The sequence below is a fragment of the Mesorhizobium sp. 131-3-5 genome (assembly GCF_016756575.1).
Classification (GTDB): Bacteria; Pseudomonadota; Alphaproteobacteria; order Rhizobiales; family Rhizobiaceae; genus Mesorhizobium; species Mesorhizobium jarvisii.
Genome location: NZ_AP023254.1, coordinates 4,254,739 through 4,699,667 on the forward strand (window position 1 = coordinate 4,254,739; position 444,929 = coordinate 4,699,667).

The window sequence follows — 444,929 nt, forward strand, 5'->3', positions numbered from 1 at the left end:
GTCGCCAACGCACCGGCGCCCACACATTGGCAATTGGCTGGTTGCATCAAGGAGAAGAGACATGAATGCGTTGAAGCACGTGACGTTCGCGGCAGGCATGGCGCTGGCGCCGATCGATGCCGGCGGGGCGGAACCCTCCGGCTGGCAGGCACTTGCGGACGAACGCGCGGTCATCCGGATCGCCGACGCCATCGACCGCGCCGTCGACGCGCAGGACTGGAAACTGGCGCGCAGTTATTTCGCGGATCGGGTTACCGCCGATTTCAGCAGCCTGTCCGGGCAGCAGGCGGCCAACATCGCCTCCGACGACCTGATCGGCGCCTGGGCCGGCAACCTCAAGGGCGGCAAGACAAGCCTGCATCTGCGCACAAATCATCAGGTCGTTCTCGAGGCGAACACGGCGACGGTCCGCTCGAACGGCTATGCCTGGAACCGGATGGAGGGCAATGGCGACCCGCTTTGGGAAGTCTGGGGCACCTATGAGCATCACCTGACGCGCTCCACCGCCGGCTGGAAGGTCGACGGCTTCGCGTTCCACATGACGCATGAGCGCGGCAACGTTTGGGTCAAGGCAACGCCGGGCAATGACACGGCGGGCCAGTGACACCGCGGCATTCACCAGCAAGCATTGGAAGACGATCATGACCATGACCTATTACACGCTCGGCAACAGCGGCCTCAGGGTCAGCCGGCTCGCTCTGGGCACGATGACTTTCGGCAAGGAATGGGGGTGGGGAGCCGACAGGAACACAGCCCGGGCGATGTTCGACGCCTATGTCGAGGCGGGCGGCAATTTCTTCGACACGGCGGACCTCTACACCGGCGGCACGGCCGAAGCCTGGCTTGGGGAATTCATCGCCGAGCAGGGCTTGCGTGACACCGCGGTGATCGCCAGCAAGTTCACCATGAACATGCAGCCGGGCAATCCGAATGCCGGCGGCAACGGCCGCAAGAACATCATGCGGGCGGTCGATGCCTCGCTGAACCGGCTGGGCACCGACTATATCGATCTCTATCTCATGCATGTGTGGGACAGGCTGACGCCGGCCGAAGAGGTCATGCGTACGCTGGATGACCTGGTGCGGATGGGCAAGGTGCGCCATGTCGGCCTGTCCGATGTGCCGGCCTGGTATGCGGGGCGCGCGCAGGCGATCGCCGAACTGCGCGGGTATGAGCCGGTTTCGGCCCTGCAACTCGAATACTCCCTGGCCGAACGCGCGATCGAGAACGAGTTCGTGCCTTTCGGCACGCGCCATGGCGCCGGCATCATGGTCTGGAGCCCGCTGGCCAGCGGGCTGCTCAGCGGCAAGTATCGGCCGGCCCAGGCCGGAAATGTGGGCCGGCTCGACGGGTTCCGCAATTCGACGCATCCGGGCTTCCAGAAATTCACGGAGCGCAACTGGGCCATCGTGACCGAACTCGAGAAGGTTGCATCCGAGCTCGGCCGCAGCATGCCACAGGTCGCGCTCAACTGGGTGGCGACGCAGCCGGGGATCGCAACAGTCATCCTCGGTGCGACCACGCTGGCCCAGATACAGGACAATCTTGGCGCGCTGGACTTCGAGATTCCGGCAGCGCTTCGCGACCGGCTGGATTCGGTCAGCAGAACGCCGACGCCGTTCCCCTATTCCTATTTTGGGCCGCAGATACAGGCGCGCGTCACAGGCGGCGCTGCGACCGGCGACAAGCCCTCCGGCTACGCATTGCCGGTGCTTGTCGAGGGCGAGCCAGCCAGCGTGTCCGCCGGCTGATCGATCCGGCAGGCTGCCACCAATTTGCCGGTCGGGCGCCGCGTGACATCGCGGCGCCCTTCGTGTATCGGAACTCGGCATCGTGCCAATGTTCGGGGCGCGACGCCTGCGCGAGGGCGGCCAGCCCAGGCGTGACCACATACAAAAATGACGAGGACCAGATGACGGTGAAGCCCCTCTACCGACGTGTCTTGCTGAAAGCGTCGGGCGAAGCGTTGATGGGCGAACAGCATTTCGGCATCGATGTCTCCGTCGTGGATCGCATCGCCGCCGACATCGCCGAGGCCCGCGCTCTGGGCATCGAGGTCGGCGTCGTCATCGGCGGCGGCAATATCTTTCGCGGCGTGGCCGTCGCCTCCAAGGGCGGGGACCGGGTCACCGGCGACCACATGGGCATGCTTGCCACGGTCATCAATTCGCTGGCGTTGCGCACCTCGCTGAACAAGATCGGCGTCGACGCCGTGGTGCTGTCCGCGATCGCCATGCCGGAGTTGTGCGAAAGCTTTTCACAGCGCCAGGCCACCGCCTACATGAACCAGGGCAAGGTGGTGATCTTTGCCGGCGGCACCGGCAATCCGTTCTTCACCACTGATTCGGCGGCGGCACTGCGCGCGGCCGAAATCGGCGCCGATGCGTTGTTCAAGGGCACGCAGGTCGACGGCGTCTATTCTGCCGACCCGAAAAAGGATCCGAAAGCGACGCGTTTCGAGCGCATCAGCCATGCCGAAGTCATAAATCGAGGCCTTTCCATCATGGATACGGCTGCGATTGCACTTGCGCGCGAAAACAACATTCCGATAATCGTCTATTCGATCCACGAAAAAGGTGGTTTCGGCGATATTCTGAGGGGCGGCGGCCGCTGCACGGTCGTCGCGGACGATTGATCCCGGGCCTGATCCCGACAAAGGGGAAACCGGCTTTTCGAAAATCAGGCTCGAACGGGGCCTTGCCCCGAAGCAGTGAACCCGCAGCAGACGGGTCGAGGAGACTAGGATGAGTGGTGAGTACGACGATCTCAAGCGGCGCATGGATGGGGCAATCGCCGCGTTCAAGCATGACCTGGCTTCGCTACGGACCGGCCGCGCCTCCAGCAATCTGCTCGATGCCATCCAGGTGCAAGCCTACGGCACCACCATGCCGATCAACCAGGTCGCCAACGTCACGGTGCCGGAGCCGCGCATGATCTCGGTGTCGATCTGGGACAAGTCGATGGTCGGCGCCGTCGATCGCGCCATCCGCGAATCCAACCTGGGTTTCAACCCCATCGTCGACGGCACCAATCTGAGGATTCCGCTGCCGGAGCTCAACGAGCAGCGCCGCAAGGAACTGGTCAAGATCTCGCACGGCTATGCCGAGAATGCCCGTGTCGCCGCGCGCCATGTGCGCCGCGACGGCATGGACTTCCTGAAGAAGGCCGAGAAGGACGGCGTTATCAGCGAGGATGATCAGCGTAAACGTTCGGATCAGGTCCAGAAGCTTACAGACGAAACGATCAGCACCATCGATCATCTGCTTTCCGACAAGGAAGCTGAAATCATGCAGGTTTAGGGTTGGCGGCCGGCTGACCCGAAAGCGAGATCATGACAACGCCCGCGCACGTCGCGATCATCATGGATGGAAATGGACGCTGGGCCAAGGCGCGCGGCATGCCTCGGCTCGCCGGTCATCGCGCAGGCGTCGAGGCACTGCGCAAGACGGTGCGTGCGGCGCCCGATCTCGGCATCTCGTTCCTGACCGTCTATGCGTTCTCGTCGGAGAACTGGTCGCGGCCGAAGGCCGAGGTCAGCGACCTGATGGGGCTATTGAAGCTGTTCATCCGCCGTGATCTCGCCGAACTGCACCAGAGCGGCGTACGGGTCAGGATCATCGGAGACAGGGCAGGGCTGCAGGCCGACATCCGAGGGTTGCTCGAAGAGGCCGAATCGCTCACCGCCCGTAACGAGTCCCTGACGCTGGTGATCGCCTTCAACTATGGCGGGCGCGACGAGATCGTTCGCACGGCGCGCAAGCTTGCCTCGGCCGCGGCGCGCGGCGAAATCGACGCCGAATCGATCACCGCAGAGAGCTTTGCCGGCTGTCTCGACACCCAAGGCATTCCCGATCCGGAACTGGTCATACGCACCAGCGGCGAGCTTCGCCTGTCCAACTTCCTCTTGTGGCAGGCCGCCTACAGCGAACTCGTCTTCCTGCCTTGCTATTGGCCTGACTTCAGCCGCGAACACCTTGCCGAGGCGTTGCGCGAATTTGCCGGCCGCGAGCGCCGTTTCGGCGGATTGGGCCCGCAAGACGTCGCTTCGCGACCGGCCGCGGGATGAGCAACCTTCAGCTCCGCGTCATTTCAGCGGTCGTGCTTGCCGTCATCGCCCTTGGCCTGACCTGGCTTGGCGGCCTGCCATTCCGACTGCTGTGCGCGGCCATGTCGGCGATGATCTTCTACGAGTGGACACGCATGTCGCGGCCCGCCGCGGCCAATGGGCTAGGCTTCCTGCCCGAGGCGCTGGTCGTCGTTTTCATCGGCGCCTTGATTGTCGGGCTTGCCGCACCGTGGCTGCTGCTGCTTGTCGTGATTCTGATCGCCGTTACGGCGATTGCCGCCCTGGTTCGCAAGGCCGGGCAGTGGGAGGCAAGCGGTCTTGCCTATGCCAGCGTGTCCGGCCTGTCGCTTGGGTTGTTGCGCGATGGCGACCATCCGGGCCTCGTCGCCATCCTGTTCCTGTTCGCGGTGGTCTGGGCGACCGACATTTTTGCCTATTTCGTCGGGCGCGCCGTCGGTGGTCCCAAACTGGCGCCGTCGATTTCGCCCGGCAAGACGCGCAGCGGCGCGGTCGGCGGCGCTGTCGGTGGCGTTGTCGCCGGGGTCATGCTGGCAGCAGTCGCCGGTGCCGGCAACCTGGCGCTGCTTGGCTTCGTGGCGCTTGTGCTTTCGATTATCGCCCAGGCTGGAGACCTGTTCGAATCCTGGGTCAAACGGCGGCATGGCCGCAAGGATTCGGGCGTGCTCATTCCAGGCCATGGCGGCGTCATGGACCGTGTCGACGGGCTTGTCGCGGCGGCTCTTGCTCTATACGTCATTGGCTGGATTTCGGCGGGCGCCGATCATCCGGCGCAGGGGCTGTTTCCGATTTGAACGGTGTCGTTTCACGATCTGGTGCGGGCGTGCCTTGGATTCGCCTGGATTGATGTCACAGTCACCGCGACAGCGGAAGAATTTGAGGGCATGAGTTGAACGGGATTCTTCACGCGTTTTTCAGCACCGAAGGCTTTTTTCTCGGCACGCTCGTGCCGTTTCTCTTCGTGCTGACCGTGGTGGTGTTCGTCCACGAGATGGGCCACTACCTCGTCGGCCGCTGGTGCGGCATCGGGGTCAAGGCCTTCTCGATCGGCTTCGGTCCCGAACTCATCGGCTTCAACGACCGGCATGGCACGCGCTGGAAGCTTTGCGCCATTCCACTTGGCGGCTATGTCAAATTTGTCGGCGACATGAACGCCACCTCCAGCCAGCCCACCTCGGAAGATCTCGAAACGCTGACCGACGAGGAGCGCAAGGTTGCCTTCCACACACAGGCCATCTGGAAGCGAGCGGCGACCGTGGTGGCCGGGCCCCTGTTCAATTTCCTGCTGGCGATCGTCGTCTTTTCCGTGCTGTTTGCCTCCTATGGGCGTTATGTCGCAGAGCCCATGGTGGCGGAAGTCACAGCGGACAGTCCGGCGGCAAAGGCCGGCATCCAGCCTGGCGATCGATTCGTCAGTGTTGACGGCAGCAAGGTCGAAACCTTTGGCGATGTGCAGCGGCTGGTCTCGGGCCGCGCCGGCGATACCATCACCTTTGTCATGCTGCGCGACGGCAAGGAAGTCACGGTGACCGCGACGCCGCAGTTGATGGAGCAGCAAGACGCGCTCGGCAACAAGGTCAAGGTCGCGGTGATCGGCGTCGTCAACAACAAGGAACTCGGTCAGCCGCGTCTCATCACCTACACACCGGTCGGGGCGGTTGCGGCGGCAGTTGAGGAAACAGGCCACGTCATCGAGCGCACCGGCCAGTTCTTGCAGCGTTTCGCCGTCGGGCGCGAGGACAAGTGCCAGTTGGGCGGTCCCGTCAAGATCGCGGACATGGCCGGCAAGGCGGCGAAACTCGGTTTCGAATGGCTCGTGCAGCTCGTCGCACTGCTCTCTATTGGCATAGGTTTTCTAAACCTTTTGCCGATTCCCCCCCTCGACGGCGGCCATCTGTTGTTCTACGGGGTGGAGGCCGTCATTCGCCGGCCGGTGTCGGAACGGATGATGGAAATGGCCTATCGGGCCGGTCTGCTCCTGGTCTTGTGCTTCATGGGTTTCGTGTTCTGGAACGATCTGTTTGGATGCTGAAATCATGAAGAAATTTGGCTTTGGCATGGTCGATGTTGAGACGCCGTTTACCATGCGCGGGGATATGAGTGACGCGAAAGCCACGCACCAGGGTTAAGTAAATACAAATTAACCAGAAGCCTTGCGTGTAGGGAAAATCCGGTTAATACGGTAGGGGAAATTACCGCACGTCCGGTTTTCTCGCCGTGGGGACTACGAGAAAAGGTTATTAAGCCCGATGAAGGCAGCATCCAAGTTTCTGAGCGCCGCGTCAGCGGCGGCACTGTCCGCCGCTCTGGTCGTGCCAGGTGCGCTCGCAGTACAATTCGTTGCCACATCGGCGGCTGAAGCCGCTGTCGTCAGCAGGGTGGAGGTGAGCGGCAACCAGCGTGTCGACGCCGATACCATCCGCAATTACATCACCATCAAGCCGGGCAAGGCCTTCTCCAGTTCCGATGTGGATGCGGCCGTCAAGGCGCTGTTCGGCACTGGCCTGTTCTCGGACGTCCAGATCAATCAGGTCGGCTCGACGCTGGTGGTCAAGGTTGCCGAGTACAAGGTCGTCAACCAGGTGTTGTTCCAGGGCAACAAGAAGCTCAAGGACAATGCGCTTGAGGCGGCGGTTCAGCTGAAGCCGCGCGGCACATTCTCGCAAGCGACGCTCGATTCCGACGTCGAGGCCGTGAAGGCCGCCTACAGGCGCATCGGCCGCGATGATGCCGGCGTGACCACGCAGATCATGGAACTCGGCGACAACCGCGTGAACGTGGTGTTCCACATCACCGAAGGCGACCGCACGCAGATCGCGGCGATCAATTTCGTCGGCAACAGTGCCTATTCGAGCCGTCGTTTGTCGGACGTGATCAACACCAAACGCTCATCCTGGGTGTCGTTCATCCTGCGCGACGACGTCTATGACGAGGACAAGCTGCGCGCCGACCAGGAGCTGCTGCGCCGCTTCTACTACAATCACGGCTACGCCGATTTCCAGGTCGTGTCGGCCGTCGGCGAACTCGACAATGCGACGAACAAATACACGGTCACCATCACCGTCCAGGAAGGCGAACGCTATAATTTCGGCGATATCAGCGTCGAAAGCACGATCCCGGAAGTCGACTCCAAGTCGCTGGAATCGGTGGTCGAGACCCACAAGGGCGATGTCTACAACGCCAAGGATGTCGAGGACTCCATCATCGCTCTCACCGAGAAGGTGGCCGGTTCAGGCTATGCCTTCGCGCAGGTGACGCCGCGCGGCGACCGCAATTTCGAGAACCATACGATTTCGGTGGTCTATACGGTCGACCAGGGTACCAAGGCCTATATCGAGCGCATCGAGATCCGCGGCAACGACCGTACGCGTGACTATGTCATCCGTCGCGAATTCGATGTCAGCGAAGGCGATGCGTTCAACCAGGTGCTCATCCAACGCGCGAAGAAGCGCCTGGAAGACCTGAATTATTTTGACAAAGTCGAAATCTCGAGTGTGCCCGGCTCGCAGCCCGATCAGGTGGTGCTTGTGGTCGACGTGGTCGAGAAATCGACGGGTGAATTCTCCGTTGGCGCCGGCTATTCGACCGGCGGTGACACGGCAGGCCCGTCCGTCGAAGGCTCGATCACCGAGCGCAACTTCCTCGGCCGAGGCCAGTTCATCAAGCTGTCGGCGGGCGGCGGCAAAAATTCACGCGACTACGCCGTATCGTTCACCGAGCCGTATTTCCTCGGTCGACGCATCGCCGCCGGCTTCGACATCTACAAGTCGACGAGGCAGTACAACAGCAACTACGACAGCGATACCACGGGTGCGACGGTGCGCTTCGGGCTGCCGATCACCAACAGCATCACGACACAACTGGCGTACAATATCTCTCAGGAGAAGTATAAGGTCGACGACAGTTGCAGTCCCACGGATGCCATACCGCAAGGTAACTGCAACATTTCCGCAGCCATCCTGGATGCGATAGAACACCAAAGTCCGTGGATCAAGTCGTCGGTCAGCCTGGGGTTGGTCTACAACACCATCGACGACATGAAGAACCCGCATGAGGGTATCTACGCCAACACGACGGTGGAAGTTGCCGGTCTAGGTGGTGATGCTAAGTTCGTGAAGGTCACTGGGCGGGGCAGCATCTACCAGACGCTGTCGGAACAGCTTGATCTGGTAGGGCTGATTTCAGGTGGCGCTGGTCACGTCCAAGGTTATGGTAGTGACGGCGACCTGCGCGTGTTCGATCACTTCCAGAGCACCGACCGCATGATCCGCGGCTTTGCTTACGGTGGTATCGGTCCGGTCGCTTCCGGTACAAGCGGTGACCATCTCGGGGGTACGACCTACTTCAACGCGTCGGCCGAAGCGCAGTTCCCGTTGCCGGTTGTTCCGGAGAGCTTCGGCCTGCGTGGCGCGGTGTTCGCAGATGCGGCGACGCTATATGGCAGCAAGCTTTCCAGTGGGCTGGTCAATCCAGATTCTACCGGCATGAAATTGCGCGCCTCGGTCGGTCTCGGCCTGATGTGGGCTTCGCCGTTCGGTCCGATCCGTATCGACTATGCGATCCCGGTCAGGAAGGAAGCGAGCGACGACGTGCAGGAATTCAACTTCGGCATATCGACCCGCTTCTGATCGGCGGCAAACGATGTTCCTGGATTTTTTGGATCCGGGAGAAATGTTCCGACCTAGCTGGATATAGCTTCTGGAATGACCGATCCGGTGTTCTTCGCGCCATCACGCCGGTATACGGCGGCCGAAGTCGCGAATCTGACCGGCTCGGTGCTAGTCGATTCCGGCCAATCCGACGTTTCGATCGAGGCACTGGCGCCGGCCCACGAGGGCGGTGCCAATGCGCTCGTCTTCGTCGACGGCAGGCGTAATTCCGCGCTGATGCCGTCATTGCGGGCAGCCGCGGTGCTGTGTCCGGCGGAATTCGCCAACAAGGCGCCGTCCAGCGTCGCCGTTTTGGTCCATCCGCGTCCGCAACAGGCATTCGCCCTGGTCGGCCGACTGCTGTTTCCGACAGCTGCCACGCCGGGTCCAATGACCAGTGAGACCGGTATTTCACCGCATGCCCATATCGATCCGACCGCGCATATCGAAGCCGGCGCCATTATCGAGGCAGGTGTGGTCATCGGGCCAGGCGTCTCGATCGGCAAGGGCACCGTCATCGCGCCAAACGCGGTTATTGGACAATCCTGCCAGATCGGCCGTGACGGCTATGTCGGCCCGGGCGCCAGCATCCAGTATGCGCTGATCGGCAATCGGGTCATCATCCACGGCGGCGCCAGGATCGGCCAGGACGGCTTCGGCTTTGTCGGCGGTGCCAAGGGTCCAGAACGCGTTCCCCAGATCGGACGGGTCGTCATCCAGGACGATGTCGAGATCGGTTCCAATTCCACCGTCGATCGCGGCGCCATGTCCGATACGATCATCGGTCAGGGCACCAAGATCGACAATCTCGTGCAGATCGCCCATAACGTCCGCATCGGCCGCAATTGCATAGTGGCCGGGCTTTCAGGTATTTCCGGTTCCGTGGTCGTGGGTGACAACGTTACGATGGGCGGCGGCGTCGGGCTCGCGGATCACTTGACCATCGGCTCAGGAGCCAAGCTTGCCGCCAGAAGTGGATTTATGAGCAATGTTCCCGCCGGCGAGATCTGGGGCGGTTATCCGGCACAGCCGATGGCGGAAGCCATGCGGGAGATAGCCATGTTGCGCACGATGGCCAGGGCACGCAAGCAGGGCAAGGACAATGGCTGATATGGTGGCGGCGACGACGCTGGAAGCGGTCGACATACTGGGGCTGATGAAGCTCCTGCCGCACCGCTATCCCTTCCTGATGATCGACCGCATCGTCGACATCGATGGCGACGATTCCGCCGTCGGCATCAAGAACGTCACCATCAACGAGCCGCATTTTCAGGGGCATTTCCCGGAGCAGCCGGTGATGCCGGGCGTGCTGATCGTCGAGGCCATGGCGCAGACGGCAGGCGCCATCTGCATCCGCAGCCTTGGGGCGTCGAAGCCGTCGCTGGTCTATTTCCTGACCATCGACAATGCCAAATTCCGCAAACCGGTCGTTCCCGGCGACCAGTTGAAGATTCACGTCAAGAAAATCAAGAAGCGCGGCAACCTGCTCAAATTCGCCTGCGAAGCCCTGGTCGATGGCACCAAGGCGGCCGAGGCCGAGATTTCAGCCATGATGGTCACCGGCGACTGACGATCGAGTGCTTATGAAAATCAAGACTTCAATCCATCCTTCCTCCGTCGTGGAAGAGGGCGCTCAAATCGGTCAGGGTGTGCGCATAGGGCCGTTCTGCCATATCAGCGCCGATGCCGTGATCGGCGATGGTGTCGAACTGGTCAGCCATGTCTCCGTCATGGGCGCGACCACCATCGGCGCCTCGACCAAGGTCTATCCGATGGCGACATTGGGCGCACCGCCGCAGAACACCAAACACAAGGGCGGCCGCACGACGCTGGTCATCGGCGCCAACTGCACCATCCGGGAAGGCGTCACGATGCATGTCGGGACCGACACCAGCCGCGGCGAAACGACAGTGGGCGACAATGGCAATTTCCTTGCCTACGCCCACATTGCCCATGATTGCGTTGTCGGCAAGAACGCCACCTTCGCCAATGGCGCGACGCTGGGCGGCCACTGCGAGATTGGCGACAACGTCTATATAGGCGGCCTCAGTGCCGTTCATCAATTCGTGCGTGTCGGCGACAATGCCTTTCTTGGCGGGTGCTCGGCCTTCGTTGGTGACGTCATTCCCTATGCCATTGCCGTCGGCAACCGCGCCAGCTTGCGCGGTTTGAACATCATCGGCCTCAAGCGCGCCGGTCTGCCGCGTTCCGAAATCTATCTGTTGCGCAAAGCCTACAGGACGATTTTCGACCGCTCTCGCACCGTTGGCGAGAACATCGAATTCGCCAAGGCCGAGTTCGCCTCTTCGCCGACCGCCATGAAGATCGTCGACTTCATCAGCAGTCGCGGCAAGCGGCACTATGCAGTGCCATCGCTAAAAGGCAGCGATGGCGACGATACCGACGATGAAGACTGAGGCCGCTTCCGCCGGTCTTGATCTCCCGCCAGACGCCAGGGTCGGCATCATCGCAGGCGGCGGCAGTCTTCCGGTCGAAGTCGCGGCGGGCTCGGCCGGGCAAGGTTATCCGCCCTTCATCGTCCTCATGGAGGGCGAAGCCGACCGTCTGCCGGAATTGTGCCGGTACGAGCATGAGACCCTTGCGCTGGAGGCGATCGGCTCGCTTATTCCTTTGCTCAAACGCCACCGGATTACCCATCTGGTGCTTGCCGGCGAGATCAAGCGCCGGCCAAGGCTGACGCATCTGCGCCCAAGCCTTAGCCTGCTGGCGGTGATACCAATTGTCGTCATGGCGCTGGCGCGTGGCGACGATGGCCTGTTGAAGGTGGTGGCGCGCGGTCTCGAGGCCCGAGGGATAAAGGTCATGGGCGCCCACGAAATCGTGCCGAGCCTGGTCGCCGCCGAAGGGGTCTTGACCAAAGCGGTGCCGCAGAAATCGGATTGGCGCGACATCGAGGCAGGCTTTGCCGCGGCGAAGGCCATTGGGGCGCTGGATATCGGCCAGGCGGCGATCGCGGTCGGCGGCCGGGCCATTGCGCTCGAGGGCATCGAGGGTACGGCCGGATTGCTCGACCGCGCCAAACTGCTGCGTGGCCACGGCCGCATCGCCGGCAAGACCCGCGGTGTCCTGGTCAAATGTGCCAAGCCTGGCCAGGAACTGCGCGCGGACCTTCCATCCATCGGGCCGCAGACGGTCGAAGCGGCACATGCGGCCGGGCTTGCCGGCATTGCCGTCGAAGCGGGGCGCTCACTGATCCTCGAAGGCCCCGCAACCCTGTCGCGCGCCAATGAACTTGGTCTGTTCATCGTCGGCCTGGCCGCAGCGGAGCCTGCACATGGCTGACAGGGCGTTGAAGATCGCGATCGTCGCCGGCGAGGAATCGGGTGACCTGCTCGGCGCCGACATCGTGCGTTCGCTCCGTCAGATAACAGGTCGCGAGGTGCGGCTCGTCGGCCTCGGCGGCCGGCATCTCGGCGAATTGGGCCTGGTGTCGCCCTTCGATGCCGGTGAGATCGCGCTGATGGGTTTCAGCGCCGTCCTGCGCGACCTGCCGCGCCTCATCAGGCGGATCGGCCAACTGGCCAAAACCATCGCCGAAGAAAAGCCGGACTGCCTGGTCACCATCGACAGTCCGGACTTTTCCTTGCGCGTCGCCAGGAAGGTGCGGGCAGCCAATCCGTCGATACCGATCATCCATTATGTCTGCCCGAGCGTCTGGGCCTGGCGGCCGGGCAGGGCGGTGGCGATGAAGCCCTATGTCGACCATATCCTCTGCATCCTGCCGTTCGAGGTGAAGGAACTCGACCGGCTGGGCGGCCCGCCGGGCACCTATGTCGGGCATCGCCTGACGCATGATGCGGGCGTGCTTGCCGCCCAGAAGGCGCAGGCCTTGCCGCGCGATCTTGCCCAGGACCGGATCAAGACATTGCTCGTCCTGCCGGGCTCGCGGCGCGGCGAGGTACGGCGACTGATCGAACCATTCGGCGACACCGTGTCGATGCTGCGCGCGCGCGGGCAGCGGCTGCGACTGCTGCTGCCGACGGTTCCGCATGTCGCCGATCTCGTCAAATCCTCGGTCAATCGTTGGGACGAAAAACCCGAAATCATCGTTGATCCGCAACGCAAATGGCAGGCTTTCGGCAAGGCCGATGCCGCGCTGATCGCATCGGGGACCGTGTCGCTGGAACTGGCTTTGGCTGGTGTGCCGATGGTGTCGTCCTACAGGCTCGATCCGGTCGCCCGTGCCGTTGCGCCGTATCTTGTTTCGGTCTGGTCGGCGCTGCTGCCCAATCTCATCTCGGATCGCGCGCTCATCCCAGAGTTCTACAACGAGTACGTCAAGCCGAACAATCTGGCTCGCCAACTGGAAGCGTTGTTTGCCGACAGCGGCATGCGCGCCTGGCAGAAGGACGGCTTTGCGGAGATTGCGCGGCGCATGGCGACAGACAAGCCGTCGGGTGAGATCGCGGCGGGCGTTGTGCTGCGCCATATAAAAAAGGCGCCCTGAGAGGCGCCTTTCTTTAATCACGGGAGCTTCGGTCAGCGCTTGGCGATCGGCACGTAGTCGCGCTCCGGCGCACCGGTGTAGAGCTGGCGCGGGCGGCCGATCTTCTGGCGCGGATCCTCGATCATCTCCTTCCACTGCGCGATCCAGCCGACGGTGCGTGCGACCGCAAACAGCACGGTGAACATGGTGGTGGGGAAGCCCAGCGCCTTCAGCGTGATGCCGGAATAGAAATCGACATTCGGGTAGAGCTTCTTCTCGATGAAATAGGGGTCGGTCAGCGCGATCTTTTCCAGTTCCATCGCGATGTCGAGCAGCGGATCGTCCTTGATGCCGAGTTCGCCCAGCACCTCGTGCGCCGTTTTCTGCATGATTTTCGCGCGAGGATCGTAGTTCTTGTAAACGCGGTGACCAAAGCCCATCAGCCGGAACGGGTCGTTTTTGTCCTTGGCGCGGGCGATGAATTCCGGGATGTGATCGACATGGCCGATCTCGCCCAGCATGTTGAGCGCCGCTTCATTGGCGCCGCCATGGGCCGGGCCCCACAGGCAAGCGATGCCGGCGGCGATGCAGGCGAACGGGTTGGCGCCCGACGAGCCGGCGAGGCGAACCGTCGAGGTGGAGGCATTCTGCTCGTGATCGGCGTGCAGGATGAAGATGCGCTCCATGGCGCGCGCCAGCACCGGGTTGATCTTGTACTCCTCGCATGGCACCGCAAAGCACATATGCAGGAAGTTTGCCGCGAAACCGAGATCGTTCTTCGGGTAAATGAAGGGCTGGCCGATGTGGTACTTGTAGGCCATGGCCGCGATCGTCGGCATCTTGGCGATCAGGCGCATCGACGCCACCATGCGCTGGTAGGGGTCGGAGATGTCGGTGGAGTCGTGATAGAAGGCCGACAGCGCGCCCACCACGCCGCACATCACCGCCATCGGGTGCGCGTCGCGGCGGAAGCCGGTGAAGAAGCGCGACATTTGCTCGTGCACCATGGTGTGGCGCGTCACGCGGTAGTCGAAATCGTCCTTCTGCGCCTTGGTCGGCAGTTCGCCGTAGAGCAGGAGATAGCAGACTTCGAGGAAGTCGCCGTGTTCGGCCAGCTGGTCGATCGGATAGCCGCGGTGGAGGAGAATACCGGCGTCGCCGTCGATGAAGGTGATCTCGGACTCACAGCTTGCCGTCGAAGTGAAGCCGGGGTCGTAGGTGAAGGCGCCGGTCGTGCTGTAGAGCGAGGCGATGTCGATGACGTCGGGTCCGACGGAGCCGCTTCGCACCTTGAATTCATGGGTCTTGCCGGCGAATTGAAGCGTTGCGGTAGCCTCTTGGTTCGCGCCGCCCACATCCAGTTTTTTCGCAGCTTCGGTCATTGCAAACTCCTTGTTGTTTCCTCATGCCGGCAAAGGCAAATTCTGCAGAGCGACACGTCGAAATCACCGCAATGCGCGTATTCGCCACCGCATTTTAGGAGGTGCGTGCCAGATTGGGCCAAGGCCTAATGTTGCACTGCGAAACGCGCCTTTCAATGCCAATCTTCTTGGGCCAGTTTGCTCCTAATCGATTTGATCCGCTATGCGCGCCAGGCTTTCCTCGCGCCCAAGCACGGCAAGCACGTCGAACACGCCAGGCGAGGTGCTTTTGCCGGTCAGCGCGGCCCGCAACGGTTGGGCCACGGCGCCAAGCTTGTGGCCACCGGCCAGCGCATAGTCGCGGATCACGGCTTCCGCCGCGGCTGCAGTCCAGTCGCCGGAAAACGCATTCAAAGCTTCGTGAGCGCCGCGCAGGATCTTGCGGGCGTCGTCGTTGAGCAGGAGGGCCGCCTTCTCGTCGACCGGCAGCGGTCGCGTGGCGAACAGATAGGCCGCGCCATCGACGAGCTCGACCAGCGTCTTGGCGCGCTCCTTCAGGCCCGGAAGGGCCGCCAGCAACTGCGCCTTGTTGTGTTCGTTGAGGCGCGCGGCCATCGCCGGGCCACCCTCGAGATAGGGCAGAGTGGCGATGAAGATGTCCAACAGCTTCGCGTCGGCCATGCGCCGCATATGCGCGCCGTTGATCGCTTCCAGCTTGGCGAAATCGAAGCGGGCAGCGCCCTTGTTGACGTCGCCGATATCGAACCAGGAGATCATGTCCTTGATCGACATGATCTCGTCATCGCCATGACTCCAGCCCAGGCGCGCCAGGTAGTTGAGCAGTGCCTCCGGCAGGTAGCCCATGGCCCGATAGGCTTCGACGCCGAGCGCGCCATGGCGCTTCGACAGCTTGGCGCCGTCGGCGCCATGGATCAGCGGGATGTGCGACATAGACGGCACGTCCCAGCCCATGGCGTTGTAGATCACGGTCTGGCGGGCCGCATTGGTCAGATGGTCGTCGCCGCGGATGATGTGGGTGACACCCATGTCGTGGTCGTCGACGACGACGGCATGCATGTACGTCGGGTTGCCGTCCGAACGCAGGATGATGAAATCGTCGAGATCCTTGTTGGGGAAGCGCACCGCGCCCTGGACGCGGTCATGGACGATCGTCTCGCCTTCGGTCTGCGCCTTGATGCGGATGGCGCCCTTGACGCCCGCAGGCGCCTCAGAGGGGGCGCGGTCGCGCCACTGGCCGTTGTAGCGCGGCGGCAGGCCCTTAGCCCGTGCTGCCTCGCGCATCGCCTCCAGCTCGGCCGGCGTCTCGTAGCTGTAATAGGCCTTGCCCAGACGCACGAGTTCCTCCGCGACCTCGCGGTGGCGCGGCGCGCGCTCGAACTGCGAGACCGCGTCGCCGTCCCAGGTCAAGCCGAGCCAGGAGAGGCCGTCGAGGATGGCAGCTGTCGCGGCCGCGGTCGAACGCTCGCGATCGGTGTCCTCGATGCGCAGCAGCATCGTGCCGCCGGTGTGTTTGGCATAGAGCCAGTTGAACAGAGCCGTGCGCGCGCCGCCGATGTGCAGATAGCCGGTGGGCGAGGGGGCAAAACGGGTGACGACCTTGTCGGACATGAAACTCTCGGAAACCATCTGAAGCGGGGTGCGGCCGCGCGGACTTTCGCGCGTCGCGCGTTCATGTAGCATAGGGCGTCAGGCGTGCAAGGGGCAGGACCCGATGGCTGGACGAGGCTGGGGCTCGGATCAGGGCGAGGACGCTGGTGTTGGCGTCAGCGAACGGTCGATGTTTGCATCTCCCCTTGCGAACCCACTGCCATCGCCCCTTATGCCTGCACCCGGCAGCCAGCCGCCGCAGGCGGATATGCCGGCGACACTTCCGCCGCCTGCTTCAGGCCGGATTGTGCGTGTCCGGCGGCGACTCGCCCGGGTTTCCTGGCCTCGCCTACGCCATAGTGCGGCGACGGCAGCGGAGCTCGAGCTTGACCGGGGCATCGCCTTCCTGCTGGTGCCGGTTTGTCTGGCCGCTGGAGCCATCGGCTATTATTCGCTCGCGACGGAGCCTGATTTTGCAAAGCCTGTCGCGGTCGTCGTGCTGATGGCGGTCTGTGCGCTTGTTTCGCGCTCCTGGCCCAAAACCCATCTGGGCTTCACGGCGGCATTGTTGTGCGCGCTTGGCCTGCTTGTCGCCAAGGTCGAGACATGGCGGGCGGGCACCCAGATGCTGGGTTCGGAAATCTCGACGCAAGTCACCGGCCGTGTCGTTTCGCTCGACCGGATGGAGACCGGCCGCATCCGGCTGACCATCGACGTGACGTCGACCGCCCGGCCGAAACTGCGCTATGCGCCGGAAAGGGTCAGGCTTTCGGCGCGAGATATCCCGGCGGAAATGACCGCCGGCTCCCTGGTCACCGGCTATGCTAAACTGTTGCCGCCGACCGGTCCGGTGCGGCCGGACAGTTACGATTTCTCCTTCGACAGCTATTTTGCCGGCATTGGCGGCAGCGGATTCTTTCTCGGCAACCCAAAGCTTGTCTCAGCCACGGACGACGAGGTGCCGCTCACGGCCCGCCTTTTCTCGGGGATAGAAAATGCCCGTGAAGCCATTGCCGACCACATCAGGGCCACGGTTGGCGGTGCCGAGGGTGAGATCGCGGCGGCGCTGATCGTCGGCGTGCGGGCCGGCATTCCCGATGAAATCAACGAGGCGATGCGACGCACCGGCATCTATCACATCATCTCCATTTCCGGACTGCATATGGCGCTCGTCGCCGGTACCATCATGGGGCTGCTGCGCGGCGCCTTCGCGCTGTTTCCGGACTTTTCCGCGCGTCGGCCGGTGAAGAAATATGCGGCCGCCGCGGCCCTTTTCTCGATCGCCGCCTATCTCGTCATTTCCGGCGTCGTCGTCGCGGCCGAACGCAGCTTCATCATGCTGGCGGTGATGCTGATTGCCGTGCTGTTCGATCGCGCGGCGCTGACCATGCGCAATCTTGCGATCTCGGCGATCGCCGTCATTGTGGTGTCGCCGCATGAGGTAGTCGGCCCAAGCTTCCAGATGTCGTTCGCCGCGACCGCGGCGCTGGTCGGGGCTTATGCCGGCTGGGCGGATCACCATGCGGGAAAGGCAAGACCGCCACCGCCAAAGCGATCCCTGCCGGGTTTTCTCACGCGAAAATTCCTGCTGGCGACGGGTGGGTTGGCGATGACATCCATCATCGCCGGCTGCGCCACGGCGCTGTTTGCCATCTGGCATTTCCAGCGTGTGTCGCCGCTCAGCCTGTTCGCCAATCTGGCCGTCATGCCGATCGTGTCACTGATTGTCATGCCTTTCGCTGTTCTCAGTTCGCTTGCGATGCCCTTTGGTGCCGACGGTCCCTTCCTTTACGTGATGGGCAAGGGCCTGACCGCAATGATCGCCATATCGGCGTGGATATCGGAGCGCTCCCCGGTCGATGCGGTCGGGCTGATTTCGCAGCAATCCGTGCTGCTGGTGACCATCGCCCTGATCATCGCGACGATGGCGACGACCTGGCTGCGGCTCGCGGCAGTGCCATTCGCGCTTGCCGGCCTGCTGACAGTATCGGATACGCGCGCCCCGGATGTGCTGATTTCCGAAGATGCGCGTTTGGTGGCGCTGCCGATCGGCGGTGGAGAACTCGCGGTCAGCCGGGCTCGCCCGAACGAGTTCACCGTCGACAATTGGAAACGCGCGCTGGTGTCCGAAACCATCGTCGTGCCGGAGATGTTCGACAAGGCGGACTGGCAATTCGACATTGCCGATGCCGCCAATCTGCCGCCGGGAGCGCCGTTTTATTGCACGGATGGCGTCTGTCTTGCCCGGCATCCGTCAGGGGCGATCATCGCGCATGTCGAAGACCGCAAGGACACCTGGAAGGCTTGCGGCTTCGCCGATTTGATCGTCGTCAATGACGCAACCGGCTATGATTCCTGCCACAATCCGCTGGTTGTTGTCGTCACCAAACGGCAACTTGCCCGCAAGGGCAGTGCCGCCGTCTTCTTCGACCGCCAATCGGCGACAGGTCCGCCAATCATCAGCTTCGCGGTGGACGGGCCATATCGGCCCTGGCACGAGCAGCGAAAATTTTCGCGCGAGGCGAGGGGGCTGCCGCCCTATCAAAAACCCGAAAAGCCGGCCGTTCCTGCTCAGTAGCGCCGGATCAACCCGACAAGCTTGCCTTGCACCTTGACCCTGTCTGGCCCGAAAATGCGCGTCTCGTAGGCCGGGTTGGCGGCTTCAAGGGCGATCGAGGCGCCCTTGCGGCGGAACCGTTTCAGGGTTGCTTCCTCCTCGTCGACCAACGCCACGACGATCTCGCCCGGGCTCGCCGTGTCGGCGTTGCGGATGATGACCGTGTCGCCGTCGAAGATGCCGGCGTCGATCATCGAGTCGCCCTTGACCTCAAGTGCATAATGCTCGCCACCCATGATCATGTCCGGCGGTACCGAGATCGAATGTGTCTGATGCTGGATGGCATCGATCGGCACACCAGCGGCGATGCGACCCATCACCGGGATCGACACGGCGGAAACCGCATCGTCATTATTGCCGGCCGCGGGCAAGCGCGATGCCGCCGGCTTGATCTGGCGGCCAAGACCACCCTGGCCGAGGCTGCCCTGGATGACGCTTGGCGAGAATTTCTTTGCCGCGTTGAGGCCGGGTGCGATCGAATCCGGCAGCCGCAGCACTTCCAGCGCCCGCGCCCGGTTGGGCAGCCGGCGAATGAAGCCGCGTTCCTCCAGTGCCGTGATCAGGCGATGAATGCCTGACTTGGAGGCAAGATCGAGCGCTTCCTTCATCTCGTCGAAGGAAGGCGGAATGCCGCTTTCCTTGAGCCGTTCATGAATGAACATCAGCAGTTCATGTTGCTTGCGTGTCAGCATGGCGGCCCCCAAGGCATTGAACGACGGGTGTGAATCAGAATCGAAAAACAAACCCAGAACAAACACTATCTGTTCCAGTTGTGTTCCGCAACTGTTTAAAGTTTAATGAATTTGTTAACGCGTCTGAAATTATTTGGCCCCGGCAGCGGGCCGCGCTCGACCGCTTCCGCTCCCCCGCAGGTTCATTGAAATCATTTTGGTTAATGGCCTGTGGCCTACCCCTGGATGCGGTTTGGCATCAGGCGTTTGAGAGGCGTCCACAGAGCGGATTTGTACGGTGTATCGATCCATTTCCGGCGGAACGAAACGAAATCAAAATGCCAACGGTCGCGGGTTCAGGCCGGCCACGGCCGCGTGGATCTGGACGCCGCGGCGACGTCATCCGGAAACCGCTTTCAGGCTGCCGGCGCGCGCGGTGTAGGTGTTGGCGCCGTTGTCTTCGCTGTGGACATAGACATGCAGCGTGTAGCCGATATGCGCCGTCATCAGCGCCTTTGCCCGCTCGACGTCGCGATCGAGCGCCGCTTCCATGATTGCGGTGTGATGCTCGATGGCGATCGCTTCGCGCAGCGCGTCCATAGCCTCGCCATAGCCGTCCTTGAGGCCGGCCGCCGCCCGCAATGTCGGCGCCAGGCCGAGAAACCGATGATGCCGACACAGCTGATCGGCGATCGTCGAGCGAAAGCGCAACAGCCAGTTCGACGTCGCCGCGCTCAGCAACGCCGCATGGAAGGCCTCGTGGCTCTCGTCCCATTTGTCGACGGCCGCATCGGAAGGGTCTTCGACCGCGGTCTTGCAGCGGGAGAGCCGGTAATGAGCGGTGACGACCGCGTCCTCCCATTCCCTGCCGCCGTTCGCGATCGATTCCAGGAACAGCGGCATTTCGACAACCATCCTTGCGCGCGCCAGGTCCTCGAGCTCGGCGCGCGACACGGGAGCGACGGCAAAGCCGCGATTGCTGATGGCGGTGACCAGGCGCTCGGCTTCAAGTCGGGACAAGGCTTCACGCAGCGGCGTCCAGCCGACGCCGTATGTGCTGCGCAGCGCGCTCAGCTTGAGCGGCGCGCCCGGCATGAGGCGGGTGGTCAGGATATCGCGCCGCAGCAGCTGATAGGCCGCCTCGGTCTTCGTGGAATTGTTCTGATCCTGCATCGCCATCCGTCCGTCATCGGCTTGCGAAAATTATATATGAAGCGGAGGTATGGCAAGAATTATATATAATGTTTGACACACGGCGGGCGACTGACCATGATCGCCGCAGTTGCCGTCCTGTGGGCGGCGCTGATCAAATCTGGGAGGAAATGATGTTGAAGTCGAAGTCCGCTTGGCTGTCGGGATTGGCCCTGGCAGGCGCATTAATGGTCAGCGCAGGCAGCGCCGCGGCCGATCAGATACGCATCGGCATCGCTAATTTCGGCGAGCATCCGCAGCTCAATGCCGCCATAGCCGGCTTCAAGAAGGCATTGACGGACAACGGTTTTGTCGAGGGCAAGGACGTCGTCTACACCGAAAGCCATACCAACTTCGATGCATCGCTGGTGCCGCAGATGATTGCCAAGCTGCAGGCGGAGCAGCCCAAGCTGATCTACACCATCACCACGCCGGTATCGCAGATCGCCAAGAAGGCGCTCGCCGGTTCCGGCATTCCGATCGTCTTTGCCGCTGTCACCGATCCGGTGGCGGCCAAGCTGGTGCCGTCGTGGGACGCCGGAGACGAAGGCATGACCGGCGCCAGCGATCTGCAGGATGTCGCCGCGGTGATGGCCTTCACCAAGAAGCTGCTGCCGAACGCCAAGCGCTTCGGGGTGCCTTACAATCCAGGCGAGGCCAATGACGTTGCCCTGATAGAAAAGATCAAGGCGGCGGCGCCGGCGGCCGGTTTCGAGGTCGTGGAAGTCGGCATCGACAACGTCAATGACATCCAGCAACGCATCGCTTCGCTCGCCGGCAAGGCTGACGTGATCTACGGTCCGGCCTCGAACCTGATCCAGCCTGCAATCGCCGCTGTCTCCGCGGCCGCACGCCAGGCCGGTATCCCGGTCGTCAACTCTGATGACAGCGCGGTCCGCAACGGCACCGTGCCGGCGAGCTTCGCGGTCAATTACACGCAGGTCGGCATGAACGCCGGCAACATCGCCGCCGAAATCCTCAAGGGCAAGGATCCCAAGACGATCGCGCCGTCGCGCCCGGCCTACAAGGATCACATGGCAACGATTTCCCGCAAGGCGATGGCCGCGTTCGGCATCGAGATACCGGCTTCGATGGCCGATTGCGGCTGCATCGTCGACTGATATCGGGCTGCAAGGGGCGATGGCGTTGGCGCCGTCGCCCTTCCGGCCAGGGAGGAACGATGCTCGATATCCGATCCGCGCGCAAAGTATTCTACAAGGGGCAGGCCGACGAGAAGGTCGCGCTCGACGGCCTCAGCCTGTCATTGGCCACCGGCGAGTTCGGCATCGTCATCGGCTCCAACGGGGCCGGCAAGAGCAGCATGCTCAACGCTATTTCCGGAGCCCTCGTCCTGGATTCCGGCAAGATCCTGATCAACGGCGCCGACGTGACAGCCATGCCGGTGCACAAGCGCGCCACACGATTGGCGCGCGTCTTCCAGGATCCGATGCGTGGCACCGCCGCCAGCATGACCGTGGCGGAGAACATGCTGCTGGCCGATCTGCGCAGCCAAAAACGCACGCTGCGGCAAGGGCTAAACGCCACGCGGCTCGCGTCCTACAAGGAGCGCCTGTCGATATTGGGCCTCGGCCTCGAAAATCGTCTCGACACCCGTGTCGACCTGCTCTCGGGCGGGCAGCGGCAGTCGCTGTCGCTGATCATGGCAGTCGGCGGATCGCCGGACCTGCTGCTGCTCGACGAGCATACCGCGGCACTCGACCCGCGCACGGCCGAGATCGTCATGCAGGCGACGGTGCGTGCCGTCAACGCGCTGAAGCTGACCACGCTGATGGTGACCCACAACATGCAGCACGCCGTCGACTATGGCAGCCGGGTGATCATGCTCGACGCGGGCCGGGTCCTGCTGGAGGTCTCCGGCGAGGAGAAGGCGAGGGTCACGGTTATCGATCTGATCGGCCATTTTTCCATCAAGACCGACCGCATGTTGCTGGCGAGCTGATCACCATGGGCTTTATTCCGGACGTTCTGACGAGCTTTGTCGCGATCATGCCGGTGACCCTGGCGCAGAGCCTGATCCTGGCCTTTGTCGTGCTCGGCATCATGATCCCGTTCCGCATGCTGAACTTTCCCGATCTCACTAGCGAAGGCGCCTTTCCGCTGGGCGGCTGCGTCTGCGGCGTGCTGCTGGCTGCCGGGGTATCGCCGCTGACCTGCATCGTCGTCGCATTTGTGGCGGGCTTCGCGGCGGGTTGCTGCACCGCCTTCATCCATCTGCGCTTCCGCATCCACACGCTGCTGGCGGGCATCCTGATGATGACGATGCTCTACAGCATCAACCTGCGCATCATGGGCAAGTCTAACCTTTCGGTTTTCGGCTCGCCCACCGTGTTCGACTGGGTGCCGTTCGCGCGGCCGGGTTTTCCGGCCAGCAAGATCGTCGTCGCCGGCCTTCTCGCGCTCATCGCCTTTGCGGCGCTCTACATGTTCTTCAGAACCGAGAAGGGGACCGCCGTGCGCGCCGTCGGCGCCAATCCCGACATGGCCGAGGCGCAGGGCATCAATGTCTGGGCGGCGACCATAGGCGGTGTCGGGCTGGCAAGCGCGTTTTCGGCCTCGAGCGGCGCGTTGATGGTGCAGTCGCAGGGATTTGCCGACGTCAATATGGGGCTGGGCATCCTCATCAACGGCCTTGCCGCGCTGATGATCGGCGAGGCGGTCGTTGGCAAGCAGACGGTCTCGCGCCAGCTGCTGGCGCCCTTTGCCGGCGCGATCATCTACTACCAGCTGGTGTCGTTCTGCCTTGCCGCCGGCATGCCGCCTCCCGACCTGAAGCTTGCCACGGGCCTGTTCGTGCTCGCCATGCTTGCTCTGCCGAGCCTCAAGCGCAGCCGGGGACCAGCGCCCGCGCGCGAAGCGATCCGTGAATAACCAGGGAATGTCACACATCATGCGTGCAACGATCGATCTCGCCGCAGTCGAAGCCATGGATGCGGCGGATCCGCTGCGTGCCATGCGCGACCGCTTCATTTTGCCGGAAGGTGTGATCTACCTCGACGGCAACTCGCTGGGTGCCGCGGCGCCCGCCGTCTTCAACGAGCTGCAAAAGGCGGCGACGCAGGAATGGGCGCAGGATCTCATCCGCGCCTGGAACACCGCCGGCTGGTTCGACATGCCGGTCGCGCTCGGCGACCAACTCGGACGTCTGATCGGCGCCGAGGCCGGCCAGACGGTGGTCTGCGACACGACCTCGATCAACATCTACAAGGTGCTGCATGCAGCCCTTGGCATTCGGCCGAACCGCTCGGTCATCGTCGCTGAGGGCGACAGTTTCCCGACCGATCTCTACATGGCCGAAGGCGTGGCCTCGACGCGGCCGGGCACGGTGCTGCGGCTCGAAGGCGTCGACGCGCCCACCATCGAGGAGCTGATCGATGAGCGCGTCGCGGTCATCCTGGTCAACCACGTCAATTACAAAACCGGACAATTGCGCGACATGGCCGCGCTGACGTGCAAGGCCCATCAGGTCGGTGCGCTGATCGTCTGGGATCTCTGCCATACGGCCGGCGCGTTGCCGGTCGAACTCGATGCTGCGAACGCCGATTTCGCCATTGGCTGCACCTACAAATATCTCAATGGCGGTCCGGGTGCGCCGGCGTTCATCTATGCAGCGAAGCGCCACCACGACGACGTCCATCAGCCGCTGAGCGGTTGGTGGGGCCATGCACGGCCCTTCGCTTTTGAACAAAGTTATGCGGCCGGCAGCGGCATCCGCCGGTTCCTGTGCGGCACGCAGCCGGTGCTGTCGATGCGGGCGCTGAAAGGGGCGCTCGATATCTGGGACGATGTCGACATGGCGGCGGTGCGCAAGAAGAGCATCGCGCTCACCGACCTGTTCATCCAGCTCGTCGAGGCCAGATGCGGCGCCTACGGCCTCGAACTCGAAGGTCCGCGCGACGGCAATGCGCGCGGCAGCCAGGTGTCGTTCCTCCACCCGCATGGCTACCAGGTGATGCGGGCCTTGATCGAGCGCGGTGTGATCGGCGATTTCCGCGCGCCGTCGACCATCCGCTTCGGCTTCACGCCGCTCTATGTCGGCTACAAGGACGTCTGGCAGGCGGTCGAGGTGCTCGAGGACATCCTGCGCACCGGCGCCTGGCAGGAAGCGCGTTTCGCGGTCAAGACGGCGGTGACTTGAGACCTCAGAGCCGCGTGCGGACCGTCCACAGTTCCGGAAACAGCACGACCTCGAGCATCTTCTTGAGATAGGACGCACCTGAGGTGCCGCCGGTGCCGCGCTTCAGGCCGATGATGCGCTCGACCGTGGTGACATGGTTGAAGCGCCAGCGGCGGAAATAGTCCTCGAAATCGACCAGCTTCTCGGCCAGCTCATAGAACATCCAGTAGCGCTGCGGATCGCGGTAGACGGTCTGCCAGGCGACCATGACCTCTTCGTTCTCGGTGCGGGTCTCACGCCAGTCGGTGCGCTTGGCATCGGCGCCGATGTCGAACCCGTTGCGCGCCAGAAGCAGCAGCGCTTCGTCGTAAAGCGATGGCTCGGCCAGGATGGCCTCCAGCTTGCCGGTGAGGTCCGGCCGGTGCTTGTGAGGTCCGAGCATTGCTAGGTTGCGGTTGCCAGCCATGAACTCGATGGCGCGGTATTGCCAGGACTGGAAGCCAGAGGATTGGCCGAGCGCGTCGCGGAACTCGGTGTATTCGCTTGGAGTCATCGTGCGCAGCACGTCCCAGGCGTTGTTCAACTGCTCGAAAATCCGGGCGACGCGCGACAGCATCTTGAAGCTCGGCTCGAGGCGGTCGGCGCGAATGGAGCGTATGGCGGCGCCAATCTCGTGCAAAGCAAGTTTCATCCAGAGCTCCGAGGTCTGGTGCTGGATGATGAACAGCATCTCGTCATGCGCCGACGACAGCGGCGTCTGTGCGTCGAGCACTTTTTCCAGATGCAGATAGTCGCTGTAGGACATGCGCTCCTTGAACGACATCTGCGCGCCTTCGGAGGCCGGATCGTAGGGCTCGCTCAATTGATTTTCTCCGTACGCAGCCGGAAGCGCTGGATCTTGCCGGTCTGGGTCTTGGGCAGGGCGGCGATGAATTTGACCGAGCGCGGATATTTGTAGGGCGCTATCGTTGCCTTGACGTGGTCCTGCAGGCGCTTGACGGTCAACGCATCGGGCGCCACGCCTTGCACCAGCACGACATGCGCCTCGACGATCTGACCGCGTTCGCCGTCATCGGCGCCTATGACCGCGCATTCGGCGACATCGGGATGCGACAGCAGTGCCGCTTCGACCTCTGGTCCGGCGATATTGTAGCCGGCGCTGACGATCATATCGTCGGAACGCGCGGCGAAGTGGAAGAAACCGTCCTCGTCCTGGGAAAAGGTGTCGCCGGTGAGGTTCCAGCCGTCGCGCACATACTCCTTCTGCCTGTCGTCGGCCATGTAGCGGCAGCCGGTTGGTCCGCGCACCGCCAGCCGTCCGGTCTCGCCGCGTGGCACCTCTTGCATCGCGTCGTCGACGATACGCGCTTCATAGCCGCCCACCGGCTTGCCGGTGGATGCAGGCTTCATGTCGCCAAAACGGTTGGAGATGAAGATGTGCAGCATTTCGGTGGCGCCGATGCCGTCGAGGATCGGCTTGCCGGTCTTCTCGGTCCATTCCTCGAAGACCGGAGCCGGCAAGGTCTCGCCGGCCGATACGGCGACACGCAGCGATGACAAATCGGCACCTTCATCCATGGCCTTCAGCATGGCGCGGTAGGCGGTAGGCGCCGTGAAGGAAATGGTCGCTTTGTAGGTCTCGATGATGTGGATCATGTTGGGCGGCGTCGCCTGTTCCAGCAGCGTCGCCGCCGCTCCAAAGCGCAGAGGGAAGATGGCAAGGCCGCCAAGGCCGAAGGTGAAGGCGAGCGGCGGCGAGCCGACAAAGATGTCGTCCGGCGTGACCTGGAGGATTTCGCGCGCATAGGCATCAGCGATGATCAGGAGATCGCGGTGGAAGTGCATCGTGGCCTTCGGCACGCCCGTCGTGCCGGAAGTGAAGCCGAGCAGGGCGACATCGTCGCGGCCGGTGTTGACGGCGGTGAAGGTGACCGGCTTGTCGAGCGCGGCGCGGTCGAGCTCGGCATCGTGGTTGGCGGTGCCGTCGAAACCGATCACCTGCTTCAGGAAGGCGCTGTCCTTGGCGCAGGCGGTCATCTCGTCCATCAGCCTGGTGTCGCAAAGCGCGGTGGTGATCTCCGCCTTGTCGACGATCTTGGTAAGTTCGCCGGCGCGCAGCATCGGCATGGTGTTGACGACCACCGCGCCGACCTTGGTGGCGGCCAGCCAGCAAGCAACCATTGCGGGGTTGTTGGCGGAGCGGATCAGCACCCGGTTGCCCGGCTTGACGCCATAATTCTCGACCAGCGCGTGGGCCAGCCTGTTCGTCCAGTCAGACAGTTCCTTGTAGGTGCGGCGGCGGCCATTGCCGATCAGGGCGGTGTGATCGCCAAGACCCTTCTCGACCAGCCTGTCGGTCAATTCGACGCCGGCGTTAAGGCGTTCGGGATAGTCGAAGCCGTCGAGCAGGAAGTCCGGCCACTGATCCGGCGGCGGCAGATGTTCGCGCGTGAACGTGTCGATATGCGCTGAAGGCCCAAGCATGTCGCCGCCATCCCATTTGCTGCCTGGCCAGTGCGCGAAGCATCTGTCCGAGGTCGTGGATCTGAAGTTCCCGTCTTTTCGCGAGAGGCTTTGTGTCGCCAGTTACACCTGTTTCGGCGACGCCACCGGAAGGGTGGACATTCGCAGGTTTGGACAGCACAGCGGACCTCCCATTGTCGACTGTTCTCGGGGCAGGATCGCACCAGTCGAAATTTGTTTCAAGCCTAAAATGTTTTTGCCCTGAAGCATTGACGCATGGCATGGTGGCGGCCATTGCTAGCGTCAAACGCATGCGTTTTTGGGGGAGGGTGCCGATGCCTAGACATCGCATTGCCGATTGGAACAACGCCTACGCCAATGGCGCGAACATCGCCGGCAGCGACCGTTGGCCGGCAGCGTGGGCGGAACCGGCGCAAGCCTTCCGGAACGCGCTGGCGGCAGAAGGCCGGGCACGGCTGGACATCGCCTATGGCGAGCGGCCGCGAAATCGCTTCGATCTTTTCCTTCCCGAGGCCGCGCCCCAGGGGCTCATCGTGTTCATCCATGGCGGTTATTGGCTGGAGTCCGACAAGAGCGACTGGTCGCATCTGGCCAAGGGCGCGGTCAGCAGCGGCTTTGCCGTGGCGATGCCGTCCTACACGCAGTGCCCGGACATACGCATCGCGGGCATCGTCCGTGAAGTCGGCGCGGCGATCGAAAAAGTGGCGGCAATGGTCGACGGACCGTTGATGCTGACCGGACATTCGGCCGGCGGACATCTCGCCAGCCGAATGGTGACCACATCGACGCCTCTGGCGGCCGATGTGGCAAAGCGCATCCGCCATGTCGTTTCGATCTCGGGCCTGCACGACCTTCGTCCGCTCATGCGCACCGGCATGAATGGCGCTTTGGCAATCGACGAAGCCGAAGCGCAGGCCGAGAGCCCCGCCCTGTTGCGGCCCTTGGATGGCACCCGCATCACCTGCTGGGCCGGCGGTGGCGAGCGTTCCGAGTTCCTGCGCCAGAATGCGCTGCTGGCCAATATCTGGACCGGTCTTGGCGCCACCACCATCTGCGTGGTCGAGCCCGACCGGCATCACTACGACATTGTCGATGGCCTCGCCGATCCGGCGCATGCGCTGACGCGAACCTTGATCTCGGAATAGGGGAGATCGTTTTTGTCCTGTTATCAGTTAATTATGGGATAATCCTTCAGCGCAGCATCAGCACGCTGCAAGAATCCCCGGCAGCGGATGCAGGGGCAAATGGCGCCCGCACGATCAGTCCATTGGCGTCGGCCAGCATCCTCAGCATGGACGAGTCCTGGATGCTGAACGGCGTCGCCACGAGCCCGCCATCGTCCTCCCTGACCACCGACCGCACATAGTCTTGGCGCAGGTCATTGGCCGGCATTGCGGCGCCCAGTCGGGCCGAACGGATGTCCTGACGATGATCACGGCCGCCTAGCCTCGCCAGAAGCGGCTTGAGGAACAATTGCGAGCAGACCAGGCTTGCCACCGGATTGCCGGGCAGGCCGATGCACCTGATGTCGCCGAGGCGTCCGAACATCAGCGGCTTGCCGGGGCGCATGGCGATCTTCCAGAATCCGAGCGTCATGCCTTCGCCGGTCAGCACGTCATGGATCAGGTCATGGTCGCCAACCGAGGCGCCGCCAAGCGTGACGATGACATCCGCACCGGCCGCGACCGCCTTTTTGACCAACGCTGCGATGGCATCCTTGCGGTCGGCGGCAATGCCGAGATCGAGCGCGCGGGCGCCGACCGATTGCGCGGCAGCCGCGACGCCATAGGCGTTGGAAGAGATGATCTGGTCCGGCCCGAGATCGCTGCCGGGCGGCACCAGCTCGTCGCCTGTGGCGATGATGGCGACCATCGGCCGCCTTACCAAACTCACTTTGGGATGGTTGGCCGATGCCGCCAGCGAGAGTGCCGCCGCATCGAGCAAACGACCTTTTTCCAGCAGGACGTCGCCCTTGGAAAAGTCGAGGCCGATGCGGCGTATGTTGCGCCATTCCGCAGTGGGCTCGATCACTTCGATCTCACCGCCGCCGAGATCCCTCACGTTTTCCTGGATGACGATGGTGTCGGCACCTTCAGGCAGCGGCGCACCGGTGAAGATACGCACGGCCTGGCGCTCGCCGACGGTGCCCTCAAAACCGCGCCCGGCCGGTGCCATGCCGATCACCGAAAGTTTCGATGGCACGGACGCCACTTCGGCCGCGCGCACCGCGTAACCATCCATGGCCGAAGCGTTGAAGGGCGGCTGAGTGCGAAGTGCCGCGACCTGTTCCGCCAGCACCCGATCGACCGCGTCGAACAGAGAAACGCTTTCGCTGGCCAGGGGGGCTGCACCATCCAGCAGGCGCTCAAGCGCCTCGGCCACCGGAACCAGCGCCATCAGGCGCCAGCCTTGTAGTCGCCGGACTTGCCGCCGGTCTTTTCCACCAGCTTGATGCCGGAAATGACCATGGCGCGGTCCACGGCCTTTGCCATGTCGTAGATGGTCAGGCAGGCGACCGATGCGGCGGTCAGCGCTTCCATCTCGACGCCGGTCTTGCCGGTGACACGCGCCAGCGCGGTGACTTTCAGGCCGGGCAGCGCGTGGTCGGGCTCGATGTCGACGGAAACCTTGGTCAGGAGCAGTGGATGGCAGAGGGGGATCAGCTCATGCGTCTTCTTCGCCGCCATGATGCCGGCGATGCGGGCGGTGCCCAGCACATCGCCCTTCTTGGCGTTGCCGGCGAGGATGGTCTTAAGCGTCGCGGGCTGCATCGAGACGAACCCTTCGGCGATCGCCGTGCGCGTCGTTTCTTCCTTGTCGCCGACATCGACCATATTGGCCTCGCCCTGTGCGCCGAGATGGGTGAGGGCCGATGTCATCGTCAGACGGCCATAGAGCGACGTGCGTCCATTCGGACGCACAAAGTACGCTCTATCACTTTGAATCTATGCATCGTGCTCTCCGAAAATCGATTCCGATTTTCGGGCCGATGCATCCAGCGCCTTGCCCGTCAGCAGAAGGCGGGTGGCGGCGGTGACGTCCTGTTGCCGCATCAGGCTCTCGCCGACAAGGAAGGTGCCGATGTCCTTCTTCTGCAGCCGGAGGCAATCGTCATGTGTGAAGATACCGCTCTCACTGACCAGCAAGCGGTCGGTCGGCACCATCGTTGCCAGCCGCTCGGAGGTTTCGAGGCTGGTCTCGAACGTTCTCAGATTGCGGTTGTTTATGCCGATCAGCCGCGACGACAGTTTTAGCGCGCGCATCGTCTCGGCTTCATCATGCACCTCGATCAGCGCATCCATGCCGAGTTCGAATGCGGCCGCTTCCAATTCGCTCGCCAAGGCATCGTCGACGCTGGCCATGATGATCAGGATGGCATCCGCGCCCCAGGCGCGTGCTTCATAAACCTGGTAGGGGTCGAACAGGAAATCCTTGCGCAGAGCGGGCAGGGCGACAGCTGCCCGCGCCTTGGTGAGGAATTCCGGCGCGCCCTGGAAGGACGGTGCATCGGTCAACACCGAAAGACAGGCGGCGCCGCCCTTCTCATAGGCCTGCGCCAGTGCCGGCGGATCGAAATCGGCACGAATCAGCCCTTTGGAAGGGCTCGCCTTCTTGATTTCGGCGATCAGGGCGAAGCGACCCGATCCGCGCTTCGCCTCAAGTGCTGCAAGAAAGCCGCGTGGTGCGTCGGCGTCCTTCGCCCGCGCCTTGATCTCGGCCAGCGGTTTCAGTGCCTTGGCGGCGGCGATCTCGTCGCGCTTGTAGGCCTCGATCTTGCGCAAAATGTCAGACACGGTTCACCCGTTCGAAATTTCGACCAAACGATCGAGCACCTGCAGCGCCCGGCCGCTGTCGATGGCTTGTGCCGCGAGCGCGATGCCGTCGGCGAGCGTCGTCGCCTTGCCCGCGATTACCAGCCCGGCGCCGGCATTCATCAGCACGGTGTCACGATAGGCGCCGGCAGCACCACCCAGCATGTCGCGCAAGGCCTTGGCATTGTAGGCGGCGTCACCGCCGCGCAGCTCGTCCTTGGTGTGGCGCTTCAGTCCAACCTCTTCCGGGGTCAGTGTGAAGCTGTGGATCTCACCGCCGATCAGTTCCGCCACCTGCGTCTCGCCGGTGGTGGTGATTTCGTCATAGCCGTCGCCATGAACGACCCAGGCATGCTCGGTGCCCAGCGCCTTCAATGTCTCGGCCACCGGCATGATCCATTCCGGCAGGAACACACCGACCATCTGCCTGACGACGCCAGCCGGATTGGAGAGGGGGCCGAGCAGGTTGAAGATGGTACGGGTGCCGAGCTCGACGCGGGTCGGGCCGACATGCTTCATGGCCGGGTGGTGCGCGGGCGCGAACATGAAGCCGACGCCAGCTTCATGGATGCAACGGCCGATCGTCTCCGGCGGAATGTCTATCTTGACCCCAAGCGCGATCAGGACATCGGCCGCGCCGGTCAGCGAGGACAGGCCGCGATTGCCGTGTTTGGCGACCGGCACGCCGGCGGCGGCGATAACGAAGGCCGAGCCCGTCGAAATGTTGACGCTGTGGGAATTGTCGCCGCCCGTGCCGACGATATCGATGGCACCCACGGGCGCCTCGACGCGCAGCATCTTGGCCCGCATCGTGGCGACAGCGCCCGAAATCTCGCTGACCGTCTCACCGCGTACGCGCAGCGCCATCAGGAAGCCGCCGATCTGCCCGGGGGTCGCGTCGCCTGACATGATGATGTCGAAGGCCTCGCGCGCTTCCTCAAAGGAAAGCGCGGTGCCGGCCGCCACCTTGGCGATATGGGTTTTCAGCGCGCTCATCTTGTCGAGGCTTGGGCAACGGCGGCCTGGTCGATGCGGACGTCATACTGCGTCTGCAACTGCGCCACCAACTGGTCGAGCAGATCGTCCGACATGCCGGAAGTGAAGGATTTTTGCGCATCCTCCGGCACCGAGCTGGCATCGGCTCCGGCGGGCTCGAACACTTCGGCGACCTTGAACAGGATCTGCCCGTCGCCGGTGGGCGAGGGGATCAAGCCGGTGCCGCCTTCGCCGACGCCGAACATCACGGCAGCGCCTTCCTTGCCGAAATCGGCATCGTCGGCTTCGCGCCTCAGGCCGCGCTTGGTCTGCTTCTCCAGTTTGAGATCGCCGGCGATGACATCGAGCGTGGCACCAGCCTTGAGCCGCTTGTCGAGCTCGCTCGCCTTGGCGGCAAGGCGCTTGGTGGTCTCGGCTGCCGTCCAGTCGGCGACGACTTTCTGGCGGACCTCGTCAAGTGTGCGGTCGCGAGCCGGCGTGATCGAGGCGACTTCATAGAAGATGAAGCCGTTGTCGGCCGTGGTCAGCGCTTCGTTTTCGGTTTTGGGTTCGGCATCAAAGACCGCCTTGATCAGTGCAGGAGATTCCGGCAGGTCCTTGACGATGGAGCCGTCCGGCCTGAGGCCGCTGCGATCGATGGCATCGATGGTGACGTCCTTCAGCTTCAGCTTGGCGGCCGCGTCGGCCAGCGAACTGCCGGAGGCGCGGGTATCTTCGTAATTGTCGTGCACATCCAAAAGGATGCGGCTTGCCTCGCCCAGCGCCAGGTCCTTGCGGATCTGGTCGGACACTTCGGCGAGCGGCTTCACCACCTCGGGCTTGATCTCGGTGACGCGCAGCAGCACCGGACCGAAAGCGCCCTGAACGACCTGGCTGACTTCGTTGGCGTTGAGCGCGAAGGCGGCATCTGCAACCGCCTTGTCGGCGATCTTGTCCTTGGCCAACGTGCCAAGCAGCGTGTCGGCCGGGGTCTTGCCTTCGGCTGTCACCAGCTTTTCGAACGTGGCGCCGGCCTTGAGCGAATCGAGCGCGGCTTTGGCTGCGTCCGGTGTCTTGAACACAAGCTGCTCGATCGTGCGCATTTCGGGCGTCGTGTAGCGCGCCTTGTTCTTGTTGTAATCGTCATTGACCTGCTGGTCGGTGACGGCAGTCGGATCCATGATGTCCACCGGCTCGAGGCGGACATAGGAGAATTTGCGGTACTCAGGTGCGGCGTAGGTCTTCTTGTTGGCCTCGAAATAGGCCTGAAGCACGCTGTCGCTCGGTGCCTCGATGGGCTCGACGAGCTTCTTCGGCAACACCAGATAGTCAACGGTGCGGTCCTCGCCGCGATAGAGCGCGACGGCCTTGAAGAAAGCGTCCGGTGCCTTGAGGCCGTCCGAGACCGCCTCGACGATCTGCTGGCGCACCGCCACCTGGGCGCGATTCTTCAGATAATCCTCTGGCCGCATGCCGACCTGGCGCAGCATGTACTCGAATGTTCTCCTGTCGAACTCGCCGCCTGGACCCTTGAACGCCGGATCCTCGCGCGTCAGCTCGGCCAGCCGGTCCTTGGACAGGCCAAGGCCAAGCTTGCGGGCCTGTTCGTCGAGAACGGCGCCGGAGACAAGCTGAGCCAGGACCTGGTTGTCGATGCCGAGCGCCTTTGCCTGTTCGTGGGTGAGGCGCTGACCGAATTGCTGCGACATGACGGCGAGCTGGCGATCATAGGCGAGGCGGTATTCGTTGATCGATACCTTGGTGCCACCCGCTATTATCACCGAATCGTGGCCGGCAAAGCCGCCCATCAGCCGCCCGGAGATGCCCCAGGCGGCGAAACTGACCACCAGCAGCGAAAGCAATGTCTTCGCGACCCATGTACCCGCCGCGCTTCTCAATACACCAAGCATCGTTACTTCCGATTTATGCGCATTTTCGCATGCGCCGAGTCTGAAACAAGCGCAATAGCGCCCTTCCGGGCCACTGTCGATTGCTTTGTGGCCTGATTTTGGTAGTGAGGGCCAGAGCTTGATATCGCCCGGAGAAGCAGACCATGACGCCAGGAATTCGCCCGCTTGTCGCCGGCAACTGGAAAATGAACGGAACCAGCGCTTCGCTGAACGAGCTCAGGATGATCGGCAACGGTTTCATGAGCGGGCTCGACGCGGAGACCGAGGCCCTGGTCTGCGTTCCCGCGACGCTGCTCTCCCATGCCGCGGAGATTCTGTCGCGCACGCCGGTCCATGCCGGCGGCGAGGATTGCCACACCAAGGAAAGCGGCGCCTACACCGGCTGCATCTCGGCGGAGATGCTGAAGGACGCCGGCGCGAGCCATGTCATAGTCGGCCATTCCGAATGCCGCGAACAACGCGGCGAGGACGATGCGACGGTCCAGGCCAAGGCCGCCGCCGCATGGCGTGCCGGGCTCGTGGCCATCATTTGCATCGGCGAGACGCAGCAACAGCGTGAAGCGGGCGCCACGCTCGACGTGCTGTCGCGCCAGGTCGCCGGCTCGGTGCCGCCGAGTGCCACGCCATCCAACACCGTCATTGCCTATGAGCCGGTGTGGGCGATCGGCACGGGCCTGACGCCGACCGCGGCCGATGTGACCGAAGCGCATGCGCATATCCGCGAAAAGCTCTCGGAGAAACTTGGCGCCGCTGCCGCCAAGATGCGCATTCTCTACGGCGGCTCGGTCAAGCCGTCCAATGCGGTTGAACTGCTCGGCGTCAGGAATGTCGATGGCGCGCTGGTCGGCGGCGCCAGCCTGAAGGCGGCCGATTTTCTGGGTATCGCCGAGGCCTATCGCAGCATTTCAGGCTAAGTTTCACGACGAAGGATGGGGCTCATCCCGTCCAAATTCGTTGCAAAGGGCGCGTTGCTTCCCATATTCCGGCCACGGGCTTGGAAATGCCGTGAAAGCATTGTATTGAGCCGCCTCCAATTCACCGGTCGTGTCCGCGGCCGGGCAAGGCCTTGCCAGGATAAACTATGCAAACCGTACTGATCGTCATCCATCTCATGGTCGTGCTCGCCCTCGTCGGCGTGGTGCTGCTGCAACGCTCCGAAGGCGGCGGCCTTGGCATTGGAGGCGGATCGGGCTTCATGACGGCGCGCGGCGCCGCCAACGCGTTGACCCGGGCAACGGCCATCCTGGCGGCGGCTTTCTTCGTCACGTCGCTGACCCTGTCGATCATTGCCCGCTACGGCGAAAAGCCGATCGACATTCTCGATCGCGTCCCAGCGACCTCGGACGGCGCCGGCAAGGGCGTGCTCAACCAGTTGCCTGGCACGACGACCCCGGCACCGGCCGGCAGCACCACCCCGACGCCGCCGTCGGGCAATGGCGCGGCGACGACGCCTGCGCCGGCAGCTCCGGCCACCGCGCCCGCCTCTGGTGCAACGCCGCCGGCAAGCAACGGCACCACCAACACGGCGCCCGCGGCACCGCAGGTCCCGAACCAGTAACCTCATCTGGTCCAAACCGCGACCTGTGATCGTTTGAACACAGTCGCGGCAAATGCTGCGCGATCACGAAGATTCAACGGGCAGCAGCGTGGTCTCACGCTTGAGGCATCGGCGCTTATTCGACTATAGATTGCACGCGGCATTTTCGGTGTCCTTGGGGGACGCCGGGCGACGCCGTGGGCAACAAGCATTGAACGATCGGATCTTCGCCATGCAGCTTCGCAGCTTCATTTTCCTGGGACTTTGCGCCGTACTCGGCCTGAGTTCCCCGGCTTTCGCCGGCGTGCCGGCCAATTTGGCCGCCAATCAGTCGGTCGACAAAACCGACGCCATCAACGTCGCAGTCAAGAGCGATGCGGCGCAGTTGAAGGCTCTCAAGAAGAAGAAAAGCCCGACACCGGACGATCTCGCCCAGATCAAGAAAATCGAGGCCAAGATCGCCGCCGACAAGGAAGACGCCAAGACCAAGGCGCTCGAAGCCAGGAAGCTGGCGTTGCGCGAGGCGGCCAAGGCCAAGGCCGACGCCGAACGGCAGGCCTTCCTGGCTAAGAAGGGAAAGAGCGCTTCTACAACGGCCGAAGTGGCTGACGCCAAGCCGGCCAAGAAGACCACAAAGGTCATCGAGCCGATCGAACCGATCACACCAATCCAGTCAGCCGAGCCGCTTCCGGCAGAAGCGATGAATGTCGCTCTGACCGGCAACAATGGTGAGCTTCGTAGCGAGGTCATCGGCCAGAAGCAGCCGAGCCGCGGCCTGTTCGCCGGCCTGTTCGGCGGCACCTCTTCCGGCTCGTCGATCAGCTATCTGCCCGAGACGCGGGCTCTCGACCGGGCTCTCGCCCAGAAGGACGCCAAGAAGCCGTTCAAGGTGAAGCCGGAATTCGTGCCGCAGGACGTGGAATTCACCGGCTATGAGCCGGGCACCATCGTCATCGACACCAGCGCGCGCCGGCTCTATCTCGTCGAATCGTTTTCGACCGCGCGTCGCTACGCGATCGCGGTCGGCCGTGAAGGCCTGCAGTTCAAGGGTACGGTCGCGGTGGGCGACAAGCAGGAATGGCCGCGCTGGATCCCGACGCTCGACATGCAGAAGCGCGAGCCCAAGCACTACGGGCAGTACAAGGACGGCATGCCCGGCGGCGGCCAAAACCCGCTCGGCGCCCGCGCCATCTACCTCTATGACGGCAAGAAGGACACGCATCTGCGCATCCACGGCACCATCGCGCCGCAGTCAATCGGAACCAGCGCTTCCAATGGCTGCTTCCGCATGATCAACGAGCACGTCATGGATCTCTACAGCCGCGTCAGGGTCGGCACCAAAGTCGTCATCATCTGACGTTTCCGCCATCCTGCCGAAAGGGCCGGCTCAGCCGGCCCTTTTGTTTTGCCTCGCTCACGACAAGCCTGTCCGGTCGTGATCCCCGGACAAACGAAAACCGTTTGTTCGAGAAAACCGGGTTCCACACTTCGGGATCATGGTCCGACGCCTTCTTGGGAAAAAACCTTCGCGGTGGTTTTTTCTCTGGCGGAATCAATCCAGCCGCGTTAAGCGATGACTCCCATGGCGCGATATGTATTCATCACAGGCGGCGTGGTTTCCTCACTTGGAAAAGGCATAGCCGCAGCGGCCCTTGGGGCTCTCCTGCAGGCGCGAGGCTATCGCGCACGCATCAAAAAACTCGACCCGTATCTCAATGTCGATCCCGGCACGATGTCGCCGTACCAGCATGGCGAGGTGTTCGTCACCGATGACGGTGCGGAGACCGATCTTGACCTTGGTCACTACGAGCGCTTCACCGGCCGCTCGGCCAATCAGCAGGACAACATCACCACCGGCCGCATCTACAAGAACATCATCGAGCGCGAGCGGCGCGGCGACTATCTCGGTGCCACCGTGCAGGTCATTCCGCACGTCACCGACGAGATCAAGAATTTCGTCCTCAACGGCAATGACGACTATGATTTCGTGCTGTGCGAGATCGGCGGCACGGTCGGCGACATCGAGGCGATGCCGTTCCTCGAGGCGATCCGTCAGCTCGGCAACGACCTGCCGCGCAACAATGCCGTCTACGTGCATCTGACCTTGATGCCCTACATTCCGACGGCGGGTGAGCTGAAGACCAAGCCGACCCAGCATTCGGTCAAGGAACTGCGCGGCATCGGCATCGCGCCCGACATCCTTCTGGTTCGCGCCGACCGCCCCATTCCCAAGGAAGAGCGCAGAAAGCTGTCGCTGTTCTGCAATGTCCGGGAAAGTGCCGTCATCCAGGCGCTCGACGTGCCGCACATCTACGACGTGCCGATGGCCTACCACAAGGAAGGGCTCGATTCGGAAGTGCTGGCCGCCTTTGGCATCGACCCTGCGCCGAAGCCGCGCATGGAGCCTTGGCAGAAGGTGTCGGACCGCATCCACAGCCCGGAAGGCGAGGTGACCATCGCCATCGTCGGGAAATACACTGGCCTCAAGGACGCCTACAAATCGCTGATCGAAGCGCTTTCGCATGGCGGCCTGGCCAATCACGTCAAGGTCAAGCTCGACTGGATCGAATCGGAGATCTTCGAGAAGGAGGATCCGACGCCTTGGCTGGAAAAGGTGCATGGCATCCTGGTTCCCGGCGGCTTTGGCGAACGCGGCTCCGAAGGCAAGATCCTGGCGGCGAAATTCGCGCGCGAGCGCAAGGTGCCGTATTTCGGCATCTGCTTCGGCATGCAGATGGCCTGCATCGAGGCGGCGCGGTCGCTGGCGGGCGTCGAGCATGCCTCCTCGACCGAGTTCGGCCCGACCAACGAGCCCGTCGTCGGCCTGATGACCGAATGGCTGAAGGGCAACATGCTTGAGAAGCGGCGGGAAACCGGCGATCTCGGCGGCACGATGCGTCTCGGCGCCTATCAGGCCGACCTCGCCAAGGGCTCCAAGATCGCCGAGATCTATGGTGACACGCAGATTTCCGAACGCCACCGCCACCGCTACGAGGTCAATATCGACTACAAGGAGCGGCTGGAGGATTGCGGCCTGGTGTTTGCCGGCATGTCGCCAGACGGCGTGCTGCCGGAGACGGTCGAATATCCCGACCATCCCTGGTTCATCGGCGTCCAGTATCACCCTGAGCTGAAGAGCCGGCCGCTCGATCCGCATCCGCTGTTCGCCAGCTTCATCGAGGCTGCCGTGGAACAGTCTCGCCTAGTGTAGGCACCCGCCAGGCGGAGCCTCTCATGCAGACCTATGTCGCGCTCCTCTACAGCATCATCCTGGGGGAGGGGCGCCGGGTCGTCATGGCGGACCTCAAGGCGATGGCGGAAGGCCTCGGCTTGAGGAATGTTCGCACGCTGGTGGCGACGGGAAATCTGGTCTTCGAGGCTGAGAGGACCGCGACTGCCGCGCTTGAGAAGCGGCTGGAGGCCGCCTTCGAAACGGCCTTTGACCGCCACGTCGACATCATTGTCCGTGGCGCTGGAGATTGGCAGAAACTCGCGTCGCGCAATCCATTCCCAACCGAATCGGAGGAAGCCGGGGATCAGGTCGCGGTGCGTGTGATGCGCAAGCCTGTGGCCGAAGATGTCCTGTCGGGGCTTCAGGCCTATGCCGCCGAGGACGAGAAGGTGCTCCTGATCGGCGGCGACATATGGCTTGTGTTTTCGCGCGAACGGCCAAGCTCGCGGCTGCTTGCGGCCGCCAATCACAAGCGCCTGGGCATAGGCACGTCGCGCAACTGGAACACGGTGCGCAAATTGGCGGAGATGGTTGGCAGTAGGGAATAGGGAATCTGTTTGTGTATTCCCTAGCCCCTACTGCCTACTGCATCACTTTCAGGCTTTCGCTATCTTGGCGCCCGCACCCACGGCGGCGGTGCGCAGCACGTAATAGATGATGCCGGCAATCGCCACGCCGAAGAACCAGCCATAGACGCCCCACCAGGACGGCAGCCAGTTGGTGAAGTTCGGCAATATCGACGAGAAGACGGCCCCGATGCCAGCCGCGATGAAGGCATTGACGTGCCAGCCGCCCTGGAAGCGGAACTCGCCGTCCTCGCGATACAGCGCCTCGACGTCGACCTCGCCTTTGCGGATCAGGTAATAGTCGACCATCATGACACCGAAGATCGGCCCCATCGTCGCGCCGATGATGCCGACGAAATGCGCCGCACTGCCTTCCCACGGCGCGAAGGGATAGAGCACAAGTGCGATGAGTGCTGCGATGTAGCCGCCCTTCTTGAAGTCGATCTGACGCGGGAAGACGTTGGAGAAGTCGAAGGCTGGCGAGACGAAGTTGGCGACGACGTTGATGCCAAGCGTGGCAACCGCGAAGGTCAGGGCCGCGAGCGCCGCCAGGAACCAGCTGTCGAACTTGGCCGAGATCTGGTCGGGATGCAGCAGCACTTCGTGGTAGACGTCATAGGCGGCAATGGTGGTGACGCCGGCGACCAGCGAGAACAGGATGAGGTTGACCGGAAGGCCCCAGATGTTGCCTTTGCGCAGCGCCGCCTTGTCCGGCGCGTAGCGGGCGAAGTCGCAGAAATTGAGATAGAGCGCCGAGAAATAGGTCACCCAGATCGCCGCGACCCCGAAGAGCGTCGTCCACGATCCGGGATCGCCCGGAATGCCGGCATCGGCGGTCTTTTCGCGCAGCACGTCCATCGGAATATCGCTGGTAAAGGCGAAGCCCCCTGATTTGACGCAAAGATAGATGGCCAGGAGCAGCATCATCACCCAGACGGCAGGCCCCGCCCAATCCTGGAAGCGGCGCACTGTTTCCATGCCCTTCTGGATGATCAGCAGTTGCAGCGCCCAGATGATGACGAAGCAGATCACTTCCAGCGTGGAATGGCCGAGAAGATGCGAGGTCTTGTTGAATTCGTCGAACCATTGCAGGCGAGTGAGCAATGCCACGATGGCGCCGGAGGCGGCGGCCGTTTGCGCGCCGTACCAGAAGCAGGCGACGATGGCGCGCACCAAGGCCGGTATGTTGGCACCCCAGATGCCGAAGGAGGCGCGGGCGAGCACGGGGTAGGGCACGCCAGTCTTGACGCCGGCATAACCGACCATGTTCATCAGCGCGTAGATGATCAGCGAGCCGATGCCGATAGCAATGATGAAATTGACGAAGCCGCCGCAGAACAGGAACAGGCTGGCGGCGAGATAATAGCCCCACAGGCTGTGAACGTCCGAGGTCCAGACGTTGAAGATCGAGAATGGTCCCCAGTTTCGAACTTTGGCCGGAGCGAGATCCTCGTTGTACAGGTCAGGCGATGCGCCTTGTATGGTCACTGCAATGTCCTCCCCTTGATTGGCCACGCGCCTCCACGCGATAGCCGTGCAGGTTAAGCCTGACGCTGGGGAACCGACAAGCAATCCATTTGCCGGCTTTGGCCTTAAAGATATTCAATGCGAACGGCGATTATCGAGGGGTCGCAATGGTGGGCCGCTGTTGGATACCAACAGTTCTGGTGATTCGAATTCGGGTGCCGCTTCTCGCCTAGGCGATGGCCATGACCCGCTTGTGGTCCTCGACTTCCGACAACAGCCAGTCCTGAAACAGGCCGGTGCCCGGCTTGTTGCCGATGCTGCGGCGCTGATGCAGGTAGATGCCGGCCGGATAGGTATGGCGGGCCTGAAACGGCGCGACAAGTTTGCCTTGCTGCAGCAGATCCTGCGCCATCATCGTATCGGCGAGCGCAATTCCGGCGCCATTGATTGCCTCGCGCATGATGAGCGTACAGTCATCCAGCGTCGTGCTGGATTTCGGCGTCGTGTCCAAAACGCCTTCCTGCTCCAGCCAACGCTTCCATCTCATGCTCTCGCATTCGTGGATAAGATGATGGTTGACCAGATCGGCGGGCGATCGCAGCGGCACGGGCCCATCGAGCAATGAGGGCGCACAGACCGGCGTCAGAACCAGCGGGATCAAAAGCGTCAGGGCCGGGCCGGCCTTGTAGACGAACTCGTCGACAATGGCCAAATCGAAGTTGGCGCGCTTGCCTGACGTCGAGATCTCCAGCTCCACGGTCGGATGCAGCTTGCGAAAGTTCGGCAACCGGTCCGCCAGCCAAAGGTTCAGGACCGCCGGGACGCACAAGACCCGGACGCGTTGGGTCCTGCCGTGGCTTGGGCCATCGGCGAGGCTGACGTCGTCGGTGGCGCGCCAGATGGCCTCGAACGCTTCGGAGAGGCTACGCGCATAGTAGGAGCCCCTGATGGTCGGTGTTATCTGGCGAAAGCCGCGTTCGAACAGATCCTGGCCGAGATTTCTTTCGAGTGCACGGATATGGCGGCTGATGGCCGAGGGTGTCAGGTGCAGCTCTTCGGCTGCATCCTTGATGCTGCCGAGACGTGCGGCGGCCTCGAAAGCGCGCATGCCATTGAGTGAAGGTAGGGCCATTGGCCGATCATGAATTGTCAGTTGAGTTTTTGTCAATCGACTTGGGCGAAATTGGCGTTTGATCGCCTGGCCTGTTCGGCGCTACCCAAAAGGCAAGAGCGACTAAGTCGCCATCAGAAAACGATTTTTTGGGGCCTCCGGCACCATTCCACCAAGGGCAGAGACCGGCAACAGGTTTAGCCATTGGCGGGCGAAGCGATGCACGCTGAGCCGAGGCCGGAGTCGTCAGCAAATGGGAGAATGCCAGTCTATGCCTCAATCGCCAGTGCCGGTCTTTGAAACGGCGGACGGGATTTCCTCGGAAACCGCTGTCGTCGTGATCTTGCGAACTGCCCAGACAGGCTTTGGCCCGCGGGCAGCGGCACTGGACGCTGATGTGAGCGGGATCCTGTCGCGTGCCTGCTCCGACCCGGCCACCTTGGCCGAATCCGGCACGTGCATCGATCTTATTGCCCCCCAGGGCGTGTCGGCCCGGCGCGTGATCGTCCTGGCCCTTGGCAAGGCCGAGGCCGTAACCGCCCTGTCACTGGCGCGCGCCGGCGGTTTGCTTGCCGCGCATCTGGAAGGCAAGTGCGAGTGCGCCGCGACGCTTGTCCTCGACCCCATTGACGGCATTGACCTGCCCGCAGCCGAGATCCTGGCGCGCGTCGCGCTGGGCATGCGGCTGCGGCGCTATCGTTTCGACATGCGCAACCGGCGCCAGGGGGCGGGAGCGGACCGGACCTTGCGGGTACAGCTGGTCGGAGCAAGCCGCGCGGATCTGACCCCGGCACTGGCGCGGATCAATGCCATCGCGGACGGTGTCGAATATGCGCGCACGCTGGTCAATCTGCCGCCGAACCATCTCCACCCCGACAATTTCCACGATCATCTGGAGCCGCTGCGCGAAGCCGGCATCGACGTCGAGATACTCGATCCATCGCGGCTGAAGGAGCTCGGCATGAACGCGATCCTGGCCGTGGGTTCCGGGTCGGTGCGGCCGCCGCGCGTCGCGGTGCTGCGCTATCGCGGCAAGGGCGCTCCTTCCCAACCGATGGCTTTCGTCGGCAAGGGCGTGTGTTTTGACTCCGGCGGCCTCTGCATCAAGCGCGGCGAGCAGATGTTCGACATGAAGGCCGATATGGGCGGCGCGGCCGCCGTGGTCGGCCTGCTGATCGCGCTTGCCCGGCAAGGCAGCCCGGTGCATGCCGTCGGCGTTCTCGGCATTGCCGAGAACATGCCGTCCGGCACCGCGCTCAAGCCGCGCGACATCGTCACCACGGCGTCAGGACAGACGGTCGAGGTGTTCGACACGGACGCGGAAGGGCGCCTGATCCTGGCCGATTGTCTCTATTATGCCGCCTCGCGCTTCAACCCGTCGGTGATCGTCGATCTGGCGACGCTGACCTATTCGGTGATGCGCGGCCTGGGATCGATCTTTGCAGGTCTTTTCAGCACCGACGATGCTATCGCGTCGCAGATGATCGCTGCGGGGGAAACGGTTGGCGAGCGGTTCTGGCAACTGCCGCTCGACAAGGCCTATGACGAGGGCCTGCAATCGCCCTTCGCTGACATCCGGCACCACGCCAAGGACATGGAAGACGGTGACGCGCCTTACGCGGCGGCGTTCCTGCGCCATTTCACCGAGGATCGTCCCTGGGTGCATCTCGACATCGCCGGCAAGGAAATGGCCGACGCGGACCGTCCGCTCGGCCGCGAAGGCGCCACGGCGTTCGGCGTGCAGATGCTGGAAGAGTGGGTGCAGACCAGGCTGAACTAGGCGCCTGCTGTCGGGGACAGAAACGAAATGCGTTCAAACGTGATGGGAACCGGGATGTCGTCAGAGGTCGCTAGCAAAGAGGGACGAGCCGCGTTCGGCAGTTACGAGACCTGGTATCGTATTTCTGGCGATCTCGATGCCGACAAGCCCCCGGTGGTGATCCTGCATGGCGGGCCGGGCGCCGCCCACAACTACGTCGATGCCTACAAGCATCTCGCCCGACGGGACCGCGCCGTCATCCACTACGACCAGTTGGGTTGCGGCAATTCCACTTTGCTGCCGGAGAAAGGCGCCGATTTCTGGACGCCACGGCTTTTCATCGACGAGCTGGAAAATCTCGTCGATCATCTCGGCATCCGCGCAGGCTTCCATGTGTTAGGTCAGAGCTGGGGCGGCATGCTGGGCGCCGAGTATGGGGTAACGCGGCCGAATGGCCTGAAGTCGCTGACCATCGCCAACTCGCCGGCTTCGATGAAGCTTTGGGTCGAAGAGGCCAACCGGTTGCGCGCCGACCTCCCCGGGGACGTGCAGGAGACACTGACCCGGCACGAGCAGGCCGGCACGACGGAAGATCCGGCCTACCAGGCAGCGACGATGGTGTTCTACGAGCGGCATGTCTGCCGGGTCGTGCCTTTTCCACCGGAGGTGACGGAGACCTTCGACCAGGTCGTGCGCAACCCCACTGTCTATCATCTGATGAACGGGCCGAACGAGTTCCATGTCATCGGAACGCTGAAGAACTGGAGTATCATCGATCGGCTGCAGGCCGTCGATGTTCCGACACTGATCATCTCCGGACGCTACGACGAGGCGACGCCCGCGACCGTGCAGCCCTTCAAGGACGGCATCAAGGGATCGCGCTGGGAGATATTCGAGCATTCCAGCCACATGCCGCATGTCGAAGAGCAGGACGCGTGCATGCGGGTGGTGGGCGACTTCCTGGACGACAACGACAACTGAGAAAAGGGGAACCAAGACATGAAGAAACTGCTTTTGGCCGCATCAGCCGCGGCACTGCTGGCCGGCACGTGGCTCGCTCCGGCACAGGCTGAATATCTCAAGGAGCACCGAGGTGGCACCATCCGCCTTCTGGCCCGCTCCGCGGCGGGAACGCTCGATCCGCACATCAACTATACCGACCAGGGCTGGCAGATGTACCAGCCGATCTATGACGGCCTGGTGGCCTTCCGCAAGGCCGAGGGCATGGACGGCTTCACCATCGTCCCCGATCTGGCCGAGGCGCTGCCGCAGGTCAGCAATGACGGCAAGACCTTCACCTTCAAGCTGCGCAAGGGCATCAAGTTCTCCAACGGCCAGGATATGGGCGTCAAGGACGTCGTCGCCTCCTTCCAGCGCATCTTCAAGGTTTCCGGGCCGACTTCCGGCACCTTCTATGCCGGCATTGTCGGCGCCGACAAATGCCTGGCCGATACCAAGAACTGCACGCTGGACGGCGGTGTCGTCGGCGATGAAGCGGCCGGTACTATCACCCTCAATCTCACCAAGCCCGACGCAGAGATACTCTACAAGCTTGCCTTGCCGCATGCCGTGGTGTTGCCGGCGGATACGCCCGCCGAAGACATGGGCTCCAAGCCCATTCCCAGCACCGGCGCCTACATGATCTCCGCCTTCGACCCCAACAAGGGCATGACGGTGTCGCGCAACCCGAACTTCAAGCAGTGGAGCGAGGAAGCGCAACCTGACGGCTACCCGGATGTCGTCCAGTATGATTTCGGCCTGTCCGAGGAAGCGGCCGTGACGGCGATCCAGAACGGCGAAGCGGACTGGATGTTCGATGCGCTGCCGAGCGACCGCCTGGGCGAACTTGGCAGCAAGTCCATGGACCAGCTGCACATCTCGCCGCTTTCGGCGTGGTGGTATGCACCCCTGAACAACCGTCTCGCGCCGTTCGACAATGAAAAGGCGCGCCAGGCCGTTGCCTATGCGATCGATCGCAACACGCTGGTCAAGCTGTTCGGTGGCAAGGTGCTGGCCTCGCCGGTCTGTCAGATCCTGCCGCCGGACTTCCCCGGCCATGAGGACTATTGCCCCTTCACCAAGAACCCAGGTGCCAAATGGTCGGCGCCGGATCTCGACAAGGCAAAGCAACTCGTTGAGGAATCGGGCACCAAGGGCCAGAAGGTGACCATTATCGTCGAGGACACCGCCATTTCGCGGTCGATCGGCGTCTATCTGCAGAGCGTGCTGACCACCATCGGCTATGTCGCCGACGTCAAGCCGATCTCGTCCAACATCCAGTTCACCTACATCCAGAACACCAACAACAAGGTGCAGATGTCGGTCACCCAATGGTACAAGGACTATCCTGCGGCTTCCGACTTCCTGAACATCCTGTTCAGCTGCGCCTCCTTCCGTGAAGGTTCGGATGCCTCGATCAACATCGCCGGCTTCTGCGACAAGGACATCGACGCCAAGATGCAAAAGGCGCTGGATCTCGGCGTGACCGACCAGAAGGCCGCAGACAAAATGTGGGCCGAAATCGACAAGCAGGTCACGGACAAGGCGCCGGCAGTCGGTCTCTTCACGCCGAAGCGGCTTGACTTCGTCAGCAAACGGGTTGGCAATTTCAAGTTCAACCGGCAGTTCAACTGGATGATCACCCAGTCCTGGGTGCAGTAACGAACTGCGGAGGGCACGTCCGTGTCGAACCAAGCCGTCGCCATGCCGCGCAAGACGCGAGGGCCCTGGGCCGTCGCGTTTGCGAAGCTGGCAAGGGACAGGGCTGCCATGGCATCCCTGGCCGTGTTCCTCCTCATCGTGCTGGCCTGCCTCAGCGCGCCTCTCTACGCGAAGTGGGCCGGCGTGGACCCCTTCGCCTCGACGCTCGACGCCGTCATCCAGATCGACGGTGCCGACGTTCCGGTGATGGAACAATCGACCGAGGGGCTGGGGCTCGGCTACACGCCGCTCGGTCCGACCTGGCGGCTCGGCAACTATTTCCTCGGCGCCGACAGCCAGGGGCGCGATGTCATGGCCCGAATGCTCTATGGCGGGCTGAGCTCGCTGCTGATCTCCGGTGCGGCCACCATCTTCACCCTGATCATCGGCACGGCGGCGGGATTGATCGCAGGCTATTTCGGCGGCATCACAGATACGGTGCTGTCGCGCCTGCTGGATGTCCTGTGGGCCTTCCCGATCTATCTGCTGGCGATTTCGCTTTCCATCGTCACCATCGCGCAAGGCATCAGGATCGGGCCGATCGATATCGAGTCCGGCAGCCTATGGTTGCCGGTCATCATCATCGGCATCGTCTATGTGCCCTATGTGGCGCGTCCGATACGCGGGCAGGTGCTGTCACTGCGCCACAGCGAATTTGTGCTGGCCGCGATCAATCTCGGCGTGCCGGGATGGCGCATCCTGTGGCGCGATATCCTGCCCAACATCACCACCACGCTCATCGTCTTCGTACCGTTGATGATGGCGCTGAACATGCTGACGGAATCCGCACTTTCCTTCCTGTCGATCGGCGTGCAGCCGCCCGCCGCGAGTTGGGGCACCATCATCCAGGACGGGCAGGCGCTGCTCTACACCAGGCCGCTGGTGGCGCTGGTGCCGGGTCTGGCCATCGCGGTGTCCGTCATGGCGCTCAATGTCTTCGGCGACGGCCTGCGCGACGCGCTCGACCCGCGCTCCAAGGTTCGGTTGGGGCGCGACTGATGATCTATGCCATCCTGCGCCGTTTCGGTCAGATGCTGTTCGTGATGTTCGGTATCTCGGTCATCGTCTTCCTGATCTTCTTCGCGACGCCGGGCGCCGACCCGGCGGCGCGCATCGCCGGGCGCAATGCAACAGCCGAAGTGCTGGAAGCGGTGCGCCACAATTTCGGCTTCGACCGGCCGCTCTACGTGCAATATGTGAAGATGATGGAGAAGATCTTCGTCACCGGCGACCTGACCTCCTTCGTCAATCGCGGCTGGAAGGTGGTGCCGGCGGTGATGGATTCGATCCCCGTCACGCTCTCGCTGGTGTTCGGGGCGGCGATCCTTTGGGTGGTTGTCTCCATCATCATCGGCATCGTTGCCGCCGCCACCCGCGACAGCTGGCTGGACAAGCTGCTGATGGCTTTGGGCCTGCTCGGCATCTCCATGCCGGTCTACTGGCTGGGCGAGGTGATGAACCTGATCACTCAGAGCCGCTACCACGACAGCTGGGCATTCTCATGGGTCCCGCCGCTTGGCTACAAGAATTTCTCCGACGATCCCAAAGGCTGGTTCCTGACGCTAGTCATACCCTGGATCACGTTGGCCATTCTCTACATCGGCATTTACGGGCGCGTGCTGCGCGCCGCCATCATCGAATCCTTGCAGGAGGACTTTATCCGCACGGCCCGGGCCAAGGGCCTGTCGGAGACGCGCATCCTGCTGCGCCACGCCTTGCGCACATCGCTCATCGCGTTCGTCACCTTGTTCGGCCTGGACTTCGGCGCGCTGGTGGGCGGCTCGGCGCTGCTGACCGAGGTGGTGTTTGGGCTGCACGGCATCGGCAAGCTCACTTATGACGCGCTGCAGAATCTCGACCTGCCGATGATCATGGCAACGGTGATGTATGCGTCCATGTTCGTGGTCATCGCCAATGCGGTCGTCGATTTCGTCTACATCCTTCTCGATCCGCGCCTGAGGACATCATGATACTGTCGGTGCGCGACCTCAAAGTATCCTTCCGCACCAATGACGGTCTGGTGCGGGCGATCGATGGCGTTTCCTTCGATCTCGAGGAAAGCGAGATCCTCGGCGTCGTCGGCGAATCCGGGTCCGGCAAGACGGTGTCGCTGCTGGCGGTGATGGGCCTCATCACCGATCCGAACGCCAGCATCGAAGGCTCGATCCGCTACAAGGGCCGTGAATTGGTGGGGCTGCCGGCGCGGGAGCTGAGGCGGCTGCGCGGCAACGAGATCGCGATGATCTTCCAGGATCCGATGACGGCGCTGACGCCGGTCTACACGATCGGCTGGCAGATCGCCGAACAGATCCGCGCGCACCGAAATATCAGCAAAGCCAAGGCGATGGTGCGCGTCGAAGAACTGCTGGCCGAGGTGAATTTTCCCAATCCGCACGAGGCGATGTCGCGCTACCCGCACCAGCTTTCCGGCGGCATGCGGCAGCGCGCGGTGATCGCGATGGCCTTGTCCTGCAATCCGGCGCTGCTGGTGGCGGACGAGCCGACCACGGCGCTCGACGTCACGGTGCAGGCCGGTATTCTCGACCTCGTGCGCAAGCTGCGCGCGACGCACAAATCGGCTGTGGTCTTCATCACGCACGACATGGGCGTGGTCTCCGAACTCGCCGACCGGGTGATGGTCATGTATGCCGGCCGCGTGGTGGAACGTGGCAGCCGCATGGAACTATTTTCCGACCCACGACATCCCTATACGCGTGCGCTGCTGGGTTCGATCCCGCCGCTGACCGGTGAAAAGCCGCGCCGCCTGCCGGCCATTCCCGGTTCGCCGCCATCGCTGCTCCGATTGCCGCAGGGCTGCGCCTTCGGCCCGCGATGCCCGGTGCACTACGAGCCCTGCGTGACCGACAGGCCAGAGCTTGGCATCGGCACTCACGCCGCGGCGTGCTTCCGGGTGGCGCAGGCATGAGCGGACCGATGACCGACAGCCCAATCCTCGAAACGCGTTCACTCGGCAAGCGCTTCTCGATCGGCACCCGTTTCTCCGCCGCAGGCAAGCGAACCGTCCATGCGGTCGACAATGTTTCGCTGACCGTGCGGCGCGGCGAGACGGTCGGCCTGGTCGGCGAATCCGGCTGCGGCAAGTCCACGCTGGCGCGCTGCCTGGTGAGGCTCTACGACATATCCGACGGAGAGCTGCTGTTCGAAGGCGAGGACATCACCTCGAAATCGCTGTCTGAACTGAGGCCGCTGCGCCGCCGCCTGCAAATGGTCTTCCAGGACCCGTCAGCCTCGCTCAATCCGCGCCGGCGCGTCGGTGATCTGGTGGCCGAGCCGCTGCGCATCCACGGCAAACTTTCCTCGCGCGAGATCACCGCGCGTGTCGCGGAATTGTTCGAACTCGTCGGCCTGCTGCCGGACCATGTCATGCGCTATCCCCACGAATTCTCCGGCGGCCAGCGCCAGCGGGTCGGCATCGCGCGGGCCATCGCGCTCAATCCCGATCTGGTCGTGCTGGATGAACCGGTCTCCGCACTCGACGTCTCGGTGCAGGCGCAGATCGTCAACCTGCTTGCCGATCTGCAGGAGAAGCTGAACCTCACCTACATCTTCATCGCCCACGACCTGTCGGTGGTGCGCCAGGTGTCGACCCGCATCGCTGTCATGTATCTCGGCTCGATCGTCGAGGAAGGGCCGGCCGAGGAGGTGTTCGCGACATCAGCCCATCCCTACAGCCAGGCGCTGATCTCGGCGGTTCCGGTCGTTGAGACCACGCCCAGCGGGACGCGCAAGCGCATCATCCTCACTGGCGACGTGCCGAGCCCGCTCAAGCCGCCATCCGGCTGCCGTTTCCACCCAAGATGCCCGATCGCGGTCGAGCGATGCCGCACGGAACGGCCGGAGCTGAGGGAGTATCGACCCGGCCGCAAAGTGGCCTGCCACTTCCCCGCGGTTTAGCTGGCGACCATCGACCAAAAGATTTTTTAAAGGTTCTGTTTTCTGTATGGAACCAACCGCAAGACTGTGCGTTTCATAAGGTTCGATCGGGCGGCATCGCGATCGACCGGGAGGAAACGATGGACTACCTGCATTTCTTTGCGCCCGTGCGGATCTCGCGCGGGCAGGGACACCCTGTAGAAGAAGTGGATAGTGTCGCCGAGGCGATGGTTTTCTTGCGTAAATGGCCGACGGGACGACGTGGGCCAGTGTATCAGTGCGCGCTGAATTGCTGCTCGGCAGCTTTGTCGGGGCAGATGTCGGCGGAGGAGGCCAGGAAGGCATTCACCGGCTTTGCCCGGATCACGCGGCTTCTGGACGACGACATGGCGCTGCCCGTCCCCGGCGAAACCATGGCGGACGTATACGCGCTGCGGCGGTAGCCGCACCCGGATTGCCGAACGCAAGGACTGCGGCCATGACGGCCGCAGTGTGTTGACGCGCCCGTGGTGACGTGGCCGGCCGGTTTTCCCGGAAGGCCTAATCCCAAGCGACGGAATAGCGGTCGATCACCCAAAGCCAGGAGCCGTCGGCCTGCCGCCGGGCAACCTCGCTGGTGACGTCGCCGTCGGGAAGTCGGGTCGAGGTGAGGGCAAGGTCGCCGCAAATGAGCGCCGGCCGCTGTTCTCCGACCGCAAACTTCCGTCCGGACGTAACGATCTCGGCATAGTAGTCACGAATGGCTTCATGGCCGCGCAGAAAACGTCCGCCGCCGCAGTCGATCACGGCATCCGCCTCGAACAGCGCGACCATGCCATCGACGTCGCCCGCATGCTGTCTCGCTATCAGCATGGGCTCCAGCTGCTGAGGGTCGTAGGCGCGCTTTCCCGCACTCGGATCGTTCATTGAGCGCGCCTATGAAGGAAGTTGGGATGCGTCGATCCGCCGTGGTGCAAACTTACTGAACCACTCCCGCGTCGAAACCAGCATATGGCTCATGGCGCTGGCGTGCCCGCAGCCCCCAGTTCGTCGGCGGCTTCACTGATCCCATGCGCAGCCGCGCGTTCGAGCCAAAGGCGAGCGGCAACCGGGTCGCACTCCCCGGCGAGGCCTTTCAAGAGATAACGTCCGAGCATGAATTGGGCTTGGCTATGCCCGCGTCCAGCAGCGGCGGCGTACCATTTCTGCGCTGCCGCCTGATCGGCCGGCAGGCCGTGGCCGGCTCCGTACAGCGCGCCAATCGCAAACATCGCCCCGGCGTGACCGTCGGCGGCGGCCTGCTCAAACAGCTGCATTGCAGCCTCGGGCTCGGGCATGCCGCCGCGCCCATTGAGCAGCATCTCTGCGAGCGCCACACGTGCGTCGAGCACGCCGGCGTCGGCCGCCCGCGCAAACCACACGCGGGCCTGAGTTGGGTCGGCCGCCACGCCGCGTCCATCCTGGAGGAGGCGGGCATACATATATTGCGCCTCGGCGACGCCTTCGGCCGCGCGCCGCAGCCAGTGTGCCGCTTGCCCCTCGTCCTGGCGAACGCCGACGCCCTTGGCGAAGCAGAGCCCAAGGTTGAATGCCGCGATGAGGTCGCCCGATGATGCGGCCGCCTCGAACCATCCGGCAACGCTTGCACCGTCATCCGGGTCGCCGGCTCCTCCGAGGATAAGATTGGCGAGGTCTGTCTGTGCCTGCTGATTGCCGCCATTTGCGGAAGAGCGCAGCCAGCGCGCTCCTTCCTCGACATCCTCAGCCACACCATTTCCCGTCAAATAGAGCGAGGCCAAAGCGCGGGCAGCGGCTTGGTGGCCCGCTTCGGCCGCCCGCCGGTACCAATTCGCGGCTTCTGCAAAGTCCGGCCGCTGCGTCTTGGCATAGCGATCGCCCAACATATAGGCTGCCTCGATATTGCCGGCCAAGGCAGCACGCCGCATCCATGCCTCCCCGGCAGCGACATCTTGGCCGACGAGTGCACCGTCGATCAGTGCCAGTCCCAACCGGAACTGGGCGGAGGGCAGGCCCTTCTCTGCAGCAGCCCGATACAGTTGAGCGGCTGCTGCCATGTCGCTTGCTACGCCGAGCCCGTGCTCGGTAAGGACCGCAAGAAGATAGGTCGCGGTCGGCAGGCCGGCGTCGGCCGCACGCCTTACCTCTTCCGCAATCCGAACTCTGTTTTCGCGTTTGCCGCGGCGGGCCAGCGACAGGGCAAAGCCAAGGCACCCTTCGGCGCAGCCGGCAGCAGCCGACTTCTCGTACCAGCGGTGTGCGGCATCGACATCGCGCATCGATGCGGGGCCGCTGGTAAGGATATAACCGAGGATCGCCTGTCCCGTGGCCGAGCCTGCCTCGGCCGCCTTGGTGGCAAAGTCGAAAGCGGCCGTGAAGTCTGGTTTTCCCGGGGAATCAGGCTTGAACAAGTGCTCCGAGGGTCCCTTGCCGTCGGCTTCCGCCGTCACCAGCCCGGTGACGTAGAGCGCGGCGAGAAGCGCCTGCGCATCCGCGCTCCCGTGGTTCGCCGCCCGCAGCAGCCATCGCGCGCCTTCCATACGGCTCGGTGGCACACCGGCGCCTTCCAGATAGCAACGCGCGACCCGGTACTCGGCGTCAACGATCCCCGCGCGCGCCGCTTTCGCCATAAGCGGAAAGGCTTCAGCGGCCTTGCCGCTGTCAGCAAGCTGGATCGCCCGACGCAACACCGCCGACGGGAAGGCCAGACCAGTCAGCCGATCCAGGATTGTCATCGATCCGAGCCTCTGATTCCTCCAGTACTCTAAGGCTCCCGCATCGCCTCCTGGCCGATCGGGAGCATGACGCCGAGAAGGTACTTGAGTATCGTGCGCCGGCCGACCTTTACGTCGGCGGTCACCGGCATGCCGGGGCTGACGGCGAAACCGGCGGGAACGCCGTGGAGGGCGACCTGGTCGATGGAGATCCGCGTGCGATAGAATGGCTCGGCGTCGGAAGGCAACATGGCCAGGGAACTGTTCGGATCGCGCGCTTGCTCCTGTGCCGAGAAGGAATCTGGGCTGAGTGCCCGCACAGTTCCATGGGCGAGGCCGTATTGCGAATAGGGGAAGGTGTCGAACTTGATGACCACCGGGTCGCCGACATGCACAAAACCGCTGCTCCTGCCAACGATGTTTGTCTCGATCTCGAGGGGCGCGTCGGCCGGCACCAGCGTGATAAAGCGCTCCCCTGACTGCATGACCGAGCCGACGGAGACTTTTGCCACCGATTGAACGATGGCGTCTGATTGGCTCTTCAACTCGACCAACTGGTTTCGAAGCTTTGCCTTGTTGAGAAGTTCGCGGGCGTCGGAGATCCGCGTGCTTGCCTCCGACAGGCTCTGCGAGACTTCAGCGCGCCAGCCCTGAATGTAGCCGTCGCGCTCGGCGGCCACCGCTGCCTGTTGGCGTTTGGCGGCTTCCGCGGTCTGCTCGGCATTGCCGAGCGCCCGGGACATTTCCGCGCGGTTGTCCTCGGCCAGGAGCGTGTTGAGGCGGCTCCCCACCTGCCTTGCCTCGAGCTGCCTGCGCATCTGTTCGATCGAGTCGGCGACCGTCAGCCGCTGCCGGTAGCCGTCGGCATCGGATTGCGATCGCGAAATCACCGAGCTGAGTTCGTCGCGCTGGCGTTCGAAATTCTCCACCTTGGCGTCGTAGACCGCCTTGCGTTGCTCGAATATCGACACCTGCAGGGTCCAACTCGGGTCGAGGCCGTTGTAGGTGAACGCCTGGCCGCTGGCCTCCGCCTTCAACCGCGCCACCTCGGCTTCAAGTGTCGAGACCTGCATCGCCAGTGCCGCCTGGTCGGCCGAGGAAAAGGTCGCATCGAGGCGGGCAAGCAATTGGCCGGCCTGGACGCGCTGTCCTTCCCGCACCTCGATCGAGCGGACAATCGCTGTCTCCAGCGGTTGCACGACGATGTTGGGGGATTGCGAGACCACCAGCCCTCTGGTCGTCACCACCTGATCGACCGGTATCAGACCCGCCAGGGCGATCAGCGCGATGACCAGGCTGGAAACGATCCAGACGATGCCGCGCGCCGCCCGCGGAATAGGCGCATTGGCGACAGCCGTCGACGGCCACTGGAACTCGAGTATGGCCGGCGTAGTCGGATCTCTCGTTTCCATCCGGTGCCACCGAGCGGGAAGGGCGGTGAGAGAGGTGCTGCTCATGGGTTACCGGACCTGATGCGAATATGAGGCGCGCGACATGATCAAACCAGCCGCGGCGGGACGGCGACGGGGCGGCCGTGGCGGCCATCGAGGTGCCGGTTCTGCTGCGACCACAACTGGCGATAGAGCGCGCATCGTTCGAGCAAGGTCGCATGCGGCGCGACGTCGAGGACCTTACCCTGATCCATGACGAGGATGTTGTCGCACTCGGTCAGCGAGGCGAGCCGGTGCGAAACGATGATCATCGTGCGCCCGCTGGCGATGCGCATGAGGTTGGCGCTGACAACCGCCTCGCTCTCCGGGTCGAGTGCGCTGGTCGCCTCGTCGAGGATGAGAATGGTCGGATCGTGGATGAGCGCGCGCGCGATCGCCAGCCGCTGCTTTTGACCGCCTGATAGATTGGGCGAACCTTCCTCGATGTAGGTGTCGTAGCCATTCGGCATCCGCTCGATGAATTCCTGGGCGCCGGCGAGGTGCGCGGCGCGCATGGCGTCGGAAAGGGTCAGGCCCGGGCGCCCGGCGATGATGTTGTCGCGGATCGATCCGCGGAACAGAAAGTTGTCCTGCAGCACCACGCCAAGCCCTTGGCGCAAATGGCGCAGGTTGATTTCCTTGAGGTCGACGCCATCAAGCTTGAGGAACCCACTGTAGTCGCGGTTGATCCCTTGCAGGAGGCGGGCGACCGTCGATTTTCCCGACCCGCTGCGCCCAACAATGCCAAACATGCTGCCGGCGGGAATATGGAAGCTGACCCGGTCGAGCGCCGGTGTCTTGGTGGCGATATAGCTAAAGGTCAGGTCGCTGAACACGACCTCGCCGACCAGCTTGGGTCTCAGGCCGGTGGAATTCGAACTGCTCTCCAGCGGCCGGTTGAGGACCGACGCTGCCTCGCCGATCGCCGCACCGACCTCCTCGTAGTCTTCAACCAGTCGGGCCAGGCCAACCAGCGGCTGGGCCACACGCTGGGCGATCATCATGAAGGCGAACAAGCCGCCGACCATGTAGCCGGTGCGGTCGTTCATCGCGAGATAGGCGCCGATCAGCATGGTGCCGAGCACCATCACACGTTCGATCGGCGTGACCAGGGTCTGCGGCCAGCTTGCCAGCTGTCCGAAGGCGAGACGCGCCTTTCCCGCTTCGGCCACCCGCTCATCCCAGAGCGCCTTGCGCTGCGGCTCGAGACCGAGCGCCTTCACCGTCTTGATTCCGACGACCGTTTCGCCGAGCGCCGCCGACTTCCAGGTCTCGGCGTCGACCACCCGCTGATATCTGCCGCGCAGCGGCCTGAGGAAGGCGAGGATGATCAGCAGGATCACCACGGCGCAGGCCAGCACGATCCAGGCGAGGGAGGCGTTGATGTAGAACATCACCGGTACCAGCACGCACAGCGTGATCATATCCAGGAACGTGCTGAGGAGTTTTCCGGTCAGGAACTCGCGGATGCGATAGACCTGGGCGAGGTGATACATCGTCTCGCCGGCCGGATGCCGTTCGAAATAGTCGAGCGGCAGGCGTAACAGCCGGCTGAAGACGTGCAGCTGCAACTTGGTGTCCAGACGGGCGCCGACGACATTGATGATCAGCCGCCGTGCATGGCCAAGCAGTGTCTCATAGGCGAAAACCACGGCGATCACCGCCGACAACAGCACCAGCGTCGAGACGCTGTTGAACTGCAGCACCTTGTTGACCACCGTCATGACGATAAGCGGCGGCAGGATAGTCAGGACACTCAGCGTGAACGAGGCGATGGTGATATCGCGCAGGGCGTGGCTTTCGAGCCGCACCAGTTCGGCGAGCCAGCGAAGGGTGAAGGGCGCATCCGCCGCGACATAGGATCGTGTGGCGCGCAGCAGCAATGCCTCGCCCGTCCACACCTGCGACAGCCGCAACTCGTCGATGGCGACGGCTTCACCATCGTCGGGTGCATCCGCACTTTTCAGGAAGACGATGTTCCGCTCGGCGCTCGCCCCTGTGAGGAGAGCCGCGCCGCCATCGTTGAACAACAGGACGACCGGTCCGGCTTCCTGGAAACGCAAGAGGTGGGACCAGCGGATGCGCACGGCGCGCGACCACATGCCGGCGTCCTGCGCCCACTGCGACAGATCGGCGGCGGCCGGAATCGCGCTCGCGGCCCTGAATTCGTTCGGGTCGAGCTCGACGCCGTGATAGCGGGCGGCGCGCAGCATCGCCTTGAGGCGTGGCCCGATCTTGTCGAATTCGGCCGGACCGCCAGGGATCCGCGCCATGGTGCTCTCGCCGCCCGCCGCGTCGTCGCCTTGCGCGGAACCGGCTTGGATCGGGACCGCTTGGATTTCGGCGTTCACGGGGATGTTCACCATGGACTTGTCTTCCGGCACGCAAGCGAACTCGACAATTCCCGGGCCGAAGTGCCTCTGCCGAGGGTTTCGATCATGTTGCCATCGTACTCCAAATTGATCGGCAGCGCGACTCTTCTGCCAACCGTGTCCCGGGATGTTTAACGCGCGAACTTCGCTCTTCCGCGACGTTCGCGCGTTTCCCTTCAGTGGTCTCTCGCCAGTCTTGCTCACTCATGCGGCTTCAGAAGATCCTTCAGGGTCGTCTTGGCGGTGTGGTCGGTGCTGGCGTAGCCGATACCGTGCTTGGTCGCATCCAAGGTCTGGTCCGTAGTCACGCCGGACGGCTGGTTCTGTTGGTGACCAAATCCCCTGATCGTATTGAGGATATTCAGGAGATCGGTCGTCACCGAGCCGGCCGCCAGGCCGATCAGGTGGTGTAGCGAGGGCTGGCCGCCGCTGCCATTGCCGGTCGAGCCCGGCTGCAGGAATTGCCAGCTATCCTTGAGGCCGAGCGAGTCGGGCGTGACATTGGCGGTCTTCGGGGTGGGCGTCACCAGGGTTGTCGTCGACGGAACGATCGAGTCGTTGTGACCGCCCGAGGGTCCGGTCGGACCAGTTGTGCCGGTCGGACCCGTCGAACCCTTCGGCCCGGTGTCGCCCTTCGGCCCGGTTGCCCCGGTCGAGCCTGCGGCACCGGTTGCACCCGTGGCCCCCTTGGGTCCGGTGTCGCCCTTAGGCCCGGTTGCCCCGGTCGAGCCGGTTGCGCCAGTGGCACCCGTCGCGCCCTTGGGTCCGGTGTCGCCCTTAGGCCCGGTTGCCCCGGTCGAGCCGGTTGCGCCAGTGGCACCTGTCGCGCCCTTGGGTCCGGTGTCGCCCTTCGGTCCGGTTGCTCCGGTCGAGCCGGTTGCGCCAGTGGCACCTGTCGCGCCCTTAGGCCCGGTGTCGCCCTTAGGCCCGGTTGCTCCGGTCGAGCCGGTTGCGCCAGTGGCACCCGTCGCGCCCTTGGGTCCGGTATCGCCCTTCGGTCCGGTTGCCCCGGTCGAGCCGGTTGCGCCAGTGGCACCCGTCGCGCCCTTGGGTCCTGTGTCGCCCTTAGGCCCGGTTGCCCCGGTCGAGCCGGTTGCGCCAGTGGCACCCGTCGCGCCCTTAGGCCCGGTGTCGCCCTTCGGTCCGGTTGCCCCGGTCGAGCCGGTTGCGCCAGTGGCACCCGTCGCGCCCTTGGGTCCGGTGTCGCCCTTCGGTCCGGTTGCCCCGGTCGAGCCGGTTGCGCCAGTGGCACCCGTCGCGCCCTTGGGTCCTGTGTCGCCCTTGGGCCCGGTTGCCCCGGTCGAGCCGGTTGCGCCAGTGGCACCCGTCGCGCCCTTGGGTCCTGTGTCGCCCTTGGGCCCGGTTGCCCCGGTCGAGCCGGTTGCGCCAGTCGAGCCGGTCGCGCCTGTCGAACCTGTAGCTCCGGTCGAACCCGTTGCACCCGTGGCGCCGGTAGCCCCAGTTGAACCTGTTGCTCCGGTATCACCAGTTGCACCAGTGGCACCCGTGGCGCCGGTATCGCCAGTTGCGCCAGTGGCACCCGTTGAACCTGTAGCTCCGGTCGAACCGGTTGCTCCGGTATTACCAGTTGCACCAGTGGCCCCCGTATCGCCGGTCGCGCCCGTCGCTCCGGTCGCACCCGTTGCCCCAGTTGAGCCGGTCGCGCCTGTAGCTCCGGTTGCTCCGGTCGAACCAGTGGCACCCGTTGCGCCGGTATCGCCAGTCGCACCCGTGGCTCCGGTTGCTCCAGTCGAGCCCGTGGCACCTGTATCGCCGGTCGCACCCGTGGCACCCGTTGCACCAGTCGATCCTGTCGCGCCGGTATCACCTGTGGCGCCGGTTGCTCCAGTCGAGCCGGTGGCGCCAGTGGAGCCCGTAGCTCCAGTCGAACCAGTGGCGCCGGTATCGCCAGTTGCACCTGTAGCGCCGGTCGCACCCGTGGCACCCGTTGCTCCAGTAGAACCTGTTGCCCCGGTATCGCCAGTTGCACCGGTCGAGCCCGTAGCTCCAGTCGAGCCGGTGGCGCCTGTATCTCCAGTCGCACCTGTTGAACCTGTAGCTCCGGTCGAGCCCGTGGCGCCGGTGTCACCGGTCGCACCTGTGGCGCCGGTCGCTCCGGTTGAACCTGTTGCTCCGGTATCGCCAGTCGCACCTGTAGCGCCGGTCGCACCTGTGGCGCCGGCAGCTCCGGTTAAACCTGTCGCGCCGGTATCACCCGTGGCGCCGGTTGCTCCAGTTGCTCCGGTCGAACCAGTGGCACCCGTGGCACCCGTTGCTCCAGTCGAGCCGGTCGCGCCTGTATCTCCAGTCGCGCCAGTTGAACCTGTTGCTCCGGTATCACCAGTTGCGCCGGTTGCACCGGTCGAGCCCGTGGCTCCTGTATCGCCGGTCGCACCCGTGGCACCCGTTGCTCCAGTCGAACCCGTGGCTCCGGTTGCTCCGGTCGAGCCTGTAGCTCCAGTCGAGCCCGCGGCGCCGGTATCGCCAGTTGCACCTGTGGCTCCAGTCGAGCCGGTCGCGCCTGTCGAACCTGTAGCTCCGGTCGAACCGGTGGCACCCGTATCGCCGGTCGCACCTGTGGCTCCTGTTGCACCAGTCGATCCTGTCGCGCCGGTATCGCCTGTGGCGCCGGTTGCCCCGGTCGCGCCAGTGGAACCTGTAGCTCCAGTGGAGCCCGTGGCGCCCGTATCACCGGTTGCGCCTGTCGAGCCCGTGGCGCCGGTATTACCAGTCGAACCGGTTGAACCCGTGGCACCTGTATCGCCGGTTGCACCAGTGGCACCCGTTGCTCCAGTCGAGCCGGTAGCGCCTGTCGAGCCCGTGGCGCCGGTATCACCAGTGGCACCCGTGGCGCCGGTTGCACCAGTCGAACCGGTTGCACCCGTATCGCCAGTCGCACCTGTGGCTCCGGTTGCTCCAGTCGAGCCGGTAGCGCCTGTATCTCCAGTCGCGCCTGTCGAACCTGTAGCTCCGGTCGAACCCGTGGCGCCGGTATCGCCAGTTGCACCTGTAGCGCCGGTCGCACCTGTGGCTCCGGTAGCTCCAGTCGAACCCGTTGCACCGGTGGCACCGGTCGCACCGGTCGCACCAGTTGAACCTGTAGCACCAGTCGATCCTGTCGCGCCGGTATCACCGGTCGCGCCTGTGGCTCCGGTTGCTCCAGTCGAGCCCGTGGCGCCCGTATCGCCGGTCGCACCCGTGGCTCCGGTTGAACCGGTGGCGCCTGTATCGCCAGTGGCACCGGTCGCTCCTGTGGCTCCGGTTGCACCAGTCGAACCGGTTGCACCCGTATCGCCAGTCGCACCTGTGGCTCCGGTTGCGCCGGTCGCTCCGGTCGAACCAGTAGCACCGGTATCGCCGGTCGCACCCGTGGCACCTGTAGCTCCGGTCGAGCCCGTGGCACCCGTATCACCGGTCGCACCAGTTGAACCTGTAGCACCAGTCGATCCTGTCGCGCCGGTAACACCTGTGGCGCCGGTTGCTCCAGTTGCTCCGGTCGAACCCGTGGCACCCGTTGCTCCAGTCGACCCTGTAGCTCCGGTCGATCCTGTCGCGCCGGTATCGCCAGTCGCACCCGTGGCTCCGGTTGCTCCAGTCGAGCCGGTCGCGCCTGTATCTCCAGTCGCGCCAGTTAAGCCTGTAGCCCCAGTTGAACCTGTTGCTCCGGTATCGCCAGTGGCACCGGTCGAGCCCGTGGCCCCGGTCGAACCCGTAGCGCCCGTATCGCCGGTTGCTCCAGTCGAGCCGGTCGCGCCGGTCGAACCTGTAGCTCCGGTCGAGCCCGTGGCTCCGGTATCGCCTGTGGCACCCGTGGCGCCGGTTGCACCAGTCGAACCGGTTGCACCCGTATCGCCAGTTGCACCAGTGGCTCCGGTCGCGCCAGTTGAGCCTGTAGCACCAGTCGAGCCCGTCGCTCCGGTAGAGCCCGTATCGCCGGTTGCACCCGTAGCACCAGTTGCTCCGGTCGAACCAGTGGCACCTGTATCACCGGTTGCACCAGTTGAACCTGTAGCACCAGTCGATCCTGTCGCGCCGGTATCGCCTGTGGCGCCGGTCGCGCCAGTCGAGCCTGTGGCGCCCGTATCGCCGGTCGCACCTGTGGCACCGGTTGCTCCAGTCGAGCCTGTGGCGCCCGTATCACCAGTTGCTCCTGTGGCGCCGGTAGCTCCAGTCGAGCCCGTCGCTCCGGTATCGCCGGTCGCGCCTGTGGCGCCGGTTGCTCCAGTCGAACCCGTCGCTCCGGTATCGCCGGTGGCGCCCGTGGCTCCGGTTGCTCCAGTCGAGCCTGTGGCGCCCGTATCACCAGTTGCTCCTGTGGCGCCGGTTGCTCCGGTCGAGCCCGTCGCTCCGGTATCGCCGGTCGCGCCTGTGGCGCCGGTTGCTCCAGTCGAACCCGTCGCTCCGGTATCGCCGGTGGCGCCCGTGGCTCCGGTTGCTCCAGTCGAGCCTGTGGCGCCCGTATCACCAGTTGCTCCTGTGGCGCCGGTTGCTCCGGTCGAGCCCGTCGCTCCGGTATCGCCGGTGGCGCCCGTGGCTCCGGTTGCTCCAGTCGAGCCTGTGGCGCCCGTATCACCAGTTGCTCCTGTGGCGCCGGTTGCTCCAGTCGAGCCCGTCGCTCCAGTATCACCGGTCGCGCCTGTGGCGCCGGTAGCTCCGGTCGAACCCGTCGCTCCGGTATCGCCGGTTGCGCCGGTGGAACCTGTGGCGCCGGTAGCTCCAGTCGAGCCCGTCGCTCCGGTATCGCCGGTCGCGCCTGTGGCGCCGGTTGCTCCAGTCGAGCCCGTCGCTCCGGTATCGCCCGTGGCACCTGTGGCTCCGGTTGCTCCAGTCGAGCCTGTGGCGCCCGTATCGCCGGTCGCACCTGTGGCGCCGGTTGCCCCGGTCGAGCCTGTGGCGCCCGTATCACCAGTTGCTCCTGTGGCGCCGGTAGCTCCAGTCGAACCCGTCGCTCCGGTATCGCCGGTGGCGCCCGTGGCTCCGGTAGCTCCAGTCGAGCCTGTGGCGCCCGTATCACCAGTTGCACCTGTGGCGCCGGTAGAACCCGTCGCTCCGGTATCGCCGGTCGCGCCTGTGGCGCCGGTTGCTCCAGTCGAGCCCGTCGCTCCGGTATCGCCGGTCGCGCCTGTGGCGCCGGTAGCTCCGGTCGAACCCGTCGCTCCGGTATCGCCGGTCGCGCCTGTGGCGCCGGTTGCTCCGGTCGAACCCGTGGCACCCGTATCGCCGGTCGCACCTGTGGCGCCGGTTGCCCCGGTCGAACCCGTCGCTCCGGTATCGCCGGTGGCGCCCGTGGCTCCGGTTGCTCCGGTCGAACCCGTGGCGCCCGTATCACCAGTTGCTCCTGTGGCGCCGGTAGCTCCAGTCGAACCCGTCGCTCCGGTATCGCCGGTTGCGCCGGTGGAACCTGTGGCTCCGGTAGAGCCTGTGGCACCGGTATCGCCAGTCGCACCTGTGGCTCCGGTCGAGCCCGTGGCGCCGGTGGAACCCGTATCGCCAGTCGCACCGGTTGCGCCAGTTGAGCCGGTCGCACCAGTGGCTCCGGTCGAACCCGTGGCACCCGTATCACCGGTTGCACCAGTTGAACCTGTAGCACCAGTCGAGCCCGTCGCTCCGGTATCGCCGGTTGCGCCGGTGGCTCCGGTTGCTCCGGTCGACCCCGTTGCGCCCGTATCACCGGTCGCGCCTGTAGCCCCAGTCGAGCCCGTCGCTCCGGTATCGCCGGTTGCGCCGGTGGAACCTGTGGCTCCGGTAGAGCCTGTGGCACCGGTATCGCCAGTCGCACCTGTGGCTCCGGTCGAGCCCGTGGCGCCGGTGGAACCCGTATCGCCAGTCGCACCGGTTGCGCCAGTTGAGCCGGTCGCACCAGTGGCTCCGGTCGAACCCGTGGCACCCGTATCACCGGTTGCACCCGTTGAACCTGTAGCACCAGTCGATCCTGTCGCACCCGTATCACCAGTTGCACCTGTGGCGCCGGTGGCTCCGGTCGAGCCCGTGTCGCCGGTTGCGCCTGTGGCTCCGGTTGCGCCCGTAGCTCCAGTCGAACCTGTAGCTCCGGTCGAACCCGTGGCACCTGTAGAGCCGGTGGCACCTGTCACGCCGGTTGCGCCCGTGGCGCCGGTCGAGCCCGTGGCGCCAGTCGCACCAGTGGCGCCCGTTGAACCCGTGGCTCCGGTTGAGCCAGTCGCGCCAGTTGCGCCCGTCGCGCCCGGAGTGCCGGTGCCGGCAGAGGCGGTCGCGGTTATTGTCAGTGAGCCGCCTGTAGCGCCACTTGATACAAAACCGAAGTCGCTCGCTCCGTTGTGAAATTCACCGAGGAAATTGACAGAGTCGACAACGACGCCGTTCACCAGGATCTGGACGGTGGCTTCGCCATTTGTGTCGATGACATTCTGCGTGATCGCGCCGGCGCCCAAATTCTCCAGCACGACCGTGTCGCCCTGCTTGAATCCGGCTATCTCGGAGGAATCCAGGAGCGAACTGCCGACAATGAGCGTGCCGCCGGCCGTCGCAAAATTTACTGTCTGGCCAGCGCTGACGCCAACGCCGACGTCGAACGTCACTGTTACGTTACCGTAAAGATTGTAGTATCCATAGCCGGTCAAATATATGTTGCCGGTAAATACCGCCGTGGTCTCGGTTCCGCTCGAGTTTTCGACAATGTTAACGGATCCGTCATTCTCGAAATACTGAGACCCAACGCTGGCTCCGGCCGCGGCGCCGGTAAGCGTCCAGTTCGTCGCAGACGCTCCGACGTTGAAATTGGCAGTCCCGTTGACGAAAAGCTGACCTTGATTGACCAAACTCAGCGAGCTCAGATATTGGCTCGTTCCGTTCAACGTGTCGCTGATCGTCCACGTGCTGGTTCCGGTGCCCGTCGCCTGACGAAGGGTCGGCGGCATCGCTATCGTGTCGGCGTTTGCGTCCTTGTTGAAGAACGCCATGTTCGTGCCAGCCGCCGGCTGCGTCGAAGGCGCCGCACCGTTGTTCCAGGAGATTGGATCCTGCCACGAATCGAGGGCTGCACGGGCATGGAACGCCAGGCCGGTCGTCAAGAAAACGTCGGTGCCGCCATTCGCATCTCCACTCCAACTGGCCAAAGTGCCGGCGGCGTAGGAGCCGTTGAGCTGGAATGTGAACGTTCCCGAACTCGCGACGACGGTGAGAACGTCTGTTCCCGTGTTGAAATTCGCGCTGATGATTGTGGGCGAGGCACCACCGGTGCCGAAGGCTGCAAGCTCTATCCCATTGGTCGGCGCGGCCGGGTTCGAGCCGGCATTCATGCCGGCGATATTCGCCTGGAATCCGTTGAGCTGGCTGCTCGCGATCGACGAACCGGTGAGGTCGAGTAGTCCGCCGCTGCTCGAGTTGAAAGTAATGACGTCGCCGCTGGCGACAGTTCCGTCTAGCCGGAGGATCGCTCCGCTGTTGATTTTCAGTCCCGTGGCACCGGCACCTATGTTTGTCGTGATATCCAGCGTCCCGCCGGCCGCGGTTATCGTTCCGGTGCCGCTGTTCGCAATAGGACCAGTGACCGTGCCAAAGCCCGTGAGCATCGCGCCGTTGCCGATCGTCAGTCCGGAGGCATCGGTCAGTGTGCCCCCGTCCAACTGAATCTTGCCGTTGGTGATGCTCTCGGCGGCGCTGATAGTTAGGTTGCCCGCGCTCCCGATCTCCAGCGTCTGATTGGCATTGTTGATTGAAATTGCAGTTGCCGAAGTTGCAGTACCCTCAATCTTCAGGGTGGTGGCAGCAGCGGTGCCGATCGCCAAAACAATCCCACTGTTGATTGTCCCAAAGATGTCGAGCGTACCGCCAAGAGCTGCAGTGCCCGCAGTGATCGTGCCTGTACCGGTGATTCCGCCGTTGGCAGTTATTGTGCCTGCGCCATTAACAAACGAGTTAACATCGCTAATATTTATTGCTCCACTAGTCGTAAGTGAGTTGCCGGCAGTAAGTGTGAGTGTTGTAAATCTGCTAGAGGCGGCCCTGCCGGCAAGCACAATAGACGTGGCAACAGCGGCGGTATCTACCGTGAGCGCGAACGCACTACCTTGGCCGGTGTTGCCTATTGTGAGAGTATCGGCGGCTACCGGAACACCCGAGGGAGACCAGTTGGCAGCAGTGTTCCAATTACCGCTGTTTGGGTTCGTCGTGTTACCACTGGAACCGATCCAAGTTCTCGCGACCAACACCCCAGCGTACGTGCCAACGCCCACATCGGTAAGCGGCGGCCGCATCGCCATCGCCTCGCTCGCGCGCAATTCAAGTTCCCAGCGTCCGCCCCACGCAGCGGCACCGACGAGGCCAGTTGCAGTGGCGACATCGGCGTTGGTCGCCTCCGCCAGGCGCTCAACAAATGCTCCGCCCTCATCGCCGATACCAGCGTAGCAGCTCCACACCCTGAGATTGCCACCCTTGCGGAGCGCCCGTCCGATCGCGGCGAGGTCGCCCTGGTCGTCGTCGAGCGTCTCGGCCGACCATTCGCCCGCCGCGAAGCTCACCCGGCCAGGCGCGCCGTGGGCGATGACGTGCACGGCGTCGAGGTCGGCGCGGCCTTCGAGCGCCAGCGCCATTTGGCGCGCGGCCGGGCGGTTGGCGTCGAGCACGATCGCCTCGACCTCCGGCCGCAGATTGGCGAGGATCGTGCCGAGATCGGATACAGAGGGGTCGACGAAAAGGATTTCTGAGGCGCCAGCCTGGCGCGCATCGGTCCGCGCATTCGGGCGACCAGTTGCCGCGGCCGGCAGCGGATGAATTTCGCGCCCATCGAACCGGGGCACAACGCCCTGGGGCGCACGCGACAACACTTGATTCACAATACCCACTCCCGTCACTCGTGCCGCCGACGCCTCGACGGCAAACTCGCGAGCGAACTCCGGAATGGGAACGTCTGCCTTCCGCCGAGGACAGACATAGACGCGGCGTCTCACGGCGCGCCCGATGAGCGCACCTTCTTCTTCCGCTAAATTGCCTTGCTACCCAGATCCCTGCCCAAACTCGCCTGCAAGACCTCACGGCCACCCGACCGTGCGATCCGCGGGCACCCTCTATACCCATACATTAGTAAAATCGAAAATTAGCGATTTGTAAACTATTAAGGAAGGATTTGGTAAATTCTGAGGAGCGGGGCAGCAGACCTCGATCAATATCGAGGCGCCGGACTCGCGCAAATTGTTCTGGAAATCTAAGACTTTGGCGGCTTCCTTTAAGTTGCTTTCAATCCGCAAATGGTCGCCATGGCTGGGCCGGAAGCGGACACGCCTGCAGGCGGCTGACCCTGGTACCAGGCATGCCCTACGATGCTGCGCGAGCCGACAGAGCACGAATGAAAAGCGCGCGGGCTCCGCTTTCCAGCGAAGCCCGCGCGCCCGTTCGCCAACCTGGACCGGTTACCGTCCAGGTCCATTCGCCACTCAGTCGTGCGGCTTCAAGAGATCCTTCAGGGACGTCTTGACGGTGTGGTCGTTGCTGGCGTAGCCGGCGCCAGGCTTGGTCTGATCCGAGGTGAGATCCGTGCTCGCTCCGGAAGGCTTGTTCTGGTTGTTGCCAGATCCGCTGATTGTCTTGAGGACGTTCAGCAGGTCTGTCGTCACCGAAGTCGCCGCAAGGCCGACCAGTTGGCTGAACGACGCATGCTTGCCGGGATCACTGTTGCCGTCGGGCGAGCCGGACTGCAGGAACTTCGCCGTGTCCGTCAGCCCCAGCGTGCTGGCCGTGACGTTGGCGTTATTACCGCCGTTGCCTTGGCCTCCGGAAGAGTTGCCCTGTCCCTGATGGCTGCTGTTGTCGGCATTGTTATGGTCCCCGGAATTGCCCGGCGCGTCCTGCTGTCCATTGCCGTGGCCGTTATTGCCATGACCATGATCACCGGTCTGACCGCCTGGGCCGGTTGCTCCAGTCGACCCCGTCGGACCAGGCGAGCCTGTTGGTCCGGTCGAGCCCGTCGCTCCGGTCGAGCCAGTTGCTCCGGTCGAACCAGTGGCGCCGGTCGAGCCAGTCGCACCAGTCGAGCCGGTTGCGCCGGTTGCGCCGGTTGCGCCGGTTGCGCCGGTCGAACCGGTGGCTCCGGTCGAGCCGGTGGCTCCGGTCGAGCCGGTTGCTCCGGTCGATCCGGTGGCGCCGGTCGAGCCGGTTGCTCCGGTCGAACCGGTGGCTCCGGTCGAGCCAGTTGCGCCTGTCGAGCCGGTGGCACCGGTCGAGCCGGTTGCCCCGGTCGATCCAGTCGCTCCGGTCGCACCAGTCGCTCCGGTTGCTCCGGTCGAGCCAGTCGCGCCGGTCGAGCCTGTCGAGCCGGTCGCACCAGTCGACCCGGTGGCGCCGGTCGCTCCGGTCGCACCAGTCGCTCCGGTTGCTCCGGTCGAGCCAGTCGCGCCGGTCGAGCCTGTCGAGCCGGTCGCACCAGTCGACCCGGTGGCGCCGGTCGAGCCAGTCGCCCCGGTCGAGCCTGTTGCTCCTGTCGAGCCAGTGGCGCCAGTCGAACCGGTTGCCCCGGTCGATCCTGTCGCCCCGGTCGAGCCAGTCGCACCAGTCGAGCCGGTTGCGCCGGTCGAGCCGGTGGCTCCGGTCGAGCCGGTGGCTCCGGTCGAGCCGGTTGCCCCGGTCGATCCAGTCGCTCCGGTCGAGCCAGTTGCTCCGGTCGAGCCGGTGGCTCCGGTCGAGCCGGTGGCTCCGGTCGAACCGGTGGCTCCGGTCGAGCCGGTGGCGCCGGTCGATCCAGTCGCGCCGGTCGAGCCCGTGGCGCCGGTCGAGCCAGTCGCGCCGGTCGATCCAGTCGCGCCGGTCGATCCAGTCGCACCGGTCGAGCCAGTGGCGCCGGTTGAGCCAGTCGCGCCGGTCGAGCCAGTTGCCCCTGTCGAACCCGTCGCGCCGGTTGAGCCAGTTGCTCCGGTCGAGCCAGTTGCCCCTGTCGAACCCGTCGCGCCGGTGGAGCCAGTTGCTCCGGTCGCTCCGGTTGCTCCGGTCGAACCCGTGGCACCTGTCGAACCCGTGGCACCTGTCGAGCCGGTGGCACCTGTCGAGCCGGTTGCCCCGGTCGAGCCGGTGGCGCCGGTCGAACCGGTGGCTCCGGTCGAGCCGGTTGCTCCGGTCGATCCGGTGGCGCCGGTCGAGCCGGTTGCTCCGGTCGAACCGGTGGCTCCGGTCGAGCCGGTGGCTCCGGTCGAGCCGGTGGCACCGGTTGCGCCGGTCGAACCGGTGGCTCCGGTCGAGCCGGTGGCTCCGGTCGAGCCGGTGGCGCCGGTTGCGCCGGTCGAACCAGTTGCTCCGGTCGAGCCCGTGGCACCGGTCGAACCCGTCGCACCGGTCGAACCGGTGGCGCCGGTCGAGCCGGTCGAGCCGGTGGCGCCGGTCGAGCCAGTCGCGCCGGTCGAGCCCGTGGCGCCGGTCGAGCCAGTTGCTCCGGTCGAGCCCGTGGCGCCGGTCGAACCAGTGGCGCCGGTCGAACCAGTCGCACCGGTGGCGCCGGTCGAGCCAGTTGCCCCGGTCGAGCCTGTCGCGCCGGTCGAGCCCGTCGCACCGGTCGAACCGGTGGCGCCGGTCGAACCGGTGGCGCCGGTCGAGCCAGTCGCGCCGGTCGAGCCAGTTGCTCCGGTCGAGCCCGTGGCGCCGGTCGAGCCAGTTGCCCCGGTCGAGCCTGTCGCGCCGGTCGAGCCCGTCGCACCGGTCGAACCGGTGGCGCCGGTCGAGCCAGTCGCGCCGGTCGAGCCAGTTGCTCCGGTCGAGCCCGTGGCGCCGGTCGAGCCAGTTGCCCCGGTCGAGCCTGTCGCGCCGGTCGAGCCCGTGGCGCCGGTCGAACCGGTTGCTCCGGTTGAGCCGGTCGCTCCGGTCGATCCAGTCGCTCCGGTCGATCCAGTCGCTCCGGTCGAGCCAGTTGCTCCGGTCGCTCCGGTCGAGCCAGTCGCACCGGTGGAACCTGTCGCACCAGTCGAGCCTGTCGCCCCGGTCGAACCAGTTGCCCCGGTTGAGCCGGTTGCTCCGGTCGAGCCCGTGGCACCGGTCGAACCGGTTGCGCCGGTCGAGCCAGTCGCTCCGGTCGCACCTGTTGCTCCGGTCGAGCCAGTCGCACCGGTGGAACCTGTCGCACCAGTCGAGCCAGTCGAGCCTGTCGCCCCGGTCGAACCAGTTGCCCCAGTCGAGCCAGTTGCTCCGGTCGAGCCAGTCGCACCGGTGGAACCTGTCGCACCAGTCGAGCCAGTCGAGCCTGTCGCCCCGGTCGAGCCTGTTGCTCCGGTCGAGCCGGTTGCTCCGGTTGCCCCAGTCGATCCAGTCGCTCCGGTGTCACCAGTCGAACCAGTCGACCCGGTCGAGCCAGTTGCACCAGTCGACCCAGTGGCGCCGGTCGAACCAGTTGCCCCAGTCGAGCCAGTTGCTCCGGTCGATCCAGTCGCACCAGTCGAACCAGTGGCGCCGGTCGAACCAGTTGCCCCAGTCGAGCCAGTTGCTCCGGTTGAGCCGGTCGCTCCGGTGGACCCGGTTGCACCTGTAGAGCCCGTGGCGCCGGTATCACCCGTTGCACCAGTGGATCCAGTCGCGCCGGTCGAACCTGTGGCTCCGGTCGAACCTGTGGCACCTGTGTCTCCGGTCGCACCTGTGGCTCCGGTCGAGCCGGTCAAACCAGTTGCCCCAGTCGAGCCAGTTGCTCCGGTCGAACCCGTGTCGCCGGTCGAACCCGTCGCTCCGGTCGAGCCGGTTGCTCCTGTCGAGCCAGTCGCCCCGGTGGAACCCGTGGCGCCCGTGGCGCCGGTATCACCAGTCGCCCCCGTCGAGCCAGTTGCGCCGGTCGAGCCGGTCGCACCTGTCGCGCCGGTCGAGCCTGTGGCACCTGTATCTCCGGTCGCACCTGTGGCTCCGGTCGAGCCGGTCGAACCCGTCGCTCCAGTTGCTCCTGTCGAGCCAGTCGCCCCGGTGGAACCCGTGGCGCCCGTGGCGCCGGTATCACCAGTCGCCCCCGTCGAGCCAGTTGCGCCGGTCGCACCTGTCGCGCCGGTCGAGCCTGTGGCACCTGTATCTCCGGTCGCACCTGTGGCTCCGGTCGAGCCGGTCAAACCAGTTGCCCCAGTCGAGCCAGTTGCTCCGGTCGAACCCGTGTCGCCGGTCGAACCCGTCGCTCCGGTCGCTCCGGTTGCTCCTGTCGAGCCAGTCGCCCCGGTGGAACCCGTGGCGCCCGTGGCGCCGGTATCACCAGTCGCCCCCGTCGAGCCAGTTGCGCCGGTCGAGCCGGTCGAACCGGTCGAACCTGTCGCGCCGGTCGAGCCTGTGGCACCTGTATCTCCGGTCGCACCTGTGGCTCCGGTCGAGCCAGTCGCGCCTGTATCGCCGGTCGATCCAGTTGCGCCGGTTGAGCCGGTTGCACCTGTAGAGCCCGTGGCGCCGCTATCACCCGTTGCACCAGTGGATCCAGTCGCCCCGGTCGATCCAGTTGCTCCGGTATCACCAGTCGAGCCAGTTGCTCCGGTCGCACCCGTGTCGCCGGTTGAACCCGTTGCTCCGGTCGAGCCAGTTGCTCCGGTATCACCAGTCGAGCCAGTTGCTCCGGTCGCACCCGTGTCGCCGGTTGAACCCGTTGCTCCGGTCGAGCCAGTTGCTCCGGTAGAGCCCGTTGCCCCGGTCGCGCCAGTTGCGCCTGCCGGGCCAGTCGCCCCAACAGTACTAGTGCTGAAACTGCCGGTATCAAATTGATTGCCCCCGTTACCATTGCTAGGGCCAAAGACAGGACCGTCGGATAAAGTGTAAGAATTTCCGCCACCAGGCGTAAGTGTTCCAAAAAGATGGAAGCCGCTGTCATAAATTTTATAAGTATGGGAAGGATCCGGAATCGTTATAGTTACAGCAAATTCGCTGGTCACGTTGTTTCCAGATGCGGGAAGAACGAAACTGCCAACCAGCAAAGCAGGGCTGACTGACGTATCTATTAGATAGTACGTGTTAATATTGGCGCTGCCATTCTGAACAGTCAAGTTGCCAGTGAGTGTCAGATCAACCGCCAGCACGCCGGTGTAACTGGCCACGCCAGCCGATGTCAGCGGCGGCATGGGCGTGGACGTGCGTGCGGATAATTCCCAGGCGCCGCCGAGGGCGGCTGCGCCAACCAGCGACCTGGATGCACGAACGTCCGCGCCCACCACCTGTTCCAGCGCCTGTGTAAAGGCTTCGCCAGCATTCCCCGATGCCGTTTCGCAGCTCCACAGCCGCAGTTCGCCGTCCGCGGCAAGCGCCCGGCCGATTGCGGCAAGATCCTCTGCCTCTGCCTTCAATGTGGCTGATGACCATTCTCCCGCAGTGAAGCTGATCCGCCCAGATGCGCCATGTGCGATGACGTGCACGGCATCGAGCCCTTCGTGCCCTGCGAGCGCGGCAGCGATCTGCCGCGCCGCCGGCAGGCGGCCGTCGAGCACAATCGCTTGAACCTCGGGTCGCACGTTGCCGAGAACCGTCTGGAGATCGGAGACTGAAGGATCGACAAAGAGAATCTCAGAGGCACGGGCCATGACTGGCTCCTGTTGGCTTCGAATTCAATTCAAGGGAAAACCGCCCATCGGCTGGCCGGCGAGCGGTCGGAAGAAGGATCTTTGGGCGGCGCGGTCATCTTCCCGACGAGCCGACGGCGCCGTCAGGCCGTTCGACAGCGGGGCTCTCTACGCGGAGGAAGCTACAGGCCTGGAAATTCCCGCCATCGTCGAACGTGCCAATCGCAAATGAGCCGGCTGCGGCGGGAACCTTGACGGTGAGAGCGACGGCGAGGCTTCGCTTGACGGCCTTGGGAAGAATGACCTGGCCGACAACGGCGTTCTTGGCCGTGTCCAGGATAAAATAAGGCACATTTTCGGTGGTGTCGCCGATGGGCAAGACGCCTCTAACGGCAACTTCCATCACTGCAAACCCTGCTATGTAGCTCATCCTATCCTCCTTGGTCCGCGGCCACAGTGCCGCGCCGTCAATTGCCGTTGGCGCCAAATGCCCGCCGCCCGGCCAGGTCAGCGCATCTGGTGTTCGAAGTGCGTGCGACAGTGCATCGATGAAATTCGTTCCGAGCGCGCGGCCGCGCGGCCGGACGTTCGGCTGCGGGAGCGATCGACTGGCCTCTTGCCTCCGGTTCCGGAAGATCGTGCCGAAATCGGATATCGAGGGATGGATGAAAAAGGGTTCGGAAACGCGGGCCGAGGCGCGCCGGTCAGCCCATTCGGCCGGTCGGTTCTGACGACGCCTAGCCGCAGTGTTCTATCGACCCCGTGCAGTCCGGGGCCTGCACAGCTCTTGCGATACGCACGCGATGCCACTTGAATCACAACCCACTCCCGTTACCGTGACGCTGACGTCTCGGCGACAACTCTCGAAGGAATGGGAGGCCGTCCGCCTCCAAAGGGGAGGGCATGGACACGACACACCGTTGGCGCGCCCTGGGGACGCACCTTACAATCTGCCAAACGGCCCTGATTACCCAGACCCTCTAACTCAACTCCCTGAGAGAGACTTACGCAGAAATTCGGGCATGCGGCCGTCCGATCCGCGGGCGTCCCTCAACACCGCATTTTAGTAAATTCGAAATTTAGCAAGTTGTAAACTATAAATTAAGCAATTACTAAATTAGCTGAAAGCAGGGTAGCGCCGCTTTAACAATAGCAGCGGGCTGGGTTATAAAACCGTTATGAAAATCAGATGCTTATTAGGATTACTTGCAATCCTGCCTGCTTCGGACAGCAATTGAAGGTCTCCACCTTCCATGCAAACCCATCGACGATGGCGCAGCCAGACGGGTTGGCAATGTGTCAGCGGATGTGGGTGCCTCGACCTTGACGGCAGCCTGCAAATGGCGGCGAAATACCGAACCTAAACCGGTGACCGGACGAAGCGGTGAATGCCGGCGGTTGCAGTTCGGGCAGGGTCCTTTCACGATCGCGGTTGCCGCCGGGCCGGCACGACGGCTGGCTGCTAACCACGATGGATAAGGTTAAGCGCGGTTTCCAGAGGACGACCTGTGAGATCCGTGAGAAGGAATGATCGGCTCTTTGGAAATATCAGCTGTTGCGCGGCCGGACTGGCAAGTGGACAGCGACAGCGGGGGAAGGCATGAGCGATCGAGACTTGGCAAATCCGCATCGAAACGGATCCGGCATGGCGCGGCGACACGCGAACCGTCCTTATCGCCGACAGTCACATTGAGGGCCGATGGATCACGAATGGCGAACGGCAAGCGGCTCTGCCTCAACATGATCGTCAAGAACGAGATGGCGAACCTTCAACGCTGTCTCGGGGCGGTTGTCGACCACATCGACTGCTGTGTCATCGGCGATATCGGCTCGACCGACGGGACCCAGGATTTCATCAAATCGTTCTTCGCTGCCCGCAGCCTGCCGGGCGAGCTGAACGAATTCCCATTCCACAATTTCGAGCAGGCGCGCAACGACCGCTGCTCAGCTGAAGGAATCGCATGAGCACCATCGGCCTGTGCATGATTGTCAAGAACGAGACGAAGGTCATCCTGCAATGCCTCGCCAGCGTGCTCCCCCTTGTCGACTACGTGCTCATCGTCGACACGGGTTCCGAAGACGGCACGCAAGACCTGATACGCGGCTTCCTCGCCGATCACGGTGTCCAAGGCGCTGTCATTGACGAGCCGTGGCGGGACTTCGCGTACAACCGTACCTTCGCCCTTGAACGATTGCGTGAAATCGAGACTGTCGACTATGCAATGATCATCGACGCGGACGATGTTCTGATCCGGGACGCCGACTTCGATCCGATCGGGTTCAAGTCGAAGATGGAACACGATTTATACGACGTCGAGGTGTTACATGGTGGCATTTCGTTTTATCGCCCGCAGATCTGCCGCAACCGTCTGCCGTTCGCCTTCAAGGGCGTTCTGCACGAATATCTCGAGGCCCCTCCTGGCCATCTCACGCGGGAGACCGCCAAGGGTTTTCGCGTGGCGACGGGGCGTGGCGGAGCACGCAGTCAAAACCCGCGAAAGTACCAGGACGACTCGGCCGTTCTTGAAAATGCGCTTGCAACGGAGACCGACCCCTTCCTTGTTTCGCGATACACCTTCTATCTGGCGCAGAGCTACAGGGATTCCGGCGAGCGTGAAAAATCACTGGCGACCTATCTGAAGCGTGCCGAGCTGGGTTTTTGGGACGAGGAGGTCTATGTCAGCCTGCTCGAGGCGGGCAACCTCATGGCAGCATTGGGGCGGCCATTCGACGAGGTCGTTGCCGCCTTTGAGCGCGCGGCGCAGGTCGTCCCCGCCCGCGCGGAGGCTCTACACGCCGCGAGCCTCTATTGCCGCAACCAGGGCCGGAATGCGGAAGGAACGGAATTTGCGCGTCGAGGGCTCGACCTTGTTCAACCCGCCGGACTTTTCATTCAGCCCTGGGTCTACGATTACGGAGTGCTCGACGAGTTTGCCGTCAATGCCTACTGGGCAGGCGCTTACCGGGAATCGCTCGACGCTTGTCTAAAATTGCTCGCCTCCGACAAATTGCCTGCTGAAATGACGAAGCGGGTGGTGGCCAACGCGCGCTTCGCCACCGGCAAGCTTCCGCTCAATGAGCCGCCGAAACTAGGGGCGTTCGGGACCGAGAGCTTGATCGACCAGCACAGGCTCGTCCGGCAGCGTTCGTTGCGGTCGCGCATCGAGGGCACGCCGCGCATCCTGGTGACAATCCTGGCAAAGCAGAAAGAGCCGGCACTGCCGCTGTACCTTGAGTGCATCGAGGCGCTCGACTACCCGAAGGCGTCGATCGTCCTGTACATCAGGACAAACAACAACACCGACAGGACCGAGCACATACTGCGCGAATGGGTGGAGCGCGTTGGTCACCTCTATGCCGCGGTTGAATTCGATGCCTCCAACGTGGCCGATAGAGTCGAGCAGTTTGGCGAACATGAATGGAACGAGACGCGCTTCAGGGTGCTTGGCCGAATCCGCAACATAAGTTTGCGGAAAACTCTCGAACACAGCTGCGATTTCTATTTCGTTGCCGACGTCGATAATTTCGTGCGACCGGCCACGCTACGCGAGCTTGTCGCGCTCGACGTGCCGATCGTCGCTCCCCTGCTTCGCTCCATCTCTCCCGGGCAATACTATTCGAACTACCACGCCGAAATCGACGCCAACGGCTACTATATGCAGTGCGATCAATATGGATGGGTGCTCAACCGCCACGTGCGCGGCATTATCGAGATGCCGCTTGTGCACTGCACCTATCTTGTCCGCGCCGACGTACTGCCCGAACTGACATACGAGGACGCGACATCGCGCTACGAGTACGTGATCTTTGCCGACAGCGCCCGCAAGGCCGGCATCGTCCAGTATATGGATAACCGACAAGTCTATGGCTACATCACCTTCGGCGATGGCCAATATTATGTGAGTGACGGGATCGAGCGCGCCCGAGCGCTGTTGCATGGTGCCGGCGACACGCCGGTATTCACTGCCGCCACGCCTCCGGGCGCCGTACCGATGCCAGATCGACGTGTGGAGCCGAAGGATTCGCCGAAAATACACCTGATAAACCTCGACCGCAGCGTCGAGCGCTGGAGCAGGTATCAAAGCAATAACTGGCACCTAACGCACAATACGGTTCGTGTGTCGGCAGTTGACGGCACTTCTCTCGACAGGGAGGCGCTCATAAAGGAAGGTCTGATCACCAATGATTGTGCGTACCCCCCGGGCACTTTGGGATGCGCTCTATCCCATATCGGCTTATGGAAGTTGGCGGTTTCCGAGAACAAGACGATAACTATTTTTGAAGACGACGTTCGAGCATCGTTTCGATTTGTGGAGGAATCCGCCAATATACTATCTCAAGCACCGGAAAGCTGGGATTTGATACAGTGGGGATATATATACGACCCGTTGTTTATTTGGGTAAATCTCGGCTTCTCCAAAGCCAAGTTGGAATTTTACGATCGTCGATATCAAGATAAACCCACCTTGTTTCAGGCCGAGAAATTTTCTCGATCCCTCATCAAAGTAGAGCACTCATTTGGGACTCAGGCTTACACAGTCACACCACGAGGCGCGCGAATACTTCTGGAAAAGTGTCTGCCGCTACGAAGCAGACAAATTCCCTTTTCTGGAACTGCCGTCATCCTCGATGACACGGGTATCGATTGCGCGATGTGTGCGGCATATGGTTCGATGCAAGCTTACGTTTGCATGCCACCACTCGTCATTCACGATACCGAACCGCCGTCAGACCGGGCAGACACAGATCACCGAGAGCCGAGCTAGTTTGTCATGGAAGCACAACAGACAGCATTGGCTCGACGCGCGCACGTGCAAGGGAAGGTGAAGATACTGACAAAGCCCGCCTACGGGGCGTTGGGATCTTGATGTTGTCGCGCGCCAATGTCGATGCGACGAGTAACATGAGGTGCACTCGATGACGCAAAGCACGCCTGATGATTCCCGCGAAGCGTTCGCGCGCATTTACCAAAGCAACGAGTGGGGCTCCGAGGAATCGCGCTCCGGACTCGGTTCAGCATACGCAACGACGCATCGTGTCCGAACCGTACTGCCGATGCTTTTGCGCGCACTGGATGTGAACTCCATGCTCGATGCGCCCTGCGGTGACTTCAACTGGATGCGCTTCGTTGACTTGGGCAAAACGCACTACATTGGCTGCGATATCGTGCCTGAGGTCATCGAAACGAACGGCATGCGATATGCGGATCGCGAATTTCACGCGCTCGATCTCGCTGCTGAGCCACTGCCGAACGTTGACCTCATTTTTTCACGCGACTGTCTGCAGCATCTGACCGAGCCCGATATTTGGCGCGTGCTACGCAACTTCAAGAAGTCCGGCGCGCGCTGGCTGTTCACCTCAAGCCATTCGACCTCGGCACAGGACATTGCGCGGGAAACGGGCGGATTCGGATTTCTCAACTTACAGCAACCGCCATTCTCATTGCCCCTGCCACTCCTAGTCATGCCGGAGGAACACTACGCATCGAAGGCGATGTGTCTGTGGGACATGGCGCAAATCGGTGCATGACCAGCGCCATTGCCGGTTCAAATGCTCGTCAACACACCGCCTTAGCTTGTTCGATATGGTCGTGGGGCACTGCAATGGGCGCCAAGAAGTAATTGCTGTCCAACGGAAAGTTTGCTGAACAAATAATGAAGCGAATCAGCCCAGGAGAAAGTTCCCGATGGTGCTCCCGGTCTTATCTCGACATGTATGTTTGGACCGCGTCTTCCATCCGATCGAGCCTTCTCGACTTCCTGACTTCGATGTCAAAACGCCGAATGAAGGTGTCGATTGCGCAATGAATCGAGCATACCGTCTCTTAACTCTTTTGTTTGCATACCGCCTCTCGTGGTTGTTGAGAATCGCCAGGAGTCGTCTTTGACCAAGAATTCCTGGTGTGAGGAGAAGGCTTCAGGCCACATGTCACTGACTTGATACATCGACCATCGATTTTGACCCCCTTGCAGCGACTGCAAGGATGCCGGAAAGCAACACGGACGCACCCGATAGAGCGCGCGCGCCCGCGCGCTGGACGGCTTCTAATCTCAACGAAGATGACGAACAAATCTCGCGAGCGGCCTGCGGTAAGCGTCGCACGCGTCCGAGTACAACTTAATGAGATGGTTGCGACGCGGCGCTGATGGAGCCAGCCAAACCGTACAGGTTCCTCGCCAAGGCCGTTGAAGGGGATGATCTGGCCGTGAAGTGGGCACGGAGCAGTCACTCCTCAGTTGTTGATTCCGCCTCAGGATTGCCTCATATTACCGCTCGATCATATATGAAATTTGCACTGGGTAGCCTCCTCGACCGGCGGCAAACTTCGATAGAGGTACCTTGAATAGCCAAGCGACAGACCAAGGATTGCGGGTGCACACAATTATTTTTTGTTGGCCCAATAAGGTTAGTAACGTTGCTAGAATCTACCATCAGGCACGAAGAATGTCTGCCAAAATTACTGTACTTGACTCTTCACTTGATCCTATTCCTGATGGTGTACTTGAGGGCGATTGGATCAAAATAGACAACGATCACTATTACGGGATGGCTTTTAAGCAAGCGCTCGCGTGTTTCGATGGTGATGTTCTTTTGCAAATACAAGGAGACGTGTTTGTCGATGATTCCGGCGAACTCGTTAATTTATGCTACAAAAGATTCTATAGCGACTTATCTCTGGGAATTTGGTCTCCAGAAATTGACAGCACGGCTTTTCCTACAAAGAATGTCGACATTATGAATACTAGCGATCCAGCGCTAAAGATCGTTGCGATGACAGATTGTATAGTATGGGCGTTGAAATCTTCGGTCGTCAGATTCCTTCGTACACTGGACTACACCAACAATAATCTCGGCTGGGGCATCGATTGGGCGGCATGCGCATACTGCTTCGCAAACAAACTGTCAGTCGTACGGGATGCGTCACTTTCCGTAGTACATCCTCCTGGCAGCGGTTATGGTCACGACGAGGCAAGAAGGCAGCAACACCTATTTTTGTCCCAGCTTGGCCGAGCTGAAGCAATACAGTACGCTCTACTTTCTCGTCGTGCGTTCGGAAGGTAGGTTTTCGCGATGGTGAATTCTCCCGCCGTGCTTCCTACGTTATGCGCCTACTTCCCTGTGAAGACGCTTTCATCATCGGATGTTCAGAAATGACTGCGGGCCAGCGGACGGCGTTCATCACCGGCGTAACGGGACAAGACGGCGCGCTGCTCGCCGAAATGCTTCTGGCGAAGGGTTATTTGGTCCACGGGCTCAAGCGGCGCGCCTCGCTGATCGGGAATACGGCACGTGTCGACCATCTCTATCAGGAGCGACAGGAGGCGAACCCGCAGATGATCCTTCACTACGGTGATATGACGGATTCGACGAACCTCATTCGCCTGCTGCAGAACACGCAGCCCGACGAAATATACAATCTCGCCGCCCAGAGCCATGTCCAGGTGTCTTTCGACACGCCAGAATACACGGCGAATGTCGACGCACTTGGAACGCTCCGGCTCCTTGAAGCAATCCGCATCCTGGGGCTGGAGAAGAAGACACGCTTCTACCAGGCATCGACTTCGGAGCTCTACGGTCTCGTCCAGGAAGTTCCGCAAAAGGAGACAACACCGTTCTACCCGCGCTCTCCCTACGCAGTGGCCAAACTCTACGCTTATTGGATCACGGTGAACTACCGCGAGGCGTATGGCCTATTCGCCAGCAATGGCATCCTGTTCAATCACGAGGGTCCGACCCGCGGCGAGACGTTCATCACGCGCAAGGTGACCCGCGCAATCGCTGCGATCCTCGCTGGCCAGCAGGAATGCCTGTATCTCGGAAATCTCGACTCCAGGCGCGATTGGGGCTCGGCACGCGACTATGTCGAAGGGATGTGGCGTATTCTGCAGCACGACGAAGCCGACGACTTCGTGCTAGCGACAGGGATAACCAACTCGGTGCGCAGTTTCGTCGAACTGGCTTTTCGAAAGGCCGGCAGGGCGATCGCCTGGGAGGGGCACGGTATCGAGGAAGTCGGCCGCGACTCTGAGACCGGCAAGGGGCTTGTCCGGATCGACCGGCGATACTTCCGTCCGACCGAAGTGGAACTACTGATAGGCGATGCTTCGAAGGCCCAGCAAAAGCTGGGCTGGACGCCTACGACCACTTTCGATCAGCTTGTGTCAGAGATGGTCGAGGCGGATTGCAGAGCCTATGGCATCGAACTGAGCCCACTGGACGCAACTTGTGACGTCTCTTGAAGGCAAGCGGATTTGGGTGCCCGGGAATCGGGGGATGGTCGGGTCCGCGCTGGTGCGGCGACTTTCCGACCTTCCGGGCGTAACCGTCCTCACAGCGGAGCGCCGCGAACTCGACCTCACCGACCGCCCGGCGACCGCCGCTTGGGCAAAGGCCAAGCGTCCCGACTTAGTCTTCATGGCCGCCGCGCGCGTCGGCGGAATTCTTGCTAACCACGAGAGCCCCGTCGATTTCCTGCAGGACAATCTTGCGATCGAGCTATCAACGATTGAAGCTTCGTTTGCCGCCGGCGCCCAAAAATTCATGCTGCTCGGTTCGTCGTGCGTCTATCCGAAATTCGCCGCCCAGCCTATCTCCGAGAGTTCGTTGCTGACGGGGCCGCTTGAACCCACCAACCAATGGTACGCAATTGCCAAGATTGCCGGCATCATGCTGTGCGATGCCTATCGCCAACAATACGGGACGAGTTTCATCTCGACGATGCCGACCAATCTCTATGGTCCGAATGACAATTTCGATCCGAAGACAAGCCACGTGCTTCCGGCGACTGTGCGCAAGATCGTCGATGCTAGGAATAGCGGACGCGACAGAGTCACGATTTGGGGAAGCGGATCGCCACTGCGCGAATTCATGCACGTCGACGATCTCGCCGATGCGGTCTTGTTTTTGATGCGGGCGTATGACGAGGCAGGTCCGGTCAATGTCGGCAGCGGTCAAGAAATCTCGATCTTGGGACTGCATCAACTGGTCGCCGAACTGGCCGGCTGGAAGGGCACGTTCGAGTTCGACAACCGGAAGCCAGACGGCACGCCGCGCAAGCTACTGGATTCGAGCCGCCTCATCGCCCTCGGCTGGCAGCCGCGTATCGAATTGCGTGCTGGTGTCCGCCAGATGATCGAGCTTTACGAAAAATCGGAGCAAGCTTCAGATCCGCGTGGAGCGTAAGCCTCGGCCAAGGCCAAATACTGCCACCGGGCCGAACAGCCATAGCTCTCCTGCTCTGAAAAATGTCCAATCTAGGCTACAATTCCATCCTCACCAACGCCCATCATGGGCTGGATGTCGGTTGATGAGAAGGCGAGAATTCTCAGAACTGGTTATTGCCTTTGCGGCGATCGGGTTGGGGTCTACACTAGTAGCAGAACGGAGTACGTCGCAGAAGAGTTCCGCGGCAATGACACCTGGCTCGCCCCGCGACCATCCCCCAACCCTCCTGACCGCGCCCATCGAGCTTGCCGGCGACTGGGGCCGCATGCTTGAGGGCGCGGCTGATCAGGTCGTCGAGCGCATGCGGCATGCCTGCCTCGATGGCGTCCGCCTTGTCTCCGACCGCCAGCCGACGCGGCTGCGTGTCGACGAACACACTTCCGGCACGCCGGCCATCTGGCTGCATCCGGACGGCACCAGCATGGCCTGGATCATCGTGGACATCGGGGAGCGGGACTGGTCGAAGCTCGCCTACCAGTTCGGCCACGAGCTCGGCCATGTTCTCTGCAACAGCTGGCAGCCGGACGCCAGGCCGGCGCCGCCCTGCCAATGGCTCGAGGAAGCCATGGTGGAGGCCCACTCGCTGCGCGGGCTTGGGCGTCTGGCGAGAAGCTGGAAGGAGGCCCCGCCCTTCGCCGGCGACAACGCCTTCGGCGATGCCATCGCCCGATACCGCCAGGATATCGTCGACCGCTATACGGCTCTCGCCGATAGCCAGGGGCTCACCCGCGACGCCGCGGCGTGGTTCACCGATCATCGCGGCGAAATCGAAATGCCCGCCCTTAATCCGTTCGCCCAGGCTATGTCGCTGACCATCCTCGCCGAATACGACCGCGCGCCGGACTGCCTCGAGGCGCTGGGGGCACTCAACCGCTGGCCCGGCCGCAGCGGCCTGGCCATTGGTGAATATCTGCGGCAATGGGAGACGAGCTGCGCCGAGCTACAGGCCTCGCCCAGATTACCGGTCCGCCTGCGCGAGCTGTTGCGCATCGTCTGATCAGCAGCATACCCGCCACCCGTGATCTCCGGAAACCGCGCGGAACCAGCAGGAGGCAAAGGCTTCGCGACGATCGAAAAAGCTCGTGCCGAGCGCGCTTCCACAGCCCGCCTCGGACTGGGGCAAAACTGTCTGGGGCGGGCTTCGATTCAGCCTTGTCCCCAAAGCGAGCATGGTCTTAATATTCGCTTGCGCTAATATAAAACTGACGTAACGTCACTCCCAGCATCTTGGGGATGCGCAACCGTGGGGAATTACGATGAGAGTGGTTATAGTTTGCTCGGCACTCGTGATCGCTGCGACTGGAGTCGCCGTTGCCAAGGAGAAGAAGGTGGCCGTCAGTGATGCTACGGCCCTTTGCTCTACCAAGCATTCGAGCAAGAGGCCGAGGCCAGAGCTTGACTGCAACTTGACCGGAACAGCGAAATTGCCGGACGGAACAAAGCCGGATAAGCCGCGCCTGGGATATGATACCAACCCGTGGATTATAACTGGCCCTTAGGGCCGGTTGACCCAGCCACCGGCTGTCGGTGCGGCGGCAAAGGCTGGTGGAGGGGCTCGACGGTCCGCGCCTCCAGGCGACCGCAGTTGATAACTGCATCATCGCTCTTGCGCGCTCGATCGAGTAGAGGAATATAATTCTCCATTGCGGCGACCGCCAAATGGAGATCGCCAATGGCCAGAGCCACATCTTCCAAGCAGCTATCTCAGGCTGAATGGAGTGCTTGGTGGCGGCGGCGGAAGCGCTCCACAAGAACATCGTGAGGCGGCTTATATCCCCACAACCAGCGAGCACTTCCGAGCTCCCCAAAGGACGCATGAGGCGCTGTTTAAGACGGTAAAGGATGTCACCGGCGACGATCCGCCGCTCATTCAAAGGAATGGGGCAGGTTTCTTTGCCTCCTAGGCCTTTTGTTTTGCGGCCCTGTACTCAGCTTCCCAAGGCAACGCGTCGAAGTCTGGCTTGTAGCCGCCGGCTCTGTAGGCGTCCCGGCTGATGTAACTAGCCTTGGCCCGCTCTACAATGCAGGCAAATGGCGGAATTCCAGGGCACCGGTAAAGGCCTACTGCTTCCATGAGGGTCCTCCATATACGGCCCGGCGCCTATAAGTTGGGATGTGAATAGGAACCGGGCCTAACCGACGGGCTGTTTGTGAGCACGGCGCCGCCGGCTGGTCGACGTATGCGCCAATGTCAATATGCGCGAAGCATGCATATGAAGGACGGGAGGGCCGTTGATGCCCGACAAGCCTGCAATGACCTACTGGTCAACGTCTTCGACAGGCGCACTGGAGCACCGCTGTTCACCACCAAAGACAAGCAGAAGGCGCTCGATATGGCGTTATCGTCCCATTTCGGGACAGGGGCGCTGGGCATCGATCTTGCGTTGGACCAGGGGCACCGGGTGATCCCGGGCCCTGATCACGCTCCTGATCGGGTAGCAGGCTCGCCGGGCTAGAGGTGGCAGGGGTCTTCGCCCGGCGAGTTGTTGCTACGTCATCCGACCGTTGCACTGGCTAATTTCCGTTGGAGGTTGCCCGGAATGGTGTCCGCCGGACGGTCCGCTTCTCAGGTCTGCCGCACCTCACGCACACGGATCGTCGACTTCCTTATCGTCGGCCATCCGCTCGCGCCTGGCGATTGTAAAAGCGAATACTCGCCCATCATTTTCGTCAGTCACGCGGACCCAATCTTTCTCCCATTTTTGGGAGATTGATCTGCGCGAATTCATGATCAATGCAGCCGCGTCTGGACTACATGCTTCGACCGCCCTCGATCTAATAATTCGATCGAGGCGCATCTCTGCGACATCGTAAATTGGCATAGTACGCCCCCAACAACCCACACTTCCCCAATAGCAGTATTGCTCAGTATAGAAACGGCCGCAAGTGGTGGGCGTTGGACCCGCAAACGTGGGAAATCTTGCTTACGCCAAGGAGCTGGGCGCGAAAGGTTTGGGTTTGCCGGATGCGGCCTTGGAGCGGCGAGGGGACTTGCCTATATCGCACATGTCGTCGATATGAAGGCCGATGAGTTCGCCGAAGAGTTTTTTGGGCGCTGTGCGGAACTTGGTCGGCGTCTCACCGCGATCGACTTGGCACACGGTTGCGGTTGCCCAGCGCCGTGCTGCGTCGGGGCGCAGGAGGGTCTCGCTGACGTAGCGCACACAAAAAAATGGCCACCTACACTAAACTCTCGTCCGGTTCCTGGCGTGTCCAAGTCCGTCGCAAAGGTCGCTACGGTTTGTACTGAGAGATCGAAATGTCGCGAAAAGGGTCGTATTCTGGCGAAAATTCGTCTGCGTTCGGCAGGTGTCAACAATTTGATGTTAAGAAAAAATGCTGAACAATCAAGATCATAGGCTGGCTATTGCACCCATGATGGATGAGGCAGATAGATAAATACAATCAACTAGTTACGAGATGGCGTGTGCAAAAATCGCACACGAAAGTTCTGCTTCTCTTCTGTTTTCGTTCCCACGACGGAGCCGCCGACAGTCCGATTCGAACCCCCTTTTGCCGCCGACAATTGCCGCTTCATTGCGGACGTTCGCTACGATGTCCGTGGGTCGCAACGTTCGATCTGGCCTCCAATTGCCCTGGGGTTCCTGGAAGCTTTTCGAACTTTCTGGGTCGCTCCGCAGTCCGAATTGCGGGTGCTCATGGACAAAATAGGATACTAGATTCGGTTTTTGCATGGCTCTGGAAGGGATCGACCCCCTTGGCACGTTACGCCCAATAGCGCGACGGCACGACTTCAAGCACCATGTTTTGAACGGCAGCTTCGCGCCCTCATATCGCTCGTTGCAGACTGTTGTGCAGGCTCCCCAAAAAACAGACGAATCCCCGGGGCCGAGAGCTAGTGCATCATACTCTGTTCTCCGCCAATAGGCGTCGAACGTAAGGTATCACCCACAATAGTTGTCGAAATTGCTGGGTTTGGAGAAGCCGACCTTTCACACGTTCATGAAAACCATCGTCTTGGACCCCTTAATGTCCGGGCTGCCATAAGAAAATTTCTGCCCGAACGCCTCGTCTCTCTTGCAACATTACCTGCGGCAATTTTCGTTGTCCGATGGAATAATCGCGCTTCCAGGATGTCCACATGGGTGGAATCACTCCACGCATGGAAGGACATATCGATGAAACATGCTTCCGTTTTCCTCGCATTCGCCGGCCTCGGTTTCTTTCTTGCAGCCGGCCCGGCGTTCGCGCATGCCCATCTCAAGAGCGTCACGCCCGCCGACAAGGCGATCATATCGACCTCGCCGATGGCGGTGACGCTCGACTTTACAGAGGGACTGAACCTAGCTTTTTCCGGTGCCAATCTGCAGGACGCTTCGGGTTCGCAGGTTTCGTCGGGCAAGGCGCAGCTGTCGAACGAAGACGAAACCCTCACCATTCCTCTGCAATCGGCGCTCAGGCCTGGCGACTATACGGTCAAATGGCATGTTCTTTCCAACGACGGTCACAAGACCGAAGGCAGCTACAGCTTCACGGTCAAGCCTTGATCGATCCGCATGGGCTTTGGATTTTGGGTCGTGCCGTTATCGACACCACCCTCATGTTGCTCTGGGGATGTTGCGGGTTGTTTTCGGCCGCTACGCCGCCACCCTTATGCGCCCTCCTGGTGCGGCGCTTTTCAGGGGTCTCCGCAATTTGCACAATGATGGTGGCGGCAGGCGTCCTGGTCGTCCTTCCGGCGCAGATCGCTGTTGTGACCGATGATTGGCGCGCGACCGTTGACCCGCAAACGCTCTGGCCGTTTCTCACGCTGACGACCGGTGGAAGGGCATGGGATATGCTCGCCGCAGGTTCGTTACTGCTTGGACTGGCCCGTTGGCTCATGCCACGTCGCCATACTCTTGCGGCGGTTTTGGCCGGCTGTTCCTTGGCGAGCCTTTCCCTGACAGGGCACGCAGCAATGAGGACAGGCTTTGAGCGCACTCTTCATACCGGCATCGACATCGTCCATGTTCTTTCCGCCGGAGCATGGTTTGGCGGTCTTGTTGGTTTTGTATTTGTCATGCGGGCGGCACGCGACGTTGCTCATCGTCCTCAAGCATTGGTCGTGCTGTCCCGCTTCTCCACGCTAGGGCACGTTGCCGTCGCACTGGCGATCTTGAGCGGCGTGGCCAATAGCTTGCTCATCCTCGGTCATTTGCCGACAGACTGGCGGTCGCCCTATCAGGCAAGGCTCCTCATCAAGATCGGACTTGTCGCGATCATGTCGCTCGTGGCCCTCGTCAATCGCTATGTCTTCGTTCCCCTCTTGCGCAGAAAGCGCAGCGAGGCAGAAACCGCGTTGTTGGCCGGCGCTACCTTCGAGCTCTTGCTTGGCGCCGTCGTTATCGCGCTTGTAGCCGCATTCGGAACCATGGACCCGTCGTGATCGCGTTTCTCAGGCTTCCGAAACGATTATCAGGGATTTGTTATCGAACAGATTGCTCACCCGGAAGGGCAATGCCCTTCGAAGTATCACAGGGCATGCGTCGCTAGCGCTGCCTGATTGCGCGAAAGGCGAGATAAGCGCCGACTAAGAGGTAAAGCTTCCCAGCGGTCTGCATGGATTCCAGATGACGGCGCCCAAGGCCGCCGGTGTCGCATCATCATCTCAATATCCCACGCCGCCGCGACCCGGCACGGCATCGCCAAGAAAATTTCAGTTCGCCCGGAATAATCCGCCCTCGCCGGTGTCTACGCTTCTGAACTCTTCGAGAGAGATCAGGAGATAACAATGACCGCCTTTTTTCGCAGTACCAGCATTCTGGTGACCACATCGCTGCTCACCGTCGTCTCGGTGTGGGCCTTTGCCCAGGATGTGCCTGCCCACCATGAAACGGTTTCCGGCACGACGGACGAAGCACCGTTTCTGCAGGAAAACGACGCTGCCATGGTGAAAATGATGAACGACATGGCGGCCAAGCCGACAGGCGATGTCAATCGCGATTTCGTCGAGATGATGCTCCCGCATCACCAAGGAGCGATCGACATGGCCGTCGCCTACCTGCGCTACGGCAACAACGAGCAACTCAAGCGGATCGCGCAAGAAATCATTGTCGATCAGCAACAGGAAATCGCGGCCATGCGCATGGCGCTGGGCGATCCGCTTCCCGCCTCGGACGCGGTGCCGACGCAGGTCGATCCCAATGATGCCAAGACAACACAGAGCCCTCACGAAGAGACGTCATCAAAGGCCCCGGCCATGCAGATGATGACGATGAAACCGGCCAACTGAAAAGGACCGAGACATGAGAACCAACCTGAAGATCCTTGCTCTTCTGGCAAGCACCATGACTGCCCCCGTGGCAGCTTTTGCCGGCCAGGCGCCCGGCCTTGCCTCCGCCCCCGACATTCCGATCAGCCACAAGGACCGCGTCTATGCGGCCGAGCAGTTCTCCAACACGGTGTCGGTTTCCGACCCGGTCGACAACAAACTCCTCGGCGTCATCAAACTGGGCGATCCACAGCCCGGCAACCTGAGCCCCCTCTACAAGGGTCAGGTGCTGGTCCACGGCATGGGTTTCTCTCCGGATCACAAGACGCTTGCGATCGTGTCGATCGGCTCCAATTCGGTTACTTTCATCGATACGGCGACCAATGCCGTGAAGCACACGACCTATGTCGGTCGGTCCCCGCATGAGGCCTTCTTTACGCCCGACGGCAAGGAAGTCTGGGTGACGGTCCGCGGCGAAGACTATATCTCCGTGATCGACGCGAGCACTTTCGAAGAAAAGACCCGCATCAAGGTCGCTCCTGGCCCCGGGATGCAGATCTTCTCGCCGGACGGCAAATACGGCTATATCTGCTCTTCCTTCAATCCGGATGTCGCCGTCGTCACCGTCGCAGACCATCAGATCGTGGGCCATGTGAAGCAGGAAAGCCCATTCTGCCCGAACATTGCCGCTTCCGCCGATGGCAAGCAGGTTTGGTTCACGTTGAAGGATGTCGGCAAGACCCAGGTCTTCAACGCCCAAGCGCCCTTTGACCTCATCAAGACCATCGATACCGGACCGATCACCAACCACGTCAATCTCGTCGTCAACAAAAACGGCGGTTTTGCTTACGTGACCGTGGGTGGCCTGAACGAAGTGAAGGTGTATCGCACGGATAATTTCGAGCAGGTCGCGACCATACCGGTCGGAAACCTGCCGCACGGCATCTGGCCGTCGGGCGATGGCACGCGCGTGTATGTTGGCCTCGAGAATGCCGACCAGTTCGCCGTCATCGACACGCTGACCAACAAGGTTATCGCCAACATCCCGATAGGCCAGGCGCCGCAGGCGGTCGCCTACGTCCCGAACGCTGTGCCTGAAGGCGATGGGATGCAAAACCTCGTTCCGCTCGGTGGGGCGGGAGACGCCGCTCACCTGAAGCTTGCGGCCAAGGGTGACAAGGACAAGCAGCAGTCGACGAGCGTCACGCTCTTCAATCAGGGGCTGACGCAGGTTCTGCAGGCTGCCGTCGCTGGCCTCGTTCCGAAGATGCCTTACGTGCTTGCGCTTTCCGACAAGCCCGATGGCACCGGTCAGCTTCAGGACCTGGCAGCATTCATGACCAATCCCGCCGGTTCGGCTATTGTCAACGCGGTCGGTCCGATCCGACAGATCGTCGAAGCCAAGCACAAGGACGAGAAGCGCTATCTCGTCGTTGCCACCACCTCTGCTGATGGCAAGCCCGGTAAGATTGTTCAGGTTCAGGCAGAGTAAGTGAAAATGGCCCGCCTCGGTCGAGGCGGGCCAACCCACGGAAGCAGATGTGCGATGGATGATCTTCTTTTCCAGGTCGAACCGATGATCCCGGCACTACGACGCTATGCCCGTGGTTTCGTTCACGACGCGGTCGCTGCTGACGATCTCGTGCAGGACTGCCTTGAACGCGTGATCTCTCATTGGCACCGGCGCCGAAATGATGATGCCCGCACCTGGGTGTTCGCGATCCTGCACAATCTTGCAGTCAGCCGGCTGCGGCAGACGGCCCGGCGCGGCCAACATGTTGCCATAGAAGAGATCGCAGACGATCTCATGGCGCATCCGCCGACGCAGGAGGACGAGCTTGCAAGAGAGGACGTCGTCTCGGCGATCCAACAACTGCCGGAGGAACCGCGTAGCGTGCTGCTGCTGGTAGCTGTCGAAGACCTTAGCTACGCCCAGGTCGCCGAAGTACTGGCGATCCCAATCGGAACCGTGATGTCGCGACTGTCGCGCGCGCGTGAGCGCCTGCGGCAGATCTTGGAAAGCCCCGCCAGGGGCGTTAGACCGGGCTCACATCTGCGGAGAGTGAAATGACGGATAGGCCAATCACCGAAGACGATCTCCACGCCTATGTCGACGGCCGGCTTGACGCTGCCCGAAACGAGGAAGTCTCCGCGTATCTCGACAAGCACCCGGATGTCGCCAATCGTTTTGCCTCCTATTCCGTCCAGCGCACCCTTTTGCAGGGCGCCTTTGACCCCATCGCTGGCGAGCCTGTGCCATCAAGGCTCAATCTCAACCACATCATTGCCACCAGACGGCAAAGCAGGGTCTCCAACTGGCGGCTTGCCGCCGCCGCCGCGGTGCTTCTGTTCGCCGGCGGATCCGGCGGCTGGTACATGCGCGATATGATGGTCCCTCCAAGCGAAGGTGTGGTCGCCCTCGCTCGCGAAGCCTCTGACAGTTTCGCCACCTACGCGGGAGACAGGACGAGGCCGGTAGAGCTCCGGGCCGACAATATGGTAGAACTGGTTGACTGGTCGACTGAACGGATGGGGCGCAAGCCGGTCCTGCCAGACCTGTCGAAGTCCGGCTATCGGCTGATGGGCGGTCGCGTCGTTTCCACACCTCACGGCGCCGGCCTGATGCTGATGTATGACAATGACCAGGGCACGCGCCTTGTCATGTTGACAAGACCGATGGCCGTGGACCAGACGCGGACGATGACGCCCCACTCCCAAGGCAAGGTTGACGGCTGGGCTTGGGCGTCGAACGGTATGGGTTACAGTCTTGTGGGCTCATTGCCCTCTGAAGCGCTGCACCCACTCGCTGACGATATTCGCAAGCAGGTACAAGGCGAGGCCTAATCGTCAACTGCATTGAACCATCCTCGTTGGACAGGACAGTTGCTGAACGAGTGGGGCAGGGGCCGAGGTTGCCGGCAATCGAGCCGATGTGCCGAAATTCGTTTCGCGCGGAAGGGCGCCGCGCGCGTAGGCACAGGAGCGGGCGGAGGTTCCAAGCATCATCTCTCATTTGAACCGAGCGTCTGCTTCATGATCCATTCGACTGCGAGCGGCCTGACCGGTTTCGGCCCCAACCCGAACGTCAGACGGTTCTACAATTGGCCATCGACTGGGGTTCCTGGACGCTTTTCGAACTTTCTGTCTTGCACCTCCAGTCGAGATGCGCGCGCTTCTGAATAATTTCGGGGTACCTGTCTCCGCAGTGGTGCTCCGTTAGCACGGGGGAGCGAGTCGGTAGACCGCTACATCGCAACACCCACCATCAAAGAGGCCTTCTTCTGCTATCGACGGCACGCGGCTTAAATAGTCGAAATTCCATTTTGATCAAGAGGTTGGCCGATGTCCTCCGAAGGCAGAGGGTCACGACTGCCGTCGCGCCTGGTTGGTCCTGCTGGCGGTATTTCGGTGCTTGCGTCTCGTACGTCCTTGTTTGCTTTGCTGAGAGAGGCGTGCGGTTCACTCTTTAAACGCCGTAACGCTCGGTGCGGATAATCCTTGCAGGGACGCCCGCGTCGATTAGCGCCTGGTTGGCGGCCGTTACAAACGCGTTGGACCCGCAGACAAAGGCGACGACTGGCGGGCTGGGGAGGTATGCTATTGATTGCGTCACCATCGGCAAGTCGATCCGCCGGGAATGGTCGGCAGGGCGGCGGGCGGCCTCCCGCGTCAGCGCGAGCGTCAGGTTGAAACCGTCGCCGCGGCTGTCGAGTTCGATCAGCTCGTCGCGGAAGACGACTTCGTCCCAAGTTCGCGCAGAATAGACTAAGGCTACCGGTACCTCCGAGCTAAGAGTGGCGCGATGGCGGGCCATCGAAGCCAAGGGAACGACGCCGGAGCCACCACCCACAAGCAGGACCGGTCCTTGGTCGCCATCCGGCCAGACGAAGTGCCCGCCGAGCGGCCCGCGGACCTCGATTTCATCGCCGACCGCCGCCACGTCATGGAAGAACGGCGACACCTCGCCGTCATCAAGCCTCTCGATCGCGACCTCAACTTGCTCGCCAGCCTCGGGCGCGGAGGCAATAGAGTAGGAACGTCGCGCCTCGTAGCCGTCAGGGGCGGTGAGCTTGACGTCGATGTGCTGGCCTGCGCGATAGACGAACGGCTGCGACGGCTGGAGGAAGAAGCTGACGACCCGGGGCGTACGCCTCAAAATGCGGGCGATTGTCGCCGTTTGCCAAGGCGACTGCGGTGCGCTGACCTCGCTCACGGGTCGTTCGTGTAGCGCTGCTCGCGCCATGGGTCGCCGTAGATATGGTAACCTCGCAATTCCCAGAATCCGGGCTCGTCGCGCTCAGTGAACTGCAGGCCGTTCACCCACTTCGCCGACTTCCAGAAGTATAGATGCGGCACCAGGAGCCGCGCCGGCCCCCCGTGGTCGGCCGGGATAGGCTTCCCCTCGTAAAGCAGGGCGACCATTGCCTTGCCCACCACCAAGTCTTTGGTCGGCACGTTTGTTGAATACCCGTCGAAGGAGTGCGCGAGCGTGAAGGCGGTCGGCGGCTCGACACCCGCGTCGGCGAGGATGTCGTCGACGAGGACGCCCTGCCATGGTGTGTCGAACTTGGTCCAAGACGTCACGCAGTGGATGTCGCGGGTCATCTTCGTCACGGGCAGGGCGTTGAACTCTACCCAGTTCCACTTCTTGATCGGCCGCGGCCCGTGCTTGAGCGTAAACGACCAGTCCTCAGTGCGGAACCTCGGTGTCGGCCCGGCCGACAGGACGGGGAATCCGTGCTCGAGGTGTTGTCCTGGGGGTATGCGCGCGTCGCCAGCCGGCGGCCGACGTCCTGAAAACCCGCGTGTGACCATCTTGGCGCTGCCTTTCATAGGGCCTTGGTGACTCCGCTTGGAATCATCCTCCAAAGAAGTGATGTCGAGCAACAAGAAAGCTAGAGTCAAGTTCCGCAACCGTTGGCAGGACTCGCCTGACTTGTCGTCAAACGGCTCGACAGCGTATCAAAAAGTCGGTCACGCCTGACTTCATCATCTGCCTTGAAGACGGCAAGCGCTTCAAGTCCTTGAAGCGGCATAGGGCGTGCACTAGGGCCTCACACCAGATGAATTCCGGGCACAGTGGGGCATTAGCATCTGACTATCCGATGGTGGCCCCAAACTACGCCGCCGCCCGCTCGTTCGAGCCGGTAGAGCGCTACCGCCTTTCCCCCGACTCATCGATCTGCCAGTTCCGACTTCGCCGCAGCGGCTAGCGAAACGAGCCCGTCCTAGCTACGGGTTCGTGCCACCAGCACCAGGGCTCCGAAGTCGCGAGCCAGCCGGACGGCCGTTCCGCGGCCGATACCGCGACTGCACCAGTGATGATCGCTACGCGCTCCATCAGACGCGGGCCTCGGCGATGGCCAGCGTGTCGATATACTGGCGGAACGCGGTGATCTTGCCGTCACGAACCGTCCAGACATGTGCGTAACGGGCGTTCGATGCCTTGCCGGTCGAGCCGTGGATGCCAGTGAAATCTCCGAGCGAAACGACATTTTCGTTCTCAGTTATGAATTCAGTCGGCACCAGAGAGAAGCTCGACCATTCCGCCATCAGCGGCTTGAAAAGGCCCTCGGCGACGTTCTCCGGGCCACGCCCGTCCACCTTGTAATGCCACATCGTCGTCCATTCGATGTCGGACGCCATAAGGCCAAGTGCGCCGGGCGCGTCACCTTTGGAAAGTTTGTCGTAGAAGTCGCGAACGGTGTCACGAGCGTTGGTCATGTTGGTTCTCCGGTCTCGGACGGTCGGCACCGTCCCCTCGGGTAAAAGTCCAGGCGCCAAAGGGCAGCCGGCGCCTGGACGGGGAATCAGCCGATATGCTTGGTGAGAAATTCGCGCATCGCGGCGCCAATCTCGACGGCATGGGTTTCGAGCGCGAAATGTCCGCTATCGACGAAGCGGACGTCCGCCGTCGGCACGTCGCGCTTGAACGCCTCGGCGCCCGGCGGGATGAAGAACGGGTCGTTCCTGCCCCAAACCGCCAGCACCGGCGGCTGATGCTCACGGAGATAGGCCTGAATGATGTCGTAGAGCGCGACGTTGGTCTGATAATCGAGCAGCAGGTCGAGCTGAATCTCGTCATTGCCGGGACGCGCCAGATAGAAGTCGTCGAGGTTGCGCCCGTCGGGCGAGACTTTGCTCGGATCGTCGACGCCGTGCGTATACTGGAAGAAGGTAGTCTCGGGCGCCAGGAAGCCGCGCAGCGCGTCACGGTTGGCCTGGGTCGGCTCGTTCCAATAGGTCATGACGGGCGCGAAGGCGTCCGATACCCCTTCGAGATAAGTGTTGCCATTCTGGGTCACGATGGCGGTGATCCGCTCGGGATGCTTAACCGCCAGTCGGAAGCCCACCGGAGCGCCATAGTCGAACACGTAGATGGCGAACCTAGTCAGACCGATAACCTCGGTAAAGCGGTCGACGACGTTTGTGATGTTCTCGAAAGTGTAGCCGAACTGGTCACGGGCAGGCTGCTCGGTCATGCCGTAGCCGGGCAGATCCGGGGCGACGACATGATAGTGCTCGGCGAGTTCGGGGATCAGGTCGCGGAACATGTGGCTCGCGCTCGGGAAGCCGTGCAGCAGCAGCACCGTCGGGCGGCTCGCATCGCCGGCCTCGCGGTAGAACAGCTTGAGGCCGTCGACGTCGACGGTGTTGAAACGAATGGTCATTGGAGGCTCCTTGATTTCAGGGCGTGAGGAAGGGTTGAGGACGCGGTTTCGTGCCCTCAAGATTTCTTACTGAGCTGGGGGAAGGATCAGGCGGCGGCGGCCGTCCGGACTGCCACGACAGGGAAGTCGATTTCGGTCTTCAGCGCTTCGTTCACGTAGTTGGTGAAGGTGTTGAGCGCGACATGGGCGATGATTTCGACGATCTCCGCATCGGAGTATCCCGTCTGCTTGAGTGCCGCGATATCGGCGTCGCTCGCCTGTCCGCGTCCTCGCCCGATCTTTACGGCGAAGCGAACTGCTGCATCCGCTTTGACATCGTTGGAGGCGCCATTGCGGTTGGCGGTGATTTCAGCGTCGTCGAGCTTGGCGAGGTTGCGGGCGATATAAGTGTGGGCGGACAAGCAGTAACCGCAATCATTCACCTCGGCGATCGCCAGCGCGATCCGCTCGCGGGTCTTCGCGGCTAGCGCACCTTTGCCGAGGGCACCGGAGAGGCCGAGATAGCCTTCCAGGGCCGCCGCGCTGTTGGCGACGATACGAAACAGGTTCGGCACGGTGCCGAGTTGCTTTTGAACCGCCGCCAGCAGGGGCTGGGATTTTTCGGGGGTCTGTTCGGTGGCGGGGGTTGGAATTCGGGACATGAGCTTTTCTCCTGAACGGGTTCTCTTGCTGTTGCAGGATTGAAGTACCCCCTTCCGTATCCGACAGGCAGGCGCTAGTTTCGAAAGCCTAACTTCCGTAAAACGAGAGGGAAGATGGACAGGTTCGAGGCAATGCGCACGCTGATCGCTGCGGTCGATGGGGGAAGTCTGTCCGCGGCCGCCCGGTCCCTCAACCTTCCCCTTCCCACCGTCAGCCGGCGCGTTTCCGACCTCGAGAGCTTTCTCGGTTCGCAGCTCGTCGTCCGGACAAGCCGTAAACTCCTGCTCACGGAAGCTGGCACGGCCTATGTCGCATCGGCCCGGAGGGTGCTTGAGGAGCTGTCGGAGGCAGAGCGCGCCGCCTCGGGGGAATATCGTGCGCCGCGCGGCGAGTTGCTGGTGACCGCGCCCATCGCGTTCGGCGCACTCAATGTCGCGCCGATCGTCCACGATTTCCTTGCTGCCTATCCCGACGTTACAGTGCGCCTTGTGCTATCCGACAGCACCATCGATCTCATCGAAACTCACGTCGATGTCGCGGTCAGGATCGGCCGCCTGCCTGACAGCTCGCTGGTGGCTCGCAGAGTCGGCGAAATACGATGGGTCGTCTGCGCAAGTCCTGATTATCTTGAACGGCGAGGCAAGCCGGAGACGCCCGATGCACTGTCCCAACACGACTGCATCGCGTTTGAAGGACTGCAACGCTATCGGGAATGGCCCTTCATGGACGGGAATGCCCAGCAGCAAGTGACGATCAATCCTCGCTTCTCGGTCAACACTGCGGATGGCGTCGTGGGCGGCGCGGTCGCGGGGGTCGGAATTGCCCGCGTGCTGTCCTACCAGGCAGTGGCAAGCATCAGGGCGGGGTCACTCTTGCCGATATTGGTGGATCGGGCACCTCCGCCCATGCCCGTGCATCTGGTCCATGCCCCGCACCAGCAACAGCCGTTGAAGTTACGCGCCTTCCTCGATTTTGTCGCGTCACGGCTGCAGCAGCGTCTTCAAGCTATATCGCATGACATTGCCGGCTCCGGCCAATCTTTTCGCAGGGCTCCTCAACCGGTTGCCAACTCGGCACTCGTAACAACCAGCGAAGCGCGTTCAGCCTAAGCGCCAACTTCCCAGGGCTATCGACCGCGGGCAATACGGTAGAAACTGCAGTTCTTAACGGCCTTTCCGCCCACTTGCGCCATCGTTTGCCCAGTTCGTCCAGACGTGCCAGCAAGAACGGAAGCGATGCGCGAGGCGAGCTGAGGTGTCTGGGCTGCCTGGATCGCATGGACGATTTGAGAACGTCTGGCCGTTACAGGCCCTGTGGCGCAGCAAGCCAATTATTTGATTTTGTTAACTAAATTGTTGGCTGGGGTTCTTGGAAGCTTTTCGAACTTTCTGCCATACTGCACCAACCGAATTGCGCGTGCTCGCGAGCGAGGCCGGAACATGAATAGCTGCCATGACGGAATCTGATCACGCCTTCCACTGCGGGTTTAGTTCGGAAGAGGGTCCCGCGCGGCCCTCTTAAGTTCCAGCTCGTGCTCATATAAGCCTTTTGCGACATTTCTGTCAGATACATGCGCTTTGGTCCTCCCAAGCGACAAGAATCGCGTATGTGCGCGCACTCCCTCAACCCACCGTCGCTGACGAACCCCATCGCTTGTTTGCATGACTGAAACTTCGCATACCCGAGTGCTTTCCCGCAAAATCTCTGATTACTGCCGTATCCGTATCAACCCGCTGTTCCCCCCTCACGAAAGCGCGCGCATCAGAGCGTTTCTGCTCAACCTGATCTCCTGTGCTGAAACACCGCCACGAAAACTGCGCGGCTATGATTGGCAAGAAATCGGCATTCTTTGCGATCTCGACGGTGAGACACTTCGATGTGCCCGGACCGCGATCGAACCAGCATTGGATGCGATCGCTCGAAATACGAAAAACGCGCCAAAGCGGGCGACCATCGCGTGCCGTCGCAACGCGAAACCGCGGCGTCATGCGCCGGAAGGTCCGCAGCCGCCGGCAGGGAAGGCGCCAGTTCCAAGTCGTAAAAAAAAGCTCGACCGGTCGGAGCGGGAGGCTGCAGTAGACCGGCAAAAGACCGGCATAAAACCGCGCGCTATCGAGGAGTTCCCACCACCTCTTTTCGAGGAAGCGTTTGATCACCCAAGCTTCCAGGCGGCGCTGGAATTCCAGATGCGCCGCCATGGCGACAGCTATTGGCATCTACATCGTGCTGTTGTCCGAGACGACGAGAGTCTCGACCGCTCGACAATTCGTCACTGGCTCCAGGGATCAAAATCGCCGCGCAGCGTGGCGAGCATGGAAGTACTAGCTCGAATCGAGCGTCGCTATCGTCTTTCGGCAGGGTATTTTAAAGCGAAACTCACGCTTCAGACGCGCTCCGCCTCCGGTCACATTCTCGATGATATCGGCTCGGCTGAACGCCGTCGGCTTGCGTGGCATTTGCCTGACGACTTCAACACGCGTCGCTCCGAGGAGCAGGAAGAGATTCTTGAATGGGTTCGGCGCGTGATTATCAGCGGGTCAACTGATTACCGGAAATTCCAGGCGGCCGCGTTGAAGCAGCGTTACGCCATCCGTTTCCCGGGTATCGCCTATGGTCAGTCGGATGCCGCAAATGACGGCTATCGAGTTCGGCGTGAGCACCATGACGATGATGGTGCTCTTTTAACTGACCCCGACTTGATGTCCGGCGTCATAGACGCCCCGCCTGTCCTTGCGATGGAAATGGCGGATCTGATCCGCTTCAAGACCGCGACACTCACTGCGTTCGGTCTACAGCGCAACGGTGTCTGGGGCGAGGAAACGGCATCGCAGAAGGTTGAGCATCTCGGTTTGATGTTCGGCGCTTTGGCCGCGCATCCACGCGGCCCGGTACGCGGCTACGGCGTGCCGACGCAGCATTTGTCTTTCGGCCTACTCGTCTTCCCCTCGGTCTGGGATTGGTATGTCCAATGGCGCGAGAGACGGCGCGGGTTCTACACTGCATGGGAGGTGGACATGCTGCGAATTTCGCTCGCGCTCACCCGCAGGGAGACGGGCTGGCTGAGGCAGCAACCCCACCTAGCGTCGCGGGTCCGCCCGATCAATGGACTTGTTTCACAGACCGACATTGATCGCGCCCGCAGCGATTGGGAGGACGCGTGCGATGTCTACTTCAAGCATGCCTCCTCCCGCGTGAAGGAGATTCAGCGGATCGCACGTGTGCATCGTGATCCTTTTGAACCAATCATGCCTGTGCTGGAGGCTGATAGCCCAGTGGGTGAGTATCGAAAGATCACGGAAGAGATTCTTCGGCTCATGCCTGATGAGCGCATCCATCGCCGTCCTGCCGCCGAAGCAGTCCGCTCGTTCCTGATGCTTAGGTTCGGGCTGCATCTTGGGTTGCGACAGAAGAACCTTCGTCAGTTGATGGTCAGTGAACGCGGCAGACTGCCGCGGTCTGAGCGTCAGCTTGCCGACATGAAGTGTGGTGAACTCCGCTGGAGCGAGCGCGAAAGGGGCTGGGAGGTGCTCATTCCTTCAGTCGCGTTCAAGAACGCGAACTCGTCCTTTTTCGGGAGTAAGCCATTTAGGCTCGTCCTGCCGAACTTGGGCGGTCTGTATGAGAACATTGAGGCGTATATTGATCGCCATCGCAAAGTGCTGCTTGGAGGGTCGGAAGACCCCGGCACCTTCTTTATCAAAACCGTGAAAGCGACCAGCAAGGACGCCGCATACGATCGAAACACATTTTATGAGGCGTGGCGCCTAACCATCCAGCGATATGGCATTTACAATCCATATACTAAGCGCGGCGCGATCCCCGGTCTCCTCCCTCATGGCCCGCACAATGTTCGTGACGTGCTGGCGACGCACATCCTGAAACAGACTGGGTCATATGAGCAGGCAAGCTACGCGATCCAGGACACGCCCGATATGGTGGCGCACCACTACGGTCGTTTTTTGCCGCAAGACAAAGCTGCACTTGCTGCGCGGATATTGAACCAAGTCTGGCAGGCGGCCTAAAGAACGTTAGGGTGTAAGACCAATTTCATACTGACGTTGTCGGGATCGCGCGGAGTTTCCGTGGAACGACGGTTGCAATATTTCTTTTACACAAGAGGCAGTACGGTGACCAATACGACGTTGGACGAGGATCTCGACGTGTAACCCCTTCTCCACATAAGCTAGGTCTCTGCGAAGCGTTCAACATCAATCTACAAAGGGTTGCCGTCGCAGTCGACTTGGCTCCGGTTGTATGAACCATAAATGTCCCTTGGTTATCGTTTCGACCGTCGCCAGCCGGCCGCCACGGCGTCCGCTTCTGAGCAGAACCACCGTTCGCCTTTGGCTTGGTTGATGATGGTTACGCTGTAATATTTTTGTCCCGGAACGTGATAAATACGGTTGCCGTCCACGGAAATGTTGCCCTTGATGTTGCAGTCGGCGTTGCCGCTGCCGAACGCGAAGACCGGTGCAGACGTTGTTTGCCCATCGCCAATTTGCTGTACTCGCCAGTCCCAAGGTGTTTGAAATGATCCTACCCACAAGCCGACTTTCGACGCCTTTGCCTTCGCCTGTTGCGATGAAAAAGCACCATTGCTGTATTTTGGCCAATCGAGCGCTTGGCCGTGTTCGACCATCCAGGCGGCTACGCTTGCTCCGTCCGCACGTCGGCAGTCGCCGACATAACGCCCATAGCGATCCCATGTAACAAATGAGCACTTGACGGGCCTGGAGGCCGCTAGAAACCCGTCGAGCGCCTCGGCAGAACGCCGCCCGCAGGGATATTCGAAACCCTTTGCGTCGTTGCAATTCTGGCGGCTCTCCGGGGCGTCGATCCCGTTGAAGCGGATGCGTTGGCCGTGCACTTCGATCGTGTCGCCGTCAACAACCGATGCGGTTCCGGCTATCGGGCCGGGGTCGTTCATGGTGCCGAGTATTGGAACCCTATCCAAATTCAAGCGGTCAGCGCTGACGAAGCTAGCAGCGGCTGCAAGACCGACGAAAATTGCGGCTATCGAAATAGGAACACGGAAGAGCCGTTGACCGCGAGGCGGGCGCGACTGCTTCATCTTGTATTGAGTTGACTTCGCCATACGGCTAGTTGCCCGCTTCGTGTCCGGTTCGACCGCCATCTTTCGCTTCGGCGGAACGTTCGCCGCAACTTCTCCCTATGCTATCGACTTGCGTCCTTAGATCGCACGGATGCTCACCGTCGTTCCCGACGTTGACAACAATGCCGTTCCGCGCCGGGGGCACTAAGGTTGTTCCGCGAAAGCGTTGGACGACACCCGCCACGCGTTGCCCGTCACTTTGAATGTGCGTGTTTTGGCTATTCGGATTGAACGGATCGACGGCCTGCAAAAGCTGGTTGGCGTGGTTCGAATCGCCGGCTGCGAGCGTCACGGTGTCATAATTATTCAAATAGTCAGTAGTGCAGCCTGAGATAAATGCCGCAAATATTGCGCCCGAAATCCAACGCCAATGCATGAAGGTATCCCCCGACACCAAGCTAGATCATGCACGTTTTGCATTTTGTTGTCGAATCTGCCGAACAACAATAATTGTGCGACTCAGGATTTATCGCCGGTTGGCGAGCACTTCAATTTCGATCTGAGACATCACTCTCAGGCGTTTCCTTCAACCGCTCAGTCATCGCCAAGCCCATACGGTAACTCGCGGGTCTGTTAATTGAGGATTGAAAAATCTGTGAGCGTGAGGTGGTCGACGTGGATTGCGTTTGCAGAAATATGTGCGCGAGGCGGTTCTTCTAGGAGCGTACGAGCGCGGCGGTGCTAATTTTGTTTCACGCTCCGATAGGGAGGCAACATATTTGGTTTTGCTGCGTGCGAGCCGATCTGCCCAATCAATACTGATCCGAGACAGATGGCGGAATCGGCGATGAGTCATCTGGTCTTGGTATAGTCGGAATGAAAATCGCCCCGGCCTTAACTACGCCCCGGGATATTTGCCGATTGCCGGCTCAGAACAGTTGCGGACATAGTTACTTTTCGGTGTAATGCCATCAGATCCGTGCGTGTGGGTTTGGCGGATCGGGGGCGTAATATGCAAACAACGATGAGCCAAAAGCTCGCAACCTATGGGCAATGGACCTATAGAGGGGCATGGGCGCTTGAGCTCGCAGCGGCGACAATCGGTCTTATGACCGGTGTGGCTCTTGGCTATCAAGCTTTCGCAGCGAGCGAGTCTGTCACTGCGATGGACCTAACTCTTGCAAGTGCACCATTTCTGATGGTCGCCATTGCGGAACTCACCAAAATCCCAATTGCAACTCTGCTTTTCAGCGTGTCTTGGGTTTGGAAGCCGATAGTGCTCGTCTTCCTATTAATCCTCGCAGGTATCACGTTCGAGACCGTTTTTATGGGGATGGAGCGTGCAGGCGCCCTTCGTCAGCTTCGCTACGAAGATTTGGTGAACAAGATTGATGCGCTCGAGCAGGAAGCTTCGAAACTTGCCTCGGTAGATGAACTCGGCAGAAAAGCCGATCAGGTTGACCAGGCTCGCGCCGAATTTGAGGAGATGACCACCCTTGCCGAGAAGTCCCGTGCTGGCTTCCAGACACAAATTGCGGAGGTTGACGCTGAACTGCAGGGGGCAACAGCTCTTACTCCGGAGGCATCCCGTGTTCGAGACCAGATCGAAGAAAAGAACACGGTTCGATCTTCCCTGATTGAGCAGCGTGATGCCGAGATAAGAGACGCTGTAACCCAATTTGAAGGCCAGCGTGACAGCTTCGTCCAGCGCATCAAGATGGCGCGAGACTCAGGCGACAGCGATTCAGCTCGTAAGTTGGAGGATGAGGTCGCCAAGCTGGCAAATCCAAGGTCCAAAATCGGCGCCAAATTCGACGCTCAAATAGATCCATTGGATCAGGAAATAGCTGCACTTCGATCGGATTTTGATCGACAACGCGCAAGCAGTCCGCCGATGACTGCCGACCAGCGGCAAAAGCTTACAGATCGGCGATCGAATCTGGAGCAGATACGCGATGCAGACGCCGCTAGTTGGCAGAAACGACTTGACGAGGCGGGCAAAAGGCTAGCCGATGCCCAAGGCGCTGAAGCCAACAAGGCGACCGTGGCCGCGCAAAATCAGGTTAGGCAGGATCAAATAGCCAAGGAACTCGCGGCCCTCGAGAAGGAGCGGATTCCAATGGCGCGCACCGATCAGGTCAGGCGCATCGCGGCAAGATGGTACGGTGCAAAGCCAGAGCAGGTGACTCCGGAACAGGCAGGCGTGATCTCAGTCATTTGGTTTAGTTCGCTTGCAGTGATCGCGGCGCTGGCCGGGCCGATCACAGCGATGGTGGCGCTCGCTCTTCAACGAATAGCCGCTCGCGGCGAAGTTCAGTCCCATAGCCGGCTGTCGTCACTCATTCGCCGCATGCTCTTGAGTTGGCGGTGGCGCCGCATTCGCACGATCGAGGTGCCGGTCGAGAAGGTCGTCGAGACGGAAGTCGAGAAGCGCGTCGAGGTCCCCGTCGAGATTGAAAAGGTCGTCAAAGAGATACTCTATGTTCCGCTGTTTACCGATGATCCGGAGGTGCTTCGAACGGCTCTGAAAAAGGAGCTGCCGCCAGATGTTGCCGATCTGGTGAGTTTATCTATGAAGGGGCAGGGCAATGCTCGTCCGGCATAACACCGCCCTTCTCGAGCAGGCGGTTGGCCTAGTCGTAAAGCGCTCTGCCATACCGATGCTACAGGCCGAGGCCGCAGCTCAGGAGAAAATCTCCAAAGCGGCTGCATTGCGTCGGATTGCGACCGGAGGTGCAATTGCTGTTGCAGCAATTGGGATCGGCTTTGGCATGAAGCTTGGACTTTGGCAGAAGAGCCCCACAATCCCAGAACCGAACATTCCGCGCGTAGAAGTGCCTGCCAAGCCCGCAGATACCAGAGCAGATAAGCCTTCCATCCCACTGCCTACTCCACGGCCCACGCAAGTGCCGACCCCGCCAGTGCCTCCAAAGGATCCTGACGTCGTCACCGTGGACTTCACAAAGTTCGCCACGAAGACGATCGACTTCCAGGGAGACAAATGGGAGTTGATTTCAGGCCATCATTTCAAGGATGAGAAAGACAGCTCTTGGGACACGGCGTGGTGCTACTCGCATCGGATGGTCAATGGCGTTGACGTAAACGTTCAACTGGCAAATAGGGTGGGTCCAGAAACGCAGCCTGTCTCACCCATATCTGCACGCGAGACCTTGGCACAGGTCGGTTTAACAGATTCTACGGCAATCCAGCTGGCAACGAATTGTGCGTGGCTCGATGGTCGTACTTTTGCAGCCTCGGATTTTACAACCGATCCTCGTCGAGAAGTGGGCGACTTATCCCCCCAGCCCCCGGTCATGACGACAGGGACCGATCCTGATACCGGCTTTGTCGTCGTTTCGGGATGGGACGCGATTGGAAATGACCTACCCAACATGCCCATCCGTGGCGTTACTGCCGAGCAATGCCAGAGCGCTTGCGATCGCGATTTTACGTGTTTGGCAGTGACGTATAATACCAAATACCAAGCGTGTTTCATGAAGGGTGACGCGTCCATTCTTGTAAAGAGCGAAGATTCGCTGATGGCTGCGAAGAAAGTTGTTGAGAGCAATCTCCATTATTCAAACCTTGTGTTTGCAAAGAACACTGAAGTTTCTGGAACCATCTATTGGACGGGACAACTCAGGTATCCCGACTGCATTTTACAATGCGTGAATGAAAAGTCGTGTTTTGGATTCAATTTCCGGAGCAAGGAGATTATGTGCACGCTACTAAGCAGCGTAACGCAATCATCAGACAATTCGGCTGTCGCGTCCGGAATTAAAAGCGCCGGCAACTAGACGTGGTCTCCGAAGGAGAGACCTGCAACGATCACACTATGCACAGCGCCGACTCCGGTGCAGACGGAAGTTGCTTCGCGAGAATAGCAAAGTTAAACGTGCAGCCTGCACAGCACTGGCGGGGGCGCAGTGGGGTTTAGATACAGAAAGTCATTGAGGCTCATTCCCGGCGTTCGCCTAAACGTCACCGGGAAAGGGCTCAGTAGTACCTCCTTTGGCAAGCCCGGCTCCACGTTGAACATGGGCCGAGGCGGCATTCAGAGCACGGTCGGTCTGCCCGGTTCGGGCATGTCCTATTCTTCCAAGCGCAGCGGTAAATCAGCTCTTTTTCTGGGTTTATTAATCGCAGCACTCGTGGCCCTGATCTACCACGCCGCCAGGGGAAGCAGGGTGGCGCAAGTGTCCTTGCTTGCTATAGCCGTCGTCGGTGTGGGGGCGGCCTTGCTGGCCCAGAATTCCGACACAAAATCCGGCGCTGCGCCAAGCTTGACATTGGCACCCCGAACCGTCCGCCAGGAACCAGGACAGACCCAACCGCTGCGGCCGGTAAGACGCGACATCAGCCCTTCGAATCTGCCGCCATTTGTGGAAGCAGCCAAAGCGCCGGTTCAGCAAGACACTCCCGTTGGCGATAGCTGGCCCACCTCCGCTGGTGATCAGAAACCGCCAAGCACTTCATCGGGAACCGATCTGGGTTCCTCGGCAGCGGTCGAGCAGCCGCAGAGCGAGCAATTCCCAACGGCAGTCGTGACCAGGACCGCGAATATCCGTTCGGATCCTTCCATGGGCGGCACCGTGGTGAGGCAGGTGCCGGCCGGCACCGCTCTGACGGTGGTCGAAATCAATGGTCGCTGGGCCCGGGTTAGCAAGGACGGAGCCACATTCGGGTGGATCAACCGCTCGCTGCTGGCGGCGCAGCCCTTCTACCAGTAGCAGACCGGGCTTCTGCCGCCTGGCCTGCTGTAAGCGCTCCGGCCCCCGCACAAACGCCCATTGCGCATCAGGTCGTATGGGCAGTCGCATCTGCCGACCACGGGGTCTCTGACAGGATCGCCCGAAGCATGCTCCGAAACGGTACCGTCATCTGATACAGCCGCTGGCGCGACCGGTATGGTCGAAGTCAGCTCGACCGGCTTCGCCTCGCTGAGGTAGTCGCCATGGATCCATCCGATCCGTGCGGAGACCGTCACATTGTACCAGTTACCTTGTTGACCATTGGTCTGGACCAGGTCGCCCTGCGGAAGCGTGGTGATGATACGCGCGCCGGTGTCCGGCGCGACCCTGACACGGACGTTTTTGGTGGTGTACAGCCAGCGAACCAACGTGGTGGGGTTGGGCTTCTGGGCAGCCACCGCGTCGGGCTTTGCATAGGCAATCGAGCTGTTGTTCGGCTGTGCCTGAGGCGCCGCGGTGGTGGTTGCCGCGGGTACCACGGGCGGGGCGGGTGGTGGCGATTGGGCGTCGATGCTCGACATGGCCCACCCGATCGCGCAGAAAACCGCGATGCCCCAGCCGATCCGTTGTTGGCTGACCATTTCACCCTCCCTGCACAATACAAAACAGAGCAGTCCGCGAAAGTCGAATCGACTTTTGGGTGGCTAAATCTCAAGTCAATTGACAGCAGAAACCGAGCGTCTGTAGATAGGGAAGGGGATTGAGAACTGGGGGCGGGCAAGCGCATCGATGCGCTTTGCAATTCCGGTTTCAATAATTTTTGGACGCTACCTGCCGAATGCCGGAAGACGCGGGCTTGCGGGAAGCGATATTTCAGCGAAAAGGCGAGTAAAATGTCCAACCAGTTTGATCAGATACCGTTTGGAGCTGCAGAGTTCGCGGATAACCCCGAACCTCGCTGTCCATGCCTCCTTCTGCTCGACACGTCCTATTCGATGAACGGAGCGCCGATCGACGCGCTGAACCAGGGACTTGTTGCCTTTAAGGACGAGCTCGCGGCGGACAGCCTGGCGATGAAACGCGTCGAGGTCGCCATCGTCAGCTTCGGACCGGTCAACATCGTCGCACCGTTCCAGACCGCTGACCTGTTTACGCCGAGTACTCTGGTAACCAGCGGCGACACCCCAATGGGTGCGGCGATCGAGCAAGGCCTTGAGATGTTGCGACGTCGCAAAGATGAGTACCGTGCGAACGGCATCTCCTATTATCGCCCTTGGGTCTTTCTGATGACGGACGGTGCCCCCACGGACAGCGTCGTTGCTGCCGAACACGCGGTCAAATCCGGCGAGGCGGCAAAGGCATTTTCGTTCTTCGCCGTTGGCGTCGAGGGTGCCAACATGGACATCCTTGCCAAGCTCTCCACACGCCAGCCGCTGAAGCTAAGTGGCCTCAAATTCCGCGAGCTGTTCTCATGGCTCTCCGCATCGCTGTCAGGCGTCTCGCAGTCGCAGGTCGGACAGACCGTGGCGCTCCAATCTCCCGCAGGTTGGGCTGAGGTGTGATGTCTTGGCGCATAGCGTCGGCTAGCGCCATCGGCACTTCGCATGTCACGGCCGGCAAGCCCTGTCAGGATAATTCGGTCCATGCCCTGATCGAGGGCAGGGAAGGTCCAATCCTCGCGGCCGCTGTCTGCGACGGCGCTGGCAGTGCGGCGCACTCGGAGGTTGGGTCTTGGCTGGCCGGGCAGAACCTGCTGGAGCTCATTTTCGTGCATTTCGCAGAGAACGGTGCGCTCGATCAGATCGACCGGCCAAAAGCGTTGGGCTGGGTGGCCGAAATTGCCCAGCGCATCGCCGCTCATGCGCGCGCACTCGGGCATGAGGTGCGTGAGTATGCATGCACGTTGCTGGTTGCCGTCCTCGGACCTACAAGCACCGTGTTCTTCCAGGTAGGCGACGGCGCAATGGTTGTTTCGCACGGCAGTGAAGACGGATGGTCCTACGTGTTCTGGCCGCAGCACGGCGAGTTTGCCAACACGACCAACTTCGTCACGTCGTCAAATGTCGCGGATGTCCTCGAATTCGAGTTCGCGCCCCGGCGCATTGACGAGGTCGCGTTGTTCTCGGACGGTATCGAGAACCTCGTCTTGCACCAGGCCTCGCGCAGCGTCCATCAGCCTTTCTTCGATGCGATGTTCCCGGCGGTCAGACGATCGGCAGTGGCGGGCGAAGACTCTACACTTTCGGATGGACTGAAGGCTTATCTGTTGTCGCCGCAGATCTGCGAGAGGACCGATGATGACAAGTCGTTGATCCTGGCTACGAGATCGCATGCTGAAGCGATGGTGGCCGCAAAATGAACGCGAAGGTCCGCGAGGTGTTCACCCTGCGAGGGGAAGCCCTCAAACTTGGCGAGATCGTCGGCCAAGGCGGCGAGGGCGCCGTCTACGACCTGGCTGCACACAAGAACCATGTCGCCAAAATCTACCACCGGCCGCTCGAGCAGCAGAGGATCGACAAGATCCGGGCCATGGGCAAGATCAAGACCGATTCACTCGAAAAGCTGACGGCCTGGCCGACGGGGCTGGTCTGCTCCAAGGACAGCAAGCCCATCGGGCTGATCATGCCAAAGATCAGCGGTCGCAAGAGCATCCATCAGCTCTACAGCCCCAAAAGCCGCAGAACGGACTTTCAGCGGGTTGATTGGCGATTTCTGGCACGTGTGGCGGCAAACACCGCCCGGGCATTTGCGGCTGTTCACGACAACGCATGCGTCATCGGCGATGTGAATCACGGCGGTGTGCTCGTGGCGCAGGACGCTACCGTGCGCCTGATCGACTGCGACAGTTTCCAGGTCTCCTATCTGGGGCAGCAATATCTTTGCGAGGTGGGAATCGAGACCTTCACACCGCCGGAGCTGCAGGGCAGATCGTTTTCGGGAATCGTGAGGACGCCAAATCACGACAATTTCGGTTTGGCCGTGATGGTGTTCCTGTTGCTGTTCATGGGAAAACACCCCTTTGCCGGCCGCTACGCAGGAACCGGCGACATGCCGATTTCGAAGGCGATCGAGGAGTACCGCTTTCCCTACGGGGCGAACGCCGCCGCGGTCGGAATGGCGAGGCCTCCGAGTTCCCCCGAACTCGCCATCGTCGGCCCACGACTTGCAAAAATGTTTGAGGATGCCTTCTCGCAAAGGGGAACGTCGGCTGGCAGGCCGGTGGCCCGGGAATGGGTGGCTGCCCTGGCGGAATTAGAAGCGAACCTCAAGCAGTGCTCCTCCAATTCCAGCCACTGGTCACTTGGCTCATCGCCATGCCCGTGGTGCAAAATGGAAGGCGCCACCGGCGTCCCGCTGTTCTCAACCGTTGTTCCCGCCGGCGGGGCTACGCTTTTCGATATCGCCGGATTCCAGCGGCAGGTGGACGCCATCCCGCATCCCGGGCCGGTGCCGACCGTTCCCGAAAAGAATGTAACACCAGATCCCAACGCCCTGAAGCTCAGGGGGCACGCGCGCCGCACCAACTTCCGGGCAGGAATAGCGGCCGCAGTGGTCGGCGTCGCCGGCTTGATGATGGCGCAGGTCTGGGTGCTGGGCATCGCCTTGGGAGTCTTTCTGGGACTGAGAGGTCTGCTGAACAGGGACAGTGAGGCTGCGGAATACCGGCGCGTCGCCGCCGAGGCCGCCGCCCAGTGGAAAAACGCGCAAACAACGTGGATGCAGAGGGCCGGGCCGGATGCTTTCGACAGGCAAAAAACGGTGCTCGCCGGGCTCAGGCGCGAATGGGACATCTTGCCTTCCAAACGGGTAGCCAGGATCTCGGAGCTCGAGCGCAACCGCCGTCAGGCGCAACTGCACCGGTTCCTAGATAACTTTGAAATCTCATCGGCAAAGATCGAGAGCATAGGACCGGGCAAGAAACAGGTCCTGGAGTCGTATGGCATCGAAACAGCGCTCGATGTCGAGAGAAACAAGCTTTACAGCGTGCCCGGATTCGGACCTAAAACCGCGCAGAAGTTGTTGAATTGGCGAAAGTCCGTCGAAGCCCGCTTCGTCTTCGATCCCTCACGCGCGATCGATCCACGTGATATCGCGCAGATCGACCAGGACATTCTCGGCGACCGCAAGCGGCTGCAAGGCGCCTTGGTTCTCGGTCTTGAGCAGCTCAAGCAGACAAGAGCCCAGATCCTTGCCGCCCGCGAACACAGTCGCCCGGAAATGGAGCGATTGCGGCTGGCATTGGATCAGTCAACGGCCAACGCCGCCGCGAGTTCAGGTTGAGGCGGCCAACGCTGGTTCGCTAATCAGGCTCGGTGACTTGTGGCATACCTTCATCACCCTGTTTGCGCGTCGGTGTAAAATGCCCATTTCGTACTGAGGCGGTTGTGACCGTGTGTGATCAAATGGACGGCTTTGCATTGCACGCCGCTTGCCGACCACCGCTACATTCGCTCCTCTTTTGGTCTTCATGCCGTTCCGCATCGAATGCCTGCTTTCCCTTCGCGGCCCAAAGATCTCGTGCATGCTCGCCTTCAGAGCTCTGCAATTTGTCGGCTGTCCAGAGCAGCGCGCCATATATCGTGGCGCGATCGTCGCCAGTCAGCTCAACGATGCCTGCCTTGACGACCAGTCCGCCAAGTTCGATCAGATGTCGCGTGCGCTGGCGTCGCTCGACCAGCCACGTGCGCATGTCATGCCGAGTCAGTGCCGCCTGCCTGCGTTTGAGCGCTGCCCGGTTGCGCTTGAGCGCTGCGAGGGTTGCGCTGAGATGCCGGAGCAGTTCGCCGGGACCGGCTCGCGAGAAGCATCACCCCACGCTTGGCCCATGCCTCACGCTTTGCGGGCTCTTTCGTTTCAGCGATTGCGACCAGCGCGCCGGCCAGTTCGTCGGTGTTGAGCTGATCGGCGCCGGTGGCGATCACCAGCTCGCCAAGCTGCTGCACCTTTCGCGTTTTGAGTTCTCGCGCTTTGTCTTCCAGCGCCCTCAGTTCGGCGTCGAAGTCTCGCGGTTTGCGCATGGTTCTCTCCATTGATTGGCGATGCGGCAATGATAGGCGACAGCTTGCCGGAAGGCTTCAGGGTTGCCGAGACAGCCCGGGACGGGCTGGTCCATCCCGAGAATTTTTCGAGGGAGGGCGCGCTTATACGTCGTGCCGACGTACGCTTTGCCGTGTAAATGATCCTGTCGCGATGGCGATCTATCATCTTCACGTCAAGGTCATTGGCCGCAAGGCAGGGAGCAGTGCTGTGGCGTCTGCGGCCTACCGCTCCGCCTCGCGGCTGCGTGATGAGCGGATCGAACGCAGCCACGACTTCTGCGCCAAGCGCGGTGTCGTCCATTCCGAGGTGATGCTGCCGGAGGATGCACCCGAAGCCTGGAGCGACCGCGAACGGCTGTGGAACGATGTCGAGGCGTTCGAAGTACGCAAGGATGCCCAGCTTGCCCGCGAGGTGGAATTTGCCCTTCCACGCGAACTCAGCCAGGCGCAAGGCATCGAGTTGGCGCGCGACTTTGTACAAGTCGAGTTTGTCAGCAAGGGCATGGTCGCCGATCTCAATGTGCACTGGGACAGGGCGGAGGATGGCAGTCCCAAGCCGCATGCCCATGTCATGCTCACCATGCGGTCCGTGGACGAGAACGGTTTTGGCGCCAAGGTTCGAGACTGGAATGCTACCCAGCTGGTTGAGCGCTGGCGCGAACGATGGGCGGAGCTGGCCAATGAACGCCTGGCCGAACTCGACATCGACGCCCGCATCGATCATCGCAGTCTGGAAGCACAGGGCATAGCTCTGGAGCCACAAACCCAGATCGGTGCACCGGCTCAACGCATCGAGGGCAGTGGCCTTGACGCTGGTGACATTGAAGCAGATCGCGCCGAACTGCATCGCGAGATCGCGCGCAACAATGGTGCGCGCATTATTGCCGATCCATCCGTGGCGCTCGATGCCATCACGCATCAGCAATCGACTTTCACCCGAAAGGACATCGCGAAGTTCGCGCATCGCCACAGCGATGGAATGGAGCAGTTCAACGCGGTGATGGCAGCCATCAGCAACGCACCCGATCTGGTCGAACTCGGCAAGGACGGACGCGGCGAGGACCGCTTCACCACAAGGCAGATGATCGACACCGAGCAGCGCCTTCACCGCGCGGCAGAACGCATGGCCGGGGAGGTGCGCTATGCGGTGAGTGATCAAGATCGCGAGGCTGCTCTGGCGGCCGCCAAGCAGCGCGGGCTTGTCCTCTCAGGCGAGCAAGCCGATGCACTGGATCACATCACCGACGGCCGCGGCCTTGGTGTTGTTGTCGGCCTTGCCGGAACGGGCAAGAGCGCCATGCTGGGCGTTGCGCGCCAGGCATGGGCAGCGGCGGGCTACGAGGTTCGAGGCGCCGCACTCTCCGGCATTGCCGCCGAGAATCTCGAAGGCGGATCAGGCATCCCGTCACGCACCATCGCCAGCATGGAACATAGCTGGGGACAGGGTCGCGATCTTCTCACCAGGCGCGATGTCCTGGTGATCGATGAGGCCGGCATGGTCGGCACGCGCCAGTTGGAGCGCGTGCTTTCCCATGCGGCGGACGCTGGCGCAAAGATCGTCCTCGTCGGCGATCCGCAGCAGTTGCAGGCAATCGAAGCCGGTGCTGCATTCCGTTCCATCCACGAACGCCACGGCGGTGTCGAAATCGGCCAGGTGCGCCGGCAGCGCGAGAACTGGCAGCGCGATGCCACGCGCGATCTGGCAGCAGGCAGGATCAATGCTGCGATCAGCGCCTACGACGCACAAGGCATGGTGCATCAGGCTGCAACGCGCGATGAGGCGCGAGGTGAACTCGTCGAGCGCTGGGATCGCGACAGGCAGGCGAATCCAGAGGCAAGTCGGATCATTCTAACTCACACAAACGACGAAGTGCGCGCGCTCAACAAGGCAGCGCGCGATCGCATGCGCGCTGCCGGCGATCTCGGCGACGAAGTGCAAGTGACTGTCGAACGCGGTGCAAGAAACTTCGCCAGCGGCGACCGCATAATGTTCCTGCGCAACGAGCGCGGGCTCGGCGTCAAGAACGGCACGCTTGGCGTGATCGATGAGGTCAGCGCGCAAACAATGACGGTCCGAACCGACGACCGTCGGTCCGTGCGCTTTGACCTGAAAGACTATGCCCACATCGACCTCGGCTATGCCGCGACCATCCACAAAGCGCAGGGCATGACCGTCGACCGGACCCATGTGCTCGCCACGCCGGGCATGGATGCACATGGCAGCTACGTCGCACTGTCGCGGCATCGCGAAGGGATGGAACTGCATTATGGCGGTGATGACTTCGCGACCCGCGAACGCCTCGTCCGCACTCTGTCGCGCGACCGCGCCAAGGACATGGCGTTGGATTACGAGCAGATTGACCCGGCGCAGAGCTATGCCGAGCGGCGCGGGATCACCTTCCGACAGCGTGTGGTCGAGATCGTGCGCCGGATCGTTCCTGAGAAGCTGCGCGACAGGATTGGCGGATTGCTGGACGGGTTCCGCTCGCCCGGCGACGTCGAGCCCATGCAGGAAGGTGGGCGAAGGCCGGGAAGGGAAGATGTTAGGGCGCAGATCGGAGATGTTGGCCCGACGCCCGGCAAAGGAAATCTAGCCAACGGAATGCGGCGCGACACGAATGTGCCAGTGGACGCGGAAGCGGCTTTGCGCAGTGCTCGCACCAAGGCGCTTGTGCGTCACGCGCGTGCCCTCGACGCTATCCTCAGCAGTGGAAACGCGGATGGCCAGGGTAATCCCGAGCAGATGCGCGAACTGAGAGATGCCCGCAGCGCGTTCGAGAAGGTTCGGCCGCATGGCTGGCGCGATGCCGAAGCGGCTTATGTGAAAAACCCCGAGCTTGTCCGTGAGGCGGGCGCCGGCCGCGTCAGCCGCGTCGTCATTGCTCTCCAGCTTGAAACCGAAATCCGTACCGGGATGGACATCGATCCCGGCCGCCGCGCCGACCGGTTCGTGGAACGTTGGCAAAAGCTCCACCGGACAAGCCAGGACCAATACCAGGCCGGCGACATGTCCGGCTACAAGTCAACGCGCACCGCCATGTCCGATATGGCCAAGAGCCTCGAACGCGATCCTCAACTTGAATCCCTACTCGCCGACCGCAAGCGCGAGCTTGGCATCTACAGCGATTCTGGCCGGCGCCTTGGTGCGGAACTCGCATTCAGTCATGGCATTGGCAGGGGCCGTGGCCTTGGGATCTGAACTTGTCCGATTTGCCGCCGTTTCCACGCCACAGGCGGGTCAGGCGACAAAGCTGCTTGTGTCCAGCTTTGGTTCGCGCTGTCTGTCCCAGCAGATACCGGCAGCAACCACTGAGAAGCAGACGAGCTATGGCCGAGCCGGATCGCATCATACGCCTCAGAACCGTCCTTGACCGGACCGGCCTGTCCCGCTCAACCCTCTATCGCAAGATCGCCGAAGGCACGTTCCCTGCTCAAATCAAGATCAGCATAAACGGGGCGGGTTGGAGAGAATCCGATGTCAATCGATGGATCGCTGATCCCGTTGCATGGCGAAAAGAGCGTCAGTTCTGATTGCGAGACAGACGAACGCCAGGGCCGCCGCCATTCTCTGGAATGAACTCTATCCCTGCGGCTTCGAGTGATAGCTTCAGCGCCTGCAGAATGGAATCCGATGCGGATTTCGAACCCCGTTCGAACTGCACGATTGTCCTCACACTTACCTTGGATAAATCCGCCAGTTCCTGTTGAGAAATGTCGAGAAGCCCACGGGCCGCGCGAATTTGGGCCGCACTTACCTTCATTGTTCAAATGCCCTGTTGCACAAAAAGTGCAAATATGCTTGTTTTAGGAAACGACCGTTGGAAGTGGTGCGTCCGCTTCCAACAGCCTAACCACGCCTAAACTTTGCGGAGCTCGGATCATGGCTGATTCCGACCATAGCACGACTATGCCTCCCGTCACGAATGGCAAGACTGCCAATGGGTTGAACCGGTTCCGGGATGGAGACGCAGTAATTCTACTGCTGCGAGATTGGTCGCGGGCGCAGCAAGTTTCTAAGGTCCTTTGCCGACTTCAACAGCGTCTAGAGAGGCGTTTCCTCAACGCTGGAGGCTCAGAAGCGGTGGATAAGCAGGTCGACTATTCGATCGCCTGCCAGGCGGAGGTCGAGGCCACAACCGCAGCTTTGAAGCTTCAAGACAAACTACCGCACATACGGGCACGGTCGCTTTTTGGCATCGTCGCCAAGCTTGAAATCATTGCCGGCGCAGATCGCGACATCGACGACCCCACAGACTTTCCCTGGCCGCATATTGCGTCGGTCCTTGATGACCTAAAGGAAATAGCCGGGAACCTGCCATCCGAAAAGCCTCAGCGATCTGTCGTTCACGCGGACTGCAGGCATTATCAGGCGATGGCGGCCGACTTCGTCGGTCTGCAACTGCAGAGCGGTGATCTGCGGTCGGGGCAGGGTGCCTGAACTGGGACAACATGGGCTAGAATAAACTCTGGCGTTGAAGAGAGCGATGCGTCATGCCGGTGCGCGATTAACGAAGCAATCTGGAATGAACGACCCCATAGATCGAAGTGGGCAGCGTTGCTGTCGGATGATGCACGGCAATCGCCAGCCACCTCCGCAGCGTATAACTCGACCGAATGTAAAGCGGCTTTGTAAACCGAAGGTCGGGAGTTCAATCCTCGCACAGCACCGGCCTATCCATTGAACCGCTCAAGACCTTGAGAGGCCCTAAGTTCCGGTTCTTAAGCGGTGCGAAATGGCGTTGGCACGCAATCGTGTCTATCCGCGCATGATGCGATAGACAGTTGCGTCACCCTGCATACCCCGAAGAGGCGCGTCAAAAGCAACGACGCGATGGCCGGCAAGCATGTCGCTAACACCCGGCGCGGAATGGAGCGCCTCGGAAATGCAGATCTGTCCGGCTTCTGCCAAGGACTGCACGCGCGCGGCGACATTCACGGTCTGACCGAAATAGTCGAGGTTGTCGTTGAGTGTCACGGCGATCGACGGTCCACAGTGGGCACCGATCTTGAGGATGATCCCCGGACCGTCATGGTCGCCGTTGAAGCGGTCGATTTCTTCAAAGATGTGGAGTGCAGCCGAAATCGCATCCGACGGCTGCGAGAATACAGCCATCACCGCGTCCCCGATCGTTTTGACCACCGCTCCGGAATGTTGCTGAACCACCGCGTTGACCAGAGCGAAATGCTCGCGGACCAAAGCATAGGCGTTGAGGTCACCCAAGCGCTCATACATGGCGGTCGAACCCTTGAGGTCCGTGAACAGGAAGGTGATCTGCCGGATGCCGAGCCCCTCCTTCTCGTCGACGCGTTCGGACCGGAAGAGCTGGCGGAAGGTCTGTCGCGCAAGCAGCGCTCCACCGGAGACATAAGGGTCGAAATCGAGCGCCGGCTTGGTGGTCAGCGCGACAAGCTCGGGCGGCCAGTTGATGACAAGCAACGAACCTCGCGCCATCCCCCTATTCGCGACCTCAATGACAATCGGGCCAGGTGGCACGGTGGGCAAAGCCGGCACGAAACGTTTGCCGTCATAGTCGATCTTCAGACATGTCGGAGCCGACACCGGATCGCCTGATATCGGCACAGCGAATGCGGCCTGGGTCTGGACGTTGACGCCAGAAAGGGCGCCCGGTCCCAGGTCGGCGCGAAGCACAGTGGTGGTGCCGGGCGGCAGAAACGTCATGCCCCGAACGAAGCCGCGCAGAACGTCAAGAAAGCGAACGTCTTGCCCCGGCAGCCGCCCGTCATGTCCGAAGTGGAGCTTCCAGTGAAAATCCTCGACAGGGAGCGTCTCGGGGTCGTGGTAGGGCAGGCGCCGTAACTTCGGCGATACCGAGAAGGTGACCTCGATGAAGTCGTCGAGGTCGGTGTCGCCCGATACGTCGCACAGGCCACAGACGTAGTGGGTCTTTAGCGTGCGCAGGGCGCCGAAACTATCGAGCACCATCCCGGACTGGGGACAGAGCACATCCCAGCTCATGTCAAACAAGCCACAGCGGGCGGCATGAAGGAATAGGTCGATTGCTTCAGGCTCGGCGATTGCGCGGTCGCGAGCAAAGGACCGCGGATTAACGCGATAGAGCGAGTGGTCATCAGCGCTCCTGATCAGCGTCTCGAATTTCGAGATGACGCGTGAGCTCCAGGCTCGCGCCTGCTCCACCTTGGTCATCTTGCTTTCAAGAAGACGATCGTTGACTTCCGTCACGCCGGATCCTCGACCTTTCCTCGCGACAGCCTACTAAAAAACCAGCGCGATGCGAATGGATTGCCGTCGAAAGCGTCTGCCGTCACAGCAGAGATGCTTATGCTCCTGCTCGTCTAGCCGTGCATCCACGGCATATCGATTGCCCCGAGCGATACAACGATCCCGAGGGCCACTAGCGCAAACCCCAAACTACCTTCGAAGCGCCGGCCACGGGGCAGCAGCTTCTCGACGAAGACGACCAGCGTCAAAAGCAGCATCCAGGCGAGGCTCATGACGCCCGCTGCGACCAGCACGGCGAACAGTGCCCAGCAGCAGCCAAAGCAATAGAGACCGTGGCGCAGCCCCATCTTGAGCGCGCCAACACGCCCGTCGCGCCAGTGCTGCGCAACGAAAGCGAGCGGCGAGCGGCAATGGCTGAGGCAAATGTGCTTGAGGGTCGTGAATTGGTAGAGCCCGGCGACGCCAAGCGTGGCACCGAGCGCGACCGGTGCCCATTTCGAACGCTGGGGCGGATTGAGGCTCGTCGCAAACTCGCTGCCGAACTGGACCAGGACATACACCAGAAGGCCCGCCAACGCCCAGACGAGCATGTAGCCCGCGACGAAGATCCATGTCGGGACGGCCACCTGCTGCCCGCGCCTCGCCTGCGCCGCCGCGAACATAAAGATCATGGGCGCAGCAGCAGGCAGCATCATGGCCGCCATCATCACAGTCCATACAGCGAGAAAGGCGGCGATGCCGGCGAGTGACCAGCCGTCGGCCGCAATTCCGGCCATCGCCATGCCGGCCATGCCTTCCATACCCTCCATCCCGCCGCGCACCGCAATGCCCATGGGCATAGCCATGCTGATGGTCTGGTAGAGGGTGAGCGCCCACGCCGCCGCTGTCAGCACGACGAGCGATGCGAGGAGGCTGAGCGGCATGCCACGCAAACTCCGGAGCCGCCACGTTTTCTTGGGGAACGCGTCAGGCATCGGGGCACGCCCTAGTTCGGGCCGGTCCAGTCGAATGGGATGTGCTTGCTCGAGCGGGCCGTGCCCGTCCAGTCGAGCCCGAAGCCCTTGGTGGTCACCTCGACAGAACGCCCCCAGGTGGCAACCTGGCCCGGGCCGACCTCCGAGCCGGGCGGGTTGATTGTCTGCACCCGCTTGCCCGGCGGTGTTGTAGGACCGGAGAGCGCTTCAGCGCGGCCGACGACGAGGCCAGTAATCTCGACTCGCCAGGTGGCCAGGTCGCCCGCCACCTCGAAAGTGATTGGCACGAACTCCATGCCACGCATCTCGCCGATATTGGCGGCAAAGCCTGCCGGCCAGCCGCCGGCGTGGCCGCCGAAGATCATCTGCAGTGCCTCGCGCTGCGGCTCATTAGCCTTCTCGTCGAGATACATGCCCATCACGGCCTTTGCCTCGCCGGCCCATAGATTGCCTTCGAACTCGCCGAGCGCCACCAGCGTCAGGCCGTCGAGCTTCACCTCGCCATACTGGCCCTCGCGCACATGCCAGGCGAGCACGCCCTGGCAGTGATTGCCGGTTGGCCGCTGGGCGAACTCACAAGGGCAAGGGATGTCGCAGCTGCAGATGTCGAACCAGTCGCCCGCGAGCCGCCATTGAGGCACTGCGTCCATGGCGCTTCCTCCCCGAAACTAAGGGCCATTTATACGCCGAAGGCCGAGCGCACTCCACTAATTCGTGCGTCGCTCGCTGATTTTGATGGGCGGGCTCCCACATTAATGGTTGAGGGGTGCACACAAGCCGCAGCTGGGCCCCTTCAGGTCCTGATATCGGCGACGACCGTTCCGGAGACAGGATCGGTCACGCCGAGGTCGCCGCCGAGATCCTCCAGCATGTCTCGCATGGTGTCCAAAAGGCCGATCATCTGCGGCCGTGCCGTCGCGAGGCTGTCCAAGTCGTTCCATTCACCGACGACGCAGAAGGTCCGGTCGCCGGTCTTGATCAGAGCGGCCTTTCGGAAGCCCGTGGCGTCGAGGCTCGCTTTCTTGTGTGCATCGATGAATGCCTGTTCCTTGCCCGGCTTGGTGCGGAACCGAACGACGTTGTAAGCAGTCATGCCTTCCTCCAATCGATTGCGAAGACTCTCTTGCCTGGCCAGCCTTACGGGCGTGCCTCGAGAACCATGTTGAACGGGGTTTCGGTGGCGCGGCGGAACCGCTTGAACCCGCCACCCGACACGACCTTGCGAAGCCTCGCCTCGCCGGCCTGGGCGCCGAGGGCCAGCCCGACCTCCTGGGAGAGCGACGCAGGCGTGCAGATGAAGGTCGAGGCGGCGTAGTAGATGCGACCAACCGGGTTGAGGTTGGCCGAGAGCTTGTCGTGGGCGAAGGGCTCGACAATCATCCAGGTGCCGTCCGCCTTGAGCGCGTTGTGCACATGCTTGGCAGCGCCCTCCGGATCGCCCATGTCGTGCAGGCAGTCGAAGAATGCGACGAGATCGTAGGTGCCTGGGAAATCCTTGGCCGCCGCAACCTCGAAGTTGGTGTTGCTGGCGACGCCGACCTCTCTCGCGGCGGCGCGGGCGCGCTCGATCGACGGGGCGTGATAGTCGAAGCCGGTAAAGCGCGACTTCGGGAAGGCCTTGGCCATCAGCACGGTAGAGGCGCCATGGCCGCAGCCGACATCGGCGACGTCTATGCCGCGCTGCAGCCTTTCGACAACACCATCAAGCGCCGGCAGCCAGGAGCCGATAAGATTGGCGTTGTAGCCTGGCCGGAAGAAGCGCTCGGTGCCACGAAACAGGCAGGCGCTGTGGTCGTGCCAGCCGAGGCCCTTGCCGGAGCGAAACGCCTGTCTGACCTTCTCCTCGTCGAGCCACAGCGCCGAGACGACCTCGAAGGCGCCGGCCATGAAGGCGGGGCTGTCCTCGTTGACGAAGACCTGCTCCTGCTCGGGGCTGAGGTAGAAGCTGTCGCCCACCTCGTCATATTCGACATAGCCTGCCGCCGCCTGCGCGGAGAGCCATTCGCGGACCAGCCGCTCCTGCGTGTCGGTCCTTTTGGCGAGCTGTGCGGCGGTCATCTTGCCGCCCGCGCTCATTGCCGCGAAAAGGCCGAGCCTGTCTCCCAGCAGGACCGCCGCCCCGGTGGTGATGGCGCCGAGATCGCCGACCATCCTTCCTAGCAGGGCCTCCAGCTTTTCCTGGTCGGGCAGTTTTTCCTGATTGCGCTCTAGCATCGGCTTTCTCCTCCAGCTCGATCCCAAACACTCGCCATGGGCGACAAGCCATATCCCGTCTCCGGGGAAGGCCTGGCCATAACAGTCCACTATTCGCCCCTTAGCGATTGACTGTTACAGCTTCACAGGAACGTGACCGATGCCTTGGAGTTCTCAGAGAGAGCGGGCCTATACGCCGGCAGAACATCGGAGCGAATGTGCTACCTCAGGGTCGCCTGGCTCATCGCGTCAAAGGGATGCGAATCCTCATGCTAAGGCGCTCAAGCTTCGGAAAGAACAAGGCGCATCGCACAACGTCGGCTTGCTGGCATCCCGTGTTCGACTTCTCGACGCAGCACCTGACGAAGCCACTCTCCCGCTTGCGCATCGTCCAGCATCTGGAAGCCCAGCTTTTGGTAAAATGGAGCGTTCCAGATCACGTCGCGGAACGTGGTTAAGCTGAGGGCGACAAGGCCGCGGCCCCGCGCATTCGTGATTGCATTCTCAAGCAAGGCGCGTCCGATACCCGAGCGTTGCCGTTCCAGGCGAACGGCAAGTTCCCAGACGTGCAATGTGTCTTCCTGGATTTCCGCGCTCAGGAACGCGACCGGCCGGTCGTCGTGGCCCACCGCGACCCAGCACGTGCCCTTGGCCATGAGTTCACGGTGCCGCTCGACGGTTTGGTTGTCGTCATCGGCGATCCAGGCAAGGTCTGCAATTTCACGGTAAGCCTCACCAGCCGACTGTTCGATATCGGGTAGTGCTTCCGCGTCAGCTTGTTGCGCAATTCGAGTGGTGATCATGGAGTTGCCGTCGTGGCCTCCAGGGTTCTGCAGAGGATGACGTTGGAGTGTCCCTCGGGCCAATCTGCAAACTCAGCTACACGCACGAAACCGGCTTTTTCATACAGTCCTGGCGCCTGGAAATCATGGCTCTGCACCCAAATCCGCCGAACACCTCGAGCGGCGGCCTCGCCGGCGAAGGCGTTCAACAGCTCTCGCGCATAGCCGCGTCCCCTAAACGCCTTATCGATCCACATCTGTTTGAGTTCGGAAGTGCCTGCCCAGGAATATCCTGTTGCGACACCGACGATGCATCCGACCTCGTCGCGGATCACAAAGCCAAGGCCCCGGGCGTCATCGCGCCCAACAGCATATCGGTTGTAGGCGTAGATACTGTCTTCGATGGCGTCGATTTCAATTGCAGAAAGATCGTGCTGGGGTTGGGCAAGGATGGTCATCTCGCGCGCTCGATTCCCTTGGGCCGAGACAAGACTGTCTCAAGCGACAAACGGCCGGGACCACCTACTGCAAGCGTTGCAAGGCCGCCCAGGTAAAGCAGGATTATTTCGTAGCCGACAGGCCCGAACCGGATCCCTGTGGCTGTCACTTCGGCAAACTTCACGGAGAAGAATCCGTATTGGGAATGGACTGTGAACAATGCAGTCAAGAGCACGATCGCCATCGGCACACTGACGATCGGAATAAATGCGCCCGCCAGCACGGCACCGCCGCCGACAAGTTCAACCAGCGTGGTCAGCCATGCCAGAAATTGAGGCGCTGGAACTCCCAGTGTGTGAAGCGCGACGCCAAAGCTTTCCGGCCCTCTGCTGAGTTTGGCGTAGCCATGGGCAAGGAAGCCAAATCCCACGATCAACCTTATCGGCAACGGCGCCCACCCGGCAGCAGCACTTGAAGGGGAGAATGTGGTTCTTGAGAAAAGTTGACGGAAACGCATCCTGCGAACTTTCTTGTATGTGCGGTGTGTGAGAAGTCGGCACCGTTCGTTGTTCGCTCCGCGTCGGCTGATTGTTACGGGGCTTACAGCAACGTGACCGCCACCTGAAAATTCTCAACAAGAGTGGGACCTCAAATCGCCGGTGCATCAGACAAACGTGCGAGCTCAGGAATCGCGTGTGTGGCGTCCAGGCCGGTGAGGACAAGGCTTCTGTCACGCCGATTTCAAAACATAGGCCTCGTCGAAGTCCGCGAGCTTCGGATACGCGATGGTAGGGGCATATGCGAGGCTGAGGACGCGCTCACGGTAACGATCGAGCTGCATCCGGCGCTCGCCACCGCTGATGCGAACTGGTGCATGCACCAGGAATGGCTCGATCACCGTGAAGCCAACAAAGTAGAGTATCCCGTGGTTGATTGGGAACAGGATTTCATTGATAGGCCCGTTTAGTCCGCGGTCGGAATAGATCGGCTGCGGTCCGCCGATTGTGACGGAACACATTGCGCGCTTGCCTACGAAAACGCCGCGATCATACCATTTGCCGCCGCCATAGATGCGGCCGCCTGACGCGAACACTCGGTCAACCCAGCCCTTGAGGATTGCCGGTAGTCCGAACCACCAGAGCGGGAACTGCAGGATCAGCGCGTCGCACCAGAAAAGCTTGTCCATCTCCGCCTGGATGTCGGCAGCAAATCCGTCAAAGGCTGCCGCATTCGCCTCCTCGGCCTGCTGTCGGTAGTAGTTCGCGTCGCGCACGGTCGTAAAATTGCGGCGATCCGACACCGGATTGAAGCCCATGGCGTAAAGATCGGAGACGACGACCTGATGCCCTGCCGCAGACAGCGCCTCTTGTGCTGCGCGGGTGAGGGCGCCGTTGAAACTGTTGGGCTCGGGGTGGGCATGAATGATGAAGACGCGCACCGTGTGCCTCGCTACTCAATTGAAATGTTCACTTTCCGGACGCCGAGAAAGCCCGCTCGGCGACATGGTCGAGGGAGAACACGCCGGCGCCACGTGTCAGCACCAGAAGGAGCAACGAGGCCCACAGAAGATGCTCGGCCCAATTCTCCGGAAATACGAAGATCTGGATCACCGATACGACACCGAGCAGCATCAGAGCGCCGATGCGCGAAAAGAGCCCTAACAAAAGCAGCACCGAGCCGGTGATTTCGGCAGCTGTCGCCAGCGGCGCCGCAATCGACGGATCGATGAACGGTAGGTTGTATTCGCTGGCGAACAGCTGCAGCGTCACAGGCCAGGACGCCAGCTTGCTCTGCGCCGATTGCCAGAAGACATGCGCCACCGCAATACGGGCGGCGAGCTGGATCAGCGAGAATGGAATGCTTTCAGGCAATTTGATGATGCGCCTGTAGACACCAACAAGGCCAGTTGGGCCAGTCGAGGAATGATCTGAAATTGCGGTCATGACAGTCTCCATCAGTTTGAGAGGGGATGTATCGGGATACGCACGTCCGTAACGAGCTCGTCGCCAAACAGACGCACGAGCGCGGACACGAGATCGAAAGACGGATCGAGAGCGAGGGCGCGGCCCATGGCCTGTTCGAGGCCGAGGCCGTGCTTCAACGAATGCCGGAACGCAAAATTCGCACGATCGAGAAGAACCAGACGAACATTATCCCCGGCCCGCCACAACGCCACGCGTTGAGGGCGCCTTATCCAGGCACTCTGCTGGTCGATCGTCGCCTCTTGCTGGTGCGCCGTCCAAACGGACAGGATCGACCAGTGCGAAACGATCAGCCGCAGGGAGGGCTGCAACAGGATATCGGGTGAGGGTCCCAGATTGGTGCTGTCATATTCAGACAGGGTTCGCGACGGCAGGCAAACGGCGTCGAGCGCTTCTGCGATGGTCCATTCGAGCCGAGCCGTTTCGGCCACGATCGGCATGTCGGAAAGTGTGTCGATCGTCTTCAGGAAGCGCGGGAAGCCGGCGCCATAACGCGCCAGCCGCGACTCCACCGGCGGATGCCGTCGAATGAACTCGCTGGCTACGAAACGGAAGAACCGTTCATCGACAAGGCGAACCGTGACGGGAAACATCGCCATCAGCACCGAAGTGAGCGAACTGCGGGTGTTGTTTTGGTAGATACGCAGGCGCGCCAAAGGATCGGCCTTGCCGGCGGTCAAAATTTTTGCGGCGACCAACGGCTCCATGGAGAGCACCGAGCGCGCCATGGTGGTCTGCAAGTCTTCAAGCGGCAGCATGATATCCTCCCTGTATAATTGGCGGCAACGCTAACGGCATGACCTGTCCGGCCTTGGCGACGGCAAATGCCGCAAGCACGGGCATGCCTGTCCTTGCCTCGGTTTCGAAGGAAACGAGGGTGGACTGTGGTCGGGGTTTTGCGGCCGCCGTTTGTCTCGCGGCCTGCTTGCGGTTGAACATGATCGAAGCGGAAAGCATGTCGGCCCACATCGCTTCGCCGAGTAGCACATCGAGAACAGGAACATCGGTGTCCCATTCGATCAGGGTAGGGCGCGGTCCAAGCCGACTTATGGCATGCTGGTAGAGCGCCCAGACAACCGGTGGCACGCGCGAGCCATGATCGTCGATGAGCACGGTGTCGGTCCCGACGTGATTGGTCGCATGTCCGGCAAGATGGATCTCACCGATAGCCTCTACTGGCAGCGCATCGATGAAGGCTTTTGCATCATATTGGAGGTTGTGCGCCGAAACCTGGACATTGTTGACATCCAGCAGCAGGCCACAGCCGGTCCGCGCGACGAGCTCGGCCAGGAATTCGGCCTCGTTCATGGAGGAATCCACAAAGGCGACATAGGCAGACAGATTTTCGATCAGCACCTGCCGCCCCAGCGCGCCCTGGACAGTCTCGACATTGCGCGCCACGATCGCCAGCGCCTCTTCGTCATAGCGCAGCGGCAACAGGTCGTTCAGATAGGCGCCGTCGGCCACGCTCCAAGCAAGATGTTCCGAGACGAGATCGGGCTGGAAGCGCTCGCAGACCTTGCGCAGCCTTTCCAGATGATCGCGGTCCACTCCTCGCGCGCTGCCCAGCGAGAGGCCAACGCCATGAACCGATAGCGGATAGATTTGGCGCAGCCGGTCCAACGCTTCGACGCCGGCGCCGTGTCCCATGTAGTTCTCGGCATGCACTTCGAGCCAGCCAGCGGAGGGTCTGCGGGTCAGCATCTCGCTGATGTGAGGTGAACGAAGACCGATGCCCGCTGATGCGGGGATCGAGAGGCGCTGAAATGCACGGGACATCGGTCTGCTCCTTCCAAGGGGGTTGGCTCGAAGTCTGATCGGTTAGGCCTTAGGCTTGTCGCTGCCGCCAGCGATCTTCGCGCAGCTGCCGGCGGGCACGTAGAGCCACGAATCCGGCTGGTTGTCGGCGGTGGAGGTGCCGGCGCAGGAATGCGTCGCGGTCTGGCAGTCGTTCTGGCCAGCCTTGACGACGCCGTAGCACTTTTCGAAGGCGAAGGCGGGCTTGGCGGCCGGGCCGCTATAGGCGGCCGTTGCGGCCAGCGAAGTGGCGGCCGCTAGGGCCGATCCGATGAGGGTTTTGGCGTTGATCACAGACGTGTCTCCTGGTTGCGTTTCGAGGGAAAGACCGACCTTGCGGCCTGTCTGCAAGCAGTGTCCCTGATCCGGCGGCCGAGCTGAAATGCTGTCTCGGCATGGATTTGATACGCGGTCACTATGTTGAAGCCCCTGCCAAGCAAAAGCCCTCCGGCGGGGAACCGGAGGGCTTGCCGCCTGCGTTCGTGAGCGGGCGAAGCAGGCGCGGCTAGGCGGGAGGGGGGCGCCTAGACGTATCGATTATTGCTGTCGGCGGTCGGGCATTCGGCGAGCAGCCAATCCTCTGCTCGCTGCCGTCCTCTGTCACGCATGTCGGTCAGTTCACCCCAGTCGGTCCACGGTCTCGTGAACAGCGCCGAGGCGGCCTGGTGCTGGCTATCGAAGATGATGTGAATTGGCGTGCACGTTATCGAGCAAGGACTGGCAGCGAGACGGCGATCCGCACAGGGCGTCATGGACAATGATGCCTTACCGGTGACGATCAGCCGATGGCCGGTCTCAAACGGCTGCACTAACGGCAAAGCCGAAGCGTCGCCGTGGCCCCAATAGGTGTCGCCGCCAATCTCCACGGCCGGGAAGAAGAAGGGGATCGTGGCCGCCGCCAGTATTGCGTCGATCGACAATTGATCGCTGGCGAAGGTCTTCAAGGCGTCTGTGCGGGAATTCGAAGCCTGAATGCTGAGGCTCACCGGGCAGCCTGTCTTGCGGATCTCCGCAATGTCGATTGACTGTTCCAGGATCGATCTCAGTGGATTGGCTGCATCGAACATCGACGCATGACTGACGCGTCGCCAGAAGTTCGTGAGCGCCGTCCGGGCGCCACGCCGACCGCCCAAGGCCAGGCCATAGGCGAGAACCGCCGCCTCCGTTGCGCCGAAACCGGACGCCGTGATGTTGCCGAAGGAAAGGGCAGGCTCGTCCAACAAGCGGTCGAGGACACCCCAGACGAACGCGCCGTGTGCATCGCTTGTCAGAACAATGTCCACGACTTGCATGTCTGTCACTTCAGGTCCTGCAGCGACGAGTTCGTCGGTTTCAATTCCGGTCTGGATATGCATTGTCTCAGTCTCCATCCCAAAAGCGCCAAACTGGGCGTTTGGTGGAAGACTGCCGCATCTTCTCCTGTCGGCGAAATGCCAAGGTGGCATGAACTCCATAGGCAGATTGCATTGGCTGCATCGCCTCGTGCGTCGCAAGGTTTTGCAGGGCAGGCAAATCCCAGGATTTTGCTTTGAACCTGCGACACGCAGGTCGCCGGCGACCCTTCAGCACAAAGAAAGGAGCGTGTCGTGACAATACGAACTGCCTGCCTGGGGGCGATAGCCCTCGGCCTGCTTGCCGGGGCCGCCGCCGCAGATCCCTTGAGCGATCTTGCTGCGTTGCCGACGTTCTATACAGACGCCTCGATGAAGACGATGAAGCCGATGGCTGGCTTCAAGAAGGCTTGGTTCGCCATGCCGAAGCATGACCGGGTCACGATGACCAAGGCGTGCAAAGACCCGGCAATGAGCAAGCCTCATGCGCAATTTTGCGCCAACGTGCTCGCCTTGGGTGGCGCCAAGTAGCGGCCGCCGCCCAGCATCCGCAGGATGCAGAGCCGGTATAAACTTCATAAGCGGACGGCATTGGCGAAATACTGAGTGATTGCAGCAAAATTCATCTTGGCAAGGAGGAACCACATAGTTTTGAATTTCTGCCGAACATTACCGCAGTCGTCGATGAGATGATTGCTCAACTTCAGAGAAAGATCATACTATGAATATAAAATCTATCTGCCTCGGCGCCTTCGCACTTTCCGTTCTGAGCGGCGTTGCTTTCGCCGGCGTGCTCGACGAGCCGTCCAACATGCAGCCTTTCTTCACCGACGCCGGCATGAAGACGATGAAATCGGATGCCGACTTCAAAGCAGCCTGGGGCGCTATGTCGAAGGACAAACGGGATGCCATGAAGAAAGAATGCAACGACGCAGCGATGAGCAAGCCCCATGCCGAATTCTGCGTGAAAGTTCATCAGCTCGGCGGCAACAGCTGAACGTCAGCCTGGTTTTCCAGAGCGCTACGGCGAGCAAGTTGCTCGCCGTCGTCCCCTATGTCCCGCCAAAGCCTTTCAGTGGCGCCAAACCGCGCCAGCCCATGACGATATGCTATGAACTTTATAGCAGCGGTGCATTGGAACGTTGATGTCGTTTGCGGCAAGGTTCGGTTGAGCAAAAAAGGACTACGCAACGGGGACAAATCGGCATGGACATTCATCACATCCGCTACTTCCTTGCCGTGTGCGAGACGCGAAATTTCACGCGCGCCGGCGAAAAGTGCAATGTCACCCAGCCGGCGCTGTCTCGCGCCATCCAGCAGCTCGAAGACGAGGTCGGCGGCCTGCTGTTTCGCCGCGAGCGAAACCTGACCCACCTCACCGATCTTGGCGTGCTGCTGCGCCCTCGTTTCCAGCAGATCCTCGACGAGCTGACCGGAGTGCGGCAGGAAGCGTCGAGATTCTTGTGCCTGGAAAACGCCAACCTCAAGGTTGGCGTCATGTGCACCATCGGGCCGCGCCGCTTCACTGGCCTGCTGGCCGACTTCAACAGACGCCAGCAGGGCATCCAGCTGCAGCTGGTCGAAGGCGTGCCGGCATCGCTTTCCCAACTGCTCGAATCAGGGGAAATCGACGTTGCCATCATGGCGTCGAGCAACAGCTTTCCGGACCGGTTCGATGTGACCCCGCTTTATCGCGAACGCTTTGTCCTTGCTTTCCCAAACGGCCATCGGCTGGCTCGCAACGACAATGTCGCCATCTCCGAACTGGACGGTGAAAACTATCTCAGGCGGCTCAACTGCGAGTATCGTGATCACCTCGCCGGACTGTGCACCGACCGCGGCGTGAAGCTCAGGATCTCCTACGCCAGCGAGCGCGAGGACTGGATCCAGAATATGGTTTCAGGCGGACTTGGGATCTGCTTCATCCCGGAGTTCAGCGCAGTGATCCCGGGCTTGCAGGTCCGGCCCGTCATCGATCCCGAAGTCTGGCGGGAAGTGTCCCTGGTCGTCGTCGCGGGACGCAGGTTCTCGCCGGCGGCATCGGCCTTCGTCAACAGCGTCAAGGCGCATGGCTGGCCGGAAAGTGCCATACCCCAGGCAATCCACAAGACCGCAGCCTGAAGCAAACTCCAAGAAATTCTGGCACGGCGTGGCATGTGATGCCATGCGTCTGCGTGCAGCCATGATGGCTCACGATAGTTTTCAGGTATCGAATTGAAAGCCAGTCAGCATTTCTCTTTCTTCGCGGCTCCGATCACTCTCCCTGTCATGCCCCGCCTCCCGCGTTTGGGCACCGACAAAGGAGAAATACAAGATGGCTACCAAGAAACTCAACTTCGCGTTTGCGGTCGGGCTGCTTTCCGCAACTGCTGCCTTTTCCGCTGCTCCGGCCTTCGCCGGCGACTGCCCTGCCGGCCAGGCCGCCACGACCGACATCCAGGAACATCCAAGCAAGCCGGTCGGCGTTGTCGACACGGTTCTCTCCGCGATCGATCTGAGCAGCAAGGGCGAGGCCTGGAAAGGCAACATGCTGCGCCTGCGCAAGCTCGTTGTGCAGCCGGGCGGCGTCGTGCCATGGCATCAGCACAATGTCCGCCCAGCCAACATTATCGTCGTCGAAGGCTCGATCACCGAATATCGCAGCACCTGCAAGGTCGGCATCGATCATCCGGCTGGCGACGTGACCGCCGAGTTCGGCCAGCTCGCTCACTGGTGGAAGAACAACGGCAAGGTGCCCGCGGTGCTCTATTCGGCCGACGTCCTGCCGCCGGCAATGCACGAAGACCACATGATGTGAGCCGCTCGGCGCGGCGAACAGATTCCAGCATCAGCAACTGAAAGCGCGTCCTCGGGTGATCTCCTGGGGACGTGTGGCCACGGAGCCTTGTCATGACGACCAGTGAACAGACTGAACCGACGCGGCTGCGCATGGTTGCCGCTGACAGCTGGCGCTTCGGGCTGATTGCCCTGATCGCGTTTCTCACGCTCGTCGATTTGTTCGCCACCCAGGCCATCCTGCCTTCGCTGGTGATAAAATTCGGTGTTAGCCGCGCGACCATGGGTTTTGCCGTTAACGCCAGCACGTTCGGCATGGCTGTGGCCGGGATCGCGGTGGCGCTTTTCGGCAGGAACCTCGATCGCCGCAATGGCATCTGGATCAGCCTTGCGGTGCTGGCGATCCCGACGACGCTCTTGTCGCAGACCGACAGTATCTTGGTCTTCGCCCTGCTGCGTGTTGCCCAAGGCTTGTGTATGTCGACCGCGTTCACACTGACGATGGCCTACCTGGCCGAGCATTTTTCCGCGCGGCAGACGACGAGTGCGCTTGCGGCCTATGTGACCGGTAACGTCGCCAGCAACTTCTTCGGACGGCTGATGTCGGCCGCCGTCGCCGACACATTCGGCATTTCCACCAACTTCCTGACATTCGCCGCCCTCAATCTGATTGGTGCGGCTCTCGTCTGGTTCACGCTGCAGAAGACATCCGCGATGATGCGTGCCGACACGATAGGCGGGCCCGCCCGTGCGGCCTGGAAGGGTCCGCTGAAAAACACCGAGCTGCGCGGCTGCTTTGCCATCGGCTTCCTGATCCTCTTCGTATTTATCGGCACTTTCACCTATGTGAATTTCCAGCTCGTCGCCGCGCCACTATCGCTGTCGCCGATGGCGCTCGGACTGGTCTATTTCGTCTTCCTGCCTTCCATGCTGACCACTCCCCTGGCCGGGCGTGTCGCCGCGGGCCTCGGTCCAAGGGTCGGCATCGGTTCGACGCTCGTGCTGGCGATCCTGGGTTTGCTTTTGCTGCTCACGACCAGCCTTCCGATCGTTCTTGCCGGGATGGCGCTGGTCGCAATCGGCACCTTCCTGGCGCAGGCAATAGCGACAGGACACGTCAGCCGCACCGCCTCACACGACCGCGCCGCCGCAAGTGGCATTTACCTCGCCTCCTACTATGCGGGCGGGCTCGCCGGCAGCTTCGTCATCGGACAGATCTACGACCGGATCGGCTGGACCGCATGCGTGGCCGTGCTTGCCGCGGTCCTCGCCGGCGCGATCGCAGTGGCGCGCGTGCTTCAAACTCCAAAGGCATGAGACTTAACGGCCGAGAATCTTGACTATCCAACAAAGGAGACTGAGATGACCAACTACCTGAAAACCATGATTGCCGGCGGCGCCATAATGATGGCGATCGTTCTCCCAGCCGCAGCTTCGGACGGTGTTGTGACCGTGAAGAGCGACTATTCCGTCGGCGAGACGGTCGCGCGCATCAAGAGGGATGTTCTCAAGAAGGGCATCAAGTTCTTTGGCGTCATCGACCAGGCAAGACTTGGCAAGAATGCCGGCAACGATGTCAGGCCGTCTCGGCTGGTGATGTTTGGCAATCCGGCGCTTGGGACGACCTTCATCACATCAAATCCGGAAGCCGGGCTCGATTGGCCGGTGCGTGTTCTGGTCTATCAGACCGCGGATGGTGTGGTTTATGCGGCCTACAGCGATTTCGACTGGATCGCCAAGCGGCATGGAATTACCGACCGCGAGGCGCAGTTCAAGATGGCGACCGAAGTCATCCAGTCCGTCACCTCGACGATCAGAAAAAACTGAGCGCGAACGATGCGCCGGAGATCCGTGGCCGGGTATGCTAGGCAGGATGCTCGCCGCGACAAGGCTACTCGGCGGCGGACAATGCCTTCGCCCGCTCGCCGAACCACCTTTTCTGCGTAGCCTCGCGCACCAGCGCGCCTACCGCTGGCGAATGCCTGCGGCCGCGCACGGTGACAAGATTGACCTCGCGCCAGAATTCCGGGTCGGTGATCGGCAGGGCCACCACTCCCGGGTGCTTGACGGTATGCTCGGGCATGAAACCGAAACCAAGCCCGGCGGCGATCATCGCGAGTGTCCAATCGTCGCGATCGCTCCAGTAAACGGGGCTGACGGTCACGCCCTGCTCGGAGAGAACGGCGTCGGCATAGCCGGCAAATTCACAGTTGTTGCGGTGGATGTAACTTTCATTGCTCATGTCTTTCACTTGCACTCTGCGCTGGTTGGCGAGGTGATGGGTCAGATGGACCGCCATCACCATCTGCTCGCGAAAAAGCGGCAAGGAGTGCACTTCCTCATCGGGAACGTTCGACGGCAATGCGTAAATAGCTGCCTCGAGATCGCCCTCGAGCAGCCGCCGCCGTAAACTCGGCGCGTCGGCGTCGCAAAGATGAAGCTCCACACCCGGGTGATGGCCGCGGATGGACGAGATGAGCTCGATGATCTCGTCGGGAGCAATCGTGCTCATGATACCGACCCTGAGCGGCGTCTTCTTCAGATGCACATACTGCTCGGCTATCTGCTTGGCCTGCCGGGAGTTCTCAAAAACACCCTCAAGATAGGTTTCGACCATGCGGCCGAGTTCCGTTAGATGGGTGAAGCGTCGCTCACGATGAAAAAGGGCGCCGCCAAATTCGTCCTCCAGCAGCTTGATGGCACGTGAAAGCGCGGGCTGCGTGACGTTGCACTCCTCCGCCGCCCGGGTGAAGTTCAATTCCTTCGCGACGGCCAAGAAATATCTGACCTGACTGATCTCCACTGCACGCTCCCCCAGCGGGCATGCATACGGCACGACCCGTGTTGCGGCGTGATCTTACTAGTTGACCCTACGTCAAACAAGCCAGCGCGGCGAAGTCGACGGCTTCGCGGGCACCGAGCTTACGATCTGACCGTCAGCTATCGAATCCATGTCTCAACGGCATTTCCGCTGCTTCGCGCGTCTCGCCATACTCCGTGCAGAACTTCAGGGCCTGGGCGCGCAGCCCGTTGCTCGCAGCCGTTTTGCCAGCCAATCCGGCCGCGGCTCCAACCGAAGGAAACGACGATGCTCAGCGGAAAGACAGCACTCATCACCGGCTCGACCAGCGGCATCGGCAAAGGCATCGCCGAGGCCTTCGCGGCCAAAGGCTGCAACATCGTGCTCAATGGTTTCGGCGATACCGGTGAGATTGAACTGCTGCGGGCAAAGCTTGCCGCTGACCACGGGGTGACCGTTCGTTACGACAATGCTGACATGAGCAAGGGTGGCGCGATCACCGCGATGATGGACAAGGCGATCGCCGAGTTTGGCGCGGTCGACATCCTCGTCAACAATGCCGGCATTCAGCATGTCGCACCGATCGAAGAATTCCCGATCGAGAAATTCGAAGCAGTCGTGGCGATCGATCTCATGTCGTCGTTCTACACGATCCGGCGCGCTCTGCAGGCCATGAAAGAACGCAAATGGGGTCGTATCATCAACGTCGCGTCCGCCCACGCCCTTGTCGCCTCGCCATACAAATCCGCCTATGTCGCCGCCAAGCATGGGATCGCCGGCCTGACCAAGACGGTCGCGCTGGAAGTCGCCGAACAGGGCATCACCGTCAACGCAGTATGTCCCGGTTATGTGCTGACCCCGCTGGTTGAAAAGCAGATACCGGACACCGCCAAGGCACGCGGGATCACCGAGGAGCAGGTGATCAAGGATGTGCTCCTGGCCGCCCAGCCTACCAAGCAGTTTGTTACCGTCGCCCAGGTTGCGGCGCTTTGCCTGTTCCTGGCCTCAGACGATGCGGCATCGATCACCGGCGCCATCATGCCGATCGAAGGCGGCTGGACGGCGCATTGAATCCGGCAACGAGGAGCAAAAAGGCTATGAACAAGATCGCCCGAAATCCGTCAGCTTCGGACACTTTTCCAGAGACCGGCCATCAGGCCGATGGTTCGGTCCAGCGCCAGACTGTATTGGTGCTTCAGGGAGGAGGAGCCCTCGGAGCCTACCAGGCAGGTGTCTACCAGGCGCTCGCCGAAAGTGGGATTGAACCGGATTGGGTCATCGGCACCTCGATCGGCGCCATCAACGCCGCGCTGATCGCGGGGAACGAGCCGAAGGATCGGTTGCCTAAGCTTCAGGAATTCTGGGACGGCGTCAGCCGGAGCAGCCCGCTCGACGAGTTTTTCCGGATGATGGTTCCAAGCAACATCTTTGCCAATATGGGCACGGTCATGCGCGGCATACCGGGCTTCTTTGAACCGAACCCAAGCGCCATGTTCGGGGTGAACCGCGAGGTGGGTGTGGAGAATGCTTCCTACTACACCACCGATCCGCTCAAGAGGACGCTGAATGACCTGATCGACTTCGACTATCTCAATCGGCGCCATACACGGCTGACGGTCGGAGCGGTCAACGTCAACACCAGCGAACTCAAATACTTCGACACCCGTGAGATGACATTGTCGGCGTCGCACATCATGGCATCGGGCGCCTTGCCGCCGGCGTTTCCGGCGGTCTGTATCGACGGCGAACCCTATTGGGATGGCGGGATCTATTCGAACACGCCCATCGAGGTCGTGCTGGACGCGCGGCCGCGGCGGGATGCGCTGATCTTTGCCGTGAACATGTGGCAGCCCCGCGCCACAGAGCCGAAATCGATCTGGCAGGTCATGGGGCGGCAAAAGGACCTTCAATACGCCAGCCGAGGAAAGAGCCACGTGGCTCGGCAGGAGCAACTGCATCGTCTGCGCCACGTGGTGCGCGAAATGGGGAGGCTGGTCCCCGAGGAGCGGCGCGAGGATCCGATGTTCAAGGAACTCGCTTCCTACGGTTGTCCTTCGGTCATGCACCTTGTTCGGCTGCTTTCACCACGCCTCGACGGCGAGGACCACACCAAGGACATCGACTTCACCCGCTCAGGCATCCGCACACGCTGGCAGGCGGGATACGAGCATGGGCAGCGCGTTCTCACGGAGAAACCCTGGCAATGCGACGTCGACATGCTGCAGGGCATCGTCATCCACGAATCGCAAGAGTGACTTGTTCGAGCGCCTCGGGACCGAGGAAAGAGACGGGGAATACCGATGCAGATCATCACTCCGGGAATGCGGCTGGTTCCGGAAGCCGTGCTCGCCAACAACGCCGCGCTTTTCCGCACGATACCGGAAACCCCATCGCATGCGGACACGTCACTGCATCGCGTGGTCATCGTCGGCGGCGGCGCGGGCGGACTGGAGCTCGCGACGCGACTTGGCCGCAAATTCGGCAAGCGACGGCTTTCCGTCACGCTTGTCGACCGCAACCGCACGCACATCTGGAAACCGCTTCTGCACGAGGTGGCGTCCGGTGCCTTGAGTGCGTCGAACGATGCGGTGGAATACATTGCCCATGCCAGCCGCCACCATTATCGATATCGCATCGGTGAAGTCGTCGGCATTGATCGCTCCAGGCGCCAGGTCTTTGTCGCGCCAAGCTTCGACGACGATGGCAGGCAGATCATCCCGCCGCGTGATACGCTGGTGCTGGCCGTAGGCAGTGTCAGCAACGACTTCGGCACGCCAGGGGCGGCACGCCACGCAATCGCGCTGGATACTGCTGAGCAGGCCGCCCGGTTCAACAAACGCATGATAGACGCGTGCCTGCGCGCCAACGCGCAATACGAGCAACTGTCGCCGAGCCAACTCCATTGCGTCATTGTCGGCGCGGGGGCCACCGGCGTCGAACTGGCTGCGGAATTGCATAAGTCGATGAGGGAGATCGCATCGCACAATCTCGACAACATCGATTTTGAAAGGCTGATCCGCATCACCCTCATTGAGGCAGGGCCGCGCATCTTGCCGGCGTTGCCGGAACACCTGGCACGCGCTTCGGCACGTCTGCTTGTTGATCTGGGCGTCCAGATACGGTGCGGGATCAGGGTCACCGAGGTGACGGGGGAAGGCATCAAGCTTGGTGAGAAATTGTTTGTGCCTGCCGAACTCGTTGTCTGGTCCGCTGGGATCAAGGCCCCGGATTTCCTGAAAACGCTTGATGGCCTCGAAACGGACCGCATCAACCGGCTGGTCGTGGATGAGACACTGCAAGCCAGAGGGGACGAAAACGTGTTTGCGATCGGTGACTGCGCGAGTTGTGTTTTGCCCGGCGGGGGAGACCCATTGCCGCCGCGCGCCCAGACCGCTCATCAGCAGGCCGATCACCTGGTCAAGGTGATTGCCGCGCGCCTCGAGGGACGGGCCGCGCCGGCTTTCCGCTATCGAGACTTCGGATCCCTTGTTTCGCTCGCCGACTATGGCTCGTTTGGCAGCCTGATCGGTGGACTGAAGATCGAAGGTCTGCTCGCCCGGCTGATGTATCGCTCGCTCTACAAGCTGCATCTCAAGGCAGTGCACGGACTTGCGAAGACCACCCTGGACTCGATTGGCGAGATAGTGGCGCGGCGCAGCAGGCCTCGGATCAAGCTCCACTGAACCTGTGCAGGCGGCGCGATGAAAAAGTATGATGTCGTGATCCTCGGCGGCGGCAACGCCGGAATGGGCGTGACGGTGGCTACTCGCGCTGCGGGGCTGTCGGTGGCCATGATCGAGGCACGCGACCTCGGGGGCACTTGCCCCAATCGTGGATGCACACCGAAGAAGGTGCTCGTAGCGGCGGCTCATGCGCTCCACGAGATCGAACGGGCTGATCGGCACGGGATCACGATCGGCAAGCCGAGGCTCGACTGGCGTGCCCTGATCGAGCGCGAAAAAGACATTATCGACGACATTCCGTCCCGCCTGTCCGGATTGATGGCCAAGCGCGGTGTCGATGTCATCGTCGGGGAGGCCGCTTTCATCGGGAGCAATGCCATCAGTGTCGACGGTCGCGAGCTTGAGGCCGGGAACATTGTCATCGCAACCGGTTCGAAGCCGCGATCACTACCAATTCCTGGTGCCGAGCACCTGACGGTTTCCGACGATGTCCTGAATGATCCGGTGCTCCCTCGCGCGGTCGTCTTCGTCGGCGGCGGCGTCATTGCCTTTGAACTGGGCCACGTTTATGCGCGTGCCGGCGTTGACGTGACGATCCTCGAAGCATTGCCACATCTGCTGGGAGCATTCGACGCCGATGCCGTGGCCCAGATCCGTAGCGAGAGCGAACGCATAGGCATTCGAGTCCGCACGCTTGCCTGGGTCAAGAAGATCGAGAAGGCCGAAGGACGGTTGCGCGTCACCTTTGTGGCGGATGGCGTCCAGCGCGCAGTGGACGCGGACAGAGTTGTGAATTGCGCCGGGCGCGTAGCCAATGTCGAGGGGCTTGATCTTGGCGCTGGCGTCATCGTGCATCGTGAAGGCCGCATAGAAATCGATGATTATCTGCGTTCGCGGTCGAACCCTGACGTCTATGTCTGCGGCGACGCGGTATGGAATTCTCCGCAGCTTTCACCTGTCGCGACTTACGAGGGCGGCATCGTTGGCCGCAATATCGTCGATGGACCGAGACACCGGCCGGACTATGGCCAGATACCGTCGGCTCTCTACACGGTCCCCGCCTTGGCCAGCGTCGGGCTGACCGAGGCCAGGGCGAAAGAGCAAGGCCTTGGCGTAAAGGTCCATGTGAACGATATGCTGGGCTGGCTTTCCGCCAGGACTTATGCCGAGACAGTGGCGTGGTCGAAGATCATCGTCGAGGAATCTACAGGCAGGATCGTTGGCGCCCACATGGTGGGCCACGCGGGCGAAGAGCTGATCCATCTGTTCGCGCTTGCCATGAAACATGACATCACGGCGTCGCAGCTGTCTGAAACGGTTTACGGCTTCCCGACCTTTGCCTCGGATATCAGGAACATGATGTAACGAATCGAGGAGAGGCCGCGAACAGAATACGAACGTCTCCTGCGGTGATGCACGCGCGGCATCAAAACCATGCGAGAAAAACATGGCCGTAGCGGTGGGGCTTCAATGATAGGCTACATCCGACCTATGAAAGCGCGGAAATGGGCGTCGACGATCAATCAATGACATTTGAACAGTCGGTCCAGGCTGCGATAGAACTCGATGCCCCTCTGAACGAGCGGCTGGCGGTGATTGCAACCGCGGTGCGCCGGCTCAATCCAGGTTTCGCCGATGCGGTGGACCGCCTAGTGGCGCGCCTGGAACAGCAAGAGGCCGGAGCGATGGCGCCGGCTCCCGGCGAAGTCATGCCGGCATTCCTGCTACCTAACGACGAGGGCAGACTGGTTGGTCTGGGCGAGATCCTTCTCCAAGGACCAGCGGTGATCACCTTCCAGCGCGGGCATTGGTGCCCCTATTGCCGCTTGAATGCGATCGGAATCGTCGAAGCTCAGCAGGAGATTGCGACGCTGGGCGGGCAGGTCGTGGCAATCATGCCCGAACGGCGCAGGTTCGCGAAAGCCATGAAGGCGGCCGTGGGTGCCAACTTTCCGTTCCTGACCGACATGGACAACGGCTATGCCCTCTCGCTTAATCTTGCGATCTGGATCGGGACCGAAATGGAACGGTTGATGGGGGTTGCGTATGATCTGCCAAACTACCAAGGCAACGCCAGCTGGTTCCTGCCGATCCCCGCGACTTTCGTCGTTGGCACGAACGGAGTGATCACGGATCGCTTCGTCGATCCTGACTACCGTCGGCGCATGGACATAGATGACTTGATCGCGGCGCTCAGGCGGGCTCGCTGACGCCGAAGGTCGACCAGTCGGTCGACCGTAAAAGGTTGAGCAACGTCGTAGCCACTGGTGACCGGTGTCGGCCGGCGACCGCGTATGCGGCGACGATCCGCGAAATGTCCAAGTCGCGCAGCTTGAGCCTGCGGACATTGGGCGAATGCGGTGCTGTCGCCGAGACAAAGCCTACCCCGGCGTTGGCCTCCAACAGTGCGAGCAAATCCTGATCGGTCTCCACCTCATGTGCGGTTCGAGGCGCCACCCCCTTTGCCGCAAAGTTGCGCGACAACTCCTCGCTCGTTTCCCAGTCGATTCGGCTGAGGACAGGTTCCGCTGCCAGTTGGCTCAGCGCGACCTCTGCCTCGTTGCGGCGGGCCAGGGGGTGATCGGAATTGACGACAAGCTCTATTCCCTCCTGGAAGAGCGGCCAGGCGTCGAGCCGGTCCCAGGCTTGCCCCAGAACACCGGCAACCGCCAGTTCGGCCCCGCCGTTCTTGAGGGCTTCGACGACAGCGGTCGGCGAACCGCGACTAATCTTGAGATGCACTCCGGGGTAGGCCCGGAAAAGCTCGGTGAACGGTGAAACCAGCAGCGCTATGTTGACGCTATTGGAAATGGTGACGTTGAGAGGAGCTACGTCGCTGCTTTGCACGGCCTTGGCGAGGGACTTGGCAGACGTGGCGGCATCGTAACATTGCTGCAGCAGGGGGAGCATGCGTCGACCGAGTTCAGTCAGGTGCGAGTGCTGGCGCTCGCGCCGGAGGAGCTCTCCGCCAAGCTCCTCCTCAAGCGTCTTGATCGCTCGCGTCAGCGCGGGTTGGGTGACGTTGCACTCTTCGGCAGCTCTGGTGAAATTAAGCGTGCTGGACAGGGCCAGGAAATAGCGGACCTGCTGCATCTCCATGAAATATTCGCCCCCTTAGCGAAATGGTCTATCAGCGATGGTGCATATTTTAAGACTAACGCAATGGATAGCGCTACACCATAGGTGCGCATGGCAGCGGCGCCTAGGCGAGCGTTGCTCTGACAAACCCGGAGTCATGATGAGCTGAGCGATTTGCTCAGCCAATCGGCGAAGCCCCTGGCGCGCCTGCTCGGCTGGCGCCCGGCCGGGAACAGGGCATGGATGGGTATGGTCGGCAGAGGAAAATCCGGCAGCAGCCGGTGCAGGCGGCCGTCCTGCAGTTCAGCGTTGAACATCCAGCCAGAACCGAATGCCACGCCAAGGCCTGCGACGACGCATGCGGTGACGCCGGCCGAGCTCGAGACCCTGATACGCGGGCTTTCAGGCAAGACGAAATTGACCTGGGGATCGACCAGTTCCTGGAACGTTGCGCCGGAGCTGTCGGAAGGCCCGAAGATCATCTGGTGCTGCCCCAGATCGGCGGGGCTGCTCGGCAGGCCGTGCCGCGCAATATAGTCCGGCGCTGCAACGAGCAGCCGCGGCGTCTGCCCGACCTTGCGCGCCATCATGCTGGAATTGTCGAGCTGGCCAAGCCGGATCGCGACATCGGCACCCTCCTCGACAAGACTGCGCCGGCGATCGTCCATCATCAATTCGACGGAGAGGTTGGGGTGCTCGGCGAGAAGCCCAGGCAGGCGAGGAATAAGCGCACGCATCGCGAATGTGACCGACAGCTCGACGCGCAGAACGCCGCGCAATTCCTCATTGCCTGCAGCGGTGTCAGCCGCTGCCCCAAGGTCGGCAAGCACTGGCCGAATTTGGTCGAGATAGACTTGCCCAGCCTCGGTCAGCCCGACCTTGCGGCTGGTGCGGATGAGAAGACGGGCGCCGATGCGCGCCTCCAGGTCATTCAGGATCCGCGACACCGATGGCTGCGAAAGGCCGATTTCGCGGGCGACCTGGGAAAGGTTGCCGCGCTCGGCCACCCGCACGAAAACCTCGAGTTCCTGGAGTCGGTCAGCCATTCGTTTTCCGGATGATTGCTATGCCATCCGGCAAGCTACCCCTCCTTTTGGAAATAGGCGAGGACATTCCGCCGCAAGCAATGCGGTCAAGATTTGGAGTGTCCCATGTCTCTTCAGGAAAAGCTCGATGCCTTCAAAGCCGACTTTGAAGGCAAGGCCCCCAAGCAAGCGGTCGAGATCATGCATCGCGCGACCGCCGATCTCATAGCGTCGGGTCAGGCCGACAAGGCTTTGACGGCGGGCGCCGTTGCCCCGGCCTTCACATTGTCGGAGGCCGATGGCGGTTCTGTCGGATCGAGCGATCTGCTTGCCCGCGGTCCGCTGGTGATCAGTTTCTACCGAGGTGTCTGGTGTCCCTATTGCAACATCGAACTAGGCGCTTTGCGGGAAGCCTGGCCGGCAATCCAGGCCACAGGCGCGCAACTGATCTCCATCTCCCCGCAGTCGCTGGCGAACGGCCGCAAGGCCAAGCGCGACAAGCAGATAGATTTCCCGATGCTGAGCGATCCCCACGGCGAGTTGGCTGACGCCTTCGGTCTGCGGTTTCGCCTGCCGGACGACCTGATCGCGCTGTATCAGAGCTTCGGCGTCGATCTGCCGGCGATCAACGAGGACCCCTCATGGAAATTGCCGATGCCGGCTCGCTTCGTGATCGGACAGGACGGCGTCATCGCCTATGCCGAAGTCAGTCCAGACTACACGCGTAGACCCGACCCGGCCGACCTTTTGCCCGTCCTCAAGCGACTGCAGGGCTCAATCGCGGCCTGATCCGATGGATATCGACGACATGGCGATCGCGAACGTCACCGCAGCCAGCGCCGCCCGGCGCTGGTCGATGCTGGTCGTGATCTCGATCGGCGCCTTCCTGCCGATGACCACATGGTTTTCCGCGACGGCGATCGCACCGCAACTGATGCGGCTCTGGGACCTTTCTCCTGAGCAGGCAGCCTGGGTCACTGGTGCCGTGCAAATCGGCTTTGCGATTGGCGCATTGGCTTCCAGCATGGCCGGCCTTCTGGATATTATCTCGCTTCGCAAAGTGATCGGCGTCAGTGCCTTGGCGGCGGCCGCAGCCAACCTCTGTCTGTTGTTCGCGCCCTCCGTCGGCTTGCTGCTGGCGGCCCGTTTTGTCACCGGCATGGCGCTGGCGGGCATCTATCCACCGGCGCTGAAACTGGTGTCGACCTGGTTCAGCCGCGGGCGGGGAACCGCACTTGGCATTCTCCTCGCGGCGCTGACGCTTGGTTCTGCCTTTCCTCATCTAGTATCAGCACATGCCGCCGAACTGGCTTGGCAAGACGTCATCGTCGCGACCTCCCTTGCGGCAATGGCGGGTGCGTTGTTGATCTTCTGGCTCGGCGAGGAAGGGCCTTATCCTTTTGCCAGGTCGACATTCGACCCTCGCCACATCAAAACACTGCTACGCAACCGCGCGCTGATGCTCGCCAATCTCGGCTATCTAGGCCACATGTGGGAACTCTACGCCATGTGGGGCTGGATACTGGCCTACATCAGGGCGGGCAGCCCTGGTCTTGGCGTTGGTGGCCCGGGAGCGGCCTCCCTGCTGGCGTTCTTGGTCGTAGCATCGGGCGGGATCGGCTCGATCATCGGCGGTATCGTGGCGGATCGGATCGGCCGCACCGCAACGGCGGCCGCGATGATGGCGGTCTCCGGCCTCTGCGCACTGACCATAGGCCTGACCTTCGTCGGTCCGCTCTGGCTGTTCGCCGCCGTCGCCATTCTCTGGGGAACGACCGTCATCGGCGATTCCGCGCAATTCTCGGCGATGGCGACCGAATTGAGCGATCCACGCTATGTCGGCACGGCCCTTTCCCTGCAGTTGAGCATCGGCATTGCGCTTACCTTTGTCTCCATCCACCTGACAGGATCGGTGGCGCAGACCGTTGGCTGGCGCTGGAGCTTCCTGGTTCTGGCGCCTGGCCCGGTGCTCGGTGTCGCGGCGATGCTAGCGCTGCGGCGCATACCCGCAGCACGACAAATAGCGCATGGGTTAAGGTAATGGCGTTCAATGCGTGTTGAAACTAGTTTAGCTACAAGTGCTTTCACGCACTGACGTTCTGATCACGAGCCGTTCGGATCAGTGTGGTGATGGCCAACGCGCGCCTTTTACAAGCGAAGGTTCTTCGCGCTCGGACAGGGCACTCGATGCTGATTGAGGCGTCCTCGGCAGCCGTCTTCTTTTGATCATTTCGCGGGTCGTCACAACGTTACAAAGCATTCCGTAACTGAGTTACAAAGCATTCCGTAACTGATTGAAATCGTTAATAGAAATCAGAGTTCAATCCGCTGATCGTTCGAAGCCTCGCCATGGTTGCGCAAACATTGCGCTTAGGATGGACCAACCAGTGTTGCCGCCGCTCGAGCCTCAACTATGCAGCCTTCGCAGCTTGGATAGTATGAAGCATCTCCGGCTTTAGATGTGTGTAGCGTCTCAGCATCTTCCAATCTTTGTGCCCTGTAACCAGCGCTACCTGTTCGATTGTGAACCCAGCTTCGAATAGGCGGCTCGTTCCTTCATGCCGCAAGTCGTGAAAATGAAGGTCATGGATGCCCAGTTCACCGCACCCTCGGCGGAAGGCGGTGCCGACTGACCTGTGATTGAATGGGAAAATTCGATCGTCGTCGTTGCTTCGCTTGGCGCGCTGCTCCTCAACAATGGTCCACGCGTCGTAACCGGTAGCCGCGAACAGCGGTATACGCTGATTGTTGCCGCTCTTGTTCCGCGGGTCTTTCCGGTCACGGATGAGAAGCATCCGCGTGCGAGTTTCCAAATCGGACCAACGTGCCTTGCAGATTTCCTCCTGGCGCATCGCGGTTGCGACGGCGAAACGTATGATCTGGCTGACCGGTGCCATCTGACGAGGGTTTGCATCGAAGTGAGCGATCAGTCTGTCGAGCTCATCCTGGGTCGGCCGCCTGTCGCGCTGATTGCCTTTCCCAACGAGACCAAGCCTCTTTAGGGCGATACGCGCCAGATCAACCGGTTCGACCTTGACGGGCAGGCCGTGAACCGCAGCGGCATGAGCCAGAATGAGTTTTACAAAGCCGATATCGATACCGAGAGTCATGGGTCCGGCACCTTGGGCGGCACGATCTCGACCAAAGCGAATGAGCCGTTCGCGATCGAGAGCCGCTATGTTGCACTTCCCCAGATGTCTTTGGAGCATATCGAGGGCGGCGGCCTTGGATCGGCGAGGGGACTTGCCTACATCGCACATGTCGTCGATATGAAGGTCGATGAGTTCGCCGAAGGTTTTCAGGCGCGCTATGCGGGACTTGGTTGGCGTCTCACCGCGATCGACCTGGCGCTCGGTTTCGGTCGCCCAGCGCCGGGCGTCGTCTCGGCGCAAGAAGGTCTCGCTGACATAGCGACCTTTGCGACGGACTTGGACACGCCAGGAGCCGGATGAGAGTTTTGTGTAGGTGGCCATTTTTTCGTGTGCGCTCCGTGTGCAGTGAGAGATCGAAACGTGGCGAAAAGGGTCGTATTCTGGCGTAATGTGGCGTGGCCGCGCTTCCGGCTAACAATTTGATGTTAAAGAAAAAATGCTGAAAAATCAAGATCATAGAGTGGCCGTGGCCCCGATGATGGACTGGACGGACCGGCATTGCCGGTTCTTCCATCGTCAGCTGACGAGCCATGCGCTGCTCTACACCGAAATGGTGGTGGCCGACGCGGTCATACAGGGCGCGCGCGAAAGGCTGCTCGGTTTTGATGCGGTGGAACATCCGGTCGCGCTGCAGATCGGCGGCTCGGATCCGGCGAAACTTGCCAAGGCGGCGCGCATTGGCGAAGCCTTCGGCTATGACGAGATCAACCTCAATGTCGGCTGTCCGTCCGATCGCGTCCAGTCGGGCACGTTCGGCGCTTGCCTGATGAAGGTGCCCGACCTCGTCGCCGACTGCGTCGCGGCAATGAAGGCGGCGGTGGCAATACCCGTCACCGTCAAGTGCCGCATCGGCGTCGACGAACAGGATCCGGAGCCGGCGCTGGATGCGCTGGCGAACGGGGTTTTCACGGCCGGCGCCGACGCCTTGTGGGTGCATGCGCGCAAGGCGTGGCTGGAGGGGTTGAGCCCCAAGGAAAACCGCGACATCCCGCCGCTCGATTATGACAGGGTCTATCGGCTGAAGGCTGGAAAACCGAGCAAATTCATCGGCATCAATGGCGGCATTCAGTCGCTTGAGGAGGCACGCGCGCATCTCGATCATGTCGACAGCGCCATGCTTGGCCGCGCCGCTTACCACACGCCAGGTATTCTGGCGGGCGTCGACGCCGGCTTCTACGGCGCGAAGCCCGAGGCGTTCGATTTCGCCGGACTGATCGATGCCATGGCGGACTATGCGGCGCGTCACATCGAACAGGGCGGGCGGCTCGGCCATGTCACCCGCCACATGGTCGGGTTGTTCCACGGATTGCCGGGTGCTCGCCGTTACCGCCAGATCCTGTCGACCGACGCTAACCGGCCCGGTGCCGGGCCTGACGTGCTGAAGACGGCTTTCGCGGCAGTCGAATTCGGTGGAGGGGCGGCCGAGGCGGCCTGAGCTCAGTCCCGCAGGATCATGCGGTCGCCACGCACGTCGAAGCCCGACAGCGAGCCGATGAAGTTCATGCCGAGCAGGCTCTGGCTCAGCATGCCCGGGGCCGCGACCATCACCGGCATGTCCTTACGCACGATGCCGCCGATCGCCACCGCATCGGTCTTGACCGCGGCGGCGCGCGCCATGCCGTTGGCTGTCGAAACCGGTATCGTGTAATTGAGCGCGGCCGGATTGAAGCCGGCGGCTTGCGCATCTTCCGACGTCAGCACCGTGCTGGTCGCGCCGGTGTCGACAACGGCTCGAACCGGGTTGCCGTTGACCAGGATGCGCGCTTCGAAATGGCCATTGTCGGCCTTGTCGAGGGTCACCGTGGCGTGGCCGTCTTCGACGCCAAGCGCCAGCGGGCTGCCGGGAACGAGCCCCGCGGTCACCCGGCTGGCGATGTCCTGCAGTTCGTAGCGGTACTGGTAGCCGGCGATCAGAGCCAGCACGATTGCCGCCCAGGCGCCGAAACTGCGGGCCATGTCGCCCAACGGGCGGCCTGATCGCAGCAGGCCGGCGCCGATCAAGGCGCCGAAGGCGCCAAGCCAGATCAGCCGGCCAAAATCGTAATTCTCGACCCCAAGCGTGCTGCCGGCGGAATCATTGAGCACGAGCAGGGCCGCGCCCACGCCGATCACCGCCATCAGAATCCAGAACAGTCGGCTGCTCATCCGTGCCTCGCTAGAGCAATTCCAGGAACAGCGTGAACGGTTTTCCCATGAGAATTGCGTTAAAACAAAGAGTTAGTGCGGTTCGCCGTTTTCCGTGAAACGGTGAACTGCCCTAGAGTGCGTCGCGTTCGCGCGCCATGCGCGTGCGGCGCGTTTCGCGGCGCGGCCGGCGCTCGACCGTTTCCAGTCGGGCCGGCAGTTCGGCCATCACATTGCGGCGCGTTTCGGGCGTCATCCCCATCCAGGCGCCGATTTCCTCGCGCGTGCGGCCGCAACCGAAGCAGAAGCCGGTTTTCATGTCGATCGAGCAGACCAGGATGCAGGGGGATTCGATGGCCGTCATGACTTTCTCTCGCGGGATCCGTGCGGACTCCGCTCTTCCACCTCCACATGGTGCAACGGCAAAGCCAATGCAAGCCCTCGCGATCGCGTCTTCCCAGGCCATCTTTGCGGCAATCAAGGCGGATGTTTGGGAGAGGTTGTGCCGATCACGCAACGCGGCTATGCCGCTCACGAAATCCAGGAATGATTGCTCACAACATGACCAGCGCTCTGCCTTTCGACGACTTTCGCAACTTGCTCGACAATCTGCCGGCGGCCGACCTCAAAGCCGAAGCGCGCGTGCGCGCGCTGTTTGCCAAGGCCGACAAGCCAGTGCATTCGCTCGGCCGCATCGAGGACATCGCGGCGTGGCTTGCCGCGTGGAGCGGCCGGGCTCCGCCCGCGGCAACACGGCCGCTGATGGCAGTCTTTGCCGGCAATCACGGCGTGACCCGTCATGGCATTTCGCCGCGCCCGGTGGCGGCAACCGCCAACGCCGTCGAGCTTTGCGCGGCAGGCGGTGCGGCGATCAACCAGATCTGCATTGCCTATGATCTGGGATTGAAGGTGTTCGATCTTGCCCTGCATATCCCGACCGGCGACATCGCAGAGGATGCCGCGCTTGACGAGCGCGGATGCGCGGCGACCATGGCTTTCGGCATGGAAGCGATCGCGGGCGGCACCGACCTGCTTTGCCTCGGCGATCTCGGCGTCGGCAATTCCACCGTCGCCGCCGCTTTGCTTGCCGCGCTGTTCGGGGGCAGGGGTGCCGACTGGGTTGGCCCGGGATCCGGCGCCGACGCGGCGATGCAGGTCCGCAAGGCCGATGTGGTCGATGCGGCGCTGGCCTTTCACCACGGCCATCTCGACGACCCGCTGGAAGTGCTGCGCCGGGTCGGCGGCCGCGAGTTCGCCGCGATAGCCGGCGCCATTCTCGCCGCGCGGATGCAGGAGATACCCGTGCTGCTCGACGGCTTTGCCGCAACGGCTGCCGCGGCGGTGCTTTATGCCGCGAGCCCTGGAGCCCTCGATCACTGTCTTCTCGCCAGCCTGTCGCCGGAGCCCGCGCATGCCAGGGCCGCCGAACTGCTTGGCTTCCGCCCGCTGCTTGACCTCGGCATAAGCCATGGCGAAGGGGCAGGGGCAGCACTTGGCGCGGGCCTGGTCAAGGCGGCGGCTCTGACCAGTTCAGGCATGGCCGCGGCGGTTCGGATCTAGAGGCCTCCCGCCCTGGCGCATCAACGCCTGGGATTGGGGAGACGATAGACGACCGAGGTGTATTTCGGATTGGAGCGCGTCTCGACGATTGAACCGCCAAGGCCTTCCGCAATTCTTCGGCTCGCCATATTCTCTTCGGCGACAGGATATTCGAAGCCATCCGGATCGAGTTCCTCGGACGCCCATGTCACCACGGCGGCGACGGCCTCCCGGCCGATGCCGTTTCCATGGACGTCCTCCGTTATCCAAATTCCGATTTCGGGCCAGGCCGTCTTTGCCGCGTGAAGGCCGACAAGTCCCAGACAGTGATCGTCCACCAGTGAGCGCACAACAAAATGCAGATCCGATCCTTCAAGGATCGGCGCCAACCAGGATCGCCATACCTCGGCAAAGGCCGTTGATGATCGAGGCGGTTCCCACTGCATGAAACGGGTGATTGCGGGCGTGATGGCGGCAAAGACTTCGTCAGCATCAACGGCCGTAAAGGGCTTGAGGCGAAGCCGTTGCGATTTGATTTCGACGCTGCTGGCATCCCAATCTGCGGTCATTGCGGTCCGCGGTCCCCTTTGAGGCGGAATGGAGGCAAGTCGCTGGGGTCGCCTACCGCCGTCGCGCCGCCACCGCCGCGGTTGGCAGAGCCGGCAGTTCTTCCATCACCCGGCTCAGCGGGAAGATGGCAATCGCCTCCGTGCCTTCGCGCAGCTTGGAATGTAGCTCGAATTCGCCGCCATGCATGGCAAGCAGGCCTTGCACGATCGGCAGACCGAGCCCGGTGCCTTGTTCGGCGCTCTTGATGGCGATCGAGCCCTGGCCGAAAGCGGAGAGCACGACCGGGATCTCGTCCTCGGGAATCCCCGGACCATTGTCCTTGACGGAGATGTATTGCCCGCCACCCGCCGTCCAGCCGACACGGACGCGGATCTCGCCGCCGGTGGCAGTGAACTTTATGGCATTGGACAGAAGGTTGAGCGTGATCTGGCGTACGGCACGCTCGTCGGCGAACAGTCGCGGCAATGTCTGTTCGAAATCCTGGATGACGCGGATATCCTTGTTGCGCGCCTTCAACTCCATCATGTGGCAGCAATCCTCGACGATGTTCAGCAGCATCACCGGCTCTTCGTTGAGCTGGTAGCGACCGGCCTCGATGCGCGACAGGTCGAGGATCTCGTTGATCAGGTCGAGCAGGTGCTGGCCGGAATCATGCACGTCATGGGCATAGTCCCGATAGGTGGGATTGCTCATCGGCCCCAGCACTTCGTTCGCCATCACCTCGGAAAAGCCGAGAATGGCGTTGAGCGGCGTGCGCAATTCATGGCTCATCGAAGCGAGGAAACGCGACTTTGCCAGATTGGCATCCTCGGCCCGCCGCCGCGCCTCGTCCGACATGGACTTCGCTGTCTCCAGTTCGGCGATCAACGCATCCTTTTCGGAGCGGAACGACAACACCATCAGCGAGGCGCGGTTGAGCTGACGGGCGACATAGACGAAGAAAGGCAGCGACAGGACAAGCAGCCCGGCCAGGACCGCCTCGACCGGCATCCACAGCTTGGTAGCGACGTAGGCATAGAGCGCCACCGGCACGGCGAAAGTCGCCAGCAACGCGCCGCTCAGCGATGAGGCCATGAGCGCCGTCCCGGCCATGGCAAAAAGCAGCACCACCGCCTTGACCACCTGGAACTGATCGACCTGGCAGGCGCCGCAGCCGAGCAAGACGAACCAGCCCCAGCCGAGGCCACAAAGGAAATGGCCGAGCAGGAATTCCCGTCGCGTTTGCAGGGGGTTAAGCTCGGCAGCTTCCGTGCGCTCGATGCGCCGCGCCATGAAGGCGACGATCGTATAGCAGATGAGCGTGAACAACGCCCAGAGCCCGATCTCATTGCCGACGCCGGCGAGCCAGCCGGCAGCGGCGATCGCCAGCACGAGCAACGGGATCGCCACGGCGCCGCTTGTCATGGCGCCGGCGTGGAGTTTCAACAATTCGCGGTCGAAATCGGGATTGCCGGCTTGCTGCGAAAGACGGTCGCGCGTCTTGCGCACCGCACGCGCGACATCGCTGTTGCGATGCCGTTTCCTGCGGTCCACAATGAACTTGTCCGCTGTGTTCGAGCGTTGCAAGGGCATCAAAAACTTCAAATTATTCGTGCAGCGGTTCCAAGGTGTTAAGCTACGTTCGAATGATTAACCAACCGTTTGCCATATGAGCCGTTCCTGGTCGCCAAGATCGCGCCGGCGGTACGCGGCGCCGCGCAGCCTGTGGCGCAAGGTGTTGGACTATGGTCTGGCCATCATCATTCTGGGACTGCTGATCCTGTTGGCGGCGCGCCTCGATCGGGTGGAGACGCGCCAGACTCAAGGCGCTGCCATGATCAATGATGGCGATTCGATTACGCTCGGCACCGAGCGCATCCGCATGCGCGGCATCGACGCCCCGGAATACACACAGACCTGCCGCAGGAACGGCGCCGACTATGCCTGCGGCACGCTTGCGCGCCAGTCGCTGGTGCGCCTGATCGCCGGCCGGCCGGTCACCTGCAGCGGCTGGCAGCGGGACCGCTATGGCCGGTTGCTTGGCGACTGCAAGGCCGGCGGCACCGACCTCAACCGCGCTCAGGTCGAGGCGGGCTGGGCGGTCGCCTTTGGCGACTTCGAAAGTGAGGAAGCGACCGCCCGGGCCGCCAAGGTCGGTATCTGGGCGGGTACGTTCGACCAGCCGCAGGACTGGCGCGACAGCCATCACGGCGAGGTGGTGGAGCGAAAACATGGCACGCTGGCGTCGATCGGCGACGCCGTGCGGGAGATTTTTCGCTTCTGGTAAGGCGTATCGGCTTGGAAGGAAAGGGAGGATCGAAATGAAGCTCTTCGACGGTGGCCGGGCGCCCAATCCGCGGCGGGTACGCGTCTTCCTCGTCGAAAAGGGGATCGCGGTTCCGCTGGTGCCCGTCGACATGGGCGCGCTGGAGCACAAGGGCCAAACGGTGAGCTCGCGCAACCCTTTGCGGCGCTTGCCGGTGCTGGAGCTTGACGATGGCACCGTCATCACCGAATCCGTCGCCATCTGCCGGTATTTCGAGGAGTTGCATCCGGAGCCGGCCCTGTTCGGACGCGGCGCACTCGGCAAGGCACAGGTCGAGATGTGGCAGAGACGGATGGAGTTCAATCTGCTCAGCTGCGTCGCGCAGGCCTTTCGCCACATTCATCCGGCCATGAAGGAATGGGAAATCCCGCAAATCCCTGAATGGGGTGAGGCCAACAAGCCGAAGGCGTTGGAGTTCCTGAGAATCCTCGATGGCGAGTTGGCGAAGCGGGAATTCGCCGCCGGCGACAGCTATTCGATTGCCGACATCACCGGCCTGATCGCAATCGACTTCATGAAGCCGGCGCGCATCAAGGTGCCGGAGGAGTGCACCAATGTCTTGCGTTGGCATCAGGCGATCTCCAGCCGGCCGAGTGCCGCCGCTTGAGCCTGGAACTGGACAATTTTGCCGCAAAAGTCCGGGCTTGCCGCATCTGTGCCGAAAGCCCCGTCGGAAAGCCGCTGCCGCATGAGCCGCGGCCCGTGCTGCGGCCCTCGTCCAGTGCCCGCATCCTGATTGCCAGCCAGGCGCCGGGAACCAAGGTGCACCTGTCGGGCATGCCGTTCACCGATGCTTCGGGCGACCGCCTGCGCAGCTGGCTCGGCGTGACCAGCGACGAGTTCTACGACATCGAGAAATTCGCCATCGTGCCGATGGGCTTCTGCTTTCCCGGCCAGGATGCCAAGGGTGGTGACCTGCCGCCAAGGCGCGAATGCGCGCCGGCCTGGCGTGCGCCCCTGATGGCGCTGATGCCTCGGATCGACCTGGTGCTGACGATCGGCATCTACGCGCAGTCCTGGCATATGGGCGCCGCGCGCCGCCCTTCGCTGACCGAAACGGTGATGGACTGGCGCGCCATCTGGGAGAATTCAGTCGGCGCAAAAGTGCTGCCGCTGCCGCATCCATCCTGGCGCAACAGCGGCTGGCTGAAGCAGAATCCGTGGTTTGAAATGGATTTGCTGCCTTTCCTGCGCTCGGAAATCCGCTATCGCCTTGGCTAGGCATTCAGCAAGAAATCACTCGCTTTCATAGTGATTGGCAGAATTTCTTTCTTGTGAAAGCCCCGAATAAAGGGGAATATAGCCAAACTATTCCTCAGGAGCCTCTAATGGACCGCCTTGACCGAAAAATTCTCCGCCTCCTGCAGGAGGACGCGACCCTCGCGGTGGCCGATGTCGCCAAGAAAGTCGGCCTGTCGACCACGCCCTGCTGGCGCCGCATCCAAAAGCTCGAGGAGGAGGGCGTCATCAAGCGGCGCGTCGCCATTCTCGACCACGAGAAGGTCAATGTGCGGGTCACCGTTTTCGTCTCCATCCGCACGAATTCGCACAGCCACGAATGGCTGCGCCGCTTTTCCGAGGTCATCCAAGAGTTTCCCGAGGTGGTCGAGTTCTACCGCATGAGCGGCGACGTCGACTATCTCTTGCGTGTCGTGGTGCCCGACATCGCCGCCTACGACGCCTTCTACAAGCGGCTGATCGCCAAGATCGAAATCCGTGACGTGTCGTCGTCCTTCGCCATGGAGCAGATAAAGTACACGACCGAAATCCCGCTCGACTACATGGTGCTGGACAAGGAATCCGGCGCCAACGCCGCCTGAGCGGGCGGCGCCCGCTCAGTTCTTCTTCTTGTTGAGGAAACTCCAGGGCGAGTTCACCGGCAGGGTGACGGTGTCCGGCACGGTGTCGACGCCGATCACATCCGCCTTGCGCACGCTGTAACCGGACTGGATGACGCTGACGCCATCCAAAATGAACAACTGGCTTTTCTCCATGTCCGGTTTCAGAGCGCCGGTGATGGCGACCGACTGGTAGGCTTGCGACATCTTGTAGGGATGGGCTGGCGTGACCAGCACGATCTGATTGGGCGGCGGCGTCGGCATGTGGCTGCACGCGCCCGTCCACGGCACCAGCAGGAACTGGTAGACGAGGTCACCATCGCGATCGACCGGCAATGCATAGCCGGCTAATTGTATGGTCTTGTCCTGCAGGCCGACGGACAGTGTCTCGCCATGATCCGGCAGTTTAGCCGCGATCATCGGCAGGCCTGCGTCTTCGGCGACCGCCTGGGTGGCCGGGCGCAAGTCCTTCCAGAAGATGTGCATGGTCTCGGCCGAGGCGCCGGCCGCGCAGAGAGACAACGCGGCCGCGAGCCCTGTGATTGACGTGAAATGGTTCATGGCCGCTCCCTTTGCAGGCGAGTAAAGACGCCATGCCAAATGACGTCAATGCTCGAGCCGCATCACATGTCGGCGAGAACCGGCCATGCCGGGCTCGTAGAAGCCGCGCGACGCGAACATGTCGCGAAAGCCCATGAAACGGTAGCTCGGCGACGCTTCGGCCACGGGATAGGCCTCGATGATGCGCGCGCCCTTGGCAAAGGCATGATCGATGGCTGCATCAAGTAAGGCCGAAGCAAGGCCGCCGCCGCGCAAAGCCCTCGGCACATAGAAGCAGACGATCGACCATACACCCGTCTCGCTGTCATCCTGCCGCTTTGACAGCTTGCGATAGGTCTCGCGCGGAGCGACCGAACACCAGGCAATGGTCTTGCCGTCGATCTCAGCGAGGATGCCGACAGGGGTTCCGGCATCGATGAGCGTCATCATCTGCCGCTTCTTCTAGTCGTTCTGGATATGCTCGCGGCCAGAGTGCCGCCAGGCCATGCACCAGCAGTATTTTGGCGCACCTGGCTGCTCGAACAACGTCTCGAATCTGCCACGGGTCGCCAGCGTCACCTCGGTAAAGCGGATATTGGCGAGGTCAAATTTTTCTGGCGGCGATCCGCGCGAGCGTTTTGGCATCGGTCAGTTCCTTCACGGCATTCTTGCCGTTCCAGCGTGCCGTCTTGTCGGTCGATCGCGCGAGCCTTTCGGCGACAGCAAGGGCAGCACCGTGCATAGCCATCGATCGCTTGCCGATCGAACGAAGCGCCCAGTTCACAGCCTTCTTGACGAAATTGCGCTCGTCAGTGGCATGCGCTTCGATGATCGGCAGGAAGGCGAGAAAAGTCGCCTCCGGCTCTTCCTTGCGGTGCACGACAGACCAGGCCATCATGGCGAAAGCCGTGCGTCGAACGAATTCCCGTTCATCGGCCGCGAACTCGCCGATCAGCTCTTTCCAGGCGTCCGTATCGACGAAGAGATCCGAGACGCCATCGACAATATCCCAGGAGTCGAAACTCGACGCCCATTGCCTGGCATCCCTGGCGGAAAACCGCTTCGGGTCGGCCGTGACGGAAGCGATGAACTGCGCCTCCATGATGCCTGACGCCCACAGCTCAAAGGCGCGCTCGTGGTTGCGTTTGATCTTCGGGGCGATCTGCCGCTGAATGCCATGCGGGATTCCAAGCGCGCGGTCGATCTTGATGCCGTAGCGCAGCATGCCGAGACGATTTTCCTCCGAGCCGATCGAGCGCAGATGCGCGACGATTTCGTCGGCACTCGATTGGGGCGAAAGCTCGGCCATCGCGCCCCCTACTTCTCCAGGCGCGCCAGCAGCGAGGACGTGTCCCAGCGCTTGCCGCCCATGGCCTGCACATCCTTGTAGAACTGGTCGACAAGCGCGGTCACCGGCAGTTTGGCGCCGTTGCGGTCGGCCTCCGCCAGGCAGATGCCGAGATCCTTGCGCATCCAGTCGACGGCAAAGCCGAAATCATATTTGCCGGCATTCATCGTCTTGTGGCGGTTTTCCATCTGCCAGGAACCGGCAGCCCCCTTGGAAATCACCTCGATCACCTTCTCGATGTCGAGCCCGGCGTTCTTGCCGAAATGGATACCCTCCGACAATCCCTGCACCAGCCCGGCGATGCAGATCTGGTTGATCATCTTGGTGAGCTGGCCAGCGCCCGCCGACCCCATCAGCCCGACCATGCGGGCATAGGCGTCGATAACGGGCCTCGCTCTGTCGAAGGCAGCCTGGTCGCCGCCGACCATGACGGTCAGAACGCCGTTCTCGGCGCCGGCCTGGCCACCGGAGACCGGCGCGTCGAGAAATGAAAATCCACCTGCCTCCGCTGCTACCGCCAGTTCGCGCGCGACTTCCGCCGAAGCGGTGGTGTTGTCGATGAAGACCGAACCTTTCTTCATCGATTTGAAGGCGCCTTCGGGACCTGTCGTCACCGAGCGCAGATCGTCGTCATTGCCTACGCAGGAAAAGACGAAGTCCTTGTCCTTCGCGGCCTCCGCCGGCGTCACCGCAAGGCTGCCGCCATGCTGGCCGACCCATTGCTCGGCCTTGGCCTTGGTGCGGTTATAGACGGTGACGTCGTGGCCACCCTTGTTCCTGAGGTGCGCGGCCATGGGGTAGCCCATAACGCCAAGACCGAGAAATGCCACAGATGCCATAAGCTTGCCCTTCAGACGGAAACGAAATTGCTGCGGAAGCTCTAGGCCCTGCGCTCAATTCGTCAAGACGCCTGTGGTCTGATCGACTGGCACAGCCGAAAAACGGGTCACCGCTTCAGGTGGATGGTGATCCGGCGCTCGATCCATTCGATCGCATGGCGCAACAACTCGACCATCACCAGGTACACCAGGGCCACCCAGATATAGGCCTGGATGTCGAAGGAATTGGCAAAGGCGAGTTTTGCATTGCCCATCAGGTCGTAGACGGTGATGATGGCGACGATGGCGGATGCCTTGACCATCAGGATCAGCTCGTTGCCGTAGGGCCGCAAGGCGACGATCAGAGCTTGCGGCAGGATGATCTTGCGCAGCGTCTGCAATTTGTGCAGGCCGAGGGAGGCGGCGCCTTCCCATTGGCCCCTGGGCACGCTTTCGATGGCGCCGCGCAGGATTTCGGCCTGGTAGGCGGCGGTGTTGAGCGCAAAGGCGAAGACGCCGCAGTTGAAGGCGTCCTTGAAGAAATCCCAAAGCCCGATCATCTGGAGCTCCGGTCTGAACGACCCTAGCCCGTAATAGACCAGAAAGGTCTGAACCAGCAGTGGCGTGCCCCGGAAGAAATAGACGTAACAGTAGGCAAGACCGGACAGGATCCGGTTCCTGGACATACGCCCGTAAGCAACGGGCATGGACAGGACGGCGCCAAGCACCATCGAAATGGCGACTAGTGACAGGGTAACGCCCAGTCCGCGCAGATAGGCCGGCGCATATTTGGCGAAGAAGGCCGGGTTCCAGGCAAAAAACAGATAGCTGACGATGCCGAGGCCAAAGGCGATCCACAGGCAGACCAGCGCGTAGCCGACGATGCGCGGTCGCGGCCAGCCGCGGGTCCGCGGTGGCGGCCGTTCGACCATGGCGGCGGTGGCGCTCATCGTTGTGCCTCCCGTTTGCCAAGCGAGCGCAAGATGGCACTGGTGGCGAAGGATGACACGACGGCCAGACCGAGAAAGACCAGAGCCGCAATGCTGTAAAACAGGAACGAATGCTTGGTGACGCGAGCCGCCACGCCGGCATTGCGCAGTGTCTCGGCAAGACCGACGACCGAAACCAGCGACGTGTCCTTGAGAAGGCTAAGCCAGCAATTCTCGAGACCGGGGAAGGCAATGCGCAGCAGCTGCGGCAAAATCACCAGTCGCATGGTCTGCCATTTGGACAAACCAATGGAATAACCACCCTCATACTGACCCTTCGGGATGGCGCGGAAGGCCGAGAGGAAAACCTCGCTGGCATAGGACGAGAAGATCAGCGAGAGCACGATCATGCCAGCGACGAAGCTGTTGACGTCGATGGTCGCTTCGGGGCGGAAATACCGGATGAGATGCTGCAGCAGGATTGGCATGCCGAAGAAGAACAGGAAAAGCGTCACCAGTTCCGGCAGGCCGCGAAAGACCGTGGTGTAGATATTGGCGGCGAGGCGAAGCGACGGCTCCTCGGATTGCTTGCCCAGCGCAATGAAAAAACCGATCGCCAACCCAATGGGGAGCGTCGCCAGCGCAAGCAGAACCGTTACAATGACGCCATAGGCAATGTCGTCACTCCAGCCATCAGGTCCCCAACTGAGAAGTGTCCATATGCTTTGGGCTGGCATTGACAGGTGTTATCCCCACGACGTTCCCAGGATGAATAGAAAGACGGCGGGGTATTTCCCCGCCGTCTTGATCCTGTCTATCAGGACTCGGCGCCGAAGACGTCGAACTTGAAGTACTTGTCGTTGATTTCCTTGTATTTTCCATTGGCGCGGATGGCGTCGATGGCCTCATTGAGCTTGTTGACCAGGTCGGTCTCGCCCTTGCGCACGGCAATGCCGGCGCCCGGCCCGAAGATCTCGACCGGCTGCGGCGAGGGCTGGCCGAGAATCTTGCAGCAGGCGCCATCAGGCGAGTCCAGCCATTGCTGCAGCACGACGATATCGTCCTCGATGGCGTCGAGGCGACCATTGGCCAGATCTGCCTGCTCCTCGGGGCTGCTCGGATAACCCTTCACGGTGCTGTCGGTGTAGGTCTTCGAGGCATAGTTGAAATGGGTGGTCGTTGTGGCGACGCCGATGGTCTTGCCAGCCAGATCTTCCTTGGTCACGCCCTTCAGCGTGCTGTCTTTCGGCACGGCGAGAGCCGAGGGCGTGTTGTAGTATTTGTGGGTGAAGTCGACCTTCTCCTTGCGCTCCGGCGTGATCGACATCGAGGCGACGATAGCGTCGAACTTGCCGGCCTGAAGTGCCGGGATGATGCCGTCCCAATCCTGGGCGACGAAGGTGCACTTGACCTTCATCTGATCGCAAAGCGCCTGGGCGATGTCGATGTCGAAGCCGACGAGCTTGCCGTCGGAGGTGAGGTTGTTGAACGGGGGATAGGCGCCTTCGGTGCCGATCCGCAGGGTCTTTTCCTGGGCCTGGGCGACGCCGAGCGTCAGCAGCGCAGCCGATGCGGCGAGCGCGATACGCAGTGCAATACGCATGATAGTCCTCTCTTTAATGGTCCCGGCCGTCGTTCCGAAACGGCTCTATGGGGCGGTGCTTTTGACCGCCCGCTGAAGCGATACTCCCACTCTTTCCAAGAAAAAAGCAACTGCAAAACCACCGAAATCGGCAATGGGGTTCTGCCGTTACGTTACATCTTAAGCAACGAGGCCGGTGGTGCGCTCGATGAAGTCGACTATCGATTTTACGTCGTCGAGGTCGAATGCCGGCAGGCTCTTGTCCGTAACGGCGAAATCGGCGGCGATGGCGACAATATTGGGATCACCCGCTGAAAGCGGCGTCCGATCCTTCGCTTCCAGGCGCCGCGTTTCGATCTTGCGGTGCGATTCGCGCTTGTAGCCTTCGACCAGCACGATGTCGCATGGGGCGAGCCGCGAGAGGATGCTCTGCAGCGGCGGCTCATCCTCGCCGCGCAATTCGTGCATCAGCGCCCAGCGGTTGCCGGATACGATCGCGACCTCTGTGGCGCCGGCCTGCCGATGGCGGAAGCTGTCGGCGCCCGGCTTGTCGATGTCGAAATCATGATGGGCGTGTTTGACCGTCGAGACCTTCCAGCCGCGCCGCACAAGCTCCGCGACCAGCTTTTCGGTCAGTGTGGTCTTGCCGGAGTTTTTCCAGCCGGTGATGCCGAAGACGTTCATGATGTCATGCTCTGCAACAGGCGCCCGGCCTGGGCAAGGTCGTCAGGCACATTGATGTTGAAGAAAGGATCGAGCCCAGCGGATTGCACGAGCTGGAATTCGACCTCGACGTGACCACGGCGCTCGATGAAGGTCGAAACGCGCCTGTTGTCCTCATCAACCAGAAAATGTCGCAAGGCGTCGCGACACTCCATCGGCCACAGCGCGAAGGTCGGGTGCAGCCGACCGGCCGAGGAGGCGACGGCGATTGAACCCGGATGTTCGCCGGCCGCCGCCGCAAGGCGCGCGACAAGATCAAGCGGCAGGAAAGGCGTATCGCCGGCAGCAGTGACGACGGCCTCGCAAGGCGTATTGGCAACTGCCCATTCGAGGCCGGTCAGAATTCCGGCAAGTGGCCCGGCAAAGCCTTCGACGGTGTCGGCAAGCACGGGCAGTCCGAAACGGGAAAAGCGTTCGGGATCGCCATTGGCGCTCAGCGCCAGGGTTTCGATCTGCGGGCCAAAGCGCGACAGGATTTGGTCAAGCACGCTGCCGCCGCCAAGCGGCAACAAGCTCTTGTCGCCGCCTCCCATCCGCCTCGACTGACCACCGGCCAGGACGATCCCTGCAATATCTCGCCTCATGCATCGAGCCTGTACGCCAGCCGCCGGAAATCACAAGACCCGGCTAGATTCCATCCGGCGCCATGGCCGGCCCGGTTGTTTCGGCGACGATCCTTCGCCGGCCGACAACCCGCTCGCGATAGATCGCGTAGAGACCCGAACCGACGACGATTGTCGCGCCGACGATCATCGGCATGTCCGGTATGTCGCCGAAGACGATCAAGCCAAGCAGAATGGACCAGAGCAGCGCGGTGTAGCGGAACGGCGCGATGAAGGAGATCTCGCCCGAGCGCATCGCCATGATGATGAATTGATAACCGATAAGCACCAGCACCGCGGCCAGCGCCAGCAACGCCGTGGTCTTGCCGGTCATCGGCGTCCAGCCACCCATCGGCGACAACAGCATCGCCCCGACGACGGTCATTGCCAGCGCCGTCGCGGTCGAGACCAGCATGGTCGGTATGGTTTGGGGAATGCGCTTGGTGGCGAGGTCGCGCACGGTGCAGCAGGCGACGCTGGCCAGCGCCCAAAGGGAATAGATGCTGAAGCCATCAAAGCCGGGCCGCACGATGACCAGTACGCCGGCAAAACCGGCTGCGATCGCCAGCCAGCGTCGCCAGCCGACCACTTCGCCGAAAAACAGTGCGGCCCCCATCGTCACCGCCAGCGGCAGCGCCTGAAGAACGGCCGAGACACTGCCGATCGGCAAATGGGCAAGCGCGACCAGGAATGACACGGTGGCGCCAGCTTCGCCCAGCACGCGGATTGCCACCAGCGGCTGCAGCATCAGGCGCGGCTGCAAAAGCGCGCCGCGTTGCCATGCCAGCAGGCCGACGAAGAGCGAGGCAAAGGCTCCTCTGATCAGCATGACCTGCGCCATGTTCATCGATTCCGAAGAGTATTTGGTGATGGCGTCGTTGAGCGTGAAGCCAACCATCGCCACCATCATGAACAACGCGCCGCGAAGATTGGGGGAAAGAGGCAAGACATCTACCGGTTGCTTGGGCAAGCAAGCCTGTAACAGCCCGCCACGAAACAGCAATGGCAAAGGGCTGGGCCAGGACCGGGGCATTCGCCGGTGCCGGCATGAAATCACGTCCTCAATTCGGCGCCAATCTGGTCGGGAGGCGTGGTTATGTCTATTTCTTCGGCGTCAGCACTTCGGTGCCGTTGCCTTCCTTGCCGGCGATGGTCCAAAGGCCATGCAGCGAGCCGTCATCCTCGACCTTGTAGACGACGAGGCCGATGTCCTTGCCCATGACATAGCCGGCGGAGAATGCATCGTCGTTGCGCATGCAGATGCCGTCGGAGGAAGAGCCGCCAGTCTCCCAGTGGATCGCGCAGGTCGTCCCGCTGGTCAGGGTAATGGTGGCTTCGCCATCATATTTCGATCCGTCGAAATTGGTGCCGGCGACGGTGTAGGTTCCACCGATCGACTGAGCTGCCGCGGGCACGGCCGCAAGGCCGAGCAATGCAAGAGAAAGAATGAGTTTGCGCACGATTTTTGCCCCCTATCAGCGAAGAGCCGCTTTCAGGGGAAGGCTAGGCCGGAACGACGTGGCGGTAAATCCGGCGGCGGTTCGCGAACAAGACTTTTTCTGGGGTGTGATCGGAAATACTCACTGCCCCTCGAGACTGCCGGCAATGGCGCCGACCAGCGGGTCGTATTTCGACTTCAGGGCTGGCGGGTAGTCGATCCAGACCGTGCGGATAACGCCATCCCTGCCGAACAGGCGCCGCTCATAAAAGATCTTTCCATCCTTCGTGCCCGACAGCACCGCCCAGTTCTTGCCGGTCTTGCTGTAGGTAACGGTATAGCCAGGTTCCTTGCTTACCTTTTCATTGGCGACAAAGCCTTTCGGCGTGTCGTCATCGACGTTGAGGATGCCGGAGCAGGTCAGGCTGGCGCCATCCGCGCTCAGCCAAACCTGTCCGTCGCCATTTTCCGGCTCGGGCTGACGATCGGTGAATATCTCATCGGGAAAGGTGCAGACGGTGCCGAAGCGCGCGTTCACATAGGTGAAGGGCTTGGCGCTTGCAGTTGTTGTAACTGGCGTCGCCAAGGACAGAACTGTGGTCAGCGACGACAAGCCGATACGATAAAGACGCAGCACGATGCCCCCTTGGCCTTGGTGACCAAAGATACTCTTGCACCAAATCGGAGAAGAAATCAGCCGCCGGTGACGCTCATGTGCCGGGACACCGAGGGACGGCTGGTGCGGCGGTCGATGATGAAATCATGGCCCTTCGGCTTGCGGCCGATGGCCTCGTCGATGGCGTCGGCGACAAGTTCGTTGCTTTCGGATGCACGCAACGGCGCGCGCAGATCGGCTGCGTCTTCCTGGCCAAGGCACATATAGAGCGTGCCGGTGCAGGTCAGCCTGACGCGGTTGCAGCTTTCGCAGAAATTATGCGTCATCGGCGTGATGAAACCGAGCTTTCCGCCTGTCTCGGCGACGTGGACATAGCGGGCAGGGCCACCGGTCTTGAAGGGAATGTCGGTCAGCGTGAATTGGCGCTCCAGCGAGGCGCGCAGCAGCGACAGCGGCAGATATTGGTCGGTGCGATCGGCATCGATCTCGCCCATCGGCATGGTTTCGATGACAGTGAGATCCATGCCGCGGCCATGCGCCCAGCGCATCATGTCGGGCAGTTCAGCGTCGTTGAAATCCTTCAGCGCCACCGCGTTGAGCTTGACCTTCAGCCCGGCCGCCTGAGCGGCATCGATGCCTTGCATGACCTTGTCGAGATGGCCCCAGCGGGTGATCTGGTGGAACTTGTCGGCATCGAGCGTGTCGAGCGAGACGTTGATACGCTTGACGCCGCACTCGGCGAGCTCGGCGGCGAAGCGTGACAGCTGCGAGCCGTTGGTGGTCAGCGTCAGTTCTTCCAGCGCGCCGCTATCGAGGTGGCGCGACAGCTGGCGCACCAGATGCATGATGTTCTTGCGCACCAGCGGCTCGCCGCCGGTAAGGCGCAACCTCTTCACGCCCTTTTCGATGAAGACGGTGCAGAGCCGGTCCAGCTCTTCCAGCGACAGCAGGTCCTTCTTCGGCAGGAAGGCCATGTCTTCGGCCATGCAATAGGTGCAGCGAAAATCGCAGCGGTCGGTGACTGACACCCTGAGATAACTGATCGTGCGACCGAAGGGGTCGATCATGTTCATGTTCGAGCGTTTCCGTGGCCGTTGGCGGCGCCGTTATATACAGCTATGTGATACGATCCAGCCCGGCATTCAAGATACCGCTTCTCGATCTTTGGTAACATCCCGGAGCCGACACGGTATGTCGGTTGTTCTATCAGGACTTTTCCCCTTTCGCGAAGCGGCGTAGGGAAAGGCAATCGACATGGGATCAAACAGCATGACCGCGCCAAAAGAACTCAGGGTCTCCAAGGACCGCAAGCTGCTGTCGGTCACCTTTCCCAGTCATCAGCCATTCGAACTGCCTGCGGAGCTTTTGCGCGTCGCCTCGCCATCGGCCGAGGTGCAGGGCCATTCGCCCGACCAGCGGGTGACGGTTCCCGGCAAACGCAACGTGGCCATCCTCAAGATCGAGCCGGTCGGCAACTATGCGGTGCGCATCACCTTCGACGATTTCCACGACACCGGCATCTTCACCTGGAATTACCTGCATACGCTCGGCCACGAGAGGGATGAGCGCTGGAACGCCTATCTGGCGGAGCTTGCGGAAAAAGGCTTGAGCCGCGATCGCTAGATCCCTTCGCTGTCGTCAAAACGTCATCGATGTGGAGTAGCGCCGGCAAAGGTTCGGAGACGAAGAAGATGTCGCTTGTCACCACGGTCGAACAGCTCGAGGCGCTTTACGGCGTTCCAGGCGCAGCCTCGCTGGTCAAGGAACTCGACCATGTCATTCCCGAATACGCCGCCTTCATCGAAGCTTCGCCCTTTGTCGCGCTTGCCACCAGCGGCCCGGAGGGACTGGACTGTTCGCCGCGCGGCGATCTCGCCGGCTTCGTGCGTATCGTTGATCCCAAGACAGTGATGATGCCGGACCGGCGCGGCAACAATCGCGCCGATTCGCTGCGCAACATCATCCGGGATCCGCGTGTCGGGCTGCTGTTCCTGGTGCCGGGCTCGGGCACGACGCTGCGCATCAACGGCCGCGCGCACATCACCACGGACGCCGAACTTTGCGCATCCTTCAAGGTCGACGGCAAGGCGGCGCGCTCGGTGACCGTCATCGACGTCGATTCGGTCTATTTCCAGTGCGCCCGCGCCATTGTGCGGTCGGAGCTTTGGAACCCGGCAAAACATGTCGATCCGAAATCGCTGCCGACGCCCGGAACAATCCTGGAAATCACCAGCCGCAAGAACATCGACGGCGAGGCCTACGACAAGGAATGGCCGGAGCGGGCGAAGAAAACCATGTGGTAGCCGGTGTACCGATATTCAGGTGAGGCTGGCCTGCAAATGGCGGCCTCCTGCGCTTCCGGTGCTCACGTACGTTAAGTACGCTCCGCTCCGGTTCTCGGAAGCCACCATTTTCGGCGCATCCTGACCTGAATATCGGCACACCTTGGTGCTAGGTCTCCTTCACCTTGGTGTCAGGCCTCCTTCAGCACCTCATAGATCTTGCGCATCTGTTCGCCGATCATGTCACACTGCTCCGGCGTCGACTGGCTCATCGCTTTCTCGATCAGTGCCATATGCACTTTCAGCGCCTGCATCAGCAGCGCCTCGCCAGCCTCGGTCAAGGCGAGCCGCAGGATGCGCTTGTCCTTCTCGTCGCCTTCGCGGCGTAGCAGGCCGCGCGTCTCCAGCTGCGGCAAAAGCATGGTGATGTTGGAGCGGCCGACGAGCAGTTTGCGGGCAAGGTCGTGCTGCGACATGCCGGGATGGCGGTAGAGGTTCATCAGCACGTCGAGCTGCGCCGGCTTCAGGTCGAGCGGCGCGAGTTTCACCGCCAGCGTGCGCTCCAGCACATGGCAGGCGCGCGCCACCGCGACCCAGTTGCGAAAACGCGGGTTGTCCCAGGGTAGCTCTTGTTTATTGTTCATCTTTGAACTATTATGTTCATGCTTGAACGTATGGATGGATTCTCACTATGGCATCAATCGGGCTGAAGGTCATCCGGAGCGTATTTGGTGCGGCCGAACATATTGCGCCACGCATCAGCGGGCGCGCGGCTTTCGAATTGTTCTGCCGCACACCGAGCGCAAAGGCGCTGACCGATGGCGAGCGCCGCGCCATCGGCCGTGCCGCCGAGTTCATGACCGAGGCGCGCCATCATCGGCTGAAGACGGCAACCGGCTGCGTCATGGTGCACGAGTTCCGGCCGGAGCCGGGCAGGGCCGCACTTGGCACCGTGCTTGTCGTTCATGGCTGGCGTTCGCGCACCGAATATATGCGCGCCTTGATCGAGGGCTATCGCGCGGCCGGCTACAGGGTCGTTTCACTGGACCTGCCGGGACATGGCCATTCGCAGGGCCGGCACCTGAACATGGCCAACGCGGTCGACGCGGTACGGGTCGCCGGCGAATGGTTCGGTCCGTTTGTCGCGGCGGTGGGGCATTCGTTTGGTGGCGCCGTCGCGGCCAATGCGATCGCCGGTTCCATCAAGAACATTCCGCCGCTGGCGGCCGGACGTCTCGTGCTGATCGCAGCACCGAGCTCCTTGCCGGCGATCTTCGCCGATTTCAGCCGCATGCTCAATGTCGGGCCGCGCTCACAGGTTGCGATGGCGGACCGTGTCCAGCACCTGTCCGGCCGGCCGCTGCATGAATTCACCGGCGACCGCCAGCTTGCCCAGGCTCCTGTGCCGACGCTGGTCATCCACGCGCCGGACGATCGTGAGGTGCCGGCCGAGCATGCGAAACGCTACGCCGGTGCCGGCGGCCATGTGCGGCTGCACTGGGCCGACGGTCTCGGCCACCGCCGCATCCTTGCGGACAAGGGCGTGGTGGCACGCGCTGTTGCCTTCGTCGCGGACCGCGAGCCGTCCTTGCTACATTGAGCCGCGGTCAGGTTACTTCTTCTTCTCGCCGGGCTCGACAGGCAGTCCGGCCGCCTTCCAGGCGGTGTAGCCGCCAAGGATATGCTTGACGGGCCCAAGCCCCATATCCTGAGCCGTCTTGGTGGCGAGCGCCGAACGCCAGCCGCCGGCGCAGAAGAACACAAAGCTCTTGCCCGAGGCGAAGAACGGCTTGTGATAGGGACTTTCGGGATCGATCCAGAATTCCAGCATGCCGCGTGTGACATGTTTGGCGCCGGGAATCCTGCCGTCGCGTTCGAGCTCGCGCGGGTCGCGCAGGTCGACAAAGATGGTGCCTTCGTCCTCGAGCAGTCCCGCGGCTTCCTCAGGCGAAACCACTTCGATCTCGGCGTTGGCTTCGTCCAGCAGTTCGCGATAACCCTTTTTCACTATCATCCCTCCCGGCCTTGCTGGCAGGTCGGAATTTCGAGCACAACAGCCTGCGTTTGTCACGCTCTGTCGGGGCCTGCCAATACCTGCCAGGCAGCCATCGCGCCAGTGACGGTCGCCATCAGCGCGGTGCATGACGCGCCGTCGCGCGCCTGGATGGACATGCCGTGCTGGACCGTGGCGTAGAAGGTCGCCACGGCATCGCAGTCGAAATCGGCAGGCAATTCGCCCTCGGCCACACCGCGCTCCAGGCGCTTGCGCAGGGCCGCAAGATTTTCGGCGCGGCGGCGGCGCAAATCCGTGCAGATGGCACCGCTGCTTGAATCCTCATGCAGTGCGCCCAGCGCAATCAGGCAGCCCTGCGGGCGATCGGTCTGCGAATAGGCCTTGGCTGTCTGGCGCAGGAAGTTCTCGATCGCTTGGCATGCGGTCGGTGCCTCGTCCAAGGCGGCCCAGATCTCGGTTCCTTCGGCTTGCGTGTAGTATTCGGTCGCTTCGAGGAACAGCGCCTCCTTGCTGCCGAAGGCCGCATAGAGGCTGGGCGAATTGATACCCATTGCCGCGGTCAGCTCGGCGATCGACGTACCCTCATAGCCCTTGGCCCAAAACAGCTCCATCGCGCGCCGCAGGGCGGCCGTTCGATCGAAGGTGCGGGGACGGCCTCTTTCCGACATGTTCTTCTTTTCTGTGTTGATCGATACATAAATGAGTTGACGCGGTCGAGCAAGGCTGCCAGACATTTATGTATCAATCGATACATAAATGGAGAAACTAATGTCTTCCAGCAATTTGAACGGCAAGGCGGCACTCGTCACCGGCGGCAGCCGCGGCATTGGGGCGGCGATTGCGCGAAGGCTCGCGGCCGATGGCGCCAAAGTCGCGCTGACCTATGTGCACGGCGAGGAACAGGCCCGCGCGGTCGTTGCCGAGATCGAGGCCAAGGGCGGCCGCGCCATCGCCATCAAGGCGGACAATCGTGATGCCGTGGCGATAGACAGGGCCGTCGATGAGACCGTTGGTGCCTTCGGCCGGCTCGACATATTGGTCAACAGCGCCGGCATCTGGCGCGTGGCCCCCATCGACACATTGTCGTTAGCCGACTTCGACGAGACCATGTCGGTTAATCTCAGAGCCCCGTTCATCGCCTCGAAAGCGGCGGCGGCGCATATGGGCGAGGGCGGCCGGATCATCTCGATCGGCAGCAATCTCGCCGAACGCGTCACCGACACCAGCCTCGGCGCCTACTCCGCCAGCAAGGCAGCGCTGGTCGGCTTGACCAAGGCGCTCGCACGCGACCTCGGTCCGCGCGGCATCACAGCCAATGTCGTCCATCCCGGTTCGACCGACACCGACATGAACCCGGCGGATGGACCGCATGCCGAGCATCAGCGCCAGAAGATGGCGACGCCGCGATTCGGCAAGGCCGATGACATCGCGGGCATGGTTGCCTGGCTTGCCGGTCCGGAAGGACGTTTCGTCACCGGTGCCGCATTGACCATCGATGGTGGCGCCAACGCCTGAATTTGGGGAGCTCTGCAGGCTGGAGCGAAGCACCCGCGCTCCAGCCGTCACGATCTTGTGAAACCGTTCTGCAACAGGCTTTCCAAAATTTATGAAAGCTTAACGAAATCGGTATGAATCGGTATAGTCGCGCCTTACATCCGCCATGCGGTGAGCGAGACGGTCTAGCGTGCGGAACGGGAACCGGTTGCGACCGGAGCGGGTGATCCATGAAATTCCTCGGTAACAAAGCAACCGCGATGCCGCTTGTGGCGATCGCAGCAACGCTCGCCCTGGGCGCGCCTCAGGCAGGCGCCCAGGGGCTCTTCGACATGCTGTTCGGCGGCGGCATCAGGCATGAGCCGCAGGGCGAATTTCCGCCTCCGCCAAAGCACAAACCCAAAGCCCCGGCCGGCGGCGGTGGCGGTGGCGGCGCAAAGATCAGCAGCCCGTCCTATTACACCTACAAGGCTGACAAGCTTGTTCGCGTCGACTTCTCGACGCTGTCCGCCGCGCCGCAGCCGGCGACGGCGCAGGACGCGGCCTTCGTTCCGTCGGCCACCGGGGCTGCTTTCCACGATGCCATTGCCAGCCTCAGTGACTACGAACTCTATGCCGAGCCCGATATCGCCAAGGCGTTGATCGCCTACTACTCGGCCAATCCGGACTTCATCTGGGTGAACGGAACAAGCCCCAACAACCGCGCCCAGGATGCGGTGCGGGTGCTTGGCGAGGCCGCGAGCTACGGGCTGACGCCCGCCGACTACACCGTCGATGTGCCGGCCACGACTTCGGCCTCAACGGATGACGCAGCCAAGCTCAGGGAACTCGTGCGCTTCGAGATGGCGCTGTCGGCACGCGTCTTGCGCTACGCCCATGACGCCCAGAACGGCCGTGTCGAGCCCAACCGGATGACCGGCTACTATGATTTCCCAGCCAAGCCGCTCGACATGGTCGGCGTGCTGAAGACGCTGGCGCATACGCAGGAAGTGCGCACCTATCTCGAATCGCGGCATCCGCAGAATGCGGAATATCAGGCTCTGCGCGTCGAACTGGAGGCCCTGCAGGCCAGTGCGGAAAATGAGATCGTCGTCGATCCAAAGCTGCTGCTTAAGCCCGGCGAGACCAGCCCCGAGCTGCCAAAACTGCTGTCGCTGATCGCGCGCAATCTCGATGACAATATGGGCGGCACCTATGGCGAGCTGCTGTCGCGGCTGGCGACCAGCGAGGTCTATGTCCCCGAGCTGGTACCGCTGATCAAGGCGGTGCAGGTGAAGGAAGGCATGAAGGGCGACGGCGTCATCGGTCCGCGCACTGTCGCCTTGCTGGCCGGCACGTCGAAGGCCGACAGGCTGCTCAAGGTGCAGGTGGCGCTGGAGGAGCTGCGCTGGCTGCCTTCCGATCTCGGCAGCCCGCGTGTCTTCATCAACCAGCCGGCGTTCACCGCGAGCTATATCGACAATGGCGAGGAGAAGCTGAAGACGCGCGTCGTCGTCGGCCGGGTGACCAACCAGACGGCTTTCTTCTACGACCAGATCAAGCAGGTCGACTTCCATCCCTATTGGGGCGTGCCGCAGTCGATCATCGTCAATGAGATGCTGCCCAGATTGCGCAGCGATCCCGGCTACCTCGATCGGGCCGGCTACGAGGTGACGGATTCGCGCGGCAAGCGCATTCCCTCGTCGGCGGTCAATTGGGGCGCTTATGGCGCCAACATTCCCTACAGCGTGCGCCAGCAGCCGAGCGAGGCCAATGCGCTGGGCGAACTGAAGATCCTGTTCCCCAACAAGCATGCGATATACATGCACGACACGCCGCAGAAATCGTTCTTCAAGCAGGATATGCGCGCGCTCAGCCACGGCTGCGTGCGCCTGCAGGATCCGCGCGGCATGGCGGCGGCGGTGCTCGGCACCTCGGTCGACTATGTCGCCGAGAAGCTCAAGCACGGACATTCGACCGAGGATGTGACGCGCAAGATTCCAGTCTATGTCGCCTATTTCACCGCCTGGCCCGACATGTCCGGCAAGGTCGAGTATTTCAACGACGTCTACGACCGCGATTCGCGGCTGAAGCAGGCGCTGGACGCCACCGAGGCCGTGCGCTCGCCATCGAGCTGATCGTTTAGAATTGCGACAACGGGCGGCGGAAACCCGCCTCCCGCCCAGCGATCAGCCAGTAGATCAATCCGGCGACGAGGCCGGCGGCGGCGATGATGCCGATATCGGCCCATCGCTCCGGGTCTATGTCTTCCGCCGAGCTCGGCCAGATGAGGAAGAAGCCGCCGGCGGCGGCGGCGGCGCCGAAGACCATGTGCATCAGGGCATTGCGCAGCGAGAAGAACTCGGCGATCAGCGCGAAGATCAGCGTCTGCAGCCCGGTCACGACAATCGTCAGGAAGTAGACGAACATGCCGAGCGGCGGCACCACCAGGACGGCGATCGGGCTGACGCCCATGACGTCGAAATAGGCCGGCGCGTTGGGCAGGGAACTGAGCGCGGCGTAGATCGCCGCTACAGCGACCAGGCCGACCAGTACCGCGACCAGATAGCCGGCCAGCATCATCAGGATGCGCTTCATCACATGCTTCGCCGTCGCCATGCCCATCCCCCCATGCGGCGCAGTCAACCGTTGCAATCAGCCATCAAAGACGATCCAGCGCAAGGGCAGGCACCGAGCGGGCGGCTTTGGCGGGCTCGCGAACATGAAGCGGAGCCGATCAGGCGCCGCCACACAGATGCTCGGAGTCCGGCAAGGCCCACAAGCCTTTCGCAACCAGATCGATCGAATAATAGACCCGGCCACGGTCGTCGCCCTTCGGACAATCCCTGGGAATCGCAATCAGGCACATCATGACGGGTTCGCCGACCTTGGAGGCGGCAAGGCCCGGTTCGCGATCATAGGAGACGGCCCCACCGCCATTGGTGAAGGTGGCTGCGCTGCCGGCGTCGGGCGAGGCGGTTTCTAGCGGATCGTCGCCAAGCCGCGCGGTCAGCGTCTTGATATGCGTGGACGCGCATTGCCCGACGGCCGAGGGCAGGGGCTGATCGTTGTTGCCGGGATTGCGCGCGGCGGTATCCAGAGCCTTCTTGCCGATCAGGGCGATGTTGTAGTCCTGTACCCATGACGGCGCATTGCCATAGGTCTGCAAGGCGTTGTTCAGCGCGCTGACGATGCAGGCGGTATCGCTCTTGCAGGCGTTCCGGTCGGCGATCAGCCCGCGGGCGATCTTGCGCTTGTCGCCGCCGAAGGCCGGCTCGAACCCCTTGTAGGCCTTGGCGACCAGCAGATCGATGGCCGACAGCTGAGGATCGGCGCAGATCGCCTTCTCCGCCGGCAGGCTCGCCTTGGCGCAGTCGAAGGACGGCCCGTCCGCTCGCGCCGAAGTCGCCGCAAGCATGCCGCCAGCCAGGACGATGGCTAAGACGAGCACGAGATCGGTTCGAACGGAAAATCGCATGACTACCCCCAAGCCAACAGGCGCTGCCCGCGCCTGGCGTGCATATCACACGCCAAGGATGGACAATTTGCGGCAATCGGATTGGCCGTCCAGGTGCACGGAGAAAATGGGCAGACCCGTCGAAATGGAGAGTCTCTGCTGGCAGCTCTTACTTAGGCTCGGCCGTCACTGGATCGTAGGTGATTTCGACCTTCGCCTTGTCCGACGTGTAATAAGTGACGGTATAGGCGCCATTGTCCCAGTCGACCTCTTTCACATAGCGAAAGCCGTCGCGCTGCTCGACCTTGGCGAGTATCTCCGACAGCTTCTTGGCGTTGGGCGGCGGCAGCGGCTTGTCATCCGCGGCCAGAGCAGGACCGGCGGCGAGAAGAACGGCGATGCTGGTCGCTACGAGAAATCTGGACATGGTTTTCCCTCAAGTTTCGACGCAAGGAAACGAGCTGGCGTGGCGGTTGGTTCCAGATGGACGCCATGCGTGCCCGGCCATGTCCGCGCAAGCTGCAATTCGCCGCGCCGCTGCCAACAGAGTGTCGACGGGCTAAGGCTGGAAAACCATTTGGGAAATGGTGGGCGATGCAGGGATTGAACCTGCGACCCCACCCGTGTGAAGGGTGTGCTCTCCCGCTGAGCTAATCGCCCGCTCGTTGCCCGAAGGCCAAGCGAGCCGCGATATAAGGGAGGCCGGCCGGTTAAGTCAAGGCGGTGTTAGGCGTTCTTTCAGAGATCGGATTCCGCGCCTTTCGGGGCCGTGCCGACTGTATTCTCGCTGCTGTCCGTTCAGTGTCCCGCGGCGCGGATCAGCCGCTCCGCCAGATCCACGGTCAGGGCATCGAAATGCGAGATCACCGCCGAGGGCTCGAATTCGCGGACATGCCGGTCGGTGTAGCCGAAATCGACGGCCACCACCGGAATGCCGGCGGCCTTGGCGGTGTCGATGTCGGTTTGCGAATCGCCGACCATCAGAGCGCGGTGCGGATCGCCGCCGGCCAGCCGGATGGTTTCGGTCAGGTGGCGTGGATCGGGCTTGCGGAACGCGAACGTGTCCTGGCCGGCGATGGCCGCGAAATGCCTGGTCAGGCCGAGTGCTTCGATCAGCGCCAGCGAATTGGCCTCGTATTTGTTGGTGCAGATGGCCAGGAGATAGCCAGCCTTCTCGAAGCGGGCGATCGCCTCGATGACACCGGGGTAAGGGCGCGATTTGCCGGGGATGTTGTCGGTGTAGTGATCGAGGAACAGTTTGAGCAACCGGTCATGCTCGGCGACGTCGAGCGAGCGCTGCTGGGCGGCGTGCGCCCGCTCTATCATCACGCGGCCGCCATGGCCGACGAAGCGCCTGAAGCCGGCCTCGTCGACGGCCGTGAGTTCGCTGGCGGCCAGGCTGTGGTTCAGGCTGTCGAGCAGGTCCGGCGCCGTGTCAACCAGCGTTCCGTCCAGGTCGAACACGACGATCGGGCGACTCATGATCCATCCTGCGCAGGTTTATACATCCGGAGGCGATAGCGGCTGCGGCGCGTCAAGGCAAGCAGAGCGGTGGATAGGTGCCCAAAGGCTTTGACCACGGTCAAAGGCTTTGACCACGGGCAAAAGCTTTGACCCGGCCGGCAAAAATGCTAGGAGCCCCGAACACTCGGGTTTCTGGGCAGCAAGCGGCATGGATGCAAGACAGTTGAAGGTCGAGGCCGCGCGGGCCGCCCTTGCCCATGTCAGCGACGGCATGCGGCTCGGCATCGGCACCGGCACCACGGCGGAAGAGTTCGTGCGGCTGCTCGCCGACAAGGTCGCCACCGGCATGACTGTCATCGGCGTGCCGACGTCGGAGCGCACCGCAGCACTTTGCCGCGAGCTTGGCGTGCCGCTGTCGACATTGGAGGAAACCCCCGAGCTCGATCTCACCGTCGACGGCGCCGACGAGGTCGACCCGGAACTGACCTTGATCAAGGGCGGCGGCGGCGCACTGCTGCGCGAGAAGATCGTTGCGGCGGCGTCGCAGCGCATGATCGTCATCGCCGACCGGTCGAAGATGGTCCAGACGCTCGGCCGTTTTCCGCTGCCGATCGAAGTCAACCAGTTCGGCCTGCGCGCCACCGAGATCGCCGTAGCCAAGGCGGCTGCGGAGCTCGGCCTTTCCGGTCCGATTACATTGAGGATGACGGGAGGCCAGGCTTTTGTTACAGACGGCGGCCATTTTATCCTCGATGCATCTTTTGGCCGCATTCCGGATACAAGAGCGCTTTCGAATGCTCTCCACGCCATTCCGGGCGTGGTCGAGCATGGTCTTTTCATCGGGCTGGCGTCAGCGGCCATCATCGCCGGCGGCGACGGTATCCAAACCGTCCATGCCGCCCGAAAACCAGGGAGTTCTACCAACCATGATGTTGCATAACCGGGTTCGCGGCCTTTGCGTCGTTCTGGCGGCTTCGGCCGTTTTCGCCTTGTCGTCGCCGGCGTTCTCGCAGGACGTTACCGAATCGCACCTCAAGGCGGCCCGAGCGGCGGTCGCGGCGATCCATGCGACCGACCCGTTCGACAATATCCTGCCGCAGGCGGCGGCCGCGCTCGAATCGCAGCTCATCCAGAAGAACCCGGACATGCAGGAGCTGATCGGCAAGACGATCAACGAGAAGGCGCTGGCGCTGGCCTCGCGCCGCGCCGATCTCGAGAAGGAAGCAGCCCTTGCCTATGCGAAGGTGTTTTCCGAAAAGGAACTCAACGATATCGCGGCCTTCTACAACTCCGACTCCGGCAAGAAGCTGCTCGACAGCGGCCCGACCGTGACGCGTGATTTGGTCAAGGCAGCCGACATCTGGCAGAACGGCCTTGGCCGTGACCTCGCCCAGCAGGTCGGCGAAACGCTGGCAGCGGCCGCCAAGGCAAAGGCCAAGGCCGCGCCTGCGCCCGCCGATGGTGCCGCTCCGGCCGACAATGCGGCTCCGGCGGATGGCGCCGCGCCCGCAGACGGTTCAGCACCGGCCGACGGTTCGGCTCCCGCCGACGGCACGCAGAACTGATCCTGCGTTTTCAAATGCGGCCTTGCGGCCATCTGTGAAGCCCGGCTTGTCCGGGCTTTTCTTTTGGCCTTTGGCGGCCTACCTGTCTCTCACATTTTCCGACGTTCAAGGAGCCGCCTCATGGCCGGTTATGACTATGATCTTTTCGTCATCGGCGGCGGCTCCGGCGGGGTGAGGGCGGCGCGCATTGCGGCCGCACTCGGCAAGCGCGTCGGCATCGCCGAGGAATATCGTTTTGGCGGCACTTGCGTTATCCGCGGCTGCGTGCCGAAAAAACTCTATGTCTACGCCTCGCAATTTCCGGAGCATTTCGCCGATGCCGCCGGCTATGGCTGGACGGTGCCGGAAGCCAGTTTCAACTGGCAGACACTGGTCGCCAACAAGGACCGCGAGATCAGCCGTCTGGAGGCAATCTACAAGAAGAATGTCGAGGGCGCCGGCGGCGAGACCTTCCATTCGCGGGCGATGATCGTAGACCCGCATGTGGTGCATCTCCTGGACAACGACCGCACCGTCACCGCCGACCAGATCCTGATCGCCACCGGCGGCCGTCCGGCGGCCCACCCAGCGCTTCCCGGTCATGAGCATTGCATCTTTTCCAATGAGGCTTTCGACCTCAAGGAACTGCCGAAGGCGATCATGATCGAAGGCGGCGGCTATATCGCGGTCGAATTCGCCAACATTTTCCACGGTCTCGGCGTCGACACCACGCTGGTCTATCGCGGCAAGGAGATCCTCAGCCGCTTCGACATGGATCTGCGCCGCACGCTGCACGAGACCATGGAAAAGAAGGGGATCAAGATACTCTGCCATGCAGTGAGCGAGCGGGTGCACAAGCGGCCGGACGGCCGGCTCGACGCCCTTCTCACCAGCGGCCAGACGTTGACAGTGGACCAGGTCATGCTGGCCATCGGGCGCATCCCCAACACCGAGAATATGGGCCTGGAAGGCATCGGCCTCGAGATGACCCCGGCCGGCGCGATCAAGGTCGACGAGTACTCCCGCACCAACATCGACAATATCTGGGCGATCGGCGACGTCACCAACCGCGTGCAGCTGACACCGGTGGCGATCCACGAAGCGATGTGCTTTGTCGAGACGGCCTTCAAGGGCAACCCGACCGCGCCCGATCACGACACGATCGCGACCGCGGTCTTCTCACAGCCGGAAATCGGTACCGTCGGCCTGTCGGAAGACGAAGCCGTCAAGCGTTTCGCCGATGTCGAAATCTACCGGGCCAGCTTCCGGCCGATGCGGCATACGCTATCGGGCCGTGACGAGAAGATGCTGATAAAGCTGGTGGTCGACGGCGCTTCCCGCAAAGTGCTTGGCGCCCACATATTGGGGCCGGATGCCGGCGAAATGGCGCAGCTGCTCGGCATTCCGCTGAAGGCCGGCCTAACCAAGGATGATTTCGACCGCACAATGGCCGTGCACCCGACCGCGTCGGAAGAACTCGTCACCATGTACAAGCCGACCTACCGCGTGAAGGACGGCCAGCGCGTCCAGTGACGGGCGCGGTTTGCTCCATCAAGGTCGACGGAACCATCCACGGCAGGCAAGCCTGAAAGGCGGAAGCCGCCGCCGGCCATGGCCAGCGGCGGAGACAGCAATGCGGCTACAGCAACGTGCCGCGCAGGATCACCAGTGCCACCGAGAAATAGATCACCAGCCCGGTGACATCGACCAGCGTGGCGACAAACGGCGCCGATGCGCTGGCGGGGTCGAAACCGACCCGTTTCAGCGCGAAGGGCAGCATCGAGCCCGACAAAGAGCCGAAGGTGACGATGCCGACCAGTGCCGCGCCAACCGTCGCGGCAATCAGCGGCCAATGCGGGCCGTAGTCGTAGAAGCCCATATATTGCCAGAGAGCGATGCGGCAGATGCCAACCACGCCAAGCATGGCGCCCAGCACGAGACCGGTGGGTAGCTCGCGCAACGCCACCCGCCACCAGTCACGAAGGCCGATCTCGCGCAGCGCCAGCGCGCGGATGACCAACGAGGTTGCCTGCGAGCCGGAATTGCCGCCGGAACTCATGATCAGCGGGATGAAGAGGGTGAGCACGATCGCCTTCTCTAACTCACCCTCGTAGCTCTGCATGGCGTTGGCGGTCAGCATCTCGCTGATGAACAGCGCGCACAGCCAGCCGCCCCGCTTCTTGATCATGGAGAGGAAGCTCATCTTCATGTAGGGCTCGTCGAGCGCTTCCATGCCGCCGAAGCGATGCACATCCTCCGTCGTTTCCTCGATCATCGTGTCGATGATGTCGTCGATGGTGACGATGCCGAGAATCTTGCCGTGGTCGACGACAGGCAAGGCGAGCAGATCGTATTTGGAGATCGTCTGCGCCAGGGTTTCACGATCGGTCAGCGGGGTGACCGTCACCGGCACACGGTCCGGCGCGACCGACAGGATCGGGTCGTCCGGCTCACCGGTGATGAGTCGGCGCAGGCCGGTCGACCGCACCAGGAGGTGCGTTTGCGGATCGACGATGTAGATCGCGTAGACGGTTTCGCGCGTCCGCTCGACCTTGCGGATGTAGTCCAGCGTGCGCCCGACGGTCCAGTCAGAGGGAACGCTGACGAACTCCGTCGTCATGATCGATGCGGCGCTGCCTTCGGGATAGCCCAGAATGGACAACAGGGTGGCGCGCAGTGGCGGCGCCAGTGCGCCGAGCAGTTCGGAACGTGCCGGCTCATCGAGCTCGCGCAGTATGTCGGCCGCACGGTCGACCGACATGGCGGTGAGCAGCTTGCTTGCCTTGGCACGGGGCAGGGCTTCCGCGAGTTCGGGCGCACCGTCGAGTTCGGGCTGGTCGAAGATCTCGACCAGGCGCTCGAAGGGTACCGCGCAAAGCAGATCAGTCGCGGTTTCGCGCGATTCGTGGTTGAGCGCCTCGACCACGTCGGCGACATGGTCGTTTGCAAGGATGCGGGCGATGGCGACGGCCTCGTCGTCCGCTACGGGGGAAAAATCGTTCATGGTTCACTCCTTGCCGTCCGGCAGGACATGAACCATTCAGGTCACGTCTAGGCGGACGGCGGTTGCGTTCGACTAATACTGTCGCCAGGCATGGCGCGGTGACCTTTCCGCTTGCGGGTTCGCGTTTGACTATCAGCAAGCCGGCGCAACATAGGAGCGCGCCTTGCCGAGTCAATCGCGGTGAGTGAGGAAAACGGCGCCTGATGGCTCCGATCGCGATACTGTGATCGCCGACTGCCGCGGTGCCCGGCAAGTCGCCGTGAAACCAACGTTATTTCTGCTTCAGCCGACGTGAGAAACGCAGCCATTTGTCCTCGACCGGACGTGGCTGGGTCAGAATCGTGGTGAGTTCGACCGGCAGGGTCGGAACCAGCGGCTTCTTGGTGGCGACGCCGTCGGCGATCAACACGATCGAATGATAGAACTCGGTGCCGGCAGCCGATCGTGGCGCCACCGCTTCGTGCATGACGCTGATCACCGTGACATCGGGGCAGTTGTCCTTGATCGCCTGATGGAAGGCAATCTTGCCTTCCGGGTCAAGGGCGCCGGTCGCCTCGTCGAGGAACAGCAGCCCCGGCTGCTGCAGGATGATGCGGGCCACCACCAGCTTCTGCTTCTGGCCGCCCGACAGGACCTGATCCCAGCTTTTGCCTTCACGGCTTTCATTGGCCATATGCTCGATGAAGTCGCCAAGGCCGGCCTTGTGCAGCGCGGACGCGACCTGCGCATCGCCGTGGTCGTGCTCGGAGCCCGGCAGGCAGACCAGCTGTTTCAGCGACACCTGCTGGAGCTTGATCTCCTGGGCGGCATAAAAACTCTTCACCCCATCGGGGAAGACGATGGTGCCGCGGCCGTAGGGCCAGAGGCCGTTGATCGCCTTGACCAGCGATGTCTTGCCGCAACCGGATTCGCCCTTCAGGAATGTCCACTCGCCGCGCCGGAAGCGCAAATTGGCGGCGCTGAGGAACGGTGTCGCGTCCTCGCCCTGATGCGCCAGTTCGAGCTTCTGGATGGTCAGACCGAACACCGGGTTCTGGCTGGCATAGTGGAAGTCGGACTGGCCGGTCTGGCTGTAGAACGCCTGCGGATGCTGGACGCTCTCGATCGCGTTTGCCAGTTCCGTGACACGCTGGCTGTTGGCGCGCAGCGTGGCGATGGCGGGCATGACATGGATGAACCACGAGCACTGGCTGATCAGCTGGGCGACCATTTCGGAGCCGGTGATGTAGCCCTTGTAGTCCAAGCGATTGTGTATGAACGACACCAGACCGGGACCATAGGCGACGATCCGGGCGCCGAGGAAGTTGTAGATCAGCTCGAACGACGTGTAGCTATTGTTGACGACATTGAGCTTGCCCCAGGTCTTGTCGATATCGACGTAGAGCTTGTCGTGCATCGACTTTTGCACATCTTCGCCATGCGAGGCGGCGACATGGAAGCTGCGGCGCAGGAACGTCGTCAGTTCACTGCGGTAGCTGCCCTCGGCCTGCTGCATGCGGATATTGAGCCGCTCGAGCAAGCGGCCAAGCTTGACCGCAATCCAAGTGTTCAGCGGCACGTAAATGGCGACGGCGAGGAAGGCCAGCACTGCGCTGCCATAACTGCCGAGGAACTCCAGTCCTTTGACCTCAACCGAGGATCCGATCAGATTTTCGCCGATAAAATAGAGCGAGGTAGCGACACCCAGAACGCCCATGGCGAGACCGATCGCCCCGCCCGTCATGTCCTTGATCGATTCCTGGATGCGCTGGTCGATGTTGTCGGGTGCGACGATATCGCCGGCCGCCGAACCATGCTGAGCATGGAAGTGGGTATGATTGCCGTCGAGCAGAGCCTCGTTGAACTGGCTATTCAGCCAGCCACGCCACTTTCGGTGCAGGGTTGCCGAGACAAGACCACGCACGCCGGTGAAGCCGGCATCCTTGAGCACGACCAGCAGAACCAATATGCCGGCATTGGTCAGAATTGCCTGCAGTGGGCTGGTATTGGCTGCATCGTGGAAGAATGCAATCGAATTGCCCAACTCGCCCAATGCCAGGGCAAACCAGACGCCGGCCTTGCTGGAAAGCGCCGTCAGCAGAGCGATGACGATGGTGAGCGTCCAGGCTTCCTTCCAGCGCTCGGAGAACCAGTAGGCCTTCATCAGCCCCCAGAAACTGCGCATCGAGGATACCGGCGTCAAATGCGACCGCCCTGCGGCGCCGCGGTGTAGTCTATCCGGTACTGACTCCTGCGATCGTCTGCCGATCCGAATCACGATCCCGCCCAAACCTTTTTTGTTTTGTTACGGATGGTAACACCAATTGATCATTTTCCATTAATTTTTATAGGGGGTCAGCGATATTTGAAGATCCGGCCGTGTCGGGAAGGCAACAGAGCAGGCTTCCAAGTGCTTCGCGTAAGCCGGCAGGAAGGCGATTTAACATAACAATGTCAGATGGTTACTTGGCTACGACGCGGTGAGCCACAACCTTCCCTTAGGGAAGGCGTCCACACGATTTCGTGACTCATTTTGGCTTGTCCGGCGAGCCGATTTTTTGTTGGGGCTAACCAAATTCCCGAAAACCGGCCGTCCTTTGACGTCTGATTCCTGCCGCGATCGGCCTTTCCGGGAGCCGAGAAGTGACCTGAAACGGTCTTGTCGCAGGTGAAGGAATGACCGGCCTCAGCCGACCTTGTCCAATTCGCCGCTTGCCTTTGCCGCCGCCACCTGGCGGATGGCATCGGCCAGCGTGTCGACGTCCTGGGCGCCCATCACGGCATATCTGCCTTCAAGCAGGAAGCACGGCACGCCCGATATGCCCATGCGCGACGCCGTGGCGATCTCCGTGCGCACCGCCTCGACATCGGCGTCGGTCGGCAAGAGCGTGGCGACCACCGACGCATCCATGCCGGCCTCGCGGGCGGCTTCGACCAACACGGCATGGTCGCCGATGTTGACACCTTCCTCGAAATTCAACTGGAACAGGCGACGGACCAGCCTGTTCTGCACGGCTTCACCGGCAGCACCCGCCCAACGGATCAGGCGGTGCGCATCGAGCGTGTTCGGCGCCACCTTGATGGCATCGAAGGCAAAGGAAATGCCCTCTGCCTCGCCAAGCGGCTCGATGCGGGCATGAATCTCGCGAATGCGCTCATCGCTGCCGAACTTGGCCCGCATATACTCCCGGCGGTCCTTGCCCTGCGGCGGAATGGTCGGATCGAGCTGGAACGGCCGCCAGCGTATATGCACATCGACGTCGCCGGCCGCGGCAACCGCCTTGTCCAGCCGCTTCTGACCGATGAAACACCATGGGCAGACGACATCCGACACCACATCGACGGTTATGGCGTTCGCTTCGCTCATCTCGATCTCCGGATTTTCAGTTCGGTTTGCGCCACCATGTCGGCAGCTGATAACCGAATATGGGCGTCTTCTTCGGATGTTCCAGATAATTCCAGTAAGCAAGCCACTGCTGCGTGTTGTACTGCATCGGCACCATGTAATTGCCCGAGATCAGCAGCCGGTCGAGAACGCGAACGGCGGCGACATAATCCTCCTTCGAGCGGGCGCGCAGCATCGCGTCGATCGCCGCATCGACTGCCGGATCGGCAACGCCGGCGAGATTGAACGAGCCTTCGGCCTTGGCCGCCTCGGAGCTCCAGCGCCCGAGCTGTTCGAAGCCTGGCGACAGTGAATTGTTGAAGCCGCTCGATCCGATCAGAGCCTCGAAATCGAAGCGCTGCTTGCGTGACTGGATCTGGTCGCCGTCGAGGCTACGGATGCTGACGTTGATGCCGATCTTCTCCAGTGTGCGCTGATAGATACCGGCCAGGCGCTCTTCGTCTTGCGAAGCAGTCAGGATCTCGAATGCGAAAGGTTTGCCGTCGGGATCGAGCATCGTACCGTCCTGGACGTGGTAACCGATGCTTTTCAGGAGATCGAAGGCTGTCTTCAACACCTTGCGGTCCTGACCTGAACCGTCGGTCACGGGCGGTTTCCAGGTGCCGTCCATGACATCGGGCGGCACACGGCCGGGGTAGGGGGCGAGCAAGGCCTTTTCCCTGTCGTCGGCCGGATGGCCGAGCGCGGAAAGTTCCGAGTTCTGCCAGTAGCTCATCGTGCGGGTGTATTTGCCGCCGAACAGGTTCTTGTTCGCCCATTCGAAGTCGTAAAGCATGCCGAGCGCGCGCCGAACCACCGGATTGGAGAACTTCGGCAGCCTTGTGTTGAACAGGAAACCGGTCACCACGGGCGGAATGCCGGTGTCGAAGGTTTCAGAAACCACGTCCCCCCTATGGAACGCCGGGAAGTCCAGATCGCGCTCCCGTTTGACCGGATCGCCGTCGTCGTCGATGGCGCAGAGGCCTTTCTTGAAAGCCTCGAGCTTGGCGTTGGCGTTGAGGAAATATTCGATGGTGATCTGGTCGTAATTGTCGAAGCCGCGCTTGGCCGGGACATCCTTGCCCCAATAATCGGGGTTGCGCTTGAACACGATACGCTGGCCCGGCGCCACCTGGGCAATGGTGTATGGTCCGCTGCCAATCAGCGGCTTCAGCGTTGTCTTGTCGAAAGTCTCCTTGTCGAAGGCATGTTTCGGCAGGATCGGCGTCAGCGCGATGATCATGGGCGTTTCGCGATTGGCCTTGTCATTGAAGGTGAAGCGCACGCTGTGATCGCCGGTCTTTTCAAGCTTGGCGATCAGGCTCATGCGTGCGTTGTAGGGTGGGCGACCCTTGTCGGTGAAGACGTCGTAGGTGAACAGCACATCCTCCGGCGTCACCGGCTCGCCGTCCGACCACTTTGCATTGGGATTGAGATGGAACTCGATCGACTTGCGCTCGGAATCCATGTCCGCGCTGTCAGCGAGCAGTCCATAGAGACTGAAGGCCTCGTCGTAGTTGCGCTGCATCAGCGGTTCGAAAACGAGGTTGCCGTAGGTCAGATCCATCATGCCGCGCGCCGTCGTGCGCAGGCTTTTCAGGATGAAAGGGTTGAGGTTGTCGAAGCTGCCGACAACACAATAGGTGATGTTGCCACCCTTCGGCGCATCGGGATTGACGTAGTCGAAATGGGTGTAGTCGGGCGGCAGTGCCGGCTCGCCCTGCATGGCGATGGCATGCTTCGGTTCCGACATGGACGGCCGCAGCGAAAGGGTGAAAAGCGATATCGCGGTGATCAGCCAAACAAGAACGCGGCCCATGACCGTCTCCTTAACAGGTCGGCTTGATGATTCGGTGCGCACCCTAGCATGAGGCAGGTCCCTGCCGGCCAATCGTGTCATCAAGAATTACAAGTGGGCGGGGCTGGATTCGGCACCGCTTGCAGTGTAACACGCCGTCCGAAGTCATTCTGTTGCCTCATTTCGGCAACAGGTAGCTGGACCACACGGCATAGAGAAGCCGGTTCCGGGATCATTTGAGAGGAAGTGCACGACATGACGAGCCTGAACAGCAATGCGTACCGCCTTTCGGTCATGGCCGCGGGCGTGGTCGGCTTTCTGGGCGCAGGACTTCCCTCTGCTTCCGCACAGCAGCAGCAACAGATTCCACAGGGCTGGTTCAAGGCCTGCACCAAGCAGGAAGACGTCGATATCTGCAACGTCCAGAACATCGTCACGGCCGGCAACGGCCAGCTCGTCACCGGTGTGAGCCTGATCGAGCTCAAGGGCAAGGTGAACCGCAAGGTGTTTCAGGTGACGGTCCCGACCGGTCGCCTGGTACCTCCCGGCATCGGCCTGCAGATCGACACCGGCAAGGCCGTAAAGCTCGACTATGTCATCTGCTTCCCGGATCGTTGCGTGGCCGAAGTGCCGCTGACCGACCAGCTCGTCGCCTCGTTCAAGAAGGGTCAGGGGATCACGCTGACCTCGATCAATTTCCAGAACCAGGCCAACCCGATCAAGATCGCGCTCCAGGGCTTCAGCGGCGCCTATGACGGTCCGCCGCTGCAGCAGTCGGACATCGAGGACCGGCAGAAGAAGCTCCAGGACTTCGTCGCCAAGAACAACCAGGACTTCGCCAAGAAGCTCAAGGATGAGCAGGACAAGGCCAAGACCGCCAACTGATCGCCGGCTCGGCCATTCTCGAGTCAAAGAAAAAGCGGGGTCATGCCCCGCTTTTTTCGTGTCCGGCCTTGGCCTGGATTTTCCTGACCGACGACCAGAATGCCGCAAGGTCAGTGCCTGGACTGGCGTTTCGGCTCGTAACGCCCGTCCGGCCTCTTGTCGAACATCTCCTTGATCTGCGGGTGGCGGACCGGCTCGCCCGACCGATCCTCGAGGAGATTCTGCTCCGACACATAGGCGATGTATTCGGTTTCCGAATTCTCGGCGAGCAGATGGTAGAATGGCTGATCCTTGCGCGGCCGCACGTCGGCGGGAATGGCTTCGTACCATTCGTCGGTGTTGGCGAATTGGGGGTCGACGTCGAAAATGATGCCTCGAAACGGAAACAGCCGGTGGCGAACCACCTGTCCGATCGCGAATTTGGCCGTTTTCATCGTACTCACCACTGAATTCCTTGACTTTATTTGGCGCAGACTCCGAGTCAATTCAATCCCGAAGCGTTCGAGCGCCTTCAAGCTACGCAGAATGCGACGCAAAGGTTTTGATTGATGTCGCGACGTCGCGATAAAATCCGCCAAATCGCTACTGCTGCCGCATGGGTTTTCGCAGGCCGCCCGCGAGTGCTGCAAAACCACTGCCGGGGCGGAGCCCTTCGCGCATGAAGAAGGCGCGCAGCGGTGCAAAGCCGCCGAGCACGCCGAGACCGGCGCCGCGTGCCATCTGCGCCGGCAGCATGTCGGAAAGCAGCGACATGTTGAGCAGGTTGACCGCGCTGCTGCGCGCCAGAATGTCGGGCCGGCGCTTGAAATCGTAGGCGGCAAGGGCCTTGGCCGCGCCTGGATCTCCGCTATTTTCTTTTGCAATTCCAACCAGATCGTCAATATCCCTGATGCCAAGGTTGAGGCCTTGCGCACCGATCGGCGGGAACACATGCGCGGCTTCGCCGATAAGCGCCACCCTGTCTCGTGCGAAACGCAGGGGCGTCACGGTCGAAAGCGGGTAGATCTGGCGGCCCGGCTCCACTGTCACCCGACCCAGCATCGACTGCATCTGCTGCTCGACCCGCAACGAGAGCGTTGCATCATCCAGGGCGGCAAGCTCTTTGGCGTTCTCGGGCTTCACCACCCAGACGAGACTTGAGCGATTACCGGGCAACGGAACCTGAGTGAACGGACCGGTTTCGGTGTGGAACTCGGTCGAGGTGGAGGCGTGCTCACGGCTATGGCCAAAATTAAGCACGAGTGCGGCCTGCGGATAGGCGTGCGAACCGGTCGAAATGCCCGCCGCCTCGCGCGCAGGCGACTGGCGACCATCGGCGGCGACCGCCAGTGAAGCGCCAATCTCGCTGCCGTCGGCGAGAACGGCATGAGCCCGATCGACATCGAGGTGCCAGGTCTTCACCATCGACCTGCGCCATTCGATCCCGGAATGCGCGGCCACCTTGTCCGCAAGCGCCGGGCCAAGGACGCTGTTGGGCAGGTTTAGCCCGAACTGCTCCTCATCGATCTCGCTGGCGCGGAAGGTGACGACGGGGCTGCGGATCAGCCGGCTGGTCGCGTCGACGATGCGCATGACTTTCAAGGGAGCGGCCTTGGGCCTGATGGCTTCGAGGACCTCGAGCCGCTCAAGCACTTTCAGGGCAGGGTTCATCAGCGCCGTGGTGCGGCCATCGGGGGCCGACGCCTCGGGCCCGACCAGCGTCACCGGGAAGCCGGCATCGGCGAAAGCCAGCGCCGCGATCAGCCCTGCCGGTCCGGTGCCGGCAATCAGTATTCGCGCTGTTTCCTGATGCTCCAAGATCGGTTTCCGGACTGCGATGCGAGGCGGGTCACCAGACCTGCCAGTCGAGAAGCATATAGGTCAGTTCATGCGGCTTGATCAACGCGGCGATTCGGCTCATTCGGGTGTCATGACCGGCCCCCAGGACGATTTCAGCCATCTCGACCGCGCCGGCCGCGCCACGGCTGATATTGCGCGCCACCCACGTTTGACGGTCAATATCGTCGTCGGCGCCAGCATTCTGCTTGCATGGTCGTCGCTGGCAACGATGGCGATTCGCGGCGCCGAGGCCTGGGGCAGTGCGCCCGGCGACACACTTCTGCGCGGCCTGCCGCAGCTGCCGCTGCCCGATTTCCTGGAGCGGTTCTTCGCGCTCTGCCTGTCGCCGGCGCCGCTGGATGCAAGCATCGTCCCGCGTGCCCTGGCGCTGATCCTGATGTGGTTCCTGATGGCGATCGCCGCGATGCTGCCGTCGGCGGCGCCGATGATCCGCACCTATTGCGAGATCGCCGATACGGCCCGGCTCAAGGGCGAGCCGGTCGTCCATCCGCTGGTGCTGGTTGCCGGCTATCTCGGTGTCTGGCTCGCCGCCTCGATGCTGTTTGCGGCGCTGACGCTCTGCGTGCATGGATTCGCCGCGTCCGGCGAGATCTACGATCCGCTGCTTGGCCTTGCCGGGGCGCTCACACTGCTGGTTGCAGGCCTCTACCAGTTCAGCGGCCTCAAGAAGGCCTGCCTGAAGAAATGCCGCAACCCGTTCTCGATCCTGTTTTCGAACTGGAGCGCCAAACCCGTCCGCGTCTTCCGGCTTGGTGCGGCGCAAGGCATCTGGTGCCTCGGATGCTGCTGGGCGCTGATGCTGGTGATGTTCGCAGTCGGCGTGATGAACATCTTCTGGATGGCGCTGATCGGCGTGTTCACCCTGATTGAAAAACAGACCACGGGCCGTCTTCCAACCCGGCTGGCCGGTGCGATACTGCTTGTCTGGGCAGCCGCGCTGCTAGTAGTCTCGCTGTGAGTGGGGGAAATTCAATGACAGATCAGGGCTGGGCAATGAAAGGAGAGCTCGTACTCTCCTGCAATTGCACGGTTTTTTGCCCTTGCGTGCTGTCGCTCGGCAGTCACCCTCCGACCGAGGGCTACTGCCAGACCTGGGCGGGTTTCCGTATCGATGCCGGCCATTTCGGCGAGATCGACCTGTCCGGCCTCAACCTCGGGCTGATCATGGAAATCCCCGGTTACATGAGCCGCGGCAACTGGACCGCCGGCCTCTTCATCGACAAACGCGCCTCGGTCTACGCGATCAAGGCCTTGACGAAGATCTTCACCGGCAAGGCCGGCGGAACCACATCGCTGCTGTCGATCCTGGTCGGAAAATTCCTGGGTGTGGAACAGGTGCCGATCACCTATGAGACACGGGACAAGACGCGTATCTTCCAGATACCGAAGATCATCGATGGCGCGGTCACGCCAATCGCGGGCAAGGATCGCGAGAGGGATACGGTGATCACCAATTCGGAATACTGGATTGCACCGGAGATCATCGTGGCGAGGTCCGACAAGAGCAAGATGCGAGCCTTTGGCCGCAACTGGAATTTTGCCGGCCGATCGGCCGAAATCTGCAAGCTGGATTGGCGGGGCCCGTGAGCAAGAACACATCGGCCAGGAACATGGCGGCACGGAGAGCCGCCAAGAAGATCACGGATCGGATTCCGCGACCGAAGAAGAAGGTCACCTGGCCGCAGGCGAGGGCGTTCTCGGTCCATCTGCTGACGGCGTCGGGCTCGTTCCTTGCCTTCCTGTCGCTGGTGGCGGCGAGTGAGGAACGCTGGACGGCAATGTTCTGGTGGCTTGGACTGGCGCTGTTCGTCGACGGCATCGACGGGCCGATCGCCAGGAAGCTCGAGGTCAAGGAAATCCTGCCGACCTGGTCGGGCGAGCTCCTCGACAACATCATCGACTACGTGACCTATGTGCTGATCCCGGCCTTCGCGCTCTACCAGCGCGGCTTCATGGGCGAGGGTCTGTCGTTCCTGTCGGCGGCGATCATCGTTGTCTCCAGCGCGATCTATTATGCCGACACCGGCATGAAGACGAAGGAGAATTTCTTCAAGGGCTTCCCCGTGGTCTGGAACATGGTGGTGTTCACGCTGTTCGTCATCGAGCCCGGCCAATGGGTGTCGTTCGCGGTGGTGGTGGTGGCCGGTATTCTGACCTTCATCCCGATCAATTTCATTCATCCGGTGCGGGTCGTGCGACTGCGGCCCATCAATCTCACAATGACCCTTTTGTGGTGCGCCTTCGGCGCGCTTGCCCTCGCACAGGCGGCGCTTGCCGCTTTCTATGACCAGATCGGTGTGTTGGGCGCACAGGTCAGCACCTTCATCAAGATCGGCATCACCATTACCGGGCTTTACCTGGCCTGTATCGGTGGCATCATGCAGTTCTTTCCAAATCTCGGCGCCAAAAAGGCCTGACCAGCCGCTCCCACAGGAATCCCAATCCATGTCCAAAGCGATCCGCATCCACGCCCATGGCAGCCCGGAAGTTCTGACCTATGAGGACGCCGGTCCCGGCCGGCCGGGTTCCGGACAGATCCTGGTCAGGCATACGGCCATCGGCCTCAACTTCATCGACGTCTATCATCGCTCCGGCCTTTATCCGCCGCCCGGAGGTTTTCCGCTCATTCCGGGCAGCGAGGCCGCCGGCGTGGTGCAGGAGGTCGGCGAGGGCGTCGACTGGCTGAAGCCAGGAGACCGGATCGCCTATTCGACGAATGTCGGGGCCTATGCCGAGCAACGCGTTATCGCCGCAAGCCTCGTGGTCAAGATTCCCGAGGGCATCAGCGACGAGCAGGCGGCCGCGATGATGCTGAAAGGCATGACATCAGAATATCTCCTGCGCCGGACCTTCAAGGTGAAGGCGGGCGACACGATCCTGTTCCATGCCGCTGCCGGCGGCGTCGGGCTCATTCTCGGCCAATGGGCGAAACATCTCGGTGCAACCGTCATCGGCACGGCAAGCTCGACCGACAAGATCGAACTCGCCAAGGCGCACGGTTTCGACCATGTCATTAACTACAAGGAGCAGGATTTCGTCGCCGGCGTCGCGGCCATCACCGGCGGCAAGAGATGCGATGTCGTCTACGATTCGGTCGGCAATGATACATTCCCGGCCTCGCTCGACTGCCTCAAGCCTCTCGGCATGTTCGTCAGCTTCGGTCAGTCCTCGGGACCGATCCCGCCCTTCTCGATGTCATTGCTGGCGCAGAAGGGCTCGCTGTTCGCCACAAGGCCGACGCTGTTCGTCTACAACGCCAAGCGCGAGGATCTCGACGCCTCCGCTGCCGCGCTGTTCGACGTGGTGCTCAGTGGCGCCGTCAAGATCCAGATCAACCAGCGCTATGCGCTGAAGGATGCGGGCAAGGCGCATGCCGACCTCGAGGGGCGCAGGACAACAGGGACGACCATTCTCATCCCTTAGTCCCGCCGGGCTTGCTATCCCTTGAATTTCCGCTGAAATTCTTGAAGCTCTTTCAAGACGCGTGCCGCTTTCCGTTGAGAGCCAGCGGCGCCTACCATGCTTGCGGGAACACAGAACATATCTGGTGAACCAGATGGGAGGCACTGTGAGTGCAAATCATGATGGGGCGAACCTGCTCGAGGTTCGTGGCCTGACCAAGATATTCGGCACGCTGACGGCGTGCGACCATATCGATCTCAACATCGCAAAAGGTGAAATCCACGCGCTGCTCGGCGAGAACGGCGCCGGCAAATCGACGCTGGTCAAGATGCTGTTCGGCTCGCTGGAGCCCAATTCCGGCGAGATTTTCTGGAACGGCCAGGCGGTGCGGATCACCAGCCCGGGTGCCGCCAAGAAGCTCGGCATCGGCATGGTGTTCCAGCATTTTTCGCTCTTCGAGGCGCTGACCGCGGCCGAGAACATCGCGCTTTCCCTGGACGACGGCTCGCCGATCAGCAGCATCGCCGCAAAGGCGAGGGCGCTTTCCTACAGCTACGGCCTGCCGCTCGATCCGGACTCGCTGGTCGGCGACCTGTCGGTCGGCGAACGCCAGCGCATCGAGATCATCCGCTGCCTGCTGCAGACGCCGCAGCTCATCATCCTCGACGAGCCTACCTCGGTGCTGACGCCACAGGAAGCCGACAAGCTGTTCGAGACACTGGAGCGGCTGCGCTCGGAAGGCAAATCGATCCTTTACATTTCGCACCGGTTGGAAGAGGTCAAACGCATCTGCGACCGCGCCACCGTGTTGCGGCACGGCAAGGTGGTGGGCCATTGCAACCCGCGCGAGGAGACAGCCTCCTCGCTCGCCCGCATGATGGTCGGCAACGAGGTGCAGGCCGTGGTGCGTGCACCGGTCGAGGGGATCGAGACCGCGCAGCCGCTGCTTGAAGTCCGCGGCCTCACCCGCAAGCCGGCAACGCCGTTCTCCATTCCGCTCAAGAACATCAGCCTCAATGTCCGTGCCGGCGAGGTGATCGGCATTGCCGGTGTCGCCGGCAACGGCCAGGGTGAGTTCTTCGAATCCGTTTCCGGCGAAGTGTTGCAGCAGGACGTCGCCTCGGTGCGCATCCGCGGCAAGGATGCGGGTGGGCTCACCATAACCGGACGGCGGTTGCTGGGTGCCGCCTTCGTGCCGGAAGAGCGCCTCGGCCATGGTGCGGCGCCGCGCATGAAACTTTCGGAAAACCTTTTGCTGTCGCGCCATGCCACGGACGGCAAGGCGTTTGTCGGCACCGGTGGAATGGTCAAGAGCGGCGCCATTTACGCTGCCTCCCAACGCATCATCGAGGCGATGGACGTGCGCAAGAGCGCGCCGGATCCGGAAGCTGCGGCACTTTCGGGCGGAAACCTGCAGAAATTCATCGTCGGCCGCGAACTCGACCGCCGGCCCAGCGTCATGGTGGTGAACCAGCCGACCTGGGGCGTCGACGCCGGCGCCGCAGCCCACATAAGGCAGGCGTTGATCGAACTGTCGCGGAGCGGATCGGCGGTGCTGGTGATCAGCCAGGATCTCGACGAGCTGTTCGAAATTTCGGACGCGATCGCAGTCATGCACAATGGCGAATTGTCCAAGCCGATGCCGATCGCCGAAGCAACCTTCGAGAAGGTCGGCCTGCTGATGGGCGGCGCCGAGCCCGGCCACGCCGAACATACGCTGGAGACGGCATGATGCGCCTCGAACTCGTCAAACGCCCGCAGCGCTCCGCGCTATTTTCGGCCCTGTCGCCGTTCATCGCCTTCGCGCTGACGATCATCGCCGGCGCCATTATGTTCGCGCTGCTCGGCGTCAATCCGCTGACCGCGTTTCGGATCTACTTCATCGAGCCGATCAGCCAGGTCTGGCAGCTGCATGAACTGGCGATCAAGGCGGCACCGCTGATCCTGATCGCGGTCGGCCTGTCGGTCTGCTACAAGGCCAACATCTGGAACATCGGCGCCGAGGGCCAGTTTATTTTCGGCGCCATCTTCGGCTCGGCCATTCCGGTGCTGTTTCCGCAATTCGAAGGCCCGCTGGTGTTGCCGCTGATGCTTCTGCTCGGCATGGTCGGCGGCGCGGCCTATGCGGCGATACCCGCGTTTCTGAAGACCCGCTTCAACACCAACGAGATCCTGACCAGCCTGATGCTGGTCTATGTCGCCCAGCTCTTCCTCGACTGGCTGGTTCGCGGCCCCTGGCGCGATCCGCAGGGCCATGGTTTCCCGCAGACGATCCAGTTCGGCGACTCCGCCGTGCTGCCGGAACTGATGCCGGACGCCGGACGCGCCAATTGGGGCTTTGTCTTCGCGCTGGTTGCCGCGGTGCTGATCTGGATCCTGATGGGGCGCATGCTCAAGGGCTTCGAGGTGCGCGTGCTGGGTTCCAGCCCACGGGCAGGGCGCTTCGCCGGCTTCGGCCTCAGCCGCATGGTGTTCTTCGCCTTCCTGCTGTCGGGCGCGCTGGCCGGCCTTGCCGGTATTTCGGAAGTCTCCGGCGCCATCGGGCAATTGCAGCCGGTGATTTCTCCCGGCTACGGCTTCACCGCCATCATCGTGGCGTTCCTCGGCCGCCTCAATCCGCTCGGCATCATCGCCGCAGGCCTGGTTCTGGCTCTGACCTATCTCGGCGGCGAGGCGGTGCAAAGCGCGCTCGGCATTTCCGACAAGGTGGCGCGGGTGTTCCAGGGCATGCTTTTGTTCTTCGTGCTCGGCTGCGACACGCTCATCCACTACCGCATCCGCCTGATCGGCCTGGCGCTGACGAAACAAGAAGGCGCGGCAAAGCTCGACGCTGCACCGAAGTTGAAGGAAGCCCGCTGATGGACATCACCGTCAACATCCTCCTGACCATCGCAACGGCGGCGACACCGCTGTTGATCGCGGCGATCGGCGAACTGGTGGTCGAGCGCTCCGGCGTGCTCAATCTCGGCGTCGAGGGCATGATGATCATGGGTGCGGTCGGCGGCTTCGGGGCCGGCTATCTGACCGGCTCGCCCTGGGTCGGCCTTTTGGCGGCGATCGCCATGGGAGCGCTGTTCTCGCTGCTGTTTGCCGTCATGACGCTGTCGCTGGCCACCAACCAGGTGGCGACCGGCCTGTCGCTGACGCTGCTCGGCCTCGGCCTCTCCGGCATGATTGGCACGAGCTTCGTCGGCCAGCCCGGCGTCAGGCTGCCCAATCTCGACATTCCCGGCCTGAGCTCCATCCCGGTTGTCGGCAAGCTGCTGTTCGGCCAGGATCCGGTGTTCTACATCTCGGTCGTGCTGACCGCCGCCGTCATGTGGTTCCTGTTCAAGACGCGAACCGGCCTCACGCTGCGCTCGATCGGCGACAGCCATGCCTCGGCGCATGCGCTCGGCATCAAGGTCATCCGCTACCGCTATCTCTCGGTGATCTTCGGCGGTGCCTGCGCCGGTCTCGCCGGCGGCCATCTGTCGCTGGTCTACACGCCGCAATGGGTCGAGAACATGACCGCTGGCCGCGGCTGGATCGCGCTGGCGCTGGTGGTGTTCGCCTCGTGGCGGCCATGGCGGGTGCTGGCCGGTGCCTACATCTTCGGCGCGGTGTGGATCGGCCAGCTTCATGCACAGGCTTTTGGCATTCCGGTGCCCTCGCAGATGCTTTCTTCTCTGCCCTATCTGGCAACCGTCGTGGTTCTCGTTCTAATCTCGCGCAACAAGCGTCTGACGATGATGAACACGCCGGCATCACTGGGGCAGCCATTCGTTCCGGATCGTTGACAAAAACAAAAAGACGGGAAGCTCCAAGGCTTAACACAGAGAGGTAACACGATGAAAAAACTGCTTATTGCCCTGATGACGACGACAGCGGCTTTGTCGCTGGCCGCGTCCGCAGAGGCTGCCGACAAGTTGAAGGCCTGCTGGGTCTATACCGGCCCGATCGGCGATTTCGGCTACTCCTACCAGCACGACCAGGGCCGGCTCGAAGTCGAGAAGGCGCTCGGCGACAAGGTCGAGACCGCCTATCTGGAGAACGTCTCCGAAGGTCCCGATGCCGACCGTGCTTTCGAACGCCTGGCGCGCGAAGGCTGCAAGCTGATCTTCGGCACGTCGTTCGGCTTCATGGATGCCGAAGTGAAGGTCGCCAAGAAGTTTCCGAAAGTGATGTTCGAGCACGCCACCGGCTACAAGACCGGTGACAATCTCGGCATCTACAATGCACGCTTCTACGAAGGCCGTTATGTGCTCGGCCAGATCGCCGCCAAGGAATCGAAGTCCGGCGTTGCCGGCTACATCGTCTCCTTCCCGATTCCCGAAGTGGTGATGGGCATCAACTCCTTCATGCTCGGCGCGCAGTCGATCAACCCGAACTTCAAGGCCAAGATCGTCTGGGTCAATTCGTGGTTCGATCCGGGCAAGGAAGCCGACGCCGCCAAGGCGCTGTTCGACCAAGGTGCCGACATCATCGTCCAGCATACCGATTCGACCGCCGCCCTGCAGGTCGCCGAGGAGCGCAAGCTGCATGGCTTCGGCCAGTCGTCCGACATGATCAAGTTCGCGCCGAACGCGCAGCTGACCTCGCTGACCGACGAATGGGGTCCGTACTACATCAGCCGCGTGCAGGCAGCCATCGACGGCACCTGGAAGCCGGACAATGTGTGGCTCGGCATCAAGGACGGCGCGGTCAAGCTCGCGCCCTACACCAACATGCCCGACGACGTGAAGGCTCTGGCCGAAGCGACCGAGAAGAAGATCGCCGGCGGCTGGAACCCCTTCACCGGACCGATCGCCAAGCAGGACGGCACGCCGTGGCTGAAGGACGGCGAGGTCGCCGACGACGGCACGCTGCTCGGCATGAATTTTTACGTGAAGGGCGTTGACGACAAGCTGCCGCAGTAAGCGGCGGACGATCGATCGGATATGGAGAGGGCGCCGCGAGGCGCCCTTTTCATTTGTCGGGAGAAAGCGACGGAAAGCTCAGACGGCCGAACCGTAGAGGTCGTAGGCGTCGGCGCGCTCGATCTTGACGGTGACGATGTCACCGGCACGCATCGGGCGGCGCGACTGGATGTGGACCGAGCCGTCGATCTCGGGCGCGTCGTATTTGGTGCGGCCTTTCGCCGATGTGCCATTCGCTTCGTCGATCAGCACCGGCAGGCGCTTGCCGACCTTTTTTGCCAGCTGCGTCGCCGAAATCTTCTGCTGGCGCTGCATGAAGCGGTGCCAGCGCGCCTCCTTGACGTCCTGCGGCACCTGCTCGAGGCCGAGGTCGTTGGAGCGGGCGCCCTTGACCGGTTCGTATTTGAAGCAGCCGGCACGGTCGATCTTGGCCTCGTCCAGCCAGTCGAGCAGCATCTCGAAATCCTCGTCCGTCTCGCCGGGGAAGCCGACGATGAAGGTCGAGCGGATGGCAAGATCCGGGCACACGTCACGCCAGCCGCGGATGCGCTCCAGCGTCTTTTCGCCATGTGCCGGCCGGCGCATGTTTTTCAGCACTTGCGGCGAGGCATGCTGGAACGGGATATCCAGATAGGGAAGGATTTTTCCTTCGGCCATCAGCGGGATGACGTCGGCGACATGCGGGTAGGGGTAGACATAGTGCATGCGCACCCAGATGCCGAGCTTGCCCAATTCCTCCGAGAGGTCGAGGAATTTCGCGCGCACTTCACGGTCGCCGAACATCGACGTCTGATACTTGATGTCGATGCCGTAGGCGCTGGTGTCCTGCGAGATGACGAGGAGTTCCTTGACGCCGGCCTTGGCCAGCTTTTCGGCTTCGCGCAGCACATCGGCCGCCGGGCGCGAAACGAGATCGCCACGCAGTGCGGGGATGATGCAGAAGGTGCAGCGGTTGTTGCAGCCTTCCGAAATCTTCAGGTAGGCATAGTGGCGCGGCGTCAGCTTGACGCCCTGTGGCGGCAGCAGGTCGATATAGGGATCGTGCGAGGGTGGGGCTGCCTCATGCACGGCTGCCATGACGCTCTCATAGGCCTGCGGCCCGGTGATCGCCAGCACATTGGGATGCTTTTCGCGGATCACCTCCGGCTCGGCGCCGAGGCAGCCGGTGACGATGACCCTGCCGTTTTCCGAAAGCGCGGAGCCGATGGCGTTGAGCGACTCATCGCGGGCGGAATCGAGGAAACCGCAGGTGTTGACCACGACGAGATCGGCGCCGTCATGTTTGCGGGCGATCTCATAGCCTTCGGCGCGCAGGCGCGTGATGATGCGCTCGGAATCCACGAGCGCCTTCGGGCATCCAAGGCTGACGAAACTGACGCGAGGGGCGGACATAGGCAAGTTTCCAATGGGGGCACGGGCCGAAACGCTGGTCCGGCCTCAAATCGCTGTAAATGTCGGTCTGTGGCGCATGGCAGGAGCCAATACGCGCGGCGCAATAGCATGGGTTGCGCAATCAAGCAAACCGGCCGACGGGCTGGTCCGCGCCATCGGGTGGCTCAGTGGCCTCCGGATCCGAACCAAGGCGCCAGGAAAGCGAAGTGCTCGGGGAATTGCTGCACGGCCCCGTCAAGCAGCATCTTGACCGCGACATAGAGGATGATTGCCAGACCGATATAGGCAATCCAACGGTATTTGTGCAGCAGGCGCGCGACGAACGACGCGGCAAAGCCCATCAAGGCGATGGACAGGGCCAGTCCGATGATCAGCACCGTCGGATGGTTCATGGCAGCACCTGCCACGGCCAGGACATTGTCGAGCGACATCGACACGTCGGCAATGACGATCTGCCAGGCGGCCTGCGAGAAGGTCTTGCCGGATACCTTGCCGCCGATGACGCCGTTCTTGTCGAAATCGCCATTCGACAGCGCTTCGGTCGCGTCGCGCTCCTCATCGTGGCTGACGCGCAATTCGCGCCACATCTTCCAGCAGACCCACAGCAGAAGCAGGCCGCCGGCGATCAACAGCATCGGGCCGATGGTCAGCAGCCATTGCGTGATCAGGGCGAAGAAAATGCGAAGCACGGTGGCCGCCGCGATGCCGACCAAAATGGCGCGCTTGCGTTGGGCGGCCGGCAAGCCGGCCGCGGCGAGGCCGATGACGATGGCGTTGTCGCCCGCGAGCGCAAGGTCGATGGCAATGACCTGAAGAAGAGCCGAAACGCCTGCGGCGGTAAATATTTCCATCGACCAGGAAGCCCTTCGCCGAGTGTTCGTTGTCGATTGTCCAGACGGGCCTAAAGGCATGGTCCGCTGGCGTCAAGACGCAGGGACAGACAACACTGGAAAACCACTTTCGTGGCAGGGGTATTACTGGGGATTTTCAGCGCTGCCGGCACGTGAGCCGAAGCCTACGCAAGCCCGCGAAAAACTAATCGTAGAGATTGTATTTCACCCAGTCGGCTTCCGGAATTTCGTCGCCGATCCGGTAGCGCAGCTGCAGGACTTCCATATGGTCGGGGCCGGTCTGGCATTTGAACTTCAGCCGGTACCACTGTCCCTTGCTGCGGAACGCCGCACCCGGACTCCTGATCGCATCGGCGCTCATCTCGGGCGTCGCGAAGGCGTAGGCGACGACCCGGTCGGCCTTGAACTTGCGGTCATCGTGGGTGATCCGGTCCAGGACTTCAGCATCGCAGCGCTGTTCGAGGCGTGTTTGCGGATCAAGTTTCATCAGCCCGGCACGCAATGCATTGTCCATAGCGCTGGCCGGGAAAGCCAGCGTCAGGGACGCAATGGCCATCATGCAGAGTGTCTTCATGGGCGGGACTAGCAGCATGTTTTGTCTGAAAAATCAACCAAGCGGGGCGCGCCATAGCTGGCAAGCCCCGGCATTCAGGCGGTCGACGCAATCAAAATCTCGTGTCGGACATCATCATGCGGTGTCTGCGGCCAACGGACAAGCGAGGCGCGGCCAGCATCGGTGAGATCGTAGAGGCCGCGGTCGACGCGGGCGAACCAGCCATAGACATTGTGCTGCAGGATTTTCGGCGCGATCGGCGTCAAGGCCTTCAGATCGCGCGGTCGTTTGGGTCCGTCCGCCATCGCGGCCGCACAGGTGAGGGCACTTTGGCGGTAGGCGGTCATGATCGGATTGCGCGATCCTCCACCGGCGACAGGATCACCGCGGCGACGCTGGTGCTCGTCGACAAGGCGGGATCGCCGCCGCGCATTCCTGCGCGGCTCCGGCGCGGCGGGACTGACAAGCACCTCGACCTTGTCGTTGGCTGTCACGCCAAGCACACCGAAGCCAAGCCGGCGGCAGAGATTGCGGAACCGGGCGTCGCTTTCGCGTCCCTTGCCGCGCGCCGACATGCGCGCCGCCAGCCAGACTTCGTCGCAAGCGGCCGCGCGGTCGACGCCCTGCAGCACCAATTCCAGATTGAATTGCAGTTTCAATTCGCAGATGACTACCACCGGCGGTTCGCCCTCGCGCAGCGCGACGATGTCGCAACCGCCGATCTCGCCCTTCACGACAAAGTCGAGACTTTCGAGGAACCGCTTCACCGGCGCATAAAGTGAGGTCTCGTTCATGCTTCAAGGCTTAGCCGATTCGACGTGAAAAAGCCTTCCGGCTCCTAGGGGCGCGCCCGACGTTCAAGAATGAATGTTTTCGAGGAAGGCCAGCAGCACGCTGTTGAACTGCCCGGGCCGTTGCAGCGGCGCGAAATGGCTGACACCGGGCAGGATGATCAATTCCGATGCCGGGATGCTGCGGGCGAGATAGCTCGCGTGCTCGTGTCTGATGAACTCGTCATGCTCGCTGTGAACGGTCGCCACGGGCACGCGCGTCCGCGCCAGGTCGGCGGCGGTATAGTTGGGTTCGGTCTTCATCATCAGGCCGACGGCTTTGACGAATGCGTCGAACTGGTCCGGCGTCGCCGACAATTCGGCATAGTCCTTGGCGTGCCGGGCAAAACAGCGATCGATGACCGGACTGGGCTCGAATTCTCTGGTGCCGCTCGGATCCATGTTGCAGCCGAAGAAGAACACGCCGGTGACGCGGTCGGCGGCCTTCATGCCAAGGATCAGGGCGACGCAGGCGCCATCGCTCCAACCCACCACAGCAGCCTTCTTCAAGCGCAGCGCGTCCATCACCGCCAGGACATCGGAAGCCATCAGTTCATATTTGTACGGCCGTTCGTCGCGGCTGCTGCGCCCGTGGCCGCGACTGTCGATCACCACGACCTGGTAGCCGGCCTTGACCAGCGCGGGGACCTGAAATCCCCAATTGCCGCTGTGGCCGAGGCCGCCATGCAGCAGGATCACCGGAAGGCCGGTGCCAAACGTGGCGTACCAGATTTCTGCGCCCTCATGTTCCACCCGGCCTTCATCCCTTGCGGCCGGCAGGGGCGTCGCGCCGTGCGCTTCGAATTTCCTGAGATCGTCGTCGTGATGGTCCATGCCGGGAATGCCTCGAGGCGAATGCGCAGGACCCACAATTATTGCCGGTATCAGCCGAAACCAACCCGCGACGGAACGTCTGCTGCCACCTGGCGACACCGCCAGTTTCGAGCGGCACAAGTCCTGCGTGTCGGTGTCAGCCGTCAGGCTTCGGTGCTCGGCACTGGTCGGTTCGATCGCTTCTCGCCCAGCAGGAGCGGATAGCTGACCTGCCCGAAATAGCTGGAGGGGATCGGATCATCGACGCCATATTTTTCCGGCACCTTGTCGCCGGTGGGATTGTAGGTGCCGAACACCATGTCGAGGACAGGCAATTGCCCGGCGAAGTTCTTGTCATAGGCCTCGCGCTGGTTGGCATGGTGCCAGCGATGGAACTGCGGGCTAGCGATCAACCACTTCAAGGGGCCGAACGGTATCCGCACATTCGAATGAACGAGCAGCGTGTGCCAGAAGTAGATGACCGAAAAGATGGCGATCGAGGCTTCGGAGAAGCCGAGGAAAAAGATCGGCGTCAGCGACAATGCCTTTGTGAGGATGGCGTCGACCGGGTGGGAGTGGAATGCGCCGAGCCAGTCCAGTTCCTCGATGCCGTGGTGCACCGCATGGAATTTCCAAAGTGCCGGGATCGTGTGGAATGCCCGGTGTGCCCAGTAGACGCCGATATCCGTGATCAGGATGATTTCGGGAACCTGCAGCCAGACGGGCTGGCCGCCGACGGCCTGCGTGATCGATTGCGGAACGAGGATCGCAGCGGCTTCGAGTGTGTTGGCCGCGATCAGAACGATGACCGTTTTTACGATAAGCCCATTGAACAGCACATAGATCAGATCGACACCCAGGCCCTTGCGCAGGACCTTCTGGGGCCGCTCGGCAAACAGATGTTCGAACGGAATGAAGATCAGTGCGCAGATCAACAGCCCCTTGATGCCAAATATGTCCATTCGCCCGCCTCTATTGCCGTCTTTAGCCAGAACGCTCGCGCCTCGGCTTCCGGGAGAGAACCACATTTCTCCTTTCCAAAGGCTTGATGCCGGTGTCCGAGCCATAGGCATGGCCGAGCCATGGGATCGGGGCGAGAGTGTCACATCGGTGTCGTAACCGGGCGATATGTGGACAAGGCGCGGTCGACGAACGGCAGCGCGTGCCGCGCGTCCTCCCAGGACTAACCCCTCCGGTTCCCTGCCGGCGGGGTTTTCTATTTCCATCTTGGCAGTCGCGAATTGTCCTTGTTATCGTGTGGCCTACGGTCAGCACAGGACACCCCGCCATGCACGTTATGGCCGAGAGCTTGACCAACCAGACTTCCGTCCTTGAGGTGACCTGCCGCCGAAAAGGCGGCGGCTTCCGATCTGGACTATTTCACTGGAATCATCAGGTGCGCATAGGGCGTGTCGGGAAACATGACATATGGCTGTGTCTGATCCGGATCGTGGGGATACAACGCCATTATGGTCGGGGCGTTCATGACCATTACGTGGGGGCCATCGTGTACCCATTTGCCGTCTGCAGGCGGCCTAGGGGCATAGGGATCGGCATTGCTCGCCGCATCGCCCCCCTTCAGCATGTAGGCGAAAGCGACCTTGCCTTCGGGCGGCGCGCTCTTGGACATGATCGCGTGCATCCACGCCATCCCGTTCTCATCTGTGCACATGGGATCGTCTGTGGGAGTGCCGGGGTCGTCAGGGATGCAAGTGAAGCCGTTCGTGCCCTTTCTGAGCGTCTTCATCTCCCAGTTCACGACAGCGGCATTCTTGCCGACTGCCTCAGGTGCTGCCGAAATCGCATTCTCAATCAGCTGCTCATCGGTTTTGTCGGCTGCCACGGCGGCAGATACCCAAGCGACGGCAATAGATGCCAAAAACACACGGCTTGAATGGATGCGCATTGCTTACTCCCCTCGCGAGCGTCAGGGTGATCTGCGCGTCACAACGGTCAGCTCCCGCTCTTTGGAGTTGGCTGCTGCCCCATGCCTAGTGCGCGCCAATGAAGACTCTACTCCTATTCATGCGCGAAACCTAATATGGCAACGCAAATGCATTTGCGGGTAAGCTGATGGAGGAGATATCCTTGAGCTATTCCGCCATCGCTGACCGTTGCGATCCGCTTGAACCAGCCGTCATCCTCGACGTCTTGTCCAAGGTATTGGCCGCGCCCGATGCGGCAATCGGCAAGGTTCGGCGGACATTGCGTGCCACGGACCTTCAGCTCATTCACTTCCAATCATCACGCGGCCGGATCGAACGCCCCGACCAGTTCGCGGATCAGCGCCTGGATCCGCGCGGTCTTGTAGAGATCGGCATGGGCAACGAGCCAGACGTCGAAATCGGCCGAGCGCTCGGCCATGATCCGCACCAGCTCCGGCTCGGCGTCGGCGCGGTAGCAGGGCAGTTCGGCAACACCGATGCCGGCTGCCGTTGCCTCGACAAGGGTGACGGATGATGATGTGCGGAACACCACCTTGCCGGCGCCGGCCGGCTCTCCGCAGAGGACCGAAGGCTTCGTCGGCACCACCGGCTGCTGGTAGACGACGAGATCGTGGCCAGCAAACCCGTCGCCGGGGGCTGGCGTGCCACGGGCCGCGAGATAGGCACGGGAGGCATAGATTCCGGTTTTGAGCGTGGCGAGGCGGCGCACGATCAGATCGGGCGCGTCGGGCCGGATGGTGCGGATGGCGATGTCGGCCTCACGCCGGGTCAGGCTGGCGACGTCCTGCGAGGCCAGGCAGATGACCTCGATGCCGGGATGTTCGGCACGCATGCGGGCGATGGCCGGAATGACGAACCGCTTGCCGAGCGAGTCGGTCGTGGCTACCCGCACCGTGCCGATCAGCCGCTCGTCGATGCCCATTACCCGTCGCTCCATCTGCGCGACGGACCGCTCGATCACTTCGGCCGGTTCGACCAGCGCTTCGCCGGCCGGCGTCAGCACATAAAGGGACGGCGTGCGCAGGAACAGCCGCGCGCCGAGTTCGTCCTCCAGCGCCGCCAGCCGGCGGCCGACCGTCGCCTGATCGACGCGCATCCGCCGCGCGGCGGCGCGCAGCGTTCCCGCCCGCGCAATCTCCAGGAAGAAGCGTGCATTGTCCCAGTTCATCGTGACCCTCCCGGCGACGCGAAGTGGATGATGCAAGTTTGCATCAGAGAAAGGCAGATATACTGCTTTATCGCATCAAATGCCTCCCTAGATTGGAACCTGCAGGAGGTGTCCGATGACAGGTTGCGAAACACTGGAAGACAGCCGCGCTGGTTCAGCCGGTACCGACGACGCAATCTCGGCGAGGCGGCGCAGGTTCACCTTGTGGCTCGTGGCCGGCGGCATGTTCATGGCGGTGCTCGACGCCACGATCGTCAACGTCGCACTGCCGGCAATGCGCGCCGATCTCGATGCGACGGTCGGCGACCTCGCCTGGATCGTCGATGCCTACACGCTGAGCATGGCGGCGCTCATCCTCGCCGGAGGCGTTCTCGCGGATCGCTGGGGCGCGAAGCGCGTCTATCTCGCCGGGTTGGCCCTGTTCGTCCTCGCTTCCGCCTTGTGTGGCACCGCCGGAGCGGTCGCGTGGCTTGTCGCGACCCGGTTGGCGCAGGGCGTCGGGGCCGCCTTGTTCCTGCCCGCTTCGCTGGCCGTCGTGCGGGAAACCTTCGACGATCCCGATGAACGAGCGCGCGCGATCGCGACATGGGCCGGCATCGCCTCGGTCGCGGCGGCGATCGGGCCCGTGCTCGGCGGGTTGCTGGTTGGCAGTTTTGGTTGGCGCAGCGTCTTCCTCGTCAACGTGCCGGCGGGCTTGCTGGCATTTGGCCTGACGATTTGGGTCGTGCGGCTGCGATCGACGCAGCCGACGAAGCGGTTCGACTGGGGCGGGCAACTCACCAGCATCGTCATGCTCGGCGCCCTCTGCTTCGCCGCGATCGAATTGCCGGAACGGGGAGGAGGGCCGTTTGCGATCCGGCTTGCGGCGGCCATCGCTGTCGGCGCCGCCCTAGGCTGGTTCCTAGTCGAGCGCCGCACTCGCGATCCGATGGTCCCGCTCGTGTGGTTCCGAAACCCGACCTTTCTCGCGGCCAACCTTGTCGGCTGCCTCGTCTATGTCGGCTATTTCGGCATGCTGTTCATCCTGAGCCTATATCTGCACGGCGACTATGGGCTCGACGCCAGGCGAACCGGGCTTGCACTGCTGCCCGTCGCGGCGAGCCTGTCGGTCGGCAATGTGATCGCGGGCAAGCTCCAGGCGAAAGTGTCGCCACAGCGCCTCATCGCGGGCAGCTTGATCTGTGCGGCCCTTTCCGCGCCCTTGGCGGCCGGGCTGCTGGTCGGCCATGCGTCCTGGCCGGCTATCGTGGGGACGCTTGCCATCTTCGGTGCGGGCACGTCCGCTTCCGTGCCCCCGGTGATCGCCACCGTGCTCGAGCAGGTTCCCGAGGCCGCGTCGGGCGTGGCATCCGGTCTCTTGAACGCGCTGCGCCAGACCGGGAGCCTGCTCGGCGTCGCCGCCGCGAGCGCCGCCTCGACGCTAACGCCAAACCTGCCCGCGGCTCTATGGATTGTCGCGGTGATGGCTGCAGTTGTCTACGCTTTCGCCGCAGGATCGGCGATCGGCTGGATCCGTGCGCCCGCAAGGCCGTGACCGGCCCGGGCTCATGCTGGCGGGCTTAGCTTTAAACCACTCCAGGGTGAAGTATTTGGCCGATATCGATAGTTGGCCGCTGCGGCTCGTCGTGAACGCCGCCTTTCAACAGAAGTCCCGCGCCGGCCAAGATAGCGAGGACGGCAGAGGCGGCCAGCGCAATGGCAACCCGAGGGCTCCTTGGCGGCGCTTTCACAGCCTGAATCAGGTCTTCGAACGTGGCTTCCATCAGCAGAAGCTAGACAGCCACTAGCCAACAAGCCGTTAACGCCCATTTACCGGCGCGGGCGTAGGTACGACGGCAGCCATCATTCGAGACCGCGAGCGACGCGAATAGGGTCAAACAGCGCGAGCAGCAAAGAGCCTATCGCGATCGCCAGAAGGAAATAGGCTAGCACCTCTAACGGCCTGTGCGTCCAGTGCATTGGAAGGGGCGGCGGAACCGTCCAGGAGGGCGGCGCTGAAAGCTTCGGAATTCGACGCTCTGCCTTCCTGGCTCGTTTCATATCAAGTCGCTGCTGAGCGAATTGCTGCCGGGTCTGTTCCGATGACGAAAGGAAATTGGCCCGCAGCCAGGCTTTGAATTTGCCGGCGTGGACCTGCACTCTGATGGCGGGAAAGCCTTGGCGGCGTTGCTCAACTTCAGACGCTTTGAAACTTTCCCACCACTCCTCCCAGGTCGGCGGCAGATCACCGACTTCCGAAAGCTTGAGGATGAGTGCGTAATCATGAGGAGTGTAGACCGGGGCGGCCGGCCATTGACTGGTGTCCGTCATCGCCGAGCCTTGCGCCAGCCGGCCGCGCGCGCCTCGTCCTCGGTGCAAAACCACCGCTCGCCATACTGGGGGCTTATCTTCGTCTCCCAGTAATGTTCCTGGCCGGGCATGTGGTAAATCCGCTCCCCGGTGTTGATAGAAATGTTGCCTTTGATGCTGCAGCCGCCGGCGAGCAGAGATGACGGATCGGGAACGTCTATGCTGCCAAGCCATTCGGCTGGTATGAAACTTAGCGACTGTATCAAGACTGCTGGGGCTCACTGTGAGAAAGGCGGCCAGCGGCGCATCACCAACGCAAACAGGTATTGTGGTCGCCACCAGCCGCGCCGACGCTTCCTTGCGTTCTGGCGCCATTGGTCAGCCTGCTCACGAACTATTTGATGCTGGACTTTGCCACGTCCAATTTCCCCCCAACTGGAGAATGCTTCCAATCGACGTGTGAGTCCATACATCAGACGCCGCTAAACTGTTGTCGGTGCCAATTGTGCTGCATTGACAGAAAACTCGCCGGGCGAGGAACCCCAATACCTCAAGCCCGGCGAAGTTTACTTCCTGATCCCCGATCAGGACCGGTGGGAGGAGCACCGGCAATCTCTGCAATGCAAAACGGGTGCCAACATTTTTCGTCCCGAAACGAGACAGTCTAAAGCTAGCCATTGGTGGGCGGCCAGGCTGCTCTAGTTGCCACTACGCCTTTCTCTGCCGGCCGCGCCACATTCTATTGTCGGTGACGAGACCGCTGTCACCTTCAGGGCGGGCTAGCGATGAAGAGCCTTCCGAGGTGAAGACAATTCCGGCGTCCTCAAATGCTTTGCGAATGGCCGTGATGTTGTGGGGACGGGGTTTCCTAGTGCCGTTCTCAAGAACGGCGATCGTCATCTCGCTAAGATTGGCTTTTGCGGCGAGGCGCACTCGCGACCAGTTCAGTAGGGCTCGCGCTGCCCTTGCTTGATCTGCTGTGAGGAGGTGTCGGCTGTCCATAGGCACGGAACATTCAACACGGCTAAAATGTTCCCCTGACTCGCCCTTATGTCGCCGAGCAATGTCGTGCCGCTGGGCGACCCGGCGCCGGCCGACACTCGGGCAATTCCACGCTGCCACCTATCCGTCGACCAGAAGCTCGCCGTCGGCCGCTGGCTGCTCAAGGTCAAGGCACAGTTGCCGCATGGCCATTTCGGGCCGTGGGTAGAGAAGCAGCCGGGCTTGAGCCGCGGCATGGCCCTACGTACGGTGCATGGTGCTGGCACGGGCCTATCAGACGCAGCAGGCCGTCAAGGCCAGTCAGTTTTTGTTCGGGTCGCTGGCAGAGTGCAATTTGGCACGGATAGCCTCAAGCTCGGCCTGTCTCTTCTTGCGTTTAGCGTCCCTTGCCTTTTGTTCGGGAGTGGCGGTTCCGGCTGCTATTGCTGCTTCGTCGGCGGCTTGTCGGAGTTGCTTCTTGAAGCCCTTCCCCTTGGCCATCGCCGGCTGCGCGAAGGCCATGGCGCTTACGATCAAGACGGTCAGAGTCGTCAATAATGCCTTTCTCATACGCACCTCCTCCATCGCCCACATTGTATCGCAGGGTGGGGGTCGGCGCGACTGCTATTGGGCGCACAGGCAAGCGCATGAGCGAGCCGGACGTTTCGGCGGCGTAAGGAGAGCGGGCAGAGGGAAACGCGCGCTGGCGCGGCGCGGCTAGCCGGTCTAAGTTCGGTCTTTTGGGGGAGCCGGGCAATGAAACGGGCCATTGCTTTCTGCCTGTTGATCGTCACCTGCTTCGCGGGAACAGCCAAGGCTACCGTCATTCTCGAGAACTGGACACCTGAACTTGAAGGGCTTGTCAGGGGCATCACGGGCCAGATCGAGGAAATGCCGTTCATCAGAGCATGGGCTTACGCGGAAGCGATTGACCGATATTGCTTCCCTACAAAGTCGTACGCCAATGTTGTCGGCGTCACGTTGAAGGAGACCGCTCGCCATCAGGATAGTTTTAGCCCGGGAATGCTAGCAAGCGCTGAACGTGATGCGGCAGATCATCTGCGAGGCGAGTATCTGGCTTGCGCCCCCGCGATGAAGTTCGTTGAGGAAACGGTCGCTCGAATGCCCGAGCTTGTTGAGAAGCTCAACGTACTGCAGATGCAAATCAACGACGTCAAGGCCAAGATCGCTACGGCTTGCGCAATAAGAGCTCGGGAAGGATCCCCACCCCTTAAGATATGCATCGGCGGCTACTTGCCCGATTGATGCGGCCCGCAGCAAGCCGCGCTTACGCTTAGAGCGGCGGCCAGCCGAAACGCGCGCTGGTGGGCTTCCTGGCCTGCTATTTGATGCTGGGGGAAGGCGGTTTCATCATCACGCGCAACTGCATCTTTTCGATAGTAGCGACGATGGCAGCCGCCAGCGCTTCCGCCTCATGAATTAACTCCGGCCCATAGAGGCCGTTCACCGCTTCCTCGCTCGGCAGCACGCCGGCGGGCAGTGTTCCTCGATCGTGCGCCGGATAAGCGTCAGGGCTGCCCGGCATTCGTCGGCTTCGATCTTCATCACGTTCAAACATGCAATTCGTCTAAAATGTTCCGGAACTATTTTAGCGCAGGCTAATTGAATAGCGGTTTGTGAGTCCTGTGCATGCGTTTGAGGTTCATCGCTCCCTTGATGCCGGCCCTTGTCGAGCAGCCTCCAGAAGGCGACGGCTGGATTCACGAGGTGAAGTTCGACGGCTACCGCTCGCAACTGATCATCGATGAGGACAGCACCAGGATCTACACGCGTAACGGTCACGACTGGACGGCCAAATATCGCGACCTGGTGAAAGAGGCGGCGAACATCGGCGCCGACAATGCGATCGTTGACGGTGAGATCATCGTTTTGAACGAGGCCGGCCTGTCCGACTTCGGCGAGCTGCGAAAGGCGATCACCAGGCGGCAACACGACCTGTATTTCGTGGCCTTCGACCTTCTGCACCTCAACGGCCACGACCTTCGCGAAATGGCGCTGGAGGAGCGCCGCGAGATCCTGGCCAGCATGATCGAGCCCGGCGGGCGTATTCAGTTCAGCGAGCCATTGCCGGGCGAAGCGAAGGCCATCTTCCATCTGCTCGACCAGGCTGGGCTTGAGGGCATGGTTTCGAAGCGCAAGGATAGCAAATACCGCAGCGGTCCGTCGACGAGCTGGTTGAAGGCGAAATGCTACTCTGTCGACGAATACGAGCTGATTGGCGTCGAGCGTGAAGCCGGCAAGCCGGCCTTTGCCCTGATGGCCGATCGCAAAACCGGCCGCTATGTCGGTTCGGCCTTCATCAACTCCAGCCAGGCTATCCGCGAGCGGCTGTGGAAGCGTGTCCAGGAGCATGCTGGGCCTGCGCCCCAGGGGATGAAGCGACCGGCGACGCAATGGGTCAAGCCTGGCATCATTGGCCGTGTGAAGCACTTGCGCGGCGAAGAGGATCTGCGGCACGGTTCGCTGCAGGATTTCCGGCTGGAGAGGGACTGAACGCATTGGAAGCTCTACTCGACCCGAACAGGTGGAACCTTTGCCAGCACGAAACCTTCTCCTTGTGACCCTAGGGAGGAAAACCAATGGCAAATCTTGGAAGAATGGCTGTCGCCATGCTCGGCATTCTGGCCTATCAAAATCGCGACAAGATCGGAGACTTGATCCGCGGTGCGAGAAATACCGATCCGAACAATCCTCAAGGCGGGCTCTTGGATCAGGTATCCAAGAGTGTCTCGGGGACGGCGTTGGGGGACATCCTCGACCGCTTCAGGAATGCGGGAGCAGGGTCGAAGGTGGATTCGTGGGTCAGTCCCGGCCCGAACCAGCCGATCGACCCGAAGGATGTCGAAACAGCGATAGACGAGGAGACTCTCACGTCGCTTTCCATGCAAACTGGCCTGTCGCGCGATGAACTGATTGCCAGGATCACGAAAGACTTGCCGGAGGCGGTCGACAAGCTGACTCCAAATGGCGAACTGCCATCACCCACTGATGAGATTACACTCCTCGATCAGGTGCCGCCACGCACAGGGACCTAACCTGATCCTGCGACGGAACATTATCTGCGAGGCAACATTCAAAGGTCGGTCAGCCAACGGAGGCTTTCCATGACCCGAAGACGAGTGGACAAGGAACGATTCGAGCGCGCCGATCGTGAGGCTAAAATTGCGATTGAGGCGGAGCGTCAAAGCCGGATTGTCAAGACGGCGCGGCTACGGGAAGAGCGGCTGTCCGTTGAGCAAGCGGTTGAGAAGCCTCCCCGGGGTCAAGCGTCGGCTAGCGGCCGCAAAGGTCCCTGAGACGACGAAGGCCGACCTCATCTTGGTCGACGAACTGACAGCTGATCGCCGACGCAAAGGCCCTTGGCATTAAGCGGAGCGAGATCGATGAAGAGGGCGAAAGCCTCTATCGGACGATCCTCGACGCGATTTTGCAGTCACCGGCAAGGAAGTCGAGTTCATCCGCTGGTTTGGAGGCGGATGGGCCTAGCGATCGCGTGCCTGTCCATTCCCGTACGGCTGGGGAGGATCTCCGAACCTGTCAAAGCCCTGACGTCTGGATCAGGTTGGCAACTCGCATACAAAGCCTAGTGGTGAATTCGCCATTGTTGGCGGCGAAATCCCAGAAGAAGGCTCCCAGGCAAAAAAGGAGAATGGAGAATCGCATTAGCGCATTCTAATAGTTATGCGAGAAATCTGGCGGAGGGAGTGGGATTCGAACCCACGGTGAACTTGCGCCCACGCCGGTTTTCAAGACCGGTGCCTTAAACCGCTCGGCCATCCCTCCAGTGACTGTCCATCACATTCGACTGCTCTAGTGTGCCCGGCAAAGGCCTGTCAACCGGCTTGCGTGTCCGCGCGTGTTCCTTCACCGACCCGCGCGACAGGGGCAATGCCACAATCTTGCCCGGTTCCGGCCACAATCGATTAATATCGTGATAAACAATTCCTGCGCACAAAGGATCGGGGTTCAGGGTGCCGTTGGTATTGTCGAGCGATTGCTTTGGCTGCTCTGCTGTTCAACGACGGCATCTTGATTGAGACTGTAGGGGATTTCAGGATAATGCAGGCTACGACGCATCAGCGTCTTCGTCGCTCTTCCACGCTCACGCTGCTTGCTGCGTCGGCTGCCTTGCTGGCGGCTTGCGCGTCGCAGCCTGAGCCGAAGGCGATGGTCAATCCCAAGCATCGCTCCAAGGAATATTTCGCCGAAACCGAATATGGCGTGAAGGCGAGCCCGCGCGTCAATTTCATGCGGCGCGGCGGCGGTCGTGACCAGCTCGGCAAGCCTTACCAGGTGCGCGGCAAGTGGTACTATCCCAAGGAAGACCGGCACTACGCCAAGGTCGGCCTGGCCTCCTGGTATGGCGACGCCTTCCATGGCCGGCTGACCGCCAATGGCGAAGTCTATGACACGGCGCAACTGACCGCCGCGCATCCGACCATGCCGCTGCCGAGTTACGCCCGCGTCACCAACCTCGAAACCGGCAGTTCGGTCATCGTGCGCGTCAACGACCGCGGACCGTATCATGAGGGCCGCATCATCGACGTCTCCGAGCGCGCGGCGCAGATGCTCGACTACGACAAGGTCGGCACCGCGAAGGTCAAGGTCGAATATGTCGGTCGTGCGCCGCTCGACGGCAATGACGACCAGTATCTGATGGCCTCCTACCATCCGGGCAACAGGATTCCGGATCCGTCGGACGGCCTGCCAACCGGCGTCATGGTGGCCATGAACGGACCGTCGCCAAGCCTGCCGGTGGGCGCGGCCGCCGTGCCGTTCCCCGGTCAGCTGACGGATTCCGGTCAGGCCGTGCAGCCGTCCCTGTCGGCGCAGGCACCGGCTTTCGGCGATCTGGCACTGCCCGATTTCGGACCGATCGTGCCGGAGCGTCCGGAGATCGGCCTGCCGCCGCAGTCGCCGTTCGCTGTGGCCTCGCTGTCCTACGCGGATGAACGCGTGCACCGCGCCGACGTCTTTGCCGCGCTGGATGACAGCGGCATGTCGCCCGCCGATATCCTGCGGTCGTGGAAAAAATCCAATCCGCAGGCGTCACCGTCCAGTGCCGACTATGTCGCCGCCGGCACGTTCGACGACGCCACCGAAGCCAAGCGCGTGGCAACGGCACTTCAGCCCTTCGGCCGAACGGAAATCCAGCGTTCCGACCTCGACGGCAATGACTGGTACGCGGTCAATCTCTATCCGAACGGCCATGGCGGCCTGGACGAATTGCTGCAGGCGGCATGGTCGCACGGCGCACCCGATGCACTGGCTGTGCGCAACTGACCTATTTTGCCCGGGCGGTTGATCCGGCGGAAAAAACCCTGATAGCTTGGCTGTGCCAAAACCGGCAAACGGGTCGAGATTTCATGCAGTTGCGCGCCTTTCCGCCATTTGCCGGCTTTCTGGGACTGGCTTTGCTGCTGCTTTGCCTCGTACCAGCTCAAGCGCAGCTTTTCGAGACCAAGGCCACGCAGGCCTTCATGATCGATGCCGACACCGGTACGGTGCTGTTCTCGAAAGACGCCGACAAGCCGATCCCGCCGGCCTCGATGGCCAAGCTGATGACCATGGAGGTGGTTTTCAACGCCATCAAGTCCGGGCGCCTCAAGCTCGACGACACGTTCGTCGTCAGCGAAAACGCCTGGCGCAAGGGCGGCGCGCCATCGGGCACATCGACGATGTTTGCCAAGCTCAAATCGGCGATCCGGCTCGAGGATCTGATCCAGGGCGTGACCGTGCAGGCGGCCAATGACGGCTGCATCGTCATTGCCGAAGGCATGGCCGGATCCGAGGACAGTTTTGCCGCGCAAATGACCGAGCGTGCCCGCCAGATCGGGCTGAAGACATCGACCTTCGTCAATTCGACCGGCCTGCCGGCAGACGGCCAGCAGACGACGGTGCGCGAGCTGGCGCTGCTGGCGCTGCATTTGTGGCGCAATTATCCGGATTTCTATCGCTACTACGGGCTGAAGGATTTCACCTGGAACAAGATCTCGCAGAGGAACCGCAATCCGTTGCTGGCCATGGACATCGGGGCCGACGGTCTGGCTGTCGGCGCGAGCGAGGTCTCGGGCTTCGGTATTGTCGCTTCGGTCGGCCACAACGGCACGCGGGTGATCATGGCGATGAGCGGATTGGCCAACGACAAGGAGCGTGCCGAGGAGGCGCGCAAGCTGCTCGACTGGGGCGCGCGCTCCTTCGAGAAGACCGAGATCTTCGCCAAGGACGAGGTGGTCGGGGAGGCCCAGGTTTTTGGCGGTGCGAAATCCGGCGTGACGCTGAAGGCAAAAGGGCCGATCGACATCTTCCTGCCGATCACCAACCGCGACAAGCTGACGGCCAGGATCGTCTACACCGGGCCGGTTGCGGCACCCGTGGAGGAGGGGCAGCCGGTGGGTGCGCTGCGCGTCTGGATCGGCGACACGCTGAGCCAGGAGACACCGCTTTTCGCTGCCGAATCGATCGGCGTCGGCACATTGCCGCAGCGCGCGCTCGATGCCGTCAAGGAACTGGCGATCGGCTGGCTGCGATAGCACCGACGGCATGGACGTTTTCCCGAACCCGGACTATCTAGTGCGCAACAATCCACCTGGACAAAGGCCCTTTCGATTGGCGCGCGGATTTTTCATCACCTTCGAAGGCGGCGAGGGCGCAGGCAAGTCGACGCAGATCGAGCGGCTGGCGAGAAAGATGCGCGCCAAGAAGTATGATGTCTTGCTGACGCGCGAACCGGGCGGCTCGCCGGGCGCCGAAGCGGTGCGGCATGTGCTGCTTTCGGGTGCCGCCGAGCCATTCGGACCGAAGATGGAAGCGCTGCTCTTCGCCGCCGCGCGTTCCGACCATGTCGAACAGGTCATCCGGCCGGCGGTCGAGCGCGGCTCTATCGTGCTCTGCGACCGTTTCCTGGATTCCTCGCGCGTCTACCAGGGCGTCACCGGCGGGATCGACCCGGCGTTCATGGCCGCGCTGGAACAGGTCGCCATCAATGGCATGATGCCCGATATGACGCTGATCTTCGATATCGATCCGGCCGAGGGCCTCAGGCGCGCGACGCTGCGACGCGGCAGCGACGCCGACCCCGACCGCTTCGAAAAGGAGACGCTGGCCATTCATCAGGCCCGCCGCGCGGCCTTTCTGGCGATCGCCGCGGCAGAGCCGGAACGCTGCATCGTCGTTGACGCCTCCGCCGATCCCAATACGGTGGAGGATGTCGTCACCGCGGCCGTCTTCGCGGCGCTGGAGGCGAGGGCGCCCGCGCGCAACAGGCAGGCCGCACCGGTATGATCTTCGAACGCATCGCGCCGGAACAGCATGACACGCTGGACGGCGTGCCCGAACCGTCCGAAACGCCCCGTCTGGTCGGGCACAGGGGGGCGGTCGAGATGCTCGCCGCCGCCTATCGATCGGGAAAGCTGCCGCATGCGCTGATCTTCGCCGGGCCGGTCGGCATCGGCAAGGCGACGCTGGCCTTCCACCTGGCGCACCATCTCTTGAAGCACCCGGCCTTCGAGCAGGCGCCGGAACGCCTGGCCAGTCCTGATCCGGCCTCGCCGCTGTTTCGCCAGATCGCGACCGGGGCGCATCCGGGCGTGCTGCACCTGACCCGACCGATGAACGACAAAACCAAGAGCTTCAAGACGGTCGTCACCGTCGACGAGATCCGCAGGGTCAGTCGCTTCCTGTCGATGACCTCGCATGACGGCAGCTACCGGGTCGTCATCGTCGATCCGGCCGACGACATGAATGCCAATGCCGCCAATGCCTTGCTGAAGAATCTTGAGGAGCCGCCGGCGCGAACACTGTTCATTCTCATCGTCCATGCGCCGGGCAGCCTGCTGCCGACGATCCGCTCACGCTGCCAGGTGATACGCCTGACACCGCTCGACGCCGAGGAGTTGATGGCGGTGCTGGAAACCGCCGAGCCGCCGCCACCGGACGATCCGGCCGCGCGGGCGGCGCTCGTCGAGCGGGCAGGGGGCAGCGCCCGCAACGCGATCCTTTTGACGCAATATGGCGGGCTGGAGATCGCCGAGACGCTCGATGCGCTGGTGGCGAAGGGAAAGAGCGACATCGGCGGCGCCTATCGGCTCGCTGAAGCCGTCGCCGGCCGCGACCAGGCGATCCAGTTCGATATCTTCAACCGCCGGGCGCTCGACCTTTTATCGGATGCTGCAAGCCAGGCTGCGCTCGCCGGCGACCTCGCAAGGGCGAAAACATTGTCGGACACTTGGCACGAGGCGCTGGACGCTATATCTGAGACCGACACCTACAATCTCGACAAGAAGCAGCACGCCTTGACCATGATCGACCGCCTGAATTCTGCGATGCGAATGTGACGGTCTCCACCGGGATGGCAATCGCCATTCCGATGCGATATCCACCGCCACGGCTTCCATTCAGACATTCATGACGGTTCATTCATGTCACGCGACACATTCTACATCACGACCGCGATTTCCTATCCGAACGGCAAGCCGCATATCGGCCATGCCTACGAGTTGATCGCCACCGACGCGCTTGCGCGCTTCCAGCGCCTCGACGGCAAGCAGGTCTTCTTCCTCACCGGTACCGATGAGCACGGCATCAAGATGCTGCAGACGGCGAAGCGCGAAGGCGTTTCGGCGCGCGAGCTGGCCGATCGCAACTCGGCCGATTTCAAGCGCATGGCGACCGCGCTCAACGCCTCCAACGACGATTTCATCCGCACCACGGAAGAGCGGCACTATGCGTCCTCGCAGGCGATCTGGAAGGCGATGGACGCCAATGGCGACATCTACAAGGGCGGCTATGCCGGCTGGTACTCGGTGCGCGACGAAGCCTATTACGGCGAGGAGGAGACGGAGGTCCGTCCCGACAATGTCCGCTACGGGCCGCAGGGAACGCCGGTCGAATGGGTCGAGGAAGAGAGTTATTTCTTCCGCCTCTCGGCCTATCAGGACAAGCTCATCGCGCTTTATGAAAGCCAGCCCGACTTCATCGGCCCGGCCGAGCGCCGCAACGAGGTGATGAGTTTCGTCAAATCGGGACTCAGGGATTTGTCGATCTCGCGCACCACGTTCGACTGGGGTGTCCCGGTGCCGGGCGACGAGAAGCACGTCATGTATGTCTGGGTCGATGCGTTGACCAATTACATCACCGGTGTCGGTTATCCCGATGAAAACGATGATAAATGGCGCTTCTGGCCGGCCGATGCCCACATCATCGGCAAGGACATTGTGCGCTTCCATGCGGTTTACTGGCCGGCCTTCCTGATGTCGGCGGGCATCCCGCTGCCGAAGCGGGTTTTCGGCCACGGCTTCCTGTTCAACCGTGGCGAGAAGATGTCGAAATCGGTCGGCAACGTCATCGACCCGTTCACCATGATCGAGCATTACGGTCTCGACCAGGTGCGCTACTTCTTCCTGCGCGAGGTGCCGTTCGGCCAGGATGGCAGCTACAGCCATGAAGCGATCGTCAACCGCACCAACGCCGATCTTGCCAATGGCCTCGGCAATCTGGCGCAGCGGTCGCTGTCGATGATCGCCAAGAACTGCGGCGGCGTGGTGCCGAAGCGCGGCGATTTGACGGAAGCCGACAGCGCCATCCTGGATCAGGCGGTGACCGCTCTCGCCACCGCGCGCAAGGCCATGGCCGGGCAAGGCATTCATCTGGCACTGGCGGCGATCTTCGATGTGGTGGCGGAAGCCGATCGATACTTCGCTGGACAGGCACCATGGGCGCTGAAGAAAACCGATCCGGAACGCATGGAAACGGTGCTGTGGACCACCGCCGAAATCGTGCGTCGCGTCGCACTTCTGAGTCAGCCTTACATTCCAGGATCGGCAGCGAAGCTGCTTGACCTGCTGGCGGTGCCCGCGGACAAGCGTGATTTCGTACATGTGCACGCCGACCACGCGCTTGTGCCCGGCACGGCATTGCCCGTGCCGGAAGGCGTGTTTCCGCGTTACGTCGAACAGCCGGGCGCGAACGCCTGATGCTTGTCGACAGCCACTGCCATCTGGATTTTCCAGATTTCGCCGAGGAGCGGGCGGCCATTGTCGCCCGCGCCAAAGCGGCCGGAATTGGCCGCATGGTGACGATCTCGACCCGGGTGAAGCGGTTTCAGCAAATACTTGAAATCGCGGAAACTTTCGACGAAGTCTACTGCTCTGTCGGTACCCATCCGCACAATGCGGCAGAGGAGTTGGACGTGACGTCGGCGGAGCTGATCCGCCTGTCGGCACACCCAAAAGTGGTGGCAATCGGCGAAGCGGGGTTGGATTATTTCTACGACAAGGCGCCGCGCGATGCGCAGGCGCAGGGCTTTCGCAATCACATTGCCGCCGCTCGCCAGACCGGCCTGCCTCTCGTCATCCATTCGCGCGATGCCGATGACGACATGGCAGCCATTCTCGAGGACGAAACAGGAAAGGGCGCCTTCCCCTTCATCCTGCATTGTTTCTCCTCCGGACGCCGGCTGGCCGAGGTGGGCGTCTCGCTCGGCGGCTATGTGTCGTTCTCGGGCATCTTGACCTTCAAGAACTCGGCCGAACTGCGCGCTATCGCCGCCGATGTGCCGCATGACCGGCTGCTCGTCGAAACCGACGCACCCTATCTGGCGCCGATCCCGTTTCGCGGCAAGCGCAATGAGCCGGCCTATGTCGCGCACACCGCCAAGGTGCTGGCGGAGACGATTGGTGTCAGCGAAGCTGAAATCGCGGATCTGACGACGAACAATTTCTTCCGCCTGTTCGGCAAGATGCCGCGACCTGCCGAACTGAGCGCCTGAACGATGACCGACCGGCTGCGCCTCACCATTCTCGGCTGCGGCTCGTCGCCAGGTACGCCGCGCATCACCGGCGACTGGGGCAATTGCGACCCGAGCAATCCGAGGAACCGGCGCATGCGCACGGCAGCGCTGGTCGAACGGATTGCGGCCGACGGCGGCCGTACCACCGTGGTCATCGACACCGGGCCGGATTTCCGCGAACAGATGCTGCTTGCGTCGGTCAAACGCATCGACGCGGTCGTCTACACGCACCCACATGCCGACCATATCCACGGCATCGACGATCTGCGCGGCTATGTGCTCGAGCAGCGCCACCTGATCGACATCCATGCCGACCAGCCGACGATGCTGCGCTTGCGGCAGGCGTTCGGCTATTGCTTCGAGACGCCGCCGGGCAGTTCCTATCCGCCGATCGTGCGGGCGCATATTATCGACCACACAAAGCCTGTGATGATCGAAGGTGAGGGGGGTGCCCTCGCCCTCGAACCGCTGCCGCAAATTCATGGAGACATCATCTCGCTCGGCTTCCGCATCGGCGGCCTGGCCTATTGCCCTGATATCAGCGACTTTCCCGACGCCACGGCCGAGCGGCTGCGCGGCCTGGAAATGCTGGTCATCGACGCGCTGCAATACAATCCCCATCCCAGCCATCTGTCGCTAGGCCAAGCGCTCGGCTGGATCGAGAGGCTGACGCCGAGGAATGCCGTGCTGACCCACATGCACGTGCCGCTCGACTATGCTACGGTCAAGGGCGAAGTGCCGGCAAACGTCACCCCGGCCTATGACGGCATGGTGATCGAAATTCTATATGAATCAGCGTGATACGAACGGGCTCTCATGAAGGTGTTCTGCTCTTTGGGGCGAATATCAGCAGCGTTCCAATCCGTTCATAGCCCATGCGGGGATAATGCAGTCACGACGGAAACAGCAAAACCCGGCCGCGCATGTTGCTGCACGGTCGTATCAGCTTCCTCGGCGGCGACGTAACGTCGGCTGTTAGCTCAAGGCAACACGCCTCGATCGAGCCAAACCTATGAAAATCAGCGGCAATTCCCAGATGCTGGCCAACGCATAAGTTCCATAATCTATCTTATGCAACTTTTGTATGCGCACGCTTCGTCCACGCGCGGCCCCGGATAGCCTGCGAGATTCAGCCGAATGGAGTCTGTTGCGGCCGAGACGAAACGAGGAAATGGCGGCCGCCCTACAGCGCGAGCTTTCTTCGTCGCCCTCGAGCCTGTCGTGCACCGACGACAAAGCCCTTTTGCGCGCACAGACGCACAGCGTCCGCAAGCGCTGCATCCGCTTCCTCCGGGAGGCCGGCGATGTGGAGAACCTCTCCAAGACCGTCGAGGACGAACGACTGGAGGAACAGAAAGTCCGTCGGCTCCGCGATTGCGACAGCCTCCCGGGCCATACGGAGAGCTCCCTTCACATCGCCCTCACGGACCGAGATCTTTGACCGAACGCATCGCAGCAGGCCTTGCGAGTACGTGTCGTCACTGCCGGCGATCCCCTCGCCCAACCGAACGAACGCCTCGGCCTCCTCGTACCGGCCTTGGACATAGATGGCCTGGGCGAGGATGCCGGCAATCGTAGGCAACCATGCGAACTCGCCCGTGCGTTGAAGGGTCCTTACGCCCCAGCGAAGCTCCCGCTCGGCGGCTGCCGCGTCGCCCGCCCAGAGCTCGGCCAGGGCGCTCATCTCAGTAAGAGGTCCCGCGCTCCACACGGTCAGTGCGACTTCCTCGACCATTGACCTCGCCTGCGCTATCAACTGCCGCGCTTCATCGAATCGGCCGCGCATCGCCTCGAGATTCCCCCAGCTGAAGAGCGCCGCCGACATCGCCTTGCGATCACCCTGCGCCCTGGCGAGCACGTCCTTGCACCGGCCGATCGCCGCCTTGACCGGCATACGGCCCGCCCACACGACAAGCGGCACCCATGAGAGCGACTCGAGCCATTCTCTGTCGTTGCCGGCTGCAAACGCATGCGCCGCCGCGCTCTCCCACGCCTCTTCAGAGGCGCCGAAATTGCATTTCGTCAGATGAAACAGGCCAAGCAAGGACCAACCCTTGGCCAAGCCGTGCTCGTCGTTCTCCTGCTCGAACATCGACATGGCCTGCCGTGCCTCTCGGTACGCCTCGTCCGCCCACCCCTCGGGCTCTGACAGGAAGCGCACCCACAGATCGAGAATGAGCGCATGCGCTTGCAGTCGACGATCGGCGGAGGCGGTCGCAGCCTCACGCATCTGGGCGATGGCGCCACGCGTGCGCTCGAGGTCGCCGGTCTCCAGCAGTGCAAATGCGAGCTCCGGCAAGAGTGCGAGTCGCCCAGGATCGTCGCGAGGGCCGAGCGAGATGGCGCGCGACAGCATGTTGACCGCAGCGGGCATGTCGCCCCGCGCGAAGGCGCGCTGCCCGGCAGAAGCCAGCGGCACGCTCGCACGTCGTGCCAGAGACTCGACGCGCTCGTTCGATAGACCGAGCTCCGCGAGAGACCTGTAGGCCCGCTCGAGGTGGTAGCCGACGATCTCTTCGTACTCTCGGGCCCGCTCGCGCATCCTTGCCTCTAGCCACGAAGCGAAACGCTCATGCATGTGGGCTCGTACGCCCTTCGGAATGCCATTGTAGGCCGCGTCCCCGACAAGACTGTGAGTGAAGCGAAAGGCATCTTCCTCCTCCAGATCCGAGCGATCCGGGTGGATCAGCTGCTTTCTCGCCAGAGACTGAAGCTGGCCGCCGACGCGAGGCCGCTGCTCTTCTGGCGACATCTCCTCGACGGCCCCCCACCAGAAGATGCGCCCGATCACGGATGCTCGTTCGATCACAGAGCGCTCCTCGGCGCCGAGCCGGTCCAGGCGCGCGTTGATAAGGGCGTTGATCGTCGGTGGAATCGTCAGCCTCGATAGGTGGTCAGCCGCCGTCCACGTTCCGTCGACGGCAATAAGCAAGCCGTCGTCGATCAGCATCCGCAGCGTCTCCTCCACGAAGAGAGGGTTTCCCTCAGCGGCATCGGCGATCCGCGCGCGGGCATCGTTCGCGAGCTCCGCTCCTCCGAGCAAGTTCCGGATCAAGCTGTCTGTATGAGCATCACTCAGCGAGCGCAGGGTGATGAGAGACGCGTTCGCCTTTGAGGTCATCCAGCCGGCGCGGACCTCGAGCAGTTCAGGGCGAGCGAGGCAGAGGAAGAACGCCGGTACGCCGCCCAACGAATCGGCGAGATATTCGAGGAGATCGAGGAACGTCGGCTCGGCCCAGTGAATGTCGTCAAACACAACGACCAATGGCCGATGCGTCGCCAGCTTGCCGAACAGCTTGCGCACGGCCCAGAACGTCTCTTGAACACCAGGCGTCGCGCGGGTGAGGCCCATGAGTGCCGACAGGCGTTCGACGACCAGCGCGGCATCGGGGCCTTCCAGCAATTTGCCAATCTTTGCGCGAGCATCGTCGGGCGAGTGACTATCCGTGATGCCCGCCGCGGCCTTTAGCACCTCGATGATGGGCCAAAAGGTAATACCCTCGCCGTATGGCAGGCATCGCCCCCCCACGACCATCGTTGTCCTTTCGAGTCGGGGAAGAAATTCACGCGTCAGCCGGGACTTGCCGATTCCCGCCGGGCCCATCACCGTTACGACTTCGCATAATCGAGATTTGACCGTCCTTTCGAACATCTCGCCGATTGCGGCGACTTCTTTGTCGCGACCGATAAGAGGGGATTCGAGACCACGGGCAGCGAGGGCCGCGGGTGCCACATCCACGAGGTTCCAGGCGGCCACGGGCTCTGACTTCCCCTTCACGCGAAGCGGCTCGATCGGCGATGTCATCGCGACATCGCGGACCAGCCGATACGTCGCGTCTCCGATCAGGACCTGCCCTGGCCCGGCAGCTTGTTCGAGCCGAGCAGCAATGTTGACCGCGTCTCCGACCGCGAAAGTTTCGCCCTGGCTGGGATCCCCGGCGATCACCTCACCCGTGGTCATACCTATGCGGATCACGATCCTGATTCCCCAACGCGCCTCGAACTCATCGTTCAGCCGGTGAAGCGCACGAAGCATTGCAACTGCGGCTCGAACCGCACGCACCGCGTCGTCCTCATGCAGGAGTGGGATGCCGAACACCGCCATGATCGCATCCCCGATGAACTTCTCGGTTGTCCCTCCGTGACCACGAATTACCGCGCCCATCTCCCGAAAGTACTGGGTCATGAGATTGCGAAGCGACTCGGGATCGAGCTCGTCTCCCAACGCCGTCGAGTCGACAATATCAGCGAAGAGGACCGTGACCACCTTGCGCGTATCGGCGGCACCGGAAGCTCGTTGGGTTAGCGGCGATTCACAGGACGCACAGAACTGCAATTCGGCTGCATTGGCAGATCCGCATGTCGAACAGATCAAGCTCCCAAGAGCATATCTCATTAGCCTATGGACTGTACGGCCAGGCCTTACGGAGGGCAAGTCCGCTCTCTTGACAGACCCGTCTTAGTCTAGGATATTTTAGGATGGTCTAAGATAACTGGAGGGTGGGGCGATGGCAACAGAATTGCCACCACACGTCAAAAAGTATCTCGACGACATGGAGGTCTCGGCGGATGCCCTTCCACAGGACGCCTGGGAGACGTTTGCCAGCCTTTCGGGGGGCGAGATACTCCTCCTAAGGAAGCTGCGGAAGGACCTGGAGAAAGCAGATGTCGACGTCGTCATCAAGGTTCATTAGCCGCGCTTCTTAACCACCGGGATGCTTCTTAACCACCGGGATGCCGGCATGAGCGGGATCGAGATTGGGGCCGCTACTACGCCGAGCATTCGCCTCCGGCGGAAGATCGATCTTGCGGTTCAACCGTACGCACAGTCATGCCGCACCCTTGTGACGCACCCGAGGCTTGCTGACTTTTGGCCACAGTTCCTGCTCACTCAGCACCAAATCATCCGCGCAACGGTGCCCTTGACCGAAGCAGCAGCGGAGCGGGCGGACAAAATGGCGGCTGCTGACCCTGCCGCATCCGGCCTGGCCAGATATCTGAAGGAGCACGTCAAGGAGGAGTTGGGGCATGATGACTTGCTGCTCGATGACCTTGAACTGCTGGGTGTGAAGCGGGCGACGGCGCTGAGCCGCATACCATCTCCCACGGTCGCGAGCCTGGTGGGAGCGCAGTACTACTGGATCCATCACCATCACCCTATCGCGTTCCTTGGTTTCGTCGCGTTGATGGAGGGACACCCGCCGACACCCAAGCTGATCCAGACGCTGATCTCCGCGACGGGGTTTCCGCATGCGGCTTTCCAGACACTCACCGAGCACGGTGAGCTTGATCCCGGACACCGCGATCGGCTCTACCGCACGATCGACGCCCTGCCCCTGACGGCCGAGCACGAAACCCTCATGGGTATCTCCGCCATGCATAGCGCCACGCTTCTCCCACCCACGATCGAGGAGATCCTCGAACAGGGGTAGCGAGGCGGCAATTTGGAAATCAAAATGGCCTCCGGCAACGCGAACGATGGAAATGATCTGCCGCGGCTTGCACGGATTGACCCACGCCTATTCGATCTTCTTTTCAGCGGCTGCAAGGTCGAACGCTACGCGGCAGGCCAGCATCTCTTCGTTCAGGAAGATCCATCCGATCGCATTTACGGGGTGATGAGCGGGACGGTGGAGATATCGATCTATTCGCAGGGCGGCCAGAGGCTGGTGGCCAATATCGAGCTTGCGCACAGCCTGGTCGGAGAGGTTGGCGCGCTCGACGGGCGCCCGCGCACCGCAACCGCCATCTGTCTGACCGCTTGCGATCTAGCCTCGCTCAGCCGGACGCAACTCTTCGATCGCATTGAAAAAAACCCATCTCTGGCACGGGCCATGATTGAGCTGTTGTGCACACGGCTGCGTTGGATCAGCAGCGAACTTGGGGATCACGCTTTCTTCGGCATCGAGGCGAGGCTGGCAAAGCGACTGGTCTTCTTGGCTGGCGTAATGGCGGATGGGTCAGGCTGGATACCGATTTCCCAGTCTGAATTGGCGGAATTCCTGGGCGCCACGCGAGAGTCCGTCAACAAGACGCTTAACAGTTGGCGCAACCGCTCGATCATCGCAATCAAGCGTGGTGGCCTGCGAATAACCAACGTCGGCGCCCTTCGTCATCTGGCCGAGTCACAGAACGACAACTGATGTTCGCCACTTCGCAAGGGCGGAATGAGAGCCGCCAAATCGGATCCTGACAGTCCGTAGGAATGTCACTCCCCGCTCGAGGCGGGAGAGCGGTAGCTCTAGCCACCGCTCTCCACTTGTATCTCAGTTGCGGCAATTGGGGCTGACAGGGTCATACTGGTGCGGGCTAACCCCCATGCAATTGGAGTTCGAAACGCCACCAGCCAACCCGATCGATCCTGTCTGGAACCCATACACCGCTTCTCCTGAAGCCAATGGATGTTGGCCCTTGACCTGTCCCGGGCCCTCGAAGTCACCATTGTCGGCACGAAGGCTGTGCACGAATGTCGAGTCGATCGCGAACGCGGGCGCGGCAAGCATGAGCAATGCTGATGCAACTGTAATGATCTTATACATTTTGATCTCCTTTGTTTGGTTCCACCACAAATTACGACTAGAACGAAAAGTTACCTATCTGCGAAGACCGTCCTGCTCGTTTGATCTTATATTTCTGCTGCAAGATCTTTTCGCAAGGGCGGGTAACTTTCTGTTCTGACATATCCTGTACGCCGCGCACGAATTTGTATGTGAAGGAGTTCACAAGAGGCTGCCAATATGACGTAGGTCGTTTTTCGGGGCAGTAGTCTGCCCGCCTGTCGAGAAGCGTCTGGAACAGATCCAGCGCGAGATCGACGGCACGACAATCGACTATAATCGCAAAAAATTCAGGGATGATCGAAGGCGCCGTGCTAGGCGACCTGCTTTGCGGCAGTCGGTGTTACGCGGTAACTTCCCCAGTCCGTGCCATCAAGGACCACCAAGAAAATGTCGCCATCATTCCTCGCCCTTCCCGATCGCCTCGCGGATGGCCGTACGCCTCGTGCGGTGATCTTCGGCGCCGGGCACGGCAGCACCTATCCCGGCAAGGACAGCAGTGGCCATGCGTTGGCGGCCGACGCCATCCGTGCGGCCAGCCAGGATGACGCCCTGCTTGTCGGGCACTGGGATTTCGATCTTGGCGGCCCGTTGTTCGACGGCAAGCCGGTCTGCTGCATCGATGCCGGCGACATCTCGACCATCCTGCACGACAATGCCGAAAACAGGGCCCGGATCGAGGCGAGGACGCGCGAGGTCCTGGCCTTGCCGGCCGTGCCGATCCTGCTCGGCGGTGACGATTCCGTCGTCATTCCGTTCCTTGCCGGCTTTGCCGATCACGGACCGATCTGGATCCTGCAGATCGATGCCCATATCGACTGGCGCGACGAGGTGCATGGAGAACGCCACGCCTATTCCAGCCCGATGCGAAGGGCAAGCGAGATGCCGCATGTCGCGGGCATGGTGCAGGTTGGCCTGCGCGGCGTCGGCAGTGCGTGCCTTGCTGAAGTCGAAGCGGCGCAGCACTACGGCAGCCGTTTCGTGACCGCGCGCGAGGTTCATGCACAAGGCGTGGAGGCGGCGCTCAGGCATATTCCGGAAGGCGCACGGGTGGTCGTCACCTTCGACTGCGACAGCCTTGATCCCGGCATCATGCCGGGCGTGGCGGCGCGTACGCCCGGCGGCCTCACCTACACGCAGGCGATCGACCTGATCGCGGGCCTTGGCAAGAGGACCAGGATCGCGGGATTCGACCTTGTCGAGCTCTATCCGCCGGCCGACATTGACGGCCTGTCGGCCCAGACCGCCGCGCGCCTTCTGGTCAACGTGATCGGCACCATCGCCCGGCAGGTTTGAAACCCATCGCAAAACTTTCTCGTCAGGTGGCGCCAACCGCTGAAATGCGCCGATGCACGCCGTCCAGGCTTTCCGCCAGCGCATCGAAGACGTTGCGGGCCGTGAGTTCCTTCAGGACCTGCTCGTTGATGCCGCCACGGGTCGCATAGTCCTGCGCCAGATGCGTGAAGTCCGCCTCAGGCGCCGTCTCCGGAGCGTGCCCGAGCGCCGTGAAGAGCGCGGCGATATAGTCACGCCCCTTGGTGTCTGGCACATCATGCGCTTTCAGCCAGCGATGGATCGTATCGAGGTACTTGAAATAGGTGGCATAGGTCGCGGTCACGACGCTCAACGCGTCGAACTCGCTGGAACTCTCGACCTCGATCACCTTCCCCAGTCCGCCGAACAACGCGGTCACGTCCGGATCAGGCGGATAAATGATCGTCGCCCCCAGCCGCCGGGCGATCATCGGCATGGGCAGCGCTTTGGTCACGCGGCTCGCCGGTGCGGTCAGGCCGGCTATCTCCTCGTGCGACAACGTGGCGATCAGGCTGATGAGGTGATGGTCGCGCCGAAATTTCAATTCAGGCAGCACCTGATGGGCATCTTGCGGCCGGACAGCCAGCATGACGGTATCGCAGTCGTCGAGCACCTCCTGATTGTCGGCGGCAACGCGTGTATTCGGATAGCGGGAAGCGAGCTTCGCCGCGATCTCTTCGTTGCGCGGCGACAACACCACCGACACCGGATCGCCATCGAGGGATTTGAGCCCGACGACAATGGCTGAAGTCAGCGCACCTGTGCCGATGAAGCCGAGTTTCATTGGGTGCTCCCAGGCGTCGATTCTGCGGTTGGCCGTCGGTCGGTCACCGCCGGCCCGGCTCCAGGCCGATCTGGTAGCTCAGCGAACGCTTCGCCCCCGGTTCGATCAGCATCACGCCGGGCTTGTCAGTGAATTCGCCATCGAAATCGGTCGGGCTCGCTATGCCATGCCAGGGTTCGATGCACAGGAAGGGCGCGCCGCCGGGCTTGGACCAGATGCCGAGCTCCTCGGCTCCCTGCCATGACATTTCGATCGCCGGACCGCGCTCGGCCGCATAGCGCACGCTGGTGCTCGCTGGCCGGTCCAGGATGACGGCGTCGTCATCGAACAGCCGTTCGGACAGCGCAAGCGTCCTGCCATCGATGGGCGTCGGCCGCGGTTCCGTGAGCAGCAGGCCGTCCTTCAGGCGGCGGATCGGTGCCGGCTCGTCGTCGGAAAAGGTCAGCCGATAGGCCTCCTTGGGCAATTCCGGCAGCAACGGCCAGTTGAATGCAGGATGCGCGCCGATCGAAGCCGGCAACGGCTCGTCACCGGTGTTGGTGATCTTGAAGGTCACACCGAGCTGCTGGCGGTCCAGCGTGTAGGTCACGGCAAGGCGAAAGGCGAAGGGGTAGTGCGCGCGGGTGTCGGCGTCGTCGGTAAGCACCAGCGTGCAGGAGTGGGGTCCCCTCTCCTCCCAGGTGAACGGTTTGTCGCGGGCGAAGCCGTGCTGCGTCATCGGATAGGTCTGGCCGCGATGGCGCAGCCGATCGCCCGTCAGCCGGCCGACTATGGGGAACAGCACCGGCGAATGGCGCCGCCACTCCGGCCCGGCTTGCCACAGAAACTCAAATCCCCGCCCATCCTGCAGCGAAACCAGTTCGGCGCCTTGCTCTGCAATAACGGCCGAGATGCCGTCGCCATGAAGCGTTTGGCTGTCCTGTGCCACATGTCCTCGCGCGTCGGTGTTGAAGGCCGCTGCGGCGGCAGACTAACAAAAGCTCCTGGGGACTCAAGGCATAGACGGGTCTTGCAGGAACGAATTGTGGCCGGAGGATTTCTCCTCCGGCCACCTCTCCGCATCAAGGGCGAGAACCCCGCCCTTGCCCACAGCGGACAGTCGTTACTCCCGCTCGCCCGTGAAGTTCAGCAGCAATTGGAAGATGTTGATGAAGTTCAGGTAGAGCGAGAAAGCACCGAAAACAGCCAGCTTCTGGCGCGATTCCGCGTCGAAATTCTCGGCATATTGTTCCTTGATCGTCTGCGTGTCCCAGGCGGTTAGCCCGATGAAGACGGCGATACCGATCACCGAAATGGCGAACTGCAGCGCGGTCGAGCCGAGGAAGATGTTGACGATGCTGGCGATCACCACGCCGATCAGGCCCATGATCAGGAAAGACGAGAACTGGGTCAGGTCGCGCCTGGTCGTATAGCCGTAGAGACTGGTGGCGCCGAACATGGTGGCGGCGATGAAGAAGGTGCGCGCGATGCTGGTGCCGGTGAAGACCAGGAACACGGAGGCGAGCGACAGGCCCATCACCGCGCAGAAGGCCCAGAACATTGCCTGAGCGCTGGCCGCCGACATGGTCTGCATCTTGAACGAAAACAGCATGACGAAGGCGAGCGGCGCCAGCATCACCACCCATTTCAGCGGGCTGGAGAAGATCGGCACGTAGAGCGCCGGCGTCGACGACACCAGGAAGGCGACCAGGCCGGTGACCACCAGGCCGAGGCCCATATAGTTGTAGACGCGCAGCATGTGCTGACGCAGGCCCTCGTCAAAGACGGCTCCGGCCTGGGCGCCGGTGCCGACGCGATATCCCAGATTGGGCGTGTTCATTTGCAGTCTCCTTTGTGGATCGGTCAGTAAAGCGTGGGGTCGATCAGTAAAGCGTTTTGGCGAGCGTCTCGGCGGCGCGGTCGAGGTCATGAACCCCGCTTTTCGCGACCACCGCATAGGCGACCTCGCCGATCTGGAAATAGGCCGAGGAAATGTCGCCCGACGGCGCGACGGTCGGCTTGACCACGTCGAAGGTTCCCGGCCGGATCGCAAACAGCGACACCAGGCCCATATCCTTGGTGTCGACAGCCACCTCGACGCTCGGGCCGAAGCGCGACGGATAGATCTGCACGTCGCGCACCTTCCAGTCCTTTGGCAGCGACGGCATGACGATCGCGGTCGCAGCACGGATCTCGCCGGCACTGTAATTGGGCGCTTCCGGCTGCGAGGGCATGGTCTCGCGCACCAGCGTCGTCCTGTGTGCCCGCACGGCCTCGTCGACATAGGCGGGCGGCTGCGGCGACGCGACGACCTTGGTCACCGACATCGGCCCGATGATGCCGTTTGCCAGCCAGCCGGCGGCAACGAAGGCAGCAACCGCAGCGGCGCGCTGCAGCACGCCGAAGATGCGGCCACGGACAAGCCCCCTCTCCAGCCGCCGCGCCGCGTCAGCGGTCGCCGGCCGGGCCATGCCCTTGGAGCCGGCAAGCGCCACGCGCAGCTCATCGCGGGTCCGCAGATCCGACATGACGCGCGCGGCGGCCTCCGGGCGAGTCGACAGGAAGGCTTCGACCTCGATGCGGCGGGTGACATCCAGCTGGTCGTCGACATAAGCGTCGAGGTCGGCGTCGGTCACCGGGTCGACAAGAGCGCTCATGGCTCACCTCCCACGATCTTGAGATGATTTTTTCCGCGCACCGGGGCGGCGTCTTCCATCTGGCGAAGGGCGGCGCGCGCCCTGCCGATGCGCGACATCAGCGTGCCCAGCGGCACGCCGGTGGCACTGGCCGCCTGCTGGTAGGAAAGCCCTTCGATGGCGACCAGATGCAGCGCCGAGCGCTGCTCTTCCGGCAGGTTGAAAAAGGCGTCCCGCACCTGCGCCAGGCGCACCGAATGCTCCTGCGGCGCCGGCGTGGCGGCATCGGCGAGGTATCCGGCCTGTTCGATGCGCACGGCTTCCGAGCGGCGCGAACGCATGCGGTCGATGAAGGCGTTGTGGACGATGGACAGCAGCCAGGCCCGCAGGTTTCCGCCGGAGCGGAAGGTGCCGCGCCGCTCATAGGCGCGCACCAGCGCGTCATGCACGAGATCCTCGGCATCCGCGCTGTCGCGCGTCAGCGACTGCGCATAGCGCCGCAGCGATCCGAGCTGTCCTATGATGTCAAAGCGTGGCATCGACCGTTTCATGCCCTGTTTACGGAGCATGTGGGGATTTTAATCCCAGCCGCGCCTTTTTTCTTATGCCCGGTGGTTTCGCCGGGGGATCGCGTTTGCGATCCCCTCGCCCTGCCTGGCTCTCAAGGGCGAAGCGTTGTTGCGGATTTGGGCGCGGCTACACCGCAGGCGCGCAACACCCATCTGCGGCCGTCGCTGCGAAAATCGGTGATGCTCAGCGGCTCGATATCGATCTTCCAACAGGCCGCAAGCGGAGCACCCAGAACATGCACGATCGCGGTCCGGATGACGCTGGCATGGGTCAGCGCGATTGTGTGGCCAGGCTTGGCCATCAACCGGTCCATCAACTCGGAAGCCCGGCGGGCAACGTCAGCCAGCGACTCGCCACCACGCGGCGCTGTGTTGGGGTCTGATAGCCAGGCAGCGATGCCCTCGGGCTGCTCCGCCTGCAGGTCCTCAAAACGCATACCGGCCCAGCTTCCATAGCCCTGATCCGCCAGGAGCGGTTCGACCGATGCGTCCAGCGATAGCGCCTCGGCGGTCTGGCGGGCGCGAAGCGCGGGCGCTGTCCACACGCGGTCGGCGCGGCGCAGCGTCCCGCGCATCGCCTTCGCCAGCGCCAGCGAGCGCGGCTCCAGCGGCTCATCGAGCGGAAACGACCCCCGCCGGGTCGCGGCCGTGGCGCCGTTGCAGATCATCGTCAGCCGTACGAGCATGAGGCAGTCATTCCTTGAGCCGCTTTCGAAGCGACGCATACGCTGCAATGAGAATAGCTGCTATCGTTTCGAAAGGCCGCGCCCCTGGGTGCCGCCCTCCGTTTTGCGCAATTAAACCGCTGGCGAAGTGCGCTCTATTTGCGTATCACTCCGCCGCGCCAACGGAACCATAGCGATGTTCGAAGAACTGCAGCCAGCTCCCGCCGACAAGATCCTGGCCCTGATCGGCCTCTATCGCGCCGATCCGCGACCCAACAAAGTCGACCTCGGGGTCGGCGTCTACAAGGATCGCGACGGCAAGACGCCGGTGATGCGCGCCGTTCGTGAGGCTGAAAAGCGGCTGCTGAACAGCCAGGACACCAAGACCTATCTCGGGCTCGCGGGCGACACCGGGTTCAACGCGGTGATGGCCAAGCTCGCCTTCGGGCCGGGCGCGGACATGACGCGCATCCGGGCGGCACAGGCGCCTGGCGGCTCCGGTGCGCTTCGCCTGGTGGCGGAGCTGCTCAAGCGGACCCGTTCGGACGCCACGATCTGGCTGTCGGACCCGACCTGGCCGAACCATATGCCGGTGATGCGCGCCGCCGGCCTGCAGATCCGCGAATACCCCTATTTCGATGCGACCTCTGGTGCTGTTCGTTTCGACGACATGCTGGCGGCGTTGCGGACGGCCAAGAACGGCGACGTGGTGCTGCTGCATGGCTGCTGCCACAACCCGACTGGCGCCAACCTCGACGCGGCGCAGTGGCAGGCCGTCACCGATCTGGTCGTCGAACGCGGCCTGCTGCCATTCGTCGACATCGCCTACCAGGGCTTTGGCGACGGCCTCGAGGCCGACGCTATTGGCCTGCGCCTGTTGGCGGCGAAAGTACCGGAGATGGTCGTTGCCTCGAGCTGCTCGAAGAATTTCGCCGTCTACCGCGACCGTGTCGGCGCGGCGATGATCCTGGCCAGGGACAGCGCGCAGGCCGACGTGGCGATGAGCCAGATGCTGTCGGCGGCACGTGCAATGTATTCGATGCCGCCGGACCATGGTGCCGCGGCGGTGCGCATCGTGCTGGAAGACGCAAGCCTGCGCGCCGACTGGGAAGCCGAACTGGAAGAGATGCGCCTACGCATGCTCAGGCTTCGCGTGGCTTTCGCCGAGGCGCTGCGCCGGCAGTCCAACTCCGACCGCTTCGACTTCGTCGCCAGCCATCGCGGCATGTTCTCGCGGCTTGGTCTCACGGAAGCGCAGGTCGAGCGGTTGCGTGCCGAGTACGGCGTCTACATGGTCGGCGATAGCCGCATCAATGTCGCCGGTTTGCCAGAGGACGGCATGGACGACCTCGCCAAGGCGATCATCTCCGTGCTCGACTGAGGCGGCTCAGCTGTGGACAAGGCCCCCTCGCAGGCTGACAGCGTTGGCCGCGCGTCGGGTCGCAGGATAGCATCCGCCGCATGACGCCATCCAAAGACATTTCGCGCCTGATCGAGATCATGGCGGCGCTGCGTGCGCCGAAGACCGGCTGCCCCTGGGACATCGAGCAGGATTTCTCGACCATCGCGCCCTATACGATCGAGGAAGCCTACGAGGTGGCGGACGCCATCGCGCGCGGTGACCTCGGTGATCTGCGCGATGAACTCGGCGACCTCCTGCTGCAGGTCGTCTACCACGCGCAAATGGCCGAGGAAGCGGGTGAATTCGCCTTCCCGGATGTCGTCCAGGCCATCACCACCAAGATGATCCGGCGCCACCCGCATGTCTTCGGCGACGAGGAAGCCCGCGGCGCCGGCATGGCCAAGGGCATGTGGGAGAAGATCAAGGCGCAGGAGAAGGCGGAGAAGCGGCAAGCCCGTGTCGCGCGCGGCCTCGACCCCGAAGACAATGGCAAGGGATTTCTGGACAGTGTTCCGGTCGCCCTGCCCGCTTTGACACGGGCGCTGAAACTTCAGGAGAAGGCTGCCCGCGTCGGCTTCGACTGGAGCGAGGCAGCCCCCATCCTCGACAAGATCGAGGAGGAGATCGGCGAATTGCGCGAGGCTCTGGCGAAGGGCGAGACGGCCTCGATCAAGGACGAGTTCGGCGACATGCTGTTCGCCGTCGTCAATCTCGGCCGTCATCTCAAGCTCGATTCGGAAGCCGCGTTGAGCGGCACCAACGAAAAATTCCGGTCACGCTTCCACTATGTCGAGCAGGCCCTGGAGAAGTCCGGCAACACGCTGGAGAAGGCCACCCTGGACGAGATGGAAGCGCTCTGGCAGGAAGCGAAGAGCGCGACGTAGGGCCCTATAGGCCGGCAATCAGGACGGAAAAGCGTTATACACTTTTCCTGCAATTTCTCCGTCCTAGCCGTTGTTTTTACGGCGCAATCGGCTTTCAATCTCTTCGCGGGCGCTTTGCGTGGCCTTGAGCGAGATGGTGGCGCTGCCGTCTTCATTGTCGGTGCGCGAAACAATATCGCCATTGCGATACAGCCAATCGACAAGGCCAAACTGCGCCGGCTCGATCGTCACCGTCAGGTCTTCGAGCTCGCCAGCCATGCGCGTCTCGATGAGCGCCTTCAGCGCATCGATGCCCTCGCCGGTCACCGCCGATATGGCGATCGGCGGACCCTTGCTGCCGTCGGCGGCATCGGCGAGCAGCCGGCTCCTGTTGCCTTCGTCCAACAGGTCGACCTTGTTCCAGACTTCGATCACACGCTTGGTGTCACTGGCGTCGACACCGAGGTCGGCCAGGATGCGCTCGACATCCTCGGCCTGTGCAGCCGTGTCGGGATCGGAAATGTCGCGCAGATGGATGACGAGATCGGCTTCGACCACCTCTTCCAGCGTCGCGCGAAAAGCCGCGATCAAATGCGTCGGCAGGTCGGAGATGAAACCGACCGTGTCCGACAGGATGATCGGCGTGCCATGCGGCAGGCGCACGCGGCGCAGCGTCGGGTCGAGCGTGGCGAACAGCATGTCCTGCGCCAACACGTCCGCGCCGGTCAGCCGGTTGAACAGGGTCGACTTGCCGGCATTGGTGTAGCCGACGATCGCCACCACCGGGAACGGCACCTTCTTGCGCTTGGCGCGGTGCAGGTCGCGGGTGCGACGCACCGTTTCCAGCTCGTGCTTCAGCTTGATGATCTTTTCCTGCAACTGCCGCCGGTCGGATTCGATCTGGGTTTCGCCGGGGCCGCCGAGGAAGCCGGCGCCACCGCGCTGGCGTTCAAGGTGGGTCCAGCTGCGAACCAGGCGGCCCTTCTGGTAGTTGAGATGGGCAAGCTCGACCTGCAGCGTGCCTTCCTTGGTGCGGGCGCGCTCACCAAAGATTTCTAGGATCAGCCCGGTTCGGTCCAGAACCTTGGCATGCAGTTCCTTCTCGAGATTGCGTTGCTGCACCGGGGTCAGTGGATGGTCGACGATGACCAGCTCGGCGTCGTTTTCCTTGACGATCTCGGCGAACTCTTCAACCTTGCCGCTGCCGAGCAAGGTCGCTGGACGCGGATCGTTGACCGTCACGACAGCCGTATAGACAGGGTCGAGATTGATGGCGCGCGCAAGGCCGACCGCCTCGTCATGGCGAGCGTCGGCCGAGCGCGTCAACCGAGGGCGGTTGGTTTCGTCGTCGCCGCGCGGCTGGCGGGTAAGCACGGGCACAATGACGACAGCCCGGGTCGGCCCCTTGGCTTCCGTCCCGGGATGATGCGCTGGTTTTCCGCGAACCGTGCCGTCCGCGTCCTTCTCACGTGCCAATCAGGCGCCCTGGCTTTCCTCGCCATCGAACATCTGAACCGGCTGGCTCGGCATGATCGTGGAAATGGCGTGCTTGTAGACGAGCTGAGAGTGACCGTCGCGGCGCAGCAGCACACAGAAATTGTCGAACGAAGTAACCACACCGGTCAGCTTCACGCCGTTGATGAGGAAGATGGTGAGCGGGTTCTTGCTCTTGCGAACTGAATTCAGGAACAGGTCCTGAAGGTTTTGCGATCGTTCCGCCATTGTTCTTGTCTTTCGCCGATCCCCTTCGGTTTGCAAGCCAATGCGCCAAATTGTCGGGCACATGTCAAGCGCGCAAACACCGTCTTGTCGTCAGTAACGACAAGCAGAACGAGATATATTGATGTTCATTCCACCTGTGCGGTTATCAGGCTGGACTTTTTTCCGCAATGTCAAAAAAGGCCTGCCGTAACGAAAGTGTCACTGAGCCGGGGTGCCCATTGGCCACAGGATCGCCGTCAATGGCCACGACCGGCATGGCAATCGTCGTAGCCGAACTGATGAACGCCTCGCGCGCCGCCTTGGCCTCGGCGACGGAAAAACCGCGCTCTTCGATCTTCAGGCCGAGCTTTGCCGCAACTTCGAACATGGTCGTGCGGGTGATGCCGCGCAGGATGCCGTGATCCGCTGGCCTCGTAACCAGGACGCCGTCCTTGGTGACGATCCAGGCGTTCGACGAGCCGCCTTCCTTGACGTTGCCGTCGGTGTCGACGAACCATGCCTCCTGAGCACCGGCCTCCTTGGCTTTTTGCTTGGCCAATACATTGGGCAGCAGTCCGACGGTCTTGATATCGACCCGGTCCCAGCGGTTTTCTGGCACGGTGATGACCGCGATACCGGTCTCTGCTCGCTTTGCTCCAGCCGCCGGATCGGCCTTTCTGGCAGTGACCACCAAAGACGGCTTGGTGTCCGCCGACGGGAAAACAAACTCGCGGCTGGCGACACCGCGCGTTACCTGCACATAGACCAGCCCATTGACGACATGGTTGCGGTTGACCACTTCGCGCAGGATGAGCGGCAGCACGTTACGCGCCACCGGCCACGCGATCGACAATTCGGTCAGCGAGCGGTTGAGCCGGGCAAGATGGCGCGGCATGTCGACGATGAAGCCGCGCGCCACCTCGCAGACCTCATAGACGCCATCGGCGAACTGATAGCCGCGATCCTCGATATGCACGGAAGCGTCCGCGTGGGCGACGTAGCGCCCGTTGACATAGGCAATGCGCGGCATTGGCGACCCCTGGAAAATTCTCGGGCTTTCTTATGCGATTCCGCCGCCGCCGTAACCGGCAAATGCTTGGACCACGCGCGGTTCAGCACAGGTCCGCGCGTCAGACGCCCAGCGACTTCAGTTTGCGGTGCAGAGCCGAGCGCTCCATCCCGATGAACTCGGCGGTCTTGGAGATGTTGCCGCCAAAGCGGTTGATCTGGGCGATCAGATAATCCTTCTCGAACTGTTCACGCGCTTCGCGCAGCGGCAGCGCCATGATGTGCTGGTCGGACTGATTCGGCGTTCGCGGCATGACATCGCCAATCTCGGACGGCAGAAGGTCCGCGGTGATCGGCGCATCGACGTCGTCGCCGCGCGCCAGGATCATCAGGCGTTCGACATTGTTGCGCAGCTGGCGCACGTTGCCCGGCCAATTGTGCGCCTGCAGAACGGCAAGCGCATCGTCGCCGATGCGACGCGGCTTGATGCCGGCCTGGCGGGCGATCTGCTTCATGAAATTGTCGACGAGATAGGGAATATCCTCGCGCCGCTCGGCCAGCCCCGGCACCATCACCGGAACCACCGCCAGGCGGTGGTAGAGATCCTCGCGGAAACGCCCGTCGGCGATCATGGCCTCCAGGTTCTGCGAGGTCGAGGAGATGATGCGGACATCGACCTTGACCCGCTTGGTGCCCCCTACACGCTCGAACTGCTGCTCGACCAGCACGCGCAGGATCTTGTTCTGCGTCTCGCGCGGCATGTCGGCCACTTCGTCGATGTAGAGGATGCCGCGATGGGCCTCCTCCAGCGCGCCGACCTTGCGCTCGACACCGTTCGATTCGGTGCCGAACAGTTCGATCTCCATGCGTTCGGGCGTGATGTTGGCAGCGCTCAGCGTCACGAACGGCGCGCCCTTGCGGGCCGACAGCGTGTGAATGGCGCGCGCCGCAAGTTCCTTGCCTGATCCGGACGGGCCGATGATCATGACACGGCTGTTGGTCGGTGCGACGCGCTCGATGGTCTGGCGCAGCTGGCTCATGGCCGACGACATGCCGATCAGGTCGAAGGTCTCGCCGCTGCGCTGCTTGAGATCGGAAACCTCGCGTCGCAGCTTCGAGGTTTCCAGCGCACGCTCGGCGATGAGAATCAGCCTGTCGGCCTTGAACGGCTTCTCGATGAAATCATAGGCGCCACGGCGGATGGCCGAGACCGCCGTTTCGATGTTGCCGTGACCGGAGATCATCACCACGGGCAAAGTGGGATGCATGGTCTTGATCTCGTCCAGCAGCGCCAGGCCGTCCAAGCGAGAGCCCTGCAGCCAGATGTCGAGGAAAATCAACCTCGGCGCCCGGTCGGCAATGGCCGCCAACGCGCTGTCGGCGTCAAATGCCGTACGGGTTTCGTGACCTTCGTCGCTCAGTATGCCTGCGACGAGCTCGCGGATGTCTTCCTCGTCATCGACGATGAGAATATCAGACGCCATTATCGACCTTTTCAGTTTCTCTCTCGTGTTCCGACTTGCCTTCGCGCAACGGCGTGACGGCCGCGGGCGGCAGGATGATGCTGATCATCGCCCCGCGGCCGCCATGGAAATCCGCAGGCGCATCATGAAGTTCCAGCCTGCCGCCATGGTCCTCCACGATCTTCTTGACGATAGCGAGACCAAGCCCTGTGCCCTTCTCGCGCGTGGTCATATAGGGCTCGAGCAACCGTTGGCGATTCTCCCGCGGCAGGCCTTTGCCATTGTCGATGACGTCGATTCGAATCGCGCCATTCTGACGACCGGCTTGAATCCGGATTATGCCGTGCGAACCGTCCTTTTGTTCCAGTCCGTCGATCGCCTCGGCGGCGTTCTTGATCACATTGCCGAAAGCTTGCGCCAAAAGGCGACTGTCGAACGTGCCCTTGAGCGGTTCGTTACCGAAAATCCGCTCGAAGGTGATGTCGGCGCGGCTGACCTCGACCAGGAAGGACGCCTCACGCAGCGATTCGCGCAGATCGATGGCCTTCATCTCGGGCTTGGGCATGCGCGCGAAGGCGGAGAATTCGTCGACCATGCGGCCTATGTCCTCGACCTGCCGGATGATGGTGTCGGTGCATTGGTCGAAAACCTCACGGTCCTCGGTGATGACCTTGCCATAGCGGCGCTTGATGCGCTCGGCCGAAAGCTGGATCGGCGTCAGCGGGTTCTTGATCTCGTGGGCGATGCGGCGCGCCACATCGGCCCAGGCGGAAGAACGCTGCGCCTGGACCAGATCAGTGATGTCGTCGACGGTCACGACGTAGGATTTCTCCTCCGAGCCGTCATCGCCCGCCTCGACGGTGATCTGCACGTTGAATGTGCGTTCCGTGCCGGCGCGGAAAAACGTCACCTGCTCTCGGTAGACGGGCTTGCCCGACTGGCGGCCGATCTCGAAGACACGGCCAACATGCGGCAGAATGGCGGAAAGGTTCTGCCCGAGTGCAGCACTGGCGGAGATGGCCAGCATCGATTCGGCCGAACGGTTGACGATGGTGACGATGCCGTAGGGATCGACGCCGATGACACCGGCGGTAACACCGGCAAGCACGGCTTCGGAAAAGCGCCGCCGTTCGTCGATCAGGTCCTTTGCCGACAGGATCTCGTTGCGTTGCGATTTCAGCTCCAGCAGCATCTTGTTGAAGGTGTCACCCAGCGAGGCGACGTCGCCGTCGGAAGGCCTGACCGGAACCGCGACGTCTAGATTGCCTGTCGCCACCTCGTCGGCAGCGCCAATGAGCTGGCGAATCGGCCGCACGAGACGGTCGGCGACCGCGATGCCGGTCCAGATCGCCGACAGGATGATGATCAGGGTCAGCGACAGATAGGGCAGTGCGAAGGCCACTTGCGAGGTGCGCCTGTTGTCTTCGAGATTGCGATACTCGTCGGTGTTGGATCTGACGATCTGCCTCGCCTTGATCACCTCGGGATCGACAAGGCGGATGGTGTAGAGGTAGAGGCCCTCGATCTCGCGCAGCTTGACGATGGCGCCCATGATGTTGCGGGTGCGCGGCTCTATCAGCACCGGTTTGCCATCGGTGGCGCTGCTGACTGCGCCTTCCGGCGGTTCCGGCATGGCGAAATCGGCATCGGTCTGCGCGCTCATGACGAACGAACCGTCGGGCTTGATCAGCGCCGCATGGGCCAGCGACCGGCCCACCGCCTCCTTGTTCAAGAGGTCGAGAAAGCCTGTGCGATCAAGGCCGTAGAGTGTTCGCGACGCGTCGAGATCATAGGCCATCGACAGCGTCGTGCCCTGCAAGTTGCGGGCATTTTCCTGGACATAGGCATCGGCGATCGACAGCGAGGAATTGACGATCGTCTTGGTGCGGATCTCGAACCAGCGATCAAGGCCGATATCGAGCGTGATCGAGGCGATGATGGCCACCATGATGGCGGGAATGGCGGCAACCAGCGCGAACATGGCAACGATGCGCACATGCAGGCGCGAGGCCGCCTTGCCGTGCCGGCGCGCCATGACGATGCGATGGACCTCGCGCCCGACCAGCGCCATCAGGAACAGCACGAAAGCGGCGTTGAGCGCGATCAGCGCCCAGGTCGTCCTGGCGTCAGGCGCGATCGGCGTCGCGCCGACCAGGATGGTGAACGAAATGGCCGCCATGACCAGCGCGCCGACAACCGCCACCACGCCGGGCAATGCCAGCAAGCGGCGACCGTCGCGCGCGCCGGGTTCGCTGAATAGCGGTTGGTTGAGTACAGGTGCCTGCGGAGCCATGTCGCCGTCTGGGAGCCAATGATTGCGTCCGATCTATGCAACGCATTGTGGCGATTATGCAACAAGTGTGACAATGGCGGAAATCTTTCGCCGCTCAGTCCCCTGAAAAGAGTGCGTCAGATCAGCGCTCAGCCCGGCCGCGACGATTTATAGACGTTGACGCCCAGTTCGCGAATCTTCTTGCGCAGCGTGTTGCGGTTGAGCCCCAGCAGCTCCGCGGCCTTGATCTGGTTGCCGCGGGTTGCCGTCATCGAGGCCAGGACCAGCGGATATTCGACTTCGGACAGGATGCGCTGGTAAAGCCCGGCGGGCGGCAATTCGCCGGCAAACGAGGCGAAATAGCGCTGCAGGAAATGCTCGACCGCCTGGCCGATGGAGAGGTCGTCGGGAATGAGGTTGCCGCCGCCGGGCACCACGGGGCGCTCGCCGGTCTTCAGCTCCGCCTCGATGATTTCGGCGGAGATCTCATCCTGTGAATAGAGCGCGGCCAGCCGGCGAACCAGGTTTTCCAGTTCGCGCACATTGCCCGGCCACGGGTAGCGTTTCATCAGTTCGATGCCGCCGGACGAAATACGCTTGGTCTGCAGCCCTTCCATCTCGCCGAGCTTGAAGAAGTGGCGCACGAGATCGGGCACGTCCTCGGAGCGCTCACGCAGCGCCGGCAGCCTCAGCGGAACGACGTTGAGACGATAGAACAGATCCTCGCGGAACAGTCCCTGGTTGATCAAGGTGCGCAGATCCTTGTTGGTGGCGGCGACGATGCGCACATCCGTTTTGATCGGCGTGCGGCCGCCGACCGTCGTGTATTCGCCCTGCTGCAGGACACGCAGCAGGCGCGTCTGCGCCTCCATCGGCATGTCGCCGATCTCGTCGAGGAACAGCGTGCCGCCCTCTGCCTGCTCGAAGCGGCCGGTGGAGCGGTTCTGGGCACCGGTGAAAGCCCCCTTCTCGTGGCCGAACAGTTCCGATTCGATCAGGTCGCGCGGAATCGCCGCCATGTTGATGGCGACGAACGGTCCGCCGCGACGGCGGCCATATTCATGCAGCGCGCGCGCCACCAGTTCCTTGCCGGTGCCGGATTCGCCCGAGATCATCACCGTCAGGTCGGTCTGCATCATGCGTGCCAGCATGCGGTAGATGTCCTGCATGGCAGCCGAGCGGCCGACCAGCGGCATCGTTTCGGGCTGTTCATCGGGCCGCGCATCGATCTTCGGCCGGCGGGGCTCCGACAGCGCCCGGTTGACGATGTTGAGCAGTTCGGTCAGGTCGAACGGTTTCGGCAGATATTCATAGGCGCCGGTCTCGGATGCACGGATTGCGGTCATGAACGTGTTCTGGGCGCTCATGACGATGACGGGCAGCTCCGGCCGCGCCTTCTTGATGCGCGGCAGCATGTCGAAGGCGTTCTCGTCCGGCATCACCACGTCGGTGATGACAAGGTCGCCCTCGCCCGCCGCCACCCAGCGCCACAAGGTCGAGGCGTTGGACGTGACGCGCACCTCGTGGCCGACGCGCGAGAGAGCCTGGTTGAGCACGGTGCGGATCGCCGCATCGTCATCGGCGACGAGAATATTGCCGCGAACGGTCATTTGCGGTCTCCTTCACCGTCTTCTTCAGCGCCGAACGGCGTTTCCTTCCAGGCCGGCATCAGGATGCGAAAGGTGGTCCCGCGCGGGGTCGATTCGCATTCGATGATGCCGCCATGCTCGCCGACGATCTTGGCGACCAGCGCCAACCCCAGCCCCGAGCCGTTCGGCTTGGTGGTGATGAAGGGATCGAACAGGATCGGCAGGATATCCTCCGAGACACCGGAGCCATTGTCGCGCACGCAGAACTCGAGCGGCAGCGACACGCGGTCCTGCGTGCCTGGAACCGAAACGCGGATGCCCGGCCGGAATGCGGTCGACAGCACGATCTCGCCATGCGGGTCGCTGCCGATTGCCTCGGCGGCGTTCTTGACCAGGTTCAGGAACACCTGGATCAGCTGGTCGCGATTGGCGAATACCGGAGGCAATGATGGATCATAGTCCTCCAATATCCTGATTTTCTTCGCAAAACCGTTCTTTGCGATCGCCTTCACATGGTCAAGTACGACATGGATGTTGACGGGGTAGCGATCGATCGGCCGCTCGTCGGAAAACACCTCCATGCGATCGACCAGCGAGACGATGCGGTCCGTCTCGTCGGTGATCAGCCGGGTCAGTGCGCGGTCTTCGTCGGAGGCGGACAGTTCGAGCAGCTGGGCTGCGCCGCGGATGCCGGAGAGCGGGTTCTTGATCTCGTGGGCGAGCATCGCTGCGAGGCCGGTCACAGAGCGTGCGGCACCGCGATGCGTCATCTGCCGGTCGATCTTGTCGGCCATCGACCGTTCCTGGAACATGACCACGACGGAGCCCGGGAATTCCGACACTGGTGCGACATAGAGATCGACGACCTTCTCGATGCCGAGGCGTGGCGACGACACATCGACCCGATACTCGTTGACCGGAGCCCGGCGCTCGCGCACCTGATCGACCAGGGTCAGCAGCGGGCTGCCGAAGGGGACGAGCTTGGACAGCGTGTTGCGCGCCAGCATGGTCGCGCTGGAGCGAAAGAAGTCCTCGGCATCGGCATTGGCGAAGGTGATGAACCCGTCCTCGCTGATCATGATCACCGGGCGGCGGATGGTGTTGAGGACGATCTGGGCGGCATCCGCCATTTCAGTTCCCTGGCCAGCGGTGGCGTTCATGCGGCGCTCCGCAGGCTCAAGGGTTGCGGATCGCGCGAAAACACATTGCGCAGCAAGGCAATGACGCGAGCCGGATCGAACGTCGTCAGGATGGCCTTTCGATGGTCGTCGGCGACGCCAACAGCATGGCGATCGAGATACCAGCCCAGATGTTTGCGCGCCTGGCGCAAACCGCTCTCGACGCCATAAAGCGCCAGCATGTCCTCGTAGTGGCCAACGATATAGTCGGCCAGAGCCGCGGCAGTCTGCGGCACGTTGGCCGCCGTTTGGCCCGCCGCCGCTGCCGCGATGCCACCGGCGATCCAGGGCACGCCGTAATGCGCGCGCCCGACCATCACCGCATCAGCGCCCGATTGGTCGAGAATGGCGGCTGCCTCGGCCGGGGAACAGACATCGCCATTGGCAACGACCGGAATGGACACAACTTCCTTGACGCGAGCGATGGCGCGCCAGTCGGCCTTGCCTTGGTAGAACTGGCAGCGCGTGCGGCCATGCACCGTCACCATCTTGACGCCCGCCTGCTCGGCCCGGCGCGCGAGGATTGGCGCATTGAGCGCGCCTTCGTCCCAGCCGAGCCGCATCTTGACCGTCACCGGCACCTTGACCGCGCCGACCACGGCCTCGATCAGCGACAGCGCATGGTCGAGATCCAGCATCAATGCCGAGCCGGCATAACCACCAGTGACCTTCTTGGCCGGACAGCCCATGTTGATGTCGATGATGTCAGCGCCCTCGCCCGCGGCGATCCGCGCGCCTTCGGCCATGTATGCCGCTTCGCGGCCGGCTAGCTGCACCATATGGACGGGCAGGCCCGAATGACGTATGCGCAGATCGAAGCCGGCTCTTCCCTTGGCGAGTTCGCCGCTTGCCACCATTTCGGATACAACCAGGCCCGCGCCATGCGCATGGGCGCGCCGCCGGAAAGGCTCGTCGGTGATGCCCGACATCGGCGCGAGGAATACGCGATTGCGGATTTCCACGCCGCCGACGTTCAAAGGCGCGGCCAATCTGGTTGAGTTAACCATGCACAAAAACCAAGCACGTCCATTCGTTGCACATTCTCTAGCCATATCAGCCGCAATGTGCAACGCGGAATGACGTCACATTGAGGCGCAATTGGGAAAATTCCGGACCCTTAGGGATTTGCCGTGACCAAGGCGCCGCGCGTCCTTCATGGCGTGTGAAGGAGGCTTTGGAGTTCATATTTGACGCACGATCTTTTCGGAAAACCAATTACACTTTTGGGGATCGTGCGCTAAGCCAATCGCCATGACTGACGGAAGTGAAAACTCGAGCGCGACAGGTGAGGTTGCGGTGGTGATCGTCGCCGCCGGCCGCGGCGCTCGTGCCGGGCAGGCCAACGGACCCAAGCAGTACCAGAATATTGGCGGCCGCGCTGTCATTGCGCACACGCTGGAGATGTTTCTGGCCCATCCGCGAACCGGCCGGGTCGTCGTCGCCATCCACGCCGACGACCACGAATTGTTCCGGCAAGCGGCGGGCAGCCAGGCTGAGCGCGTCACTGCCATCATTGGCGGACCGACCAGGCAGGAGTCCGTTCGGCTCGGGCTGCTTGCGCTGAAGGACCACGCGCCGGGCCAGGTTCTGATTCACGACGCCGTCCGCCCGTTCGTCGATGCGGAGTTGATCGATCGCACCATCGCCGCCATCGGCGAGAACGAGGGGGCGTTGCCCGCCCTGCCCGTCGCGGACACGCTGAAGCGCGAGTCGGCCGCCGGCGTGGTCGCGGAAACCGTTTCCCGCAGCGGGCTGCACGCGGCGCAAACGCCGCAAGGTTTTCCCTACGGGCCGATCCTTGCCGCACACGACAAGGCCTATCAACTAGGCAGGCTGGACTTCACCGATGACGCGGCCATCGCCGAATGGGCGCAGATTCCAGTCAAGCTCGTTCCGGGCTCGCCGGACAATGTCAAACTCACCTGGGCACGGGACATCGCCATGGCGCACCAGCGGCTTTCCAGCGAACGCACACATTTCCCCGACATCCGCACCGGCAACGGCTACGACGTCCACGCCTTTGAGCCCGGCGATCACGTTACACTGTGCGGCGTCGCGATTCCGCATGACAAGAAACTATCCGGACATTCCGATGCCGATGTCGGGCTGCACGCCTTGACCGACGCGCTGCTGGCGACCTGCGGCGCCGGCGACATCGGCACGCATTTTCCGCCGTCCGAGCCGCAGTGGAAAGGTGCAGCGTCGCGGATCTTCGTCGAACACGCGGCGAAAGTGGTGCGCGAGCGCGGCGGACGCATCGCCAATGCCGACATCACGCTGATCTGCGAGGCGCCGCGCGTCGGCCCACATCGCGAGGCGATGACGGCGGCCCTGTCGCAAATGCTGGGGATTTCCGCCGACCGCATCTCGATCAAGGCGACAACCAACGAAAAACTCGGCTTTGTCGGTCGCGAAGAAGGCATTGCGGCGATCGCCACTGCCAGCGTGGTGTTTCCCGGCGAGGTGCCGGAATGAGCAACGCCGAACTCGCAAACTCCCTGCTGCTGGCCTGCCAGCAACGTGGCATCATGCTGGCGACGGCGGAAAGCTGCACCGGCGGCATGATCATCGCCGCGCTCACCGACATTGCAGGCTCCTCGGCGGTGGTCGACCGCGGCTTCATCAGCTATTCCAACGAAGCCAAGATGGACATGCTCGGCGTTTCCGCCGAAACGCTCGACGCGCATGGAGCTGTTTCGCGCGAAACGGTCCTGGAGATGGCGGCCGGCGCGCTGGCGCATTCGCGCGCGAGCCTTTCTCTTGCCGTTACCGGCATTGCCGGCCCAAGCGGAGGTTCGGCTGACAAGCCGGTCGGTCTCGTCTGGTTCGGCCTTGCCCTGGCCGGCCAGCCGGTTGTCGCCGAGCGCCAGCTGTTTGGCCACAAGGGCCGCGAATTCATCCGCCACGAGACGGTGAGACATGCGCTGCAACTCGGCCTGCGCGCGCTTGGATAAGGCATGGACTCACTACTATAGCGTCATGCCGGCGCAACCCCATAGATGACGTCGGCACGCTTTTCGAAAGCCTCGGCGAACATGCGGAAGGCGCGGTCGAACATCGTGCCCATCAGCGCGCCCAGAATGCGGCTCTTGAATTCATAGTCGATGAAGAAGCGGACGGCGCAGCCGGCGCCATCGGGCTCGAAACGCCAGACATTGCTCAGATATTTGAACGGGCCATCGATATATTTCACGTCGATGGCGTTCTCGTCGGGCTTCAAAAGCACCTGCGTCGTGAAGGTCTCGCGGATCGCCTTGTAGCCGATGCTCATGTCGGCCAGGAGAACGGTACGTCCGTCACGCTCCTTGCGCGAGCGCACCGTCAGCGCTTCGCAAAGCGGCAGGAATTGCGGATAGGCCTCGACATCGGCTACCAGCGCAAACATCTGTTGCGGCGTATGGGCGACGCGGCGGGTGGCTTCGAATTTCGGCATTCAACCAGCGCTAGACCGACTTCTGAAGCTGTGCTTCCCGCGCCGCGCGCAGCCGGGCGAAATCGTCGCCGGCATGGTGAGATGAGCGCGTCAGCGGGCTCGATGCCACCAGCAGGAAACCCTTGGTCCGGCCGATCGTCTCGAAGGACTGGAACTCTTCGGGCGTGACGAAGCGGATCACCGGATGGTGCTTCTTCGACGGCTGCAGATACTGGCCGATGGTCATGAAGTCGACATTGGCCGTGCGCAGATCGTCCATCAGCTGCAGGATTTCATTTCGCTCCTCGCCCAGGCCGACCATGATGCCGGACTTGGTAAAGATCGACGGGTCGAGTTCCTTGACCCGCTGCAACAGCCGGATCGAGTGGAAATAGCGAGCGCCCGGCCGAACCTTCAGATAGTTCGACGGCACGGTTTCGAGATTGTGGTTGAAGACGTCGGGCTTGGCCGCCACCACGATCTCCAGGGCGCCGTCCTTGCGCAGGAAATCCGGCGTCAGGATTTCGATCGTGGTCAACGGCGTTGCCGCGCGGATCGCGCGGATGACATCGGCAAAGTGCTGCGCACCGCCATCGGCAAGATCGTCGCGGTCGACGGAGGTGATGACGACGTGGCTCAGCCCCATCTGCTTGACGGCATGCGCGACGCGCGCCGGCTCATCGGGATCGAGCGCGGTCGGGATGCCGGTGGCGACATTGCAGAAAGCGCAGGCGCGCGTGCAGATCTCGCCCATGATCATGAAGGTGGCGTGCTTCTTTTCCCAACACTCGCCGATGTTGGGGCAACCAGCCTCTTCGCAGACCGTCACCAGCTTGTGCGATTTCACGATCTCGCGCGTCTCGGCATAGCCCTTGGAGACCGGCGCCTTGACGCGAATCCAGTCGGGCTTGCGCAACACCTCCTGGTCGGGCTTGTGCGCCTTCTCGGGGTGCCGCAGCCGTGGTGCGTTGGCGATCGTGTCGAGGACAGTAACCATCTGAACCCTGGCTTTTCTCGCGACCGCCCGTCGGCGATCGTCACTTTATCGTCATCTAGGACTTTTCAGCACAAAGAAAAAGGCTGCAGCGGCGCATGCCGCTACAACCGTTTTCGCATAGCCGGGAACGGTACCGACTAGCGGCGCACCAGGCGACCGACCCAGATCAGCAGGCAGGCACCGATGAAGCCGGTGATCAGATAGGCGGTCCAGCCGACGCCGAACGGGCCGAAATTGAGGGCCTGCAGGATGGCGTTCAACACGACCGCGCCAACGATACCCATGATAATGTTCATGAAAATGCCGGTGTTGCTCTTCATGACCATTTCGGCAAACCAGCCTGCCAGGCCGCCGATGATGATGGCTGCGATCCAGCCCACGCCGTTCAAGTGCATATGCCTTCTCCTTGCGCGCGTAAAAATGCATGCGGAAACGAACTGCCTTGCCGCCGAGTTCCGGCGGCTTTCGCGGCTGAGTCTCCTGCTGCGAATCTATCATGCGTTCAAGGCGCGGCCATAGGCGTCGAGCACGCTCTCCTTCATCATCTCCGACAGCGTCGGATGTGGGAAGATGGTGTGCATCAGCTCTTCCTCGGTCGTCTCCAAGTTCATCGCCACGACAAAGCCCTGGATCAGTTCGGTCACCTCGGCGCCGACCATGTGGGCGCCGAGCAGCTGACCGGTCTTCTTGTCGAAGATGGTCTTGATGAAGCCCTGGTCCTCGCCAAGCGCGATCGCCTTGCCGTTGGCGGCGAACTGGAAGCGGCCGACGCGGATATCCTTGCCTTCGGCCTTGGCCTTGGCTTCCGTCAGGCCGACGGAGGCGACCTGCGGATTGCAGTAGGTGCAGCCAGGAATCTTGAGCTTGTCGATGGCATGCACGCCGGGGAAATTGGCGATCTTCTCGACGCACACGACGCCCTCATGCTCGGCCTTGTGGGCAAGCATGGGCGGGCCGGCGACATCGCCGATGGCGTAGATGCCCGGCACATTGGTCTTGCCGTAACCGTCGACGACGACGCAGCCGCGATCCGTCTTCACGCCGAGCGCCTCAAGGCCGAGATTCTCGATATTGCCCTGGACACCAACGGCCGAGATCATGCGGTCGGCGGTAATCTTATCGACCTTGCCGTCCTTCATCTCGATATGCGCGGTGACCGAGTTGGCGCCCTTCTCGACCTTGGTCACCTTGGCTTCGAGAATGATCTTCATGCCTTGCTTCTCGAACTGTTTTTGCGCGAATTTCGAGACCTCGGCGTCCTCGACCGGCATCACCGCCGGCAACAGTTCGACCACCGTCACCTCGGCGCCCATAGTGCGATAGAACGAAGCGAATTCGATGCCGATGGCGCCCGAGCCCATCACCAGCAGCGATTTCGGCATCTCCTTCGGCACCATGGCCTCGAAATAGGTCCAGATGAGCTTGCCGTCCGGCTCGATGCCGGGCAGCGCGCGCGGGCGGGCGCCGGTCGCCAGGATGATGTGCTTGGCTGTGTAGGTGCCCTCGCCCTTGACGCCCTTCGGCACAGGCGGCTGTGGTTCCATCGGCTTCTTGGCCGTCTTGGAGACGATGACCTCACCCGGCTTCGACAGCTTGGCTTCGCCCCAGATCACGTCGACCTTGTTCTTCTTCATCAGGAAGGCAACGCCGCCATTGAGCCGCAGCGAGACTTTGCGCGAGCGGTCGACGACGGCCGACGTGTCGACGCTGACCTTGCCGTCGAGCTTCAGGCCATAGTCCTTCAGATGATCGGAATAGTGCATGATCTCGGCCGAACGCAGCAGTGCCTTGGTCGGTATGCAGCCCCAGTTGAGGCAGATGCCGCCGAGATGTTCGCGCTCGACGATGGCCGTCTTGAAGCCGAGCTGGGCGGAACGTACCGCCGTGACATAGCCGCCGGGGCCGGAGCCGATGATGATGACGTCGTAGTTCTCAGCCACGGATTTTCTCCTTCAGTCACAATTCCAGCATGACGCGCACGACCGATGTCAGCGCCTTGCCGATGTTTCGCGTGTTTTCGGCATCGAGATGGACGCCGTCGAGCGGTGTGGTTTGCGCCACCGTGCCGGCGTCGAAGAAGCCGCAGCCGACTTCGTCGGCGAGCGCCGCATATTGTGGGGCGAGCTGCTTCGACGCCTCATCGCCGCCGGCAAACATTTCCCTGAAGTCGGCATTTTCGGTGCGGCTTACAACGGGCGGCGAGACAAGGAGTATCTGTGGCGCCGGCCAGTCGAACGGATAGTCATGACCACGCACGATGTCGATCAACCGTTGGATGCCTTGCTTGGCCGCGACCGGATTGCCGTGAATCCAAGGCTTCATGTCGTTGGCACCGAGCATGATGACGATCAGATCGATCGGTGCATGCGTCGTCAGCACCGTCGGCAACAGCCGCGCACCGTTGCGATCGGCACCTGCCAGATGATCGTCGAAGGCCGTGGTGCGGCCATTCAGGCCATCGGCGATGACCTGGACGCCACCGCCTAGACACGCCTGCAGAACGCTTGGCCAGCGGTCCTGCAGAGCATGGCGCCCGCCTTCGGCGTTGTAACCCCAGGTCAGCGAGTCGCCGTAGCAAAGCACCGTCTTCATGCGTTCACCTGTGCATTCATCAATCCGCGTCCCACCCGCCAGCGTACGAACAGCCAGTGAACCAGCACCGTGGACAGGTTTGGCAAGACCAGGCCGGCGACGATTGGAAGGTCACTTCCCCACTGGCGCTTGTCGACCGGCTGCGAGAACGTCCAGCCGATCAGGCCGAGCCCGACAAGCACGAACAGGACAATGGTGCAAAGGGCCAGCCAGTCGATGATCGCGGGTGCATTCGAAAAGAACTGCGCGACGAAAAACACGATCGTCACGACGATGGTGACAAGCGCGGACGCCATGAACACCAGAATGTATTCTTCCTGCGCGTCGGTTGCGATGGCCAGTCCGAGCGCGACCAAACCGCCGGCAAACCAGGAAATGAAAAAGGCGAAAAGGCTGGTGAAGAATTTCCGCACGAGCCTTTTCCTTTCCTTTCCTAGACCAGCATGCCCATCGGGTTCTCGATCAGCCGCTTGAAGGCGACCAGAAGTTCGGCGCCGAGCGCTCCGTCCACGGCGCGATGGTCGGTCGACAAGGTCACCGACATCACGGTGGCGATTTTGATCTCGCCATTCTTGACCACAGCTCGCTCCTCACCCGCGCCGACCGCCAGGATCGTCGCATGCGGCGGGTTGATGACGGCGGCGAAGTCCTTGATGCCGAACATGCCAAGGTTGGAGACCGCCGTCGTGCCGCCCTGATACTCCTCCGGCTTCAGCTTGCGGCTGCGCGCGCGGCTGGCCAGGTCCTTCATCTCGTTGGAGATGGTCGACAGCGTCTTTTCGTCCGCATGCCGAATGATCGGCGTGATCAGGCCACCGGGGATCGAGACGGCAACGCCGACATCGGCATGCTTGTGCTTGACCATGGCGCTTTCGGTCCACGAGGCATTGGCATCCGGCACCGCCATCAAGGCCATCGCCATCGCCTTGATGACCATGTCGTTGACCGACAGCTTGTAGGCGGGAGCCTCGCCCTTGTCGGTTCTCTTCATCGGGGCGGCGGCATTGATCTGCGTGCGCAGCGCCAGCAATGCGTCGAGTTCGCAGTCGAGCGTCAGATAGAAATGCGGGATGGTGGACTTGGCCTCGACCAGCCGCCGCGCAATCGTCTTGCGCATATTGTCGTGCGGGACCAACTCGTAGGAGCCGGGTTCGAACAGCTTCAGCACCTGGTCGTCCGACATCGCCTTCACCGCCGGAGCAGCGGCCGCAGGCGCGCCGGCAGGAGCCTTGGCGGCGGGAGCTGCCTTGGCGCCGCCGCCAGCAATCGCGGCATCGACATCGGCCTTCACCACGCGGCCATGCGGGCCGGTGCCGGTCACAGCCGACACATCTACACCGGCCTCCTTGGCGATACGGCGCGCGAGCGGCGATGCAAAGGTGCGCTCGCCAGTCGCATGGCCATTGGCGACCGGAGCCGGCTCTGCCTTCGGAGCGGCTGCGGCAGCAGGTTCAGCCTTTGGCGCCTCAGCCTTTGGTGCCTCAGCCTTGGGAGCGTCCGCCTTCGGCGCTTCGGCTTTCGCCGGTGCGGCACCGCCACCACTTTTTGCGGCGGCGCCCGCATCCTCGCCCTCGGCCGCAAGCACGGCGATCAGCGCATTGACCTTGACGCCTTCGGTGCCGGCGGGAACGACGAGCTTGGCCACCGTGCCCTCGTCGACGGCCTCGACCTCCATCGTCGCCTTGTCGGTCTCGATCTCGGCGATGACATCGCCCGGCGAAACCTTATCGCCCTCCTTGACCAGCCACTTCGACAGATTGCCCTCTTCCATCGTGGGCGAGAGCGCCGGCATGGTGATGTTGATTGGCATTTTGTCCTCCCGGCCGGTTCAGCGATACGTGACGGCTTTGACCGCCTCGATGACCTCGCCGACATTCGGCAAAGCCAGCTTTTCGAGGTTGGCCGCATAAGGCATCGGCACATCCTTGCCGGCAATGGTGATGACCGGCGCGTCGAGGAAATCGAAGGCGCGCTGCGACACCTGGTTGGCGATATGGTCGCCGACCGAGCTTTGCGGGAAGCCTTCCTCGACCACGATCAGCCGGTTGGTCTTCTTGACCGAAGCGATGATGGTGTCGAGGTCGAGCGGACGGACGGTTCGCAGATCGATGATCTCGGCATCGATGCCCATGCCGCGCAATTCGGCTTCCGCCTTGACCGCATAGGTCATGCCGATGCCGAAGGAGACGATGGTGACGTCCTTGCCTTGCTTGTGGATGCGGGCCTTGCCGATCGGCAGCACGAAATCATCAAGCTTCGGCACATCGAAGGACTGGCCGTAGAGGATTTCGTTCTCGAGAAAGATAACCGGATTCGGGTCGCGGATCGCGGCCTTGAGCAGGCCCTTGGCGTCCGCAGCGGTATACGGCATCACGACCTTCAGGCCAGGAATGTGACTGTACCACGCGGCGTAGCACTGCGAGTGCTGAGCGGCAACGCGGGCGGCAGCCCCGTTCGGTCCGCGGAACACGATCGGCGCGCCCATCTGGCCGCCGGACATGTAAAGCGTCTTGGCGGCCGAATTGATGATCTGGTCGATCGCCTGCATGGCGAAGTTGAAGGTCATGAACTCGACGATCGGCTTCAGCCCGGCCATCGCCGCACCGACGCCGACGCCGGCAAACCCATGCTCGGTGATCGGCGTGTCGACGACGCGACGCGGCCCGAACTCCTGCAGCAACCCTTGGGTGATCTTGTAGGCGCCCTGATATTCGGCAACCTCCTCGCCCATGACGAAGACATCGCCGTCGCGGCGCATTTCCTCGGCCATGGCATCGCGCAGCGCCTCGCGTACCGTGGTCGAGACCATTTCGGTGCCCGCGGGGATATCCGGGTCTGCGGCAACCTCGGTCTTCGGCGCCGCCGCTACTGGTGCGGAGGCCTCGCCCTTGGCCGCAACTGGCGCCGGTGCAGCCGTTTCAGCCTTGGCGGGCTCTTCGCCGATGCCTTCGCCGGCCTTGTCGGTGTCTTCGCCTTCAACCGCGAGCACGGCAATCACCGCGTTGACCTTGACGCCTTCGGTGCCGGCGGGCACCACGATCTTGGCAAGCGTGCCTTCATCGACGGCTTCGACTTCCATCGTCGCCTTGTCGGTCTCGATCTCGGCGATGACGTCGCCGGCTACGACCTTGTCACCCTCGTTCTTCAACCACTTGGAAAGATTGCCCTCTTCCATGGTCGGCGAGAGAGCGGGCATGAGAATTTCGATCGGCATGTCCTGGCTCTCCCCTTACAATACGATATCGGTCCAGAGCTCGGACGGATCCGGCTCCGCATCGTTCTGGGCAAATTCGGCGGCGTCGGCGACGATGTCGCGAACCTCCTTGTCGATGGTCTTGAGTTCGTCCTCCGTCGCCCACTTCTTCTCGGTCAACCGCGCCTTGACCTGTTCGATCGGGTCATGCTCGGAGCGCATCTTCTGCACTTCTTCCTTCGAGCGGTATTTCGCCGGGTCGGACATCGAGTGGCCGCGATAGCGGTAGGTCTGCATTTCGAGAATGATCGGCCCGTTGCCGGCGCGGCACCATTCGGTCGCCTGATCGCCGGCGGATTTGACCGCACGCACATCCATGCCGTCGACCTGGATGCCGGGAATCTTGAACGAGGCGCCGCGATGCGAAAAATTGGTTTCGGCCGACGAGCGCGACACCGAGGTGCCCATGGCGTAGCGGTTGTTTTCGATGATGTAGATCACCGGCAGCTTCCACAGCGAGGCCATGTTGAAGCTTTCATAGACCTGGCCCTGGTTGGCGGCGCCGTCGCCGAAATAGGTCAGCGAAACGTTGTTGTTGTCGCGGTAGCGGTTGGCGAACGCCAGGCCCGTGCCAAGCGACACCTGCGCGCCGACAATGCCGTGGCCGCCGTAAAAATGCTTTTCCTTGGAGAACATGTGCATGGAGCCGCCTTTGCCCCGTGACAGGCCGCCACGGCGTCCAGTCAGTTCAGCCATGACACCGCGCGGCGAAAGCTCCATGGCCAGCATGTGGCCGTGGTCGCGATAGGCTGTGATCATCTGGTCGCCATCGATCAGCGCCATCTTCATGCCGGTGACGACAGCTTCCTGGCCGATATAGAGATGGCAGAAGCCGCCGATGAAGCCCATGCCGTAAAGCTGGCCGGCCTTTTCCTCGAAGCGGCGGATGAGCAGCATGTGCCGATAGGCGGCAAGCTCTTCTTCCTTGGTGAATTCAGCGGGCTTGGGCGCGGAAAGCCCTGATTTACCTTCGGATTTCGATTTGGCAGGCGCTTTTCTGGCTGCGGTGGCCATGCATCACTCCCTGTTGGCGTCTCTTTGCGGACATTAGGGCAGGATGAACTCCGCCCTGGGAAGATCAGCTCTCCCCACCGATTTATGCAAGGCTAACACGCGTCAGAGCGTTGCGCCATGACGAATTTGCATAGCTGGCATGCGCCTAAGCAATTAAAATCATTGAAAATATTGTCGATTAACTGAAATTCAGTTATTTCGACGAGGCTGGCAACATGATGGTGATTTCATCGGCCTGGGACAGATTGAGCGCCCTGCGCGCCTGCTCGTCAAGCATGTCCTTCTCCAGCGTGCCGTCATGCATGAGCCGAACGCGCCGTTCGAGTTCCATCCGGCGCGCCTTGACCGCATCGAGCTGAGCCTGGAGCGCAACCGTCTGGGCTTCCAACTGATATTTCGAATTGATGCCGAACTCGCCGTGATAGGCATGGAAGCCGAAATAGGCCAGGAACACCACGCAAAGCGAAGGGATGATCAGCCGACCGGTGTTTCTCTGCTTGTGCTGACGCGTCCACATGACCGATTCCCCATGGTCGCAAACTCAAACGACCCGGAACCTTTTTCGCCTGATTGTGCTTAACGGACGGTTACGGAGACCGACCCGCGAGAAGCCAAATGAGAAAGGGCGGGAATGATCCCGCCCTTCGTGCAGTATCCGAGCTCAATGTTTCGGATCAGCCCTTGATCACCGACTTGCCGGCGTAACGCGCCTGCTTGCCAAGCTCTTCCTCGATGCGGATCAGCTGGTTGTATTTGGCCATGCGGTCGGAGCGCGACAGCGAACCGGTCTTGATCTGCCCGCAATTGGTGGCGACGGCGAGATCGGCGATGGTCGAATCCTCGGTTTCGCCCGAGCGGTGCGACATGACAGCGGTGTAGCCGGCCTTGTGCGCGGTCTCGACGGCATCGAGCGTTTCAGTCAGCGAGCCGATCTGGTTGACCTTGACCAGGATCGAATTGGCAACGCCCATGCGGATGCCGTCGCGCAGGCGCGCTGTGTTGGTGACGAAAAGGTCGTCGCCGACCAGCTGCGTCTTCTTGCCGATCAGGTCGGTCAGGTATTTCCAGCCTTCCCAGTCGTCCTCGGCCAAGCCGTCCTCGATCGAGATGATCGGATAGTCGGCGGCGAGCTTGGCGAGGTACTTGGCCTGGGCCTTGGGATCGCGCGTCTTCTTCTCGCCTTCATAGACGTAGTTGCCGTCCTTGAAGAACTCGGTGGCGGCGCAGTCGAGGCCGAGCGCGATTTCCTCGCCCGGCTTGAAGCCGGCCTTCTCGATCGATTCCATGATGAAATCGAGCGCCACAGGCGCGCTCTTCAGGTTCGGGGCAAAGCCGCCTTCGTCGCCGACATTGGTGTTGTGGCCGGCATCCTTCAGCTTCTTGCGCAACGTATGGAAGATTTCCGAGCCCCAGCGCACGCCTTCGCGCAAAGTCGGCGCGCCGACCGGAAGGATCATGAATTCCTGGAAGTCGATCGGGTTGTCGGCATGGGCGCCGCCATTGATGATGTTCATCATCGGTACGGGCAGGATGTGCGCCTTGGTGCCGCCGACATAGCGATAGAGCGGCAGGCCGGAGGCGTCAGCAGCGGCCTTGGCGACCGCCAGCGAAACGCCGAGAATGGCATTGGCGCCGAGCCGGCTCTTGTTGGGCGTGCCGTCAAGCTCGATCATGGTCTGGTCGATATGGATCTGGTTCTCAGCTTCCATGCCGCCGATCGCCTCGAACAGCTCACCATTGACCGCCTCCACGGCCTTGAGCACGCCCTTGCCGAGATATCGGGCGCCGCCGTCGCGAAGCTCGACGGCTTCATGGGCGCCGGTCGAGGCGCCCGACGGCACCGCGGCGCGGCCCATCGAACCGTCTTCGAGTACGACATCGACCTCGACGGTCGGGTTTCCACGGCTGTCCAGGATTTCACGTCCGACAATGTCGATGATGGCGGTCATTGCGATGTCCCCGATTGATCTGACGAAAGGTCGCGCCCGTCTTAGCCAAAGCGACGCAAAAGGCAATCCGGCCATGGCCGAATAGTGCCGCCTCCCCGATTCACGAAGCGCAAATTTCTGTCATCATAAGTCATGCGCCCGGACATGCATTTCGGGTTATGGCTGTTGTCGCGCGGGGCGAAACATGAGGAGTTTCGCCATGTCAGAGTTGAGCGGTATCGTGAGTTTGTTCCTGATCGCGGCGGCGTTCCTGACGTCGTGCGATACACAGCAATCGCCACCGAAGGCTTTCGAGCCCTTGCCGGCTTTGCACCTCAGCAAATAGCGTTGCCTTTGAATAAAAAGGGCCTCGTCGAAACGAGGCCCTTTTTTATTGCGGTTGCCTCAATGCCAGTAGGGCGTGACCTTGTAGTACTCATAGGATGCATCGCGCGCCGCCTCGCCGTCCGCGCCGGCCAGTTCGTTGATCGAATAGGCGGGTGCGGCCTTCAGCTGCTCCTTGGAGAAGGGCACGACATAGCCGCCCTTGTCCTCATCATAGTCGAGACTGGCCCAGGGAACGGCGTGGTACTTCTCGCCGATGCCGAGAAAGCCGCCAAAGCCGATCACCGCGAACATGATGCCGTTCGACGTTTTGTCGAGCATGATGTCCTCGATGCTGCCGATGCTCTTGCCTTCGTTGTTGTAGACGGACGTGCCGATGACGCGCGAAGCGGCAATCGCTTCGGTGTGGCCTGTCTGGGTTGTCATGGTCTGCTCCTCATTGTCGTTGAACTCTGCTTTGACAATGAGGGGCGCGGGTGAAAGTTCCCGAGTTTTTCGGCGGCGACCAATCACTCCGCGAGGATGAAAGTCACCTTCATGTTGACGCGATAGGCAGCGATCTTGCCGTCCTCGACGACGATCTTCTGATCCTGGATCCAGGCGCCTTCCACGTTCTTGAGGGTTTTCGCCGCGCGGGCGATTCCCTTCTCGATGGCGTCCTGAAAGCTCTTCTTCGACGACGAGGTGATTTCGGTGACGCGGGCGACGGACATTGGCTTCCTCCTGCCAAAACGCTCATTTGCCGGCCAAGCGTACAACCGGTCCCTCGCAACCACAAGCACAGGCAGGAAGCGCCGGCTCAGCGGCCCTTCGCGATCCGGTCGAAAGCCATCAGCCTTTCCAGGAGCGCCGGCATATCCTTCAGCGGCAGCATGTTGGGCCCATCGGAAGACGTCGAATTGTCGGGATCCTGGTGGGTCTCGATGAAGACACCGGCGACGCCAACGGCGACGGCCGCACGAGCCAGCGTCTCGACAAAGCGGCGCTCGCCACCAGACGAGCCGCCCTGCCCGCCCGGCTGCTGGACCGAATGCGTGGCGTCGAAGATCACCGGCGCGCCGATCTCGGCCATGACAGGCAGAGCGCGCATATCAGACACCAGCGTGTTGTAGCCGAAGGACGCGCCGCGCTCGGTGGTCAGAACGTTGGCGTTGCCCGAACCGGTGATCTTCGCGACCACGTTCTTCATGTCCCAGGGCGCGAGGAACTGCCCCTTCTTCACGTTGATGACCTTGCCGGTTTTCGCGGCGGCGACCAGCATGTCGGTCTGGCGCGACAGGAAGGCCGGGATCTGCAGCACATCGACATGCGGCGCGACGATCGCGCACTGTTCCTCGGTGTGGACATCGGTCAGCACGGGAAGCGAAAATTCCTTGCGCAATTCGTCGAAGACCGGAAGTGCGGCATCCATGCCAGCGCCGCGCGTTGCCGACAGCGAGGTGCGGTTGGCCTTGTCGTAGCTGGTCTTGTAGACGAGGCCGATGCCGAGCTTGGCCGTCAGCTCCTTCAGCGCACCGGCCATGTCGAAGGCATGCTGGCGCGATTCGAACTGGCACGGGCCGGCGATCAGCGCCAAGGCCGCCTTGTTGTCGAAGACGACATTACCGACCGTTACCGACGAATTGGGCGCCATCGAATTGGGCACTTGGGGCTTGTTCATTGTATCTCCCGGAAGATGAAAGCCGCGCCCTGTCCGGATGCCGGCCGCACGACAATATCAGCGCCTGCTATATCGTGCTGTATAGCATTGGCTGCAAGCAGGCTCGACGCGGCATCGATGCTGCGGACCGCAAAGACGATCGCGGCGAAGCGGAGCTTTGTGGATGAACCCGCCGGGATGCCAAAGCGAGCGGTGAAAGATTTGGGGTCAAGCACGCTCAAGGTTGCATTCGGCAGGAGAAACGCGCCGTCCTTAGCGTCGGCAGGATCGTTCACCGCCACGGAAACCAGCCTGCTCTGTTCGGTAGGCTGGTCACTGACCGCCACCACCTCGAGGATTCCGCTGGCTCTGTTGGCATGAGCCTGCAAGGCCGCACGGTCCACCTTTGGCGCATTGATCCGCTGGCAGGCGAACAGGAACGCGTCGGGTGCTCCACGGGTCGCGGCAAAGGCGAGCTTGAACGATGCGGTATCGCTCTTGCCCGACGTATCAGTGAAAGCGCGCGAAAAGCTCAGTGTGTCTCCCGCCGACAGACCGGCGTCGACAAAGCGTGCATGGTCGGTATCGGCATTGTCGGTCCCCAGGACCACAGCCGAAAACCCCTCATCGCCGCGGCTGTCGCGATAGAGGCGGTCGCGCGCGACGAAGACGTTGCCGGCGGCCGTTGCGTCGATCGCTGCCTGTTCATTGCCGATCGCGAGCGGCTCCAGATAGGTGCCGTCAGCGAGGAAAACGCAGCAGTTTTCCGTTCCAAAGGGATGGATACCGGTCGGCGCGACGACGAAGCCCAGCGCAGCGAGCCGGGCTCGCGCCACCTCGAGGCTCCCGGTCGGCAGAACGAGATGGTCAAGCGGATGCGTGCCGGTGGTTGGTCTGTCGGTCATCAGGCGCGGTGTGCATCATTCCAAAGAGCGGTAAGGCCATTTCCCCTCGGCGGCCGCCGGGACTTGTCGATATCCAGAACCGCGCCCGGGATCAGCTGCCGGCCACGACATCGGCGGAATAGCGCAGTTCGCGCAAAGGTTTGACCTTGGCTGTGGTCTGCGCATAGAGCGGATGCGCCTTGTAGGCGGCCAGCGCCGCGTCATCGGGAAATTCGGCGTAGACGACGACATCAACTTCGTCCGACAGCGGGTCGACCTTGGTGTTCAAAGTGACCTCGAAGAGACTGGAATGAGGAATGTTGCCGAGTTCCAGCAGCCCGCTGCGCACTGCCTCCACATCCTCCTTGCGCCGTGCGCTGAAGAAAACGATATGCCGGATCAATCCCGCCTCCTCGATCTGAATGCCGGGGTCTTTTGTGACGGCGGTTTCCTCGCGTCAACCGTTCATGGCGCCACGCGTCTTTGCGACGCGCCTCAACGGTGCGGGACCTGATCAAGCAGCAACGGGCACGTCGCACGACGCGCCAGGCTGCTCTCTTCGGGCGGGATATTCAGGCCTTGCCGGTGACGTAACGCACGACGTGGTTGAGCTCCCTGACCGAAATGTCGAGATACCGGCCTTGATTGTAGAGACCGTCCCAGATCAGGAAGAACGCGATTGCCGCAATGACGATTACATAACGCATGGCTAAAGCTATCGCACATGCGCTGCGGCGGCCATAGACGTTTTTGATTGTGGACAGCAGCATTACGCAAGGCCCAGATGCCACGTGGCACAGCCCAGCCAGTGGCCTGCCTCTTGAAGTTCCCCCTCATCACGTGGAAGATTGTGGCAGGCATTCACTGGGAAGCACTGGGAGCTCCCGGGACCAGGCAAGACGTTCGAACCTGGCGAATGATCCAAGAGAACCGTGACCCGGCAATTTGCGCCGGCACCACGGAAATCCAGGGGCATGAAATGGCAGACGGGGACCATCATAGCGTAGCGCCGGGCGAAGCGGTCAGGCTCGACGAGTTCAATTTCGCCGAGATCGTCAAGGGCCTGCCGGCCAAGGCGCGCATGGTGCTGTCGGCGGCGATGAACCTGCCGCGCGGTTCGCTCAAGGTCAGGATGCCAGATGGCCGAGCCGTTCTGGTTGGCGGCAAGGGACCCGGCCCGGACGCCGAGCTGGTGCTCAAGAACTGGCGCCTGCCAGGCCGCGCCTTTTCCGGCGGCACGATCGGCGTTGCCGAATCCTACATGGACGGCGATTGGGAAAGCCCTGACGTCACCAGTTTCCTGGAATTGTTCGTGGTCAATTCGGCGATCGGCGAACGCGTCGCCGGCGGCGCCAGCTGGCTCATCAACACCGTCCAGCGCATCCGCCACTGGTTCAACGAGAACACACGCACCGGTTCGAAGCGCAACATCTCCGCGCATTACGATCTCGGTAACGCCTTCTACAAGGAATGGCTCGACCCGAGCATGACCTATTCCTCGGCGCTCTACACGCATGGCGCCAACGACCTGGAGAGCGCGCAGGCCGCCAAATATCGGGCGCTGGCCAGGGACACGGGTATCGGCCGAAAGGATCATGTGCTGGAGATCGGCTGCGGCTGGGGCGGTTTTGCCGAATTCGCGGCGCGCGAAATCGGCTGCCACGTGACCGGGCTGACGATCAGCCGCGAACAGCACGATTTCGCCAAGGCACGCATCGCCAAGGCGGGACTTGCCGACAAGGTCGACATCAAGCTGCAGGATTACCGCGACGAAACGGGAACTTACGACCGCATCGCCTCGATCGAGATGTTCGAAGCGGTCGGCGAGAAATACTGGCCTGTGTTCTTCTCGAAGATGAAGTCCTGCCTGAGGCCCGGCGGCACTGCGGGCCTGCAGATCATCACCATCAACGAGGCCGCCTACGACACCTATCGCGCCAGGCCGGATTTCATCCAGCGGTATGTGTTCCCGGGCGGCATGCTGCCGACACCGTCGATCCTGAAGTCGCTCGGCAAGGATCATGGCCTTGCGCATCTGCGTGAGCGCGTGTTTCCCGATGACTATGCGCGCACGCTCGCCGAATGGCGCAACCGTTTCTGGGGATCCTGGGAGAAGATCGTGCCGCTCGGCTTCGACGATCGCTTCAAGAAGCTCTGGGAGTTCTACCTGCACTATTGCGAAGCCGGTTTCCGCGCCAGCTACATCGATGTGCGGCAAGTGGTCTACAAGGCCTAGGTCGCCACGAACTGCCGATGTCGGGCCTGATCTCGACATCGCCCTGTGATCGCCGTCAAAAAGTCCGATCCTCAAGCAGGATGTCGCCCGGGACAGGCGAATCGAAAAATCATGCGCAAACGGACAATCTTCTTCACGTGCGTCACCGTCGCCTTGGGAGGTATCTGGCTCAACAACAGCTCATTGCTGTCGAGCCGTCCTGCCGGCTTTCCGGCAGTACTTGCCCATCGCGGTCTTGCCCAGGATTTCGACCGCACGGATCTTGGGTCCGACACATGCACGGCCAGTCGCATGCTGCCGCCGCGCCATGCCCACCTCGAGAACACGATCGCCTCGATGGAAGCTGCCTTCGCGCTTGGCGCGGACGCGCTCGAACTCGATGTCCACCCGACGACGGACGGCAAGTTCGCTGTCTTCCACGACTGGACGCTGGATTGCCGGACCGAAGGCAAGGGCGAGACCCGCGGCCATTCCATGACCGAGTTGAAGACGCTCGACATCGGCTACGGCTACACGGCCGATGGCGGCAAGACCTACCCGTTTCGCGGCAAGGGGATCGGTATGATGCCGTCGCTAGACGAGGTCCTGTCGCACTTCCCGGCTCGCCGCTTCAACATCAACGTCAAGAGCAACGATCCCCATGAAGGCGAGGCGCTGGCTGACTGGCTCGCCAAGCTGACGCCCGCGGAGCGCGGCTACCTTTCGGTCTATGGCGGCGACAAGCCGATTGCCGCGGTCAAGGCGGCGCTGCCGGACATGCATACGCTGAGCCGGGCGTCGCTCACGCAATGCATCGCACGATACGCCGCGCTGGGGTGGAGCGGATATGTTCCGGATGCCTGCCGCCAGGGCATATTGCTGATCCCCATCAACGTCGCCAAATGGATGTGGGGTTGGCCCGACCGTTTTCTCGACCGCATGCAGGACGTCGACACGCGCGTCTACCTACTCGGCCCCTATTCGGGCGGCGGTTTTTCGCAAGGGCTGGACGATCCCCAACTCATCAACCAATTGCCGGATGGCTATTCCGGCGGCATTTCCACGGATGCGCTGGATCGCGTCATGCCTGTGATCAAGCAGCGTTTTGCATCCTAGGCCAGCCGGCCCGCTGTTGTGCCCCTTCACCCCCTTCGATCGCAACCTCTTGATGCGAACGTGATGAAACCGGGATCACGCGGCTATCGTTTCGACGCATCCGACGCCCGCGCCCAACCCAACGCCGAGCGCCTCTGATTATAGGAGGCTTCCTTGAAGCGAACTGTCACCGCCATTGCCATCCTGCTTGCCGCCCTGTCCGCTGCCGAAGCACGGCGCGTAGTTCCACCAACAGTCATGAATGATCCGCTGGGCCGCAGCCTCAGCCCAGCCTTGACGCCTGGTGCGAGCGATCTCATCGACAACACGCCAACCTCGACCATCCGCGAGGTGCACACTCCGGCCGGTATGTCGCCCCTGACCGTGCCCAGCGACCCGACTGGCACGTCCCTCGAGCCAACGCAGCCAATCAGCCCGCAAGCCCCCGCGACGGCCTTGCCGCTGGCGCCGGCGCCTGCAAACTGACGCCGTGCGATGCGGATCAGAGAAGGATGCGATATCTAGCGAACCCCGCTTCGCCCTCGCCCGCCGGTTCAATCTTCAGCGACTTCATATCGGCAATGAAATCCTTTGCCCGGACGCCTGTCTCGAACACGACGCTGGTTCCCGGCAGCGGTGCGAACGACCAGTTGCCGTCGGCCGACGGGTTGATCGTGCCCTGGCTCACAATGTAGCGAACGATGACGTCGCGGTTGGTGTCCGGCGCCTCATAGATGATCTTCGAGGCATTGATATCGGGGAAATTGCCGCCGCCGCCGGCTCGGTAGTTGTTGGTCGCGACGACGAATTTCTGATTGGGATCAATTGGTTTTCCGTCGAACATCAAGTCGACGATGCGGTTGGCGCCGGCGTTCGCCACTCCGCCTTTGGCATCATATTTCGGCGGCTGCGACAGATCGATCTTGTAGGAGACGCCATCGATGACGTCGAAATTGTAGGACGGGAAATCGGTGTTTATGAGCGCCTGGTCGGCCTTCCCCACCTCGATCTTGTTGAAGATGCCGGCCGACATCTCCAGCCATTCCTTCACCTGCGCCCCCGTGATCTCAACGGCCCGCACGGTGTTCGGATAGAGATAGAGGTCGGCGACGTTCTTGATGGCGATGTCGCCGGCCGGCACGTCGGTGTAGTAGTCGGCGCCGTTGCGCCCACCGGCCTTGAAGGGAGCAGCGGCCGACAGCAGCGGCACGTCCTTCCACTGCGTGTTTTTGAGAATATCCTTCAAGTACCAGGTCTGCGCCTGGCTGACGACCTGCACCGACGGATCGTCGGCGACCAGCGCGAAATAGGAATAGAGCGGCGCGGAGGTCTTGCCGACCGGACGGCGCACATAGGCCAGGGTCGCCTGATGGTCCTGTTCGAGGGCGGCGATGATGCGCTTGTCGTCAGGAACAGTCGGCTTGTTCTTGTTGTCGACGCGCTCGAAGATCGGCCGCGCCTCGGAGGTCGCGGAGACGACCTTCCATTTCGATCCGTCACGCTCCAGCATCAGGTCGATCAGCCCCATATGCGAGCCCCAGAAACCGCCCATAACGGCGGGCTTGCCCTGCAGCGTGCCTCTGTGCGTGTCGACGCCTTCGAGCGACTGGAAGTCCTTCTTGCCGGGGAACACCAGATGCTGGTGGCCGGTGAAGACGGCATCGATGCCATCGACACCGGCAACGAAGAACGAGGCGTTCTCCATCATGTCGCCCTTCTTCACGTCGATGCCGGAATGCGAGAGCGCGATGACGATGTCGGCACCCTCCTCCTTCATCTGCGGCACCCAGGCCTTGGCCGCCTCGACGATGTCTCGCGTCTTGACGTTGCCTTCGAGATTCTTGAGGTCCCAGACCATGATCTGCGGCGGCACGAAGCCGATAATGCCGATCCGGATTGGCTGCTCGGCGCCCGAGCCGTCCTTGATCTTCTTGTCGAGGATCACATAGGGCTTGAGATAGAGCTTGTCGTCACGCGGGTTGGCGGCAAGCTCCGTGCCGCGGACCAGATTGGCGCAGACGAAGGGGAAATTGGCGCCGGCCAGCACCTTGTCCAGGAAAGACAAGCCATAGTTGAATTCGTGGTTGCCGAGTGTCGAGCACTCGTAGCCCAGCAGGTTCATGCCTTTCATGATCGGATGCAGATCGCCGTCCTTCAGGCCTTTTTCGTAGGCGATGTAGTCGCCCATCGGATTGCCCTGCAGCAGGTCGCCATTGTCGATCAGCATCGAATTGACGGCTTCCTTGCGCACCGCGTCGATCAGCGACGCCGTGCGCGACAGGCCCATCGTGTCGTTGGCTTTGTCGGCGTAGTAATCATAAGGCAGCACGTTCACATGGATGTCAGTGGTTTCCATGATCCGAAGATGCGCCTGGTTGGCCTGCGCCCGGGCGGAGAAGGGATGAAGCACGATCAGCGCCCCTGTGGCTGCGGCGCCGGCGAGGAAACCGCGGCGGGAGACGGGATGGAGCAGTTGCGACATGTTCTCTCCTCATTGACAACGTGACACGCCCTGCCCCGCAGCGAACTTCGCGCCGAATTCGGCTCAAGTCCACTCAACAAGTCACGCGCATCCGCACATCAATCCATCAGCGAGAGATGACGGGCGGATGAATGGGACAGTGGAGAAAAGTCAGGCCTTGTCGTCATCGCCCTGGGTGATCAGCCGGGCGCTGCGCTGGCCCGTGACATAGATCCATAGCCAGCTCAGGGAAACCGCAAGCCGGTTGCGGAAACCGATCAGGAAATAGATGTGCGCGATGCCCCACAGCCACCAGGCGAGCCAGCCCGTGAGCTTGATCCAGCCGAAATCGATCGCGGCTGCGCGTTTGCCGATCGTCGCCAGATCGCCGGCATGTTTGTAGTGGAATGGCCGCACGGTGTTGTCACCGCCGAGCCTGGCCTTGATCGTCGCGGCGACGTGGCGACCCTCCTGCTTGGCGGAAGGCGCCACGCCAGGTACCGGCCGTCCATCGGGCCGCAGCACAAGGGCGGCGTCGCCGATGACGAAAATCTCCCGGCTGCCGGGCACGCTGAGGTCAGGCTCGACGAGCACCCTGCCCGCGCGGTCCGCCTTCGCTCCCAGCCATTCGGCGGCGGGCGAGGCGGCAACGCCAGCTGCCCACAGGATCGTTCGGGCTGCCAGCTGCTTGTCGCCAAACACGACACCTTCGGCGTCGCAGCGCGTGACGGCCCGGCCGAGCTCGACCGTCACGCCGAGCCGCTCGAGCGCCTTGCTGGCGTATTCGGAGAGTTTTGGCGCAAAATTGGCCAGGATGCGGTCACCGGCCTCGATCAGCACCACGCGCGTTTGCCGCGTGTCGATGTTGCGGAACTCGCCGCGCAGCGTGTCGTGCGCCAGCTCGACGATGGTGCCGGCCAGTTCGACGCCAGTGGGCCCGCCGCCGACGATCGCAATGGTCAGCAGCGCCTGGCGTCTGGCGGGATCGGTTTCCCGCTCGGCCTGCTCGAAGGCCAGGAGAATGCGCCGCCGAATGGTGGTGGCGTCCTCCAGTGTCTTCAGGCCAGGCGCGAAAGGCTCCCATTCGTCGTGGCCAAAATAGGCGTGACGGGCGCCGGTGGCGAGCACCAGCGTGTCATAGGCGACGGCGCTGCCGTCATCGAGCAACACGCGTTTGCCGGTACGGTCGACGCCGGCGACGTTGGCCAGAAGCGTCGTCACGTCCTTGCGTTTGCGCAGAAGATGGCGAATCGGCCAGGCAACCTCGGAGGTCGCCAGCGCGGTCGTCGCCACCTGATAAAGCAGCGGCTGGAAAAGATGGTGGTTGCGCTTGTCGATCATGGTGATGCGCACGGGCTGGCCAGCCAGCGCGTGGGTGAGTTCGAGGCCGCCGAACCCGGCGCCGACGACGACAACATGGTGGCTGGCCTGGTTCATCTCATTCACCCTGATGGCAAGATACCTGTCCCGGATGTAGGTATTTTTGTGCAATGCAACAACAGAAGGATAGTGCCCAGGACTCGCCGTCCCATGTCGTGAATGCACAAGTTGTATCGTGTCGCGAGGTATAGCGTCACCGAACACGCTATGAGGTGACGCATGGCCAACGATCATGACGACCAAGGTCCGGGACAGTATGCCTCGCCTCCCTGCTTCATGCACGAGTTCGATCCGGAATTCCGGGCGCCGCTGTCCGACTGGACCGATGTGCGGCGCTGGCGCAAGGCCGAACGCGAGCGACTGATCGCGGCCCGCCTTGCTGTTTCGGCCGACGCGCGAGCAGCAATGTCTCGGCGCATCGCCAAAGGGCTCGACACGATCATCGGCGAGATCCGCGGCCGCATGGTCAGCCTTTACTGGCCGTTTCGCGGCGAACCGGATCTGCGATCATGGATGGCGTCCGTCAACGAGCGCGGCGGCCGCACAGCGTTGCCCATCGTCGTCGAGAAAGGACACCCCCTGATCTTCCGTGCCTACAAACCGGGCGACCGATTGGAAAAGGGCGTCTGGAACATTCCGATCCCGGCCGAGGGCGATCCGGTGCTGCCGGACATCGTCATCGCGCCGATCGTCGGCATTGATCCGGCAAATTATCGCCTGGGTTATGGCGGCGGCTTCTTCGACCGCACACTGGCCGCCATGCCCGTCAAGCCGCTGGTCATCGGCGTCGGCTACGAACTGCAGCGCATCGCCACCATCTATCCGCAGCCGCATGACATTCCGATGGATCGGATCGTCACTGAAGCCTGAAGCCCGTCTAGAGCAAGGTCAGGCCGGCAAGCTCAAGCCATCTCAGGCTTCATGCCCATGGCGGTGCGGTCGACGATTTCGCGCAAGGCGAAGGACGAGTTGATCTTGGTCACGTGCGGCATGGCCGACAGCCATTCCTTGTGGATGCGCTCATAGTCGACCAGATCTTTCGCCGCGATGCGCAGGATGTAGTCGTACTCGCCCGACATCAGGTGGCAGGACAAGACATTGGGGCAGCGCTTGATGGCTGCTTCGAAATCCGACAGCGTCTTCTCGAACTGGCCCGACAGCGATATATGCACGATCGCCGTCATCTGATGACCGAGCGCGGCATTGGACAGCCGGGCGTGGTAGCCGCGAATGGTTCCGGATTTTTCCAAATTATCGAGCCGGCGCGAACAGGCCGACTGCGACAGGCCAACCTTCTCGGCGAGCGCCGCATTGGGTATCCTGCCGTCCTTCTGCAAAGTCTCAAGAATGGCGATATCGATCCTGTCGAGCGGCATTTTTCGTGAATCCTGCGAATATCCTGCTAATTCACGCAAGGATTATCGAAACCGACCTGCCCGCGCAAGCGCATTCGCAAACACTTGCGAGCCGATTCATGGTTCACTCCAACAATACAGGGAGTGAGCCCAAAAGGGCCCGGATCAGGAGAAGAAAATGCGCGTCGGCTGCCCCAAGGAAATCAAGAACCACGAATATCGTGTCGGCCTCACGCCAGGCTCGGTCCGCGAATATGTGGCGCACGGCCACGAAGTGCTGGTCGAGGCCGGCGCCGGCGCCGGCATCGGTGCCGATGACAACGCCTATCGCGCCGCCGGCGCCACCATCGCCAAGACCGCCGCCGACGTATTCGCCAAGTCGGACATGATCGTCAAGGTCAAGGAGCCGCAGCCCAATGAGTGGGTTCAGCTGCGCGAAGGCCAGATCCTCTACACCTACCTGCATCTGGCTCCGGATCCGGAGCAGACCAAGGGCCTGCTCGCTTCGGGCGTCACGGCGATCGCCTACGAAACCGTGACCGACGATCGTGGCGGCCTGCCGCTGCTCGCGCCGATGTCGGAAGTCGCGGGCCGCCTGTCGATCCAGGCCGGCGCCACGGCGCTGCAGAAGGCCAATGGCGGCCGCGGCGTGCTGCTCGGCGGCGTGCCCGGCGTGCTGCCCGGCAAGGTCACCGTGCTCGGCGGCGGCGTCGTCGGTCTGCACGCGGCCCGCATGGCCGCCGGCCTTGGCGCCGATGTCACTATCATCGACCGCTCGATCCCGCGCCTGCGCCAGCTCGACGACCTCTTCGCCGGCCGTGTGCACACCCGCTACTCCACCGTCGAGGCGCTTGAGGAAGAATGCTTCTCGGCCGACATCGTCGTCGGTGCCGTGCTGATTCCCGGTGCCGCGGCGCCGAAGCTCGTCACCCGCGAAATGCTATCGGGCATGAAGAAGGGCTCGGTGCTGGTCGACGTCGCCATCGACCAGGGCGGCTGCTTCGAGACCTCGCATGCGACGACCCACGCCGAGCCGACCTACGAGGTCGATGGCGTCATCCACTATTGCGTCGCCAACATGCCAGGTGCGGTGCCGGTGACCTCGGCCCACGCCCTCAACAATGCGACGCTGCACTACGGCCTGCAGCTCGCCGACAAGGGCCTGAAGGCGCTGGTCGACGACCATCACCTGCGCAACGGCCTCAATGTCCACAAGGGCAAGATCACCAACCGGGCGGTCGCCGAAGCGCTCGGCTACGAGTTGGTCGAGCCGAAGGCTGTTCTGGCCGCCTGATACACCCAGAAAAAGTCAACTTGCTATTGTTGCCCGCCGGTCCACGCCGGCGGGCTTTATATTGGCCGATCCAGGGCAGCGGCCTGGTTACTGGGCAGAACAGTACCAACGGCAGGTTTTGGTTTGCCTAAAACTGTTGCATATTTGTCATTCCTGGTCTGACCGACTCCCTGCTAGAGACGCGGTGGGTTTATTGATTAGGGGTTGGGCTATGTTTCTTCGCGTTTCTGCGAAATCTGTCCTTTTGGGTGCCGTTTCTGCAGTGGCTTTGATGTCGGTCGCGCATGCGGCTGATGTGGTGCAGCCGGTCGAGGCGTCCGGTTTCAACTGGAGCGGTGCTTATGTCGGCATCGGTGGCGGATTTGGCGCCAGTGTGCACAAGTTCAGCGTGGCGCCGATTGTCGACTTCAACGGAATCGGCGGCAATGGCGTCTTCGGCGAACTGACCGCTGGCTACGACTATATGGTCAATGAACGTTTCCTGCTCGGCGGCTTTATCGATGCCAATATCGGCAATATCGGCCCGTCGATCAGCATTCCGGACGCCGATATCGACCTGACCAATGCCTACGGCTTCGACGTTGGCCTTCGCGCTGGCTACGTCCTCAATCCAAGCACGCTCGGCTATGTGCTAGGCGGCTATAGCTGGCAGCATTTCAAGCTGGACGGGTCTGGAGATGCCGATGGGCTCGAATTCACCGAGAATCGTGGTGGCTATGTTCTAGGCGTGGGCATGGAAACCGCGCTGCGCGGTAACTGGACGTTGAAGACCGAGTATCGCTACGCGAACTATGGTGACAAGTCGGTTATTGATTTTGGCGGAGGTGCTCTGAACGTCGAGCCGTCCACCCACACCTTCCATATCGCCGCCAACTATCGCTTCGGCGCTCAGAGCGGTGGCGGCGCCTCATTTGCGGCCCCGACCTACAACTGGACCGGCTTCTATGTTGGTGGTGCGCTTGGCGCCGGCACGGCGGTTCACGACCTTGGCGTCGACCTTGGCGGCGGCGGCGCTCTTGATCTCAATGGCATTGGCAGCGAAGGCGTGCTCGGCGAAGCCAGCATTGGTTATGACTACGATTTCGGCAGCTGGGTTGCCGGTGTACAGCTCGATGGCAGCTATTCTGGAATTCGCTCCAAACTCGACATCCCTGGCGGCTCGATCAAGCTCGACAACGATTATGGCTTCGATGCTTTGGCCCGCGTTGGCGCCAAGGTCAACGAATCGACCCTTGCCTATGTCATCGGCGGCTACAGCTACCAGCATTTCGATCTGCACGCTTCGGACCCGGTCGGCGATATCATCGATTGGAGCAAGAGCGGCTTCACGGTGGGTGGCGGCCTCGAAACAGCTGTCTCCAACAATGTGACGGTCGGCCTCGAATATCGCTATTCGCAATTCGCCGAGAAGGACTTCTCGTCGGAATTTGGCGCACCGGATGGTACACTCACCGACAAAGCTTCGTTCCAGACCGTGCGCATCGGCGCGAAGTACAAGTTCAACTAAAAGCCCTCCAGGCTAAAGTTGCGGCCCGCCGGCCTAGCCGGCGGGCTCTTTTTTGCGTCGAAGGCTTTTGCGCAGAACCCAAGGCAACAAAAAAGCGGAGCCAAAGCCCCGCTTCCTCGATATCGAGATCGCCGCCGGTTCATCCGCGGTCGGCCAATCTATCGACACTCGCGTTCTATCCGACCTATGCGACGGGAGTACGACAGGCTTCCTGGGCGCAATCCTTTGCGTTTCAGGCTCGCTCAATCCGGCACTGGTAGCAGTTGTTACGCGCCGAACGGACATGCACGTAGGCGATGTCATCGCGCTCGAACAAGGTCTCGGCCCGTGCCGCAATTGCGTCGGTAGGAATGACCCCGCCACTGCCGTAGACGATTCGATCATCCCTGCCATAGCCGCGCACGATGTAGTCCGGGCTTTCGAGGACCTCGGGAAGCAATTCGGTCTCGGCCGCACGCTCGCACTCTACCGCATGCAGAAAGATCGGCCCGGTTTCGGCATAGGGCTGAAGCTCCGGAAAGGGGCGGTAGGCAAGAATGAGATAGGCATCGCCGGCGGCGATGTTCTTCAGGCAATGGCGGCAAGGCATGCCGTCGCCGTCGGAAATCCTCAGCTCTGGCGTCTGGCCGTAAGCATCGGGACCGCCGCGTTGCAGCGTCCTGACTTGTTCGCTGGGTAGCGCTTTGAACTGAATGGCCATGGTGAAAACCTCCGGTTTGCTGACCGGAAAAATATGTGGTCGGGCCAATGCTTCCCACCCGATTCTTGCCAAGGCATAGAGGGACCGATCCGATGTCGGTCCCTCCCATAGATCAAAAGCATCATCGATAGCGCCAGCCAATTAAAATACGCCAGCTCATTAAAGTTGACCGAACCCTGGTTCACCGAATGAAATCGTCGAAGCGTCGCAATGTCACCCTGCGATTCCGCCAGTTTTCGTTCTGCGTCGGCACGAGCAGGAACTCCTCGCCGTAGCCAACGGTTTCCAGGGCATAGCCGGGCACGCCGAATTCGCGCACCAGCGTGCGTTTCAACGAAGCGGCCCGTTGTTCGGACAGGATCTGGTTCGACTGGAAGGAACCGACGGCATCGGTATGCCCTTCGATCAGCACGCGGGCGCCGGGATCGCGGCGCAGGATGCGCTGCAGCGCGTCGGCGATATTCTCGATCTTGTCGTATTGCGAACTGGAAATAGCGGCCGAGCCAAAAGCGAAATTGATCGACTGGATGTCGATCGAGCGCGCCATGCGGCGCAAATCCGGCCGGCGCTTGAATTCGCGGATGGTGACACGCTCGTTCGGCCGCAACTTCACCCGGGGCGTCGCCTCGAGCTTGCGCTCGATCGTCGCGGCCGAAGGCGTCGTCGCCTGGGCGGCGGCAACGCTCGGCATGGCGATCGCTGCGATCAGCGCGACGACAAGTGTACGGCGTGTCAGCATGTCTATCCTCCTTCGGCCTCAGCCGCATTGATGATGCGGGCAAGATGCCAAAGGCAGGCTGAAGCGCCGATGAACGGCCGGTTCAGGTTCCGGCCGATGTCGGATTCCAGCTGAAATCAGGGCCGCATGACGCTGGCCGAGCGCTCGGCGAAAGGCAGCGGATGCACGACCTCCTTCTTCTGCGCGACCGGCTTGAAGCCGAGCTTCTGGTAGAGCGGCAGAGCTGCCGGATGGTCCAGCGTGCAGGTCTGCACCGTCACCCGTTTTGGCCCATACGACCAGGCGGCTGAAATCGCCGAACCCAGGAACCAGCGGCCAATGCCTTGCCCGGTGGCATGTTCCATCATGCCGAAATAGGCGAGTTCGACTTCATCAGGCAGATGCGGCTTGAGGTCAAAGAAGCCGGCTGGCGCGCCGTCGAGGTAGAGCACCCTGATGTCACGGTCCTCGCGGTGGATGCCGGCCGAAAGCTCCTCATCGTCCAGCCTGAGAACATTCACCCAATGCCATTTGCGCCCGACCCGGTCCATCAAATAGCGATAGAAATGCAAGGGGATGTCCTTGGTCTTCAACAGCGCGACCTGGCGGTTGTAGGGCACTGGCGGGGAGACCGCAGGAGGGGCATGCATTTCGAGAAAAGTCACCGTGACTTCAATGTCCTGCAGCACACCGTTTTCCATCGCGTTCATTCCTTGCTGGCCTTGGCGGGGCCGGCCTTAGCGGGGCCGGCCGTCGCGGGGCCGGTCACGACAGGCGTGTCGGAGAGCCCGCCCCATTCCGTCCATGAGCCGTCATAAAGCCTGTTGTCGGTGTGGCCAAGCGTCTCCAGCGCGAGCGTAACCACCGCGGCGGTGACACCGGAGCCGCAAGATGTGATGACGGGCTTCGACAGGTCGATGCCGGCGTCCTCGATCACCTTGCGCAAACGGTCCTTCGACAACAGCATGCCGTTTTCCGACAGTGCGGAGTACGGCACGTTGCGTGCGCCCGGCATATGGCCGGAGCGGATCCCCGCGCGCGGCTCGGGCTCGACGCCGGTGAAGCGGCCGGATCCACGGGCATCGGCAATCTGGCTGGCGCCGGTCTCGACGATCCGGCGCATGTCGGCGAGGCTGGCGACGCGGCCGGCGTCGAAGTCGGCATGGAACACGCTTGGCGCGATCTTCGTCGGCTCGGACGTTACCGGGCGGCCGGCCGCCTTCCAAGCGTCGAAACCGCCATCCAGAATATAGGTCTGGAAAACACCCATGATGCGGAACATCCACCATGCCCGGGGTGCCGAGAAGAAACCCGGACCATCATAGACGACAATGGTGTCATCGGCGGACACGCCCATCGCACCGACATATTGCGCGAAATGCTGAGGCGAAGGCAGCGTGTGCGGCAAGGCAGCGTCGGGATCCGACACCGCGTCCTGATCCAGGAAGCGGGCGCCTGGAATGTGGGCGGCATTATATTCGGCGCGCGCGCCGCGCTTCTGCGCCGGCAGGTACCAGGACGCGTCCACGATGGTCAGGCCGGGCTCGCCCAGGCGCGCCTGCAGCCAGTCCGCATCGACGGTGAAAGGACTGTCTTCGGCCATTCTGGTTCTCTCTGTTCCGGGTAAGGCAAGGTTGCGTGTCAGGCGGCCGGCATCGGGCCGAAACGGATGCGGAAGCGCCTGTTCTCACGGCCCTTCTTTTCGATCTTGCCGATGTGGATTTCACCGATTTCGCCGGTGCTTTTCACGTGCGTGCCACCACAGGGCTGGCTATCGACCGCGCCATTCTCACCAATGCAGACCAGGCGGATCTTGCCGCTGCCGACCGGCGGCCGGACGTTCTTCGACTTGACCAGGCCTGGGTTCGCGGCGAGTTCCTCGTCGCTGATCAGCCTGGTGAAAATCGGATGATCGGCGCGCACCAGATCCATCAGGCTCGCGGTGACCTCTTCCTTCGAGAAGCTGGCGTCCGGAATGTCGAAATCGACCCGGCTATCGTCCTCGGAAACCGCCGCACCGGTGATCGGAAACGGGCAAACGACCGTAAGCAGATGGCAAGCCGCGTGCATGCGCATCAACAGGTGCCGACGTTCCCAGTCTATCGCGAGTTTGACCTTCTCGCCAACCGCCAGGGCCGCCTGCTCCGGCGCCGGCACGTGGATGATCTCGTCCTTGGCCTCACCTGTGATGGTGGCGGCAATGACGATGCGGCTGCCGTCGGCACGTTCGAGATAGCCGGTATCGCCCGGCTGGCCACCCGAGGTGGCGTAGAAGATCGTCCGATCGAAAATGATGCCGCCACGATCATTGACGGCAGCAACCGCCGCATCCGCCATGGCGAGATAGGCATCGTCGCGAAACAGCGCTTCCGTCTTGTGCGCCATCATGCGACCTTTTCGAAAGGCACCGAAATCTTGCTCTGCAGTTCCATCCAGCCCGGCACCGGGAGATTCTTCTCGCGCAGGAATTCCGGATTGAACAGCTTCGACTGGTAGCGCGTGCCGTAGTCGCAAAGAATGGTCACGATGGTGTGGCCGGGGCCCAATTCCCTGGCAAGCCGGATGGCGCCGGCAATGTTGATGCCGGTCGAGCCGCCGACGCACAGGCCTTCTTCCTGGATCAGGTCGAAGACGATCGGCAGCGCGTCCTCGTCCTTGATCTGGAACGAGAAATCCGGCGTGAACCCTTCGAGATTGGCGGTAATACGCCCTTGCCCGATGCCTTCGGTGATCGAACTGCCTTCGGACTTCAATTCGCCGCTGGTGTAGAAACTGTAGAGCGCGGCGCCAAGCGGGTCGGCAAGCGCGATTTTCACATCCTTGTTCTTGGCCTTCAGCCCGAAAGCGACGCCGGCCAGCGTGCCGCCGGAACCCACCGCCGAGACGAAACCGTCAACCTTGCCGCCGGTCTGGGCCCAGATTTCTTCCGCAGTGGTGCGGATATGCCCATCGCGGTTGGCGACGTTGTCGAACTGGTTGGCCCAGATGGCGCCGTTGGGCTCGGTCCTCGCCATCTGCTCGGCCAGCCGTCCCGACAGTTTCACGTAATTGTTGGGGTTCTTGTAGGGCACGGCCGGCACCTCGATCAGCTCGGCGCCGAGCAACCGGATCGTGTCCTTCTTCTCCTGGCTCTGCGTATCGGGAATGACGATGACCGTGCGATAACCCAGCGCCTTGGCGACCAGCGTCAGCCCGATGCCCGTATTGCCTGCCGTTCCCTCGACGATGACGCCGCCCGGCTTCAACAGGCCGCGCCGTTCGGCGTCGCGGATGATGAAAAGGCCGGCGCGATCCTTGACCGATTGCCCCGGATTCATGAATTCGGCCTTGCCCAGGATCTCGCAGCCGGTTTCTTCGGACGCTTTGTTAAGGCGGATCAGAGGCGTGTTGCCGATCACGTCGATCACAGAACGGGGCATTCAAGATTCCTTGTGTGCATGCGCCGAAACCCTAGAAACCCGAAGCTTCGGTTTCAAGGCAAGAATTCACCTGGTCCAGTCGCATTTCCGGCACTGCTGTGCGTCTACACCCCTTGCAGCCTGCTCGATATCCCAAAGTTCATTTGCACACGTGGTCGAAAAGCACTCTTTTCATTCGATTTCCTGACCGCTAGAGCAAGGCACCAACAACTCGGCAAGGCGCAACATGACACTCTATCGGGCCGATCCGGAACACGGCGTCGCCTGGGTCACGGGCGGCAGCAGCGGCATCGGCCGCTCGCTGGCCAGGGATCTGGCGTCACGGGGCTATACGGTGGCCGTAACGGCACTGGACGATGATCCGATCGACACGCTCATCGTCGAGACCGCGCAGATGCCGGGCAGCGTCACCGCCTTTCCCTGTGACGTCACGGATGAGCCGCGCATGGCAAGAACGGTGGCCGCGATCGAGAGCGAACTCGGCCCCATCGTGCTCGCCGTCTTCAATGCCGGAAACTACATTTCGACGCCTGGAGAGGCTCTGGTCGTCAAGGACTTTCGCCGGTCCTTCGAGGTCAACTATTTCGGCATCATCAACGGCCTGGTGCCGGTCGTGGAGTATATGCGCGTGCGGTCGCGCGGCCACGTCGTGCTGGTCGGATCGGTCACCGCCTATTTCGGCTGGCCAACCACGGCCGCCTATGGTGGCACCAAGGCGGCGATCAACATCCTGGCCGAGTCACTGAAGTATGATTTCGACAAGATGAACATCCGCGTCCAGGTGATAAACCCCGGTTTTGTCGACACGCCGCTGACCGAAAAGAATATGCTGCCAATGCCAGGCCTGATGCCGGTCACCCGGGCAACACGCCGCATGGTGAAGGCCATCAAATCCGGCGGCTTCGAAACCACGTTTCCTTACCGCACGAGCTGGCCGCTGAAATTTCTCGCCATGTTGCCGAGGCCGATAAGCCGATGGGTGATCATCTTGATGACCAGTTGGAAGGCAAGGCCGCTGCATTACGAGCGCAAGCCACCCAACGAATAGGATGCCCACAGGATTGGTGGTGTGGCTGCCTGAACGGCCGTTGCCTGTTCATGGCCACCACCATAGGTTTGTTGTTGTTGCGTGGAGTCTGCGATGGGGCGACGGATCGTGCTTGCTGTGCTGGCCCTGGTCGCCGTCCTTGCATTGGCCTTCGTCCTCGGTCCGCGCGTTCCCGTCGACACCACGATCCGCTTCGATCCTTCCGTCGTCGGTGACGATCCGCAGGCCTATGTGGCAAAGGTGGAGGCAGCCGTGCCCGGTATCCGCGACGGGCTGGAGAAGGAGATCGTCTGGGCCAATCCCATGGTGCATGCCAAGACGCCGCTGTCGATCGTCTACATCCACGGTTTCTCGGCTTCGAAGGGCGAGGTCCGCCCCCTGCCCGACGACGTGGCCGACCTGCTCGACGCAAATCTCTTCTACACCCGCCTGACCGGTCACGGGCAGGACGGCGCGGCGATGACGCAAGGCAGCGTCAATGCCTGGATCAACGACTATGAGGAAGCGCTCGCCATCGGCCGCGCCATCGGCGACAAGGTGATCGTCATCTCGACCTCGACCGGCGGCTCGCTGGCGGCATGGGCGGCTACGCAGCCCGCGGCATCGAATGGGGTGGCTGCCATTGCATTCATCTCGCCCAATTTCGGTGTGAAGGCATCCGGCGCCGAGATCCTGACCATGCCCTGGGGCAAACAGATCGCCGAACTCGTGATCGGCAAGGAGCGCAGTTTTGTGGCGCGCAACGCGCTGCACGAGAAGTTCTGGACCATCAAATATCCGGTTGCCGCGACGCTGCCGATGCAAGCGTTGACGGAACTCGCCTACAGGGCGCCGGTGGAGAAGGCTGATATCCCGGCTTTGTTCATCTTCTCGGATTCGGACAAAGTGGTGCGGCCAGACCGCACCCGCGAAATCGCAGGGCGCTGGGGCGCACCGCACGAGCTGGTGCCGGTCGACGACACCGGCGACCCGGACAACCATGTCATTGCCGGCGACGTGCTGTCGCCATCGACCACGGCATTTCTCGCGCAACGGATTGCCGTCTGGGTCGAGGCGGTGGCGAAGTAGGTGCGCAGACGGAAAGGGCGGCCGAAGCATCGCTTCGGCCGCCCTTTCTCTAATCGGTCAGGCAACCAGCCAAGCGCTAAGACTTGGCCGACCGCGACGAGGCTTGGTTAAGCAGCCCGCGCTGCCGGACGCTTGCCGCCGAAACGGCGCTTGTTGTTGCCCTTGAAGGGCTTGGCGCCTTCCGGCTTGCGCTCACCGGCAAAGGCCGGCTTGTCGCCGAACCGCTTCTTGCCAAAGCCGTTGCCCTTGTTTTCGCCGCCCGGCCGCCGGCCGTCACGACGGCCATTGCGGTCGTTGCGATCATTGGCGGGCTCGAAGCGCTCGTTCTTTTCAGCCGGATTGCGCTGCGGATCGGGGCTGCCGAGATGGTCGGCGACGATCGGCAGTTTGGTGCGGATGATGCGCTCGACCTGGCGCAGCTTGCTGTTCTCAGAAGGATCGCAAAGCGTGATCGCGATGCCGTCCATGCCGTTGCGGCCGGTGCGGCCGATGCGGTGGACGTAGCTTTCCGCCTCATCCGGCAGGTCGAAATTCACGACATGGCTGATGCCGGGGACGTCGATGCCGCGCGCCGCGATGTCGGTCGCGACCAGAATGCGGACCGATCCATCGCGAAAATCGTTCAGCGCCTTCTGACGGGCATTCTGCGACTTGTTGCCATGGATGACGGCCGCCTTGAAGCCATCGCGCTCGAGGTCCTTGGTCACCCGGTCGGCGCCATGCTTGGTGCGCGAAAAGATGATGACGGACTTCATCGCCTCGTCAGCGAGCATCGTCGACAGAACCTGGCGCTTCTGCTTGGTGCGGGCGAAGACGACGCCCTGGACAATCTCGGCCGCCGCGGTGCTTTGCGGCGAGACTTCGATACGGACCGGGTTCTTCAGAAGACCCTTGGCCAGTTCGGCGATCTCGTCCGGCATGGTGGCCGAGAACAGCGCCGTCTGGCGGTCAGGCGCGGTCGCCTTGGCGATGCGCTTGACGTCGTTGATGAAGCCCATGTCGAGCATGCGGTCGCCCTCGTCCAGCACCAGCCATTTGGTGTCGGAGAGGATGAGGTCGCCCTCGCGCACCAGGTCGGTCAATCGGCCGGGCGTGGCAATGAGGATGTCGACGCCGGGAGCAACCTTCTTCACCTGGCTGAAGCGCGAGACGCCGCCCAGCACGAGTGCCGTCGAGACATGCGCGCCCTTGGCGAGGATCTTGATGGTGTCCTCGATCTGCACGGCGAGCTCGCGGGTCGGCGCCAGGATGAGCGCGCGGGTCGTCTTGGCGCGCCGCTTGGTGCCGAGCGCGATGATCTTCGACAGGATAGGCAGCGCAAAGGCCGCGGTCTTGCCGGAGCCCGTCTGCGCGATGCCGAAAATGTCACGGCCTTCCAGCTGCGGCGGGATTGCCTGCATCTGGATCGGCTTCGGTTCGGTGAATCCGGCATTGTGGGTGGCCTTGAGCAGCGCACCCGTGATTCCCAGCGCTGCGAAACCGGAGAGTTCCGCGGTATCGTTGCCGGGCAATGTGTTTTCGTTGGTCAAAATAATCTTCTTTCACGCGGCTTCTTTGCCGCAAACATCAATGGCGGCAGGGCGCAACCTGCCGTCGAAAAATTTGATATGAAACGACAAGGCGGGCGGACGTGTGCGTCCACTCGGCTGCGCTGTCGTGCCCGCAGGCATCATGCCACGGGGCTTTTTCGCCGCCTTGCCGATTTGCCGGAAAGAGGGAAAACAGACGCAACCAGTCTCATTTGTCGAGAAGGCCGGAATCTCCCGGCCCAAGCGCCTATGGGCTGCATATGGCTGAGTTCGCCCCGGAATGCAAGGGGCGTAATGTTGCAGCGCAGCAAAAGCCGGCTAGAGAGCAGTCCGAAATGTTTGCTCAGACCTCATCCGGCCACTTCCTGGCGCCATGTTGCACAAACAGAATTTCTATCTGAGTGTCCGTGACCCGATAGGCGACGATGTAGGGTGTGCCGGGAATCACCAGTTCACGCGTGCCCTTGATCTCCCCAACTCGTCCGATGAACGGGTTGGCGGATAACAGCCGGGGGGTCTTTGAATGGATCTCACTGACGATCCGGGCAGCTGCCCGCGGGTTATGTTGGCCAATGTAGTCGCCGATTGACGTTAGCTCGATCAGATAGTGTCGGGTCCAGACAATTCACACAGAGGCTGATGCCTGAATGTACTTGTTGAGAACGGTCGCGATCTCTTCCTCATTGGCGAAGTCGCCACGGTCGGCGCCCTCTATTCCCGCCTGAACGCCTGCGACCCATTTTTCTTGCCACGCCAGCGAACGTCCATGGGACAGCGCATCCTCAATGATCTGATCACGTGTCAGTGTCGAGCGGGACGTGAGCATATCAATCCGGCGGTTCAAATCCTCGGATATTTCTACGTTGTTCTTCATAGGCTTATTCTGCCATATCTGGCGAATGCCTGCCAAGAAGTACCGCGCATGGGGGACCGAGCGATGAAGGACGTGCTGAAGGAACTCGAGCGCCGGCGCGAGATCGCCCGCATGGGTGGCGGCAAGGCGCGCATCGACGCCCAGCACAAAAAGGGCAAGCTCACCGCGCGCGAACGCATCGAGGTGTTCCTCGACGAAGGCTCGTTCGAGGAGTTTGACATGTATGTCGAACACCGCTCGACCGATTTCGGCATGGAGAAGACCAAGATCGCCGGCGATGGCGTCGTCACCGGCTGGGGCACGGTCAACGGTCGTCCGGTCTACCTCTTCGCCAAGGATTTCACCGTATTCGGCGGCTCGCTGTCGGAAGCGCATGCCGAAAAGGTCATCAAGGTGCAGGAGATGGCGCTGCGCAACCGCGCGCCGATCATCGGGCTTTACGATGCCGGCGGCGCGCGCATCCAGGAGGGCGTTGCGGCGCTCGGCGGCTATGCCGAAATCTTCCAGCGCAACGTGCTGGCCTCCGGCGTCATTCCGCAGATTTCCGTGATCATGGGTCCATGCGCCGGCGGCGACGTCTATTCGCCCGCAATGACCGACTTCATCTTCATGGTGCGCGACACCTCCTACATGTTCGTCACCGGCCCGGATGTGGTGAAGACCGTCACCAATGAGACGGTGACGGCCGAGAGCCTCGGCGGCGCCTCGGTGCACACGACCAAATCCTCCATCGCCGACGGCGCCTACGACAACGACGTCGAGGCGCTGCTACAGATGCGCCGGCTGGTCGATCTCCTGCCTGCCTCGAACACATCGGAGATTCCCGAGATCGAATGCTACCAGTCGGTCACCGACCACGATTTGTCGCTCGATCGGCTGATTCCCGACAACGCCAACAAGCCCTATGACATCAAGGAGCTGATCCTGAAGGTCGCCGACGAGGGTGACTTCTTCGAAATCCAGCAGAGTTTCGCCAGGAACATCGTGACCGGCTTCGGGCGCGTCGAGGGCCGCACCGTCGGCTTCGTCGCCAACCAGCCAATGGTGCTGGCCGGCGTGCTCGATTCCGACGCCAGCCGCAAGGCGGCGCGCTTCGTGCGCTTCTGCGACTGTTTTTCGATCCCGATCGTCACCTTCGTCGATGTTCCAGGCTTCCTGCCCGGCACCGCGCAAGAATATGGCGGGCTGATCAAGCACGGCGCCAAGCTGCTCTTCGCCTATGCCGAGGCGACCGTGCCGAAGATCACCGTCATCACCAGAAAGGCCTATGGCGGCGCCTATGACGTGATGGCGTCAAAGCATCTGCGCGGCGACATGAACTATGCCTGGCCGACGGCGCAGATCGCGGTGATGGGCGCGAGAGGCGCGGTCGAGATCATCTACCGCAAGGACATTGGCGACGCGGACAAGATCGCGGCCCATACAAAGACTTACGAGGATCGCTTCCTGTCGCCCTTCGTCGCCGCCGAGCGTGGCTATGTCGACGAGGTGATCATGCCGCACTCGACCCGCCGCCGCATCGCCCGGGCGCTGCGGATGCTGCGCAACAAGGACATGCAGAACCCCTGGAAGAAGCACGACAACATCCCGTTGTAAGCCGCCGAAGGGCGTTTACCGGGAAGCAGTAGCCGCTCATTCCTCCTCAGTCGCGCCGAACCCAGCGTCCCTGGGCATGCTGGTAGCGCTCGCCCAGGGTGTCGCGTGGTTGTCGATGCGCATCTGGAAGATGAAATAGGTCGGCGAGCAGAAGCCGATGCCCTTGATATTGGCGACACCCGGCATGTCCGGCGGCAGAGACTGGCACATATAGTCCTCGCGGCAGAAATGATCGGCCGAGCAAGCCGGCCGGTTGCCGCGATTGACCGCACCGCCAAGGCACTGGTCGAAATTGTTGGTCGCCACGCACGTGTCGAATTTCTTGCCGCCGACCAGCCCGCAGATTTCGTTCGGCATCGGCTTGCCCTTCTTGAAGGCGGCGAAGCTGCGATCCTTGTCGTGACAGGCGCGATAGGCAATGCCCGCCGGCACGCCGATCTTGGGCGGCCGGCAGGTATAGGCGGTCCGCGAAATCCCCGGCGCGAAGGCGGCGAACTGGCCGGTAATTTTGTAGCGATCGTTGAAAGGCTGCGACGGGTTGCTGGCGATCGACCCGTTCAGGCAGGGATGGCCGGAGAACATCCTTTCGCTGTCCTTGGGCAACAGACACTGCGCCAGAGTGGTGCGCACGCCAGACGCGGCCACCAGCGGCGTGCAGACCGTACCGCCACCGCATTGCCAGGTCGCTCCGAAACGCTTGGCATCGTCCGGCATCAGGCACGGCATCGCCATTTCTGCCGGCGCGTAGTCGATTTCGCCGGCATCGCTCCATGTGGCTGGCGGCGCGAAGGACAGCGGCCGGTACCGGTTCGGCTCCTTGCCTTCTTGCGTTGCGCGCAGCCAGACCTGGCGCCGGGGGACCTCGGCATGCAGATGCGGCGAGATACCGACCTCGATGCGATTGAGCGGCGATGTCGTCCTGTCGTCGAGGCCGATGAAGTGGAAGCCGGCCGTGGAACCGGCCTGGTGGCAGCCCTGGCAGGCGCCATTGTCCAGCCGGTCGACCAGTGCCTCCGGTGTGCGCACCAGCTTCAGCGCCGCATAGTCCAGGCCGGCGAAATCCGTGGGCTTGAAAAGCGGCGTGAACGGATGGTTGGCCTGTCTCGCGCTGCCAAAGGTCGACCATGAGATGACCTTCTTCGCCAGGAATTCGCTGGGGAGTTCGTAGACGCCGAGATCGACCGCCCCGACATTGGCGCTGACATAATCGGCGAGCTTTTTCTTGAGCGCTGCGTCTTGCGAGAGCCGCGGGGTGTCCGGCGTGTTCTCCAGCGGCTTCTCACTGACGGCGGCGCCATCGATGCCGAATATCCGCATGAGATAGGCGGCCTGCCCGCCGAATTCGGTCTCCTGGCCGGAGGGAAAGCGCACGACCTGCGCATTGAGTTCAAGCTGCTTGAAGGTCAGCCCGGCCCGCTCCAGCGGCCCGCCGGTCAGCCAGCCGGCATCGACGCTCTCATCGAGTTGCGGCGTCCAGCGCCCGGCAACGCCGACGCAGCCGCCGTCGGCATCGGGTGCCGCACGGTAGACGGCGTTGAAGTTGAACGGCAGCCGCGAGGCCAGGACCTTGCCGTCCTTCTTGAAACTGTAGGCCAGGCGATAGATGAAGCGCACCTCGCCGCAGCTCTTGTCACCTTCCAGGGCAGCGAAATCACGCCGGTCGAGCCGGTTGACGACGCCGACCAGCCGGAAGCGCGCCGCCTCCGTCTTCAGCCAGCGCATATCCATGATGCGGCCGACATTGGCGTCGGTCACCTCGTAGAGCGTGCGCCCGCCGGCCTTCATCTCGGCGCGCAGCGTGGCAATGTCTGATGCCGCCGTATCGACGATCGCATGATAGGCCGGCGCCCTGTCATAGAGTGTCTTCAGGTTGTCCTCGCCATCGACGGCGAAAATGCCGGCGAAGCCAAAACCCCCGGCATCGAGGGCGGCGAGCACCGCCGGATCGTCGACGATGGTCACCGGCTGTTCGGCGCGCACGCCATGCGATGCGAACAGCGCGATGACGGCCGCGACGGCGAGCGCGAAACGCCTCATTCGACGGGCACCTTGCGACGTGCTTCGACCAGTTCGCGCAGTACCGGCACCAGCGCCAGCGGCAGATCCTCGGCAATCAGCCCCGCACCGAACCGGCTGCCGGCCTCGGCATGGATCCACACCGCCGCGCAGGCCGCTTCGAACGCCGGCATGGCTTGCGCCAGCAGACCGGCTGATATGCCGGACAGCACGTCGCCAGACCCGGCAGTGGCAAGCCACGCCGCGCCATTGGAATTGATCGCCGCCCGGCCGTCGGGCGCGGCGATCACCGTGTCGGCGCCCTTGTAGACGATAACGGCATTGGCACGTGCGGCCGCCGCGCGCGCCTTGTCGAGCTTGGACGAGGCATTGTCATCGGCGATATCAGGAAACAGCCTGGCGAACTCCCCTTCGTGCGGGGTCATCACCAGGGCCGGTGCATTCGGCCGGCGCGCCGCTTCGAACAAGATTTCCGGCGCCTCGCGAAACGCGGTGATCGCGTCGGCGTCGAACACAAGGCCATCAACCTGTGTGGCGGCATCCTGAGCTTGTCCGGAGGCGAGGAGCGCCAGCCCAAAGCTTTGCGTTTTGTCACCAACGCCGAAGCCCGGGCCAAGGATGAAGGCCGAAGGCCGGCGTTCGCCGACAAATTCCCGGATGTCCGCGACATCATCGGTCTTGCGCAGCATGATCGAGGTCAGATGGCCGGCATTGACCTGCATGGCGTTGCCCGGCGACAGCACGGTCACCGCCCCTGCCCCGCTTCGAGCCGCGGCAAGCGCCGACAGCCGCGCCGCCCCGGTAGCGCTCGGCCCGCCGGAAAAGACGCCTACATGGCCGCGCTTGTACTTGTGCGCATCGACAGCCGGCACCGGGAAATCGCGCAGCCAATGCACTTGCCTGTTCTCGAACGTCCGGGGCTGGAGCCGTGCGATGATGTCGTCGCCGATGCCGATATCGGCGAGCACGATCTCGCCGCATCGCTCACGGCCAGGCAGCAGCAGGTGGCCTGGCTTCTTGCGCGCGAAGGTCACGGTGACGGCGGCGGTAAATGCCACGCCCAAAACTCCGCCGCTGTCGCCGGAAACGCCCGAGGGCAGATCGACCGCGACAACCGGCAAACGCCTATCGGTGGCGACAGCCACCGCCCTGGCGGCATCGCCGGACAGCGGTTTAGACAGCCCTGCGCCGTAAAGCGCATCGACCACGATCGAGCCAGGCTCGGCTTCGAACCCGGACAGTGGCCGGGACGCGATCGGGCACTGTGCCGCGGCAAGTGCTGCGTCGCTTCGCGGCCTCGGCGCACCGGACGCCCAGATCGTGGTGGCAACGCCGCTGTCAGCCAGGATACGGGCGACGACATAGCCGTCGCCACCATTGTTGCCGGGACCACACAGCACGTGGACATGGGTCGCTGAGGGGTAACGCCTGAGAACTTCGCCCGCGACCGCTTCGCCGGCGCGGCACATCAGGCCGATGCCGTCGACCGGCCCGGCGGCAATCGTCAGCCGGTCCGCCTCGCCCATTTCGGCGGAAGTAAGAAGTTCATCGCTCATGGATTGCCGATCCGCATTCGATCAAGCATTGTCCAGTTTTCGAGCCGAAGCAAACAAAGAGGAGCGCATCAGCAACTGCGGCCATGCCACCAAGGCGGGCATCAAGGCAAAAAGCGCACACCAGATGAGCATTCCGCCTAATTATTAGGCGGACGCAAGCATGGGGACTGTGTAGGCTTCAGCAGGCCATGCCGCATCCGATGCAGTGAATGACGCGAATTTGCATCTCGGTGCGGCATGGGTTGGAAATCGTATGAAACCGCTTCGAATCCAGCTATCTGGCACAGTTCGTGCTTGATGGAGGCGCAAGCGGGGGTTCACAACCCGTTTTTTTGGCAGTGGAGGCCACTTTTTACATGAAAAAGATCGAAGCGATCATCAAGCCATTCAAGCTGGACGAAGTGAAGGAAGCGCTTCAGGAGGCCGGACTGCAAGGCATCACCGTAACCGAGGCCAAGGGCTTCGGACGTCAGAAAGGCCATACCGAACTCTATCGTGGCGCCGAATATGTCGTCGATTTCCTGCCGAAGGTGAAGATCGAGGTCGTGCTCGGCGACGACGCGGTCGAAGGCGCCATCGAAGCCATCCGCAAGGCGGCCCAGACCGGCCGTATCGGCGACGGCAAGATCTTCGTCTCCAATATCGAGGAAGTCGTGCGCATCCGCACCGGTGAGACCGGAATGGACGCGGTCTGACGCGACCAGCCTTCTAAGAAACGTCATCCATCAAAAAACGTCATCAAACAGGGATACATGACATGACGACAGCCAAAGACATCATGAAGCAGATCAAGGACAACGACGTGAAATTCGTCGACCTGCGCTTCACCGACCCGAAGGGCAAGCTGCAGCACGTGACGATGGATGTCGTGGAGGTCGAGGAAGACATGTTTGCCGATGGCGTCATGTTCGACGGCTCCTCGATCGCCGGCTGGAAGGCCATCAACGAGTCCGACATGGTGCTGATGCCCGATCCGGATACGGTCCACATGGACCCGTTCTTCGCCCAGTCGACCATGGTCATCCTGTGCGACATCCTCGACCCGGTCTCGGGCGAATCCTACAACCGCGACCCGCGCGGCACGGCCAAGAAGGCCGAGGCCTACATGAAGTCGGAAGGCATCGGCGACCAGATCTTCGTCGGCCCGGAAGCCGAGTTCTTCGTGTTCGATGACGTCAAGTACAAGGCCGATCCCTACAACACCGGCTTCAAGCTCGACTCCACCGAACTGCCGTCCAACGACGACACCGACTACGAGACCGGCAATCTCGGCCACCGCCCGCGCATCAAGGGCGGCTATTTCCCGGTGCCGCCGATCGACAGTGCGCAGGACATGCGCTCCGAGATGCTGACCGTGCTCGCCGAAATGGGCGTGCGCGTCGAAAAGCATCACCACGAGGTCGCGGCTGCGCAGCACGAACTCGGCATCAAGTTCGACACGCTGGTCCGCAACGCCGACAAGATGCTGATCTACAAGTATGTCGTGCACCAGGTCGCCAACGCCTATGGCAAGACGGCCACCTTCATGCCGAAGCCCATCTTCGGCGACAATGGCTCGGGCATGCACGTCCACCAGTCGATCTGGAAAGGCGGCAAGCCGACCTTCGCCGGCAATGAATATGCCGGCTTGTCGGAAAGCTGCCTGTTCTACATTGGCGGCATCATCAAGCACGCCAAGGCGATCAACGCGTTCACCAACCCGCTGACCAACTCCTACAAGCGTCTGGTGCCCGGCTATGAAGCGCCGGTGCTGCTTGCCTACTCCGCGCGCAACCGTTCGGCCTCCTGCCGCATCCCGTTCGGCTCGTCGCCGAAGGCCAAGCGCGTCGAGGTCCGCTTCCCCGATCCGGGCGCGAACCCCTACCTTGCCTTCGCCGCCATGCTGATGGCCGGCCTCGACGGCATCAAGAACAAGATCCATCCGGGCCAGCCGATGGACAAGGACCTCTACGACCTGCCGCCGAAGGAGCTGAAGAAGATCCCGACCGTCTGCGGTTCGCTGCGTGAAGCCCTCCAGAGCCTCGACAAGGACCGCGGCTTCCTGAAGGCCGGCGGCGTCTTCGACGACGATCAGATCGACAGCTACATCGAACTCAAGATGGCCGAGGTGATGCGCTTCGAAATGACCCCGCATCCGGTCGAATACGACATGTACTATTCGGTGTAAGAACCCGTACCGACAGCGTTGAAAAGGCCCTTGAAGGATTTCCGCCTTCAAGGGCCTTTTGCTGTTCGTCAATGCTCATCGATGGAGGCGTGTGGCCAGCCACGCGAGCGCTCTCTATTTCGTTCCAAAGCATCGTTTGATGGCGCGACTTGCCAGCTTCGTGGCCGCCGGCGGAAATCGCAAATGAAGGCTGGTGCGTGGCAGTTTCGAGCGCGCAATCGAACGCCAGGAGCGAGCGGCGCACTGCCTCAGGCTGCAATGCCCGCTCGTCCGGCGCCCCCGCCAATGCCGTCGTTCAAGAAACCCCGCCCCGTTCGAACAGCATCGCTTTGGCGTAACCCCATGGCCACGAATACGCATGCCGCAGCGTGATCTGTCAACTTCGCCCGACGAATGCATAAATCGCCGATTTCGATGTATGAACAGAGGCTTATACTGGGGATCGTTGGAATGCGGATGAGCCGGAACACGCCGTTTTCCGGGCTTTTTCGACGAAGTCGAGAGCGTACGACACCAGTGGCGGCAAGCAGCATCAGCCAAAAGCCTCTCCATCCGGCGGATTTGCCCTGGCCTTTTCAACCTGACTTTTTTTGGGGGTATTCGCTTCGCCGGCCAGCACTTCAAAAAAGAATCCCGGCGAAGGCCGGGATTCTCGCAAGGACAGAGCGTCGGCGGGTGACGTCTATCCGGCAAGTTCGTCGGCCATGCCAAGGTGCTGGCGGCGCTGAAGGCACGTGGGGCTGTCGCCGGTTGAGAACGGCAGACGCGCCTCGCAAACACGAAAAAGCCCTGGCGTTTCCGCCAGGGCTTTTTGTTGTCGAGTTCTGGTCGCGGCGAAGACCTTGCGATCCGCGCCGCGAAAACAATCAGGCGGCGGCCGAGACCTTAGCGTCGGTCGCAACCTGCGAGATCGTCTTCAGCACCTGCGAGGCGATCTGGTAGGGGTCGCCCTGGGAGTTCGGACGACGGTCCTCCAGATAGCCCTTGTAGTCATTCTTGACGAAGGAGTGCGGCACGCGGATCGAGGCGCCACGGTCGGCGACGCCATAGCTGAACTTGTTCCACGGCGCGGTCTCGTGCTTGCCGGTCAGGCGCTTGTCGTTGTCCGGACCGTAGACGGCGATGTGGTCCATCAGGTTCTTGTCGAACTGCGCCATCAGGGCTTCGAAATAGGCCTTGCCGCCGACTTCGCGCATGAACTTGGTCGAGAAGTTGCAGTGCATGCCGGAGCCGTTCCAGTCGGTGTCGCCGAGCGGCTTGCAGTGGAACTCGATGTCGATGCCGTAAGTCTCGGTCAGACGCAGGAGCAGGTAGCGCGCCATCCAGATCTGGTCGGCGGCCTTCTTGGAGCCCTTGCCGAAAATCTGGAATTCCCACTGGCCCTTGGCCACTTCGGCGTTGATGCCTTCGTGGTTGATGCCGGCAGCAAGGCACTGGTCGAGATGCTCTTCGACGATCTTGCGCGCGACGTCGCCGACGTTCTTGTAGCCGACGCCGGTGTAGTACGGACCCTGCGGCGCGGGATAACCGCTCTCCGGGAAGCCGAGCGGGCGACCGTCCTTGTAGAAGAAATATTCCTGCTCGAAGCCGAACCAGGCGTCCTCGTCGTCGAGGATGGTCGCGCGGCTGTTCGATTCATGCGGGGTGACGCCATCGGGCATCATGACCTCGCACATGACGAGAATGCCATTGGTGCGGGCGGGATCCGGGTAAAGCGCCACAGGCTTCAACACGCAATCGGAGCTGCGGCCTTCGGCCTGCATGGTCGAGGAACCGTCGAAGCCCCACAGCGGCAGCTGTTCGAGCGTCGGGAATTCCGCGAATTCCTTGATCTGCGTCTTGCCGCGAAGGTTGGGGACCGGGGTGTAACCATCGAGCCAAATGTACTCGAGCTTGTATTTCGTCATTCTAGCCTCTCGTTGCTTGTTCACCGAACACCAAACGGCCTCGACACGCGTCTGCCGTCGGCAGCCGGCGCTGCCGATCCCTAAAATGCAATTCATGTGCCACTCCGACTTCGGCGGGTGCGGCAAAATGGCAGGGATATCGCGTCGAATTTGCTGAGCCGCCTCAGCACTGGGTCCAAATCAATCAAACGCGAATTATGCATAAATATTAGGCAATTGCTGATCTTTTCGTAGGCATATTGCCTAAAGGAATCGCAGGACTTATCTTGTAGGAAAGCTGAATCGACAAGCTCCTGAAAAAGAAAGGAGACCGCCCATGGAAGTCGTCCCCTCCCGTCCGTCGGCAAAAATTCTGATGTTCCCTCTGGCAGCGCGCAAATCTGCCTCAAATTTAGGCGCAAAGGCGAAATTCGCGGCAGAGGTCGCCTCGTTGCGCTACACGTACGCCGATTTTGACGGCTGGTATCACGAGGCGGCCATCGAGGAAGATAATCAGCCAAAGAGCTGATCCGCTTCTTCGGGTCTCAGACATGGAAAAGCCCGGCGTGAGCGATCACGCCGGGCTTTCTCTTGGCCGATGACGGCTAGGCTATTCCTTGCCGTGTAGGTCGGTGCCAAGCGTATCCTTGACGAAGATCATGCCGATGATCAGCGTCATCGCCGCGATCACCACCGGATACCACAGACCATAGTAGATATCGCCCTTGTAGGCGCTGAGCGCGAAGACTGTTGCCGGCAACAGACCGCCGAACCAGCCATTGCCGATATGATAGGGCAGCGACATGCCGGTGTAACGAATGCGGGTCGGGAACATCTCGACCAGGATCGCCGCGATCGGCCCGTAGACCATGGTCACGAACAGGACCAGGATGAACAGGATGCCGATCGTCATCGGCCAGTTCACGGCGGCCGGATCGGCGAACATGGCGAAGGCACCGCCGCCCGGTATGTTGTAGACGGTGACCTCTGGCGCGCCGGCGGCCTCCTCCGACGTCAACAACTTGTCCTTGACCGCCTGATCGATCGGCACCGCGGTCTTTTCGCCGCCGCGAATGGCAGCCGCGTCGAGCTTGAGTTCAGGATTGGCCGCGACGAAGGCGTCGAGCTTCTGGTCCGCTACCTTGATCGCCGCACGCTTCAGCGGATACCCGCCGTCCTGCAGCGACATGTTGACCGCCTTGACGAAGGCCGCGTCCTTGGCCTTGGCCTGATCGCCAGCGGCGACCGCGTCGTAGGACGACACCGTCTCGTTGCCGATCTTGACGGTAGCAGCCGTACCGGCTGCCGCCGTCGATACCACGTCATAGGGAACCGAGTTCTTGGTCAGGAACGAAGTCGCGATGTCGCATGACGTCGTGAACTTGGCGGTGCCGACCGGGTTGAACTGGAACTTGCAGTCGCCGGGTGCTGCCGTGACCGTTGCCTTTGTATTCAGCTGCGCCTTGGCGAGTGCCGGATTGGCGGCCCAGGTCAATGCCTTGAACAACGGGAAGGTGCAGACGATGGCGAGCGCAAGGCCAGCCATGATGATCGGCTTGCGGCCGATCTTGTCGGAGAGCCAGCCGAACACGACGAAGAAGATCGAGCCGAGTGCCAACGCGATCGCGATCATGATGTTGACCGACTGCGCATCGACTTTCAGTACGTTCTGCAGGAAGAACAGCGCGTAGAACTGGCCATTGTACCAGACGACGGCCTGTCCAGCAGTGAGGCCAAGCAGCGCCAGCAGTGCGATCTTGGCGTTCTTCCACTGACCGAAGGCTTCCGAAAGCGGTGCCTTCGAGCCCTTACCTTCGTCCTTCATCTTCTGGAAGGTCGGAGACTCCGAGAGAGACAGTCGAATCCAGATCGAGACGGCGAGCAGCACGAAGGAGACGATAAACGGAATACGCCAGCCCCAAGCGGCGTAGGTTTCCTTGCTCAAGGAGCCCTGAACAATCAGAATGACGATCAGCGACAGGAACAGGCCAAGTGTCGCCGTCGTCTGGATCCACGACGTGTAGAAGCCGCGACGGTCGTCAGGCGCGTGCTCAGCGACATAGGTCGCCGCACCGCCATATTCGCCGCCGAGGGCCAAACCCTGCAACATGCGTAGCACGATCAGGATCACCGGAGCCGCGATACCCAAGGTCGCATAACCGGGCAGCAAGCCGACCAGGAAGGTCGACAGACCCATGATCGTCATGGTGACGAGAAAGGTATATTTGCGGCCGACGAGGTCACCGATACGGCCAAACACCAGGGCGCCGAACGGGCGGACGAGAAAACCGGCGGCAAAAGCCAGCAGCGCGAAGATGTTGCGCGTCGCCTCCGGAATGGTCGGACTGAAAAAGGTCGAGCCAATGAAGGCCGCCAATGAACCGTAGAGATAGAAATCGTACCATTCGAAAACGGTGCCGAGTGAGGAAGCGAAGATGACCTTCTTCTCTTCCCGAGTCATGCCGCGGCTCGTTCTGCCGGCGGTCGATGCCATTGCCATTGAGTTGTCCTCCCGTGAGACGCTGTCCTCGATGCCGGGCGCCAGTGTCAGCGTTCTCCTCCGAACGCGGACTCGGAAATGCCGGGCCATCACGGGAAAAATGACAGAAAGCGCCCGCCGGCGGCAGAGCGACGATGGGATTATGACTTTGGTATTAGGTGCGGTGCGGCAATCGCCGCAGGGTCAACCCTTGAGCGCCTCGAGAAGGCTGACGGCAGCCATCATATCGCGTTTGCGGGCGGCACGGCGCGCGACCGCTTCGGCGTCCTGCCCCCAATGCTCGATCTGCCAGTCCTCGTCGACATGGCCGGCGGCCCAGGCAGTCTCGGCATCGAGCTCGCCGAAATCGACCGCCAGCGCCAGCAGCGCCGAACCCGTCAGCGAGGTCATGAGGTGGATGGCGGCCAACCGCAGCGGCTCGGCGCGCTGATTGAGATGACTGCCCAGAACGGCGATCGTCTCGCGTGGCTGCTCGACATGGATGATGCCCTCGGCAAGGTTGAAGCGAGCCCCCAATGTCGTGCGCGCCCAATCGATGACCGGATCCCACTGCTCGTTCTGCCGCTCGACCAGCCCTTGGGGAGCGTCGGCGCGGTAACAGAGCAGATCCGATGAGGCAAACCGCAGTATGTCTTCCAGCACCGCCTGCGGATCGTTGGCAACGCCGTCGATGGTGGTGTTGACCAGGCGCATCACCGGCATCGTCACCGGATTGATCGTCTCGCCCTGTTCCGCGAACTCGCCTGCAACCAGCACTGCCGCCGCCTCGGTCGGCAGCGCCAGCAGCGCCTTGCCCGGCGTGCGCACCGGCTTGCCGTCGAGATGCACGGCAAAACCTCCCTCTATCGGCACAACCGAAGCGGTTTTGTAGAAGCGCTTGGGCAGCGGCGTCTTCATCTGAATCTGGGCGCGGCGGACCGGATCCGGATCGGAAAGATACTTGCCCGCTTCGAGGTCGTTGAGGATGTCACGCATGAAAAGTCACTCTCACACCGGTGTCGGCTTGCGCGCCGGCCGGTTAACGATGATCAGGCCCGCCGCAATCAAGCCAAGTGCCAGAAAAATGCGAATGGTCAGCGGCTCGTTCAAGATGATCGCGCCGCACAGGACACCGAAAACCGGCGACAGGAAGGTAAAGCTGGACAGGCCGGAGGCCGGATAGCGGCGCAGAAGCCAGAACCACAGGACATAGGTGAAGGCGACGATATAGATCGCCTGGAAAAGCAGCGCCAAAGTTGGCAACAAGGACGGATCGCGCACCGGCGGGCCGGCGAGAGGCAGCACCAATATGCCGACGATCGCCGCGCCGGCGAGTTGGTAGAGCAGCAGCTTCTCGGCGCTCGCCACGACCAGTTTCGACCGCTTGATGAGGATATTGGTCAAAGCCCAGAAGAACCCGGAGCCAAGACTGAGCAGATCGCCGAACAGCATGTCGCCGCCGCCAAGCTTGTCGGAAAAGACGGCGGTGAGGCCGGCAAAAGCCAGCAGCAGGCCGAGGAACTTGCGCATGGTGATCTGTTCGCCAAGCAGGAAGTGACCGCCAATCAGCATCCAGAACGGCATTGAGTTGACCAGCAGCGTGTTGCGGGCAACAGTCGTATGCTCCAGGCCGACATAGAGGCAAAGGAACTCGATGCCGAAAAGCACGCCTACGGCAATGCCGGCGAGCAATGTGCCATCGCGCCTGAACAGAGCGATGCCGCGCCAGCGGCACCAGAGGAAGACGCAGAAGCCGCCGATGATCGAGCGTGCGATCGACAGGAAGACGGGATCGTAGCCGGCATAGGAGATTTTGGCGGCGACATAGTTCAGGCCCCAGGAAAAGGTCAGGCCGACCATGATGGCGGCGGCGGCCATGTCGACTGTGTCGCGCCGATCGAGCGCGTCAGTGGCGCCGCTCAAGATCAATCCTCCGCGCTGGCGTCGTCGAAGCCGATCAGGTTCCAGCTCTGGCGCATGTGCGGCGGCATCGGCGCGGTGACGTCGATGACGCCCTTGTCGGGATGCGGAATGATGATGCGGCGCGCATGCAGATGCAGGCGATTCTGGATACCGCCGGGGAAATCCCAGTTGGTGTCGGCCTCGAAATATTTCGGATCGCCGATGATCGGGCAGCCGATATAGGCGGCATGGACGCGAAGCTGGTGGGTGCGGCCCGTGTAAGGTTCCATCTCCAGCCAGGTCATGGTCTGCGCCGCCTGCTCGATGATGCGGTAGTAGGACACGGCATGGTCGGCGCCTTTTTCACCATGCGCTGCGACCCGGACGCGGTCGCCATCCTCGGTCGGCTCCTTGATCAGCCAGGTCGAGATCTTGTCCTCGCGCTTCGGCGGCACGCCCTTGACCAGCGCCCAGTAGGTCTTCTTCGTTTCGCGGGCGCGGAACGCTTCCGACAGCTTCATGGCGGCCAGTCTCGTACGGGCGACAACCAGCACGCCCGACGTGTCGCGGTCGAGCCGGTGGACCAGCCGCGGCTTCTCACCCTTCTGGTTGCGCCAGGCTTCCAGCATGTCGTCGACATTGCGGGTGACGCCCGAGCCGCCCTGCACCGCAAGGCCCGCCGGCTTGTTGAAGACGAAAACCTTCGGATCCTCATGGATCAGCATTTTCGCCAGGACGTCGGCATCGCCCTGGTTGCGGATCGAATGGCCAGTCAGCGCGCTCTCGCCCTTCTTGTCGACCTCGAGTGGCGGGATACGCACCACCTGGCCGGGCTCGACACGGCTGTCGGCCTTGACGCGGCCGCCGTCGACGCGGATCTGGCCGGAGCGCAGCAGCTTCTGCAAATGGCCGAAACCAAGGCCCGGGAAATGCGTCTTGAACCAGCGATCGAGCCGCATGCCCGCCTCGCCGGCCTCCACCGTGATCTGTTCAACGCCTGCCATTTTTTCTTCGCTTATCCGTTTCCAAAGCAGGGCTCGGCCTGCGCTTGGCGCGGCAATAGCATTAAGGCAGGCTTCTTGCGAGCCAAAGACCCAAAAACAGGGCGATGATCGCGCCAATGACACTGGCCAGCGCATATCCAAATGCCGGCAGCGTGGCTCCGCGCTCCCACAGCGTCGCGAAATCGAGCGAAAAGGCGGAAAAAGTCGTGAAGCCGCCAAAGATGCCGGTGGCGACGAACAGCCTGACTTCGTTCGACCCGCCGCGGCGCGCCAGGGCGGCGATGAACAGGCCCATGGCAAAGGAGCCGACGATGTTGATGACCATCGTGCCCCAGGGGTAGTTGGGGCCGACAAGACGCAGCGCGCCCATGTTGGTGAGATGGCGGATGCCGGCGCCGATGCCGCCGCCGACGACCACGAGAAGCAGATTGAACATCATCGTCTACTGCCCGTGTCGAGGCCGTGGCGTCAATCCCTTCGCAATCACCATTCAGGCACCGTCCAGTCTGGATACTTCTTCTTGAATTCGACGTAGAGGGCATCGACCTCGGCCTTTCTGACCGGGCGTACCTGTTCGTAGAGATAGCCGGCGACACCGCCTGACAATCGGTACTGCGCAATGCGCCTGTACGCGGCACCGATACCCTTGCCTTCAAGAATATACTGGTTCGGGAGCGTGACGCAGATCTGCGCGCCGGGTTGCAGATGAGTAACCGGCCGGTCGGTCACGACAACATATCTGGATTTCAATGCGTCCGGTCGGAACCGATCACGACTGTCCACCTGGCAAATCCATCCGACATGGGTAACAAGATCCCGTTTCATGCCGAACAACAGGGCGTCGCTCATCACAGGACCCGACGCAAATACCGAAAAGCGGTCCTTCGGTTCCATCCTGTCGACGAGGTCATCGATCAGGCGGCTGTATTCGGGGAGATTGTCAAGGTGAAGGGGAAGCGTGGCTTCCCTGGCGAAGACGAAGCCAACCGGGGACAACAACTGACGGCCGGCTGGAAAAAACGTGCCCAAAAAAGCAAATCCGGCAACAGCGGCCATGGCGACGGTCGGCCATCGTGATTTCAGTCCCGGCACGGAGACGATCGAAACGATTGCCTGGGCATAGGCGGGAAAGAGCCAAAGAAAAATCGGCAAGGAATGATGACGTTCCGGGTCCTGCGTCCGGATGAAAGCCAAGAAGGTAAGCACCGAGGCCATGGCACAGAAGACGGCAAATCTGTTGCGGCGCACAACCGAGATGTTGAGGCCCACCACAATCAACGCCCAGTTCAGATAGCTGAGCCGGGATCCGACGTCACCGAGCTGGGTGACAAAGGTCGTCTTGTATCCGCTGTAAAGGTCGGCGTAGCTGGTTTGCAGAATCTTGGCAATTAGCGGCAGCTGGAAGTTCAACGCCGTCGCGGCAATAAGGAAAACCACGCACGCGCCGCCCAGAGCCGCGTTGCGGAAGGCCGGCAAATCCCGCTCCCTTGCAATCTGCAGCAAACCCAGGAATGCCGCGGAAACGGTGATCCCTATGTCCGCATAGGCGTACCAGCGGCGCAGCATGAACGCCAACCACAGGCAGGCGCCGACGGCTATTCCGCTCACCACCGGTTCGCGGGTCAGGAATTTGGATTTCCAGAAAAAATAGGTTGCCGCGGTCAGGGCGAGACAGCCGGCAATGTCAGGCATTCCCCGAAGCGTCGGCGCCCAGAACGGCGTGTACAGGAAGGCCGCGATCCAGACGGCGATCCAGCTACGGGACGGTATCTCGGAGACCGCCTCCTGATAGCTTATTCTGCCTATCAAAAGAACCGCTGGAACCAGGTAGACCGCGACTATTGCGGTAACGAAGGAAAGCCTTGAACCGCCAAAAACAAGGTGAAACGGCATCAGCGGCACCAGGATCGCCACGCCGTAATCTTCCGTGGCGATAGAGGTGCCCAATTGGCTCAGCCATTCGAAAGGGCTTTCGACCAGAAGTGCGCCCTGCTGGTTGAACATGTTGAAATAGGCCGCGAAGTCCCAATAATAGACGGACTCTTCGAGACTTATGTACGCGGCGCTCACAGCAGCGCCAAGTAACACGGCGCAGATGTAAGCCCCCCAGAATCCGAAGATTTTTTTCCCGATCACTTGAAGCCGCCAAGAATGGAAGAGACGGGGTCCGCCTAAGTCTAATTTAAGCTATTTCTAATACACTCGAATGCCGTTTCCGCGATCGGGATTTGCCAATTCGTATCACGAATTATTGATGACTTTATAAAGATGTATACTTGAACGCATGGACGTCGCAAGCGTCGACGACACACAGAAATACCGCCGAAGGGACCGCTTCTTCCAAGCAGCCGTTCGATATATTATTCATATGTGATATACAGAAGCCGTGCGCGAGAGGTCGGCAAAAGATAATGCATCGCACCCTGACGCTGCCAGCAGAGCCGGCAGCGTCGACGTTTTCAGGTCAGGTGGTTTCGATCTTCTTCGGCTTGGTCGAGCCGATCATCTTCCAGTTCTTGTAGAACATCGAATTGATGCGCTCGACGCTGACCGAGACAACCGCGAGCATGCCGGCAATGAGTCTCGGGAACGGGGACGGCCTGATGATGTCCATGAACACGCAGTAGCGGCGGCCGTCATATTCGTTGACCGAACGGTGCAGCAGCGTGTCGTCGAAGATGAACTGCGGATTGTCGTACCAGTAGTTCTTGACGTTGCCGCATTCGACGAAGATTTCCGCCTTCACCGGGATCAGATTGTAGAGGATGCGAAGGCTGAGGCGCAGCGGGCCGAAGTGCCAGGAGGTCGATTCGCGCTTGCTGAAGACCGAAACGGCGATGGTCTTGATGTATTTGAAATCCTTGTTGAACTCGGCGACGTTGTCGATCCGGTGTTTGCCGTACCACTGGTAGACATACATGCCACGCCGGCCGGCGCCGAAATTGGCATCGATATCGGCGATGATCTCATCCTTGCGCGCCTTGAAGATGTCCAGGACCTCATTGACCTCGCGCTGATAATCCTCCGGAAACTGCTCCAGCTTCCACACACCGGGATTGCGGTAGCAGAGCAGATCGACCAGCAGGTTGAACGGCGACAAGAGCCAGGTGAACAGGCCGTTGCCTAGGAAGTAGCCTGAGAACAGCGCCAGATCCTTCCTGTCGTTGCGCAGCACGTCGATCAGGCCGCAGACGATGAAGATCGTCGTCAGAATGGGGATGAAGTAGAAGCCAAGGGCGAGAAGTGGGATGGCGATGGCGAATTTGCGAAGGGATTTGCGAAGGGTTTTTGTCATTTTTCCACGCGCGGAGCGCGATCCTGTTGCGAATGAGTGTGCCAAATCTCGGCAACGACCACCGCCCGGCCGTGCGCCTTGATAAGGTTTTTTGGGTCGCCGCACAACGCCACGACATCGTGGCCTGGCAGTTGCCTGGTGGAATTTGCCAGACTTCGGTCAATGCATCGCTGGGGTCAATGCACCGCTGGCAAGCCGAGCTCGTTCCATTTCTCCCTGGCCACGGGATCGCCGACCAGGAACTCAAAGCCGATGACGCTTTCGCCGTCCCGCGCGAGCTGGCATTTGAACTTCAGACCATACCAGTTTTTGCGACTGCGGAAAGCCGCGCCGTCCGCGGTGATCGTGGTGCCGCCGATCTTCTCCTCGGCTGTCGCATAAGGCACGACGCGTTCCGGCTGAAAGTCCACGCGCCATCGCCGGATCTGGTCCATGGCCTCGAGATTGCACAATTGCACCATGCGTTCGTCGGAAGCGAAGGTCGCGAGATCGGCGCGCGCCTGCCGGCTGCGCGGATCGGCGAGCGTCTTGGCCGACAGCATTTCGGTCGGCCGAATCATGGTCGGCGCGGTGGGCGATATAGATCGAGGAGTGGTTGATGGTGTTGTTGGTGTTGGTACGGACGCTTGCGCCTCGGGCGCTGAAGGCGGTGCTGGCGCCGGCGGCGGCCTTGTCGAGGCCTCGAACTGCTGGGGTGTCAGAATGTCGACCGACACCCGTTCCTCGTCCAGCCGCTTCGGCCGCTTTGGCAGCGGCATGAGCGCCAGCATCGCGGCCAGCAGTGCGTGGAGAGCAACCGAGGTTGAGATACCCCATGGCGGGGCCTCGCTTCGAAGCGTGACGACCACCGGGCCACGCAAATCCGCTATTCCCGTTCCTTGCGCAGTTTCGCCCAATAGTCGAGCCGCTTCCTGATGTCGCGCTCGAAACCACGCTCAGGCGGATCGTAGAAGGTCTGGCGGCCCATCTTCTCCGGAAAATAGTCCTGGCCCGAAAAGGCGTCGGGCTCATCATGATCGTAGCGATAGCCCGCGCCGTAATCCTCTTCCTTCATCAGCTTGGTCGGCGCATTGAGGATATGCTTCGGCGGCAGCAGCGAGCCATGCTGCTTGGCTGCCTGCGTCGCCGCCTTGAAGGCGGTGTAGACTGCATTGGATTTGGGCGCGGTGGCGAGATAGACGGTGGCTTCGGCAAAGGCGAGCTCGCCTTCCGGAGAGCCCAGATAGTCGTAGGCGTCCTTGGCGGCATTGGCGACGACCAGCGCCTGCGGATCGGCTAGGCCGATGTCTTCCATCGCCATGCGCACCAGCCGGCGGCCAAGATAGAGCGGATCCTCGCCGGCGTCGAACATGCGCGCGAGATAGTAGAGTGCCGCGTCGGGATCGGAACCGCGCACCGATTTGTGCAGCGCCGAGATCAGATTGTAGTGGCCGTCCTGGCCCTTGTCGTAGATCGGCGCACGGCGCTGGACGATACGCTGCAGCCCTTCGGGATCAAAGACCTCACCGGGCTTGGCGGCGCGCCAGACTTCCTCGGCCAGCGTCAGCGATGCGCGGCCGTCGCCATCGCTCATGCGGATCAGCATGGCGCGGGCCTCGTCATCGAGCGGCAGCGCCCTGCCCTCCGTCTCCTCAGCCCGCACCATCAGCTTGGCGATGCTCTCCTCGCCGAGCGAATGGAAAACCATGACGCGCGCGCGCGACAACAGAGCCGCGTTGAGCTCGAAGGACGGGTTTTCCGTCGTGGCGCCGACCAGGACGACCGTCCCGTCCTCCATGACAGGGAGAAAGGAATCCTGCTGGGCGCGGTTGAAGCGATGGATCTCGTCGACGAACAGCAAGGTCTGGCGGCCGTTGGCGCGGCGCAGCTTGGCCGTCTCGAACACTTTCTTCAGGTCGGCAACGCCGGAAAACACCGCCGAAATCTGCTCGAAGGCAAGGCTGGTCTCGCCGGCGAGCAGCCTTGCCACCGTGGTCTTGCCGGTGCCCGGCGGCCCCCAGAAAATCATCGAGCCGAGTGAGCCCGAGCCGATCAGCCGGGTCAGCGCGCCATCGGGGCCGGTCAGATGCTCCTGGCCGACGACCTCGCCAAGATTTCTCGGCCGCAGCCTGTCGGCCAGCGGCCGACCGGGCGGCGCCTTTTCCGGTTCATCGACACTGAACAGATCGGCCATGTACTTCTTTTGGTTTGGAGCGCGATCCCTTCAGATCGAACTCAGTAACGCAGCACCTGGCGCAGTATCTGCCCGCCGCGCTCGACGGTAAAGCGCCACCAGCGCGTATCCTGCTGGGCTACCTGCGCCAGGGTCGCGGCGGTATCGATGGTGGTGCCGTTGACCTCGCGCACGATGTCGCCCGGCATGAAGCCGAAATCGGCGGCCGGCGAGTCGCGATTGATGTCGATCACCGTCACGCCCTTGAGATCGGTGCGCAGGCCAAGCTTCTGGGCAAGCCGCGGCGACAGTTCCGCGACCTTGGCGCCCGAGAACGGGCTGCGGCCATGCAGCGTCACTTCCGAGGCTTTCGCACCTTCCGGCGCGCGCTCCAGCGCGATGTCCATGGCTGCTTGCTGGCCCTTGGTCAGGATCGCGAAATTCGCCTTTGTGCCGATCGACAGCGTCGCCATGCGATAGTCCAGCGCCTCGATGCTCTCGACCGGCTTGCCGTTGATCTGCAGCACGACATCGCCAGCCTTCAGCCCGGCCTTGCCGGCTGGTCCCGTGGCATCGACCGAAGACACCAGCGCACCGGTCGGCTTTTCCATGCCGAGCGATTCGGCGATCTGCGGCGTCACCGCCTCGAACTCGGCGCCGATATAGGGACGCTCGAAGAAGTCGAGGCCAGCCTTTGCGGCATCGGCGAAAGCCCGCACCATGTTGGCCGGGATGGCGAAACCGATGCCGATCGAGCCGCCGCTGCGGCTGTAGATGGCGGTGTTGATGCCGACCAGTTGGCCGCCCATGTTGATCAGCGCGCCGCCGGAATTGCCGGGATTGATGGCCGCGTCGGTCTGGATGAAATAGCCCGAATCCGAGACGCCGATATGGCTGCGGGCAAGTGCCGAAACAATGCCGCTGGTGGTGGTCTGGCCGACGCCGAAGGGGTTGCCGATGGCCAGCACCAGGTCGCCGACCTCCAGCGCGTCGGAATCGCCAATGGCGATGACCGGGAACGGCTTGTCGGATTCGATCTTGAGCACGGCTAGATCCAGCGTCTCGTCCTTCAGCATCACCTTGCTGGTGAATTCGCGCCCGTCGGCGGTCGCCACCTTGACCTCGTCGGCATCCTTGATGACGTGAAAATTGGTGACGATGACGCCGCTCGGATCGACAAGCACACCTGAGCCCAGCGAGGATTGGGCGCGCGGCTGCGCACGGCCGAAAAACTCCTCGAAGAACGGATCACCTTCAAAAGGCGATGTGACCTTGGCCGTCTGCGAGGCATAGACATTGACCACGGCCGGCGCCGTCTGCTTGACCAGCGGCGCGAACGAAAGCTGTACCTCCTCACGGCCGAACGGCACGCGCTTGTCAGGCCCCGAGGTGGCATTCTCGCCTTCGACACCGTGCAGCAGGTCGGTCAGCACGTCCGACAGGCCCGGATCGGCGGGTTTTGCCGCGTCTTCGGCGAACGCCTGCCGGACTGCCGGTGCGGCTGCGAACACCATGAAGGCGCAGAGCAGAACAAGGGACAGTCTTTTGGCGCGCATTCGCGAATCCTCCAAGGCAAGTTCGGGCGCATTGTCCCGACGATTGTGCAAAATGAAAGGCTAAGCCGCTGAAATCCGATTATTTTCGCGCCGGCAGATCATTTTGGGCACGCTTTGACGCGCGTAGAACATGAAAAAGGGGCCCGCAGGCCCCTTCAATTCATTCCGGAAAGACGGAGCCTTATGCGGCCGCGGCTTCCGCGTCGGTGCCTTCGGCTTCGAGGCGGGCGCGGTCGCCAGCGCCCTTGGCCGAGGTGTCGCGATCGACGAACTCAATGACGGCCATCGCGGCGTTGTCGCCGTGACGGAAGCCGGCCTTCATGATGCGCAGATAACCGCCGTTGCGGTTGGCGTAGCGCGGGGCGATGGTGTCGAACAGGCGCTTGACGACGCCTTCATTGCCGATCTGCGCGATCACCTGGCGGCGGGCGTGCAGGTCGCCGCGCTTGCCGAGCGTCACCAGCTTCTCGACGATCGGACGCAGGTCCTTCGCCTTCGGCAGGGTGGTGACGATCTGCTCGTGCTCGAGCAGCGACACGGCGAGGTTGGCGAACATCGACTTGCGATGGCTAATGCTTCGGGCGAAGCGACGGCCTTTGAAACCGTGGCGCATGGCTCTTTTCCTTCTTCAGTTGTTCAAGAGGCCAAGGCCTCTGATGGTTTTCCGCATGACCGTCGGATCGAGCGGCTCACGCCGCCGATCCTTGGAATTCATGCTCAATATTGGTCTTCGTAACGCTTGGCGAGGTCTTCGATGTTTTCCGGCGGCCAGTCCGGCACTTCCATGCCGAGGTGCAGGCCCATTGCCGCCAGCACTTCCTTGATCTCGTTCAGCGACTTGCGGCCGAAGTTCGGGGTGCGCAGCATCTCGGCTTCGGTCTTCTGGATGAGATCGCCGATGTAGACGATGTTGTCGTTCTTCAGGCAGTTGGCCGAACGCACCGAAAGCTCGAGCTCGTCGACCTTCTTGAGCAGCGCCGGGTTGAAGGCGAGCTCGGTGACGGCTTCGGCGGCGACTTCCTTCTGCGGCTCGTCGAAGTTGACGAACAGGCCGAGCTGGTCCTGCAGGATGCGGGCGGCGAAAGCCACCGCGTCCTCGCCCGAGATCGAACCGTCGGTCTCGATGGTCATGGTCAGCTTGTCATAGTCGAGAACCTGGCCCTCGCGGGTGTTCTCGACCTTGTAGGAGACCTTCTTGACCGGCGAATAGAGGCTGTCGACCGGGATCAGGCCGATCGGCGCGTCCTCGGCGCGGTTGCGCTCGGCCGGCACGTAGCCCTTGCCGGTGTCGACGGTGAATTCCATGCGGATTTCAGCGCCTTCGTCCAGCGTGCAGATGACGTGGTCGGGATTGAGGATCTCGACATCGCCAACCGTCTGGATGTCGCCGGCGAGAACCGCACCCGGTCCCTGCTTGCGCACAACCATGCGCTTGGGGCCGTCGCCTTCCATGCGGATGGCGATTTCCTTGATGTTCAAGACGATGTCGGTCACGTCCTCGCGCACACCGGCGATGGACGAGAATTCATGCAGAACGCCGTCGATCTGCACGGCGGTCACAGCCGCACCGCGCAGCGAAGACAGAAGCACGCGGCGCAGCGCGTTGCCCAGCGTGAGGCCAAAGCCACGCTCAAGCGGCTCGGCGACCAGCGTGGTCAGCGTCTTCTTCTTCGACGAGAACTCGATCTTGTTCGGCTTGATCAGTTCCTGCCAATTTTTCTGGATCATGATGCTTTCCTTCCGTTGACCCGCCACCATCCAATCGTGGCGGGCGACCTGGAATACCGCGGAGGAACGCCCCTGTGGGCGTTCGCGCGGCGTTCGGTAATTTCTTAGACGCGGCGCTTCTTGCGCGGGCGGCAGCCATTGTGCGGGATCGGCGTCACATCACGGATCGAGGTGATGGTGAAGCCGGCCGCCTGCAGGGCGCGCAGCGCCGATTCACGACCGGAGCCAGGTCCGCAGACCTCGACTTCGAGCATGCGCATGCCGTGTTCCTGGGCCTTCTTGGCGACGTCCTCGGCAGCCATCTGGGCGGCGAACGGGGTCGACTTGCGCGAACCCTTGAAGCCCTGGGCACCGGCCGACGACCAGGCAATCGAATTGCCCTGCGCGTCGGTGATGGTGATCATCGTGTTGTTGAAGGTCGAATTGACGTGGGCAACGCCCGACGAGATATTCTTGCGTTCGCGACGGCGAACACGAGCGGCTTCCTTGGCCATGGTATTCCTTTCAGTTGATCTCTACACCGCCGTAATGCCAGCGGCTCCACCTTCGTAAGGGAGTGGGGGAATAGGGCAGTAAGGGAGTAGGGAGAAATGCGACCCGACTGGCGGGCATTCCCTACTGCCTTACTCCCCTACTCCCTTATTCACCCAAATTACTTCTTCTTGCCGGCGATCGACTTGGCCGGGCCCTTGCGGGTGCGTGCATTGGTGTGCGTGCGCTGGCCGCGGACCGGCAGCGAGCGACGGTGACGCAGGCCGCGGTAGCAGCCGAGGTCCATGAGACGCTTGATGTTCATCGACACTTCGCGACGCAGGTCGCCTTCGACCTGGTAGTCACGGTCGATGGTCTCGCGGATCTGCAAGACTTCCGCGTCGGTCAGCTGGTTGACGCGGCGCTCGGCCGGGATGCCGACCTTGTCGACGATCTCCTGGGCGAACTTCTTGCCAATGCCGTGAATGTACTGAAGCGCGATGACGACGCGCTTGTTGGTCGGAATGTTGACGCCGGCTATACGAGCCATGTTCTTTCCTTCTCCATGTGGGCCGGCCAACCTTTAAAACAAGGTAGTCCCGGCGCTGTCAAAGTTGCCCCGCGTCCGGTGGAGGCCGGCCCTTGCGGGAGTTTCCAGTTCAAAGCGACTGCCTTGCCCTTGCGGACAAGCAAAGTTCGCACCTGATAGGAAGACGGGCCGCCATACCGCAGCGAGCCGCTCCCGTCAAGCCTAATCTTTAGATTCCGTTACCGCGCCTTGGCGGCGGCCGCGAGCACGGCTTCGATCTCGGCGGTCACCGCGTCGATGCTGGCCATGCCGTCGACCGTCTTGAGCTTGCCCTTGGCGTAATAATAGCCGGTCAGCGGAGCGGTCTTCTTGTAGTACTCGCGCAGGCGCTCCTCGAACACCGCCGGATTGTCGTCCTTGCGCACCGGCTGCCCGGCGGCCTTGGCGTCCTCGGCGCGCTTGACGATGCGGCCGACCAGGGCCCTGTCGTCGACGACCAGTTCGATGACCGTGTCGAGGCCGATGCCACGCTCAGAAAGCATCGATTCAACCGCATCGGCCTGCACCAGTGTGCGCGGGTAGCCGTCGAGGATGAATCCCTTGGCGCAGTCGGCCTGGTCGATCCGCTCGGCGACGATGGCATTGACGATGGCGTCGGACACCAGTTCACCGGCATCCATCACCGCCTTGGCACGCTTGCCGACTTCGGAACCGGCCTGAACGGCGGCACGCAGCATGTCTCCCGTCGAGAGTTGGGGTATGCCGTGTTTTTCTACCAGTCTTTGTGCTTGTGTCCCCTTGCCCGCCCCTGGCGGCCCAAGCAAAATCAACCTCATCTGGCTTTCTTCCCCCCGCGCAGCTTCGACTTCTTGATCAGGCCTTCATACTGGTGCGCGATCAGGTGGCCCTGAATCTGCGCAACCGTATCGAGCGTGACACTGACCACGATCAGAAGCGATGTGCCACCAAGGTAGAATGGTACGCCAGTCGCCGAGATCAGGAACTCCGGCAGCAGGCACACCAGCACCAGATAGATGGCGCCGACGACGGTGATGCGGGTGAGAACGTAATCGATGTAATCGGCGGTGCGCTCGCCCGGGCGATAGCCCGGGATGAAGCCCGAATGCTTCTTGAGCTGGTCGGCGGTGTCCTTCGGGTTGAAGACAATCGCTGTGTAGAAGAAGGCGAAGAACACGATCATCGCCGCGTAGAACGCCATGTAGAGCGGCTGGCCATGGCCGAGCGAGGCCAGGATGGTGCTCGCCCAGGCGGGCATGTTGGTGGTCTGCGAGAAGCCGGCGATGGTGGCCGGCAGCAGGAGCAGCGACGAGGCGAAGATCGGCGGGATGACGCCCGACGTATTGAGCTTCAGCGGCAGATGCGAGGTGTCGCCCTGGAACATGCGATTGCCGACCTGGCGCTTCGGATACTGGATCAGCAGGCGGCGCTGGGCGCGTTCGAAGAACACGATGAGCGCGATGACGACGATGGCCAGGACGATGATCGCCAGGATCAGGCCGGTCGACAGGGCGCCGGTGCGACCAAGTTCCAGCGTGCCGGAAATGGCATGCGGCAAGCCGGCGACGATGCCGGAGAAGATGATCAGCGAAATGCCGTTGCCTATGCCGCGCGCGGTAATCTGCTCGCCGAGCCACATCAGGAACATGGTGCCGCCGACCAGCGTGACGACGGTCGAAACGCGGAAGAACATGCCGGGATCGCTGACGATGCCGTTGCCGTTCTCCAGCCCCACCGAAATGCCATAGGCCTGTACCAGTGCCAGAAGCACGGTGCCGTAGCGCGTGTACTGGTTGATGACCTTGCGGCCCTGTTCGCCTTCCTTCTTCAGCGCTTCCAGCGACGGAATGACCGAGGTCATCAGCTGCATGATGATGGAGGCGGAGATGTAAGGCATGATGCCGAGCGCGAAGATCGCCATGCGCTGCACGGCGCCGCCGGCGAACATGTTGAACATGCCGAGCACGCCCTTGCTCTGCGAGGAGAAGGCTTGGGCGAAGGCGTCGGGATTGATTCCGGGCAGCGGGATATAGGTGCCGAGGCGGTAGACGAGCAACGCGCCAATGGTGAACCAGATGCGTTTCTTCAGGTCCTCCGCCTTGGCGAAGGCCGAGAAATTCAGATTCGAGGCTAGTTGTTCAGCAGCCGAAGCCATGCCTGATTCTCCGCTTGGTAACGCTTGATGGCCCGTGAGGTCAGGCGGTGCGTTTCACCGAAGCTCACGAGATAAGCTCCGGGCTCTAAACATGCAAGCGGCCGCGTTGACGCGGCCGCTTAATTGAGCAGATCAAAGCGCAATCGTGAGCAAAAACGGGATCCCACTCTTGCCGATCGCGCTTCAAATTGCCGTTACTCGGCAGCTGCCTTTTCCGGCAACTTGACCGAGCCGCCGGCCTTTTCGATCTTCTCGATCGCCGCCTTGGAAGCACCGGCGACGTCGAAGGCAAGCTTGGCCTTGAGTTCGCCATCGGACAGCACGCGCACGCCATCCTTGACGCGGCGGATGACGCCGGCGGCGACGAGCGCCTCGGCCGTCACGGTTGCCTTGGCGTCGAGCTTCTTGGCATCGACGGCTTCCTGGATGCGGGCCAGCGACACGACGACGAAGCTCTTGGCGAAGATGTTGTTGAAGCCACGCTTCGGCAGGCGCCGGTAGAGCGGCATCTGGCCACCCTCGAAGCCGTTGATGGCGACGCCGGAGCGCGCCTTCTGACCCTTGACGCCGCGACCGGCGGTCTTGCCCGAGCCGGAACCGATGCCGCGGCCGAGACGCTTCTTGGAATGCGTCGCGCCGTCCTTGTCACGCAGATCGTTGAGTTTCATCTGAGTTCTCCTGCGCTTTGGCTCAGCCCTCGTCCACGACGCGGACGAGATGCTGAACGGCGGCGATCATGCCGCGCACGGAAGGCGTATCTTCCAGGGTGCGCTGCTTGTGCATCTTGTTGAGGCCGAGGCCGACCAGCGTCGCGCGCTGTTCCTTCGGGCGGCGGATCGGCGAACCGATCTGCTCAACGGTGATGGTCTTGGTTGCTTTCTTGGCCATGGTCAAAATCCCTGGTCAGATCGACTATTCTTCAGCCGCAACGGCGGTGCCGCGGCGGGCCTGAAGGGTCGAATACTTGATGCCGCGAGCGGCAGCCACATCCTTGGGATGCATCTGGCTCTTCAGCGCGTCGAACGTGGCGCGAACCATGTTGTAAGGGTTCGACGAACCCATCGACTTGGCGACCACGTCATGCATGCCGAGCGTCTCGAAAACGGCGCGCATCGGGCCGCCGGCGATGATGCCGGTACCCTGCTTGGCGGCGCGCAGCAGAACGCGTCCGGCGCCCCAGCGTCCCTCGACGTCGTGATGCAGCGTACGGCCCGAGCGCAGCGGCACGAAGATCATGTCGCGCTTGGCCGATTCAGTTGCCTTGCGGATGGCTTCCGGCACTTCGCGTGCCTTGCCATGACCGAAGCCGACGCGGCCCTTCTGGTCGCCGACGACGACGAGTGCGGCGAAGCCGAAGCGACGGCCACCCTTGACGACCTTGGCGACGCGATTGATGTGGACCAGCTTGTCCACCATGCCGTCGTCGCGCTCTTCGCGCTCACGCTCGCGGCCGCGGCCGCCTTCCCTACGTTCCTGTGCCATATCCTGTTCCTTGTTTTTTTCCGGAAGCACGGTTGATGATACGATCCGGCGCCTCTGTGGGTCACCGGGGGCGAAATTAGAAGCTCAGACCGCCTTCGCGGGCAGCTTCAGCCAGCGCCTTGACGCGGCCGTGATAGATGTACGGGCCACGGTCGAAGACGACTTCCTTGACGCCGGCCTTGGTGGCGCGCTCGGCGATCAGCTTGCCGATCGCGGCGGCGGCGGCCGTGTCGGCGCCGGTCTTGAGCGAACCCTTGAGGTCCTTCTCGAGCGTCGAAGCGGCAGCGATGGTGTGGCCCTTGGCGTCGTCGATCACCTGGACATAGATGTTCTTCGAGGTGCGGTGAACCGACAGGCGCGGACGCTCGCCGGCGACCTTCCTGATCTGGCGGCGAACGCGCTGCGCACGGCGCTGCGTGGATTCCTTGGTACCCATGATGGTCTTCCTTGCCTTCAAAAATCGGGGGCCGCCATATGCGGTAGGCGAAGCGCCTCCCGCGACCGCTCCCCGCGGCGTTACACTTACTTCTTCTTGCCTTCCTTGCGGACGATCTTCTCGCCAGCGTAGCGGACGCCCTTGCCCTTGTAGGGCTCCGGACCGCGATATTCGCGGATCTCGGCGGCGACCTGGCCGACCTGCTGCTTGTCGATGCCGGTCACGGTGATTTCCGTCGGCTTCGGCACAGCGATGGTGACACCGGCCGGCGTCTCATAGACGACGTCATGGCTGAAGCCAAGAGCCAGCTGCAGGTTCTTGCCCTGCATGGCGGCACGATAGCCGACGCCGGTGATCTCGAGCTTCTTCTCGAAGCCGTCCTTGACGCCCTGCAGGATGTTGACGATCTGCGTGCGCGACATGCCCCACTTGGAGCGGGCGGTCTTGGTCTGGTCGCGCGGCTGGACAGCGATCTCGCTGCCTTCCATCTTGACCAGGACTTCGTCGTTCACCACGAACTTCAGCTCGCCCTTGGGGCCCTTCGCCGTCACGGTCTGGCCGTTGACGGTCGCGGTCACGCCCTGAGGCAGCGAAACGGGTTTCTTTCCAATACGAGACATTTTGTTGTCCTCGTCACTTCTCTTGTTTCAGGTCTCTGTCTTCGGAACGATCCGAAGACCGGATTCCAATTTGCGGTCAGCTGCCAGATCAGAAGATCTGGCAGAGGATCTCGCCGCCGACGTTCTGTTCGCGGGCTTCGTGATCGGCCATCACGCCCTTCGGCGTCGAAAGGATGGCGATGCCGAGGCCGTTGGCGACGTGCGGAATCGACTTGGCCGAGACGTAAACGCGGCGGCCCGGCTTCGAGACGCGGGCGATTTCGCGCACGACCGGCGCACCGTCGAAATACTTCAGCTCGATTTCGATCTCGGACTTACCGTTGTCGAAGTCGGTCTGGCTGTAGTCGCGGATATAGCCTTCAGCCTTCAGCACGTCGAGGACGCGGGTGCGCAGACGCGAGGCCGGCGTCGAGACACTCGACTTCTTGCGGCCGTAGGCGTTGCGGATGCGGGTCAGCATATCGCCGAGAGGATCGCTCAATGACATGTTATGTCCTCCTTACCAGCTCGACTTGACCAGGCCCGGGATCTGGCCGTTGTTGCCGAGATCACGAAGCGCGATGCGCGATACTTTGAGCTTGCGATAGTAGGCACGCGGACGGCCGGTGACTTCGCAGCGGTTGCGGATGCGGATCTTGGCCGAGTTGCGCGGCAGGGCAGCAAGCTTGAGCTGAGCGCGGAAGCGCTCTTCCATCGGCTTGGACTGATCCATGATGATCGCCTTCAGGGCAGCGCGCTTGGGACCGTACTGGTCGGCAAGCTTGCGGCGCCTGTTGTTCTTCTCGACTGAGCTGGTCTTTGCCATTTCAGATTTTTCCTTTTCTCGCTGCCGTTACTGGCGGAAGGGGAAGTTGAAAGCCTTGAGCAATGCCCGGGCTTCGTCGTCCGTCTTCGCAGTCGTACAAACGATGACGTCCATGCCCCAGATCTGATCAACCTTGTCGTAGTTGATCTCCGGGAACACGATATGCTCCTTGATGCCCATGGCGTAGTTGCCACGGCCATCGAAGCTCTTGGGGTTCAGTCCGCGGAAGTCGCGGACGCGCGGCAGCGCGATGTTCACGAGGCGGTCGAGGAACTCGTACATGCGTTCCTTGCGCAGCGTGACCTTGGCGCCGATCGGCATGTTCTCGCGGACCTTGAAGCCGGCGATCGAATTGCGGGCGCGGGTGACGACGGCCTTCTGGCCGGCGATCAGCGCCAGGTCTTCGGCCGCAACCGAAGGCTTCTTCGAATCGGCGGTCGCTTCGCCGACACCCATGTTCAGCACGATCTTGTCGAGGCGCGGAACCTGCATGTCGTTGTCGTAGCCGAACTGCTCCTGCAGCGCCTTGCGGATGGTCTCGTTGTAGACCTGCTTCAGACGCGGCGTGTTGGTGGCAGTCGCCTGCTTGCTTTGAGCCTTAGCCATTGATGACTTCTCCCGAGCGCTTGGCGACGCGCACCTTCTTGCCGTCCTTCTGGAAGATGAAACCGACGCGGGTCGGCTTGCCATCCTTGGGGTCGGCCAGCGCGATGTTCGACAGCTGGATCGGCGCTTCCTTGGTAATGATCCCGCCCTCTTGGGACTGGGTCTGCTTCTGGTGACGACGGATCATGTTGACGCCGCGCACCAGCGCGGTGTCATCCTTCGGCTGAACCGAGAGGACTTCGCCCGAACGGCCCTTGTCCTTGCCGGCCAGCACGACGACCTTGTCGCCTTTTCTAATCTTTTGCATTGGTCCGGCTCCTTACAGCACTTCAGGCGCGAGCGAGATGATCTTCATGTGGTTCTTGGCGCGGAGTTCGCGCGGAACCGGTCCGAAGATACGCGTGCCGATCGGCTCTTTCTTGTTGTCGACGAGAACGGCCGCGTTCTTGTCGAAACGGATCACGCTGCCGTCCGGGCGGCGGATGTCCTTGGCCGTGCGAACCACGACCGCCTTCATCACATCGCCCTTCTTAACGCGGCCGCGCGGAATGGCTTCCTTGATGGACACCACGATGATGTCGCCCACGGAAGCGTATTTCCGCTTCGAGCCGCCCAGCACCTTGATGCACATGACACGACGCGCGCCGGAATTATCCGCCACGTCGAGGTTTGTTTGCATCTGAATCATGACTGGCCGCCTTCTTCTTTTCTAACGGGACGGGCTCGAAGCCCCTCCCCGGTCTGTCCAAAATTCGTTGTTTACGCCCGGAGGTCAGGCTTGGTCCGAAGACACGACGATCCAGCGCTTGTCCTTCGAAATCGGCTTCGATTCCTGGATGAACACCTGATCGCCAACCTTGTGGGCGTTGTTCTCGTCGTGCGCCTTGTACTTCTTGGTCATGCGCACGGTCTTCTTCATCACGGGATGCGTGAAGCGCCGTTCGACCTTGACGACAACCGTCTTCTCGTTCTTGTCGCTGACGACGGTGCCCTGCAGAATGCGCTTTGGCATGGTTTTCGTCCTTAAGCCTTCTTGGCCGCGGACTTTTCCGCAGCGATGGTCTTGATACGCGCAATGTCCTTACGGACCTGCCTCACGCGCGCGGTCTTCTCGAGCTGGCCGGTGGCCTTCTGGAAGCGCAGGTTGAACTGCTCCTTCTTCAGGCTGGCCAAATCGTCGGTCAGCTGGTCCTGGGTCTTGGTCCGGATGTCTTCGGCTTTCATGATCAGCCCGTCCTTATTCTGCGATGCGCTGTACGAAGCGCGTCCTGACCGAGAGCTTGGCCGCGCCGAGACGCAGCGCCTCACGGGCGGTTTCTTCACTGACGCCGTCGATCTCGAACATGATGCGGCCCGGCTTGACGCGCGCCGCCCAGTAGTCGACGGCACCCTTGCCCTTGCCCATGCGGACTTCGGTCGGCTTCGACGTGACCGGCAGATCCGGGAAAATGCGGATCCAGACGCGGCCAGCACGCTTCATTTCACGAGTGATCGCGCGGCGGGCCGCCTCGATCTCACGCGCGGTGACGCGGTTCGGCTCAAGCGCCTTCAGCCCGAAACCACCGAAATCCAGGTTGGTGCCCCCCTTTGCGGTACCATGGATACGGCCCTTGAACTGCTTGCGGAACTTTGTGCGCTTTGGCTGCAGCATCGTTCTAACTCCAAATTCCTAAATGTCTCAGGCGTTTTCGCGACGACGACCGCGTTCGCGATCACCACCACCGCCATGCGCAGCATCACCCTCGGTCGCGCGACGTTCCGAAGCCATCGGATCGTGCTCGAGGATCTCGCCCTTGAATACCCAGACCTTGACGCCGCAGATGCCATACGCCGTATTCGCCTCGGCCGTGCCGTAGTCGACATCGGCGCGCAGCGTGTGCAGCGGCACGCGGCCCTCACGGTACCACTCCATGCGGGCGATTTCGGCGCCGCCGAGACGGCCCGAGCAGTTGATGCGGATGCCTTCGGCACCGAGGCGCATCGCCGACTGCACGGCGCGCTTCATGGCGCGGCGGAACGCGATACGGCGCTCGAGCTGCTGGGCGATCGACTGGGCGACCAGGGTCGCGTCGATTTCCGGCTTGCGCACTTCAACGATGTTGAGGTGCGTCTCGGACTTCGTCATCTCCATCAGCTTCTTGCGAAGCTTCTCGATGTCGGCGCCCTTCTTGCCGATGATCAGACCCGGGCGCGCGGCATGGATGGTAACGCGGCACTTCTTGTGCGGGCGCTCGATCACGACCTTGGAGATCGCGGCCTGCTTGAGTTCCTTCTCAAGATACTTGCGGATCTTGATGTCCTCATGCAGCAGCTTGCCGTACTCGCCGGTGTTCGCGAACCAGCGCGAATCCCAGGTGCGGTTGATGCCGAGGCGAAGACCGATCGGATTGACTTTCTGGCCCATTATGCGGCCTCCCCTTTTTCTTCGACTTCACGAACGACGATCGTGAGGTGCGAGAACGGCTTCTCGATACGGCTGGCGCGACCACGGCCACGAGCGTGGAACCGCTTCATGACGATCGACTTGCCGACATAGGCTTCCGCCACCACCAGCGCATCGACATCGAGGTCGTGGTTGTTTTCCGCGTTGGCGATCGCCGATTCCAGCGTCTTCTTGACCGTGCCGGAAATCCGCTTGGCCGAGAATTCGAGGTCGGAAAGCGCTGTCGCGACCTTCTTGCCGCGGATCAGCGCGGCAACGAGGTTCAGCTTCTGCGGGCTGATACGGATCGTGCGCAACACGGCGCGCGCTTCGTTGTCAGCAAGCCTGCGCGGAGCTTTGGCCTTGCCCATGATTATTTCCTCTTCGCCTTCTTATCCGCGCCGTGACCGTAATAAGTCCGCGTCGGAGCGAATTCACCGAACTTATGACCGACCATGTCCTCGTTCACCGAGACGGGAACATGCTTCTGGCCGTTGTAGACACCGAAGGTGAAGCCGACGAACTGCGGCAGGATGGTGGAGCGACGGCTCCACATCTTGATCACCTCATTGCGACCACCTTCACGAACCTTGTCCACCTTCTTGAGAAGGTAGCCGTCGATGAAGGGGCCTTTCCAAATAGAACGAGTCACTTGGCGTTACCTCTTCTTAGCTCTTGCGCTGATGGCGCGAGCGCAGGATGAACTTGTCGGTCGCCTTGTTGGACCGCGTCTTCTTGCCCTTGGTCGGCTTGCCCCACGGGCTGACCGGATGACGGCCACCGGAGGTGCGGCCTTCACCACCGCCGTGCGGATGGTCGACCGGGTTCATGGTCACGCCGCGATTGTGCGGGCGCTTGCCACGCCAAACCGTGCGGCCGGCCTTGCCGTCGTTGATGTTGCCGTGGTCGGGGTTCGACACGGCACCGACGGTGGCCATGCAGGAGCCGTGAACGACACGCTGCTCGCCCGAATTGAGGCGCAGGATCGCCATGCCCTGGTCGCGACCGACGAGCTGGGCGTAACCGCCGGCCGAACGGGCGACCTGGCCACCCTTGCCCGGCTTCAGCTCGATGTTGTGGACGATCGTGCCGACCGGCATCGATGCCAGCGGCATCGCATTGCCCGGCTTCACGTCGACCGCTTCGCCAGCCACGATCTTGTCGCCGGCGGCAAGGCGCTGCGGGGCGATGATGTAGGACAGCTCACCATCGTCGTACTTGATCAGCGCGATGAAGGCGGTGCGGTTCGGATCGTATTCAATGCGCTCGACCGTGCCGACGACGTCGAACTTGCGGCGCTTGAAGTCGATGATGCGGTACGAACGCTTGTGGCCACCGCCGATGAAGCGGGCGGTGATGCGGCCGTAATTGTTGCGGCCGCCCGACTTGGTCAGGCCCTCGGTCAGACCCTTGACGGGCTTGCCCTTGTAGAGGCCCGAGCGGTCGACGATGACCAGCTGGCGGGTGCTCGGCGTTACCGGGTTGAATTTTTTCAGTGCCATTGTTCTGTCCTCGCGGCCTTGCTCAGAGACCCGTCGCGACGTCGATCGACTGGCCGTCGGCCAGCGTCACAATCGCCTTCTTGACGTCGCTCTGGCGGCCGATCGTGCCGCGGAAGCGCTTGATCTTGCCCTTGCGGACAAGGGTGTTCACGGCCATCACCTTGACGCCGAACAGCGCTTCGACGGCGGCCTTGATTTCCGGCTTCGACGCCTTCTTGGCGACGTTGAAGACGACCTGGTTCTGCTCGGAAGCCATGGTCGACTTTTCGGTGATCGCCGGGCTGACGATCACGTCGTAGTGACGAAGGTCGGTCATTTAAAGCGCTCCTCGAGAGCCTCGACGGCGGCCTTGGAAAGGACCAGCGTGCCGCGGCGCAGAATGTCGTAGACGTTGATGCCCTGGATGGGCAGCACGTCGATGTTGGGGATGTTGGTCGCGGCCAGCTTGAAGTTCTTGTCAAGCTCGGCACCACCAATCACCAGTGCGTTGCTCAGGCCCAGCGTCGCGAAATTCGCGATCAGCGCCTTGGTCTTGGCCTCGGTCAGCTTCAGTTCGTCGATAACGATGATCGACGCGCTCTTGGCCTTGGCCGAGAGAGCATGCTTCAAGCCGAGAGCACGCACCTTCTTCGGCAGGTCGTGCTCGTGGCTGCGAACGACCGGGCCGTGGGCCTTGCCGCCGCCGCGGAACTGCGGAGCGCGTGCCGAATGGTGACGGGCGCGGCCCGTACCCTTCTGCTTGTACATCTTGGCGCCGGTGCGCGCGATTTCGGCGCGGCCCTTGGCCTTGTGCGTGCCCTGCTGCTTCTTGGCGAGCTGCCAGCGCACGACGCGCTGCAGGATGTCCTCGCGCGGATCAAGGCCGAAAATCTCCTCGGAGAGTTTCACCTTGCCGGCGTCCTTGCCGCCAAGCGTTGTGATCTTGAGATCCATTATTCCGCTCCCTCTGTGGCCGGAGCCTCGTTCTTAACAGCGGCGCGGATCGCGGCGGGCTTCGGCGCATTGGCCGGCAGTGCCACCTTGGCCGCATCGCGGACCAGGATCCAGGCGCCCTTCGATCCGGGAACCGCTCCGCGGATCAGGATCAGGCCGCGGTCGGCATCGGTCGAGACGATCTCGACATTCTGCGTCGTCACACGGGTATCGCCCATGTGGCCGGCCATCTTCTTGCCCTTGAACACCTTGCCGGGGTCCTGGCGCTGGCCGGTCGAACCGTGCGTACGGTGCGAGACCGAGTTACCGTGCGTCGCGCGGCCACCACCCATGTGGTGACGCTTGATGACGCCCTGGAAACCCTTGCCGATCGTCGTGCCCGTCACATCGACCTTCTGGCCGGCGACAAAGTGCTCGACGGTGATCTCGGCGCCGACATCGATCATGTTGTCGGCCGAGACGCGGAACTCGGCAACCTTCGCCTTCGGCTCGACGGAAGCGGTCGCGAAATGGCCGCGCATCGCCTTCGACGTGTTCTTCACCTTGGCGAGGCCAACGCCGAGCTGAACGGCGGTGTAGCCATTCTTCTCCTGCGTGCGCTGCGCCACGACCTGGCAGTTCTCCATCCGGAGAACGGTGACGGGAACATGTTCCCCGGCATCGTTATAGATGCGGGTCATTCCCACCTTCTTTGCAATCACACCTGAACGCATCGGTTCAATTCCTTTAGAGTTCCGGGCCAGGGGCACCGCCCCTTACCGCGCTCTCATTCCCTTAGAGCTTGATCTCGACGTCGACGCCGGCGGCCAGATCGAGCTTCATCAAAGCATCGACGGTCTGCGGGGTCGGATCGACGATGTCGAGCAGACGCTTGTGCGTGCGCATCTCGAACTGCTCGCGGCTCTTCTTGTCGACGTGGGGCGACCGGTTCACCGTGAACTTTTCGATCCGCGTCGGCAGCGGAATGGGGCCGCGGACGTTTGCGCCGGTGCGCTTGGCCGTCGACACGATTTCCTTCGTCGAGGCGTCGAGCACGCGGTGATCAAACGCCTTCAGGCGGATGCGGATATTCTGTCCGTTCATGCGTCACTTCCTTGTTCTGGCGCGGCGCGGGCAACTTCCGCGCCCGCGACAGATCGGTTTAAGTCCAAATTACTCTTTGATGGTGACGACGATGCCGGCACCGACGGTGCGGCCGCCTTCACGGATGGCGAAGCGCAGCTTCTCTTCCATGGCGATCGGCACGATCAGCTCGACATCGACCGTGATGTTGTCGCCAGGCATGACCATCTCGGTGCCAGCCGGCAGCGACACGATGCCGGTCACGTCCGTCGTGCGGAAGTAGAACTGCGGACGGTAGTTGGTGAAGAACGGCGTGTGACGGCCACCTTCGTCCTTGGTCAGGATGTAGGCCTCGGCCACGAACTTCTTGTGCGGCTTCACCGTGCCGGGCTTGGCCAGAACCTGGCCGCGCTCGACACCTTCACGATCAACGCCGCGCAGCAGCGCGCCGATGTTGTCGCCAGCCTGGCCCTGATCGAGCAGCTTGCGGAACATTTCCACGCCCGTGCAGGTCGTCTTGGTCGTCGGACGGATGCCGATGATCTCCAGCTCCTCGCCGACCTTGACCACGCCGCGCTCGACGCGGCCGGTCACGACCGTGCCGCGGCCCGAGATCGAGAACACGTCTTCGATCGGCATCAGGAACGGCTTGTCGAGCGGACGAACAGGCGTCGGGATGTAGGCGTCGACCTGAGCCATCAGCTCGCGGATCGCGTCCTCGCCGATCGTCTTGTTGGAATCCTCAAGCGCGGCCAGCGCCGAACCCTTGACGATCGGAATGTCGTCGCCGGGGAACTCGTTCTTCGACAGCAGCTCGCGAACCTCGAGCTCGACCAGTTCGAGCAGCTCGGCGTCGTCGACCTGATCGACCTTGTTCAGGAACACCACGATCGACGGCACGCCGACCTGACGGGCAAGCAGGATGTGCTCGCGGGTCTGCGGCATCGGGCCGTCGGCGGCCGACACGACCAGGATCGCGCCGTCCATCTGCGCGGCACCGGTGATCATGTTCTTCACATAGTCGGCGTGGCCGGGGCAGTCGACGTGAGCGTAGTGGCGGTTGGCCGTCTCGTATTCAACGTGAGCCGTCGAGATGGTGATGCCGCGCGCCTTCTCTTCCGGCGCCGCATCGATCTGGTCGTAGCGCTTGTACTCGCCAAAATACTTCGTGATCGCCGCCGTCAGCGACGTCTTGCCATGGTCAACGTGACCAATCGTGCCGATGTTCACATGAGGCTTAGTGCGCTCGAATTTACCTTTTGCCATGTGATGTCTCCATTTCCTGCTCGCCCATGCGGGCTTTGAATTGCGTTACCGCGACGGCTCTTTCGAGTTACGCGTATTTTTTCTGGACTTCCTGGGCGACCGCGGTCGGGACCGGCTCGTAGTGGTCGAACTGCATCGTGTAGGCCGCGCGGCCCTGGCTCATCGAGCGCAGGTTGTCGACGTACTTGAACATGTTGGCGAGCGGCACCATCGCGTTGATGACGACGGCCACGCCGCGTGCTTCCTGGCCCTGGATCTGGCCGCGACGGCCGTTCAGGTCGCCGATGACGCTGCCGACATAGTCTTCCGGCGTCACGACTTCGACCTTCATGATCGGCTCGAGCAGCTGCACGCCCAGCTTGGGTGCGGCTTCGCGGAAGCAGGCGCGGGACGCGATTTCGAAGGCCAGGACCGAGGAGTCGACGTCGTGGTAGGCGCCGTCGATCAGCGTCGCCCGGACACCGATCATCGGGAAGCCCGCGAACGGACCAGCGCCCATGACGCTCTGAATGCCCTTTTCGACACCCGGAATGTATTCCTTCGGCACCGCGCCGCCGACGATCTTGGACTCGAAGACGAACTCTTCGCTCTCCGTGTTCGGCTCGAAGATAACCTTGACGCGGGCGAACTGGCCGGTACCGCCGGTCTGTTTCTTGTGGGTGTAGTCCTGCTCGTGCTTACGGGTGATCGTCTCGCGATAGGCCACCTGCGGAGCGCCGACATTGGCTTCGACCTTGAACTCGCGACGCATGCGGTCGACGATGATGTCGAGGTGCAGTTCGCCCATGCCGGAGATGATGGTCTGGCCGCTTTCCTCGTCGGTCTTGACGCGGAAGGACGGATCCTCGGCAGCCAGTCGGTGAAGGGCGAGGCCCATCTTTTCCTGATCGTTCTTGGTCTTCGGCTCGATGGCGATCTGGATGACCGGGTCGGGGAATTCCATGCGCTCGAGGATGACCGGGTGCAGCGGATCGCACAGAGTGTCGCCGGTGGTCGTGTCCTTGAGGCCAGCCAGAGCGACGATGTCGCCGGCGAAAGCTTCCTCAACGTCGGCGCGCGAATTCGCATGCATCTGCAGCATGCGGCCGATGCGCTCCTTCTTGCCCTTGACGGTGTTGTCGACCGAGACGCCCTTGGTGAGCTTGCCCGAGTAGATGCGGGCGAAGGTCAGCGAACCGACGAACGGGTCGTTCATGATCTTGAAGGCGAGCATCGACAGCGGCTCGTTGTCGTCCGCATGACGCTCGATCTCGGCGTCGGTCTTGGCATCGACACCCTTGATGGCGGGAACGTCGGCCGGCGACGGCAGGTACTCGACAACGGCGTCGAGCAGCGGCTGCACGCCCTTGTTCTTGAAGGCCGAACCGCAGAACATCGGATAGAACTTGACCGCGATCGTGCCCTTGCGGATCAGCGAACGGATCTCGTCATTCGACGGCATCTTGCCTTCGAGGTAGTTTTCGAGGGCCGTCTCGTCCATTTCGACGGCGGCTTCGATCATCTTCTCGCGGTATTCCACGGCACGAGCCTGAAGATCGGCCGGGATCTCGACGACGTCCCAGGCAGCGCCCAGCGTCTCGTCGCGCCAGACAAGCGCGTTCATCTCGACGAGGTCGACGACGCCCTTGAATTCGGTCTCGGCGCCAATCGGCAGCTGCATGACGACAGCCTGCGCACCGAGGCGTGAGCCGATCATCTCTACCGAGCGGTAGAAATCGGCGCCGATCTTGTCCATCTTGTTGCAGAAGATCATGCGCGGCACGCGGTACTTGTCGGCCTGGCGCCAGACGGTTTCCGTCTGCGGCTCGACACCGGCGTTGGCGTCGAGCAGCGCAATGGCGCCGTCGAGCACGCGCAGCGAACGCTCGACTTCGATGGTGAAGTCGACGTGTCCGGGAGTGTCGATGATGTTGAAGCGATGCATCTTGCCGTCGCGACCTTTCCAGAAGGTCGTGGTGGCGGCGGACGTGATGGTGATGCCGCGTTCCTGCTCCTGCTCCATCCAGTCCATGGTGGCAGCGCCGTCGTGCACTTCGCCGATCTTGTGCGACTTGCCCGTGTAATAGAGGACGCGCTCGGTGGTCGTCGTCTTGCCGGCGTCAATATGCGCCATGATACCGAAATTGCGGTAGTCTTCGATTTTGTATTCGCGGGCCATCGTAGCTGCCTCTCAGTCCTGTTCGCGCTTTACCAGCGGTAGTGTGCGAAAGCGCGGTTGGCTTCAGCCATCTTGTGGGTGTCTTCACGCTTCTTGACGGCCGTGCCGCGGTTGTTGGCCGCGTCCATCAGCTCGCCCGAGAGGCGGTCGATCATGGTGGTCTCGTTGCGGTTGCGGGCAGCCGCGATCAGCCAACGGATGGCCAATGCCTGGCGACGCTCGGGGCGCACGTCGACCGGAACCTGGTAGGTGGCGCCGCCGACGCGACGCGAACGCACTTCCACATGCGGCGCGACATTGTCGAGCGCCTGATGGAAGACGGTGACCGGCTCCTGCTTGGTCTTCGACTGGACCTGGTCCAGAGCGCCATAGACGATGGTCTCGGCGACCGACTTCTTGCCGTCATACATGACGGCGTTCATGAACTTAGTGACGATCAGATCGCCGAACTTCGGATCCGGGTTGATCTCACGCTTTTCTGCACTGTGACGACGCGACATGGCTTTTGTCTCTCAATCTCGTAGCCCGACGCTTTCAAGCAGCGCCAGGGCCGGAAAATCTTACTTCGGACGCTTGGCGCCGTACTTCGAACGGCGCTGCTTGCGGTTCTTCACGCCCTGCGTGTCGAGCACGCCACGGATGATGTGGTAGCGAACGCCCGGAAGATCCTTGACGCGGCCGCCGCGGATCATGACCACGGAGTGTTCCTGAAGGTTGTGACCTTCGCCGGGGATGTAACCGATCACTTCAAAACCATTGGTCAGGCGGATCTTGGCCACCTTGCGCAGCGCCGAGTTCGGCTTCTTCGGCGTCGTCGTGTAGACGCGCGTGCAGACGCCCCGCTTCTGCGGGTTCTGCTGCATGGCCGGGACCTTGTTACGCTTCACCGGCGCAATGCGCGGCTTGCGGATCAGCTGGTTGACGGTAGGCATTAAACCCTCTTGTCTCTCAATTCCGTGTCTCGCCCGGTCAGGGCCGCTCAAAGCGTCATTTCCATACGCAAATTCGGGCCACAAACCGCGCCTCGCGGTCTTGCCCGAACAAATGGCAGAGGAAGCGGAAGCCGCTTCGTGCACGCCGGAAATGTCTTTTCGCTCGTAAAACGAACCCTGTTTGAAGCAAACTCCAAAGCGTGTCGCTTCGGAAGGGAGAGCCTCACATCGGTTCTGACTGGGCGGCTTCTACTCGTAAGCCCGCGAACCGTCAACCCCGCAGTGCCAAATATTGCATTGATGCCGGGGCTTGGCAGCCATGCGAAAGGCGCATGTAATTTTCTTTCGCCATTTTGCAAGTGCGAGGAAGAAAGTGACCGGCTTTTGGCTGTCGCGCGGCCCCGCTTCATGCGAAAAGGCGGCCTGAGCTCTGAAAACCCCCTCGCCTGTCCTTTGCCAAGAGGAATCAGCCCGTGAACGACAATGAAGAACGTCCGGTCACCATCATCACCGGCCGGGTGTGGAAGCGCAAAGGCGGCAAAGCGGAAGGCGTTCATGTCATGCTGGTGGCTCCCGACGACGATTCGGCGGTGCGCCGCGCCCTCGAATCGCTTGCGGCGGAAGGTTATGCCGAGGCCGAGCTCGATCAGATCGGCGATATGGACGGCGCGCCCGATGACGAGCCGCATCTGTCGGCCTATCAGGGCGCGCTCGAAGGCGAAGTCTCGATCGTCACGTTCGACGCGCCGATCTGAGAATCAGGTCGGGACACGGCTTACGCCGGCCGGACCGCCGCTCCATCTTTCGCAACTTGCCCGGTTGTCTTTCTCGCGCCTAGAAAAACCTGTCCTTCCCATTCCGGAGCCCCCATGTCGTCAAACAATAACCCCATCAACATAGGTATCGTCGGCGTCGGCAAGATCGTCCGCGACCAGCACCTGCCGGCGCTAGCCAAGGACCAGAGCTACCGACTCACCGCTGCCGCCAGCCGGCATGGCAAGGTCGACGGCATCCCGAACTTTCCAACCATCGAGGCGATGCTCGACGCGGTGCCGGAGCTTGAGGCCGTCTCGCTCTGCATGCCGCCGCAATTCCGCTACGACGCCGCGCGCACCGCGCTCGAGGCAAGGAAGCATGTCTTCCTGGAAAAGCCGCCGGGCGCAACGGTCAGCGAGGTCGAAGACCTGAAGGTGCTGGCCGAGAAAAACGGCGTCTCGCTATTTGCCAGCTGGCACTCGCGTTATGCGCCGGCGGTGGAGGCCGCGCGTGGCTTTCTCGCATCGACCCAGATTCGATCGGCGGCTATCGTCTGGAAGGAAGATGTGCGCCGCTGGCATCCGAACCAGGAGTGGATCTGGGCGCCTGGCGGCTTCGGGGTCTTCGATCCCGGCATCAACGCGCTGTCGATCGCAACCCACATCCTGCCGGCGATGTTCATCACTTCGGCCGTGCTCGACTTTCCTGAAAACCGCGCTGCCCCGGTCGCGGCGCAAGTCGCCTTCCGCACGTCGAACGGATTGCCGGTGACGATGGACCTCGACTGGCTGCAGACCGGCCCGCAAAGCTGGGACATCCTGGCCGACACGGATGCCGGCAAGATGGTGCTTTCCGGCGGCGGCTCGAAACTCGCCATCGACGGCCGCGTCGTGCATGAGGAGCCGGAAGCGGAATACCCCATGCTCTACAAGCGTTTCGCCGAGATCGTGCGCGCCGGCATCTCAGATGTCGATCTCGCGCCGCTGCAGCATGTCGCCGACGCCTTCATGCTCGGCAAGCGCAATGTGGTCGAGGCGTTTTTCGACTGACCTTCAACTGACAATCGCAATCGCAAAGCCGTCATAGCCCTTGGCGCCTACTGTCTGGATGGCGGTGCCATCCAGACGCTTGTCGCCGCCTATGAATGAGAACGCCGCCCGGGCGCCCACGACATTGGCGTCATGCCCACCGCCGTCGATCACCGCGCCGTCGCGGATGACATTGTCGCAGATGATGACTGTTCCCGGCCTCGAAAGCCGCGTGGCCCAGGAGAGATAGTTCGGGTTGTTCGGCTTGTCGGCGTCGATGAAGATGAGATCGAACGGCCCGGCATTTCCAGCGCTTAGCGTGGCCAGCGATTCAAGGGCCGGCCCGACCCGCAGTTCCACTTGGTTCGAAACCCCTGCACGTCCGAAATTCGACCGCGCGACCTTGGCGTGATGCGGGTCAAGTTCAAGCGTCACGATCTTGCCGTCCATGGGCAAGGCGCGCGCCATCCAGATCGTCGAATAGCCGCCCAGCGTGCCGATTTCGAGGATCTTCTTCGCACCCCGAATCTGCGCCAGCAGTGAAAGCAGCTTGCCCTGCGCCGGCGATACGTCGATCGGCGGCAGGCCTTCGTCACGGTTGGCGGCGAGAACGGCGTCAAGGGCTGGATCCGCTTCGAACAGAGCATCAACGATGTAGTCGTCGACCGCAGCCCAGGTCTTCCTGCTCATCGTTTCTTCTCCGATCAAAAGCCGAAACGCGAAAATGTAGCCCCGGGGCCTTTCTTGCCGCCATGGATACCAACTTCGCCACGCTCCGGAAAACAAAAAAGCCGTCGGGTTACCCCGACGGCCTTGTTGCCTGAGATTTCTTGCCGCCGCGCTTACTGCGCGGCGGTTGTCATATCGGCCAGCATCGGCTCGGCGATTTCCACACCGGAGGCCTTGCGGCGCTCGTCGATGATGAGTTCGTCGCGCGAGGTGGCGATGCGCCGGATCTGGCTCATCGTGCCGCCCGTACCGGCCGGGATCAGCCGGCCGACGATGACGTTTTCCTTCAAGCCCTGCAGCATGTCGGTCTTGCCGGCAACCGCGGCCTCCGTCAGCACCCTGGTCGTCTCCTGGAAGGAGGCGGCCGAGATGAAGGACGGCGTCTGCAGCGAGGCCTTGGTGATGCCGAGCAGCACCGGCTGACCTTCGGCCGGCTTCTTGCCGTCCTCGATCAGGCGCTCGTTGACCTCTTCCAGTTCGATCACGTCGACGTGGTCGCCCGGAATGTAGGTCGAGTCGCCCTGCGTGGTGATCTCGACCTTCTGCAGCATCTGGCGAACGATCACCTCGATGTGCTTGTCGTTGATCGACACGCCCTGCAGGCGGTAAACTTCCTGGATTTCGTTGACGAGGTAGGAAGCAAGTGCCTCCACGCCCTTGATCGCCAGGATGTCGTGCGGCGCCGGATTGCCGTCGAGGATGTAGTCGCCCTTCTCGATGACGTCGCCGTCCTGGAGGTGGAACGGCTTGCCCTTCGGGATCAGGTATTCGACCGGCTCGAGCGTCGAGTCATGCGGCTCGATGATGATGCGGCGCTTGTTCTTGTAGTCGCGGCCGAAGCGGATCGTGCCATCTATCTCGGCGATGATGGCGTGATCCTTCGGACGACGGGCCTCGAACAGTTCGGCAACACGCGGCAGACCGCCGGTGATGTCCTTGGTCTTGGCGCTTTCCATCGGAATACGCGCCAGCACGTCGCCGGGACGAACCTGCGCACCTGGCTCGACCGAGAGAATGGCCTCGACCGAGAGCAGGAAGCGGGCATCGCCACCCTTCGACAGCTTGCCGACCTTGCCCTTGGCGTCCTGAACGACGATCGCCGGCTTCAGATCGTTGCCGCGCGGCGTCGAACGCCAGTCGATGACCTCACGCTTGGTGATGCCGGTCGACTCGTCGGCCGTTTCCTGGACGGAAATGCCGTCGACCAGATCCTCGAACGCCACCTTGCCCTCGATTTCGGTGAGGATCGGGCGGGTGTAGGGATCCCACTCGGCGATACGCTGGCCGCGCTTCACCTTGTCGCCATCGTCCACGAAGATACGCGAACCATAGGTGACACGGTGCGTGGCACGCTCCTTGCCGGCCTCGTCGAGGATCAGCACCGCCATGTTGCGGCCCATGACCATCTGCTGGCCGTCGGAGTTGCGCACCACGTTGCGGTTGCGGATTTCGACCTTGCCCTCATAGGAGGCTTCAAGGAATGAACTATCCACCACCTGCGCGGTACCGCCCATGTGGAAGGTACGCATGGTGAGCTGGGTGCCCGGCTCGCCGATCGACTGCGCCGCGATGACGCCGACGGCTTCACCCTGGTTGACCGGGGTGCCGCGCGCCAGATCGCGTCCGTAGCAGACCGCGCACACGCCGACCCTGACCTCGCAGGTCAGTGCCGAGCGGATGCGGACCGACTGGACGCCGGCCTTTTCGATCTGCTCCACGTCACGCTCGTCCATCAGCGTTCCGGCCTTGACCAGCAGGTCACCGGTCACCGGATGGTTGATGTCATCGAGCGCGGTGCGGCCCAGCACGCGCTGGCCGACCGAAGCGACGACCTGACCGGCATCGACGATCGGCTGCATGGTGAGGCCCTTGTCGGTGCCGCAATCCACGGAGTTGACGATGCAGTCCTGCGCCACGTCGACCAGACGACGGGTGAGGTAACCCGAGTTCGCCGTCTTCAAGGCGGTGTCGGCCAGACCCTTGCGGGCGCCGTGGGTCGAGTTGAAGTACTCGAGCACGGTCAGGCCTTCCTTGAAGTTCGAGATGATCGGCGTCTCGATGATTTCACCCGACGGCTTGGCCATCAGGCCGCGCATGCCGGCGAGCTGACGCATCTGGGTGGGCGAGCCACGCGCACCGGAGTGCGACATCATGTAGATCGAGTTCATCGGCTTCTGACGGCCGTTGTCTTCGAACTCCACCGCCTTGATGCGGGCCATCATCTCGTCGGCGACCTTTTCGGAGCACTTGGCCCAGGCGTCGACAACCTTGTTGTACTTCTCGCCCTGCGTGATCAGGCCGTCATTGTACTGCTGCTCGTATTCCTTGGCCAAAGCCTCGGTGTCGGAGACCAGCTTGATCTTGCTGTCCGGGATCAGCATGTCGTCCTTGCCGAACGAAATGCCGGCACGGCAGGCGTGAGCGAAGCCGAGCGCCATGATGCGGTCGCAGAAAATGACCGTCTCCTTCTGACCGCAATGGCGGTAGACGGTGTCGATCATCTTGGAGATGTTCTTCTTGGTCATCTCCTGGTTGGCGGTCTCGTACGGCACATTGACGTTCTTCGGCAGAAGCTCGCCGATGATCATACGGCCAGGCGTGGTGTCATGGATCTTCGACACGACCTTGCCTTCGGCGTCGACCGTGCGGAAGCGGCCCTTGATCTTGGCGTGCAGGGTCACCGCCTTGGTCTCGAGCGCGTGCTGGAGTTCGCCCATGTCGGCAAACACCATGCCCTCGCCCGGCTCGTTCTGGTTGACGATCGAGAGATAGTAGAGACCCAGAACCATGTCCTGCGACGGCACGATGATCGGCGCGCCGGAAGCCGGGTGCAGGATGTTGTTGGTCGACATCATCAGCACGCGGGCTTCAAGCTGCGCTTCCAGGGACAGCGGCACGTGGACCGCCATCTGGTCGCCGTCGAAGTCGGCGTTGAAGGCCGTGCAGACCAGCGGGTGCAGCTGGATCGCCTTGCCTTCGATCAGGATCGGCTCGAACGCCTGGATGCCGAGGCGGTGCAGCGTCGGCGCACGGTTCAACAGAACCGGGTGCTCGCGGATGACCTCGTCGAGAATATCCCAGACTTCCGGACGCTCCTTCTCGACCAGCTTCTTGGCCTGCTTGACAGTCGAGGAGTAACCCTTGGCGTCGAGACGGGCGTAGATGAAGGGCTTGAACAGTTCGAGCGCCATCTTCTTCGGCAGGCCGCACTGGTGCAGCTTGAGCTCCGGACCGGTGACAATGACCGAGCGGCCGGAATAGTCGACGCGCTTGCCGAGCAGGTTCTGGCGGAACCGTCCCTGCTTGCCCTTCAACATGTCGGACAGCGACTTCAGCGGACGCTTGTTGGCGCCGGTGATGACGCGGCCGCGACGGCCGTTGTCGAACAGTGCGTCGACGGCTTCCTGCAGCATGCGCTTTTCATTGCGCACGATGATGCCGGGAGCGCGCAGCTCGATCAGCCGCTTCAGACGGTTGTTGCGGTTGATGACGCGGCGATAGAGATCGTTCAGGTCAGACGTCGCGAAACGTCCACCATCCAGCGGAACCAGCGGGCGCAGGTCCGGCGGGATAACCGGAACCACCTTCATGATCATCCATTCCGGACGGTTGCCGGATTCCATGAAGTTCTCGACGACCTTGAGCCGCTTCAAATACTTCTTCTGCTTCAGCTCGGACGTGGTCGAAGCCAGCTCCGAACGCAGGTCGCCGGCGATCTTCTCCAGATCCATGCCGGCCAGAAGGTCATGAATGGCCTCGGCGCCGATCATGGCAGTGAAGGAGTCCTCGCCATACTCGTCGACGGCGATCATGTACTCTTCCTCGCTGAGCAGCTGGTGCTCCTTCAGCGCGGTGAGGCCAGGCTCGGTGACGATGTAGTTCTCGAAGTAGAGGACGCGCTCAATATCCTTCAGCGTCATGTCGAGCAGCGTGCCGATGCGCGAAGGCAGCGACTTCAGGAACCAGATGTGAGCGACGGGAGCGGCGAGCTCGATATGGCCCATGCGCTCGCGCCGGACGCGCGACAGCGTGACTTCGACGCCGCACTTCTCGCAGATGACGCCCTTGTACTTCATGCGCTTGTACTTGCCGCACAGGCACTCGTAGTCCTTGATCGGGCCAAAAATGCGCGCGCAGAACAGACCGTCACGCTCCGGCTTGAAGGTGCGGTAGTTGATGGTCTCCGGCTTCTTGATCTCGCCGAACGACCAGGACAGAATCTTCTCAGGGCTGGCCAGTGAGATCCGGATGGAATCGAACACCTGCGCAGGCGCCTGCGGATTGAAGAGATTCATGACCTCTTGGTTCATGCCGTTCTCCTTTTCGGGGTCCTCGAAAACCCCTTGCATCTAGTCGCGGGCCAAACGCCCGCCGTCTTTGTCGGCCACCGGCCGTCGAATTCCTTTGGCGCGCCGCAACTTCGTGCGGCGCGCTGTAGCCTTTACTCAGCCGCGTCGGGCAGCCGAACCGGGGCGTCGTCGAGCTTGGTGTTCTCCAGCTCGACATTGAGGCCGAGAGACCGCATTTCCTTGACGAGCACGTTGAAGCTCTCCGGAATGCCGGCCTCGAACGTGTCGTCGCCGCGCACGATCGCCTCGTAGACCTTGGTGCGGCCGGCAACGTCGTCCGACTTCACCGTCAGCATTTCCTGCAGCGTGTAGGCGGCGCCGTAGGCTTCCAGCGCCCAGACCTCCATTTCGCCGAAGCGCTGGCCACCGAACTGCGCCTTGCCGCCCAGCGGCTGCTGGGTGACGAGCGAGTACGGACCGATCGAACGCGCGTGGATCTTGTCGTCCACGAGATGGTGAAGCTTGAGCATGTAGATATAGCCCATCGTCACCTTGCGATCGAACGGCTCGCCCGTGCGTCCGTCATAGAGCTGCGACTGACCGCTGGTGTGCAGGCCCGCCTGCTCCAGCATGATGTTGATGTCAGCCTCGTGGGCACCGTCGAACACCGGGGTCGCGATCGAGACGCCGCGGCGCATCTGTTCGCTGAGGCGAACAATGCTCTCGTCGTCATACTCGCGGATCGGCTCGTTACGGTCATTGGCCGGCATGAAGCTCTCGAGCGTCTTGCGCAGCGGCTTGATGTCGCCGGCGGCCTTGTACGTGTCGATCAGCTCGCCGATCTTCTTGCCCATGCCCGCGCAGGCCCAGCCCAGATGCGTTTCCAGGATCTGGCCGACATTCATGCGGCTCGGCACACCCAGCGGGTTGAGCACGATATCGGCATGCGTGCCGTCCTCGAGGAAAGGCATGTCCTCGACCGGAACGATGCGTGACACGACACCCTTGTTGCCGTGACGGCCGGCCATCTTGTCGCCCGGCTGCATCTTGCGCTTCACCGCCACGAAGACCTTGACCATCTTCATGACGCCCGGAGGCATTTCGTCGCCGCGCTGCACCTTCTCGACCTTGTCCATGAAGCGCTGCTCGAGCGCCTTCTTGGAGTCGTCGTACTGGCCACGCAGGGCTTCCAGTTCGCTCTGGAGCTTTTCGTTCTCCACGGCGAACTGCCACCATTGCGAACGCGGATACTCGTCGAGCGTATCCTTGGACAGCGTCGAGCCCTTCTTGAAGCCCTTCGGTCCGGCGATCGCTTCCTTGCCGACGAGCACGTCGGAAAGACGCGCGTAGACGTTGCGGTCCAGGATGGCCTGCTCGTCGTCGCGGTCCTTGGCGAGGCGTTCGATCTCCTCGCGCTCGATCGCCATGGCGCGCTCGTCCTTCTCCACACCGTGGCGATTGAACACGCGCACCTCGACGACGGTGCCGAAAGTGCCCGGAGGCATGCGCATCGAGGTGTCGCGCACGTCGGAAGCCTTTTCGCCGAAGATGGCGCGCAGAAGCTTCTCTTCCGGCGTCATCGGGCTTTCGCCCTTCGGCGTGATCTTGCCGACCAGGATGTCGCCCGGCTGCACTTCCGCACCGATATAGACGATGCCGGCTTCGTCGAGGTTCTTCAGCGCTTCTTCCGAAACGTTCGGAATGTCGCGCGTGATTTCCTCCGGACCGAGCTTGGTATCGCGCGCCATGACCTCGAACTCCTCGATGTGGATCGAGGTGAAGACGTCGTCGGCCACGATGCGCTCGGAGAGCAGGATCGAGTCCTCGTAGTTGTAGCCGTTCCACGGCATGAACGCGACCAGCACGTTGCGGCCGAGCGCCAGATCGCCGAGCTCGGTCGACGGGCCGTCGGCGATGATGTCGCCCTTGTTGACCCGGTCACCCATGCGCACCAGCGGACGCTGGTTGATGCAGGTGTTCTGGTTCGAACGCTGGAACTTCATCAGCCGGTAGATGTCGACGCCGGACTTGCCCGGATCGAGATCTTCCGTCGCGCGGATGACGATACGCGTCGCGTCCACCTGGTCGACGATGCCGCCGCGGCGGGCGCCGATGGCGGCGCCCGAGTCACGGGCGACGATCGGCTCCATGCCGGTGCCGACGAACGGCGCCTCGGCGCGCACCAGCGGCACGGCCTGACGCTGCATGTTCGAGCCCATCAGAGCGCGGTTGGCGTCGTCGTTTTCCAGGAACGGGATCAGGGCCGCGGCTACCGACACCATCTGCTTGGGCGACACGTCCATCAGGTCGACGTTTTCGCGCGGCGCCATCATCACTTCACCGGCACTGCGGCAAATGACGAACTCGTCGACGAAGCCGCCATTCTTGTCGAGCTCGGCATTTGCCTGCGCGACATGGTGCTTGGCTTCTTCCATCGCCGAGAGATAGACGACGTCATTGGTCAGCTTGCCGTCGACGATCTTGCGGTACGGGCTCTCGATGAAGCCGTACTTGTTGACGCGTGCGAAGGTGGCCAGCGAGTTGATCAGACCGATATTCGGGCCTTCCGGCGTTTCGATCGGGCAGATACGGCCGTAATGCGTAGGGTGCACGTCGCGCACTTCGAAACCGGCGCGCTCGCGGGTCAGACCGCCCGGTCCAAGCGCCGAAAGACGACGCTTGTGGGTGATCTCCGACAGCGGGTTGGTCTGGTCCATGAACTGCGACAGCTGCGAGGAACCGAAGAACTCGCGCACGGCGGCGGCCGCCGGCTTGGCGTTGATCAGGTCCTGCGGCATCACCGTGTCGATCTCGATCGAGGACATACGCTCCTTGATCGCGCGCTCCATGCGCAGCAGGCCGACGCGGTACTGGTTCTCCATCAGCTCGCCGACGGAACGCACGCGGCGGTTGCCGAGATTGTCGATGTCGTCGATCTCGCCCTTGCCGTCGCGCAGTTCGACCAGCGTCTTGACCACGGCCAGGATGTCCTCCTTGCGCAGCACGCGCACGGTGTCCTCGGCCTTGAGCTCGAGGCGCATGTTCATCTTGACGCGGCCGACAGCCGACAGGTCATAGCGCTCGCTGTCGAAAAACAGCGAGTTGAACATGGCTTCGGCGGTCTCGAGCGTCGGCGGCTCGCCGGGGCGCATGACACGATAGATGTCGAACAGCGCGTCCTGGCGGCTCTCGTTCTTGTCGACGTTGAGCGTGTTTCTGATGTAGGCGCCGACATTGACGTGGTCGATGTCGAGAACCTTGATCTCCTGCTCGCCGGTGCCAAGCAGCACCTTCAGCGTCTTCTCGTCGATCTCGTCACCGGCTTCGAGGAAGATCTCGCCGGTGGCGTAATTGACGATGTCCTCGGCCAGGTAGTTGCCGAGCAGATCCTCGTCGGTCGCCTTGATCGCCTTCAGGCCCTTTTCGCCGAGCTGGCGCGCCTGGCGGGCGGTGATCTTCTTGCCGGCCTCGACAACGATCTCGCCCGTATCGGCATCGACCAGGTCGCCGACGGCCTTGAGGCCGCGGAAACGCTCGACGTTGAACGGAATGCGCCAGTGGTCGCCGGCGCGGACATAGGTGATCTTGTTGTAGAAGGTCGACAGGATCTCTTCGCCATCCATGCCGAGCGCCATCAACAGCGACGTCACCGGAATCTTGCGGCGACGGTCGATGCGGGCGTGCACGACGTCCTTGGAATCGAACTCGATGTCGAGCCACGAGCCGCGATAGGGAATGACGCGCGCGGCAAACAGAAGCTTGCCCGACGAGTGCGACTTGCCCTTGTCGTGGTCGAAGAAGACGCCCGGCGAACGGTGCATCTGCGAGACGATGACGCGCTCGGTGCCGTTGACGATGAAGGTGCCGTTCAAGGTCATGAGCGGCATGTCGCCCATGTAGACGTCCTGCTCCTTGATGTCCTTGATCGACTTGGCGCCGGTATCCTCGTCGATATCGAACACGATGAGGCGCAGCGTCACCTTCAGCGGCGCGGCATAGGTCAGGTCGCGCTGACGGCATTCGTCAACGTCGAATTTCGGTCCTTCGAACTCGTACTTCACGAACTCCAGCATCGAGGAGCCGGAAAAATCGGAGATCGGGAAGACCGACTTGAAAACAGCCTGCAGTCCCTCGTCCGGACGGCCGCCCTTGGGCTCGTCCACCATCAGGAACTGGTCATAGGATGCCTTCTGAACCTCGATCAGGTTCGGCATCTCCGCAACTTCCGGAATCTTTCCGAAGAACTTGCGTACGCGTCTGCGGCCATTGAAAGTCTGGGTCTGGGCCATCGTCGCTCCTTAGCTCTAAACTCGGGACGGACCTCGCCGCGGTCCGCCTTGCATACCGAGCCGCCTGGGCGGCGGCTCTCTGTCTGTTCTCCGTTCGCCTTTCGGCGGCCGGCTAAAACGGGAGAAAACCCGTTTCCTGAAGGCCGGTTTTCGGCCCTCAGGAAAGAGGTTCTCGTACATCTCGCGCTACGCGTCCTCCCTCCAGGCGAAGGGAGTGGCGGACGGCGCGAGGCCGCCCGCCGCTTTTACGCTTACTTCAGGTCGACCTTGGCGCCGGCTGCTTCCAGCTGGGCCTTGAACTTGTCGGCGTCGGCCTTGGAAACGCCTTCCTTGACCGGCTTCGGAGCCGCTTCGACCAGGTCCTTGGCTTCCTTGAGGCCAAGACCGGTGATGGCGCGGACTTCCTTGATGACGTTGATCTTCTGCGCGCCAGCGTCGGTGAGGACGACGTCGAATTCCGTCTTTTCCTCAGCCGGAGCAGCAGCAGCGGCAGCGCCGCCAGCAGCGGCAACCGCCACCGGAGCAGCAGCCGAAACGCCCCACTTTTCTTCCAGAAGCTTCGACAGCTCGGCCGCCTCGAGGACGGTCAGCTTCGAAAGGTCGTCTACGATCTTTGCGAGATCAGCCATTGTTGTATTCCTTCGTTAGGTTCGAACGTGTGTTTTTGATAGCGAGGAACGGCCTCATGCCGCCTCGTCCTTCCGGGCGTAAGCGCCGATGACGCGCGCGACCGAGGCCGCTGGCGCATTGACGATCTGGGCGATCCGGGTTGCCGGCGTGGCGATCATGCCAACCAGCCTGGCGCGCAGCTCATCGAGCGACGGAAGTGTGGCGAGTGCCTTCACACCGTCGGCATTGAGCGAGGTGGTGCCCATTGCGCCGCCGAGAATGACGAGCTTGTCATTTCCCTTGGCGAAATCGGACGCGACCTTCGGCGCCGCAATCGGATCCTCCGAATAAGCAATCAGCGTCTGTCCCTTGAACAGGTCGATGATCGATGCGGAGTCCGTGCCCTGAAGAGCGATTTTGGCGAGACGGTTCTTCGCGACTTTAACGGTGCCACCGGCGGCGCGCATTTTCGACCGAAGGTCGTTCATTTGCGCGACGGTGATACCGGCATAGTGGGCCACGACCACTGAACCTGCGTTTCCGAACGCTTCGTTCAGGCCCGTGACGAGTTCGCGTTTTTCCGCTCTGTCCACTGCCTATCTCCAGTTGACCCCAATCCCGTCAATGAGAACATCTCATTTCGAGGACAGGCGTCGGGTTGCCTTTTTGCCGGCCGGGCCATCCAGTAACGGATCTCCCGAACGACGCTCGAGGATCCTGCCCCCTTTCGCCACACCGACGGACAAGCCGGCGATGCGCAGACAAAAGGCAAACACGGTTCGAACCTTTCATTGGAGCATTCGCTCCGTTGTCGGGTCTTCACCCGTCTCATGCAGGCCCACATGAATTAAGGCTTTTGGGCCGCCTGCAATCTCGGACAGGATGTCCGGAAGCCTTTCGGCTTCCGGTACCGGGCCCAGGATAAATCCGGGGCCCGGAATTCAGTCACGGATCGGCCTTGCGGCGGCCGATCCAAATGGTCTTAATCAGGACGCTGCGAGCGTCGAGACGTCGAGCTTGAGGCCCGGGCCCATCGTCGAGGTGACCGACACCTTCTTGACGTAGTTGCCCTTGGCGCCAGCCGGCTTTGCCTTGGTCACCGCATCGGCGAAGGCGCGGATGTTCTCTTCCAGCGCCTTGACGTCGAACGAGACCTTGCCGACGCCGGCATGAACGATGCCGGCCTTCTCGACGCGGAACTCGACCGCACCGCCCTTCGATGCCTTGACGGCGGCGGCGACGTCGGTGGTGACGGTGCCGACCTTCGGGTTCGGCATCATGCCGCGCGGGCCGAGCACCTTACCGAGACGGCCGACCAGCGGCATCATGTCCGGCGTGGCGATGCAGCGATCGAAGTCGATCGTGCCCTTCTGGACGATGTCGACCAGGTCCTCCGCGCCGACGATGTCGGCCCCGGCAGCCTTGGCTTCCTCGGCCTTGTCGCCACGGGCGAACACGGCGACGCGAACCGAGCGGCCAGTGCCGTTCGGCAGGTTGACCACGCCGCGGACCATCTGGTCGGCATGGCGCGGGTCGACGCCGAGGTTCATGGCGACTTCGACGGTCTCGTCGAACTTGACCGAGGAACGGTCCTTGAGCAGCTTCAGCGCTTCACCCAGGGCATAAGCCTTGTTGGGATCGATGCCTTCGCGGGTCTTCGATACACGCTTTGCAATCTTTGCCATGATCTCAGCCCACCACTTCCAGACCCATCGAGCGGGCGGAGCCCTCGACCATGCGCATGGCCGCCTCGACGTCGTTTGCGTTCAGATCCTTCATCTTGGCGGTCGCGATTTCGCGCACCTTGTCGCGCGAAACGGTGCCAGCCTTGACCTTGCCCGGCTCCTTCGAGCCCGACTTCAGGTTCGCGGCCTTCTTCAGGAAGTAGCTCACCGGCGGCGTCTTCATGACGAAGGTGAACGACTTGTCCTGATAGTAGGTGATGACGACCGGAACCGGCGATCCCTTTTCCATTTCCTGGGTCTGCGCGTTGAACGCCTTGCAGAACTCCATGATGTTGATGCCACGCTGACCAAGCGCCGGGCCGATCGGGGGTGACGGCGTAGCCGAACCCGCGGAGACCTGAAGCTTGAGCTGGCCTGCAATTTTCTTAGCCATCTCTTTTCCTGCCTTTGTCTATGCCGGCCCCATCTCGGGAAACACCGGCGGTTGCAGTCTGGTGGTGCGGTTCGCGCGGCCGGCTAAAGCCACATTCGCCTCCCACCGTTCTCAGGCCATGCGTTTCCGCACCGCCCCCCTGATCGCCAGACCGGCATCAGGGATTTCGGATCAGCCCTTTTCGACCTGTCCGAATTCCAGATCGACAGGCACGGCGCGCCCGAAGATCGAAACTTCCACCTTGAGCCGCGCCCGCTCCTCGTCCACTTCCTGGACGAAGCCGTTGAACGACGCGAAAGGACCATCCGAAACGCGGATCGCCTCGCCGATCTCGAAAGTGACCGAGGGCTTCGGCCGCTCGACGCCTTCCTGCACCTGGTTCAGGATGCGCTGCGCTTCCGCCTCGGTGATCGGCACCGGCTTGGAGTCACCGAGAAAGCCGGTGACCTTCGGCGTGTTCTTCACGAGCGAGAACACGGCGTCGGTCAAATTGGCCTTCAGGAGCACATAGCCCGGGAAGAACTTGCGCTCGGCATCGACCTTGCGGCCACGACGAACTTCGACCACCTTCTCGGTCGGCACCACGATCTGCTCGATATCGGCGGACAGGCCCTTCTGCTTGGCCTTGTTCTCGATGTCCTCGGCGACCTTCTTTTCAAAGTTCGAATAAGCGTGGACGATGTACCAGCGCGCAGCCATTTTTTTAGACTTCTCCGTAGTCGCCGGACTTAGCGTCCAATGCCCAGAATCTGTTCGATCGCGAGGCCCATCAACTGATCGGCGCTAAAGAAAAAGATCATCGCAATCACAGCGAAGGCCAGAACCATCACCGTCGAGATCATCGTTTCGCGCCGCGACGGCCAAGTCACCTTGGCGGTCTCCGAGCGAACCTGCTGGAGAAAGACGAAAGGATTTGTGGTTTTCGAAGCCATATGCCGCTCTGTCTTCAAGACCCGTTGGCCGGGTCCCCTGGATGATCCCGCTGGCCGGGACGTGCCGCCTGAGCCCAGTCTCGCGCCGAATCAGCGCAATCATTTCGCCCATGCAAATCAGACGCGTAAAGCCGGCTTCCCAGCTCCACGCGTCGCGTGTCTGTTCTGTCTACATAAAACCGATTCTTGATCCACGCAAGTGGCAAGTGTCCGCTTTATGACCAAACGCCGCCTCGGAACCATCCAGTCGTTCCGTTCCGGCTATGGCCTCCTTATGCCCCAATCGGCCTAATATGGCAAGCGTGTCGCCGATTTTCAAAGGGCGGTCCGCGGAATCATCATTTCTGACGGCCATTTTGAAATGGCACGGGCAGCAGGGCTCGAACCTACGACCTGCGGTTTTGGAGACCGCCGCTCTACCAACTGAGCTATGCCCGTATCGTGCGCGCCTCGGCGCAGCAGGGGCTTCCTAAAAGCTTCCGCGCTCTCTGTAAAGAGTGGTTTGCACGCAAACGCGCCTTCATCCCCTTTGCCAGAAATCCGGATAGGTCACGACCAGCCCATCGCGGTCGATCTCGAGATGCTCGATGCCAGGGCCGTCCCACTAGCGCCAGCGCACGATCTTGAAATCGTCCGACATCAGTCCGCACTCCGAGGCGGCTGGAAGCTACTTTGTTTCCGGCGGCGTGTACGGCCCGCCCGGCACGCCCCAGCCCCAGGCAGGCATCGGCTCGGTTTCCGGATCGCAGGTCTCGCCTAGATTGGAGTTCATCTTGGCCAATCGGGATCCCCATTCGACATAGCCCATGAAGGCCGAGCGGAATTCGGGATCGTCCGGCAAGCCGACCTCGTCGGCTGCATCGGCGAGCAGGTTGATCCAGCGGCGGCGCTGCTCCTCGGTCAAGTGCTTGCCCAGATGATGCATGACCATCTCGCGGTGGCCGCCGAATTTCTCGCTATAGATCTTCGGTCCGCCGAACACCTCGCCGATGAAGGCCGCGACATGGGCGGGATGGTCCGGCGACATCGTCTTGAATACCGGCCCGACGACCGGGTCCTTTGCCACCTTGTCATAGAAGGTCTGCGTCAGCCGGTTCAGGGCATCGCTGCCACCGGCCCATTCATAGAGTGTCGGAACATCCCTGCTCATTATCGATCCTCCGCCAGCCCCGGCGCCACCCGCGGCGACGATAGCGGAAAGATCGAAGGCAGCTCAACCTGCCTCGATGGCCAGTTTCGGAAAGCCGCGCACTACAGCTTTGCGGGCGCTTCGGCCGCCGCGTTGGCGGGCGGCAGGCCGCGGCAATTATCGGGCCTGGGAACGGCCTTGCAAATCGTGGCGCCGGTCAGTGCGTCGACCGATTGCGGTCCGGTTGTCAGTCCCGCTTTCAGCATGATGTCCGGTTCAAGCCGGCGCTCGGCCGAACGCCCCGCGATCGCCTTGAACAGAGCGGGACCGATCGCCATCTCCTCGAGATACACCTTGACCATCTGCTTCTGTCCCATCGGGTACAGGCTGAGCCGCGCCTGCGGACCGACAAGCCTTCTCGCGCCGCCGGCAAGCATCAGCGCGCAGGCCGTATCGCACTCCACGCCCGCATCGATGCTCAATCCGGCATAGGCACCCTCCTTGGCCAGGCAATTCCATGCCCCTGGGTCGCAATCGACGAAATCGGTCCGGCCCACGGCGACGTCGAGCCTCCTTTCACGGATAAGCCGGCCCGCCGCCAGGGCGCCAGACAGGTCCCCTCCCCGTGAGCTGATCACGACAGGCAGGCGCCGATCGCCAAGCGTGGCGAGCAACTGGCGCAGCTTTGGCAGTGTCTGGCTCGTAATCACGCCTTCCGCCGAGATCCATTCCGGACAGTCAGGATTACACAGCGGATTGCTGCCGCGAACCACGACAAAGCGCATGTCCGCGCCGGCCTTGGCGGTTTCCGGTCCAACTGGTGCGACATCCCTGGGCTTGCCCGTCGCAGCAGCCGATGGCGTCGCATTGTTTGCAGGGCTCGGTATCTCCCGGCAATTCGCGGCCGGCTGTTGCGGCGCGCACAGGCCGGCGGAGGTCAACAGATCCGCCGCGTCCCGGCTGGTCACCAGCTTCATCGCCAGCATATCGTCGAGCGTGATCTGGCGGATGTCGCTGGCCGGCGTGGCCTTCATCATTTCCAGCACGCCGTCGCCTATACCCATTTCCCTGAGATAGGCCGATAGCGTCTTCTCGACCGTCTTGCTCATCTCGTAGGTCTTGTAGCTGCCGGCATTTTTCCGGCTGACCACCTTGGTGTTGATCACCTTCTTCTTGCCGTTCACGATCCGGTAGGTGGTCCGGTAGAGCAGCTTCTCGCGCTTGTAGGTGGTGGTGATCTGATGGACGCCGAGATAGGCGAAATCTCCGACCACGCGGCGGATACCGCCGGAAAACATCAGCGGACAGGCCGAATTGCACATGGCCCCGTCGTCAAAGGCCATGCCGAAATAGTCGGCACCCTTGCCCTTGTTGTCGCTGCAATTCTTCGCCTCCGGCTGGCAGCCGGTAAACACCGTCACGCCGACGGCGATATCGAGCTTGGCCTTGCGGATCATCCTGCCAAGTGCGAGTGCGGCATCGACATTGCCGCCGGGCGAGCTGACGACGACAGGCAGTTGCCGTCCCTTCAGCGTTTTGAGCGTGCGTTTGAAGAGTGACGGCGTGCCCGCCGCGATCGTGCCTTCAGCCGATACCCATTCCGGACAATTGGGCTCGCAGCCCGGCGCATTGCTGCGCACGACGGCGAAGCGCATCGGTGGGATGTCCAGCGACTGCTCCTGGGCCCGGGCCGGCAGGACAGGCAGCACTATGGCGGTCAACAGCATGAGGCGAACCAGCGCCCGCGACCACCATGCCTTCTCATTGAAACAGCGCCCTGGAACCACTCTTTCGCCAAGCTCCCGCAATGCAACCTATACTAGTTGCCGTGATGGCGCTTGCAACAGCGTAGGCGCAGTTCCGATGTCACGCAGCGACGTAAACGAAAAGGGCGGCCCGAAGACCGCCCTTTCCTTGTCGATCCGGCTATTGCCGGTCTCGATTATTCCTTGATGGTGACGACGATGCCGGCACCGACGGTGCGGCCGCCTTCACGGATGGCGAAGCGCAGCTTCTCTTCCATGGCGATCGGCACGATCAGCTCGACATCGACCGTGATGTTGTCGCCAGGCATGACCATCTCGGTGCCAGCCGGCAGCGACACGATGCCGGTCACGTCCGTCGTGCGGAAGTAGAACTGCGGACGGTAGTTGGTGAAGAACGGCGTGTGACGGCCACCTTCGTCCTTGGTCAGGATGTAGGCCTCGGCCACGAACTTCTTGTGCGGCTTCACCGTGCCGGGCTTGGCCAGAACCTGGCCGCGCTCGACACCTTCACGATCAACGCCGCGCAGCAGCGCGCCGATGTTGTCGCCAGCCTGGCCCTGATCGAGCAGCTTGCGGAACATTTCCACGCCCGTGCAGGTCGTCTTGGTCGTCGGACGGATGCCGATGATTTCCAGCTCCTCGCCGACCTTGACCACGCCGCGCTCGACGCGGCCGGTCACGACCGTGCCACGGCCCGAGATCGAGAACACGTCTTCGATCGGCATCAGGAACGGCTTGTCGAGCGGACGAACAGGCGTCGGGATGTAGGCGTCGACCTGAGCCATCAGCTCGCGGATCGCGTCCTCGCCGATCGTCTTGTTGGAATCCTCAAGCGCGGCCAGCGCCGAACCCTTGACGATCGGAATGTCGTCGCCGGGGAACTCGTTCTTCGACAGCAGTTCACGAACCTCGAGCTCGACCAGTTCGAGCAGCTCGGCGTCGTCGACCTGGTCGACCTTGTTCAAGAACACCACGATCGACGGCACGCCGACCTGACGGGCGAGCAGGATGTGCTCGCGGGTCTGCGGCATCGGGCCGTCGGCAGCCGACACGACCAGGATCGCGCCGTCCATCTGCGCGGCACCGGTGATCATGTTCTTCACATAGTCGGCGTGGCCGGGGCAGTCGACGTGAGCGTAGTGGCGGTTGGCCGTCTCGTATTCAACGTGAGCCGTCGAGATGGTGATGCCGCGTGCCTTCTCTTCCGGCGCCGCATCGATCTGGTCGTAGCGCTTGTACTCGCCAAAATACTTCGTGATCGCCGCCGTCAGCGACGTCTTGCCATGGTCAACGTGACCAATCGTGCCGATGTTCACATGAGGCTTAGTGCGCTCGAATTTACCTTTTGCCATAGTCTCTTTCCTTGGACGGCCTTGACCTTCAGTTCAGTCGAATGCGGGGCGATTAGCGACAAAGGCCAAAAAACACAAGCGTCTTTTGGCCGGGTGCCGTCTCACTCAGTCCGAACCTGGGATCCGATTGCGGGGATATGGCGCTGATATAGGAAGGCGATGGGGGAAATGGAATGGCTGACTGGCCGATCGGTCGAGGCCTGCATCCCTTGTTCTTGCCGGCCAGTTCCTGTCTCGGCCACGGCCGGTTGATGGCCCATTGCGGCGGCCACCGAGGTCTGATCTCCTGACCCCATGCATTTCATCCCTGCCTCGATCCGCGGCCCGCTGTTCATGATCATCTCGACCGGGTCGTACCTGGTCAACGATACGATGATGAAACTCGCGACCGCGGGGTTGCCGTCCTACGAGGTGCTGTTCCTGCGCGGTGTGGCGGCAGCGCTCTGGGGCTTCCCGCTGTTGTTCCTGCTGGGCTACGGCAAACAGATCCCGTTGATCTTCGACGGCCATGTGCTGCGCAGGAACCTGCTCGAGCTGGCGGCGATCCTTTGCTATGTCGTGGCGCTCGCCAATATGCAGATTGCGGATTCCACGGCGCTGGGACAAATCACGCCGCTGCTGATGCTGGTCGGTTCCTCGATCCTGTTTGGCGAGCGCATCGGCGGCCAGCGCATGGCGCTGATCGGGCTCGGCTTCATCGGCGCGCTGATGGTGGCGCAACCGACGATGCAAGGCATCTCCGTGTACGCCCTGCTGGCGCTCGGCAACGCCGCGCTGTCAGCCGCGCGCGACCTTGCCGGCAGGCGTGTTTCTGCAGAGGTGCCGGGGATGATCGTGGCGATTTCCGCCGTGGTGGTGGTGCTGATCGGCGCGGGCGCGGCGCATCTGGCATCCGAGCGCTGGGTGATGCCCGAAGCACGCCATTTGCTGCTGCTGGCCGGCGCCGGTCTTTTCCTGATCTTCGGCCACTTCTTCATCTTCATGGCCTATCGCGTCGGGCCGACCAGCGCGGTGGCGCCGTTCTATTACTGTTTTACCGTCTGGGCCGTCATTTCGGGCCTGCTGGTGTTCGGCCAGTTCCCCAATACTCTGGCGGTCTGCGGCATCCTGCTGGTGGTGGCCAGCGGGCTGACCATCGTGTCGCTGGACCAGCGCAAGCGCCGGCTGACCGTCGTCGCCTAGCATCGGCAGCCGAGCGCCTGTGTCCAATGTTGCGGAGGCCAGGTCGATCGTCTATTCGGCGATGTATCGTCTATCCACGACGCCATGATCAATCAGCCAAGGGAGCTCCCCATGACCGATTTTGACCAGAACAAGAACTCCGACGCCGAGCACAAGGCCGCCATTCGCAAGTCGCTGATCGGCTGGGCGGTGTTCATCACCGGAACGCTGATTTTCTTCGCTGCCGCCGATGCAGTGCTGATGCCATAGGCAAGCCCGAAGCCGGTCTCGCCCCAGCAGAAATTCGAAATTTCAGACGATGCGGCCGGCGCTTAAAGCGTCCGCCTTCCGCTGAATTGGTGGTAGGCCCACAGCACAACCACCGCGCCCACCACCGCGACGATCAGGCTGGAGATGTTGAGGCCGGTGACACCCACGCCGAAGAGCTGGCTGCAGATCACGCCGCCGACGATGGCGCCGACGATGCCGAGCACGACATCCATGATCAGACCCTGGCCGGTCTTGTTGACGATCTTGCTGCCCAGGAAGCCGGCGATGGCGCCGAGAATGATCCAACTGATGATACCCATTTTTTCCTCTCCATCCCCCGCCATCGCGACATTTTCATATGATTGTCAAAACCTCAAGCCAGCTTGAAATTCCGCCCGGATGCGCCATTGTTGAAGGTGGGCCGGGCTTGGTCGAGATGGAGGATCCACTATGGGACTTTTTGACAACGCCGTTCCCGGCGGCAACATCACCAAACCGCTGATGATCGCGCTCGGCGCGTTGCTGGTCGGAAAAATGCTGAGCGGCAGAAGTGCCGAACAGCCGGATCAGCCTCAAACGCCCGTGCCGGCCGGCCCCACCGCAACCACCGCCAGTGACGGTGGCCTGCTCGGCGGACTGGGCGGCCTGCTCGACAGGCTCAAGGATGCCGGCCACGGCAATGTCGCCGATTCCTGGGTCGGCACCGGGCAGAACCAGTCGATCAACGCCAACGATCTCGGCGCAGCACTCGGGCCGCAGGTCATCCGCGAGATCGCGCAGCGCACCGGCCTGGACGAACAGGAATTGCTCAAGCAGCTGTCCACCGCCCTGCCCGGCATCGTCGACAAGCTGACGCCGAACGGCCAGGTGCCGCAGCAGCATCAGGTGGCTTCAGCGTTCAACAGTTGACGCGCACACCGATGCCCTGAAGCGCTGCGCGCGTTGTCGCGCAGTGTCCAGGCTTAACGATTGTGGGATGGAAATCTGGAGCGGGTAGCGGGAATCGAACCCGCATATTCAGCTTGGAAGGCTGCTGCTCTACCACTGAGCTATACCCGCGCCTTGCACTGAAGTATCGGATTCACCCGAAAAGCGCCATGCACTTTTCGGCCCGATGCTTTTCTCGTACAGGGCTTCCGGGCCGGCAGTGGTGGAGAGGGTTGGATTCGAACCAACGTAGGCTAAGCCAACGGATTTACAGTCCGTCCCCTTTAACCACTCGGGCACCTCTCCAGTCTGCCGCCGGAGCCATGCAACGAGGCATTCCTGCCGATCCCGGAGCCCGAGTTGGATATCTTCTCCGAAATCAGCGAAGCGCCTTATGGCGGCAAGGCCAGTGGGTGTCAACCGCACTGGGAAGGGTTTTTCGATGTTGTTCGCCGGCTGCGGCGACGGGCCATATCCTTGGCCACACGAGACGGCTATAGAAGCCGGCCATGAGCAACAAGACCAATACCCCCAAAGACACCCATTACGCCAAGCTGCGCCGCGCGCACCGCGACGAGAAGAGCGGCGGCGCGCCGGCATTCCGGCCGCGCCAGCCCGTGCCGCCCGGCGAGAACGCCGCCGACGGCCTGGTGCGACTTTATGGCCTGCACACGGTGCGGGCGGCGCTCGACAATCCGCGCCGCAAGATTCGCAAAATGCTGGTGACCCGCAACGCGGCCGAGCGCCTTGAGATAGACGATCTCGCCGCCCTGCCCTTCAAGGCGGAGCTGGTCGAACCCAGGGACATCGACAAGATCACCGGGTCGGACGCCGTGCACCAGGGTGTGCTGATCGAGGCGGAGCCGTTGAAGCCCAAGCGCCTCGACGCGCTTGGCGATACAAGGCTCGTGCTGGTGCTCGACCAGGTCACCGACCCGCACAATGTCGGCGCCATCCTGCGCTCGGCGGTCGCTTTCGGCGCCGGCGCGCTGATCACCACGGCCCGCCATAGCCCGCAGGAATCGGGCGTGCTGGCGAAATCCGCCTCCGGCGCGCTGGAGCATATCGACCAGATCGAGGTGAAGAACCTGGCCGACGCGCTCGGGCAGTTGCACGAAGCCGGCTTCCAGACCATCGGGCTTGATTCGGACGGGCCGGCGGAACTCGAAACCAGCTTTGCCGGCGACAGGATCGCGCTGGTGCTCGGTGCCGAAGGCAAGGGCCTGCGCCAGAAGACGCGCGAGACGGTGACGACGCTGGCGCGGCTCGACATGCCCGGCGCCATCCGTTCACTCAACGTGTCGAATGCCGCGGCGGTGAGCCTTTATGCTGCACGGGCGTTCTTGAAGCGCGGCTGAGAGCCGGAAGCGCTCTACCAAGAAACAAGAAACGGGTTCCAGCGACAGCGCGGGAACCCGTTCTTGTGCAGGACAAGAGGTGGCGGCTTGGGAACGTTGCGCCGCCCTCTCCCGGCCTATGCTGCTTTGCCCTTCACGTCGGTCAATTTGCCACCGACCTCAAAATTGGCCATCCGCTCCAGTGCCCTGACCAGCGCCGAGTGATCTTCCTTGGCGCCGCCATTGGCCGCACACGAGTTGAACAGCTGCTGCGTGGTCGAGGTGTTGGGCAGCGCCACGCCGAGCGCCTTGGCGCCCTCCAGTGCCAGGTTGAGATCCTTCTGGTGCAGTTCGATGCGGAAACCGGGCGCGAAGGTGCGCTTGACCATGCGCTCGCCATGCACTTCGAGGATGCGTGACGCCGCCAGCCCGCCCATCAGCGCCTGCCTGACCTTGGCTGGGTCGGCGCCGGCTTTCGATGCAAAAACAAGCGCTTCGGCGACGGCTTCAATGGTCAACGCGACGACGATCTGATTTGCCACTTTGGTGGTCTGGCCGACGCCATTGGGCCCGACCAGAGTGATGTTCTTGCCCATCTTCTCGAAGACGGGTTTGGCGCGTTCGAAGGTCTTTTCCTCGCCGCCTACCATGATGGTCAGCGACGCCGCCTTGGCGCCGACCTCGCCGCCGGAAACCGGCGCGTCGAGATAGTCGCAGCCCAGCTCGTTTATCTTTCCGGCGAAAACCTTGGTCTCGATCGGCGAAATCGAGCTCATGTCGATGACCAGCTTGCCTTTGGTCAGGCCGGACGCGACGCCATTGTCGCCGAACAGCACATCGGCCACCTGCGGGGTGTCGGGCACCATGGTGATGATGATGTCGGCGGCCTTGGCCACGGCGGCATGGCCGGAGACTGCTTTCAGGCCCTTGGCGACGAGATTGGCAGGCGGCTTCGAGCGATGGTCGCTGGCGATGACCTTGTAGCCAGCATCCAGCAGATGCCCCGCCATCGGCGCGCCCATGATGCCGAGGCCGATGAAGCCTATGGTTTCCATTGTGGTTCTCCTGAAAGTCTTGCTCGAACTCGTCAAAGGTCGGCGCTGCCCCTCATCCGCCTGCCGGCACCTTCTCCCCGTATAGTGACGGGGAGAAGGAAGCTCTTAGGCCGCCGCGCTGCCTTGCCTGGTCAGGTCCCGAAACCAACCCAGGCCTGCCTCGGTGCCGGCCTTCGGCTTGTATTCGGCACCGATCCAGCCGGAATAGCCGATGCGGTCGATGTGGTCGTAGAGGAAAGGATAGTTGATCTCGCCCGTACCCGGCTCGTGACGGCCGGGATTGTCCGCAAGCTGGATATGCGCGATGCGGCTAAGGTTTGCCTCGATTTTACGGGCGAGATCCCCCTCCATGATCTGCATGTGATAGATGTCGTATTGCAGGAACAGGTTTTTCGAGCCGACGCGGTCGATCAGCGCCAGCGCCTGGTCGGAGTAGTTGAGGAAGAAGCCTGGAATGTCGCGGGTGTTGATCGGCTCGATCAAAAGCCGGATGCCAGCCTGCTCCAGCTTCTCCGCCGCGAAGGCGAGGTTTTCGGCGAAAACATCCTCGAGCACCTTGCGGTCGACGCCGGCGGGTGCAATGCCGGCCAGGCAATTGACCTGGGGGCAGCCGAGCGCCTGCGCGTAGGTGATCGCCTTGGCGATGCCCTGGCGGAATTCCGGCACGCGGTCCGGCAACACGGCGATGCCGCGCTCGCCCTTGCCCCAGTCGCCGGCCGGCAGGTTGAACAGCACCTGCGCCAGGCCGTTCTTCTTCAGCCTGGCGGCCACCACCTCCGGCGCATGGTCGTAAGGGCCGATATATTCGACGCCCTTGAAGCCCGCGCGGGCGGCGGCGTCAAAGCGATCGAGGAAATCATGCTCGCCAAAGAGCATCGACAGATTGGCTGAAAAACGCGGCATTCTTTTTCTCCTAATCCAGCATCACGATCGCGGTCGGCGCATCCTCATGGCTTTCGGCAAGGTCCTCGAATTCGGTGATCTTGTCGATCTCGGTGCCCATCGAGATGTTGGTGACGCGCTCGAGGATGAATTCAAGCACGACCGGAACCCGGTGCTCCTTCATCAGCCGCTGCGCCTCTTTGAAGGCGGCGGCAAACTCCTCGGGCTTGCGCACCCGGACCGCCTTGCAGCCCATGGCTTCGGCGACGGCGACATGGTCGACGCCATAGCCGGCCTCGGGATCGCCCGATCGGTTGACGTTCTCGAAGGCGAGGCTGACCTCATAATCCATCGAGAATCCGCGCTGCGCCTGGCGGATCAGGCCGAGATAGGCGTTGTTCACGACGACATGGATGTAGGGCAGTCTGTGCTGTGCGCCGACGGCCAGTTCCTCGATCATGAACTGGAAATCATAGTCGCCCGACAGCGCCACGATGGTGCGGTCGGGATCGGCGGCGCGCACGCCAAGGGCTGCCGGCAAGGTCCAGCCGAGCGGGCCGGCCTGGCCGCAATTGATCCAGTTGCGCGGCTTGTAGACATGCAGGAACTGCGCGCCGGCGATCTGCGACAGGCCGATCGTGGTGACATAGGTGACATCGCGGCCGAACGCCTTGTTCATCTCCTCATAGACGCGCTGCGGCTTCAGCGGCACCTGGTCGAAATGCGTCTTGCGCTTCATCGTCTTCTTGCGGGCCTGGCATTCCTTGGCCCAGCCCGACCAGTCGCGCAGCTTTCCGGCCGTCTTCCACTCGGTGGCGACGTCGAGCAGCATTTTCAGCGCCGCGCCAGCATCGGAGACGACGCCGAGGTCCGGCGCGAAGACACGGCCGATCTGCGTGGGCTCGATGTCGACATGGATGAACTTCTTGTCCTTGGTGTAGACGTCCACAGAACCAGTGTGACGGTTGGCCCAGCGATTGCCGATGCCGAAGACGAAATCGGCCTCCAGCATCGTGGCGTTGCCGTAGCGATGCGAGGTCTGCAGCCCGCACATGCCGGCCATCAGCCGGTGATCGTCGGGGATCGCGCCCCAGCCCATCAGTGTCGGGATGACCGGAACGCCTGATATCTCCGCGAATTCGATCAGCAGGTCGGATGCATCGGCATTGATGATGCCGCCGCCGGCGACGATCAATGGCTTGTCAGCCGCGTTGAGCATCGCCAGTGCCTTTTCGGCCTGGGCGCGCGTCATAGCCGGCTTGAATGGCGCCAGCGGCTCATATGCATCGATGTCGAACTCGATCTCGGCCAATTGAACGTCGACCGGCAGGTCGATCAGCACCGGGCCGGGGCGCGACGAGCGCATGAGATGAAACGCCTTCTGCAGCGCCATGGGCACGAGATAGGGCTCCATGACGGTGACCGCCCATTTGGCGACCGGTGCGGCGATGGCGGCGATGTCGACGGCCTGGAAATCCTCCTTGTTGAGCCGCGCACGCGGCGCCTGGCCGGTGATGCACAGGATGGGGATGGAATCGGCTGATGCCGAGTAAAGCCCGGTGATCATGTCGGTGCCGGCCGGACCCGAAGTGCCGATGCAGAGCCCGATATTGCCCGCCTTGGCGCGGGTGAAGCCTTCTGCCATGTGCGAGGCGCCCTCGACGTGGCGGGCCAGCACGTGGCGGATGGTGCCCCTCGCCTTCAAAGCCGAATAGAGCGGATTGATCGCCGCGCCCGGCACACCGAAGGCGCAGGAGATGCCTTCCTTTTCGAGAACGAGAACCGCCGCATCGACAGCGCGCATCCTGGCCATTTTCCGGCCCTCCACTTGGGTTGTCATTGTTGGATGGCCGAGAATGTCAGCAAGCCGGCTATTTTTCAATTTTTTCAGAATATTTTTTCATTTCTAGAAAACGGCGACTATTTGCTGATTTTATTGGATTTTCGGTTTTTCAGGAATTTGCCGCCTCGCCGCAGTGAAAAACTTTTTCATTGCACGTTTGGAGAAATCGGCGAAACTGGCGCGATGGAAACCACTGAAAAACGCCAGCGCGGCCGTCCGCGCGCTTTCAACGGGCCTGCCGAGGCCAGTTCCGTGCAATCGCTGGACCGGGCCTTGCGCATCCTGGCCATTGTGGCGGAGGGCAGCGGCCTGTCGCTGAGCGAGATATCGGCGCAGAGCGGCCTTGCCGCCTCCACCGCCTACCGCATGCTGACGACGCTGGAAAACCACGGCATGGTCGAGTTTGACACATCAGACCAGCTGTGGTCGATCGGCGTCGAGACCTACCGCATGGGCGCGGCCTTCCTGCGCCGACGCAAGCTGGTCGACCGCGCCCGCATCGTCATGCAGGAGCTGATGGAAAGAACCGGCGAGACCGCCAATCTCGGCGTCGCCGAGGATGATTGCGTGGTGTTCGTCAGCCAGGTCGAGACGCACCAGGCGATCCGCGCCTTCTTCCGCCCGGGCACGCGCAGCCCCTTTCACGCCTCCGGCATCGGCAAGGCGGTGCTGGCGCATCTCGAGCCGGAGCGCGTCGGGACCATTCTGCGCAAGGCCGGCCTGCAGCGCTTCACCGACAGGACGCTGTCCGAGATCCCTGCCCTCGCCCACGATCTGGCTGTCATCAAGCAGCGCGGCTGGTCGGTCGATGATGAAGAGCGGCACCCCGGCATGCGCTGTGTGGCGGCCGCCATCTTCAACGAGTTCGGCGAGCCGATCGGCGGCGTCTCCGTATCGGGGCCGACCGTGCGGGTGACGCCGGAGCGGCTGGCCGAGATCGGGCCGATGGTGCGCAGTGCCGCGGCCGAGGTGACCCGGATGATCGGCGGCGCGCAAGTCGGCTGATCAGCCTGCCCCGGGAAGCGCGCTCCTGGTCGCAATATCGAAGAAATCGAGCCGTATGGCCATGCCGACACCGCAAGCGCCGGCGGCATGGGCACTCTCTTGCCGTGGCGTTCGAATGCATGCGAAAGGGCGCGGATGAGGAAAACGGTTCAGCTTCTGCTTGTCGCTTCGCTTTGCGGATGCGTGGCGACGACACCTCGACCCGATGCCGGCGACCAGCGTGTCGATCCGATTCCGTTCTCGCTCGCGCTCGAGGAGATCGTCATCACCGGTATTCGTCAGCACTTGCCGGATCCAGCTTCGGCCAGGCTCGGAAGGACGCTTGCCGGGGAGCGGACACTGAACGGCCGCAAGGAGATCGTGGTCTGCGGCTTCGTCGACGGCAAGGATCCGTCCGGCGGCAATGGCGGCGACCAAGCCTTCATTGCCAGGATCTACCCGGATTCGGCAAGCAGCTTCGAGCTTGTCGCTATGGGCGGCGCTTCGGAAACGAGGCGCCTCGTCGATAGCACCTGCCGCGCAGCCGGGTTGCCGATTTCCGATTCCGCCTGATCACACAACTGTAAGTATTTGTGAAACAACGAAAAGGGGCTCGCGCGAGCCCCTTTTTCTGTTGTTGAGCGGTCTCCTCTCAGAGCCGGCAATAGTGGCTGTAGCCGTCGCGGCCGATGTAGGTGTCGGAGTCCGGATCGTAGCTGGAGTAACGATCGAAGCAGCGGCGGACGTGCCAGGAACCACCGTCTTCGTCGACATAGACGGTACGCGGCGGCTGCTGGGCAAGCAGGCTGCCAAGGACGAACCCGCCGACGCCGGCGGCGATGCCGATGCCGAGGTCGTGGTGATGCGAATGAGCCGCCGAAGGCTGAACGGTGCCGACCAGCGCGGTGGCGGCGACGGTGGTGGCGATGAGGCCGGAAACGAGAGTGCGCTTGAACATGATGATCTCCTTGCTTCGTTGACCGAGGCGATCCATCCGCCTCTTGATCATCTGTCGTTGCGGCAACGAAAAAGGTTCGAAGCTTTTTTGATCTTTTTTGGAGGTGCTGTCGGTTCCTGACTGTGGCCCACGGAGAATGCAAAAGGGCGGCCGAGGCCGCCCTTCCAAACGCAACAGGCCGCGGCATCAGAAGATGACAACGACCCCGCCATGATGACGATGGTGGTGATGATGCCGGTGATGATGGTGGTGGTACCACCAGTAGTCGCCATAGTCGTCGTCATAGTAATGATGGTGATGATGCATACCGTGAGCCGACGACGTCTGAACCGTGGCGGCCAACGCGCCTGTGGCAACGAACACGGCGACGAGAGCGGAAGTGAGCATGCGCTTGAACATGATGATCTCCTGGATCCTTGACCGAGACGACCATTCGCCTCTGGAGTCCAGTCGGCGCGAGGTGGGAAAAGGTTCGAAAGGGGTGGGGAGATTTCTTGGCGGGTGGGGGAAGAGTGAGTAGTGGGTATGCAGGGGCTTGGCCCACTGTTGACTACTCCCTACTGACTATTCCCTACTCACTCCCTCGTTCACCCCATCCCCGTGACATGCCGAAGCCAGAACGCCAGCGCGATGAAACCGATGATCGTGGTCACGCCGGTCCAGTCGACATTGGCCTTCTTGATGTCGCCGATGAGCTTCACCAGCAGCATCCAGGCGATGACGACGAGGGGCAGAATGATGACAAGCCTGATCATGCGACACTCCAGTCCGAAGCGATTGCATCTTCTTGATATGTAGGAAGCGCGCTCGCGAATTTCAGCATGGGCGTCCACGGCGTCATCCACCGCCGGGGTAACCGAAAACGGAGTTTTGTCTTTACTGGCGCACGAAATATGCTACCGGAGCGCCGTGCCCTTGTAGCTCAGCTGGTAGAGCAGCGGTTTTGTAAACCGAAGGTCGGCGGTTCGATCCCGTCCGGGGGCACCAGTCTCGCCGGACGGTTTGGTTGCCAGTATGAGTCTACCAATCACACCCCTATCGCCGCCACCAATATCCGGTTCTGCCTTCGTATCGCCGCGCGCAGTTCCGGGATCCTGGCCTCGTCGCGCTTCACGAATTCGATGAACATCATGTTCATGTTGTTGAAGATCAGTTCGCCGAGCGCCGCGCCGTCTATGTCCTGGCGCACCAGGCCGATCTCCTGCAGCCGCGCGATCAGTGCACGGATCTGTTCGGTGAGCGAGCGGTCGAGCGCGGTGTAGGCCTGGCCGAACGGGCTGTCGGGTAGTTGCGTCGAGATCGCCATGGCCTGGCGCCACATCTCCTTGCTGAGATAATGCAGCGAGTGCTCGATATAGATGCCGATCAGCGTGTCCAGCGCATCGCCGACATTGGCCGGCGGCCTGGCGACGACGCCGCGCCCGGCATTGAGCACCTCGTTGACCTCAAGCGAGACGATGGCGCCGAGGATGTCGCCCTTGTTCTCATAGTAATTGTAGATCGTGCCGATCGACACTTCCGCCTGCGCGGCGATCGCCTCGATCTTGGCGCCCTCGTAGCCGGCCTCGCGGAAAAGTGCCGCCGCCGCCTCGATGATGCGCCTGTGTCGGTCCGCCTTTTGCCTTGCCCGCAATCCGCTCATAGCAGCCTCTTGCCACAAAAACAGAATTGACTCAATTTTAGAATTGGTTCAATTTTTTGCAAGAAGCCACAAAGGCAAGGGAGAACACTCGATGTCCGTCAAATCCGGGAATCCGCTTTCCATCCTGAAGCTGCATCTGCACGCCGCCTGCGTCGCCACGGCCCTGCTGCTTGGCGTGGGCAGCCTCGCTCAGGCCGCCGATCTCAACGCGCTGATCTGGTGCGACCATTCCGATCCGGCGCTGCTGCAGCCTTTCGAAGAGGCCAACAACGTCAAGGTCAACGTCAAGGAGTTCGAAGGCACCGGCGCTGGGCTGGCCATCGTCGAACAGTCGCAGCCCGGCGACTGGGACGTGATGGTAATCGATAGCATCGACGTGCCGCGCGGCGTCGAAAAGGGCCTGTTCGAGCCGCTGCCCGAGGACAAGCTGCCCTTCGCCGACCTCTTCCCGCAGGTGAAGATGGACGGCTCCACCGTGGTCGGCGGCAAGCGCTACGGCATCACCGAAAAGTTCGGCTACAACACGATCGGCTTCAACAAGACCAAGGTCGACCCGGCGGACATGCAGTCCCTGGCGTCGCTGACCAGCGACAAATACAAGGGCAAGGTCGCCATCTACGACTATTACCTGCCGGTCATCGGCATGGCGGCACTGGCCATCGGCAAGAAGACGGCCGAGCTGACCGAAGCCGACCTGCCCGCGCTCAAGGAAGAGCTGCTCAAGATGAAGGCCAACGCCAAGCTGGTCGGCGAGGTCACCGCCAGCCAGACGGCGCTTGCCACCGGCGAGGTCGACATACTGGTCGGCGGCGGCGAATGGGTGACGGCAGGGTTGGCCAAGGAGAACCCCGCGCTCGATTTCTCCATCCCCAAGGAGGGTGCGGTGCTGTGGTCGCAGTCGCTGGCCATGTTCAAGGATTCCAAGAACAAGGACATGGCGCTGAAATTCATCCAGTACATTATGAGTCCCGAAGGCCAGGCGCGCCTTGCCACCTCGTCCTGCTATTGGGGCATGCCGGCGAACACCAAGGCGGCGCTGACCGACGACCAGAAAAAGGTCCTGCGCTTCGATGAGCAGCCAGGCTTCCTCGCCCGTGCGCAAGCCTATCCGGCGCCGAACGGCGATCTCGACAAGAAGATGCAGGATATGTGGACCGAAATGCTGCAGGCGAAATGAGCTGATACCGTTCGTGAGCTCAACCGGAAACAGCGGGCGCGCCCTGCCCGGGACGGGACGCGCCCTTCCCTGGGCGCTGGTTACGCCTGCCCTCGGCTGGACGCTGCTGTTCTTCGTGCTGCCCTTCGTCGCCATGGGGTTTTCCAGCCTCACGGCGCATGAAGGCGGCGGCTTCACGCTTTCCAATTACAGCCAGTTCTTCACCAACCCATCCTACTGGCAGGCGATGGTGAACTCGCTGGAGGTGACGGCGATCGTCACCTTGCTCTCTGTGCTGCTCGCCTATCCCTTTGCCTGGATCCTCGCCGAACAGGTGCCGGAACGCTGGCAACGGCTGGCGCTGATGCTGGCCGTGCTGCCGTTCTGGACGTCCTATGTCGTGCGCTCCTATTCCTGGCTGCTGGTGCTGGCGCAGAACGGCGTCATCAACCGCGCGCTCACCGGTTCGGGCTTGATCACCGAGCCGCTGCAGCTCGCCAACACGCGGCTGGCCACCGTCACCGGCTTCGTGCACTTCTTCGTCATGCTGCTGACGCTGACCATCTTCGCCAACCTCAAGCAGCTCAGTCCGAGCTACCGCAAGGCGGCCGCCGATCTCGGCGCCGGGCCGGTGCGCACCTTCCTGCATGTCATCCTGCCGCTGACCTTGCCGGGCATCATGGTCGGCGCCTTCCTCACCTTCGTGCTGTGCATCGGCGACTACATCACGCCGCAGATCCTGGGCGGCAACAACGAGCTTTTGATGCCGCAGCTGGTGATGATGCAGATCGGCCGGCGCGGCGATTTTCCGCTGGCCTCGGCGCTGTCGATCATCCTGATGGCGGTGGTCACCATCGCCTATCTCGCCTGCGCGCGCTGGCTGAAGATCGAGCGGGCCTGAGATGCGTCAGGTCGTCCGCGTCGCGTCTTGGCTCTATGCGCTTGCTGTCTACGGCTTCATCTTCCTGCCGGTGGTGGTGCTGGTGCTGTTCTCGCTGCAAGCGACCTCGTTTCCGATCCCGCCCTTCACCGGCCCCTCGCTGCGCTGGTATGAGGCCGTGCTGTCCGATGTCAGGCTGACCTCGGCGCTGGTCAATTCTCTGCTGGTGGCGTCGATCTCCTCGGCCGCCGCCGTCACGCTCGGCTTTCTCTCCGCCTGGGGTTTCGCGCGCTTCGTGCTGCCCGGGTCCGGCCTGCTGCGCGGGCTGATCACGCTGCCGCTGACGGTCAGCTATCTCATCATCGGCATGGGCCTGCTGGTGCTTTTCAACTGGGCTGGTGTTCCGAAATCGCTGCTTGCCGCCGGCATCGGCCATGTCGTGATCAACCTGCCGCTGTGCTTTGCCATCATCTACAGCCAGATGGGCGATCACCAGATCAACATCGAGCGCGCGGCGCGCGATCTTGGCGCGCCGGAATGGAAGGTGCTGCTCTTGATCACCGTGCCGGTGATGGCGCCCGCCATCTTCGCAGGCTTCTTCCTGTCGATGACCTTCTCCTGGGACGAGTTCGTGATCTCCTTCCTGCTCACCCGCTTCGACACCACGCTGCCGGTGGAGATCTGGAACCTGCTGCGCTCGGGCCTCAATCCAAAAACCAACGCCGTCGGTTCGCTGGTCTTCGCCGTTTCCATCGTGCTGGTCGTGCTGTTCGAACTGACATTGTTGCGCCGGAGAAAGACATGACCGCGCCTCTGGTCGATATCCGCGCGGTCTCGCACCGTTTCGGGCAGCTGGCCGTGCTAAAAGATGTCTCGCTGCGGATCGAGCCCGGCAGCTACACCATCTTGCTTGGGCCGTCGGGCTCGGGCAAGACGACGCTGTTGTCCATCCTGGGCGGCTTCGTCACGCCCAGCGAAGGCAAGGTGTTCATCCGCGGCGAGGACTGCACCGCGGTGCCGCCGGCCAGGCGCCCGACGACGACCGTGTTCCAGGACTATGCGCTGTTTCCGCATATGAGCGTCGGCGGCAATGTCGGCTTCGGGTTGCGCATGCAGGGCGTCGACGGCGCGACACGCGCCGCAAAGGCGCGCGAGGCGCTGGCGCTGGTGGGGCTGGCCTCCGCCTTCGACAAGAAGCCGCACCAGCTCTCCGGCGGGCAAAGGCAGCGCGTGGCGCTGGCGCGGGCGCTGGTCATCGAGCCGGCGGTGCTGCTGCTGGACGAGCCGCTCGGCGCGCTTGATCTGAAACTGCGCCGGCAGATGCAGGACGAGCTGAAGGCGATCCAGAAGCGCGTCGGCACCGCCTTCGTCCACGTCACCCACGATCAGGAAGAAGCGATGGCGCTGGCCGACCATTGCGTGGTGATGAATGACGGCCGCATCGAGGACGAAGGGCCGCCCGAGCGCGTCTATGCCAGGCCGGCGACGCGTTTTTCGGCGACCTTCATGGGCGAAAGCACGATCCTTGCCGGCAAAGTCACGGAAGCCAAGGACAGGACAAGCACCGTCACGACGCCGGCCGGCCCGGTTTTGGTGCGCGGCGCCTTGCCTGTGGGTTCGGCCGTCGCATTGGCCATCCGGCCGGAGCATCTCATGCTCGGCGGGACCGCCGGCACCGCAAGCCTCGGCATGGCGAAAGTGAACGATGTCGTCTTCCAGGGCAGTTTCAAACGCGTGCTTGCCGTCTCCGTCGAAGACGCCTCGCTGCAATTCATCGCCAAGCTGCCGGCAACAGCCACCGTCCAATCCGGCGACACGCTTGCCGTTTCGTGCGATACCGACCAGATCATCGTTTTGGCGGACTGAAATGGGATCCCTTCCGGTCATCGGCGCACCAGACTGGTACGAGACCATCCGTATGGCCGACGGCGTCACGCTGATCCACGAGCCGTGGATCAAGCCGTTCTTCCGCTGCAACATCTGGCATGTGCGCGGCCGCGACCGCGACCTTCTGTTCGACACCGGTCTCGGCCATTTCAGCCTGCGCACACATGTGCCGCTGGTGAGCGAGCGCAAGCTGACCTGCGTCGCCAGCCATACGCATTTCGACCATATTGGCTGCCATCACGAATTTCCCGACCGCTGCGTGCACCGGGCCGAAGCAGAAATCCTCGCCGATCCGCGCAACGAATGGACCGTGGCTGACCGCTATGCGACCGACGATATGTTCGATGGACTGCCGCAAGGCTGGGAGTCGTCCCGCTACCGGATCGTGCCCGCCCCGGCTGACCGCCTGCTCGGCCATGGCGATGTCATCGATCTCGGCGACCGCACCTTCGAGGTGATCCACACACCGGGCCATTCACCCGGCGGCATAGCACTCTACGAGAAGAAGACCGGCATGCTGTTGTCCGGCGACATCATCTATGACGGCCCGCTGATCGACGACGTCTACCATTCGGATATGTCGGACTATGTCGAGACACTGCTCGCCATGCGCGATCTCGACGTCTCGATCGTGCATGGCGGCCATTTCCCGAGTTTCGGCAAGGTGCGCTACCGCCAGCTGATCGACGAGTACCTGGCGCAGAAACGCCAGGCCGGCTGCCACCTGCGGCAGCGCCCCTGAGAACAGCTACGGCATCAATTCAAAATGCCGCGGAAATGCCTGATGCAGCAGGAGCAGCATGGTCTTGCGCAGCACATTGGTGTCGCGGCTCGAAGGGTTCAGATGGTCCCAGTACCATGCGCCGTGAACCAGATAATTCAGGCTCTCCGACAAGGTGTTGATGTCGACACCGGTATACCCTGCGCCGCGCGAAATCTCGATCAGCAGTTCGCGCGCTTCGGCGGTGTAGGCGAGATCGCTCGGCAGGCCGATCTCGTTGTAGATCTGCATGCTCTTGCGGTCGCTTGAGAACACGACAAAGACCGACACCCATTTGGGATGCTGCCGGGCGAAACGCTGCGCACAATCGACGGCGCCCAGCAGCCTTTCGACCGGCGACAGGCCGGGCGCCCGCACCAGGCTGATCCACAGCGCGTCATACTGATCGCTGAGATACTGAAGCACGGCGCGGAACAGGTTTTCCTTGCTGCGGAAATGAAAGACGACCAGCGCATTGGACGAGCCGACATGTTCGGCGATACGCTGCATGGTGAGGCTTGCCAGGCCCTCCTCCGCGATGAGATCGATCGTGGCGTCGATGATGCGCTGTACGCTGGCTTCGCCGCGCTCGCGTCGGCGGTCCTTGGGCGGCGCGGCATCGTTTGCCGCGCCCTTGGTCGTCGCGAGCTTGCGTTTCTCCGGCTTTGCGGTTGCCTTGCGTTGCGCCATTTTCGTCAGGCCTTTCGGACCCACGGCGGAATATCCCGCCGCACAGATTGCCTTGCCATGTGCCACGCCGGCTGATCCCGAAAATCGCTCAGAGCGACGGGCGTGTCCCGGTGTTCCCATACCATTGCCCCCGAGCCGTTTCATAGGCCAGTCCGGCCCGGAAGACATCGGCGTCGCTATAGGTGCGGCCGACGATCTGGATGCCTGTCGGCACGCCGCTGGCGGCGTGGCCCGACGGTATGGAGAGAACAGGGCAACGGCTCAGCATGTTGAACGGCGTCGTCATCACCCAGCCCAGCGAGGGGTTCACCTCCCTGCCGTTGATCTCCACCCTGTCCCTGGTCTGGTCGAACTCCGCCGGTACCGCGGGCAGCGCGTTTGTCGGGCAGATCAGCACATTATAGGTCTCCAGCAGCGGGCCGAGTGTCTGGTACATCCTCGCCGCCACGTCCAGTGTCGCTACGAAGTCGGTGGCCTTGGACTTTTGCCCTTCCTCGGCAAAGCGCCGGGCATAGCTGGTCATGTCGCTGGCGTGCTCCGCAAGCAGTTGCGACAGCGACGCGCCGAACAGGTGTTCGAGATAGGCCATTCCGGCCTTGAGCACCCCGCCGTCCCAGCCAAGATCGACTTCCTCGACCGTGGCGCCCAGCGAGCGGAACACATCGCAGGCGGCGAGCGTGTTCTTGCGCACGTCGGGGTCGACCTCGAAGGAGCCGAGATCCATGGAGAAGGCTATTCTCCAGCCTTTGATCGGCTTGTAGTCGAGCGGCAGGCGCAGCTTGGGACGCAGCGTGGCGATGTCGAGCGGGCTCGGTCCCGCCATGACGTTCTGCAGCAGGATGGCATCCCCGACGTTTCGCGCGAGCGGCCCCGTGTGGCAGTAGAAATCGAGGTTGAAGGGCGGCTCGTCGGGATTGCGGCCGTAAGGCGGCTTGTAGCCGACGAGACCGCAGGCCGAGGCCGGAATGCGGATCGATCCGGCAATATCCGAACCGGTGGCGATCGATGATGTTCCCGAAGCGAGCGTTGCCGCAGCACCACCCGACGAACCGCCCGGCGTAAAATCGCGATTCCATGGATTGCGGGTGACGCCCCACCGCTTCGACCAGGTGTAACCCGCGCAGCTGAATTCCGGCGTCGCCGTGCGGGCATGCACGATGCCGCCGGCCTTCATGATGCGCTCGTTCATTGTCGAGGTGTGGCCGCTTACGGCATCCCTGGACAGCAGCGAGCCGTGCGAGGTCGGCTTGCCCTTGATGTAGCTCTCATCCTTGATGCCGATCGGGAGGCCTTCCAGCGCGCCGGTCCTGGCGCCCCTGGCGTATTTCGCCTCGGCCCTGGCGGCCAGCTTCATCGCCTCTTCGAAATGCGTGAAGGTGAAGCAGTTGATCGCCGATCTGGTGGCTTCGGCGCGGCGAATGGTGGCCTGCATCAATTCGACGGGCGAGAGTCTCTTCGCCTTGAACAGCCGCAGCGCCTCATGGGCCGGCATGTAGCAGAGGTCGAGATCGGACATCGGAAATCTCCTGCGATCGCGAGACCGCACCTGGCATGGAGGGTGTCGGACCGCACGCTGCGGCCCGGTGACTGTGGTTGGGTTGGTCCGGCGACGCTATTTCTGGAGGTCGGTCCAGATCTTCGTATAGAGCCCCTGCACATCCGATGGACAGGCCGGCATGAACTGGCCCTTGGCGGCAAATTCAGCCGGAACGTCCACTTCCGGCGCCGTCTTCATGTCGTCCGGCATGAAAGCCTCGGAGCCCTTGATGCCGTTGGCGTAGCGGGCGAAAGCCGAGATCATCGCGGCATTCTTCGGATCCATGATGAAATTCTGGAACAGCTTGGCGTTCTCGACATTCTTGGCGTCCTTGAGCACGGCGACATTGTCCATCCAGATCGGAAAACCTTCCTTGGGATAGCCGTAGACGATCTTGTCGTTCTGCAGCCGCTGGCGCAGCGAAATGCCGTTCCAGTTGACGCCGGCGGCAATGTCGCCCCTGCCCAGGCCGTCGACGGCCGCGTAGTCGAGCGAGAGCCATTTCGCCTTGGCCTCGACCAGCTTGTCGTGCACCTTCTTCAGTACCTGCATATCGTTGGTGCAATATTTGCCGCCCTCATAGGCGATGGCGAGGAACATGATGTCCCCCATTTCGGGCACGACATTGATCTTGCCGACAAGCTCCGGCGGCGGGTCGAGGAAAATCGCCGAGGTGTTCGGGTCGCCGGAATACACCGACTTGTTCACCGAAATGCCTGTCGTGCCCCACTGCCACGGAACAGTGTATTTGCGGCCCGGATCGAAGGGAACGTCGACCCATCGCGGATCGACGTTCTTGAAATTCTCCATCTTGTTGGGTTCGGTCTCCAGGAGCAGGCCTTCGCTGATCCAGACCGGCACGACGCTGGCCGACGGCACGACGATGTCATAGCCGGACGCACCCTGGCGAACCTTGGCCAATGCGGTGTCGTTGGAATCATAGTCGGTGACGGTGACCTTGACCTTGTAGGTCTCCTCGAACTTCTTGATGAGGTCAGGGCTGGTGTAGTTGCCCCAATTGTAGATGTTGAGTTCGCCATCGGCGCGGGCAACGCCGGTTGCGGCGAGCAGCGACAGCCCGACGGCCGCCGCGGTCAGTTTCCAGTTCATGCTAGTGCTCCCATTGTTGGGACCGGCCGCGTCGCCGCCTCGGTCCGTCTCCTGCTGATGAACAAGCCTGGCTGTGCCCTTCGGCCCAAGGCGGGCCGGCTGGCTGTCAAAATATTCCCCTTTTCGCGGCCATTCACCGGCGGAATGCCAGCTGGCCGACTTGGTCGTCTGCGTTACGATTATTTATAACTAACTATACAGTCAATATCTTTTCGCGGACATTGCCGCGGCTGGCCCGGTTGTCCTGGACAACGCAGCAAGCTGAGACCGGAATGGCAGGCGGCACGGGTATCTCTTTCGCGCTCGGTATGACCGCCCAGAATTTCGGCTTTTCAGGCGCTTGCCGCCGATCTGTCCTCAGTCACAATCCGTCGCCGGTACCACTCGAAGGTGCGCCGGATCCCTTCCTGATAGCCGGTCGTCGCCTCCCATCCGGGAAGAACCTGCCTTACCAGGGTCAAGTCCGGGCAGCGGTTTGTCGGATCCTGCGGAATTGGCGCACGGTGTTCGATGCGGCTGCCTGGAACAAGCGAGCAGACGAATTTCGCGATACCGAGAACCGAGACCTCGCGATTGTTGCCGATGTTCAGGGGTCCTCGGTATGCGATGCTGTCGCGCCAAAAGAAACGTTCCAGGCCATCGACGATATCGTCCACATACCCCCAACTGCGCGATTGGGAGCCGTCGCCATGGACGGTCAGGATTCCCGTGGTCAGGGCTTGGCAGACAAAATTCGAAACGGCGCGGCCGTCATCGATGCGCGTTCGCGGCCCATAGGTGTTGAACAGCCTGACGACGCGCACATCGAGCCCGCTGACGCGTTGCTCTTCGAAAAGCAGCGCCTCGGTGCAGCGCTTGCTCTCGTCATAGGAGGCCCGTGGCCCGGTGCAGTCCACGGATCCCCGGTAGCTCTCCGGTTGCGGCGACATCAGGGGATCGCCATAGACTTCCGAGGTCGAGGCGAAGCAGAAGCGACCGCCGGGCCTGAGCAGCGACAGAAGATTGAGCGCGCCGCCTATATTGGCTTTGATCGTGCGCGCCGGCTCGCGCATGTACCATACGGGCGAAGCCGGTGACGCCAGATGGATGATCTCATCGAAATGCTGGCTGGTCGTGAAGCTTTCGGCATCGGCAATCCGCAAGCTGAGCCGCGGGTCCGAGACATGGGCAATGTTGTCGCGCGATCCGGTCCACAGATTGTCGACGATGACCAGCGTTTCCAGATCCTCACGCAGCAGCAGACGATCGACAAGATGGGAGCCGAGAAAGCCGCAGCCACCAGAAACCAACACGCTGTGCGGCATGCGCGCTCCCCTTCAGAAACACGGCCGGTCAACGCGCCGCAACGCTTGTTTCCCAAAACGACGGGAACAGGATCCTATCCGGATAGGACACGCCTTCTACCAGTGCTTTCGTCGATGCCGCAATTGCAACGATCAAACTTGCGCCAGCCAGGGCTCCGGTCGCCCAAGCATGAAACTGTCGCTCGGGATCGGCCGAGCGTCGGCGGTATCTACAGACGAATGGCGTATTCCGGCGACCTACAGTGCCCGTTGCGGGCAAGGCATTCCGGCGGCATCGCCGCAGCGCGACGCTGTCGGCAGCGGTCTCATGCTCATATTTTCCGACTGGCGCACAAGCTCGGCGAAGACCAGGGCGAAGCTACCCAGCATGACAAAGACGATGATCAGGCGTGCTACCGGCAATATGTCGGCCTCGTCTGGCTGGTGCGTGTCCCCGGAGGAGGCATGCGCACAAAACAAAACTGCCGCAACGTCCTTTTGGCATCCCAAAGGATACAGCGGTGCTGCGGGCGCCCCCACGCCATTCATGCCGGCTAACATGATCGTTCCGCTTTTACGAGACTTTAAGCCCCGCCTTAACCATCACATTCGCTCGTGCCCTGTCATGAAGCGCGATCCGTAGGTTAGGCCGATGCCCGCGCGGCATGCCTAGCGTGCCGGCACAACGGCTCTCTTTGCAGACCTGCCCACCCCGTGCTACCCCGGCGCGGATGCGGCCAGACTGCCGCCGCCAATCGGTCGCGATCGGGGAGCCATGAGCACAGCCGCCAACAGCATCGCCTTCGTCTCGTCCGACACAGCAGACGCCAAGGCGGCGCTGGAAAGTCTGTCCGTGCGCTATGGCCAGTGTTCGGTCGCCGAGGCCGCGGTTGTGGTGGCCCTGGGCGGCGACGGCTTTCTGCTGCAGACCTTGCGCGACACGATGGGAACGGGAAAGAAGGTCTACGGCATGAACCGTGGCACCATCGGGTTCCTGATGAATGAGTACCGTTCCGGAGGGCTCACCGAGCGCATCGCGGCCGCGGTCGCCGAAACCATCCGGCCGCTGGAAATGCTGGCCGTCACCTCGGAAGGCGAAACCGTCTCGGCGCTGGCGATCAACGAGGTTGCGCTGTGGCGCCAATCCTACCAGACGGCCAAGATCCGCATCAGCGTCGATGACCAAATACGGCTCGAGGAACTCAGCTGCGATGGCGTCATGATCGCGACGCCGGCCGGATCCACCGCCTACAATCTTTCAGCGCATGGCCCGATTCTGCCGCTCGACGCGCCGCTCCTGGCACTGACGCCGGTCAGCCCGTTTCGCCCGCGCCGCTGGCGTGGCGCATTGCTCTCCAACAAGGCGACCGTGCGCTTCGATATTCTGGAGCCGGAAAAGCGGCCGGTAAACGCCGCGGCGGACCATACGGAGGTCAAGGCGGTGACCTCGGTAACGGTGCGGGAGTCGCCGGCGGCGACTGCAACCTTGCTGTTCGACCCCAATCACTCCTGGAACGAGCGCATCCTTGCTGAGCAGTTCCGTTACTGAGCCGACACAGAGACAAGCGGCCGGATTAAGCATCGCGATTAAGGTTACAGCTTCACAATCGCGCCAATCCCGCCCGTTTCTGTTGACAAATCGCGGACTTGCGCCTAATCGCAATGCCAATCTTGCAAGCGCGTGGCGCTTGCCGCGACGAATAACGTTGCGCCTCCCCGAACCAGCCAAAGACAACAACACTTGTCCTCAGACACCACGATCGCTCAAGAAGCGTTGACCTTTTCAGACCTCGGCCTGTCGCCGAAGGTGCTTTCCGCAGTTACCGATGCCGGCTACACGCAGCCGACACCGATCCAGGCCGGTGCCATCCCGCACGCCTTGCTCGGCAAGGACGTGCTGGGCATAGCCCAGACCGGCACCGGCAAGACAGCCTCCTTCGTGCTGCCGATGCTGACCCGGCTGGAAAAGGGCCGCGCCCGCGCCCGCATGCCGCGCACGCTGATTCTCGAACCGACGCGCGAGCTTGCCGCGCAGGTCGAGGAAAACTTCGTCAAATACGGCAAGAACCACAAGCTCAACATCGCGCTTCTGATCGGCGGCGTGTCGTTCGACGAGCAGGACAAGAAGCTGGAGCGCGGCGCCGACGTGCTGATCGCGACGCCTGGCCGCCTGCTCGACCATCGCGAGCGCGGCAAGCTTCTGCTCAACGGCGTCGAGATCCTCGTCATCGACGAGGCCGACCGGATGCTCGACATGGGCTTCATTCCCGATATCGAGCGCATTTGCGAGATGATCCCGTTCACCCGGCAGACGCTGTTCTTCTCGGCGACCATGCCGCCGGAAATCACCAAGCTGACCGAAAAGTTTCTGCACGCGCCGGTGCGCGTCGAAGTTTCGAAGGCCGCGTCGGCCGCCACCAACATCATCCAGCGGCTGGTCAAATCAGGATCGAAGCCTTGGGACAAGCGCGAGACGTTGCGCAACCTCATCAAGGCCGAAGACGCTGAGTTGAAGAACGCCATCATCTTCTGCAACCGCAAGGTCGAAGTGTCGGAGCTGTTCCGCTCGCTGCTGAAGCATGATTTCGATGCCGGCGCCCTGCATGGCGACATGGACCAGCGCGCCCGCATGCAGATGTTGGCCAATTTCCGTGATGGCAAGCTGCGCTACCTCGTGGCATCGGACGTCGCCGCGCGCGGCCTCGACATCCCCGATGTCAGCCATGTCTTCAACTACGATGTGCCGATCCATGCCGAGGACTATGTCCACCGCATCGGCCGTACCGGCCGTGCCGGTCGCTCCGGCAAGTCCTTCACCATCGCGACGAAGTCCGACACCAAATACATCGACGCCATCGAACGGCTGATCGGCAACAAGATCGAATGGCATGACGGTGACCTGTCGACGGTCGTGGCCAGCGAAGGCGGTGAGGACGATGCTCCGCGCCGTGGCAAAGGCGCGCCGCGTCGCGCCGGCCGCAAGGACGACGATCGCAAGGACAGAGGCGAGCGCAAGAAGGGCGGCGAACGCCGTGCCAGACACACCGGGGAAGACGCCTCGACCGTGGTCGCACAGCAAGAACAGCCCGATGTGGCTGCGACGGCCGTCGCCGATATCGGCGAGCGGCGCGCACGCAAGGAGGCGATCCGTTCGGAAAACACCGAACGCAAATCCTCCGATCGCAACGAACAGCGGGCACCGGAACGCGGTGACACCAGGCCGCAGCGAGACAACAGTCGTCCTGCCCGCCATCGCCACCAGGAAGACAACGACACCACCGTTGGCTTCGGCGACGACATGCCGGCCTTCATGCGCATCGTCGCCAAGGTCTGACTGGGCCAAGCTTGAAATAGCCGCCAAGTGATCGGCAAACGATCACTTGGCCAATTGGCACGTCTTTCGGATATCATCGCGAAGATCGGCAAGGCCGTTGCCTAACAAGGCAGGCAAGATGTGCGGGAACCTTCCTGCATAGGGCACGAGAAATCGAAGATCTATACCTGCCTGCTGAAAGGCATCGCGTGAATAAAGGCTACGTCCGCCTGGAGCATTGATGTAGCGCTGGCCGCCAAGTGCCTGAACGATGGCGATCACGCCGGCTTGTGCACGCAAGGCAGGATCGATGCCGAGGCGGGAGCTGCGTACGACATCCGGTCTGAGCTGAAGCGCATCGGCCGTTAGCCGAAGACCCTCCTCGAGAAAATCTGTCACGTCGCCAAGGGCCCCGGTCAGGTGGCCGTTGATCTGCTCTGCCGCTGTCGTCCGCGCTCGACGCGAACCGCTGGTACAGCAACAACGGTCCGCTGAATCAGCGCTTCCAGGAAGGTCTCAGGGCTCGCATCGCCGTGGGTCATGTCGTGTGCCTGGCAAACGCAACGCTGGGGTTGGCCCTGGCGCTGATGGCGCAGAAACCGGCAAAGGGCAGTCTCTGCATGATGCCGTCCTGGACCTTCGCCGCCAGCGCACACGCGGCGGTCCTCGCAGGGCTCGTTCCCTGGCTTGTCGACGTCGACCTCGACACCCAGCAATTGTTGCCAGAGGCGGCGATACAACTCCTCAGGCAGGCTCCTGGCAAGGTCGGTGCCGTCATGCCGGTTATGCCGTTCGGCGGCCCGATGGATGCCGCGAACTGGGACCGGTTCAAGAGCGATACCGGTCTTGCCGTGGCAATTGACGCGGCCGCGGCCTTCGACTCGCTGACGCCATCGCGGGTTCCGGCAGTCGTCAGCCTGCATGCCACCAAGGCACTCGGCGTTGGCGAAGGCTGCTTCATTGCGTCCGACGACGGCGCTCTGATCGACGAAATTGTGAAGAAGGCCAATTTTGGTTTTGCAAATTCGCGCGAGGCGGCATCGCCGGCGTTGAATGGCAAGCTCAGTGAGTATGGCGCGGCCGTCGGCCTCGCCGCACTGGACGGTTGGACACTTACACGTGCCGCCTACCAGCGTGTTGCCAGAGGCTATTGCCGCTCGCTTGCTTCGACTTCCGGGGTGAACGTGCAGGATGGATTTGGCGAACGCTGGATATCCTCCACCGTTACCGTTGGCCTGCCGTCGGATTCGATGGAAACGGCACTCAATGTGCTGACGCAAGCCCGAATTGGTGTCCGTCGATGGTGGGGCGGCGGCCTGCATCGGCACACAGCCTTCGAACATTTTCCCAAAGTACCGCTGCCGGTCACCGAGACGCTTGTTGCGACTCAACTGGGCCTGCCTTGCTGGACAGATCTTTCGGATGAAGCAATCTCGCGTATCTGCTCCATTCTCACCGACGCGATGACAGCGGGCTGACGCAATATCTTAAGTGGGCTCACAACACAAAAACGGCCCCACGCGAGGGGCCGTTTTGTGGCCGGACAGATAGTTGGCGACCGCCAGCGCATGGCGCTGCGACAGATCGAAATTGTGCCGGTCGCTGTTGTTCGAATCGGCATGGCCGAACACGTCGACGGTCGTCCGGCGGAACTTCTTCAGGACCGACGCAACGGAATTCAGGGCCGACATGTATTGGCTTGGCCGGCCGCTACATCGGCCCAGGCATCATCTTGGTCGGCTTCTCCAGCATCGGAAAATCGGCCTTGCTGCATTTCACGTTCGGGTTCGTCGGACTGAACATGCCGTTCGGATTGTCCCTGAACAGCCAGGCGTGAAGATCGTAGTGGACGAACTCCCTCGGGATGAGCGGATAGTGTCCTTCCATCGGACCCATGAATTTCTGGCCAAACAGTGTGGGGACTTCCTTGACGTTCGGTGTCAACGGCACCAGCCACTCCACGCCGACCAACTTCAGGCCTTTCTTGGTCGGCTCGTAGATCAGCACGTTGGGCTTCATCGGGTCGAGCTTCTGGCCGACGCTTGGGACGTTGACGAAATGGACGCCCATGGCGCCTTTCGGGTAATCCATCGAGCCCGGTATCTTTTCCCCACTGTAGAAGACGCAGCCGACCGTCGACAGATAGAGGTCGCGGACAGCTGCGGTATAGTCTTCATACTTGGCCAATGATTTCTTCAAGGCTTCGATGTCGGCCTTGTTGGCGTCCTCGGCCTGAGCCGTGGCGAGCCCCAACCACAGACCCGCAATACTGGTCAAAGCGAGGACGCCGCAGCGCCCGAGGCAGGTTGTTCTTGTCATGCATTCCTCCCAGATATTTCATCTGGCCGTGCAAGACCGAGGCGGGAAAATGCTTGTTACGCGGCCAGTTGTACCGCCTCATCCCCTCTGGAACAGCGATGATGCTATTCCTTTCCGTGACTGTAGGAAAGCAGTTATTTAGCTGTTGCTAATTCTTAAGCGCGACAGCTGCAGGGTGCGATGGCCGCTCAAACAAAAACGGCCCCGCATTGGGGCCGTTTTCACATTCGTTGCGGTACAGATCGTCAGGTGAGCGGCGACAATTGGATCTCGACGCGACGGTTCTGCTCGCGGCCGGCGGCCGTCGCGTTGGATGCGATCGGCCGCGTCTTGCCGAAGCCGGTGACGGCGAAGCGGCGCTGATCGACGCCCTGACCGGACAGATAGTTGGCAACCGCCAGTGCGCGGCGCTGCGACAGATCGAAATTGTGCTGGTCGCCGCCGGTCGAATCGGTATGACCGAAAACATCGACCGTGGTCTGCTTGAATTTCTTCAGCACCAGCGCAACCGAGTTCAGCACCGGATAGAAGCCTGGCTTCACCGCATCCTGATCGACATTGAAGGTGATGTCCGACGGCATATTGAGGATGATCTGGTCACCACTGCGAGTGACGCTGACACCGGTACCCTCGAGCTGCCGGCGCAGTTCAGCTTCGTTCTGATCCATGGTGGCGCCGATGGCGCCGCCGGCCAGCGCACCGATGCCGGCGCCGATCAGCGCGTTGCGGCGGTCATTGCCGCCGGCAAGCAGACCGAGGCTGGCACCTGCCAGGGCACCGAGACCAGCACCTGCGGCCGTGTTGGAAATCTTCTGGTCGCCCGTATACGGATCCGTGGTGGTGCAGGCACTCACGAGCAAGGCCGTCGCCACGGCGACGAGCACGGTCTTCTTCATAGATGGTCCCTCTCCAAGTCGCGCCTTTTTCGACGGCGCCAAATCAGCCCTTCGCGCGACTTGTACCATGAATTGCGGCGAAAAGCGGAACGGGAAAAGCACCCGCGACGGCTTTTCCGGGGATCAGTTACCAGAGATTCTTGCCGTCAATGACCACCACTTCCACCTTGTCGAGATTGAAGTCGTCGAACAGCCGCGAGTTGACGCTGATCTTCGGATTGTCGAAATCCGGCTCGCCGGTCGACCAATCCGGCGTCTCGGTGAACGTGCCGCAGCCGCAGTTGGCGCAAAAACCATGTTTCACGGTTTTCGAGCCCCACTCATAGAAGGAGACGTTTTTCAGAGGCGTGATGAGCTTGAACTGCGAGGGGGTATAATAGGCCCAGAGCGAGCCACGTTTCGAGCAGAACGAGCAGGTGCATTGCGTCACCGTTTCCGGTGCCTCTGAAACCTCGAATGTCGTCGCCTTGCAGTGACAGCTTCCCTTGATGGTCATCAACATCACCTCTCCATTGTCCGCCGCCCATGCGGCAGGGCACCATAAAGAAGCGATCCTGACAACTGTCTGTCAGCAGGCTCTACCCCTGAACAGCAGGCCGCGAACTCAGTAGGACGATGGCGGCACGAACAGGCAGATCGTCTTGCCGGCATCAAGCCCGGCCTCATGCGCGCACCAATGGTATTCGCCGTCCGGCGAATTCTTGATGCGCCTGTCGCTGTAGGCCAGCACCTCCCCGGTGTCCTTGATTACATAGCCTTCCGGACGCTCGCTGATCGAGGTCTGCGACACCTCGTGGCAGTCGTAATTCGCGCAGCAAGCGAACGGATAACTCCAGCCTTGCGGCTTGGCCGCGGTCGGCTTGGCGTCGTGCGCCATGGCCGACGCCGACAGGAGCGCGATCACACACGCCGCGCAAAGGGGAAGGACAAGCTGGCCAACCGACGGAACGGCGATCGCCGATCTGGAACTGGCAGCAAACATGGCAACGCTCCTTTCAAACGAGGTTTCAAGCGTTTCGCTTGCCCGTTCCCGGAACGTGTCTTCCCAGCGGCCAATCGTCAGCAGATATGCCGCGACCGGCCATAAATGCTTTTGTCTCCTCCTGCCGCAAATGGTGAGCCGAAATGTGAGTCGGTGCAAGAAATTGCTGCGTGGAGGCTGCGCCCGTTGCTGGCCGCCCAAGGCCGCAAACGTGCCCTCCATGACCACGGCAGGTTGCCGTGAGCAATGGACCGCTTGGTCCCCAAGAAAGTGCGAGCGGGTGCTATGGTCTAGTGGCGGACGGTGCTAGTCCAGATCCGCCACGGCCTCGCCTGCGCCGCCTTCGATGCGTTGCGACAGCGAGGCTTCCATGAAATCGTCGAGGTCGCCATCGAGCACGCTCGACGGGCTGGTGCTTTCGACGCCGGTGCGCAGATCCTTGACCAGCTGGTAGGGCTGCAGCACGTAGGAACGGATCTGGTGGCCCCAGCCGATGTCGCTCTTCGAGGCTTCGGTGGCGTTGGCGATGGCCTCACGCTTCTTCAGCTCTTCCTCGTAGAGGCGCGAGCGCAGCATCTCCCAGGCCTTCGCCTTGTTCTTGTGCTGCGAACGCTCGGCTTGGCAGGCGACCGCGATGCCGGTGGCGATATGGGTGATGCGCACGGCCGAATCGGTGGTGTTGACGTGCTGGCCGCCGGAACCCGACGAGCGATAGGTGTCGATGCGTACGTCGGATTCGGAAACATCGATCTCGATCGTGTCGTCGATAACGGGATAAACCCAGACGCTGGCGAAGGAGGTATGCCGGCGCGCATTGCTGTCATAGGGCGAAATGCGCACCAGGCGATGGACACCGGATTCGGTCTTCATCCAGCCATAGGCATTGTGGCCCTTGATCAGCAATGTGGCGGACTTGATGCCGGCCTCTTCGCCGTCATGCACTTCCAGCACCTCGACCTTGAAGCGGCGGCGTTCGGCCCAGCGCGTGTACATGCGCAAGAGCATCGAGGCCCAGTCCTGGCTTTCAGTGCCGCCGGCGCCAGCATGGATTTCGAGATAGGTGTCGTTGGCGTCGGCTTCACCCGACAGCAGCGTTTCGACCTGGCGGGCCTTAGCCTCGCCCTGCATCGAACGGATCGCCGCTTCGGCCTCGGCGATGACGCCTTCGTCACCCTCTTCCTCGCCGAGCTCGATCAGGCCGATATTGTCTTCCAGCGCCTGGGTCAGGCCCTTGACCGCCGCAATGCCTTCCTCGAGGCCCTGGCGCTCGCGCATCAGCTTCTGCGCTTCCAGCGGTTCGTTCCAGAGGCTGGCGTCCTCGGCCCGCACATTGAGGTATTCAAGCCGCTTTATGGCCTGGTCCCAGTCAAAGATGCCTCCTCAGCAGGGTGATCGCCTGCCTGATCTCGTCGACAATATTCTGCGTTTCCGCGCGCATGGCCTGGTATTTTGTCCTGTTGCTGAAGTGACACTTCGGTCGGCGCGATACATAGGGACGGCGCCGCCATGTGTAAAGCGAAATGGGCCGGCCCCAAGGCCAGCCCAGCGATCCGCATCCGGCCCCGTCAGTAGAGCCCGCCGCCGCCGTCCTGGATGGCCTGGTTGGCCTGCGGCGACAGTGCGCCGCCCGACGCGTTGGAGCCGTCGGCGCCCATGCCGATCACCCAATAGCTGTCGGCGGGACCGGTGCCCGGCTTGAAGGCCTCGATGATGGTGCCGGGATCGCCCGACGCGGCACGCATGCCGGTCTTGCGATTGATGGCGATCAGATTCATGCCGTCCGGAACCTTGAAGTCGACATTGGGCGTGCCGTCCAGCGCCACGCGCATGAAATCCTTGAAGATCGGAGCGGCGAGACCACCACCGGTGGCGCCGTGGCCAAGGCCGCGCGGCGTGTCGTAGCCCATGTAGAGGCCGACCACGAGGTTCGGCGTGAAACCGATGAACCAGGCGTCCTTTTCGTCGTTGGTGGTGCCGGTCTTGCCGGCAATGTGGCGGCCGAGTTCGCCGATAGTGGCGCCGGTGCCGCGCTGGACCACGCCTTCCATCATCGAGGTGATCTGGTAGGCGGTCATCGGATCGAGCACCTGCTCGGAATTGTCGACCAGTTCCGGCTCCGGCTGGTTCTTCCATTCGCTCGCGTTGCAGCCTTCGCAGCCACGCTCATCCTGCTTGAATACTGTCTTGCCGTAGCGGTCCTGGATGCGGTCAATGAGCGAGGGTTTGATCGACTTGCCGCCATTGGCCATGATCGAATAGGCCGAAACCATGCGCATGACGGTGGTCTCGCCGGAGCCCAGCGCCATCGGCAGATACGGCGCCAGATGATCGTAGACGCCGAAGCGCTCGGCATATTCGACGACCAGCTTCATACCCATGTCGTTGGCAAGCCGCACTGTCATCAAATTGCGCGACTTCTCGATGCCGGAGCGCAGGGTTGCCGGCCCGGCGACGGTGCCGTCATAGTTCTTGGGCGTCCAGGTCGTGTTGCCGCTCTGTATGGTGATCGGTCCGTCCATGATCACCGAGGCCGGCGTATAGCCATTGTCGAGCGCCGCCGAATAGACGATGGGCTTGAACGAGGAGCCCGGCTGACGCATCGCCTGGGTGGCGCGGTTGAATTCGGACTGCGCATAGGAGAAACCGCCGACCATGGCCAGCACACGGCCGGTGTGCGGATCCATGGCGATCAGGCCGCCTTCCACCTCGGGAACCTGGCGCAGGCTGTAGGTGTTGTCGGAGCCTTCGTTCTTCTGCACGAAGATGACGTCGCCGGGCTTGAGCACGTCGGCCGGCGACTTGGCCTTGACCGTCTTGCCGTCGACCATATGGCGCATGGCAAAGCCCATGTCGTCCTTGCTGACGGTGCCTTCGACGCGTTCCTTGACGATGTCGCCCGACGCCTGGCGCGCGGGCTGCAGGCCAATCGAGAGGCCTGATGCGGAGGAGTCGAGCACGACGGCCAGCGACCATTCAGGGACGTCTTCCAATCCCTTGACGGCGCCCAGCGGGACGCCCCAGTCGCCGGACACGTCGATTGACGTCACCGGCCCGCGATAGCCACGCAGCGTATCGTACTTGATCAAGCCGTTCTGCATCGCCTTGCGGGCGATGAGCTGGACTTTCGGATCAAGCGTGGTGCGGACGGACAGGCCGCCTTCGTAGAGCGCGTTCTCGCCGTAACGGGCGATGATCTGGCGGCGCACCTCTTCGGTGAAGTATTCGCCGGCGAACAGATAGGTGCCGGTACGGCGCGGCGTCACGCCGAGCGGCTCGGCCTTGGCCTTGTTGCCTTCCTCACGCGTGACGTAGCCATTTTCGACCATCTGGTCGATGACCCAGTTGCGGCGCTCGATCGCTCGATCGGCATGCTTGAAGGGATGGTAGTTGTTGGGGCCTTTCGGCAGCGACGCCAGGTAGGCGGCCTCGGCCACGGTCAGTTCGTTCACCGACTTGTCGAAATAGGTAAGCGCTGCGCCGGCGACACCATAGGCGCCGAAACCGAAGAAGATTTCGTTGAGGTAGAGCTCGAGGATACGATCCTTGGGATAGGCCTGCTCGATGCGGAAGGCCAGGATCATTTCCTTGATCTTGCGCTCGTAGGTCTGGTCCGCGGTCAACAGGAAGTTCTTGGCCACCTGCTGGGTGATCGTCGAGGCGCCGACCTGGCGCCTGCCCGACCCGAAATTCTGCAAGTTGACGATGATGGCGCGGCCAAGGCCGGTCACGTCGATGCCGGGGTGGTTGTAGAAGTTCTTGTCTTCCGCCGACAGGAAGGCCGCCTTGACGCGATCCGGGATAGCCTGGATCGGCAAATACAAGCGCCGCTCGCGCGCGTATTCGGCCATCAGCGAGCCATCCGAGGCGTGGATGCGCGTGGTCACCGGCGGCTCGTATTTGGCCAGCACCTCGTAGTCGGGCAGATCCTTCGACAGATGGCTGATGTAAATGGCAACGCCCGCCGCGACCAGAAGGGCCAGCGTCGTGCCGATGCCGAAGAAATAGCCAATGAGACGAATCATACCCGCTCCAGTCCTTGGTTCGGGAATTTCCTAAACGAAGCCGCCTTCCACGCAAGCTTTCGAGCCGGTCCCAATCCGTATTCGAAAACCCATGTCGCCACCATGTGGACAAAATACGGCAAGGCCTGATTTCGTGACCGCCCGCCGCAAATAAAGGCACCGGGTGTTGTCATCCAGCAACGCCGCCTCTGGTTGCAGGCGCCGCAAGGCATGTCAACCTCCGGTTCCAGCCCCGGCCTTGGCGGACGCGAACAGCGCAACGGCGTTGGTGATGCTTTGTGCGGCCTTGCCGCGCCATTCCGCGTTAAGCAGTTGCGCCTCGTCCTTGGCATTCGAGAGATAGCCGAGTTCGACCAGCACGGATGGCACGTCCGGCGCTTTCAATACCTTAAAGCCCGCGGAACGCTGCGGATTGTTGATGAGACCGACGCTGGTCGACAGCTGGCCGACCAATGTGTGTGCGAAACTCATCGAGAAGGTGTGTGTCTCACGGCGGATCAGGTCGATCAGGATATCGGTCACTTCCTTGTTATCGTCCTTGATGACCATACCGGCGAACTGATCGGAGAGATTTTCTCGGTCGGCGAGCGCCTGCGCCTCGGGATCCGACGCCTTGTCGGAGACGGTATAGACGGTGGCGCCGCGGATGCCCTTGACGCTGATCGTGTCGGCATGGATCGAAATCAGCAGATCGGCCTCATGTTGGCGGGCAATGCGCACGCGGTCGTCCAGACGCAGATATTCATCGGTGTCGCGGGTCATGAAGACATCATATTTGCCGATGGCCGCGAGCTTGTCGCGCAGTTCCGTGGCGAAGGCCAGCGTGACGTTCTTCTCGATGGTGCCGTTCAGACCCTCGGCGCCGCCGTCGACGCCGCCATGGCCGGGATCGATGACGACCGTGAAGCGGTGGCCGGGATTGGAGACCGGCCCGGTGCCAACCCGCCCGCCCTTGTCGGTCGAAACCGTCGAGCCGGTGGTCAGTGCCTGGTTGGCAAGGGCGGCGTCGAACTCCCGTTCGGAGGCCGCCGACATGTCGACGGCAATGCGGTAGCCGGTTCCGTCCTCATTCTTGAGCACATCCAGCTTGTCGACGGCGAACGGCCCCTTGCCGGTAAGGATCAGCCGCGAGACACCGTCGCCGAGTGCGCCCAGGCGCACGCCCTTGACCAGGCCGCGTGGCTTCAAATCCTTGGCGTCGATGGCCAGCCTGGTATTCGGCAGGTCGATGACCAGACGATTGGGTCCGCGCAGCAGGAACCATTTGATATCAGGCTCGCGATCGAAATCCATGACGATGCGCATCTTGGTGGCATCGCCCGCCATCTTGTAGCCCTTTGCCACCAGCGGCGCATCGGCGGCGTCGGCAACGGAAAAAAAGGCCTGGGAAATCACCACCAGCAGCGACAGACATAGAGCGGCAAGAATCCGGCCGCCAACACGACATCCCTTGTCTGTGAAGTCCGCCAGTCCCATCTCTCTTCCAGTCGCTCCCGGTTTGGCGCCAGGCGCCCGCTCGTTTCGTCGAAGTGCCGGTTAGGCCGCGAACTCGATTAACGATTGGTATCCAGAGAAGGTTAACCAAGCCTTTTCACGCAAGGATTGGACCCCAGGCTTACGTTACGGAACTGCTTTTTGCCGGCATCGGAAATCGGGGTTGCCTTCCAACCCGCCAAATCATAAAAGCGATAGTGGATCACTGCAATCCTGGAACCGCCCTCCTCCGCAGCTTCCTGCTACAGGGTCAGATGAAAGGCGGCTCCTTTCGCTTCACGCGAAAAGGCTTCAGGTGATTGCGACGAATTTCGCAGGTGTGCTCCCGTGGCGGGGGAATCACCTGCGTGAGGAAAACGGCCGGGTTTGTCCCCGTGCCGGCTCTGTATGAGCAAACAAGCTGGTCCGGTTTCCGGGCTTTGGTTCAAAAGGTTCCGCTGGTGACGATGGCTTCAAGCGCAATCATGGAAAGGTCCGCATCAAACCGCGCCAGTATGGCAGCGGGCGGCACCGCCATGACACGCAGGCACCGTCCGGCGGACATTCAATTATCCGGCACCCACTCTCCAGACACACAGCAGCGGGCTTTGCCCCGCCAGCTGCGGCTGACGGCTGCCGGGGGGAAACGAAATAATGCCCAACAAAATGCTGATAGACGCCTCCCACCCGGAGGAAACACGCGTTGTCGTCGTACGCGGTAACCGTATCGAAGAATTCGACTTTGAATCCCAGGACAAGAAGCAGCTCAAAGGAAATATCTACCTCGCCCGCGTAACGCGCGTCGAACCCTCCCTTCAGGCAGCCTTTGTCGAATATGGCGGCAACCGTCACGGTTTTCTCGCCTTCAGTGAAATACACCCCGACTACTACCAGATCCCGGTCGCCGACCGTCAGGCACTGCTGCGCGCCGAAGCGCAGGAGGCCGAGGACGAAGAGGACGAGGATGGTGACGGCGATGACCGCCAGAGCCGCGATCGCGGTCGGCGCGGACGCCGGCGCGGCGGCAAGAGCCGCGAGCGCGGTGAGCACAAGCGCGATACCGGCGAGGCAGGCGAAGGCTCCGGCGAGCCAAGCGAAGGCGACGACAGCGGCGACATCGTTGTCGAGGAGATTTCACACACCTCCGAGATCATCGAACACGCAGCCGATACATCGGAACATTCCGAGCCCTCGGGGCATGCCGATACATCAGGCCATGATGAAGGTTCCGCCGATCAGGACGAAACCGAAACCCGCGAGGGTGGTCCGACATCGATCGCCGCCGCGGTCGAAGGCGATGTGATTTCCGAACCTGTCTCGCAGACGGAACAGGCCACTGAAACCACATCCAGCGACAATGATCGTGGCATGTTGGAGGAAGTACAGTCCTCGCATCCCGATGATCACGAGGTCGAATCGGTCGGCGCCGAGGACGCTCTGGAAGAAGTGCGCAACCGTCGCAAACCGGTGCGCCGCCAGTACAAGATCCAGGAAGTGATCAAGCGCCGGCAGATCCTGCTGGTTCAGGTCGTCAAAGAAGAGCGCGGCAACAAGGGCGCCGCACTCACCACCTATCTGTCGCTTGCCGGCCGCTATTCGGTGCTGATGCCGAACACGGCGCGCGGCGGCGGCATTTCGCGCAAGATCACCAGCGCGGTCGATCGCAAGCGCCTGAAGGAGGTCGTTGCCGATCTCGAAGTGCCGCAAGGCATGGGCGTCATACTGCGCACGGCCGGCGAGAGCCGTACCAAGGCCGAGATCAAGCGCGATTATGAATATCTGATGCGGCTGTGGGAAAACGTGCGCAATCTCACGCTCCAGTCCACCGCCCCTGCCCTCGTCTATGAGGAAGGCAGCCTGATCAAGCGTTCGGTGCGCGACCTCTATAACAAGGATATCGACGAGATCCTTGTCTCCGGCGAGGAAGGCTACCGCGAAGCCAAGGACTTCATGCGCATGCTGATGCCGAGCCACGCCAAGGTGGTTCAGCCGTTCCGCGACACGACGCCGATCTTCGTGCGCAACGGCATCGAGGCGCAGCTCGACCGCATGCTGCAGCCGCAGGTGACGCTGAAGAGCGGCGGCTACATCATCATCAACCAGACCGAGGCGCTGGTCGCTATCGACGTCAATTCGGGCCGCTCCACCAAGGAGCACTCGATCGAGGACACCGCGCTCCACACCAATCTGGAAGCGGCCGAAGAAGTTGCCCGTCAGCTCAGGCTGCGCGATCTCGCCGGCCTGATCGTCATCGACTTCATCGACATGGAGGAGAACCGCAACAACCGCTCCGTCGAGAAGCGGCTGAAGGATCACCTCAAGAACGACCGTGCGCGCATCCAGGTCGGCCGAATCTCGCATTTCGGCCTAATGGAGATGTCACGCCAGCGCATCCGCGCCAGCGTGCTGGAATCGACCATGAAGCCCTGCCCGCATTGCGGCGGCACCGGCCATGTCAGGTCCGATTCGTCGGTGGCGCTGATGGTGGTGCGGGCGATCGAGGAATTCCTGCTCAAGGATTCGCGCAGCCACATCACCGTGCGCACGCCGGCGGCAACCGCGCTCTACGTGCTCAACCACAAGCGCGGCACGCTGGTGGAACTGGAAAGCCGCTTCGGCCTGACCATCACCATCGAGGCCGACGATACGGTTGGCGCGCAGCACTACGCGATCTTCCGCGGCGCGCTGGCCGAGAAGCCCGAGGGTTTCGTCGAGGTCCGCAGCCTGCCGGCCTATGTCGAGCCTGAGGAGCCCGAGGACGAGATTGCCGTCGTCGAGGAAGACGATGAGGTCGTGGTCCAGGCCGAGCAGCCACGCCAGCAGAACCAGCAGCCGCGGCCTGCCGGCAGCGAAGATGGCGAAGGCCGCGACCGCAAGCGTCGCAAGCGCCGCAGACGTCGCGGCGGCAGGGATCGCGACCGCGAGCATGGCGCTCCGGCGGACGGCTCATCCATCTCCACTCAGGCCGGCGATTTCGCCGGCGCGGCAGACGCGGCAGGCGATGACGATGGCGAACAGGACGATGCCGCCCTGATCGCTGCCAGCGCGTCCGACGAGGCGGTGCAGGCCGCGGATGACAGCCAGGGCAAGAAGCGCCGGCGCGGCAAGCGCGGCGGCAAGCGCAACCGTCGCGAAGACGGTGAAGGCGAGAGCGAGGCAAGCGCCGGCGAGGCGACCGAGGCTTCGGAAGCCGATGCTTCCGAAAGCGAGCCTGCCTCGATCGAACCGGTGGCTGTTGCCGCGGTGACGGAAGAACCGGTGGCCGCGGCGGGCGAAGAGGTGCCAAGCACCGAGAAGCCCAAGAAGCCGCGTCGCGCAGCCAAGCCGAAGAAGGCAGCCGCCGAAGCGGTCGCTGAAACCGCTGTTGTCGAAGCGGCCGCAGAAGCGCCAGTCGAGCCTCCGGTGGCGGCTGCTGACGAGGCGGTGGTTGCACCCGTTGCGCAAGAGTCTTCGAAGGCCCGGCCGTCACGACGCAAGCCGGCGGCCATCGACGCGCCCGTGGTGCCGGTGGTGTCCTCGACCGTCGCCGATGAGCCGGAAGCCAAGACCGAAGAAAAGCCGAAGCGCGCCGGCTGGTGGCAGCGGAAGGGCTTTTTCTAAGCATTTCAATTGGTTGAAGTGACTTTCTAATAAAAAAATCCCACGCCGATCGAAAGACGGCGCGGGATTTTTCACATTGCGCGTTCCAACAGGTGGCGAAGCGCTGGCTAAGGCGAGAAGATCGACCAGTTCATCATCCTGGCCAGCTTTTCCAGCGCGATCGAACCCAGCTTGGAGTTGCCGTTGGCGTTGAGGCCGGGCGACCACACCGCAAGCGACGCCACACCCGGCACAATTCCCAATATGCCGCCGCCGACTCCACTCTTGCCGGGTATGCCGACACGGAAGGCGAAATCGCCGGAGCCGTCATAGTGGCCGCAAGTCAGCATCATGGCGCCGATGCGCCGTGCCCGCTCCGCCGACACCACGGAATGGCCGGTCGCCGGGTTCTTGCCGCCATTGGCGAGGAAGCGGCCGGCCATCGCCAATTGCCGGCAACTCATGGCTATGGCGCAATGGTGGAAATAGACGCCCAGCGCCAGTTCCGGAGCATGATGAAGATTGCCGAAGGATTTCATGTAGTTGGCGAGCGCGAAGTTGCGATAGCCGGTGGCACGTTCGGACGCCGCGACCTCACGGTCGATGATGATGGTCTCGTCGTCGGCGAGAAACTGGATGAAGCGCAGGATCTCGCCGATCGCCTCGCGCGGCTGATGGCCGGCAAGCAGGATATCGGAAATGACGATGGCGCCTGCATTGATGAACGGATTGCGCGGGATGCCGTTCTCGTGCTCGAGCTGGACGATCGAGTTGAATGGATTGCCGGACGGCTCGCGCCCGACCCTTTTCCACAGCGCGTCGCCGACATTGCCAAGCGCCAGCGTCAGGGTGAACACCTTGGAGATGCTCTGGATCGAAAATGCCTGGTCGGCATCGCCCGCCATCAGCACGCGGCCGTCATTGGTGACGGCGGCAATGCCGAATTTCCTCGGGTCGACCTTGCCCAATTGGGGAATGTAGGTGGCGACATCGCCGCGATCGGTGCGTTCGGCCATTTCGGCGGCGACTTCGGCCAAAGCCTGATCAAGTTTGGGGGCCTGATCAAATTTGGGGGCCTGTTCGAGTTCCGGCATCGGGGCTACCTCAACCAGCGTTCGATGCGCGCCATCGCCTCGACCATGTCGTCGTGGCTGCCGGCATAGGAAAACCGCATCGTGCGATGTCCGGCCTGGGTGTCGAAGTCGCGGCCGGGCGTCGCCGCGACATGCGCCTCGGCCAGCATCTTGCGCGCGAAGGCCATGCTGTCATTGCTGTGGCGGGTGACATCGCAAAACGCATAGAAGGCGCCGTCCATGGGCGCGGCCAGCGGGAAGCCGAGTTCCGGCAAGCGTTTCATCAGCAGTTCACGGTTCCAGGCATAGCGGCCCTTGATCGCTTCCAGCTCTTCGGTCGCGGCAAAGGCTTCGATAGCGGCGATCTGCGACAGTTCGGGGGGCGAAATGTAGAGGCTCTGGGCGATGCGTTCGACCGGCCGCACCAGCGCTTCCGGCAACACCATCCAGCCGATGCGCCAGCCGGTCATGCAATAGTATTTCGAGAAGGAATTGATCACCGTGACGCTGTTGCCGAAGGCAAGTGCGGTGGTGTCCGGCGCGCCATAGGCCAACCGGTGGTAGATCTCGTCGGAAATGACGGCGATGCCCAGTGTCTCCGCCGTGTCGACCAGCGCCGACAGTTCGTCGGCCGGTATGATCGCACCGGTCGGGTTGGCGGGGCTCGCGAAAAGCACACCTTTCAGAGGTTTCTCGCGATGCGCGGCCTCCAGATGACCGGCATGCAGATAGGCTGCGTCGCCAAGTTCGATCTCGACCACATCGATGCCGAGTGCCGCCATGATGTTGCGATAGGCGGGGTAGCCGGGTGCCGCGATGGCAACGCGATCGCCCGGATCGAACATCGCGAGGAAGGCGAGATTGAAGGCCGCCGACGAACCCGTGGTCACCGCGATCCGGGCGGGTTCGACTTCGAGCCGATAGTGATCCGCGTAATGCGCGGCGATCGCCTTGCGCAGGCCGGCCAGCCCCAGCGTGTCGGTGTAGCCGATGCGGCCGTCCCGTAAGGCCTCGGCCGCGGCGGCGCGAACCCGCGCGGGCGCCGGGTCGGACGGCTGGCCGACCGCCATGGAGATCACCGGCACGCCTTGCGCCTTCAGCCGGTTGGCTTCGGCCAGCACATCCATGGCGTGGAATGGCTCGACATTGCCACGACGTGAGAGCGAAACGACCATTTTATCCCTATCCCGACGGTTTGGCGCGCCACGCCCCCAAATACATGCGCCGCACAAATGCCCGATTGATGTGAGGATCACAAGTTGAGGAAGTTTTCCGGTGCCGACTTTTCATCTTTCGCCCGCTCGTCTACCAGTGGACACGTCATGTTGAGCCGACCCAGATCGACGATTGCCAAGATTGCGCGTGTTTTCACGACGCTTTCGCTTGGCCTTGCCGTTGGCGTGGCAAGTTCGGTCACCGCCTTCGCCCAGAGCGTTCCGGTGGTGCGAGATGCCGAGATCGAGGCTTTGGTGCGCGACTATGCGCGGCCGATCTTCAAGGCGGCAGGGCTTGCGAATGATGGCATCGACATCGTCCTGGTCAATGATTCCAGCTTCAACGCTTTCGTCACCGGGCGACGGCTGTTCATCAACACCGGCGCGCTGATGACGGCGGAAACACCCAACGAGATCATCGGTGTCATCGCGCATGAGGCCGGCCATATCGCCGGCGGCCACCAGCAGAAACTGCGTGACCAGCTCGAGCGCGCCAAGACGATGGCCATCATTGCGACCTTGCTTGGCGCGGGCGCGATGGTCGCTGGCGCGACCACCAACAGCCGCGGCCTTGCCGGCGCCGGCATGGGCGTGGCCGCCGGCGGCGGCGAGATGGCACAGCGCAGCATCCTCGCCTACCAGCGCACCGAGGAGATAACGGCCGACCGCTCCGCCATCACCTATCTCAACGCCACCGGCCAGTCCGGCATGGGCATGCTGAAGACGTTCCGGCGCTTCCAGACCGCGCTGTCGCTGTCGGGTGCGCAAGTCGATCCCTATCGGATCAGCCATCCGATGCCGCAGGAGCGCATCGCCAATCTCGAAGTGCTGGTGAAGCAGAGCCCCAATGTCGACAAGCCCGACCCGCCGGCCTTGCAACAGCGCCATGACATGATGCGGGTGAAGATCGCCGTCTACATGGAAGGCCAGGCCACCGCCGCGCGGCTCATGCAAAAGATGAGAGGCAGCCTCGCCGGGCAGTATGGCGACGCCCAATCGACCTACCTCTACGGCGACATCGCCGGCGCACTCGCCAAGACCAATGCCCTGATCAAGGCGCAGCCGAAGAATGCCTATTTCCAGGAGTTGCGCGGCGACATCCTGATGAAGGCCAACAAGCCCAAGGACGCGGCGGAAGCCTACGCCAAGGCGGTCAGCCTCGATCCGGCGCGGTCCGGCTTGCTGCCTGTCTCGCTCGGCCAGGCGCTGATGGCGGTCGGCACGCCTGACTCGCTGAAAAAAGCCGTCGTGCAGATCAACAATGGCCTGGGACGCGACAAGGAAAATTCCGCCGGCTATCGCTACCTGGCGCAGGCTTATGGCGAGCTGGGTGACATACCGGGCGCCGAGCTTGCCACCGCGGAAGGTCATTTCTATTCCGGTAACTACAAGGATGCGAAGATCTTCGCCATGCGGGCGCAGCAGCAGATGAAGCGCGGCGAGCCGCGCTGGATACGCGCCCAGGACATCATAAACTACAAATCGTCAAACAAAATCTAGTGAACCTTCCGGTCACGCACTGCGACACAGCCGGACCAGGAAACAGGCAAAAGGAACGAGAACGATGAAAAAGGCACTGCTGCTGGGCACCACGGGGGTCGCTGTCGTCCTTGCCATGCTGGCTTTCGGTTTCGTGGCCGGCAGCCCACAGATGGCCAAGGCCGGTACGGCGCAGCCTGTCCAGACGATCGCCGATACCAAGATCGACCGTGCCGAGGTCGAGGGGATCATCCGTGACTATCTCCTGAAGAACCCCGAGGTGCTGCTCGAAGTGCAGGACGCGCTCGAGGCCAAGCAGAAGGAAGAGCAGCGCATCGCCTCGCTCGGCGTCATCAAGGGCGCCAAGGACCAGATCTTCAACTCCGCCTTCGACGGCGTCGTCGGCAATCCGAACGGAAAGGTGACGATCGTCGAGTTCTACGATTACAATTGCGGCTTCTGCAAACGCGCCATCGAGGACATGCGGGCGCTGACCAAATCCGATCCGGATCTGCGCTTCGTGCTCAAGGAATTCCCGATCCTCGGCCCGGATTCGCAGAAAGCGAGCGTCGTTTCGATGGCGTTCCACCTGATGATGCCGGAGAAGTACGGCGAGTTCCACAATGCGCTGCTCGGCGGCCAGGGACGCGCCACCGAGGCGGCCGCGATCAAGGTCGCGCTTTCGCTGGGCGCCGACGAGGCGACGCTGCGCGAGAAGATGAAGGATGCTTCGATCCCCGAGGCGTTCTCCAAGACCTACGATCTTGCCAACAAGCTGGCGATCACCGGAACGCCGTCCTACGTCGTCGGCAACGAGGTCGTGTTCGGGGCTCTCGGGCAGGACGTGTTGGCGGAAAAGATAAAGGCGGCGAAAGCCGCGCTTTGATCGGCCCGCGGTTTTCTTCACGGGCGCATTTCTGCCTGTTGTGGACAGTGAAAGAACGCACTTGCGCTCTTTTCGCGGACGACTATGCCCGGTATAGAGGCCCAGCGCGCCGGTTTGATACCGGCGCGGGAAAAGGTCGGTTTTTTTGAAAACGGTTTTCGTGCTGAACGGTCCCAATCTCAACGCGCTCGGCAAGCGCGAGCCGGGCATCTATGGCGGCAAGACGCTTGCCGCGATCGCCGACGACTGCAAGCAGGCCGGCGCGTCGCTCGGGCTCGAGATCGATTTCCGCCAGTCGAACCATGAGGGTGACCTTGTCGACTGGATCCAGGAAGCCGGCGACAAGGCTGCCGGCATCGTCATCAATCCAGGCGCCTACAGCCACACCTCGATCGCCATCCATGACGCCATCCGTTCCGTCGCACCGCTGCCGGTCGCCGAAGTTCACCTTTCCAACATCCATGCGCGGGAATCATTCCGCCACGTCTCCATGGTCGCGCCGGTCGCCGTCGGCATGATCTGTGGCTTTGGGCCGCTCGGCTACACGCTGGCGCTACAGGCGCTGGCCGCACGCCTATGACCGGCCAACAAACAGAAGGCTCGAAAATGTCGATAAAGAAGACCGGTGTTGACCAGCAACTGATCCGCGATCTGGCGGGCATACTGAACGACACCAACCTGACCGAGATCGAGGTTGAACTGGGCGACCTGAAGGTGCGCGTGTCGCGGCAGGCCCCTGCCGTCCATGCGATCGCGGCGCCCCAGCCCAGCTATGCGCCGGCAGCAGCCCAGCCCGCGGTCGCGGCCGGCCCGGCCACGGTCGACGTGTCGAAGAACGCGGTGGCCTCGCCAATGGTCGGCACCGCCTATCTGGCGCCGTCGCCCGACGCCAAGCCGTTCATCGAGGTCGGCCAGACGGTCAAGGAAGGCCAGACGCTGCTGATCATCGAGGCGATGAAGACGATGAACCAGATCCCCTCGCCGCGCGCCGGCACGGTAACGGCGATCCTGTTCGAGGATGCGACGCCGGTCGAATACGGCATGCCGCTCGTCGTGATCGAGTAGAGCGGGCCGGATGTTCCAGAAGATCCTCATCGCCAATCGCGGCGAAATCGCGCTTCGGGTGCTGCGCGCCTGCAAGGAACTCGGCATCCAGACGGTGGTGGTGCATTCGACCGCCGACGCCGACGCCATGCATGTGCGGCTTGCCGACGAGAGCGTCTGCATTGGCCCGCCGCCATCGCGCGACAGCTATCTCAACATCCATCAGATCGTCGCGGCGTGCGAGATCACCGGCGCCGACGCGGTACATCCGGGTTATGGCTTCCTGTCCGAGAACGCCAAGTTCGCCGACATACTGGCCGCGCACAACATCACCTTTATCGGCCCGACCGGCGACCATATCCGCGTCATGGGCGACAAGATCGAGGCCAAGCGCACCGCCAAGCGCCTCGGCATCCCGGTCGTGCCCGGGTCCGACGGCGCGGTGACCGAGGAGAAGGAAGCCAAGCGAATTGCCGCCGAAATCGGCTATCCTGTGATCATCAAGGCCTCCGCCGGCGGCGGCGGACGCGGCATGAAGGTCGCGCACTCCGAGGCCGACCTCGAGGTCGCTCTGCAGACGGCGCGCTCGGAAGCAGGCGCCGCTTTCGGCGACGACGCCGTCTACATCGAGAAGTATCTGCAGAAGCCGCGCCATATCGAAGTGCAGGTGTTCGGCGACGGCTTTGGCCGCGGCGTGCATTTCGGCGAGCGCGACTGTTCGCTGCAACGGCGCCACCAGAAAGTCTGGGAAGAGGCCAATTCGCCGGCGCTCAACGCCGAGGAACGGTCCCGCATCGGCGGCATCTGCGCCAAGGCCATTGCCGATCTCGGCTATTCCGGCGCCGGCACGATCGAGTTCCTCTACGAGAATGGCGAGTTCTATTTCATCGAGATGAACACACGCCTGCAGGTCGAGCATCCGGTGACGGAAGCAATCACCGGCATCGATCTCGTGCATGAGCAGATACGCGTCGCTTCCGGCGGCGGCCTTTCCGTCAGGCAGGAAGACATCAAGTTCAATGGCCACGCCATCGAATGCCGCATCAATGCCGAGGATCCGCGCACCTTCACCCCCTCGCCCGGCACCATCACGCATTTCCACACGCCAGGCGGTCTCGGCATTCGTGTCGATTCCGGCGTCTATTCCGGCTACAAGATCCCGCCCTATTACGACAGCCTGATCGGCAAGCTGATCGTGCATGGGCGCAACCGCGTCGAATGCATGATGCGGCTGCGCCGGGCGCTGGATGAATTCGTCGTCGACGGTATCAAGACGACGTTGCCGTTGTTTCGCGATCTGGTCGGCAATGCCGACATCGCCAATGGCGACTATGACATCCACTGGCTGGAAAAATACCTAGCCAAGGAAGAGTAGTCCGGGGACGCGATGACCCGTCCTTACGCGCCCGGCTATCGCATCCCCACCGACCTTCTGCTCAAGGCCTACGCTTCGGGCGTCTTCCCGATGGCCGAAAGCGCCAGCGACCCAGAAGTGTTCTGGGTACGGCCAGAGACGCGCGGCATCATCCCGCTCGACGGGTTCCACACGCCCAAAAGCCTGAGGAAGACGGTCCGCAAAAACCCGTTCGACATCCGCTTCGACTTCGATTTCGAGGCGACGATCGACGGCTGCGCGGAAAAGCGGGAGGAAAGGCGCTCGACCTGGATCAACGCGCCGATCCGCGAGGCCTATGTGCAGTTGCATCGCATGGGCCACTGCCATTCGGTCGAGGCCTGGCATGAAGACAAGTTGGTCGGCGGCCTCTATGGCGTCTCGCTCGGACGGGTGTTCTTCGGCGAAAGCATGTTTTCCAAGGAGACGGATGCGTCGAAAATCTGCCTCGTGCATCTCGTCGAGCGCTTGAAGGCACGCGGCTTCGCTCTACTTGATACGCAATTCACCACCGAGCACCTAAAGCGCTTTGGCGCTGTGGACGTCCCGCGCGGCAAGTATGAGAAGATGCTGGCCGACGCGCTGAAAGGTGAAGCGGTCTTCTATCCCTGACGGATGGCGAGCAACGATGGCCTTCGTGCGGATATCCAACTGATTGTTCAAGCTCTCATCATCAAAAATACACCAGTTGTCACCATGGAAGAACTCAACACGCTTCTCCCCAAACGAGAGCTAGGTTCAGCCGATATCGAAGACATATTCGCTGCCCTGCACGATCATGGGATAGACATAGTCGAGTGAACGCTCGGGCGGCGGCGCATGGCTTTCCTGCTTCGATCAGTTCTTCGCTGCAGCTTCCAGCGGCGTCTGCGAGTGAAACATCATCTTCCAGCCGTTGACGCGATGGACATAGCCGGTGCTGACCAGCGCGGCGTAGGGTTCGCCGTTTTCGCGTGTCGCATGCGCCTCGTAGGTCAGCATGACGATGTCGCTGCCAGGCTCGATTATTCCCTTGAGTTCGATATCGAGGTCGCGCCAGCGGTTGGGCTTGGTCGCGGTCTTGGCCAAGTCGGCATTGACCATCGCCTTCGCCATTCGCGGAAAGGCCACCAGGCATTCCGTATCGGCATTGGCCGCGTAGTAGGCCGCATCGCCGGTCCAGAACCCTTTTTCGAGTTCCAGCAGTTCTTTTTTGCTGGCCGTGATTCGCTTGCTGTCCGACATCGAAATATCCTCCGGGCGCGTCGATGCGCGGTCGTCTGTGGTCCAACGCATGGTGGCCACGACGGTTCCCAAGGATTAGTTGGTGCCTGACGTATCCGGTTCGGCGGGATCGGACTGTTCCGCATCCGGGCTGGCCGCAGGCTTGGCGGCGGCTGGTTCGGTCGCGGCCGGCTTCGAAGCGTCAGCCTTGGTGGTATCGGCCTTGGTGGCATCTGGCGCCGGCACATCGGACTTCTGTTTGCATTCCTTCAGCCAGACGTCATAGACGGCATGCTCGACAGCGTTGAGGCCCGGGCTTTCGGCGAACATCCAGCCGGTGAAGATGCGGCGGATCTTGCGGTCGAGCGTGATCTCGTCGACCTCGACGAAGGAATCGGTCTTCGGCTCCTCGTTCTGCGGCCGGGAATAGCAGACGCGCGGCGTCACCTGCAAAGCGCCGAACTGCACGGTCTCATCGATGTAGACGTCGAAGGTGATGATGCGGCCGGTGATCTTGTCGATGCCGGCGAACTCGGCGACCGGATTGGTGATGCGATCCGATCCCGCGGGCGCGGCCGGTGCGGGAGCGGCGGGTGTCGCCGGTGCGGGCGAAGCCGCAAAGGCCGCGGTGCTGACGACGAGGCCGGCGGCTAGCGTCAGACCGCCCGTCGATATCCGATTGAAAAAGCTCATATAGGGGTACCGGTGGTTCGCGCCTGGGTGATTCCGTCGATCGCCAAGGCTAGTCGCCGTTTTCTGATCAGCAAGCAGCTAAACACCAATTGTGGCGATAAAGGACCGGCCTGCACTTCGTGCTGAGACAAAGTCGGGGCGTCGTACAAGCCGGGGGCGTTACGACCCGGGCGTCCAAGCGTCGTAGTCACCGGTAACCTGCGGGCGATGCTGATTGGTCAGCACCGAGCCCTTCGGGCGGTAGGCCGCCGGCGTGCCGGTCAGATTGGGCTGATGCGGCTTCTGCCAGTCGCGCGGCTTGTAGTCCTCGCTGGCCGGAGCGAGATCGACGCGGTGGTGGATCCAGCCATGCCAGCCGGGCGGTATGGCCGAAGCTTCCGAATAGTTCCGGTAGATGACCCAGCGGCGCGTGCGACCTTCCGAATCGATGCCACCTTCGTAATAGACATTGCCGACCTCGTCCTGGCCGACCCTCTTGCCGTACCGCCAGGTGTGCAGACGTGTTCCCAGCGTCTGGCTGTTCCACCAGGTGAAAAATTGCGTCAGGAAAGTCTTCATCTCAGAGCCCTTTGCGCTGGCGGCGCCTGTTTCCTGCTTATGGCGTCAGGCCTTCGGGAAGGCAAGGGTTTTGCCACGGGGAGCGCGCAAATGGCGCGCCGGGGTACCGACACAGGCCTTTGATCCCGAGAGGCGACAGGATGTGCGCTTGCCAAGCCTTTCGGCTCTTTCTAAAGCTCAGCGCGCCCATGCGGATATCCAATCCAGCCATGGGCCGAGGGAGGTGACGATTGGCCACGAAACTGCCGACCACCGACATTCGCATCGGCACCGAGCTGATTCGCCGCCGCAAGGGCGGCATCCCGTTGGTCTGCCTGACCGCCTACACCTATCCAGTCGCCCGCCTGCTCGACCCGCATGTCGACCTGCTTCTGGTCGGCGACAGCGTCGCCATGGTCCTGCATGGTCACGAGACGACGCTCGGCGCCTCGCTGGAGATGATGGTCGCGCATGGGCAAGCGGTGATGCGCGGCTCGGCCAGGGCCTGCGTGGTCGTCGACATGCCGGCCGGCAGCTACGAGGATTCGGCGGCACAGGCCGTGGCCTGCGCGCAGCGCATCGTTGACGAGACCGGCTGCCAAGCGGTGAAGCTTGAAGGTGGCGTCGACATGGCCGGGCAGATTGCGGCAATCGTCGCCGCCGGCATTCCGGTCATGGGTCATATCGGCCTGCTGCCGCAATCGGTGGAGAAGGATGGCGGCTACAAGATCAAGGGCCGCACGGACGAGACTGTCGTGGCGCTTATGGCGGACGCGCGTGCCGTCGAAAAGGCCGGCGCGTTCTCCGTGGTCATCGAAGGCACCATCGAGGCGGTCGCCGCCGACATCACACGCCGCATCGCCATTCCAACCATCGGCATCGGCGCCAGCGGCGACTGCGATGGCCAGATCCTGGTCATCGACGACATGGTCGGGCTGACCGTCGATCGCGTGCCGAAATTCGTCAAGGAATATGCCGACCTGCGCGGCGTGATCGCGAACGCCGCCGAGCGCTACGCAGCGGAGGTGCGAGACCGGACTTTCCCCGGCCCTGGCCATGTCTTTTCGGGTTCAAAAGCCTCTTCGGGCTTAAACGGCGGGGACGAATCATGAGCCGTCCCGAGGTCGTCGACAGCGTCGCTGCACTTCGCGCGCAGGTCAGTGACTGGCGGCGCGACGGCCTGCGCGTCGCCATGGTGCCAACCATGGGCGCGCTGCATGAGGGTCATCTCTCCCTGATCAGGATCGCCAGGGAAAAAGCCGAGCGCTGCGTGGTGTCGATCTTCGTCAACCCGGCGCAGTTCGCGCCGAGCGAAGATCTCGACAAGTACCCGCGCCAGCTCGCCCGCGACCTCGACCTGCTGGCGACGGTCAAGGCCGATCTCGCTTTCACGCCGACGGTCGGCGCGATGTATCCCTCCGGCTTCGCCACCAGGATCTCGGTCGGCGGCCCGTCCGCCGGGCTCGAATCGGACTTCCGCCCCACCTTCTTCGAGGGCGTCGCCACCGTGGTGGCCAAGCTTTTTCTGCAGGCGACGCCTGACTGTGCGGTCTTTGGCGAGAAGGATTACCAGCAGCTTTGCGTCGTCAGACAGCTCTGCCGCGACCTCGACCTTCCCGTCGAGATCATCGGCGCCCCGACCATACGCGACGCGCATGGCCTGGCCATGTCATCACGCAACGCCTATCTCGACGAGGCTGAACTCGCTGTCGCTCGCCAGCTCAACGCGATCCTGCGCAGGGCGGCAGCCGCACTGGCGGCCGGCACGCACCAGGACGACGCAACTGGAGAAGCCGACCGAGCCCTTATCGCTGCCGGCTTCCAGAAGATCGACTATGTCGAGGCCCGCGAAAGCCTGACGCTTGCGCCCTGGCGCCGCGACCACGCCGGGCGTGTGCTTGCCGCGGCCTGGCTTGGCAAGACGCGGCTCATCGACAATGTGGAAGTTCCCACCGTCTAGGTGACAATGCGGCGGTTTGCCGCCGCGCTAACTCTTTGTTTTGACGCAATTCCGGACGGAAAACCGCTCACACTTTTCCTGGAATTGCTCTAGCTCTCGCTCTTTCGTCCGCCGGTCCTGACGAGCAGTTGTCCCGCCACGATGCCAGCCACTCCGGCAAAGGCCTTCACAAGGGCATCGATGAGACGTGCGTGACGGCTGGGATCGATGATCTGAAGCAATTCCAGTATGCCTGCGGTCGCAACCACGAAGATCACGGCTTGATACAGGCGATTGGGGAAGCCGAGTGCCACGGCGAGGCCAAGCAACACATAAGCCAAGGCGCGCTCAACATTCGCATCGGCTATGTGCGGTCGCACCTGGATCGGCGACAAGGTTGCAAAAACGATGATGGCGAGCAGCGCCAGGGCTACAATGCGCGACAGTTTGGTCATGTCCCTGAATATCCGTCGTGAGCCGGCGCAGCAAATGCGACAATGACGCATGCCCGAATGGACCGATAGGGACTTCGCCGCCGATGCGGAGTCCCGTCGGTTATGCCGCGCCGGCTGGTACGACTGCGGCGGTTCGCCAGCGCTGATCCATATCGTCCTCGAGCCTATTCCTCCGTCGGCATATGCAGATACATCGACTGAATGCCGACCCGACCCGGACCGGTGAAGCGGTTGACGATGAAATTCATATTGGCGCCGAAGAAGCCGCTCGAAAGGCGGTCGATCTTGGTTTCCATCCTGACGGAGGCATCCTTGAACAGCCAGCCGCCCGGCTCGATGTCGATGGTCTCGCCGGCGGCAAGCGTCTTTTCGAAGACATTGCCGTAGCCATGCAGCCAGACGATGCCATCGCCGCCATCGCCGCGAAAGCGGTCGATGAAGAAGCCGCTCTGGCCGAACAGCATCGTCGCCAGGCCGCGCACACGCTCGAATGTGTAGTCGACATTGCCGGTGGCGGCGAGAAACTGGTGTTCGCGCACCTGGATCTCCTCGCCACGCTTGAGATGGATTGGCACGATGTGGCCGGGTCCATCACGGCTGAAGGCGATGATGCCCGCTCCCGACGCCTCGGTGACGAAGATCTGCATGCCGGCCATCATGCGCTTCAGGGCGCCTTTCAGCGATTTCAGGCCGATGGTGATGGTCGAGTTCTTCCACAACAGGATGTGATGCTCGAAATAGACCGGCATTTGCGTCACATCGACCGAAAGCACGGGCACCAGTTCGCCCGCTATGTGGTAGGTGACGCCACCAAAAGTTTCGTCCGACACCTGCGTCGGCATCAGTTCCGGCAAGCTTGGCATGGTTTCCCCCAGCGCTACCCGGCGTGCCGGTCCATTCCGGCTTCCGCGCGTTCAGCACCGACAGCTTTGGTGAGGAGCCCTCAGGCCGTCAAACGAAAACGGGCGCATGCGGCGCCGCTCGCGCGAAGGTGATCAAGAGAGGTCGACTTCGAAGGAATCAGGAGGCAAGAGGCCTGATGTAGACCAGTGTCGGCTCGCCGGAGGCACCCGCGTGCTCGCCGGCATCGCCGGATCGCACGAAGCCGTTGGCTTCGTAGAAGGCGATGGCGCGGGCGTTCTGCGCCTCCACTTCCAGGCGGATGGCGCGGGCTTCCGGAAAACTCTCGATGATCTCGTCCAGCAACATGCCGCCGATGCCCCTGTCCTGCAGGGCTGGAAGCACGTAGAGCTGTTTCAGGACAACTTCTTCTCCGCTACCAATGCCCTCGGCAAAGGCCACGCCGCCAATACGCTTGCCGTCATCGGCGACGAGGAACTCGCTGTTCGGCTTGCTCAGCCGCGCCTTCAACGAGGAGATCGAGTGCCACGCATCGGTGATTTCGGTGACCTTGGCAGCGCTATAGAGCGCGTCATAGGTCGCGTGCCAGGTTTCAACCAACAGTGCGCGGATGGCAGCGAGATCGCGTTCGCCTGCGGTGCGGACGAACATGGCCTTACTCGATGCCGAGCTTGGCCTTGACGAGGTCGTTGACCGCCTGCGGGTTGGCCTTGCCGCCCGTCGCCTTCATCACCTGGCCGACGAACCAGCCGGCCATGGTCGGCTTGGCGCGCGCCTGTTCCACCTTGTCGGGATTGGCCGCGATCACCTCGTCGACCGCCTTCTCGATGGCGCCGGTGTCCGTGACCTGTTTCATACCACGGCTTTCGACCAGCTGGCGCGGGTCGCCGCCTTCATTCCAGACGATCTCGAACAGGTCCTTGGCGATCTTGCCCGAAATGGTGCCGTCCTTGATCAGGTCGATGATCGCGCCGAGCTGATCGGGCGAAACCGGCGCATTTTCAATGTCCTTGCCCACCTTGTTCAACTGGCCGAGCAGATCGTTGATGACCCAGTTTGCAGCGAGCTTGCCGTCACGGCCGGCGGCCACCTTCTCGAAATAATCGGCGACCGACTTTTCCGACACCAGGATCGAAGCGTCGTAGGTCGAGAGGCCAAGCGCGGAGATGAGCCGCGCCTTCTTGTCGTCGGGCAGTTCCGGCAGCCCTTTGGCCAAAGCATCGACATAGGCCTGATCGAATTCCAGCGGCAGCAGATCGGGATCGGGGAAATAGCGGTAATCGTGCGCTTCTTCCTTCGAGCGCATCGAGCGCGTCTCGCCCTTGACGGCATCGTACAGGCGCGTTTCCTGATCGATCTTGCCGCCGTCCTCGAGAATGGCGATCTGGCGGCGCGCCTCGAAGTCGATGGCCTGGCCGATGAAGCGGATCGAGTTCATGTTCTTGATCTCGCAGCGGGTGCCGAACTCGCCACCGGGCCGGCGTACCGAGACGTTGACGTCGGCGCGCAGCGAGCCTTCATCCATATTGCCGTCGCAGGTGCCGAGATAGCGCATTATGGTGCGCAGCTTGGTGACATAGGCCTTGGCCTCATCGCCGGAACGCAGGTCAGGCTTGGAGACGATCTCCATCAGAGCCACGCCGGAGCGGTTGAGGTCGACATAGGACATGGTCGGATGCTGATCGTGCATCGACTTGCCGGCATCCTGTTCCAGATGCAGCCGCTCGATGCCGACCTCGATGTCCTCGAATTCGCCCTGGCGGTCGGGGCCGACTGACACGATCACCGTGCCCTCGCCGACGATCGGCTGCTTGAACTGCGAGATCTGGTAGCCCTGCGGCAGGTCGGGATAAAAGTAGTTCTTCCGGTCGAAAACCGACTTGTGGTTGATCTGCGCCTTCAGCCCGAGACCGGTACGGATCGCCTGTTTGACGCACTCCTCGTTGATGACAGGCAGCATGCCGGGCATTGCCGCATCGACCAGGCTGACATTGGCGTTGGGGGCCGCACCGAAAGCGGTCGAAGCGCCGGAAAACAATTTTGCTTCCGAGATGACCTGCGCGTGCACTTCGAGACCGATGACGATTTCCCAGTCACCGGTGGCGCCGGGGATCAGGCGTTTTGCGTCGGGCGTGCGGGTATCGATCAGAGACATGGGGGGCCTGCAAATTGAAAACTGCGGAATATGCAAAAATGCATATTTTGATGTGCATTCTCGCTAGTGCAAACCGCCAAAAGAGACAAGCGCAAAGCCGCAGGCTGGCCTTTTCAGCCGCTTTCGCCTATAGGACGCCCATCCCAATGGAGAGTGGATGTCCACTTACGCTCAGTCCCGGTAAGGCCCTGACCTCGTAGCGAGGCAGGGCAAGAAGACCTGAAACCCCGTGCCGCGAAGCTTTGCGGCGGCGGCTGTTTTCGTTTTCCCGGGAATTTCTCCTCATGGATATTTCGCGCACTGAACAGCGCATCCTGCACCTGCTTGCGCAGGGCGGACGCATTGAAATCGAAAAGAACCAGAAGAAACGGATCGCCTCCGTCAAATGCCTGACCCGCGATGGCTGGCACTATCGGGGCGTCGATGTCGACCTGTTTCGAAAGCTGAAACGCAAGAAGGCGGTTTCGTCGTCGGGTGGCGGCCCTTACCGCATCACCAGGCGCGGCCTCGAACTCGTCCGCTCCGAACTCGACAATCGATAGGCTACGGTTCCGCCGGCTGGGTTTCCGGCCGGCGGTTCCTTTCACCGCTCAGGCGGTGGCGATGTAGGCCCTGATCTCGTCCGCCTCGCGCTCGACATCCTCGATGCGGCGCTTGACTACGTCTCCGATGGAGACGATGCCATCGAGCAGCCCGTCCTTTTCCACCGGCAGATGGCGGAAACGGCCCCTGGTCATGATCTCCATCACCTCGTTGACGGTGTGGTTCTCGTTGCAGATCTTCACCTTCGGCGTCATTGCCGAACGCACGGCGATATCGAGCGCGGCGGCACCTTCCTTGGCGACAACCCGCACGATGTCGCGCTCCGACAGGATGCCGACAATCTTGTGATCGCCATTGGTGATGACCAGCGCGCCGATCTTGTGTTCGGCCAGGATGCGGATGGCTTCGCTGAGCTTTTCGTTCGGCCCGAGCGTCAACACGTCGTGGCCCTTCTTTTCCAGAATTGCCTTAACCGTCATGGCGTCCTCCTCTGCTTCGCCTGCCGGTTCCCTGCCCAGACCGGCTTTCACGTAAGAGTGAACATCGTGCGCCGTGATGGGTTGCATTTCAAGTGCGGTGGTCGGTGCTCTCCCATTCAGGCGGCTGCCATCGCCGATCGAACCAGCGCAAGCCGAAGAAGCCGGCGACGAAGCCGCCAATATGCGCCTCCCAGGCGATCTGCCCATCTGCTCCAGGCGCAAAACCGAGCAGGCCGGTGGCGAGGTTGATGATCATCCACACGGCAAGGAAAATCACGACACCGCGCGAACGCAAGACAGTCGCGATCGGCAGCACAGGGCCGGCGAAGGCCGCCGTGCCGGCAGAGCGGTCGGTGCGGAAACCGAAACGCGCCGCAGCACCCATCATGCCCGATATGGCGCCGGAGGCGCCGACCAGCGGTGCCTCGCCATAGGGGTGCATGGCCCAGAACAGCGCGACGGAAGCCAGCCCGGTGACGGCGAAGAACAGAGCGAACCGGAGCCCGCCGAGGCGATTGGCCAACGGCGAACCAAACGCGGCGAGCCAGACCATGTTGATGGCGATATGGGCAAAGCCCCCATGCATGAAGGCATAGGTGAAGGGACGCGTGAACAGGAACCAGTCGAAGCCGTATTGCCCGGTATAGAGGACGGGAATGAAGGCTCCATCGTAGAGCAGCGTCATCTGCTGCGCGTCGTTCAGCACATATTGCTGCAGCAGGAAGACGGCCGCGCAAATGCCGATCACCGCCAGCACGATCGGCGGCAGGTTGAACACCGGTTCGCGCGCAGGCGGCGGCAGGCTTTCGGCCGGCTCGGCCTCGGTTGGATTTTGCTGTTCGCTCATCTGCAATCGCACTCGGTGCTGTTCGATCTGGCGAGCATCTAGATCACGGCCATTGGAACCGCAAACGGCGAATCGCCCCAGTGCGAATCAAAAAAGAAGCCGTCCAAGGTTTCCCCTGAACGGCCGGTCGAGCCCCCTGCTCCCCTAAAACTCTTGACTGAAGTGCTGCCGATCGTCGCGAAACGACCGCTTCTGGAGTGGTTTTGATGTGCCACAGGGCCTGCTTGGGAGCAACGTAAACCAGTTGTTAACCTTAACGCCCCCGACCCGTGAACAAGTGTTAACGACGCTGGCACGCTTCCTGCTCCGCAACGCATGTAGGTCATCGGAGGGCGCCCTTCTGTTCACCGATGGGACATCAGACGACAGAATGCGCGGAGCAGCATACCATGAACCAAAACGGATCGATCACGCTGTTCCATTATTGGAACCGCCTGCGTGACGGACGCCCCGCTCCGAAGCGTTCGGAAGTCGAGCCGGCCGATATCAAGTCGCTTTTGGCCGACACGTTCATCCTGGAAAGAGACACGCGCGGCCAACCCATCTTCCGCCTAGCCGGCACCAGGCTCTGCGCCTGTTATGGCCGCGAACTCAAGGGGTTCTCCTTCCCGTCGCTGTGGCGCGAGAAGGATCAGCGTCTGGTCTCACGGCTGATTCACGGGGTTTTCGACCAGAAATCGGTGGTGCTGATCAATTTCGAGGGCTTCAGTCGCAATGGCCGCTCCAACAAGTTCGAATTGCTTGCCTTGCCGCTCGACGGCGGCATCGAGAACCCGCGCTGCCTTGGCGTGATCAGTGCCGCGGAGAAGCCGTTCTGGCTGGGCGCCGACCCAATCACGGACGCAATGATCGATTCGATTCGTGTCATCGATCCGGAGAAAGAGATGCTCAACAACCGGCCGGCGATCGACGTTCCCTCGCTTGTTCCAGCCGAACTCGAGGCGCCCGATACGATCTCGGCGCTTGGCCGGGCGCGCCGCATCCGCCATCTCGTCGTCTTCGACGGCGGGCGCGACGAATAGTTGATGATCGCACGGTCTCGCAGGCTCGTTTTTCCCCTTTGTTAACTCGCTTTGTTGTACTTCTGTGATGAAGTCCCTCGCATTGACGCGCGGGAATGCCAAACGGGGTGTAGGCAGTCATGAGGTCAGCGGCGGTCGACTACGCGCCGTCCCAAGCTGAAAGGCGTAACTTTCAGCGCGTCCGGGTCAAGATATACGGGCGATTCATGCTGGAAGACCGCACCGAGCATCCTTGCCAGGTTGTCGACATGTCGCCCGGCAATGTCGCGTTCCGCACCGATCGCATCGGCATGCCCGGTGAAAAGGTGATCGCCTATATCGACCATATCGGCCGCATCGAAGGCGTCGTTACGCGCACGCTGCAGGACGGCTTCGCCATGACGGTGATCGCGTCCGACCGCAAGAAGGACAAGCTGGCGGCGCAACTGACCTGGCTTGCCAACAAACACGAACTCGACCTGCCGGAAGACCGCCGCCACGAGCGCGTCGCGCCGCGCAACCCGACCAGCGTGCTGCAGCTCACCGATGGCCGCCAATACCAGTGTCGGATCATCGACCTGTCGCTGTCGGGCGCCGCGATCGAGATCGACGTGAAGCCGGCGATAGGCGTCCAGGTCATGCTCGGCACCATGCGCGGCCAGATCGTTCGTCATTTCGAGGATGGCGTCGCCATCGAATTCGCCGTCATCCAGCGCCCTGAGACGCTCGATTCCGAATTCAACACGCCACGCGCCTGACCGGGTCCAACGGACGCTGCAAGCAAACCGGCCCTGCGTGGCCGGTTTTTTGTTTCCGGGCGACAGCGATTTGGCCCTTCGCAAGTGGCCGGATTGTCTTCCAACAGGCAGGCTGCCATTCGAGGCGCCGGGCATGCGCTTCGATGCCAGCCCGGGCAATCCAAACAATTCAATACTCAAATGATTCAAATTTTATGTTTATTCTATTGGCGTTTTACTTAAAGTCTGCTTCGCGCTTTTGCGTCAAATAAATCCAGTCGTGGCAATGTCTCCTTCGAACGGGGAGACTAGAAAATGAAAAAAACGAGGGGCAAGCTGTTGCTTATGGCAATGGCGATGCAGCTTTCCGCTTGGGGATCAGCATATGCCGCGGGACCGGCCTATATGCACACTGGCGGCCGTACCACACAGCCTGTCGGCCACTATGAATTCTGCCAGCGCATCCCTGGCGAATGCAACGAGAAGACGCCCAAGGGCGCGCCTGTCGACCTGACCCGCAAGCTCTGGGCGACGATCGTCAACATCAACAATACGGTCAACACCCGCATCAAGCCGCGCACCGACATGGAAAACTACGGTGTCGAGGAGTACTGGGCGTATCCCGACAATGGCTATGGCGATTGCGAGGATTATGCGCTGGAGAAGCGCCGCGAACTGATGGACGCGGGCGTGCCGGCGGGCGATCTCTTGATGACGGTTGCGCGCCAGCCGAATGGCGACGGCCACGCCGTGCTGACCGTGCGCACCAGCCTCGGCGAGTTCATCCTCGACAATCTGGAAACCAAGGTGCTGTCCTGGACGGACACCGACTACACCTATCTCAAGCGTCAATCGACGGAGAATTCCGGCGTTTGGGTGACGATCAATGACGGCCGCTCCGACGCGGTCGCCAGCGTCCGCTAGGACGTGACGAGAAACCCGGTCGAGTCCCCACCCTCCCCGTCCCCAACGACCGGGTCTAAGGAGCCGGCCCCGTCCCCGGGCCGGCTCCGCCATTTCTGGCGATGCTCGAAACCCAATCAGGGTTGGGCAGGCGCATCCGACTATCCACCGCCTCCTTTGCACGGACAGCGGATCGAGGCATCATAGGCTGTTGGTTTCGTCCTCTGGATCACGGCGATGCTGGAAATCCCGGAAGATCGATGCGAGCGTCATCGTCTGTTCAAGGCGATCGACGATGCCTTCAAGGCCGGTGACTTCGATGGCCTTGGCAAAGCGCTGGGCGGTTCGCCCCGCTGGTTTGACGAACGTATGCCGTTCGAATTCGGCCTCGGACATCCTTTGGAATACGCGATCTATTGGAGCCCGGTCGGCTTCATCTCGACGTTGCTGGATGCAGGCTCGGATCCGAATTACGGGGATCACGGTGGGTTTCCGGCAATCATTGCCGCGCTGTCCACCGACCGGGCCGACCGACTGGAAATCATCCAGATGTTGATCGAGGCCGGCGCCGATCTCAATATGCGGGGCGTGAACGACTGGACGCCTCTTCACTATTCGGTGGCTATCCGCAGCGCCGAAGCGATCCGTCTGCTTTTGGCTGCTGGCGCCGACCCTACTCTCGCAACCCGCATCGATGACTATACGACAGCCATCGAGGAAGCCGACAATGCCGGCTTTGAAGCCGGCGCTTCATTGCTGCGTGATGCCATGGCAAGGCGCGGCTCTAATAGATAATGGCTCGGCCCACGATAGAACCGTCGGCGACCGGGATCGGCCGAAACTGGCCTCAAACCTTCTTCAGCCCTGCCTTGAAGCGCTTGCCATTGGCGACGTAGTGTGCGGCCGAGCCGCGCAGCCTGGCGACGGCTGCGTCGTCCAGCACCCTGATCGCCTTGGCCGGCGAGCCGACGATCAACGAATTGTCCGGAAATTCCTTGCCTTCGGTGACCAGCGCGCCGGCGCCGACGAGCGAATTCTTGCCGATCCTGGCGCCGTTCAGCACGATGGCGCCCATGCCGATCAGGCTGTTGTCGCCGATCGTGCAGCCATGCAGCATGGCCCGGTGGCCAATCGTGCAGCCCTCGCCGATGGTCAGCGGAAAGCCGGGATCGGTGTGCATGACCGTGTGTTCCTGCACATTGGTGTCGGCGCCGATAATGATCGGCTCATTGTCTCCGCGAATGACGACGCCGAACCAGAACCCGGCATTGCGGCCGACGTGCACATCGCCAATCAGCGTCGCATCGGGCGCGATCCAGTTTGTGTCAGCATCCGCGAAGCTGGGCTGCGTTCCGTCGATCGCATAAAGCGGCATTGTCGGCCTCCGAATCGTCTCAGACGCCGGACCCTAAGAGACCGATCGTCCATGAGGCAATGGCAAGCACGACGATGCCCAGCGCCAGGGACCAGGCAATCGCCGTGCAGCCGCATGACAGGAGCGCCATCGTCGAAATGCGCTTCTCGCGGCGGGCATCGAGGGCGTCGTTGACCAGCATGAACGGCCCGGCGCCAGCTGTGGCCGCCAGCGAGCGCAGCACATGGGCGGGCGACACATAGGGCTCAGTGAAGGCGACCTTTCGGCCCGACACCAGCTCCATCGTCGAGCCCGTCAGCCCGCACACCGTCAGCCCGACGACAAAAGCAAACAGGAAGAGTTCCATCTGAGCCATCTTAACCTTCCATTTACCATGAAATCGCACAGTCGTTTCAGGAAGGCTGCAAGAGCCGTGCCGCGCGATGTGTGCCGCCGAGGGACACTGGGAATGGCGGCTGGGATGAGGACCGAGATGAAGCAGGCAGCGACCGCCGACGGCCCTGAACTCACCGTGGTCGATTCCATGCTGATGAAGCGGGTGTTCTATGCCTTCGCCGCACTTGCCTTGCTGTCGGTCGCGATAAGCCTTGGCGGCAAATGGTTCGGCCATAGCATCGCCATGGCCGGATATACCGACGACCCGACGGTGCGCCGGGTGGTGATCGGCAACAATGTGATTTCCGTGCCGGCCAATTTCATCCGTTTCGACCAGGCCCGGCGCGACGGCATCGCTTCGCGTCTCGACCTTTATCTGCGCTATCCCCAGATGGACGGTTACAGCGAGGCGGCCCGCGACGATTTCAACCACTCGGAAGCCAATGGGAAGATCATCTTCCTGTCCTTCGAACAGCAGATGATGTCGCGCGACATGAGCGGCCGGTTCGCGCCGATCTACAGCGCGCTGATCGTCCAGCCCGGCGTTCCAGGACCGGGCGGCACGACGGTCTACGGTTTCAACGAGAAATCAGGCTATCTGAATGAGGTGCTGGTGGTCGGCAAGCGCGGGGGAAAGGACCCTTTCGTGGCCCGCTGCCTGAGCGGGCCGAGTGCCGGTCAATCACTGGCGCCGTGCGAACGGGACGTGCATGTCGGCGACGATCTCAGCCTCACCTACCGCTTTCCCAAGGAATTCCTTGGCGACTGGCAGGCACTCGACGCGGCGATGGCGGCTGAGGCCGGGCGAATGCTGAAGAGCGGACATTGAGGGACAATGGCAGGCCGCGCCAGACGCGGCCTGCCATTTGATGCGGGCTCAACCCAGATCGATGTCGAGGATCGCCATCGAGAAATTGTAGTCGCCGTCGTCCTCGTCCTTGAAGACGATGCCGAGGAACTCGTCACCGACATAGACTTCGGCGGAATCTTCCTTGCGCGGCCGTGCCTTGACCTCAAGCTTGGGGTTCTGGAAGACGCGCTTGAAATAGGCGTCCAGCTTTCTGATTTCGTCCGGCTTCAACAGTCTTCTCCGATCATCGGGCTTGCTGGTTTGAAGGGCGCTTCTGGCACGTCGACAATGGCGATGTAAAGGCAAGCCGGCCGTATTGCACCGGAAGCGGCAGCGCCGCCGGACAAATCGCAATCGCGCCGGACGGCGCGCCGGCGCGGAAATCAGATGTCGAAGCTGATCACCTGGTCCATCGATTGCGACGGCAGGAGCTGGTCCATCTGGCGCGAAGGCTGGTCGCAGCCGGTCTCGCCGACCACGCGGGCCGGCACGCCGGCAACCGTCTTGTTGTGCGGAACGGGCGACAGCACCACCGATCCGGCGGCGACCTTGGAGCAATGGCCGATCTCGATATTGCCGAGAATCTTGGCGCCGGCGCCGATCAGCACGCCACGGCGGATCTTGGGATGGCGGTCGCCGCCGGCCTTGCCGGTGCCGCCCAGCGTCACGCCGTGCAGGATCGACACATCGTCCTCGATGACCGCGGTCTCGCCGACGACGAGGCCGGTGGCGTGATCGATGAAGATACCCTTGCCGATGCGGGCGGCCGGATTGATGTCGGTCTGGAAGACCGAGGACGAGCGGCTCTGCAGATAGAGCGCGAAATCCTTGCGACCCTGGCTCCACAGCCAATGTGCCAGCCTATGGGTCTGAATGGCGTGAAAGCCCTTGAAATAGAGCACAGGCATGATGAAACGGTCGCAAGCGGGGTCGCGGTCGTAATAGGCCTGGATGTCGACACGCACGGTGGTCGGCCATTCCTTGTCGTCAGCCAGCATGGTCTTGAAGGTCTGGCGGATGAGATCGGAGCCGATATCCTGATGGGCAAGCCGCTCGGCGATCCGGTGGATGACGGCCTCTTCCAGGCTCTCCTGGTTGAGGATCGTCGAATAGAGGAAGGCAGCGAGCAGGGGGTCGCGGTTGACGGCGTCCATCGCTTCGTCGCGAATCGAACGCCAGATCGGATCGACCGGCTGCAACGCGCTATGGCGGGAAATGCTGATGCTGTTCATCGACGTCTCGTCCTGCGTCCTGCTGGCTTGCCTGTTGTCCGGCCGCACATATAGGCCAGATCATAGCACGATTGAACTCAATTTTCCTTAGTGCTGTGTCAAATGGATTTGGTTCGCAGGAATTCAAGCGGCCATGGAAAACGAACCCTTGATCGCCGTGCTGCTGGAGGCGGCCTGCCGCGCCCACTGCCGGAACGATCTGATGGCGGGCTCAAGGCCGGCGCGGCGCCAATGACGCCGCGCTGCGATGGATCTCGTTTCAAGTCGGCAGCGAGGTGCCGGCCTGTTCGGCCACCATGTATTCGGCATACCAGTCGGGCCAGTTCACATCATACTGTCCGCCGGTCCGTTTCTCGTGTTCGCCATGTGCCGCCGCCGCACGGCGCAGCGCCGCGGCAAGCTCGCCCGACGACGTGAATATCGTGTCGCTGGCATCCACGCGTCCAGGCAGTCGCTGGGTGATTTCCTGCAGTATGAAGCTGTTGCCGTCCGGATCGGCAAACGTGACATAGGATGAATAGCTGCGCCCCTCCGGATGCCGGCCACTGATCGCCGGCTGCCCAGGCCCCGTGCGGTGGAACACCTCGCTCGCCTCGATGCCGCGTGCCACGAGTTCGGCATGCGCCGCCTCGATATCGGACACCACGAGATAAAGTCCCTTCGCCGAGCCCGGCGCGGCCGCTGTCAGCCCTTTGCCGAAATGGATCGAGCACGGCGACCCGGGAGGCGTAAACTGCACGACGCGAAACGCATCGCCGACGACGAAGTCCGCATCGAGCCGCCAACCCAGGCCGCTGTAGAAGCGCTTGGACCGATCGGCATCCGCAACGGCGATGATGACGGCCTCCAGCTTCATGTCGATCGTCCCCGGTCTGGGGTTCTCGCTGCCTGGCGTATTGGTCATGTCGGCCTCCTGGGTCGGGTATTCCGGGAATGGCAGCATTCCCCAGAGCTCCGGCCTATGCAAGGTTCGGAGTGACTGGCTCGAAGAGGCTGAGATCGATTAGCTGGACGGATGACGAACATGGAAGACCAGCCCCTGGTCGACAAACCGCTGAAACAGGAACTCGCGGCGCTCTACCGCGCCGAAAGCCGTCAATATCACAACCTTGCCCATATCGAGGCGATGCTGGCGCTGGCCGGCGATTATCGAGCGCTGCTCGGTGATCCCCAGGCCGTCGAAGCGGCGATCTGGTTCCACGACGCCATCTATGACAGCAAGGCCAAGGACAATGAGGCCAGAAGTGCCGCGCTTGCCGCGCAAAAGCTCGCGGGCCGCACCGACGCGGAGCGCCTGGACCGCATCGGCGCGATGATCCTGGCCACGGCTGCGCACCAATTGCCCCAGTTCGACGATGCGAAGGCCACGCGCGACGCCAGTCTTTTCCTCGACATGGATCTGTCGATCCTGGGTGCCGTGCCTGACGTGTTCGACGCCTATGAACGCGCGGTGCGCCGCGAATATGACTGGGTGGAAGAGCCGATGTGGCGTGCCGGGCGGGGTGCCGTGCTGAAGGATTTCCTTGCCCGCCCGCGCATTTTCCTCACCGAGGAATTTCGCCGGCGCTTCGAGCCGCAGGCCAGGCTGAACATGGCGCGGTCGCTGGCGGCCCTCGCTACAGGCTAGCGGGGATCAGGTAAAGGCGCCTATGGTCGACGCCATTGCCGCGAGGATGGCCAGCCGCCGCCTCCGACAGCCCGTTGAGAACGATCCCCAGCACTCCAAGGACGCGATTGTCGCTCGAGCGACGCGCCGGGCATGGCGGCCGTGCTTCTTCCCCATTGTACCGCTGTTGCTCCCCGGCGGACCGCTCAAAGCGGATATTCGGCATAAAACTCCAGAACGCGTTGCTTGAAGGTCTTGTCCCCGACCGCCAGCATATGATCCCTGCCCCCGATGTGGAAAGCTCTGGCGTTCGGCATCAGGGCGGCGAGTTCGTCCGGCGAGCCGCCAATGTCGTCCGTGGTGCCGACCGCGACCAGCGTCGGCTGGGCGATGCGGGCAATATCATCCTCGCTCAGCAGCTCCCGCGATGTGGCGATGCAGGCGGCAAGCGCCCGGCGATCGCTGCGGGTCTGGTCGGCGAAGGCGCGGAAAGAGCGGCCGCGCGGATGGCTGGTCGCCGCCGGATCGTCGGCAAGCAGGGCCGCGGCAATCGGATCCCAATCGCCGACGCCGTCGATCATGCCGATGCCGAGGCCGCCAAAGACCAGCGTCGCCACCTTGTGCGGATCGGACAGAGCCAGAAACGCCGCGATGCGAGCACCCATCGAATAGCCCATGACATGGGCCCGTTCGATGCCGAGATGGTCGAGCAAGGCGGCGGCATCCGAGGCCATTTTCGCTGGCGTATAGTCGGCCTCGTCATAGCTCTTCGATGACGAGCCATGGCCGCGATTGTCGAAGGCGATGGCGCGATACCCGGCATCGTTGAGCGTCTTGAACCAGCCGGGCGACACCCAGTTGACGTAGTGGCTCGAGGCGAAGCCGTGGATCATGAGCACGGGATCGCCCTGCCCCGATGCCGGCTGGCGGTCGAGGAAGGCAAGATCGAACCCGTCATGAGAGAAGAACTGCATCGGCTGCCCCACCTCGCGTTCAGCCGCCGCCGTTGGGTGCATCGCCATTGTCCGGCGGTGGCATGCCGGGTCCGGATACGGTGCCGACTGCCGGGTGGCGCAACAGGTCGCCATACCCGATGCCGTATTTGGCGGCGGTGCCGGCCTTGAGCTCGAGCACGAAGCGCACAGGCACGCCAGGTGAAATGATGGCCTGGGATTGCGGTTCGCCATGCTTGACGGCGCGGATCTTGCCATCCTGGCCGACAAAGATCAGGTCAAGCGGCATTGGCGTGTTTTGCATCCAGAAACTGACCTGCTGCTGTATCTCGAAGACGAACAGCATGCCGTGATCGTCCGCCATGTCCTGGCGAAACATCAGGCCGGCCTCGCGCTCCAAATCGGTGTCGGCGATTTCGATGGAAAAAGAGCGATTCCCATCTTTCGTCACCACGACCAGCGGCGTCGGGTCGACCGGAAGGATCATCGCCCGGCCGTCTGCCGAGGTCGGCCGTTCCGAATAGAAGAAAGCACCTGCGGCCACGATCACGGCCGCAATGGCGCAAAACACGCCCGCCGTCAGCCAGTTCCTGCGAGTCATCCAAGATCCTCGGCCGAAATCGTCCTAGTGCGAAACCGGCAAGGTGCCCATATCGGGGTGAATTTCGGCGGCCATAAGGCCTTTGTCACCGCGGCCGAAACGGACGAGCACGACCTGGCCCGGCCGAAGCTCGGTGATGCCATAGCGGCGCAAGGTCTCCATGTGGACGAAAATGTCCTCGGTGCCTTCGCCGCGCGTCAGGAAGCCAAAGCCCTTGGTGCGGTTGAACCATTTGACCAAAGCGCGTTCGAGCCCGCTCTCCGGCGTCACCGCCACATGGGTGCGCTGTTCCTGCATTTCCGCGGGATGGACGGCGGTGGTGACATCCATGGAAAGCACACGAAAGGCCTGCAGACCGCGATCGCCCTGCTTGACAAGGCAAACCACGCGCGCGCCTTCCAAGGCAGTCTGGAAACCGTCCCGCCGAAGACATGTCACATGGAGGAGGATATCGCCCGAGACACCGTCATCGGGTAGGATGAACCCGTAACCCTTGGCCACATCGAACCACTTGATGGCGCCGGCAATTTCGGTCAGGTCGGCGGCGTCGCCGCCTTCGTCGCGCTTCAAGGCGTCGCCAAGGGTTCCGGCCCGCCCCGTCAAAGAGGCCTTTTCCCCCATAAGAATGCCCCCTTTTTTCAAGAACACCGCAACTGATTCTTGACACCAGATTAACACCGCGGCTTCCGGTGTGTGCAAGACCTTCCCTGCCTTTTTTCACGGTTCATTGCGGGAATACCGGATTTGTTCTTTGCCGGCATCGCCAAGCGCAGGAGATTGCCCTTTCACCGGGGCGACCCTATGTTGCGCCGCACCCCAACAGATCGAGGAAAACTCATGCGCTATCTGCACACCATGGTCCGCGTCGCCGATGTCGATGCCTCGCTCGATTTCTACTGCAACAAGCTCGGGCTGAAGGAGGTCCGCCGCTACGAAAACGAGCAGGGCCGCTTCACGCTGATCTTCCTCGCCGCCTCCGAAGACGAGCAAAGCGGCATCAACGACAAGGCGCCGCTGATCGAACTCACCTACAACTGGGATCCGGAAGACTACAAGGGCGGGCGCAATTTCGGCCACCTCGCCTACGAGGTCGATGACATCTACGCCACCTGCCAGCATCTGATGGACAACGGCGTCACCATCAACCGGCCGCCGCGCGATGGCAACATGGCCTTCATCAGGTCGCCGGACGGCATCTCCATCGAGCTTCTGCAGAAGGGCCCCGCGAAAGCCAAGGCTGAACCTTGGGCTTCGATGGCCAACACCGGAAGCTGGTAGCAATCACGCCATCTTGAAGCGAGGCGGCCGGGGTAAAAGCCGGCCGCCTTTGCCGTTTCGCACCACGCCACCTATCTGACCGGTCATCACGCCTGGCCGGCAGGCCAGCGCCCAGACCAGGAGAAGTCATTCATGCCATCCAGCCATGCCGACGTCGCCACTGAGCACGCCAGCCGCTACCTGCAGCAGCTGTGCAAGCACTGGGCACACAAATTCCCCGTCGAGTTCAACCCGACCCACGGCACCATCGACCTGACGTCGCTCGGCCGCACCGTCATGGATGCGGACGCGGCAGCGCTGCACATTGTGGTATCAACCAACGAAGCGGGATCGCTCGAGCGCCTGGAGAGTGTCGTGGCCGACCACATCAAGCGCTTTGCCTTCCGCGAAGAACTGAACTTCGACTGGAAGCCGGCGACGGCAGCGTAGGTGTTTGTTCGAGCATGACCGTTTTCGAAAACCGGCACCCACTTTTCGGGGTCATGCTTTCCCGCCGGTCTGCCCTGCCATCTCCTGCAGCGCCAGCACCGAGCGCCAGTTGCGCGCGGTGCCCGGCACCTTCAGAGCGCGCGGAATGAGGTTGGCGAAGACTGACTTGCCGAGCCCGTCCGGCGCGCTGAGGTAAAGTACGTCTCCCTTGACTTCGAAGCGTTCGGGGCCTGTGCATTTTTCAGCCAGCCGCGCCACCTCTTCGACGGTCGGCTCACGCTCCAGCGCATAGGCGTGGAGCTTGGTGTGGTCGGCGGCCGCTTCCGGATAGGGATTTTCGCTCACCAGCCGTTCCAACCAGGAGAGATCGCGCACCATGATCCGGGAACGAAAACCCCATTTCTTCTCGAAGGCCGCTTCGATCTGTCTGGTCAGCGCGGCGGCGTCGCCTTTGCCGGCCCGGAACACGACGTTGCCGCTCTGCACATAGGTGGCGACGCCGGAAAAGCCGAGATCCTCGAAGAAGGACCGCAGTTCCGCCATCTTGACGATGCGGTTGCCGCCGACATTGATGCCGGAAAACAGGGCGATGAAGACCTTCGCGCTCATATGATGAAGCTTGCCAATGTCTCGTTGTCGGTGATGTCCTGATACTGGACGCCCTCCGCCTCGAAATTTGCCTTCAGCAGGTCGAAATTGCGGCGGTCCTTGGTTTCGATGCCGATCAGCACCGAGCCGAAATTGCGCGCCGACTTCTTCAGATACTCGAAGCGGGCGATGTCGTCGTCCGGTCCCAGCATTTCGAGGAAGTCGCGCAGCGCGCCCGGCCGCTGCGGGAAGCGGATGATGAAGTATTTCTTCAGGCCTTCGAAGCGCAGGGCCCGCTCCTTGACATCCGGCAGCCGCTCGAAATCGAAATTGCCGCCCGAAACCACGGCGACAATGGTCTTGCCGCGGATCTCCTTCCTGGAAAAATCCTTCAACGCGTCGATGGCCAATGCGCCGGCGGGCTCAAGCACGACGCCTTCGACATTGAGCATCTCGATCATGGTCGCGCAGAGCCGGTTTTCCGGGATCAGCCGCACCGTGTCGGCGGCGAATTCCTTCAGATACCGCAAGGGTTCGCGGCCGATCTCGGCCACCGCCGCGCCGTCGACGAAGTTGTCGACCTTGGCGAGCTTCAGCCGTTTTCCCGCCTCGAGGCTGTCATGCAGGCTCGGTGCGCCGGCCGGCTCGCAAAAGACGAAACGGGCCTCCCGGCCCTGGTCGGCGAAATAATGCGTCACGCCGGCGGCGAGCCCGCCACCGCCGACCGGCAGCATGATGATGTCGGGCATGCGCGCGCCAGGCATCTGGTCCGCGATCTCATAGGCGACCGTTGCCTGGCCCTCGATAATGTCCTTGTGGTCGAAAGGCGGCACCATGTGGGCGCCTGAGCTTTCGGTGAATTCGAAGGCGGCGCGATAGCAGTCGTCGAAAAAGTCGCCGACCAGCCTGATCTCGACGAAATCGCCGCCAAACAGCCTGGTTTTGTCGATCTTTTGCTGCGGCGTCGTCACCGGCATGAACACCACGCCCTTTTTGCCGAAATGGCGGCAGACGAAGGCAAACCCCTGGGCATGGTTGCCGGCCGACGCGCAGACGAACAGTTCGGCCTGGTTACCGGCGGCAAGCGCCTTGCGGAAGAAGTTGAAGGCGCCACGGATCTTGTAGGAGCGCACCGGGCTCAGATCCTCGCGCTTCAGCAGCACCCGAGCGCCGGTCTTCTTCGACAGGTAGTCGTTTTCCTGCAGCGGCGTTTCCGGAAAGATCTGGCGGATCGCGGCGGCCGCGACGGCGACGCGGGAGGAAAAACTGCTCATTGGAAAGCCACCTTGTGCCGCATGTTTCGTACAGACCTGCCATCGATCCGGCCGCACAGCTTCTGTCTGTCGCGGCCGATCCTGCCTATTGCATATCCGGCCCCGCAACGCCATTGTCCGGCCCTTCATGCCAATGCGCAAAGGGCATTCGCAGAATCCTTGCAAGCACTTGGGGGCGTTTGTTCATGCCTGTCGCATCGGTTGGTCTGAAATCCATGTCGCTGCCCGAATTCGGCGAACCGACGGTGATGCCGTTGGTTGCACGAAACACCTATGGAGCGCGCATCGAAGCGCTGATTGCGCGCGGCGCCAAGTCCGGTTTCGATGCCTTCGCGATCTATGGCGACCGCGAACACGCAGCCAATGTTGCCTATCTCTCAGGCTACGATCCGCGTTTCGAGGAGACATTGCTGGTCATCGTTCCCGGCAGCCAGCCAAGGCTTCTCGTTGGCAATGAGGGCTGGGGCTATGCCGAAATCTGCGATGGGCCCTACGAGCGCGTGCTCTACCAGACCTTCTCGCTGCCGGCGCAGCCGCGCGACCGCTCGGATGCGCTGCCTGACATCCTTGCCGGCTGCGGCCTGAAGCCCGGCCACAGGATCGGCGCCATCGGCTGGAAGCCTTTTGGCGCCGGCGATGCCGGTTTCGATGAGACGACGCTCGACCTGCCCTCCTTCGTTGCCGATACGCTGCGCACGCTTGTCGGCAACAAGGGCGCAGTTGTGAATGCCGCCAATCTGCTGATGAACCCGACCGACGGCCTGCGCGCCCTCAACGAGGCCGATCAGTTGGCCAGCTTTGAATTTGCCGCGACCTTCACCTCGCAAGGGCTGCGCAATGTCCTGCAAGGCATCGAGCCCGGCATGACCGAACTGCAGGCGGCGCGGCTGATGGGCATGAACGGCCTGCCGCATGGTTGCCCATCCCATGTTGTCGGCGGGAAAGCGCGCCGCCTATGGCTTGCCCAGCCCCCGCCTCGACATCATCCGGCGTGGTGATCCGATCACCATGGCCTATGGCATCCAGGGCGCGCTCAACGCCCGCGCCGGTTTTTTGGCCGAGGATGCATCAGAGTTGCCACCCGCCGTCCGCGACTACGTCGAAAAGCTCGTCGCGCCCTATTTCGCCGCGGTTGTCGACTGGTACGAGGCGATCGGTATCGGCACGACCGGTGGCGCTCTGTGGAAAGCGGTGGATGATCGCATCGGCGACCCGTTCTTTGGCGTATCCCTCAATCCCGGCCATCTCGTCCATATCGACGAGTGGATGCATTCGCCGGTGTTTTCCGGCTCAGACATCAAGTTGCGATCCGGCATGGCGTTGCAGGTCGACATCATCCCGGCAACCGGCAGCGACTATTTCACCACCAACATCGAGGATGGCATCGCACTCGCCGACGAGGCACTGCGCGAGGAGATCGCAGCGCGCTATCCCGAAACCTGGAGCCGTATTGAAGCGCGCCGCGCCTTCATGGCGGATGTGCTTGGCATCCGCCTCAGGCCGGAGGTGCTGCCCTTCTCAAACATTCCGGCATTCCTTCCGCCATTTTGGCTTTCGCGCAACAGTGCGATGGCTGTAACCAGCCGCTGACCACATTTCGACTGGACACGACTTAGTTCTGCCGCACTCTCCCTGTCCGGGAGGTGCAGCGGGGGTAGATGGGCCTTTTGGCCGGAGTGGAAATTTCAGACGTGCCTTTGAAGAAGATAGTTACTGTTTGTCTCGCCTTGCTCGTCGCCGGCTGCGCCGGCCCGCAAACGCAGGAATTGCTTGGCAGCGCCATCGTCGCCGCGCCGGTGACGGAAATCGCCGGCAACCACTCGATCTTCATCGCCACGACACGCAAGAAGTCTGACGATCCCAACAAGGTTTTCGACGGCGAGCGCTCGGCGACGCTGAATTATGCGCGCGTCAACGTCACCGTTCCGGGCCTCCACACGACCGGTCAGATCGAACGGCGCTCCCGCGGCAAGTCGGATGATCCGGCCAAATATTTCATGGCTTCCGAGGTTGTCGGCTACGACACGCAGCCGAAATTCTCCAGCGCGCTCAACGCCGATATCGCGGCGCGCGGCGGCCGCGTCATGGTCTTCGTGCACGGCTACAACACCGGCTTCGACGATGCGGTCTACCGTCTCACCCAGATCGTCCACGATTCCGGCTATCCCGGCACGCCGGTGCTGTTTTCCTGGGCATCGGGCGCCAAGACCACCGACTATGTCTATGACAAGGAAAGTGCCAGCGCCGCCCGCGACCAGCTCGAAGTGACTTTGCGCATGCTGGAGCAGTCCGGCGCGCGTCGGATCGACATTGTCGCGCATTCGATGGGAACCTGGGTGACCATGGAAACCCTGCGCCAGATGGCCATCAGCGGCGACCGTGACCTTGGCGGCAAGCTCGGCGACGTGGTGCTCGCGTCGCCGGACATCGATGTCGACGTGTTCAAGAGCCAGATGCGCCGCTATGGCAAGCCCGACAAGCCGTTCATCCTGTTGTTGTCCGACGACGACCGCGCGCTGAGGCTTTCCGGCCTGATCGCCGGTTCACGGCCACGCGTTGGCGATTACAAGGATGCCGCCGATCTTGCCTCCTACGGCGTGACGGTGGTCGATCTCTCCAAGGTCAAGGGCAGCGACAGCTTCAATCATACGAAATTCGCCGACAATCCGGCCTTGGTGAAGATGATCGGCCAGCGACTGCGCGAAGATGACGGCTTTGCCAGCGACAGGGACGTGACCGACCGCATCAGCCTGCTCGGGCAGTAAATGCAGCGCCGCGAATTTCGCCGTGCCTGTTCACCATTCACGAGGTGTCAGGCCACTTTGAACTGGACCGCGCCGGTCTCTGGCTCTATCGGAATAGCGGTGACGTCATGCTTTTGACGTCCCCCTCTACGGGAGCCGGCGCTTGAGCTTGCGCTTGAAAAGTTTCGTCGTGGCGTTGGCGCTCGCCCTTGCCGGCTGTGCTGGCCAGAACACGCATGATCTGCTCAACAAGACGACCGTCTCGGCGCCAGCCTCCGACATCGCGGCCACGCACGAGATTTTCGTCGCCACCACCCGCCAGCAGGCGACCAAGGATCCGCGGCAGGTGTTTGACGGCGATCGCTCATTGACCACCAGCTACGCCCGTGTCGACGTCACCGTGCCGAAGGTCCACCAGGTCGGTGCCATCGAGCGGGCCAAGGGCTCGGCCAACTCGAACCCGGCAAAGCAATTCACCGCCACCAAAGTGGTCCACTACGGCGATGCTCCGCAATTCGCCAAGGCGGTCGGCGCCGACATTGCCATGCGCGGCGATCGGGCACTGGTGTTCGTGCACGGCTTCAACAATGGCTTCGACGACGGCATCTACCGGCTGACGCAGATCGCTCACGACACGAAATATCCCGGCACGCCGGTGCTGTTCTCCTGGGCTTCGAGCGCCAAGACGACGGGCTATATCTACGACAAGGACAGCGCCAACGCCGCGCGTGACGATCTCGAGGCGACGCTCAGAATGCTCGCCAAGACGCGGGTCAAGAGCATCGACATCATCGCCCATTCAATGGGAACCTGGTTGACGATGGAGGCTCTGCGCCAGCTCGCCATCACCGGCGACCGCGATCTCGGCGGCAAGCTCGGCTATGTCGTCCTGGCTTCGCCCGACATCGATGTCGACGTATTCAAAAAGCAGATGATGCGATACGGCAAGCCGGACAAGCCGTTTGCCGTGCTGCTTTCAAGCGATGACCGGGCGCTCAAATTGTCTTCACTTATCTCCGGCGACAAGCCGCGTGTCGGTGACTATGGCAATGCCGCGGATCTCGCCAGCTACGGCGTGTCCGTAGTCGACCTGACCAAGATCAAGGGCGGCGACGGTGGCCTCAACCATGCGAAATTCGCCGACAATCCGATCCTAGTGCAGTTGCTCGGCGACCGCCTGCGCACCCCCGCCGGCCTGGCCTCGGACGAACCCGATCCGGCGCAGCTCAACAATCTCGGCCAGGGCCTCGGCAAGGCCGTTGGTTCGGTCGCCGAGGTCGTCATCACCACGCCGTTCAAGGTGCTGACCATCGTCACCGGCGGGTGAGCGAGTCACCCGCGTCGGGTTTCGCCTAGACGAACAGGTCGACCTTCTGGAAAGTCGTCACGTCGATCAGCCCGACGTCTGAAATCCTCAGCTCCGGAATGACCACCAGGGCCAGCAGCGAGTGCTGCATGTAGGCGTTGTTCAGGGAACAACCCATCTTGCGCATCGCCTCGGTCAGTTTCTCGGCCTTGGCGGCGACGATCTCGGCGCGCTCGTCCGACATCAGGCCGGCGATCGGCATTTCGACCAGCGCCAGTTCCTTGCCCTTGGAGAACAGCACGACGCCGCCGCCGACTTGGCCCAGTCGATTGACCGCCAGCGCCATGTCCTGCTTGTTGGTGCCGACGCAGATGATGTGGTGGGCGTCATGGGCAACGCTCGAGGCCATGGCGCAATCGCCCATATAGCCGAAGCCGGAGACGAAAGCGTTGGTGACACCGCCCGTGCCCCGGTGCCGCTCGACCAGCGCGATCTGGCAGACGTCGTTGCGGCGGTCCATGGCGACCAGACCGTCCTCGACCGGCAGATCGGCCTCCAGCGCCCGCGTCGGCGCCTGGTTCTCGATGACGCCGATGACGCGCACCCGCACCTCGTTGGCGCCCTTGGGAGCCGTGATGTCGAAATCGCCAGCCCTGAACTTCTTGCCCAACTTGACGGTGTTCTTCGCCGTCTTCGGGTAATCATAGGCCGGAATGTCGATGTCGAGCTTGCCGCCCTTGGCCAGCCTGGCGCCGCGCGCATAAACCTCATCGATGGTCATTGCGGCGAGGTCGGAAACAATCAGCAGGTCGGCCAACCGTCCCGGCGCGATCGAACCGATTTCGCGTTCCAGCCTGAAATGCTGGGCAGTGTTGATCGTCGCCATCTGGATCGCCGTCACCGGCTTCAGCCCCTGTTGGATGGCGTGGCGCACCACCCGGTCCATGTGGCCTTCATGCACCAGCGTGCCGGAATGGCTGTCGTCGGTGCACAGGATGAAGTTGCGCGGATCGATGCCGCTTTCGGTCACCGCCTTGATCTGCGAGGCGACGTCGTACCAGGCCGAACCCAGCCGCAGCATCGCCTTCATGCCCTGGCGGACGCGGGCGATGGCATCCTCGGCGCGCGTGCCTTCGTGATCATCCTCGGGTCCGCCGGCGACATAGCCGTGGAACGGCAAGCCAAGGTCGCGCGAGGCATAGTGGCCGCCAACCGTCTTGCCCGCACGAACCGTCGCGGCGATCTCGCCGGACATGACAGGATCATTGGCGGCGACGCCTGGAAAATTCATCACTTCGCCGAGCCCGATAATGTTTTCCCAGGTCATGGCCTCGGCAACATCGGCGACCGTCAGCTCGGCGCCGGCATGTTCCAGCCCCGGTGCCGACGGCACGCAGGACGGCATCTGCACATGCACGTTGATGGGCATCGCCACCGCCTCGTCATGCATCAGCCGCACGCCCGGCAAGCCCAGCACATTGGCGATCTCGTGCGGATCGATGAACATCGAGGTGGTGCCGTGCGGGATGACGGCACGGCAGAACTCGGTCACCGTCACCATGCCGCTCTCGACATGCATGTGCGCGTCGCAGAGGCCAGGCACCAGATAGCGCCCGCCGGCATCGACCACCTTGGTGCCCTGGCCGATAGCGTGGCTGGCATTCGGCCCGCAATAGGCGAAGCGGCCGCCGGCAATGGCGATGTCGGTGCCGGCAATGATCTCGCCGGAGTGAACGTTTACCCAGCGGCCGTTGCGGATAACGAGATCGGCGGGCTTGCGGCCCATGGCGACGTCGACCAGATGCGTCGCCATCTCGGTCCAGGGCTTGGGTTTCGTCGCATGCGCCGCCGGCTTCTTTGCCATGAAGGGACTCCTGTTTGCGCGACTGTGCCAAGCCTGCCTGGTTTTGACCAGCGCCAAACAGCGGACAGACCCGTCCAGCCTTCACAATGGCTGTTCAGCCTTTACCTCGACCGTGACTTTCGCACCGCCCGCCGAAATCCGTTCCGCCAGGCGCTGGAGTTCGCCCGGGGCGAAGCTGCCGCTGAGCATCACCTCGCCGCCGAGGATGGGTCCGACCAGGCGCGGCGACGCCACCACGGCACCGTCGACGCTGAGGTCGACCACCTTCCCGACATTCGCCCTGGTGAAGTCGGCGAACGCCTTCGTGCTGTCCGGTGTCATCTTCAGGTTGAGCGCCCTCTGTCCCGACGCTTGATCGGATACGACCGCTGCCGTGGCGATGGCGAGCGCCAATGGCTCGGCCACAGCGAGGCCGCAGGCTAGCAGCACCATGGCTGTTCCAGCGATGAGACGAACCAGGCTGTTCATCAGGATTTTTTCCCCGCAAGACGGCCATTTTGCACTCGAACATCCCTCGGGCAATGCCTAGCTGTTCTCGGCTGGCAGGCCGTGCTTCTGCAAGCGACACACGGCCGCATCCAGAAACAGGATTCCGTTTTGTCGTAAATCGGTCTAGCCTGGCCGCCAAGATTTCTTCCGACTCTTCATCCGGGGAGTTCGAATGTATCGCCTTGTCGTCGCAAGTGCCGGTCTTCTTGCCGTCCTGTCGATGCCGGCTTTCGCGGCCGACCCGACGGTCGATGTGCCGATGACCGCGCCCGGCTTCGACTGGACCGGATATTATGCCGGCCTGCAGGCGGGCTACGGCTGGGGCCGGTCGGACATCTCAGGAACGGAAGGAGAGCCATTTTCCGTCTCGCCCGACATAAATGGCGGTTTTGTCGGCGGGCACGTCGCCGGGCTATGGCAGTTCGACCAGGCGGTGATCGGCGCCGAGGCCGACCTCAACTATTCCTCGGTCAACGGCACGGCGGAAGCGGAACCCGGAAACAATTTCGGCACCGACATCAAATGGTTCGGATCGGTCAACGCCAAGGCCGGATATGCGATGGATCGTGTGCTGGTCTACGGCATAGGCGGCATTGCCTTCGCCGGGATCGAAACCTCGCAATCGGCAGGCTCCGCCTTCTCCGAGACACGCCCGAATGTCGGCTGGACCCTAGGCGCCGGCGTCGACTACGCGCTGACCGACAAGTTCGTCGTCGGCGCCCAGTATCGCTACTACGATTTCGGTTCCGAGCACTATGACGGGTCCAGCGACTTCGTCGGCCGCGACCAGGATACGAAGCTGAACACCGTGGGCATCAATCTCAGCTACAAGTTCTGAGCCTCGCCGGCATCGATCGGCGAGCGACAGCTGTGACGTGATCAGCAAAGTCGATGAGGGGCGGCCGGCGCCCCCAGTGGGCGGGGGAATGGGTTGGGCCTGGTAGACGCCGGCCTCGGCGGATCAAGTCCGCCTTGCAAACACCCTACGCATTGCGAGCGCCGCGCTAAATTCCGCGATCACACCAGTATCACTGCGCCCACTCCTCTGGGGTGTGTGTTCAGGATGGCCAAGAACACGACTTGACGGCCTGTGTCTGGCATCTGAAAAGGGCTGATCTGCGGACGTGGCGGAATTGGTAGACGCAAGGGACTTAAAATCCCTCGATCTCTGATCGTACGGGTTCGATTCCCGTCGTCCGCACCAGATTGAAATCAAACGATAATCTGGATTTTAGAAATTTCGCGGGTACCCGTACGAGTTGGCATCTGGGTAGCCGTTGGGGTAGCCGTGCCTGGGGTGCCGGGCATCCCGGTGCCAATTGCGGTGCCAGTTCTTTCCTGAAACTATCGGCAGGTCTGCGCGACAAAAGGGATAGGGCAGTGAAAGATCTCATCGATTGGTTGCTCAGCGTGGACTGGCTCAACTTCGCGGGAGTATTCGCGACAGTAATCGCCCTTGGACTGTCGCTGCATTTCTGGCGCCGTCAGTTTCGCCCAATCATCACGGCGATGGTTGAGACGCACCACGGCGGCAACGAGGCGATTGCGTATGACTTGGTCATCCTCAACTCCGGATCGATCCCGGCAAAGAATATCAAGCTCTTTATCAGCGATCAGACAGCGCTTGAGGCGGCGCTTGGCGCCGGAGCCAACGACGAGAACAAGGGCCTTTGGTTGGCTTGTTTCGATCCGTCCAGGGTGATCCGTCTCCTCCACAACGGTGCTCGGACATCATGCTCTTTTGGTCTAACCCATAGAGATCCGCGTCAAAGCTTTTGGATCGCGCAGGCCGAGTTTCCGATTGAGATCGAATATGAAAGTTGGTTCGGAAAAAAATATCCAAGAGAGGTGAACGTCTTGCAGATCGCCGATTCTGACAGTTTTACAGGCGGTATGTGGGGACCACCCAAAACACTCGCAGTAAGCCGGCGGAGCTAAACGAAGAAGCCCGCCACCGTGAGGCAGCGGGCCATACACACAGCCCGTTATGCCTCGCCGAACGACCCAAGGAGAGCGATGACCTCGTCCTGATCGAATTCCCTTCCGATCGCCTTCGCACATGCCGCTATGCGCTTTGCCTTTTCGCGAACATCGTCGAGCGTTTCACACGGATGGGAGAGAACTATTTCGAGCGCGCTCGAGGCCCGGTGATAAGCCTCATCAGCCAGGCTGCAGGCCTCTTCATAGCCGCTGGCCTTTATAATGGCTTCCTGCCCGCGCAGACTGGAAACACCCTCGCCGCCTACGACCAAAAGCTCATGCTGCCACCGATCGTACACGGCACGCCCCATCAGTCCGGCCGCTTTCGATTCCTCAACGAGTCGAGATCTGCGGGCAATCTCTGCTTCAAGCGCCGAAGACGACCGGAACACAGACTTGTGTCCCCAGAGAGAGCCAACGCCGCTAGGCGGCGACCACTCCGGGAAGAGTGCAGCGCCAAGATCCTCTTCGATCCTAGATTCTTGACCAGAACATAAGCTGTAGGCGGCCTCGGCTGCCCTGCAGGTATCTATAGCTTCCTGCAGATTTTTCGAAGTCTGGGACTGCACCTCCTTCTCACTGGAGGGTCCGGCGAAAGATACGGACGATGCCAAAGATACGGATGATGCCAATGCAGCAGTCGTCGAAACGAGAGCGCGGCGGCTGACGTACTGGCTCATGAGTGAACTCCCAACTTCGATCACGCGGCAACCGGCGGCGTGCAGGACGTTCGATGTCTTGAGGAGCGCGTAGGAGGCTTCCGCGGCCGAGGCGCGTGCGTAGGCCCGCTGCGGCAAGCAGCAGGGCTATCGATAGGTAGGTCATGGTTCTTTCGTCCTGGTCTAGAACCGGCTGTTCAAGGCCGGCGCCAAAAATTCCCTACGTCGGGAAATTTCACCATCATCGGTGGCGGACCGATAGCCGGGGGTTGAACACCTGCCAGGACGACAGGCCGAACGCTTTTAAGGTTTCCCTCTGGACAGCACGCTCGCCCCCGGCCATATTCGGCCGATCAGAGCCGCGCCGCCAAGCGCGTCTGTCAAGGATAGGCAAAGTTGCCGACCCTCATGTCACCGCCGCCCCGTCGCTTGCAGGCGATTGGAGCACTTCCTTGCAGGGAATGACGCGGTGTTATCCTGGTCCGGGTGTTCAAGCCCACGGATACGTTCCGCTTATTCGTCGATTTCGTCAAGCGCGCCCTTGCGGGGGCGAAGCTTGCCGTTCTGCCGATGGCACGACATGATGGATTGCATGTCCGACAACGATCAAGATGGCGAGGAGATCGCCAATAGAGCTGTCCATTATTCTCTCGCGAAAAGCGGGATGAACGATGTAACCGCGTATTTGCGCGGTGGGCGAAAGCACCAGATTCTGCCAGACGCAGCCTTGGAGGATCTGTTTATCACGACATTCAAAGGTTGGGTTGCAGCAGTGACCGCCGGCACTTCGAACGACCACACAGCCCTCGATGAGATAGGGGCCGAATTCCAGTTGCGGAAAATCGAACCTCCCTACGACAAGGTGAGCGATGAGATGGCGACGCTGACGGCCAAGACCAAAGAGGTGTTTGAGCGGCTCACATCGGATGAAAGAGATCGGATCGGTAGCGATATCATCGGCGAGTATCTCGACGACCTCGACAAGCAGCAGTGAGTCGACCGCCGCCTTGTGGCAGCAAAAACCTGCTGCCCGCCGGAAGGCGAAACAAAAAGGGGGCTGGAATGGAAAATGAGCAGGTCAGCACATTCAAAGATGGCATCAGCTACATCAACTGGGACGTCCTGCGAAAGAAGCGCTTCGCCCAGAATGTCGAGCCGCCGCGGCCGCCCGACTGGCCCGACAAGGTAACCCCAGTCAGTATCACCGGATTGGGTCTTATCGGGATCGACGAGACGACGAACGAAATGTTTTGGGATGGCAAGCGGCTTATCACCGAGAAGCGATTCACGGACTTTGAGCGCGGCCTGGCAATTGTGGGTCTTTGCATTGCTTTCATCGGCGTAGGGGCAACTGTGGTTCAGGCATGGGCCGCCGTCGCTGCTTTGCCCTAGTCCAGTGCGGTGAACCTCGTCCCCTTCTACATCGCCGCCCTAATGCTCGCCAGCGCGGTCTGGCGCTGTAGGCAGTGCGGCAGCACGTTAGGATTGTGGGTCCATGGGAATTGACTCGGGCGTTGAAACCTGGCGCATCTACGCGGCCTATTTGCTTATCTTCCTGGCCGTGTTGTGGCTCATCGGTTGGGGTCTGATCGGCATGAAGTCTCAGAACCAAAACCCTTGGTGGCTCGCCCTGTTTTGGCTTTTTGGCGCGGCATTCCTTTTCTTCGGTGACAAGATTTGAAGCACGCCCCGTTCCGCGATCACGCCATAACGCTCGCCCTGCGAATCAGGCATTTCTGCAGGCGCGGCGGACCTGATTGTCCGCTTGGCCGGTGTCTATAAACCCCCAACGCTCCCACCCAATGGGCGCCGGCCATTTTACCTGCGGGGGAACTTCCCAACGTCAGCAACGTTCGCTCGTATGGCTCTCGTCACCGGGTTTGCGTCTGCAGTGGTGGTTTTGTTTTTCGCGCTGCTTATCACCCATGCAGCCCGCGACCTTCAGAGCTCGCCCATCTATCACCGGATATGTCGGCGACTGCGCCGAGCGGTTTAGCGCTTCTTCGGCTTCGGCGTGATCTCTTCCACGCGCACCTTGTCGCCGATCTCCTTGCCGGCCACCACCTACATCGTCAGCGTCTTCGAAAAACCGAGCTGGGGCACCGTGCTGACCGCCAAGGACAAGCAGAAGGCGTTCGACCTGGCCAACTTGTCGGTCATGCTGGTCCCTCGGATTTGCGTTAGGGCAACATCCTGCTAATTTTAGCCAACGCTAAAGGCGGCGGGGAGGATAATCCAGTGACTCTGTACGCCGTTGCCTTATGCATCTACTTCACGCATCACCCTCCTCAACCGGGCCAATGCTACATGATTAGCAACCCGCGTGGATTTCACGATAGAGAGGAATGTGAGGCGGAGCTCGACCGGCTAAGCAAATTAAAGGCGCATGGACAGTTGCTGATGGACCCGATTGACAGCCACGGTTCGACAAAAGGAATGAGCCGGTACAGCGCACTTTCGTGCGAGATGTTCCAACGTGTGAACTGAGAGTTTGCACTACCCAGCTGCGATGCGTCGCACATCTTGCCCCTGATAGTCAGGAATGCAGGTGAAGAACACAGGTCGCCGATCGCGACCAGAGGCCAGCTGCTCGTGCCTCGCAAGGAGGATTTCGGCGTCAGATGCTCTTTCAGCACGGATCATGAGCGGATTTCCTTGACCTCAGCCGATGGCTTCTGGAGCACGTTCATCGCATCGGCGGCTCGCAGTGCACCACGACGGCCAAGACTCTCTGCCTTCGCCACGTAGCGCCCCGTCATGGCCAGCGTCTTCCACCCGAATGCCTCTCGTAACTCATGGGCCTCCGCGCCGCTCAGTGCAGCCCAGGTGGCCGCCGTGTGGCGCAATGCGTGAGGCGTGATGGCCTTGATCTCGGCAGCCTCGCAAACCCCTGTCAGGACTTCGCGGAGGCGTTTGTAAGAGACTGGCTGAGTTCCCTTCCGCCCCGAAAAGACGTAGCCGATCCGATGCGCTTGCTGATCGATGACGGTCGCGGCATCGGTCGAAAGCGCGCGGACTGAGGCGCCGGTCTTGGTATCGGGAAGGCGCACGACCAGACGAGGCAAGTCGACCATATCCCAAGTCATCAGCCGGCCCTCAGAGACGCGCCAGCCCGACACCGTTAGGAACCTAATCAGGTCGGCATGGGGACCAGTGACCGCGGCCAGCGCCTTGACGAACTTGGGGAGATCCATTTCGTCGAGCCATTCCTCGCGCGGCGTTTCCTTGTTTTTCCGAACACCCATGCACGGATTGTCTTTGCGCCATCCAAGTTCCATGGCGCGGCCCATCATGACTGACAACACCGCCAGCGATCGATTTGCATCCGTCGGGTTCCCGTGTTTCTTGGAATGGAAGGACCGCACCATTTCGGCTGTGATGTCGGCAACGCGCCGGCCTTTGAACGTCGGCAGGAGATTGCGCCGGATGCGCCCGCGGTAGTCCTTGCGCGTCTCGGGCTTTTTCTTCTCGATGTGTGTCGTCTCAAAATCCTTGAGAAGATCCTCGAATATCGGTTGCGCCTTTTTCGCTGCCCGAGCCGCTGCCGGATCGTCGCCCCGGTCGATGGCCTGGAGCATGCTCTGAGCCTCGGCGCGCGCCTTCTCGGCCGGATAGGTCGCATGGTCACCAATGATGATCTTGCGCCGCTTGCGGGCGCCGTCACGGCCCGGCAGTTCCTGAAACACAAGGAAGGTCTTGGACGGCTTGCCGTCAGCCTTGCGACGAAGCCTGAGAGCGAAACCGGCAAGCTTGCTGTCACGAATGACCATCTCGTCGCGGTCGCGTGGCAGAACAGCCGAGTTGACGAAATTATCGGAAAGCACTGGCATCGCCCTGTCTCCCTTGGGTAGCCGAGCGGGTAGCCGCTTGATGTCTACGCAACGGAACCTATCGGAAACAAATGGGGACTGTAAACCCTAGGTCTTTCCCTAATCCACAAGGCTTTTACAGGGATATGGATACCCAAGGGTAGACCGCTAGAAAGAGACTTAAAATCCCTCGATCTCTGATCGTGCGGGTTCGATCCCCGCCGTCCGCACCACCCTTCATCGTCGAGCTTCGGTGGCAGGCCACCCAAAGCTCGGCTCCATCAAAAACGCACGCACGGGCTGGCCGCCGCATATGCCGCGTGAGCTGCTGATCCGATAAGTCTTCGACGTCATCCTCGAAGTGATTTCAAAAGGGGGCGCCGGATTTTCAGCGCCGGATCGCAGGCGGCATGTCTTTTATGGCCAACGACGTCGCTACAGTCGCATCAGCCGGCAATTCCATCGCCATTATGCCCGCGGTTGGGCGGTACGGTGCCGAAGCAGCGGTTCTCACGCCGCCTTTCGAGCGGGCCAGCAGCCGCCTGCGCATTCGCAAAGCTATTCGGAACGGCCAATGACAATAACCATAGATAGAAACGCCAGCTGGCGCGACATCGCACGCGTGAGCGAAGGCGAATCCCTGGCGCTTAGCCAGTCGGCGTGGGAGAGGATCGCTTTTGCGAACCAGATCGTAGCGGCCATCGTCGAAAAAGGGATCCGCGCCTACGGCGTCAATACCGGGGTCGGCGCCTTGGCAAGCAAGATCGTGGCGCCTGCCCTGCAAAAGAAGTTGTCGCGCAATATCATTCGCAGTCACGCCTGCGGCGTCGGTGACCTCGTGCCGAGACGCGGCGTGCGCGCCATCATTGCTGCTCAAGTGGCAAATTTCGCGCATGGCCATTCGGGCGTTGGCCCTACGATCGTTCGCAATCTGCTCACCTTTATCGAGCGCGACTGCGTTCCCGACGTGCCGTCCCGGGGATCGGCAGGGTATTTGACGCACAACGCGCATGTAGCACTGGTCCTGATCGGCGAAGGCAGTGCAACCGTGGCAGGCCGCTCTATGAGCGGGCTCGCGGCCCTGGCTGAAATGGGTCTGGAACCATTGGAGCTTGGCGCCAAGGAGGGCTTGAGCCTCGTCAACGGAACCGCATGCGCAACCGGCCTGATAAGCATCGCCGTGCTGCGCGCGGAGCGTTTGTTGGGATGGGCTGACGCGGCGGCTGCTTTAACTCTTGAAGCCGCAGGCGCGCAAATGCCGGCTTTTGGCGAGGCAATCCTGGCGATGAGGCCCTCACCCGGCATTCAGGACGTGGGCAAATCGCTGCGTGGCTGGCTTCATGGCAGCGAACTTATCGCGCTGGCTCATGGCAGTCGCACGCAGGACGCACTCAGTCTTCGCGCCGTGCCGCATGTTCATGGCGCCGCCCGGGAGGTGCTGGACCGGTCCGCCGAGCTTGTCGACCGCGAACTGGCAGCCGTCACCGACAATCCCGCGGTATTCGGGTCTCCGAACGATCCTCAGGTCGTTTCAGAGGCGCATGCGGTAGCGCCCGCTCTCGGGCAGGCCGCTGACGGCCTGACCATCGCCTTGGCTCAGGTGGCTGGAATGAGCGAGCGTCGCATCGATCGTCTCGTCAATCCGCTTGTCAACAATTTGCCGGCCTTCCTTGCCGATGAGGACGGAGCCAATTCCGGCTTCATGATCGCGCAATACACGGCCACATCGCTCAGCAACGTCAACCGGCGTCTGGCCGCCCCGGCGGCGACCGACGGCGGCGTCACATCCGGCCTGCAAGAGGATTTTCTGGCTCATCCAACCGTCGCAGCCAACAAGCTGCTGGCGGTTATCGACAACGCCGAATACATTCTGGCGATCGAGCTCATGGCGGCCGCGCAGGCCCATGATTTTCTGGCCGTGCGCGGTGCGCGTGCGCCTGGTACCGACACCATCTATCGAATGGTCCGGGACAATATCGCGCACTATTCCGACGATCGGCCTCTGTCCCGGGACATGGAAGCCTTGCGCAACTTCATCCGCGAAATGGACGTGCCGGCCTGTCCGCGGCACAGTTCGTAAGGCAAATGCTCGGCCAGCTTCGAGAGGCTAGGCCTTCATCGGGTTCAGCTTCAGATGCTGGATTTGGCATCGACGATGCAGTCGTCGGCTATGCCGGCCGGCTCGTCGAGCGGCATTGTCCAGGACCTCGATGTCCTCGCCCTCTTCCGGGGCAACCGTATCGAGAACGGCCATTCGCATTCGTTTTTTAGCAAAGGCGAAACAAAGGATGCATTTCCGCGTTGAGGGTCGTCAAAACGCGGGAGATCTTTGAAAATGGATCCGGCAACTGCGGCAGTGATGGTTTTGCTCCAGTGCAGCCCGGTTGAGGGTTCTGTCTGCAAACCCGTCGATATGGCGCCGACCATGTATGCGTCGCTCGACTTATGCATGGCTTCGCTGAAGGACAGGCTGGCAAGCGCTCCGAACGGCGAGACCGTTGGGCGGTGTCGCCTCGTCGATGCGACCGTCACAGATGGCTTGCCGGTCGGCTATACAAGGGTTTTTGTGACTCGTGGGCGGGGCGACGACGCCATCACCAGCAGCTACGTCGTACAGCGCCAGCGTTAGCCGCCTCGTTCCCGCTGCCCCACGGTGGCGTTCTCCCCTGTTTGCTAGATGCGCGTAGCGCCACGCTCTCGGCCGCCAGAATGTGGCACCGGTGGTGGCTGATCGGCGCTTCGCTCATGGTCTGGCCCAGAACCTACCTCGATGATTCCGACCAGCGCGCGAACAAACTCAACCATATCGTTCGCCGTGATGGCTGCCCTGTCGGGATCTTGCCCAATGTGCTCGGCGGCCGCACAACATGACAGACGGATGTGATCGTAGTGGGAATCCCTTTCATCCTCCGGCAACATCGCCAGTTTCATGGCCCGGCGATAAATCAGCCGCAGCAACTGTTCGAGAGCGGCTCCGACACTCATGCGTTTTACTCCGCATTGGTCTAGCGTTCCGGTGCTCAGGGCGCATGTCGGAACGTCGATGGGCGGTATTTCCGCCCCTGTGCCCAAAGGTTGCGTTATAGCCATTAATATATCGTATATTGCTAATATACGATGCCCGAAGCGTTTTTGGTATCGACGATGTCGTAACGACCCAGCCTGACGCCGACGGCGTGAGGCGAAGCCTAGCCAGGACGGCGCGGACCGAGCGACCCTGTACGAGCTGGTTCATCGAAAGCGATTGCTTCGGCCAACTTGGTCAGCATTCGCTCGACTTTCTCGGCCGCGGCATCGGTGCGCTTGATATCCTGGATAATTCGCTGTGTCAGAAGCGCGAACCTGGCGGCGCGATACACCTCACCGCCTCTCGCGGTTTCGTGGTGAAATGCCGCCATCATCATGGGGAACCATCAAAAATTATTGGCCGATCAATCTTTGTCAGGCGCTCCCTGGCCTCGACCAGTTGCCGCTGCGCGGTCCTGATCCGGCTGCAAAGCGCGATATTGATGCCGACGCCGCAGTCCTCGTCCAGCATTTCTTCCGCGCGTTCCAGAGCGAGTTCCGCTCGATTGATGCGCTGTCTGGCCTTGGCCAGTTCCATATTGAAAAGCTCAACCATTGTTCCGCTTCCGTTGCGGTCCCTTCCAGAGTTAAACCGCCGCTGACCCCTTTGGTTCCGTGATGCGAGGGATGGAGCCAACTCATGCCGGAATGTCGGTCAAGCCTTCATCGGGTTCAGCTTCAGATGCTGGATCAGGATAATCGTCTTGGCATCGACGATGCGGCCGTCGGCGATGCCGGCGAGCGCTTCGTCGAGCGGCATTTCCAGGACCTCGATGTCCTCGCCCTCCTCCGGCGCGCCGCCGCCAGCGGAGATGCGGTCGGCGGGCGAATAGCGTGCAACGAAGAACCACAGCCGCTCGGTCACGCTGCCCGGGCTCATATAAGGCGAAAACAACCGCTCTACGTCCTTCAGCCGGTAGCCGAGTTCTTCCTCCGCCTCCTTGCGGATGGCGGTCTCGGGGTCGTTTTCGTCGAGCAGCCCGGCACAGGCCTCGATCAGCGGTTCGCGGTGGCCGGTGACATAGGCGGGATAGCGGAACTGGCGCACCAGAAGCACCGTCGAACGCTGTGGGTCGTAGGGCAGGATCACCGCGCCGTCGCCGCGATCATAGGTCTGGCGAACCTGCGTCTCCCACTGCCCGTCGCGCCGGCGATAGTCTAGCACGGTCTTTTTCAGCACCGCCCAGTCGTCGGAAAGAACCTCTTCCGAACGGATACGAATACGATCTTCCATTGGATACCTCGGTATTTGGCGCCGGGCGCAGGCGTAGCCGCGAACCGACGCCTGCGCAATTGGGGCAGCGATTGGTCCAGCGTTTCACTCTCTCGTGTGTGGTATGCAAGATATCCGTCGCCTAAATAACGCCTTCCCTCTCCCCGGAGCCCTCTTCATGACCGCATCGCTTTTCCAGCCGATTACCCTCGACGGCGTCACCTTCCCCAACCGCATCGCCGTGGCGCCGATGTGCCAGTATTCCGCCGAGGATGGGTCAGCCAGCGACTGGCATCTTTACCACTGGATGAACCTGGCCATGTCCGGCGCCGGCATGGTCACGGTGGAGATGACCGATGTCGAGCGCCGCGGGCGCATCACCCATGGTTGCCTCGGGCTTTACTCCGACGACAACGAGGCCGCCGCGCGCCGCACTCTGGATGCGGCACGACGCGTCGCCGCGCCGGGCACGAAATTCGGCACGCAGCTTGCGCATGCCGGCCGCAAGGCCTCGAACCGCAAGCCCTGGGAGGGCGGCGGGCCACTGCAGCCGAACGAAGACGCCTGGCAGACCGTCTCGGCCTCGGCCATAGCCTACGACACCGGCTGGAATGTGCCACGCGCGCTCGATGAGGAAGAGATCCTGCAGCTCATCGAGCGGTTCGCCCAAGCCGCCAGGCGGGCCGAACGCGCCGGCTTCGACTTCATCGAACTGCACGCAGCGCATGGCTACCTGATCTTCCAGTTCCTGTCGCCGCTGTCCAACCAGCGCACCGACCGCTGGGGCGGCTCGCGGGAAAACCGGATGCGTCTTGTCGTCGAAATCGCCAGGGCGGTGAAGAAGGCGGTGCCGAAGCTGATGCTCGGCGCGCGGCTGTCGGTGAAGGACTGGGTCGACGGCGGCTTCGACGTCGAGGATGCGATCGAGGTGGCGAAGGCCCTGAAGGCCGAGGGTATCGCCTATCTCTGCTGCTCCAGCGGCGGCAATTCGCCGTCGCAGAAATTGCCCACCGGTCCCGGCTATCAGGTGCATCTGGCGGAAGCCGTGCGCAAGGGCGCCGGCATTCCGACCCGCGCGGTCGGCCTGATCGACGATCCCCAGCAGGCCGAGGCTGTTATCGCCGAAGGCCGTGCCGACATGGTGGCGCTGGCGCGCGCCTTCCTCGCCGATCCGCGCTGGGGCTGGCGCGCGGCCGCCACATTCAAGGAAAAGATCCATCCGGCGCCGCAGCTCGCCCGCTCGGTAACGACGATGGAGCACTGGATGAAGGCTGCGGGCTGAACCGGCCCGCCCTCCTGACACAGGCGCGATCCCGCCCAGCCCGTTTTGCCACAGCCCGCTTCAATTCTGGCGGCAAACTGTTACGCTGGGCGAGGCTGCGGCGGGCGCGGCCGGGCTTGGGAGGAGATCATGTCGTTCAGGGCATTCTTGCCGGCTGCGATGCTTGTGACTGTCGCCGGCCTTTGGCTCGGCGCATCGACGCCGAGCGTGGCGCAATATTGCGAGGGGACGGTGCACGGCCTGTCTGGCCGCTACAATCTGGCGACCGGCAGCGGCTTTCTCGCCGTGCGGACACGGCCCAACTCGTCATCGCGGATGATCGGCCAGCTGTTCAATGGAGACCACGTCGAGATTTTCGACCGGCGCGGCAACTGGTACAAGGTCGAAATCGGCGGGACCACCGGCTGGGCGAACGCACGCTGGCTGCGCAACGACTGCGGCTACTGAGTACGCCGAAACATGTCACCCAAAAAGCGCGCCGCGAAACGAGACGCGACTTTTGGGCGCAGGTTCCGGGCCACTTTTGCAACCAAATTGGCTGCTTTGCGTTGCGGCCATGATGGACAACAAACCTTTTGAAACGCCGGTCGTGGTCGAACTCGGCCATGTCGGCAAATATCGCCATATCCGCAGCACCCAGGAAGCGGCGGAGTGCCTCATGACGGTCTGGCCACTCAATCGCGGCCCGCGTCATCGTGATGCCCTCGACACTTGCCTCAAAGTGCTGGAAGGTTATCGTTCGACAGCGGAAGCGCGACGGGCACTGATCGAGGCCGCCAGGGAATCGGAAGTGCTGGTGCCCGACGACCGGCTATCCGACGACCGGCTGCATTGAGCAGGCGGACCTTTCAACCGGAGGTTTTTATGGCGAAGCTGACTTACAAGATCGTCGAGCATGACGGCGGCTGGGCCTACAAGGTCGGTTCGACCTTCTCGGAGACATTTCCGACCCATCAGGATGCTTTGCGCGCCGCCGAGATCGCCTCGGCCGAGCAGCAGGTGGCGGGCGCGACGGACGGCATCCAGTATGAGGATGCCGACGGCAAATGGCACGAGTAACTGGCCGACGGTCGGGATCGGCCGCAGACCGAGGTTTCCGACTAGTCTCTCCTCAGAAGACAATTTTCCGGCAGGAACAGGCAGGGCGCCGACCGCGGACGTCTGGAGAGACGACGTCCCACGGTCAGCGGCTGCCCAGCGGCTGAATTATTTGCCGCAATAGTGATCGTTGACGTTCAATCCAGCATTGGCATCAGGACCAGCTGTATTGGAGGCACAAGGTCCGGCAGGCCCCGAATTGCCAAGGCTGTCCAGCCCTGAGCGGTCGCCATTGATGCTCCCGGTCGTGTTCTGGTCGACACCGGAAGACTGTTCGTTGCCGAACCAGTTGTGATGGTTGGAATATGTGCCTTCCGATGGCTGGGCCATCGCCGATGTGGCGAGACCGATCGTCAGAACCGATGCTGCGATAAATTTCCTGTACATTGCATTACTCCGTGTCTTGGTCGCCTTGGGTGCGACACGGGGTAAACCCGGCAGTCAGCCGAATGGTTCATTGAAATTGTCGTGAGGCTGTGGTGATGGAAACGCGCGGGCGGCAATCCGCTCGATGAAGCCAATCACACGCTTGGGCTCAACGAATTGCGGCATATGGCCGACGCCGTCGACGGGTTCGAAGTCAAGCCCTGCGATCTTGCCTTGCATCGGCTCGCCATGGATACGGATGTCGATGACGCGGTCGGCGGTTCCGAAGAGGATGCCGGCAGGCATGACAAGCTCGCCATAGCGCTGTTCGATGCGGCCGAGATCCTGTTCGACGGCCACGACATCGGCTGATGTTGCCTGGAAATGGACTGGCCGCAGCCCGAGCCAGCCGCCGCCGTCGACCATGTAGTCCGCGGGAAAGACCTGCGGCGCGAAGATGAATTCCATTGTCGGCCGCGCATAGCGCAGGCTCAGCGGTATCGCCACGGTATAGGCCATGATCCAGCGCCGCAGGCGAGAGGGGATATAGAGCAGGTCAAATCCTTGCCGCCCCCTGGTTTCCAGATGCGTCAGCGGCGCCAGCAAGGCGATGCCCGAAATTGCCTCGGGATGTTCCACGGCCAGGGTCAATGTGACGGCGCCACCCAGCGAGTGGCCCACCACCAACGGCCTTTCCAGCTCCAATTTTTCGATGAAGCGGCGCACCAGGGCCGCCTGTTCAGGCAAGCGGCCGGTGGCACCGTTCGCGCGCGTCGAATAGCCCGATCCCGGACGATCGAGCGCGATCAGCCGATAGCCTGGGCCGAAATGTCCGAACAGCGTGTGCCGGAAGTGGTGGAGTTGCGCGCCAAGCCCATGCAGGAAGACGATCGGCCGCCCCTCGCCCACATCGACATAGTGGATGCGGTTGCCGTCGATCTCGATGAATTTTCCGACCGGCGGCACCAGCCTTTGCGCCTTCGCCGCGATCCATAGCGTCGCCAGCACCAGGCAGGCGATCCCCAGGACCGCCAGCAGGAACAGCTGGGCCAGCCACGACAGGATCGATATCGGCATTGTTCACCCGGACCAGAACCCGTTTGAGCTTACCTGCATCCGGTCATGCTGTAACCTCGCATCGTCCAGGCACGGATGTTCACCGCCGAGGTGGCATTGCCGATAGCCACGCGCCGCGCTATTTCAGGCGACCCGTCCTGCCGGAGCCCTCCATGACCGAAATCGTTACCGCCGCCATGCTCGTCATCGGCGATGAGATTCTCTCCGGCCGCACCAAGGACAAGAACATCGGCCACCTCGCCGACATTATGACGGCCGTCGGCATCGACCTCAAGGAAGTGCGCATCGTTCCCGACCAGGAAGACGAGATCGTCGCGGCGGTGAATGCCGTGCGTGCGCGCTACACCTATGTGTTCACCACCGGCGGCATCGGCCCGACCCATGACGACATCACCGCCGATTCGATTGCCAAGGCGTTCGGCGTGCCCTGCGAATACGATGCCAAGGCCTATGCGCTGCTGGAGGCAAGCTATGCGGCGCGCGGTATCGAATACACCGAGGCACGCAAGCGCATGGCGCGGATGCCGCGCGGCGCCGACCATATCGATAACCCGGTGTCGGTAGCGCCCGGCTTTCGCATCGGCAACGTCCACGTCATGGCCGGCGTGCCCTCGATCTTCCAGGCCATGCTCGACAACGTCGTGCCGACGCTGAAGACCGGCACGAAGATGCTGTCGGCGACGGTGCACTGTCCGTTCGGCGAAGGCCTTGTCGGCGGGCCGTTGGGTGAGATCCAGAAAGCGCACCCGGATACGATCATCGGCTCCTATCCAAAGTATGGCGACGGCAAGTTCTGGACCGAACTGGTCGTTCGCGCCCGCAGCCAGGAGGTCCTCGACGCCGCGCGTGCCGATGTCGAGGCAATGGTGGCGGGTTTCGCCGCCAAGGCGAGTTGAACCGGTTCTGGCCGGAACAAAGCGTGGCGCGCCGGCGTTGCTTTCACGCGAGTTCAAACACTCGCCAGATTGAGGGATCACCATGCGCTTCAAGACCATCGTTGCCATTCTGCAGAACGAGCAGGACGCCGAGCGCGTGCTCGACTGCGCCATTCCGCTCGCCAACCGCTACGAGAGCCATCTGATCGGCATCCACGCCGAGGCGCTTCCGGTGCCCTACACGTCGGCGACCGGCTTTCCCGATACCGAGTTCCTGCAGGTCTCGGCCGACATGAGCCGGGAGCGGGCCGACAAGCTGCAGGCCGTCTTCCTCAGGCGCATCGAGGATTCCGGCCTCTCCTTCGAGTGGCGCAGCCTGGAGAGCTTCTCCGGCGACAGCGCGTTGACCGGCATTTCAAGCGTGCGCGCCGCCGATCTTATCATTGCCGCCCAGCGCGAAACCGGCGGCGATCCGAGCGCCGATGTCGACACGCTGGTCTATGACGCCGGCCGGCCGGTGCTGGTGGTGCCGAGTGCCGGTCCGCTGGTCACCACGTTCAAACGTGTCCTGCTCGCCTGGAACGGCAGCAAGGAGGCCGCCCGCGCCGCCTTCGACGCCCTGCCCTTCATCATCGAGGCCGAGAAGACCGACATATTGGTCATCGATCCGCCCGATACGTTCGACGAAAGCCCAGAGGCCGCCGGCGCCGAAATCGCGTCGGCGCTGTCACGCCACGGCGCCAATGTAAGCGTCTCGGTGCAGAAATCGGGCGGCACCTCGGTCGACGACATGATCCAGAACAGGGTCGCCGAGACCGGCGCCGATCTGCTGGTGCTTGGCGCCTACAGCCACTCCTGGCTGCGCCAGCTGCTGTTCGGCGGAGTGACGCGCACGGTGCTGCGCACGGGACAGGTAGCGGCCTTCCTGTCGCGATAAGTCCACAGCCATCGCTGCCAGCCGCCCTTGCCAAGGCCGAGGCTTTCCAGTTAATTCCGCGCGCATTCCCCTGTTTTTGTGCACGCGGTCTTCGCGTGCTGCGGAGTGCGCGAAAAATGTCTCTTCCCGAAAAAGCCTTCCCGGTCTCCTGGGACCAGTTCCATCGTGACGCCCGCGCGCTTTCCTGGCGGCTTTCCGGCGCCAACAAGGGGCAATGGAAGGCGATCGTCTGCATCACGCGCGGCGGGCTGGTTCCGGCGGCGATCATCGCGCGCGAGCTCGGCATCCGCGTCATCGAGACAGTCTGCGTCGCCTCCTACCACGACTACACCAGCCAGGGGCAGTTGCAGGTGCTGAAGGAGATTACGCCGGCACTGCTCGCCGACGACGGCGCCGGCGTGTTGATCATCGACGACCTGACCGACACTGGCAAGACCGCCGGCATCGTGCGCGCAATGATGCCCAAGGCGCATTTCGCCACCGTCTACGCCAAGCCGAAGGGCCGGCCGCTGGTCGATACTTTCGTCACCGAGGTCAGCCAGGATACCTGGATCTATTTCCCCTGGGACATGGGCTTCACCTACCAGAAGCCGATCGCCGACGACCACGCCGGCTGATTCGCGACACGCCCCTTTTCCAACTAAGCCGCCACCGACGACAATATTTGCTTCCGTGGGCGGCTCCCCGGGACAGGATATCCTGTGAAATCGACCTCTATTGGCGGGAATCGGCTAGGCTGATCAAAGTTTTTACTTTTATTGGTCAGAATTAGCCGTAAGATTCGTAAGGCGGCAAACGATTCTGGAGGCTGGGGCTAGCTTCTCCGATGTTGACAAGGCCAACGACGCACAACCATCTGGCCGAAAGGGTCCGGCGACTCTTCGGCACCGCGCCGTGCCGTCTGCAGGTTGCCGCGCTGCCCTGGCGCGATACCGGGAATGGCGTCGAGATCATGCTGATCACCAGCCGCGACACGGGCCGCTGGGTGTTGCCGAAGGGCTGGCCGGAAGCCAAGGAGCCGCTCTGCGAGGCGGCGGCGCGAGAGGCCGGCGAGGAAGCCGGATTGCGCGGAACCGTCTCGCATCTCGAAGCCGGCCGCTACTTCTATGCCAAGGTTCTCGCTTCGGGTGAAGAAGTGCCCTGCGAGGTGCTGGTGTTTCCGCTGCACGTCGACAAGATCGCCGACCGCTGGAAGGAAAAGCACTCCCGCACCCGCAAGTGGGTCAATTCCAGCGAAGCCGTGCGTATGATCAATGAGCCGGACCTTTGCCAGATCATCGCCTATTTCTGCGCCGACCCGCACAGATTCTCCTAGGTGACCTTCGGCATTCTCCAGGGCAGATTCACAACCCTGTGATGTGTCGAGCATGAAAGGTTTGATAATCCTTATTCGCTAAGAATCGGCCTATCTGGCGTTTGACTATGGCGAATCCTGTAGACCCACTTCAGCAACATACCGGCGAGCCCGAGCGCGAGCACCGTCCACGCGTGCTCAAGGGTGGAACCGTCATCACCGGGATTCAAAACTCGGAAATCGCCGTGATGCTGCGCAACCAGCATGCGGGCGGCGCCGAATTGAAAATACCGCTCGAGGCGCGGGTGCCCGATCGTTTCCTGCTTTATGTGCCGCTCGACGGTGTCGCCTATCGCTGCGAGGTCCGCTGGCGCCGCAACGACCGGGTCGGCGTACAATTCACTGGCACCGAGCCGAAGCCGAAGCTGCATTACGGCTGATATCTGGCTTATCGGCCCGACAGGGCTTTCGAGGCCGACCAGATTTGCTCACGACGGACGCCTCCCGGCGGTCAAAGGCCGCAGATCCGCCGGTCGAAACGGCAATCGCGGCGGCGCAGTTCTATCCCCGTTATCCACATGTGTGACACACAAGATGTTGGGGTCACAAAAGCTACGCAAACGAATCCTTGACGGCGCAAAACGAGTCGCCTTTTATAGGCCATGTGCTCCTGTTGAGAGCGCGACCGGAAAGTTCTGAGCCCGGTCTTTTTCCCGGATTATGTGCGTTTTTGCCCGCATTTCCGCCCGTTTACGAGGCCGGCGGAAGCGTTGGGGTTGTGGGGTGGTGGGGCGACGAAAGGGAGAATTGTCGGACTGGAATAAATTGTCTGTTAATACTATATTTAGTGTTTGCAGGTAGGTTCGACGCTAGATACTGTGAATTTCCCTCGAGTGAGGGAATCGAAAAAATCAGATTTGAGGGACCCGCGGGGTTCGCCGGCGCGTTGTGACAGAGGCTTCACGAGAAGCCCAGGCTGCAAATGCTGGGGGAGATCGCGGAATGGAGAGCCGGCCGTTTTCGAACGCCGGCAGACGGCGGACATGCGCGTTTCGCATCAGGGGGAGAAATCCCTGGGGAAAAGCGCTATATATAGACAAAAGGACCGGACCAATGCGCATCGAGCGTCGCTTCACCAAGCAAGGGCAATCGGCTTATGCGGAGATCGAATTCCGCAAGGCGCTTTCCGAGATCAAGAATCCGGATGGCTCGGTGGTGTTCCGCCTCGACAACATCGATGTCCCGGCGCAGTTCTCCCAGGTCGCCGCCGATATCCTGGCGCAGAAATATTTCCGCAAGGCCGGCGTGCCCGCGCGGCTGAAGAAGGTCGAGGAGAACGACGTCCCCTCCTTCCTGTGGCGCTCCGTCGCCGACGAAGCTGAACTGGCCAAGCTGCCGGAAGCCGAGCGCTACGGTTCCGAGATCGACGCCCGCCAGGTCTTCGACCGTCTGGCCGGCACCTGGACCTATTGGGGCTGGAAGGGCGGCTACTTCAAGTCGGAGGAAGACGCGCGGGCTTTCCGCGACGAGCTCGCCTATATGCTGGCCACTCAGCGTGTCGCGCCGAATTCGCCGCAATGGTTCAACACTGGGTTGCACTGGGCATACGGCATTGACGGTCCGAGCCAGGGCCACTTCTATGTCAACCCCTTCACCGGCAAGCTGACCAAGTCGAAGTCCTCCTACGAACACCCGCAGCCGCATGCCTGCTTCATCCAGGGCGTGCAGGACGACCTCGTCAACGAGGGCGGCATCATGGATTTGTGGGTGCGCGAGGCGCGCCTGTTCAAATATGGCTCGGGCACCGGTTCGAACTTCTCGCTGCTGCGCGGCGAAGGCGAAAAGCTGTCGGGCGGCGGCCGCTCGTCCGGCCTGATGAGCTTCCTCAAGATCGGCGACCGCGCCGCGGGCGCCATCAAGTCGGGCGGCACGACGCGCCGCGCGGCGAAAATGGTCATCGTTGACGCCGACCACCCCGATATCGAGGAATTCATCGACTGGAAGGTCAATGAAGAGCAGAAGGTCGCCTCGCTGGTGACCGGCTCCAAGATCGTCAAGAAGCATCTCGAAGCCATCATGAAGGCCTGCGTCAATTGCGAAGGCAATGGCGAGGACTGCTTCGATCCGGCCATCAACACGGCGCTGAAGCGCGAGATCAAGGCAGCCAAGAAGTCGGCGGTGCCGGAGAATTACATCTACCGCGTCATCCAGTTCGCCAAGCAGGGCTATACCTCGATGTCGTTCAAGACCTACGACACCGACTGGGATTCGGATGCCTACCTGACGGTTTCGGGCCAAAACTCCAACAATTCGGTGTCGCTGAAGGACAATTTCCTGCGCGCCGTCGAGGACGATGCCGACTGGCACCTGACCGCCCGCAAGGACGGCAAGGTCTTGAAGACGCTGAAGGCCAGGGACCTGTGGGAAAAGATCGGCTACGCCGCCTGGGCGTCGGCGGATCCGGGCCTGCATTTCAACACGACGATGAACGACTGGCACACCTGCGCTTCGGCCGGTGCGATCCGGGCCTCCAACCCGTGCTCGGAATACATGTTCCTCGACGACACGGCCTGCAACCTCGCCTCGATCAACCTGCTGCCCTACCGCAACGCCGACGGCACGATCGATATCGCCGCCTACGAGCATACCGTGCGTCTGTGGACCATCGTGCTCGAAATCTCGGTGATGATGGCGCAGTTCCCGTCGAAGGAGATCGCCAAGCTCTCCTACGAATACCGCACGCTCGGCCTCGGCTACGCCAATATTGGCGGCCTGCTGATGACCTCCGGCATTCCCTATGATTCCGACGAGGGCCGCGCCATCTGCGCCGCGCTCACCGCGATCATGACTGGTGTCGCCTACTCCACCTCGGCGGAAATGGCCTCCGAACTCGGCGCCTTCCCCGACTATGACCGCAACGCCCAGAACATGCTGCGCGTCATGCGCAACCATCGCCGCGCCGCCTATGGCGACAAGGACGGCTACGAGAAGCTCGCCGTCAACCCGGTGCCGCTGGTCGCTTCCGACCTCAAGCAGCAGGCGCTTGCCGAGCATGCGAAAGCCGCCTGGGACCGCGCCATCGAGCTCGGCGAGGAGCACGGCTACCGCAATGCGCAGGCGACCGTGATCGCGCCGACCGGCACCATCGGCCTTGTCATGGATTGCGACACCACCGGCATCGAGCCCGATTTCGCGCTGGTGAAGTTCAAGAAGCTCGCCGGCGGCGGCTACTTCAAGATCATCAACCGCGCCGTGCCGGAAGCGCTGCGCACGCTCGGCTATTCCGAGAGCCAGATCGCCGAGATCGAGGCCTATGCGGTCGGCCACGGCAATCTCAACCAGGCGCCCGGCATCAACCCCGGCTCGCTCAAGGCCAAGGGTTTCAGCGACGACAAGATCGCCGCGCTCAATGCGGCGCTGAAGTCGGCCTTCGACATCAAGTTCGTCTTCAACCAGTGGACGCTCGGCGCCGACTGGGTGAAGGAGACTTTTGGGTTCACCGACGAGCAGCTTAACGACTTCTCGTTCGAGATGCTGCCGGCGATGGGCTTCTCCAGGAAGGACATCGAGGCCGCCAACATCCATGTCTGCGGTGCCATGACGCTGGAAGGCGCACCCTTCCTCAAAGCCGAACACCTCGCCGTGTTCGACTGCGCCAGCCCCTGCGGCAAGATCGGCAAGCGCTCGCTTTCGATCAACAGCCACATCCAGATGATGGCGGCCGCACAGCCCTTCATCTCGGGCGCCATCTCCAAGACCATCAACATGCCCAACGATGCGACGGTGGAAGACGCCAAGGGCGCCTACATGCTGTCGTGGAAGCTGGCGCTGAAGGCCAACGCGCTCTACCGCGACGGCTCGAAGCTGTCGCAGCCGCTGAACGCCTCGCTGCTCGCCGATGGCGAGGAGGATGAGGACGAAGCCGTCGAGCAGTTGATCCAGGCTCCGGCCGCAGCGCGCGCGGCGCAGATCACCGAGCGGATCGTCGAGCGCATCATCGAACGCGTGTCGCGCGAGCAGGAAAAGCTGCCTGGCCGCCGCAAGGGTTACACGCAGAAGGCTAAGATCGGTGGCAACACCATCTTCCTGCGCACCGGCGAATATGATGATGGCCGCCTCGGCGAGATCTTCATCGACATGAACAAGGAAGGCGCCACGCTGCGTGGCCTTCTCAACAACTTCGCCATCGCCATTTCGCTCGGCCTGCAATACGGCGTGCCGCTCGACGAATATGTGCATGCCTTCACCTTCACCAAGTTCGAGCCGGCCGGCATGGTCATCGGCAACGATGCCATCAAGAGCGCGACGTCGATCCTCGACTATGTGTTCCGCGAACTGGCCATCTCCTATCTCGGCCGCAACGACCTCGCCCATGTCGACCAGTCGGACTTCTCCAACACCGCGCTTGGCCGTGGCATCAGCGAAGGCAAGACCGACGCCGTTTCCAAGGGTCTGACCCGCGGTTCGCCGGTGAAGCTGGTGTCGAGGGCAATCGGCAACGAGCCGAAGGGCTTTGCCGGCGGCTCGACAGGCACCCCTGCCCGCTCGGCGCCGACCGCCTTCTCCGGCTCCAACGTGCTGGCGCTGAAGCCGGCCAGCGACGAGGCGGTCGCCTACAAGCGCGACTATGAGGAGCGGGCCAAGGAACTGGCCGAGGACATCGCCTTCGAGGAAGCGGTTTCGGAGACTTCGGATGCCACGGCGGCGCTGTTCACCGACGCCGCCGCGAACGAAGCGGCCGAGGCGAAGAAACTCGCCGCCGACCGCCGCGCCAAGTCACTGCTGCAGGGCTACACCGGCAATTCCTGCTCCGAATGCCAGAATTTCACGATGGTGCGGAACGGGACCTGCGAGAAGTGCGACACGTGCGGCGCCACGAGCGGGTGCAGCTGAGAATTTGAAGCGCGCCCTGACTGACTGACGACGCGTCACTGTATCTCGCTCGACGTCAAGGTAAACTGCTCATTCGACACACGAAGTTTGCTCACCCTCGTTTTTGAGAGGTGAGCAAACTGAAAAAGGCAGGAGGCCTGGATCAATGTCGAGGCCTCCTGGTTCACGTCTAGGCTGAAGCCGGGGGTGAGCGGTCGGAACCAGCCGGAGGCGTCGCACTGGCAATGGGCAATCCCTTTGCCAGTGATTGTTCGACCGCTCTTGAGCTGGTGCGTGACGACTTCGGTACAGGGGCGCCCATCGCGCGGGTGTTCATGCCTGGGTACGTATTCGTGGCCTTATGCGGACCGCAATTGAATCTCTTGACCATGACTGGGAACCAGAGGGCGGCCGCTGGGACGATGATGGTGGGCGCGGCTATTGGCGTCATCGGCTGCGTTATCGGGATACAGATCTACGGCCCATTGGGTGCCGCGATAGGGCTCGCGCTTGCTCCGGTTGTATGGAACGTTGCAATGGCGGTCTACATCCGAAAGCGGCTGAAGACCTTGCCTGGGCTGGTCTATGCGTTGTTGACATTGTTGAACATGCGCGCGGTCAAGAGCCGGCACGGTATTGGTTCTTACCCTGGCCCTGATCGGCTTCAAGTGGTCACGGTGATATCGTCACGCGCATTTTATTCTGAGAGCGTTGTGAACCTTCAGTCCCGTTCTGGCGGGGCCGAACTCATGCAAACGCACGATGATTTAGCCCGAAGCGACAAGCACTATCGATACGCGCTCGATAGACCTCTCTCTGTGACGCTGAAGCCTTGGGACCAGGCTTTTGGTCAGGGTCAAAGGGTCCTGTATGGCGAAGAGGGGCAATGGAAATGGTTGGCAACACCAACTCATCGCGCCTGGCATCACTCGACCTTCTGCGATTGATCGCAGCCTTGGCGGTTGTGTGCTTTCACTACCTTTATCGGGGGCCGATTACCGGAGATATCGACGCTGGATATCCTGCGGCTGCCCCGTTTGCCATCTATGGCTATCTCGGTGTCAGCCTGTTTTTCCTGATCAGCGGTTTTGTCATCACGTGGTCGGCTGAGGGGCGAAAGTGGCAGGATTTCGCCGTCGCGCGCTTCGTGCGGCTCTATCCTGGATTTCTGCTCTGCATGACATTGACGTTTGTCGCTCTCTCAATCGCCAACAACCCTAGATTTCCGACGAATTTTTCGACCTATGTCGCCAATCTTTCCATGTTCGCCCGCGCATTCGGCAGGCCGTCCATGGATGGTGTCTATTGGTCGATCATGCTCGAGATCGTATTCTATGGCTGGGTTGCGGCGCTTATTTTTGCGGGTGCCTTCCAGCGTTGGAAGTTGGCGATCGTTGCCATCTGGCTCGTGATTTCGGCAGGAAATGAGCTCTTCTTCGGGAACACGGCGATACGAATTTTGCTTATCACAAGCTATGCGCCTTTTTTTGCCGTCGGTATTTTGGCCCAACAGGTCGTCGCAAAAGGTCGTTCGCCGGCGGCGCTCATCCTTCTTGTCGCAGCCTTCCTGTTGTCGTGCCAGACGATCACATTCAATCAGGGCTGGATGCAGGAGCATTACGGAATGGCCATTCCCTATCCCGCTCTCTTGGTCGCCAATGGATTTGTCTTTGGGATTTTCGCAGGTGCACTCCTGATCCGCTCCCTTGTGGCGCCTTCGAAAACCGTTCTGATGCTCGGCGGATTGACTTACCCACTTTATCTTTTGCACCAGTACATAGGTTATCTCTCTCTCAACGCACTGGCCCCATTAATCGGCAAGAACGTTGCGTTCTTTGTCGTTTTGCTCGCGGTGCTCCTTGCCTCCTTCTTGATCTGGCGTTTTGTCGAAACGCCGCTACGCAAGCCGCTTATCCGCGGTTTGACGTCCGCCATCGATCACATCGCATCAGCTGGATCCGCGTACGCCAGAAGGAACCGCCCAGTGGCGCGGACTTAGCGTAACCTCCGGGGGCGGGCCAGGAGGTGGGTCGGCGGCTGCAGGAGCACTGTTCTAGGCGCCTGCACGCAACGCGAACTGATCGATCTCACGGCGCTAGCCATCGCCGCATCCTGTCAGAGTGAAGGCATCCCAGGCCGAGCCGTCCGGATTGGCGTTGGCGAAATCGGCCCATTCGGTGAAAGCCACACCGAAATCGGGCAACAGCAGCCCTTTCGGCGCCGGTGTCGCTTCGCGCGAATTCAACTGTTCGGCCCCGCCGCCGGTCAAGGCATAGACCTGACCTTCCCATATCCTGCACAGTCCGCTGCCATCCTGCAGGCCCGCTTCGCGATCGTCGTCGGTGCAGGCGTGGCGGATGGTGCCGAGCGGAAAGGAATTCTTGCCGTTGGTCCAGGTGATGTCGGCCGGCAGGTTATTGTCGGTGTTGGGCACGCTCAGCGAGAACACCTGCGCCGTCAGCGCCGCCGGCTCATTGTCCAGTGGCCGGAATTGTAGGACAGCGCCCGAGCGCGGCTCGCGGTAGGTGGCGTGGCTCAGCAGGCATTCCTTGGCATTCGCCATCTGGATCGGGCCGAGCAGGCCCAGGAAAACGAAAGCCAGTTTGCGAAGGATCACAGGATATCTCCGGGAAAGCGTTGTGGAAGCCAAAAGCCTGTCCTCACACCAGCCCGACCAGAAAGGCAGCGCCGCCGAGAAATCCTGCCGCACAGACCCACAGCAGCCAGAGCCCGCGCACCCGGCATTCGAGCACCGCCGAGCCAGGATTGGCGGGGTCATAATGCACGTCGACCTTGCTGCCCTCGACATAGTTTTGCGCCTGACCGCCGACGAGGCCGGGCAGCGAAGCCGTGACCGTGGCGCCGAAGGTGACGCGGTCGGCGCTGTAGCGCTGGCCGGCGACGCCATAGCTGTAGACGATGCGGGATTTGAACACGGTGCGCCAGCGTCGATAGCTGCTATAGTTTCGCAGCGCCTGCAGACCTGAGGACTCAACGCGGCCGGCGGCGACCGGCCATTTTGCCGCCTGCTCGGCAAGCGATTTCTGGGCAAAGCCCATGCGTAGCGCGAACAGGCCCATGAACAGCAGCAATGCCGCGGCACCGAGATTCTGCGGTTTGGGCAGATGCGGCCGGATCGCCTCGAGCACGCCGCCGATGGAAAACACCAGAACCGCCGTGCCGATCACCAACCCGGCCGAGAGCTGGAACATGAACTTGAAGGCGCCGTCCGGCATGGTGCGCTCGATCACGGCCTTGCTCGGATCGGCCGGATTGTAAAAGACGGCCACCTCCGCGCCGCGGGGAAACTGCGCAAGGGTTTCGCGGACCTCGAAGTTCCCCAAATTCTCCTTCACGCTGTAGCGCGAGCTTTGAAATTTCCTGCCGCCGACCTTGTATTCGAAGGTGATGGCCGGGAAATTCCGCATCTCCGTGGTATCGGTGCTGTCCGAACCAGCGCCCGAGCTTCTGACCTCACGCGCCTCGACGCGCGACGAGATGATCTTTCCCGGCGTCGGCAACCAGCGGCTGAGCGCTTGCACCTCTCGCCATTTCACGAACGTGATGAGCGACAGCATGCCGGAGACCGCGCAGGCAAAGCCGACAAGCAGAAATTTGAGTTCCAGCTCCACCCTGATCCCCCCGGAGTGCAGGAACAGGCACTAGACAGCACCACGGCGGCAATGTCTCGCTTATTCGCAAAGTCGAGAGATGAGCGACCGGGCGTAACGCGCGCCCTCTCATTCTCCTTGCGGGAGAAGGACAAGATCCCTTCATGCCGGCTTCACAGCCAGGAAGGTGTTCCATTCCTCGGTGTTGCGGCCAATGTTGAAATCGTCCCTGAGAAGTATCAGCCCGGCGGCTTCGAGACGGGCGGCGAAGTCGTCCCTGCGCCACAAGACCGTATGGTAGTTGCCTGATGTCTCGCCGTCGCCATTGCGCATCGATACGAGCAAGGCGCCGCCTGGCCGCAGCGACCGGGCTATCTTGGCAAGCACCTGGTCGGTCTGGTCGCGCGGTACATGGATCAGGACGGCGAGCGCCAGGACGGCATCATAGGGGCCGCCGAGATCGTCGGTGAGGAGATCGAGAAGCTCACCATGCTTGCCACGCGCGGCCTGCAGCTCGAGAAACCGTTTTGTCGCGTCGGTGCGCCGAACCTTGACGCCCAGGCCCTCCAGAAAGTCCGCATCGTAGCCCGCTCCGGACCCGACTTCCAGAATCTGGCCGGCAGTGCCTGCAATCGCCACAAGCCGCTTCAGCGATGCCTGCTCTCTCTCGTTGGGAACATGCCGCACGATGGCATCGTAGCGTTCCGCATAGTCCTCATAGGCACTGATCGTTTGACGGCTCTTCGCCAGAGCCTGCGACGACACATCCATCTTGCCCTCCCTTGCGTCCATGTGAGTCAAAAACGCTTCTTCAGCGAAGGGTGCCGGGAGGCACGTGGCCGTCGAGGACGCCGATGTCGCGCAGGAAATGATCCGACAGCGAACGCTGGTCAAGCAGGCCGCGCCTGCGGGACCTGAACGGCACGGTGAAGAGCTCAAGCATCGGACGACGAAGCGTGCTGTAGAGGGTGGTGGTCATTGCCGTGGTCCTTTCGGGTTCGGGTTGATGACCAGATCATGCCTGGTCGCGGCCTTGGATTCCAATCGAACGTCGCGTACCATGCATCAGGAGGATTGATGCATCATGAGTTGGGAGCTACCACCACTAGGGGCTATCCGGGTCTTTGAAGCCGCAGCTAGACTGGGCAGCTTCACCAAGGCGGCCGAAGAGCTCGGCATGACCCAGTCGGCGGCCAGCTATCAGATCAAGGTTCTGGAGGAGCGCGCCGGAACGCCGCTTTTCATAAGAAAAACAAGGCAGATCGCCTTGACCGAGGCCGGACAGCAGCTGGCACCGCATGCATCGGGCGCGTTCTCGGCCCTGGCCGATGCGTGGGTCGCCACAAAGGGCGGAGCGACCGGCGTGCTGTCGGTGACGACCATGGGGACATTTGCATCGAACTGGCTGGCCGTCTGGCTCGGAACATTCCAACTGATGCATCCGGACCTCGCCGTGAAGGTTGATACATCGTCCCGGCTGGTCGATTTCGGGCGCGAGGCCATGGATATCGGGATCCGGACCGGCACCGGCAAATGGCCCGGCCTGACCGCCCACTATCTGTTCAAGGCGGATTACACGCCCATGCTCAGTCCAAAACTGGCCGAGAGCGTCGGCGGTATCTGCCACCCAGAGGATCTTTACAAGGTGGCGCTGTGCGGCCCCAACGATCCCTGGTGGAAAATCTGGTTCGAAGCAGCCGGCGTGCCCTTCGATCCCGCTCGGGTCATCCCTGGTCCGGCGCTTGGCGGGCAGGCCTATGACGCCATGGCTGCACTGACCGACAAGGGCGCTGCAATCCTCACGCAAAACCTCTACAGCGCGCTGTTGGCCAAGGGGCAGTTGATGAAGCCTTTTGACATCGTCGGGTCCGACGGCGACGGCTATTGGCTGGTTCACCTGGAAAGCCGCCGCAACGTCCCGAAGATCAAGGTGTTCAGGGATTGGGTGCTGGCCCAGACCGCGGACATTCGAGAACAGGAAGCGCGCCAGACATAGGCCTACGGGGTTCACTCGCAACAGAGGACCAGATGATCGATCACATAACCATCGAAGTGGCTGACCTGGAGAAGAGCAAGCTCTTCTACGAACGCGCTTTCGTGCCCCTGGGCTATCGCCTGTCCTTCGGCAAGGAGGGCGTGTTCTGGGCCTTCGATGTTGGCAATGGCTGCCTGTTCGAGATCCAGCGAACCGGCGAGGCGCCGCCGCTCACCCATCTGCATGTTGCCTTCCGCGTCGGCAGCAAGGCAGAAGTCGATGCGTTCCACCAGTCGACGCTGGCAGCCGGCGCCCAAGACAATGGCGCGCCCGGCCCGCGTCCCGATTATGTGGAGAATTACTACGCCTGCTTCGTGCTCGACCCCGATGGCTACAACATCGAGGCAATGATCAACGAACCCGCGGCTTCCTCCTAGGGCGCGGCAGCCCCGATAGAGCCGAGGATGACGAAGGGACGACATACATCTCGCCCCGCCAGCCGCCGCCTCGGCCACAGTCGCCCCCTGTTGCGCACGGCGCCGGCATCGGCCGGTCGGTTGATCCAGATCAACGCGGACGCATCGCCCGTGCTGTCTCCTTTCTCCTTGGCTATCATCCCAGGGAGAACGAACGTGTCGACTTACGACCTCATGGTTATCGCCGCAGTCCTGTTCAGCTTCGCATCATTTTCCGCGGTTCTGGCTTTTGCCACCTTCGACGAATCGCGTCGCCGTCGTCCAAAATAAGGCAGTCGGACCGGTTGGATGGGCGGTCGGGCGACCATTCACACGACGAAGTGATATAGGTGCAATTTGACGGCGGATCGGATCGAATGAGAACGTCTGGATGATAACAACCGGAAAGCGGTCATGAGCGACGAAAACGAGGACGACACCGACATCGTCAACCAGCTCGCCTACGTCAGAGCCGATCCCACCCAGCACGATACGATTACGCTTCTCACCATGATCGATGCCGCGATTGCCGAGATCATGGCGCTGCGGAGAAAGCTGCGGCTGAGCGAGGAAAGGAATGACGGGAGCAATCAGCTCCAATAGACGGCAAGACCTGAACGAATGGCGACGCGAACCCTAATCCGCGTCGGCCATCATCTGACGGCCGCCGCCGCCGGCCCAGGCGCGCCATTGCCGCTCGTCGCCATGGAAGACGTTGAGGTCGATGCGGCCGGTCACACCGTGCGACAGGCCGGATCCGGAATACTGCCAGAAGAGCCATTTGCGGCCGGGATAGACCTTTGACGGGTGCCGCGCCACCGCGCGCAGCCAGAACGGGTAGTCGAGGAAAGCGCCCTGGAGGTTGTCGCGATAGAAATCGGGGGAGGTATAGATGATCGGGCGCTGACCGTAGTGGCGTTCAAGCTTGTCCATGAACACCTGCATCTTCTCCAGCACCTTTTCCCGTGATGGGCGCCGCTTGCAGCTGGAATCGCCATTCCATTCGACGTCGATCACCGGCGGGAGCGCGCCATCGACCTTCGGCACGTTGCGGGTGAACCAGTCGGCCTGCTCGCCGGCGGTGCGGCACCAGTAGAAGAAATGATAGGCGCCGCGCTTCAGCCCGGCGGCATCGGCATTGCGCCAGTTCCTCATGAACATCGGATCGAGATGGTCGCCGCCGTCGGTCGCCTTGATGTAGGCGAAGTTGGCGCCCTGGGTGCGCAGCTTCTCCCAGTTCACGTCGCCTTGCCAGCGCGACACGTCGACCCCGTGCACGGCAAGGTGCCGGGGCGAGGCCCGGCCGAAATTGATCGGCTTGGCATCGCGAAAACCGTAGCGCGTGACCGGCCCGGCAAGCATCGCCGGTGCAGCGCGCGACAAGAGTTTCGGCGGCGACACCAAGGCCGCGGGTTCAATGGGCGGATCGACATTGTCCGGCAGTTCGGGCGCCGAAAGCGCCACGGTTTCTTCCTCCGCCAGTCCAAAGGGCCGATCAGGACCGTCCTCGGGCGCGGTCTCGGCCAGCTTACGCGCATTGCCGGCTTTACTCACCGGAACGGATCCGATCGGTGCGCTTGGCCGCACCACCGAACTGGTGGTCTCATTCGAGGGCTTCTGCACGTCGAGCGCGTCCATGCCCGATGTCGAAGAGCAGCCGGCGAGGCACAGCGATGCGATCACGAAACTGATGGCGCCTGATAACCGCATCTGGACCTGTACTCAAAACACAACAGACCGAAGGCAACGGCCGACGGACAACCGGGCCAGTTATGAACGAGAAATTACCAATAAAGTTTGAATCAAGTTTTTTACCATGACTGTGACCCGTTTCAGACATTCGCCGTCGACGCCGCCGGCCCAGCCTTGACAGTGCCATGATGTGGCTGTTGAGACGGAAGGCGGTGTTTGCCGCAGGCATTTTCCACGATTTTTACAAAAGGCGCCCAATGATTGCGTTGCAGCGGCTTCTCCTGGTCCCCCTGCTCGCGGCCCTCTCCTGCGGCGGCGCCCTGCTGGCCGAGGCCGCGCATGCCAGCCCGCTGATCGTCGTTCCCCCTGGCAATCGCTCCGAGACGCAGCCGCCGATCCCGGATGCATCGGCGACGCGAACCCGCGCCTTCAAGACCACCTATGCGGAAAAATACGAGAAGATCGTCGCGCTGCTGAAGCGCGAGAAGAAGCTGGTAGCGCATATCAAGCAGGTCGCGGCGGCCTACGATATCGACCCTATCCATATCGTCGGCGCGCTGGTCGGCGAACACACCTACAATGTGACGGCCGTCGGCTCGGTCCAGACCTACTATGTGAAGGCGCTGTCCTATTCCGGCCTCGACTTTGCCTTCCGCTACAAGGGGGTGCCGGTGCAGACCTTTGTCCAGCGGCCGGAATTCGCGGCCTGCGCCGAGGCGAAAGACAGTGCCTCCCTGTGGAGCTGCCGCGACAAAGTGTGGGTCGACCATTTCCGCGGCAAGACGGTCGACGGCGTCACTTATGACGCGATGACCTTCCAGCAGGCCTTCTTCCAGCCCTTCTTCGCCGGCCAGACATTCGGCCTCGGCCAGATCAGCCCGCTGACCGCGCTCGAGGTGACCGATCTGGTCAACAAGGTGAGCGGCTATGACAGGCTGACGCCGGATCATCCGCAGGCGATCTATCGCGATGTCATGGATCCCGACCGCAGCATCGTCTACATCGCCGCGATCGTGCGCGACGCCATCGACGCCTACAAGGAACAGGGCTTCGACATCTCGGGCAATCCAGGCATCACCGCCACGCTCTACAATGTCGGCCAGCCCCGGCAGCGGGCGGCCAACCTGCACGCGGCGCTTGCCGGCGGCAAGGGCCGCAAATTGCCGGTCGAGAACTATTACGGCTGGCTCGTCAATGACAAGCTCGACGAACTCAGAAGCCTGCTCGACAGTGGCAGCTGAGAAACGCTTTTAAACAGGAGCTTGCGTGCAGGCGTTCATCGACCAGAGCGTTTGTTTCATCGAGAACCATCAGGCATGGGCCGGCCTCGTGGTCGGGCTGCTGGCCTTCGGCGAGTCGCTCGTGCTGGTCGGCATCCTCCTGCCCGGCACTACGGTGCTCATCATCGTCGGCGGCCTGGTCGGGGCCGGCATCGTCCAGCCTTTGCCGGTCCTTCTTGCCGCGATGATCGGGGCGGCGCTGGGCGATACCATCTCCTACTTTCTCGGCAGATGGCTGGGGCGCGGCGTCGTCCACAAATGGCCGCTCAACCGTTACCGCCGCGAGGTCGCCAGGGCGCGGCTGTTCTTCCATCGTTATGGCTTTGCAGCGGTTTTCGTCGGCCGTTTCTTCGGCCCGGTCCGCGCCACCGTACCGCTGGTCGCCGGCATGATGGGCATGCACCGGCGCCGCTTCCAGATCGCCAACATCCTGTCGGCGATCATCTGGGCGCCGATCGTGCTGTCGCCGGGTTGGCTCGTTGCCAAGGGCGCCGGCAGCATCCCCGAACTCGACGTGACGAGCCTGTTCGGGCTGGCGGCGATCGGCGTGGTCGCCCTGATCATCATAGCAGTGATCGCGCTCAAGCTCCGGAGCAGACGAACCGCCCGCGCCTAGCCGCGCTTCCTGAACACACCAATCATCGGCCCCAGATTCCAGTAGTCGTCGTTGCGGCCGATGGCAGGCGCGAACAGGCTCGATATCGTGCCGTCGAGAAACAGCGCATTGTCGCAGTCGAGTGCATCGCGGAACAGCCGGGCGAATGCATGGAAATTCACACTGCCGTTCGAAATTGCAAAGACCGCGACGCCGTCCTTGCGCACCCCGACGCCGTCGCGGGTCTTGCGCGAGGTGCCGTCGGACTGGAATTTCGGATGGAGCTGGCCGTCGACCACCAGCATCGGTCCCGATTGCGTGGCATAGTCGGTGGACGGCCGGTTCCTGACGAAGTCCCTGGTCGCCCGGACCGCTGCCTTGCCGCCGCTGACGTAGAAGATGCCATTCGGCTGCAGCGAAAAATTGCCGCTTCCCGATCCCGTCTTCACGCCGGCCATTTCCTGGCCACGCTCGACATAGAGGCCAACCGGCCTGAGGTCCGGATGATACATGCCGGCGTTGACGGCGAACAGCATGGTGCGGCCGGCCGCGCGCTGGGCAGCGTCGAGATTGTGCAGCGACTGAAATGGCTTGCCGGCCGGATCCTTCCAGAACAGCTCGATCGAATACAGCTTCGGATCGACCTCGCAGACGAGATAGCTGGTCGCCTCGAAGGCGAAGTCGCGGCACGGCGGCAGCGACACGAACCATTGGCTGAATGCCATCGTGCCGGCGACGGCCTGCGGCAGCACGGCTTTGACCAGGCCTGCAAGCAGGGGCGCCGAGTTCAGAAGTGTCAGAAAATCCATGCGCCTGCGGATGCCAGCTTCAATCAGCTGTCGTGGTTATCACCACTTGCCGGCACGATGGAAGACCGGCACCAAAGGATCGGATCGAGGCTCAAGCTCGGACGCGGCGGAGCCGACCCGACTATTTGACGGCGCTGACCAGCTGTTCGTCGCCACCCAGAATGGAGACCCAGTGCCCGGTGTTGTCGCTCGCCTGACGCTTCAGGTAGCGATAGCTCGTCTGGTTCCAAAGGCGGACCTTGTCGGTCAGATTGTCGAGGATGAAGTCGCCCTTGTCGGTACGCACCGTCAGCACGGCGTGACCCTCGCCATCAGGCTTGCGAACCACCGTCATCAAAAGATTGGCTATGGCAATGCCCAGGCTGTTGAGCTCACGCCGCTTTTCCAGCGCGTAATCCTCGCAGTCGCCAAAACCGTTGTCCGGATAGGCCCACCACTCGTCCTTGCCGTAATTGTCCATGTCGCTCATCGGCTTGACGCGCGTGTTGACCGAGAGGTTCACCGCCGAGATATCGTGCAGCAGCTTGCTGGTCAGGCGTTCCGGCACGCTGTCTGGCGAGCGGATCGAGCATTCGGTGACATGGATCTTGCAAAAATCATAGTGGCCGATCGGCTGGGAGGTCGAGCCGCCGACAACCATGGAGGCAGGCGCGGCATAGGCCGAACCCGCCACCGAACAAAAAACGGCCGCGGCAACCGCCAGCCCCTTCGCCTTGCGGCGCCAACCCATCGAGGATGCCATCCGGCCCCACCCATCTGTTTTGTTAACAGAATGTTAAGGGCGGTTACATTCCGAAGTCAATCAACCCTAGCGATCACATCTGCGAGGGATCGACTCATGCGCTAAAGTGGTTGCCGGCGCGCAACACTAGGCCCGCTAAGCCAGCCATCCCATCGCAAGGCCGAGCAACAGGACGACGCCGAGCAGGCCGCGATAGATGACGAAAGGCCAGGCGGAGAAGCGTTCCAGCACCCGCATCAGGCCCCAGATGGCAAAGAAGGCGGAGATCGAGGCGACGACCAACCCGGTGGCAAGAACCGACCAGCCATGGGCGTCGAGATGAACCTTGTGCAGCTCCCACAGTTCCTTGAGACCGGCAAGCGCGATCGCCGGCAGCCCGAGCAGGAACGAGAAGCGCGCCGCCTCGGCCCGCTTGAAGCCGAGCCCCAGCGCCGCCGTCAGGGTCGAGCCCGAGCGCGAGACGCCGGGGATCAGCGCGCCGATCTGGGCGACGCCGACAAGCAGCGCATCGGCGAGCGACGCTTCTGCGATAGTGCGCTTGTGGCGGGCGAAAATCTCGGCCAGAGCCAGCAGGATCGCCATGGCGATGCACGACCAGCCGATCACGCCCAGGCTGCGCAGCGGCGAATTGCAAGCATTGAGAACACCCGATAGCGCGACGCCGGCAATGACGATCGGGATCGTCGCCAGCACGATCCAGGACGCCAGCCGGAAATGCCGGTCGGAAAAATCGCGCCGCGTGAGCGCGTCGAGCGAGCCGAACAGGAGATCCCTGACATCGCCCCAGAAATAACTGATCACGGCGGCAAGGGCGGCAAGCTGCATGGCGGCGGAGAAGGCGGAGCCCGGGTCCTGCCAGCCAAGTACCGCCGGGACTATGCGCATATGGGCGGTCGAGGAAATCGGCAGCAATTCGGTGATGCCTTGCACCAGGCCGAGAAAGGCGACCTTGGCATATCCCAGGCCGACAAAGCCCGTATCCAGGCCCTGGGTGCAGATGTCAGCCATGTCGAGCCTTTCCGTCGGAGAATCTTGAAGAGCGATCCGCGCGAGCAATAGACTCGCGATGCGCGGAATCCTATTTACGGATTTGTAAGGCGCCGCTTGACAAGCCGCCCGTTCATATTATTCTCCGCTAATCTTACACTGTAAGTTAAATGACGGAGGAGAGCCATGCTGACCGCCCTGTCAGAATTACAGCCCTTGCCCGAACCGCACTCGCCAGCCATCGCGATCGAGGATGTCTCGCGCGACCTCAGCCGTATTATCGAGCGCGCCGAGGTGAACGCCTGGCTCGACCTCTATGCCGCCGCGCCGGCCGATTTCGCCGCAAGGCAGAGCCTTTCGATAGCGGGAGAAGGCGACCTCGCCTGGACCACCTGCACCACGATCCCGTTCGTCCATTTCAACTGCGTGAAGAATTTCGGCGTCGACAGCCCGGCCTCCGAAAGCCAGCTCGACGCGCTGCTGGCGCACTACCGCGCCGCCGGCATTTCGCGGCCCTGGTTCTATGTCAATCCACACAGCGAACCCTCACGCCTCAGATGCTGGCTCGAGGCACGCGGCCTGCAGCGCCAGGGCGGCTGGGAGCGGATCTACCGCGAGGCCGAACCGCTGTCGTCCGAGCCGCTCTTCACGGTTGATGGGGTTTCGGTCGAACGCGTGACGAAGGCATCGGCAAGCGAATGGGCCGGCTTCATCGACAAAAGCTACCGGCTGCCCACCTCACCCTGGCTGCTGGCTCTGGTCGGCCGACAGGGCTGGCATCACTACATGGCCAAAAGGGATAGCGCAGTGGCGGCGGTGCGCTCGCTGTTCATCGGCGCCGACGGCGCGGCCTGGAGCGGCATCGAAGCGCCGGTGCCGGGCATCATGGCGCCGAGCTTCGATCTCGACGCGGTGCTTGGAGAAGCGCTGGTGCGCGACGGCATTGCGGCCGGCGCGAAACTGTTCGTCGCCGACATCGAGGCACCGCACGAGGAACGCGACGGTCCGGCCTATCGCAACTACGCACGCCTGGGCTTCAGGATTGCCTATTTCCGCAGCCATTACAGCTATTTGCCGCCTAGCTCCAACTGACCGCGCCTAGCTGCGCAGCCATTGCTGGAAGCAACTTCTGGCCACTATATGGGCCGGCGGAACGACCGGCTGATCGGAGCGTGCGTCATCGGGCGCCCGGCTGCGAACCCGTTCGAGCAGCATGCGCACCTGTTCCGGGCGCACACGGTCGCGCTCCATGACAAGCAGGACCATCGGATCGCTCAAAAGCTCGTCCAGGGTGCTGATGCTGTCGTTCATCCGTCGTCTCCTCGATGCCGGCCCGCGCAGCATAGATAAGAAGACAATGATGGCCCGCCAATGACGTTTTGCCGGCTATCGCGTGATGATTTGGATCAATTTTTGGTCATGGTCTCACCTTCCCTTTCACTTTGCGGGAGAAGGAAGACCTAGCCTGGCGGCGGAGCGCCTTCATATTGCGGCAGGCCGTCGTCGAGCACCACCCAGGGCTGTTTCGAGGCGGTGAAAATATGCATCTGCGGCCTGAAGAAAGTGGGGTCGTCGAGCGAGCCGGTGGTGATGCCGATGATGCCGGCGGAATCGCGGCGCGAAAACATCGTCGTGCCGCAGCTCGGGCAAAAACCGCGTTTGAGATCGGGCGAGGTGTTCACTGTCGCCAGCGGCCCCTCGATGGTCACATCATCGATGCGAAACAGAACGCGGGCGTTGAATGCGGCGCCGATCGCCTTCTGGCAAAGCCGGCAATGGCAGATGCGTTCGTTGATAGGCGCCGCGTCGGTGCTGTAGCGCACCGCTCCGCACAGGCACCCGCCCTGATGTTTAGCCATCACCGTGATCCATGACGAGAGTGTACGGCCGAGGTAAATGGCGGGACGGATTGGGTCAATTGAAAAGCTTTGATACAATTTCATCGATTACCGTGATGCGGGTGGAGCCGTGACGCAAGACATCGAAACCATCGGCATTGCGGATCTGTTCGGGCCGCCCTCGCCCGGCCGCGACCGCGTCGACATCAGCATCATGGCCGCCGCGTCCGGAATAGGCTTCATGGCGGTTCGGGATTTTCCCGGACACGCCTGGCTGATGCCGGAACGCCGGGCGCAATTGCTGCGCATCTTCGCTCTTCCCGACACCGAGAAGCAGAAATTGCTGCGCTGGAATTTCGACCGCACCAGCAAGAATGTCTATCGCGGCTGGTTTCCGCTGCAGCCGACAGCCGTCTCCTACAAGGAAGGCATCGACATGGGGCCGGATATCGCCGATGCAGCCGGCGTTTCGGCCTCCGACGATCCGCTGTGCGAGCCGACGCCGGTGCCAGCTGAAGATATCTTGCCTGGTTGGCGCGCGGCAGCGGCGGACTATTACCGCGTGATGGAGACGGTCGGCAACGCGCTGATGCGGTCGATCGCGCGCGGGCTTGGCCTGCCGGAAACGATCTTCGATCCGTATTTCGAGCATGGCATCTCGACGCTGCGCCTGATCCGCTACCCGCTGCGTGATGGCAATGCCGGCATCGATATCAGCGGGCCTGACTTCTCGGTGATCCACAAAGGGGAGACCCGTACCATCATCGGCCGCGAGCATGCCGATTCCGGTTTCGTCACCTTGCTGGCGCAGGACGGCGTCGAGGGCTTGCAGGCCAAAAACCTCGCCGGCGAATGGATCGACGTGCCGCCCGCCAACGGCACGCTGGCGGTCAATTTCGGCCAGTTGCTGGAGTGCTGGACCGGCGGGCGTGTGCGGGCGACGCGGCACCGGGTGATCGCACCGAAGACGGCGCGGTTCTCGATCCCGTTTTTCTATGACCGCGTGTCGACGCCGAGATCGCGCCGCTGCCGCTGAGCGGCGCCGAGCCCTTCGAGCCGTTTCTCTACGGCGACTATCTCTGGGAGGCGGCCACGAATTTCGTCGAGATGAGCGGCATCAAGCATCTCAGGCAGCCGCGTCGGGCAAAAGCTTCTTAGACAATCCGCCGGCCATCCCTCTCGAGACAGCCGGCGGGAATGGCATGCTGTCATTCCGTTTCGCTAACCACCTCGTCCCAGCTCTTCACCTTGGTCTCGCCGTTGAGGAACGGCAAAGCGGCGGCTGTCAGTTCGGGAGCAAAGAAGACGTCGTAGTGCGTGCGGTTGGGCAGGATTGCCAGGCGATTCTGCGACAGGTTCTCGCGCATCCAGCCGGCGTCCTTCAGCCCGCCGCCGAGCATCTGGTAGAACTTGATCTCGTGCTCGGGCTTGTACATGTCGCTGTCGCCATAGGCCAGCATGACCGGCATCTTCAGCTTGGGAACATCGGCCGAGAAATCGTAGTCCTGGCGCATGAAATTGCCGAGCGCATCGAGCAGTTTCGGAAAATCCTCCGGGTGCGGCGCCTCCGCGACGTAGGATTTATACATCGGCGTGTCCTTCATGAATTCGGCCGCCGCCGCGCTCACCTGCGCCTGTTGCGGGCGCATCTCGTCATAGAAGCCGTCGGCGGCATACCCGGTCGAAACCAACACAAGCCGGCGCACGGTCTCGGGATGCTGGACCGCCATGCGGAAGGCGACACCGCCGCCCAGCGAATAGCCCATCACGTCCACCTGGCGATAACCGAGCGCCTTGACGATATCGGCCATGTCGTCGCCGATCGCCTCCAGGCTGAACGGCCGGTCGCCGAGCGCGGTGCGGCCATGTCCCTGCAGGTCGATGCCGATCACGGTGCGGTTTTCGGCGAGCTTGGGCAGGATCGGGGCGAACATGTCGATGGAGCCGAGACCGCCATGCAGGAGAAGCAGCGGTTCGCCCTTGCCGTAAACGGCGTAGTAGTAATTCAGGCCGTTGACCGGCAGCAGGCCGGATTTTTCGGGTTTCGCCAATTTCGTTTCGGTGGTCATGGCAGGTTTTGCCTCCTCGGCATTTGTGGTGCTCGGACAGCTGAGAAGCGCTGCGACCGAAGCGAGAATAGCGAAAAGCAAGGTCTTGGGCATATCGATCTCCTCCGTGCGTTGGCGTCAAAGCGTCTTGGCGAGCTCTTCGAGCTGGTCGGTGCACTGGCCCCAGCCCGCGTGAAAACCCATCTGCTCGTGCTGTTCGCGGCCGGCGACACTCCAGTGGCGGACGCGCGCGATGTAGCGGGTCCGGCCCTCGCCTTCGTCCTCAAAGGTCAGCACGACGGTCATGAACGGCTTTTCCGAAGGCTCCCATGCCTGAGTGTAGGCATCGGTGAAGATGATCTTCTTGCCCGGAATGACTTCCAGGAACACCCCGGGGTTCGGAAATTCATTGCCGTCGGGGCCGGCCATGACGACAAGGCTCGAACCGCCCGTGCGCACATCCATTTCGGCGCGCGGCGTCGTCCAAGGCTTCGGGGCGAACCATTGCGTCAAAAGCCTGGTGTCGGTCCAGCAGCGATAGACGTTCTCGCGCGGCGCATCGATGATGCGGGCGAGAACCAGTTCGCGGTCATTGGCGGGGGCGATGTCGAGCTTGGTGGTCAAGGCGGTCTCCTGCGTTTGATCTGGCTTCCGTCCCAAGGACGAGCCGACAGAACGCAACCCGACAAAGCCCAGTGAAAATTACCGGCAGGCTTTCAATGCTGAGAGGACGAAGGAGGAGTCAATGGCGCTTGGCTTGCACCAGGTAGGCGTCGATCTCGGTCTCGCCGAGCCACTTGGCCGCTTCCAGCCGGTGCAGGCCTTCGACAAGGATATGGCGCTTGCCATCGTGGCGGACCTGGATCGGCGTCTTCATGCCGTTCTCCAATATGTCCTCGGCCAGATGGCGGACGGTCTCGGGGTGCAATGTCTTCTTGCGCGCGGTCGGCACGTAGATGTCGTCGACCTTGACCTTTTGCACTCTGAGCATGCTGGCTCCCCGGGCGGAACATACCGCCTCGCCTGAAATAGTCGCTTTGCCTTGTGCGGCCAAGAGCGGCTAAGCAATTGCTGGCCCGATCGTTTCCATTTGACGCTTGGCCGGCAGATGGCCGAAATGGCGACCTTCGATCCTTTCCGGTGTTCATGACCCATCTGCCGACCGAATTCCCCGATTTCGGGCTGACGCCCGAGCAGCGTCGCCACGCGGTGCGCGGCCATTACTATGAATGGCCCGGCATGGATGGCGCGCGCGGCGAAATCTGGTGCTACTCGGACCGCTTTTCCTATCGCGCCGGCGAGACGGTGGCGCTGCATGTTAGTTCGACGGCGCCGTCGTTCAGCATGACGATTACCCGCGACGGCGGCAGCGAGACAAAACTGTTCGAGAAATCGGGCATTGCATCGCGCTGGCAGGAAAGCCCGGACCAGTGCTCGGCCGAGGGCTGCGGCTGGGAAGCGTCCTTCGAATTCCGTGTCGGGAGCGACTGGCCGTCCGGTGCCTATCGGATAACGCTGATTGCCGATGGTCGGGACGGCAAGCCAATTCACAGCCACCATCTCTTCATCGTCTCTCCCCAACCCGGCAGGAAGCCAGGCCGTGTGCTGCAGGTGGCGG

The 444,929-nt window shown here is 62.1% G+C and carries 458 protein-coding genes, 7 tRNA genes and 4 pseudogenes (1 of these 469 running past the window's edge); 201 read left to right on the top strand and 268 right to left on the bottom strand.

The features are described 5' to 3' along the window. The first annotated feature begins 61 nt into the window (after window positions 1-61). The 13 genes from JG747_RS20705 (at window position 62) to lpxB (ending at window position 13,201) form a co-directional block, all read left to right on the top strand. Window positions 62-604, top strand: a complete 543-nt coding sequence (locus JG747_RS20705) for a nuclear transport factor 2 family protein (protein WP_202359920.1) — start codon at window positions 62-64, stop codon at window positions 602-604. A 37-nt stretch (window positions 605-641) separates the two neighbouring features. Continuing rightward, window positions 642-1,751, top strand: coding sequence for an aldo/keto reductase (locus JG747_RS20710; protein WP_202359921.1), 1,110 nt, complete (start codon window positions 642-644; stop codon window positions 1,749-1,751). Window positions 1,752-1,912: 161 nt separating this feature from the next. After that, the gene (pyrH, locus tag JG747_RS20715) at window positions 1,913-2,635 is read left to right on the top strand and encodes a UMP kinase (protein ID WP_038646872.1); all 723 of its coding nucleotides are present in this window, start codon (window positions 1,913-1,915) and stop codon (window positions 2,633-2,635) included. A gap of 109 nt (window positions 2,636-2,744) precedes the next feature. Continuing rightward, a complete protein-coding gene (gene frr / locus JG747_RS20720; RefSeq protein WP_010909550.1) occupies window positions 2,745-3,299 on the top strand; it encodes a ribosome recycling factor in 555 nt (184 codons plus the stop codon). Window positions 3,300-3,331: 32 nt separating this feature from the next. Continuing rightward, complete coding sequence (locus JG747_RS20725; protein ID WP_019858199.1) at window positions 3,332-4,066, top strand: isoprenyl transferase; 735 nt, start codon at window positions 3,332-3,334, stop codon at window positions 4,064-4,066. Further along, window positions 4,063-4,878 (top strand): phosphatidate cytidylyltransferase, encoded by an 816-nt coding sequence (locus tag JG747_RS20730; protein ID WP_202359922.1) that lies wholly within the window; start codon window positions 4,063-4,065, stop codon window positions 4,876-4,878. The genes JG747_RS20725 and JG747_RS20730 overlap by 4 nt, the downstream gene beginning before the upstream one ends. Before the next feature lie 95 nt (window positions 4,879-4,973). Beyond that, a complete protein-coding gene (rseP, locus tag JG747_RS20735; protein ID WP_202359923.1) occupies window positions 4,974-6,116 on the top strand; it encodes an RIP metalloprotease RseP in 1,143 nt (380 codons plus the stop codon). 217 nt (window positions 6,117-6,333) lie between these two features. After that, window positions 6,334-8,712: an outer membrane protein assembly factor BamA gene (gene bamA, locus JG747_RS20740; protein ID WP_202359924.1), complete on the top strand. Its 2,379-nt coding sequence runs from the start codon at window positions 6,334-6,336 to the stop codon at window positions 8,710-8,712. A 75-nt stretch (window positions 8,713-8,787) separates the two neighbouring features. Next, window positions 8,788-9,843, top strand: coding sequence for a UDP-3-O-(3-hydroxymyristoyl)glucosamine N-acyltransferase (lpxD, locus tag JG747_RS20745; protein ID WP_019858194.1), 1,056 nt, complete (start codon window positions 8,788-8,790; stop codon window positions 9,841-9,843). Continuing rightward, window positions 9,836-10,303 carry a 3-hydroxyacyl-ACP dehydratase FabZ gene (gene fabZ / locus JG747_RS20750; RefSeq protein WP_020628878.1) on the top strand — a complete coding sequence of 156 codons (468 nt, stop codon included), beginning with the start codon at window positions 9,836-9,838 and terminating at the stop codon, window positions 10,301-10,303. The genes lpxD and fabZ overlap by 8 nt, the downstream gene beginning before the upstream one ends. A gap of 13 nt (window positions 10,304-10,316) precedes the next feature. Then, on the top strand, window positions 10,317-11,150 hold the full coding sequence (gene lpxA / locus JG747_RS20755; protein WP_202359925.1) for an acyl-ACP--UDP-N-acetylglucosamine O-acyltransferase: 834 nt from the start codon (window positions 10,317-10,319) through the stop codon (window positions 11,148-11,150). Further along, window positions 11,122-12,036 carry an LpxI family protein gene (locus JG747_RS20760; protein ID WP_064985505.1) on the top strand — a complete coding sequence of 305 codons (915 nt, stop codon included), beginning with the start codon at window positions 11,122-11,124 and terminating at the stop codon, window positions 12,034-12,036. The genes lpxA and JG747_RS20760 overlap by 29 nt, the downstream gene beginning before the upstream one ends. Further along, on the top strand, window positions 12,029-13,201 hold the full coding sequence (lpxB, locus tag JG747_RS20765) for a lipid-A-disaccharide synthase (RefSeq protein ID WP_202359926.1): 1,173 nt from the start codon (window positions 12,029-12,031) through the stop codon (window positions 13,199-13,201). Before JG747_RS20760 ends, lpxB begins: the two co-directional genes overlap by 8 nt. 32 nt (window positions 13,202-13,233) lie before the next feature. On the opposite strand, the gene gltA is transcribed toward lpxB, so the two are convergent. Next, window positions 13,234-14,562, bottom strand: a complete 1,329-nt coding sequence (gltA, locus tag JG747_RS20770) for a citrate synthase (protein WP_019858188.1) — start codon at window positions 14,560-14,562, stop codon at window positions 13,234-13,236. 183 nt (window positions 14,563-14,745) lie between these two features. Further along, window positions 14,746-16,170, bottom strand: coding sequence for a glutamate--tRNA ligase (gene gltX / locus JG747_RS20775; protein WP_202359927.1), 1,425 nt, complete (start codon window positions 16,168-16,170; stop codon window positions 14,746-14,748). 103 nt (window positions 16,171-16,273) lie between these two features. On the opposite strand from gltX, the gene JG747_RS20780 reads away from it, so the two are divergent. Further along, a complete protein-coding gene (locus tag JG747_RS20780) occupies window positions 16,274-18,727 on the top strand; it encodes a ComEC/Rec2 family competence protein (protein WP_202362325.1) in 2,454 nt (817 codons plus the stop codon). Here JG747_RS20780 and lexA read toward each other — a convergent pair. Together lexA and JG747_RS20790 are read right to left on the bottom strand one after the other, a co-directional pair. Then, window positions 18,721-19,458: a transcriptional repressor LexA gene (lexA, locus tag JG747_RS20785; RefSeq protein ID WP_020628877.1), complete on the bottom strand. Its 738-nt coding sequence runs from the start codon at window positions 19,456-19,458 to the stop codon at window positions 18,721-18,723. The genes JG747_RS20780 and lexA overlap by 7 nt on opposite strands. A 378-nt stretch (window positions 19,459-19,836) precedes the next feature. Continuing rightward, window positions 19,837-20,610, bottom strand: coding sequence for a GntR family transcriptional regulator (locus JG747_RS20790; protein ID WP_202362326.1), 774 nt, complete (start codon window positions 20,608-20,610; stop codon window positions 19,837-19,839). A gap of 152 nt (window positions 20,611-20,762) precedes the next feature. Between JG747_RS20790 and JG747_RS20795 the strand changes: the two genes are divergently transcribed. From JG747_RS20795 to kynU, 4 genes are read left to right on the top strand one after another with little or no spacing between them, the layout of a single operon-like run. Beyond that, the gene (locus JG747_RS20795) at window positions 20,763-21,749 is read left to right on the top strand and encodes an ABC transporter substrate-binding protein (RefSeq protein WP_069092189.1); all 987 of its coding nucleotides are present in this window, start codon (window positions 20,763-20,765) and stop codon (window positions 21,747-21,749) included. 59 nt (window positions 21,750-21,808) lie between these two features. Next, on the top strand, window positions 21,809-22,588 hold the full coding sequence (locus JG747_RS20800) for an ABC transporter ATP-binding protein (protein ID WP_038646859.1): 780 nt from the start codon (window positions 21,809-21,811) through the stop codon (window positions 22,586-22,588). A gap of 5 nt (window positions 22,589-22,593) precedes the next feature. Further along, window positions 22,594-23,517 carry an ABC transporter permease gene (locus tag JG747_RS20805; protein ID WP_019858181.1) on the top strand — a complete coding sequence of 308 codons (924 nt, stop codon included), beginning with the start codon at window positions 22,594-22,596 and terminating at the stop codon, window positions 23,515-23,517. Between the two features lie 19 nt (window positions 23,518-23,536). Continuing rightward, entirely contained in the window at window positions 23,537-24,784 is a 1,248-nt protein-coding gene (kynU, locus tag JG747_RS20810; RefSeq protein WP_027046847.1) for a kynureninase, read from the top strand. Window positions 24,785-24,788: 4 nt separating this feature from the next. Here kynU and kynA read toward each other — a convergent pair whose 3' ends face one another. Then, on the bottom strand, window positions 24,789-25,625 hold the full coding sequence (gene kynA / locus JG747_RS20815) for a tryptophan 2,3-dioxygenase (RefSeq protein WP_019858179.1): 837 nt from the start codon (window positions 25,623-25,625) through the stop codon (window positions 24,789-24,791). Continuing rightward, on the bottom strand, window positions 25,622-27,247 hold the full coding sequence (locus JG747_RS20820; RefSeq protein ID WP_202359928.1) for an AMP-binding protein: 1,626 nt from the start codon (window positions 27,245-27,247) through the stop codon (window positions 25,622-25,624). The genes kynA and JG747_RS20820 overlap by 4 nt, the downstream gene beginning before the upstream one ends. A gap of 314 nt (window positions 27,248-27,561) precedes the next feature. Between JG747_RS20820 and JG747_RS20825 the strand changes: the two genes are divergently transcribed. Next, entirely contained in the window at window positions 27,562-28,392 is an 831-nt protein-coding gene (locus JG747_RS20825) for an alpha/beta hydrolase (RefSeq protein ID WP_202359929.1), read from the top strand. Between the two features lie 46 nt (window positions 28,393-28,438). On the opposite strand, the gene JG747_RS20830 is transcribed toward JG747_RS20825, so the two are convergent. The 5 genes from JG747_RS20830 to JG747_RS20850 form a co-directional block, all read right to left on the bottom strand. Next, window positions 28,439-29,644: a molybdopterin molybdotransferase MoeA gene (locus JG747_RS20830; RefSeq protein WP_202359930.1), complete on the bottom strand. Its 1,206-nt coding sequence runs from the start codon at window positions 29,642-29,644 to the stop codon at window positions 28,439-28,441. Continuing rightward, window positions 29,644-30,126 (bottom strand): cyclic pyranopterin monophosphate synthase MoaC, encoded by a 483-nt coding sequence (gene moaC, locus JG747_RS20835; protein ID WP_202359931.1) that lies wholly within the window; start codon window positions 30,124-30,126, stop codon window positions 29,644-29,646. Before moaC ends, JG747_RS20830 begins: the two co-directional genes overlap by 1 nt. 66 nt (window positions 30,127-30,192) lie before the next feature. After that, window positions 30,193-31,041, bottom strand: a complete 849-nt coding sequence (trpC, locus tag JG747_RS20840; protein ID WP_202359932.1) for an indole-3-glycerol phosphate synthase TrpC — start codon at window positions 31,039-31,041, stop codon at window positions 30,193-30,195. Window positions 31,042-31,044: 3 nt separating this feature from the next. Beyond that, window positions 31,045-32,055, bottom strand: coding sequence for an anthranilate phosphoribosyltransferase (gene trpD, locus JG747_RS20845; RefSeq protein WP_202359933.1), 1,011 nt, complete (start codon window positions 32,053-32,055; stop codon window positions 31,045-31,047). Then, complete coding sequence (locus tag JG747_RS20850; RefSeq protein WP_038646847.1) at window positions 32,052-33,944, bottom strand: SurA N-terminal domain-containing protein; 1,893 nt, start codon at window positions 33,942-33,944, stop codon at window positions 32,052-32,054. The genes trpD and JG747_RS20850 overlap by 4 nt, the downstream gene beginning before the upstream one ends. Window positions 33,945-34,087: 143 nt before the next feature. On the opposite strand from JG747_RS20850, the gene tpiA reads away from it, so the two are divergent. The 5 genes from tpiA to JG747_RS20875 all read left to right on the top strand — a co-directional run bounded on the left by tpiA (window position 34,088) and on the right by JG747_RS20875 (window position 39,261). Continuing rightward, window positions 34,088-34,858 (top strand): triose-phosphate isomerase, encoded by a 771-nt coding sequence (gene tpiA / locus JG747_RS20855; RefSeq protein WP_019858170.1) that lies wholly within the window; start codon window positions 34,088-34,090, stop codon window positions 34,856-34,858. A gap of 167 nt (window positions 34,859-35,025) precedes the next feature. Beyond that, window positions 35,026-35,502, top strand: a complete 477-nt coding sequence (gene secG, locus JG747_RS20860; protein ID WP_019858168.1) for a preprotein translocase subunit SecG — start codon at window positions 35,026-35,028, stop codon at window positions 35,500-35,502. Window positions 35,503-35,713: 211 nt separating this feature from the next. Beyond that, window positions 35,714-36,838 carry a L,D-transpeptidase gene (locus JG747_RS20865; RefSeq protein ID WP_038652706.1) on the top strand — a complete coding sequence of 375 codons (1,125 nt, stop codon included), beginning with the start codon at window positions 35,714-35,716 and terminating at the stop codon, window positions 36,836-36,838. A 216-nt stretch (window positions 36,839-37,054) separates the two neighbouring features. Further along, complete coding sequence (locus JG747_RS20870; protein ID WP_274609644.1) at window positions 37,055-38,692, top strand: CTP synthase; 1,638 nt, start codon at window positions 37,055-37,057, stop codon at window positions 38,690-38,692. Window positions 38,693-38,715: 23 nt separating this feature from the next. After that, window positions 38,716-39,261 (top strand): DUF1697 domain-containing protein, encoded by a 546-nt coding sequence (locus tag JG747_RS20875; RefSeq protein WP_019858165.1) that lies wholly within the window; start codon window positions 38,716-38,718, stop codon window positions 39,259-39,261. Window positions 39,262-39,309: 48 nt separating this feature from the next. On the opposite strand, the gene JG747_RS20880 is transcribed toward JG747_RS20875, so the two are convergent. Further along, the gene (locus tag JG747_RS20880) at window positions 39,310-40,767 is read right to left on the bottom strand and encodes an NCS1 family nucleobase:cation symporter-1 (protein ID WP_202359935.1); all 1,458 of its coding nucleotides are present in this window, start codon (window positions 40,765-40,767) and stop codon (window positions 39,310-39,312) included. A 208-nt stretch (window positions 40,768-40,975) separates the two neighbouring features. Then, complete coding sequence (locus JG747_RS20885) at window positions 40,976-41,878, bottom strand: LysR substrate-binding domain-containing protein (RefSeq protein ID WP_019858163.1); 903 nt, start codon at window positions 41,876-41,878, stop codon at window positions 40,976-40,978. Window positions 41,879-42,128: 250 nt separating this feature from the next. Here JG747_RS20885 and JG747_RS20890 point away from each other — a divergent pair, with 250 nt between their 5' ends. The 8 genes from JG747_RS20890 to JG747_RS20925 all read left to right on the top strand — a co-directional run bounded on the left by JG747_RS20890 (window position 42,129) and on the right by JG747_RS20925 (window position 50,653). Continuing rightward, window positions 42,129-43,637, top strand: coding sequence for a leucyl aminopeptidase (locus JG747_RS20890; protein ID WP_202359936.1), 1,509 nt, complete (start codon window positions 42,129-42,131; stop codon window positions 43,635-43,637). A gap of 54 nt (window positions 43,638-43,691) precedes the next feature. Further along, on the top strand, window positions 43,692-44,597 hold the full coding sequence (locus tag JG747_RS20895) for a proline iminopeptidase-family hydrolase (RefSeq protein WP_038646840.1): 906 nt from the start codon (window positions 43,692-43,694) through the stop codon (window positions 44,595-44,597). Between the two features lie 18 nt (window positions 44,598-44,615). Next, window positions 44,616-46,277, top strand: coding sequence for an ABC transporter substrate-binding protein (locus tag JG747_RS20900; protein WP_038646838.1), 1,662 nt, complete (start codon window positions 44,616-44,618; stop codon window positions 46,275-46,277). 21 nt (window positions 46,278-46,298) lie between these two features. Then, window positions 46,299-47,315 carry an ABC transporter permease gene (locus JG747_RS20905; protein WP_019858159.1) on the top strand — a complete coding sequence of 339 codons (1,017 nt, stop codon included), beginning with the start codon at window positions 46,299-46,301 and terminating at the stop codon, window positions 47,313-47,315. After that, on the top strand, window positions 47,315-48,286 hold the full coding sequence (locus tag JG747_RS20910) for an ABC transporter permease (RefSeq protein WP_069092180.1): 972 nt from the start codon (window positions 47,315-47,317) through the stop codon (window positions 48,284-48,286). Before JG747_RS20905 ends, JG747_RS20910 begins: the two co-directional genes overlap by 1 nt. Beyond that, window positions 48,283-49,242 (top strand): ABC transporter ATP-binding protein, encoded by a 960-nt coding sequence (locus JG747_RS20915; protein WP_202359937.1) that lies wholly within the window; start codon window positions 48,283-48,285, stop codon window positions 49,240-49,242. The genes JG747_RS20910 and JG747_RS20915 overlap by 4 nt, the downstream gene beginning before the upstream one ends. Before the next feature lie 8 nt (window positions 49,243-49,250). Further along, window positions 49,251-50,231, top strand: coding sequence for an ABC transporter ATP-binding protein (locus JG747_RS20920; protein ID WP_202359938.1), 981 nt, complete (start codon window positions 49,251-49,253; stop codon window positions 50,229-50,231). A 119-nt stretch (window positions 50,232-50,350) separates the two neighbouring features. After that, on the top strand, window positions 50,351-50,653 hold the full coding sequence (locus JG747_RS20925) for a DUF982 domain-containing protein (RefSeq protein ID WP_010909507.1): 303 nt from the start codon (window positions 50,351-50,353) through the stop codon (window positions 50,651-50,653). Window positions 50,654-50,750: 97 nt separating this feature from the next. Here the strand turns inward: JG747_RS20925 and JG747_RS20930 are convergent, their stop codons facing one another. From JG747_RS20930 to JG747_RS37065, 5 genes are all read right to left on the bottom strand, one after another. Next, window positions 50,751-51,116, bottom strand: a complete 366-nt coding sequence (locus JG747_RS20930) for a YybH family protein (RefSeq protein WP_064985491.1) — start codon at window positions 51,114-51,116, stop codon at window positions 50,751-50,753. An 89-nt stretch (window positions 51,117-51,205) separates the two neighbouring features. Further along, window positions 51,206-52,942: a tetratricopeptide repeat protein gene (locus JG747_RS20935; RefSeq protein WP_202359939.1), complete on the bottom strand. Its 1,737-nt coding sequence runs from the start codon at window positions 52,940-52,942 to the stop codon at window positions 51,206-51,208. Window positions 52,943-52,971: 29 nt separating this feature from the next. Then, window positions 52,972-54,333 carry an HlyD family type I secretion periplasmic adaptor subunit gene (locus JG747_RS20940; protein WP_019858151.1) on the bottom strand — a complete coding sequence of 454 codons (1,362 nt, stop codon included), beginning with the start codon at window positions 54,331-54,333 and terminating at the stop codon, window positions 52,972-52,974. A gap of 86 nt (window positions 54,334-54,419) precedes the next feature. Then, window positions 54,420-56,717 carry a peptidase domain-containing ABC transporter gene (locus tag JG747_RS20945; RefSeq protein ID WP_244748167.1) on the bottom strand — a complete coding sequence of 766 codons (2,298 nt, stop codon included), beginning with the start codon at window positions 56,715-56,717 and terminating at the stop codon, window positions 54,420-54,422. A 206-nt stretch (window positions 56,718-56,923) separates the two neighbouring features. Next, window positions 56,924-57,250, bottom strand: a complete 327-nt coding sequence (locus JG747_RS37065) for a hypothetical protein (RefSeq protein WP_244748452.1) — start codon at window positions 57,248-57,250, stop codon at window positions 56,924-56,926. A gap of 5,769 nt (window positions 57,251-63,019) precedes the next feature. On the opposite strand from JG747_RS37065, the gene JG747_RS37080 reads away from it, so the two are divergent. Beyond that, the gene (locus JG747_RS37080) at window positions 63,020-64,069 is read left to right on the top strand and encodes a hypothetical protein (protein ID WP_244748453.1); all 1,050 of its coding nucleotides are present in this window, start codon (window positions 63,020-63,022) and stop codon (window positions 64,067-64,069) included. An 897-nt stretch (window positions 64,070-64,966) separates the two neighbouring features. Here JG747_RS37080 and JG747_RS37855 read toward each other — a convergent pair. Beyond that, a pseudogene (locus JG747_RS37855) lies at window positions 64,967-65,650 on the bottom strand (DUF4347 domain-containing protein); the annotation flags it as partial. A gap of 483 nt (window positions 65,651-66,133) precedes the next feature. After that, window positions 66,134-66,313 carry a hypothetical protein gene (locus JG747_RS37090; RefSeq protein ID WP_064985486.1) on the bottom strand — a complete coding sequence of 60 codons (180 nt, stop codon included), beginning with the start codon at window positions 66,311-66,313 and terminating at the stop codon, window positions 66,134-66,136. 385 nt (window positions 66,314-66,698) lie between these two features. On the opposite strand from JG747_RS37090, the gene JG747_RS37095 reads away from it, so the two are divergent. After that, window positions 66,699-70,397: a DUF4573 domain-containing protein gene (locus JG747_RS37095; RefSeq protein WP_244748170.1), complete on the top strand. Its 3,699-nt coding sequence runs from the start codon at window positions 66,699-66,701 to the stop codon at window positions 70,395-70,397. A 365-nt stretch (window positions 70,398-70,762) separates the two neighbouring features. Here the strand turns inward: JG747_RS37095 and JG747_RS37100 are convergent. Together JG747_RS37100 and JG747_RS20960 are read right to left on the bottom strand one after the other, a co-directional pair. Further along, window positions 70,763-71,206, bottom strand: a pseudogene (locus tag JG747_RS37100) (DUF4347 domain-containing protein); the annotation flags it as partial. A 94-nt stretch (window positions 71,207-71,300) separates the two neighbouring features. Beyond that, on the bottom strand, window positions 71,301-71,615 hold the full coding sequence (locus JG747_RS20960) for a hypothetical protein (protein ID WP_069092176.1): 315 nt from the start codon (window positions 71,613-71,615) through the stop codon (window positions 71,301-71,303). 1,310 nt (window positions 71,616-72,925) lie between these two features. Between JG747_RS20960 and JG747_RS20965 the strand changes: the two genes are divergently transcribed. The 14 genes from JG747_RS20965 to JG747_RS21030 all read left to right on the top strand — a co-directional run bounded on the left by JG747_RS20965 (window position 72,926) and on the right by JG747_RS21030 (window position 89,468). Then, complete coding sequence (locus JG747_RS20965) at window positions 72,926-73,150, top strand: hypothetical protein (protein ID WP_202359941.1); 225 nt, start codon at window positions 72,926-72,928, stop codon at window positions 73,148-73,150. Further along, complete coding sequence (locus JG747_RS20970) at window positions 73,147-75,951, top strand: glycosyltransferase family 25 protein (RefSeq protein ID WP_202359942.1); 2,805 nt, start codon at window positions 73,147-73,149, stop codon at window positions 75,949-75,951. Before JG747_RS20965 ends, JG747_RS20970 begins: the two co-directional genes overlap by 4 nt. A gap of 151 nt (window positions 75,952-76,102) precedes the next feature. After that, window positions 76,103-76,714: a class I SAM-dependent methyltransferase gene (locus tag JG747_RS20975; RefSeq protein WP_202359943.1), complete on the top strand. Its 612-nt coding sequence runs from the start codon at window positions 76,103-76,105 to the stop codon at window positions 76,712-76,714. Between the two features lie 915 nt (window positions 76,715-77,629). Further along, window positions 77,630-78,247: a hypothetical protein gene (locus JG747_RS20980; protein WP_202359944.1), complete on the top strand. Its 618-nt coding sequence runs from the start codon at window positions 77,630-77,632 to the stop codon at window positions 78,245-78,247. A gap of 89 nt (window positions 78,248-78,336) precedes the next feature. Next, on the top strand, window positions 78,337-79,425 hold the full coding sequence (gene gmd / locus JG747_RS20985) for a GDP-mannose 4,6-dehydratase (protein WP_202359945.1): 1,089 nt from the start codon (window positions 78,337-78,339) through the stop codon (window positions 79,423-79,425). Between the two features lie 34 nt (window positions 79,426-79,459). After that, the gene (locus tag JG747_RS20990; RefSeq protein ID WP_244748172.1) at window positions 79,460-80,368 is read left to right on the top strand and encodes a GDP-L-fucose synthase family protein; all 909 of its coding nucleotides are present in this window, start codon (window positions 79,460-79,462) and stop codon (window positions 80,366-80,368) included. A 229-nt stretch (window positions 80,369-80,597) separates the two neighbouring features. Next, complete coding sequence (locus tag JG747_RS20995; RefSeq protein ID WP_244748174.1) at window positions 80,598-81,407, top strand: hypothetical protein; 810 nt, start codon at window positions 80,598-80,600, stop codon at window positions 81,405-81,407. Between the two features lie 1,210 nt (window positions 81,408-82,617). Then, window positions 82,618-82,866 (top strand): hypothetical protein, encoded by a 249-nt coding sequence (locus JG747_RS21000; protein ID WP_202359947.1) that lies wholly within the window; start codon window positions 82,618-82,620, stop codon window positions 82,864-82,866. A 1,683-nt stretch (window positions 82,867-84,549) separates the two neighbouring features. Continuing rightward, a complete protein-coding gene (copC, locus tag JG747_RS21005; RefSeq protein ID WP_202359948.1) occupies window positions 84,550-84,918 on the top strand; it encodes a copper homeostasis periplasmic binding protein CopC in 369 nt (122 codons plus the stop codon). Next, on the top strand, window positions 84,915-85,799 hold the full coding sequence (copD, locus tag JG747_RS21010; protein ID WP_202359949.1) for a copper homeostasis membrane protein CopD: 885 nt from the start codon (window positions 84,915-84,917) through the stop codon (window positions 85,797-85,799). The genes copC and copD overlap by 4 nt, the downstream gene beginning before the upstream one ends. Window positions 85,800-86,144: 345 nt before the next feature. Beyond that, on the top strand, window positions 86,145-86,645 hold the full coding sequence (locus JG747_RS21015; RefSeq protein WP_202359950.1) for a DUF305 domain-containing protein: 501 nt from the start codon (window positions 86,145-86,147) through the stop codon (window positions 86,643-86,645). Between the two features lie 13 nt (window positions 86,646-86,658). Then, window positions 86,659-88,116 (top strand): YncE family protein, encoded by a 1,458-nt coding sequence (locus tag JG747_RS21020; protein ID WP_202359951.1) that lies wholly within the window; start codon window positions 86,659-86,661, stop codon window positions 88,114-88,116. A gap of 54 nt (window positions 88,117-88,170) precedes the next feature. After that, a complete protein-coding gene (locus JG747_RS21025) occupies window positions 88,171-88,695 on the top strand; it encodes a sigma-70 family RNA polymerase sigma factor (RefSeq protein ID WP_202359952.1) in 525 nt (174 codons plus the stop codon). Further along, window positions 88,692-89,468: an anti-sigma factor family protein gene (locus JG747_RS21030; protein WP_202359953.1), complete on the top strand. Its 777-nt coding sequence runs from the start codon at window positions 88,692-88,694 to the stop codon at window positions 89,466-89,468. The genes JG747_RS21025 and JG747_RS21030 overlap by 4 nt, the downstream gene beginning before the upstream one ends. A 622-nt stretch (window positions 89,469-90,090) precedes the next feature. On the opposite strand, the gene JG747_RS21035 is transcribed toward JG747_RS21030, so the two are convergent. Both JG747_RS21035 and JG747_RS21040 read right to left on the bottom strand, forming a co-directional pair. Further along, window positions 90,091-90,837: a ferredoxin reductase gene (locus JG747_RS21035; protein ID WP_202359954.1), complete on the bottom strand. Its 747-nt coding sequence runs from the start codon at window positions 90,835-90,837 to the stop codon at window positions 90,091-90,093. Then, window positions 90,834-91,439, bottom strand: a complete 606-nt coding sequence (locus JG747_RS21040; RefSeq protein WP_202362329.1) for a molybdopterin-dependent oxidoreductase — start codon at window positions 91,437-91,439, stop codon at window positions 90,834-90,836. Before JG747_RS21040 ends, JG747_RS21035 begins: the two co-directional genes overlap by 4 nt. Before the next feature lie 176 nt (window positions 91,440-91,615). Here JG747_RS21040 and JG747_RS21045 point away from each other — a divergent pair, with 176 nt between their 5' ends. After that, on the top strand, window positions 91,616-91,837 hold the full coding sequence (locus JG747_RS21045) for a MucR family transcriptional regulator (RefSeq protein WP_446720618.1): 222 nt from the start codon (window positions 91,616-91,618) through the stop codon (window positions 91,835-91,837). Between the two features lie 18 nt (window positions 91,838-91,855). Here the strand turns inward: JG747_RS21045 and JG747_RS37860 are convergent. The 4 genes and pseudogenes from JG747_RS37860 to JG747_RS21060 form a co-directional block, all read right to left on the bottom strand. Next, window positions 91,856-91,968: pseudogene (locus JG747_RS37860) on the bottom strand (SDR family oxidoreductase); the annotation flags it as partial. Next, window positions 91,965-92,348 carry a nuclear transport factor 2 family protein gene (locus JG747_RS21050; protein ID WP_202359955.1) on the bottom strand — a complete coding sequence of 128 codons (384 nt, stop codon included), beginning with the start codon at window positions 92,346-92,348 and terminating at the stop codon, window positions 91,965-91,967. The gene JG747_RS21050 and the pseudogene JG747_RS37860, both read right to left, overlap by 4 nt. Window positions 92,349-92,434: 86 nt before the next feature. Beyond that, window positions 92,435-93,295 carry an alpha/beta fold hydrolase gene (locus tag JG747_RS21055; RefSeq protein WP_202359956.1) on the bottom strand — a complete coding sequence of 287 codons (861 nt, stop codon included), beginning with the start codon at window positions 93,293-93,295 and terminating at the stop codon, window positions 92,435-92,437. Window positions 93,296-93,381: 86 nt separating this feature from the next. After that, window positions 93,382-93,936 carry a carboxymuconolactone decarboxylase family protein gene (locus JG747_RS21060; protein ID WP_202359957.1) on the bottom strand — a complete coding sequence of 185 codons (555 nt, stop codon included), beginning with the start codon at window positions 93,934-93,936 and terminating at the stop codon, window positions 93,382-93,384. Window positions 93,937-94,050: 114 nt separating this feature from the next. Between JG747_RS21060 and JG747_RS21065 the strand changes: the two genes are divergently transcribed. Both JG747_RS21065 and JG747_RS21070 read left to right on the top strand, forming a co-directional pair. Beyond that, a complete protein-coding gene (locus JG747_RS21065; protein ID WP_202359958.1) occupies window positions 94,051-95,046 on the top strand; it encodes a LysR substrate-binding domain-containing protein in 996 nt (331 codons plus the stop codon). A gap of 552 nt (window positions 95,047-95,598) precedes the next feature. Beyond that, window positions 95,599-97,959, top strand: coding sequence for a hypothetical protein (locus JG747_RS21070; protein WP_202359959.1), 2,361 nt, complete (start codon window positions 95,599-95,601; stop codon window positions 97,957-97,959). A gap of 254 nt (window positions 97,960-98,213) precedes the next feature. On the opposite strand, the gene JG747_RS21075 is transcribed toward JG747_RS21070, so the two are convergent. Both JG747_RS21075 and JG747_RS21080 read right to left on the bottom strand, forming a co-directional pair. Then, window positions 98,214-99,071 carry a thermonuclease family protein gene (locus tag JG747_RS21075; RefSeq protein WP_244748175.1) on the bottom strand — a complete coding sequence of 286 codons (858 nt, stop codon included), beginning with the start codon at window positions 99,069-99,071 and terminating at the stop codon, window positions 98,214-98,216. Continuing rightward, window positions 99,037-99,426 carry a hypothetical protein gene (locus tag JG747_RS21080; RefSeq protein WP_202359960.1) on the bottom strand — a complete coding sequence of 130 codons (390 nt, stop codon included), beginning with the start codon at window positions 99,424-99,426 and terminating at the stop codon, window positions 99,037-99,039. The genes JG747_RS21075 and JG747_RS21080 overlap by 35 nt, the downstream gene beginning before the upstream one ends. Before the next feature lie 588 nt (window positions 99,427-100,014). Between JG747_RS21080 and JG747_RS21085 the strand changes: the two genes are divergently transcribed. From JG747_RS21085 to JG747_RS21095, 3 genes are all read left to right on the top strand, one after another. Next, complete coding sequence (locus JG747_RS21085) at window positions 100,015-101,595, top strand: hypothetical protein (RefSeq protein ID WP_202359961.1); 1,581 nt, start codon at window positions 100,015-100,017, stop codon at window positions 101,593-101,595. Beyond that, complete coding sequence (locus tag JG747_RS21090; RefSeq protein ID WP_202359962.1) at window positions 101,579-102,787, top strand: PAN domain-containing protein; 1,209 nt, start codon at window positions 101,579-101,581, stop codon at window positions 102,785-102,787. Before JG747_RS21085 ends, JG747_RS21090 begins: the two co-directional genes overlap by 17 nt. 153 nt (window positions 102,788-102,940) lie before the next feature. Beyond that, window positions 102,941-103,720: a DUF4236 domain-containing protein gene (locus JG747_RS21095; RefSeq protein ID WP_202359963.1), complete on the top strand. Its 780-nt coding sequence runs from the start codon at window positions 102,941-102,943 to the stop codon at window positions 103,718-103,720. On the opposite strand, the gene JG747_RS21100 is transcribed toward JG747_RS21095, so the two are convergent. Next, window positions 103,711-104,322, bottom strand: coding sequence for an SH3 domain-containing protein (locus JG747_RS21100; RefSeq protein ID WP_202359964.1), 612 nt, complete (start codon window positions 104,320-104,322; stop codon window positions 103,711-103,713). The two genes, JG747_RS21095 and JG747_RS21100, sit on opposite strands and share 10 nt — an antisense overlap. Before the next feature lie 252 nt (window positions 104,323-104,574). Between JG747_RS21100 and JG747_RS21105 the strand changes: the two genes are divergently transcribed. Genes JG747_RS21105 through JG747_RS21115 form a run of 3 tightly spaced genes read left to right on the top strand, consistent with a single transcriptional unit; the run spans window position 104,575 to window position 107,962 of the window. Beyond that, window positions 104,575-105,243 (top strand): vWA domain-containing protein, encoded by a 669-nt coding sequence (locus JG747_RS21105; protein WP_202359965.1) that lies wholly within the window; start codon window positions 104,575-104,577, stop codon window positions 105,241-105,243. Then, window positions 105,243-106,040, top strand: coding sequence for a PP2C family serine/threonine-protein phosphatase (locus JG747_RS21110; protein ID WP_202359966.1), 798 nt, complete (start codon window positions 105,243-105,245; stop codon window positions 106,038-106,040). Before JG747_RS21105 ends, JG747_RS21110 begins: the two co-directional genes overlap by 1 nt. Further along, on the top strand, window positions 106,037-107,962 hold the full coding sequence (locus JG747_RS21115) for a helix-hairpin-helix domain-containing protein (protein ID WP_202359967.1): 1,926 nt from the start codon (window positions 106,037-106,039) through the stop codon (window positions 107,960-107,962). The genes JG747_RS21110 and JG747_RS21115 overlap by 4 nt, the downstream gene beginning before the upstream one ends. A gap of 118 nt (window positions 107,963-108,080) precedes the next feature. On the opposite strand, the gene JG747_RS21120 is transcribed toward JG747_RS21115, so the two are convergent. After that, entirely contained in the window at window positions 108,081-108,371 is a 291-nt protein-coding gene (locus JG747_RS21120; protein ID WP_202359968.1) for a conjugal transfer protein TraD, read from the bottom strand. A 1-nt stretch (window position 108,372) separates the two neighbouring features. Further along, window positions 108,373-108,699, bottom strand: coding sequence for a conjugal transfer protein TraD (locus JG747_RS21125; RefSeq protein WP_202359969.1), 327 nt, complete (start codon window positions 108,697-108,699; stop codon window positions 108,373-108,375). Window positions 108,700-108,871: 172 nt separating this feature from the next. Here JG747_RS21125 and traA point away from each other — a divergent pair, with 172 nt between their 5' ends. Then, a complete protein-coding gene (gene traA, locus JG747_RS21130) occupies window positions 108,872-111,919 on the top strand; it encodes a Ti-type conjugative transfer relaxase TraA (protein WP_202359970.1) in 3,048 nt (1,015 codons plus the stop codon). 128 nt (window positions 111,920-112,047) lie between these two features. After that, the gene (locus JG747_RS21135; protein WP_202359971.1) at window positions 112,048-112,251 is read left to right on the top strand and encodes a helix-turn-helix transcriptional regulator; all 204 of its coding nucleotides are present in this window, start codon (window positions 112,048-112,050) and stop codon (window positions 112,249-112,251) included. Here JG747_RS21135 and JG747_RS21140 read toward each other — a convergent pair. Next, complete coding sequence (locus JG747_RS21140; RefSeq protein WP_202359972.1) at window positions 112,242-112,481, bottom strand: helix-turn-helix domain-containing protein; 240 nt, start codon at window positions 112,479-112,481, stop codon at window positions 112,242-112,244. The two genes, JG747_RS21135 and JG747_RS21140, sit on opposite strands and share 10 nt — an antisense overlap. Window positions 112,482-112,600: 119 nt before the next feature. On the opposite strand from JG747_RS21140, the gene JG747_RS21145 reads away from it, so the two are divergent. Further along, window positions 112,601-113,158 (top strand): hypothetical protein, encoded by a 558-nt coding sequence (locus JG747_RS21145; RefSeq protein ID WP_202359973.1) that lies wholly within the window; start codon window positions 112,601-112,603, stop codon window positions 113,156-113,158. A 318-nt stretch (window positions 113,159-113,476) separates the two neighbouring features. Here JG747_RS21145 and JG747_RS21150 read toward each other — a convergent pair whose 3' ends face one another. The 14 genes from JG747_RS21150 to JG747_RS21215 form a co-directional block, all read right to left on the bottom strand. Then, on the bottom strand, window positions 113,477-114,922 hold the full coding sequence (locus tag JG747_RS21150) for an adenylate/guanylate cyclase domain-containing protein (protein ID WP_202359974.1): 1,446 nt from the start codon (window positions 114,920-114,922) through the stop codon (window positions 113,477-113,479). A gap of 113 nt (window positions 114,923-115,035) precedes the next feature. Further along, window positions 115,036-115,845, bottom strand: a complete 810-nt coding sequence (locus tag JG747_RS21155; protein ID WP_244748177.1) for a DUF2182 domain-containing protein — start codon at window positions 115,843-115,845, stop codon at window positions 115,036-115,038. Window positions 115,846-115,907: 62 nt separating this feature from the next. Then, complete coding sequence (locus JG747_RS21160) at window positions 115,908-116,546, bottom strand: DUF1326 domain-containing protein (protein ID WP_096454028.1); 639 nt, start codon at window positions 116,544-116,546, stop codon at window positions 115,908-115,910. A 143-nt stretch (window positions 116,547-116,689) separates the two neighbouring features. Then, complete coding sequence (locus tag JG747_RS21165; RefSeq protein ID WP_096458601.1) at window positions 116,690-116,989, bottom strand: putative quinol monooxygenase; 300 nt, start codon at window positions 116,987-116,989, stop codon at window positions 116,690-116,692. A gap of 44 nt (window positions 116,990-117,033) precedes the next feature. Further along, window positions 117,034-118,110 carry a class I SAM-dependent methyltransferase gene (locus JG747_RS21170; RefSeq protein ID WP_202359976.1) on the bottom strand — a complete coding sequence of 359 codons (1,077 nt, stop codon included), beginning with the start codon at window positions 118,108-118,110 and terminating at the stop codon, window positions 117,034-117,036. A gap of 260 nt (window positions 118,111-118,370) precedes the next feature. Continuing rightward, window positions 118,371-118,892 (bottom strand): GNAT family N-acetyltransferase, encoded by a 522-nt coding sequence (locus tag JG747_RS21175; protein WP_202359977.1) that lies wholly within the window; start codon window positions 118,890-118,892, stop codon window positions 118,371-118,373. Beyond that, window positions 118,889-119,329: a GNAT family N-acetyltransferase gene (locus JG747_RS21180; RefSeq protein ID WP_202359978.1), complete on the bottom strand. Its 441-nt coding sequence runs from the start codon at window positions 119,327-119,329 to the stop codon at window positions 118,889-118,891. Before JG747_RS21180 ends, JG747_RS21175 begins: the two co-directional genes overlap by 4 nt. Next, entirely contained in the window at window positions 119,326-119,826 is a 501-nt protein-coding gene (locus JG747_RS21185; protein WP_202359979.1) for a DoxX family protein, read from the bottom strand. The genes JG747_RS21180 and JG747_RS21185 overlap by 4 nt, the downstream gene beginning before the upstream one ends. A 213-nt stretch (window positions 119,827-120,039) precedes the next feature. Next, entirely contained in the window at window positions 120,040-120,747 is a 708-nt protein-coding gene (locus tag JG747_RS21190) for an NAD(P)H-dependent oxidoreductase (protein ID WP_096454034.1), read from the bottom strand. A 28-nt stretch (window positions 120,748-120,775) separates the two neighbouring features. After that, window positions 120,776-121,252, bottom strand: a complete 477-nt coding sequence (locus JG747_RS21195; RefSeq protein WP_202359980.1) for a DoxX family protein — start codon at window positions 121,250-121,252, stop codon at window positions 120,776-120,778. 11 nt (window positions 121,253-121,263) lie between these two features. Beyond that, entirely contained in the window at window positions 121,264-122,049 is a 786-nt protein-coding gene (locus JG747_RS21200) for an HvfC/BufC N-terminal domain-containing protein (RefSeq protein ID WP_202359981.1), read from the bottom strand. Continuing rightward, window positions 122,036-123,070 (bottom strand): MNIO family bufferin maturase, encoded by a 1,035-nt coding sequence (gene bufB, locus JG747_RS21205; RefSeq protein WP_202359982.1) that lies wholly within the window; start codon window positions 123,068-123,070, stop codon window positions 122,036-122,038. The genes JG747_RS21200 and bufB overlap by 14 nt, the downstream gene beginning before the upstream one ends. A gap of 42 nt (window positions 123,071-123,112) precedes the next feature. Beyond that, window positions 123,113-123,382, bottom strand: coding sequence for a BufA1 family periplasmic bufferin-type metallophore (locus JG747_RS21210; RefSeq protein WP_023766714.1), 270 nt, complete (start codon window positions 123,380-123,382; stop codon window positions 123,113-123,115). Window positions 123,383-123,612: 230 nt separating this feature from the next. Next, window positions 123,613-124,443, bottom strand: a complete 831-nt coding sequence (locus tag JG747_RS21215) for a patatin-like phospholipase family protein (protein WP_202359983.1) — start codon at window positions 124,441-124,443, stop codon at window positions 123,613-123,615. A gap of 231 nt (window positions 124,444-124,674) precedes the next feature. Between JG747_RS21215 and JG747_RS21220 the strand changes: the two genes are divergently transcribed. From JG747_RS21220 to JG747_RS21245, 6 genes are all read left to right on the top strand, one after another. Next, window positions 124,675-124,950 carry a hypothetical protein gene (locus tag JG747_RS21220; protein ID WP_202359984.1) on the top strand — a complete coding sequence of 92 codons (276 nt, stop codon included), beginning with the start codon at window positions 124,675-124,677 and terminating at the stop codon, window positions 124,948-124,950. 190 nt (window positions 124,951-125,140) lie between these two features. Beyond that, on the top strand, window positions 125,141-125,416 hold the full coding sequence (locus JG747_RS21225) for a hypothetical protein (protein ID WP_202359985.1): 276 nt from the start codon (window positions 125,141-125,143) through the stop codon (window positions 125,414-125,416). 209 nt (window positions 125,417-125,625) lie between these two features. Then, window positions 125,626-126,540, top strand: coding sequence for a LysR family transcriptional regulator (locus tag JG747_RS21230; RefSeq protein ID WP_202359986.1), 915 nt, complete (start codon window positions 125,626-125,628; stop codon window positions 126,538-126,540). 193 nt (window positions 126,541-126,733) lie between these two features. Beyond that, a complete protein-coding gene (locus tag JG747_RS21235) occupies window positions 126,734-127,216 on the top strand; it encodes a cupin domain-containing protein (RefSeq protein ID WP_202359987.1) in 483 nt (160 codons plus the stop codon). Window positions 127,217-127,308: 92 nt separating this feature from the next. Next, the gene (locus tag JG747_RS21240) at window positions 127,309-128,511 is read left to right on the top strand and encodes an MFS transporter (protein WP_202359988.1); all 1,203 of its coding nucleotides are present in this window, start codon (window positions 127,309-127,311) and stop codon (window positions 128,509-128,511) included. 45 nt (window positions 128,512-128,556) lie between these two features. Next, entirely contained in the window at window positions 128,557-129,021 is a 465-nt protein-coding gene (locus tag JG747_RS21245; protein WP_202359989.1) for a DUF302 domain-containing protein, read from the top strand. A 64-nt stretch (window positions 129,022-129,085) separates the two neighbouring features. On the opposite strand, the gene JG747_RS21250 is transcribed toward JG747_RS21245, so the two are convergent. Next, on the bottom strand, window positions 129,086-129,997 hold the full coding sequence (locus tag JG747_RS21250; RefSeq protein ID WP_202359990.1) for a LysR family transcriptional regulator: 912 nt from the start codon (window positions 129,995-129,997) through the stop codon (window positions 129,086-129,088). Between the two features lie 285 nt (window positions 129,998-130,282). Here JG747_RS21250 and JG747_RS21255 point away from each other — a divergent pair, with 285 nt between their 5' ends. The 5 genes from JG747_RS21255 (at window position 130,283) to JG747_RS21275 (ending at window position 135,887) form a co-directional block, all read left to right on the top strand. Beyond that, window positions 130,283-131,065 carry a 3-hydroxybutyrate dehydrogenase gene (locus JG747_RS21255; RefSeq protein WP_202359991.1) on the top strand — a complete coding sequence of 261 codons (783 nt, stop codon included), beginning with the start codon at window positions 130,283-130,285 and terminating at the stop codon, window positions 131,063-131,065. A 26-nt stretch (window positions 131,066-131,091) separates the two neighbouring features. Beyond that, on the top strand, window positions 131,092-132,249 hold the full coding sequence (locus tag JG747_RS21260; protein WP_202359992.1) for a patatin-like phospholipase family protein: 1,158 nt from the start codon (window positions 131,092-131,094) through the stop codon (window positions 132,247-132,249). 45 nt (window positions 132,250-132,294) lie between these two features. After that, window positions 132,295-133,677, top strand: a complete 1,383-nt coding sequence (locus tag JG747_RS21265; protein ID WP_244748178.1) for an NAD(P)/FAD-dependent oxidoreductase — start codon at window positions 132,295-132,297, stop codon at window positions 133,675-133,677. Window positions 133,678-133,713: 36 nt separating this feature from the next. Next, entirely contained in the window at window positions 133,714-135,042 is a 1,329-nt protein-coding gene (locus tag JG747_RS21270; protein WP_244748179.1) for a dihydrolipoyl dehydrogenase family protein, read from the top strand. Between the two features lie 140 nt (window positions 135,043-135,182). Continuing rightward, complete coding sequence (locus JG747_RS21275) at window positions 135,183-135,887, top strand: peroxiredoxin-like family protein (RefSeq protein ID WP_096454068.1); 705 nt, start codon at window positions 135,183-135,185, stop codon at window positions 135,885-135,887. Here the strand turns inward: JG747_RS21275 and JG747_RS21280 are convergent. Next, window positions 135,871-136,776 (bottom strand): LysR family transcriptional regulator, encoded by a 906-nt coding sequence (locus tag JG747_RS21280; RefSeq protein WP_202351446.1) that lies wholly within the window; start codon window positions 136,774-136,776, stop codon window positions 135,871-135,873. The two genes, JG747_RS21275 and JG747_RS21280, sit on opposite strands and share 17 nt — an antisense overlap. Before the next feature lie 134 nt (window positions 136,777-136,910). After that, window positions 136,911-137,801, bottom strand: coding sequence for a LysR family transcriptional regulator (locus JG747_RS21285; protein ID WP_202359994.1), 891 nt, complete (start codon window positions 137,799-137,801; stop codon window positions 136,911-136,913). A 105-nt stretch (window positions 137,802-137,906) separates the two neighbouring features. Here JG747_RS21285 and JG747_RS21290 point away from each other — a divergent pair, with 105 nt between their 5' ends. After that, entirely contained in the window at window positions 137,907-138,569 is a 663-nt protein-coding gene (locus JG747_RS21290; protein WP_202359995.1) for a peroxiredoxin-like family protein, read from the top strand. Window positions 138,570-138,588: 19 nt separating this feature from the next. Further along, on the top strand, window positions 138,589-139,821 hold the full coding sequence (locus JG747_RS21295) for an MFS transporter (RefSeq protein ID WP_202359996.1): 1,233 nt from the start codon (window positions 138,589-138,591) through the stop codon (window positions 139,819-139,821). A 370-nt stretch (window positions 139,822-140,191) separates the two neighbouring features. On the opposite strand, the gene JG747_RS21300 is transcribed toward JG747_RS21295, so the two are convergent. After that, window positions 140,192-140,890, bottom strand: coding sequence for a site-specific integrase (locus JG747_RS21300; protein ID WP_244748180.1), 699 nt, complete (start codon window positions 140,888-140,890; stop codon window positions 140,192-140,194). A gap of 12 nt (window positions 140,891-140,902) precedes the next feature. Between JG747_RS21300 and JG747_RS37105 the strand changes: the two genes are divergently transcribed. Continuing rightward, window positions 140,903-141,232 (top strand): hypothetical protein, encoded by a 330-nt coding sequence (locus JG747_RS37105; protein WP_244748181.1) that lies wholly within the window; start codon window positions 140,903-140,905, stop codon window positions 141,230-141,232. Between the two features lie 136 nt (window positions 141,233-141,368). After that, complete coding sequence (dusA, locus tag JG747_RS21305) at window positions 141,369-142,367, top strand: tRNA dihydrouridine(20/20a) synthase DusA (protein ID WP_202359998.1); 999 nt, start codon at window positions 141,369-141,371, stop codon at window positions 142,365-142,367. A 2-nt stretch (window positions 142,368-142,369) separates the two neighbouring features. Here dusA and JG747_RS21310 read toward each other — a convergent pair whose 3' ends face one another. Then, a complete protein-coding gene (locus JG747_RS21310; RefSeq protein ID WP_202359999.1) occupies window positions 142,370-143,077 on the bottom strand; it encodes a TIGR02281 family clan AA aspartic protease in 708 nt (235 codons plus the stop codon). Window positions 143,078-143,189: 112 nt separating this feature from the next. Then, window positions 143,190-143,420 (bottom strand): DUF1289 domain-containing protein, encoded by a 231-nt coding sequence (locus JG747_RS21315; protein ID WP_010909481.1) that lies wholly within the window; start codon window positions 143,418-143,420, stop codon window positions 143,190-143,192. A gap of 197 nt (window positions 143,421-143,617) precedes the next feature. On the opposite strand from JG747_RS21315, the gene JG747_RS21320 reads away from it, so the two are divergent. Further along, window positions 143,618-144,616, top strand: coding sequence for a nicotinate-nucleotide--dimethylbenzimidazole phosphoribosyltransferase (locus JG747_RS21320; protein WP_069093418.1), 999 nt, complete (start codon window positions 143,618-143,620; stop codon window positions 144,614-144,616). A gap of 20 nt (window positions 144,617-144,636) precedes the next feature. Here the strand turns inward: JG747_RS21320 and JG747_RS21325 are convergent, their stop codons facing one another. Together JG747_RS21325 and JG747_RS21330 are read right to left on the bottom strand one after the other, a co-directional pair. After that, on the bottom strand, window positions 144,637-145,164 hold the full coding sequence (locus tag JG747_RS21325; RefSeq protein WP_202360000.1) for a GNAT family N-acetyltransferase: 528 nt from the start codon (window positions 145,162-145,164) through the stop codon (window positions 144,637-144,639). A gap of 52 nt (window positions 145,165-145,216) precedes the next feature. Next, entirely contained in the window at window positions 145,217-146,737 is a 1,521-nt protein-coding gene (locus JG747_RS21330; RefSeq protein WP_019858130.1) for an ATP-binding protein, read from the bottom strand. Between the two features lie 76 nt (window positions 146,738-146,813). On the opposite strand from JG747_RS21330, the gene JG747_RS21335 reads away from it, so the two are divergent. The 4 genes from JG747_RS21335 (at window position 146,814) to JG747_RS21350 (ending at window position 149,290) form a co-directional block, all read left to right on the top strand. Next, a complete protein-coding gene (locus JG747_RS21335) occupies window positions 146,814-147,431 on the top strand; it encodes a thermonuclease family protein (protein ID WP_038646804.1) in 618 nt (205 codons plus the stop codon). A 34-nt stretch (window positions 147,432-147,465) separates the two neighbouring features. Further along, the gene (locus tag JG747_RS21340) at window positions 147,466-148,077 is read left to right on the top strand and encodes a glutathione S-transferase (protein WP_069092164.1); all 612 of its coding nucleotides are present in this window, start codon (window positions 147,466-147,468) and stop codon (window positions 148,075-148,077) included. Further along, a complete protein-coding gene (locus JG747_RS21345; RefSeq protein WP_038646800.1) occupies window positions 148,017-148,691 on the top strand; it encodes a uracil-DNA glycosylase family protein in 675 nt (224 codons plus the stop codon). The genes JG747_RS21340 and JG747_RS21345 overlap by 61 nt, the downstream gene beginning before the upstream one ends. 107 nt (window positions 148,692-148,798) lie before the next feature. Next, window positions 148,799-149,290, top strand: coding sequence for an Lrp/AsnC family transcriptional regulator (locus tag JG747_RS21350; protein WP_006205209.1), 492 nt, complete (start codon window positions 148,799-148,801; stop codon window positions 149,288-149,290). Window positions 149,291-149,305: 15 nt separating this feature from the next. Here JG747_RS21350 and JG747_RS21355 read toward each other — a convergent pair whose 3' ends face one another. The 14 genes from JG747_RS21355 to moaA all read right to left on the bottom strand — a co-directional run bounded on the left by JG747_RS21355 (window position 149,306) and on the right by moaA (window position 158,977). Continuing rightward, window positions 149,306-149,869, bottom strand: a complete 564-nt coding sequence (locus JG747_RS21355; RefSeq protein ID WP_019858125.1) for a DUF3299 domain-containing protein — start codon at window positions 149,867-149,869, stop codon at window positions 149,306-149,308. A 45-nt stretch (window positions 149,870-149,914) separates the two neighbouring features. Beyond that, window positions 149,915-150,298 carry a GNAT family N-acetyltransferase gene (locus tag JG747_RS21360; RefSeq protein ID WP_244748183.1) on the bottom strand — a complete coding sequence of 128 codons (384 nt, stop codon included), beginning with the start codon at window positions 150,296-150,298 and terminating at the stop codon, window positions 149,915-149,917. A 12-nt stretch (window positions 150,299-150,310) separates the two neighbouring features. Further along, entirely contained in the window at window positions 150,311-150,493 is a 183-nt protein-coding gene (locus JG747_RS37110; RefSeq protein WP_244748454.1) for a hypothetical protein, read from the bottom strand. Beyond that, entirely contained in the window at window positions 150,453-151,157 is a 705-nt protein-coding gene (locus JG747_RS21365) for a DNA alkylation repair protein (protein WP_202360001.1), read from the bottom strand. The genes JG747_RS37110 and JG747_RS21365 overlap by 41 nt, the downstream gene beginning before the upstream one ends. 8 nt (window positions 151,158-151,165) lie before the next feature. Then, window positions 151,166-152,035 (bottom strand): NAD(P)-dependent oxidoreductase, encoded by an 870-nt coding sequence (locus JG747_RS21370; RefSeq protein ID WP_019858123.1) that lies wholly within the window; start codon window positions 152,033-152,035, stop codon window positions 151,166-151,168. Window positions 152,036-152,142: 107 nt separating this feature from the next. After that, window positions 152,143-152,964, bottom strand: coding sequence for an ABC transporter permease (locus tag JG747_RS21375; RefSeq protein WP_019858122.1), 822 nt, complete (start codon window positions 152,962-152,964; stop codon window positions 152,143-152,145). Beyond that, on the bottom strand, window positions 152,961-153,680 hold the full coding sequence (locus tag JG747_RS21380) for an ABC transporter permease (RefSeq protein WP_019858121.1): 720 nt from the start codon (window positions 153,678-153,680) through the stop codon (window positions 152,961-152,963). Before JG747_RS21380 ends, JG747_RS21375 begins: the two co-directional genes overlap by 4 nt. Window positions 153,681-153,760: 80 nt before the next feature. Then, window positions 153,761-154,546 carry an ABC transporter substrate-binding protein gene (locus JG747_RS21385; RefSeq protein ID WP_019858120.1) on the bottom strand — a complete coding sequence of 262 codons (786 nt, stop codon included), beginning with the start codon at window positions 154,544-154,546 and terminating at the stop codon, window positions 153,761-153,763. A 159-nt stretch (window positions 154,547-154,705) separates the two neighbouring features. Next, complete coding sequence (gene mobB / locus JG747_RS21390) at window positions 154,706-155,209, bottom strand: molybdopterin-guanine dinucleotide biosynthesis protein B (RefSeq protein WP_019858119.1); 504 nt, start codon at window positions 155,207-155,209, stop codon at window positions 154,706-154,708. Then, window positions 155,206-155,832: a molybdenum cofactor guanylyltransferase MobA gene (gene mobA, locus JG747_RS21395; protein WP_019858118.1), complete on the bottom strand. Its 627-nt coding sequence runs from the start codon at window positions 155,830-155,832 to the stop codon at window positions 155,206-155,208. The genes mobB and mobA overlap by 4 nt, the downstream gene beginning before the upstream one ends. Window positions 155,833-155,875: 43 nt before the next feature. Continuing rightward, a complete protein-coding gene (locus JG747_RS21400) occupies window positions 155,876-156,796 on the bottom strand; it encodes a DMT family transporter (RefSeq protein ID WP_202360002.1) in 921 nt (306 codons plus the stop codon). A 154-nt stretch (window positions 156,797-156,950) separates the two neighbouring features. Continuing rightward, window positions 156,951-157,310 carry a hypothetical protein gene (locus JG747_RS21405; protein ID WP_038646786.1) on the bottom strand — a complete coding sequence of 120 codons (360 nt, stop codon included), beginning with the start codon at window positions 157,308-157,310 and terminating at the stop codon, window positions 156,951-156,953. 120 nt (window positions 157,311-157,430) lie between these two features. Continuing rightward, window positions 157,431-157,925 (bottom strand): hypothetical protein, encoded by a 495-nt coding sequence (locus JG747_RS21410; protein ID WP_019858116.1) that lies wholly within the window; start codon window positions 157,923-157,925, stop codon window positions 157,431-157,433. 56 nt (window positions 157,926-157,981) lie between these two features. Next, window positions 157,982-158,977, bottom strand: a complete 996-nt coding sequence (gene moaA, locus JG747_RS21415; RefSeq protein ID WP_202360003.1) for a GTP 3',8-cyclase MoaA — start codon at window positions 158,975-158,977, stop codon at window positions 157,982-157,984. A gap of 196 nt (window positions 158,978-159,173) precedes the next feature. On the opposite strand from moaA, the gene JG747_RS21420 reads away from it, so the two are divergent. Next, a complete protein-coding gene (locus JG747_RS21420; protein ID WP_019858114.1) occupies window positions 159,174-159,527 on the top strand; it encodes a gamma-butyrobetaine hydroxylase-like domain-containing protein in 354 nt (117 codons plus the stop codon). Between the two features lie 68 nt (window positions 159,528-159,595). Further along, window positions 159,596-160,207, top strand: a complete 612-nt coding sequence (locus JG747_RS21425) for a pyridoxamine 5'-phosphate oxidase family protein (RefSeq protein WP_064985711.1) — start codon at window positions 159,596-159,598, stop codon at window positions 160,205-160,207. A 170-nt stretch (window positions 160,208-160,377) separates the two neighbouring features. Here the strand turns inward: JG747_RS21425 and JG747_RS21430 are convergent, their stop codons facing one another. Continuing rightward, window positions 160,378-160,830 (bottom strand): MarR family winged helix-turn-helix transcriptional regulator, encoded by a 453-nt coding sequence (locus tag JG747_RS21430; protein ID WP_019858112.1) that lies wholly within the window; start codon window positions 160,828-160,830, stop codon window positions 160,378-160,380. Window positions 160,831-160,877: 47 nt separating this feature from the next. Here JG747_RS21430 and JG747_RS21435 point away from each other — a divergent pair, with 47 nt between their 5' ends. Next, entirely contained in the window at window positions 160,878-161,786 is a 909-nt protein-coding gene (locus JG747_RS21435; protein WP_202360004.1) for an alpha/beta hydrolase, read from the top strand. A gap of 12 nt (window positions 161,787-161,798) precedes the next feature. On the opposite strand, the gene JG747_RS21440 is transcribed toward JG747_RS21435, so the two are convergent. Both JG747_RS21440 and JG747_RS21445 read right to left on the bottom strand, forming a co-directional pair. After that, window positions 161,799-162,194 carry a rhodanese-like domain-containing protein gene (locus JG747_RS21440; RefSeq protein WP_027046837.1) on the bottom strand — a complete coding sequence of 132 codons (396 nt, stop codon included), beginning with the start codon at window positions 162,192-162,194 and terminating at the stop codon, window positions 161,799-161,801. 59 nt (window positions 162,195-162,253) lie between these two features. After that, window positions 162,254-162,868, bottom strand: coding sequence for a TetR/AcrR family transcriptional regulator (locus JG747_RS21445; protein ID WP_019858108.1), 615 nt, complete (start codon window positions 162,866-162,868; stop codon window positions 162,254-162,256). A gap of 100 nt (window positions 162,869-162,968) precedes the next feature. On the opposite strand from JG747_RS21445, the gene JG747_RS21450 reads away from it, so the two are divergent. Then, window positions 162,969-163,715 carry a 3-oxoacyl-ACP reductase family protein gene (locus JG747_RS21450; RefSeq protein ID WP_202360005.1) on the top strand — a complete coding sequence of 249 codons (747 nt, stop codon included), beginning with the start codon at window positions 162,969-162,971 and terminating at the stop codon, window positions 163,713-163,715. A 209-nt stretch (window positions 163,716-163,924) separates the two neighbouring features. Further along, a complete protein-coding gene (locus JG747_RS21455) occupies window positions 163,925-165,811 on the top strand; it encodes a L,D-transpeptidase family protein (protein ID WP_038646778.1) in 1,887 nt (628 codons plus the stop codon). Between the two features lie 4 nt (window positions 165,812-165,815). Here JG747_RS21455 and JG747_RS21460 read toward each other — a convergent pair whose 3' ends face one another. From JG747_RS21460 to JG747_RS21480, 5 genes are all read right to left on the bottom strand, one after another. Then, complete coding sequence (locus tag JG747_RS21460) at window positions 165,816-166,298, bottom strand: hypothetical protein (protein ID WP_038646776.1); 483 nt, start codon at window positions 166,296-166,298, stop codon at window positions 165,816-165,818. Window positions 166,299-166,410: 112 nt separating this feature from the next. Continuing rightward, a complete protein-coding gene (locus JG747_RS21465) occupies window positions 166,411-167,151 on the bottom strand; it encodes a lysozyme inhibitor LprI family protein (RefSeq protein WP_244748185.1) in 741 nt (246 codons plus the stop codon). Window positions 167,152-167,299: 148 nt separating this feature from the next. Then, window positions 167,300-167,557: a PepSY domain-containing protein gene (locus tag JG747_RS21470; RefSeq protein WP_019858102.1), complete on the bottom strand. Its 258-nt coding sequence runs from the start codon at window positions 167,555-167,557 to the stop codon at window positions 167,300-167,302. Between the two features lie 158 nt (window positions 167,558-167,715). Then, window positions 167,716-167,790 (bottom strand) — tRNA-Val (locus JG747_RS21475). Window positions 167,791-167,928: 138 nt separating this feature from the next. Continuing rightward, a complete protein-coding gene (locus JG747_RS21480; RefSeq protein ID WP_069092155.1) occupies window positions 167,929-168,612 on the bottom strand; it encodes a phosphoglycolate phosphatase in 684 nt (227 codons plus the stop codon). A 190-nt stretch (window positions 168,613-168,802) separates the two neighbouring features. Between JG747_RS21480 and rpiA the strand changes: the two genes are divergently transcribed. From rpiA to gor, 3 genes are all read left to right on the top strand, one after another. Continuing rightward, window positions 168,803-169,534 carry a ribose-5-phosphate isomerase RpiA gene (gene rpiA / locus JG747_RS21485; protein WP_019858100.1) on the top strand — a complete coding sequence of 244 codons (732 nt, stop codon included), beginning with the start codon at window positions 168,803-168,805 and terminating at the stop codon, window positions 169,532-169,534. After that, window positions 169,521-170,159 carry a DUF2059 domain-containing protein gene (locus JG747_RS21490; protein WP_038646770.1) on the top strand — a complete coding sequence of 213 codons (639 nt, stop codon included), beginning with the start codon at window positions 169,521-169,523 and terminating at the stop codon, window positions 170,157-170,159. The genes rpiA and JG747_RS21490 overlap by 14 nt, the downstream gene beginning before the upstream one ends. Window positions 170,160-170,279: 120 nt before the next feature. Then, window positions 170,280-171,671: a glutathione-disulfide reductase gene (gor, locus tag JG747_RS21495; protein WP_019858098.1), complete on the top strand. Its 1,392-nt coding sequence runs from the start codon at window positions 170,280-170,282 to the stop codon at window positions 171,669-171,671. Between the two features lie 106 nt (window positions 171,672-171,777). Here the strand turns inward: gor and mgtE are convergent, their stop codons facing one another. The 4 genes from mgtE to JG747_RS21515 form a co-directional block, all read right to left on the bottom strand. Further along, complete coding sequence (mgtE, locus tag JG747_RS21500; protein WP_038646768.1) at window positions 171,778-173,142, bottom strand: magnesium transporter; 1,365 nt, start codon at window positions 173,140-173,142, stop codon at window positions 171,778-171,780. Window positions 173,143-173,413: 271 nt separating this feature from the next. Continuing rightward, on the bottom strand, window positions 173,414-175,306 hold the full coding sequence (locus JG747_RS21505) for an ABC transporter ATP-binding protein/permease (protein ID WP_038646766.1): 1,893 nt from the start codon (window positions 175,304-175,306) through the stop codon (window positions 173,414-173,416). Window positions 175,307-175,807: 501 nt separating this feature from the next. Beyond that, the gene (locus JG747_RS21510; RefSeq protein WP_202360006.1) at window positions 175,808-176,488 is read right to left on the bottom strand and encodes a DsbA family oxidoreductase; all 681 of its coding nucleotides are present in this window, start codon (window positions 176,486-176,488) and stop codon (window positions 175,808-175,810) included. 16 nt (window positions 176,489-176,504) lie between these two features. Continuing rightward, window positions 176,505-178,325 (bottom strand): extracellular solute-binding protein, encoded by a 1,821-nt coding sequence (locus tag JG747_RS21515; RefSeq protein ID WP_202360007.1) that lies wholly within the window; start codon window positions 178,323-178,325, stop codon window positions 176,505-176,507. A 234-nt stretch (window positions 178,326-178,559) separates the two neighbouring features. Between JG747_RS21515 and JG747_RS21520 the strand changes: the two genes are divergently transcribed. Further along, window positions 178,560-179,189, top strand: a complete 630-nt coding sequence (locus JG747_RS21520) for an invasion associated locus B family protein (protein ID WP_027046833.1) — start codon at window positions 178,560-178,562, stop codon at window positions 179,187-179,189. A gap of 110 nt (window positions 179,190-179,299) precedes the next feature. On the opposite strand, the gene hspQ is transcribed toward JG747_RS21520, so the two are convergent. After that, the gene (gene hspQ / locus JG747_RS21525) at window positions 179,300-179,623 is read right to left on the bottom strand and encodes a heat shock protein HspQ (RefSeq protein ID WP_019858091.1); all 324 of its coding nucleotides are present in this window, start codon (window positions 179,621-179,623) and stop codon (window positions 179,300-179,302) included. A 148-nt stretch (window positions 179,624-179,771) separates the two neighbouring features. Continuing rightward, the gene (locus JG747_RS21530; RefSeq protein ID WP_202360008.1) at window positions 179,772-180,986 is read right to left on the bottom strand and encodes a UbiH/UbiF family hydroxylase; all 1,215 of its coding nucleotides are present in this window, start codon (window positions 180,984-180,986) and stop codon (window positions 179,772-179,774) included. Window positions 180,987-181,056: 70 nt separating this feature from the next. Between JG747_RS21530 and JG747_RS21535 the strand changes: the two genes are divergently transcribed. The 8 genes from JG747_RS21535 to JG747_RS21570 all read left to right on the top strand — a co-directional run bounded on the left by JG747_RS21535 (window position 181,057) and on the right by JG747_RS21570 (window position 189,328). After that, entirely contained in the window at window positions 181,057-181,986 is a 930-nt protein-coding gene (locus JG747_RS21535; RefSeq protein WP_244748186.1) for a DUF2182 domain-containing protein, read from the top strand. A gap of 14 nt (window positions 181,987-182,000) precedes the next feature. Beyond that, on the top strand, window positions 182,001-182,615 hold the full coding sequence (locus JG747_RS21540) for a DUF1326 domain-containing protein (RefSeq protein WP_202360009.1): 615 nt from the start codon (window positions 182,001-182,003) through the stop codon (window positions 182,613-182,615). Window positions 182,616-182,638: 23 nt separating this feature from the next. Beyond that, complete coding sequence (pcsA, locus tag JG747_RS21545; RefSeq protein ID WP_027046831.1) at window positions 182,639-183,445, top strand: phosphatidylcholine synthase; 807 nt, start codon at window positions 182,639-182,641, stop codon at window positions 183,443-183,445. Between the two features lie 28 nt (window positions 183,446-183,473). Beyond that, on the top strand, window positions 183,474-184,451 hold the full coding sequence (locus JG747_RS21550) for a quinone oxidoreductase family protein (RefSeq protein WP_202360010.1): 978 nt from the start codon (window positions 183,474-183,476) through the stop codon (window positions 184,449-184,451). Window positions 184,452-184,584: 133 nt separating this feature from the next. Next, on the top strand, window positions 184,585-186,162 hold the full coding sequence (locus JG747_RS21555) for an ABC transporter ATP-binding protein (RefSeq protein WP_038646759.1): 1,578 nt from the start codon (window positions 184,585-184,587) through the stop codon (window positions 186,160-186,162). Next, a complete protein-coding gene (locus JG747_RS21560; RefSeq protein WP_202360011.1) occupies window positions 186,159-187,289 on the top strand; it encodes an ABC transporter permease in 1,131 nt (376 codons plus the stop codon). Before JG747_RS21555 ends, JG747_RS21560 begins: the two co-directional genes overlap by 4 nt. After that, complete coding sequence (locus JG747_RS21565) at window positions 187,289-188,209, top strand: ABC transporter permease (RefSeq protein ID WP_202360012.1); 921 nt, start codon at window positions 187,289-187,291, stop codon at window positions 188,207-188,209. Before JG747_RS21560 ends, JG747_RS21565 begins: the two co-directional genes overlap by 1 nt. Before the next feature lie 51 nt (window positions 188,210-188,260). Further along, window positions 188,261-189,328: a BMP family ABC transporter substrate-binding protein gene (locus JG747_RS21570; RefSeq protein ID WP_202360013.1), complete on the top strand. Its 1,068-nt coding sequence runs from the start codon at window positions 188,261-188,263 to the stop codon at window positions 189,326-189,328. 78 nt (window positions 189,329-189,406) lie between these two features. Here JG747_RS21570 and rimO read toward each other — a convergent pair whose 3' ends face one another. The 8 genes from rimO to JG747_RS21610 all read right to left on the bottom strand — a co-directional run bounded on the left by rimO (window position 189,407) and on the right by JG747_RS21610 (window position 196,881). Continuing rightward, complete coding sequence (gene rimO / locus JG747_RS21575) at window positions 189,407-190,720, bottom strand: 30S ribosomal protein S12 methylthiotransferase RimO (RefSeq protein ID WP_019858079.1); 1,314 nt, start codon at window positions 190,718-190,720, stop codon at window positions 189,407-189,409. 164 nt (window positions 190,721-190,884) lie between these two features. Continuing rightward, the gene (locus tag JG747_RS21580) at window positions 190,885-191,571 is read right to left on the bottom strand and encodes a TerC family protein (RefSeq protein WP_202360014.1); all 687 of its coding nucleotides are present in this window, start codon (window positions 191,569-191,571) and stop codon (window positions 190,885-190,887) included. A gap of 184 nt (window positions 191,572-191,755) precedes the next feature. After that, a complete protein-coding gene (locus JG747_RS21585; RefSeq protein WP_019858077.1) occupies window positions 191,756-192,163 on the bottom strand; it encodes a DUF930 domain-containing protein in 408 nt (135 codons plus the stop codon). Between the two features lie 56 nt (window positions 192,164-192,219). Further along, complete coding sequence (locus JG747_RS21590) at window positions 192,220-192,918, bottom strand: DUF2161 domain-containing phosphodiesterase (protein WP_064985446.1); 699 nt, start codon at window positions 192,916-192,918, stop codon at window positions 192,220-192,222. A 63-nt stretch (window positions 192,919-192,981) separates the two neighbouring features. Then, window positions 192,982-193,788 (bottom strand): alpha/beta fold hydrolase, encoded by an 807-nt coding sequence (locus tag JG747_RS21595; RefSeq protein ID WP_202360015.1) that lies wholly within the window; start codon window positions 193,786-193,788, stop codon window positions 192,982-192,984. Window positions 193,789-193,931: 143 nt separating this feature from the next. Next, window positions 193,932-194,729 (bottom strand): sterol desaturase family protein, encoded by a 798-nt coding sequence (locus JG747_RS21600; RefSeq protein ID WP_244748188.1) that lies wholly within the window; start codon window positions 194,727-194,729, stop codon window positions 193,932-193,934. Window positions 194,730-195,142: 413 nt separating this feature from the next. Beyond that, window positions 195,143-195,673, bottom strand: a complete 531-nt coding sequence (locus tag JG747_RS21605) for a hypothetical protein (protein ID WP_244748189.1) — start codon at window positions 195,671-195,673, stop codon at window positions 195,143-195,145. Window positions 195,674-196,011: 338 nt separating this feature from the next. Beyond that, entirely contained in the window at window positions 196,012-196,881 is an 870-nt protein-coding gene (locus JG747_RS21610) for a LysR family transcriptional regulator (RefSeq protein ID WP_202360017.1), read from the bottom strand. Between the two features lie 229 nt (window positions 196,882-197,110). Here JG747_RS21610 and JG747_RS21615 point away from each other — a divergent pair, with 229 nt between their 5' ends. Together JG747_RS21615 and JG747_RS21620 are read left to right on the top strand one after the other, a co-directional pair. Next, a complete protein-coding gene (locus JG747_RS21615) occupies window positions 197,111-198,415 on the top strand; it encodes an MFS transporter (protein WP_244748190.1) in 1,305 nt (434 codons plus the stop codon). A gap of 46 nt (window positions 198,416-198,461) precedes the next feature. Then, complete coding sequence (locus JG747_RS21620; RefSeq protein WP_202362336.1) at window positions 198,462-198,668, top strand: hypothetical protein; 207 nt, start codon at window positions 198,462-198,464, stop codon at window positions 198,666-198,668. Between the two features lie 55 nt (window positions 198,669-198,723). On the opposite strand, the gene JG747_RS21625 is transcribed toward JG747_RS21620, so the two are convergent. The 4 genes from JG747_RS21625 to JG747_RS21635 form a co-directional block, all read right to left on the bottom strand. After that, complete coding sequence (locus JG747_RS21625) at window positions 198,724-199,191, bottom strand: hypothetical protein (RefSeq protein ID WP_202360019.1); 468 nt, start codon at window positions 199,189-199,191, stop codon at window positions 198,724-198,726. Then, window positions 199,188-199,415: a sunset domain-containing protein gene (locus tag JG747_RS37115; RefSeq protein WP_244748442.1), complete on the bottom strand. Its 228-nt coding sequence runs from the start codon at window positions 199,413-199,415 to the stop codon at window positions 199,188-199,190. The genes JG747_RS21625 and JG747_RS37115 overlap by 4 nt, the downstream gene beginning before the upstream one ends. Before the next feature lie 463 nt (window positions 199,416-199,878). Further along, window positions 199,879-200,172 carry a helix-turn-helix domain-containing protein gene (locus JG747_RS21630; protein WP_064985437.1) on the bottom strand — a complete coding sequence of 98 codons (294 nt, stop codon included), beginning with the start codon at window positions 200,170-200,172 and terminating at the stop codon, window positions 199,879-199,881. 300 nt (window positions 200,173-200,472) lie between these two features. After that, window positions 200,473-200,721 carry a hypothetical protein gene (locus JG747_RS21635; protein ID WP_141700936.1) on the bottom strand — a complete coding sequence of 83 codons (249 nt, stop codon included), beginning with the start codon at window positions 200,719-200,721 and terminating at the stop codon, window positions 200,473-200,475. Between the two features lie 186 nt (window positions 200,722-200,907). Here JG747_RS21635 and JG747_RS21640 point away from each other — a divergent pair, with 186 nt between their 5' ends. After that, entirely contained in the window at window positions 200,908-201,417 is a 510-nt protein-coding gene (locus JG747_RS21640; protein ID WP_202360020.1) for a hypothetical protein, read from the top strand. A 76-nt stretch (window positions 201,418-201,493) separates the two neighbouring features. Here the strand turns inward: JG747_RS21640 and JG747_RS21645 are convergent, their stop codons facing one another. Further along, entirely contained in the window at window positions 201,494-201,730 is a 237-nt protein-coding gene (locus tag JG747_RS21645) for a hypothetical protein (protein WP_236952062.1), read from the bottom strand. Window positions 201,731-201,801: 71 nt separating this feature from the next. On the opposite strand from JG747_RS21645, the gene JG747_RS21650 reads away from it, so the two are divergent. From JG747_RS21650 to JG747_RS37865, 3 genes are all read left to right on the top strand, one after another. Continuing rightward, window positions 201,802-202,665, top strand: a complete 864-nt coding sequence (locus tag JG747_RS21650; protein WP_202360021.1) for an ATP-dependent DNA ligase — start codon at window positions 201,802-201,804, stop codon at window positions 202,663-202,665. An 86-nt stretch (window positions 202,666-202,751) separates the two neighbouring features. Further along, window positions 202,752-203,207, top strand: a complete 456-nt coding sequence (locus JG747_RS21655) for a YidB family protein (protein ID WP_064982390.1) — start codon at window positions 202,752-202,754, stop codon at window positions 203,205-203,207. A gap of 329 nt (window positions 203,208-203,536) precedes the next feature. Next, window positions 203,537-203,848 (top strand): hypothetical protein, encoded by a 312-nt coding sequence (locus JG747_RS37865; protein WP_446720619.1) that lies wholly within the window; start codon window positions 203,537-203,539, stop codon window positions 203,846-203,848. Window positions 203,849-203,865: 17 nt separating this feature from the next. On the opposite strand, the gene JG747_RS21665 is transcribed toward JG747_RS37865, so the two are convergent. Beyond that, window positions 203,866-203,955: transfer RNA gene (locus JG747_RS21665), tRNA-Ser, on the bottom strand. Between the two features lie 276 nt (window positions 203,956-204,231). On the opposite strand from JG747_RS21665, the gene JG747_RS21670 reads away from it, so the two are divergent. From JG747_RS21670 to JG747_RS21700, 7 genes are all read left to right on the top strand, one after another. Then, window positions 204,232-205,455 (top strand): septal ring lytic transglycosylase RlpA family protein, encoded by a 1,224-nt coding sequence (locus JG747_RS21670; RefSeq protein WP_202360022.1) that lies wholly within the window; start codon window positions 204,232-204,234, stop codon window positions 205,453-205,455. An 83-nt stretch (window positions 205,456-205,538) separates the two neighbouring features. Beyond that, window positions 205,539-206,705 carry a D-alanyl-D-alanine carboxypeptidase family protein gene (locus JG747_RS21675; RefSeq protein ID WP_019858059.1) on the top strand — a complete coding sequence of 389 codons (1,167 nt, stop codon included), beginning with the start codon at window positions 205,539-205,541 and terminating at the stop codon, window positions 206,703-206,705. A gap of 76 nt (window positions 206,706-206,781) precedes the next feature. Then, complete coding sequence (gene tmk, locus JG747_RS21680; protein ID WP_019858058.1) at window positions 206,782-207,456, top strand: dTMP kinase; 675 nt, start codon at window positions 206,782-206,784, stop codon at window positions 207,454-207,456. Continuing rightward, on the top strand, window positions 207,453-208,508 hold the full coding sequence (locus tag JG747_RS21685; protein WP_202360023.1) for a DNA polymerase III subunit delta': 1,056 nt from the start codon (window positions 207,453-207,455) through the stop codon (window positions 208,506-208,508). The genes tmk and JG747_RS21685 overlap by 4 nt, the downstream gene beginning before the upstream one ends. An 84-nt stretch (window positions 208,509-208,592) precedes the next feature. Then, on the top strand, window positions 208,593-210,146 hold the full coding sequence (gene metG / locus JG747_RS21690) for a methionine--tRNA ligase (RefSeq protein ID WP_202360024.1): 1,554 nt from the start codon (window positions 208,593-208,595) through the stop codon (window positions 210,144-210,146). After that, window positions 210,146-210,940 carry a TatD family hydrolase gene (locus JG747_RS21695; protein WP_019858055.1) on the top strand — a complete coding sequence of 265 codons (795 nt, stop codon included), beginning with the start codon at window positions 210,146-210,148 and terminating at the stop codon, window positions 210,938-210,940. The genes metG and JG747_RS21695 overlap by 1 nt, the downstream gene beginning before the upstream one ends. 3 nt (window positions 210,941-210,943) lie before the next feature. Further along, window positions 210,944-211,762 (top strand): MBL fold metallo-hydrolase, encoded by an 819-nt coding sequence (locus JG747_RS21700; RefSeq protein WP_202360025.1) that lies wholly within the window; start codon window positions 210,944-210,946, stop codon window positions 211,760-211,762. A 382-nt stretch (window positions 211,763-212,144) separates the two neighbouring features. Here the strand turns inward: JG747_RS21700 and JG747_RS21705 are convergent, their stop codons facing one another. Next, window positions 212,145-215,228 carry an ATP-binding protein gene (locus JG747_RS21705; protein ID WP_167470478.1) on the bottom strand — a complete coding sequence of 1,028 codons (3,084 nt, stop codon included), beginning with the start codon at window positions 215,226-215,228 and terminating at the stop codon, window positions 212,145-212,147. A 241-nt stretch (window positions 215,229-215,469) separates the two neighbouring features. Between JG747_RS21705 and JG747_RS21710 the strand changes: the two genes are divergently transcribed. Genes JG747_RS21710 through JG747_RS21720 form a run of 3 tightly spaced genes read left to right on the top strand, consistent with a single transcriptional unit; the run spans window position 215,470 to window position 217,104 of the window. Beyond that, window positions 215,470-215,655: a hypothetical protein gene (locus JG747_RS21710; protein ID WP_019858052.1), complete on the top strand. Its 186-nt coding sequence runs from the start codon at window positions 215,470-215,472 to the stop codon at window positions 215,653-215,655. A gap of 48 nt (window positions 215,656-215,703) precedes the next feature. Beyond that, a complete protein-coding gene (locus JG747_RS21715; protein ID WP_223217735.1) occupies window positions 215,704-216,393 on the top strand; it encodes an iron-containing redox enzyme family protein in 690 nt (229 codons plus the stop codon). Window positions 216,394-216,417: 24 nt separating this feature from the next. Beyond that, window positions 216,418-217,104 (top strand): Crp/Fnr family transcriptional regulator, encoded by a 687-nt coding sequence (locus JG747_RS21720; RefSeq protein WP_019858048.1) that lies wholly within the window; start codon window positions 216,418-216,420, stop codon window positions 217,102-217,104. A 123-nt stretch (window positions 217,105-217,227) separates the two neighbouring features. Here the strand turns inward: JG747_RS21720 and JG747_RS21725 are convergent, their stop codons facing one another. After that, window positions 217,228-217,500 (bottom strand): hypothetical protein, encoded by a 273-nt coding sequence (locus JG747_RS21725; RefSeq protein ID WP_019858047.1) that lies wholly within the window; start codon window positions 217,498-217,500, stop codon window positions 217,228-217,230. A gap of 408 nt (window positions 217,501-217,908) precedes the next feature. Here JG747_RS21725 and JG747_RS21730 point away from each other — a divergent pair, with 408 nt between their 5' ends. Next, window positions 217,909-218,814, top strand: coding sequence for an agmatinase (locus JG747_RS21730; protein ID WP_202360026.1), 906 nt, complete (start codon window positions 217,909-217,911; stop codon window positions 218,812-218,814). Window positions 218,815-218,836: 22 nt separating this feature from the next. On the opposite strand, the gene JG747_RS21735 is transcribed toward JG747_RS21730, so the two are convergent. The 6 genes from JG747_RS21735 to JG747_RS21760 all read right to left on the bottom strand — a co-directional run bounded on the left by JG747_RS21735 (window position 218,837) and on the right by JG747_RS21760 (window position 223,486). Next, window positions 218,837-219,616 (bottom strand): pyrroline-5-carboxylate reductase, encoded by a 780-nt coding sequence (locus tag JG747_RS21735; protein WP_064982407.1) that lies wholly within the window; start codon window positions 219,614-219,616, stop codon window positions 218,837-218,839. A gap of 43 nt (window positions 219,617-219,659) precedes the next feature. Then, a complete protein-coding gene (locus tag JG747_RS21740) occupies window positions 219,660-220,544 on the bottom strand; it encodes an aldose 1-epimerase family protein (protein ID WP_064982409.1) in 885 nt (294 codons plus the stop codon). Window positions 220,545-220,718: 174 nt separating this feature from the next. Beyond that, a complete protein-coding gene (locus tag JG747_RS21745) occupies window positions 220,719-221,435 on the bottom strand; it encodes a Bax inhibitor-1/YccA family protein (protein ID WP_038646719.1) in 717 nt (238 codons plus the stop codon). Between the two features lie 43 nt (window positions 221,436-221,478). Next, complete coding sequence (locus JG747_RS21750) at window positions 221,479-222,252, bottom strand: anti-sigma factor family protein (RefSeq protein ID WP_038646717.1); 774 nt, start codon at window positions 222,250-222,252, stop codon at window positions 221,479-221,481. Next, the gene (locus JG747_RS21755) at window positions 222,249-222,782 is read right to left on the bottom strand and encodes a sigma-70 family RNA polymerase sigma factor (RefSeq protein WP_038646716.1); all 534 of its coding nucleotides are present in this window, start codon (window positions 222,780-222,782) and stop codon (window positions 222,249-222,251) included. Before JG747_RS21755 ends, JG747_RS21750 begins: the two co-directional genes overlap by 4 nt. A 110-nt stretch (window positions 222,783-222,892) precedes the next feature. Next, window positions 222,893-223,486, bottom strand: coding sequence for a histidine phosphatase family protein (locus tag JG747_RS21760; protein ID WP_038652645.1), 594 nt, complete (start codon window positions 223,484-223,486; stop codon window positions 222,893-222,895). 175 nt (window positions 223,487-223,661) lie between these two features. On the opposite strand from JG747_RS21760, the gene JG747_RS21765 reads away from it, so the two are divergent. Both JG747_RS21765 and mazG read left to right on the top strand, forming a co-directional pair. Continuing rightward, window positions 223,662-224,846, top strand: a complete 1,185-nt coding sequence (locus JG747_RS21765; RefSeq protein ID WP_038646714.1) for an amino acid aminotransferase — start codon at window positions 223,662-223,664, stop codon at window positions 224,844-224,846. 80 nt (window positions 224,847-224,926) lie between these two features. Further along, the gene (gene mazG, locus JG747_RS21770; RefSeq protein WP_019858038.1) at window positions 224,927-225,751 is read left to right on the top strand and encodes a nucleoside triphosphate pyrophosphohydrolase; all 825 of its coding nucleotides are present in this window, start codon (window positions 224,927-224,929) and stop codon (window positions 225,749-225,751) included. Between the two features lie 63 nt (window positions 225,752-225,814). Here the strand turns inward: mazG and hflX are convergent, their stop codons facing one another. The 8 genes from hflX to dusB form a co-directional block, all read right to left on the bottom strand. Beyond that, the gene (hflX, locus tag JG747_RS21775) at window positions 225,815-227,206 is read right to left on the bottom strand and encodes a GTPase HflX (protein WP_202360027.1); all 1,392 of its coding nucleotides are present in this window, start codon (window positions 227,204-227,206) and stop codon (window positions 225,815-225,817) included. Then, window positions 227,207-227,452: an RNA chaperone Hfq gene (gene hfq / locus JG747_RS21780; protein ID WP_006202172.1), complete on the bottom strand. Its 246-nt coding sequence runs from the start codon at window positions 227,450-227,452 to the stop codon at window positions 227,207-227,209. It abuts the gene before it with no gap. A 145-nt stretch (window positions 227,453-227,597) separates the two neighbouring features. Then, the gene (locus tag JG747_RS21785; protein ID WP_019858036.1) at window positions 227,598-228,461 is read right to left on the bottom strand and encodes a D-amino-acid transaminase; all 864 of its coding nucleotides are present in this window, start codon (window positions 228,459-228,461) and stop codon (window positions 227,598-227,600) included. 100 nt (window positions 228,462-228,561) lie between these two features. Then, entirely contained in the window at window positions 228,562-229,923 is a 1,362-nt protein-coding gene (gene ntrX / locus JG747_RS21790; RefSeq protein ID WP_010909346.1) for a nitrogen assimilation response regulator NtrX, read from the bottom strand. Next, window positions 229,913-232,195, bottom strand: a complete 2,283-nt coding sequence (locus JG747_RS21795) for a sensor histidine kinase NtrY-like (protein WP_019858035.1) — start codon at window positions 232,193-232,195, stop codon at window positions 229,913-229,915. The genes ntrX and JG747_RS21795 overlap by 11 nt, the downstream gene beginning before the upstream one ends. A 128-nt stretch (window positions 232,196-232,323) precedes the next feature. Then, a complete protein-coding gene (gene ntrC / locus JG747_RS21800; RefSeq protein WP_019858034.1) occupies window positions 232,324-233,784 on the bottom strand; it encodes a nitrogen regulation protein NR(I) in 1,461 nt (486 codons plus the stop codon). Then, window positions 233,781-234,923 carry a two-component system sensor histidine kinase NtrB gene (locus JG747_RS21805; RefSeq protein ID WP_019858033.1) on the bottom strand — a complete coding sequence of 381 codons (1,143 nt, stop codon included), beginning with the start codon at window positions 234,921-234,923 and terminating at the stop codon, window positions 233,781-233,783. Before JG747_RS21805 ends, ntrC begins: the two co-directional genes overlap by 4 nt. Beyond that, window positions 234,920-235,948 (bottom strand): tRNA dihydrouridine synthase DusB, encoded by a 1,029-nt coding sequence (gene dusB, locus JG747_RS21810; RefSeq protein ID WP_064982415.1) that lies wholly within the window; start codon window positions 235,946-235,948, stop codon window positions 234,920-234,922. Before dusB ends, JG747_RS21805 begins: the two co-directional genes overlap by 4 nt. A 244-nt stretch (window positions 235,949-236,192) precedes the next feature. On the opposite strand from dusB, the gene JG747_RS21815 reads away from it, so the two are divergent. Further along, on the top strand, window positions 236,193-237,416 hold the full coding sequence (locus JG747_RS21815; protein ID WP_202360028.1) for a bifunctional 2-C-methyl-D-erythritol 4-phosphate cytidylyltransferase/2-C-methyl-D-erythritol 2,4-cyclodiphosphate synthase: 1,224 nt from the start codon (window positions 236,193-236,195) through the stop codon (window positions 237,414-237,416). Next, entirely contained in the window at window positions 237,413-237,895 is a 483-nt protein-coding gene (locus tag JG747_RS21820; protein WP_027046822.1) for a CinA family protein, read from the top strand. The genes JG747_RS21815 and JG747_RS21820 overlap by 4 nt, the downstream gene beginning before the upstream one ends. A 23-nt stretch (window positions 237,896-237,918) precedes the next feature. Here the strand turns inward: JG747_RS21820 and JG747_RS21825 are convergent, their stop codons facing one another. The 17 genes from JG747_RS21825 to JG747_RS37575 form a co-directional block, all read right to left on the bottom strand. Beyond that, window positions 237,919-238,374 carry a type II toxin-antitoxin system RatA family toxin gene (locus tag JG747_RS21825; protein WP_019858030.1) on the bottom strand — a complete coding sequence of 152 codons (456 nt, stop codon included), beginning with the start codon at window positions 238,372-238,374 and terminating at the stop codon, window positions 237,919-237,921. A 10-nt stretch (window positions 238,375-238,384) separates the two neighbouring features. Continuing rightward, the gene (gene lipA / locus JG747_RS21830) at window positions 238,385-239,350 is read right to left on the bottom strand and encodes a lipoyl synthase (RefSeq protein WP_019858029.1); all 966 of its coding nucleotides are present in this window, start codon (window positions 239,348-239,350) and stop codon (window positions 238,385-238,387) included. A gap of 137 nt (window positions 239,351-239,487) precedes the next feature. Further along, a complete protein-coding gene (locus JG747_RS21835; protein WP_019858028.1) occupies window positions 239,488-239,745 on the bottom strand; it encodes a GlsB/YeaQ/YmgE family stress response membrane protein in 258 nt (85 codons plus the stop codon). Window positions 239,746-239,844: 99 nt separating this feature from the next. Next, complete coding sequence (lpdA, locus tag JG747_RS21840; protein WP_019858027.1) at window positions 239,845-241,290, bottom strand: dihydrolipoyl dehydrogenase; 1,446 nt, start codon at window positions 241,288-241,290, stop codon at window positions 239,845-239,847. Between the two features lie 16 nt (window positions 241,291-241,306). After that, entirely contained in the window at window positions 241,307-241,942 is a 636-nt protein-coding gene (locus tag JG747_RS21845; RefSeq protein ID WP_038646708.1) for an SGNH/GDSL hydrolase family protein, read from the bottom strand. Further along, window positions 241,939-242,355, bottom strand: coding sequence for a hypothetical protein (locus JG747_RS21850; protein WP_038646706.1), 417 nt, complete (start codon window positions 242,353-242,355; stop codon window positions 241,939-241,941). Before JG747_RS21850 ends, JG747_RS21845 begins: the two co-directional genes overlap by 4 nt. A 20-nt stretch (window positions 242,356-242,375) precedes the next feature. Then, window positions 242,376-243,752, bottom strand: coding sequence for a pyruvate dehydrogenase complex dihydrolipoamide acetyltransferase (locus tag JG747_RS21855; protein WP_202360029.1), 1,377 nt, complete (start codon window positions 243,750-243,752; stop codon window positions 242,376-242,378). 18 nt (window positions 243,753-243,770) lie between these two features. After that, entirely contained in the window at window positions 243,771-245,156 is a 1,386-nt protein-coding gene (locus JG747_RS21860) for a pyruvate dehydrogenase complex E1 component subunit beta (RefSeq protein WP_019858023.1), read from the bottom strand. Window positions 245,157-245,171: 15 nt separating this feature from the next. Then, the gene (gene pdhA, locus JG747_RS21865) at window positions 245,172-246,209 is read right to left on the bottom strand and encodes a pyruvate dehydrogenase (acetyl-transferring) E1 component subunit alpha (protein ID WP_019858022.1); all 1,038 of its coding nucleotides are present in this window, start codon (window positions 246,207-246,209) and stop codon (window positions 245,172-245,174) included. 193 nt (window positions 246,210-246,402) lie between these two features. Next, the gene (locus JG747_RS21870; protein WP_019858020.1) at window positions 246,403-246,726 is read right to left on the bottom strand and encodes an FtsB family cell division protein; all 324 of its coding nucleotides are present in this window, start codon (window positions 246,724-246,726) and stop codon (window positions 246,403-246,405) included. 157 nt (window positions 246,727-246,883) lie between these two features. Continuing rightward, window positions 246,884-248,158, bottom strand: coding sequence for a phosphopyruvate hydratase (gene eno / locus JG747_RS21875; RefSeq protein WP_019858019.1), 1,275 nt, complete (start codon window positions 248,156-248,158; stop codon window positions 246,884-246,886). A 384-nt stretch (window positions 248,159-248,542) separates the two neighbouring features. Further along, on the bottom strand, window positions 248,543-248,908 hold the full coding sequence (locus tag JG747_RS21880; protein WP_019858017.1) for a PRC-barrel domain-containing protein: 366 nt from the start codon (window positions 248,906-248,908) through the stop codon (window positions 248,543-248,545). A gap of 83 nt (window positions 248,909-248,991) precedes the next feature. Next, complete coding sequence (locus JG747_RS21885) at window positions 248,992-249,195, bottom strand: dodecin family protein (RefSeq protein ID WP_019858016.1); 204 nt, start codon at window positions 249,193-249,195, stop codon at window positions 248,992-248,994. An 86-nt stretch (window positions 249,196-249,281) separates the two neighbouring features. Further along, window positions 249,282-250,142 (bottom strand): 3-deoxy-8-phosphooctulonate synthase, encoded by an 861-nt coding sequence (kdsA, locus tag JG747_RS21890; protein WP_019858015.1) that lies wholly within the window; start codon window positions 250,140-250,142, stop codon window positions 249,282-249,284. After that, window positions 250,139-251,026, bottom strand: a complete 888-nt coding sequence (locus tag JG747_RS21895) for a VOC family protein (protein ID WP_019858014.1) — start codon at window positions 251,024-251,026, stop codon at window positions 250,139-250,141. Before JG747_RS21895 ends, kdsA begins: the two co-directional genes overlap by 4 nt. Before the next feature lie 91 nt (window positions 251,027-251,117). After that, the gene (locus tag JG747_RS21900; RefSeq protein WP_019858013.1) at window positions 251,118-251,408 is read right to left on the bottom strand and encodes a Dabb family protein; all 291 of its coding nucleotides are present in this window, start codon (window positions 251,406-251,408) and stop codon (window positions 251,118-251,120) included. 169 nt (window positions 251,409-251,577) lie between these two features. Beyond that, window positions 251,578-251,712: a hypothetical protein gene (locus JG747_RS37575; RefSeq protein ID WP_257784390.1), complete on the bottom strand. Its 135-nt coding sequence runs from the start codon at window positions 251,710-251,712 to the stop codon at window positions 251,578-251,580. A gap of 272 nt (window positions 251,713-251,984) precedes the next feature. Here JG747_RS37575 and JG747_RS21905 point away from each other — a divergent pair, with 272 nt between their 5' ends. The 3 genes from JG747_RS21905 to JG747_RS21915 all read left to right on the top strand — a co-directional run bounded on the left by JG747_RS21905 (window position 251,985) and on the right by JG747_RS21915 (window position 254,801). Continuing rightward, window positions 251,985-253,241, top strand: a complete 1,257-nt coding sequence (locus tag JG747_RS21905) for an SAM-dependent methyltransferase (RefSeq protein WP_202360030.1) — start codon at window positions 251,985-251,987, stop codon at window positions 253,239-253,241. 111 nt (window positions 253,242-253,352) lie between these two features. Then, the gene (locus JG747_RS21910) at window positions 253,353-254,336 is read left to right on the top strand and encodes a glycerophosphodiester phosphodiesterase family protein (RefSeq protein ID WP_069092122.1); all 984 of its coding nucleotides are present in this window, start codon (window positions 253,353-253,355) and stop codon (window positions 254,334-254,336) included. A 153-nt stretch (window positions 254,337-254,489) separates the two neighbouring features. Then, entirely contained in the window at window positions 254,490-254,801 is a 312-nt protein-coding gene (locus JG747_RS21915) for a hypothetical protein (RefSeq protein WP_155249093.1), read from the top strand. A gap of 16 nt (window positions 254,802-254,817) precedes the next feature. Here the strand turns inward: JG747_RS21915 and JG747_RS21920 are convergent, their stop codons facing one another. After that, a complete protein-coding gene (locus JG747_RS21920; RefSeq protein ID WP_202360031.1) occupies window positions 254,818-256,797 on the bottom strand; it encodes a bifunctional 2',3'-cyclic-nucleotide 2'-phosphodiesterase/3'-nucleotidase in 1,980 nt (659 codons plus the stop codon). 150 nt (window positions 256,798-256,947) lie between these two features. Next, entirely contained in the window at window positions 256,948-258,213 is a 1,266-nt protein-coding gene (locus tag JG747_RS21925; RefSeq protein WP_027046821.1) for an NAD(P)/FAD-dependent oxidoreductase, read from the bottom strand. A 162-nt stretch (window positions 258,214-258,375) separates the two neighbouring features. On the opposite strand from JG747_RS21925, the gene JG747_RS21930 reads away from it, so the two are divergent. After that, window positions 258,376-259,026, top strand: a complete 651-nt coding sequence (locus JG747_RS21930; RefSeq protein WP_027046820.1) for a 5-formyltetrahydrofolate cyclo-ligase — start codon at window positions 258,376-258,378, stop codon at window positions 259,024-259,026. 32 nt (window positions 259,027-259,058) lie between these two features. On the opposite strand, the gene JG747_RS21935 is transcribed toward JG747_RS21930, so the two are convergent. Continuing rightward, window positions 259,059-259,532, bottom strand: a complete 474-nt coding sequence (locus JG747_RS21935) for an Lrp/AsnC family transcriptional regulator (RefSeq protein WP_010909317.1) — start codon at window positions 259,530-259,532, stop codon at window positions 259,059-259,061. A 157-nt stretch (window positions 259,533-259,689) separates the two neighbouring features. Here JG747_RS21935 and ald point away from each other — a divergent pair, with 157 nt between their 5' ends. Both ald and JG747_RS21945 read left to right on the top strand, forming a co-directional pair. Then, window positions 259,690-260,805 (top strand): alanine dehydrogenase, encoded by a 1,116-nt coding sequence (gene ald, locus JG747_RS21940; protein WP_019858003.1) that lies wholly within the window; start codon window positions 259,690-259,692, stop codon window positions 260,803-260,805. 211 nt (window positions 260,806-261,016) lie between these two features. Then, window positions 261,017-262,312, top strand: coding sequence for an outer membrane protein (locus tag JG747_RS21945; protein WP_202362337.1), 1,296 nt, complete (start codon window positions 261,017-261,019; stop codon window positions 262,310-262,312). Between the two features lie 232 nt (window positions 262,313-262,544). On the opposite strand, the gene JG747_RS21950 is transcribed toward JG747_RS21945, so the two are convergent. The 6 genes from JG747_RS21950 to JG747_RS21975 form a co-directional block, all read right to left on the bottom strand. Further along, the gene (locus tag JG747_RS21950) at window positions 262,545-263,012 is read right to left on the bottom strand and encodes a DUF1203 domain-containing protein (protein ID WP_202362338.1); all 468 of its coding nucleotides are present in this window, start codon (window positions 263,010-263,012) and stop codon (window positions 262,545-262,547) included. 181 nt (window positions 263,013-263,193) lie between these two features. After that, window positions 263,194-263,751: an OmpA family protein gene (locus JG747_RS21955; RefSeq protein ID WP_202360032.1), complete on the bottom strand. Its 558-nt coding sequence runs from the start codon at window positions 263,749-263,751 to the stop codon at window positions 263,194-263,196. Between the two features lie 116 nt (window positions 263,752-263,867). Further along, entirely contained in the window at window positions 263,868-264,431 is a 564-nt protein-coding gene (locus tag JG747_RS21960) for a GNAT family N-acetyltransferase (protein ID WP_027046818.1), read from the bottom strand. Between the two features lie 5 nt (window positions 264,432-264,436). Next, window positions 264,437-265,333, bottom strand: a complete 897-nt coding sequence (gene sseA, locus JG747_RS21965; protein WP_069092120.1) for a 3-mercaptopyruvate sulfurtransferase — start codon at window positions 265,331-265,333, stop codon at window positions 264,437-264,439. Window positions 265,334-265,371: 38 nt separating this feature from the next. After that, window positions 265,372-266,115 (bottom strand): alanyl-tRNA editing protein, encoded by a 744-nt coding sequence (locus JG747_RS21970; protein ID WP_202362339.1) that lies wholly within the window; start codon window positions 266,113-266,115, stop codon window positions 265,372-265,374. Next, window positions 266,115-267,149, bottom strand: coding sequence for a cysteine synthase A (locus tag JG747_RS21975; RefSeq protein ID WP_019857998.1), 1,035 nt, complete (start codon window positions 267,147-267,149; stop codon window positions 266,115-266,117). Before JG747_RS21975 ends, JG747_RS21970 begins: the two co-directional genes overlap by 1 nt. A gap of 226 nt (window positions 267,150-267,375) precedes the next feature. Here JG747_RS21975 and JG747_RS21980 point away from each other — a divergent pair, with 226 nt between their 5' ends. Together JG747_RS21980 and JG747_RS21985 are read left to right on the top strand one after the other, a co-directional pair. Next, window positions 267,376-268,197: an SDR family oxidoreductase gene (locus tag JG747_RS21980; protein ID WP_064982892.1), complete on the top strand. Its 822-nt coding sequence runs from the start codon at window positions 267,376-267,378 to the stop codon at window positions 268,195-268,197. Window positions 268,198-268,290: 93 nt separating this feature from the next. Then, window positions 268,291-269,265, top strand: coding sequence for an alpha/beta hydrolase (locus JG747_RS21985; RefSeq protein ID WP_064982890.1), 975 nt, complete (start codon window positions 268,291-268,293; stop codon window positions 269,263-269,265). A gap of 107 nt (window positions 269,266-269,372) precedes the next feature. Here JG747_RS21985 and JG747_RS21990 read toward each other — a convergent pair whose 3' ends face one another. From JG747_RS21990 to JG747_RS22000, 3 genes are all read right to left on the bottom strand, one after another. After that, window positions 269,373-270,794 carry a DEAD/DEAH box helicase gene (locus JG747_RS21990; protein ID WP_019857995.1) on the bottom strand — a complete coding sequence of 474 codons (1,422 nt, stop codon included), beginning with the start codon at window positions 270,792-270,794 and terminating at the stop codon, window positions 269,373-269,375. A 343-nt stretch (window positions 270,795-271,137) separates the two neighbouring features. Continuing rightward, the gene (locus tag JG747_RS21995; RefSeq protein WP_202362340.1) at window positions 271,138-271,419 is read right to left on the bottom strand and encodes a type II toxin-antitoxin system RelE/ParE family toxin; all 282 of its coding nucleotides are present in this window, start codon (window positions 271,417-271,419) and stop codon (window positions 271,138-271,140) included. Continuing rightward, window positions 271,420-271,668, bottom strand: a complete 249-nt coding sequence (locus tag JG747_RS22000) for a transcriptional regulator (RefSeq protein WP_202360033.1) — start codon at window positions 271,666-271,668, stop codon at window positions 271,420-271,422. 63 nt (window positions 271,669-271,731) lie between these two features. On the opposite strand from JG747_RS22000, the gene JG747_RS22005 reads away from it, so the two are divergent. Next, window positions 271,732-273,264 (top strand): acyl-CoA carboxylase subunit beta, encoded by a 1,533-nt coding sequence (locus JG747_RS22005; RefSeq protein WP_202362341.1) that lies wholly within the window; start codon window positions 271,732-271,734, stop codon window positions 273,262-273,264. A gap of 36 nt (window positions 273,265-273,300) precedes the next feature. Here the strand turns inward: JG747_RS22005 and JG747_RS22010 are convergent, their stop codons facing one another. Both JG747_RS22010 and JG747_RS22015 read right to left on the bottom strand, forming a co-directional pair. Beyond that, a complete protein-coding gene (locus JG747_RS22010; RefSeq protein WP_202360034.1) occupies window positions 273,301-275,301 on the bottom strand; it encodes a hypothetical protein in 2,001 nt (666 codons plus the stop codon). Continuing rightward, window positions 275,298-276,836 (bottom strand): NAD(P)H-hydrate dehydratase, encoded by a 1,539-nt coding sequence (locus JG747_RS22015; protein ID WP_202360035.1) that lies wholly within the window; start codon window positions 276,834-276,836, stop codon window positions 275,298-275,300. Before JG747_RS22015 ends, JG747_RS22010 begins: the two co-directional genes overlap by 4 nt. 356 nt (window positions 276,837-277,192) lie before the next feature. On the opposite strand from JG747_RS22015, the gene JG747_RS22020 reads away from it, so the two are divergent. Continuing rightward, window positions 277,193-277,531: a P-II family nitrogen regulator gene (locus tag JG747_RS22020; protein ID WP_006205430.1), complete on the top strand. Its 339-nt coding sequence runs from the start codon at window positions 277,193-277,195 to the stop codon at window positions 277,529-277,531. 62 nt (window positions 277,532-277,593) lie between these two features. Further along, complete coding sequence (gene glnA / locus JG747_RS22025; protein WP_010909302.1) at window positions 277,594-279,003, top strand: type I glutamate--ammonia ligase; 1,410 nt, start codon at window positions 277,594-277,596, stop codon at window positions 279,001-279,003. Window positions 279,004-279,869: 866 nt separating this feature from the next. Here the strand turns inward: glnA and JG747_RS22030 are convergent. Next, window positions 279,870-280,910, bottom strand: coding sequence for a glutamine synthetase beta-grasp domain-containing protein (locus JG747_RS22030; protein ID WP_010909300.1), 1,041 nt, complete (start codon window positions 280,908-280,910; stop codon window positions 279,870-279,872). A gap of 316 nt (window positions 280,911-281,226) precedes the next feature. Here JG747_RS22030 and JG747_RS22035 point away from each other — a divergent pair, with 316 nt between their 5' ends. Then, window positions 281,227-281,418 carry a DUF2735 domain-containing protein gene (locus tag JG747_RS22035; protein ID WP_019857985.1) on the top strand — a complete coding sequence of 64 codons (192 nt, stop codon included), beginning with the start codon at window positions 281,227-281,229 and terminating at the stop codon, window positions 281,416-281,418. An 81-nt stretch (window positions 281,419-281,499) separates the two neighbouring features. On the opposite strand, the gene JG747_RS22040 is transcribed toward JG747_RS22035, so the two are convergent. The 41 genes from JG747_RS22040 to rpsL all read right to left on the bottom strand — a co-directional run bounded on the left by JG747_RS22040 (window position 281,500) and on the right by rpsL (window position 312,402). Continuing rightward, window positions 281,500-283,389: an MFS transporter gene (locus JG747_RS22040; RefSeq protein WP_069092115.1), complete on the bottom strand. Its 1,890-nt coding sequence runs from the start codon at window positions 283,387-283,389 to the stop codon at window positions 281,500-281,502. A 183-nt stretch (window positions 283,390-283,572) separates the two neighbouring features. Next, window positions 283,573-284,364 (bottom strand): ATP12 family chaperone protein, encoded by a 792-nt coding sequence (locus tag JG747_RS22045; RefSeq protein WP_069092114.1) that lies wholly within the window; start codon window positions 284,362-284,364, stop codon window positions 283,573-283,575. Between the two features lie 12 nt (window positions 284,365-284,376). Beyond that, window positions 284,377-285,246, bottom strand: coding sequence for a DMT family transporter (locus JG747_RS22050; RefSeq protein ID WP_064983542.1), 870 nt, complete (start codon window positions 285,244-285,246; stop codon window positions 284,377-284,379). 47 nt (window positions 285,247-285,293) lie between these two features. After that, on the bottom strand, window positions 285,294-286,274 hold the full coding sequence (locus JG747_RS22055) for an RluA family pseudouridine synthase (RefSeq protein ID WP_019857981.1): 981 nt from the start codon (window positions 286,272-286,274) through the stop codon (window positions 285,294-285,296). A 61-nt stretch (window positions 286,275-286,335) separates the two neighbouring features. Beyond that, on the bottom strand, window positions 286,336-286,710 hold the full coding sequence (crcB, locus tag JG747_RS22060) for a fluoride efflux transporter CrcB (protein ID WP_038652633.1): 375 nt from the start codon (window positions 286,708-286,710) through the stop codon (window positions 286,336-286,338). A gap of 47 nt (window positions 286,711-286,757) precedes the next feature. Continuing rightward, the gene (locus tag JG747_RS22065) at window positions 286,758-288,410 is read right to left on the bottom strand and encodes a hypothetical protein (RefSeq protein ID WP_202360036.1); all 1,653 of its coding nucleotides are present in this window, start codon (window positions 288,408-288,410) and stop codon (window positions 286,758-286,760) included. A gap of 328 nt (window positions 288,411-288,738) precedes the next feature. Next, entirely contained in the window at window positions 288,739-289,569 is an 831-nt protein-coding gene (locus JG747_RS22070) for an aspartyl/asparaginyl beta-hydroxylase domain-containing protein (protein ID WP_027046811.1), read from the bottom strand. 176 nt (window positions 289,570-289,745) lie between these two features. Beyond that, window positions 289,746-290,429 carry a DUF930 domain-containing protein gene (locus JG747_RS37120; RefSeq protein ID WP_244748192.1) on the bottom strand — a complete coding sequence of 228 codons (684 nt, stop codon included), beginning with the start codon at window positions 290,427-290,429 and terminating at the stop codon, window positions 289,746-289,748. Between the two features lie 5 nt (window positions 290,430-290,434). After that, complete coding sequence (locus JG747_RS22080; protein WP_069092112.1) at window positions 290,435-291,742, bottom strand: replication-associated recombination protein A; 1,308 nt, start codon at window positions 291,740-291,742, stop codon at window positions 290,435-290,437. A 41-nt stretch (window positions 291,743-291,783) separates the two neighbouring features. Then, on the bottom strand, window positions 291,784-293,277 hold the full coding sequence (locus JG747_RS22085; RefSeq protein ID WP_069092111.1) for a DegQ family serine endoprotease: 1,494 nt from the start codon (window positions 293,275-293,277) through the stop codon (window positions 291,784-291,786). Between the two features lie 181 nt (window positions 293,278-293,458). Next, a complete protein-coding gene (rplQ, locus tag JG747_RS22090; RefSeq protein ID WP_010909289.1) occupies window positions 293,459-293,890 on the bottom strand; it encodes a 50S ribosomal protein L17 in 432 nt (143 codons plus the stop codon). 104 nt (window positions 293,891-293,994) lie between these two features. Further along, entirely contained in the window at window positions 293,995-295,005 is a 1,011-nt protein-coding gene (locus JG747_RS22095; RefSeq protein ID WP_006205443.1) for a DNA-directed RNA polymerase subunit alpha, read from the bottom strand. Window positions 295,006-295,109: 104 nt separating this feature from the next. Beyond that, a complete protein-coding gene (gene rpsK, locus JG747_RS22100; RefSeq protein WP_006205444.1) occupies window positions 295,110-295,499 on the bottom strand; it encodes a 30S ribosomal protein S11 in 390 nt (129 codons plus the stop codon). Between the two features lie 158 nt (window positions 295,500-295,657). Continuing rightward, entirely contained in the window at window positions 295,658-296,026 is a 369-nt protein-coding gene (gene rpsM / locus JG747_RS22105) for a 30S ribosomal protein S13 (protein ID WP_006205445.1), read from the bottom strand. Between the two features lie 218 nt (window positions 296,027-296,244). Then, the gene (locus JG747_RS22110; RefSeq protein WP_019857972.1) at window positions 296,245-296,841 is read right to left on the bottom strand and encodes an adenylate kinase; all 597 of its coding nucleotides are present in this window, start codon (window positions 296,839-296,841) and stop codon (window positions 296,245-296,247) included. After that, window positions 296,838-298,178: a preprotein translocase subunit SecY gene (gene secY, locus JG747_RS22115; RefSeq protein ID WP_019857971.1), complete on the bottom strand. Its 1,341-nt coding sequence runs from the start codon at window positions 298,176-298,178 to the stop codon at window positions 296,838-296,840. Before secY ends, JG747_RS22110 begins: the two co-directional genes overlap by 4 nt. A gap of 194 nt (window positions 298,179-298,372) precedes the next feature. Beyond that, a complete protein-coding gene (gene rplO / locus JG747_RS22120) occupies window positions 298,373-298,846 on the bottom strand; it encodes a 50S ribosomal protein L15 (protein WP_010909286.1) in 474 nt (157 codons plus the stop codon). A gap of 22 nt (window positions 298,847-298,868) precedes the next feature. Next, the gene (rpmD, locus tag JG747_RS22125; RefSeq protein ID WP_006205449.1) at window positions 298,869-299,066 is read right to left on the bottom strand and encodes a 50S ribosomal protein L30; all 198 of its coding nucleotides are present in this window, start codon (window positions 299,064-299,066) and stop codon (window positions 298,869-298,871) included. A 24-nt stretch (window positions 299,067-299,090) separates the two neighbouring features. Further along, window positions 299,091-299,660, bottom strand: coding sequence for a 30S ribosomal protein S5 (gene rpsE / locus JG747_RS22130; RefSeq protein WP_027046810.1), 570 nt, complete (start codon window positions 299,658-299,660; stop codon window positions 299,091-299,093). A gap of 76 nt (window positions 299,661-299,736) precedes the next feature. Beyond that, window positions 299,737-300,096 carry a 50S ribosomal protein L18 gene (gene rplR / locus JG747_RS22135; RefSeq protein WP_010909284.1) on the bottom strand — a complete coding sequence of 120 codons (360 nt, stop codon included), beginning with the start codon at window positions 300,094-300,096 and terminating at the stop codon, window positions 299,737-299,739. A gap of 86 nt (window positions 300,097-300,182) precedes the next feature. Beyond that, the gene (gene rplF / locus JG747_RS22140) at window positions 300,183-300,716 is read right to left on the bottom strand and encodes a 50S ribosomal protein L6 (RefSeq protein WP_019857968.1); all 534 of its coding nucleotides are present in this window, start codon (window positions 300,714-300,716) and stop codon (window positions 300,183-300,185) included. A gap of 88 nt (window positions 300,717-300,804) precedes the next feature. Next, window positions 300,805-301,203 (bottom strand): 30S ribosomal protein S8, encoded by a 399-nt coding sequence (gene rpsH / locus JG747_RS22145; protein WP_006205453.1) that lies wholly within the window; start codon window positions 301,201-301,203, stop codon window positions 300,805-300,807. Between the two features lie 12 nt (window positions 301,204-301,215). Continuing rightward, window positions 301,216-301,521, bottom strand: a complete 306-nt coding sequence (gene rpsN, locus JG747_RS22150) for a 30S ribosomal protein S14 (RefSeq protein WP_010909282.1) — start codon at window positions 301,519-301,521, stop codon at window positions 301,216-301,218. 27 nt (window positions 301,522-301,548) lie between these two features. After that, a complete protein-coding gene (gene rplE, locus JG747_RS22155; protein WP_010909281.1) occupies window positions 301,549-302,127 on the bottom strand; it encodes a 50S ribosomal protein L5 in 579 nt (192 codons plus the stop codon). Continuing rightward, window positions 302,120-302,434: a 50S ribosomal protein L24 gene (gene rplX, locus JG747_RS22160; RefSeq protein WP_019857966.1), complete on the bottom strand. Its 315-nt coding sequence runs from the start codon at window positions 302,432-302,434 to the stop codon at window positions 302,120-302,122. Before rplX ends, rplE begins: the two co-directional genes overlap by 8 nt. 12 nt (window positions 302,435-302,446) lie before the next feature. Beyond that, window positions 302,447-302,815 (bottom strand): 50S ribosomal protein L14, encoded by a 369-nt coding sequence (gene rplN, locus JG747_RS22165; RefSeq protein WP_006205457.1) that lies wholly within the window; start codon window positions 302,813-302,815, stop codon window positions 302,447-302,449. A gap of 84 nt (window positions 302,816-302,899) precedes the next feature. Beyond that, window positions 302,900-303,139, bottom strand: a complete 240-nt coding sequence (gene rpsQ, locus JG747_RS22170) for a 30S ribosomal protein S17 (protein WP_010909280.1) — start codon at window positions 303,137-303,139, stop codon at window positions 302,900-302,902. Between the two features lie 11 nt (window positions 303,140-303,150). Further along, window positions 303,151-303,351, bottom strand: coding sequence for a 50S ribosomal protein L29 (rpmC, locus tag JG747_RS22175; RefSeq protein WP_006205459.1), 201 nt, complete (start codon window positions 303,349-303,351; stop codon window positions 303,151-303,153). Window positions 303,352-303,364: 13 nt separating this feature from the next. Continuing rightward, entirely contained in the window at window positions 303,365-303,778 is a 414-nt protein-coding gene (gene rplP / locus JG747_RS22180) for a 50S ribosomal protein L16 (protein WP_010909279.1), read from the bottom strand. 27 nt (window positions 303,779-303,805) lie between these two features. After that, window positions 303,806-304,531, bottom strand: a complete 726-nt coding sequence (gene rpsC, locus JG747_RS22185) for a 30S ribosomal protein S3 (protein ID WP_010909278.1) — start codon at window positions 304,529-304,531, stop codon at window positions 303,806-303,808. Next, on the bottom strand, window positions 304,531-304,920 hold the full coding sequence (gene rplV, locus JG747_RS22190; RefSeq protein WP_010909277.1) for a 50S ribosomal protein L22: 390 nt from the start codon (window positions 304,918-304,920) through the stop codon (window positions 304,531-304,533). Before rplV ends, rpsC begins: the two co-directional genes overlap by 1 nt. A gap of 2 nt (window positions 304,921-304,922) precedes the next feature. Next, on the bottom strand, window positions 304,923-305,201 hold the full coding sequence (gene rpsS / locus JG747_RS22195) for a 30S ribosomal protein S19 (RefSeq protein ID WP_006205463.1): 279 nt from the start codon (window positions 305,199-305,201) through the stop codon (window positions 304,923-304,925). A gap of 16 nt (window positions 305,202-305,217) precedes the next feature. Continuing rightward, window positions 305,218-306,051: a 50S ribosomal protein L2 gene (gene rplB / locus JG747_RS22200; RefSeq protein ID WP_010909276.1), complete on the bottom strand. Its 834-nt coding sequence runs from the start codon at window positions 306,049-306,051 to the stop codon at window positions 305,218-305,220. Window positions 306,052-306,073: 22 nt separating this feature from the next. After that, window positions 306,074-306,367: a 50S ribosomal protein L23 gene (locus JG747_RS22205; protein ID WP_010909275.1), complete on the bottom strand. Its 294-nt coding sequence runs from the start codon at window positions 306,365-306,367 to the stop codon at window positions 306,074-306,076. After that, complete coding sequence (gene rplD, locus JG747_RS22210) at window positions 306,364-306,984, bottom strand: 50S ribosomal protein L4 (protein WP_019857964.1); 621 nt, start codon at window positions 306,982-306,984, stop codon at window positions 306,364-306,366. The genes JG747_RS22205 and rplD overlap by 4 nt, the downstream gene beginning before the upstream one ends. Continuing rightward, complete coding sequence (rplC, locus tag JG747_RS22215) at window positions 306,984-307,697, bottom strand: 50S ribosomal protein L3 (protein WP_202360037.1); 714 nt, start codon at window positions 307,695-307,697, stop codon at window positions 306,984-306,986. The genes rplD and rplC overlap by 1 nt, the downstream gene beginning before the upstream one ends. A gap of 61 nt (window positions 307,698-307,758) precedes the next feature. Beyond that, the gene (rpsJ, locus tag JG747_RS22220) at window positions 307,759-308,067 is read right to left on the bottom strand and encodes a 30S ribosomal protein S10 (protein WP_010909272.1); all 309 of its coding nucleotides are present in this window, start codon (window positions 308,065-308,067) and stop codon (window positions 307,759-307,761) included. Window positions 308,068-308,136: 69 nt separating this feature from the next. Further along, window positions 308,137-309,312: an elongation factor Tu gene (tuf, locus tag JG747_RS22225; protein ID WP_010909256.1), complete on the bottom strand. Its 1,176-nt coding sequence runs from the start codon at window positions 309,310-309,312 to the stop codon at window positions 308,137-308,139. 67 nt (window positions 309,313-309,379) lie between these two features. Beyond that, window positions 309,380-311,470 (bottom strand): elongation factor G, encoded by a 2,091-nt coding sequence (gene fusA / locus JG747_RS22230; protein WP_019857963.1) that lies wholly within the window; start codon window positions 311,468-311,470, stop codon window positions 309,380-309,382. A 29-nt stretch (window positions 311,471-311,499) separates the two neighbouring features. Continuing rightward, window positions 311,500-311,970, bottom strand: a complete 471-nt coding sequence (rpsG, locus tag JG747_RS22235) for a 30S ribosomal protein S7 (protein ID WP_006202127.1) — start codon at window positions 311,968-311,970, stop codon at window positions 311,500-311,502. A 60-nt stretch (window positions 311,971-312,030) separates the two neighbouring features. After that, a complete protein-coding gene (rpsL, locus tag JG747_RS22240) occupies window positions 312,031-312,402 on the bottom strand; it encodes a 30S ribosomal protein S12 (RefSeq protein WP_006333356.1) in 372 nt (123 codons plus the stop codon). A 473-nt stretch (window positions 312,403-312,875) separates the two neighbouring features. Here rpsL and JG747_RS22245 point away from each other — a divergent pair, with 473 nt between their 5' ends. Together JG747_RS22245 and JG747_RS22250 are read left to right on the top strand one after the other, a co-directional pair. Next, window positions 312,876-313,157, top strand: a complete 282-nt coding sequence (locus JG747_RS22245; RefSeq protein WP_202360038.1) for a transcriptional regulator — start codon at window positions 312,876-312,878, stop codon at window positions 313,155-313,157. 114 nt (window positions 313,158-313,271) lie between these two features. Further along, window positions 313,272-314,207, top strand: a complete 936-nt coding sequence (locus JG747_RS22250) for a Gfo/Idh/MocA family protein (RefSeq protein WP_019857961.1) — start codon at window positions 313,272-313,274, stop codon at window positions 314,205-314,207. 3 nt (window positions 314,208-314,210) lie between these two features. Here JG747_RS22250 and JG747_RS22255 read toward each other — a convergent pair whose 3' ends face one another. From JG747_RS22255 to tuf (JG747_RS22315), 13 genes are all read right to left on the bottom strand, one after another. Further along, the gene (locus JG747_RS22255; protein WP_202360039.1) at window positions 314,211-314,876 is read right to left on the bottom strand and encodes an O-methyltransferase; all 666 of its coding nucleotides are present in this window, start codon (window positions 314,874-314,876) and stop codon (window positions 314,211-314,213) included. A 152-nt stretch (window positions 314,877-315,028) separates the two neighbouring features. Continuing rightward, a complete protein-coding gene (gene rpoC / locus JG747_RS22260; protein WP_027046808.1) occupies window positions 315,029-319,225 on the bottom strand; it encodes a DNA-directed RNA polymerase subunit beta' in 4,197 nt (1,398 codons plus the stop codon). A 131-nt stretch (window positions 319,226-319,356) separates the two neighbouring features. Beyond that, complete coding sequence (rpoB, locus tag JG747_RS22265; protein WP_010909266.1) at window positions 319,357-323,493, bottom strand: DNA-directed RNA polymerase subunit beta; 4,137 nt, start codon at window positions 323,491-323,493, stop codon at window positions 319,357-319,359. Window positions 323,494-323,744: 251 nt separating this feature from the next. Further along, window positions 323,745-324,122 (bottom strand): 50S ribosomal protein L7/L12, encoded by a 378-nt coding sequence (rplL, locus tag JG747_RS22270; protein ID WP_010909265.1) that lies wholly within the window; start codon window positions 324,120-324,122, stop codon window positions 323,745-323,747. Between the two features lie 54 nt (window positions 324,123-324,176). After that, window positions 324,177-324,695 (bottom strand): 50S ribosomal protein L10, encoded by a 519-nt coding sequence (rplJ, locus tag JG747_RS22275; RefSeq protein WP_019857958.1) that lies wholly within the window; start codon window positions 324,693-324,695, stop codon window positions 324,177-324,179. A 393-nt stretch (window positions 324,696-325,088) separates the two neighbouring features. Continuing rightward, window positions 325,089-325,787: a 50S ribosomal protein L1 gene (rplA, locus tag JG747_RS22280; RefSeq protein ID WP_010909263.1), complete on the bottom strand. Its 699-nt coding sequence runs from the start codon at window positions 325,785-325,787 to the stop codon at window positions 325,089-325,091. A gap of 4 nt (window positions 325,788-325,791) precedes the next feature. Continuing rightward, window positions 325,792-326,220, bottom strand: a complete 429-nt coding sequence (gene rplK, locus JG747_RS22285; RefSeq protein WP_010909262.1) for a 50S ribosomal protein L11 — start codon at window positions 326,218-326,220, stop codon at window positions 325,792-325,794. A gap of 171 nt (window positions 326,221-326,391) precedes the next feature. Next, window positions 326,392-326,919 (bottom strand): transcription termination/antitermination protein NusG, encoded by a 528-nt coding sequence (gene nusG, locus JG747_RS22290; protein WP_010909261.1) that lies wholly within the window; start codon window positions 326,917-326,919, stop codon window positions 326,392-326,394. A gap of 29 nt (window positions 326,920-326,948) precedes the next feature. Further along, entirely contained in the window at window positions 326,949-327,152 is a 204-nt protein-coding gene (secE, locus tag JG747_RS22295; RefSeq protein ID WP_010909260.1) for a preprotein translocase subunit SecE, read from the bottom strand. A gap of 362 nt (window positions 327,153-327,514) precedes the next feature. After that, window positions 327,515-327,590 (bottom strand) — tRNA-Trp (locus JG747_RS22300). A gap of 229 nt (window positions 327,591-327,819) precedes the next feature. Beyond that, on the bottom strand, window positions 327,820-328,302 hold the full coding sequence (locus tag JG747_RS22305) for a group II truncated hemoglobin (RefSeq protein WP_069092109.1): 483 nt from the start codon (window positions 328,300-328,302) through the stop codon (window positions 327,820-327,822). Between the two features lie 101 nt (window positions 328,303-328,403). Continuing rightward, window positions 328,404-330,008: a COG3904 family protein gene (locus JG747_RS22310; RefSeq protein WP_244748193.1), complete on the bottom strand. Its 1,605-nt coding sequence runs from the start codon at window positions 330,006-330,008 to the stop codon at window positions 328,404-328,406. Window positions 330,009-330,223: 215 nt separating this feature from the next. After that, window positions 330,224-331,399 (bottom strand): elongation factor Tu, encoded by a 1,176-nt coding sequence (gene tuf / locus JG747_RS22315; RefSeq protein ID WP_010909256.1) that lies wholly within the window; start codon window positions 331,397-331,399, stop codon window positions 330,224-330,226. A gap of 294 nt (window positions 331,400-331,693) precedes the next feature. On the opposite strand from tuf (JG747_RS22315), the gene JG747_RS22320 reads away from it, so the two are divergent. After that, window positions 331,694-332,581, top strand: coding sequence for a DMT family transporter (locus tag JG747_RS22320; protein WP_069092107.1), 888 nt, complete (start codon window positions 331,694-331,696; stop codon window positions 332,579-332,581). A gap of 111 nt (window positions 332,582-332,692) precedes the next feature. Beyond that, the gene (locus tag JG747_RS22325) at window positions 332,693-332,830 is read left to right on the top strand and encodes a hypothetical protein (protein ID WP_167470477.1); all 138 of its coding nucleotides are present in this window, start codon (window positions 332,693-332,695) and stop codon (window positions 332,828-332,830) included. Between the two features lie 62 nt (window positions 332,831-332,892). On the opposite strand, the gene JG747_RS22330 is transcribed toward JG747_RS22325, so the two are convergent. Next, the gene (locus JG747_RS22330) at window positions 332,893-333,150 is read right to left on the bottom strand and encodes a GlsB/YeaQ/YmgE family stress response membrane protein (RefSeq protein ID WP_064982869.1); all 258 of its coding nucleotides are present in this window, start codon (window positions 333,148-333,150) and stop codon (window positions 332,893-332,895) included. Between the two features lie 130 nt (window positions 333,151-333,280). Here JG747_RS22330 and JG747_RS22335 point away from each other — a divergent pair, with 130 nt between their 5' ends. Further along, window positions 333,281-333,739 carry a YidB family protein gene (locus tag JG747_RS22335; RefSeq protein WP_202360041.1) on the top strand — a complete coding sequence of 153 codons (459 nt, stop codon included), beginning with the start codon at window positions 333,281-333,283 and terminating at the stop codon, window positions 333,737-333,739. Window positions 333,740-333,815: 76 nt separating this feature from the next. Here the strand turns inward: JG747_RS22335 and JG747_RS22340 are convergent. Both JG747_RS22340 and JG747_RS22345 read right to left on the bottom strand, forming a co-directional pair. Then, window positions 333,816-333,889, bottom strand: a tRNA-Gly gene (locus JG747_RS22340). Window positions 333,890-333,978: 89 nt separating this feature from the next. Beyond that, window positions 333,979-334,063: transfer RNA gene (locus tag JG747_RS22345), tRNA-Tyr, on the bottom strand. A gap of 203 nt (window positions 334,064-334,266) precedes the next feature. On the opposite strand from JG747_RS22345, the gene JG747_RS22350 reads away from it, so the two are divergent. Next, on the top strand, window positions 334,267-335,115 hold the full coding sequence (locus tag JG747_RS22350) for a TrmH family RNA methyltransferase (protein ID WP_019857947.1): 849 nt from the start codon (window positions 334,267-334,269) through the stop codon (window positions 335,113-335,115). A gap of 116 nt (window positions 335,116-335,231) precedes the next feature. Here the strand turns inward: JG747_RS22350 and JG747_RS22355 are convergent, their stop codons facing one another. From JG747_RS22355 to gcl, 3 genes are all read right to left on the bottom strand, one after another. Next, window positions 335,232-336,185 (bottom strand): 2-hydroxy-3-oxopropionate reductase, encoded by a 954-nt coding sequence (locus tag JG747_RS22355; RefSeq protein WP_202360042.1) that lies wholly within the window; start codon window positions 336,183-336,185, stop codon window positions 335,232-335,234. A 69-nt stretch (window positions 336,186-336,254) separates the two neighbouring features. Beyond that, on the bottom strand, window positions 336,255-337,052 hold the full coding sequence (gene otnI, locus JG747_RS22360; protein WP_019857945.1) for a 2-oxo-tetronate isomerase: 798 nt from the start codon (window positions 337,050-337,052) through the stop codon (window positions 336,255-336,257). 10 nt (window positions 337,053-337,062) lie between these two features. After that, on the bottom strand, window positions 337,063-338,844 hold the full coding sequence (gcl, locus tag JG747_RS22365) for a glyoxylate carboligase (protein WP_019857944.1): 1,782 nt from the start codon (window positions 338,842-338,844) through the stop codon (window positions 337,063-337,065). A 213-nt stretch (window positions 338,845-339,057) separates the two neighbouring features. Here gcl and bhcR point away from each other — a divergent pair, with 213 nt between their 5' ends. Both bhcR and JG747_RS22375 read left to right on the top strand, forming a co-directional pair. Beyond that, complete coding sequence (gene bhcR, locus JG747_RS22370; RefSeq protein WP_010909246.1) at window positions 339,058-339,879, top strand: HTH-type transcriptional regulator BhcR; 822 nt, start codon at window positions 339,058-339,060, stop codon at window positions 339,877-339,879. Window positions 339,880-340,014: 135 nt separating this feature from the next. Then, the gene (locus JG747_RS22375) at window positions 340,015-340,431 is read left to right on the top strand and encodes a hypothetical protein (RefSeq protein WP_038646628.1); all 417 of its coding nucleotides are present in this window, start codon (window positions 340,015-340,017) and stop codon (window positions 340,429-340,431) included. A gap of 79 nt (window positions 340,432-340,510) precedes the next feature. On the opposite strand, the gene JG747_RS22380 is transcribed toward JG747_RS22375, so the two are convergent. From JG747_RS22380 to JG747_RS22390, 3 genes are all read right to left on the bottom strand, one after another. After that, window positions 340,511-340,816, bottom strand: coding sequence for a BA14K family protein (locus tag JG747_RS22380; protein WP_038652621.1), 306 nt, complete (start codon window positions 340,814-340,816; stop codon window positions 340,511-340,513). Between the two features lie 186 nt (window positions 340,817-341,002). Continuing rightward, window positions 341,003-341,215 carry a hypothetical protein gene (locus JG747_RS22385; RefSeq protein WP_081296009.1) on the bottom strand — a complete coding sequence of 71 codons (213 nt, stop codon included), beginning with the start codon at window positions 341,213-341,215 and terminating at the stop codon, window positions 341,003-341,005. A 188-nt stretch (window positions 341,216-341,403) separates the two neighbouring features. Beyond that, window positions 341,404-341,571 carry a hypothetical protein gene (locus JG747_RS22390; protein ID WP_019857938.1) on the bottom strand — a complete coding sequence of 56 codons (168 nt, stop codon included), beginning with the start codon at window positions 341,569-341,571 and terminating at the stop codon, window positions 341,404-341,406. 156 nt (window positions 341,572-341,727) lie between these two features. Here JG747_RS22390 and JG747_RS22395 point away from each other — a divergent pair. Then, window positions 341,728-341,803, top strand: a tRNA-Thr gene (locus JG747_RS22395). A gap of 40 nt (window positions 341,804-341,843) precedes the next feature. On the opposite strand, the gene JG747_RS22400 is transcribed toward JG747_RS22395, so the two are convergent. Continuing rightward, on the bottom strand, window positions 341,844-342,458 hold the full coding sequence (locus JG747_RS22400; RefSeq protein WP_010909235.1) for a TetR/AcrR family transcriptional regulator: 615 nt from the start codon (window positions 342,456-342,458) through the stop codon (window positions 341,844-341,846). A gap of 91 nt (window positions 342,459-342,549) precedes the next feature. Between JG747_RS22400 and JG747_RS22405 the strand changes: the two genes are divergently transcribed. Genes JG747_RS22405 through JG747_RS22425 form a run of 5 tightly spaced genes read left to right on the top strand, consistent with a single transcriptional unit; the run spans window position 342,550 to window position 347,123 of the window. Further along, window positions 342,550-343,635 (top strand): polyamine ABC transporter substrate-binding protein, encoded by a 1,086-nt coding sequence (locus JG747_RS22405; RefSeq protein WP_202360043.1) that lies wholly within the window; start codon window positions 342,550-342,552, stop codon window positions 343,633-343,635. 13 nt (window positions 343,636-343,648) lie between these two features. Next, window positions 343,649-344,515, top strand: a complete 867-nt coding sequence (locus JG747_RS22410; RefSeq protein ID WP_069092051.1) for an ABC transporter permease — start codon at window positions 343,649-343,651, stop codon at window positions 344,513-344,515. A gap of 1 nt (window position 344,516) precedes the next feature. Then, window positions 344,517-345,299, top strand: a complete 783-nt coding sequence (locus tag JG747_RS22415; protein WP_069092050.1) for an ABC transporter permease — start codon at window positions 344,517-344,519, stop codon at window positions 345,297-345,299. Continuing rightward, window positions 345,296-346,360, top strand: coding sequence for an ABC transporter ATP-binding protein (locus JG747_RS22420; protein WP_202360044.1), 1,065 nt, complete (start codon window positions 345,296-345,298; stop codon window positions 346,358-346,360). Before JG747_RS22415 ends, JG747_RS22420 begins: the two co-directional genes overlap by 4 nt. A gap of 1 nt (window position 346,361) precedes the next feature. Continuing rightward, the gene (locus tag JG747_RS22425) at window positions 346,362-347,123 is read left to right on the top strand and encodes an MBL fold metallo-hydrolase (protein ID WP_202360045.1); all 762 of its coding nucleotides are present in this window, start codon (window positions 346,362-346,364) and stop codon (window positions 347,121-347,123) included. Window positions 347,124-347,129: 6 nt separating this feature from the next. Here the strand turns inward: JG747_RS22425 and JG747_RS22430 are convergent, their stop codons facing one another. From JG747_RS22430 to JG747_RS22450, 5 genes are all read right to left on the bottom strand, one after another. Further along, the gene (locus JG747_RS22430; protein WP_202360046.1) at window positions 347,130-347,831 is read right to left on the bottom strand and encodes a TetR/AcrR family transcriptional regulator; all 702 of its coding nucleotides are present in this window, start codon (window positions 347,829-347,831) and stop codon (window positions 347,130-347,132) included. Window positions 347,832-347,919: 88 nt separating this feature from the next. Next, a complete protein-coding gene (locus JG747_RS22435; RefSeq protein ID WP_202360047.1) occupies window positions 347,920-349,347 on the bottom strand; it encodes an amidase in 1,428 nt (475 codons plus the stop codon). 96 nt (window positions 349,348-349,443) lie between these two features. Continuing rightward, window positions 349,444-350,478 carry an extracellular solute-binding protein gene (locus JG747_RS22440; RefSeq protein ID WP_202360048.1) on the bottom strand — a complete coding sequence of 345 codons (1,035 nt, stop codon included), beginning with the start codon at window positions 350,476-350,478 and terminating at the stop codon, window positions 349,444-349,446. A 332-nt stretch (window positions 350,479-350,810) separates the two neighbouring features. Further along, on the bottom strand, window positions 350,811-351,782 hold the full coding sequence (locus tag JG747_RS22445) for an NAD-dependent epimerase/dehydratase family protein (protein ID WP_019857930.1): 972 nt from the start codon (window positions 351,780-351,782) through the stop codon (window positions 350,811-350,813). Window positions 351,783-352,019: 237 nt separating this feature from the next. Next, entirely contained in the window at window positions 352,020-352,322 is a 303-nt protein-coding gene (locus tag JG747_RS22450) for a hypothetical protein (protein ID WP_019857929.1), read from the bottom strand. Window positions 352,323-352,536: 214 nt separating this feature from the next. Here JG747_RS22450 and JG747_RS22455 point away from each other — a divergent pair, with 214 nt between their 5' ends. Further along, window positions 352,537-353,310 carry an NAD kinase gene (locus JG747_RS22455; protein ID WP_027046801.1) on the top strand — a complete coding sequence of 258 codons (774 nt, stop codon included), beginning with the start codon at window positions 352,537-352,539 and terminating at the stop codon, window positions 353,308-353,310. 192 nt (window positions 353,311-353,502) lie between these two features. Then, window positions 353,503-355,095 (top strand): DEAD/DEAH box helicase, encoded by a 1,593-nt coding sequence (locus tag JG747_RS22460; RefSeq protein ID WP_038646580.1) that lies wholly within the window; start codon window positions 353,503-353,505, stop codon window positions 355,093-355,095. A 42-nt stretch (window positions 355,096-355,137) separates the two neighbouring features. Here JG747_RS22460 and JG747_RS22465 read toward each other — a convergent pair whose 3' ends face one another. Then, entirely contained in the window at window positions 355,138-355,473 is a 336-nt protein-coding gene (locus JG747_RS22465) for a WbqC family protein (RefSeq protein ID WP_202360049.1), read from the bottom strand. 92 nt (window positions 355,474-355,565) lie between these two features. Here JG747_RS22465 and JG747_RS22470 point away from each other — a divergent pair, with 92 nt between their 5' ends. Then, on the top strand, window positions 355,566-356,552 hold the full coding sequence (locus tag JG747_RS22470; protein ID WP_236952411.1) for a DegT/DnrJ/EryC1/StrS family aminotransferase: 987 nt from the start codon (window positions 355,566-355,568) through the stop codon (window positions 356,550-356,552). 60 nt (window positions 356,553-356,612) lie between these two features. Here JG747_RS22470 and JG747_RS22475 read toward each other — a convergent pair. The 8 genes and pseudogenes from JG747_RS22475 to JG747_RS22510 all read right to left on the bottom strand — a co-directional run. After that, window positions 356,613-356,768 (bottom strand): annotated as a pseudogene (locus JG747_RS22475) (OmpA family protein); the annotation flags it as partial. 16 nt (window positions 356,769-356,784) lie between these two features. After that, entirely contained in the window at window positions 356,785-357,393 is a 609-nt protein-coding gene (locus tag JG747_RS22480) for a hypothetical protein (protein ID WP_027046797.1), read from the bottom strand. Between the two features lie 245 nt (window positions 357,394-357,638). Then, on the bottom strand, window positions 357,639-358,289 hold the full coding sequence (locus JG747_RS22485) for an OmpA family protein (RefSeq protein WP_010909222.1): 651 nt from the start codon (window positions 358,287-358,289) through the stop codon (window positions 357,639-357,641). Between the two features lie 127 nt (window positions 358,290-358,416). Continuing rightward, entirely contained in the window at window positions 358,417-358,785 is a 369-nt protein-coding gene (locus tag JG747_RS22490) for a GFA family protein (protein ID WP_032933394.1), read from the bottom strand. A gap of 108 nt (window positions 358,786-358,893) precedes the next feature. Continuing rightward, complete coding sequence (locus tag JG747_RS22495) at window positions 358,894-359,271, bottom strand: hypothetical protein (protein WP_032921071.1); 378 nt, start codon at window positions 359,269-359,271, stop codon at window positions 358,894-358,896. A 306-nt stretch (window positions 359,272-359,577) separates the two neighbouring features. Next, a protein-coding gene (prfB, locus tag JG747_RS22500; protein WP_141700923.1) for a peptide chain release factor 2 occupies window positions 359,578-360,709 on the bottom strand; the annotation gives its coding sequence in 2 pieces (ribosomal slippage) (window positions 359,578-360,642 and window positions 360,644-360,709; 1,131 coding nt in all). 127 nt (window positions 360,710-360,836) lie between these two features. Continuing rightward, window positions 360,837-363,293 carry a penicillin-binding protein 1A gene (locus tag JG747_RS22505; RefSeq protein ID WP_064982845.1) on the bottom strand — a complete coding sequence of 819 codons (2,457 nt, stop codon included), beginning with the start codon at window positions 363,291-363,293 and terminating at the stop codon, window positions 360,837-360,839. 213 nt (window positions 363,294-363,506) lie between these two features. Next, window positions 363,507-364,769 (bottom strand): N-acetylmuramoyl-L-alanine amidase, encoded by a 1,263-nt coding sequence (locus tag JG747_RS22510; RefSeq protein ID WP_202360050.1) that lies wholly within the window; start codon window positions 364,767-364,769, stop codon window positions 363,507-363,509. Between the two features lie 651 nt (window positions 364,770-365,420). On the opposite strand from JG747_RS22510, the gene JG747_RS22515 reads away from it, so the two are divergent. Continuing rightward, window positions 365,421-368,366: an Rne/Rng family ribonuclease gene (locus JG747_RS22515; RefSeq protein WP_202360051.1), complete on the top strand. Its 2,946-nt coding sequence runs from the start codon at window positions 365,421-365,423 to the stop codon at window positions 368,364-368,366. A gap of 107 nt (window positions 368,367-368,473) precedes the next feature. Here the strand turns inward: JG747_RS22515 and JG747_RS22520 are convergent, their stop codons facing one another. Both JG747_RS22520 and JG747_RS22525 read right to left on the bottom strand, forming a co-directional pair. After that, window positions 368,474-369,439: a glutaminase gene (locus JG747_RS22520; protein WP_202360052.1), complete on the bottom strand. Its 966-nt coding sequence runs from the start codon at window positions 369,437-369,439 to the stop codon at window positions 368,474-368,476. Between the two features lie 5 nt (window positions 369,440-369,444). Then, on the bottom strand, window positions 369,445-370,593 hold the full coding sequence (locus tag JG747_RS22525) for a pyridoxal phosphate-dependent aminotransferase (RefSeq protein ID WP_202360053.1): 1,149 nt from the start codon (window positions 370,591-370,593) through the stop codon (window positions 369,445-369,447). Between the two features lie 147 nt (window positions 370,594-370,740). On the opposite strand from JG747_RS22525, the gene JG747_RS22530 reads away from it, so the two are divergent. From JG747_RS22530 to JG747_RS37870, 7 genes are all read left to right on the top strand, one after another. Beyond that, window positions 370,741-372,132 (top strand): tetratricopeptide repeat protein, encoded by a 1,392-nt coding sequence (locus JG747_RS22530; RefSeq protein WP_202360054.1) that lies wholly within the window; start codon window positions 370,741-370,743, stop codon window positions 372,130-372,132. Window positions 372,133-372,196: 64 nt separating this feature from the next. Then, window positions 372,197-372,997: a DsbA family protein gene (locus tag JG747_RS22535; RefSeq protein WP_019857905.1), complete on the top strand. Its 801-nt coding sequence runs from the start codon at window positions 372,197-372,199 to the stop codon at window positions 372,995-372,997. 145 nt (window positions 372,998-373,142) lie between these two features. Then, window positions 373,143-373,577 (top strand): type II 3-dehydroquinate dehydratase, encoded by a 435-nt coding sequence (gene aroQ / locus JG747_RS22540; RefSeq protein ID WP_019857903.1) that lies wholly within the window; start codon window positions 373,143-373,145, stop codon window positions 373,575-373,577. A gap of 26 nt (window positions 373,578-373,603) precedes the next feature. Further along, complete coding sequence (gene accB, locus JG747_RS22545) at window positions 373,604-374,062, top strand: acetyl-CoA carboxylase biotin carboxyl carrier protein (RefSeq protein ID WP_038646562.1); 459 nt, start codon at window positions 373,604-373,606, stop codon at window positions 374,060-374,062. Between the two features lie 10 nt (window positions 374,063-374,072). Next, on the top strand, window positions 374,073-375,416 hold the full coding sequence (gene accC, locus JG747_RS22550; protein ID WP_019857901.1) for an acetyl-CoA carboxylase biotin carboxylase subunit: 1,344 nt from the start codon (window positions 374,073-374,075) through the stop codon (window positions 375,414-375,416). Window positions 375,417-375,428: 12 nt separating this feature from the next. Next, entirely contained in the window at window positions 375,429-376,046 is a 618-nt protein-coding gene (gene aat / locus JG747_RS22555) for a leucyl/phenylalanyl-tRNA--protein transferase (protein WP_202360055.1), read from the top strand. A gap of 84 nt (window positions 376,047-376,130) precedes the next feature. After that, window positions 376,131-376,235, top strand: coding sequence for an RNA polymerase sigma factor region1.1 domain-containing protein (locus JG747_RS37870; protein WP_446720620.1), 105 nt, complete (start codon window positions 376,131-376,133; stop codon window positions 376,233-376,235). A 36-nt stretch (window positions 376,236-376,271) separates the two neighbouring features. Here JG747_RS37870 and JG747_RS22565 read toward each other — a convergent pair whose 3' ends face one another. The 3 genes from JG747_RS22565 to JG747_RS22575 all read right to left on the bottom strand — a co-directional run bounded on the left by JG747_RS22565 (window position 376,272) and on the right by JG747_RS22575 (window position 377,888). Beyond that, window positions 376,272-376,658: a hypothetical protein gene (locus JG747_RS22565; protein WP_202360057.1), complete on the bottom strand. Its 387-nt coding sequence runs from the start codon at window positions 376,656-376,658 to the stop codon at window positions 376,272-376,274. A 75-nt stretch (window positions 376,659-376,733) separates the two neighbouring features. Further along, a complete protein-coding gene (locus JG747_RS22570; RefSeq protein ID WP_019857896.1) occupies window positions 376,734-377,330 on the bottom strand; it encodes a DUF2155 domain-containing protein in 597 nt (198 codons plus the stop codon). 159 nt (window positions 377,331-377,489) lie between these two features. Next, window positions 377,490-377,888 (bottom strand): NADH:ubiquinone oxidoreductase subunit NDUFA12, encoded by a 399-nt coding sequence (locus JG747_RS22575; protein WP_010909204.1) that lies wholly within the window; start codon window positions 377,886-377,888, stop codon window positions 377,490-377,492. A gap of 230 nt (window positions 377,889-378,118) precedes the next feature. Here JG747_RS22575 and panB point away from each other — a divergent pair, with 230 nt between their 5' ends. Together panB and panC are read left to right on the top strand one after the other, a co-directional pair. Beyond that, complete coding sequence (gene panB, locus JG747_RS22580) at window positions 378,119-378,979, top strand: 3-methyl-2-oxobutanoate hydroxymethyltransferase (protein ID WP_019857895.1); 861 nt, start codon at window positions 378,119-378,121, stop codon at window positions 378,977-378,979. After that, the gene (panC, locus tag JG747_RS22585) at window positions 378,976-379,827 is read left to right on the top strand and encodes a pantoate--beta-alanine ligase (RefSeq protein ID WP_202360058.1); all 852 of its coding nucleotides are present in this window, start codon (window positions 378,976-378,978) and stop codon (window positions 379,825-379,827) included. Before panB ends, panC begins: the two co-directional genes overlap by 4 nt. Before the next feature lie 89 nt (window positions 379,828-379,916). Here the strand turns inward: panC and JG747_RS22590 are convergent, their stop codons facing one another. The 4 genes from JG747_RS22590 to gatB all read right to left on the bottom strand — a co-directional run bounded on the left by JG747_RS22590 (window position 379,917) and on the right by gatB (window position 383,277). Further along, a complete protein-coding gene (locus JG747_RS22590; RefSeq protein ID WP_019857893.1) occupies window positions 379,917-380,261 on the bottom strand; it encodes a hypothetical protein in 345 nt (114 codons plus the stop codon). A 164-nt stretch (window positions 380,262-380,425) separates the two neighbouring features. Then, window positions 380,426-381,124: an AIM24 family protein gene (locus tag JG747_RS22595; RefSeq protein ID WP_202360059.1), complete on the bottom strand. Its 699-nt coding sequence runs from the start codon at window positions 381,122-381,124 to the stop codon at window positions 380,426-380,428. A gap of 157 nt (window positions 381,125-381,281) precedes the next feature. Continuing rightward, window positions 381,282-381,773: a GNAT family N-acetyltransferase gene (locus JG747_RS22600; RefSeq protein ID WP_202360060.1), complete on the bottom strand. Its 492-nt coding sequence runs from the start codon at window positions 381,771-381,773 to the stop codon at window positions 381,282-381,284. Window positions 381,774-381,777: 4 nt separating this feature from the next. Continuing rightward, window positions 381,778-383,277, bottom strand: a complete 1,500-nt coding sequence (gatB, locus tag JG747_RS22605) for an Asp-tRNA(Asn)/Glu-tRNA(Gln) amidotransferase subunit GatB (RefSeq protein WP_202360061.1) — start codon at window positions 383,275-383,277, stop codon at window positions 381,778-381,780. A 284-nt stretch (window positions 383,278-383,561) separates the two neighbouring features. On the opposite strand from gatB, the gene JG747_RS22610 reads away from it, so the two are divergent. After that, window positions 383,562-383,819: a YjhX family toxin gene (locus JG747_RS22610; RefSeq protein ID WP_202360062.1), complete on the top strand. Its 258-nt coding sequence runs from the start codon at window positions 383,562-383,564 to the stop codon at window positions 383,817-383,819. Between the two features lie 48 nt (window positions 383,820-383,867). Here JG747_RS22610 and JG747_RS22615 read toward each other — a convergent pair whose 3' ends face one another. Both JG747_RS22615 and JG747_RS22620 read right to left on the bottom strand, forming a co-directional pair. Then, window positions 383,868-384,299: a CBS domain-containing protein gene (locus tag JG747_RS22615; protein ID WP_010909196.1), complete on the bottom strand. Its 432-nt coding sequence runs from the start codon at window positions 384,297-384,299 to the stop codon at window positions 383,868-383,870. A gap of 88 nt (window positions 384,300-384,387) precedes the next feature. Then, window positions 384,388-385,146 carry a rhomboid family intramembrane serine protease gene (locus JG747_RS22620; RefSeq protein WP_069092035.1) on the bottom strand — a complete coding sequence of 253 codons (759 nt, stop codon included), beginning with the start codon at window positions 385,144-385,146 and terminating at the stop codon, window positions 384,388-384,390. Between the two features lie 389 nt (window positions 385,147-385,535). Between JG747_RS22620 and JG747_RS22625 the strand changes: the two genes are divergently transcribed. The 4 genes from JG747_RS22625 (at window position 385,536) to JG747_RS22640 (ending at window position 388,582) form a co-directional block, all read left to right on the top strand. Then, complete coding sequence (locus JG747_RS22625; protein WP_027046791.1) at window positions 385,536-386,168, top strand: PAS domain-containing protein; 633 nt, start codon at window positions 385,536-385,538, stop codon at window positions 386,166-386,168. Window positions 386,169-386,287: 119 nt separating this feature from the next. Continuing rightward, window positions 386,288-386,905, top strand: a complete 618-nt coding sequence (locus JG747_RS22630; protein ID WP_010909193.1) for a PilZ domain-containing protein — start codon at window positions 386,288-386,290, stop codon at window positions 386,903-386,905. Between the two features lie 294 nt (window positions 386,906-387,199). Beyond that, entirely contained in the window at window positions 387,200-387,808 is a 609-nt protein-coding gene (locus JG747_RS22635) for a transglutaminase-like cysteine peptidase (RefSeq protein ID WP_019857886.1), read from the top strand. A 216-nt stretch (window positions 387,809-388,024) separates the two neighbouring features. Further along, window positions 388,025-388,582 carry an ankyrin repeat domain-containing protein gene (locus JG747_RS22640; protein ID WP_202360063.1) on the top strand — a complete coding sequence of 186 codons (558 nt, stop codon included), beginning with the start codon at window positions 388,025-388,027 and terminating at the stop codon, window positions 388,580-388,582. Between the two features lie 52 nt (window positions 388,583-388,634). Here the strand turns inward: JG747_RS22640 and JG747_RS22645 are convergent, their stop codons facing one another. Together JG747_RS22645 and JG747_RS22650 are read right to left on the bottom strand one after the other, a co-directional pair. Continuing rightward, window positions 388,635-389,162, bottom strand: coding sequence for a gamma carbonic anhydrase family protein (locus JG747_RS22645; RefSeq protein ID WP_202360064.1), 528 nt, complete (start codon window positions 389,160-389,162; stop codon window positions 388,635-388,637). Window positions 389,163-389,181: 19 nt separating this feature from the next. After that, on the bottom strand, window positions 389,182-389,517 hold the full coding sequence (locus JG747_RS22650) for a DUF6949 family protein (RefSeq protein WP_038646551.1): 336 nt from the start codon (window positions 389,515-389,517) through the stop codon (window positions 389,182-389,184). A gap of 117 nt (window positions 389,518-389,634) precedes the next feature. Here JG747_RS22650 and JG747_RS22655 point away from each other — a divergent pair, with 117 nt between their 5' ends. Further along, window positions 389,635-390,366: a hypothetical protein gene (locus tag JG747_RS22655; protein ID WP_202360065.1), complete on the top strand. Its 732-nt coding sequence runs from the start codon at window positions 389,635-389,637 to the stop codon at window positions 390,364-390,366. Window positions 390,367-390,414: 48 nt separating this feature from the next. On the opposite strand, the gene JG747_RS22660 is transcribed toward JG747_RS22655, so the two are convergent. From JG747_RS22660 to JG747_RS22670, 3 genes are all read right to left on the bottom strand, one after another. After that, window positions 390,415-390,618, bottom strand: coding sequence for a DUF3126 family protein (locus tag JG747_RS22660; protein ID WP_019857879.1), 204 nt, complete (start codon window positions 390,616-390,618; stop codon window positions 390,415-390,417). 152 nt (window positions 390,619-390,770) lie between these two features. After that, complete coding sequence (cysE, locus tag JG747_RS22665) at window positions 390,771-391,619, bottom strand: serine O-acetyltransferase (RefSeq protein ID WP_038652588.1); 849 nt, start codon at window positions 391,617-391,619, stop codon at window positions 390,771-390,773. A gap of 259 nt (window positions 391,620-391,878) precedes the next feature. Further along, the gene (locus JG747_RS22670; RefSeq protein WP_202360066.1) at window positions 391,879-392,523 is read right to left on the bottom strand and encodes a VOC family protein; all 645 of its coding nucleotides are present in this window, start codon (window positions 392,521-392,523) and stop codon (window positions 391,879-391,881) included. Between the two features lie 120 nt (window positions 392,524-392,643). Here JG747_RS22670 and JG747_RS22675 point away from each other — a divergent pair, with 120 nt between their 5' ends. Further along, complete coding sequence (locus JG747_RS22675; RefSeq protein ID WP_202360067.1) at window positions 392,644-393,246, top strand: HD domain-containing protein; 603 nt, start codon at window positions 392,644-392,646, stop codon at window positions 393,244-393,246. Window positions 393,247-393,431: 185 nt separating this feature from the next. Here JG747_RS22675 and JG747_RS22680 read toward each other — a convergent pair whose 3' ends face one another. Genes JG747_RS22680 through JG747_RS22690 form a run of 3 tightly spaced genes read right to left on the bottom strand, consistent with a single transcriptional unit; the run spans window position 393,432 to window position 395,400 of the window. Continuing rightward, on the bottom strand, window positions 393,432-394,199 hold the full coding sequence (locus JG747_RS22680) for an alpha/beta fold hydrolase (protein ID WP_038652582.1): 768 nt from the start codon (window positions 394,197-394,199) through the stop codon (window positions 393,432-393,434). A 19-nt stretch (window positions 394,200-394,218) separates the two neighbouring features. After that, on the bottom strand, window positions 394,219-394,779 hold the full coding sequence (locus JG747_RS22685; RefSeq protein WP_038646547.1) for a DUF192 domain-containing protein: 561 nt from the start codon (window positions 394,777-394,779) through the stop codon (window positions 394,219-394,221). 24 nt (window positions 394,780-394,803) lie between these two features. Further along, window positions 394,804-395,400, bottom strand: coding sequence for a cold-shock protein (locus JG747_RS22690; RefSeq protein ID WP_032920553.1), 597 nt, complete (start codon window positions 395,398-395,400; stop codon window positions 394,804-394,806). Between the two features lie 216 nt (window positions 395,401-395,616). Here JG747_RS22690 and gloA point away from each other — a divergent pair, with 216 nt between their 5' ends. Continuing rightward, window positions 395,617-396,057 (top strand): lactoylglutathione lyase, encoded by a 441-nt coding sequence (gene gloA / locus JG747_RS22695; protein ID WP_010909179.1) that lies wholly within the window; start codon window positions 395,617-395,619, stop codon window positions 396,055-396,057. A gap of 132 nt (window positions 396,058-396,189) precedes the next feature. Then, window positions 396,190-396,486 carry a DUF2218 domain-containing protein gene (locus JG747_RS22700; RefSeq protein ID WP_064982826.1) on the top strand — a complete coding sequence of 99 codons (297 nt, stop codon included), beginning with the start codon at window positions 396,190-396,192 and terminating at the stop codon, window positions 396,484-396,486. 51 nt (window positions 396,487-396,537) lie between these two features. Here JG747_RS22700 and JG747_RS22705 read toward each other — a convergent pair whose 3' ends face one another. Both JG747_RS22705 and ilvA read right to left on the bottom strand, forming a co-directional pair. After that, the gene (locus JG747_RS22705) at window positions 396,538-397,095 is read right to left on the bottom strand and encodes a DUF1697 domain-containing protein (protein WP_202360068.1); all 558 of its coding nucleotides are present in this window, start codon (window positions 397,093-397,095) and stop codon (window positions 396,538-396,540) included. Continuing rightward, complete coding sequence (ilvA, locus tag JG747_RS22710) at window positions 397,092-398,348, bottom strand: threonine ammonia-lyase IlvA (RefSeq protein WP_202360069.1); 1,257 nt, start codon at window positions 398,346-398,348, stop codon at window positions 397,092-397,094. The genes JG747_RS22705 and ilvA overlap by 4 nt, the downstream gene beginning before the upstream one ends. 185 nt (window positions 398,349-398,533) lie before the next feature. On the opposite strand from ilvA, the gene JG747_RS37125 reads away from it, so the two are divergent. From JG747_RS37125 to JG747_RS22725, 4 genes are all read left to right on the top strand, one after another. Further along, complete coding sequence (locus tag JG747_RS37125; protein WP_244748194.1) at window positions 398,534-399,346, top strand: aminopeptidase P family N-terminal domain-containing protein; 813 nt, start codon at window positions 398,534-398,536, stop codon at window positions 399,344-399,346. Further along, window positions 399,309-399,938, top strand: coding sequence for a hypothetical protein (locus tag JG747_RS37130; protein WP_244748195.1), 630 nt, complete (start codon window positions 399,309-399,311; stop codon window positions 399,936-399,938). Before JG747_RS37125 ends, JG747_RS37130 begins: the two co-directional genes overlap by 38 nt. Before the next feature lie 68 nt (window positions 399,939-400,006). Next, window positions 400,007-401,113, top strand: a complete 1,107-nt coding sequence (locus JG747_RS22720; RefSeq protein ID WP_202360070.1) for an alpha/beta hydrolase — start codon at window positions 400,007-400,009, stop codon at window positions 401,111-401,113. A gap of 142 nt (window positions 401,114-401,255) precedes the next feature. Further along, window positions 401,256-402,419 carry an alpha/beta hydrolase gene (locus JG747_RS22725; protein ID WP_202360071.1) on the top strand — a complete coding sequence of 388 codons (1,164 nt, stop codon included), beginning with the start codon at window positions 401,256-401,258 and terminating at the stop codon, window positions 402,417-402,419. A 25-nt stretch (window positions 402,420-402,444) separates the two neighbouring features. On the opposite strand, the gene ade is transcribed toward JG747_RS22725, so the two are convergent. Beyond that, window positions 402,445-404,262, bottom strand: coding sequence for an adenine deaminase (ade, locus tag JG747_RS22730; protein WP_064982820.1), 1,818 nt, complete (start codon window positions 404,260-404,262; stop codon window positions 402,445-402,447). 81 nt (window positions 404,263-404,343) lie between these two features. Continuing rightward, window positions 404,344-404,730, bottom strand: coding sequence for a SecDF P1 head subdomain-containing protein (locus JG747_RS22735; protein ID WP_202360072.1), 387 nt, complete (start codon window positions 404,728-404,730; stop codon window positions 404,344-404,346). A 193-nt stretch (window positions 404,731-404,923) separates the two neighbouring features. On the opposite strand from JG747_RS22735, the gene JG747_RS22740 reads away from it, so the two are divergent. The 3 genes from JG747_RS22740 (at window position 404,924) to JG747_RS22750 (ending at window position 406,689) form a co-directional block, all read left to right on the top strand. After that, complete coding sequence (locus tag JG747_RS22740) at window positions 404,924-405,589, top strand: outer membrane protein (protein WP_019857863.1); 666 nt, start codon at window positions 404,924-404,926, stop codon at window positions 405,587-405,589. Between the two features lie 280 nt (window positions 405,590-405,869). Then, window positions 405,870-405,955: transfer RNA gene (locus tag JG747_RS22745), tRNA-Leu, on the top strand. A gap of 176 nt (window positions 405,956-406,131) precedes the next feature. Further along, window positions 406,132-406,689, top strand: a complete 558-nt coding sequence (locus JG747_RS22750; RefSeq protein ID WP_202360073.1) for a hypothetical protein — start codon at window positions 406,132-406,134, stop codon at window positions 406,687-406,689. Window positions 406,690-406,736: 47 nt separating this feature from the next. Here JG747_RS22750 and JG747_RS22755 read toward each other — a convergent pair whose 3' ends face one another. Next, on the bottom strand, window positions 406,737-407,411 hold the full coding sequence (locus JG747_RS22755; RefSeq protein ID WP_202360074.1) for a hypothetical protein: 675 nt from the start codon (window positions 407,409-407,411) through the stop codon (window positions 406,737-406,739). Between the two features lie 571 nt (window positions 407,412-407,982). On the opposite strand from JG747_RS22755, the gene JG747_RS22760 reads away from it, so the two are divergent. From JG747_RS22760 to JG747_RS22775, 4 genes are all read left to right on the top strand, one after another. Beyond that, window positions 407,983-408,384 (top strand): hypothetical protein, encoded by a 402-nt coding sequence (locus JG747_RS22760; RefSeq protein WP_202360075.1) that lies wholly within the window; start codon window positions 407,983-407,985, stop codon window positions 408,382-408,384. A gap of 68 nt (window positions 408,385-408,452) precedes the next feature. After that, window positions 408,453-408,782, top strand: a complete 330-nt coding sequence (locus JG747_RS22765) for a hypothetical protein (RefSeq protein WP_202360076.1) — start codon at window positions 408,453-408,455, stop codon at window positions 408,780-408,782. A 103-nt stretch (window positions 408,783-408,885) separates the two neighbouring features. After that, window positions 408,886-409,071, top strand: a complete 186-nt coding sequence (locus tag JG747_RS22770) for a hypothetical protein (protein ID WP_202360077.1) — start codon at window positions 408,886-408,888, stop codon at window positions 409,069-409,071. Between the two features lie 333 nt (window positions 409,072-409,404). Further along, entirely contained in the window at window positions 409,405-409,590 is a 186-nt protein-coding gene (locus JG747_RS22775) for a hypothetical protein (protein ID WP_202362394.1), read from the top strand. Between the two features lie 439 nt (window positions 409,591-410,029). On the opposite strand, the gene JG747_RS22780 is transcribed toward JG747_RS22775, so the two are convergent. Beyond that, the gene (locus JG747_RS22780) at window positions 410,030-411,220 is read right to left on the bottom strand and encodes a tyrosine-type recombinase/integrase (RefSeq protein WP_202360078.1); all 1,191 of its coding nucleotides are present in this window, start codon (window positions 411,218-411,220) and stop codon (window positions 410,030-410,032) included. 553 nt (window positions 411,221-411,773) lie between these two features. On the opposite strand from JG747_RS22780, the gene JG747_RS22785 reads away from it, so the two are divergent. The 3 genes from JG747_RS22785 to JG747_RS22795 are packed head-to-tail and all read left to right on the top strand — an operon-like array spanning window position 411,774 to window position 413,828. Continuing rightward, a complete protein-coding gene (locus JG747_RS22785; protein ID WP_202360079.1) occupies window positions 411,774-413,279 on the top strand; it encodes an HAL/PAL/TAL family ammonia-lyase in 1,506 nt (501 codons plus the stop codon). A 54-nt stretch (window positions 413,280-413,333) separates the two neighbouring features. Then, entirely contained in the window at window positions 413,334-413,504 is a 171-nt protein-coding gene (locus tag JG747_RS22790) for a hypothetical protein (protein ID WP_202360080.1), read from the top strand. Between the two features lie 30 nt (window positions 413,505-413,534). Further along, a complete protein-coding gene (locus JG747_RS22795) occupies window positions 413,535-413,828 on the top strand; it encodes a hypothetical protein (protein WP_032920551.1) in 294 nt (97 codons plus the stop codon). Between the two features lie 44 nt (window positions 413,829-413,872). On the opposite strand, the gene JG747_RS22800 is transcribed toward JG747_RS22795, so the two are convergent. The 4 genes from JG747_RS22800 to JG747_RS22815 form a co-directional block, all read right to left on the bottom strand. Continuing rightward, on the bottom strand, window positions 413,873-414,184 hold the full coding sequence (locus JG747_RS22800) for a hypothetical protein (RefSeq protein ID WP_202360081.1): 312 nt from the start codon (window positions 414,182-414,184) through the stop codon (window positions 413,873-413,875). Between the two features lie 203 nt (window positions 414,185-414,387). Then, complete coding sequence (locus tag JG747_RS22805; protein ID WP_202360082.1) at window positions 414,388-414,603, bottom strand: hypothetical protein; 216 nt, start codon at window positions 414,601-414,603, stop codon at window positions 414,388-414,390. After that, entirely contained in the window at window positions 414,600-414,821 is a 222-nt protein-coding gene (locus JG747_RS22810; protein WP_202360083.1) for a hypothetical protein, read from the bottom strand. Before JG747_RS22810 ends, JG747_RS22805 begins: the two co-directional genes overlap by 4 nt. Window positions 414,822-414,920: 99 nt before the next feature. Then, window positions 414,921-415,499 (bottom strand): NUDIX domain-containing protein, encoded by a 579-nt coding sequence (locus JG747_RS22815; RefSeq protein ID WP_019857853.1) that lies wholly within the window; start codon window positions 415,497-415,499, stop codon window positions 414,921-414,923. Window positions 415,500-415,656: 157 nt separating this feature from the next. Between JG747_RS22815 and JG747_RS22820 the strand changes: the two genes are divergently transcribed. From JG747_RS22820 to JG747_RS22835, 4 genes are all read left to right on the top strand, one after another. After that, window positions 415,657-416,760 (top strand): NADH:flavin oxidoreductase/NADH oxidase, encoded by a 1,104-nt coding sequence (locus tag JG747_RS22820; RefSeq protein ID WP_202360084.1) that lies wholly within the window; start codon window positions 415,657-415,659, stop codon window positions 416,758-416,760. A 129-nt stretch (window positions 416,761-416,889) separates the two neighbouring features. Then, window positions 416,890-417,207, top strand: a complete 318-nt coding sequence (locus JG747_RS22825) for an SH3 domain-containing protein (protein ID WP_064982808.1) — start codon at window positions 416,890-416,892, stop codon at window positions 417,205-417,207. A 109-nt stretch (window positions 417,208-417,316) separates the two neighbouring features. Further along, window positions 417,317-417,595, top strand: a complete 279-nt coding sequence (locus JG747_RS22830) for a DUF982 domain-containing protein (RefSeq protein WP_019857850.1) — start codon at window positions 417,317-417,319, stop codon at window positions 417,593-417,595. A gap of 29 nt (window positions 417,596-417,624) precedes the next feature. Further along, complete coding sequence (locus JG747_RS22835; protein ID WP_202360085.1) at window positions 417,625-417,819, top strand: DUF2188 domain-containing protein; 195 nt, start codon at window positions 417,625-417,627, stop codon at window positions 417,817-417,819. Window positions 417,820-417,966: 147 nt separating this feature from the next. On the opposite strand, the gene JG747_RS22840 is transcribed toward JG747_RS22835, so the two are convergent. Both JG747_RS22840 and JG747_RS22845 read right to left on the bottom strand, forming a co-directional pair. Next, window positions 417,967-418,245, bottom strand: a complete 279-nt coding sequence (locus JG747_RS22840) for a hypothetical protein (protein ID WP_038646526.1) — start codon at window positions 418,243-418,245, stop codon at window positions 417,967-417,969. A 54-nt stretch (window positions 418,246-418,299) separates the two neighbouring features. After that, the gene (locus JG747_RS22845) at window positions 418,300-419,301 is read right to left on the bottom strand and encodes an alpha/beta fold hydrolase (RefSeq protein ID WP_202360086.1); all 1,002 of its coding nucleotides are present in this window, start codon (window positions 419,299-419,301) and stop codon (window positions 418,300-418,302) included. A 152-nt stretch (window positions 419,302-419,453) separates the two neighbouring features. Here JG747_RS22845 and JG747_RS22850 point away from each other — a divergent pair, with 152 nt between their 5' ends. The 8 genes from JG747_RS22850 to JG747_RS22885 all read left to right on the top strand — a co-directional run bounded on the left by JG747_RS22850 (window position 419,454) and on the right by JG747_RS22885 (window position 429,278). After that, entirely contained in the window at window positions 419,454-420,197 is a 744-nt protein-coding gene (locus JG747_RS22850) for a competence/damage-inducible protein A (protein ID WP_202360087.1), read from the top strand. Between the two features lie 82 nt (window positions 420,198-420,279). Further along, on the top strand, window positions 420,280-421,113 hold the full coding sequence (locus JG747_RS22855) for a universal stress protein (RefSeq protein WP_019857845.1): 834 nt from the start codon (window positions 420,280-420,282) through the stop codon (window positions 421,111-421,113). A 116-nt stretch (window positions 421,114-421,229) separates the two neighbouring features. Then, on the top strand, window positions 421,230-421,730 hold the full coding sequence (gpt, locus tag JG747_RS22860; protein ID WP_010909158.1) for a xanthine phosphoribosyltransferase: 501 nt from the start codon (window positions 421,230-421,232) through the stop codon (window positions 421,728-421,730). A 209-nt stretch (window positions 421,731-421,939) separates the two neighbouring features. Next, window positions 421,940-422,428 (top strand): NUDIX hydrolase, encoded by a 489-nt coding sequence (locus tag JG747_RS22865; RefSeq protein WP_019857844.1) that lies wholly within the window; start codon window positions 421,940-421,942, stop codon window positions 422,426-422,428. 107 nt (window positions 422,429-422,535) lie between these two features. Beyond that, the gene (locus JG747_RS22870; RefSeq protein ID WP_019857842.1) at window positions 422,536-422,847 is read left to right on the top strand and encodes a PilZ domain-containing protein; all 312 of its coding nucleotides are present in this window, start codon (window positions 422,536-422,538) and stop codon (window positions 422,845-422,847) included. Window positions 422,848-423,520: 673 nt separating this feature from the next. Next, window positions 423,521-427,300 (top strand): vitamin B12-dependent ribonucleotide reductase, encoded by a 3,780-nt coding sequence (locus JG747_RS22875; protein WP_202360088.1) that lies wholly within the window; start codon window positions 423,521-423,523, stop codon window positions 427,298-427,300. A gap of 224 nt (window positions 427,301-427,524) precedes the next feature. Further along, complete coding sequence (locus JG747_RS22880) at window positions 427,525-428,226, top strand: lipopolysaccharide biosynthesis protein (protein WP_202360089.1); 702 nt, start codon at window positions 427,525-427,527, stop codon at window positions 428,224-428,226. Further along, entirely contained in the window at window positions 428,172-429,278 is a 1,107-nt protein-coding gene (locus tag JG747_RS22885; protein WP_240564669.1) for an acyltransferase family protein, read from the top strand. Before JG747_RS22880 ends, JG747_RS22885 begins: the two co-directional genes overlap by 55 nt. 96 nt (window positions 429,279-429,374) lie before the next feature. On the opposite strand, the gene JG747_RS22890 is transcribed toward JG747_RS22885, so the two are convergent. The 4 genes from JG747_RS22890 to JG747_RS22905 form a co-directional block, all read right to left on the bottom strand. Continuing rightward, complete coding sequence (locus JG747_RS22890) at window positions 429,375-429,896, bottom strand: hypothetical protein (RefSeq protein WP_038646508.1); 522 nt, start codon at window positions 429,894-429,896, stop codon at window positions 429,375-429,377. Between the two features lie 43 nt (window positions 429,897-429,939). Further along, window positions 429,940-430,911 carry a DUF3592 domain-containing protein gene (locus tag JG747_RS22895; protein ID WP_202360090.1) on the bottom strand — a complete coding sequence of 324 codons (972 nt, stop codon included), beginning with the start codon at window positions 430,909-430,911 and terminating at the stop codon, window positions 429,940-429,942. A gap of 141 nt (window positions 430,912-431,052) precedes the next feature. Continuing rightward, the gene (locus JG747_RS22900; RefSeq protein ID WP_202360091.1) at window positions 431,053-431,661 is read right to left on the bottom strand and encodes a class I SAM-dependent DNA methyltransferase; all 609 of its coding nucleotides are present in this window, start codon (window positions 431,659-431,661) and stop codon (window positions 431,053-431,055) included. Window positions 431,662-431,701: 40 nt separating this feature from the next. Further along, the gene (locus tag JG747_RS22905) at window positions 431,702-431,869 is read right to left on the bottom strand and encodes a hypothetical protein (RefSeq protein ID WP_167470452.1); all 168 of its coding nucleotides are present in this window, start codon (window positions 431,867-431,869) and stop codon (window positions 431,702-431,704) included. A 105-nt stretch (window positions 431,870-431,974) separates the two neighbouring features. On the opposite strand from JG747_RS22905, the gene JG747_RS22910 reads away from it, so the two are divergent. The 4 genes from JG747_RS22910 to JG747_RS22925 all read left to right on the top strand — a co-directional run bounded on the left by JG747_RS22910 (window position 431,975) and on the right by JG747_RS22925 (window position 433,923). Next, a complete protein-coding gene (locus JG747_RS22910) occupies window positions 431,975-432,886 on the top strand; it encodes a LysR family transcriptional regulator (RefSeq protein WP_202360092.1) in 912 nt (303 codons plus the stop codon). 32 nt (window positions 432,887-432,918) lie between these two features. Beyond that, a complete protein-coding gene (locus JG747_RS22915) occupies window positions 432,919-433,302 on the top strand; it encodes a VOC family protein (RefSeq protein WP_202360093.1) in 384 nt (127 codons plus the stop codon). Between the two features lie 27 nt (window positions 433,303-433,329). Beyond that, window positions 433,330-433,611, top strand: a complete 282-nt coding sequence (locus tag JG747_RS22920) for a hypothetical protein (RefSeq protein ID WP_202360094.1) — start codon at window positions 433,330-433,332, stop codon at window positions 433,609-433,611. A 123-nt stretch (window positions 433,612-433,734) separates the two neighbouring features. Then, window positions 433,735-433,923 carry a hypothetical protein gene (locus JG747_RS22925; protein ID WP_019857832.1) on the top strand — a complete coding sequence of 63 codons (189 nt, stop codon included), beginning with the start codon at window positions 433,735-433,737 and terminating at the stop codon, window positions 433,921-433,923. 33 nt (window positions 433,924-433,956) lie between these two features. Here JG747_RS22925 and JG747_RS22930 read toward each other — a convergent pair whose 3' ends face one another. Continuing rightward, window positions 433,957-435,030, bottom strand: a complete 1,074-nt coding sequence (locus tag JG747_RS22930; RefSeq protein WP_202360095.1) for a glycoside hydrolase family 25 protein — start codon at window positions 435,028-435,030, stop codon at window positions 433,957-433,959. Window positions 435,031-435,269: 239 nt separating this feature from the next. Between JG747_RS22930 and JG747_RS22935 the strand changes: the two genes are divergently transcribed. Together JG747_RS22935 and JG747_RS22940 are read left to right on the top strand one after the other, a co-directional pair. After that, window positions 435,270-436,253, top strand: coding sequence for a DUF1402 family protein (locus tag JG747_RS22935; protein WP_446720596.1), 984 nt, complete (start codon window positions 435,270-435,272; stop codon window positions 436,251-436,253). A 25-nt stretch (window positions 436,254-436,278) separates the two neighbouring features. Next, window positions 436,279-436,908, top strand: a complete 630-nt coding sequence (locus JG747_RS22940; RefSeq protein WP_019857828.1) for a DedA family protein — start codon at window positions 436,279-436,281, stop codon at window positions 436,906-436,908. On the opposite strand, the gene JG747_RS22945 is transcribed toward JG747_RS22940, so the two are convergent. The 3 genes from JG747_RS22945 to JG747_RS22955 all read right to left on the bottom strand — a co-directional run bounded on the left by JG747_RS22945 (window position 436,905) and on the right by JG747_RS22955 (window position 439,446). Beyond that, on the bottom strand, window positions 436,905-437,696 hold the full coding sequence (locus JG747_RS22945) for a phosphodiester glycosidase family protein (RefSeq protein ID WP_202360097.1): 792 nt from the start codon (window positions 437,694-437,696) through the stop codon (window positions 436,905-436,907). The two genes, JG747_RS22940 and JG747_RS22945, sit on opposite strands and share 4 nt — an antisense overlap. Window positions 437,697-437,817: 121 nt before the next feature. Beyond that, complete coding sequence (locus JG747_RS22950; RefSeq protein WP_038646490.1) at window positions 437,818-438,438, bottom strand: transglutaminase-like cysteine peptidase; 621 nt, start codon at window positions 438,436-438,438, stop codon at window positions 437,818-437,820. 135 nt (window positions 438,439-438,573) lie between these two features. After that, window positions 438,574-439,446, bottom strand: coding sequence for an undecaprenyl-diphosphate phosphatase (locus tag JG747_RS22955; RefSeq protein ID WP_019857825.1), 873 nt, complete (start codon window positions 439,444-439,446; stop codon window positions 438,574-438,576). Between the two features lie 165 nt (window positions 439,447-439,611). Between JG747_RS22955 and JG747_RS22960 the strand changes: the two genes are divergently transcribed. After that, the gene (locus JG747_RS22960) at window positions 439,612-440,517 is read left to right on the top strand and encodes a hypothetical protein (RefSeq protein ID WP_019857823.1); all 906 of its coding nucleotides are present in this window, start codon (window positions 439,612-439,614) and stop codon (window positions 440,515-440,517) included. 6 nt (window positions 440,518-440,523) lie between these two features. On the opposite strand, the gene JG747_RS22965 is transcribed toward JG747_RS22960, so the two are convergent. Further along, complete coding sequence (locus tag JG747_RS22965; protein WP_027046779.1) at window positions 440,524-440,736, bottom strand: hypothetical protein; 213 nt, start codon at window positions 440,734-440,736, stop codon at window positions 440,524-440,526. Window positions 440,737-440,885: 149 nt separating this feature from the next. Continuing rightward, window positions 440,886-441,284, bottom strand: a complete 399-nt coding sequence (locus JG747_RS22970) for a GFA family protein (RefSeq protein ID WP_019857821.1) — start codon at window positions 441,282-441,284, stop codon at window positions 440,886-440,888. 109 nt (window positions 441,285-441,393) lie between these two features. On the opposite strand from JG747_RS22970, the gene JG747_RS22975 reads away from it, so the two are divergent. Beyond that, on the top strand, window positions 441,394-442,299 hold the full coding sequence (locus JG747_RS22975; RefSeq protein ID WP_244748196.1) for an isopenicillin N synthase family dioxygenase: 906 nt from the start codon (window positions 441,394-441,396) through the stop codon (window positions 442,297-442,299). A 172-nt stretch (window positions 442,300-442,471) separates the two neighbouring features. On the opposite strand, the gene JG747_RS22980 is transcribed toward JG747_RS22975, so the two are convergent. From JG747_RS22980 to JG747_RS22990, 3 genes are all read right to left on the bottom strand, one after another. Next, entirely contained in the window at window positions 442,472-443,425 is a 954-nt protein-coding gene (locus JG747_RS22980) for an alpha/beta fold hydrolase (RefSeq protein WP_038646477.1), read from the bottom strand. A gap of 24 nt (window positions 443,426-443,449) precedes the next feature. Then, entirely contained in the window at window positions 443,450-443,935 is a 486-nt protein-coding gene (locus tag JG747_RS22985) for an SRPBCC family protein (RefSeq protein ID WP_038646475.1), read from the bottom strand. Window positions 443,936-444,053: 118 nt separating this feature from the next. Then, the gene (locus tag JG747_RS22990; RefSeq protein WP_008875526.1) at window positions 444,054-444,302 is read right to left on the bottom strand and encodes a ParB N-terminal domain-containing protein; all 249 of its coding nucleotides are present in this window, start codon (window positions 444,300-444,302) and stop codon (window positions 444,054-444,056) included. A gap of 155 nt (window positions 444,303-444,457) precedes the next feature. Here JG747_RS22990 and JG747_RS22995 point away from each other — a divergent pair, with 155 nt between their 5' ends. After that, window positions 444,458-444,929: the beginning of a N,N-dimethylformamidase beta subunit family domain-containing protein gene (locus JG747_RS22995; RefSeq protein WP_202360098.1), read on the top strand. 1,169 nt of this gene lie beyond the right edge of the window; 472 of the gene's 1,641 nt are visible here — the first part of the coding sequence; it begins with the start codon at window positions 444,458-444,460; its stop codon lies beyond the right edge, outside the window.

What these genes read in the sequence shown, in the direction of transcription:
- JG747_RS20705 (WP_202359920.1), top strand. Translation starts at nt 62, where the DNA reads ATGAATGCGTTGAAGCACGTGACGTTCGCGGCAGGCATGGCGCTGGCG.
- JG747_RS20710 (WP_202359921.1), top strand. Translation starts at nt 642, where the DNA reads ATGACCATGACCTATTACACGCTCGGCAACAGCGGCCTCAGGGTCAGC.
- pyrH (WP_038646872.1), top strand. Translation starts at nt 1,913, where the DNA reads ATGACGGTGAAGCCCCTCTACCGACGTGTCTTGCTGAAAGCGTCGGGC.
- frr (WP_010909550.1), top strand. Translation starts at nt 2,745, where the DNA reads ATGAGTGGTGAGTACGACGATCTCAAGCGGCGCATGGATGGGGCAATC.
- JG747_RS20725 (WP_019858199.1), top strand. Translation starts at nt 3,332, where the DNA reads ATGACAACGCCCGCGCACGTCGCGATCATCATGGATGGAAATGGACGC.
- JG747_RS20730 (WP_202359922.1), top strand. Translation starts at nt 4,063, where the DNA reads ATGAGCAACCTTCAGCTCCGCGTCATTTCAGCGGTCGTGCTTGCCGTC.
- bamA (WP_202359924.1), top strand. Translation starts at nt 6,334, where the DNA reads ATGAAGGCAGCATCCAAGTTTCTGAGCGCCGCGTCAGCGGCGGCACTG.
- lpxD (WP_019858194.1), top strand. Translation starts at nt 8,788, where the DNA reads ATGACCGATCCGGTGTTCTTCGCGCCATCACGCCGGTATACGGCGGCC.
- fabZ (WP_020628878.1), top strand. Translation starts at nt 9,836, where the DNA reads ATGGCTGATATGGTGGCGGCGACGACGCTGGAAGCGGTCGACATACTG.
- lpxA (WP_202359925.1), top strand. Translation starts at nt 10,317, where the DNA reads ATGAAAATCAAGACTTCAATCCATCCTTCCTCCGTCGTGGAAGAGGGC.
- JG747_RS20760 (WP_064985505.1), top strand. Translation starts at nt 11,122, where the DNA reads ATGGCGACGATACCGACGATGAAGACTGAGGCCGCTTCCGCCGGTCTT.
- lpxB (WP_202359926.1), top strand. Translation starts at nt 12,029, where the DNA reads ATGGCTGACAGGGCGTTGAAGATCGCGATCGTCGCCGGCGAGGAATCG.
- gltA (WP_019858188.1), bottom strand. Translation starts at nt 14,562, where the DNA reads ATGACCGAAGCTGCGAAAAAACTGGATGTGGGCGGCGCGAACCAAGAG.
- gltX (WP_202359927.1), bottom strand. Translation starts at nt 16,170, where the DNA reads ATGTCCGACAAGGTCGTCACCCGTTTTGCCCCCTCGCCCACCGGCTAT.
- JG747_RS20780 (WP_202362325.1), top strand. Translation starts at nt 16,274, where the DNA reads ATGGCTGGACGAGGCTGGGGCTCGGATCAGGGCGAGGACGCTGGTGTT.
- lexA (WP_020628877.1), bottom strand. Translation starts at nt 19,458, where the DNA reads ATGCTGACACGCAAGCAACATGAACTGCTGATGTTCATTCATGAACGG.
- JG747_RS20790 (WP_202362326.1), bottom strand. Translation starts at nt 20,610, where the DNA reads ATGCAGGATCAGAACAATTCCACGAAGACCGAGGCGGCCTATCAGCTG.
- JG747_RS20795 (WP_069092189.1), top strand. Translation starts at nt 20,763, where the DNA reads ATGTTGAAGTCGAAGTCCGCTTGGCTGTCGGGATTGGCCCTGGCAGGC.
- JG747_RS20800 (WP_038646859.1), top strand. Translation starts at nt 21,809, where the DNA reads ATGCTCGATATCCGATCCGCGCGCAAAGTATTCTACAAGGGGCAGGCC.
- JG747_RS20805 (WP_019858181.1), top strand. Translation starts at nt 22,594, where the DNA reads ATGGGCTTTATTCCGGACGTTCTGACGAGCTTTGTCGCGATCATGCCG.
- kynU (WP_027046847.1), top strand. Translation starts at nt 23,537, where the DNA reads ATGCGTGCAACGATCGATCTCGCCGCAGTCGAAGCCATGGATGCGGCG.
- JG747_RS20820 (WP_202359928.1), bottom strand. Translation starts at nt 27,247, where the DNA reads ATGCTTGGGCCTTCAGCGCATATCGACACGTTCACGCGCGAACATCTG.
- JG747_RS20825 (WP_202359929.1), top strand. Translation starts at nt 27,562, where the DNA reads ATGCCTAGACATCGCATTGCCGATTGGAACAACGCCTACGCCAATGGC.
- JG747_RS20830 (WP_202359930.1), bottom strand. Translation starts at nt 29,644, where the DNA reads ATGGCGCTGGTTCCGGTGGCCGAGGCGCTTGAGCGCCTGCTGGATGGT.
- moaC (WP_202359931.1), bottom strand. Translation starts at nt 30,126, where the DNA reads ATGACATCGGCCCTCACCCATCTCGGCGCACAGGGCGAGGCCAATATG.
- trpD (WP_202359933.1), bottom strand. Translation starts at nt 32,055, where the DNA reads ATGAGCGCGCTGAAAACCCATATCGCCAAGGTGGCGGCCGGCACCGCG.
- JG747_RS20850 (WP_038646847.1), bottom strand. Translation starts at nt 33,944, where the DNA reads ATGCTTGGTGTATTGAGAAGCGCGGCGGGTACATGGGTCGCGAAGACA.
- tpiA (WP_019858170.1), top strand. Translation starts at nt 34,088, where the DNA reads ATGACGCCAGGAATTCGCCCGCTTGTCGCCGGCAACTGGAAAATGAAC.
- secG (WP_019858168.1), top strand. Translation starts at nt 35,026, where the DNA reads ATGCAAACCGTACTGATCGTCATCCATCTCATGGTCGTGCTCGCCCTC.
- JG747_RS20865 (WP_038652706.1), top strand. Translation starts at nt 35,714, where the DNA reads ATGCAGCTTCGCAGCTTCATTTTCCTGGGACTTTGCGCCGTACTCGGC.
- JG747_RS20870 (WP_274609644.1), top strand. Translation starts at nt 37,055, where the DNA reads ATGACTCCCATGGCGCGATATGTATTCATCACAGGCGGCGTGGTTTCC.
- JG747_RS20875 (WP_019858165.1), top strand. Translation starts at nt 38,716, where the DNA reads ATGCAGACCTATGTCGCGCTCCTCTACAGCATCATCCTGGGGGAGGGG.
- JG747_RS20885 (WP_019858163.1), bottom strand. Translation starts at nt 41,878, where the DNA reads ATGGCCCTACCTTCACTCAATGGCATGCGCGCTTTCGAGGCCGCCGCA.
- JG747_RS20890 (WP_202359936.1), top strand. Translation starts at nt 42,129, where the DNA reads ATGCCTCAATCGCCAGTGCCGGTCTTTGAAACGGCGGACGGGATTTCC.
- JG747_RS20895 (WP_038646840.1), top strand. Translation starts at nt 43,692, where the DNA reads ATGTCGTCAGAGGTCGCTAGCAAAGAGGGACGAGCCGCGTTCGGCAGT.
- JG747_RS20900 (WP_038646838.1), top strand. Translation starts at nt 44,616, where the DNA reads ATGAAGAAACTGCTTTTGGCCGCATCAGCCGCGGCACTGCTGGCCGGC.
- JG747_RS20910 (WP_069092180.1), top strand. Translation starts at nt 47,315, where the DNA reads ATGATCTATGCCATCCTGCGCCGTTTCGGTCAGATGCTGTTCGTGATG.
- JG747_RS20915 (WP_202359937.1), top strand. Translation starts at nt 48,283, where the DNA reads ATGATACTGTCGGTGCGCGACCTCAAAGTATCCTTCCGCACCAATGAC.
- JG747_RS20920 (WP_202359938.1), top strand. Translation starts at nt 49,251, where the DNA reads ATGACCGACAGCCCAATCCTCGAAACGCGTTCACTCGGCAAGCGCTTC.
- JG747_RS20925 (WP_010909507.1), top strand. Translation starts at nt 50,351, where the DNA reads ATGGACTACCTGCATTTCTTTGCGCCCGTGCGGATCTCGCGCGGGCAG.
- JG747_RS20930 (WP_064985491.1), bottom strand. Translation starts at nt 51,116, where the DNA reads ATGAACGATCCGAGTGCGGGAAAGCGCGCCTACGACCCTCAGCAGCTG.
- JG747_RS20935 (WP_202359939.1), bottom strand. Translation starts at nt 52,942, where the DNA reads ATGACAATCCTGGATCGGCTGACTGGTCTGGCCTTCCCGTCGGCGGTG.
- JG747_RS20940 (WP_019858151.1), bottom strand. Translation starts at nt 54,333, where the DNA reads ATGGAAACGAGAGATCCGACTACGCCGGCCATACTCGAGTTCCAGTGG.
- JG747_RS20945 (WP_244748167.1), bottom strand. Translation starts at nt 56,717, where the DNA reads ATGGTGAACATCCCCGTGAACGCCGAAATCCAAGCGGTCCCGATCCAA.
- JG747_RS20960 (WP_069092176.1), bottom strand. Translation starts at nt 71,615, where the DNA reads ATGAGCTACATAGCAGGGTTTGCAGTGATGGAAGTTGCCGTTAGAGGC.
- JG747_RS20965 (WP_202359941.1), top strand. Translation starts at nt 72,926, where the DNA reads ATGATCGTCAAGAACGAGATGGCGAACCTTCAACGCTGTCTCGGGGCG.
- JG747_RS20970 (WP_202359942.1), top strand. Translation starts at nt 73,147, where the DNA reads ATGAGCACCATCGGCCTGTGCATGATTGTCAAGAACGAGACGAAGGTC.
- JG747_RS20975 (WP_202359943.1), top strand. Translation starts at nt 76,103, where the DNA reads ATGACGCAAAGCACGCCTGATGATTCCCGCGAAGCGTTCGCGCGCATT.
- JG747_RS20980 (WP_202359944.1), top strand. Translation starts at nt 77,630, where the DNA reads ATGTCTGCCAAAATTACTGTACTTGACTCTTCACTTGATCCTATTCCT.
- gmd (WP_202359945.1), top strand. Translation starts at nt 78,337, where the DNA reads ATGACTGCGGGCCAGCGGACGGCGTTCATCACCGGCGTAACGGGACAA.
- JG747_RS20990 (WP_244748172.1), top strand. Translation starts at nt 79,460, where the DNA reads ATGGTCGGGTCCGCGCTGGTGCGGCGACTTTCCGACCTTCCGGGCGTA.
- JG747_RS20995 (WP_244748174.1), top strand. Translation starts at nt 80,598, where the DNA reads ATGACACCTGGCTCGCCCCGCGACCATCCCCCAACCCTCCTGACCGCG.
- JG747_RS21000 (WP_202359947.1), top strand. Translation starts at nt 82,618, where the DNA reads ATGCATATGAAGGACGGGAGGGCCGTTGATGCCCGACAAGCCTGCAAT.
- copC (WP_202359948.1), top strand. Translation starts at nt 84,550, where the DNA reads ATGAAACATGCTTCCGTTTTCCTCGCATTCGCCGGCCTCGGTTTCTTT.
- JG747_RS21015 (WP_202359950.1), top strand. Translation starts at nt 86,145, where the DNA reads ATGACCGCCTTTTTTCGCAGTACCAGCATTCTGGTGACCACATCGCTG.
- JG747_RS21020 (WP_202359951.1), top strand. Translation starts at nt 86,659, where the DNA reads ATGAGAACCAACCTGAAGATCCTTGCTCTTCTGGCAAGCACCATGACT.
- JG747_RS21025 (WP_202359952.1), top strand. Translation starts at nt 88,171, where the DNA reads ATGGATGATCTTCTTTTCCAGGTCGAACCGATGATCCCGGCACTACGA.
- JG747_RS21030 (WP_202359953.1), top strand. Translation starts at nt 88,692, where the DNA reads ATGACGGATAGGCCAATCACCGAAGACGATCTCCACGCCTATGTCGAC.
- JG747_RS21040 (WP_202362329.1), bottom strand. Translation starts at nt 91,439, where the DNA reads ATGGTCACACGCGGGTTTTCAGGACGTCGGCCGCCGGCTGGCGACGCG.
- JG747_RS21050 (WP_202359955.1), bottom strand. Translation starts at nt 92,348, where the DNA reads ATGACCAACGCTCGTGACACCGTTCGCGACTTCTACGACAAACTTTCC.
- JG747_RS21055 (WP_202359956.1), bottom strand. Translation starts at nt 93,295, where the DNA reads ATGACCATTCGTTTCAACACCGTCGACGTCGACGGCCTCAAGCTGTTC.
- JG747_RS21060 (WP_202359957.1), bottom strand. Translation starts at nt 93,936, where the DNA reads ATGTCCCGAATTCCAACCCCCGCCACCGAACAGACCCCCGAAAAATCC.
- JG747_RS21065 (WP_202359958.1), top strand. Translation starts at nt 94,051, where the DNA reads ATGGACAGGTTCGAGGCAATGCGCACGCTGATCGCTGCGGTCGATGGG.
- JG747_RS21070 (WP_202359959.1), top strand. Translation starts at nt 95,599, where the DNA reads ATGACTGAAACTTCGCATACCCGAGTGCTTTCCCGCAAAATCTCTGAT.
- JG747_RS21075 (WP_244748175.1), bottom strand. Translation starts at nt 99,071, where the DNA reads ATGGCGGTCGAACCGGACACGAAGCGGGCAACTAGCCGTATGGCGAAG.
- JG747_RS21080 (WP_202359960.1), bottom strand. Translation starts at nt 99,426, where the DNA reads ATGCATTGGCGTTGGATTTCGGGCGCAATATTTGCGGCATTTATCTCA.
- JG747_RS21085 (WP_202359961.1), top strand. Translation starts at nt 100,015, where the DNA reads ATGAGCCAAAAGCTCGCAACCTATGGGCAATGGACCTATAGAGGGGCA.
- JG747_RS21090 (WP_202359962.1), top strand. Translation starts at nt 101,579, where the DNA reads ATGCTCGTCCGGCATAACACCGCCCTTCTCGAGCAGGCGGTTGGCCTA.
- JG747_RS21100 (WP_202359964.1), bottom strand. Translation starts at nt 104,322, where the DNA reads ATGGTCAGCCAACAACGGATCGGCTGGGGCATCGCGGTTTTCTGCGCG.
- JG747_RS21105 (WP_202359965.1), top strand. Translation starts at nt 104,575, where the DNA reads ATGTCCAACCAGTTTGATCAGATACCGTTTGGAGCTGCAGAGTTCGCG.
- JG747_RS21110 (WP_202359966.1), top strand. Translation starts at nt 105,243, where the DNA reads ATGTCTTGGCGCATAGCGTCGGCTAGCGCCATCGGCACTTCGCATGTC.
- JG747_RS21115 (WP_202359967.1), top strand. Translation starts at nt 106,037, where the DNA reads ATGAACGCGAAGGTCCGCGAGGTGTTCACCCTGCGAGGGGAAGCCCTC.
- JG747_RS21120 (WP_202359968.1), bottom strand. Translation starts at nt 108,371, where the DNA reads ATGCGCACGTGGCTGGTCGAGCGACGCCAGCGCACGCGACATCTGATC.
- JG747_RS21125 (WP_202359969.1), bottom strand. Translation starts at nt 108,699, where the DNA reads ATGCGCAAACCGCGAGACTTCGACGCCGAACTGAGGGCGCTGGAAGAC.
- traA (WP_202359970.1), top strand. Translation starts at nt 108,872, where the DNA reads ATGGCGATCTATCATCTTCACGTCAAGGTCATTGGCCGCAAGGCAGGG.
- JG747_RS21135 (WP_202359971.1), top strand. Translation starts at nt 112,048, where the DNA reads ATGGCCGAGCCGGATCGCATCATACGCCTCAGAACCGTCCTTGACCGG.
- JG747_RS21140 (WP_202359972.1), bottom strand. Translation starts at nt 112,481, where the DNA reads ATGAAGGTAAGTGCGGCCCAAATTCGCGCGGCCCGTGGGCTTCTCGAC.
- JG747_RS21145 (WP_202359973.1), top strand. Translation starts at nt 112,601, where the DNA reads ATGGCTGATTCCGACCATAGCACGACTATGCCTCCCGTCACGAATGGC.
- JG747_RS21155 (WP_244748177.1), bottom strand. Translation starts at nt 115,845, where the DNA reads ATGCCGCTCAGCCTCCTCGCATCGCTCGTCGTGCTGACAGCGGCGGCG.
- JG747_RS21160 (WP_096454028.1), bottom strand. Translation starts at nt 116,546, where the DNA reads ATGGACGCAGTGCCTCAATGGCGGCTCGCGGGCGACTGGTTCGACATC.
- JG747_RS21165 (WP_096458601.1), bottom strand. Translation starts at nt 116,989, where the DNA reads ATGACTGCTTACAACGTCGTTCGGTTCCGCACCAAGCCGGGCAAGGAA.
- JG747_RS21170 (WP_202359976.1), bottom strand. Translation starts at nt 118,110, where the DNA reads ATGCTAGAGCGCAATCAGGAAAAACTGCCCGACCAGGAAAAGCTGGAG.
- JG747_RS21175 (WP_202359977.1), bottom strand. Translation starts at nt 118,892, where the DNA reads ATGATCACCACTCGAATTGCGCAACAAGCTGACGCGGAAGCACTACCC.
- JG747_RS21180 (WP_202359978.1), bottom strand. Translation starts at nt 119,329, where the DNA reads ATGACCATCCTTGCCCAACCCCAGCACGATCTTTCTGCAATTGAAATC.
- JG747_RS21185 (WP_202359979.1), bottom strand. Translation starts at nt 119,826, where the DNA reads ATGCGTTTCCGTCAACTTTTCTCAAGAACCACATTCTCCCCTTCAAGT.
- JG747_RS21195 (WP_202359980.1), bottom strand. Translation starts at nt 121,252, where the DNA reads ATGACCGCAATTTCAGATCATTCCTCGACTGGCCCAACTGGCCTTGTT.
- JG747_RS21200 (WP_202359981.1), bottom strand. Translation starts at nt 122,049, where the DNA reads ATGCTGCCGCTTGAAGACTTGCAGACCACCATGGCGCGCTCGGTGCTC.
- bufB (WP_202359982.1), bottom strand. Translation starts at nt 123,070, where the DNA reads ATGTCCCGTGCATTTCAGCGCCTCTCGATCCCCGCATCAGCGGGCATC.
- JG747_RS21215 (WP_202359983.1), bottom strand. Translation starts at nt 124,443, where the DNA reads ATGCATATCCAGACCGGAATTGAAACCGACGAACTCGTCGCTGCAGGA.
- JG747_RS21225 (WP_202359985.1), top strand. Translation starts at nt 125,141, where the DNA reads ATGAATATAAAATCTATCTGCCTCGGCGCCTTCGCACTTTCCGTTCTG.
- JG747_RS21230 (WP_202359986.1), top strand. Translation starts at nt 125,626, where the DNA reads ATGGACATTCATCACATCCGCTACTTCCTTGCCGTGTGCGAGACGCGA.
- JG747_RS21235 (WP_202359987.1), top strand. Translation starts at nt 126,734, where the DNA reads ATGGCTACCAAGAAACTCAACTTCGCGTTTGCGGTCGGGCTGCTTTCC.
- JG747_RS21240 (WP_202359988.1), top strand. Translation starts at nt 127,309, where the DNA reads ATGACGACCAGTGAACAGACTGAACCGACGCGGCTGCGCATGGTTGCC.
- JG747_RS21245 (WP_202359989.1), top strand. Translation starts at nt 128,557, where the DNA reads ATGACCAACTACCTGAAAACCATGATTGCCGGCGGCGCCATAATGATG.
- JG747_RS21255 (WP_202359991.1), top strand. Translation starts at nt 130,283, where the DNA reads ATGCTCAGCGGAAAGACAGCACTCATCACCGGCTCGACCAGCGGCATC.
- JG747_RS21260 (WP_202359992.1), top strand. Translation starts at nt 131,092, where the DNA reads ATGAACAAGATCGCCCGAAATCCGTCAGCTTCGGACACTTTTCCAGAG.
- JG747_RS21265 (WP_244748178.1), top strand. Translation starts at nt 132,295, where the DNA reads ATGCAGATCATCACTCCGGGAATGCGGCTGGTTCCGGAAGCCGTGCTC.
- JG747_RS21275 (WP_096454068.1), top strand. Translation starts at nt 135,183, where the DNA reads ATGGGCGTCGACGATCAATCAATGACATTTGAACAGTCGGTCCAGGCT.
- JG747_RS21280 (WP_202351446.1), bottom strand. Translation starts at nt 136,776, where the DNA reads ATGGAGATGCAGCAGGTCCGCTATTTCCTGGCCCTGTCCAGCACGCTT.
- JG747_RS21285 (WP_202359994.1), bottom strand. Translation starts at nt 137,801, where the DNA reads ATGGCTGACCGACTCCAGGAACTCGAGGTTTTCGTGCGGGTGGCCGAG.
- JG747_RS21290 (WP_202359995.1), top strand. Translation starts at nt 137,907, where the DNA reads ATGTCTCTTCAGGAAAAGCTCGATGCCTTCAAAGCCGACTTTGAAGGC.
- JG747_RS21295 (WP_202359996.1), top strand. Translation starts at nt 138,589, where the DNA reads ATGGCGATCGCGAACGTCACCGCAGCCAGCGCCGCCCGGCGCTGGTCG.
- JG747_RS21300 (WP_244748180.1), bottom strand. Translation starts at nt 140,890, where the DNA reads ATGACTCTCGGTATCGATATCGGCTTTGTAAAACTCATTCTGGCTCAT.
- dusA (WP_202359998.1), top strand. Translation starts at nt 141,369, where the DNA reads ATGCTGAAAAATCAAGATCATAGAGTGGCCGTGGCCCCGATGATGGAC.
- JG747_RS21310 (WP_202359999.1), bottom strand. Translation starts at nt 143,077, where the DNA reads ATGAGCAGCCGACTGTTCTGGATTCTGATGGCGGTGATCGGCGTGGGC.
- JG747_RS21315 (WP_010909481.1), bottom strand. Translation starts at nt 143,420, where the DNA reads ATGACGGCCATCGAATCCCCCTGCATCCTGGTCTGCTCGATCGACATG.
- JG747_RS21320 (WP_069093418.1), top strand. Translation starts at nt 143,618, where the DNA reads ATGACCAGCGCTCTGCCTTTCGACGACTTTCGCAACTTGCTCGACAAT.
- JG747_RS21325 (WP_202360000.1), bottom strand. Translation starts at nt 145,164, where the DNA reads ATGACCGCAGATTGGGATGCCAGCAGCGTCGAAATCAAATCGCAACGG.
- JG747_RS21330 (WP_019858130.1), bottom strand. Translation starts at nt 146,737, where the DNA reads ATGCCCTTGCAACGCTCGAACACAGCGGACAAGTTCATTGTGGACCGC.
- JG747_RS21335 (WP_038646804.1), top strand. Translation starts at nt 146,814, where the DNA reads ATGAGCCGTTCCTGGTCGCCAAGATCGCGCCGGCGGTACGCGGCGCCG.
- JG747_RS21340 (WP_069092164.1), top strand. Translation starts at nt 147,466, where the DNA reads ATGAAGCTCTTCGACGGTGGCCGGGCGCCCAATCCGCGGCGGGTACGC.
- JG747_RS21350 (WP_006205209.1), top strand. Translation starts at nt 148,799, where the DNA reads ATGGACCGCCTTGACCGAAAAATTCTCCGCCTCCTGCAGGAGGACGCG.
- JG747_RS21355 (WP_019858125.1), bottom strand. Translation starts at nt 149,869, where the DNA reads ATGAACCATTTCACGTCAATCACAGGGCTCGCGGCCGCGTTGTCTCTC.
- JG747_RS21360 (WP_244748183.1), bottom strand. Translation starts at nt 150,298, where the DNA reads ATGATGACGCTCATCGATGCCGGAACCCCTGTCGGCATCCTCGCTGAG.
- JG747_RS37110 (WP_244748454.1), bottom strand. Translation starts at nt 150,493, where the DNA reads ATGCCAAAACGCTCGCGCGGATCGCCGCCAGAAAAATTTGACCTCGCC.
- JG747_RS21365 (WP_202360001.1), bottom strand. Translation starts at nt 151,157, where the DNA reads ATGGCCGAGCTTTCGCCCCAATCGAGTGCCGACGAAATCGTCGCGCAT.
- JG747_RS21370 (WP_019858123.1), bottom strand. Translation starts at nt 152,035, where the DNA reads ATGGCATCTGTGGCATTTCTCGGTCTTGGCGTTATGGGCTACCCCATG.
- JG747_RS21375 (WP_019858122.1), bottom strand. Translation starts at nt 152,964, where the DNA reads ATGAGCGCCACCGCCGCCATGGTCGAACGGCCGCCACCGCGGACCCGC.
- JG747_RS21380 (WP_019858121.1), bottom strand. Translation starts at nt 153,680, where the DNA reads ATGCCAGCCCAAAGCATATGGACACTTCTCAGTTGGGGACCTGATGGC.
- JG747_RS21385 (WP_019858120.1), bottom strand. Translation starts at nt 154,546, where the DNA reads ATGCGTATTGCACTGCGTATCGCGCTCGCCGCATCGGCTGCGCTGCTG.
- mobB (WP_019858119.1), bottom strand. Translation starts at nt 155,209, where the DNA reads ATGAACGTCTTCGGCATCACCGGCTGGAAAAACTCCGGCAAGACCACA.
- mobA (WP_019858118.1), bottom strand. Translation starts at nt 155,832, where the DNA reads ATGAGGCGAGATATTGCAGGGATCGTCCTGGCCGGTGGTCAGTCGAGG.
- moaA (WP_202360003.1), bottom strand. Translation starts at nt 158,977, where the DNA reads ATGAACATGATCGACCCCTTCGGTCGCACGATCAGTTATCTCAGGGTG.
- JG747_RS21420 (WP_019858114.1), top strand. Translation starts at nt 159,174, where the DNA reads ATGACCGCGCCAAAAGAACTCAGGGTCTCCAAGGACCGCAAGCTGCTG.
- JG747_RS21425 (WP_064985711.1), top strand. Translation starts at nt 159,596, where the DNA reads ATGTCGCTTGTCACCACGGTCGAACAGCTCGAGGCGCTTTACGGCGTT.
- JG747_RS21430 (WP_019858112.1), bottom strand. Translation starts at nt 160,830, where the DNA reads ATGAACAATAAACAAGAGCTACCCTGGGACAACCCGCGTTTTCGCAAC.
- JG747_RS21435 (WP_202360004.1), top strand. Translation starts at nt 160,878, where the DNA reads ATGGCATCAATCGGGCTGAAGGTCATCCGGAGCGTATTTGGTGCGGCC.
- JG747_RS21445 (WP_019858108.1), bottom strand. Translation starts at nt 162,868, where the DNA reads ATGTCGGAAAGAGGCCGTCCCCGCACCTTCGATCGAACGGCCGCCCTG.
- JG747_RS21450 (WP_202360005.1), top strand. Translation starts at nt 162,969, where the DNA reads ATGTCTTCCAGCAATTTGAACGGCAAGGCGGCACTCGTCACCGGCGGC.
- JG747_RS21455 (WP_038646778.1), top strand. Translation starts at nt 163,925, where the DNA reads ATGAAATTCCTCGGTAACAAAGCAACCGCGATGCCGCTTGTGGCGATC.
- JG747_RS21460 (WP_038646776.1), bottom strand. Translation starts at nt 166,298, where the DNA reads ATGGGCATGGCGACGGCGAAGCATGTGATGAAGCGCATCCTGATGATG.
- JG747_RS21465 (WP_244748185.1), bottom strand. Translation starts at nt 167,151, where the DNA reads ATGCGATTTTCCGTTCGAACCGATCTCGTGCTCGTCTTAGCCATCGTC.
- JG747_RS21470 (WP_019858102.1), bottom strand. Translation starts at nt 167,557, where the DNA reads ATGTCCAGATTTCTCGTAGCGACCAGCATCGCCGTTCTTCTCGCCGCC.
- JG747_RS21480 (WP_069092155.1), bottom strand. Translation starts at nt 168,612, where the DNA reads ATGAGTCGCCCGATCGTCGTGTTCGACCTGGACGGAACGCTGGTTGAC.
- rpiA (WP_019858100.1), top strand. Translation starts at nt 168,803, where the DNA reads ATGGATGCAAGACAGTTGAAGGTCGAGGCCGCGCGGGCCGCCCTTGCC.
- JG747_RS21490 (WP_038646770.1), top strand. Translation starts at nt 169,521, where the DNA reads ATGATGTTGCATAACCGGGTTCGCGGCCTTTGCGTCGTTCTGGCGGCT.
- gor (WP_019858098.1), top strand. Translation starts at nt 170,280, where the DNA reads ATGGCCGGTTATGACTATGATCTTTTCGTCATCGGCGGCGGCTCCGGC.
- mgtE (WP_038646768.1), bottom strand. Translation starts at nt 173,142, where the DNA reads ATGAACGATTTTTCCCCCGTAGCGGACGACGAGGCCGTCGCCATCGCC.
- JG747_RS21505 (WP_038646766.1), bottom strand. Translation starts at nt 175,306, where the DNA reads ATGCGCAGTTTCTGGGGGCTGATGAAGGCCTACTGGTTCTCCGAGCGC.
- JG747_RS21510 (WP_202360006.1), bottom strand. Translation starts at nt 176,488, where the DNA reads ATGAGCGAAGCGAACGCCATAACCGTCGATGTGGTGTCGGATGTCGTC.
- JG747_RS21515 (WP_202360007.1), bottom strand. Translation starts at nt 178,325, where the DNA reads ATGGGCCGCGTTCTTGTTTGGCTGATCACCGCGATATCGCTTTTCACC.
- JG747_RS21520 (WP_027046833.1), top strand. Translation starts at nt 178,560, where the DNA reads ATGACGAGCCTGAACAGCAATGCGTACCGCCTTTCGGTCATGGCCGCG.
- hspQ (WP_019858091.1), bottom strand. Translation starts at nt 179,623, where the DNA reads ATGAAAACGGCCAAATTCGCGATCGGACAGGTGGTTCGCCACCGGCTG.
- JG747_RS21535 (WP_244748186.1), top strand. Translation starts at nt 181,057, where the DNA reads ATGCGGCTTGATCAACGCGGCGATTCGGCTCATTCGGGTGTCATGACC.
- JG747_RS21540 (WP_202360009.1), top strand. Translation starts at nt 182,001, where the DNA reads ATGACAGATCAGGGCTGGGCAATGAAAGGAGAGCTCGTACTCTCCTGC.
- pcsA (WP_027046831.1), top strand. Translation starts at nt 182,639, where the DNA reads ATGGCGGCACGGAGAGCCGCCAAGAAGATCACGGATCGGATTCCGCGA.
- JG747_RS21550 (WP_202360010.1), top strand. Translation starts at nt 183,474, where the DNA reads ATGTCCAAAGCGATCCGCATCCACGCCCATGGCAGCCCGGAAGTTCTG.
- JG747_RS21555 (WP_038646759.1), top strand. Translation starts at nt 184,585, where the DNA reads ATGGGAGGCACTGTGAGTGCAAATCATGATGGGGCGAACCTGCTCGAG.
- JG747_RS21560 (WP_202360011.1), top strand. Translation starts at nt 186,159, where the DNA reads ATGATGCGCCTCGAACTCGTCAAACGCCCGCAGCGCTCCGCGCTATTT.
- JG747_RS21565 (WP_202360012.1), top strand. Translation starts at nt 187,289, where the DNA reads ATGGACATCACCGTCAACATCCTCCTGACCATCGCAACGGCGGCGACA.
- JG747_RS21570 (WP_202360013.1), top strand. Translation starts at nt 188,261, where the DNA reads ATGAAAAAACTGCTTATTGCCCTGATGACGACGACAGCGGCTTTGTCG.
- rimO (WP_019858079.1), bottom strand. Translation starts at nt 190,720, where the DNA reads ATGTCCGCCCCTCGCGTCAGTTTCGTCAGCCTTGGATGCCCGAAGGCG.
- JG747_RS21580 (WP_202360014.1), bottom strand. Translation starts at nt 191,571, where the DNA reads ATGGAAATATTTACCGCCGCAGGCGTTTCGGCTCTTCTTCAGGTCATT.
- JG747_RS21585 (WP_019858077.1), bottom strand. Translation starts at nt 192,163, where the DNA reads ATGCTGCTAGTCCCGCCCATGAAGACACTCTGCATGATGGCCATTGCG.
- JG747_RS21590 (WP_064985446.1), bottom strand. Translation starts at nt 192,918, where the DNA reads ATGAACGAGACCTCACTTTATGCGCCGGTGAAGCGGTTCCTCGAAAGT.
- JG747_RS21595 (WP_202360015.1), bottom strand. Translation starts at nt 193,788, where the DNA reads ATGGACCATCACGACGACGATCTCAGGAAATTCGAAGCGCACGGCGCG.
- JG747_RS21600 (WP_244748188.1), bottom strand. Translation starts at nt 194,729, where the DNA reads ATGGACATATTTGGCATCAAGGGGCTGTTGATCTGCGCACTGATCTTC.
- JG747_RS21605 (WP_244748189.1), bottom strand. Translation starts at nt 195,673, where the DNA reads ATGCGCATCCATTCAAGCCGTGTGTTTTTGGCATCTATTGCCGTCGCT.
- JG747_RS21610 (WP_202360017.1), bottom strand. Translation starts at nt 196,881, where the DNA reads ATGAACTGGGACAATGCACGCTTCTTCCTGGAGATTGCGCGGGCGGGA.
- JG747_RS21615 (WP_244748190.1), top strand. Translation starts at nt 197,111, where the DNA reads ATGGCGGTGCTCGACGCCACGATCGTCAACGTCGCACTGCCGGCAATG.
- JG747_RS21625 (WP_202360019.1), bottom strand. Translation starts at nt 199,191, where the DNA reads ATGACGGACACCAGTCAATGGCCGGCCGCCCCGGTCTACACTCCTCAT.
- JG747_RS21630 (WP_064985437.1), bottom strand. Translation starts at nt 200,172, where the DNA reads ATGGACAGCCGACACCTCCTCACAGCAGATCAAGCAAGGGCAGCGCGA.
- JG747_RS21635 (WP_141700936.1), bottom strand. Translation starts at nt 200,721, where the DNA reads ATGAGAAAGGCATTATTGACGACTCTGACCGTCTTGATCGTAAGCGCC.
- JG747_RS21640 (WP_202360020.1), top strand. Translation starts at nt 200,908, where the DNA reads ATGAAACGGGCCATTGCTTTCTGCCTGTTGATCGTCACCTGCTTCGCG.
- JG747_RS21645 (WP_236952062.1), bottom strand. Translation starts at nt 201,730, where the DNA reads ATGTTTGAACGTGATGAAGATCGAAGCCGACGAATGCCGGGCAGCCCT.
- JG747_RS21650 (WP_202360021.1), top strand. Translation starts at nt 201,802, where the DNA reads ATGCGTTTGAGGTTCATCGCTCCCTTGATGCCGGCCCTTGTCGAGCAG.
- JG747_RS21655 (WP_064982390.1), top strand. Translation starts at nt 202,752, where the DNA reads ATGGCAAATCTTGGAAGAATGGCTGTCGCCATGCTCGGCATTCTGGCC.
- JG747_RS21670 (WP_202360022.1), top strand. Translation starts at nt 204,232, where the DNA reads ATGCAGGCTACGACGCATCAGCGTCTTCGTCGCTCTTCCACGCTCACG.
- JG747_RS21675 (WP_019858059.1), top strand. Translation starts at nt 205,539, where the DNA reads ATGCAGTTGCGCGCCTTTCCGCCATTTGCCGGCTTTCTGGGACTGGCT.
- JG747_RS21685 (WP_202360023.1), top strand. Translation starts at nt 207,453, where the DNA reads ATGATCTTCGAACGCATCGCGCCGGAACAGCATGACACGCTGGACGGC.
- metG (WP_202360024.1), top strand. Translation starts at nt 208,593, where the DNA reads ATGTCACGCGACACATTCTACATCACGACCGCGATTTCCTATCCGAAC.
- JG747_RS21695 (WP_019858055.1), top strand. Translation starts at nt 210,146, where the DNA reads ATGCTTGTCGACAGCCACTGCCATCTGGATTTTCCAGATTTCGCCGAG.
- JG747_RS21700 (WP_202360025.1), top strand. Translation starts at nt 210,944, where the DNA reads ATGACCGACCGGCTGCGCCTCACCATTCTCGGCTGCGGCTCGTCGCCA.
- JG747_RS21710 (WP_019858052.1), top strand. Translation starts at nt 215,470, where the DNA reads ATGGCAACAGAATTGCCACCACACGTCAAAAAGTATCTCGACGACATG.
- JG747_RS21715 (WP_223217735.1), top strand. Translation starts at nt 215,704, where the DNA reads ATGAGCGGGATCGAGATTGGGGCCGCTACTACGCCGAGCATTCGCCTC.
- JG747_RS21720 (WP_019858048.1), top strand. Translation starts at nt 216,418, where the DNA reads ATGGCCTCCGGCAACGCGAACGATGGAAATGATCTGCCGCGGCTTGCA.
- JG747_RS21725 (WP_019858047.1), bottom strand. Translation starts at nt 217,500, where the DNA reads ATGTATAAGATCATTACAGTTGCATCAGCATTGCTCATGCTTGCCGCG.
- JG747_RS21730 (WP_202360026.1), top strand. Translation starts at nt 217,909, where the DNA reads ATGTCGCCATCATTCCTCGCCCTTCCCGATCGCCTCGCGGATGGCCGT.
- JG747_RS21735 (WP_064982407.1), bottom strand. Translation starts at nt 219,616, where the DNA reads ATGAAACTCGGCTTCATCGGCACAGGTGCGCTGACTTCAGCCATTGTC.
- JG747_RS21745 (WP_038646719.1), bottom strand. Translation starts at nt 221,435, where the DNA reads ATGAACACGCCCAATCTGGGATATCGCGTCGGCACCGGCGCCCAGGCC.
- JG747_RS21750 (WP_038646717.1), bottom strand. Translation starts at nt 222,252, where the DNA reads ATGAGCGCTCTTGTCGACCCGGTGACCGACGCCGACCTCGACGCTTAT.
- JG747_RS21755 (WP_038646716.1), bottom strand. Translation starts at nt 222,782, where the DNA reads ATGAAACGGTCGATGCCACGCTTTGACATCATAGGACAGCTCGGATCG.
- JG747_RS21760 (WP_038652645.1), bottom strand. Translation starts at nt 223,486, where the DNA reads ATGCTCGTACGGCTGACGATGATCTGCAACGGCGCCACGGCCGCGACC.
- JG747_RS21765 (WP_038646714.1), top strand. Translation starts at nt 223,662, where the DNA reads ATGTTCGAAGAACTGCAGCCAGCTCCCGCCGACAAGATCCTGGCCCTG.
- mazG (WP_019858038.1), top strand. Translation starts at nt 224,927, where the DNA reads ATGACGCCATCCAAAGACATTTCGCGCCTGATCGAGATCATGGCGGCG.
- hfq (WP_006202172.1), bottom strand. Translation starts at nt 227,452, where the DNA reads ATGGCGGAACGATCGCAAAACCTTCAGGACCTGTTCCTGAATTCAGTT.
- JG747_RS21785 (WP_019858036.1), bottom strand. Translation starts at nt 228,461, where the DNA reads ATGCCGCGCATTGCCTATGTCAACGGGCGCTACGTCGCCCACGCGGAC.
- ntrX (WP_010909346.1), bottom strand. Translation starts at nt 229,923, where the DNA reads ATGGCGTCTGATATTCTCATCGTCGATGACGAGGAAGACATCCGCGAG.
- JG747_RS21795 (WP_019858035.1), bottom strand. Translation starts at nt 232,195, where the DNA reads ATGGCTCCGCAGGCACCTGTACTCAACCAACCGCTATTCAGCGAACCC.
- ntrC (WP_019858034.1), bottom strand. Translation starts at nt 233,784, where the DNA reads ATGACCGTTCGCGGCAATATTCTCGTCGCCGATGACGATGCGGCGATC.
- JG747_RS21805 (WP_019858033.1), bottom strand. Translation starts at nt 234,923, where the DNA reads ATGAACGCCACCGCTGGCCAGGGAACTGAAATGGCGGATGCCGCCCAG.
- dusB (WP_064982415.1), bottom strand. Translation starts at nt 235,948, where the DNA reads ATGGTTAACTCAACCAGATTGGCCGCGCCTTTGAACGTCGGCGGCGTG.
- JG747_RS21815 (WP_202360028.1), top strand. Translation starts at nt 236,193, where the DNA reads ATGACTGACGGAAGTGAAAACTCGAGCGCGACAGGTGAGGTTGCGGTG.
- JG747_RS21820 (WP_027046822.1), top strand. Translation starts at nt 237,413, where the DNA reads ATGAGCAACGCCGAACTCGCAAACTCCCTGCTGCTGGCCTGCCAGCAA.
- JG747_RS21825 (WP_019858030.1), bottom strand. Translation starts at nt 238,374, where the DNA reads ATGCCGAAATTCGAAGCCACCCGCCGCGTCGCCCATACGCCGCAACAG.
- lipA (WP_019858029.1), bottom strand. Translation starts at nt 239,350, where the DNA reads ATGGTTACTGTCCTCGACACGATCGCCAACGCACCACGGCTGCGGCAC.
- JG747_RS21835 (WP_019858028.1), bottom strand. Translation starts at nt 239,745, where the DNA reads ATGCACTTGAACGGCGTGGGCTGGATCGCAGCCATCATCATCGGCGGC.
- JG747_RS21845 (WP_038646708.1), bottom strand. Translation starts at nt 241,942, where the DNA reads ATGAAGACGGTGCTTTGCTACGGCGACTCGCTGACCTGGGGTTACAAC.
- JG747_RS21855 (WP_202360029.1), bottom strand. Translation starts at nt 243,752, where the DNA reads ATGCCAATCAACATCACCATGCCGGCGCTCTCGCCCACGATGGAAGAG.
- JG747_RS21860 (WP_019858023.1), bottom strand. Translation starts at nt 245,156, where the DNA reads ATGCCGATCGAAATTCTCATGCCCGCTCTCTCGCCGACCATGGAAGAG.
- pdhA (WP_019858022.1), bottom strand. Translation starts at nt 246,209, where the DNA reads ATGGCCACCGCAGCCAGAAAAGCGCCTGCCAAATCGAAATCCGAAGGT.
- JG747_RS21870 (WP_019858020.1), bottom strand. Translation starts at nt 246,726, where the DNA reads ATGTGGACGCGTCAGCACAAGCAGAGAAACACCGGTCGGCTGATCATC.
- eno (WP_019858019.1), bottom strand. Translation starts at nt 248,158, where the DNA reads ATGACCGCCATCATCGACATTGTCGGACGTGAAATCCTGGACAGCCGT.
- JG747_RS21880 (WP_019858017.1), bottom strand. Translation starts at nt 248,908, where the DNA reads ATGACAACCCAGACAGGCCACACCGAAGCGATTGCCGCTTCGCGCGTC.
- JG747_RS21885 (WP_019858016.1), bottom strand. Translation starts at nt 249,195, where the DNA reads ATGTCCGTCGCCCGCGTCACCGAAATCACCTCGTCGTCGAAGAAGAGC.
- kdsA (WP_019858015.1), bottom strand. Translation starts at nt 250,142, where the DNA reads ATGAACAAGCCCCAAGTGCCCAATTCGATGGCGCCCAATTCGTCGGTA.
- JG747_RS21895 (WP_019858014.1), bottom strand. Translation starts at nt 251,026, where the DNA reads ATGACCGACAGACCAACCACCGGCACGCATCCGCTTGACCATCTCGTT.
- JG747_RS37575 (WP_257784390.1), bottom strand. Translation starts at nt 251,712, where the DNA reads ATGCGTTATGTAATCGTCATTGCGGCAATCGCGTTCTTCCTGATCTGG.
- JG747_RS21905 (WP_202360030.1), top strand. Translation starts at nt 251,985, where the DNA reads ATGGCAGACGGGGACCATCATAGCGTAGCGCCGGGCGAAGCGGTCAGG.
- JG747_RS21910 (WP_069092122.1), top strand. Translation starts at nt 253,353, where the DNA reads ATGCGCAAACGGACAATCTTCTTCACGTGCGTCACCGTCGCCTTGGGA.
- JG747_RS21920 (WP_202360031.1), bottom strand. Translation starts at nt 256,797, where the DNA reads ATGTCGCAACTGCTCCATCCCGTCTCCCGCCGCGGTTTCCTCGCCGGC.
- JG747_RS21925 (WP_027046821.1), bottom strand. Translation starts at nt 258,213, where the DNA reads ATGAACCAGGCCAGCCACCATGTTGTCGTCGTCGGCGCCGGGTTCGGC.
- JG747_RS21930 (WP_027046820.1), top strand. Translation starts at nt 258,376, where the DNA reads ATGGCCAACGATCATGACGACCAAGGTCCGGGACAGTATGCCTCGCCT.
- JG747_RS21935 (WP_010909317.1), bottom strand. Translation starts at nt 259,532, where the DNA reads ATGCCGCTCGACAGGATCGATATCGCCATTCTTGAGACTTTGCAGAAG.
- ald (WP_019858003.1), top strand. Translation starts at nt 259,690, where the DNA reads ATGCGCGTCGGCTGCCCCAAGGAAATCAAGAACCACGAATATCGTGTC.
- JG747_RS21945 (WP_202362337.1), top strand. Translation starts at nt 261,017, where the DNA reads ATGTTTCTTCGCGTTTCTGCGAAATCTGTCCTTTTGGGTGCCGTTTCT.
- JG747_RS21950 (WP_202362338.1), bottom strand. Translation starts at nt 263,012, where the DNA reads ATGGCCATTCAGTTCAAAGCGCTACCCAGCGAACAAGTCAGGACGCTG.
- JG747_RS21955 (WP_202360032.1), bottom strand. Translation starts at nt 263,751, where the DNA reads ATGCTGACACGCCGTACACTTGTCGTCGCGCTGATCGCAGCGATCGCC.
- JG747_RS21960 (WP_027046818.1), bottom strand. Translation starts at nt 264,431, where the DNA reads ATGGAAAACGGTGTGCTGCAGGACATTGAAGTCACGGTGACTTTTCTC.
- sseA (WP_069092120.1), bottom strand. Translation starts at nt 265,333, where the DNA reads ATGGCCGAAGACAGTCCTTTCACCGTCGATGCGGACTGGCTGCAGGCG.
- JG747_RS21970 (WP_202362339.1), bottom strand. Translation starts at nt 266,115, where the DNA reads ATGGCGCACAAGACGGAAGCGCTGTTTCGCGACGATGCCTATCTCGCC.
- JG747_RS21975 (WP_019857998.1), bottom strand. Translation starts at nt 267,149, where the DNA reads ATGCCCCGTTCTGTGATCGACGTGATCGGCAACACGCCTCTGATCCGC.
- JG747_RS21980 (WP_064982892.1), top strand. Translation starts at nt 267,376, where the DNA reads ATGACACTCTATCGGGCCGATCCGGAACACGGCGTCGCCTGGGTCACG.
- JG747_RS21985 (WP_064982890.1), top strand. Translation starts at nt 268,291, where the DNA reads ATGGGGCGACGGATCGTGCTTGCTGTGCTGGCCCTGGTCGCCGTCCTT.
- JG747_RS22000 (WP_202360033.1), bottom strand. Translation starts at nt 271,668, where the DNA reads ATGAAGAACAACGTAGAAATATCCGAGGATTTGAACCGCCGGATTGAT.
- JG747_RS22005 (WP_202362341.1), top strand. Translation starts at nt 271,732, where the DNA reads ATGAAGGACGTGCTGAAGGAACTCGAGCGCCGGCGCGAGATCGCCCGC.
- JG747_RS22010 (WP_202360034.1), bottom strand. Translation starts at nt 275,301, where the DNA reads ATGAGGCGTTTCGCGCTCGCCGTCGCGGCCGTCATCGCGCTGTTCGCA.
- JG747_RS22015 (WP_202360035.1), bottom strand. Translation starts at nt 276,836, where the DNA reads ATGAGCGATGAACTTCTTACTTCCGCCGAAATGGGCGAGGCGGACCGG.
- JG747_RS22020 (WP_006205430.1), top strand. Translation starts at nt 277,193, where the DNA reads ATGAAAAAGATCGAAGCGATCATCAAGCCATTCAAGCTGGACGAAGTG.
- glnA (WP_010909302.1), top strand. Translation starts at nt 277,594, where the DNA reads ATGACGACAGCCAAAGACATCATGAAGCAGATCAAGGACAACGACGTG.
- JG747_RS22030 (WP_010909300.1), bottom strand. Translation starts at nt 280,910, where the DNA reads ATGACGAAATACAAGCTCGAGTACATTTGGCTCGATGGTTACACCCCG.
- JG747_RS22035 (WP_019857985.1), top strand. Translation starts at nt 281,227, where the DNA reads ATGGAAGTCGTCCCCTCCCGTCCGTCGGCAAAAATTCTGATGTTCCCT.
- JG747_RS22040 (WP_069092115.1), bottom strand. Translation starts at nt 283,389, where the DNA reads ATGGCAATGGCATCGACCGCCGGCAGAACGAGCCGCGGCATGACTCGG.
- JG747_RS22045 (WP_069092114.1), bottom strand. Translation starts at nt 284,364, where the DNA reads ATGCGTGACATCCTCAACGACCTCGAAGCGGGCAAGTATCTTTCCGAT.
- JG747_RS22050 (WP_064983542.1), bottom strand. Translation starts at nt 285,246, where the DNA reads ATGGCCGCCGCCGCCATCATGGTCGGCCTGACCTTTTCCTGGGGCCTG.
- JG747_RS22055 (WP_019857981.1), bottom strand. Translation starts at nt 286,274, where the DNA reads ATGGCAGGCGTTGAACAGATCACGGTGGAGGCCGGCGAGGCGGGCATG.
- crcB (WP_038652633.1), bottom strand. Translation starts at nt 286,710, where the DNA reads ATGTTCAATCTGCTTCTCGTGGTCGTCGGCGGCGGCATCGGCGCCGGC.
- JG747_RS22070 (WP_027046811.1), bottom strand. Translation starts at nt 289,569, where the DNA reads ATGACAAAAACCCTTCGCAAATCCCTTCGCAAATTCGCCATCGCCATC.
- JG747_RS22080 (WP_069092112.1), bottom strand. Translation starts at nt 291,742, where the DNA reads ATGGCCGATCTGTTCAGTGTCGATGAACCGGAAAAGGCGCCGCCCGGT.
- JG747_RS22085 (WP_069092111.1), bottom strand. Translation starts at nt 293,277, where the DNA reads ATGCGCGCCAAAAGACTGTCCCTTGTTCTGCTCTGCGCCTTCATGGTG.
- rplQ (WP_010909289.1), bottom strand. Translation starts at nt 293,890, where the DNA reads ATGCGCCACGGTTTCAAAGGCCGTCGCTTCGCCCGAAGCATTAGCCAT.
- JG747_RS22095 (WP_006205443.1), bottom strand. Translation starts at nt 295,005, where the DNA reads ATGATCCAGAAAAATTGGCAGGAACTGATCAAGCCGAACAAGATCGAG.
- rpsK (WP_006205444.1), bottom strand. Translation starts at nt 295,499, where the DNA reads ATGGCCAAGGAAGCCGCTCGTGTTCGCCGTCGCGAACGCAAGAATATC.
- rpsM (WP_006205445.1), bottom strand. Translation starts at nt 296,026, where the DNA reads ATGGCTCGTATAGCCGGCGTCAACATTCCGACCAACAAGCGCGTCGTC.
- JG747_RS22110 (WP_019857972.1), bottom strand. Translation starts at nt 296,841, where the DNA reads ATGAGGTTGATTTTGCTTGGGCCGCCAGGGGCGGGCAAGGGGACACAA.
- secY (WP_019857971.1), bottom strand. Translation starts at nt 298,178, where the DNA reads ATGGCTTCGGCTGCTGAACAACTAGCCTCGAATCTGAATTTCTCGGCC.
- rplO (WP_010909286.1), bottom strand. Translation starts at nt 298,846, where the DNA reads ATGAAACTCAACGATCTGCGTGACAAGGACGGCGCGACGCATTCCAAG.
- rpmD (WP_006205449.1), bottom strand. Translation starts at nt 299,066, where the DNA reads ATGGCCAAGAAAGCAACCAAGACCATCACCGTTGAGCAGATCGGTTCG.
- rpsE (WP_027046810.1), bottom strand. Translation starts at nt 299,660, where the DNA reads ATGGCACAGGAACGTAGGGAAGGCGGCCGCGGCCGCGAGCGTGAGCGC.
- rplR (WP_010909284.1), bottom strand. Translation starts at nt 300,096, where the DNA reads ATGGGTACCAAGGAATCCACGCAGCGCCGTGCGCAGCGCGTTCGCCGC.
- rplF (WP_019857968.1), bottom strand. Translation starts at nt 300,716, where the DNA reads ATGTCTCGTATTGGAAAGAAACCCGTTTCGCTGCCTCAGGGCGTGACC.
- rpsH (WP_006205453.1), bottom strand. Translation starts at nt 301,203, where the DNA reads ATGTCATTGAGCGATCCTCTCGGCGATATGCTGACCCGCATCCGCAAC.
- rpsN (WP_010909282.1), bottom strand. Translation starts at nt 301,521, where the DNA reads ATGGCAAAGACCAGCTCAGTCGAGAAGAACAACAGGCGCCGCAAGCTT.
- rplE (WP_010909281.1), bottom strand. Translation starts at nt 302,127, where the DNA reads ATGGCTAAGGCTCAAAGCAAGCAGGCGACTGCCACCAACACGCCGCGT.
- rplX (WP_019857966.1), bottom strand. Translation starts at nt 302,434, where the DNA reads ATGCAAAAGATTAGAAAAGGCGACAAGGTCGTCGTGCTGGCCGGCAAG.
- rplN (WP_006205457.1), bottom strand. Translation starts at nt 302,815, where the DNA reads ATGATTCAGATGCAAACAAACCTCGACGTGGCGGATAATTCCGGCGCG.
- rpsQ (WP_010909280.1), bottom strand. Translation starts at nt 303,139, where the DNA reads ATGCCAAAGCGCATTCTGCAGGGCACCGTCGTCAGCGACAAGAACGAG.
- rpmC (WP_006205459.1), bottom strand. Translation starts at nt 303,351, where the DNA reads ATGAAAGCCGAAGACATCCGGACCAAGACCCAGGACCAGCTGACCGAC.
- rplP (WP_010909279.1), bottom strand. Translation starts at nt 303,778, where the DNA reads ATGCTGCAGCCAAAGCGCACAAAGTTCCGCAAGCAGTTCAAGGGCCGT.
- rpsC (WP_010909278.1), bottom strand. Translation starts at nt 304,531, where the DNA reads ATGGGCCAGAAAGTCAATCCGATCGGTCTTCGCCTCGGCATCAACCGC.
- rplV (WP_010909277.1), bottom strand. Translation starts at nt 304,920, where the DNA reads ATGGGCAAGGCCAAAGCTCCGCGCAGGCTTGCTGACAACGAAGCGCGC.
- rplB (WP_010909276.1), bottom strand. Translation starts at nt 306,051, where the DNA reads ATGGCACTGAAAAAATTCAACCCGGTAACGCCGAGCACCCGCCAGCTG.
- JG747_RS22205 (WP_010909275.1), bottom strand. Translation starts at nt 306,367, where the DNA reads ATGACCGACCTTCGTCACTACGACGTGATCGTCAGCCCGGCGATCACC.
- rplD (WP_019857964.1), bottom strand. Translation starts at nt 306,984, where the DNA reads ATGGATCTCAAGATCACAACGCTTGGCGGCAAGGACGCCGGCAAGGTG.
- rplC (WP_202360037.1), bottom strand. Translation starts at nt 307,697, where the DNA reads ATGCGTTCAGGTGTGATTGCAAAGAAGGTGGGAATGACCCGCATCTAT.
- rpsJ (WP_010909272.1), bottom strand. Translation starts at nt 308,067, where the DNA reads ATGAACGGACAGAATATCCGCATCCGCCTGAAGGCGTTTGATCACCGC.
- tuf (WP_010909256.1), bottom strand. Translation starts at nt 309,312, where the DNA reads ATGGCAAAAGGTAAATTCGAGCGCACTAAGCCTCATGTGAACATCGGC.
- fusA (WP_019857963.1), bottom strand. Translation starts at nt 311,470, where the DNA reads ATGGCCCGCGAATACAAAATCGAAGACTACCGCAATTTCGGTATCATG.
- rpsG (WP_006202127.1), bottom strand. Translation starts at nt 311,970, where the DNA reads ATGTCGCGTCGTCACAGTGCAGAAAAGCGTGAGATCAACCCGGATCCG.
- rpsL (WP_006333356.1), bottom strand. Translation starts at nt 312,402, where the DNA reads ATGCCTACCGTCAACCAGCTGATCCGCAAGCCGCGCATTGCGCCGGTG.
- JG747_RS22250 (WP_019857961.1), top strand. Translation starts at nt 313,272, where the DNA reads ATGTCGTCAAACAATAACCCCATCAACATAGGTATCGTCGGCGTCGGC.
- JG747_RS22255 (WP_202360039.1), bottom strand. Translation starts at nt 314,876, where the DNA reads ATGAGCAGGAAGACCTGGGCTGCGGTCGACGACTACATCGTTGATGCT.
- rpoC (WP_027046808.1), bottom strand. Translation starts at nt 319,225, where the DNA reads ATGAACCAAGAGGTCATGAATCTCTTCAATCCGCAGGCGCCTGCGCAG.
- rpoB (WP_010909266.1), bottom strand. Translation starts at nt 323,493, where the DNA reads ATGGCCCAGACCCAGACTTTCAATGGCCGCAGACGCGTACGCAAGTTC.
- rplL (WP_010909265.1), bottom strand. Translation starts at nt 324,122, where the DNA reads ATGGCTGATCTCGCAAAGATCGTAGACGACCTTTCGAAGCTGACCGTC.
- rplA (WP_010909263.1), bottom strand. Translation starts at nt 325,787, where the DNA reads ATGGCAAAGATTGCAAAGCGTGTATCGAAGACCCGCGAAGGCATCGAT.
- rplK (WP_010909262.1), bottom strand. Translation starts at nt 326,220, where the DNA reads ATGGCTAAGAAAATTGCAGGCCAGCTCAAGCTTCAGGTCTCCGCGGGT.
- nusG (WP_010909261.1), bottom strand. Translation starts at nt 326,919, where the DNA reads ATGGCTGCGCGCTGGTACATCGTCCACGCTTATTCGAACTTTGAAAAG.
- secE (WP_010909260.1), bottom strand. Translation starts at nt 327,152, where the DNA reads ATGGCTTCGAAAACCACAAATCCTTTCGTCTTTCTCCAGCAGGTTCGC.
- JG747_RS22305 (WP_069092109.1), bottom strand. Translation starts at nt 328,302, where the DNA reads ATGAGCAGGGATGTTCCGACACTCTATGAATGGGCCGGTGGCAGCGAT.
- JG747_RS22310 (WP_244748193.1), bottom strand. Translation starts at nt 330,008, where the DNA reads ATGCTGTTGACCGCCATAGTGCTGCCTGTCCTGCCGGCCCGGGCCCAG.
- tuf (WP_010909256.1), bottom strand. Translation starts at nt 331,399, where the DNA reads ATGGCAAAAGGTAAATTCGAGCGCACTAAGCCTCATGTGAACATCGGC.
- JG747_RS22320 (WP_069092107.1), top strand. Translation starts at nt 331,694, where the DNA reads ATGCATTTCATCCCTGCCTCGATCCGCGGCCCGCTGTTCATGATCATC.
- JG747_RS22325 (WP_167470477.1), top strand. Translation starts at nt 332,693, where the DNA reads ATGACCGATTTTGACCAGAACAAGAACTCCGACGCCGAGCACAAGGCC.
- JG747_RS22330 (WP_064982869.1), bottom strand. Translation starts at nt 333,150, where the DNA reads ATGGGTATCATCAGTTGGATCATTCTCGGCGCCATCGCCGGCTTCCTG.
- JG747_RS22335 (WP_202360041.1), top strand. Translation starts at nt 333,281, where the DNA reads ATGGGACTTTTTGACAACGCCGTTCCCGGCGGCAACATCACCAAACCG.
- JG747_RS22350 (WP_019857947.1), top strand. Translation starts at nt 334,267, where the DNA reads ATGAGCAACAAGACCAATACCCCCAAAGACACCCATTACGCCAAGCTG.
- otnI (WP_019857945.1), bottom strand. Translation starts at nt 337,052, where the DNA reads ATGCCGCGTTTTTCAGCCAATCTGTCGATGCTCTTTGGCGAGCATGAT.
- gcl (WP_019857944.1), bottom strand. Translation starts at nt 338,844, where the DNA reads ATGGCCAGGATGCGCGCTGTCGATGCGGCGGTTCTCGTTCTCGAAAAG.
- bhcR (WP_010909246.1), top strand. Translation starts at nt 339,058, where the DNA reads ATGGAAACCACTGAAAAACGCCAGCGCGGCCGTCCGCGCGCTTTCAAC.
- JG747_RS22375 (WP_038646628.1), top strand. Translation starts at nt 340,015, where the DNA reads ATGAGGAAAACGGTTCAGCTTCTGCTTGTCGCTTCGCTTTGCGGATGC.
- JG747_RS22380 (WP_038652621.1), bottom strand. Translation starts at nt 340,816, where the DNA reads ATGTTCAAGCGCACTCTCGTTTCCGGCCTCATCGCCACCACCGTCGCC.
- JG747_RS22385 (WP_081296009.1), bottom strand. Translation starts at nt 341,215, where the DNA reads ATGTTCAAGCGCATGCTCACTTCCGCTCTCGTCGCCGTGTTCGTTGCC.
- JG747_RS22390 (WP_019857938.1), bottom strand. Translation starts at nt 341,571, where the DNA reads ATGATCAGGCTTGTCATCATTCTGCCCCTCGTCGTCATCGCCTGGATG.
- JG747_RS22400 (WP_010909235.1), bottom strand. Translation starts at nt 342,458, where the DNA reads ATGAGCGGATTGCGGGCAAGGCAAAAGGCGGACCGACACAGGCGCATC.
- JG747_RS22405 (WP_202360043.1), top strand. Translation starts at nt 342,550, where the DNA reads ATGTCCGTCAAATCCGGGAATCCGCTTTCCATCCTGAAGCTGCATCTG.
- JG747_RS22415 (WP_069092050.1), top strand. Translation starts at nt 344,517, where the DNA reads ATGCGTCAGGTCGTCCGCGTCGCGTCTTGGCTCTATGCGCTTGCTGTC.
- JG747_RS22420 (WP_202360044.1), top strand. Translation starts at nt 345,296, where the DNA reads ATGACCGCGCCTCTGGTCGATATCCGCGCGGTCTCGCACCGTTTCGGG.
- JG747_RS22425 (WP_202360045.1), top strand. Translation starts at nt 346,362, where the DNA reads ATGGGATCCCTTCCGGTCATCGGCGCACCAGACTGGTACGAGACCATC.
- JG747_RS22430 (WP_202360046.1), bottom strand. Translation starts at nt 347,831, where the DNA reads ATGGCGCAACGCAAGGCAACCGCAAAGCCGGAGAAACGCAAGCTCGCG.
- JG747_RS22435 (WP_202360047.1), bottom strand. Translation starts at nt 349,347, where the DNA reads ATGTCCGATCTCGACCTCTGCTACATGCCGGCCCATGAGGCGCTGCGG.
- JG747_RS22440 (WP_202360048.1), bottom strand. Translation starts at nt 350,478, where the DNA reads ATGAACTGGAAACTGACCGCGGCGGCCGTCGGGCTGTCGCTGCTCGCC.
- JG747_RS22445 (WP_019857930.1), bottom strand. Translation starts at nt 351,782, where the DNA reads ATGCCGCACAGCGTGTTGGTTTCTGGTGGCTGCGGCTTTCTCGGCTCC.
- JG747_RS22450 (WP_019857929.1), bottom strand. Translation starts at nt 352,322, where the DNA reads ATGTTAGCCGGCATGAATGGCGTGGGGGCGCCCGCAGCACCGCTGTAT.
- JG747_RS22455 (WP_027046801.1), top strand. Translation starts at nt 352,537, where the DNA reads ATGAGCACAGCCGCCAACAGCATCGCCTTCGTCTCGTCCGACACAGCA.
- JG747_RS22480 (WP_027046797.1), bottom strand. Translation starts at nt 357,393, where the DNA reads ATGACAAGAACAACCTGCCTCGGGCGCTGCGGCGTCCTCGCTTTGACC.
- JG747_RS22485 (WP_010909222.1), bottom strand. Translation starts at nt 358,289, where the DNA reads ATGAAGAAGACCGTGCTCGTCGCCGTGGCGACGGCCTTGCTCGTGAGT.
- JG747_RS22490 (WP_032933394.1), bottom strand. Translation starts at nt 358,785, where the DNA reads ATGACCATCAAGGGAAGCTGTCACTGCAAGGCGACGACATTCGAGGTT.
- JG747_RS22495 (WP_032921071.1), bottom strand. Translation starts at nt 359,271, where the DNA reads ATGTTTGCTGCCAGTTCCAGATCGGCGATCGCCGTTCCGTCGGTTGGC.
- JG747_RS22505 (WP_064982845.1), bottom strand. Translation starts at nt 363,293, where the DNA reads ATGATTCGTCTCATTGGCTATTTCTTCGGCATCGGCACGACGCTGGCC.
- JG747_RS22510 (WP_202360050.1), bottom strand. Translation starts at nt 364,769, where the DNA reads ATGGGACTGGCGGACTTCACAGACAAGGGATGTCGTGTTGGCGGCCGG.
- JG747_RS22515 (WP_202360051.1), top strand. Translation starts at nt 365,421, where the DNA reads ATGCCCAACAAAATGCTGATAGACGCCTCCCACCCGGAGGAAACACGC.
- JG747_RS22520 (WP_202360052.1), bottom strand. Translation starts at nt 369,439, where the DNA reads ATGCCGGAACTCGAACAGGCCCCCAAATTTGATCAGGCCCCCAAACTT.
- JG747_RS22525 (WP_202360053.1), bottom strand. Translation starts at nt 370,593, where the DNA reads ATGGTCGTTTCGCTCTCACGTCGTGGCAATGTCGAGCCATTCCACGCC.
- JG747_RS22530 (WP_202360054.1), top strand. Translation starts at nt 370,741, where the DNA reads ATGTTGAGCCGACCCAGATCGACGATTGCCAAGATTGCGCGTGTTTTC.
- JG747_RS22535 (WP_019857905.1), top strand. Translation starts at nt 372,197, where the DNA reads ATGAAAAAGGCACTGCTGCTGGGCACCACGGGGGTCGCTGTCGTCCTT.
- accB (WP_038646562.1), top strand. Translation starts at nt 373,604, where the DNA reads ATGTCGATAAAGAAGACCGGTGTTGACCAGCAACTGATCCGCGATCTG.
- accC (WP_019857901.1), top strand. Translation starts at nt 374,073, where the DNA reads ATGTTCCAGAAGATCCTCATCGCCAATCGCGGCGAAATCGCGCTTCGG.
- aat (WP_202360055.1), top strand. Translation starts at nt 375,429, where the DNA reads ATGACCCGTCCTTACGCGCCCGGCTATCGCATCCCCACCGACCTTCTG.
- JG747_RS37870 (WP_446720620.1), top strand. Translation starts at nt 376,131, where the DNA reads ATGGAAGAACTCAACACGCTTCTCCCCAAACGAGAGCTAGGTTCAGCC.
- JG747_RS22565 (WP_202360057.1), bottom strand. Translation starts at nt 376,658, where the DNA reads ATGTCGGACAGCAAGCGAATCACGGCCAGCAAAAAAGAACTGCTGGAA.
- JG747_RS22570 (WP_019857896.1), bottom strand. Translation starts at nt 377,330, where the DNA reads ATGAGCTTTTTCAATCGGATATCGACGGGCGGTCTGACGCTAGCCGCC.
- JG747_RS22575 (WP_010909204.1), bottom strand. Translation starts at nt 377,888, where the DNA reads ATGAAGACTTTCCTGACGCAATTTTTCACCTGGTGGAACAGCCAGACG.
- panC (WP_202360058.1), top strand. Translation starts at nt 378,976, where the DNA reads ATGAGCCGTCCCGAGGTCGTCGACAGCGTCGCTGCACTTCGCGCGCAG.
- JG747_RS22590 (WP_019857893.1), bottom strand. Translation starts at nt 380,261, where the DNA reads ATGACCAAACTGTCGCGCATTGTAGCCCTGGCGCTGCTCGCCATCATC.
- JG747_RS22595 (WP_202360059.1), bottom strand. Translation starts at nt 381,124, where the DNA reads ATGCCAAGCTTGCCGGAACTGATGCCGACGCAGGTGTCGGACGAAACT.
- JG747_RS22600 (WP_202360060.1), bottom strand. Translation starts at nt 381,773, where the DNA reads ATGTTCGTCCGCACCGCAGGCGAACGCGATCTCGCTGCCATCCGCGCA.
- gatB (WP_202360061.1), bottom strand. Translation starts at nt 383,277, where the DNA reads ATGTCTCTGATCGATACCCGCACGCCCGACGCAAAACGCCTGATCCCC.
- JG747_RS22610 (WP_202360062.1), top strand. Translation starts at nt 383,562, where the DNA reads ATGGATATTTCGCGCACTGAACAGCGCATCCTGCACCTGCTTGCGCAG.
- JG747_RS22615 (WP_010909196.1), bottom strand. Translation starts at nt 384,299, where the DNA reads ATGACGGTTAAGGCAATTCTGGAAAAGAAGGGCCACGACGTGTTGACG.
- JG747_RS22620 (WP_069092035.1), bottom strand. Translation starts at nt 385,146, where the DNA reads ATGAGCGAACAGCAAAATCCAACCGAGGCCGAGCCGGCCGAAAGCCTG.
- JG747_RS22625 (WP_027046791.1), top strand. Translation starts at nt 385,536, where the DNA reads ATGAACCAAAACGGATCGATCACGCTGTTCCATTATTGGAACCGCCTG.
- JG747_RS22630 (WP_010909193.1), top strand. Translation starts at nt 386,288, where the DNA reads ATGAGGTCAGCGGCGGTCGACTACGCGCCGTCCCAAGCTGAAAGGCGT.
- JG747_RS22635 (WP_019857886.1), top strand. Translation starts at nt 387,200, where the DNA reads ATGAAAAAAACGAGGGGCAAGCTGTTGCTTATGGCAATGGCGATGCAG.
- JG747_RS22640 (WP_202360063.1), top strand. Translation starts at nt 388,025, where the DNA reads ATGCTGGAAATCCCGGAAGATCGATGCGAGCGTCATCGTCTGTTCAAG.
- JG747_RS22645 (WP_202360064.1), bottom strand. Translation starts at nt 389,162, where the DNA reads ATGCCGCTTTATGCGATCGACGGAACGCAGCCCAGCTTCGCGGATGCT.
- JG747_RS22650 (WP_038646551.1), bottom strand. Translation starts at nt 389,517, where the DNA reads ATGGCTCAGATGGAACTCTTCCTGTTTGCTTTTGTCGTCGGGCTGACG.
- JG747_RS22655 (WP_202360065.1), top strand. Translation starts at nt 389,635, where the DNA reads ATGAAGCAGGCAGCGACCGCCGACGGCCCTGAACTCACCGTGGTCGAT.
- cysE (WP_038652588.1), bottom strand. Translation starts at nt 391,619, where the DNA reads ATGAACAGCATCAGCATTTCCCGCCATAGCGCGTTGCAGCCGGTCGAT.
- JG747_RS22670 (WP_202360066.1), bottom strand. Translation starts at nt 392,523, where the DNA reads ATGACCAATACGCCAGGCAGCGAGAACCCCAGACCGGGGACGATCGAC.
- JG747_RS22675 (WP_202360067.1), top strand. Translation starts at nt 392,644, where the DNA reads ATGGAAGACCAGCCCCTGGTCGACAAACCGCTGAAACAGGAACTCGCG.
- JG747_RS22680 (WP_038652582.1), bottom strand. Translation starts at nt 394,199, where the DNA reads ATGCAGTTCTTCTCTCATGACGGGTTCGATCTTGCCTTCCTCGACCGC.
- JG747_RS22685 (WP_038646547.1), bottom strand. Translation starts at nt 394,779, where the DNA reads ATGACTCGCAGGAACTGGCTGACGGCGGGCGTGTTTTGCGCCATTGCG.
- JG747_RS22690 (WP_032920553.1), bottom strand. Translation starts at nt 395,400, where the DNA reads ATGGGGGAAAAGGCCTCTTTGACGGGGCGGGCCGGAACCCTTGGCGAC.
- gloA (WP_010909179.1), top strand. Translation starts at nt 395,617, where the DNA reads ATGCGCTATCTGCACACCATGGTCCGCGTCGCCGATGTCGATGCCTCG.
- JG747_RS22700 (WP_064982826.1), top strand. Translation starts at nt 396,190, where the DNA reads ATGCCATCCAGCCATGCCGACGTCGCCACTGAGCACGCCAGCCGCTAC.
- JG747_RS22705 (WP_202360068.1), bottom strand. Translation starts at nt 397,095, where the DNA reads ATGAGCGCGAAGGTCTTCATCGCCCTGTTTTCCGGCATCAATGTCGGC.
- ilvA (WP_202360069.1), bottom strand. Translation starts at nt 398,348, where the DNA reads ATGAGCAGTTTTTCCTCCCGCGTCGCCGTCGCGGCCGCCGCGATCCGC.
- JG747_RS37125 (WP_244748194.1), top strand. Translation starts at nt 398,534, where the DNA reads ATGCCTGTCGCATCGGTTGGTCTGAAATCCATGTCGCTGCCCGAATTC.
- JG747_RS22720 (WP_202360070.1), top strand. Translation starts at nt 400,007, where the DNA reads ATGGGCCTTTTGGCCGGAGTGGAAATTTCAGACGTGCCTTTGAAGAAG.
- ade (WP_064982820.1), bottom strand. Translation starts at nt 404,262, where the DNA reads ATGGCAAAGAAGCCGGCGGCGCATGCGACGAAACCCAAGCCCTGGACC.
- JG747_RS22735 (WP_202360072.1), bottom strand. Translation starts at nt 404,730, where the DNA reads ATGAACAGCCTGGTTCGTCTCATCGCTGGAACAGCCATGGTGCTGCTA.
- JG747_RS22740 (WP_019857863.1), top strand. Translation starts at nt 404,924, where the DNA reads ATGTATCGCCTTGTCGTCGCAAGTGCCGGTCTTCTTGCCGTCCTGTCG.
- JG747_RS22755 (WP_202360074.1), bottom strand. Translation starts at nt 407,411, where the DNA reads ATGAGCCAGTACGTCAGCCGCCGCGCTCTCGTTTCGACGACTGCTGCA.
- JG747_RS22760 (WP_202360075.1), top strand. Translation starts at nt 407,983, where the DNA reads ATGTCCGACAACGATCAAGATGGCGAGGAGATCGCCAATAGAGCTGTC.
- JG747_RS22765 (WP_202360076.1), top strand. Translation starts at nt 408,453, where the DNA reads ATGGAAAATGAGCAGGTCAGCACATTCAAAGATGGCATCAGCTACATC.
- JG747_RS22770 (WP_202360077.1), top strand. Translation starts at nt 408,886, where the DNA reads ATGGGAATTGACTCGGGCGTTGAAACCTGGCGCATCTACGCGGCCTAT.
- JG747_RS22780 (WP_202360078.1), bottom strand. Translation starts at nt 411,220, where the DNA reads ATGCCAGTGCTTTCCGATAATTTCGTCAACTCGGCTGTTCTGCCACGC.
- JG747_RS22785 (WP_202360079.1), top strand. Translation starts at nt 411,774, where the DNA reads ATGACAATAACCATAGATAGAAACGCCAGCTGGCGCGACATCGCACGC.
- JG747_RS22790 (WP_202360080.1), top strand. Translation starts at nt 413,334, where the DNA reads ATGCTGGATTTGGCATCGACGATGCAGTCGTCGGCTATGCCGGCCGGC.
- JG747_RS22795 (WP_032920551.1), top strand. Translation starts at nt 413,535, where the DNA reads ATGGATCCGGCAACTGCGGCAGTGATGGTTTTGCTCCAGTGCAGCCCG.
- JG747_RS22800 (WP_202360081.1), bottom strand. Translation starts at nt 414,184, where the DNA reads ATGAGTGTCGGAGCCGCTCTCGAACAGTTGCTGCGGCTGATTTATCGC.
- JG747_RS22805 (WP_202360082.1), bottom strand. Translation starts at nt 414,603, where the DNA reads ATGATGATGGCGGCATTTCACCACGAAACCGCGAGAGGCGGTGAGGTG.
- JG747_RS22810 (WP_202360083.1), bottom strand. Translation starts at nt 414,821, where the DNA reads ATGGTTGAGCTTTTCAATATGGAACTGGCCAAGGCCAGACAGCGCATC.
- JG747_RS22815 (WP_019857853.1), bottom strand. Translation starts at nt 415,499, where the DNA reads ATGGAAGATCGTATTCGTATCCGTTCGGAAGAGGTTCTTTCCGACGAC.
- JG747_RS22820 (WP_202360084.1), top strand. Translation starts at nt 415,657, where the DNA reads ATGACCGCATCGCTTTTCCAGCCGATTACCCTCGACGGCGTCACCTTC.
- JG747_RS22825 (WP_064982808.1), top strand. Translation starts at nt 416,890, where the DNA reads ATGTCGTTCAGGGCATTCTTGCCGGCTGCGATGCTTGTGACTGTCGCC.
- JG747_RS22830 (WP_019857850.1), top strand. Translation starts at nt 417,317, where the DNA reads ATGATGGACAACAAACCTTTTGAAACGCCGGTCGTGGTCGAACTCGGC.
- JG747_RS22835 (WP_202360085.1), top strand. Translation starts at nt 417,625, where the DNA reads ATGGCGAAGCTGACTTACAAGATCGTCGAGCATGACGGCGGCTGGGCC.
- JG747_RS22840 (WP_038646526.1), bottom strand. Translation starts at nt 418,245, where the DNA reads ATGTACAGGAAATTTATCGCAGCATCGGTTCTGACGATCGGTCTCGCC.
- JG747_RS22845 (WP_202360086.1), bottom strand. Translation starts at nt 419,301, where the DNA reads ATGCCGATATCGATCCTGTCGTGGCTGGCCCAGCTGTTCCTGCTGGCG.
- JG747_RS22850 (WP_202360087.1), top strand. Translation starts at nt 419,454, where the DNA reads ATGACCGAAATCGTTACCGCCGCCATGCTCGTCATCGGCGATGAGATT.
- JG747_RS22855 (WP_019857845.1), top strand. Translation starts at nt 420,280, where the DNA reads ATGCGCTTCAAGACCATCGTTGCCATTCTGCAGAACGAGCAGGACGCC.
- gpt (WP_010909158.1), top strand. Translation starts at nt 421,230, where the DNA reads ATGTCTCTTCCCGAAAAAGCCTTCCCGGTCTCCTGGGACCAGTTCCAT.
- JG747_RS22865 (WP_019857844.1), top strand. Translation starts at nt 421,940, where the DNA reads ATGTTGACAAGGCCAACGACGCACAACCATCTGGCCGAAAGGGTCCGG.
- JG747_RS22870 (WP_019857842.1), top strand. Translation starts at nt 422,536, where the DNA reads ATGGCGAATCCTGTAGACCCACTTCAGCAACATACCGGCGAGCCCGAG.
- JG747_RS22875 (WP_202360088.1), top strand. Translation starts at nt 423,521, where the DNA reads ATGCGCATCGAGCGTCGCTTCACCAAGCAAGGGCAATCGGCTTATGCG.
- JG747_RS22880 (WP_202360089.1), top strand. Translation starts at nt 427,525, where the DNA reads ATGGGCAATCCCTTTGCCAGTGATTGTTCGACCGCTCTTGAGCTGGTG.
- JG747_RS22885 (WP_240564669.1), top strand. Translation starts at nt 428,172, where the DNA reads ATGGTTGGCAACACCAACTCATCGCGCCTGGCATCACTCGACCTTCTG.
- JG747_RS22900 (WP_202360091.1), bottom strand. Translation starts at nt 431,661, where the DNA reads ATGGATGTGTCGTCGCAGGCTCTGGCGAAGAGCCGTCAAACGATCAGT.
- JG747_RS22905 (WP_167470452.1), bottom strand. Translation starts at nt 431,869, where the DNA reads ATGACCACCACCCTCTACAGCACGCTTCGTCGTCCGATGCTTGAGCTC.
- JG747_RS22910 (WP_202360092.1), top strand. Translation starts at nt 431,975, where the DNA reads ATGAGTTGGGAGCTACCACCACTAGGGGCTATCCGGGTCTTTGAAGCC.
- JG747_RS22915 (WP_202360093.1), top strand. Translation starts at nt 432,919, where the DNA reads ATGATCGATCACATAACCATCGAAGTGGCTGACCTGGAGAAGAGCAAG.
- JG747_RS22920 (WP_202360094.1), top strand. Translation starts at nt 433,330, where the DNA reads ATGACGAAGGGACGACATACATCTCGCCCCGCCAGCCGCCGCCTCGGC.
- JG747_RS22925 (WP_019857832.1), top strand. Translation starts at nt 433,735, where the DNA reads ATGAGCGACGAAAACGAGGACGACACCGACATCGTCAACCAGCTCGCC.
- JG747_RS22930 (WP_202360095.1), bottom strand. Translation starts at nt 435,030, where the DNA reads ATGCGGTTATCAGGCGCCATCAGTTTCGTGATCGCATCGCTGTGCCTC.
- JG747_RS22935 (WP_446720596.1), top strand. Translation starts at nt 435,270, where the DNA reads ATGATTGCGTTGCAGCGGCTTCTCCTGGTCCCCCTGCTCGCGGCCCTC.
- JG747_RS22945 (WP_202360097.1), bottom strand. Translation starts at nt 437,696, where the DNA reads ATGGATTTTCTGACACTTCTGAACTCGGCGCCCCTGCTTGCAGGCCTG.
- JG747_RS22950 (WP_038646490.1), bottom strand. Translation starts at nt 438,438, where the DNA reads ATGGCATCCTCGATGGGTTGGCGCCGCAAGGCGAAGGGGCTGGCGGTT.
- JG747_RS22955 (WP_019857825.1), bottom strand. Translation starts at nt 439,446, where the DNA reads ATGGCTGACATCTGCACCCAGGGCCTGGATACGGGCTTTGTCGGCCTG.
- JG747_RS22960 (WP_019857823.1), top strand. Translation starts at nt 439,612, where the DNA reads ATGCTGACCGCCCTGTCAGAATTACAGCCCTTGCCCGAACCGCACTCG.
- JG747_RS22965 (WP_027046779.1), bottom strand. Translation starts at nt 440,736, where the DNA reads ATGAACGACAGCATCAGCACCCTGGACGAGCTTTTGAGCGATCCGATG.
- JG747_RS22970 (WP_019857821.1), bottom strand. Translation starts at nt 441,284, where the DNA reads ATGGCTAAACATCAGGGCGGGTGCCTGTGCGGAGCGGTGCGCTACAGC.
- JG747_RS22980 (WP_038646477.1), bottom strand. Translation starts at nt 443,425, where the DNA reads ATGCCCAAGACCTTGCTTTTCGCTATTCTCGCTTCGGTCGCAGCGCTT.
- JG747_RS22990 (WP_008875526.1), bottom strand. Translation starts at nt 444,302, where the DNA reads ATGCTCAGAGTGCAAAAGGTCAAGGTCGACGACATCTACGTGCCGACC.